326 protein-coding genes, 3 tRNA genes, 1 rRNA gene, 5 pseudogenes and 1 riboswitch (1 of these 336 running past the window's edge) are annotated in these 398113 nt (G+C 30.5%); of the genes and pseudogenes, 203 read left to right on the plus strand and 132 right to left on the minus strand.

Annotated features, from left to right (window positions below):
• From H0I28_RS13325 to H0I28_RS13345, 5 genes are all read right to left on the minus strand, one after another.
• Positions 1–149, minus strand: partial view of a PorT family protein gene (locus H0I28_RS13325; RefSeq protein WP_218759412.1) — the 5' portion only. It extends 1183 nt beyond the left edge of the window; only the first 149 of its 1332 coding nucleotides appear in the window; it begins with the start codon at positions 147–149; its stop codon lies beyond the left edge, outside the window.
• A 3-nt stretch (positions 150–152) separates the two neighbouring features.
• Complete coding sequence (locus H0I28_RS13330; protein ID WP_368384400.1) at positions 153–656, minus strand: RNA polymerase sigma factor; 504 nt, start codon at positions 654–656, stop codon at positions 153–155.
• A gap of 46 nt (positions 657–702) precedes the next feature.
• Positions 703–1107: a hypothetical protein gene (locus H0I28_RS13335; RefSeq protein ID WP_254712780.1), complete on the minus strand. Its 405-nt coding sequence runs from the start codon at positions 1105–1107 to the stop codon at positions 703–705.
• 17 nt (positions 1108–1124) lie between these two features.
• Positions 1125–1814 (minus strand): hypothetical protein, encoded by a 690-nt coding sequence (locus H0I28_RS13340; RefSeq protein WP_218759413.1) that lies wholly within the window; start codon positions 1812–1814, stop codon positions 1125–1127.
• Positions 1815–1969: 155 nt separating this feature from the next.
• The gene (locus H0I28_RS13345; RefSeq protein WP_218759414.1) at positions 1970–2314 is read right to left on the minus strand and encodes a DUF4377 domain-containing protein; all 345 of its coding nucleotides are present in this window, start codon (positions 2312–2314) and stop codon (positions 1970–1972) included.
• A 194-nt stretch (positions 2315–2508) separates the two neighbouring features.
• Here H0I28_RS13345 and H0I28_RS13350 point away from each other — a divergent pair, with 194 nt between their 5' ends.
• The 6 genes from H0I28_RS13350 to H0I28_RS13375 all read left to right on the plus strand — a co-directional run bounded on the left by H0I28_RS13350 (position 2509) and on the right by H0I28_RS13375 (position 7557).
• The gene (locus tag H0I28_RS13350) at positions 2509–3483 is read left to right on the plus strand and encodes an acyl transferase (protein ID WP_218759415.1); all 975 of its coding nucleotides are present in this window, start codon (positions 2509–2511) and stop codon (positions 3481–3483) included.
• Positions 3484–3494: 11 nt separating this feature from the next.
• The gene (gene mscL / locus H0I28_RS13355) at positions 3495–3953 is read left to right on the plus strand and encodes a large conductance mechanosensitive channel protein MscL (protein WP_218731957.1); all 459 of its coding nucleotides are present in this window, start codon (positions 3495–3497) and stop codon (positions 3951–3953) included.
• A gap of 74 nt (positions 3954–4027) precedes the next feature.
• A complete protein-coding gene (locus H0I28_RS13360) occupies positions 4028–4951 on the plus strand; it encodes a septum formation inhibitor Maf (RefSeq protein ID WP_218759416.1) in 924 nt (307 codons plus the stop codon).
• A 161-nt stretch (positions 4952–5112) separates the two neighbouring features.
• Positions 5113–5622, plus strand: coding sequence for a hypothetical protein (locus H0I28_RS13365; RefSeq protein WP_218759417.1), 510 nt, complete (start codon positions 5113–5115; stop codon positions 5620–5622).
• Positions 5623–5977: 355 nt separating this feature from the next.
• On the plus strand, positions 5978–6952 hold the full coding sequence (locus H0I28_RS13370) for a YHYH protein (protein WP_218759418.1): 975 nt from the start codon (positions 5978–5980) through the stop codon (positions 6950–6952).
• A 26-nt stretch (positions 6953–6978) separates the two neighbouring features.
• Positions 6979–7557, plus strand: a complete 579-nt coding sequence (locus H0I28_RS13375) for a hypothetical protein (RefSeq protein ID WP_218759419.1) — start codon at positions 6979–6981, stop codon at positions 7555–7557.
• A gap of 335 nt (positions 7558–7892) precedes the next feature.
• On the opposite strand, the gene thiL is transcribed toward H0I28_RS13375, so the two are convergent.
• The gene (gene thiL / locus H0I28_RS13380) at positions 7893–8942 is read right to left on the minus strand and encodes a thiamine-phosphate kinase (protein ID WP_218731962.1); all 1050 of its coding nucleotides are present in this window, start codon (positions 8940–8942) and stop codon (positions 7893–7895) included.
• Between the two features lie 104 nt (positions 8943–9046).
• Here thiL and H0I28_RS13385 point away from each other — a divergent pair, with 104 nt between their 5' ends.
• Together H0I28_RS13385 and H0I28_RS13390 are read left to right on the plus strand one after the other, a co-directional pair.
• A complete protein-coding gene (locus tag H0I28_RS13385) occupies positions 9047–10966 on the plus strand; it encodes a M1 family aminopeptidase (RefSeq protein ID WP_218759420.1) in 1920 nt (639 codons plus the stop codon).
• A 413-nt stretch (positions 10967–11379) separates the two neighbouring features.
• Positions 11380–12138, plus strand: a complete 759-nt coding sequence (locus tag H0I28_RS13390; RefSeq protein ID WP_218731964.1) for a UDP-2,3-diacylglucosamine diphosphatase — start codon at positions 11380–11382, stop codon at positions 12136–12138.
• A gap of 97 nt (positions 12139–12235) precedes the next feature.
• Here the strand turns inward: H0I28_RS13390 and H0I28_RS13395 are convergent, their stop codons facing one another.
• Positions 12236–15112, minus strand: coding sequence for a TonB-dependent receptor (locus H0I28_RS13395; RefSeq protein WP_218731965.1), 2877 nt, complete (start codon positions 15110–15112; stop codon positions 12236–12238).
• Positions 15113–15310: 198 nt separating this feature from the next.
• On the opposite strand from H0I28_RS13395, the gene H0I28_RS13400 reads away from it, so the two are divergent.
• The 14 genes from H0I28_RS13400 to H0I28_RS13465 all read left to right on the plus strand — a co-directional run bounded on the left by H0I28_RS13400 (position 15311) and on the right by H0I28_RS13465 (position 29794).
• Positions 15311–16300: a MoxR family ATPase gene (locus H0I28_RS13400; RefSeq protein ID WP_218731966.1), complete on the plus strand. Its 990-nt coding sequence runs from the start codon at positions 15311–15313 to the stop codon at positions 16298–16300.
• Between the two features lie 96 nt (positions 16301–16396).
• Positions 16397–17266: a DUF58 domain-containing protein gene (locus H0I28_RS13405; protein WP_218759421.1), complete on the plus strand. Its 870-nt coding sequence runs from the start codon at positions 16397–16399 to the stop codon at positions 17264–17266.
• Between the two features lie 20 nt (positions 17267–17286).
• On the plus strand, positions 17287–18204 hold the full coding sequence (locus tag H0I28_RS13410; protein WP_218759422.1) for a BatD family protein: 918 nt from the start codon (positions 17287–17289) through the stop codon (positions 18202–18204).
• Positions 18191–19195 (plus strand): VWA domain-containing protein, encoded by a 1005-nt coding sequence (locus tag H0I28_RS13415; protein WP_218761768.1) that lies wholly within the window; start codon positions 18191–18193, stop codon positions 19193–19195. The genes H0I28_RS13410 and H0I28_RS13415 overlap by 14 nt, the downstream gene beginning before the upstream one ends.
• Positions 19196–19241: 46 nt before the next feature.
• The gene (locus tag H0I28_RS13420) at positions 19242–19604 is read left to right on the plus strand and encodes a four helix bundle protein (RefSeq protein WP_218759423.1); all 363 of its coding nucleotides are present in this window, start codon (positions 19242–19244) and stop codon (positions 19602–19604) included.
• Between the two features lie 28 nt (positions 19605–19632).
• Positions 19633–20679: a VWA domain-containing protein gene (locus H0I28_RS13425; protein ID WP_218759424.1), complete on the plus strand. Its 1047-nt coding sequence runs from the start codon at positions 19633–19635 to the stop codon at positions 20677–20679.
• 313 nt (positions 20680–20992) lie between these two features.
• On the plus strand, positions 20993–22387 hold the full coding sequence (locus tag H0I28_RS13430; protein WP_218759425.1) for a glycosyltransferase family 2 protein: 1395 nt from the start codon (positions 20993–20995) through the stop codon (positions 22385–22387).
• A 282-nt stretch (positions 22388–22669) separates the two neighbouring features.
• Entirely contained in the window at positions 22670–23512 is an 843-nt protein-coding gene (locus H0I28_RS13435; RefSeq protein ID WP_254712781.1) for a tetratricopeptide repeat protein, read from the plus strand.
• 78 nt (positions 23513–23590) lie between these two features.
• Positions 23591–25411 (plus strand): BatD family protein, encoded by a 1821-nt coding sequence (locus H0I28_RS13440; protein ID WP_254712782.1) that lies wholly within the window; start codon positions 23591–23593, stop codon positions 25409–25411.
• Between the two features lie 58 nt (positions 25412–25469).
• A complete protein-coding gene (locus H0I28_RS13445; RefSeq protein WP_218759426.1) occupies positions 25470–26228 on the plus strand; it encodes an SH3 domain-containing protein in 759 nt (252 codons plus the stop codon).
• A gap of 53 nt (positions 26229–26281) precedes the next feature.
• A complete protein-coding gene (locus tag H0I28_RS13450; RefSeq protein ID WP_218731972.1) occupies positions 26282–26575 on the plus strand; it encodes a hypothetical protein in 294 nt (97 codons plus the stop codon).
• An 80-nt stretch (positions 26576–26655) separates the two neighbouring features.
• Positions 26656–28248 carry a SulP family inorganic anion transporter gene (locus tag H0I28_RS13455; RefSeq protein ID WP_218754788.1) on the plus strand — a complete coding sequence of 531 codons (1593 nt, stop codon included), beginning with the start codon at positions 26656–26658 and terminating at the stop codon, positions 28246–28248.
• 121 nt (positions 28249–28369) lie between these two features.
• Entirely contained in the window at positions 28370–29017 is a 648-nt protein-coding gene (locus H0I28_RS13460; RefSeq protein WP_302850282.1) for a carbonic anhydrase family protein, read from the plus strand.
• A gap of 150 nt (positions 29018–29167) precedes the next feature.
• On the plus strand, positions 29168–29794 hold the full coding sequence (locus tag H0I28_RS13465; RefSeq protein ID WP_218731975.1) for a carbonic anhydrase: 627 nt from the start codon (positions 29168–29170) through the stop codon (positions 29792–29794).
• A 59-nt stretch (positions 29795–29853) separates the two neighbouring features.
• Here H0I28_RS13465 and H0I28_RS13470 read toward each other — a convergent pair whose 3' ends face one another.
• Positions 29854–30357 (minus strand): CvpA family protein, encoded by a 504-nt coding sequence (locus tag H0I28_RS13470; protein WP_218759427.1) that lies wholly within the window; start codon positions 30355–30357, stop codon positions 29854–29856.
• A gap of 83 nt (positions 30358–30440) precedes the next feature.
• Between H0I28_RS13470 and H0I28_RS13475 the strand changes: the two genes are divergently transcribed.
• The 3 genes from H0I28_RS13475 to H0I28_RS13485 all read left to right on the plus strand — a co-directional run bounded on the left by H0I28_RS13475 (position 30441) and on the right by H0I28_RS13485 (position 32729).
• Complete coding sequence (locus H0I28_RS13475) at positions 30441–30791, plus strand: hypothetical protein (RefSeq protein WP_165731484.1); 351 nt, start codon at positions 30441–30443, stop codon at positions 30789–30791.
• 82 nt (positions 30792–30873) lie between these two features.
• Positions 30874–32238, plus strand: coding sequence for a TlpA disulfide reductase family protein (locus tag H0I28_RS13480; protein WP_218759428.1), 1365 nt, complete (start codon positions 30874–30876; stop codon positions 32236–32238).
• Complete coding sequence (locus H0I28_RS13485; protein ID WP_218759429.1) at positions 32238–32729, plus strand: TlpA disulfide reductase family protein; 492 nt, start codon at positions 32238–32240, stop codon at positions 32727–32729. The genes H0I28_RS13480 and H0I28_RS13485 overlap by 1 nt, the downstream gene beginning before the upstream one ends.
• Here H0I28_RS13485 and H0I28_RS13490 read toward each other — a convergent pair whose 3' ends face one another.
• Both H0I28_RS13490 and H0I28_RS13495 read right to left on the minus strand, forming a co-directional pair.
• Positions 32730–33638 (minus strand): DMT family transporter, encoded by a 909-nt coding sequence (locus tag H0I28_RS13490; RefSeq protein WP_218731978.1) that lies wholly within the window; start codon positions 33636–33638, stop codon positions 32730–32732.
• Between the two features lie 259 nt (positions 33639–33897).
• The gene (locus H0I28_RS13495; RefSeq protein ID WP_218731979.1) at positions 33898–34257 is read right to left on the minus strand and encodes a YraN family protein; all 360 of its coding nucleotides are present in this window, start codon (positions 34255–34257) and stop codon (positions 33898–33900) included.
• A 114-nt stretch (positions 34258–34371) separates the two neighbouring features.
• Here H0I28_RS13495 and H0I28_RS13500 point away from each other — a divergent pair, with 114 nt between their 5' ends.
• Positions 34372–34725 (plus strand): hypothetical protein, encoded by a 354-nt coding sequence (locus tag H0I28_RS13500; RefSeq protein ID WP_218759430.1) that lies wholly within the window; start codon positions 34372–34374, stop codon positions 34723–34725.
• On the opposite strand, the gene H0I28_RS13505 is transcribed toward H0I28_RS13500, so the two are convergent.
• Complete coding sequence (locus H0I28_RS13505; RefSeq protein ID WP_218759431.1) at positions 34715–35662, minus strand: LD-carboxypeptidase; 948 nt, start codon at positions 35660–35662, stop codon at positions 34715–34717. The genes H0I28_RS13500 and H0I28_RS13505 overlap by 11 nt on opposite strands.
• Positions 35663–35834: 172 nt before the next feature.
• On the opposite strand from H0I28_RS13505, the gene metG reads away from it, so the two are divergent.
• Together metG and H0I28_RS13515 are read left to right on the plus strand one after the other, a co-directional pair.
• A complete protein-coding gene (metG, locus tag H0I28_RS13510; protein ID WP_218759432.1) occupies positions 35835–37889 on the plus strand; it encodes a methionine--tRNA ligase in 2055 nt (684 codons plus the stop codon).
• Between the two features lie 198 nt (positions 37890–38087).
• Positions 38088–40448 carry a hypothetical protein gene (locus H0I28_RS13515; protein ID WP_218759433.1) on the plus strand — a complete coding sequence of 787 codons (2361 nt, stop codon included), beginning with the start codon at positions 38088–38090 and terminating at the stop codon, positions 40446–40448.
• Between the two features lie 328 nt (positions 40449–40776).
• Here H0I28_RS13515 and H0I28_RS13520 read toward each other — a convergent pair whose 3' ends face one another.
• The 9 genes from H0I28_RS13520 to H0I28_RS13560 form a co-directional block, all read right to left on the minus strand.
• On the minus strand, positions 40777–42993 hold the full coding sequence (locus H0I28_RS13520) for a molybdopterin cofactor-binding domain-containing protein (RefSeq protein ID WP_218759434.1): 2217 nt from the start codon (positions 42991–42993) through the stop codon (positions 40777–40779).
• A 20-nt stretch (positions 42994–43013) separates the two neighbouring features.
• Positions 43014–43475 carry a (2Fe-2S)-binding protein gene (locus H0I28_RS13525; RefSeq protein ID WP_166383884.1) on the minus strand — a complete coding sequence of 154 codons (462 nt, stop codon included), beginning with the start codon at positions 43473–43475 and terminating at the stop codon, positions 43014–43016.
• A 234-nt stretch (positions 43476–43709) separates the two neighbouring features.
• Complete coding sequence (locus tag H0I28_RS13530; RefSeq protein WP_218731986.1) at positions 43710–44156, minus strand: hypothetical protein; 447 nt, start codon at positions 44154–44156, stop codon at positions 43710–43712.
• 88 nt (positions 44157–44244) lie between these two features.
• Complete coding sequence (locus tag H0I28_RS13535; protein WP_218754801.1) at positions 44245–45096, minus strand: universal stress protein; 852 nt, start codon at positions 45094–45096, stop codon at positions 44245–44247.
• 273 nt (positions 45097–45369) lie between these two features.
• A complete protein-coding gene (raiA, locus tag H0I28_RS13540; RefSeq protein WP_068447682.1) occupies positions 45370–45672 on the minus strand; it encodes a ribosome-associated translation inhibitor RaiA in 303 nt (100 codons plus the stop codon).
• A gap of 81 nt (positions 45673–45753) precedes the next feature.
• The gene (locus H0I28_RS13545) at positions 45754–46140 is read right to left on the minus strand and encodes a hypothetical protein (protein WP_218754802.1); all 387 of its coding nucleotides are present in this window, start codon (positions 46138–46140) and stop codon (positions 45754–45756) included.
• 12 nt (positions 46141–46152) lie between these two features.
• A complete protein-coding gene (locus H0I28_RS13550) occupies positions 46153–46992 on the minus strand; it encodes a universal stress protein (RefSeq protein ID WP_218731989.1) in 840 nt (279 codons plus the stop codon).
• A gap of 90 nt (positions 46993–47082) precedes the next feature.
• Positions 47083–48132, minus strand: coding sequence for a response regulator (locus H0I28_RS13555; RefSeq protein WP_218731990.1), 1050 nt, complete (start codon positions 48130–48132; stop codon positions 47083–47085).
• Positions 48129–49370: a PAS domain-containing sensor histidine kinase gene (locus H0I28_RS13560; RefSeq protein WP_218759435.1), complete on the minus strand. Its 1242-nt coding sequence runs from the start codon at positions 49368–49370 to the stop codon at positions 48129–48131. The genes H0I28_RS13555 and H0I28_RS13560 overlap by 4 nt, the downstream gene beginning before the upstream one ends.
• Positions 49371–49506: 136 nt before the next feature.
• On the opposite strand from H0I28_RS13560, the gene H0I28_RS13565 reads away from it, so the two are divergent.
• From H0I28_RS13565 to H0I28_RS13580, 4 genes are all read left to right on the plus strand, one after another.
• A complete protein-coding gene (locus tag H0I28_RS13565; protein ID WP_218731992.1) occupies positions 49507–49914 on the plus strand; it encodes a hypothetical protein in 408 nt (135 codons plus the stop codon).
• Positions 49915–49999: 85 nt separating this feature from the next.
• A complete protein-coding gene (locus tag H0I28_RS13570; protein WP_218759436.1) occupies positions 50000–50884 on the plus strand; it encodes a DnaJ C-terminal domain-containing protein in 885 nt (294 codons plus the stop codon).
• A gap of 2 nt (positions 50885–50886) precedes the next feature.
• A complete protein-coding gene (locus H0I28_RS13575) occupies positions 50887–51183 on the plus strand; it encodes a chaperone modulator CbpM (protein WP_218731994.1) in 297 nt (98 codons plus the stop codon).
• Between the two features lie 185 nt (positions 51184–51368).
• Positions 51369–51830, plus strand: coding sequence for a pyridoxamine 5'-phosphate oxidase family protein (locus H0I28_RS13580; RefSeq protein WP_218754806.1), 462 nt, complete (start codon positions 51369–51371; stop codon positions 51828–51830).
• Positions 51831–51910: 80 nt separating this feature from the next.
• Here H0I28_RS13580 and H0I28_RS13585 read toward each other — a convergent pair whose 3' ends face one another.
• Entirely contained in the window at positions 51911–52246 is a 336-nt protein-coding gene (locus H0I28_RS13585) for a single-stranded DNA-binding protein (protein WP_165731467.1), read from the minus strand.
• A 178-nt stretch (positions 52247–52424) separates the two neighbouring features.
• Between H0I28_RS13585 and H0I28_RS13590 the strand changes: the two genes are divergently transcribed.
• From H0I28_RS13590 to H0I28_RS13600, 3 genes are read left to right on the plus strand one after another with little or no spacing between them, the layout of a single operon-like run.
• Positions 52425–52967: a GNAT family N-acetyltransferase gene (locus H0I28_RS13590; RefSeq protein WP_218759437.1), complete on the plus strand. Its 543-nt coding sequence runs from the start codon at positions 52425–52427 to the stop codon at positions 52965–52967.
• On the plus strand, positions 52957–53307 hold the full coding sequence (locus H0I28_RS13595) for a hypothetical protein (RefSeq protein ID WP_218731997.1): 351 nt from the start codon (positions 52957–52959) through the stop codon (positions 53305–53307). Before H0I28_RS13590 ends, H0I28_RS13595 begins: the two co-directional genes overlap by 11 nt.
• 35 nt (positions 53308–53342) lie before the next feature.
• Positions 53343–54047, plus strand: a complete 705-nt coding sequence (locus H0I28_RS13600; RefSeq protein ID WP_218759438.1) for a GIDE domain-containing protein — start codon at positions 53343–53345, stop codon at positions 54045–54047.
• Here the strand turns inward: H0I28_RS13600 and H0I28_RS13605 are convergent.
• The 6 genes from H0I28_RS13605 to H0I28_RS13630 form a co-directional block, all read right to left on the minus strand.
• The gene (locus tag H0I28_RS13605) at positions 54044–54514 is read right to left on the minus strand and encodes a CBS domain-containing protein (protein ID WP_218731999.1); all 471 of its coding nucleotides are present in this window, start codon (positions 54512–54514) and stop codon (positions 54044–54046) included. The genes H0I28_RS13600 and H0I28_RS13605 overlap by 4 nt on opposite strands.
• Positions 54515–54996: 482 nt before the next feature.
• Complete coding sequence (gene pyk / locus H0I28_RS13610) at positions 54997–56424, minus strand: pyruvate kinase (RefSeq protein WP_218732000.1); 1428 nt, start codon at positions 56422–56424, stop codon at positions 54997–54999.
• Positions 56425–56426: 2 nt separating this feature from the next.
• Positions 56427–56897 (minus strand): IPExxxVDY family protein, encoded by a 471-nt coding sequence (locus H0I28_RS13615; RefSeq protein WP_218732001.1) that lies wholly within the window; start codon positions 56895–56897, stop codon positions 56427–56429.
• A gap of 91 nt (positions 56898–56988) precedes the next feature.
• Positions 56989–57726 (minus strand): ribonuclease III, encoded by a 738-nt coding sequence (rnc, locus tag H0I28_RS13620; protein ID WP_218732002.1) that lies wholly within the window; start codon positions 57724–57726, stop codon positions 56989–56991.
• Between the two features lie 6 nt (positions 57727–57732).
• Positions 57733–58986 carry a beta-ketoacyl-ACP synthase II gene (gene fabF / locus H0I28_RS13625; RefSeq protein WP_165731459.1) on the minus strand — a complete coding sequence of 418 codons (1254 nt, stop codon included), beginning with the start codon at positions 58984–58986 and terminating at the stop codon, positions 57733–57735.
• Positions 58987–58992: 6 nt separating this feature from the next.
• Positions 58993–59229, minus strand: a complete 237-nt coding sequence (locus tag H0I28_RS13630; RefSeq protein ID WP_004569249.1) for an acyl carrier protein — start codon at positions 59227–59229, stop codon at positions 58993–58995.
• 171 nt (positions 59230–59400) lie between these two features.
• Here H0I28_RS13630 and H0I28_RS13635 point away from each other — a divergent pair, with 171 nt between their 5' ends.
• Both H0I28_RS13635 and H0I28_RS13640 read left to right on the plus strand, forming a co-directional pair.
• On the plus strand, positions 59401–59973 hold the full coding sequence (locus H0I28_RS13635) for a phosphoribosylglycinamide formyltransferase (protein WP_218754810.1): 573 nt from the start codon (positions 59401–59403) through the stop codon (positions 59971–59973).
• Positions 59966–60601 (plus strand): viroplasmin family protein, encoded by a 636-nt coding sequence (locus H0I28_RS13640; protein WP_218759439.1) that lies wholly within the window; start codon positions 59966–59968, stop codon positions 60599–60601. Before H0I28_RS13635 ends, H0I28_RS13640 begins: the two co-directional genes overlap by 8 nt.
• Positions 60602–60911: 310 nt before the next feature.
• Here the strand turns inward: H0I28_RS13640 and H0I28_RS13645 are convergent, their stop codons facing one another.
• From H0I28_RS13645 to H0I28_RS13680, 8 genes are all read right to left on the minus strand, one after another.
• Positions 60912–61187, minus strand: coding sequence for a GIY-YIG nuclease family protein (locus H0I28_RS13645; RefSeq protein WP_254712883.1), 276 nt, complete (start codon positions 61185–61187; stop codon positions 60912–60914).
• Positions 61188–61499: 312 nt separating this feature from the next.
• Positions 61500–64148 (minus strand): carboxypeptidase-like regulatory domain-containing protein, encoded by a 2649-nt coding sequence (locus H0I28_RS13650; RefSeq protein ID WP_218759440.1) that lies wholly within the window; start codon positions 64146–64148, stop codon positions 61500–61502.
• 7 nt (positions 64149–64155) lie between these two features.
• On the minus strand, positions 64156–64884 hold the full coding sequence (locus H0I28_RS13655) for a GLPGLI family protein (RefSeq protein ID WP_218732008.1): 729 nt from the start codon (positions 64882–64884) through the stop codon (positions 64156–64158).
• A gap of 72 nt (positions 64885–64956) precedes the next feature.
• Positions 64957–65358, minus strand: coding sequence for a GLPGLI family protein (locus H0I28_RS17745; protein WP_218761774.1), 402 nt, complete (start codon positions 65356–65358; stop codon positions 64957–64959).
• Position 65359: 1 nt separating this feature from the next.
• Complete coding sequence (locus H0I28_RS13665; RefSeq protein WP_218759441.1) at positions 65360–65710, minus strand: hypothetical protein; 351 nt, start codon at positions 65708–65710, stop codon at positions 65360–65362.
• Between the two features lie 11 nt (positions 65711–65721).
• The gene (locus H0I28_RS13670) at positions 65722–65964 is read right to left on the minus strand and encodes a hypothetical protein (protein ID WP_218759442.1); all 243 of its coding nucleotides are present in this window, start codon (positions 65962–65964) and stop codon (positions 65722–65724) included.
• A gap of 292 nt (positions 65965–66256) precedes the next feature.
• A complete protein-coding gene (locus H0I28_RS13675; protein WP_218759443.1) occupies positions 66257–66988 on the minus strand; it encodes a GLPGLI family protein in 732 nt (243 codons plus the stop codon).
• A 125-nt stretch (positions 66989–67113) separates the two neighbouring features.
• Entirely contained in the window at positions 67114–67278 is a 165-nt protein-coding gene (locus H0I28_RS13680) for a hypothetical protein (RefSeq protein ID WP_218759444.1), read from the minus strand.
• 493 nt (positions 67279–67771) lie between these two features.
• On the opposite strand from H0I28_RS13680, the gene H0I28_RS13685 reads away from it, so the two are divergent.
• On the plus strand, positions 67772–68008 hold the full coding sequence (locus tag H0I28_RS13685) for a helix-turn-helix domain-containing protein (protein WP_218759445.1): 237 nt from the start codon (positions 67772–67774) through the stop codon (positions 68006–68008).
• Between the two features lie 118 nt (positions 68009–68126).
• On the opposite strand, the gene H0I28_RS13690 is transcribed toward H0I28_RS13685, so the two are convergent.
• From H0I28_RS13690 to dinB, 16 genes are all read right to left on the minus strand, one after another.
• On the minus strand, positions 68127–68867 hold the full coding sequence (locus H0I28_RS13690; RefSeq protein ID WP_218732012.1) for a succinate dehydrogenase/fumarate reductase iron-sulfur subunit: 741 nt from the start codon (positions 68865–68867) through the stop codon (positions 68127–68129).
• Positions 68868–68877: 10 nt separating this feature from the next.
• Entirely contained in the window at positions 68878–70890 is a 2013-nt protein-coding gene (locus H0I28_RS13695; protein ID WP_218732013.1) for a fumarate reductase/succinate dehydrogenase flavoprotein subunit, read from the minus strand.
• A 10-nt stretch (positions 70891–70900) separates the two neighbouring features.
• A complete protein-coding gene (locus tag H0I28_RS13700; protein WP_218732014.1) occupies positions 70901–71578 on the minus strand; it encodes a succinate dehydrogenase cytochrome b subunit in 678 nt (225 codons plus the stop codon).
• 150 nt (positions 71579–71728) lie between these two features.
• On the minus strand, positions 71729–73345 hold the full coding sequence (locus tag H0I28_RS13705; protein ID WP_218754818.1) for an aspartate:alanine exchanger family transporter: 1617 nt from the start codon (positions 73343–73345) through the stop codon (positions 71729–71731).
• A 205-nt stretch (positions 73346–73550) separates the two neighbouring features.
• The gene (locus H0I28_RS13710; protein ID WP_218759446.1) at positions 73551–74168 is read right to left on the minus strand and encodes a hypothetical protein; all 618 of its coding nucleotides are present in this window, start codon (positions 74166–74168) and stop codon (positions 73551–73553) included.
• A gap of 455 nt (positions 74169–74623) precedes the next feature.
• Entirely contained in the window at positions 74624–75484 is an 861-nt protein-coding gene (locus tag H0I28_RS13715; RefSeq protein WP_218759447.1) for a helix-turn-helix domain-containing protein, read from the minus strand.
• 48 nt (positions 75485–75532) lie between these two features.
• The gene (locus H0I28_RS13720) at positions 75533–75991 is read right to left on the minus strand and encodes a 3-oxoacyl-ACP synthase (protein WP_218759448.1); all 459 of its coding nucleotides are present in this window, start codon (positions 75989–75991) and stop codon (positions 75533–75535) included.
• Positions 75992–75999: 8 nt separating this feature from the next.
• Entirely contained in the window at positions 76000–76566 is a 567-nt protein-coding gene (locus tag H0I28_RS13725; protein ID WP_218759449.1) for a 4'-phosphopantetheinyl transferase superfamily protein, read from the minus strand.
• Positions 76559–76810, minus strand: a complete 252-nt coding sequence (locus tag H0I28_RS13730; protein WP_218759450.1) for an acyl carrier protein — start codon at positions 76808–76810, stop codon at positions 76559–76561. The genes H0I28_RS13725 and H0I28_RS13730 overlap by 8 nt, the downstream gene beginning before the upstream one ends.
• A gap of 67 nt (positions 76811–76877) precedes the next feature.
• Complete coding sequence (locus H0I28_RS13735; protein WP_218759451.1) at positions 76878–78152, minus strand: beta-ketoacyl synthase; 1275 nt, start codon at positions 78150–78152, stop codon at positions 76878–76880.
• A 1-nt stretch (position 78153) separates the two neighbouring features.
• Positions 78154–78597, minus strand: a complete 444-nt coding sequence (locus H0I28_RS13740) for a 3-hydroxyacyl-ACP dehydratase FabZ family protein (protein ID WP_218759452.1) — start codon at positions 78595–78597, stop codon at positions 78154–78156.
• A 35-nt stretch (positions 78598–78632) separates the two neighbouring features.
• A complete protein-coding gene (locus tag H0I28_RS13745; RefSeq protein ID WP_218761776.1) occupies positions 78633–79685 on the minus strand; it encodes a type III polyketide synthase in 1053 nt (350 codons plus the stop codon).
• A gap of 2 nt (positions 79686–79687) precedes the next feature.
• Entirely contained in the window at positions 79688–80350 is a 663-nt protein-coding gene (locus H0I28_RS13750; protein ID WP_218759453.1) for a methyltransferase domain-containing protein, read from the minus strand.
• A gap of 46 nt (positions 80351–80396) precedes the next feature.
• Positions 80397–81554, minus strand: a complete 1158-nt coding sequence (locus H0I28_RS13755) for an NAD(P)/FAD-dependent oxidoreductase (protein WP_254712783.1) — start codon at positions 81552–81554, stop codon at positions 80397–80399.
• A gap of 16 nt (positions 81555–81570) precedes the next feature.
• The gene (locus tag H0I28_RS13760) at positions 81571–82023 is read right to left on the minus strand and encodes a GNAT family N-acetyltransferase (RefSeq protein ID WP_218759454.1); all 453 of its coding nucleotides are present in this window, start codon (positions 82021–82023) and stop codon (positions 81571–81573) included.
• 328 nt (positions 82024–82351) lie between these two features.
• A complete protein-coding gene (gene dinB / locus H0I28_RS13765) occupies positions 82352–83434 on the minus strand; it encodes a DNA polymerase IV (RefSeq protein WP_218759455.1) in 1083 nt (360 codons plus the stop codon).
• Positions 83435–83746: 312 nt separating this feature from the next.
• Here dinB and H0I28_RS13770 point away from each other — a divergent pair, with 312 nt between their 5' ends.
• The 5 genes from H0I28_RS13770 to H0I28_RS13790 all read left to right on the plus strand — a co-directional run bounded on the left by H0I28_RS13770 (position 83747) and on the right by H0I28_RS13790 (position 88114).
• Positions 83747–84076 carry an iron-sulfur cluster assembly accessory protein gene (locus tag H0I28_RS13770; protein ID WP_165731437.1) on the plus strand — a complete coding sequence of 110 codons (330 nt, stop codon included), beginning with the start codon at positions 83747–83749 and terminating at the stop codon, positions 84074–84076.
• A 15-nt stretch (positions 84077–84091) separates the two neighbouring features.
• A complete protein-coding gene (gene sufB / locus H0I28_RS13775; RefSeq protein ID WP_218732029.1) occupies positions 84092–85540 on the plus strand; it encodes a Fe-S cluster assembly protein SufB in 1449 nt (482 codons plus the stop codon).
• A 78-nt stretch (positions 85541–85618) separates the two neighbouring features.
• Positions 85619–86368 (plus strand): Fe-S cluster assembly ATPase SufC, encoded by a 750-nt coding sequence (gene sufC / locus H0I28_RS13780; protein ID WP_165731435.1) that lies wholly within the window; start codon positions 85619–85621, stop codon positions 86366–86368.
• 133 nt (positions 86369–86501) lie between these two features.
• Positions 86502–87815, plus strand: a complete 1314-nt coding sequence (gene sufD, locus H0I28_RS13785) for a Fe-S cluster assembly protein SufD (RefSeq protein WP_218732031.1) — start codon at positions 86502–86504, stop codon at positions 87813–87815.
• A gap of 95 nt (positions 87816–87910) precedes the next feature.
• Entirely contained in the window at positions 87911–88114 is a 204-nt protein-coding gene (locus H0I28_RS13790; protein WP_218732032.1) for a hypothetical protein, read from the plus strand.
• A 74-nt stretch (positions 88115–88188) separates the two neighbouring features.
• Here H0I28_RS13790 and H0I28_RS13795 read toward each other — a convergent pair whose 3' ends face one another.
• Genes H0I28_RS13795 through H0I28_RS13805 form a run of 3 tightly spaced genes read right to left on the minus strand, consistent with a single transcriptional unit; the run spans position 88189 to position 92382 of the window.
• The gene (locus tag H0I28_RS13795; protein WP_218759456.1) at positions 88189–89838 is read right to left on the minus strand and encodes a hypothetical protein; all 1650 of its coding nucleotides are present in this window, start codon (positions 89836–89838) and stop codon (positions 88189–88191) included.
• Between the two features lie 17 nt (positions 89839–89855).
• Positions 89856–91016, minus strand: a complete 1161-nt coding sequence (locus H0I28_RS13800; RefSeq protein WP_218759457.1) for an ATP-binding cassette domain-containing protein — start codon at positions 91014–91016, stop codon at positions 89856–89858.
• A gap of 46 nt (positions 91017–91062) precedes the next feature.
• A complete protein-coding gene (locus H0I28_RS13805; protein ID WP_218759458.1) occupies positions 91063–92382 on the minus strand; it encodes a serine hydrolase in 1320 nt (439 codons plus the stop codon).
• 99 nt (positions 92383–92481) lie between these two features.
• Between H0I28_RS13805 and H0I28_RS13810 the strand changes: the two genes are divergently transcribed.
• The gene (locus H0I28_RS13810; protein WP_302850260.1) at positions 92482–93696 is read left to right on the plus strand and encodes an aminotransferase class V-fold PLP-dependent enzyme; all 1215 of its coding nucleotides are present in this window, start codon (positions 92482–92484) and stop codon (positions 93694–93696) included.
• 81 nt (positions 93697–93777) lie between these two features.
• Here the strand turns inward: H0I28_RS13810 and H0I28_RS13815 are convergent, their stop codons facing one another.
• Together H0I28_RS13815 and H0I28_RS13820 are read right to left on the minus strand one after the other, a co-directional pair.
• Positions 93778–95274, minus strand: a complete 1497-nt coding sequence (locus H0I28_RS13815; protein ID WP_218759459.1) for a G-D-S-L family lipolytic protein — start codon at positions 95272–95274, stop codon at positions 93778–93780.
• Between the two features lie 13 nt (positions 95275–95287).
• On the minus strand, positions 95288–97948 hold the full coding sequence (locus H0I28_RS13820) for a TonB-dependent receptor (RefSeq protein ID WP_218732038.1): 2661 nt from the start codon (positions 97946–97948) through the stop codon (positions 95288–95290).
• Between the two features lie 196 nt (positions 97949–98144).
• On the opposite strand from H0I28_RS13820, the gene H0I28_RS13825 reads away from it, so the two are divergent.
• Both H0I28_RS13825 and serS read left to right on the plus strand, forming a co-directional pair.
• Positions 98145–99077: a bifunctional riboflavin kinase/FAD synthetase gene (locus tag H0I28_RS13825; RefSeq protein WP_218759460.1), complete on the plus strand. Its 933-nt coding sequence runs from the start codon at positions 98145–98147 to the stop codon at positions 99075–99077.
• A gap of 560 nt (positions 99078–99637) precedes the next feature.
• Positions 99638–100912, plus strand: a complete 1275-nt coding sequence (gene serS, locus H0I28_RS13830) for a serine--tRNA ligase (RefSeq protein WP_218759461.1) — start codon at positions 99638–99640, stop codon at positions 100910–100912.
• 166 nt (positions 100913–101078) lie between these two features.
• On the opposite strand, the gene H0I28_RS13835 is transcribed toward serS, so the two are convergent.
• Positions 101079–101222 carry a hypothetical protein gene (locus tag H0I28_RS13835; RefSeq protein ID WP_165731424.1) on the minus strand — a complete coding sequence of 48 codons (144 nt, stop codon included), beginning with the start codon at positions 101220–101222 and terminating at the stop codon, positions 101079–101081.
• Between the two features lie 125 nt (positions 101223–101347).
• Here H0I28_RS13835 and H0I28_RS13840 point away from each other — a divergent pair, with 125 nt between their 5' ends.
• The 5 genes from H0I28_RS13840 to mgtE are packed head-to-tail and all read left to right on the plus strand — an operon-like array spanning position 101348 to position 105870.
• Complete coding sequence (locus H0I28_RS13840; protein ID WP_218759462.1) at positions 101348–103141, plus strand: tetratricopeptide repeat protein; 1794 nt, start codon at positions 101348–101350, stop codon at positions 103139–103141.
• 53 nt (positions 103142–103194) lie between these two features.
• Complete coding sequence (locus H0I28_RS13845) at positions 103195–103524, plus strand: DUF4286 family protein (RefSeq protein WP_218732042.1); 330 nt, start codon at positions 103195–103197, stop codon at positions 103522–103524.
• A gap of 9 nt (positions 103525–103533) precedes the next feature.
• Complete coding sequence (locus H0I28_RS13850; RefSeq protein WP_218732043.1) at positions 103534–103728, plus strand: hypothetical protein; 195 nt, start codon at positions 103534–103536, stop codon at positions 103726–103728.
• Complete coding sequence (rsmA, locus tag H0I28_RS13855; protein ID WP_218732044.1) at positions 103725–104537, plus strand: 16S rRNA (adenine(1518)-N(6)/adenine(1519)-N(6))-dimethyltransferase RsmA; 813 nt, start codon at positions 103725–103727, stop codon at positions 104535–104537. Before H0I28_RS13850 ends, rsmA begins: the two co-directional genes overlap by 4 nt.
• Positions 104518–105870 (plus strand): magnesium transporter, encoded by a 1353-nt coding sequence (gene mgtE / locus H0I28_RS13860; RefSeq protein ID WP_218732045.1) that lies wholly within the window; start codon positions 104518–104520, stop codon positions 105868–105870. The genes rsmA and mgtE overlap by 20 nt, the downstream gene beginning before the upstream one ends.
• Before the next feature lie 328 nt (positions 105871–106198).
• Here mgtE and H0I28_RS13865 read toward each other — a convergent pair whose 3' ends face one another.
• On the minus strand, positions 106199–106729 hold the full coding sequence (locus tag H0I28_RS13865; protein ID WP_166386135.1) for an RNA methyltransferase: 531 nt from the start codon (positions 106727–106729) through the stop codon (positions 106199–106201).
• Between the two features lie 87 nt (positions 106730–106816).
• Between H0I28_RS13865 and mutS the strand changes: the two genes are divergently transcribed.
• Entirely contained in the window at positions 106817–109426 is a 2610-nt protein-coding gene (gene mutS, locus H0I28_RS13870) for a DNA mismatch repair protein MutS (protein ID WP_218759463.1), read from the plus strand.
• A gap of 55 nt (positions 109427–109481) precedes the next feature.
• On the opposite strand, the gene H0I28_RS13875 is transcribed toward mutS, so the two are convergent.
• Positions 109482–112130, minus strand: a complete 2649-nt coding sequence (locus tag H0I28_RS13875; protein WP_218759464.1) for a TonB-dependent receptor — start codon at positions 112128–112130, stop codon at positions 109482–109484.
• Positions 112131–112410: 280 nt separating this feature from the next.
• Between H0I28_RS13875 and H0I28_RS13880 the strand changes: the two genes are divergently transcribed.
• On the plus strand, positions 112411–112866 hold the full coding sequence (locus H0I28_RS13880) for an RNA methyltransferase (protein WP_068447789.1): 456 nt from the start codon (positions 112411–112413) through the stop codon (positions 112864–112866).
• 164 nt (positions 112867–113030) lie between these two features.
• On the opposite strand, the gene H0I28_RS13885 is transcribed toward H0I28_RS13880, so the two are convergent.
• Entirely contained in the window at positions 113031–113987 is a 957-nt protein-coding gene (locus tag H0I28_RS13885) for a GIY-YIG nuclease family protein (RefSeq protein WP_218759465.1), read from the minus strand.
• Positions 113988–114335: 348 nt separating this feature from the next.
• On the opposite strand from H0I28_RS13885, the gene H0I28_RS17665 reads away from it, so the two are divergent.
• Positions 114336–114458 carry a hypothetical protein gene (locus tag H0I28_RS17665; RefSeq protein ID WP_302850284.1) on the plus strand — a complete coding sequence of 41 codons (123 nt, stop codon included), beginning with the start codon at positions 114336–114338 and terminating at the stop codon, positions 114456–114458.
• A pseudogene (locus tag H0I28_RS17610) lies at positions 114436–114540 on the plus strand (IS110 family transposase); the annotation flags it as partial. The gene H0I28_RS17665 and the pseudogene H0I28_RS17610, both read left to right, overlap by 23 nt.
• 542 nt (positions 114541–115082) lie before the next feature.
• Here the strand turns inward: H0I28_RS17610 and H0I28_RS13895 are convergent.
• The 4 genes from H0I28_RS13895 to H0I28_RS13905 all read right to left on the minus strand — a co-directional run bounded on the left by H0I28_RS13895 (position 115083) and on the right by H0I28_RS13905 (position 117740).
• Entirely contained in the window at positions 115083–115388 is a 306-nt protein-coding gene (locus H0I28_RS13895) for a hypothetical protein (protein WP_218759466.1), read from the minus strand.
• Positions 115389–115609: 221 nt separating this feature from the next.
• On the minus strand, positions 115610–116122 hold the full coding sequence (locus H0I28_RS13900) for a hypothetical protein (RefSeq protein WP_218759467.1): 513 nt from the start codon (positions 116120–116122) through the stop codon (positions 115610–115612).
• Positions 116123–116325: 203 nt separating this feature from the next.
• Positions 116326–116448 (minus strand): hypothetical protein, encoded by a 123-nt coding sequence (locus tag H0I28_RS17670; protein ID WP_302850016.1) that lies wholly within the window; start codon positions 116446–116448, stop codon positions 116326–116328.
• Positions 116449–116474: 26 nt separating this feature from the next.
• Positions 116475–117740, minus strand: coding sequence for a D-alanyl-D-alanine carboxypeptidase/D-alanyl-D-alanine-endopeptidase (locus tag H0I28_RS13905; RefSeq protein WP_218759468.1), 1266 nt, complete (start codon positions 117738–117740; stop codon positions 116475–116477).
• 91 nt (positions 117741–117831) lie between these two features.
• On the opposite strand from H0I28_RS13905, the gene tatA (H0I28_RS13910) reads away from it, so the two are divergent.
• Positions 117832–118158 (plus strand): twin-arginine translocase TatA/TatE family subunit, encoded by a 327-nt coding sequence (gene tatA / locus H0I28_RS13910; protein WP_165731409.1) that lies wholly within the window; start codon positions 117832–117834, stop codon positions 118156–118158.
• Between the two features lie 152 nt (positions 118159–118310).
• Here tatA (H0I28_RS13910) and H0I28_RS13915 read toward each other — a convergent pair whose 3' ends face one another.
• The 3 genes from H0I28_RS13915 to H0I28_RS13925 form a co-directional block, all read right to left on the minus strand.
• The gene (locus H0I28_RS13915) at positions 118311–118952 is read right to left on the minus strand and encodes an O-methyltransferase (RefSeq protein ID WP_218759469.1); all 642 of its coding nucleotides are present in this window, start codon (positions 118950–118952) and stop codon (positions 118311–118313) included.
• Between the two features lie 177 nt (positions 118953–119129).
• Positions 119130–119393 (minus strand): hypothetical protein, encoded by a 264-nt coding sequence (locus tag H0I28_RS13920; RefSeq protein ID WP_218759470.1) that lies wholly within the window; start codon positions 119391–119393, stop codon positions 119130–119132.
• A gap of 3 nt (positions 119394–119396) precedes the next feature.
• Complete coding sequence (locus tag H0I28_RS13925) at positions 119397–119963, minus strand: sigma-70 family RNA polymerase sigma factor (protein ID WP_165731406.1); 567 nt, start codon at positions 119961–119963, stop codon at positions 119397–119399.
• 256 nt (positions 119964–120219) lie between these two features.
• Between H0I28_RS13925 and panB the strand changes: the two genes are divergently transcribed.
• The 6 genes from panB (at position 120220) to H0I28_RS13955 (ending at position 124559) form a co-directional block, all read left to right on the plus strand.
• Complete coding sequence (panB, locus tag H0I28_RS13930; protein ID WP_165731405.1) at positions 120220–121038, plus strand: 3-methyl-2-oxobutanoate hydroxymethyltransferase; 819 nt, start codon at positions 120220–120222, stop codon at positions 121036–121038.
• Between the two features lie 561 nt (positions 121039–121599).
• Positions 121600–122538: a 2-hydroxyacid dehydrogenase gene (locus H0I28_RS13935; RefSeq protein ID WP_218759471.1), complete on the plus strand. Its 939-nt coding sequence runs from the start codon at positions 121600–121602 to the stop codon at positions 122536–122538.
• A gap of 351 nt (positions 122539–122889) precedes the next feature.
• A complete protein-coding gene (locus H0I28_RS13940; RefSeq protein WP_218759472.1) occupies positions 122890–123348 on the plus strand; it encodes a DUF1801 domain-containing protein in 459 nt (152 codons plus the stop codon).
• Positions 123349–123351: 3 nt separating this feature from the next.
• Entirely contained in the window at positions 123352–123738 is a 387-nt protein-coding gene (locus H0I28_RS13945) for a VOC family protein (RefSeq protein ID WP_218759473.1), read from the plus strand.
• A gap of 29 nt (positions 123739–123767) precedes the next feature.
• On the plus strand, positions 123768–124148 hold the full coding sequence (locus tag H0I28_RS13950) for a hypothetical protein (RefSeq protein WP_218759474.1): 381 nt from the start codon (positions 123768–123770) through the stop codon (positions 124146–124148).
• A gap of 12 nt (positions 124149–124160) precedes the next feature.
• Entirely contained in the window at positions 124161–124559 is a 399-nt protein-coding gene (locus tag H0I28_RS13955) for a DoxX family protein (RefSeq protein WP_218759475.1), read from the plus strand.
• Between the two features lie 768 nt (positions 124560–125327).
• Here H0I28_RS13955 and H0I28_RS13960 read toward each other — a convergent pair.
• Genes H0I28_RS13960 through H0I28_RS13975 form a run of 4 tightly spaced genes read right to left on the minus strand, consistent with a single transcriptional unit; the run spans position 125328 to position 131973 of the window.
• On the minus strand, positions 125328–126185 hold the full coding sequence (locus H0I28_RS13960; RefSeq protein ID WP_218732059.1) for a class I SAM-dependent methyltransferase: 858 nt from the start codon (positions 126183–126185) through the stop codon (positions 125328–125330).
• Between the two features lie 55 nt (positions 126186–126240).
• Complete coding sequence (gene mnmG / locus H0I28_RS13965; RefSeq protein WP_218759476.1) at positions 126241–128118, minus strand: tRNA uridine-5-carboxymethylaminomethyl(34) synthesis enzyme MnmG; 1878 nt, start codon at positions 128116–128118, stop codon at positions 126241–126243.
• Between the two features lie 49 nt (positions 128119–128167).
• Positions 128168–128578 (minus strand): rRNA maturation RNase YbeY, encoded by a 411-nt coding sequence (ybeY, locus tag H0I28_RS13970; RefSeq protein WP_208890699.1) that lies wholly within the window; start codon positions 128576–128578, stop codon positions 128168–128170.
• Positions 128579–128580: 2 nt separating this feature from the next.
• Entirely contained in the window at positions 128581–131973 is a 3393-nt protein-coding gene (locus H0I28_RS13975) for a DUF4175 family protein (RefSeq protein WP_218759477.1), read from the minus strand.
• Positions 131974–132083: 110 nt separating this feature from the next.
• Here H0I28_RS13975 and H0I28_RS13980 point away from each other — a divergent pair, with 110 nt between their 5' ends.
• From H0I28_RS13980 to H0I28_RS14005, 6 genes are all read left to right on the plus strand, one after another.
• Positions 132084–132938 carry a hypothetical protein gene (locus H0I28_RS13980; RefSeq protein WP_218759478.1) on the plus strand — a complete coding sequence of 285 codons (855 nt, stop codon included), beginning with the start codon at positions 132084–132086 and terminating at the stop codon, positions 132936–132938.
• A gap of 96 nt (positions 132939–133034) precedes the next feature.
• Positions 133035–134555, plus strand: coding sequence for a glutamate--tRNA ligase (gltX, locus tag H0I28_RS13985; RefSeq protein ID WP_218759479.1), 1521 nt, complete (start codon positions 133035–133037; stop codon positions 134553–134555).
• A gap of 300 nt (positions 134556–134855) precedes the next feature.
• A complete protein-coding gene (locus tag H0I28_RS13990; protein WP_218732065.1) occupies positions 134856–135395 on the plus strand; it encodes a hypothetical protein in 540 nt (179 codons plus the stop codon).
• 160 nt (positions 135396–135555) lie between these two features.
• Positions 135556–136485, plus strand: coding sequence for an SPFH domain-containing protein (locus H0I28_RS13995; protein WP_218732066.1), 930 nt, complete (start codon positions 135556–135558; stop codon positions 136483–136485).
• A gap of 72 nt (positions 136486–136557) precedes the next feature.
• Positions 136558–136875 carry a heavy metal-binding domain-containing protein gene (locus tag H0I28_RS14000; RefSeq protein ID WP_165731391.1) on the plus strand — a complete coding sequence of 106 codons (318 nt, stop codon included), beginning with the start codon at positions 136558–136560 and terminating at the stop codon, positions 136873–136875.
• Between the two features lie 304 nt (positions 136876–137179).
• Positions 137180–138049 carry a LytTR family DNA-binding domain-containing protein gene (locus H0I28_RS14005; RefSeq protein WP_218759480.1) on the plus strand — a complete coding sequence of 290 codons (870 nt, stop codon included), beginning with the start codon at positions 137180–137182 and terminating at the stop codon, positions 138047–138049.
• 199 nt (positions 138050–138248) lie between these two features.
• On the opposite strand, the gene tatA (H0I28_RS14010) is transcribed toward H0I28_RS14005, so the two are convergent.
• From tatA (H0I28_RS14010) to rnr, 3 genes are all read right to left on the minus strand, one after another.
• On the minus strand, positions 138249–138437 hold the full coding sequence (gene tatA / locus H0I28_RS14010) for a twin-arginine translocase TatA/TatE family subunit (protein WP_068447859.1): 189 nt from the start codon (positions 138435–138437) through the stop codon (positions 138249–138251).
• A 56-nt stretch (positions 138438–138493) separates the two neighbouring features.
• A complete protein-coding gene (locus H0I28_RS14015) occupies positions 138494–139183 on the minus strand; it encodes a head GIN domain-containing protein (protein WP_218732068.1) in 690 nt (229 codons plus the stop codon).
• A gap of 155 nt (positions 139184–139338) precedes the next feature.
• Positions 139339–141564 (minus strand): ribonuclease R, encoded by a 2226-nt coding sequence (gene rnr / locus H0I28_RS14020; RefSeq protein ID WP_218759481.1) that lies wholly within the window; start codon positions 141562–141564, stop codon positions 139339–139341.
• Between the two features lie 115 nt (positions 141565–141679).
• On the opposite strand from rnr, the gene H0I28_RS14025 reads away from it, so the two are divergent.
• From H0I28_RS14025 to H0I28_RS14035, 3 genes are all read left to right on the plus strand, one after another.
• Complete coding sequence (locus tag H0I28_RS14025) at positions 141680–142585, plus strand: diacylglycerol kinase family protein (protein ID WP_218759482.1); 906 nt, start codon at positions 141680–141682, stop codon at positions 142583–142585.
• A gap of 744 nt (positions 142586–143329) precedes the next feature.
• Positions 143330–143764, plus strand: a complete 435-nt coding sequence (gene rpiB, locus H0I28_RS14030; RefSeq protein WP_218732071.1) for a ribose 5-phosphate isomerase B — start codon at positions 143330–143332, stop codon at positions 143762–143764.
• 128 nt (positions 143765–143892) lie between these two features.
• On the plus strand, positions 143893–144333 hold the full coding sequence (locus H0I28_RS14035; RefSeq protein WP_218733724.1) for a GNAT family N-acetyltransferase: 441 nt from the start codon (positions 143893–143895) through the stop codon (positions 144331–144333).
• Positions 144334–144380: 47 nt separating this feature from the next.
• Here H0I28_RS14035 and H0I28_RS14040 read toward each other — a convergent pair whose 3' ends face one another.
• Genes H0I28_RS14040 through H0I28_RS14050 form a run of 3 tightly spaced genes read right to left on the minus strand, consistent with a single transcriptional unit; the run spans position 144381 to position 148389 of the window.
• Positions 144381–146909 (minus strand): TonB-dependent siderophore receptor, encoded by a 2529-nt coding sequence (locus H0I28_RS14040; protein ID WP_254712784.1) that lies wholly within the window; start codon positions 146907–146909, stop codon positions 144381–144383.
• Entirely contained in the window at positions 146899–147819 is a 921-nt protein-coding gene (locus tag H0I28_RS14045; RefSeq protein WP_218759484.1) for a FecR family protein, read from the minus strand. The genes H0I28_RS14040 and H0I28_RS14045 overlap by 11 nt, the downstream gene beginning before the upstream one ends.
• A gap of 60 nt (positions 147820–147879) precedes the next feature.
• Entirely contained in the window at positions 147880–148389 is a 510-nt protein-coding gene (locus H0I28_RS14050) for an RNA polymerase sigma factor (protein WP_218754866.1), read from the minus strand.
• 180 nt (positions 148390–148569) lie between these two features.
• On the opposite strand from H0I28_RS14050, the gene H0I28_RS14055 reads away from it, so the two are divergent.
• From H0I28_RS14055 to H0I28_RS14065, 3 genes are all read left to right on the plus strand, one after another.
• On the plus strand, positions 148570–149622 hold the full coding sequence (locus tag H0I28_RS14055) for a hypothetical protein (protein WP_218759485.1): 1053 nt from the start codon (positions 148570–148572) through the stop codon (positions 149620–149622).
• 99 nt (positions 149623–149721) lie between these two features.
• Positions 149722–150504 carry a membrane metalloprotease gene (locus tag H0I28_RS14060; protein WP_218759486.1) on the plus strand — a complete coding sequence of 261 codons (783 nt, stop codon included), beginning with the start codon at positions 149722–149724 and terminating at the stop codon, positions 150502–150504.
• A 79-nt stretch (positions 150505–150583) separates the two neighbouring features.
• The gene (locus H0I28_RS14065) at positions 150584–151171 is read left to right on the plus strand and encodes a porin family protein (protein ID WP_218732077.1); all 588 of its coding nucleotides are present in this window, start codon (positions 150584–150586) and stop codon (positions 151169–151171) included.
• A 191-nt stretch (positions 151172–151362) separates the two neighbouring features.
• Here H0I28_RS14065 and H0I28_RS14070 read toward each other — a convergent pair whose 3' ends face one another.
• Genes H0I28_RS14070 through H0I28_RS14080 form a run of 3 tightly spaced genes read right to left on the minus strand, consistent with a single transcriptional unit; the run spans position 151363 to position 153544 of the window.
• Positions 151363–151929: a pseudouridine synthase gene (locus H0I28_RS14070; RefSeq protein ID WP_302850283.1), complete on the minus strand. Its 567-nt coding sequence runs from the start codon at positions 151927–151929 to the stop codon at positions 151363–151365.
• Between the two features lie 7 nt (positions 151930–151936).
• Positions 151937–152725, minus strand: a complete 789-nt coding sequence (locus tag H0I28_RS14075) for an alpha/beta hydrolase (RefSeq protein WP_218759487.1) — start codon at positions 152723–152725, stop codon at positions 151937–151939.
• Between the two features lie 27 nt (positions 152726–152752).
• On the minus strand, positions 152753–153544 hold the full coding sequence (locus H0I28_RS14080; RefSeq protein ID WP_218759488.1) for an aldose 1-epimerase: 792 nt from the start codon (positions 153542–153544) through the stop codon (positions 152753–152755).
• Positions 153545–153657: 113 nt separating this feature from the next.
• Here H0I28_RS14080 and recA point away from each other — a divergent pair, with 113 nt between their 5' ends.
• A complete protein-coding gene (gene recA, locus H0I28_RS14085; RefSeq protein ID WP_068447884.1) occupies positions 153658–154665 on the plus strand; it encodes a recombinase RecA in 1008 nt (335 codons plus the stop codon).
• A 130-nt stretch (positions 154666–154795) separates the two neighbouring features.
• On the opposite strand, the gene H0I28_RS14090 is transcribed toward recA, so the two are convergent.
• Positions 154796–154945, minus strand: coding sequence for a PspC domain-containing protein (locus H0I28_RS14090; protein WP_165731376.1), 150 nt, complete (start codon positions 154943–154945; stop codon positions 154796–154798).
• A gap of 273 nt (positions 154946–155218) precedes the next feature.
• On the opposite strand from H0I28_RS14090, the gene H0I28_RS14095 reads away from it, so the two are divergent.
• The gene (locus H0I28_RS14095) at positions 155219–155935 is read left to right on the plus strand and encodes a LytTR family DNA-binding domain-containing protein (protein WP_218732080.1); all 717 of its coding nucleotides are present in this window, start codon (positions 155219–155221) and stop codon (positions 155933–155935) included.
• Positions 155936–155966: 31 nt separating this feature from the next.
• Here the strand turns inward: H0I28_RS14095 and H0I28_RS14100 are convergent, their stop codons facing one another.
• From H0I28_RS14100 to H0I28_RS14120, 5 genes are read right to left on the minus strand one after another with little or no spacing between them, the layout of a single operon-like run.
• Positions 155967–156956 carry a hypothetical protein gene (locus H0I28_RS14100; RefSeq protein ID WP_218732081.1) on the minus strand — a complete coding sequence of 330 codons (990 nt, stop codon included), beginning with the start codon at positions 156954–156956 and terminating at the stop codon, positions 155967–155969.
• Positions 156957–156959: 3 nt separating this feature from the next.
• On the minus strand, positions 156960–158423 hold the full coding sequence (locus H0I28_RS14105) for an MBOAT family protein (RefSeq protein ID WP_218759489.1): 1464 nt from the start codon (positions 158421–158423) through the stop codon (positions 156960–156962).
• Positions 158424–158440: 17 nt separating this feature from the next.
• Positions 158441–158872: a dUTP diphosphatase gene (gene dut / locus H0I28_RS14110; RefSeq protein WP_218754874.1), complete on the minus strand. Its 432-nt coding sequence runs from the start codon at positions 158870–158872 to the stop codon at positions 158441–158443.
• Between the two features lie 5 nt (positions 158873–158877).
• Positions 158878–159753 carry an alpha/beta hydrolase gene (locus H0I28_RS14115; RefSeq protein ID WP_218759490.1) on the minus strand — a complete coding sequence of 292 codons (876 nt, stop codon included), beginning with the start codon at positions 159751–159753 and terminating at the stop codon, positions 158878–158880.
• A 2-nt stretch (positions 159754–159755) separates the two neighbouring features.
• Positions 159756–161210, minus strand: coding sequence for an oligosaccharide flippase family protein (locus tag H0I28_RS14120; protein ID WP_218759491.1), 1455 nt, complete (start codon positions 161208–161210; stop codon positions 159756–159758).
• Between the two features lie 94 nt (positions 161211–161304).
• Between H0I28_RS14120 and H0I28_RS14125 the strand changes: the two genes are divergently transcribed.
• From H0I28_RS14125 to H0I28_RS14140, 4 genes are read left to right on the plus strand one after another with little or no spacing between them, the layout of a single operon-like run.
• Positions 161305–162300 carry an NAD(P)H-dependent glycerol-3-phosphate dehydrogenase gene (locus H0I28_RS14125; protein ID WP_218732086.1) on the plus strand — a complete coding sequence of 332 codons (996 nt, stop codon included), beginning with the start codon at positions 161305–161307 and terminating at the stop codon, positions 162298–162300.
• Between the two features lie 43 nt (positions 162301–162343).
• Positions 162344–163003 (plus strand): hypothetical protein, encoded by a 660-nt coding sequence (locus H0I28_RS14130; protein WP_166386046.1) that lies wholly within the window; start codon positions 162344–162346, stop codon positions 163001–163003.
• A 1-nt stretch (position 163004) separates the two neighbouring features.
• Positions 163005–164273 carry an MFS transporter gene (locus H0I28_RS14135; protein ID WP_218759492.1) on the plus strand — a complete coding sequence of 423 codons (1269 nt, stop codon included), beginning with the start codon at positions 163005–163007 and terminating at the stop codon, positions 164271–164273.
• Positions 164274–164316: 43 nt separating this feature from the next.
• Complete coding sequence (locus H0I28_RS14140) at positions 164317–165657, plus strand: kelch repeat-containing protein (protein WP_218759493.1); 1341 nt, start codon at positions 164317–164319, stop codon at positions 165655–165657.
• A 37-nt stretch (positions 165658–165694) separates the two neighbouring features.
• Here H0I28_RS14140 and H0I28_RS14145 read toward each other — a convergent pair whose 3' ends face one another.
• From H0I28_RS14145 to H0I28_RS14155, 3 genes are all read right to left on the minus strand, one after another.
• Entirely contained in the window at positions 165695–166033 is a 339-nt protein-coding gene (locus H0I28_RS14145; RefSeq protein WP_218732089.1) for a hypothetical protein, read from the minus strand.
• Between the two features lie 427 nt (positions 166034–166460).
• Entirely contained in the window at positions 166461–166796 is a 336-nt protein-coding gene (locus H0I28_RS14150) for a hypothetical protein (protein WP_218732090.1), read from the minus strand.
• Between the two features lie 273 nt (positions 166797–167069).
• On the minus strand, positions 167070–168716 hold the full coding sequence (locus tag H0I28_RS14155) for a glycerol-3-phosphate dehydrogenase/oxidase (protein WP_218759494.1): 1647 nt from the start codon (positions 168714–168716) through the stop codon (positions 167070–167072).
• A 72-nt stretch (positions 168717–168788) separates the two neighbouring features.
• Between H0I28_RS14155 and H0I28_RS14160 the strand changes: the two genes are divergently transcribed.
• Entirely contained in the window at positions 168789–172097 is a 3309-nt protein-coding gene (locus H0I28_RS14160; protein ID WP_218759495.1) for a S8 family serine peptidase, read from the plus strand.
• Positions 172098–172152: 55 nt separating this feature from the next.
• Here H0I28_RS14160 and H0I28_RS14165 read toward each other — a convergent pair.
• Positions 172153–172446 (minus strand): annotated as a pseudogene (locus H0I28_RS14165) (FAD-dependent oxidoreductase); the annotation flags it as partial.
• Positions 172447–172602: 156 nt separating this feature from the next.
• Here H0I28_RS14165 and H0I28_RS14170 point away from each other — a divergent pair.
• Entirely contained in the window at positions 172603–173037 is a 435-nt protein-coding gene (locus tag H0I28_RS14170; RefSeq protein WP_218732093.1) for a TerB family tellurite resistance protein, read from the plus strand.
• A gap of 46 nt (positions 173038–173083) precedes the next feature.
• Positions 173084–173674, plus strand: coding sequence for a 2OG-Fe(II) oxygenase (locus tag H0I28_RS14175; protein WP_218732094.1), 591 nt, complete (start codon positions 173084–173086; stop codon positions 173672–173674).
• 34 nt (positions 173675–173708) lie between these two features.
• Here the strand turns inward: H0I28_RS14175 and H0I28_RS14180 are convergent, their stop codons facing one another.
• A complete protein-coding gene (locus tag H0I28_RS14180; RefSeq protein ID WP_218759496.1) occupies positions 173709–174251 on the minus strand; it encodes a pyridoxamine 5'-phosphate oxidase family protein in 543 nt (180 codons plus the stop codon).
• Positions 174252–174340: 89 nt separating this feature from the next.
• On the opposite strand from H0I28_RS14180, the gene H0I28_RS14185 reads away from it, so the two are divergent.
• Entirely contained in the window at positions 174341–175816 is a 1476-nt protein-coding gene (locus H0I28_RS14185; RefSeq protein ID WP_218754884.1) for a Na+/H+ antiporter NhaC family protein, read from the plus strand.
• Between the two features lie 344 nt (positions 175817–176160).
• Here the strand turns inward: H0I28_RS14185 and H0I28_RS14190 are convergent, their stop codons facing one another.
• The 8 genes from H0I28_RS14190 to pheS all read right to left on the minus strand — a co-directional run bounded on the left by H0I28_RS14190 (position 176161) and on the right by pheS (position 185010).
• Complete coding sequence (locus H0I28_RS14190; RefSeq protein WP_218732097.1) at positions 176161–176556, minus strand: hypothetical protein; 396 nt, start codon at positions 176554–176556, stop codon at positions 176161–176163.
• A gap of 9 nt (positions 176557–176565) precedes the next feature.
• Positions 176566–177162, minus strand: coding sequence for a TetR/AcrR family transcriptional regulator (locus tag H0I28_RS14195; protein ID WP_218732098.1), 597 nt, complete (start codon positions 177160–177162; stop codon positions 176566–176568).
• A gap of 9 nt (positions 177163–177171) precedes the next feature.
• Positions 177172–178590 (minus strand): efflux transporter outer membrane subunit, encoded by a 1419-nt coding sequence (locus H0I28_RS14200; RefSeq protein ID WP_218759497.1) that lies wholly within the window; start codon positions 178588–178590, stop codon positions 177172–177174.
• Position 178591: 1 nt separating this feature from the next.
• The gene (locus H0I28_RS14205) at positions 178592–181738 is read right to left on the minus strand and encodes an efflux RND transporter permease subunit (RefSeq protein WP_218732100.1); all 3147 of its coding nucleotides are present in this window, start codon (positions 181736–181738) and stop codon (positions 178592–178594) included.
• 22 nt (positions 181739–181760) lie between these two features.
• A complete protein-coding gene (locus H0I28_RS14210; protein ID WP_218759498.1) occupies positions 181761–182891 on the minus strand; it encodes an efflux RND transporter periplasmic adaptor subunit in 1131 nt (376 codons plus the stop codon).
• Positions 182892–182904: 13 nt separating this feature from the next.
• Complete coding sequence (locus H0I28_RS14215) at positions 182905–183408, minus strand: GbsR/MarR family transcriptional regulator (protein WP_218759499.1); 504 nt, start codon at positions 183406–183408, stop codon at positions 182905–182907.
• Between the two features lie 249 nt (positions 183409–183657).
• Positions 183658–183915: a hypothetical protein gene (locus tag H0I28_RS14220; protein ID WP_218732103.1), complete on the minus strand. Its 258-nt coding sequence runs from the start codon at positions 183913–183915 to the stop codon at positions 183658–183660.
• 75 nt (positions 183916–183990) lie between these two features.
• Positions 183991–185010, minus strand: coding sequence for a phenylalanine--tRNA ligase subunit alpha (pheS, locus tag H0I28_RS14225; protein ID WP_218732104.1), 1020 nt, complete (start codon positions 185008–185010; stop codon positions 183991–183993).
• Positions 185011–185144: 134 nt separating this feature from the next.
• Between pheS and H0I28_RS14230 the strand changes: the two genes are divergently transcribed.
• From H0I28_RS14230 to H0I28_RS14255, 6 genes are all read left to right on the plus strand, one after another.
• On the plus strand, positions 185145–188177 hold the full coding sequence (locus H0I28_RS14230; RefSeq protein ID WP_218759500.1) for a PEP/pyruvate-binding domain-containing protein: 3033 nt from the start codon (positions 185145–185147) through the stop codon (positions 188175–188177).
• 177 nt (positions 188178–188354) lie between these two features.
• A complete protein-coding gene (gdhA, locus tag H0I28_RS14235) occupies positions 188355–189692 on the plus strand; it encodes an NADP-specific glutamate dehydrogenase (protein WP_218759501.1) in 1338 nt (445 codons plus the stop codon).
• Positions 189693–190054: 362 nt separating this feature from the next.
• Positions 190055–191410 (plus strand): NADP-specific glutamate dehydrogenase, encoded by a 1356-nt coding sequence (gene gdhA / locus H0I28_RS14240; RefSeq protein ID WP_218759502.1) that lies wholly within the window; start codon positions 190055–190057, stop codon positions 191408–191410.
• Positions 191411–191496: 86 nt separating this feature from the next.
• Complete coding sequence (locus tag H0I28_RS14245) at positions 191497–192120, plus strand: LysE family translocator (protein ID WP_218732108.1); 624 nt, start codon at positions 191497–191499, stop codon at positions 192118–192120.
• 6 nt (positions 192121–192126) lie between these two features.
• Positions 192127–192747, plus strand: a complete 621-nt coding sequence (locus tag H0I28_RS14250; protein WP_254712785.1) for a LysE family transporter — start codon at positions 192127–192129, stop codon at positions 192745–192747.
• 7 nt (positions 192748–192754) lie between these two features.
• Entirely contained in the window at positions 192755–193597 is an 843-nt protein-coding gene (locus H0I28_RS14255; RefSeq protein ID WP_218759503.1) for a S9 family peptidase, read from the plus strand.
• Positions 193598–193640: 43 nt separating this feature from the next.
• Here the strand turns inward: H0I28_RS14255 and H0I28_RS14260 are convergent, their stop codons facing one another.
• The 4 genes from H0I28_RS14260 to H0I28_RS14275 form a co-directional block, all read right to left on the minus strand.
• A complete protein-coding gene (locus H0I28_RS14260) occupies positions 193641–194708 on the minus strand; it encodes a hypothetical protein (protein ID WP_218759504.1) in 1068 nt (355 codons plus the stop codon).
• A 118-nt stretch (positions 194709–194826) separates the two neighbouring features.
• Positions 194827–195036, minus strand: a riboswitch (cobalamin riboswitch).
• A 426-nt stretch (positions 195037–195462) separates the two neighbouring features.
• Positions 195463–197034 (minus strand): S41 family peptidase, encoded by a 1572-nt coding sequence (locus tag H0I28_RS14265; protein WP_218759505.1) that lies wholly within the window; start codon positions 197032–197034, stop codon positions 195463–195465.
• Positions 197024–197452, minus strand: coding sequence for a dCMP deaminase family protein (locus H0I28_RS14270; protein ID WP_165731347.1), 429 nt, complete (start codon positions 197450–197452; stop codon positions 197024–197026). Before H0I28_RS14270 ends, H0I28_RS14265 begins: the two co-directional genes overlap by 11 nt.
• A 212-nt stretch (positions 197453–197664) precedes the next feature.
• Complete coding sequence (locus tag H0I28_RS14275) at positions 197665–198246, minus strand: HupE/UreJ family protein (protein WP_218759506.1); 582 nt, start codon at positions 198244–198246, stop codon at positions 197665–197667.
• Positions 198247–198471: 225 nt separating this feature from the next.
• On the opposite strand from H0I28_RS14275, the gene nirB reads away from it, so the two are divergent.
• From nirB to H0I28_RS14300, 5 genes are all read left to right on the plus strand, one after another.
• Positions 198472–200985 carry a nitrite reductase large subunit NirB gene (gene nirB, locus H0I28_RS14280; RefSeq protein WP_218759507.1) on the plus strand — a complete coding sequence of 838 codons (2514 nt, stop codon included), beginning with the start codon at positions 198472–198474 and terminating at the stop codon, positions 200983–200985.
• Positions 200986–201183: 198 nt separating this feature from the next.
• A complete protein-coding gene (gene nirD, locus H0I28_RS14285; RefSeq protein WP_218759508.1) occupies positions 201184–201561 on the plus strand; it encodes a nitrite reductase small subunit NirD in 378 nt (125 codons plus the stop codon).
• A 9-nt stretch (positions 201562–201570) separates the two neighbouring features.
• Positions 201571–202155, plus strand: a complete 585-nt coding sequence (locus H0I28_RS14290) for a DUF4202 domain-containing protein (RefSeq protein WP_218754894.1) — start codon at positions 201571–201573, stop codon at positions 202153–202155.
• A 17-nt stretch (positions 202156–202172) separates the two neighbouring features.
• A complete protein-coding gene (locus H0I28_RS14295; RefSeq protein ID WP_218759509.1) occupies positions 202173–203984 on the plus strand; it encodes an ATP-binding protein in 1812 nt (603 codons plus the stop codon).
• 212 nt (positions 203985–204196) lie between these two features.
• A complete protein-coding gene (locus H0I28_RS14300) occupies positions 204197–204856 on the plus strand; it encodes a response regulator transcription factor (RefSeq protein WP_218732117.1) in 660 nt (219 codons plus the stop codon).
• A gap of 103 nt (positions 204857–204959) precedes the next feature.
• On the opposite strand, the gene H0I28_RS14305 is transcribed toward H0I28_RS14300, so the two are convergent.
• Entirely contained in the window at positions 204960–205139 is a 180-nt protein-coding gene (locus H0I28_RS14305; protein WP_068447949.1) for a hypothetical protein, read from the minus strand.
• Positions 205140–205396: 257 nt separating this feature from the next.
• On the opposite strand from H0I28_RS14305, the gene H0I28_RS14310 reads away from it, so the two are divergent.
• The 10 genes from H0I28_RS14310 to H0I28_RS14355 all read left to right on the plus strand — a co-directional run bounded on the left by H0I28_RS14310 (position 205397) and on the right by H0I28_RS14355 (position 219708).
• Positions 205397–206827, plus strand: coding sequence for an MFS transporter (locus H0I28_RS14310; RefSeq protein ID WP_218759510.1), 1431 nt, complete (start codon positions 205397–205399; stop codon positions 206825–206827).
• 182 nt (positions 206828–207009) lie between these two features.
• Positions 207010–210531, plus strand: coding sequence for a nitrate reductase (locus H0I28_RS14315; protein WP_218759511.1), 3522 nt, complete (start codon positions 207010–207012; stop codon positions 210529–210531).
• Positions 210528–211961, plus strand: coding sequence for a rubredoxin (locus H0I28_RS14320; RefSeq protein ID WP_218759512.1), 1434 nt, complete (start codon positions 210528–210530; stop codon positions 211959–211961). The genes H0I28_RS14315 and H0I28_RS14320 overlap by 4 nt, the downstream gene beginning before the upstream one ends.
• Before the next feature lie 93 nt (positions 211962–212054).
• The gene (locus H0I28_RS14325) at positions 212055–212735 is read left to right on the plus strand and encodes a Crp/Fnr family transcriptional regulator (RefSeq protein ID WP_218733730.1); all 681 of its coding nucleotides are present in this window, start codon (positions 212055–212057) and stop codon (positions 212733–212735) included.
• A 330-nt stretch (positions 212736–213065) separates the two neighbouring features.
• Positions 213066–214451: a CmpA/NrtA family ABC transporter substrate-binding protein gene (locus H0I28_RS14330; RefSeq protein WP_218759513.1), complete on the plus strand. Its 1386-nt coding sequence runs from the start codon at positions 213066–213068 to the stop codon at positions 214449–214451.
• Between the two features lie 111 nt (positions 214452–214562).
• Positions 214563–215669 (plus strand): ABC transporter permease, encoded by a 1107-nt coding sequence (locus tag H0I28_RS14335; RefSeq protein WP_218732122.1) that lies wholly within the window; start codon positions 214563–214565, stop codon positions 215667–215669.
• 104 nt (positions 215670–215773) lie between these two features.
• Entirely contained in the window at positions 215774–216631 is an 858-nt protein-coding gene (locus H0I28_RS14340) for an ABC transporter ATP-binding protein (RefSeq protein WP_218759514.1), read from the plus strand.
• On the plus strand, positions 216631–217461 hold the full coding sequence (locus H0I28_RS14345) for an ABC transporter ATP-binding protein (RefSeq protein WP_158839621.1): 831 nt from the start codon (positions 216631–216633) through the stop codon (positions 217459–217461). The genes H0I28_RS14340 and H0I28_RS14345 overlap by 1 nt, the downstream gene beginning before the upstream one ends.
• Positions 217462–217590: 129 nt before the next feature.
• Positions 217591–218868 (plus strand): alginate export family protein, encoded by a 1278-nt coding sequence (locus H0I28_RS14350; protein ID WP_218759515.1) that lies wholly within the window; start codon positions 217591–217593, stop codon positions 218866–218868.
• Between the two features lie 183 nt (positions 218869–219051).
• Positions 219052–219708, plus strand: coding sequence for an HAD family hydrolase (locus tag H0I28_RS14355; protein ID WP_218754903.1), 657 nt, complete (start codon positions 219052–219054; stop codon positions 219706–219708).
• Positions 219709–219774: 66 nt separating this feature from the next.
• On the opposite strand, the gene H0I28_RS14360 is transcribed toward H0I28_RS14355, so the two are convergent.
• The 4 genes and pseudogenes from H0I28_RS14360 to H0I28_RS14375 all read right to left on the minus strand — a co-directional run bounded on the left by H0I28_RS14360 (position 219775) and on the right by H0I28_RS14375 (position 226654).
• Positions 219775–221403, minus strand: a complete 1629-nt coding sequence (locus H0I28_RS14360; protein WP_218732127.1) for a sodium/sugar symporter — start codon at positions 221401–221403, stop codon at positions 219775–219777.
• A gap of 411 nt (positions 221404–221814) precedes the next feature.
• Positions 221815–222003: pseudogene (locus tag H0I28_RS14365) on the minus strand (T9SS type A sorting domain-containing protein); the annotation flags it as partial.
• Positions 222004–222255: 252 nt separating this feature from the next.
• Complete coding sequence (locus tag H0I28_RS14370; RefSeq protein ID WP_218732128.1) at positions 222256–222405, minus strand: hypothetical protein; 150 nt, start codon at positions 222403–222405, stop codon at positions 222256–222258.
• Between the two features lie 85 nt (positions 222406–222490).
• Entirely contained in the window at positions 222491–226654 is a 4164-nt protein-coding gene (locus tag H0I28_RS14375; protein ID WP_218759516.1) for a hybrid sensor histidine kinase/response regulator transcription factor, read from the minus strand.
• A 528-nt stretch (positions 226655–227182) separates the two neighbouring features.
• Here H0I28_RS14375 and H0I28_RS14380 point away from each other — a divergent pair.
• From H0I28_RS14380 to H0I28_RS14470, 19 genes are all read left to right on the plus strand, one after another.
• Positions 227183–228655 carry an arylsulfatase gene (locus H0I28_RS14380; protein ID WP_218759517.1) on the plus strand — a complete coding sequence of 491 codons (1473 nt, stop codon included), beginning with the start codon at positions 227183–227185 and terminating at the stop codon, positions 228653–228655.
• Positions 228656–228764: 109 nt separating this feature from the next.
• On the plus strand, positions 228765–231356 hold the full coding sequence (locus H0I28_RS14385) for a fibronectin type III domain-containing protein (protein ID WP_218759518.1): 2592 nt from the start codon (positions 228765–228767) through the stop codon (positions 231354–231356).
• Positions 231357–231380: 24 nt separating this feature from the next.
• Positions 231381–234527 (plus strand): glycoside hydrolase family 2 TIM barrel-domain containing protein, encoded by a 3147-nt coding sequence (locus H0I28_RS14390; RefSeq protein ID WP_218759519.1) that lies wholly within the window; start codon positions 231381–231383, stop codon positions 234525–234527.
• A 94-nt stretch (positions 234528–234621) separates the two neighbouring features.
• Positions 234622–237687, plus strand: coding sequence for a glycoside hydrolase family 2 TIM barrel-domain containing protein (locus H0I28_RS14395; RefSeq protein WP_218759520.1), 3066 nt, complete (start codon positions 234622–234624; stop codon positions 237685–237687).
• Between the two features lie 981 nt (positions 237688–238668).
• On the plus strand, positions 238669–241746 hold the full coding sequence (locus H0I28_RS14400) for a TonB-dependent receptor (protein ID WP_218759521.1): 3078 nt from the start codon (positions 238669–238671) through the stop codon (positions 241744–241746).
• 12 nt (positions 241747–241758) lie between these two features.
• A complete protein-coding gene (locus tag H0I28_RS14405; RefSeq protein ID WP_218759522.1) occupies positions 241759–243669 on the plus strand; it encodes a RagB/SusD family nutrient uptake outer membrane protein in 1911 nt (636 codons plus the stop codon).
• Between the two features lie 56 nt (positions 243670–243725).
• On the plus strand, positions 243726–246521 hold the full coding sequence (locus H0I28_RS14410; RefSeq protein ID WP_218732136.1) for a SusC/RagA family TonB-linked outer membrane protein: 2796 nt from the start codon (positions 243726–243728) through the stop codon (positions 246519–246521).
• A gap of 25 nt (positions 246522–246546) precedes the next feature.
• Positions 246547–248283 carry a RagB/SusD family nutrient uptake outer membrane protein gene (locus H0I28_RS14415; RefSeq protein ID WP_218759523.1) on the plus strand — a complete coding sequence of 579 codons (1737 nt, stop codon included), beginning with the start codon at positions 246547–246549 and terminating at the stop codon, positions 248281–248283.
• Positions 248284–248302: 19 nt separating this feature from the next.
• Positions 248303–249226: a DUF1735 domain-containing protein gene (locus H0I28_RS14420; protein ID WP_218732138.1), complete on the plus strand. Its 924-nt coding sequence runs from the start codon at positions 248303–248305 to the stop codon at positions 249224–249226.
• 749 nt (positions 249227–249975) lie between these two features.
• Entirely contained in the window at positions 249976–252147 is a 2172-nt protein-coding gene (locus H0I28_RS14425) for an alpha/beta hydrolase fold domain-containing protein (RefSeq protein WP_218759524.1), read from the plus strand.
• Positions 252148–252176: 29 nt separating this feature from the next.
• Complete coding sequence (locus tag H0I28_RS14430) at positions 252177–254333, plus strand: alpha/beta hydrolase fold domain-containing protein (RefSeq protein ID WP_218759525.1); 2157 nt, start codon at positions 252177–252179, stop codon at positions 254331–254333.
• A gap of 20 nt (positions 254334–254353) precedes the next feature.
• Positions 254354–256519, plus strand: coding sequence for a glycosyl hydrolase (locus H0I28_RS14435; RefSeq protein WP_218759526.1), 2166 nt, complete (start codon positions 254354–254356; stop codon positions 256517–256519).
• A gap of 51 nt (positions 256520–256570) precedes the next feature.
• On the plus strand, positions 256571–258706 hold the full coding sequence (locus H0I28_RS14440; RefSeq protein ID WP_218759527.1) for a glycosyl hydrolase: 2136 nt from the start codon (positions 256571–256573) through the stop codon (positions 258704–258706).
• Positions 258707–258723: 17 nt separating this feature from the next.
• The gene (locus H0I28_RS14445; protein ID WP_218759528.1) at positions 258724–260352 is read left to right on the plus strand and encodes a T9SS type A sorting domain-containing protein; all 1629 of its coding nucleotides are present in this window, start codon (positions 258724–258726) and stop codon (positions 260350–260352) included.
• Between the two features lie 223 nt (positions 260353–260575).
• Positions 260576–262186: a T9SS type A sorting domain-containing protein gene (locus H0I28_RS14450; RefSeq protein WP_218759529.1), complete on the plus strand. Its 1611-nt coding sequence runs from the start codon at positions 260576–260578 to the stop codon at positions 262184–262186.
• Between the two features lie 438 nt (positions 262187–262624).
• Entirely contained in the window at positions 262625–264064 is a 1440-nt protein-coding gene (locus H0I28_RS14455; protein ID WP_218759530.1) for an arylsulfatase, read from the plus strand.
• Between the two features lie 21 nt (positions 264065–264085).
• The gene (locus H0I28_RS14460) at positions 264086–265663 is read left to right on the plus strand and encodes an arylsulfatase (RefSeq protein ID WP_218759531.1); all 1578 of its coding nucleotides are present in this window, start codon (positions 264086–264088) and stop codon (positions 265661–265663) included.
• Between the two features lie 224 nt (positions 265664–265887).
• Positions 265888–267462 carry an arylsulfatase gene (locus H0I28_RS14465; RefSeq protein WP_218759532.1) on the plus strand — a complete coding sequence of 525 codons (1575 nt, stop codon included), beginning with the start codon at positions 265888–265890 and terminating at the stop codon, positions 267460–267462.
• Positions 267463–267475: 13 nt separating this feature from the next.
• Positions 267476–269422 carry a glycoside hydrolase family 97 protein gene (locus tag H0I28_RS14470; RefSeq protein WP_218759533.1) on the plus strand — a complete coding sequence of 649 codons (1947 nt, stop codon included), beginning with the start codon at positions 267476–267478 and terminating at the stop codon, positions 269420–269422.
• A 46-nt stretch (positions 269423–269468) separates the two neighbouring features.
• On the opposite strand, the gene H0I28_RS14475 is transcribed toward H0I28_RS14470, so the two are convergent.
• Positions 269469–270776, minus strand: a complete 1308-nt coding sequence (locus tag H0I28_RS14475; protein ID WP_218759534.1) for an NAD(P)/FAD-dependent oxidoreductase — start codon at positions 270774–270776, stop codon at positions 269469–269471.
• A 488-nt stretch (positions 270777–271264) separates the two neighbouring features.
• On the opposite strand from H0I28_RS14475, the gene H0I28_RS14480 reads away from it, so the two are divergent.
• The 21 genes from H0I28_RS14480 (at position 271265) to H0I28_RS14580 (ending at position 300679) form a co-directional block, all read left to right on the plus strand.
• Positions 271265–272341, plus strand: a complete 1077-nt coding sequence (locus H0I28_RS14480) for a glycoside hydrolase family protein (RefSeq protein WP_218759535.1) — start codon at positions 271265–271267, stop codon at positions 272339–272341.
• A gap of 36 nt (positions 272342–272377) precedes the next feature.
• Positions 272378–273784, plus strand: a complete 1407-nt coding sequence (locus tag H0I28_RS14485; RefSeq protein WP_218759536.1) for a sialate O-acetylesterase — start codon at positions 272378–272380, stop codon at positions 273782–273784.
• A gap of 84 nt (positions 273785–273868) precedes the next feature.
• Positions 273869–275515 carry a sulfatase gene (locus tag H0I28_RS14490; protein ID WP_218759537.1) on the plus strand — a complete coding sequence of 549 codons (1647 nt, stop codon included), beginning with the start codon at positions 273869–273871 and terminating at the stop codon, positions 275513–275515.
• Between the two features lie 23 nt (positions 275516–275538).
• Positions 275539–277908, plus strand: coding sequence for a PDZ domain-containing protein (locus tag H0I28_RS14495; protein WP_218759538.1), 2370 nt, complete (start codon positions 275539–275541; stop codon positions 277906–277908).
• 117 nt (positions 277909–278025) lie between these two features.
• Positions 278026–279996: a sulfatase gene (locus tag H0I28_RS14500; protein WP_218759539.1), complete on the plus strand. Its 1971-nt coding sequence runs from the start codon at positions 278026–278028 to the stop codon at positions 279994–279996.
• 92 nt (positions 279997–280088) lie between these two features.
• Complete coding sequence (locus H0I28_RS14505) at positions 280089–281138, plus strand: glycoside hydrolase family protein (RefSeq protein WP_218759540.1); 1050 nt, start codon at positions 280089–280091, stop codon at positions 281136–281138.
• Positions 281139–281144: 6 nt separating this feature from the next.
• Entirely contained in the window at positions 281145–282716 is a 1572-nt protein-coding gene (locus tag H0I28_RS14510) for a sialate O-acetylesterase (RefSeq protein WP_218759541.1), read from the plus strand.
• Positions 282717–282898: 182 nt separating this feature from the next.
• Entirely contained in the window at positions 282899–284365 is a 1467-nt protein-coding gene (locus H0I28_RS14515) for a GDSL-type esterase/lipase family protein (protein WP_218759542.1), read from the plus strand.
• Positions 284366–284430: 65 nt separating this feature from the next.
• Positions 284431–285441, plus strand: coding sequence for a family 43 glycosylhydrolase (locus H0I28_RS14520; protein ID WP_218759543.1), 1011 nt, complete (start codon positions 284431–284433; stop codon positions 285439–285441).
• Positions 285442–285444: 3 nt separating this feature from the next.
• Positions 285445–286272: a dienelactone hydrolase family protein gene (locus H0I28_RS14525; protein WP_218732159.1), complete on the plus strand. Its 828-nt coding sequence runs from the start codon at positions 285445–285447 to the stop codon at positions 286270–286272.
• 20 nt (positions 286273–286292) lie between these two features.
• On the plus strand, positions 286293–287363 hold the full coding sequence (locus H0I28_RS14530) for a glycoside hydrolase family protein (protein WP_218759544.1): 1071 nt from the start codon (positions 286293–286295) through the stop codon (positions 287361–287363).
• Positions 287364–287446: 83 nt separating this feature from the next.
• On the plus strand, positions 287447–289114 hold the full coding sequence (locus tag H0I28_RS14535) for a glycoside hydrolase 43 family protein (RefSeq protein ID WP_218759545.1): 1668 nt from the start codon (positions 287447–287449) through the stop codon (positions 289112–289114).
• Positions 289115–289905: 791 nt separating this feature from the next.
• The gene (locus H0I28_RS14540; protein ID WP_218759546.1) at positions 289906–290265 is read left to right on the plus strand and encodes a sulfatase-like hydrolase/transferase; all 360 of its coding nucleotides are present in this window, start codon (positions 289906–289908) and stop codon (positions 290263–290265) included.
• A gap of 114 nt (positions 290266–290379) precedes the next feature.
• Positions 290380–292719 (plus strand): glycoside hydrolase N-terminal domain-containing protein, encoded by a 2340-nt coding sequence (locus tag H0I28_RS14545; RefSeq protein ID WP_218759547.1) that lies wholly within the window; start codon positions 290380–290382, stop codon positions 292717–292719.
• Positions 292720–292912: 193 nt separating this feature from the next.
• Positions 292913–294547, plus strand: a complete 1635-nt coding sequence (locus H0I28_RS14550; protein ID WP_218759548.1) for a hypothetical protein — start codon at positions 292913–292915, stop codon at positions 294545–294547.
• 20 nt (positions 294548–294567) lie between these two features.
• Entirely contained in the window at positions 294568–296205 is a 1638-nt protein-coding gene (locus H0I28_RS14555) for a hypothetical protein (protein WP_218759549.1), read from the plus strand.
• An 11-nt stretch (positions 296206–296216) separates the two neighbouring features.
• Complete coding sequence (locus H0I28_RS14560; RefSeq protein ID WP_218759550.1) at positions 296217–297875, plus strand: hypothetical protein; 1659 nt, start codon at positions 296217–296219, stop codon at positions 297873–297875.
• Positions 297876–297930: 55 nt separating this feature from the next.
• On the plus strand, positions 297931–299028 hold the full coding sequence (locus tag H0I28_RS14565) for a glycoside hydrolase family protein (RefSeq protein ID WP_218759551.1): 1098 nt from the start codon (positions 297931–297933) through the stop codon (positions 299026–299028).
• A gap of 68 nt (positions 299029–299096) precedes the next feature.
• Positions 299097–299327: a hypothetical protein gene (locus H0I28_RS14570; RefSeq protein ID WP_218759552.1), complete on the plus strand. Its 231-nt coding sequence runs from the start codon at positions 299097–299099 to the stop codon at positions 299325–299327.
• A 28-nt stretch (positions 299328–299355) separates the two neighbouring features.
• A complete protein-coding gene (locus tag H0I28_RS14575) occupies positions 299356–300240 on the plus strand; it encodes a Sip1-related alpha-galactosidase (RefSeq protein ID WP_218759553.1) in 885 nt (294 codons plus the stop codon).
• A gap of 139 nt (positions 300241–300379) precedes the next feature.
• A complete protein-coding gene (locus H0I28_RS14580) occupies positions 300380–300679 on the plus strand; it encodes a T9SS type A sorting domain-containing protein (protein WP_218732171.1) in 300 nt (99 codons plus the stop codon).
• Positions 300680–301024: 345 nt separating this feature from the next.
• Here the strand turns inward: H0I28_RS14580 and H0I28_RS14585 are convergent, their stop codons facing one another.
• Complete coding sequence (locus H0I28_RS14585; protein ID WP_218732172.1) at positions 301025–302206, minus strand: leucine-rich repeat protein; 1182 nt, start codon at positions 302204–302206, stop codon at positions 301025–301027.
• A gap of 402 nt (positions 302207–302608) precedes the next feature.
• Here H0I28_RS14585 and H0I28_RS14590 point away from each other — a divergent pair, with 402 nt between their 5' ends.
• From H0I28_RS14590 to H0I28_RS14610, 5 genes are all read left to right on the plus strand, one after another.
• Positions 302609–302776: a hypothetical protein gene (locus H0I28_RS14590; protein ID WP_218754945.1), complete on the plus strand. Its 168-nt coding sequence runs from the start codon at positions 302609–302611 to the stop codon at positions 302774–302776.
• 543 nt (positions 302777–303319) lie between these two features.
• The gene (locus H0I28_RS14595) at positions 303320–304735 is read left to right on the plus strand and encodes a sulfatase-like hydrolase/transferase (protein WP_218732174.1); all 1416 of its coding nucleotides are present in this window, start codon (positions 303320–303322) and stop codon (positions 304733–304735) included.
• A gap of 1 nt (position 304736) precedes the next feature.
• Entirely contained in the window at positions 304737–306161 is a 1425-nt protein-coding gene (locus tag H0I28_RS14600; RefSeq protein ID WP_218759554.1) for a sulfatase, read from the plus strand.
• The gene (locus H0I28_RS14605) at positions 306158–307675 is read left to right on the plus strand and encodes a glycoside hydrolase (RefSeq protein WP_218759555.1); all 1518 of its coding nucleotides are present in this window, start codon (positions 306158–306160) and stop codon (positions 307673–307675) included. The genes H0I28_RS14600 and H0I28_RS14605 overlap by 4 nt, the downstream gene beginning before the upstream one ends.
• Before the next feature lie 265 nt (positions 307676–307940).
• Positions 307941–309425: an arylsulfatase gene (locus tag H0I28_RS14610; protein WP_254712787.1), complete on the plus strand. Its 1485-nt coding sequence runs from the start codon at positions 307941–307943 to the stop codon at positions 309423–309425.
• A 377-nt stretch (positions 309426–309802) separates the two neighbouring features.
• Here the strand turns inward: H0I28_RS14610 and H0I28_RS14615 are convergent, their stop codons facing one another.
• The 3 genes from H0I28_RS14615 to rhaD form a co-directional block, all read right to left on the minus strand.
• Positions 309803–311113 carry an FGGY family carbohydrate kinase gene (locus H0I28_RS14615; RefSeq protein WP_218759557.1) on the minus strand — a complete coding sequence of 437 codons (1311 nt, stop codon included), beginning with the start codon at positions 311111–311113 and terminating at the stop codon, positions 309803–309805.
• A gap of 152 nt (positions 311114–311265) precedes the next feature.
• On the minus strand, positions 311266–313053 hold the full coding sequence (locus H0I28_RS14620; RefSeq protein WP_218759558.1) for an L-fucose isomerase: 1788 nt from the start codon (positions 313051–313053) through the stop codon (positions 311266–311268).
• Between the two features lie 21 nt (positions 313054–313074).
• Positions 313075–313869 (minus strand): rhamnulose-1-phosphate aldolase, encoded by a 795-nt coding sequence (gene rhaD, locus H0I28_RS14625; protein ID WP_218732180.1) that lies wholly within the window; start codon positions 313867–313869, stop codon positions 313075–313077.
• Between the two features lie 99 nt (positions 313870–313968).
• Between rhaD and H0I28_RS14630 the strand changes: the two genes are divergently transcribed.
• From H0I28_RS14630 to H0I28_RS14640, 3 genes are all read left to right on the plus strand, one after another.
• Positions 313969–314868, plus strand: coding sequence for an AraC family transcriptional regulator (locus H0I28_RS14630; protein ID WP_218732181.1), 900 nt, complete (start codon positions 313969–313971; stop codon positions 314866–314868).
• A 263-nt stretch (positions 314869–315131) separates the two neighbouring features.
• The gene (aldA, locus tag H0I28_RS14635; protein ID WP_218759559.1) at positions 315132–316571 is read left to right on the plus strand and encodes an aldehyde dehydrogenase; all 1440 of its coding nucleotides are present in this window, start codon (positions 315132–315134) and stop codon (positions 316569–316571) included.
• Positions 316572–316693: 122 nt separating this feature from the next.
• Positions 316694–317023, plus strand: coding sequence for an L-rhamnose mutarotase (locus H0I28_RS14640; protein ID WP_218759560.1), 330 nt, complete (start codon positions 316694–316696; stop codon positions 317021–317023).
• Between the two features lie 150 nt (positions 317024–317173).
• Here H0I28_RS14640 and nagB read toward each other — a convergent pair whose 3' ends face one another.
• From nagB to H0I28_RS14660, 4 genes are read right to left on the minus strand one after another with little or no spacing between them, the layout of a single operon-like run.
• Positions 317174–319102, minus strand: a complete 1929-nt coding sequence (gene nagB / locus H0I28_RS14645; protein WP_218732184.1) for a glucosamine-6-phosphate deaminase — start codon at positions 319100–319102, stop codon at positions 317174–317176.
• A 32-nt stretch (positions 319103–319134) separates the two neighbouring features.
• A complete protein-coding gene (locus tag H0I28_RS14650; RefSeq protein ID WP_218759561.1) occupies positions 319135–320454 on the minus strand; it encodes a sugar MFS transporter in 1320 nt (439 codons plus the stop codon).
• A gap of 52 nt (positions 320455–320506) precedes the next feature.
• Entirely contained in the window at positions 320507–321565 is a 1059-nt protein-coding gene (locus H0I28_RS14655; protein WP_218759562.1) for a phosphotransferase, read from the minus strand.
• Between the two features lies 1 nt (position 321566).
• Entirely contained in the window at positions 321567–322481 is a 915-nt protein-coding gene (locus H0I28_RS14660; protein ID WP_218759563.1) for a sugar phosphate nucleotidyltransferase, read from the minus strand.
• A 156-nt stretch (positions 322482–322637) separates the two neighbouring features.
• Between H0I28_RS14660 and H0I28_RS14665 the strand changes: the two genes are divergently transcribed.
• On the plus strand, positions 322638–323675 hold the full coding sequence (locus H0I28_RS14665; protein WP_218759564.1) for a substrate-binding domain-containing protein: 1038 nt from the start codon (positions 322638–322640) through the stop codon (positions 323673–323675).
• A 108-nt stretch (positions 323676–323783) separates the two neighbouring features.
• Here H0I28_RS14665 and kbl read toward each other — a convergent pair whose 3' ends face one another.
• Positions 323784–324980: a glycine C-acetyltransferase gene (gene kbl, locus H0I28_RS14670; RefSeq protein ID WP_218759565.1), complete on the minus strand. Its 1197-nt coding sequence runs from the start codon at positions 324978–324980 to the stop codon at positions 323784–323786.
• A gap of 1257 nt (positions 324981–326237) precedes the next feature.
• Between kbl and H0I28_RS14675 the strand changes: the two are divergent.
• Positions 326238–326945 (plus strand): annotated as a pseudogene (locus H0I28_RS14675) (hypothetical protein); the annotation flags it as partial.
• A gap of 54 nt (positions 326946–326999) precedes the next feature.
• Positions 327000–327149 (plus strand): hypothetical protein, encoded by a 150-nt coding sequence (locus H0I28_RS14680; RefSeq protein ID WP_218759566.1) that lies wholly within the window; start codon positions 327000–327002, stop codon positions 327147–327149.
• On the opposite strand, the gene H0I28_RS14685 is transcribed toward H0I28_RS14680, so the two are convergent.
• The gene (locus H0I28_RS14685) at positions 327146–327340 is read right to left on the minus strand and encodes an RNA polymerase sigma factor (RefSeq protein WP_218759567.1); all 195 of its coding nucleotides are present in this window, start codon (positions 327338–327340) and stop codon (positions 327146–327148) included. The genes H0I28_RS14680 and H0I28_RS14685 overlap by 4 nt on opposite strands.
• Before the next feature lie 121 nt (positions 327341–327461).
• On the opposite strand from H0I28_RS14685, the gene H0I28_RS14690 reads away from it, so the two are divergent.
• The 4 genes from H0I28_RS14690 (at position 327462) to H0I28_RS14705 (ending at position 334106) form a co-directional block, all read left to right on the plus strand.
• Positions 327462–328592, plus strand: a complete 1131-nt coding sequence (locus tag H0I28_RS14690; RefSeq protein ID WP_218759568.1) for a FecR family protein — start codon at positions 327462–327464, stop codon at positions 328590–328592.
• 156 nt (positions 328593–328748) lie between these two features.
• The gene (locus H0I28_RS14695) at positions 328749–332141 is read left to right on the plus strand and encodes a SusC/RagA family TonB-linked outer membrane protein (RefSeq protein ID WP_218759569.1); all 3393 of its coding nucleotides are present in this window, start codon (positions 328749–328751) and stop codon (positions 332139–332141) included.
• Between the two features lie 433 nt (positions 332142–332574).
• Positions 332575–332715, plus strand: a complete 141-nt coding sequence (locus tag H0I28_RS14700) for a hypothetical protein (RefSeq protein WP_218759570.1) — start codon at positions 332575–332577, stop codon at positions 332713–332715.
• A 14-nt stretch (positions 332716–332729) separates the two neighbouring features.
• A complete protein-coding gene (locus H0I28_RS14705) occupies positions 332730–334106 on the plus strand; it encodes a TlpA disulfide reductase family protein (RefSeq protein ID WP_218759571.1) in 1377 nt (458 codons plus the stop codon).
• Positions 334107–335037: 931 nt separating this feature from the next.
• Here the strand turns inward: H0I28_RS14705 and H0I28_RS14710 are convergent.
• Complete coding sequence (locus tag H0I28_RS14710; protein WP_218759572.1) at positions 335038–336555, minus strand: T9SS type A sorting domain-containing protein; 1518 nt, start codon at positions 336553–336555, stop codon at positions 335038–335040.
• Positions 336556–337295: 740 nt separating this feature from the next.
• Complete coding sequence (locus tag H0I28_RS14715; protein ID WP_218759573.1) at positions 337296–337880, minus strand: RNA polymerase sigma factor; 585 nt, start codon at positions 337878–337880, stop codon at positions 337296–337298.
• Between the two features lie 121 nt (positions 337881–338001).
• Between H0I28_RS14715 and H0I28_RS14720 the strand changes: the two genes are divergently transcribed.
• From H0I28_RS14720 to H0I28_RS14795, 16 genes are all read left to right on the plus strand, one after another.
• Complete coding sequence (locus H0I28_RS14720; protein WP_218732193.1) at positions 338002–339132, plus strand: FecR family protein; 1131 nt, start codon at positions 338002–338004, stop codon at positions 339130–339132.
• A gap of 153 nt (positions 339133–339285) precedes the next feature.
• On the plus strand, positions 339286–342768 hold the full coding sequence (locus H0I28_RS14725; protein ID WP_218759574.1) for a SusC/RagA family TonB-linked outer membrane protein: 3483 nt from the start codon (positions 339286–339288) through the stop codon (positions 342766–342768).
• A gap of 2 nt (positions 342769–342770) precedes the next feature.
• Positions 342771–344228, plus strand: a complete 1458-nt coding sequence (locus tag H0I28_RS14730) for a RagB/SusD family nutrient uptake outer membrane protein (RefSeq protein ID WP_218759575.1) — start codon at positions 342771–342773, stop codon at positions 344226–344228.
• A gap of 12 nt (positions 344229–344240) precedes the next feature.
• Positions 344241–345368 carry a TlpA disulfide reductase family protein gene (locus H0I28_RS14735; RefSeq protein ID WP_218759576.1) on the plus strand — a complete coding sequence of 376 codons (1128 nt, stop codon included), beginning with the start codon at positions 344241–344243 and terminating at the stop codon, positions 345366–345368.
• Between the two features lie 216 nt (positions 345369–345584).
• Complete coding sequence (locus tag H0I28_RS14740) at positions 345585–346961, plus strand: TlpA disulfide reductase family protein (protein ID WP_218754956.1); 1377 nt, start codon at positions 345585–345587, stop codon at positions 346959–346961.
• A gap of 105 nt (positions 346962–347066) precedes the next feature.
• Complete coding sequence (locus H0I28_RS14745; protein WP_218759577.1) at positions 347067–348722, plus strand: trypsin-like peptidase domain-containing protein; 1656 nt, start codon at positions 347067–347069, stop codon at positions 348720–348722.
• 129 nt (positions 348723–348851) lie between these two features.
• Positions 348852–350822 carry a protein-disulfide reductase DsbD gene (locus H0I28_RS14750; protein WP_218759578.1) on the plus strand — a complete coding sequence of 657 codons (1971 nt, stop codon included), beginning with the start codon at positions 348852–348854 and terminating at the stop codon, positions 350820–350822.
• Between the two features lie 218 nt (positions 350823–351040).
• On the plus strand, positions 351041–352120 hold the full coding sequence (locus H0I28_RS14755) for a site-specific integrase (protein ID WP_218759579.1): 1080 nt from the start codon (positions 351041–351043) through the stop codon (positions 352118–352120).
• Positions 352121–352128: 8 nt separating this feature from the next.
• A complete protein-coding gene (locus H0I28_RS14760; protein WP_218759580.1) occupies positions 352129–353070 on the plus strand; it encodes a hypothetical protein in 942 nt (313 codons plus the stop codon).
• 154 nt (positions 353071–353224) lie between these two features.
• Positions 353225–353506, plus strand: a complete 282-nt coding sequence (locus tag H0I28_RS14765; RefSeq protein ID WP_218759581.1) for a helix-turn-helix domain-containing protein — start codon at positions 353225–353227, stop codon at positions 353504–353506.
• 3 nt (positions 353507–353509) lie between these two features.
• The gene (locus tag H0I28_RS14770; RefSeq protein WP_218732207.1) at positions 353510–354013 is read left to right on the plus strand and encodes a hypothetical protein; all 504 of its coding nucleotides are present in this window, start codon (positions 353510–353512) and stop codon (positions 354011–354013) included.
• Entirely contained in the window at positions 354013–355290 is a 1278-nt protein-coding gene (locus H0I28_RS14775) for a DUF3987 domain-containing protein (protein ID WP_218732208.1), read from the plus strand. Before H0I28_RS14770 ends, H0I28_RS14775 begins: the two co-directional genes overlap by 1 nt.
• 111 nt (positions 355291–355401) lie before the next feature.
• Positions 355402–356349: a DUF6371 domain-containing protein gene (locus H0I28_RS14780; RefSeq protein ID WP_218732209.1), complete on the plus strand. Its 948-nt coding sequence runs from the start codon at positions 355402–355404 to the stop codon at positions 356347–356349.
• A 154-nt stretch (positions 356350–356503) separates the two neighbouring features.
• On the plus strand, positions 356504–358054 hold the full coding sequence (locus H0I28_RS14785) for a type I restriction-modification system subunit M (RefSeq protein WP_218759582.1): 1551 nt from the start codon (positions 356504–356506) through the stop codon (positions 358052–358054).
• The gene (locus tag H0I28_RS14790) at positions 358051–359247 is read left to right on the plus strand and encodes a restriction endonuclease subunit S (RefSeq protein ID WP_218759583.1); all 1197 of its coding nucleotides are present in this window, start codon (positions 358051–358053) and stop codon (positions 359245–359247) included. The genes H0I28_RS14785 and H0I28_RS14790 overlap by 4 nt, the downstream gene beginning before the upstream one ends.
• 2 nt (positions 359248–359249) lie before the next feature.
• Positions 359250–362357, plus strand: coding sequence for a type I restriction endonuclease subunit R (locus H0I28_RS14795; RefSeq protein WP_218759584.1), 3108 nt, complete (start codon positions 359250–359252; stop codon positions 362355–362357).
• A gap of 13 nt (positions 362358–362370) precedes the next feature.
• Here the strand turns inward: H0I28_RS14795 and H0I28_RS14800 are convergent, their stop codons facing one another.
• Complete coding sequence (locus H0I28_RS14800; protein ID WP_218732213.1) at positions 362371–362574, minus strand: hypothetical protein; 204 nt, start codon at positions 362572–362574, stop codon at positions 362371–362373.
• 281 nt (positions 362575–362855) lie between these two features.
• On the opposite strand from H0I28_RS14800, the gene H0I28_RS14805 reads away from it, so the two are divergent.
• On the plus strand, positions 362856–363434 hold the full coding sequence (locus H0I28_RS14805; RefSeq protein WP_218759585.1) for a hypothetical protein: 579 nt from the start codon (positions 362856–362858) through the stop codon (positions 363432–363434).
• A gap of 112 nt (positions 363435–363546) precedes the next feature.
• Here H0I28_RS14805 and H0I28_RS14810 read toward each other — a convergent pair.
• Positions 363547–363628, minus strand: a tRNA-Leu gene (locus H0I28_RS14810).
• Positions 363629–363754: 126 nt separating this feature from the next.
• On the opposite strand from H0I28_RS14810, the gene H0I28_RS14815 reads away from it, so the two are divergent.
• The 3 genes from H0I28_RS14815 to pth all read left to right on the plus strand — a co-directional run bounded on the left by H0I28_RS14815 (position 363755) and on the right by pth (position 366063).
• Entirely contained in the window at positions 363755–364696 is a 942-nt protein-coding gene (locus tag H0I28_RS14815) for a ribose-phosphate pyrophosphokinase (RefSeq protein ID WP_218759586.1), read from the plus strand.
• A gap of 19 nt (positions 364697–364715) precedes the next feature.
• Positions 364716–365318, plus strand: coding sequence for a 50S ribosomal protein L25/general stress protein Ctc (locus tag H0I28_RS14820; RefSeq protein ID WP_218754957.1), 603 nt, complete (start codon positions 364716–364718; stop codon positions 365316–365318).
• A 115-nt stretch (positions 365319–365433) separates the two neighbouring features.
• A complete protein-coding gene (pth, locus tag H0I28_RS14825) occupies positions 365434–366063 on the plus strand; it encodes an aminoacyl-tRNA hydrolase (protein ID WP_254712718.1) in 630 nt (209 codons plus the stop codon).
• Between the two features lie 624 nt (positions 366064–366687).
• Here the strand turns inward: pth and H0I28_RS14830 are convergent.
• The 8 genes and pseudogenes from H0I28_RS14830 to H0I28_RS14865 form a co-directional block, all read right to left on the minus strand.
• A complete protein-coding gene (locus H0I28_RS14830) occupies positions 366688–367137 on the minus strand; it encodes a 6-carboxytetrahydropterin synthase (RefSeq protein WP_218732218.1) in 450 nt (149 codons plus the stop codon).
• Positions 367138–367341: 204 nt separating this feature from the next.
• Complete coding sequence (locus H0I28_RS14835) at positions 367342–368841, minus strand: GH3 auxin-responsive promoter family protein (RefSeq protein WP_218759587.1); 1500 nt, start codon at positions 368839–368841, stop codon at positions 367342–367344.
• Positions 368841–369707, minus strand: a complete 867-nt coding sequence (locus tag H0I28_RS14840) for a M23 family metallopeptidase (protein WP_218732220.1) — start codon at positions 369705–369707, stop codon at positions 368841–368843. Before H0I28_RS14840 ends, H0I28_RS14835 begins: the two co-directional genes overlap by 1 nt.
• 84 nt (positions 369708–369791) lie before the next feature.
• Positions 369792–370376 (minus strand): nicotinate (nicotinamide) nucleotide adenylyltransferase, encoded by a 585-nt coding sequence (gene nadD, locus H0I28_RS14845; protein WP_218759588.1) that lies wholly within the window; start codon positions 370374–370376, stop codon positions 369792–369794.
• A 129-nt stretch (positions 370377–370505) separates the two neighbouring features.
• Positions 370506–371087: a guanylate kinase gene (gene gmk / locus H0I28_RS14850; protein ID WP_218759589.1), complete on the minus strand. Its 582-nt coding sequence runs from the start codon at positions 371085–371087 to the stop codon at positions 370506–370508.
• 93 nt (positions 371088–371180) lie between these two features.
• Positions 371181–372035 carry a YicC family protein gene (locus H0I28_RS14855; RefSeq protein ID WP_218761794.1) on the minus strand — a complete coding sequence of 285 codons (855 nt, stop codon included), beginning with the start codon at positions 372033–372035 and terminating at the stop codon, positions 371181–371183.
• 195 nt (positions 372036–372230) lie between these two features.
• Entirely contained in the window at positions 372231–373118 is an 888-nt protein-coding gene (locus H0I28_RS14860) for a DMT family transporter (RefSeq protein WP_218733738.1), read from the minus strand.
• 123 nt (positions 373119–373241) lie between these two features.
• Positions 373242–373376: pseudogene (locus H0I28_RS14865) on the minus strand (peptidoglycan-binding protein LysM); the annotation flags it as partial.
• Positions 373377–373441: 65 nt separating this feature from the next.
• Here H0I28_RS14865 and upp point away from each other — a divergent pair.
• Positions 373442–374095 carry a uracil phosphoribosyltransferase gene (upp, locus tag H0I28_RS14870; RefSeq protein WP_218759590.1) on the plus strand — a complete coding sequence of 218 codons (654 nt, stop codon included), beginning with the start codon at positions 373442–373444 and terminating at the stop codon, positions 374093–374095.
• Here upp and H0I28_RS17615 read toward each other — a convergent pair.
• Positions 374090–375019, minus strand: coding sequence for a DUF6427 family protein (locus H0I28_RS17615; RefSeq protein WP_254712788.1), 930 nt, complete (start codon positions 375017–375019; stop codon positions 374090–374092). The genes upp and H0I28_RS17615 overlap by 6 nt on opposite strands.
• A 41-nt stretch (positions 375020–375060) precedes the next feature.
• Here H0I28_RS17615 and H0I28_RS14880 point away from each other — a divergent pair, with 41 nt between their 5' ends.
• From H0I28_RS14880 to H0I28_RS14985, 22 genes are all read left to right on the plus strand, one after another.
• On the plus strand, positions 375061–375282 hold the full coding sequence (locus H0I28_RS14880; RefSeq protein WP_218732225.1) for a hypothetical protein: 222 nt from the start codon (positions 375061–375063) through the stop codon (positions 375280–375282).
• Between the two features lie 9 nt (positions 375283–375291).
• The gene (gene trmB, locus H0I28_RS14885) at positions 375292–375963 is read left to right on the plus strand and encodes a tRNA (guanosine(46)-N7)-methyltransferase TrmB (protein ID WP_218754962.1); all 672 of its coding nucleotides are present in this window, start codon (positions 375292–375294) and stop codon (positions 375961–375963) included.
• A gap of 234 nt (positions 375964–376197) precedes the next feature.
• Positions 376198–376530 (plus strand): MGMT family protein, encoded by a 333-nt coding sequence (locus tag H0I28_RS14890; protein ID WP_218754963.1) that lies wholly within the window; start codon positions 376198–376200, stop codon positions 376528–376530.
• Positions 376531–376680: 150 nt separating this feature from the next.
• Entirely contained in the window at positions 376681–377820 is a 1140-nt protein-coding gene (locus H0I28_RS14895) for an Mrp/NBP35 family ATP-binding protein (RefSeq protein ID WP_218754964.1), read from the plus strand.
• 4 nt (positions 377821–377824) lie between these two features.
• Positions 377825–378061: a NifU family protein gene (locus H0I28_RS14900; protein ID WP_165734354.1), complete on the plus strand. Its 237-nt coding sequence runs from the start codon at positions 377825–377827 to the stop codon at positions 378059–378061.
• 236 nt (positions 378062–378297) lie between these two features.
• Positions 378298–379353, plus strand: a complete 1056-nt coding sequence (locus H0I28_RS14905) for an NAD(P)/FAD-dependent oxidoreductase (RefSeq protein WP_218732230.1) — start codon at positions 378298–378300, stop codon at positions 379351–379353.
• 115 nt (positions 379354–379468) lie between these two features.
• Positions 379469–379789: a hypothetical protein gene (locus H0I28_RS14910; protein WP_218754965.1), complete on the plus strand. Its 321-nt coding sequence runs from the start codon at positions 379469–379471 to the stop codon at positions 379787–379789.
• A gap of 244 nt (positions 379790–380033) precedes the next feature.
• Entirely contained in the window at positions 380034–381191 is a 1158-nt protein-coding gene (locus tag H0I28_RS14915) for a homogentisate 1,2-dioxygenase (protein ID WP_218759592.1), read from the plus strand.
• A 126-nt stretch (positions 381192–381317) separates the two neighbouring features.
• Complete coding sequence (locus tag H0I28_RS14920; RefSeq protein WP_254712885.1) at positions 381318–381482, plus strand: four helix bundle protein; 165 nt, start codon at positions 381318–381320, stop codon at positions 381480–381482.
• Positions 381483–381549: 67 nt separating this feature from the next.
• The gene (hppD, locus tag H0I28_RS14925; RefSeq protein ID WP_218759593.1) at positions 381550–382710 is read left to right on the plus strand and encodes a 4-hydroxyphenylpyruvate dioxygenase; all 1161 of its coding nucleotides are present in this window, start codon (positions 381550–381552) and stop codon (positions 382708–382710) included.
• 239 nt (positions 382711–382949) lie between these two features.
• Positions 382950–383867 (plus strand): tryptophan 2,3-dioxygenase family protein, encoded by a 918-nt coding sequence (locus tag H0I28_RS14930; RefSeq protein WP_218732234.1) that lies wholly within the window; start codon positions 382950–382952, stop codon positions 383865–383867.
• 101 nt (positions 383868–383968) lie between these two features.
• Entirely contained in the window at positions 383969–384739 is a 771-nt protein-coding gene (locus tag H0I28_RS14935) for a DUF3108 domain-containing protein (RefSeq protein ID WP_218754968.1), read from the plus strand.
• A gap of 100 nt (positions 384740–384839) precedes the next feature.
• Positions 384840–386108, plus strand: coding sequence for a peptidoglycan DD-metalloendopeptidase family protein (locus H0I28_RS14940; RefSeq protein WP_218732236.1), 1269 nt, complete (start codon positions 384840–384842; stop codon positions 386106–386108).
• A 6-nt stretch (positions 386109–386114) separates the two neighbouring features.
• Positions 386115–387683 carry a glucose-6-phosphate isomerase gene (gene pgi, locus H0I28_RS14945; protein ID WP_218732237.1) on the plus strand — a complete coding sequence of 523 codons (1569 nt, stop codon included), beginning with the start codon at positions 386115–386117 and terminating at the stop codon, positions 387681–387683.
• 361 nt (positions 387684–388044) lie between these two features.
• The gene (locus H0I28_RS14950) at positions 388045–390585 is read left to right on the plus strand and encodes a TonB-dependent receptor (protein ID WP_218732238.1); all 2541 of its coding nucleotides are present in this window, start codon (positions 388045–388047) and stop codon (positions 390583–390585) included.
• Between the two features lie 12 nt (positions 390586–390597).
• On the plus strand, positions 390598–392409 hold the full coding sequence (locus H0I28_RS14955) for a hypothetical protein (protein WP_218759594.1): 1812 nt from the start codon (positions 390598–390600) through the stop codon (positions 392407–392409).
• Positions 392410–392509: 100 nt separating this feature from the next.
• Positions 392510–392932 carry a hypothetical protein gene (locus H0I28_RS14960; protein WP_218754972.1) on the plus strand — a complete coding sequence of 141 codons (423 nt, stop codon included), beginning with the start codon at positions 392510–392512 and terminating at the stop codon, positions 392930–392932.
• Positions 392933–392975: 43 nt separating this feature from the next.
• On the plus strand, positions 392976–393704 hold the full coding sequence (locus H0I28_RS14965; protein WP_218759595.1) for a 1-acyl-sn-glycerol-3-phosphate acyltransferase: 729 nt from the start codon (positions 392976–392978) through the stop codon (positions 393702–393704).
• Positions 393705–393708: 4 nt separating this feature from the next.
• The gene (locus H0I28_RS14970; RefSeq protein ID WP_165734367.1) at positions 393709–394692 is read left to right on the plus strand and encodes an acyl-ACP desaturase; all 984 of its coding nucleotides are present in this window, start codon (positions 393709–393711) and stop codon (positions 394690–394692) included.
• 1496 nt (positions 394693–396188) lie between these two features.
• Positions 396189–397706: ribosomal RNA gene (locus H0I28_RS14975) — 16S ribosomal RNA — on the plus strand.
• Positions 397707–397790: 84 nt separating this feature from the next.
• Positions 397791–397864 (plus strand) — tRNA-Ile (locus H0I28_RS14980).
• Positions 397865–397945: 81 nt separating this feature from the next.
• Positions 397946–398019, plus strand: a tRNA-Ala gene (locus H0I28_RS14985).
• Positions 398020–398113 lie beyond the last annotated feature (94 nt).

The following is a 398113-nucleotide window of genomic DNA, read 5'->3' on the forward strand; positions in this document are numbered from 1 at the left end:
GCTCCACCTGCAAACCACCAAAGAGGTACTACCCTTCTTTTCTTCTTTTTAAGCTTAGATTCTATATTGCCCCAAACTTTTTTATCTGGAGTTACCTCCAAATTTTTAAGCTGATCTTGAAACAATTTATCTAAATTCTTATTCTTCATTAGTTAATCATTTACTGTTGTTTTTTGATGCATTTCTAATTGATCTTTCAAAATTTTTCTTGCTCTAGACAGGTTCGATTTTGATGTTCCAACAGAAATCCCTAACATTTCTGCAATATCTTTATGAGCATAATCGTCTAAAACATATAAATTAAAAACCAGTCTGTATTGATCTGGTAATTGCTGAATAAAACCCAACAACACATCCACATTAAAAGCAGTATCTTCTATATTAAACTCTTCTTCTGTTTCTAATTCATCAGAAAAATCACTTACATTTTTCAAAGGAGACTTTACTCTATATTTTTGCAAAACAGTATTTACAGTTACACGTTTTAACCAACCTTCAAAAGAACCTTTATGGTTATATTGTTTTATTTTTTCGAAAATAATCATAAAACTATCTTGTAAATTATCTTCTGCATCTTGATAATTACTCGAATATTTTAAACAAACTGCAAACAGCTTATCAGCATAAAGCTGATAAACTGTTGATTGTGCTGCCATTTTCTGCTTACAGCATTCTTGTATGAGTTCTTCTAGTTTGATGGTACTAATTTACAGGAACTATTACTTCCTCAAAAATATTTTCGCCCTCACTATCAGTTCCTTTAAAGAACTTAAAAATATAGTCTTCTGTTTGAGACGCTGTAACAACAAACTTCTTTTCTTCTTGTACAATTTCTTCTGTACATTCTTCATCTAATAAAACCATTGCCGTTACTGCAACAGTTCTCGTAGAATCTTTAGTCTCATAATAAATTTGTTCAAAAGAATAACAATCGTTTGGGAAAGAATATTTTATAGTGATAGTATCGGACTCTCCAAATGTAAAACTGTCTGGAGTAATCGCTTCATCTATTGCCATAAACTCAAATTTATAATTTGGTACATCATCGTGGTTTAAACAAGAAGCAAAGACAAATAATGCTAATAAAAGTAAACTAATTTTTTTCATTTTTTTAATGTGTTAAGTTAATATTTAAGTGTTGGTAATCCGTTTTCACATTCAACAGAAACAGGAACACTTGCTATAGAACAATCTGAAATTATGCCCCATTTAACGTTAAATGTTTTTTCTGCTTGTGTGTATGTTTCTATTTTATTTAAAAAATCATTTGTATCTATTTTAGATGAGTAGGCTATATATCCTTGCGAACCTCCACAAGCTTTTGAACCGTAAGTGGTAAACAACCAATTTGTAGCGTCTGAGCAAGAAATACTGCTAGACAACTCTTGAATTTCATTAAATAAATCCATTAAACTTCTATGTTCAGTTTCTTTAGCTGTCAATTCTCTTTTTACAACCAATTCCTGTCCTGTGAGTTCAACAATTCTCCATGCATAATTTGTAGGATAGCTTTCTGTAGAAATGCTAACTAGTGTACTTTCTTGCTCAAAAGTTCCTTCAATATTAAAAAAAGATAAAGGCGGTGTACCACACCAACCAGAAGTACGTTCTATAAAATCACCACTTTTATTAAATGAAATTCCGTATGCATCACTTGGTAAAGAGTTACCTCTTTTAAACGTAGTCATTTCACCTTCGTAAACAGGATCTAACCAAGTACCTATTAATAAATTATTAGAATCTATTATTACCTCATTGTCTTCGCAAGAAAACAATGAAACTAGAAAAAGGAAAACAATTATTTTTTTTATCATTTTTAGTTTTTTTTAAGCCAATCCATTATCCTCAATTTTTAAGCCTGATAAATATTCATTAAAACCAACATCATTATTGGTCTATTAGATAATTTCTGCTGTTTTAGAACACTTCGAAAATGCTTGAATGGTAATGAAAAGCTGTTTTTTCAGTTTCATTCTGGTAAATTTTTTGATATTTTTTCAACCTTAGATATTACTTTTATCAGCGTATATTCTTTTGATGATGCATCTTGTGGCGGATTTTCTATATTCTTTTCAGAAATTAGAACTTCATATTCAAAACCTTCTTCATAATTAAAACCAGTAATAGAAGAGTAAAAGTATCCCCAATCTTCTGCTCCTTCTTCTTTAGTTAACAAACATTTTTGAGGGGCTACACCAACACAATTTACTTTTGCTGAAGCAATCATTATTGTTTTTTCATTTATATGAAGGTTATTTTTCTCACAAGAAATAATCAACATAAAAACGACTAAAATGATACTTTTTAACTTCATTATTTGGCTCTTTTATTATAAGATGCAAAAACTTATAAAAGGTTGCGTTAAATAATTCTATTTTTGTAGCATAAAGTTTTTTAGCAAAGATTCTTTATGTAAATCCCCATTTTAGTAAATCTATTTTACAACAAACAAGGGAATAATAATTATAAGAACTACAACAAAAGTGTTGTGGGCATTTTTTCGAATTTATGCAAAACAATATTTTTAACATCCAAAACCAAGAAGATTTTAAGCAAGCTGCTTTAGCTGTTTTTAAACATCAATTTAAAAACAATAAAGTATATCGTTCTTTTTGTGATTTATTATACATTCATCCTTCAGATGTTACTAAGGTTGAAGAAATTCCGTTTTTACCTATTCAGTTTTTTAAGAGTAGAGAAGTACTTTCTTCTACAGAAGAGATTCAAGAAACTTTTACTAGTTCTGGCACAACAGGTAGCATTACAAGCAAGCATTTTGTAACAGATATTAACCTCTACAAAGAAAGTTACTTAAAAGGATTTGCACATTTTTATGGCAACATAGAAGACTATGTTGTGTTGGCTTTATTGCCAAATTATTTAGAAAGAAATGGTTCTTCTTTGGTGTATATGGTTGATGATTTAATTCAGAAATCTAATAATACTGAAAGTGGATTTTATTTAGATAACATTGAAGAATTAGCAAAAAAACTAGTAGAATTAGACAAAAAAGGACAAAAAACGCTCTTAATCGGAGTTTCTTTTGCTTTGTTAGATTTGATAGAAATGCAACAATTCAACCTAAAAAATACCATTATCATGGAAACTGGTGGTATGAAAGGACGAAGAAGAGAATTGATTAGAGCTGAATTGCATCAGCTTTTACAAAGCGGATTTGGAGTTTCTGAAATTCACTCAGAATACGGAATGACAGAATTATTAAGTCAAGGATATTCTAACGGAAACGGTGTTTTTGACACACCACCCTGGATGAAAATTTTAACAAGAGATACAGAAGATGCTTTAACCATACAACAAGTAGAAAAAACAGGCGGCATTAATGTAATTGATTTAGCCAATTATAATTCTTGTGCTTTTATTGCTACACAAGATTTAGGCAAAGTACACCAAAACGGTACTTTCGAAATCATTGGTCGTTTTGATAACTCAGACATTAGAGGTTGTAATTTAATGGTCTTATAAAGAAATTAAAGATGAAGTTTAAATTAATTGAAGATTTTAAAGAGTTTGCTGTAAAAGGTAACATGATAGATATTGCTATTGGGGTTATTATTGGCGCTGCCTTTAATAAAGTTATAAGCGTATTGGTAAAAGAGGTTTTTATGCCTCCTTTGTCTTTTATGACCCAAGGTGCAAAATGGGAAAACAAGAAAATTATTCTAAGAGAAGCGGTACTTGTTAAAGAAAAAATTACAGTTGATGAAATTGCCATTGGTTATGGTAAATTATTTGAAGCTAGTATCGATTTTCTAATCATTGCTTTTACCGTTTTTATCATTGTAAAAGCAATGAATGCAATGAAAAAGAAAGCAGACGACCCAAAAAACAAAGCGGTGGTGACTCCTAAAAATATTGAGTTAATGCACAAAACCAACGAGCTTTTAGAAAAACAAAATGAATACTTACAGAAACTTTTAGCAGAAAAAAAATAACGATACATACGTTTTGTAAATTTTGTTTTTAAATTACGACTGATTTGTTATCAGCTAATTAAACACAAAACGTAATGAATACTAAAACAACCCTTTTATACCTAGTCCTTTTTTCTTTTATAGGATGCCAATCCGGTCAAACCAAAACAGCACCTCAAGCAACTACAAAAAAAGAAAACACTCCTATTCCAAAAAGTGAACAATTTAATCAGTATTGGTATTCTGGAAAAGCAGAATTAAGCAGCTACACCTTAAAACAGGCTAGATATGGCGAAATACGAGACGGAGAAGTTGTTTTGGTTTTTGTTACAGAACCTTTTTCTGTTAGTAAACAAGTAAAATTAGACAATCCGCAAAAAGCAGGAACTGACAACGTTTCTGTTATGAAATTGAATCATGTTCGTAAATTTAATACCGGTATTTACGATTATTCTATTGTCACCTCTACTTTTACACCTATTGATACTCAAAACTATCCTTTTACTTTAAAAGCTTCCACAAGTATACAAGAATGGTGCGGACATACTTTTACGCAATTAAACCTTGCTGATGACAAATACAATTTTAAACAATTCTCTTATTTTGAAGCTGACGGAGACGAAGAGAAAACAATTAATGCTACCTTTTTAGAAGAAGCATTGTTTACTAAAATTCGTATTGCAAAAGGTCAATTACCAGAAGGAGAAATCAATTTGATTCCTTCTACTATTTACAGTCGTTTTAACTACAAAAAAATGGACGTAGAGAAAGCTGAAATTAGTAAAACAACATCAGAAAAAACACTTACTTATAAGATAAAGTATCTAAATATTAATAGAACTCTTACCATTGATGTAGAAAAAGAGTTTCCGTACAAAATTTTAGGTTTTACAGAATTTGATGGAACTGGTTTAACCACAACAGCGAAACTAAAGGCAACTAGTAATGAGCCTTATTGGGAACAAAAAAAATTATCAGATCAAGATAAAAGAAAAGCACTTAAATTAAAATACGAATAGATTTTTTTTAAAATTTCTACTATTATTTCTTTGCTAGATAGTTACGCATTTCTCAAAAAAAACAGCTAACTTCGTTTAACTTCATGATAAAATGAAATTGAACTGAACTTGATTCCGTATTAAAACTCACCTTATCATTTTAGTTTTAAAAAACGAAAATTATGAAAACTCTTTTTATCTCTATTTTATTCATTTCGCTTGGACTTTCAATGAATGCACAAGGCGAAGAAAACAAACAATCAGAGCATAATAAAAAGAACGTAATTGCGTCGGAGAGAACAGTAATTGTCTTAATAAATAATGAAATAATTGGAAATCCATCTATTTTAAAAAACATCCCTCAAGAAAATTTAGCAACTGCTGATTTTTCAGAAGATGCTAAATTAGGTTCAAAAAAAATATTTTCGGCTGAATTGATGAGACAAGAACTACTGAACCCTGAATTAAAAAATGGGGGAATCATAAAATTAGAAACAGCATTAAAATTTAATATTAAAACTCAGAAAGATTTAAATACTTTTTTTGGATTAAAAGAATCAAACGACATTTTTGTAAATGGATACTTATTAAATAAAAAGTATGCTATTATTAATGAATGTATAAGAGAAATTCAGTTAATAAAAGAGGGGAATCTGTTTTTAAAGGATAAAGTATTAAACATAATAATCTGATGAAATATTTTTCAACACAGTTTATAAAAAATTACTTGCTTAACTAAATCTATGTTTGTTGCTCGTTTGCTAACTTCTAATTTCCCTTCAGAAAATCTTCTTACATAAACACAACTTACCATATACATTAAAGTTAAACAAACCTTTTTCAAAAAAACACCCTTGACTTTCTAAAAAAAATAAACTAACTTCGTTTAACTTCTGATTTAAAACATTAAAACGCTCGATATCAATATAGTTATATGCTATTTTAAAACGAAAAACACATAAAATGTAAAAAAACAAGTAACTTGCTCAAGTTCTTTTAAAGAAAGGACATCTAAAAAAATAATATGTATAATTAAAAAATAAACTTATGAAAAGTAAACTAATATCAATGCACTTTATTACCTCGTTCTTAACATTATTTGTGATATCTTTAGGTATGGTATCTTGTAGTTCTGATGATGACTCGGATACAGATGAGGAAACTGACACTTCAGAATGTGTTCAACAAGAATTGGCAGAAGGAAGTGGAGTTTGTGATACTGAATTAGATCTTACACCCTCTGTAACAATTAGTATTAATGGATCTGATAGAGTTATCACATCTAATAGTATTCCTGATCATTTAGTAGGGACCTTCATTAATGCAGATATTACCGAACAGAATGAAACTTATACAATAACAACAGATCCTTTACTTACAGGAAATTTAACTTCGCTAGAGGGCGATAATGGTCCTGAATATATTTTTGGTATCTTGTTAGACGGTGTAGAATTAGACCCTATTGCAGCTGAACCTTGGCCACATAGTGATCTTGGAGTTATGGATCCTGATGTAAATTGGGATTGGAATTTAGAAGCATTAAATGTTCCTATAGGTTTAGACTGTAACTACTCACATGTTCAACCTACTGGTAAATATCATCATCATGGTACACCAACATTATATGATTTAGTTGCAGATGCAGACGGAACTGAGATGGTACAAGTTGGATGGGCAGCTGATGGATATCCTATTTATTATAAATACGCATATACTGATGCTGATGATAGTAGCTCTGCTGTTATAGAAATGACCTCAAGTTATGAATTGTTAACAGGCGATAGACCTGGAGATGGTGAATCGGCACCTTGTTCTGAGTACAATGGTGCATATTCTGCAGATTACGAGTATGTTGATGGGCTTGGAACTCTTGATGAGGCTAATGGAAGAACTGGTGTAACTCCTGAGTTTCCTGATGGTACATTTTATTATATATTGACTGATGGTGATTCTTTTCCAAGTATCCCAAGATACTTTAGAGGAACACCTTCTGATGACTTCCAACAAGGGCCAGGGAATTAAAAAAAATCTTAAAAAACGAATCAAATATGTATAAATTATATTTATCATGTTTATTCTTTATCATGTGTATACCTTTTACGTATGCACATGATTCTGATATAGCTTATTTTGATATTACAACAGAAGGTACTCAAACTATAATTCATGCTGAATTTTCATGGAGTATTCGAAATGCCTTAATTGCATTCGATTCTAATTATAATAATGCTAAAACAATAGAAGATATTAATGACATATTTTTACGTTACACCAAAGAGAAGTTAAAAATTTTTGACACAAAAGACAAACAATTACATTTATTAAAAGTTATTCTTGAAAAGAATAATGAAGAACATAACCATGCCACACGTTACACATTAATATTCGAGGGTTCAGATATTAGTAAAGTTTCAAACACCATGATGTTTGAACAGAGTAACTCTCAAAAAAATTATCATTGGTACTTAAACAAAGACGGAAAAAAGGAAGAAGCAATTACAGACAAGACTACTTCATCTTTTAATATCACCACAGAAACTAGTAGTTATTTAAAATATTATTTAATTGTTGGCGCAATACTGTTGTTAGGTTTTCTGATTTTTTCTTTTAAAAGAAAGACAAGGTAAATTGTAATAAAATAGAATTTGTGCTAATTATAGTAAAAGATTCTATTAATTTTTAAGAGCCAAATTAGATTGAAAGTTGTACTTGTGGAAAAAAATTATGTTATGATATCTGTGAAATTGAATAAACTACTGATTAAACAGCATATAACACAGTGTATAATTAATTGCTTTGTTCTTCACTACTTGCGAATATTCCTGCGGAATATTCACGGGTTCGTAAAAGTTTGCTAACTTAGTTGCTTAACCACGCACAAACACGTTAAACGAATCTCATAAAAAAAGGCGAAAAATTTAAAATTTTTCGCCTTTTTTATTATAAAATATCATCACTGTATTTATTCATTCTTCAAAGCATTCCAACCTTGAGCTTTCAACTCAATTTCTTGGCTAGCTCTTGTAACCAAGTTCAATCCTTGGTTTTCTGCAGTAATATGACCAATAATAGAAAAATGAGGATTTCCTTTTATTTTATCAAAATCTGCAATTGGCACAGTAAATAACAATTCGTAATCTTCACCACCACTTAAAGCAACCATGGTAGAATCTAACTCAAACTCTTCACAAGCAGAAATTACTTGCGGGTCTAATGGCAATTTATCTTCGTATATTTTACAACCTACTTTACTCTGCGTACAAATATGAAAAAGTTCCGATGAAAGTCCATCAGAAATATCAATCATAGAAGTTGGTTTAATTTCCATTTCTTTTAATAAACCAGGAATATCTTTACGAGCTTCTGGCTTTAACTGACGCTGAATTAAGTATGTGTAATTATCTAAATCTGGCTGATTATTTGGATCAACTTTAAAAACCTGTTTTTCTCTTTCTAAAACTTGTAATCCTAAATAAGCAGCACCTAAATCTCCAGAAACCACAATTAAATCGGTTTCTTTAGCGCCATCTCTATAGACAACGTCTTCTTTTTCTGCTTTACCAATTGCGGTAACAGAAATTAAGATTCCTTTGGTAGATGAAGTAGTGTCTCCACCAACTAAATCTACATTATAGCTTTCACAAGCCAACTGAATTCCGGCATACAATTCTTCAATTGCTTCTAGCGGAAACCTATTCGAAACCGCAATAGAAACCGTAATCTGTTCTGCAACTCCATTCATCGCATACACATCAGATAAATTTACCATTACAGCCTTATATCCTAAATGCTTTAATGGCATATAACTTAAATCGAAATGCACCCCTTCTATCAACAAATCAGTAGTAACCAAAGTTTGTTTATCCGAAACATCTAAAACCGCAGCATCATCTCCAATAGCTTTTATCGTAGATGAATTTTGCACTTTAAAATATTGTGTAATATGATTGATCAAACCAAACTCACCTAGTTCGGCCAACGACGTCTTTTGTGTATTTTTATCTTCTAACATGTTGCAAAGATAGGTACATTCTAAAAAATGACAGAATTACTTTAACACCTATATTTTTTATTTTAGATTTTAAACAGTACTTTTAAATTCTAAGCCTAAGAATTATGATTCGTTTTAGTATTGTTTGCTTTTTTATTCTACTCCATATTTCAAATATAACTGCTCAAGAAATCATAGAAATTGCAGAATCTGAAGCAAAATCGGCTGCTACAAAAATTCATTTTAAGGCAAATCCTAATACTTCAAATTACGATATTACCTACCATAAACTAGAGTTTTCTGTAGATCCTGCTGTGGCAGCTATTTCTGGTAAAGTAACCACTACTTTTACCGCTTTAAACAATTTATCTACCGTTACTTTTGATTTAGATGATACTATGACGGTGACTTCGATAACTCAAAACGGAAATGCAGTAACCTTTTCTCAAAACTCAAATGACGAATTGGTAATTACGCTTCAAGCGACTTTAAACCAAGGAAACTCAACATCAGTTATAATAGATTACAATGGAAATCCAACAAGTAACGGTTTTGGCTCTTTTGAAGTAAACACACACGGAACAGCAAATACTCCGGTACTTTGGACACTTTCTGAACCTTATGGCGCTTTAGGTTGGTGGCCTTGTAAGCAAGATTTGAATGATAAAATTGATACGATTGACGTATATATCACTGCTCCTGAACAATATGTTTCCGTTTCCAACGGATTAGAGCAGAGCACAACGACTAATTTAGGCTTTAAAACCACACATTTTAAACACGAATATCCTATTCCCGCTTATTTAATTGCCATTGCAGTGACCGATTATGAAACCTATTCGCATGATGTTTCTCACAATGATAATAATTTTCCGATTGTAAATTATGTGTATCCAGAAAGTTTAACCTCAGCTCAAAACAGCACTTTAGTCACGGTTGATATTATGGAACATTTTATTGATTTGTTTGGTGATTATCCTTATAAAAATGAAAAATACGGTCACGCCCAGTTTGGTTGGGGCGGCGGAATGGAGCACACAACCGTTTCTTTTATGGGAAATTTTAACCGTGGATTAATTGCGCATGAATTAGCGCACCAATGGTTTGGAAATAAAGTTACCTGCGGAAGCTGGAAAGATATTTGGCTAAATGAAGGTTTTGCTACTTATTTATCTGGTTTAACCATAGAACACTTAGATGGAGATGCTTCTTTTAAAAGTTGGAGAAATTCTACAATTAGCTCTGTAACCTCATCTACAAATGGTGCTGTGTACCTTACGGATGCAGATACCACAAGCGTTGGCAGAATATTTAATAGTAGATTATCTTATAATAAAGGCGCAATGGTTTTACACATGTTGCGTAAAAAATTGAGAGATACTCACTTTTTTGAGGCTTTAAAAAACTACATTTCAGACCCAAATTTGGCATATCATTATGCGAAAACTCCAGATTTAATAGCACATTTAGAAACTGCAAGTGGCTTAGATTTAGATGAGTTTTTTAACGATTGGATTTACAATCAAGGGTATCCAACTTACCATCTAAACTGGCATCAACCAACAACAAACACCATAAATATAACATTGAATCAAACTCAGAGTGATCCTTCTGTTTCTTTTTTTGAAGCCAATGTTCTCGTTCGTTTAAACGGAACAAACGGAGAAGTTTTAGATATCATTTTAAACAACACCACAAACGGACAAACTTTTGTAGAAAACGTTACTTTCACAGTAAATTCAATAGATTTTGATCCAGATGCTGATTTAATTTCTAAAAACAACAATGTTACTTTAGGTATTGAAAACAATCTTTTTGTATCTAAAAATATTTCTTTATTTCCGAATCCTGTAAATGATATTTTAACTATTGAAACCTCAAAAAATATCACGTTCAAAAATGTGATTCTCTATAACACACTTGGTAAAGAAATTCTTACTTCTGATAAAAAACAAATCAATCTTAGTTTACTAAGTGATGGTATTTATTTTATTAAAGTTTTTACGGATACAGGAAACTTGTATAAAAAAATTATTAAAGAGTAACTTTTTGATTAAAGTGCTCTCTATACAAAATTTCTGAAAAAGAAATTCCACTCGAACTGATAGCTTATATTTTTTAAAGATTTGTTAAGCGGAAAGGGTAAAATACAGTTTTATCATTTCTATAATAGGAAAAATCTCATAACAGTGTTACCACAACAACAACAACAACCAAACTATATGTGATTTCTCCCAAAAAGGTCGAAATGACAAAACTGGATGGAAACAAAACTGAACGCAAAAAACACAAAGCTTGTCACTTCGAAATATTGAGAAGTCTCATAACAGTGGTACCACAAAATTGTATCTAGATGTTTTTCTTTTTTTTAAATAAAATTAGTACCCAACCTTTTTAAAGCCTTTCACCCGTTTATAAATTAGTTTTTCTATTTTTACCGATATAAAAAATTCATCTTTTGATTTCTATAACAACATCAGAAAATAAAAAAGTCTATTTTGCTTCCGACCAACATTTTGGAGCACCAACTCCAGAAGCTAGTTTTCCTCGAGAAAAAAAGTTTGTAGCTTGGTTAGACGAAGTTAAAAAAGACGCCGAAGCCATTTTTTTATTAGGAGATTTATTCGATTTTTGGTTCGAATACAAAACCGTAGTTCCTAAAGGATTTGTGCGAGTTCTAGGGAAATTAGCAGAAATAAAAGATTCTGGAATTCCAATTTACTTTTTTATCGGAAATCATGATTTATGGATGAACGATTATTTCCAAAAAGAACTGAATATCCCCGTTTATAATGAACCACAAGAGTTTTTAATCAACAATAAAAAGTTTTTAATTGGTCATGGAGATGGTTTAGGTCCTGGAGATCATGGGTACAAACGCATGAAAAAAGTATTTACATTTCCATTATTCAAATGGATGTTTAGATGGTTGCATCCAGATATTGGTGTACGTTTAGGGCATTATATGTCTGTAAAAAACAAGTTGATTTCTGGTGATGATGATGCAAAATATTTAGGTGATGAAAACGAGTGGTTGGTATTGTATTGCAAAGAAAAACTAACCCAACAACATTACGATTATTTTGTTTTTGGACACCGACACCTTCCTTTAGAAATAGAGCTACAAGAAAACAGTAAATATGTAAACCTTGGAGACTGGATTCAGTATTTTACTTATGGTGAGTTTGATAAAGATTTTAAATTATTAAAAGCATAAAAATAAATCTTCACTGATTTAGTTTAAATACTTTTATAAAATAATAAACATAAAAAAAGCGGCAAGTTGCCGCTTTTTAAATATAAAAATAATTCATTTATTTTAAGTTAAAACTTACTCTTGCAAATAGAAATCTACCGCCAATACCAAATTGTTGTGCTCTTCTAGACCAATCGAAACGACCATCACTTCTGTTACCAAAAGAAGCTTCTGCCATATCTGGATAAATATCAAACAAGTTATTAGCACCAATTGTTAACGTTAAAGCATCTGTAGCTTTATATCCCAAGGATAAATCTGTAACCACCTTAGAACTGAATACCTGTTGGTTTGCAACCACTGTTGTAGCCTCTGTTACTTCACCAAAATATACATTTCGTAAAAAGATATTAAATTTACCTGTTGTAAAACTATTTGTTAAATTTAACTTCGTTCTTGGCACTGCTTCTTCTAAATACACTCTACTATCTTCAGGAAAATAAGTACTTACTAAGCCTGCATTTTCTAAAACCGTAGATGCATTAATATCTCCTACTTGTTCTGTTTTAGATAAAGTTGCAGATAAATCTGTTTTTAATCTAGAATTAGCTCCAATATCTGCTTTATGCGTAATTACAAAATCTACTCCTTTAGATTGTGTATCTATTGCATTTGCGAAGAAAGACGCTGCAGAAGCATTTGCTTGTGCTAATAAATTATCTAATTCTGTGCCAGTACCAGGACCTGCAAACTGACCTGTATAAACCACTCTGTCATCAATATTAACAACATAACCATCTAAAGTTAAAGTAATATTAGCTTCTGGTAATTTTGCAGTAAAACCTGCACTAAAACTGGTAGAAGTCTCTTCTTTTAACTGAGGAATACCTAATAATTGAGCTGCTCTACTATCATTAGAAAAAGTACCTACTTCTTGTGGATCTCCATTCTGATCAAAAATAGTTGACGTAGAATTAAAATTTAATTGATGTAAAGAAGGTGCTCTAAAACCAGTATTAAAAGAAGCTCTAATTCTAAAATTATCCGAAGCTTTAATTAAAGTTGCTAATTTAAAATTTATGGTAGAACCAAAATCCGAATAATCTTCAAAACGTGTTGCGAAATTTAACGAAATAGCATCAGAAAAATCTGCATCTAAATCTAAATAACCAGCAATACTACTTCTACCTCTAGACAACTCATTACTAGGACTAAAACCTGGAAAAACTTGCGAACCACCTGGTCTTGCTGCATCAAAAAAGTCTAATAAAGGCGTTTGAGATGATAAGGTAATTGCCTCACCTACTGCTGTATACTGAGTATAAGAAGCTTCTTCTCCGGCAGTAATTTCATAATTTTCTAAACGATATTCTGCACCAAAAGCGACACCTAAACCTTGAAAAGTGTTTTTATAAAACTTATTTAAATCTAAGTTTACGGTATTTTGAGCAAAAGCAAAACCACCAGCATCAAAAACTGTTGGAGAAGCATTTCCTTGAGATGCATTAAATGTATTACCAATCATATAATCGAAAGCATTTCTACCATATGTATTTGAAAAATCTACATTCCATTCTCCAATCTTACCTTTAATTCCCACTGCTAAAGATTTGTCTGAAATAGTAGAATTAATTTCTGGTAAAAAACCATTAATGTAAGCAGGTGTGTATGTTCTACTTTGGTTTGGCAATCTATAAAAACCCGCAGAATTACCATCTCTAGACCCTAAACCAGCAAAGGAATATAATTCTGTACCATTATCATCTAGAGGTAATTTAAAGTTGGCAAAAAATCTACCTCCACGTACTTTAGACTGCCCAACTCTCATGTTAAAGTCTTTACTTTCTAAACCTCTTGCTGCTAATTCTGCAGTTGTATTATCTCCTGATAAAATACCTTGTAATTGTGTCTTTGTGGTAGCTCCATTTAAATTAATACCAGCCTGATTTGCATATTGTATAACATCACTAACATCATTATCTAATAATTTGGTTAAATCATAACCATCATCATTTGCAAATCTTTCAACGGTATTATATAAATTAAAGATTGTTCCTTCCCAATCTTTCATTCTGTTGTAAGCTTCTCTTACATCAAAATCTCCTGTAAAGTTAATGAACCCACCTTTATCACCAATTGGCAATCCATAGTTTGCACTAATATTGGTAGTTTGTCCGTCTACACCTCCCGTTTGTCCATTGGCATTTTTACTAAAATTAGCACCAGTAGTTACTACTAAAGCTAATTCATTTACGCTTTCATTTAAAACGATGTTAATAACACCCGCAATAGCATCAGAACCATATTGTGCCGCTGCTCCATCACGTAAAACTTCAATTCGTTTTATAGATGCTGCAGGTATGGCGTTTAAATCTGTACCAACAGAACCTCTACCAAAAGTTCCATTAATATTTATTAGAGAAGAAGTATGCCTTCTTTTACCATTTATTAATACCAAAACCTGATCTGGTCCTAAACCTCTTAAAGATGCTGGATCTATATGATCTGTACCATCAGAAATTGTTTGTGTATTAGACGTAAATGACGGAGCTACAAAATTTAAAATCTGATTTAAATTTACTTGTGGAGAAGATGCAGCCAACTCTTTCATATCTACAATATCTATTGGAACCGGAGAATCTATAGCAGTTCTATTAGGGTTTCTAGAACCTATTACAACAACTTCTTCTAAAGAATTATCTTCATTTACCAAAATTGTTAAATAAGAGGTATTTGTAACATTTACCTCTTTAGAAGCATATCCCATAGAGGAAACTACCAATTTAATAGGTAAACTTTCTACAGTAACAGAAAACTCTCCATTAATATCTGTAACCGATCCGTTGGTTGTTCCTTTTTCAATAACATTTACATATGGCAAACCACCACCAGATGAATCTGTAACTTTACCCTTTATAGTTTGTGCTACCATAGCCAAAGGCAACATAAATAACAAAGTGATCACTACGTTTTTTAATAAGTAATTTTCTTTCATATTAAAGTATTTTTAAAGTTATTATCTCTAAATATCGCCTTTTTAAACTAAAAATCCAATATTTTAACAATTTCTTTATACTATAACTCTTTTTATAAATTAAAAAAATAGACATCTTTAACCTTCTTTTAACAACAATAATTTTGTTATTATTGTAGCTTTGTTCCTGTAAAAAATAACACCTAACACAATATTACAATGGATGTAGATGTAAGAGCTATTAATGAAAAAATAGAAAGAGAAAGTGCCTTTATAGACATTCTTACTTTAGAAATGAATAAAGTAATTGTTGGCCAAAAACAAATGATAGAAAGTTTGTTAATTGGATTGATTGGAAACGGTCATATTTTGCTAGAAGGGGTTCCTGGATTGGCAAAAACCTTAGCAATTAATACATTGTCTAAAGCGGTACAAGCCTCTTTTAGTAGAGTTCAGTTTACACCAGATTTATTACCTGCAGATGTTGTTGGAACCATGATTTACAACATGAAAGAAAACAATTTTGAGATCAAAAAAGGTCCAATTTTCGCAAATTTTGTGTTAGCAGATGAGATTAACAGAGCACCTGCAAAAGTGCAATCTGCTTTGTTAGAAGCAATGCAAGAGCGCCAAATTACTATTGGAGACACTACTTTTAAGTTAGACGAACCTTTCTTAGTAATGGCAACTCAAAACCCTGTAGAACAAGAAGGAACATATCCTTTACCAGAAGCACAAGTAGATCGTTTTATGCTAAAGGTTGTTATTGACTACCCAAAATTACAAGACGAACAAATTATTATGCGTCAGAATTTATCTGGCGGATTTTCTAAAGTAAATCCTGTAGTTTCTGTAGAACAAATTATTAGAGCAAGAGAAGTGGCTAATGAAGTGTATATGGATGAAAAAATTGAGAAATACATTCTTGATATCATCTTTGCAACGCGTTATCCAGAAAAATATAATTTACCGCAATTAAAAGATTTAATTAGTTTCGGAGCATCCCCAAGGGGAAGTATCAACCTTGCTAAAGCAGCAAAATGTTATGCTTTTATCAAAAGAAGAGGGTATGTAATACCAGAAGATGTTAGAGCAGTTGTTTTTGATATTTTACGTCACAGAATAGGAATTACCTATGAAGCAGAAGCAGAAAATGTAACCTCTGTAGACATTATCAATTCAATTATTAATGAGATTGAAGTACCATAGATAGTTGGCAGTAAAAACAGTTGCAGTTGGCAGTTGCTTACTCATGTTTAAAAAAACCGATTCAATTACACGCTTCAACAATTAAACAATTACACGTTGCAAACTAAGGAGATACTTAAAAAAGTTCGTAAAATAGAAATTAAGACAAAGCGTTTGTCTAATGATATTTTTGGAGGTGAATACCATTCATCTTTCAAAGGACGCGGTATGACTTTTTCTGAAGTAAGACAATACCAATTTGGCGATGATGTTAGAGCAATCGACTGGAATGTTACTGCGCGTTACAATGAACCTTATATAAAAGTTTTTGAAGAAGAACGAGAGTTAACCATGATGCTTTTGGTAGATGTTTCTGGTTCTGAATTATTTGGAACATCAACGCAGTTTAAGAAAGATACCGTTACAGAAATTGCTGCAACATTGGCCTTTTCTGCCACTCAGAATAACGATAAAGTAGGTTTAATTTTATTTTCTGATGATGTAGAACTTTTTATTCCTCCTAAAAAAGGGAAAAGTCACGTTTTAAGAATCATTAGAGAACTAATAGAATTTAAACCAAAAAGTAAAAAAACCAATATTGCTGCCGCTTTAAAGTTTTTATCTAGTGTGATGAAAAAAAGAGCGATTGTTTTTATGTTGTCAGATTTTATGGATGATGATTATGAAAAAACATTAAAAATTGCGGCTAAAAAACACGATTTAACAGGAATAAGAGTTTTTGATAAACACGATGAAGAAATTCCTAATTTAGGAATGGTACCAATGTTAGACTCAGAAACTAGCGATGTACAATTAGTAAACACTGCATCAAAATCTGTAAGAACTAGCTACAAAGCAAATGCCTTACGTTTGTCTGATTATTATTTAAACATGTTTAAAAGGAGTGGCGCAGGTACTGTTAACACAAGAGTTGATGAAAACTACGTAAAAAAATTATTAGGTTATTTTAAACATAAAGGAAGATAGTAACGCAGTTACCCTTAAAAATGAAAAAACAACTATTCTACATACTACTATTCGTTTCAACCATAGGTTTTGCACAAGAATCAAAGGTAAAAGCAGAAATTGACACCACTAATATTAGAATTGGTGAACAATTCAATTTAAAAATTACTGTTGATGACACTCAGAATGTGATCATGCCCAAATTACAATTAAAAGGTTTAGAAATTATAGATTCTACTCAAGTAGACACTATAAAAAACTCCTTAATAAGAAAGTATATTTTAACTGGTTTTGATAGTGGTGCATTTTACATTCCGCAACAACAAATATTTGTAAAAAATCAAGCTTTTTTAACAGACTCTTTATTGGTAAATGTAGCCACCATAGCTATTGACACAACTAAAGTAAAAAAGTTTCCTATAAAATCTATTAAAAGTGAACCATATACTTTTGATGATTTTAAAGTATACATATATATACTTTTAGCAGCATTAGCTATTATCGGTTTCTGGATTTATTGGTTTGTCATCAGAAAAAGAAAAGAAGAAATAGAGGAAGATACTTATAAAGCAATGCCTCCTTATGACGAAGCTATTTTAAAGTTAAATGAATTAGACGAAAAATTATTGTGGCAAAACAATAAGGTAAAAGAATATTATTCTGAATTAACAGAAATTGTACGTGGTTATATAGAGCGAGAATTAAAAGTACCTGCTTTAGAAAAAACAACTGATGAGGTTTTAGATATGCTAAAAGACTTTAAAGATGCAGAAACCATACAAACATCAGAAGATACTATTAAAAAGTTAAGAGATTTGTTAAGAGAAGCTGATTTGGTGAAATTTGCAAAATCGAAACCTTTAGCTTTAGAAATAGAAGAAGATAGAAAAGATGCTCAGGATATTGTGAGTAATTTAAAACCTAAACCAATTATTGAAGAGAATGATGAATTGGAGTAATTTTGAGTTTCATAATCCGGAGTTTTTGTGGTTGCTAATTGTAATTCCACTAGTAGCAGTATGGCATTTTTTTATGCGCAAAAAAGATGCTGCAGTATTAACAATGCCAAGTATAAAGGGGTTTAAAACAGACTCGCTTTTATCAAAATTAAAACCACTTTTATATCTTTTAAGAATATTAGCTTTAGTAGCAATTATTGTTGCTTTAGCAAGACCGAGAAATGTTTCTGTCAGTAAAAAAACAAAAAGCAATAAAGGGATAGACATTGTAATGGCAATTGATGTTTCTGCAAGTATGTTGGCAAAAGACCTAAAACCTAACAGATTAGAAGCGCTTAAAAAAGTAGCCATAGATTTTGTAGATAGAAGACCAAACGATAGAATAGGAATTGTTGTGTATGCAGGAGAAAGCTTTACACAAACACCTATTACAAGCGACAAAGGGATTGTAAAACGAACCATTTCCGAACTTCAATGGGGACAATTAGAAGGCGGAACAGCTATTGGAATGGGATTAGGTTCTGCTGTAAACAGGTTAAAAGAAAGCACCGCAAAAAGTAAGGTTATTATCTTATTAACAGACGGTGTAAATAACACTGGTAACATAGACCCAAGAACAGCTACAGAACTTGCAAAAGAACTAGAAATTAAAACCTACACAATAGGATTAGGAACTAATGGAATGGCAGATTTTCCTTACAGTAAAGACCCTAGAACAGGAAAATTACAATTTAGAAAGTTGCCCGTAGAAATTGATGAAGATTTATTAAAAGAAATAGCTACAGAAACCCAAGGTAAATATTTTAGAGCTACAGATAATGAGTCTTTAAAAGAAATTTATGACGAAATTGACAAGCTTGAAAAAACGAAGATAGAAGAATTTAAGTATTACAATTATCAAGAAAAATATAGAATTTTTATCTTTTTAGGATTAGGATTCTTGTTGTTAGAATTTTTGTTGAGAAACACGTTATTTAAATCGTTTATTTAAAGCATGTTTAACTGTTGAATTGTTTAATCGTGTAAATGTAAAAAAGATGTATATATTTTCATTTGAAAAGCTGAAGGTTTGGCAAGAAGCTATAGATCTCTCTGTTGAAGTTTATAGTGTTACCAAAAACTTTCCTACTGATGAAAAATACGGAATTACAAGTCAATTAAAAAGAGCTTCAAATTCAATTTCAGCAAATATAGCAGAAGGCACATCTAGAATTACAAATAAAGACAAAGCACATTTTTCAACAATAGCATTTAGTTCAACTATGGAAGTTTTAAATCATATAATTTTATGTCATAAACTTCAATTTATAAACGAAGAAATTTATAATGACTTGCGTAAGAAAATTTACAAAATATCTAACATGTTAAATGCTCTACGCAAAGCACAGTTAAACAAATAAACAATTACACGATTACACATTAAAAACAATGTACAAAATAGAAGAACCCGTTTATTTTTCCCTGCTCATAATCATTCCAGCAATGATTGCTGTTTTCTTGTTGGTTTTATGGTGGAAAAAAAGAACACAAAAAAAATTTGCTGACTTAAATTTACTTCAAAATTTAGCTCCAAATTCATCCACTTTTAAATCTGTTTTAAAACTGGTATTTTTACTTTTAGGAATTACTTTTTTAGTAATTGCGTTAGTAAACCCTAAAATGGGAACCAAATTGCAAACCGTAAAAAGAGAAGGTGTAGATATTGTATTTGCCTTAGATGTTTCTAAAAGTATGCTGGCAGAAGATATTGCGCCAAACAGACTAGAAAAAGCAAAACAAATTATCTCTAAAACTATTGATAAATTAGGTTCTGATAGAGTTGGTATTATTATTTATGCAGGAAATGCATACCCGCTTTTACCAATAACCACAGATCATGCGGCTGCAAACATGTTTTTACAAAATGCGAATCCAGATATGGTTTCTAGTCAAGGTACAGACATCAATGGAGCTCTAGAATTAGCAAAAACTTATTATAATAATGACGAACAAACAAACCGTTTTTTAATTATTATTTCTGATGGTGAAGATCATCAAGAAGAAACAAAACAAGTAGCCCAAACATTAACCGAAGAGGGGGTAAAGATTTACACAATTGGTGTAGGTTTAGAAAATGGAAGTCCAATTCCTATACAAGTAAACGGTACTATGATTGGCTACAAAAAAGACAATAAAGGAGAAACTGTACTCACCAAACGCATGCCAGATGTTCTACAAGGCATTGCAGATGCTGCAAATGGCAGTTACATAGATGGTAACATTACAGAAAAACCCGTAACAGTGATTGCTGATATTATTGCTAATGCTGAAAAAAGCGAATTCGAAACAAAACAATTCTCCGATTATAAAGACCAATTTCAATGGTTTGTAGCTATCGGATTACTATTCTTATTGATAGATATTTTATTATTTGACAAGAAAACCAAATGGTTGCGAAAAGTAGATTTGTTTGATGAAGAAAAACAGAAGAAATAACGCCTTTATTCCTTCCGAGGTACGAGGAAATCTCTTAAAAATTACAACCTTTTTATAAAGTTACATTTTAGATGAGCTGATTAATAATTTTAATCAGCTCATTTATTTTATTTCATTTGTTAGAAAAAACTTTATCAATTACACAATAAAATCTTCCACTCATTAAATAAGGATACTTTTTACCCATAAAATGGGTAAATAATACACACTTAAAAATACTCAAAAAAGATAACCTGCTATAAACAAGCTACATACACTAATGGTACATATATTGATTTAATCTTGGTACAAAAAGTCCTAAACAAACACCATCATGAAATCAACAGCATTTAATTTAAAATTACAAAATAATAAATTCTCTATAGAAGACAGAAAAACTTCTCCAATTAACTTTAGAGCGGTTATTGTTCTTGTTAGTTCATTTGTTATAATGATTGGTGCCGCTTTTGCAGTTTATTTATTACAAGATGATTTTTCAAAATTTAATTTTGAAAGATTAAATAATAGTTTCGGAGCTGTATTTTTTAATCTTGCAGCTGTATTATTTATTTTTACATCCTTAACCTTTCTTTACGATGTATACTTATATTTTAAATACAAGCCTATTGAGTCTGTAAGTGATGAAGAATTGCCAACAGTTACCGTTATTGTGCCAGCATATAACGAAGGGAAGCAAGTTTGGGCTACCTTAAAAAGTTTAGCTAAAAGTGATTATCCTAAAGAAAAATTACAATTATTATCTATTGATGATGGTAGTAAAGATGATACTTGGGAGTGGATGAAAGAAGCTAAAAGAATTTTAGGAGATCAAGTAACCATTATGCAACAGCCTAAAAACATGGGGAAGCGTCATGCTTTATACCGTGGTTTTAATATGGGAACAGGAGAAATTTTTGTTACAGTAGATAGTGATTCAATCGTTAAGGAAGACACACTACGTAACCTAGTAAGCCCATTAGTTGTGGATGAAAAATGTGGAGCAGTGGCTGGTAATATTCAAGTACTGAATAATAAAAAAGCTTTATTACCAAAAATGCTAAATGTAAGTTTTGTAATGAGTTTCGAATTTAAACGTTCTGCTGAAAGTAGTTTAAATTCAGTATTATGTACTCCTGGTGCTTTAGCTGCTTATAGATCAAACGCTGTTTTTGCTTGTTTGCCAGAGTGGATAGATCAAAAATTTATGGGGAAAGCTTCTGATATTGGAGAAGACAGAGCATTAACTAACATGATATTAAAGCAAGGTTACAGCGTTTTATTTCAAAGAAATGCTTTTGCTTACACAAATGTACCAGAAGATTATAAAGGTTTATATAAGATGTTTATTAGATGGGGAAGAAGTAATGTTAGAGAAAACATTGCAATGTCTAAATTTGTATTTACAAACTTTAAAGAAGGAAACAAGTTCGGATCTAGATTATTATTTTTTACACAATCAATTAAAATGATTATGTCTTATCCTTTCTTAATATTTATGTTATATTTTATAATTGCACATCCAGCATTATTTATAAGCTCTACGTTATTAAGTATTTTAATAATATCTACTTTTCCAGTACTATTTTATGCAAAAAGATATGATTTTAAAGAAGCATTTTGGGCGTATTCATATAGCATACTATATACTTTTGGTTTGTTCTGGATTACTCCGTATGCCATTGCAACAGCAGGAAAAAGTGGTTGGTTAACTAGAGAAATAGCCGCTTAAGTAGCATAAAAACAACATATAAATAATTCTACCCCCTATTTTGTAGAATTATTAAGAAAACATCCAGGAGGCTCTTTTATAGAGCAAACTGGATGTTTTTATTTGTAGAAAATTAAACACAATATTTTTCATCACAAACCACTTCATTATACAATAAGTTCATTAAAAGCAACCTAAAACAATGAATATTAGGCTCCTTAAAAATAACAACTTATTAACAAAATTCTTTTTTTGAATACCTTACTTTTGTAATCATTACTTTTATGTAAAAAGATACAAATTATGAAAGAAGTTAAAGATAACATGAAGATCTTACAGTACATCCTTATCGTTTTCTTGATGCTATTTTCACCGAAAGAAATTTTAGCACAAAAAGACTCTATTGCCTTACAACGAGAAGCTAGAAAGTTGTTAAGACAAGGAAATGATTTATACAGTAAAAAGCAATTTACAGATGCTTCAGTTGCGTATCAGAAATCATTAGCAAATAATACAAAATACGATAAAGCATCATACAATTTAGGTAATGCTTTATATGAAAATAATAATTTTAAAGAAGCGGTACCACAATACGAATTAACCGCAGAAACTGCAAAAGATAAATTTACAAAAGCAGAAGCGTACCATAACATTGGTAATGCAATGATGGAGCAAAAACAATATCAACCTGCTGTAGATGCCTACAAAAATTCGTTAAGAAACAACCCTAATGATGATGAAACTCGTTATAATTTAGCCGTTGCTCAATCCTTACTAGAAAAGGAAAATCAGGATAATAAAGACGACAAAAACAAAGACAACAAGGATAAAAAAGATCAGGACAAGAAAGACAAAGACGATAAGAAAGAAGGAGACGACAAAGATAAAAATAAGGATAAAGACAAGGATCAAAAAGACCAAAAGGATAAGGACGGCAAGGGAGATGATGAAAAAGACAAGAATAAAGACCCTAAAAAAGATGAGAAAAAGGAACAAGAAAAGCCTAAGCCTCAACCAGGAAAAATGTCTCCAGAACAAGTAAAGCAATTGTTAGAAAGCTTAAATAACGAGGAAAAGAAAACTCAAAAGAAAATGAATGCTCAAAAAGCGAAAGGCAAAAAAGTAAAACAAGAAAAAGATTGGTAGAAATCTACCCTTAATCTTAATTGAAGCTAGCGTACATCATATTCTAAAAATTAGTTTGTTAAAAAAATAAGTACAAAATTGAATACCTATAAAATTAAAATAATAAATAAAACTCAAGAGTGGCTCTCACAAATGGGGAAAGTTAGAGGTGCCTTTATGCTTATATTTTGTTTAGTAACCACTTTTGTAGCTGCTCAAGAAGCTACCCTAACAGCAACTGTAAGTAAAAATAAATTGGCAGTAAACCAACGTTTACGAATTGAGTTTACCATTAATAAACAAGGTGGAGACAACTTTTCTCCCCCTAAGTTTACTAATTTTAAAGTAGTAGGAGGCCCAAGCCAATCTGTTAGTCAGTCTTGGGTAAATGGAAAAACAAGTTTTTCACAATCTTATACTTACGTTCTTCAACCAAATAAAAAGGGAGAATTAACTATTGGAGAAGCTAGTATTAAAATTTCTGGTAAAACCATAAAATCTGAAGCTATAAAAATTATAGTTTTAGATGCTGTAGATATTCCTAAAAACCCAAATGACCCAAATTATATTGCACAACAAAACATTCATTTAGTAGCAGAAATCTCTAAATCTAGACCTTATGTAGGAGAAGGTATTTATGTAGAATATAGACTGTATGTTAGCGAAAATGTTAGTGTGTACGATACTAATGTTACAGAAGCACCACAATATAATGGTTTTTGGAACCAAGCCATTAAAATAAGTAATTACCCTGTAAAAATGGGAAAATACAATGGCGAAGATTATAGATACATTGTACTTCAGAAAGCATTATTAATACCTACAAAAACAGGAAATCTAACAATAGACCCCATGAAAATGGATATTGTTATAGGCGTTCCTACAGGTAGAGCAGATTTTTTTGGAAATGTAATAACAAGAAATGTTCAAAAAGAATTTGCATCGGCTAAAAAAGTAATTAACCCAAGAAGTCTTCCTTTAGAAGGGAAACCAACAAACTTTACAGGTGCCGTTGGTGATTTTAATTTTGATGTTACTCTAAGTAAAGAGGTTTTAAAAGCAAACGAAAGCTCTCAAATTAAAGTGGCTGTTTCTGGTAAGGGAAATTTAAAGTTGTTTGAATTACCAGAGGTAACAACTCCTGTTGAGTTAGAAAAATATCAACCAGAAAGAAAAGAAAAGGTTCAGGTAAATTCTAGTGGAGTTTCTGGTGAAATATCAGATTTATATACCGTAGTTCCACAATATAAAGGAAAGTATAAAATACCGAATATTTCTTTCTCTTACTTTAACCCAAATGAACGAAAGTACCATACAATTACAACAGATGATTTCTTTGTAGATGTCTTAGAAGGAAAAGAATTAAAACCTGCAAGAGATACAAATGCTACGCAAAAACAAGATGTGGTTTCTACAGGTAATAATTTTAGATACATACAAACAAAAAGTAATTTAGAACTTGTAGACACAGAAGATTTCTTTAAGTCTAACTTGTTTTACATTTTGTTATTGTTGCCGTTAATAACAATTCCTATTGGTGTTTTTATTGCTAAAAAAGCAGAAGAAAGAAGTAATGACCTTATTGGAAATAAATTAAGAAAAGCAGAAAAATTAGCTAAAAAATATTTATCTGAAGCGCAAAAACAACTAGGTAAAAAAGAAGCTTTTTACGAAGCCTTAGAAAGAGCGTTACACAACTACCTAAAGGCAAAATTAGGTATTGAAACAGCAGATATTAGTAAAGAAAAAATTACAGAAATTTTAGAAAATAAAAAAGTTGAACCAACAACAATTATTCATTTTATAGAAGTTTTAAAACATTCTGATATGGCACGTTACTCACAGATAACAAATACAGAAATGGAAGCTGAATTTGAGCGTGCTAAACAAGTTATTGTTCAATTAGATAAACAATTATAACCTACTTCCTAAAAGGCTTAAAAACCTTTTAGGTGTATTTCAATATAGACTATTTCGAATGAAAAGAATATTTTTTTTATTGTTGATAATTGCCAATTCGGTTACTGCACAAAATGTAGATAGCTTATTTGTTTCTGCAAATAACTTATACAAAGATGGTAAATTTAGCGAGGCAATTGAATTCTACAAACAAATAGAAACTAAAGAATTAGTATCATCAGAATTGTATTACAATTTAGGTAATTCTTATTACAAGCTTAACAAAGTTGGACCAGCTATTTATTATTATGAAAAGGCGTTAATATTAGATCCTTTAAATGCTGATGTAAAAAACAACTTGGTTTTTGCACAACGTTTAGCATTAGATAATATAGAAGAATTGCCAAAAACTGTTTTACAAAAATTTAAAGCAAATTATTTACAAAAGTTATCTTACAACCAATGGGCAATAGTAGTTGTAGTATTTTCGATTTTAGGTAGCTTCTTATTTTTACTCTTTTATTTTGCTGATGGACCTACTAAAAAAAGGTTCTATTTTACAACAAGTATTATTAGCTTTATACTTCTTATTGCATCATTATTTATCACTTATAATCAATATAATTTTGCGCTTAACAATAAAGAAGCTATCGTTTTTGCAGAAGAAACAGACGTTAGAAATGCACCTACATTAAACTCCGAGGAAATATTTACGTTGCACGAGGGAACTAAAATTATAGTTTTAGATGGCGTGGATGAATGGAAAAAAGTTAAAATTAATGATGGTAGATTAGGTTGGATACACGCTGAAGACATTAAGTTATTAAACGATATTTAATTTTTTTTTAACACTAAATACAAAAAGCTTTCTTAAATTCGCAAAAAAAATACTTGAAAGTTAAAGTAGCACTTTTCTTTATATTGATATTTTCCTCCCTATTAATTACGCCTACAGTAATTAGTTTAATTGACAGTACCCAAGACATTTCTGTCTTAATTAACATGAATGAGGAAGAAGAAAATCATGGAAAAAACACTTTAAAAGAAGTAAAAATTATTCCTTATTCTGATGTTTCTATCTCTTTTAGAAAAAATCAGAAGATAAAAAATGTACGTTACAGATCTAAAAACTACATTTCTGAATACCCAAAGATAGTTACTCCTCCACCTAAGTTTGTACTATAACTTCTGTACAAAAAAACAAAATTTATAAAACTTAACAAATAGCTCTACTCTAAAAAGAATAGAGTAAAAATATATTACATATGTTTAAAAATATTAAAAACGACTTACCTGCAAGTATTGTAGTGTTTTTCGTAGCATTACCATTGTGTTTAGGTATTGCATTAGCAAGTGGTGCACCATTATTTTCTGGAGTAATTGCAGGTATAGTTGGTGGTGTTGTTGTAGGAGGACTAAGTGGCTCTAAGCTTGGTGTTAGTGGACCTGCAGCAGGTTTAGCTGCTATTGTATTAACTGCCATTGCTACTTTAGGTAGTTATGAAAACTTCTTAGTAGCTGTAGTTTTAGGTGGAATTATTCAAATAATTTTTGGCTTTTTAAAAGCAGGAGTTATTGGTTATTATTTTCCTTCATCAGTAATTAAAGGAATGTTAACCGGTATTGGAATTATCATCATATTAAAACAAATACCAAACTTTTTTGGTTATGATGAAGAATCTGCTTGGGATCTAGAGTTTTTTGAAATTGATGGTGGAAATACATTTTCTGAGCTTGTTAAAATGTTTAGTAACATAAACCCAGGAGCTGCTTTAATAGGTTTTTTAAGTTTAGCAATTATACTTTTTTGGGACATTATTTTAAGTAAGAAAGCAAAAATATTTAAAGTTATACAAGGCCCATTTATTGCTGTGGTTGCAGGAATTATATTTTATACGCTTACTCTAGGTGATGAAACACTTTCAATTGCTAGTAAACATATGGTAAGTGTACCAATTCCAGAAGATTTAAGTTCTTTTGTAGGGCAGTTTAGTTTTCCTAACTTTTCAGTTATTTTTCAACATGAAGTATGGATTGTAGCATTTACAATTGCTTTGGTAGCTAGTTTAGAAACTTTATTAAGTGTAGAAGCTTGTGATAAATTAGATCCAGACAAAAATGTAACACCAACCAATAGAGAATTATTGGCACAAGGAACTGGTAACATTATTTCTGGTTTAATTGGTGGGTTACCAATTACGCAAGTAATTGTAAGAAGTTCTGCCAATGTACAATCTGGTGGAAAATCAAAATTATCTACCATTTTACACGGTATTTTATTATTGATATCAGTAGTTTTAATTCCTACTTTATTAAATAAAATTCCATTAGCCGTATTAGCTTCAATTCTTTTAGTTGTAGGATACAAATTAGCAAAACCAGCTCTTTTTAAACAAATGTATAAATTAGGTTGGAAACAGTTTATTCCTTTTATAGTTACGGTTGTAGGTATTGTTTTTACAGATTTATTATCAGGAATTGCTTTAGGTCTTTTAGTAGGAATTGTTGTGATCTTATTAAAAAGTTACCAAAACTCTCACTTTCTTCACATTGAAGACAATAGTAACGGTAAACATAAGATAAAAATGACCTTAGCAGAAGAAGTAACTTTCTTTAATAAAGGAGCAATTTTAAAAGAATTAGACAGCTTACCTGGGGATTCTTACTTGGAAATAGACCTTATTAAAACAAGGTATTTAGATAATGATATTATAGAAATTCTTGAAGACTTTTTATACAAAGCCAAAGAAAGAAATATTGACATTAAACTTATATCTAAACGAGGAACAGTAGAAAACCCAAAAAGTTTTATTAATTTCTTTAAGGAAAATCCAAAGTCTAGCATTAGTTTAAGTTAAAACTAAGTCGACTAAAAAAGAATATAAAAACCAAATAGCACCTAAACTACAAGTACTGTAAGGTAATAGATAACGGTGCTAAATTTTAAAACAAATAATTATTGAAACAAACGTTTCTTTAATACAAAACATAAAGAACATGAAAGCACATACTAAAGAAACACAAGCAACAATGACGCCTAAAAAAGCGTTAAATTTTTTAACAGAAGGAAACCAAAGATTTCAAGATAACTTAAAGGCACATAGAAACTTATTAGAACAAGTAAATGATACAAGTACAGGTCAATTTCCTTTTGCTACAATTTTAAGTTGTATCGACTCTAGAGTTTCTGCAGAGTTAATTTTTGATCAAGGTTTAGGAGATATTTTTAGTATTAGAATTGCAGGTAACTTTGTAAACCAAGATATTTTAGGATCTATGGAGTTTGGTTGTAAACTTGCTGGAACAAAACTTGTTGTAGTTCTAGGACACACAAGTTGTGGTGCCATAAAAGGTGCTTGCGACAATGCAAAATTAGGAAACTTAACTGCAATGCTTAACAATATTAAACCAGCCGTAAACGCTGTTTTAGAGCCAAAAGAAGCTAGTTCTAGAACATCATCTAACTTAGATTTTGTGGATAATGTTGCTGCCAGAAATGTAGAATTAACCATTGAAAGAATTAGACGCGAGAGTGAAGTTTTAACAACAATGGAAGAAAGTGGTGAAATTATGATTGTTGGAGCTATGTACAATATTAATGATGGATCTGTTAATTTTATCAATTAAAAAATAAAACAGCTTAATAAAAGAGGGAGCACAAGCCTCTTTTATTAAGTTATAATAATTACCTTTCCATTATTAATGCACAGCATAATCATATATAAATGTGCAATTAGAAAAAGTATAAACTAAAAAATACTAACTAAAACTTTAATAATGAACTTAGAAACTGTATTTAAGAACAATGAAAATTGGGTTAAAGAAAAATTAGCTACAGATAAAAACTATTTTGAAGAATTAGGGAAAGGTCAAAAACCAGAGTTACTATACATTGGTTGTTCAGACAGTAGAGCTACCGCAGAAGAACTAATGGGAGCAAAACCTGGAGAAGTTTTTGTGCATAGAAATATTGCGAATATGGTTATTAGTATAGACTTAAACGTAATGTCTGTAATTAATTATGCCGTAGATCATTTAAAAGTAAGCCATGTTATTGTTTGTGGCCATTATGGTTGTGGTGGCGTTAAAGCAGCTATGCAATCTGCAGATCTTGGTATTTTAAACCCTTGGTTACGTAATATTAGAGACGTGTATAGAATTCATGCTACAGAATTAAATGCTATTGAAAACGAAGAAAAAAAATACGAACGTTTGGTAGAATTAAACGTAAAAGAACAATGTGTAAACCTCATTAAAACAGCGGCTGTACAGAAAGCATATAGAGATCGTGGTTTAAAGGTACATGGTTGGGTTTTTGATGTACATACAGGTAAATTAATTGATCTAAAAATTGATTTCGAAAAATACCTAAATGATATTATGAAAATTTATCATTTGGATTAAAAAATAAAACCCAAGGAAAATTCCTTGGGTTTCTTATTGCCGTAAAGTTTATCCAATTTTTATAAAGCTTTATCTTGTTCTTCTTCCTTTATTATTGATGGAAAAATAGTAGGTGCTACCTTTTTTACTGGAGCATATAAAATAGATTCTTGCAATGTTTCCTTTTCTACAAAAGGAATTGTATCATTCATTTTTCCAAAAAAAATGAAAACAACACTTAATATCAATCCTATTTTTAAGGCGCCAAATACACCTCCCAATATTTTATTTAAAATTCCTAAAGAAGCAAAATCTGCTATTTTAGTCAATGCTTTTCCTAGCAGTGCAATTACTAAAATAATTATAACAAAAGTAACGGCAAAAGCCGCTAAAGAAATATATTCTGGATTCCAAGAAACATACTCTTTTAAAAAATCTGAAACAAAATAAGAGAAATGAATTGCACCATACACACCACCAATAAGTCCTACCAAAGAAGCAACTTCAACAAATAAGCCTTTTAATAACCCTCTAACAAAACCAAAAAGTAATAAAGAAACTATAACAATGTCAAAAATATTCATGAAATTAATTTTATCAAACCTACATAATTTTTTGTCAATTTAAAAATGCCAGTTGTATCTTTACAACTTATAAAAAAAGTAAGATGCCAAAAACACTCACCTTAAAAGAAAAATGGGAATTGTTAGTTAGTAAATTAACCAATCAATTTGCAGATGGAGACGAATTAAATATGGATGGAATTATCTATTTAATTGGTGTACAAGAATTAGGACAAGGACAAAGAGAATTTAAAAAAGACGAAAAAGTAAACCTTATGCATATTGCCATTTGTAAGCTTTTAGAACCTTATGGCTATTACGAATTCGATTATTATGATGATGATACTTGGCCACATTATAAAACACTAACAGAGTTACCAAACTTAAAACCTGGTGAACAAACGGTATTAATGAAAGAAGCTATTATTAATTATTTTGAAGCTTTAAATTATTAATAAGACTTTAAAATAGAGAAATAGTACTTTTGGTATGCTTCTTGAAAATAGTTTAACAAGACCAAAAAATCAATTTAGAAAGATGAAAAAAATACTCGCTCTTATATTCTTAATTTCTTCATTTGCACAAGCACAATATACTGTTAACGGAACCATGTCTCCTACAATAGATACAGATTGGGTTATTTTATACAAAATAGAAGGAGCAACACAAAAGTTTATACAAAACACAAAAATTAAAATAGATTCTGTTGCTATTCAAGGAAAAAAACAAGCAATAGGTAGCTTTAGTTTTACACTTCCAGAAAACACAAAAGTAGGTTCTTATAGAATAACGTATAGGTTGGAAAATGCAGGTTTTCTAGATTTTGTTTTTAATAAAGAAGATGTAAATTTTGGTTTTCACCCAGAATACGCAAACCAAACAGTCACTTATACAACTTCTAAAGAAAACATGTTGTATAAGGATTATGTAGATACAATTTCTACAGCACAAGCAACATTAGACTCTATACAAGTTGCAGTTTTACAAAACCAAGGTTTAAATTTAAAAAACGAATACAAAGAGGCTTTAAAAAAGGTAAATAATATTCAGAAAGAGTATTTAGAAGCTTCAAACGGAATGTATGTACAGCCTTTTATTAAAGCCTCAAAAAGAAATAATCTTCCAGAGATAATAGAAACTCCAGAGAACTATATGTCTAATATGATTGATTCTTTTTTTGACCCTATAGACTTTAATAACAAAACGCTAGTAAACTCTGCTTTTATTACAGATAAAATTACCGATTATGTTTTTTACATCAATTACTCTCCAGATCCAGCAACACAACAAAAATTATATAAACAATCTGTAGATAAAGTTTTTTCTAAGATTGGTAACATTTCTTATAAAAAGGAAATCATTGAGTTTTTAATCAACCAGTTTGAATCGGATATGAACCTTGAATTAATAGATTATTTGTTTGATAACTATTATTATAAATTACCTACTAACTTACAAGACAAAGAGTTTAAAGAAAGCAAAGAGGCGTTATTTGCTGCAGAAGTTGGCCGAATTGCACCAGATTTCTCATGGAAAGAAGACGGCAAACAATTAACCCTTTCTAAATTAAATGATGCAGAAAACTATCTATTAATTTTCTGGAGTACTACGTGCTCACATTGTTTAACCGAAATACCACAAGTACATACCTTTTTAGCCGAAAACGACCAAGTAAAAGTAATTGCTTATTCTTTGGAGAGTGATAGTTACGGTTGGAATAGTTTCAAGAAAACATTACCAAATTGGCACCATGTTTTAGGTTTAAATAAATGGGAAAATAAAACTGCTAGAACTTACAACATTGTTTCTACTCCTAGCTATTTTATTTTAGATGCTAACAAAAAAATCATTGCAAAACCAGAACATTTTAAAGATGTAAAACTATTTTTTAATAAAAAATAATGACTAAAAAACTACTTATTCTTTTAGTTTTATTTATTCATTTTTCTGCTGTAAGTCAACAGTTTTTTAAAATTGATGATACTGCTCCAGATTTTAAGTTATGGCTTACAGACGGCAGTCAATTAACAAATAATGACACCAAAGAAAAGGTAGTTGTTTTAAAATTTTGGTTTACCTCTTGCATGCCTTGCCTAACAGATATTCCTAAGTTAAACAACCTTGTAGAAGAGTTTAAAAAGAGAGATGACATTCTTTTTATTGCACCTGCTTTAGATAGAAAACCTGTTATAGAAAAATTGCTAAAAGTGCATCCATTTAGCTTTAAAATAGCCTATTCTGCGATGGATGTTAGTCAGAAATTTAATAAACAACAAGTTTATCCATCCTATTTTATCATCAACAAAAAAGGGAAAATTGCATACATAGATAGTGGCAGTAAAAAATCTAATGACAAGGATTTAAGAAAAGCTATTATTGAAGCATTAAAGTAATTACGTTTTCTTATTCTTTGCTTGCTTTAAAGAAGTAATCACAATACCAATGACTACTAAAAATGCTCCTAAAAACTGAAGTAACGTTAATCTTTCTCCTAAGAAAAAAGAGGCTAAAACAATAGTAGATATTGGCCCAACACCAGCCACAATTGCAAAATTTGAGGAGCTAATCATTTTTATAGAAGTACTTACTAAAAACGAAGGAATTACCGTTGCAAAAACAGCAATTAAAAGTCCGAAACCATATACTTGCCAAGGCAAATTAAACAAATCTGTTTCTCCCATAAAACTAAAGTGTATAAACACACAAAAACAAGAAACTAACATGGCATACGCTGTAAATTTTACAACTCCGAATTTAGGAATTAACCAACCACTTCCAACCAAATAAGAAGCATAGGTTATAGCGCTTAAAAGCACAAAAAAGCCTCCTAAATAAACGTTGTTTCCAGAAACATCTACTTCATCAGAAAAAGCAATTACAATTCCTAAATAGGATAAAAAGATGGCTAAAGCTTGAAATTTAGTAATCGGCTGCTTAAAAAAAAGTCTATTTAATAAAATTACAATTGTGGGGTACACAAATAGAATAATACGTTCTAAACTCGCTTTAATATAAGTTAAACCCTCAAAATCGAAATAACTTGCTAGATAATAACCTACTACCCCAAAAAATACCACCCAATAATAATCACTTTTGGTAGTTTTGATCTCCTTATTTTTATTTCGGTATAAATAGGCAATCACTACGTAAAACGGAAAGGAAAATAACATTCTTAACAACAACATGGTTATTGCATCTACATTATACTTGTATGCAAGCTTAACCATTACCGCTTTAGAAGAAAAAAGCACAATGCCCAAGACACCTAAGAAAACACCCAACCAAAAGTTTTTTTTCATCATAAAACGAAACTAAAACTTACCGTTTTATAAAGTTGTTTTAGAATTAAACAATTACGATGTTCAGAAAGACATCTACGCCATTAATTCTGAGATTTAGATTTACCTAAATACGTTTAGCACTATAAAATATCGATTGTCAAAAACTTAATAAACAACCTTGATAAACTGCACTGGCATGGAGTATGCTTCCGATACTAATACTTTTCATTTATAGGGAAGTCTATTATGGGGTATTAAATACTTGGCTATCGCCCTGCGATTAAAAATGTAGAAAAGCATCTTCTAAATGCTCAATTTTTGTTTTATTTTTTTGATGAATAATGGCAATGATATCAAACCGAACCTCCACATCTAAATCTTTTTCTACCACATAATAATCGATTGCAGAAACTAATAATTTAATCTTTTTAGCTTTTACAGCATCTTGTGGTTCTTCAAAATAGTCTGAACTTCTTGTCTTTACCTCAACAGCAGCTAATACTCCTCCTTTTTGAGCAATAATATCTACTTCAGCCTTTAAATATCGGTAGTTTGTTTCTAAAATTTTATAGTCGTTTTTTAACAAAAACGCAATGGCTAATTTTTCTCCTTTTTTACCAAGCTCGTTGTGTTCTGCCATATTATGAGTTTACAGTATTCAGTGGCAGTTTTCAGTCATAACTAAACCTTAAATTATTATTAAATGAAATTACCAATGTGTTAATTTACACAATATTGATTACTTTTATAAACTATGAGTGAAGAAACCTTAATTAAATATTTGGAATTTCTAAAAACGGAGTGCTTAAGGCATTCTAATGATAAAATTATTACAGATGATGAAATCAATCAGTTAAAAATTGAAATAAAACTGTTTATAAACAACATCAATAATCTTTTATCATCAGAAGAGATAAAACAAGAAATTGTAAAAATTGATTTCAATTTAAATGAAGAAAATCATAATCATCAAAAATACAGATGGTTAAACATCATCGGTGGTTCTAAAGGCAAAGAATTTAAACAACAAGAAAACCGTAAACAACGTTTTTTAAAACTTTACAATGACTTAGATACTTCTCTATTTAAAATAAAATCTATTCTGTAAAAACAACAGAACTCTGTCCAGAGCCAACAGTTAACTGAATATTCCTTCCAAAAATTAAAGCTCTATTATCTGGTTCGTGTCCTGCAGGAAAATCAAACATCACAGGAAAATCATACTCTTTTACAACATCTAAAACAAGTTGTTCTATAGAGCTACCCCAATTAGTAGAATTACTCTTGATTTTAGAAATATCACCAATAATTAAACCCGCACAATTATCAAAATAACCAGCACGCTTTAAACTTTGTAACATTCTATCTATAGAATATTTATACTCACCAATTTCTTCAATAAAAAGAATCTTTCCACTGGTATCTGTCTGACTGTTGGATCCCAACATAGAGGATAATAATGCAAGGTTTCCTCCTACTATTTGTCCGCTTACCACTCCATTTTTATTGTAATTAGAAGAAGGAATCGTGTACTTTAATTGCTTGCCAAAAATTGCTGTTTTAAAACTAGCTACTGTTTCTACAATTAACGCTGGTTTCTCATCTACACTTGTCCCCATCATTGCATGCATCGTTTCTACGCCTAAATTATGAATATGGCTATGAAAAGCTGTAATATCTGAATACCCAATAATCCATTTAGGCTGTTTTAGAAAAGCAGTATAATCTAATTTATCTAAAACCCTCACAGAACCGTAACCGCCACGACCCGACCAAATTGCTTTAATATTTGGGTTGTCTAATGCATTTTGAAAACCCTCTGCTCTTTCGTTATCTGTACCAGCAAAATGACTATTTTGATTAAAAATATGTTTTCCTAAAATCACTTTTAAACCCCAACTTTCGGCCAATTTTTTAGCTCTATATATCGTTGCTTCTCTATTTTTTAAAATTCCAGCAGGTGCAAGAATTGCAATCGTATCTCCTGGTTGTAAATAAGCTGGTGTAATTAATTTTTCTTGTGCATATATTGTTGAAAAAATCATAAAGAGTGCAAGTGTAAAAAGTGTTTTTTTATTCAAAATATGTCTTATTTATGGGTTCTAATCTAGTAAAAATCTATTTCCTGTAAATGTATCAATTTTCAATGGTTTTTAAAAGTCTCTTTTTCGTACTTTTGCACTTCAAAAATCAGTACATAATTAATACACAGAACACATGAGTGCTCCTAAAAGATATACAATTACTGCCGCATTACCATATACAAACGGTCCAATACATATTGGGCATTTAGCAGGCGTTTACGTTCCTGCAGATATTTATGCACGTTATTTACGATTAACAGGTAATGACGTTGCCTATATTTCTGGTTCTGATGAGCATGGTGCTGCCATACCAATGAGAGCAAAAAAAGAAGGAGTTTCTCCGCAAGTAATTATCGATAAATACCACGGAATCATCAAAAAATCTTTTGAAGATTTCGGAATTTCTTTTGACAACTATTCGAGAACTTCAGCAGAAATTCATCATAAAACTGCCTCAGAGTTTTTTACAAAGATGTATAATGATGGTGAGTTTATAGAAGAAACTTCTGAACAATTGTACGATGCAGAAGCAAATCAATTTTTAGCAGATAGATTTGTGGTAGGAACTTGCCCAAAATGTGGTTTCGAAGAAAGTTACGGTGATCAATGCGAAAGCTGTGGAACAAGTCATAACGCAACAGATTTAATCAACCCTAAATCTGCTATTACTGGTAATACTCCTACTTTAAAAGAAACAAAACACTGGTTTTTACCTTTAGATAAACACGAAGCTTTTTTACGTGAATGGGTTTTAGAAGGTCATAAAAAAGATTGGAAACCTAATGTTTACGGACAAGTAAAAAGTTGGGTAGAAGATGGTTTAAGACCAAGAGCCGTAACTAGAGATTTAGATTGGGGAATTCCTGTACCTGTAAAAGGCGGAGAAGGCAAAGTTTTATATGTTTGGTTTGATGCACCTATTGGTTACATTTCATCAACCAAAGAATGGGCTGCGAGAGAAGGAAAAAACTGGGAAGACTATTGGAAAAAAGACGATACGAAACTTGTTCATTTTATAGGAAAAGACAATATTGTTTTTCACTGTATTATTTTCCCTGCGATGTTAAAAGCGCACGGAGATTATATTTTACCTGATAATGTACCTGCCAATGAATTTTTAAATTTAGAAGGAAATAAATTATCGACTTCTAAAAACTGGGCGGTTTGGTTGCATGAGTATTTAGAAGAATTTCCAAATCAGCAAGATGTTTTACGTTATACCTTAACAGCAAACGCTCCAGAAAGTAAAGACAACGATTTCACTTGGAAAGATTTTCAGGCAAAAAACAACAACGAATTAGTTGCCATTTTTGGTAATTTTATTAACAGAGTTGTGGTTTTAACTAACAAGTATTATGAAGGAATTGTACCTGAACCAAATGATTTTACTGAAGTAGATGAAGATGTTTTAGCTGCTGTAAAAGAGTTTCCGAATATTATTGGTAAATCTATAGAACGTTACAGATTTAGAGAAGCTAGCCAAGAATTAATGAATTTAGCAAGACTTGGTAACAAGTATTTAGCAGATGAAGAACCTTGGAAAGTGATAAAAGTAGATGCAGAACGTGTACAAACAATTATGTATGTTGCGTTACAAATTTCTGCGGCTTTAGCTGTAACTTCAGAACCTTTTATCCCTTTTACATCAGCAAAATTAAAAGGTATTTTAAATCTTGATGAAACACTTTCTTGGACAGATATTACTGAAAAAGATATTTTACTTGCAGAAAATCATCAAATAAATAAAGCTGAATTATTATTTTCTAAAATTGAAGATAAAACGATAGAAGCTCAAATTGAAAAATTAGAAGCTACAAAAATTGCCAACGAACAAGAAAACAAAGTGGTAGAACCTCAAAAAGAAACGATTGACTTTGATGATTTTACCAAATTAGATATTAGAATTGGTACTATTTTAGAAGCAGAAAAAGTAGCAAAAACTAAAAAGCTTTTAAAACTAAAAGTTGATGTTGGTATAGATACAAGAACAATTGTTTCTGGTATTGCAGAAAGTTTTAAGCCAGAAGATATTATTGGGCAACAAGTGTCTGTTTTGGTAAACTTAGCGCCAAGAAAAATAAGAGGTGTAGAAAGCCAAGGAATGATTTTAATGACAGATACTCCTGATGGGAAATTAGCATTTGTAGAACCAGAAAAAGAAGTTAAAAACGGACAACAAGTAAGTTAATCACTAAAAATACAAATAGTTAAAAGCTATTGATTTTCATCTGAAAGTCAATGGCTTTTTTATTATCACATAATTTTTAGAATTATGAAAAATTAGTTAATTTTTCATAAAAAACTAATAAACACATAATAAAAATCAATTTTACTTACATTTTATTCAAATACGGCATGAATATTGATGCTAATTCTGAAAAAAACTATGAAAAAAAAACAACTTAGCAAAAAGCTTACAGCAACACTTTATTTTATTTTTTTTTCAATTCTTCTTTTTCAAGGACAAAGTAAAATCAATCAAAACATTGATAAAAATGTTCCGTTAGATTATAAAGAAACGGTGTATTCTCATCTAAATAAATCGACCTACATTAAAGGGGAAGAAATAGGTTTTACTTCTTATGTTTTCAATAAAAAAACAAAAAAACCCTCTCTTTTAACAACCAATCTTTACTGTGTTATTACAGATAAAAAAGATAATGTTTTAAAAGAAAAACTGGTAAAAGTTGAAAACGGTATTGCATCCGGTAGTTTTAAAATAGATTCCGTTTTTACAACAGGAAGCTATAAGGTTAAGACATACACAAACTGGATGTTAAACTTTAAGGAACAAAATTACTTTATAGAAACAATTAAAATTATTGCTCCTGGTAAACCAAATAAAAAAATCAACATTACTGAAAATGATAAAATCGACATTCAGTTTTTACCTGAAAGTGGTACTTTTTTAAATAATGTTCACAACACAATTGGTATAATTGCAAAAGATAGTTTAGGATATGGAATTCCTAATATTTCTGGAGAAATACTAGAAAACAACCTTATAATAGGAGATTTTAAATTAAATAAATTAGGTATTGGTAGAACGTCTTTTACTATTGAAAAAAACAAAAAATACTATGCTAGTATAAAATTTAATGGACAAAAAATAACGAAACCTATTAATACAAATACCAAAATAAATGGCATTTTACTAAAAATTACAAAAAACCAAGAAGAGATCTTTGTTTCTTTAATTACCAATAAAAATTCCTTGCCAAAAATTAAAAACAAAGATTATTTTTTGAATTTTCATAACGGTGAAAAAATAAATAAACTAAAAATTAAATTCGTAAAAAATACCTCTATAATTAAAAATATAAAACTTGATAATTTAGCTTATGGAGTAAATATTTTTACTTTAGTTGATGACCAAAACAACCCTATAGCCGAAAGATTATTTTTTAATTACGAAGGATTACCTCTTTTAGATTTTAATAAAACTTCTGTAAAAACAGTAAAAGACTCTTTAGAAGTTTATTTAAAATTTGATGATAAAATTAATTTTAAAAATAGTAATGCAAGTATTTCTATACTTCCAAAAAGAACTAAATCTTATAATAAAAGTTCAAATATCATTTCTCAAACACTTTTAAACCCTTATTTAAAAGGCATTGTAGAAAATGGAGGCTATTATTTTAAAAACATCAACGACCAAAAAAAATATGATTTAGACAATCTGTTGATTACTCAAGGTTGGAGTAGTTTTGATTGGAAATCTATCACAGATAAAGAACAAAACAGAATACATCAATTTGAAAAAGGAATAAGTATAAAAGTAAATATTCCTAATGTTGAAAACGAAAGTGATTATTTAATTCATCATTTATCTAATAGAAATGGAAATATTTTAAGTTTTAAAGAAGAAGTAAAATCTTTTCAATTGTATTCTTATTTCCCTATGAATAATGAGAATCTATTCATTTCAAAAATAAATAAAAAAAAGAAACTTGAAGGACCTCCTCTTTATATTCAATATTTTCCTAACAATATCCCAAAACTAAACGAAACAAAAGAGGTCTTAGAATCTAAAATATACTACAGTGATCCTAAAATTGAAGATTTTTCTAATTTTTATTTTTTAAATAAAAAAAATACTTTAGATGAAATTTCTGTAAAAGTAAACTTAAAAGAACAAAGAATTGAAAAACTCAGAAACCAATCTATGGGAAGTTTCTTCCTATTAAATGATTTTGATAAAAACCGAACACTTGCGAATTTTATAGGTTTTAAACCTGGTATTTATGCTTACGACGACTTTAAATCTGGACAAATAGTAGCAATAAATCGCTCAAATAAATCTCCAATAACTTTCTTTTTAGATGGTTTTCAAGTAACAAGTAGACGTTTATTATTCTACTATAATCTTTATAATGTGGAATATATAGACATTAATTTACGAGATTTATCTGGTGGTCTAGCATATGGTGCTGGGGGTGTTATAAGAATACAAACAGATCCTTTATTAAATTCCGTAAATAAAAAAAAGACTGTAAGAAAGTTTAATTTCCCTATTACATTTAGCTCTTCTAAAAAGTTTTATGTGCCAAAATATAAAAATTATCAAAACTCATTTTATAGAAGTTATGGTGTTATAGATTGGCTCCCAAAGAACAAAATTCAAGAAGACGGAACTTTAAAAGTAACATTTAAAAATACGGATCAAAAAAATGTGAATCTATTTGTTGAAGGAATTACTGCAGATGGTCAGTTTATTTCTAAGAAGCTATCAATTGATGTAGAATAATAGAATTAGTTCTTTTAAAAACTATGCCTTATTTATTAATAATAATTGAATTTTATTCAAAAAATGCATCTTAAAGTTTAACTTTTCACCGATAATCACAAACAATTCACAGAAAGTTATGTTCTTTTTAACGAATTAATATTTTTTCTAATACCTAATGAATTAAATTTGTAGTAGAAAAACATTTTTACCTTAAAGATATTAGAGAAGTAACATGTTAAGAAATCCCTATAATTTTTAACAAATAAAAGTTACCCTCACTTTTGTTAAATCGCCAAAACATTAATTTATTTTGGCGATTTTCATTTTACTTTAATAATGCTTTTAACTATCCTAAAATTTCACTCTTATTCAATTCATTAACAAAAGGCTGACGATATAGTCTCTTACCCAATGCAGCGTTAATTGCATTTGCCACTGCGCCTCCTGCTGGTGGTAAACCTGGTTCTCCTAATCCGGTTGGAGATAAATCATTTTCTACAAAATGAACTACTACTTTTGGCGTTTCTTGCATTCTAATTAAACGATATGTATCAAAGTTTTTTGCATTTGGTTTTCCGTCTTTAAAAGAGAAACCTGCATACATAGCATGCCCTATTCCATCTAAAACACCACCTTCTACTTGGTTTCTTGCTCCTGTTGGGTTTACAACAATACCACAATCTACGGCAACAGTTACTTTTTTAACTACAGGAAAACCATCTTTTAACACTATTTCAGCAATTTCTGCAACGTGTGTATTATGACTATAATAAGCAGAAAAACCTTGGTAAACTCCTTCTTCTGTTTTGCCCCAATTTCCTTTTTCTTTCACTAACTTAATAGTGTCTTCCATTCTTTGACCAGAATATTCTATTTTATTATCGGTAGTGCCTTTTACATTCTGTAATAAATCTAAACGTAATTGAATGGTATCTACATTTAATTCTGATGCTAATTCATCAAAGAAACTTTGTTCTGCAAACGCTAAAAAATTAGTATAAGGTGCTCTCCAAGCTCCTGTAGTAATATTACTATTATAACTGCCCGTTTCTACTTTATAATTAGGAATACACCCTGCTGGAAAAAAGTTAGGAATCAATCCATACATATTTCCATTTACCGCAGCTTCTTTTAAATGATAGCCTATTACTTTACCGTCTTTTAAAGCTGCTTTTATTCTATATTTTACAGCAGGTTTGTAAACACCTGTTGTCATATCATCTTCTCTGGTAGAAACCAATTTTACCGGTTTCTTAATTGCATTAGATATTTCTGCAGCTTCATACACAAAATCAGCGTACAATCTTCTACCAAAACCACCACCCATTCTGGTCATTTCTAAAGAGATTTTTTCGATATCAAAATCTAATAAATCTGCAACTACATTTGCTGCAAATTCTGGTGTTTGTACAGGTCCCGCTAAATGTATTTTTTCTGATGTAACATCAGCATAAAAATTCATGGGCTCCATACAATTGTGTGGTAAAAAAGGAGAATGATATGTTTTTTCAATCACTTTATCTGCAGTGGCAAAAGCCTTTTTTACATCTCCATCTTCTCTTCTTGTATTTAGTTTTTTTCCATCTAAAATATCGGTTAAAACTGTATCATGGCTTTCTGTAGATTCTAAATTACTATCTTCTTTCCAAATTGCAGTAAGTGCTTTTTTTCCTTTTATTGCCGCCCAAGTATTTTCTGCAATAACAACCACCTTATCTGTTTCAGACATGGTAAATGTCCAGTTTTTCTTACCGGATTCATTATACTTTCTTACTTTATCACCTATGGTAATAACATCAATTACACCTTTTACTTTTTTTGCGGCTGTGGCATCAAAACTTTCTAATATTTGCCCGAAAGCTGGTGGTCTTAAAACAGATGCAATCATCATTCCATCTGTTTTATAATCCAACCCAAAAAGTGGTTTTCCAGTGATAATTTTATCAATATCTACATTTACAATTTCTTGACCAATAATGGTATAATCCTTCGTTTCTTTTAACACTACATTCTCCGGAACTTCTAATAATGCAGCTTCTTTAACAACATCTCCATAACCTAATGTGTCTCCATTGGCATTGGTAATAATTCCTTTTGATGCTTTGCACGTATTGGCATTTACACCCCATTTTGTAGCTGCAGCGTTTATCAACATTTGTTTAGTAGTTGCTCCTGTTTGCCTTAAAGCATCCCAACCAAAACGAATAGACTGACTTCCACCAGCCAATTGTCTGGTAAAATTATTAGTGTCTAAATTACCTTGAGCTACGTTAACTTTACTCCATTCTACATCTAATTCTTCTGCAATAAGCATTGGCATTGCTGTTTTTACACCTTGCCCTATTTCTGGGTTCGGAGAAAAAATAGTGACATAGCCATCATCAGAAATTTTGATAAATGCATTAAAATCATTGAAGTTTAATTTTGTAATATCCACAGGCATTACTGCTTCTGGTTTACAAGCTGTTAATAAATTAAACCCAATTAATAAACCACCACTTGCTAAAACTGATGTCTTTAAAAAGTTTCTTCTACTAAAATTATTTTTTGATATAGATTCCATTTTGTGAAGTAGTTTTATGATTAAGACATTTTATTTGCAGCAACTTTTACCGCTTTTTCAATTCTATTATAAGAAGCGCATCTACAAATATTACCGTGCATGGCTTCTCTAATTTCTTCTTCTGAAGGATTTTTATTTTCTGATAAAAAAGCAGAAGCAGTCATTATTTGTCCCGCTTGGCAATATCCACATTGTGGCACATCAATCTCTTTCCAAGCTTCTTGTACTGGATGTTTACCATCAGTTGACAACCCTTCTATAGTGGTAATTTTTACATCATCTAAAATAGAAACTTGCATTTGACAACTTCTTGTTGCAACACCATCTATATGAACTGTACAAGCACCACATTGTGCAATACCGCAACCAAATTTTGTACCTACCAAATTGAATTCATCTCTTAAAATCCATAACAATGGAGTGTCTGCATCTGCAGATACTTTTCGGGCTGTTCCGTTAATATGAAGTGTATAATTTGGCATAGAAAGTCGGTTTTAAATTGATGTTGGAAGTTACAAAAAATTGCTTTTGTTATTTTAACTAGAAGTTAAATGAATACATTTTGGGATTATTTTAACAAAAAAAATCCATAATAACCTAAACAACAATACTATAGTAGTTTAAAAAACAGTTTAAAGCAAAAAAAAATCCACCCTAAGAAAGGGTGGATCCAACTTTTTCAAATCAATTTTACGCAGCTTTATCTTACTATTTCTTTACTCCACATCTATAATTCGTTTTTGTTTTTCTGTCTTCTTTATCTTTTTTAAAATATCAAATAAATTTAGTTTTAACTCTCTATGTTCTTTTAAGTGATTTTTAAATAAAATAAGTAGTGTTTTATGCTCGTTCTTATAAGTTTCTTTTTGTTTATCAGCCTTAATATCTATAACTTCGAGGCTATTTTCATGTTTTTGAACCAATTGAATTAATGCATCATTGGTCTTTATAGAGTTACTTAATTTCTCAATAATTTCTTTACTCTTACCATAAGATTGAAAATCGATTAACTGAAGCGTGTTCCATTTTATTAAGTCTTCGAAAAAGAGATATTCATCATTTAAAAATTCTAATTCTAAACGCCATTCTTTAGAATCATTATGCATTTCTTCTGCACTTAACCATTTTATATAACTTGTATTTACATGTTTAATTTTCATCATAAATAGTATTAAATTCTACATTAAAAAACTTATCTACCCCTAATTTACCTAAAATAACAAGCTTATAAAATGATTAATATCATCTAAATTAGATTGTCTTTTCCCCTGAAGGAATTACTAAGAAAGGTACATTTAAGTGAAAACCTATTTGACTAATAGTTGATTTAAAAAATAGATTTTCGAAAAAAGAATGCTTATTGTTTATCATCACTAACAGATTTATTCGCATTTTTAATTGAAATTCAGAAATTGCACCTGTTACACTTTGGTTGCTTACACTATAGAATAAATGGGTAACATTTTTTAATATTTTATCTAACTTCTGTTTATTTTCTATTTGATTTTTAGATAAATCATCACCATAAGTAGTGTTTATTATATTTATTCTAGAACTATTAGAAAGGCCAATATCTACAATTAACTTTATTTGTTTTTCATTAAAAGAAACTTCATAGTCCGAAGGAAATAATACTTCATTAGGAGCTTCAAAAGCATAATTACTTGGTATTGCTAACACTGGGCATTTTGCATTTTTAATGATATGCACGGTGTTAGAACCAAATAAAATTTCGGTTAAACCCGTTGCTCCTTTGGTTCCCATTACAATAAGATCCATTACATGTTTTTTATGCAACTCTTCTATCTCATTTGTTAAAGTATTAAATGAAGCTATTTTACGATACGTATGGTTTGGGTTTTTAAATTGATTTTCAATTTTTTGTTGAAGTTTATCAAGTCCTTCCTCTGATGTGTTTTTTACAACATCAACTAAATTAAAACCTTCAACACCTGGGTTCATATACTCTACATCATAAATCATTGGTGTATAAGTATTCATTATAAAGAAATTACATTTTTCGTCCTTAAATAATTGAATTGCATATTGAATTGCATTCCATGAGTTATCTGAAAAATCTGTAGGTAAAAGTATATTTTTCATGATGTTTGTTTTTAATAAATTCTTAATTACATTTCCTATTCCATAATCTTCCTAGAAGAGATTTTTACCTATAAATTTATTTTATCTATATGGTTTTAAAATAGAATGTGTTACTTTTTAAGTATAAAATGGACCTCTAAATTTCTTAGATTCTCCTTAATAAAGAGCTAAATATCTATCAGAAAGATAAAGCACATCTGTTGCAGAATTATTATCAGACTAAAAAAAGTCTTTATTAGCCTGATAATAATTTAACCGAGCATTTATCTGTATTTACAGATAAGGTTTTGTAATTGCTTTTCTCTTTTGTAATTGCTTTTCTAAATCTGAAATAGTATTTTTTACAGCAAGCTCGTAATTTTTTTCATTTGAAGATGCAAATAATCTTGGTCCTGGTGCACTTAATTCTATTTCACAAATTACGCCTTTGTTTTTAGAATCATTTTCCTTTTTAAAAAACACATCTGCTTTAATAATTGTTTCGAATTTTTTAACCAAACCATCTAGCTTTTTTTCTGTATAAGCTTCCATAGTTTCACTTGTAGACATGTTAACAAATTGAATATTCATTTTCATCTTTATGGTGTTTTTAGTTATTAATAAAAAAATTATTGAAACCTATCGTTTCATATGTAGTTCTAAGATAATCCTTTTTAATTAAATTATCATAATAGCATATGCAATATTTAATAGGTATAAACCTATTAGAAAAAGTAGTGTATAAATTGCCTGTACAAATCTAATATTTACAAGTTTTAACCAATGTATGGTTTGCTTAGGAATACTAAAAAGAGATAACCCTATAAGCAATGATGACCAACCAATTAGAGTAATTATAAGTTTCCAATTAGGCTCCCAAATGTTATGGAATAGAATATTTATCAATCCAATAATAATGGCTAAAAAAGAAAAAATAATCAGAAATTTTTGATCTTCTAAATCATTAAATATTTGCCTAATCCTTTTTGGATTAAAACTTAGTATAACGAAAAAAATAAGTAAGTAATAACCCCAAAACTTTGCTAAAAAAATTGAATTATCCATAACATATTGTTTTTATTCATGTAGTACTAAAAAAGGTACATCGGTATGATAGCTTATTTCCGCTACCTTGGTATGAAATAGTATTTGTTGAAAATAATTAAGATTTTTTGCCACCATAGCAATCATATCTATATTTCTACTATTTACAAAACATTGCACAGCATCTTCTACTTTTTTATTTGTTAAAAAATGAAAACTGTGTTGGTAATTATAGAGATAATCTTCTAATAGTTCTTTACTTTTTTGTTGACCCTCATTTAATGAGGTTACCTTTTTACTGATATTTAAAACCCTTAAAGACGCGCTTTTTTCTTCTAAGATTTTTATTATTGGTTCTAATATTTGTAATTCATTATATAGAGAAAAATCTGTAGGAAATGCCACCTCTTCTATTTTCTTAAATTTGGCATTCTCAGGTACTACTAAGGTTGTACATTTTACCTTTGTAATAACATCTCCCGTATTACTCCCAGTAATATATCCTTGAAAGCCACTAGCTCCTTTGGTGCCCATAACAATAACATCTATTTTTTTTTCTTCTACCTGCTGTCTTATAGACTCAATAAAAAAATTAGTATCTGTTAAAGTGTAAAAATTATGGTTCTTATTATTAAAGTTTAGGGCTATTTTTTGCTGAAGTCCTTTTAATTGTTTTTTTGCATTTTCTATGTTTACATCTACAATAACTTCTTGCGTGTTATCATAGAAATAATCATCTACTACAACATTATTTATCCTATTAACGTGTAACAAATAAAAATTGCACGTTGCGTGCTTATAAAAATTTAAAGCATACTCAATTGCATTCCAAGAATTGTCTGAAAAATCTGTAGGGAGTAAAATTGCTTTCATTTAAATTCATCTTTATCTAAAAGACAAATTTATTGCTAGAATACTTTTTAAAAAATGATATTAGTCATATGGCCACTAATACATTTATTATCAAGAAATTTCTTTTAGTTTTTCTAAATCTAAGATTCTAATTGTTCTACCCTCTATTTCTATCAAACCTTGTTTTTTAAAACTAGACATGGTTCTTATTAAAGTTTCTGTTGCAATACCTGCAACACTAGCTAAATCGTTTCTAGAAATTTTAATTTGATCTTCTGGTTTTCTATTTAATTTTTCTGCAAACATTAAAATTGTCTTCGCTGTTTTTTTACTTACAGAACTATACGCCATTTGCAAAAGTTGGTCTTTTACAACAGCTAAGTCTTCTGTTAACAATTCTATTAACTCTAGTGTTACTTTATGATTTTTATTTAAAACACCCGTTAATGTTTTTTTAGAAAGACCAACTAATTCTGTTTTCTGAATTGCCGTTGCAGATTCTTGATATGCTAAATTTTGAGAAAAAGAAGTATAGCCAAACAAATCATCCTCTTTATATAAAGCAGTTGTAAGTTGTTTTCCTTGTTCATCTAGCTTATGGCATTTTATAAGCCCTTTATTTATTAAATAAATATAATTAGAGTTATTCCCTTCTTTATAAATGCTTGCATCTTTTAGAAAAGTAAAAGTTTCTCCATTATCTTCAAAATAATTTTTTAAGTCATTAAGGCTTCTTATGTCTTCTTCCTCTTCTTTTACGACTTCAATTTTTTCTCTACGATCTTTTAGTATCGCTGCTTTTGCTAATCTGCTTTCTATAGCACTAATTAGTTCATCTTCATTAAAAGGCTTTGTTATATAATCATCTGCTCCTAAATCCATTCCTTTTCTTACATCACATCTTTCTGTCTTTGCTGATAAAAATATAAACGGAATGTGTTGCGTTATTTCGTTATTAGTTAAAGCTTCTAAAACACCGTAACCATCTAACTCTGGCATCATAATATCACAAACAATAATATCTGGTACTATTTTTTTTGCTAGCTGTACCCCTATTTTACCGTTAGCAGCACTGATAACTTCATAGTTTGATAATTCTAAAAGTTCTGATGTGTTTTCTCTTAAAACTACATCATCCTCAATTAATAGTATTTTTCTCATATTGCTTTGTTAATAATCTTCAATGTAAAAGTTGATCCTATATTCTCTTCACTTTCAAAAGTAATCGTTCCGCCTAAGTTTTGTAAATGACTTTTAATAATATTTAAACCAATTCCTGTTCCTTCCGTTAATAATGCATTTTCTGCTCTAAAATAACGGTTAAATATATTTTTTTGATCTGCCTTCGGAATCCCAATTCCTTGATCTTTTATTTTAATGGTAGTCGTCGTGTTGTCTTGCTTTATTTTAATGTCTATTTCAGAATTTTCTGGCGAATATTTAATAGCATTGTTTATTAAATTAGATAATGCCAAGGCGATTGTTTTTTCGTCTTGCAATAAAGAAATATCATCTATATCTTCTGGGTATTTAATTCTTTGCCCTACTTTTAAAAGCATGTTTGCATTATAAATTACCTCATCTACTACTTTACTCAATTTAAAAGTATGAAACTTGTAATTTACTTTACCCGTTTCTAGTATTTCTATAGATAAAAAATCATTTAAAATATTATTTAAATAATGTACTTTATTGGTAATGGTTTCTAAGTGCTTATCTCTTTTTTCTTGTTGTTCTGCTAACTTATATTTACCTAAAAGCATTGTAGACGTTAAAATACCACTTAAAGGTGTTTTAAACTCATGAGAAACTAATGACAAAAACTTTGTTTTTAATTCATTGAGTTCTTTTTGCTTTTTTAAAGCATCTTTAATTTTATTCTCTGCTTCTAGCCGTTTATGATTCTCTGTATCTAGCTCTATATTTACAGCTTTTAATTCATGAACTGTTTTACTTAACTCTTTTGTTCGCTCACAAACCTTTTTTTCTAGCTCATTGTTTAATTGATGTATTTCTTCTTCTTGTTGTTTTCGAACAGAAATATCGATTACCAAAGCCATTATAAAAGTTTGTCCATTAATTTGAAACGGATTTAAACCTGCCTCTAACGGAAAAATAGCTCCATTTTTTCGGGCTCCATACAAGTCTCTCCCCTTACCCATCTGTCTTTTTTCTTTGTTCTTCATAAAACCCTTAAAATGGGCTCCGTGACCTGCGTGATAATTTTTAGGGATTAAAATATCGAGTGGTTTATTTATGAGTTCTCCCGAATCATAACCAAACATTCTCTCTACAGATGAATTTACAGAAACTATGTTTTGCTTATCGTTTACAACAACAACTCCCTCTGAAACAGCCTCAAAAAGCACATTAAAAACATCCCGATCTTTACTTAGCATTTGGCAATAAATTATCTAATTAAACAAAGATTAAAAATACTACATTTTATATTCAAATTATAGTAATTTATGACTAATATCATAATTATATAGCTCATAATTATATAACTTTACTCATATTCATAAATTCTTAATTATGAAACCATCACAAAACACAATTATTTCTTTTTATGAAAACTTAGGTAAATTATTTTTCGCAATTGCTGCTGCAGATAACATTGTAGAAGAAGTAGAATTTAATGTTTTAAAAAAAATAGTAAAAGACAAATGGACTAAAATAGATCCTGTAGATGATGATTTTCATTCTGATGCAGCCTATCAAATAGAAACCGTGTTCGATTGGTTAAATATTGAAAGTTTTTCTAATTCAGAAACTTGTTACAATGAGTTTATCGATTTTAAAAAAGAACATCCTTCCTTATTTACCGAAGAAATAAAAAGTCTAATTATAAAAACAGCAACTAAAATTGCTGCATCTGTTGCAGATTTAAATAAATCTGAATTAAGATTGGTTGCAAAACTAAGTTTAGAACTTGAAAAATAATAAATTTAAGTATTATTTTAACCAAGTTGTAATACACAACCAAATTAAAAAAAATACGTATATTACTTTTTAAACACCTTAACTGATGGCTTCTATAGATTATTATAAAATTTTAGGAATTACCAAAAGTGCTTCTGAAGCTGATATTAAAAAAGCTTACAGAAAATTAGCACGAAAATACCATCCAGATCTAAACCCAAATGATAAAACTGCCGAGAAAAGCTTTAAAGAAATTAATGAAGCAAATGAAGTTTTAAGCAATCCAGAAAATCGTAAGAAATACGATGCATATGAAGAGCATTGGCAAAACGGAGAAGCTTACGAACAAGAAAAACGAAGACAGCAAGAACATCAAAGTAGGTCTCAGAGTAATCAAGGTGGTTACTCTCAAGAAGATTTTTCTGATATGTTTGGAGACATGTTTGGTAGCGCTTCTTCAGGAAGAAGAACGAATGCTAAATTTAGAGGGCAAGATTACAATTCTGAAATTCAACTAAACTTAAACGATGTTTACAAAACACAAAAACAGGTAATTACTGTTAATGGAAAAAACATTAGAATTACAATTCCGGCTGGTGTAGAAAACGGACAAGTTATCAAAATAAAAGGGCATGGAGGAAAAGGTGTAAATGGTGGTCCGAATGGCGATTTATACATTCAGTTTTCTATTATAAATAACACCAAATTTAAACGAGACAAAGACAATCTTTATATTGATGTTGATTTAGATTTATATACCGCTCTTTTAGGCGGACAATTAACCGTTGATACTTTTGATGGACAAGTAAAATTAACCGTTAAGCAAGAAACAGCAAACGGAACCAAGGTAAAACTAAAGGGAAAAGGATTTCCTAAATATAAAAAAGAAGATCAATTTGGAGATCTATATATTACTTATCAACTTAAAATACCAACTAAATTAAACGAAAAAGAAATAGCACTAATTAAAGAATTACAAAAACTACGCTAAACATGGAAACTCAAAATTTAATATCTATTCAGCAGTTTTGTGCCCACTACAGCATTCCTACAGCTTTTATAAATGAGTTAAAAGAGTATGAATTAATAGAGATTATTGTAGAAAACGATGATCATTATATTAAAATCACTCAAATAACAGAAGTTGAAAAAATGATTCGTTTACATTATGATTTAAACATAAACCTAGAAGGCGTTGATGTAATTTCCAACTTATTAAACCAAGTGGATTCTTTAAAAAAAGAAATAACCGATTTACAAAACAAGCTAAAGTTTTACGAAAACGAATAAAATTCTAAAATAATTTCATATAAGAATAGTTCCTTATTTTAGCTTTACCTCCTACAATTTTTAGGCTTTTTACACCTAAAAAATCATATAATTCTAAATAAAAAATTAATAAACTGATTTTTATCATATTTTATTTAATTGATTTTTAATACATTAGTTACTCCCTTTAACCAAAACTAAGCATCATGATAACTAATTTAAAAGAGAATGAATGCATAAACATATTAGAAAATAACTATGTAGGGCAACTGAGCTATATTTATATAGAAAGACCTTTTATTGTACCCATGACTTATTTTTTTGACAAGAAAAATAGTATTGTAGGCTATTCCGAAGAAGGTCATAAAACAAAGGCAATGAGAAATTATAGAAAAGTTTCTCTGCAGGTTTCAGAAAGAGCAGACAGTAATACTTGTAATTCTGTTTTAGTTCATGGTATTTATGAAGAACTATCTGGTTCTGTAGCAAAAAAATATTTGCACGATTTTACCGAAGGTATTAAAGCAATTATTCTAAAAAATGAACACAGAAATTTGCATTGCATAAGTGATTTCTCTAATAAAAGAACACAGAAAAAAATTCCAATTGTTTTTAGAATTACTGTTGATGAAATGACCGGTAAAAAAATTACAAACGAGAGTTCTTAATCAGACAACGTAAATATCTAATTAAAAAAAGACCATCTAAAAAGGTTCAATACTTTCTAGACAGCCTCTTTCTATGTAAATTATTTAGCTCCCAAAAGCAATAATTCATTCACCATAATTTCGGTAACATATCTTTTTTCACCTTCTTTGGTATCATAAGAACGGTTTGTTAACTTCCCTTCAACCGCAATTTCTTGCCCTTTATTTACATAGTTTTCTACTACTTTAACCAAACCTCCAGTAATAACAATATTATGCCAATAAGCACGCTCTACTTTATTACCTGCTTTGTCTTTGTAACTGTCATCTGTAGCCATAGAAAATTTAGCCATTTTATTGCCATCTTTAAAAGTTACTATTTCTGGATCTTGACCTAATCTACCAATTAACTGTACTTTGTTTCTTAACGTATTCATAAGATAAGTTTTTATGCATTTTTATTGAATGCAGATTTATAATTTGTTTTTGTCAATTCGTTTTGACTCTGCAAAGTTGCGACACCATTGCAGTTTTATTCGGTTACAAAACAATTACTTTCGGTTGTAATTATTTGTAGTCGTTTGTAAACGGATAAAATTTAAGTATATTTACCTTATGAAATTTCATTTAGAAACAGAAAGATTACTTCTTAGAGAATTTAGAATAACTGATGTAGATGACATGTTTGAGTTAGATTCTAACCCAAAAGTTCATCAATATCTAGGAAAAAAGACAATTAAAACGAAAGAGGAAGCAAAAAAAATGATTGATTTTATTCTAAAACAGTATAAGGAAAACGGTATTGGTCGATTTGCTGTTATAGAAAAATCTTCAGGTAGTTTTATAGGTTGGTCTGGCTTAAAACTAAATAAAGGAACAAAAGAAAGCTTAAATGATTTTCAAGATTTTATTGATATTGGCTATCGTTTCATTCCTAAATATTGGAAAAAAGGATACGGTTTAGAAACTGCTATTGCTTGTTTAGAATATGGTTTTAAAACAATGAATTTAGACATTATTTATGGTGCTGCAGAAATAGAAAATATTGGTTCTAATAAAATTTTACAAAAAATTGGATTGGAATTTGTAAACGAATTTAAAGAAGGTAATGAGCTGGTAAATTGGTACGAACTAAAGAAAGAAAACTATGGAAAGTAGAAAATGTTTAGAGTGTGACGAAATTGTTAAAGGTAGAGTTGATAAGAAGTTCTGTTCTGATTATTGTAGAAATGCGTATAACAATCGTGTGAACAAAGACAGTAAAAATCTCATTAGAAATATAAACAACCGACTTAGAAAAAATTACAAGATTTTATCAGAATTAAATACAACTGGAAAAACAAAAGTAACCAGAACCAAATTATACGATAAAGGTTTCGATTTTCAATTCTTTACTTCTATTTACAAAACAAAAACTGGGAATACGTATTTTTACGTTTACAATGAAGGCTATTTGCCTTTAGAAAATGAGACTTTTTTATTAATTAGAAAAGAGTAAAACCTTATATAAATTGCAACTTATACTTGTTTAAAATGTTTTTAGTTACAGATTTCGAACCTTTTTTAATTCCGATGCTATTTATTGTAATCGTTGGTTTAATACTATTCATAACTTACTATTTTAGTACAAAACAAAAAATTATAAGAGCTCTTTCTAAACTACCAATCAAACAAATAGGAAGCTTAAAAAATAATGAACTTACAAGGTTTACAGGTAAAGCTTTACATGTAAAAGAGCCTTTAATTGCACCTTTTAGCAAAAGAAAATGTGTGTTTTATGTCATAAAAATTGAACAGCAAAAAAGTAACGGAAAACAACAACGCTGGAGAACAATTGTACATGAAGAAAAAGTACAAGATTTTTTCCTAGAAAAAAATAGTGATTTTGCCATGGTAAGACTCCATCAAAATCCTAAAAACTACACCAGTTATTTAGTAGCTGATAAAAAAATAAAATCGGGTACTTTTAATGATCCAACAAGAGAGTTTAAAGCACTACTAGAAAGCTATCATATTAAAAGTGATAATTTTTTAGGCCTAAATAAAACCTTACGCTATTCTGAAGCAATTATAGAAATTGGAGAAGAAATTACCGTTGCAGGTATTGCAAAGTGGAAAAGTTTAAAAGAGCCCATAGAAGGCTATTCATATTCTAAAATAGCCGAACTAGAAAGTTCTGATAAACAAAAATTAATTATTACAGATTTACCAAATATTAAATCTAAAAAAAGGTTTTAACTATTCCAGGTATTTCCTTTTACACTAATGGCAGCTTTTAAAACATCTGTTTGACTTATTTGACCAATTAGCTTTCCGTTTTCTACCACAGGAAATCTTCTTCTGTGAGAACTAATAAATTTAAAAGCAGCATCAAAAATATTCGTATTCTTATCAATAGTATCCACACCAGTAGCCATATACTTACCTACTGTATTATTAACATCAGAAGGCATATTGTAATATTTACTTTCAGAAATATGTTTAATACAATCAGTTTCAGAAATAATACCTATTAAATCATTTTTATCATTTACAACCGGCCCACCAGAAATTTTATGTGTAATTAATTGTTCAATTACATGATCTAAGGTATCCTCAGCTTTAAAAGTTATCAATTTTTTTGTCATATAATCAGATACTAAAATTTGAGCATCTTCTTTTCCCTGACTGGTATCTCTTTTTCCTTGAAAGCTTTTAATTGCCATAATAGTTTCGTTTTTGGTTCTCTTAAATTTACTGTTTTTTCTGTTTTAAACAACTTTTCTATCAAGTTTTTTTTTATTTCCTACATTTAAATAATTTTTTTTATCAAATCATCAAATAAAATCCTTTTATTCTCTTATATCTGTATTTATAATTACTGGTGTTATTCTTTGGAGTTTTTCTGATTTAAAACCTACATCTTATCGAAAATAAAATAGCGTCTAAACAGAATTCTCTATAAATAATCCACTTTGACTTTTAAAGAAATAAAAATAGCTACCAAACAAGTTTAGCCCAGATTGAAACGGCATCCTTTTTTCTGTCAGTTCTAGTGGTTTTTATGACGAAGGAAGAAAAATTGTATCGAGAACAGAAGAAAAAAGATATAGTAGAAAGCTGGAAATAGCTTCTAGAAAGTAAACGCATAAAAAAAAGCATCCAGAGAGATCTCTAGATGCTTTTTAAATATAATTTTAGGCTGTTTTTAGTCTATTTCAGAAACTCTTAATGTATTTACCATACCTTTAGCCTCAACTGGCATAGAAGTAAGGTTAATCATTAAATCTCCTTCTTTAACAAATCCTTTTTCTTTAGAAATTTTGTTAATATCTACAACAGTATCATCTGTACTTAAGTTTTTATCGTAATAAAAAGCTTTTACACCCCAAAGTAAGTTTAGTTTTCCTAAAATTCTTCTTTCTGATGAAAATGCTAATATTTTAGCTTGTGGTCTCCATGCTGAAATTTGGAATGCTGTATAACCACTATTTGTTAAAGTAGAAATTGCGGTTGCATCAATATCATTTGCCATTAAAGCTGCGTGATGACAAACCGATTTTGTTATAAATCTGTTTGTTCTAATATGTGGCGCTTCATGTGGTACTTTAATCATTCTAGAGTTTTCAACAGCTCTAATAATTTCAGACATTTTCTGAATTACTTTTAAAGGATGCTTCCCTACAGAAGTTTCTCCAGATAACATTACTGCATCTGCTCCATCCATAATAGAATTGGCAACATCATTTACTTCTGCTCTTGTAGGAACAGGATTATCAATCATTGTTTCCATCATTTGAGTTGCAATAATTACAGGAATTCTTGCTCTCTTAGCACGTCTTACTAATTTCTTCTGAATTAATGGAACGTCTTGCATAGGAATTTCTACTCCTAAATCTCCACGAGCAACCATTAAACCATCACAAAAAGGAATTAATGCATCAATATTTGCAACTGCTTCTGGTTTTTCAATTTTAGCAATTACGGGTACTCTATAATCTGAATGCTCATCGATTAAATCGCGTAACATTCTTAAATCTTCTGGTGTTCTTACAAAAGAAAGTGCCATCCAATCTACATTTAAACCTAATGCAAAAACGGCATCTTCTTTATCTTTTTCTGTTAAAGCTGGTAAAGAAATAGCTGTGTTTGGTAAGTTTACTCCTTTTTTAGATTTTAAAGGTCCACCAACTACTGTTTTTACTACAACTTCTTTGTCTTTATCTGTAGAAACTACTTCAAATAACAATTTACCATCATCTACCATAATATGCTCTCCAACTTTTACGTCTTTAGGAAAACGTTGGTAGGTCATAAATGCTTTTTTGTTGTTACCAATACATCTTTCTGTAGTAAAAGTAAACAAGTCTCCATCATTTAAAATAACATCTTCTTCCATTACTCCTACACGAAGTTTTGGTCCTTGTAAATCTGCTAAAATGGCAACATTAAATCCTTCTTCTTCATTAATTTCTCTAATTCTTAGCACATTTTGTTTTACAACATCGTAATCTGCATGAGAAAAATTAATTCTAAAAACGTTGACACCTGCAACTGCCAACTCTTTCATCTTTTCTTTAGTGTCTATTGCTGGACCTAAGGTTGCAACTATTTTTGTTTTTTTGTAGTCTTTCATGTTTAAAATATTAAAAAGTCTTTAGACTTTAAGGTGTTTTTATCTATTGAATATGCGGTAATTACATTCTCAATACTTTTAATTCTATTTACTGTTTTCGTAACAAAACCATCGTCTGAATCTCCACATATTTTTAAAAAAAAATCTACTTTTTTCTTTTCTGGAATCAGATATGTTATTGTTTCTGATGTTAATAACAACCCATTGGCTGCTGTTTGGTTTTCTGTTCTATAACTGTTCGTTATTAAAAACCACTTGTAATCATATTCTATATTTTCATAATTATATATAGAAAAAGAGGCTTTCTTTTCTTCTATAACAAATTTTAAATCTTCTTTTGCTTTATAAAACCTGGTATTAAGGTTTTTATTTAATAAGTAGGCAAGTTTATAATCTTCTAAAGTAGAATGGATTCCTATTAAAGAATATTCTTCTTCGCAAAATTCGTCCATTTCTAAAGCGTGTACCTGCATAGATTATAACTAATACTCGTTTTTATGAAAACCAAAATTACTAATTGTTTATGAACTTTACCGTTAATTTTAACGAAAACGTTATCGTGAATTAGCCTAAATTAATTTCTTTTTGAAATGCAAAATAGACTCTTTTAGCAGCTTGCTCTTCTGCTTTTTTCTTAGAAGTAGCTCTACCTTTGGCTATTTGCTCTCCATCGATACTTACCTTTACACTAAAATGTTTGATAGCTTCGTTACCAGAATCTTCATAGGTATCAAAAGTATATTTCTTCTTTTGTTTCTGACACCATTCTATAATAAGCCCTTTGTAACTTGTAACTTTACCCTCTAGTTTTTCGATATCTACGTAGGGTACAATTACATTTTCATAAATAAATTTCTGACAAGTATTGTAGTTCTTATCTAAATAAATAGCGCCTACTAATGCTTCAAAGATATTACCATGAATATTATCTCCAACGTTAGCTTGATCTATATTACTTTTTACAAAACGTATTAGGTTTAAATCTTTTCCTAACTCATTTAAATGCTCTCTACTAACAATTTTAGAGCGCATTTGTGTAAGATAGCCTTCACTACCTGTAGGTACTTTTTTGTATAAATAAGATGCAATTACAGATCCTAAAATAGAATCACCTAAAAATTCTAAACGTTCGTAATTAATAGGTATTCCTTTGCTGTCTAACATTTGCACAGACCTATGTGTAAATGCCTTTTTGTATTTATTTATTCTTCTTGGAGAAAAATTAAGTAGTTTTTTTAATTCGTTGTATAATTGTGCATCCTCTTCACTGTGAGGTTTTACTATTTTACGAATAAAATTCATAGAGTATTATTCATCAAGTTTTTTAAATGCAACACATGCATTATGTCCACCAAAACCAAAAGTATTACTCATAGCAATATTAATATCGCGCTTTTGAGCTTTATTTAAAGTTAAGTTTAATTCTGGATTGATATTTTCATCTACATTAACATGATTAATTGTTGGAGGTACAATACCATTTTTCATGGCTAAAATTGCAGCTATAGACTCTATAGCTCCTGCAGCTCCCAACAAGTGACCTGTCATAGATTTTGTAGAATTAATATTAATGTTTTTAGCATGTTCTCCAAAAACTGCAGAAATTGCTTTCAATTCTGCAACATCTCCTAAAGGAGTTGAAGTACCATGTGTATTAATATGATCTACATCTTCTGGTTTAATACCTGCATTTTCTAAGCAGTTATTCATTACAGCAATCACACCAATTCCTTCTGGGTGTGGTGCAGTCATATGGTGGGCATCAGAAGACATTCCTCCTCCAATAACCTCAGCATAAATTTTTGCTCCTCTAGCTTTAGCATGCTCATAGCTTTCTAAAACCAAAGCACCTGCTCCTTCACCTAATACAAAACCATCTCGTTCTGCATCAAAAGGTCTAGATGCTGTTTCAGGACTTTCGTTTCTTGTAGATAAGGCGTGCATGGCATTAAAACCACCAACACCAGAAATTACAACTGCAGCTTCCGAGCCACCAGTTACAATAACATCACAAGTACCTAAACGAATATAATTTAAAGCATCAATCATTGCATTAGCAGATGACGCACATGCAGAAACCGTAGTATAATTTGGCCCCATAAATCCATTTTTAATAGAAATATTTCCTGGCGCAATATCTGCAATCATTTTTGGGATAAAAAATGGGTTAAATTTTGGCGTACCATCTCCGGCTCCAAAATTTATAGCTTCGTTTTGAAAAGTTTCTAAGCCTCCAATTCCTGCTCCCCAAATTACACCAACGCGTAATTTGTTTAATTTTTCTAGATCAAAATTTGCATCTGCAATAGCCTCATCAGAAGCTACCATTGCATACTGCGTAAATGGATCCATTTTTCTAGCGTCCTTTCTATTAATAAAGTCCGTTACCTCGAAGTTTTTTAATTCACATGCAAAACGAGTTTTGAACTTGGCAGCATCAAACCGCTTGATAGGTGCTGCACCGCTAACTCCGTTAACTAAAGCATTCCAATACTCTTCAATATTATTACCAATTGGCGTAAGTGCGCCAAGTCCAGTGACTACAACTCGTTTTAACTGCATATAAATTTACTTTTTAGCTTCTTCAATATAGCTTACTGCTTGACCTACTGTTCCGATGTTCTCTGCTTGATCATCTGGTATTTGAATATCAAATTCTTTTTCGAATTCCATAATTAATTCAACAGTATCCAAAGAATCTGCTCCTAAATCGTTTGTGAAGCTAGCTTCTGTTGTTACTTCGTTATCGTCTACGCCTAATTTGTCTACGATAATAGCTTTTACTCTTGATGCAATGTCTGACATAATTTTGTGTTTTTTAAAATTTTAATCGGGGCAAAAATACAAATCTTAGCAATTAAAACTAATTTTTGTCCTAAAAATGATTCTTAAAAGTAAATAAAAATATTTAATCTTCTCTTAAAATAATCAATTTGTTAATAATTATTCTTTTTTTTGTAGCTTAGAAATGAAGTTATGAAGCGTATTGTTATTTTTGCATCTGGTTCTGGAACGAACGCAGAAAACATTATTAAATTTTTTAATCATACTAAAACCGCTAAGGTTACCACTGTGCTATGTAACAATGAACATGCCAAAGTATTTGATAGATGTAAAAAATTAGACATCAAATGTTTACACTTTAAAAAAGAAGCTTTTTTTACTTCGGATGAAATACTAAACCTATTAAAAGAGCAGGCAGATTACATTATTTTAGCAGGTTTTTTATGGAAAATTCCAACCAAAATTATCGATGCTTTTCCAAATAAAATTATCAATATTCACCCTGCCTTGTTGCCAAAATATGGTGGAAAAGGGATGTATGGTATGAACGTTCATAAGGCAGTAAAAGAAAATAAAGAATCAGAAACGGGTATTACAATTCACTACGTAAATGCCAATTATGATGAAGGTGCCATCATTTATCAGGCAAAAACAGCCTTAAATGAAGCAGATTCTCCTGATAATATTGCAGAAAAGATCCATATTTTAGAGCAACGTTACTTTCCTAGAGTTATTGAAGATGTAATTTTAGCCATAAATGAGTAAAAAAAAGTTTTATGTAGTTTGGAACGGACACAGAAAAGGAATTTTTACTTCTTGGAAAGTCTGTAAAAAGCAAATTGATGGTTTTGAAGGTGCTCAATATAAATCGTTCGCAGATTTAAATGAAGCCGAAATAGCTGCAACCAAAAATTATGCAGACTATGTAGGGAAAGATACTAAAAAGAAGACGTTATCATCAACAGAAAAAGAAAAAATTGGGAGACCTATTTTAGAAAGTATTTCTGTGGATGCAGCTTGTTCTGGAAATCCTGGTAAAATGGAATACAGAGGTGTTTTAACGCATAATAAGCAACAAATTTTTATAAAAGGCCCATTTGCTAGAGGAACTAACAATATTGGAGAATTCCTAGCTCTAGTCCACGGAATCGCTTTGTTAAAGAGCAAGAACAAGGAAAATATTCCTATTTACTCCGATTCTAAAATTGCCATGAGTTGGGTAAAACAAAAAAGATGCAAAACCAACATGCATTTTGATGCTTCTAACAAAGATTTATTAGAATTGATAAAAAGAGCTGAAACTTGGCTGAAAAATAATACTTATAAAAACCCAATTCTAAAATGGGAAACCAAAGCTTGGGGAGAAATTCCTGCGGATTTTGGGAGGAAGTGATTTCAGTTATCAGATTTTAAAAATTCTATGACTTCTATCCAATAGAAAACATAACAATTCTTATTAATACATACTACTTGTCACTTCGAAGTAATGAGAAGTCGTATAACAGTGGTAACACAAAACCTATCAAACAGTATGTGATTTCTCCTAAAAGGTCGAAATGACAAACCGGATGAAAATAAACGACAAAACTTGTCACTTCGAAGTATTGAGAAGTCACATAACAGTGATAACACAAAACCTATCAAACAGTATGTGATTTCTCCTAAAAGGTCGAAATGACAAACTGCATGAAAACCAAACATTATTAATCAAATTCATTATTCAAAAAAGTAAAAGAAGGATTAATTTCTCTTATAAGTGTTAGTTTCTTCTCACGCCTCCATTTTTTCAATTCTTTTTCCCTCGCAATAGCCAGTTGAATCCAAGAATGTTTTTCGTAATACACTAAGAACTCAATATTGTATTTTGCTGCAAATGTTTTCTTCTTTTCAAGTATGTTTGTTTTATGTTGTTGCAAACGTTCTTTTAAGTTATTTGTTACTCCAATATAAAATGTGGAACGGTAACTATTTGTAATTATTTAAACATAATAACTATGAAATCCTTTTTGTGGGTTTAGCATCCTTTTTTTTCTTAAAAGGTATGTATTATAAAAAGAATCTCCAAAACCTGTCACTTCGAAGTATTGAGAAGTCGCATAACAGTGATGACGCAAAACTGAATAGCATTATGTGATTTCTCCTATCGTCGGAATGACAAAACTGTATGAAAATAAACCACAAAACTTGTCACTTCGAATGTAATGAGAAGTCGCATAACAGTGATGACACAAAACTGAATAGCATTATGTGATTTCTCCTATCGTCGGAATGACAAAACTGTATGAAAAAAACTACAAATTATACCCAATACTAAACATGATTATTCTTGGTAAAATAAAGGTTTTACTATCTGATATTAAATAATCTGAAAAACTATTACTTTGTTTAAATTGTGTATTAAACATATTTTGGACACTTATTTTATAAGACCAAGCAGCATCTTCTTTTTGATAAGACAAGGTTGTATTTGCTATTTCATACACATTTTTTTGCCCCAATGTTTTATTCTGATAGTTGCTTAACTTATAATCGAAATTAAAAATAACGCCTTTTAAAAAATCGTAATCTACGGTTACAAAAGGTTCTGTAGTTATAAATTTTGAAGTAGCATTACTAGAAATAAATTTACCAATATCTCTACTTACACCAACTTCTATTGTCGGAAAATTATCAAACAAGGTTTCGAAACCTACTTCGTAATTATACCCATTATTTTTATTGGTTTGGGTATTTCCGTTTAATTCTTGTAGGTACTTATTGTTACTAAAACCAACATCAAACTTATATTTTATATTTTTAATACTTTTTTCTAAATGTATATTTCCATGAAGATCTTCAGACGGATTGTCGAACATTTTTACGGTTAAAAACTGGTTAACATCATTAAAATCTACTGTATTTCTAACTCCTTTTATCTGTTTACTATAGTTTAAGTTTGCAAAAAGCATTAAGCCTTTATACAAACTAAAACGGCTGTAATAAATACGCGCTGCGTGATACAAGTTATTTTCTAGCGTATCATTTCCTTTAAAAACCGAATTATACGATTGTAAATAAAAACGATTGGCAAATTTATCTACATCAGAAAAAGACGTTTTTAAATTGTAATTAATGGTAATTTTTTTGGATTTATTAAACTCAATTTTTGCTAAGAAATCGGGTAAAACAATCCATTTGTTGTTTTCTAAATGGGTTTGTTTGTCTAGTTGCCATTTGTAATTGTGTAATTCTACACCTTGTTTTAAAGTAAAAATTCCTGCTCTAAACTTATAATGCAATCCTACAAAGAAATCGTTTAGCTTTAAATTTAAATCATTGCCAAAATCATCCGAAGAAAAATTATTTGTGGTGCCGTTATCTAACGTTTGAAAATCATCACTAACAAAATCTTCGTTTAAAAATTTATTACCCAACGTTGTGTAAATATGATTGCTGTTGTTAATTTCCCAAAAGTGTTTAAAAACAGCATCAATATTTTGTTCTTTGGTGTTTTTTAGTTGATGAATTCTTAACAATTCTTGATTTGTATCTGCCGGAATTAAACCTTGTAAAATAGCATCTTGCGTTTGCCAATAATTGGTTTTATCACTTTTATCAAACACATAATTAAAAATGGATGAAAACGTGTGTTTATCATTTTGTCTTTTGTGCCATTCTATATTTTGATTGATGTACGTTGCTGTTAAATCTCTATCTGTAGCAATGGTATTTGTGTTGGCATTTATTAAGGAAGCAACTGTATTTATTTTGGTGTTATTAGTCCTTTTTACTTGTGTTCTTGCATACCATTTTTCTTTATTATTTGGTGTGTACTCTATATTTAGATTCCCAATACCTAACAAATTATCTGTAGCCGTTTTATTAGTTCTTTGTTCTGTAAACGTGGTGTATTCGTTTTGGTTTTCTACAAAACTACTGGTATTTGTATTCGAAAAAATAGCATAACCAGAAACATCTAAGGTAGAAGTTGCCGTTTTTGTAATGTTTAAAGCTCCAAATTTTTGGCTACTTGTCTGCAAATCTCTACTTTCTAAAAACTGAGAAAAATCACCACCTTTCCATTTAAAATTACCGCTAAATATAGCATTCATACCGCCAGAAAAACTCATATAATCTCTAAACGTAAATGTTTTTTCGCCTATATTATTAATGTTTCCTATAAAATTGACATTGGTTTTGGGTGAATAATAAAACAAATTGGCGCTAGTTTTATAAAAGTCTTTGTTGCCTTTACCCGCTTCTACATCACCAAAAAGAAAGCGTTTTTTATCCTCTTTTAGTTTGATGTTCATTGCCATCTCATCAGAATCTGTTAATCCTTTTAAGAATGAAACTTCGTTATAATTATCGATTACTTCTATATTGCCAACAGCATCTGCAGGAATGTTTTCTACTGCCAACTTAGAGTTACCACCAAAAAACTTTTTACCATCTACCAACATTTTGGTTACTTTTTTACCCTGCACGGTAACTGTTCCGTTTTTACTTACTTCTACTCCAGGTAATTTTTTTAAAACATTTTTAAGTTTGCGTTCTGTACCGTTTATAAATTTATCGGTTTTATAAGTAGTGGTATCTCCTCTAACCGTAACTGGCATTTCTATAATTACCTCATCTAATTGTTCTGAAGATTGCTGTAATACAAAGTCTTTTTTAGTGGTTTTTAAGGCTATAAATTGATATTCTATAGGTTTATATCCTAAATAAGAAATACTAATTGTTATGGTGTCTCCTTTTTCTAAAAGCAACTTATAATAGCCTTCGTTATCTGTTATGGCAAATTGTAAGTTTTTAGAAACATCTTTGGGTTTTGCTATTACATTTGCATACGGCATTGGATTTTGTAAACTGTCTTTTACAGAACCTGAAAGGGTTACTTTCTGTGCAAAAAACGAAATAGAGATTCCAACAAATAATACAAATAGACTTTTCTTTTTCATAGGATGTTTATTGTTTTTCAATACTTTTCCAAAACGCTTCTCCTCTTTTTCTAGACTCTTCTGCTGTCATTTTTTTACCTTTTGTAGGTTTTTTAATTACAATTTCTTTTTTAGGGTTTATAATTATTTCTGATGCACTAATAGTTCTTTTAGACAGTTCTACTAAAAGCACCAAACCAGGTAAACCATTATACTTTAAAGGACCAAAACTAACAGGTAATTCTGGTGTAAACCAAACTACAGGTTTCATTTTTTTGCTGGTTGATTCAATATCAATTGCTTTAAAACATAGATATCTACCAATCTTTTTAGATTCTTGTGTTATTTTCCACTTTTTAGGATTAATTTCTATTAAGAATAATTCTCCAAAAGTGCTACTTTCATTAAAATACTCATTCGTTTTTGTGTTTTTGTAATATCTATTATCTCCTCCAGCAAAAGTTCTATTTACATTAAAAATGGGTTTTCCATCATTTTGCATTTTATCCTCTACGTAATATAAAGACTCATCATTAGAAAACTCTAAATAGGCATTTACATTGGGTGTGTTTTCAAAAACATCTCGCATCCATTTGTCCATTTTTACTTTTTTTGACTTCAATTTTTTAGATATGGAATCTATTTTTTCTTTTGAAAATGATTCCATAGAAACCACATAAGTAACTTTACCACTTATTTTCTGAGAAAAAACCGTTATTGAAAAACAACAAATTATAAGGGTTATAAAATTTTTCATAACAATTAATTTATTTAAACAACTTTACTATTAAAAACGATTTATGAAATGAAAGGTTTCAATTATATAATTTTATGACCTCTTTCTATATTCTTCTAGTTTTTTATAAAAAGTAGGATGTGCTTTTTTTGCAGCATTATCATACTTTTCTTTAGTTATTTCTTCTCCCTTGGGTTTTTCAATTATAATTTTTTCTTTTGGGTTTAACTCTATTTTAATGGCAGTAAATGTAACTGTATTGTCTTCTAATTCTAAAATTAAACCTGGTAAGCTCGTAAAAAATTTAGGTCCATAACTTACTGGTATTTTTGGTGTAAACCATGCTATTGGTTTTTTGTATTTATATAATGGGTTTTGATACTCTGCTTTATAACATAAATACCCTCCAATAATTTTAGATTCTTGAGAAATTTTCCAAATAGGTTTTGGTTGTTCTATTAAAAAACATTTACCTAAAATACGACACTCTACAATACTATTTTTTTTTTATAAAACCATTTTGTGTATAAAATAAATTATCCTTTCCTGCTCCTTTTTGAGTTAAATTACTTCCTCTTATACCATCGTTTTCTAATTTAGGATTAGGTTTATAAATTGATTCTTGTTCATTAAATTCTAAAAAAACTAAAATATCTCTAGCATTGTTAATTTTATCTATAAAGCTTTGAGAAGTTACTTTATTTTTTTCTTCATTTCTTTGTTTTACTTGTTCTAAAGTTAAGTTTAATGAAACATTATAGGTTATTCTTCCTGATAACTCTTGTGCTTTAATATTTATAAATACTAAAAAAAAGATTAGAAAAGTAATATTGACTTGTATTCTCATTTTTATTTATTTTAATAACAATCTTCATAATTAGCCATGTAATCAGAAATAAATACCATTTCTCCACTAGCATCAGCTTCTTCAATAGTTTGATCAAAAGCACTTCTAACACAATCACTAGCACAACCAAAATCTTCAACAACTTCAATTGTTTCTGTTGTTGGTGTAGTTCTTTCTTTGTTTGAAGATGTTGCATTTATCATTGTTGTTCCTGTTACAAAAATAAAAACCATTGCTAAAATCACTTTTTTCATACTATAAAATTTTGTAACCTAAATTATTTAGGTTTATTGATTTAAAAATATTTAGAGTTTTATATGAGTTAACAAGTTTAAAATTCTCTAAAAAACTTGTAGAAAAAGGCTTACACATCAATTAGATTTCTCAATCGCTTAAAAAAGCTTATTTCGAAATGACAATCGTTTCATTTTTATATTTCTTAATTCCGCAAGCGGAGTTTTTTTTTACTATTAATTAAGAGATTCTTAAATCACTTTAATGAACTCTCTTTACGGAATAACACTCGTTATAACTTATAAAGAATAATTACATTTTTTTTAATCGAGATTTAGCACTTCTGCCTATACTATCATATTTTTCTATTGAGATTGTATTTTGGGTATTAGGAATTTCAATCTCAAATATTTTATTTGTTTTCAAAGTAATTTTATTTGCAAAATAAATAATATTATTTTCCTTTAATTCTATTATTAATCCCGGTAAACCTCCAAATCCTTTTGGTCCAAAACCAAAAGGTATTTGTGTTGTGTACCAAGCTTCTATTTTTGTTTTTTTATTTAAATAAGTTATAGCTTTAAAGCAATTATATTTTCCAATTTTCTTCTCTTCTCTTGTCAATTCCCATTTTAATGAATCTAAATTACTTACTATATTAAATTCTTCTCCAAACATTATTTTTTTTTTAATTTTTTTCCGACTTATAATGTTTTGATAAAAAATATCTTTCCCGCTATTTGTAATAATTGCGTATTTTAACTGTGTATCATTATCTACATTCAAGATTTTATTCATAGAAAAAACAGATACATTTCTATTAAAATCTAAAACAAAAACAAACTTATTTTGATTATTTTTAATGCTAGAATTTAAAAAATTTAACGTGTTTCTTAAATTTTTATCTTTTTCTTTATTTATTACATCTTCACTTATAAATGAACCATTTATTTTAGACTTATACTCAACATTCCCATAAACTGATTGACTGTTCAATAAAAATATATTACTGAATGCAAAAAAACATACTAAAACTAACTTCATTTTTTTTATTTTTAAAATAGCATTGGGAAAAATCCCCAATGCTATAAATTAATATCTAATAATTAATATCCTGCATTATTTAAACACTCTGTTAATTGAGCTTCAGAAAGCTCAAAAGCATATTCTCAGTCACCTGTAAAAGCTTCTAAAAAATTGTACGTATTTAAAGATTGTCCTGCACAATCTTCCGCAGGTCCAACATATAAATTGTTAATAGAACTTTCTGTAGATGCATTCATTACTGTTCCTGTTGCTAAAATAAAAACCATTGCTAAAATTACTTTTTTCATACTATAAAATTTTGTTACCTAAATATTATTTAGGTTAATTGATTTAAAAATATTTAGAACTTTAAATGACTCAACAAGTTTAAAATTCTCTAAAAATTGGTAGAAAAAGGTTTACACATCAATGAGATTTCTCAATCGCTTCATTTTTACATTTCTTAATTCCGCAAGCGGAGTTTTTTTTACTATTAATTAAGAGGTTCTTAAATCACTTTAATGAACTCTCTTTACGGAATAACACTCGTTCATTCTATTGATAGATTAATTCGCGTAAAACTCGTAGTAATAATGTTATTTTGGAGGGAAGAAATTTTCTTTTTCACAGTATTTTTCTCTTTCCAAAGATGGAAAAGATATTTTTAAAAACCTAAAGAATCACTTTCCATTATAGCATACCCAACTATAGGTATACTGAATCACTGTTTTCAGGTATGCCAAAATGGAAATATTTTAAATACTAATTTTACTTATTTTTACATCGAAAAAGAAAAAATTAATGAGAGAAAGAGAAAGAATAAAAGATACTTACAAGATTATATTAAACAATTTAGAAGAAAAAAGAAAACAAGTTGGTGTAAGCCTAAATGAAATGGCACTTCATTTAGGCTTAACAGAAAATGGTTATTTTAAGGTTATTAAAGGACACACAAAGTTAGATGTAGAACGCTTATTACTTATTTTAAATAAATTAGCTATTTCTCCAAAGGAATTTTTTAAAGATTATAAAGACTAATTGTAGATTACAAACAAAAAGTAAAAACCCAAAACTAAAATAGTTTTGGGTTTTTATATTTATTAATTTACTTTAAGATTGCTTCGTTAAAACTCGCAATGACGTTTAAACTATCTTATTATAAATTAGCCTTCATCAATTCTCTATTCATTCTTGCAATGTTGTCTAAAGAGATTCCTTTAGGACATTCTACCTCACAAGCACCTGTATTTGTACAGTTACCAAAACCTTCTAAATCCATTTGTGCAACCATGTTTTTTACACGATCTGCAGCCTCTACTTGTCCTTGTGGTAATAAAGCATACTGAGATACTTTTGCACCAACAAATAACATTGCAGAAGAGTTTTTACAGGTAGCCACACAAGCACCACAACCAATACAAGTTGCTGCATCCATAGCGTCATCTGCTGCGTGTTTAGAAATAGGTAATGAGTTTGCATCTTGCGTATTACCAGATGTGTTTACAGAAATGTAACCACCCGATTGTTGTATACGCTCAAAAGCCATTCTATCTACTACTAAATCTTTTATTACAGGAAATGCTGCTGCTCTAAATGGCTCTATTGTAATAGTATCTCCATCGCTAAACATACGCATGTGTAACTGACAGGTTGTTATACCTCTGTCTGGTCCATGAGCTTCTCCGTTAATATATAAAGAACAAGCACCACAAATACCTTCTCTACAGTCATGATCAAAAGCAACTGGTTCTTCACCACCATTTACTAATTGTTCATTCAAAACATCCATCATTTCTAAAAAAGACATGTGCTCTGAAATATCATTCACTTTATAGTCTACCATTTGACCCTTTGAACCAGCGTCTTTTTGTCTCCAAATTTTAAGTGTTAAATTCATCTTGTCTTTCTTATTTGTATGAACGTTGTTTCAATTCAATATCGTTAAACTCTAATTCTTCTTTGTGTAAAACCGCATCTGCAGGTTCTCCTTTATATTCCCAAGCAGCTGCAAAAGCGAAATCTACATCGTTACGTTTTGCTTCTCCTTTTTGAGGACCATCTAATTCTGCAGATTCTTCTCTAAAGTGACCTCCACAAGATTCTGCTCTCATTAAAGCATCTTTAGCAAATAACTCACCTAATTCTAAGAAATCTGCAACTCTACCTGCTTTTTCTAATTCTGGGTTCATTTCATTTGAAGATCCTGGTACAGAAACTTCTTTCCAAAACTCTTCACGAATGGCTTTAATTTCGGCCATTGCCTCTGTTAAACCTTTTGCGTTTCTAGACATTCCTGCCTTGTCCCACATTACTTTTCCTAATTTCTTATGGAAATAATCTACAGATTTTGTTCCTTTATTATTAATAAAGTGATTAATTCTTTCTGTAACTTCTTTTTCTGCTTCAATAAATTCTGGAGTTTCTGTTGAAATTTTTCCAGTTCTAATATCATCAGATAAATAATCTCCAATAGTATAAGGTAATACAAAATAACCATCTGCTAAACCTTGCATTAATGCAGAAGCTCCTAATCTGTTTGCTCCGTGATCAGAGAAGTTTGCCTCTCCAATACAGTAACATCCAGGAATCGTTGTCATTAAGTTATAATCAACCCAAACACCACCCATTGTATAGTGTACCGCTGGATAAATCATCATTGGAGTTTCATACGGGTTTTGATCTATGATTTTCTCATACATCTGAAATAAGTTTCCATATTTTGCTCTAACGATCTCTTGTCCTAATTCTTTTATTTTTGCAGGCGATGCATTTTCTATATTATGAATCTTTGCTTGCTCTTTTCCGTAACGTTCAAAAGCAGATGCAAAATCTAAATACACAGCTTCTCCTGTTGCATTTACTCCGTAACCAGCATCACAACGTTCTTTTGCTGCTCTAGATGCAACATCACGCGGTACTAAGTTACCAAATGCAGGATAACGTCTTTCTAAATAGTAATCTCTTTGGTCTTCTGTTAAATCTTTAGGCGTTTTCTTTCCTTCTCTAATCGCTAAAACATCTTCCATGTTTTTAGGAACCCAAATACGTCCATCATTACGTAAAGATTCAGACATCAATGTTAATTTAGACTGATAATCTCCAGAACGTGGAATACATGTTGGGTGAATCTGTGTATAACAAGGATTTGCAAAATATGCTCCTTTTTTATGTATTTTCCAAGCTGCAGTAGCATTAGAACCCATTGCATTTGTAGATAAGAAATATACGTTACCATAACCTCCAGAACCAATTACAACAGCATGTGCAGAATGACGCTCAATTTCTCCTGTAATTAAATTTCTAGCAATAATTCCTCTTGCTTTTCCATCAACAATAACAACGTCTAACATTTCATGTCTGTTAAACATCTCTATTTTACCACGAGCAATTTGTCTATTCATTGCAGAATAAGCTCCTAATAATAGTTGTTGACCAGTTTGTCCTTTTGCATAGAAAGTTCTAGAAACTAAAACTCCACCAAAAGAACGATTATCTAACAAACCACCATAATCACGTGCAAAAGGAACTCCTTGTGCCACACATTGATCGATAATATTTGCAGAAACCTCTGCTAAACGATACACGTTTGCTTCTCTAGAACGGTAATCTCCACCTTTTACAGTATCGTAAAATAATCTGTAAGTGGAATCTCCATCTCCTTGATAATTTTTTGCAGCGTTAATTCCTCCTTGTGCAGCAATTGAATGTGCCCTTCTTGGAGAATCTTGGTAAGCAAATGCTTTTACATTGTACCCTAACTCTGCTAATGTTGCTGCGGCAGAACCACCAGCTAATCCTGTACCTACAACAATAACGTCTATATTACGTTTGTTTGCAGGGTTTACCAAGTCAATTTTATTTTTATAATCTGTCCATTTATCTTTAATTGGACCTTGAGGTACTTTTGAATCTAAAGCCATATTGTATAGATTAATGGTTTAAGTAATGATAAAGTGCAATAAAAATAAATCCTAAAGGAATTATAATTGAATATGCTTTACCTATTGTTTGTAATGTTTTTTTTCGTCCAGATGTAGAACCCATAGATTGAAATGCTGATGTAAATCCGTGTGCTAAATGCAATCCTAAGAAAACAAAAGCAACAACATAAGCAGCAACTCTAATAGGGTTTACAAATTTATGCAACAACTCCTCATGGTAACGGTAACCTTCTATTCCTTCTAAAGTACCAGACCAATCGCCTTGAATAAATTTTGTGTTAATTTCTGGAAACCAGAAATCGATAAAATGTAAAATGATAAATGCTAAAATAGCAGCACCACTCCAAATCATGTTTCTGCTCATCCAAGATGAATTAGCTGCACCATTGTTTTTTGCATACCCAACTCCGTTTGCTTTTTTGTTTTTTAATTCTAAGATAAATCCCATTACAAAATGAAAAACTACACCAAAAATTAATACTGGTTGCAAGGCAAACTGTATTAAAGGGTTTGTTCCCATAAAGTGTGAAACTTCGTTAAAAGTATCTGGGCTTAGAACTGATAAAAGATTGATTGCAAAATGCTGTAAAAGGAAGAACATTAAAAAGAATGCAGAAAGCGCCATGGCTATCTTTCTTCCAACTGAAGATTTGAAAAATCCGCTCATTGTATAAATGTATAATTAAGTTATAATTGTTGTTTTACAAATGTACCATTTAGATACGCTTTACTGAAATAATAATGGTTGTTTTTTGGTTATTTAGAATCGTTTTAATATGATGTTTTTGTTTTAAATATTACCTTATTTTTTAACGTGTTATAACACTGCCATTACTTCTGCTACAATAATTATAAGCACCAATGAAAAAGGATACACAGCTGCGTAAGCAATTTGCGGAGCATCCGAATCGGTCATAGAGTCTGTTGCACTTAATCCTGGTGTAGAAGTCATACCTCCTGTTAAGGCTCCTAAAACAGACAAAAAATTTATTTTTAAGAGAAATCGTCCAACAAGAACAGTAATAATCATAGGAATCAAGGTAATTAAAGCGCCATATAGAAATAAAATAAAACCATGTTTTTCGATTGCTGAAATTAAACTTTGTCCTGCTTTTAAACCAACAGGAGTAAGAAATAATAAAAGTCCAAACTGACGTAATATTTGGTTTGCAGGACCTGATAAATTCCAAATTACAGTAGCAAACTTTCCTTTCCAACTTAAAAATATAGAAGATAAAAGTACACCCCCTGTAAGCCCTAATTTTAAACCAATACCACCTAACGGTATAGCAATGGCACCTACAAGAATACCGATAACAATACCAAATGCTACAGGTAAAAAACTTGTTTGACCTATTCTTTTTAAACTATCTCCAAAGAGTTGTGTCACCGCAGGAACATTTCCTTTAGAACAAGAGACTAAAATCTTATCACCATATTTTATTTTGGTTGATGGATGTGGAGCTAAATCGATACTAGCTCTTCTAATACGTGTTATGGTAGCAGAATAATTTTCTAGAAGATTAAGTTCTTCAATGGTTTTATTTACCACAGCATCATTACTTACTACATACCACTTTACTTCGTAAGTTCCACTTCTAGGAATTTTAATATCGGTAACTTTACCTAATAAAACCTCTATTCTTTGTAACGCATTTACCGTACCTACTGCTTTTATAATATCTCCCGTTTCTAAAATAGTATCTTTTGTAGGAGAAATAGGTAATTGATTAGGCTTCATTATACGTGAAATATTCGCTTTGGTCATAAAACGAATTCTCAACTCTCTAATCGTTTTACCGTTTACGTTTTCATTAGAGATAATTAAGTTTTTATTGATCACCATTGGAGTGCTCGATTTCGATTTTTCTTCAAAATCTTTTTCTTCATTCTTAATGTTTATTCTAAATAATGCAGGTCCTAATTTTACAAACAAAATAACACCTAAAACTCCAAACGGATATGCAATACCATAACCAATAGACGCTAAAGGAGATTGAGAGGCTTCTATAGAAGCAGCCAAACCAGGTGTAGATGTTAGTGCTCCTGTTAGCAAACCGCTCATCATATTCATATCTACATCATAAATATAAGAAATAGACACAGCAGTAATACCACCTGATATAACCGTAATACCTGCCAAAAGGATTAATTTAGCTCCTTGTTCTTTAAAAGAACTAAAAAAAGAAGGTCCTGCTTGCATACCTATGGTGTAAATAAATAACACCAAACCTACACTTTGAATAATTGGAGGAATATTAAAAGTAATGCCATTTAAATTGTACAGATATCCAAAAAAGATAGCGACAAAAATAACCGCAGAAGTATCAAAACTTATTCCTTTTATACGAATGTTTCCTAAGGCGATTCCTAAACCAATAACTAGAAATAACACAAAGTAATCTTTAGTGAGTAATTCTAAAAAAAATTCCATAATTTTTAATATTAATTTTATTATTTTTTATAAAAATTGACTTTAATTTAAGTAGACAAAAGTAGGTCTTTAGTGTATTTAATTTTTATGATAATTATCACTAGAAACCTTGCTGTTACTGATATTTTAAAACTACACGCCCTCCAACCACTATATCTATTGAACGAATACGTTGTAGTATATTTTACCAATTAAAACAAGCCACTTATTTAGTATCCGAAGAGATTAGACATTTATCATTTTCCCATTTACCTCTAAGCCCCTCTTTGTGAATCACTTCTCCATTACAAGTTAAAAAATTACCTTTTTTATCTTTTTTTATGATTTTCATTTTTCCCTCCTCAATAGCATTTACAATTCTATAGATTAACCCTTTTCTAGAAACAACACTTCCTTTTGCAATTAATTTTAACCCTTCTTCATTATTATGTAAATCCATTTCAGATGAAATTTCATCTGGCACAACACCATCTTCTAATTTTTGTTTTTTGTATGTTAAATAATTTTCTTTTTCATGTGCTTCCCCTAAAGAACGTGCAGAACTCACTCCCATTTCTTGTGCTAATCTTGCCATCCAGTAAGCATGCCTAAAAGCATCTACCTGCCCACCTGCTCCATCTTTATCTAACAAATCTGTTTTTGCAATTGAATCTGCAACCCTATTTGTTTCTTTAGAAATTTCTAAAGATTTTGTTGCTTTAAAAGGATGAAAAAACACCCATTTTTTAATTGGTGGAGAGAGCTTAAAAAAACTTTTAAAATTAGATTGTCCAAATGAATGTACAGCAAAGAGTATCGTTAAGAGAAATAGTGTCTTTTTCATTTTGAAAATAATGATTTGTAAAAAACAAAAATACTCCTTTTAATCGAAAAAAAATTGATGCGTAAACTTCAAGACCACTTATTTTAAAAAAAGCTTTCAACAGCAAACTTATTTATGAGTCTTAAATTCAAAGTAGTAATATTTAATATTAATCAATTTTAAAAATTTAGCACAAAAAAAATCATCTTAATTATAAAAATTAAAATGATTTAAATATATGTTTTTAAAAAACAGGAATCGCTTCCTAAAAATTGAAGAAATTGGGGGAAATCTTAATTATTTGTAGCAAAACTAAAGTTAATTAAAAACATTTTTGAATAATAATACTCCTAAAAACTGTAGAAATGGGAAAATAAATAAGAATTCACCTAATCAGAATATTTTTTTTAAGAGAATACAGCCTTTAAATCATAGAAGTTTAATGTTATTTAAATAAATTTATATTCAAAAAAATATTACACATATTTTTTTCTAAATTCTTCTGGTGTAGAATTAGTGTGTTTTTTAAAATATTTATACAAATTAGTAGGCTCATTAAAACCAGTTTTAAAAGCAATCTCTTTTATAGAAAGATTATAATGTATCAGCAATCTTTTCACTTTAATTATAACAGTATCATCTATAAACTCTTTAGCAGATTTATTTGCTATAAATTTTACAACCATATTAAGCTTCTTTGCAGAATACCCTAACTTATTTGCATAATCATAAACTTTTTTAGTTTTGTAGTAATCTTCTTCTAGTAAATTTTGAAATATAATAAACTCTTTTAAATACTTACTTTGCTGCAAAGTGTTATATCCGGTCGATTTTATTCTATAAATCAAAGTAATTAAAATATATAGTAAACTCCTTATCAGTTTAAAAGAGTAAATATCATTTACAACTAAAACCTCTTTTTCTATTCCTTTTATTAATTTAAAAATACTCTCAAAATCGCAGTCTTTTAATTGCGTTTTTGGAGAAACTAATAACTCATTAAACATCTGAATTGCATTTGCAACCTCAATTTCATTTAAATAACTATTTAAAAACTCTTCTTTAAAACATAATAGAAAACCTTTTGTTGCCTTATTTAAATAAAACCGATGCATTTGATCTTTTCTAATAGCCAAAATAGTCCCTTTATCATACTCATAATCAGAGAAATCAATTGAGTGTTTGCCTTTTCCTTCTGTTATAAAAATTAATGCATAAAAATCTACTTTATGATTTTCTGTAAGAATTTCTTCACTTTCGAACTTCTCTAAGTCCAGAAAATTTACAATATCAAAATTTGATTGTTGGAGCTTTAAGTAATTATGAGTTCTATGCATGTTAATCGACATTTATTTAAGGTGTTTAAAACTCTAAAATACAGATTATTATTTTAGTCCTTTTACAATTATTGTATTTCCATTAAAAACAATCGCATCTTCTATCTTTTTACCTAACAACAACTTACCGATTGGAGACGAAACAGAAACAGCAAAATACACCTTATTATCAACCGTAAGTTTACCTGCAGAAATAGATAAAAAATAATTAGTCATATTTGTTTCAATCACCGTGCCTAGATGTGCAATATTTGACGTTTTTGAAATATCAATTTTAGCTAAAATTTCTTTCATTTGTGTAATTCCGACAAGTTGCTGACTCGCTTTTTCCATTTCTAATTGCAACATGGCTCTACCAGTTTCGTGCTTATCGCCAGCAGAACTTTTAGTTTCTGATTGCAATGCTTTTTGATTAGAGGAAATAATTTCAGTAACCGTATCTAAGCGTTTATTTACAAAAACTTCACATTGCTTATAAAGTGATTCTTTAACTTTTAATTGCGACATATATTATTTTAATTTTCTAAAGTAAATACAAAGGCACCATAATTTCCATGATGCGAAATTGAGCAAGATTTGGTTAATATTTTTTTCTTGTGATAAAACAAAGGAGCACCAACAGTTGTTTTTATTTTTACGATTTCATCGGATAAAACTCCTGTTTCTATCGCCAACTGTGTTTTTAAATCGATATGAATATTTTTTGATGAGCCAATCTTAAAATAAATAGCATCCTCACTTTTCAGCTCTTTGGCAATTGTATGGATATAAAATGAGTTTAAACTTGTATTTGTATAATATTTATGATCTTCAAAAAGAACAACCCCTTCTGTTAACGAAATGAAACTACATTCAAATTTTTGAGGCGCAAAAAAACGTGTTTCTACTTTTTGAGTATAACTCTTATAAGCCGCTTCTTTCATAGACCAAAATTGCCAAACTTTTAAAAATGGATTGTCTGCATTATAAATTTCTTCTTGTTCTTTTTGGGTGAATTGCTTCTCTAAAAACCCTTTTCGTTGCCAATTACTTTCGGTTTTAGCAAGGTTTAAATCTACAATATCATTGCCGATTCTATGCATTCATCTTTGTTTGAATAATTGCTACAGTTGCCTTTACAGAAAGCATTTTCTCCATAGAAGCATTGTCTATTTCTATTTTAAACTCGTCTTCAACATCTAAAATAATATCCACGAGATTTGCAGAATTTATTTCTAAATCATTTATAAAATCTGTGTCTTCATTTAACTTTTTAAACCCATCTTCATTTTGAACATAAGGCTTTACAATTGTAGTTAACTTTGATATAATTTCTTCTTTTGTCATATTTTATTTATTGTTTTAGACCTCACAGCTTTTAAAACCTTTGAGGTCTTTCTTTTTCTTAAATTAGTTACAGTTTATACTTTTTAAAGATAACACAAGCATTTACATCACCAAAACCAAAACTTGCTTTTGCTAAAATAGTAATGTTTTTTTCCATCATTTTTGTCGGAATTTTATCTGTAGAAATTAATTCAGAAATTTCTGGATGAACATCTTCACAATTGATATTCGGAAACACAAATTGTTCTTTAATTTGTAAAACAGCAGCTACAGATTCAATAGCGCCAGAAGCAGCCAAACAATGACCAATCATCGATTTTAAAGAATTAATATGTGGAAAACTTGTTCCTTTTCTTTGCAATGCTTTGGTCCAATTTTCTATTTCTAAACTGTCTTTTGAGGTTGCTGTTAAATGACCGTTAATAACATCAATTTCATCAGCAGAAATATTGGCATCTAAAATTGCATCCGTAATACATTTCTGAACAGCTTCTGCATTTGGAGCCGTTAACGTTCCGCCATTTCTTTGTCCGCCAGAATTTATATTTCCTCCTAAAACTTCTGCATAAATAGTCGCATTTCTTGCTAAAGCACTCTCTAAAGATTCTAAAACCAAGGCTCCTGCACCACTTCCAGGAACAAAACCAGATGCAGTTTCACTCATAGGTCTCGATCCTTTTTCTGGAGTTTCATTGTGTTTATAAGACATTACGCGCATTGCATCAAATCCGCCCCAAGTATACAAACTACTGTCGCTAGAACTGCCAACCAACATTCGTTTTGCTTTTCCGTTTTTAATACGTTCGAAACCTAATAACAAGGCTTCTGTACCTGTTGTACAAGCAGATGAATTTGTGGTTACTTGGTTTCCTAAACCTAGAATTCCACCTAAATAAGCCGAAATTCCGCTTGCCATGGTTTGCACTACAGAAGTACTCCCTAAACGTCTTACATTTTGATCGTCAATTTTATAAATTGCTTCTCTAAATTTTTCAATTCCAGAGGTTCCTGTTCCAAAAATTAAACCAGAATCATAGTCTAATTTAGAGTTTTCATCTACAGAAAAACCTGCATCTTTCCAAGCATCAATTCCTGCCATACATCCGTATAAAATAGAAGTACTATTAAACCCACGTAGTTGTAAAGGTGTTAAGTATGTTGCTTTTTTTTCTTCGGAAACTTCCGGAATTCCACCAATACAGCAAGAAAACCCTTTGTCCATTAAATTCTGATGAAAGGTAATTCCAGATTTCCCTAATCTTATTGCATTTGTAAACTCCTGCAAACCTACTCCATTTGGAGCTACAACTCCTAAACCAGTAATTACAACTCTATTTTTCATCTTATTTAGCTATTATCATTCCAGAAATAGTTCCTCTACAAACCAATTCATTTTTGGCATTCATCATTTTTACTTTGCACTTTAATTTATTGAATCTAAAATATTCTTTCTCTGAAATTACAGTTACTTTTTCATTTGGTAAAACTGGTAAATAGAAATCAACCTGACTAGAAGTTAACGCAATTTGTGTTTTTTTCTTTGTTGATGAAATTTCGTCTTTTAATAAATAAATACCCAAACAAACAACGCCAATTTGCGCCATAGTTTCGGTTAAAATAACACCAGGAGTAATCGGGTTTCCTTTAAAATGACCTTCATAAAAAAAGGCACTTTCGTTGAATGTGTAATTTCCAGTAACTCCATTTTCTGAAATTTCTGTGAGTTCATCAACAAACAAAAAAGGATTTTTATACGGAAGGTTTTTAATGATTTCTATTTGGTTCATTTGCTCTATTTTTTACACAGTATTGTAACTATACTTTACCACTCCAACAAAATTCTTTGCGCAGAAAAACCTGGACCAAAACTCAACATTAAACCACGTTCTCCTTTTGCAGGATTTCGGTCCATAAATCGTTCTAAAACATACAAAACAGTTGCACTAGACATATTACCGTATAATCGTAAAACTTCTTTTGTATCGTCTATATTTTTTCCTAAAACACCAAATAAATCTTCTACCGTTTGTACAATTTTTTTTCCTCCTGGATGAAAAATTAAGTGATCTACATCATCAATAGTTAAATTATTTCGTTCTAAAAACGGATGTACAATTGCCGGAAAATGATCTGATATTTTCTGTGGAACTTCCTTATCCAAAATCATTTGTAAACCTGTATTTACCAATTTAAAACCCATCATAGAAGTTGCATCGTAAAAATGATACATGGCTTCATCAATAATTCCTGGACCTTTATCGTCTTCATAAGAAGACAAAATAACAGCAGAAGCTCCATCACCAAAAATAGCAGCACTTACAATGTTTGTCATCGAATAATCATTTAACTGAAAAGTTGCTGTTGGTGCTTCAACAGCTATTACAGCAGCTCTTTTATTCGGATTCGCTTTCAAAAAATTCTTCGCATAAATAATACCAGAAACTCCGGCTGCACAACCCATTTCTGTAACGGGCAAACGTACAATATCTTGTTTCATTTGCAGAGAATTAATCAAATAAGCATCCATAGACGGAATCATAATTCCGGTACAACTTACCGTAATTATGTAATCGATATCCGTAGGTTCTAAATTTGCTTTCTCTAATGATTTTGTTAAAGATTGTTCTGCTAGTTTTACAACTTCTCTTGTATAAATATTATTTTTTTCTTCGAAAGAAGTTGCTACAAAAACTTCTTCCGGATCCATAATTGAATACCTTTTATCTACTCCTGCTCCTTCAAAAAGTTTAATAACTTTTCTTTGAAAACGACTATCTTGATCTTGCATCCATAATTTTACAAACGGAATAATATCTTTAGTTTCTCTGTAATATTTTGGAAGTTGTTTTGCAACCGATGTTATTTTTACCGCCATTTTTATTTCTGAATTATCCATTGAAAACGGAACGCCCATTTCCAAGAAATTTGTGATTTTACATTTAATTTTTGAGAGATTCTTGCTAAATCTTTTCTTTTAAACCCTCTTAAAACAGATGTTAATCCGTCTTCAATAATCATTTTATTTTTGATAAAAAGAGACAACAACATAAATAAATAATACGCCAATTTATGCCGATGTAAATCGTTTACTACAATTCCTATTTTTGTCTGTTTTAAAGTGTCTCCTAAAAAAGAAACCAATTGTTCTTCTTTAAAATGATGTAAAAATAAGGTTGCCAATACTACATCAAATTGTCTGTTTTTAAAGGTATCAGAAAAAATATCTTCTGTTTTAAAACTCAGCTCTGGAAATGCTGCCGATAATTCATTGGCATATGCTATTGCCGTTGGATTTGCATCAACACCTAACAACTTCATTTTATAGCCTTTCTTTCTTCCGAATTTTGCTACATCTCGTAAAATATCTCCATGACCACAACCAATATCTACAATGGTTAACTCTTGTTCTTTTGGATGATTTTTTAATACTTTTTTCAGTGAATTTAAAGTTACTAAATTTCCGCCTAAATACCGATTTATATTTTCTAACTTATCTAAAGTATCTCGCAGCAAATCTCCGCCAATAGAAAAATCATCCATCAGTTCTTCTTTGTCTGTTCTATTTTTGTGCTGATAAAAAAATCCATTAAATTTTCATTGGTTTACCATGTGTTTGCTTAATTATAATTGGTAATAAAAAAGGTAGTTTCTTTAAAATTTGTAATAAAATGGATGCAATTCTATCTTTTCGAAACAACATTGCTATAAAATGACCCGATTTTAATCTCCATTTAAATTGTTTGTTCCACTGTCTAATGTACAGCTTTTCAAGGTCACTTCTTGACGAAATAGCACCTTCGTAATAGTTTAGAATGAGTTTAGACGCAATTTGTGCAGATTGAATTGCCATACTCATTCCGTTTCCGCAAAGCGGATGAATCATTCCTGCAGAATCGCCACACATTAAAATATGGTTTTCTACTGGTTTTTTGGTTTCAAAAGAAACCTGACTAATGGTTAAAGGTTTCTCAAAAACAGCTTCAGAATTATTAAATATTTCTTTTAAAAATAAATTTTTAAAAACGACTTGTTCTTGAAAATCATCAATGTTTTTATACTTTTTGAAAGACGAAAAATTGGTGATATAACACAAATTAATAGCATTATTTTCCACTTTCGAAACACCACAATAACCACCTTTAAAATTATGAAGTGCTACTAAATCTTCTTTAAAATTTCCTTTTACATGAATTTTTACGCCTAAATAAGGTGATTTTTTTTTGATAAACTCACGTTCCAATTTTACGTCTAATAAAGAACGTTTGCCAAAAGCGCCAATACAAATTTTAGATTGAAAACTATTATGTTCTTTGGTTTCAACCGAAAAAACATCATTTTTAAAAGTTACATTTATTACGGAATCTTTTATAATTGTAACTCCGTTTTTTATCGCTTTTTCTGATAATACAAAATCTAATTGATACCTAGAAATTCCGAAACCACCCAAAGGTAATTTTGCTGAAATAAGATTATTCTTTGTAGTTGACAATTGAAATTCAGAGATTTTAACAGCGCCAAAATCAAACGGATTAATCTCTAAAAAATCTAAATAAGGTAAAACTTCATTCGAAATATATTCTCCACAAACTTTGTGTTTAGGATATTCATTTTTCTCAATCAACAAAACCTTTTTATTAAATTTTGATAAATGAATTGCATTGCATAAACCTGCTAAACCGCCACCGATAATAATTACATCTAAATTGCTTTTATTATAACTATCTATGTTCATCGGTTTTTTCATTCTAATCTATTGACTTTTACAATGCTTTTTCAAAACAAACACTATTTTCCATTTCTTTATACTGTCCATAATTTTCAATCACTTTGTAATTGCATTTCTGATAGAATTTAACAGCCTCTACTTGTCTTTTTCCAGTTTCTAATACACATTTTTTACACCCTAATTCTTTTGCCCAAGTTTCTAATTCTTGTAATACTTTTTGTGCTACTCCTTTTCCTCTATCATCCTTAGAAACAAACATTCTTTTTACCTCTACAGAAGTATTATCAAACTTTTTAATTGCTCCGCAGCCAACTGCTTTTTTATCAACAGAAACAACCACCACATTCTTTAAAACATCTATATTATTAAACTGATTGTAAAAAGCATGTTCCTCTCCATCCGTAATTTTTAGATATGCGTCTAATTCTTTTACCAAATTGATAAAATCTCTGTCTTCTGAATTTGTTCTAATAATGTCTATTTTCATTTTTAATGTTATTTATGTCATTCTAAGACCCAATAAAAAAATTGACCAGAAATAATAACGTACAATTTAGTCCTTTCTCTGATAAGCCTCGTAGTATTTCTTTCAGTTTTGTCATTTCAACTTTTTGAGAGAAATCACATAAAGTTACTCAGTTTTGTGCTTTTACGGTTATGAGATTTCTCCTATCGTCGAAATGACAATTGGAGGTATTATTAATCCTTTCCATTTTTAGGCAGGTCTACGGAAATTGAACTCTTCATAATTTAAATTAACAGATTACTAAGTAATGCTTACCATAATTTTGTAGCATACAAAAAGAAGCTTAGCGTCAGAACTCGAACTTTAATTGTACCCAAACAGGTTCTTTATTTTCGGTGTTTAAATTACCAAAAGATAAACCTAATAAACGTACCGAATTGGTAATTTTATCTTGAAACAACAACTCTTTTACTACAGGAAAAAATTCGTTTTTAGTTTGCATAAAATAATCTTTAGTTTTACTTCTTGTCTGTTGTGTAAAATCTGAATATTTAATTTTTAAAGTGATTGTTTTTCCTTTTGTATCCGTTTTTTTCATGCGTTTTTCTAACTCATCTGCAATTTTCTCTAACTTTTCTATCATAAATATTTCCGAAGAAATGTTTTCACTAAAAGTCCTTTCTGCAGCAACAGATTTCCGAATTCTGTTTGGTTTTACTGCGCTATTATGAATTCCGCGAACAATATTATAATAATGAGCACCCGATTTCCCGAAAAATTTAATCAGTTCTTCTAAAGTTTTTTTCTTTAAATCGTTCCCAACAAATATGCCTAAGTTATACATTTTAGCTGCAGTAACTTTACCAACTCCGTAAAATTTATTGACAGGTAATTCTTCTAAAAATTGAATAACCTCATCTGGATGCACTGTTTTTTGTCCGTTTGGTTTGTTAATATCAGACGCTACTTTTGCAATAAATTTGTTTATCGAAATTCCTGCGGATGCTCTTAAACCTGTTTCTTCGAAAATACGATCTCTAATTTCTTTAGCAATGGTATTTGCAGACGGATTTCCTTTTTTATTTTCCGTAACATCCAAATAAGCTTCATCTAAAGAAAGCGGCTCTACCAAATCTGTATACTCGTAAAAAATATCTCTAACTTTTTGTGATATTTCTTTATAGCGAGGAAAATCGCTATTTACAAAGATTAAATGCGGACATTTTTGTTTTGCTAAAGTGCCGCTCATTGCAGATTTTACACCAAATTTACGAGCTTCATAACTTGCTGCAGAAATAACACCTCTTCTGCCTTCTCCACCAACAGCGATTGCCTTTCCTCGTAATTCAGGGTTGTCTAATTCTGCTACAGACGCATAAAATGCATCCATATCTACATGAATTATTTTTCTAAAAGGTGGTTGCAATTCCATGTTTCGAAAATACAAAATGAGTTATCAATCTATCAATATTTTGTTATAATATTCATAATTCATTTTAAAGAGTTTTATCAACAATAAAAACTGTTATAACATTAATTTACATCAACGGGTATTTAATATTTTCACACAATCTGTAAAAGTATAGGATCAATCTAAAATAATATCGTGGTCTATAAAATGGTCACTTAAAAGAACAATCAATAAAACCAATTGTTTAATTGGGTTTGTTAATGAAAGTTTGTTATTTTTCTTCGACTTATATCGTATATTTGCAGACAATTTAGATTTAATCTATTTAAAATTATGATAAAAGTTTCAGACACAGCAAAGAAGAAAGTCATAGAATTAATGACTGACGATGGCTTTAATGCAGTAACCGATTTTGTACGCGTTGGTGTAAAAAGTGGTGGTTGTTCAGGTTTATCTTACGATTTAACTTTTGATAACAAACAAGAAGAAAACGATAAAGTTTTTATAGAGAATGATGTAAAAATCATTGTTGATAAAAAAAGCTTTTTATATTTAGTAGGAACAACCTTAGAATATTCTGGAGGTTTAAACGGAAAAGGATTTGTTTTTAACAACCCAAACGCAAATAGAACTTGTGGTTGTGGAGAATCATTCTCACTTTAAAAATTTAAGAAAAAGATGTCAAAGTACACAGAGGAGCAGCTAGAAGAAGAATTAAAAACCCAAGAATATAAATACGGTTTTTATACAGATATAGAAAGTGACACATTTCCCATAGGATTAAGTGAAGATGTTGTTCGCGCAATTTCTAAAAAGAAAAACGAGCCAGAATGGATGACTGAATGGCGTTTAGAAGCTTATAGAGTTTGGGAAAAAATGGAAGAACCAGAATGGGCAAATGTACATTATGAGAAACCAAAGTTTCAGGACATAGCTTATTATTCTGCGCCAAAAAAGAAACCACAGTTAAACTCTTTAGATGAAGTAGATCCAGAATTATTAGACACTTTTAAGCGTTTAGGAATCTCTCTAGATGAGCAAAAAAAATTAGCTAATGTAGCTGTAGATATTGTAATGGACTCTGTTTCTGTTGCGACTACTTTTAAGAAAACATTAGGTGAAAAGGGTATTATTTTTATGCCTATTTCTGAAGCAATTCAGGAACACCCAGAATTGGTTAAAAAGTATTTAGGAACCGTTGTACCAACAACAGACAACTTTTATGCAGCATTAAATTCTGCAGTTTTTTCTGATGGATCTTTTTGTTACATTCCAAAAGGAGTAAAATGTCCGATGGAACTTTCTACCTATTTTAGAATTAATGAAGGTGGAACAGGACAATTTGAAAGAACACTAGTTGTTGCAGATAAAGGTAGTTATGTTTCTTATTTAGAAGGTTGTACTGCACCAAGTAGAGATGAAAACCAATTACACGCAGCTGTTGTAGAATTAATTGCATTAGATGATGCAGAAATTAAATATTCTACCGTACAAAACTGGTATCCTGGTAATAAAGAAGGAAAAGGTGGAGTTTACAATTTTGTAACGAAAAGAGGTATTTGCGAGAACAATGCAAAAATTTCTTGGACACAAGTAGAAACTGGTTCTGCTGTAACATGGAAATATCCTTCTTGTATTTTAAAAGGAAATAACTCTGTAGGTGAATTTTATTCTATTGCAGTTACTAATAATTTTCAACAAGCAGATACCGGAACAAAAATGATTCACTTGGGTAAAAACACCAAGTCTACCATTATTTCTAAAGGAATTTCTGCAGGTAATTCTCAAAACTCTTACAGAGGTTTGGTACATATTGGAGCAAGAGCAGAAAACGCTCGTAACTTCTCACAATGTGATTCTTTATTAATGGGTAATGCTTGTGGAGCACACACGTTCCCTTATATAGAGGCTAAGAATAAATCGGCACAAATAGAACACGAAGCAACTACAAGTAAAATTGGTGAAGAACAATTGTTTTACTGTAACCAACGTGGTATAGATACAGAAAAAGCAATCGCTTTAATTGTAAACGGATTTAGTAAAGAGGTACTAAATAAGTTACCTATGGAATTTGCTGTAGAAGCTCAGAAATTACTTGAGATCAGTTTAGAAGGAAGTGTTGGATAATTAATTACCAACCATAAAATATATAATTATTAAAATAATGCTTCTAGCCAAAAGCTAAAAGCCAATAGCATAAAAAGGATGTTAAAAATAGAAAATTTACAAGCGAGTATTGATAATAAATCAATTTTAAAAGGATTGAATTTAGAAGTAAAAGCAGGTGAAGTACATGCCATAATGGGACCTAATGGTGCTGGTAAAAGTACTTTAGCTAATATTATTGCCGGTAAAGAAGATTATGAAGTTACTGCTGGTACAATTGAGTTAAATGGTGAAGATATTAGCGAATTAGCACCAGAAGAAAGAGCACATAACGGTGTGTTTTTATCTTTTCAGTATCCTGTAGAAATTCCTGGAGTTTCTGTAACAAACTTTATTAAAACTGCTATTAACGAAACTCGTAAAGCAAAAGGTTTAGAAGACATGCCTGCAAAAGACATGTTAAAAATGATCAGAGAAAAATCTGAATTATTAGAAATAGACCGTAAATTTTTATCTCGTTCTTTAAACGAAGGTTTTTCTGGAGGGGAAAAGAAACGTAACGAAATTTTTCAAATGGCAATGTTAGAGCCAAAATTAGCTATTCTAGATGAAACAGATTCTGGTTTAGATATTGATGCTTTACGTATTGTTGCAAACGGAGTAAATAAATTAAAATCTAAAGACAACGCTGTTATTGTAATTACACACTACCAACGTTTATTAGATTATATCGTACCAGATTTTGTACACGTTTTACACGATGGTAAGATAGTAAAAAGTGGAGATGCTTCTTTAGCTTTAGAATTAGAAGCAAAAGGATACGACTGGATTAAACAAGAGCTTGTATAAGTTCACAGTAAAATCAGTAGCAGTTTGCAGTTAGCAACTGTACGTGTAAAATTAGTTAAGAATAAAAATAGTCAGTTATCAATAGTTTTATGAAAATTCATAAACTGAAAACTGAGTACTGAAGACTGAAACAATGGAATTAAAAGATAAAATAGTATCATCTTATGTTGCTTTTGAAAATGATGTAGATATCAATTCAGAAATACATAACATACGTACAAAAGCATTACAAAATTTTGAAACATTAGGGTTTCCTACCAAAAAATTGGAAGAATGGAAATACACTTCTTTAAACTCAATTTTAAAACAAGATTATAGTATTTTCCCTAACAAAGAAAATAACGTTGAATTTGCGGATGTAAAACAGTATTTTATTCATGATATTGACACCTATAAAATTATTTTTATAGACGGAAAATACAGTTCTTTCCTTTCTGATGTAACCCATGATGGAAAAGATATTTGTTTACTTTCTTCAGCAATATCAAAAGCTAAATATAGCCCTGTTATAGAAAACTACTTCAATAAAATTGCAAAACAAGATAATTTAACCTCGTTAAATACTGCGTTTGCCAATGAAGGAGCTTACATTTATATTCCTAGAAATGTAGAAGTAGAAAAGCCTATTCAGATTATTAATTTTACAACAGGTTCGGAAGCTGCTACAATGATACAGCCAAGAAACTTAATTGTTGTAGAAGAAAATGCACACGTTCAAATTATAGAGCGTCACCAAAGTTTAACAGACAACGCTGTGTTGTCTAATGTTGTAACTGAGGTCTTTGCAGCTAAAAACTCTACGGTAGACATTTATAAAATTCAGAATGATAAGATAAATGCTTCTCTAGTAGATAATACTTACATAGAACAAAAAACGAACAGCGTTGTTTCTGTACATACATTCTCTTTTGGAGGAAATATCACCAGAAATAATTTAAATTTCTATCAACGTGGAGAACATATGGACTCTATCTTAAAAGGAATTACAATTATTGAAGGAAAACAACATGTAGATCACCACACTTTGGTACATCATATAGAACCAAATTGTGAATCTCACCAAGATTATAAAGGTATTTTTGACGAGCGCTCTACCGGTGTTTTTAACGGTAAAGTAATTGTAAATAAAGAAGCTCAAAAAACAAATGCATACCAACAAAACAACAATGTTTTAATTAGTGATAAAGCAACGATTAATGCAAAACCACAATTAGAAATTTTTGCTGATGATGTAAAATGTTCTCACGGTTGTACTATTGGTCAATTAGATGATGATGCATTATTTTACATGCAACAACGTGGTATTCCTAAAAAAGAAGGGAAAGCATTGTTAATGTTTGCTTTTGCAAATACGGTTTTAGAAAGCGTTAAAATACCAGAGGTAAAACAACGTATTACCAAATTAATTGCAGAAAAACTAAACGTAAATATTGGTTTCGATTTGTAAATCTTAAAACCACTTTTTATATAAAAAAAACCCACGCAAATTGCGTGGTTTTTTTTATTTATATTTTTTGTAACTTTATAAAAAAACTGAAGATTATGAATAAAACAATTAAAACAGTATTATTAATAGCAGGAGTTGTATTACTTGTTTATGGAACTTACACTATGATTCAGCCAGAAACAGAAGTCTCAATAGGTGATTTAGATTTGATAGAATCTCAAGACAACACCAATTCTTATATCACTATCGCATTAGGTATTGCTGCTGTAGCACTTAGTCTGATAAAAGGTAAAAGTTAATAAACCAACCATTAAATTGTGTTATAAAACCACTTAGAAATAAGTGGTTTTATTCTGTTTTATCATAAAATAGTTTACTCTGGTCTTGCTTTTAATTTTCTGATAAATAAAGAATACACATAGATTGTAATTACACTAACCAACAGTATTACCCAAAAACCATAATTCTGAAACCACGTTTCAAAATTACTTTTATAATTATAATTTTGAGGGTTTAACTCTAAATAAACATCTTTTAAAAATCTAGAATAACTAAAAGCAGCAAACAAAAAGAAGGTTGGTACTGCAAATAAAACTAACGACCAAAAGATAGATATTATCGTTTTTTTCCAATTTAAAATATAAGAAAAAATTGAAAAAACGATAATTAAAAAAGAGATAAACAACATTATAAAGTACTCGTTGTATTTACTATACCCAAACAAATTGCTAGAAGAAGACATTAACCAAACTATTAATACCAAAACAACCAAACTTGCTACAAAACTTAACAATATTGTTTTAATGCTTGTTGTTTTAAATATTAAAATAAGAATGCTTAAACAAAAAGAAAAGGCAATTATAAAATACAAAAAGACAATATTAAAACCAGAAAAATAAGATTCATATACGTTCTTAAAGAAATTATCAGTATCATTAAAATCGAAGTATAAACTCTTAGAGTAAGGGATATCTTTACCCGAAGATAAATTGTTTACTCCATAACCTGTTCTTCCATAATATTCTTCTTTTGGGTTGCTCGTATGTATCAATTCCGTTAAAAGGTAACTTGGTTTATTATCGAGTAATTCAAACCAATTGTCTACTGTTAAGTTATGTTTTATTTCATATTTTTTTGAGATGGAAAGCACCTCATTTAATCCTTCTTTTATTTTAACATCATCTTTATTATTTAATATTTCTTGATAGAAATTAAGCTGATTTTTATAGTCTAAAGAGTCTTGACCATAATTAAATTTCTCTTTTGAATAATTGAATAAAGACGGATTTAAAAACTCTTTAAACTCACTTATATCAATTATAGTTCTATCTTCAAAATTATCAAAATCAATTGCAGATCTAGTTTTGTAAGAGTTGTTCGTTTCTAAATTAGAGTTATTATTGAACTTATAAAACTGTAAAAAATGACCATCCCTTTTAAAAAAAACTTGAGTAGTATCAATATTATCTGTTAAATTCTGATCATAACCTACTGCAACATTTAAAGGAAAAGGTGCCGGATATTCTTTTTTATCTATTTCATATTCATCTTGTTCTTGCATTAAAAACAAACTAAACTTATTAAAAGTCTTAATATCTTTATCTAATTCTTGCCAATTATAAAGAGATCTTGTTTTAATTTTTAAACCTGTTTTAAAAGAATAAAATTGTGTTGTACTTATTAGAATGATGAGAAATACAATACAAAATTGCTGAAAAACCATTCCCTTTTTTATAGAATACAAATTTTTAAAAGCATTGTTTCTTAGGTAAAAAATAATCCAAATTAATAATAGAAAAATAGAAATCAACACGCTGTAATACACGTTAGATGTAAAAAAGAAGAAATCATCTAACTTATAATGTTCTTTTAAGTCTGCTAAACCATTAACGGAAGAAAAGCCTATTAAAAAGAAAAGTAAATGAACAATTATATTTACTCCAAGCATCCAAACTAAACGAGTATTCCAAATTAATGGATAATGCTCTAAAAGATATTTATTTATTTTATTGATGAAATTCATTATTATTGTTTAGATGATTAATACACAAAAAAGCGTCTGGTAGATTTAGAAATATCTCTAATATACGTTACATTTAATTGATGACTTGCAATCGTATTTAGCACATTATTAAATGTAATTTCATCCTTAAAGTACAAGATATAAACACCTCCATTAAACTCTAGCTTTTCTAAATTCAGTTCTTTAAAAACAGTTTCTAATTCTTCTCTAGAGTTGGTTGCATCTAATTCTATAATTAATTGCTTTGCTGTTTTTTCTGCAATATTTAACTCATTAGAAGGTTTACCATTTCTTAAATAAATAACCTCATCAGAAATTTTTTCTACCTCATATAATTGCTGAGAAGAAAATACCATTGCAATTGGGTTTACAGGAGATTTAGACATCATCTTTAAATCTTCTAAGATAATTTGTTGTGCCAAAATATCTAAGTTTGCCAACGGCTCATCTAATAAAATAATTTCTGGCTTGCGTAACATTGTTCTTGCCAACTCAAAACGCATTTTATATCCAGAAGAAAGTTCGCTCCATTTTAAATCTTTGTATTTCCAAAGACCAAACCGGGCAACCATCATTAAAACTAGTAAATCATTTTTTTTACCTTTTACACCATAATGTACCAACGTAAATTTTAAATTATCTAAAACTTTACCATACCAAACAGCCGTTCTTTGCGGTATGTAAACCAATTTAGACAACACATCGTAAGCATCTTTATTTTTTGATGAAAAAGAATACTCTAAACTACCTGCAGATACTTTATTTAAAGAAGCCAACACCGTTAATAACGTTGTTTTTCCATTTCCATTTTCACCAACCAAACCAAAAATATCTCCTTTTTTCAATTCGACATTTACAGGACCTAAAACAAAACGACCTTTGTTATAATCTTTGGTAATATTATCTGCTTTTAAAATTGTTGTACCAACTAAGTTTTTGGTTTCAATTTTTATATTTTTTAATTGATTACAGCATTCTGTAAACAACAAAAGTAATGACGATTTATCATCATTACTTTCATTTTCATATTTTTCTACAAAGTCTAATACTTTGATAAATATTTCTGTAGAATCTGTGTTTAAAGAAGCATCTAAAAGCGTTCTATAACCTAAAGAAAAATCACCTCTCTTAAAATATAAAAGTGCATTCTCTATTAATTCCTCTTGTGTTTGTATCATATTTCTCTGAATTCTAGCAATTTTTCTAATTTAGAAATAATAAAATTTATTTAATTGACTCAATCACACCCTTTAAAAAGGTATTTTCATCAAAATTATTTAAACCAAAACGGACAATTACCATTTCTTGCTCTGGTAAAACATACACTCTTTGTCCTTGAAAGCCATCTGCATAATACATGTTTTTAGGCACGTCCTTAAAATCATTTTCTGCATTTAGCCAAAACTGCGCACCATAAGTTCCGTTAGAACCTGGCGTTGGTGTTGTTATATAATCTACCCATTTTTTTGTAAACAACTCTTCTCCATTCCAATTTCCATTTTTAAGGTATAAAAGACCAAATTTAGACCAATCTCTTGTAGTTGCCCAAGAATAAGAAGAACCTACGTAATTTCCGCTCAAATCGGCTTCTAAGACCATTGAGTTCATCCCTATTTTATCAATAAAGTTGATATACCAAAAGTCTAAATATTCTTGATGCGTTTTAAAGTAAGTTCTTAAAATACCTGATAATAGATTGGAGGTACCAGAAGAGTAATTCCAACTCTCGTTTGGGTTACCAACCAAAGGCTTATTTTCTTGCATCTTGGTCATATCTCTTTCTAGAAACAACATTTTAGTCGCATCAGAAATTTCCGCATAATTCTCATCCCATTCTAAACCAGAATTCATTTGTAATAAATTATTGATGGTAATCTTTTTACGTTCATCATTTTGCCAAGAATCAATTGGAGCTTTGCCAAACACATTAATTCCACCTTGATTTTCCATAATACCAAATACAGTACTTAACAAACTCTTTGTCATAGACCAGCCTAAAAATTTTGACTCTTTATGAAATCCGTCTGCATATTTTTCTGAAACAATTTGATCTTTATAAACAACCAAAACAGCTCTTGTTTTATTGGTAGGATCAAATAATAAATCTACAGATTCATCAATTTTATCATAATCTAAATTTGCAAAAATAGTATCTATTTGTGGGGCATTTCCATAAGGATAAGGTGTATTATTATCTGCTTCTAATCTTTTAGGAACTAAATAATCTGCAGTTTCATCGCTTTCTTCTAAGGTTAAAACAGCTCCTAAACCTTCTCTATAAATAGCTTTTCTACTTAACAAGCCAAAAGCAGAAGACGTTGCATTTTTATTTTCTAAATCAATTGCATCAGAAGCCAAATTAACTGGAGAAAAATTATTGTCTGTAGTGTCTGTAAACTCTAGAGTTCTCTCCGCAACAAAAACAGATGAAGCCATGTTTTTAGCCGAATAACCAGCCAAGAGATTCAATTTTGGATAGTTGTAAATAACAACACCAACTATAGCAATCAATATCAAAAGTAGAATCCGTTTAAAAATTTTCATCAGAAAAGAGTTTAGTTATGTAAAAATAAGAAATTCATATTGTCTTTATTACAAGTTTCAAACTTCATCGGTTATCTTTGTGTTTTAAATTGATTTTGTATGATAAATGTTGATAAAATTAGAGCAGATTTTCCAATTCTAAAAAGAACCGTTCACGGAAAACCTTTAGTCTATTTTGATAATGCTGCTACTTCTCAAACACCACAAGTTGTTATTGATGCAATTGTAGATTATTACAGTAACTACAACGCTAATATTCACAGAGGAGTACATACTTTAAGTCAGGAAGCGACAGATAAATACGAACAAGCACGTATTAAAATTCAGAAACATTTTAATGCAAAAGAAGCGTATGAAATTATTTTAACTGCTGGTACAACAGACAGTATTAATAGAGTTGCTGCTGGTTTTGCATCACTTTTAAACACAGGCGACGAAATTATTGTTTCTGCTTTAGAACACCATTCTAATATTGTGCCTTGGCAAATGTTATGCGAAAAAACAGGTGCTGTTTTAAAGGTAATTCCGATGTTAGAAGATGGTTCTTTAAACATGGAGGCATATCATAATTTATTGAATGATAAAACAAAATTAGTTTTCTGTAACCACGTTTCTAATGCATTGGGAACTATAAACCCAATTGAAGAAATTATTAACGCTGCACATAAGATAAATGCTGCTGTTTTAATTGATGGAGCTCAGGCTACACCCCACATAAAACCAGATGTACAGGCATTAAATGTTGATTTTTATGTGGCTTCTGCTCACAAATTATGTGGTCCAACAGGTGTTGGAATGTTATACGGAAAACAAGAATGGTTAGAAAAACTACCTCCTTACCAAGGTGGTGGAGAAATGATTGCTACCGTAACTTTTGAGAAAACTACGTATGCAGGCTTGCCTCATAAATTTGAAGCAGGAACCCCAAATATTTGTGGAGGAATTGCTTTTGGAGCAGCTATAGATTATCTAAATGCTATTGGTTTTGATGCTATCGCTGAATACGAACATGAGCTTTTAGAGTACGGAACACAAGAACTTTTAAAAATTGAAGGCCTAAAAATTTTCGGAACTACAAAAGACAAAACAGCTGTAATTTCTTTTAATGTAAACGATATTCATCCGTATGATATTGGTTCTATATTAGATAAATTAGGAATTGCTGTAAGAACGGGTCATCATTGTGCACAACCAATTATGGACTTCTATAAAATACCCGGAACTATTAGAGCTTCTTTCTCATTCTATAACACAAAAGAAGAGATTGATGTTTTGGTTAGCGGAGTTAAAAGAGCTGTAATGATGTTATCTTAAAAAGATTGTTAAATAACATAAAAGAGGCTATCTAAAAATATATTTTTAGATAGCCTCTTTTATGTTATTGTAATTATTTTCTTACTTTAAAGTAGGTGAATAATTTGTAGGATAATCATCTGCTTTAGCCAAACCATCTGTTGCTAAAGTAAAATTAGAACCAAATTCTGCATCTATAGACTCCAAAATTTCATTAGCCATTAAAGCATAACCTCTTCCTGTTAAATGTACACCATCTAAACTTATTAAACCACCAGTAACTAGACTTGTATTTAACCTATATTTATCAAAAATAATCCCTTCAGAAGCTTCTTGTAAAAGACCTTTAAAATCTACCAATGCAACATTTTCATTTGTACTTGTTATTGTTTCAATTGTTGTATTATAAGCATCTGTAGCCGTTTTTATTGCTGCTTGCTCCTGTGGTGTTAAAACCCAATTATCTGCTAAAGGAACAGATACTCCGTTAATTAACGATGCATTTCCATTAACTGTAGTACCAATAATAGCAGAACTTGCTAATAATAATAAATCATCTGCAGTTGCTTGTCTATATTTTGGAATTTCTGCAAAAGCTGGGTTTATAGCTCCTAAATCTGTTAAGTCTTCATCTATAATTACTACTGCATTTTGACCAGCCGAAAAACTAATTGTTCTTTTAGCTACCTCATCACCTGTTAATAAGCCAGTTCCGGCTAAAGCTGCCGCAGCTGCTTGTAAACCGCCATTATAAGGCGCATAACCAGCATTTACAACTTCTGCTGTTGCTGCATCTAAAGGAAGAGGGTTATAAGGTACTGTACTAAAATTAGCTAAATCTGTAATATAAGGTACATTTGCAACCACTCCTTTTGCTCCATTTGATGTAAGTGCTGTTACCATACCATTTAACACATTTGCAAAAACAGTTGGATCTGTAATATCTGTTTCTCCATAAGTAGAAGGATCATAATTTCCTGTTTGGTCTACTCCAGAACCTCCAGAAAGTGCATAACCTAAAACATCATTTCCTCCAATTTCTGATAATGTAAAAAACGTTGGTCCTTGGGCTAATGCATCTCCTATAACTGTAGCAGAAGAACTAGATTCCATTCTACCAAAATATGGGTTTAATGTTCCATAACCAGCAACACCTAAATGAAAACTTTTAGCACCAGGCACTCCAAAATTATTAAAAGGACCAGATACTTTAGCTGTTAAAGATGTTGTAGGTAAAACACTTAACCTTGTTGGACCAGCTCCATCAAAATAAAATCTTGGCGGTTGAACTGCTGTTCCGTTAAAAACCAAACCTCCAATATTATCATTCATTAAAGGTTGTTTAAATGAGGTTCCAAATTTTTCTGCTAGAATGTTTGGAAAAGAATTTTCTTGTCCCGCTTTAAACAATGCTCCATCGGTATATCCTGCGGTAAAAGAAGCTCCTATAGAAATGTATGTAGAAAAATCTAATCCATTTTTATTTAACTTTACTAGCTGTTTTACTGGATCTACTATTTCATCTAACTCATTGTTTACATCACAAGATGTAATGCTGAAAGCCAAAAGAAATAATCCTATATATTTATAATTTTTCATAAAGTATTTTATTTTAGTTATTAATTGTCCAAGAAATATAGTATTGAGAACCTATTGCTCCTACACCGGTAGCACCTAAATATTCTTGACCTGTTAAATTTGCTCCACCTAATTTAAATACAGATTTCATTGAAGGAACACTATAATTAACTTGAGCATCTAAAACGGTTCTCGCTTTCATTGTACCATCTAAGAAAGAAGATTCCCATCTATATTCATCTTGCCATCTTGCATTAACATTAAAACCAAAGTTTTTAAATAAGTCTGTTTTACCAAATTGTAATTTTACTTTATGTTCTGGTGTATTAAAACCAGCTTCAAAATCTGGATCTGAAGCTTGATCAAAATCAAATTTTGCATAAGTATAATTAAGACCAAGATTAAAACCTTTTAAAATTTTGGTATTTAAACCAATGGTTGCTCCATAAGAATTAATATCTGCATCAGAATTAGTATACAATTGAAAAACCTTAAATCCGCCGGCAGCATTGTAAGGTACAATTACATTTTTATTGGCTATAAAATCCTCATATTGATTATAATACAAACTTAAATCTACAGTAAGGTTACTTTCATTAACTGGAATAAGCCCCCTATACCCTACTTCAAAAGCGGTTACTTTTTCTGGTTTAACAAAGTCTACCTCTGCTTTTACAGTTCCACCACTTGCAACAGTATAAGAGTTTTCATAAGCATCTCTACCTGTTAACGTATAATTTACACCTGCAGCATCTGTAAAAGTTGTAGTATATCTGTCTATATTATCTTCTACACCACCTACTAAAATTGCGTTACCAACGTCTAAACCAATATATTGATCTTGCGTTGTTGGATTTCTAAATCCTGTTTGAAAAGAAGCTCTAAAGTTTTGATTTTTATTTTCACCACCGGCGTATGCAAATGAAACTCTTGGAGAAAAGTTACCATCAAAATTTTGTGCTTTATCATAACGAATTGAAGCCGTTACCTTTAAACGATCTTCTTCTAAAAATTTCTTTTGAGCTTGTGTATAAACACCATATTCATCATACTTAATAGGCCCGTCTGTATCTGTAAATATATTTCCAAAAGAATTTAAAGAATACCTTCTGTAAGAACCACCTACTTGAATTTCTGCAAAATCTATAACATCTTGAAAATTGTAATTTGCATCTGCATGATATAATTTTGTTTGATCTCTAAACTTTGCACCAGAAATTAAATCAGGATTACTAGTTACTTCATTAAAAGCATTGTTAAACTCTGCAGAACCAGGTAAAAAACGATTTCTATCGGCAAATGCTCTTGCAGCTTCATGAGAACTAGCAGTAACACCAGGTACGCTTCCTAAATAGGCTCCAGCATATTCTGTAAACCAATTTTGGTCTGAACTCCAAGACCTATTAATATTTAAACCTGCAAATAAGGTATTGTAAGAATCTCCAGCATCTTCACTTGTTACATAACCACGAACAAAAAAGTTTTTCCCTTTAAATTCTAATTTATGTTGTTCCAACAAAAAGTTTTTAATACTATATTTTTGACCACCTAAATATTGAGTAGTTCCAACGCCTACTTTAGTATTCCATATCACTTCTAAACGATCATCACCAAATGGTCTATAATTTAATGAACTACCAAACTTTACGCTTTTAACGCCATAGTCCATCAAATCGTTTTCATTATAACCTGTTCTACTTACTTTTCCTATAGCTCCCCCAAAATCATTAGAGGCTACATCTCCATAAACATTAACACCATTATAATTTGGATCTGATCTATCTCCTGATATGTATTCATCACCATCAGTATTTCTATAATCTGTTGCATGCCAATCTTCTCCTTCTAAATAGGATAATGTTGCTTTTGCAGCAAACTTATTAGAAAAAGCATACGCCATTCTAATATTAAAATCATAAAACTCATTATTTCCTGCTGCTTCTTGACTTGTAACACCTCCTTTTAAAGAAACACTAATTCCTTGATCTTCAAAAGGGCTTTTACTAGTCATAAACATAATACCATTAAATGCATTTGCACCATATAATGCAGAGGAAGCTCCTGGTAATAATTCTACTGTTTTTACATCTAGTTCAGACATCCCAAGTAAATTACCCAAAGCAAAATTTAATGCAGGCGAAGAATTGTCCATACCATCTACCAATTGCATAAAACGTGTATTAGAAAAAGTTGCAAAACCACGTGTATTTACAGATTTAAAAGTTAAACTGTTGGTATTTACATCTACTCCTTTTAAGTTTTCTAATCCGTCATAAAAAGAAGGGGAAGAAGTATTTTTAATAGCTCTACTATCCATTCTTTCTATGGTAACCGGAGATTCCATAACACGTTCTGGCGTTCTAGATGCAGAAACTACAATTTCATCTAAAGAAGTTTCATTTTCTATTAAATTAACGATTACTTTTTGGTTGTTTTTTGTAATCTCAACTTTTTCTAAATGAAATCCTAAAACAGAAATTTCTAAAGTAAAGGGAGGATTGTCTGAAACATTAAATACAAATTGACCATCAAAATCTGTAGTTGTACCTACCGCTTTTCTAGCAATTTTAATATTTGCTCCGGGAATTGTTTCTCCTGTTTTAGCGTCTGTAACAGTACCTGTAACCGTGGTTTGACCAACCATGGCTACACTACTAAAAGCTATAAACGCAAGAAGTATAAATTTTTTTATCATAATTTGAATTATTTGTTAGTTAAATGCAAAATACAATATTTTTTGAATAATATAATAAATAGGTCGTTATTTTAAGATTATAGCAATAAATTGCAATTATATTATCAAATAGAAAGTTCAAAAAAACTACTCTTTTTACTATTAGCAGAAACACTTAGTTATTGTACATTTGTATTATACTTAATTATCTTTTTGATTGAATACAATTCAGAATATTTCTAATTTTTCTACTTCAGAAAAAACATATGTAACCATTGGTACTTTTGATGGGGTACATTTTGGGCATCAAAAAATTATTGATAAGCTGGTTTTAGAGGCTAAAAAAGCAAATAGAAAATCTGTTTTACTTACCTTTTTTCCGCACCCTAGAATGGTCTTGCAAAAAGACGCCACTATAGAGTTGATTAATACAATTGAAGAACGTGCCGAATTACTTAAAAAAACAGGCTTAGATTACTTAATTATTCATCCTTTTAGCAAAGAATTTTCTAGAATGACAGCGCTAGAATTTGTGCGTGAGGTTTTGGTTAATCAATTGAATATTTCGAAATTAATTATTGGTTACGATCATCATTTTGGAAAAAACAGGGAAGGAAATATTGTTCAATTAACAGAATATAGCCATTTATACGATTTTGTGGTAGAAGAAATTCCGGCACAAGATATCGATGATGTTTCTGTAAGTTCTACCAAAGTAAGACGTGCTTTGGCAACCGGAAACCTAAAAACTGCCAACAATTATTTAGGCTACAATTTTATGTTAAGTGGTACAGTAGTAAACGGAAAACAATTAGGTGGAAAAATTGGCTATCCTACGGCAAATATTGATGTAAAAGAATCTTATAAACTGATTCCTAAAACGGGCGTTTATGTTGTAAAATCTACTATTGACAATAAAACTGTTTTCGGAATGATGAATATTGGCAGCAGACCAACCGTAGATGGAACTTACCAAACTATTGAGGTTCATTTTTTTGACTTCAACCAAAATTTATACAACGAATATTTAACGATAGAATTGCTTTATTTTTTACGTAATGAAGAAAAATTTAGTTCTATTAACGCATTAGTTGTTCAGATTAAAAAGGATGAACAAACTGCAAGGGATTATATTAAAAACAAGCTTTAAGTTTTTTTACATAGGTTATGTTAATACTACCTTTTTAAGGAACATTACATCTCTTTTGTTATCACTGTTATGTGACTTCTCATTGCATTCAAAGTGACATTTGTTGTGTTTTTTTTAGCGAATAGTCTTATTTCCAATCAGTATGTCTTTTTAACCTTTTGAGAGAAATTGCATAAAGTTGCTCTACAATGTGTTTTCTTTGCTATGGGATTTCTCCTTGCGTCGAAATGACAAGTTGGGTGTTTACTTTTATGTTTTCATTATTATGGTGCTTTTAAATACTTCGAAGTAACATTCTTATTAAAGACTTTTCTTTTTTTAGTATTCACTACGCGTTAAGGATAGAGCAATTGTTTGAGCTCTTTTTTGTTCTTTTAACAAAAAAAGCGAGTGCGAAAGCCTGCCCCTTGTGGTAACGCCCAAAAGACATTGGAAAACATCTATTTTCTATGATTTCTTTGTGTCTATTTGGTTAGAATTTTACAACATACTTTTATTTATAATTTAGTGTAAAACCATTTCACAAATTATATCTTTGCATTTACAAAAATTCTACAAAAATGTTACAAGTACAGTTTATTAGAGACAACAAAGAAACGGTTTTAGCGGGTTTAGCTAAACGTAATTTTGCTAATGCAGCAACGATTATTGAACAAGTTTTAACTGCTGATGAGAATAGAAGATCTACTCAGGTTGAATTAGATAATACTTTGGCAGAATCTAATAAATTATCTAAAGAAATTGGTGGTTTTTTTAAATCTGGGGAAGTACAAAAAGCAAATCTTTTAAAGGAAAAAACAGTTCAATTAAAAGAGAGATCTAAAGAGCTTGGTGAAAATTTTAATGCTTTTGCAGAAGAGTTGCAAACGTTATTATACCAAATTCCGAATATTCCGCATGCTTCTGTAAAAGCAGGAACATCTGAAGAAGATAATGAGAACATTTTTAGTGAAGGAACCATTCCGGATTTAGGAGAAAATGCTTTGCCTCATTGGGAATTGGCTAAGAAATATGATATTATAGATTTCGAATTAGGTAATAAAATTACAGGTGCCGGTTTTCCGGTTTATAAAGGAAAAGGTGCAAGATTACAACGTGCTTTAATCAACTATTTTTTAGATAAAAATACGAAAGCAGGTTATACAGAAGTACAAGTGCCACATTTGGTAAATACAGAATCTGCAACTGCAACGGGGCAATTGCCAGATAAAGACGGACAAATGTATCATTCTACAGTAGATGATTTATATTTAATTCCTACTGCAGAAATTCCTATTACCAATATGTTTCGTGGTAATTTAATGCAAGAAGCTGAATTTCCTATTACAGTAACTGGTTATACGCCTTGTTTTAGACGTGAAGCTGGAAGTTATGGTGCGCATGTAAGAGGTTTAAACAGATTGCATCAGTTTGATAAAGTTGAGATTGTACGTATTGAGCATCCAGATAATTCTTACCAAGCCTTAAATGGTATGGTAGAACATATTAAAGATATTTTAAGAGAGTTAAAATTACCTTATAGAATATTACGTTTATGTGGTGGAGATACTGGTTTTACGGCTGCCCTAACATTCGATTTTGAAGTATTTTCTACAGCACAAGACCGTTGGTTAGAAATTAGTTCTGCATCTAACTTTGAGGCTTTTCAGGCAAATAGATTAAAACTACGTTTTAAAAATAAAGAAGGTAAAAGCGAATTGGCACACACCTTAAATGGTAGTTCTTTGGCTTTACCTCGTGTTTTAGCGGGTATTTTAGAAAACTATCAAACAGCAGACGGAATTAAAATACCAGATGCTTTAGTACCTTATTGTGGGTTCGATATTATAGATTAATAAATTAGTAAGCAGTATTCAGTTGGCAGTAGGCAGTTAGCTTGTTTGTATAATATTTTTTTATACAATTGAGTACTGTTTACCGCAACGACTAATTGTAAACTAATTTTAGTTAGCAGTATTCAGTCAATATTTGACTGAGTACTGAAAACTGAAAAACGGTAGACTAGTTTGCAACTACAGCAACCATTAATCTTTTGTATTTATTCATTTCTAAAAGTGAGTTTAAATACGCACTAATTTGTCCGTTTTTCATAAACTCTATAGAATTGTTTTTTGCTGTTTCGTATTGTTTTTTAAATGTATTCATCTTCTTAAAATTTGATTGGTTATATTCTCTATAGACAAGTTTCGTGCCAAATTATTACAAAGAACACCTTATAATAGACGTCTTTAATAAAAATTTAACATATTTCTTACTTATCTTTGAAATTGATGAAACAACTGTTTTTACTTATTTTTATTACTATAACTAGCGTTAGCTTTTCTCAAAGTGATTATTATTTGGCGGAAGATTACTATAGAGAAGGCCAATATGAAAAAGCGACTCAAATCTTTAAAAACTTATATGCTAAGAACCTTTTTAATACTACTTATTTAAGTAGATTGATTTCTTGTTATCAAGAAACCAATAAATTTAGTGAAGTAGAAAAACTATTAAAAACCGCACTTGACAAAGACCCTAAACAAGCTTTTTTTTATGTGCATTTAGGATATAACTACCAAAGACAAGAATTACAAGAGTTGGCAGAAAAAAATTACGCTATTGCTTTAAACTCTATTGATACAAATAGTTTTTATGGCGGGTTTATTGGTAGACTTTTTAAAGATTACAATCTTTTAGATCATGCAATTTTAGCGTATGAAAAAACAATGGCTAAAAATAAAAAAGCAGATTATAACTTTAGAATTGCTCAAATTTATGGAGAAAAAGGTGACTTAAAGAAAATGTTTGAAGCTTACTTTAATCTAGTTGATAAAAACATTGAAAATTACGATTTAGTAAAAAGATATACGAGTAGTTATATTACAGATGATGCAGAAAACGAAGCTAATATTTTATTTAGAAAAACACTTTTAAAAAAATCTGCAAGCAACCCAAAAAATGTTTGGAATCTATTATTAAGTTGGCTTTTTACACAACAGAAAGATTATAATAAAGCCTTTACGCAAGAAAAAGCTTTGTACAAAAGAAACCCTGCTGATTTAAATTCTATTTTTGATTTAGGAAAAATAGCTTTTGAAAACAAAGATTATATCACAGCTAAAGAATGTTTTTATTTTATTACCCAACAAAAAACTTTACAAATAGAAAAAATTGATGCGTCTTTTTACCTCGCTAAAATAGCTGTTGCAACAGATAATCCTGAAGTAGAAAAAATGTTTCTATCTCTTTTTAATCAGTACGGTAAAAATGCATCAACCATAAAATTACAAGTAGAATATGCTGATTTTTTAACTTTTAAAAAAGACCAACCAAACGAGGCTAAAACTGTTTTAGAAGAAGCCTTAAACTATTCTCGTTCTCGATTCGACAAAGCAAGAATAAAACTAAAATTAGGGGATATTTTGGTCTTTACAGGAAATTACAACAAAGCATTAATCTATTTTTCTCAAATTCAAACACAACTTAAAAACCACGAATTAGCACAACAAGCCCGTTTTAAAGTAGCGCAAACAAGTTATTATAAAGCAGATTTTACATGGGCAAAAGCACAGTTAAAAGTATTAAAAGGCTCTACAACACAATTAATTGCGAATGATGCTCTAGAGTTGTTTTTAAAAATTACAGATAATGAACCGGTAGATTCTATTCCGTCTGGATTAAAACAATTGGCAAAAGCAGAACTGCTCTCTTATCAAAATAAAAATGAGGAAGCATTAACGGAATTACACAGTTTATTTACCCCTAAAATCGTTTTTGAAAACGGATTAAATCTTGGAGAAGTTATATACGATGATGTTTTATTTTTTGAAGCAAAGTTGTTCATCAAACAAAAAAAATATGACGACGCTATTGTAAGTTTTTCAAAAATTATTGCAGCCGATAATCAAGGTATTTATGCAGATGATGTGTATTATGAAATGGCAGAATTGTATAATAATCAATTAAACAATCCAGAAAAAGCTTCAGAATACTATCAAAAGATTATTTTTGACTATTCTTCTAGTATTTATCTAGTAGATGCTAGAAAAAAATATCGAAAATTAAGAGGAGATAAAATATAACACTCTAATTTTTTCAATAAAACATTTATACAAAATTACAATTACTCAGCATAATGTACATATACAACGTAACTATAAATATAGATGAAACCGTTCATAAAGAATGGCTTACATTTATGGAAACTCATATTTTAAAAGTCTTAAATACGGGTAGATTTACTGCAGCAAAACTAACTGAAGTTTTGGTAGAAGAAGAAATGGGTGGTAGAACTTATTCTATACAATATACAGCAAATACTAGAGAAGATTTAGACGATTATTATAAACACGAGGCAGAAACATTGCAACAGAAAAGTCTTCAAAAATTTGGAGATAAAATGTTAGCTTTTAGAACAGAATTAAAATTGATAAAAGAATTTTATCCTACAAATGTGATCAACTAATAATTAAACATGAAAAACTTTCTCTACATACACAGAAAGAAAGTTCCTTTAATTGGTATTTCGCTAATTTTAATAGGAGCTCTACTTGCCTACTTACAATGGGGCAAAGAACCTGGAGAAACAATTTCTGGAGTGTTTTGTGGACTAGGTTTTGGTTTAACAATAATAGGTCTTGGAGGCATTAAAAAACCCGATAAATTATGAGTGTAAAAGCAAAAAAACATTTAGGTCAGCATTTTTTAACAGATGAAACCATTGCACAAGATATTGCCAACGCATTAACAGGTAATGGGTATGATGATGTCTTAGAAATTGGTCCTGGAATGGGGGTTTTAACCAAATATTTATTACCAAAAAAAGCAAAGGTAACTGTCATGGAATTAGACAGAGAATCTGTTGCTTATTTGCATGAAACATTTCCTTTAGAACACATTAAATTAGACACTTCTAAAGAACATTTCGAAATAATTGAAGGCGATTTTTTAAAGAATCAAATCCAAGATATTTTCAATAAAAAGCAAGTAGCAATTATTGGTAATTTCCCTTATAATATTTCTACACAAATTGTTTTTAAAGCCATTGAAAATAGAGAGTTTGTACCAGAATTTGCAGGTATGTTTCAAAAAGAAGTAGCTAAAAGAATTGCAGAAAAAGAAGGTAGCAAAGTGTACGGAATTTTATCGGTGTTAACCCAAGCCTTTTTTGATGTAGAATACCTATTTACAGTTCCGCCTACGGTATTTAATCCACCTCCAAAGGTAGATTCTGGTGTTATACGATTAATTCGTAAAAAAGATTATTCGTTACCTGTAGACGAAAAATTATTTTTTAGAGTTGTAAAAACAGCCTTTAATCAACGAAGAAAAATGCTTCGTTCTAGTTTAAAGTCTTTCAATATTTCGGATACCTTAAAAGAAGACCCTATCTTTGCGAAACGCCCAGAACAATTATCTGTTTCTGAGTTTATTTTACTTACGCAAAAATTGGCAGAAAATGACGTTCGAAATCACTGATGAATCTTTAGAAAACCTATCAGAACTTATCATTTCTAACAATGATAAAGAAATAACAGCATTATTTTCTGAAGTCCATTTTGCCGATATCGCAGAAGTTTTAGACGAAGTTAATTTTGATGAAGCTATCTATATTATAAAACTTTTAGATAGCGAAAAAACATCAGAAATACTTACCGAATTAGACGAAGATACTCGTGAGAAAATTTTAAAAAACTTATCTGCAAAAGAAATTGCCGATGAAGTTAGAGAAATGGACACCGATGATGCTGCCGATATTATTGGAGAACTGTCTGAAGAAAGACAAAAAAGGGTAATGTCTGCTTTAGAAGACGATGACCATGCAGCAGATATTAAAGAATTACTGTCTTATAATGATAATTCTGCAGGTGCTTTAATGGCAAAAGAATTGGTAAAGGTCTATGAAACCTGGACCGTTGCCGGCTGCATGCGCAGAATAAGAGGACAAGCTAAAGATGTTACCAGAGTACACTCTATTTATGTAGTAGATAAAGAAGATAAATTGGTAGGTAGAATGTCTTTAAAAGACTTAATCATTGCCAAATCAGACCATAAAATAGCAGACATTTGTAAAGCAAAAGTAGATGCTGTAAACGTACATCAAAACGACGAAGAAGTTGCTAAAATAATGGCTAAGTACGATTTAGAGGCCATACCTGTTGTAGATGACAACAATGTTTTAGTGGGTAGAATTACCATTGATGATATTTTAGATGTTATTAGAGAAGAAGCCGACAAAGATTACCAAATGGCAGCTGGTTTCTCCCAAGATGTAGAAGCAGATGATACCATTTGGGAACTTACAAAAGCGCGTTTACCGTGGTTAATTTTAGCCCTTTTTGGTGGCTTTATTTCTGTTTCTGTCTTAGGTAGTTTTGATAATGCAATAAACACTTTTCCAGAACTGTTCTTTTTTACACCTTTAATTGCTGCAATGGCAGGTAATGTAGGCGTACAATCTTCTGCAATTATTGTGCAAGGTTTGGCAAACGACAGCTTAAAAGGATCTCTGTTTAAAAGGTTGTTAAAAGAAATATTACAAGGTTTGTTAAACGGTTTTGTATTGGCAGCCTTATTAATGTCTGCCGGAATGTTGTTTTTAGGATTTCCACTAGACTTAGGAATTACCGTAGCAGCTTCCTTAATTTCCGTAATTATTATTGCTTCAATTATTGGAACATTTATTCCTATTATTTTAGCAAAAAAAGGTATCGATCCAGCATTGGCCACAGGACCATTTATAACAACAAGTAACGATATTTTAGGAATTTTAATCTACTTTTCTATCGCTAAATTAGTCTTAGGATTTTAATTTTTTTAGAAGCTATTTCCAGCTTTCCGCTATATCTTTTTGCTGAAAAAGCAAAAAGGATGCCGCTTCAATCTGGGCTAGACTTGTTTACCAGCAACTTTTATATACTGAATACTCCTTTTAATATCATTTGAAATTTGAAACAGTAAAAGTTAAGAAAACCTAAAAATTAAACACCAAATTTATCATTTCGACGCAAGGAGAAGTCTCATAAAAGTGCTGCACAAACCCAATCAACCTTATGTGATTTCTCTCTCCGTTCGAAAGGACAAACTAACGGCTACAAATATGTGACATCAGAAAGTACAAACTGTATGAGCAAAAAGAACTATTTTCTTAACTTCACAAACAAGTCCCAAATAACAACTCCTGTGGTTACAGAAATATTTAAAGAATGTTTGGTACCCAATTGCGGAATTTCGATACACAAATCAGACGCATTTACCACTTCTTGTTGCACGCCTTTTACCTCGTTCCCCATAACAATAGCATACTTCTCTCCTATCGTCGGATAAAAAGTGTCGAGCATTGTAGAATTTTCTGCTTGTTCAATAGATAAAACTTTTACATTTTCTGCCTTTAATTTTTCAACTAAAGTCAAAGTATCTTCTACGTATTCCCAAGCCACCGATTCGGTTGCTCCTAAGGCTGTTTTATGAATATCTTTATTTGGCGGAGTAGCACAAATACCACATAAATAGATCTTTTCAATCAAAAAAGCATCACTTGTTCTAAAAACAGAACCAATATTATTTAAACTTCTAATATTGTCTAAAACTACTATAATTGGCGTCTTTTCAACAGTCTTAAATTCATCAACTGTAATTCTTCCTAACTCGTTATTCTTTAATTTTCTCATATCTTGTGAATAAGTTCACTACAAACTGCTACTGATTACTGCGTACTAATTTTTATCTTCGCAAAACTAACTGAAAATTTCCAAAACTTGGCAAAAACAAAAGCTAAAAAGGTAACTCCTTTAATGAAACAATACAACGCAATCAAGAATAAATATCCTGATGCAATGTTACTTTTTAGAGTAGGAGATTTTTACGAAACCTTTGGTGAAGACGCTAAAAAAGCTGCCGATGTTTTAGGAATTACCTTAACAAAACGTGGTGCCGGAAGTGAAACAGAAACTGCTTTGGCAGGTTTTCCACATCATTCTTTAAACACCTATTTACCAAAGTTGGTAAAGTTTGGAATGCGTGTTGCTATTTGCGACCAGTTAGAAGACCCTAAAATGACCAAAACCATAGTAAAACGTGGGGTTACAGAATTGGTTACACCCGGAGTTTCTTTAAACGACGAAGTTTTACAAACCAAAACCAATAACTTTTTAGCGGCAGTTCATTTTGATAAAAAACAACTCGGAATTTCTTTCCTTGATGTTTCTACTGGTGAATATTTGGTGGCACAAGGAAATGCAGAATATATTGATAAATTGTTGCAGAATTTTAGTCCGAGTGAAGTCTTGGTTCAGAAACAACACAAACAACAATTTTTAGAATTATTTGAAAACCGATATTACACGTTTTATTTAGACGATTGGGTTTTTCAAAAAGAATATGCGAATGAAACGTTGCAAAATCATTTTGAAGTAAAAAGCTTAAAAGGTTTTGGAATTCAGGATGTTAAAAACGGAATTATTGCTGCTGGTGCAGTGATGTATTACTTGTCGGAAACGCAACACAATCAGCTAAAACACATTCAGCATATCAGCAGAATTGCTGAAGATAATTATGTTTGGATGGACCGTTTTACGGTTCGGAATTTAGAATTGTACAACCCTAATTCTATCAACGCAGTTACACTTTTAAATGTAATTGATAAAACAATTTCGCCCATGGGTGGAAGATTGTTAAAACGTTGGTTGGCATTGCCTTTAAAAAATATTGACGCCATTAAAAATCGTCATGAACTGGTAAAGTTTTTTATAGATTCTGATGAGTTTTCTCAGACAGTAACTTATCAATTAAAACAAATATCCGATTTAGAACGATTAATTTCTAAAGTAGCAACCGGTAAAGCTTCACCTAGAGAAATTGTACTTTTAAAAGATTCTTTAAAGGCCATTTTGCCGATAAAAGCATCCGCAGAAAAAAGTAAAAATAATACAGTAAAAGCACTCGGAAATCAATTACATACATGTGCCGATTTAATTGAAAAAATTAATGAAACCTTGTTTGATGAAGCTCCGGTAAACATCAATAAAGGAAATGCTATTGCTACTGGCGTTCATCAAGAATTAGACGATTTACGTGCCATTTCTAACTCTGGTAAAGAGTATTTAGATAACATGCTAAAGCGTGAAACAGAGCGCACAGGAATTACAAGTTTAAAGATTTCTTTTAACAACGTATTTGGGTATTATATTGAGGTTAGAAATTCTCATAAAGACAAAGTTCCACAAGAATGGATACGTAAACAAACCTTGGTAAATGCAGAGCGATATATTACCGAGGAATTAAAAGAATACGAAACCAAAATTTTAGGTGCTGAAGAAAAAATAGCCAAAATAGAACAAGAAATATTTTCTAAATTACTACAGTACATCATTCAATATGTACAGATAGTCCAAGAAAATGCACAGGTTATCGCAAAAATAGATTGTTTACTTTCTTTTTCAGTTCTAGCAATTGACAATAATTATGTGCGTCCGATTATGGATGAAAGTACTGATTTGGAAATAAAAAATGGTCGTCATCCGGTTATTGAAAAACAATTACCCATAGATCAAGCGTATATTGCAAATGATGTGGTGTTGAACAGAACTCAACAACAAATAATTATGATTACTGGGCCAAATATGTCTGGTAAATCTGCTATTTTAAGACAAACTGCATTAATCGTTTTATTAGCACAAATGGGAAGTTATGTTCCGGCTCAGAATGCAAAAATTGGTATTGTAGATAAAATTTTTACTAGAGTTGGTGCCAGTGATAATATTTCTATGGGCGAATCTACTTTTATGGTAGAAATGAATGAAACAGCTTCGATCTTAAATAACGTTTCTGAGCGCAGTTTAATTTTGTTAGATGAAATTGGTAGAGGAACCTCTACTTATGACGGAATTTCGATTGCATGGGCCATATCTGAGTTCTTACACGAACATCCAACTAAAGCAAAAACATTGTTTGCTACGCATTATCATGAGTTGAATGAAATGACCACTACTTTTGAGCGCATTAAAAACTTTAATGTGTCTGTAAAAGAATTAGAAAACACCATAATATTCTTGCGTAAATTGGTTTCTGGTGGTTCTGATCATAGTTTTGGTATTCATGTTGCCAAACTTGCTGGAATGCCAAATATGGTAATTCATAGAGCGAATAAAATTTTAGATAAACTAGAAAAGAACAACAAAAACGCCGAAGTTAAAGACGTTTTAAAACAAGATCAGAATGAAGAAATGCAACTCAGCTTTTTTCAGTTAGATGATCCGTTATTAGAAAATATTAAAGAAGAAATTTTAGCTACAAATATTGATACTTTAACGCCTATTGAAGCATTAATGAAGTTGAATGAAATTAAACGAATGTTGATTAAAAAGTAAAAAAGAGCTAAACGTAAATGTTTAGCTCTTTTTAATTATTTTTTACTGTATTTTTTTAAAACTTATACTTTGTAGTAAGTTGTAAATTTCTAGTTTCTCCTGGTAAAGCCCCTGCAAACATTGCTTTTACATAATATCTAGTATTAAAAATATTTTCAATATTTAATCTTAAATCCCAATTTTTTCCAATTCCATAAGCTAGAGCTCCATCAAAAAGAACATAGCTATTTACGTGAGCATCTACTAAACTATAACCATCAATAGTTCTTTTGCTTTCGTAACTTGTACCTAAGTTAAAACTTAAAGGATTTTTTTGTTTACCTAACAAGAACTTGTATTGTCCCCAAAAACGAGCATATGTTTTTGGTACACCTTTACTTTGTTCTGTAATAACATCTTCTCCTTCTATTGTTTTAGGATCTTGAAATGTTGCATTGGTATTAAATGATAAGAAATTATTAACCGCATAATTTACATCTAACTCTACACCTCTTGTTCTATTTTCTTGATCATAAAAATACTGAGGTACATCAATATTAAAATTTGATGCTGCAGGATCATCTTCATAATCATCATTAGCATACTGTAAATTTGTGGTTGCTGTTTGAAAAAATATAAGAGACGCTAATAAACTGTTATCTTTCGTCTTAAAACGCATTCCTAAATCTATTGACAAAGATTCAGAATCAGGACGATCATCACCATCTAAAGAAGATGTTACGCTATAAACCGTTCTACCAACAGAATAGTTACCAAATAAAGATAACTGATCCATAGCTCTATAATTTAAACCTAAATTATAAGCAAAACCAGCATCGTTAAAATCAACTAATTGTCCATCATCATACAAATTTCTATAATCTTGTTGGGTACCTAAATAAGCTCCACCAACTCTAGCTGTTAATTTATCGTAATAAATAACTTCTTGAAAACCGACCCCATAACCTTGTACTGTTTTTTCGTATTGGCTTCTTAAAATTGGGTCATAATCCCAAATACTTCCAGATCCCCAGTTAGGGTTTCTAATATCTAAAATGTATGGCACAGGGTTAGTTGCTCTACTATCATCTGCATCCCAAGTAGAATGTTGGCTGTAATCAATATTTCTATTCTCGTAGTTAATACTTAATAAATGTTCTCCTCTTAAAGCATTTCCTTTTCCCCATGTTTTTTGAAAATCACCAAAATATTGAAACATTTTTTCTTGAGCATCAACAATTCTATATTCTTGACGTCTTGCCGCATACGGATAAATTACATCATCTATAATTAATGGCGAACGAGTATCGTTATGTATAATACCACTTTGTTGATAATAAGAATAATTTAAAGCCCCTGTTTGCCTAACATAATCTGAGCTATAATTTCTATACAAAACCTGGTTTGTAATGTTAACAGTTTCACTTGGTTTCCACTCATGACGTAATTTTACTCTAAATTCTTTTCCTTTGTTTGGTGTTGCCAAAGGTGATACCAATGTAGCATCTCCAATATCAAAGGGTTCATAACCATCTGTATTGGTTAATGAGTTTGCCAAAATTTGGCGTTGCTCATCAGTTAATTGTACACCAGAAAAGTTTCCACTACTATCTAAACCGTTATCATTTACTAAGTTTTCCCAATTATAACCACCATCTTCCGGGTTTCCTAATAAACTTGTACTTACTAATCTTACAGGGTTTCCTGTTGGATCAATTTGAACAGCATCTTCTATATATGCACTAGATAATATAAATTGATGTTTATCTGTTTCATATTTTAAAGATCCATAATTCTCAAATCTTTCAGATGATACATCTCTATATCCTTCTTCAACTTCACTTGCACTTACAAAACGATAACTTAATTTCTCTGAAATTGGACCCGTTAAATCGACCATAACTCTATAATGTCTCCATTTTCCAAAACGAGTTTCAATAGAATATTGTTCTATATCTAAAGGTTTTTTTTCTATTAAATTAATTACTCCACCTGCGGCGCCCATTCCGTAAAGACCAGCAGACGGACCTTTTAAAACCTCAATTCTTTCTATGTTAGTTTGCGAACGAACAGGATTAAATGTATTCCCTAAACTACCACCACCATACATACCATCGTAGGCATAATTAGCACCTAACCCTCTAATAACTAAATTATCACCAATATTATAATTATTACCCGCTTGTGTAACTCCACTTATATTTCTAATACTTTGTTGTATCGTATTGTTAGCTTGTTGATCTAATAAATAACCACCTACAACAACTACAGGCGCAGGCGTGTTCATTAAACTAATTTTAGATTTTGTAGCAGAACGAGAAACTGTAGGTACTTTTTCTTTGTCTAAATGAGCTTCAATTAAAATTTCATTTAAATTTTCTGATGTATTTGTAAGTATCAAATTTACTTCAGAAATTTTATTTGAGTTCACTGTTATGGTTTTATTAACTGTTTTGTAACCAACATATGAAGCAGATAAAGTAATCTCACCAATAGGAACTTTAACCATAAATTCACCATTATTATCTGATGAAGTTCCCAAAGAAAATTCTTTAATTTGAACGGTTACATTAGAAAGAGGAGTACCACTTTGATTAACAATTTTTCCATGAATTTTACCACTTATATTTTGAGCTTTCCCATCTTGGAAACTTAATAAAAACAGTATACAGCATACTATTTTAGTGAGGTTTATAGAACTTTTCGAATTTATAAAATAATTCATTACTTTTGATTTTAAGTATTTTTTTAATCTGTTAATAATATCATGTTTCCAGTATGAAATCTGATAATGACACACTAGTTTTTGGTAAATATTTTGCAAACATACAATGTTATTTTTATTTATTCTAAATAAAGATAATATATGATTTATGGATATTTTTTTTATCTTTTAGTACTATCAAAATAAGCGAGTTAAGAAAGAAAATATTTTTTTAATAATTTAAAGAGCATTAAGATGCTTCTAAAAAAACGTTGATGAAATTGAATAATATTAAAAAGGAATGGTAAACAATTTAGAACAAGGTTTTTTCGGCATTGGAATTCAGAATGGAAAAACCCCTGAAAACTTAGGAGTACTTTGGCGTTCTGCCCAAAATATGGGGGCTAGTTTTATTTTTACCATTGGCAATCGCTATGCTAAACAAGCTTGCGATACGCACAAAGCAACAGGTGCAATGCCTTATTTTCATTACGAAACTTTTGAAGATTTCTTTAACAACTTGCCAAAAGGCGCTATGTTAGTCGGCGTAGAATTAGATGAAAAAGCAGTACAATTAGAAACCTTTACCCATCCTAGACGTTGTGTATACTTATTAGGCGCAGAAGATCATGGAATGTCTAAATTAGCTATTGAAAAATCGCATCATTTGGTAAAATTTAAATCTGAATTAAGCTTAAATGTATCCGTTGCCGGAAGCATTATTATGTATGATAGACAGGCGAAGTTTAATTTTTAGGTGTAAGAGAATTAAAACTACTTTCTATTAAGAAGCGATGTTGTATAAGCTTTGTTTAAGCAATGAATTCAATAAATAAAATACGAACGGTGAAATTCCGGAGGATTTTCGCAAGTATGCTTTTACCAGCATTTTTTTTTCACGGTGTTACCACGCGTATTTCATTATAATCTTTCAATAATGTATCTGTTATCCTTTGATTTACTAATTTTTAAATTTGTTCCAATTTGTATTTTTAAAGTCTCTTGATAAACACTATCTCCAAGTTTCAAAACTCCACTTCTTGATTTTTCGTCCTTTGACCCAATCTTATATTTTGCTATAAAATCTGTATTTTCAACTTTGAAGTCCAAAGAATAAGAAATTGGTTGTCCTAATTTCTCCGCTGGGAATAAGTGTTTGTTTTCAACTTTAATTCTTATGTTATGGCTTTTAACATCACTTTTCGAGATGTTGTCAATGTATACAATTCCAGAAGCAGAAGTGCCAAGAGGCTTTTTTGTGATTTCTGTTTTATTTGTTTTCTTTTTTTCAGGATTTTGATTCTTAAAGTCTGAATTTTTAATTGAAATCAAAGCACAATTTTTTCTTAATTGCTTTATTTGACTTAGATATGGATTCTCTAGATTTTTATGGTCAATATTTAAAATCGGTTTTAATTGCTTTATTATTTCTGTCTCTAATTTGTCAATTTTCTCTTTACTTTCAGGATATTCGTAAAATGACAAAGCCATATTCTTTTTCATCCAGTCTGTAATTTTTATTTCACTTGCGTTGTCAAATTTGAAATGGCTAAATCTCCTTTTTGCATAGTCACTGTCATTTCTTTGAATTGGCTTTAAATTCTCTTGTACGCACAATATTGAACCGATAGACTTTCTTACTGTTGAACTTCCAGTTTTCCCAGTTGTAAAATGCGTTTTTGAATCTCTCTTTTCTTGACTTGATTCAGTTTTTCCAATGTATATTATTTGATGTTTGGAAACAGAATCACCTAATAATGGAAAGTCGCTGCCAATATAAAAAAACGCATAAATTCCAGGAAATTGTGAAAATGTCTTTGTTTTCAAAAAATCAGTTTCTCTTTCTTTAAGTAATTCTATGATTTCTTCTGTTGTCATTGCCCTTTTATATATATGTAGTAACGTTGTTGTGTTATGGAAAGTTACGTGTTTAAGCAATGAATTTAGTAAATAAAACACAAACGGCGAAATTCTGGAGGAATTTCCAAAGTGAGCTATAAATAAAGTTTATACGGCTTAAGTTTGTCTTTTAATAAATTTGATACTTAATCAGAAAGAATAAAAGAGAGAATTAAGGTTAGTTTATACGGTGAAGCATCAGACTTCGACAACATTGATAATCCTCTCTCTTTTCTACTAAAAATCACGTTCAGTTCTGTGAGACCTAGATCTCGATTTCAAGTTGTTGTGAGTATAAGTAGGTTATTATTTCATAAATCAGTCTTTATGAATAAATATAAGGAAATTTTTGGAGTTGACATTAGTAAAGATGTTTTTGATGTTTATGGAAGTAAAAGCGGTCATAATCAATTTAAAAATGATTCTTTTGGCTTTAATTGCTGTTTGTAATAAACTACTAAAACAATGTTTTGCTATTGCTAAATCAGGTTTACCTTATGATGAAACTCATGTGTCGGTTTTATCTAAATAAGTAGTGTTTATATAAAAAATAAAAAGCTCAAAATACTAATTGATAGAATTATGAGCCTAGAATAATAATGCATAAATTTAATGAAGAAAAGAGTTGGTTTTTAGCTCAGTTCTTTGTTGTACACCGTTTTTTATTCAGTTATTTCTTTTTTGTCTAATTCAAAAATCCAGACTCCCAAAACTATCGTTAAGGAATATATTAAAACCCAAATTGTTTGTTCCGACCATCGTGTTATAAATCCATTATCGACTATATAAAATGTAATCCAAACTGATAAAAAGGAATAAAGAGATAAGATTATTTTCTCTTTCGAATTTGAAAATTTACTTTTTAAGCTACTTTTAATAATCCAAAATATTATCATCGCAGGCATTGACGAAAGTAATCCAACAATAATCATTACGAATATTATTTCGTAAGAGCTTAATATGCTGTTAAAGCTAGAATCATTTATTATTGCACCTAAAATTAATGCTATTAGAAGTGGCGATAACATTACGGTGAACAGCCAAACTTTAATTATATAATTCATTCAACCTTTTTTATTCTGCACCAAAATATTCGTCATAGTGATGTTTAAATTCCGTTTGCATTAATTCAGATGTAATTCCTCCAAATTGAATTTCATATTCTTCGTTATCCATTCCAGTTATTGCTCCACCCCAACCATTTAGTTCAGTTCCGTTTTCCAAGTAAACTTTCAGTTCGGGAATTACAACAGTATCAATCAGCCTTAATTTCGGTTCGTCATCGTTTATTTGAACATTATGTTTTTTACAATGGTTTCTAAATAGTTCATAAGGTGATTCCACGTTTTCAAAATTGATTTTTCCGTGGATAACACCCATTGGCGTGTCAGCAAATTCAAACTCAGTTGTTCCGATTTTTACTTCGTTTAATTCTATGCGATATGTTTTTCTCAAATGGTGTACAACGTTTTTGTGTATAAGAAGTTGCGATTTTTGTGAACGGCTATTTTCCGCAGGAAAATAGGAGTGAGTAAAAAAGCAACAACTTTTGGTTAAGCTAAAATTAAGCAATTTTTTTTACACGGTGTTGTAAGGCGTTTTTATTCAGTTTTCGATTTCTTAATTATTTCTTTCAAAACTTTAATTCGTTTTTTGATTTTCGTCTTATAAAATTCAATTTTTTTGGACTTTTGAACCAACTTGTAATCATAAATTAAACTTGTAATTATTTTAATAATTAGAGAAGTAGAGGCTCCAATAAAACTGTAAAAGAATAAGTTACTTCCTAATTTGTCTATAAATAATAATACGATTGCAAATATTAAAATGAAGAAAAAATATTTAAAAGTATTTTCAGTTATTTTTAAAAGTTCCCCGTTTTTATTTTCCGAAATATTTTTTAGGGATTCAAGTTCATCTTTATGATGATTTATCAAAAATTCAATATTTTTCAATGACCATCTATTCGTTTTTGTGACAGTATATTTTATTCCGACAAAGAAAAGTTTTTTTAGTAAGTCGTAAACAAAACTTAATACAAAAGAGACTAAAATAACTGATGTCAAAGAGTTTTCTCTTATGAAGTCATTCAGCCAAGTTAAAATATTTTCCAAGGTTAGTAGAGTTTTGTTATTAAATTCAAGAGTTTCTTCGTTAATGCCTTACAACGCTTTATATAACAGTAAAAAATTGTTTTATCCCCTAAATTCACAGGGTTTAAAAAAAAGTATTTACTTTTATAATTATTTATAGATATTTAGATTTAGCAATTTATTATATGGTATAAATATACTTGTTAATAACAAAACAGTAAAATTCATTTTTTACTAAAACGTCTAGAAATTTTGTATAAAAAATAGACCAATGCTGCTAAAAAAACTATTTGAATTACTTGCCAAAAAAGAATACCTGCACTAAAATCATTTATTATTTCTTCCATAGTTTATGCTATTTTAATCAATATATTTAATAATTATCTCTTAGTTCCTCAAATATCATTTGCATTCTCTTTTTTACTTCACCGTTAGAATGCATATAATGGTTATTCATATAACTAAAAACTAATACTTTACCCGAGTTTGTAATTAGGTAACCACTTAAATTATAATTATTACCCAAAGTACCTGATTTTGCATGAATATACGGTTTAGGATTTCCAGAAAACCAATTTTTTAAAGTACCCGATTCTCCACCAACAGGAAAAAACTGAAACAACTTTTTAGATGGTATTTTTTTGTGCATTTTTGTTAAAACTTCTACAAAAGAAATGGGTGTAAATAAATTATACCTACTTAAACCAGAACCATCTACCCAGCGTGGTTTTTGTTTTAAATCTTGTAATTGATGTTTTAAAATAAAGTTTCTTGCTTTTGCAGAACTCAATGTATCTGAAAGTGTTGAAGACGCTAAAACTAAAATCTGTTCTGCTAAAAAATTATCGCTTACTTCCATCATTCTTTTAAATAATGAATCTTTAGGAATGCTATAGGCAATTGTAGCCGGTTTTAAAGCCGATTTATGCAATAAACTTACTTTGTTGGGTAAAATATCATTCCAGAGATTTAAGAGTAAAGAATCGCTTATAATCATAGGAATTTCGGTTTCTCTTTTCCTGTTTTTTCCAAAATAAAAAGAATTAGAAAGCTCTTTTCTGCCGTAACTTTTATCTGTAATTTCTAATTTATCAGCAAAATAGTTTGGGCTGACCTTTATGGAATCTTCATTTTGAACAAAGACAACATTTCCATACATAGGAAAAGCACTTACTTCTGGACTAAAATAGCTATCAAAATCTTCCCAAGCCCAACCTGGTCCGTATTTTTGATCAGAAATATTATTAGCAATTAAATGTACTTTTTTATATTTTTTTGCCAATTTTAAAGCGGTACTGTCTTTAAAAAATGGATGTAAAAAAGTAGGATCTCCTGTGGCTTGTATTGTAAGTGTATCTTTATTTACAGCATATTTAAAAGCCGGAATTGAATCTGGCAACATTTCTAAACCTGTAAAAAGTGTGAAAATTTTGGTATTACTTGCGGGTGTAAAATACTTATCTGCATTATAATTATAAAGTACTTTATCTGCTGCTACATCATAAATATAAATTCCCGTAAATTGATTATCAAAAAAAGAAGTTGCTAATTTTTGATCGATATTTCTAGATAATTTAACCATTTTACAACCTGTAAAATAGACAGTTACAAACAAAATTACAAGTACTCTTTTAAGCATTTAAATTATTTTTAATATATTTTTTTTCTAAACTACAAATATTTTGGTTTGTGAAGTTTATATATTGAATAAATATTTACCTTTGTAGTATATGAATACAATTCTTTTATTTATTAGTGGTCCAGAAATAATGGTTGTCATGTTAATTGTGGTGATGCTTTTTGGTGCAGATAAGATTCCTGAAATTGCCAGAGGATTAGGAAAAGGAATGCGTCAAGTAAAAGATGCAACCAACGATATTAAGAGAGAAATTAACGAAAGTTCTAAATTACCAAAAGCAGAAGCAGATTCTGCAAAAGAGGTATCTCAAGGCGCAAACCAGGAATTTAAAAATATTACAAAAGATATTAATAAAGGAATCAATTCTGTAAAACAAGATATTGAAGATTTAACTGGCCCGATAAAGCGTAATTTCTAAATTTATTTTTAGAACCGTTTATTCCTCTTAAAAAAAATTACCTTAACTATCTTTCCTTCGTAGCGGAAAACCATAATAAACACTTCAAAAATTACTTTTTAAATAGTTTATTGGTTTTTAAAAACAATGTTTTTTATCCCGCAGAGCGGAAACTATTTTACTCTAGTTATTGTTAAACCATCTCTTATTGGTAATAGTACCGTTTCTACTCTATCGTCTGTATTTAATAATTTATTGTATTCTAAAAGAACTTTTGTGTCTTTGTCTTTAGGATCTAATTTTTCTACTACTTTTCCACTCCAAAGTACATTATCAGATAAAATAATTCCACCCGAATTCATTTTATCAATAATTAAATGAAAATAGTTGATGTAATTAGATTTATCCGCATCAATAAAAACCAAATCGAATTTCTGGTCAATAGTAGGAATAATCTCAATTGCATTCCCCACAAATTGTTCTATTTGATTTCTGAAACCAGATTTTTCAAAATATTTATTTTGAAGTGTTTCTAATTCTTCATTTTTATCTAATGTAAAAATTTTTCCTTCGGATGCTAATCCTTCCGCTAAACACAAAGCAGAATACCCAGTATACGTACCAATTTCTAAAATGTTTTTTGGCTGAATTAATTTTGAAATCATAGACAATACTCTTCCTTGAAAAGCACCGCTTAACATTCTAGGATTCAATACTTTTTGCCAAGTTTCTTTACTTAATTCTTTTAAAATGGTTGGCTCTTGTTGTGAATGTTCCACAACATAATTGTCTATATTTTCTGGTAAAAAATGCATCTTATAGCTGGTCGAACGCAGTCGGAACCTTATTAAATTTCTATACAAACCTCTCGACTGCGCTCGAGAAGACAAAAAGCTAAAATACAAAAAAACGGAATCTATATTTCTATAAATCCCGTTTCAATCTAACAAAAAATCAAAAAATGTAGTTTTTTAAAAACTACCAAAATATCTTTATTCCTTTATTTTCTCTAACTCTTTTTTTAGAGCTTCCTTTTCTTCTTTACTTAAACAACGCTTTATCTCTTTACAACTTTTAGCTTGCCCTTTGTATAAATTTGTAAGTGTTTTATTTTGCTTTGTGTAAAGACAACATATTTTACAACTTAAAAAATGAATACTTAATTTCACTTTTTCACTTATAGTAGCAGCACCGTATTGGCTTTTATCACAAATAGTAGTTGCTTCGTCGCAGGTAATTTTTAAATTTTTAAACATGTCTTAATTATTAAACCAATTATCTTCCATACACTTTCTGAGCTGTGTTCTTGCTCTATGAATGATAACCCATAAATTGGACGCTGTAATATCTAACTCCTTACAAATTTCTTCAGTTTCAAACTCTTGTATGGTTTTCATTCTAAAAACCATTGCATATTTTTCTGGCAAAGCATCTATACAAGAATCTAACTGACTTTTTAATTCTTCGTTTTCAATGGTTTTTTCAGATTGATTATCCCAGCTTTGTGGCACTCTCTCTTCTAACCAATTACCTTCATTCTCGCCATCATCATAAAAATTCATTCTAACTTCAGCCTGTCCTTTTTTAGAATTTATTTTTCTATAATAATCTATGATCTTTCTTTTTAAGATAGAAATTAACCAAGTTCTTTCGGTAGATTTTCCTTGAAAATTTTTAGCTGATTTTAATCCTGCAAAAAAAGTATCTTGAACTAAATCTTTAGCCAAGTCACTATTATTTACACGCACAACAGCATAATTATACATATAATCTGCATAATTATCTATCCATTTGTCTGTGTTTAATACAACTTGCTCTTCTGTCATCTAATAAATAAAAAATCAAAGATAATGTTATTTTTTATTCTTTGCTCTTTACAATTACCACTTCTTTTTTAACTATCAAATAATTAAGTACATACAAGTTCTTAGAAATTTAAATGAAAAACTATAAATAACAAGTAATAAAATTAACAAATAACCTTTTAATAAAATTTTATCTTCTTAAGATTAACCAAAGATTAACTTGTTTAATATTTAATGCTTTTCCTTACATTTACATACTATTTAAAAAATAAAAAGTATGTCAGCAGCAAAAAAAGAATATAAAAAAGTTACAGTAAAATCTTTGGTAGATATGAAGAAGAATGGAGAGAAAATTTCCATGTTAACTGCCTATGATTTTACAATGGCAAAAATTTTAGATGGAGCTGGAATTGATGTTCTTTTGGTTGGAGATTCTGCATCTAATGTTATGGCGGGTCATGAAACAACTTTACCTATTACGTTAGATCAAATGATTTATCATGCAAGTTCTGTAGTTAGAGCTATTACAAGATGTTTAGTGGTTGTAGATTTACCTTTTGGTAGTTACCAATCAGACCCAAAAGAAGCGTTACGTTCTGCTATTAGAATTATGAAAGAAAGCGGCGGACATTCTATAAAATTAGAAGGTGGTAAAGAAATTAAAGAATCTATTAAACGTATTTTAAATGCCGGAATTCCTGTAATGGGACATTTAGGTTTAACACCACAATCTATATATAAATTTGGTACATATACTGTTAGAGCAAAAGAAGAAGAAGAAGCAGAACAATTAATGGAAGATGCTTTAATGTTAGAAAGATTAGGCTGTTTTGCCGTTGTTCTAGAAAAAGTACCTGCTAAATTAGCTCAAGAAGTTGCAGAAGCAATTTCTATTCCTGTAATTGGTATTGGTGCCGGAAATGGTGTTGATGGTCAGGTTTTAGTTACCCACGATATGTTAGGAATGACACACGAATTTCATCCTCGTTTTTTACGTAGATATTTAGATATGCATACAGAAATGACTGGCGCTTTTAAATCTTATATTGATGATGTAAAAAGCAGTGATTTCCCTAATGATAAAGAGCAATATTAAGTATCGATGATTGGATGAACTTTAATTACAAATTAATTTACAGTTTAGTAATAATAGCTACATATTTTTTTATTAGATATGTAGCTATTAAATGGCTTAAATTAATTTATAAACAGAAGAGTAAAAAAGGAATTTCTAACGATTTCTATATAAACCTTAGCTTTTTTGTAGTAAATTATTGTTGGTCATTTATGCTTCTTTTATTCCTATTTTTTATGTGGATGAATTGATTTATATTGTTAAATTTTAACAAAAATGAACGTATCAGATAAAATTTATTTTACGGTCTATTATTTACTTTTAATTCCTATCCTTAGAATTATTTTTACCTTCATTACAAAAAAAGGAGCTTATTTAATAAAGAAGGATAATTCATTTTATCCTTTAATAAACTTTTTTTACAAATTTTTTAAATTCTACGTAATTTACCTTTTTCCTATTATGGCGCTAATTTTAATAATTAGCAAATGGATGAATTAATATATTTCTAACTAAAAAAATATGTTGACTATTTTTCTAACTAGTCAAAAAATAAAATAACACTAATCTAATAATCTTACTTTGAAAATTCTACACCTAGACTCAAATCACTCGCTTTTAATAAATCAATTAAATGATTTAGGGTATCAAAACGATGAAGATTACACTTCATCTAAAGAAGAAGTTATAGCTAAAATTCACAACTATGATGGTTTTATAATTAGAAGTCGTTTTTCTATTGATAAAGCATTTTTAGACAAAGCCACCAACTTAAAGTTTATTGGACGTGTTGGTGCAGGTTTAGAAAATATAGATTGTGATTATGCAGAAAGCTTAAATATTGAATTAATTGCTGCTCCGGAAGGGAATAGAAACGCTGTAGGAGAACATAGCTTAGGAATGCTGTTATCACTATTTAACAAGCTAAACAAAGCAGATAAAGAAGTTAGAAACGGTAAATGGCTGCGCGAAGAAAACCGCGGAATTGAACTAGACGGTAGAACGGTTGGATTAATTGGTTATGGAAATATGGGGAAATCTTTTGCAAAAAAACTTCGTGGTTTTGATGTAGAAGTTTTGTGTTATGATATAAAGCCAAATGTTGGAGATGCAAATTGTAAACAAGTTTCTTTAGAAGAATTACAAGAAAAATCAGACGTTTTAAGTTTACACATTCCACAAACAGCACTTACTCAAAACATGATTAATGCAGACCTTATCAATGGTTTTAAAAAGTCTTTTTGGTTGATAAATACCGCACGTGGAAAATCTGTAGTCACAAAAGACTTGGTTTCAGCTTTAAAAAACGGTAAGATTTTAGGTGCTGGTTTAGATGTTTTAGAGTATGAAAAAGCATCTTTTGAAAACTTGTTTTCTGATGATAAAATGCCAGAGGCTTTTCAATATTTAATCAATTCAGAAAATGTTTTATTATCACCTCATGTTGCCGGTTGGACTGTTGAAAGTAAAGAACGATTGGCACAGACTATTGTAGATAAAATTAAGGTAAAATTTAATTAAATAATTTACTATAACAATCAGCCCCTTCAGTTTTAAAAACCTGAAGGGGCTTTTTATATTATAAAACTTAAGGAGTAATGATTTCTAACTTATCAAAAGAAATTACATAGGTTTGTGTTATCACTGTTATGGAATTTCTCCTTTGGTCGAAGTTACAATTTCATATTATTATATGTTCAGTTATGGTTACACCCAGTTTTGTCATTTCTACTTTTTTGGGAGAAATCTCATTAAATTGCTCTGTTTTACATTAGCTTCTTTATACGATTATTCAATACTTCTAATTCACAAAATATGTTTAACTTGTTACACTTTTGTCATTCGAAATGACACTTGTATAAATCTAAAAGTATGCAATACAAAGCCACATCAGTAGAAGAGTATATAAAACAGGTTCCTGAAGAACGTAAAAATGCTTTATTAAAATTACGTACAACCATCAAACAAAACCTGCCTAGTGGTTTTAAAGAAGGTATTCAGTATGGAATGATTGGGTATTATGTTCCTCATTCTTTGTATCCAGATGGGTACCATTGCAACCCAAAAGAACCTTTGCCTTTTATGAGTTTTGCTTCTCAAAAAAACTCCATAAATTTATATCATAGTGGTATTTATGCCATTCCAGAAATTAAAGATTGGTTTGTAAACGAATATCCAAAGCATTGCAAACGCACATTAGATATGGGTAAAAGTTGTATTCGTTTTAAAAAAACAGCAGAAATTCCTTTTGAATTAATTGCTGAATTATGTAAAAAAATAACTGTTGATGAATGGATAGCAGTTTATGAAACTAATATTAAAAAGAAGTAGTTTATGAAAAATAGAGTTACAGGAATTGGAGGTTTATTTTTTAAATCTGAAAATGCAAAAGCAGCAAAAGAATGGTATAAAAATCATTTAGGATTTAATACGGACGATTGGGGATGTACTTTCTGGTGGAAAGATGAGAACGGAAATAAATGCTCTACACAATGGAGTCCGTTTGCAGAAGACACTAAACATTTTGAACCTTCTAAAAAGGACTTTATGTTTAATTACAGAGTAGAAAATTTAGTAGAATTATTAGCTGAATTAAAGAAAGAAGGTGTTACTATTGTAGGTGAAATGGAAGAACATGACTATGGTAAATTCGGTTGGGTTTTAGACAACGAAGGAAACAAAATTGAGCTTTGGGAACCTATTGATAAAGCTTTTCTTTAGGATTATATAATATTAAATTAATCAAAAAAATGTCAGAAGAAAATAAAAATTTAAAGGGGAACCTAAAAACAACTTTAGGTTCAATTTCTAACGAAGCAAAAGAAACTCTTGAAAGCACAAAAGAAAAAACAAACGAATTTGTAGAAGATGCTAAAGACGTTTTTGAAGATGCAAAAGGAAAAGTAAATGAACTTTTATCTGATGAAAACATAGAAAAAGTAAAACATAAAGCAGAAGAATACTCTGAAATAGCAAAACAGAAAACAACTGAATTTACAGATGACGCAAAAGAAACTTATGAAGATTTAAAAGAAAAAAGTTCTGAATTAGCAGGAGAAGCTAAAGAGGAAATAAAAGATATCAAAGAAAAGTCGAAAAGCTTTTTACAACGATTATTCGGAAAATCATAAAGGGAAGTAATTATGCATTTTTTATCTGACTACCCTACTGAGATTTTAATCTTACTTTTTTTAATCATTACTTTTTTAATATCTGCATTCGAAAAAATACTAGATTGGAAAGGAACGATCTCTTTTATAAAAGATCATTTTAAAAATTCTCCATTAAAAGGCAGTGTTCCGTTTTTATTATCCATTCTATTAATCATAGAAATTCTTGCTGTAGGATTTATGATTATTGGAGTGTATCAAATTTATACTTCAGAAGCAAAAGAAATTGCATTACTCGGAATACAGCTTTCTGCCATTAGTATAATTTTTATGCTTATTGGGCAACGTCTTGCAAAAGATTATCCAGGAGCGATGTCTCTAGGTGTCTATTTTATCATTTCACTTTGTGGTGTATATTTACTAAATAAATAAAACTGATATTTTTTATCAATTACATAAGTAATATTTATAGAAAAAGCTCTTAAAACAATCGTTTTAAGAGCTTTTCTTTTTTAACTAAGGTATTTCTACTTTATTTGAGATAAGTTTTAAACAAGTCTTTTTAAAATCGTTTTTAATGGCTTTTTTAGGTACAAAAACTAAAGTAAGATATACTTTTCCTCTTTTTGATGTAAATGAAACTGAAAACTGATTTTACAACGTTCTTTTTTCAATTTTGAGATCTCTTCTTAAAAACATATTTATTTAATATTCTAAAGGATTTCTACAATACAACTTGTTTTCAAAAAACATTGAATTTTATACGATAAGAAAAACACAACTGAACTAGAATTTAAAAGAGAGTAAAATTTTAAGTAAAAACTAATTAAAATTTAATATACAAACTAAGAGTTATAGTTACATTTTATTTTGAAGTAACTGAACTTTTCAAACTTATTATGAATCTATAAAACAGCTATTATAAAATTCTACAAAACCTACCACTACTCCAACATTATAAATATTCAGATAAAATTAAATCGTTCTTACCTGTAATCTATATTTTTAATTTAATGTTTGTAGCTAAACCATAAAACCATTCTTAAATCAATTTTTTAATTATTGTTTTAAAAAACGTTCCTAATTTTAGATTAAAAAACTAAAATGTTCCACGAGGAACAACTTGATTTTTCATCATAAAAAAACCTTCAAAATTATTTTTTTGAAGGTTGATAATTCTTTTATAAAAAAATTATAATTCTACTTGTTTTTAATTACATAAATTAAAGAAGAATATTCTTTTGTTTTCCTTGCTTTTAAATTGGAAACAAAACCTCTATGAAATGCTTTCAATGGATTCATTTTTCCTGTTTTATATTTTTCACTTAAAAGAGAAACATAATAAGAATCAAACTTCATTGGCAATGTTTTTTCTACAATCATATTCTCTTCAGAAAATATTTTCTGAATTGAATTTTGTGAAAAATGCCAAATATGTCTTGGCACATCAAAAGCTGCCCAATACTCTTTATAATATTTTGCATCATCACTTTTATGATTCGGTACCGCAATGATTAATCTTCCATTTTCAGAAAGTAATTCTTTTAATTTAGAAATGTAATCAGATAATTTTTCTACATGTTCTAAAACATGCCAAAGCGTAATTACATCAAATTTTTTATTTTGAATATCAAGTAATTCTTCTTGTAAAATAATCCCTTTTTCTTTTGCGATTTCTCTTGCATCAGCACTTGGTTCTACACCAAGAACATTCCAATAATTAGATGCACATACTTTTAAAAAGTCTCCCGTACCTGCTCCAACATCTAAAATGTTTTTAGAATCTGTTTTAAAGGAATTAATTAAATTTAACTTACTTCTTAATGTAATATTCTTTACAGACTGATAAACCTTATCCATTAATGTTTTTTTACTATCTGTGTGTGAAATATAATTTTCACTCTTATAGTAATTTTCTAGATCTACCGGAATTGGTGAAGTCACCAACATATCATATTCCGTATTAAACATCACCTCATAAGTTTCATCTGAAACCGTAAAATCTTTACAATTTAAATAAGGTTCTAACTTTTTGTGAAGACCTCTTTTTTCCCCCATAATACTTTTTCTTTATAATATGTTCCACGAGGAACATAGCAATTATTTTCACAATTTATCTACCCATATAAACCAAAAGCACAGAGATATCGCTGGGGGAAACACCACTTATTCTACTTGCTTGTGATATAGATGTCGGTTGAATTTTACTCAATTTTTCTCTAGCTTCAAAAGACAGAGATTTTACTTTTTGATAATTAAAACTAGAAGGAATCATTACATTCTCTAACCTATTTAATTTATCTGCATTATTCTTTTCTTTCTCTATATAACCAGAGTATTTTAAATGAATAACAGCTTGTTCAATTGCTTCCTTATCAATATTATTTTCATCTAAAAAAGCAGTTAATTTCTTTACACTTTTAAAATCAGAAAAATCTAATTGAGGTCTTGCAGCAATTTTATAAAGCTTCATAGATTGGTTAATCAATGCTAAATTCTTTGCTTCTAAAATAGGGTTTATTTCCTCTTGTTTTACACTTGTATTTTGTAAAAAATGAATTAATAAATCTGCTTTTTCTTGCTTTTCAATAACTCTATCTAATCGTTCTTGAGAAGCTAAACCTAATTTAAAACCGATTGGTGTCAATCGTAAATCTGCATTATCTTGTCTTAATAAGGTTCTATATTCCGCTCTAGATGTAAACATTCTATAAGGCTCTTCTGTACCTTTTGTAATTAAATCATCTATTAAAACACCAATATAAGCTTCGTTTCTTTTTAAAACAAAAGGTTCTTTTTCTTGCGTTTTTAACGCAGCGTTTACACCCGCCATTAAACCTTGCGCAGCAGCTTCTTCATAACCTGTGGTTCCATTAATTTGTCCTGCAAAGAATAAGTTTTCAATTATTTTAGTTTCTAACGAATGTTTTAATTGTGTTGGTGGGAAAAAATCATACTCAATTGCATAGCCATATCTTAAAAATTTTACATTTTCAAAACCAGCTACAGAACGAATTGCTATGTCCTGAACATCCTCTGGAAGAGAGGTTGAAAAACCATTTACATACATTTCACAAGTTGTCCAACCTTCTGGTTCAATAAACATTTGATGTCTATCTTTCGTTGCAAAACGGTCTATCTTATCTTCTATCGAAGGACAATATCTTGGTCCTGTAGATTTAATTCTACCATTAAACATTGGCGATCTATCAAACCCTGTACGCAACAAATCATGCACATCTAAATTGGTATACGTTAACCAACAAGAACGTTGTTTTTGTAAGGGTTTTGTAGTTGGTAAATAAGAAAACTTCTCTGTAACTTCATCACCAGGTTGCTCAATCATTTTAGAATAATCTAAAGATCGTCCATCTACTCTTGGTGGTGTTCCGGTTTTCATTCTACCAGATTCAAAACCTTTAGCAACTAAATCTTCTGTAATTCCGGTTGATGCTCCCTCACCTGCTCTACCACCTCCAAAACTTTTATCTCCAATATGGATTAATCCATTTAAAAAAGTACCTGCAGTTATTACAACAGTTTTGGCTTTTATTTCTAAACCTAAAGCTGTTTTTACACCAATAATTTTATTACCATCAAATAATAAACCGTTTACAGAATCTTGATAAAAATCTACATTTTCAGTTTGCTCTAACATCGTTCTCCAGCATTCAGCAAACTGCATTCTATCAGATTGGGCTCTTGGACTCCACATTGCAGGTCCTTTAGATTTATTAAGCATCTTAAACTGTATCGCTGTTTTATCAGTAACAATTCCGCTATAACCTCCTAAAGCATCAATCTCTCTAATTATTTGTCCTTTTGCGATTCCTCCCATTGCAGGATTACAACTCATCTGCGCAATATTTTGCAAATTCATTGTAATTAATAAGGTGTGTGCACCCATGTTTGCAGCAGCAGCTGCAGCCTCACTCCCAGCGTGACCACCTCCTACTACAATAACGTCGTATGTTGTTGAAAATAAACTCATTATATTGTGGTTCCACGTGAAACCTTGTATTTACATTATTGATTATCAATTATTTGAATTCAGATAACGCCGTATTTTCGGCATTTCTCATCTCTTTTTTCTCAGTTTCAGTTTTATCTTTATATCCCATATAATGAAGTACACCATGTATCATCACTCTATGTAATTCCTCTATAAAAGAAACCTCAAAATCTTTCGCATTATCAGCAACTCTTTCAATAGAAATATAAATATCTCCACTAATTAATTTACCTAAAGTATTATCGAAACTAATTACATCCGTTAAAGTATCGTGTTGTAAAAACTCTACATTTAATTTATGAAGGTATTCGTCATCACAAAAAATATAGTTCAATTCACCTAAACTAAAACCTTTTTTTGAAACCACATTATCAATCCAATATTCTAAAAGATTTTCATCTTTTAAATCAAAATCTGTTTCGTAATTAAAAGTAACCATAATTAATCCTTGTTTGAGTCAGAAAAATATGCTCTAACTTTGTTTTTATAATTCTGCTGCAAAGGTAATGATTGTCTATTTAATATCTCTGTTTGATTGTAAAACTGCTTTTTAAATTCTAAAGCCTTTATATTTCTCTTTTCAAGTTCTTTTAAATTAGAATTAGACTTCCGTTTTTTATCTTCTCCTTGTTCTAAAGCAGCTTTATCTAACTTTAATAATTCATAATTTAATTGCTGCATTTTTTGAAGTGTTTCAGCGTTAAAACCTTTTTCTAAGATTTCATTTTCTAAGTCTTCCATCTTCCTTAGAGCTTTATTAGCATCTGAATTTTTACCACTTCCAGCTTCCTCAGACATTTTAATTTGTTCTTGTAATTCTTGTCTTAATAAACTTTGCTGCTTGTAAATCTGATAAATTTCTCCATCCAAATCATCTATAGAGCCTCCTTCGCCACTACTACCTTTCTCTCCATTCTGTCCCTGTTTATCTCCCTTACCATTTTGTCCTTTATCACCAGGTTTATCATTTTGTCCTGGTTTATCTCCTTTTTTTCCTTCTTTACCTTCAGTTTTATTATCACTAGGTTTATTACCTTTTTTCATTCCTTGCTGCATTTTTTCAGACAATTCTCCTTGCTTCTTTATAAGGTCTGGCAAACTAAAACCTTTGCCTTTAGATTTCTTTCCTTTGCCTTTTTTCATAGACATAGAATTCTTCATACTACTTAACATATTACTTAAATAATCTGCTAAACTGTTAACAGAAGTCATAACGTAACGTTGGTTAGAAACTCCATATGAAAAAAGATTTTCAGAAAAATTATATAAAGATTGTTCTAAATTATAATGCGTTGTAGATAAATCATCTTTAATAATTGATGAAATTTTAGGCAACCTCATAGATAACACATACAGACTATCATCTACATGTTCAAAATAAGTTTTTAATTCATTTTGTCTTTTTAAGTCTTGACCAAAATCTGGATGTGAAGTAGAAATTTCTTCAAACTTATGCATTAAAGATTCTTGTTTGAAAGAAAAAATAACAAGGTTTTCTAAAATTTTACGCAAGTCATCAATGTTTTCTTCCATAGATTCTCCTTCCATTTCCATCATTGCTTTTTGCATTTTAGTACTCATTTCTTTCATCTTTTTTGATGAATTATTTTGACTCTTATTTGCATTAACTTTGTTTTCTTTAGAAATACTTTCTTCAGATTTTTTTAATTCAGTATCAATATCATCTTTTTCATCTTCCACATCCGGAAGTTCCATAGGTTCCTTTAACTTGTTATTGTCTTTATTTAATTCTTCTAAATCTTTTTTTATGACTTCAAATTCCTTTTTTATTTCTTTCTGTTTGATTAAAGTATTCTCTTTTTCTGAAGATAGTTCTTCTTGTTTTTTAGACAATTCTTCAACCTTATTAGCAATTTGCATTGCTTTCTGCTCAACATAAAAACGCTTCGTCAATTCTAAAATACGTTCTAAACTTCTTTCTTGTTGTTTGTTTTGTTGTGATAATTCTTTAGCTTTTTTTAACAAATCTTCTTTATTAAGCTTCTGTCCCAATTTCTGAATTTCATCTAACAATTTTTGTTGCTTGTCTAATTTTTTAAGCTCTTCAATACGCTTTTTAAGCTCTTCTTTTTTATCTTGAAGATCTTCATTTTCTTCGTTTTTTTCATCTAAATTTTCGTGTAATTTATCAGTTTGACGTTGCATCATTTTATTATAATTATTCTGACGCTCTACAAATTTGTCAATCTTCTTTTTATCATTCCAATTAATTTGCTTCTTTCCTTGTAAATCTTGCTGAACTTTTTCTAATGCTTTCTGTTGCTTTTGTTGTTTCTGAATTGAATTTGAAATATTATTAATCGTATTTCTTTGCTCTTGCAACAACTCCTCCTCTACTTCATCAGTTGTTTTTTGTCGATAATTAAAAATTTTTGTCTTGCTTTTTTTACTTCCATTTACAGCATCATTATCCAATACCTCAAAAAACAATTCATAATTAATTCCTGACTCTAAATTTAATCCGTCAGGAAACTGATAAAAGAAAGTTTGAATATTTTCTTTCGTTATTGACAATTCAAATTTATTTTGATTTTCAGGCTGCTCGTCATTATAATAAACGAGTTGTAATTTTTTAATTCCATAGTCATCAGAAATCTGACCAGCAAATTGTGCAGCTCCGCGTGAAATACTGTCAATATTAGATTGCACAGTAATTAATGGAAATTCATCTTTTATAACATCTACATAAAACTCTAAATTCTCAAAATCTTTTAAATCTTTATTAGAAGATGAAATTTGATAATTTAACGGATTTTGAATCCTTTTAGAATATATAAAAATATTATCTGCATTTGAATCAAAAAAAACACTTTTATTATTGTTGATAAAAGCCAACGAATCTGTTTGATTTGTAGTTACATTCCAAGTAATAGTAGTACCTTCGGGAACTATTACATTACCAGAATTTTTAATCATTTCATTTTTCTTACCTAAATATCTGGGATACTTAACATCTAAAGAAATAGCATTAATAGTAGGTGTTTTTATAACTTCTATTTTATAATTTTGAGATTGAACTCCGTTTGCTTCAATAAAAAAATCAATTGGTTGTTGAACATCTGAAAAAGTATAAGTAAAGGTTCCGTTACCATTATTTTCTAAAAAATATTGCTGATTTTCAAAGTGGATTTGTGCTTCCATTGGAAACACTTTTCCGAGGGTCTCAACCAAAATATAAATAGACTTTCCTTGTATCACTTTTAAATCGTTATTTTTTACCGAAAATAAAAATGGAGAAGGCGGATTATAAGCTATATTATGATTTACAACACGTTGTAAACTTTCTGATAATTTATCATTAGTATCTGTAAATAAGGTTATTAAAAATATTATAACAGGAACTATTGCATATTTTAAATACTTTTTGTTTTTGGTAAAATCTACTGCTTTTACAAACGGAATGGGTTGTAATTCTGTTTCTTTTTGTTGAATACTTGCTAACAATAAATCAGAATTATTGTTCTTTTTTTTCAATTGCAAAACATTCAATAATTTATCTTGAACTTCAGGAAAATGAGCACCAATTATTTTAGAAGATTGTTCATAAGTAATTCCTTTTCTAAGACCAATTAATTTAAAAATTGGCAGAAAAATAAATCGAAATAACAAAAAAACTTCCACCAGTATAAAAAACCAAAATAAAATAGTTCTTGCGGTTGGTTTTAACCATAAAAAATATTCTATAAACACCGTGAAAAAAAAGTATAGAAATCCTAAAGAAAGAAATAATATACTTCCTTTTATCAATTCACTAGTATAATATTTACGTGTAAATTGATGTAATTTCTCCTCAATATTTTTAAATTCTGCCATAACTAACTTTTAAAAATACTATTTTTACATAGATAGACAACCAAATAATTGTTAAAACGAATTTTGTAAGTAATTAAAAAATAATACTACTAAGTTTTAAAATCAAAAAAATGAAACAAATAACCAACTTTCTATTTTTATTCTTAACCATTTCTGCATTTTCTCAAGGTCCTTGGACGCAAGAAAAAGGAAAATTATATACCCAATTGTCATTTACTACAATACCTAATTATGACAAATTTTTTGGCGATCCGGATTATAGTATTAATGGAGAAATAACAGACAATACAATTCAAATTTATGGAGAATACGGAATTACAAATAACACAACTTTAATAGTAAATCTTCCATTTAAACTAATTTCTGTAGATAATTTAAGTTATATGGATCCAGCAATATATTGTATTGTAGATTGTTCAAAAAATATTAATGAAAACAAAACAAGTTTAGGAAATATAGAAATTGGTGTAAAACATAACTTCTATAAAAAAGACTGGTTACTTTCTGGTCAATTATCAGTAGAAGCAAACACAAGTTCCTTTTATGAAAATTCAGGAATAAGAACCGGTTATGATGCTTTTACTTTTTCTCCCCTATTTTTAGCTGGTAAAAGTTTTAGTAATTCTTATTTACAATCTTTTATTGGTGCAAAAATTAGAACTAATAATTACAGTTCTAACTTTAAATTTGGTGGAGAATACGGTTATAAAGTTTTTAAAAATATATGGATCATTGGTTTTCTTGATTTAGAAAAATCTTTTGAAAACGGAGATATTGAGTTACCAGACATTAATAGAATAACATCCTTATATGTTAATAACCAAGAATATGGCGTTGTTGGTTTAAAAGCAATTGGAGAATTTTCTGATAATTTTGGAGTTACCGCAAGTTTGCCAGCTGCTTTTTATGGAAACAATGTTGCCAAACAAGTAGCATTAACTGTTGGTGTTTATAAAAAATTCTAAATATTTTACAATATACATAACAAGTTAAAAGCCTTTTCTAAAGGCTTTTTTTTATGCCTTTAGAAAACTATCTTTGTACGATAAAAAATAAAAAAGATGGAATCTAATGTACGTGTTCGTTTTGCACCAAGTCCTACAGGGCCTTTACATATTGGTGGTGTAAGAACAGCTTTATATAATTATTTATTTGCTAAAAAATATAACGGAACTTTTGTACTTCGTATAGAAGATACAGACCAAACACGTTATGTTGCAAATGCAGAACAATATATTATAGACGCTTTAGAATGGTGTAATATTCCTTTTGATGAAGGTCCAGGAAAGAACGAAAAATTTGGTCCTTACAGACAATCAGAACGTAAAGAATTGTACAAAGAATATGCAGATAAATTAATTGAAACTGGTTGGGCATATTACTGTTTTGATTCTACTGAAGCTTTAGATGCTGAAAGAAAAGCACACGAAGCAGAAGGAAAAACCTTTATTTACAACTGGCATAACAGAGCACAAGGACGTTTGGTTAACTCATTGGTTTTAAATGATGAAGAAGTACAAAACAGAATAAATTCTGGTGAGAATTATGTAATCCGTTTTAAAACGCCTCAAGATGAGCTTTTAAGAATGGAAGATGAAATACGTGGAAATATTAGAATTGATACCAATACTTTAGATGATAAAATTTTATTTAAAGGAGACGGAATGCCAACGTATCATTTAGCAAATATTGTTGATGATCATTTAATGGAAATATCTCACGTAATTCGTGGAGAAGAATGGTTACCTTCTATGCCATTACATGTTTTATTATACAAAGCTTTTGGTTGGGATGCTCCTAAATTTGCACATTTACCATTAATTTTAAAACCAGTTGGTAAAGGTAAATTAAGCAAACGTGATGGTGATAAATTAGGTTTCCCAGTGTTTCCTTTAGAATATACAAACGATGTTACAGGTGATGTTTCACGTGGATATAAGGAAGATGGTTATTTTTCTGATGCTTTTATAAACATGTTGGCTTTCTTAGGATGGAATCCTGGAACAGAACAAGAATTATTTAATTTAGAAGCTTTAATTGAAGCTTTCGAATTAAAACGCGTTAGTAAATCTGGTGCAAAATTTAACCCAGATAAAGCAAAATGGTTCAATCAACAATATATGCAGACCAAGTCTGATGATGAATTGACTGATTTATACTTGCCTATTTTAGCTGAAAAAGGAATTACAAAAGACAAAGAGTTTGTTTTAAAAGTAGTTTCATCAATTAAGGAAAGAGCCACTTTTGTAAATGATTTTTGGGATTTATCTAGTTTCTTTTTCGAAACTCCAACAGAATACGACGCAAAAGCTTCTAAGAAAAACTGGAAAGAAGGAACATCAGAATTAATGCAAGAATTAATTACTGTAATTTCAACTATAGAAGATTTTTCATCAGAAAATACAGAAAAAGAAATTAAAGAATGGATTACTGCTAAAGAAATTGGTTTTGGTAAAGTAATGCAACCATTAAGATTGTCTTTAGTAGGTAAATTAGCAGGACCACATTTATTTGATATCATTGCTATGATTGGTAAAGAAGAAACTTTAAAAAGAATTAAAAATGCAATTGAAAAATTGTAAAATTTCATCAAATAGAAATAATAACATACAGTTTTGTCATTTCGAACGAAGAGAAAAATCAGATAAATTTACATAAACTATGAGATTTCTCCTATTGTCGAAATGACAAATGGACGTATTATTAATAATTTTACCACATAGTAACATCTTAAAAATAGCGTTATATTTTCTACGTTACTATGTGTTGTAAAAAAAATTTAACTAATTACAAAATTAGTTAATAGAAGAAATTTTACTTTTTCACAAAATTGTATATATTTTTTTTTAATACCTTTCAATAAAAATAAAATCATCATCAACATGAAAAAAATATTTTTAGTTTTAATTTTAGGATATGCATTTACTGCTCAAGCTCAATACGGTTATGGAGATAGTCAAAGCAGGCGTCAGAATCAAATGATGCAAACAGAACAAAAGGCTCCAGAACCTAATTTTGATGTAGAAAGATATATTGGTATTGTAAATTATGATATAGAAAAAGCAGCTAAAAAATCGAGTATAAAACTTACTTCTAAAGAAGGACAAGAATTTTCTAGGGTATTGACTAAGTACAATAAAGATATTAAAGACATCACTAGAATTAATACGTTTGTATTAAGAAGTACAAAAGATATGGTTGAAAATTATCAGAAAACAGTAATGAAAACTGGTGATAATTCTTCACAAAAAAAAGTAATGACAACGATGAGTGAAAACCTCAAGCCTATTTCTGAAATACTAAAGAAAGAAGATAGAGAACTTGATAAAACAATAAAAGCGTTACTTTCTGAAAAGCAATATAAAAAGTGGATTAAGTACAACAGAAAAATATATAAAGTTTTTCCGAAAGAAGAAGAATAATTTATAAACTTAACAATATAAAAATCCTGTGAAAAATACTTTTCACAGGATTTTTTTTTAATAAAACTGTAACAATATAATAAAAATACGTCCTATAAATAATTACTAAATACCCTATCTTTACATATAAACAAATTATTAACTAAATAAAAAATAAACTATGATATCAACTACTATTATTATACCTATTGTTATAATTGCACTTGTCTTATTTTCATCATTTTTTATGGTGAAGCAACAAACAGCTGCCATTATAGAACGTTTTGGAAAATTTCATAGCATTAAACAATCTGGACTTAAATTAAAGATTCCTTTTGTTGATAAAATTGCTGGAAAATTGAGTTTAAAAATCCAACAATTAGATGTTATTATTGAAACAAAAACTTTAGATGATGTTTTTGTAAAATTAAAAGTTTCTGTACAATATAAAGTAATCACAGAAAAAGTATATGACGCTTTTTATAAATTAGATTATCCGCATGATCAAATTACAAGTTACGTATTTGATGTGGTAAGAGCAGAAGTACCAAAAATGAAATTAGATGATGTTTTTGTGAAAAAAAATGACATTGCTATTGCTGTAAAAACAGAATTAAATGATGCTATGTTAGATTATGGTTTCGATATTATTAGAACCCTTGTAACAGACATTGATCCAGATGCACAAGTAAAGATAGCAATGAACAGAATTAATGCTGCAGATAGAGAGAAAACAGCTGCACAATATGAAGGAGATGCCCAACGTATCTTAATTGTAGAAAAAGCAAAAGCAGAAGCAGAAAGTAAACGTTTACAAGGACAAGGTATTGCAGACCAAAGACGTGAAATTGCACGTGGTTTAGAAGAGTCTGTAGACGTTTTAAATAGAGTTGGTATAAATAGCCAAGAAGCATCTGCATTAATCGTTGTAACGCAACATTATGATACTTTACAATCTATTGGTAGTGAAACGAACAGTAATTTAATATTATTACCAAATTCTCCACAAGCAGGTAGCCAAATGTTAAATGATATGGTAGCAAGTTTTACTGCAAGTAACCAAATTGGTGAAGCAATGAAAAATGCAAAACCTAAAAAATTAGATAAATAAGTAAAAACATTTTAACTTCATCTTTTGTTACTATAATAAAAGATGAAGTAACCTTATAAAAAATTACAAGAAATGATAGTAACAACAACTCCCACCATAGAAAACAGGCCTGCAACTCAATATTTAGGTATAGTAACAGGAGAAACCATTATTGGCGCTAATTTTATTAAAGATTTCTTTGCAGGAATTAGAGACATAGTTGGTGGACGTTCTGGTTCTTATGAAAAAGTTTTAAGAGAAGCTAAAGATTCTGCTTTAAAAGAAATGCAAGAAATGGCAAATTCTTTAGGTGCAGAAGCTATTGTTGGTGTAGATCTAGATTATGAAACTGTTGGTAAAAATGGAGGAATGTTAATGGTTACAGCCTCTGGAACAGCAGTAAAGTTATAGTAAAATAGCTACTTTTTAATGATCATAAGCTTAATAAAATTTTTAATAGAATATTTTATTAAGTTTTTTTTTTCCTAAATTTGAATGCACATTGTATTCATAAAAAATATTAAAGATTTTCTAAGGATAAATTATCACTTTTAATAAAAAAAATAGTTTAACTTACTTCATAATATAATTATCTTAACTTTCATTTAGTTTGAAAAATAGATAGATCCTTTTTGAATAAGAACAATAGATTCTTGTTAAAAAACTTATAAATAAATATTATTTTTAAAGTTTATATATAAAATATTATTTTTCTATGAAAAAAATTAGAAAATGGCTTTCTATGCCCTATTACTTTAATCCATCCATAAAAATTAAACTAAAAATTAGTTTTTCTCTTGGGTTATTCATCTTTATATTTTTATATATTTTTAGACCTTTTTATTTGAATCTATTTGAAGTTATTCTTTTAGAATATACTTTAGCTATAGGTATAACTGCCTTTATATCTGCTTTTATTATTCTATATGTACCACCACTTATTTTTAAGGATTATTTTAACGAAGATAAATGGACTATTGGTAGAAATCTATTTTTAATAGTGGTAAGTATTACAATAATTGGAACTATTATTTGGTATTTTAGTGATTTATATACAAGACCTTATCACATTAGAAGCTTTAGTCTTTTAGAGTTTCTTTTCTATACATTTTTAATTAGCTTAATTCCATTAACCTTTTTTCTTTTTATTAATGAAAAAAATATACGTGAAAGAAGAGAAAAAAAGGTATTAGAAATTAAAGAAATAAAAAAAGAAAAAGAAATTTCTAAAAAACTAGCCAGTGAAATTTCCATTACTTCTGATAATGGAAGAGAAACTATTACTTTTAAAATAAAAAATTTGGTGTATATAACTTCTCAAGGAAACTATGCTAGTTTCTTTTTGTTACATAATAATAATCTAAAAGAAAAAATATTAAGAGTTACATTAACAAAAATAACTAAAGAATTAGAAGAGTATTCTAATATTATTAGATGTCATAAAAGTTATATTGTAAATGTGAATTATATTACTGATATTTCTGGAAATGCACGAGGTTATTTATTAGGTTCAAAATTAATACCAATAGTTATTCCAGTATCTAGAAGTTTTTCTAAACAATCTTTACAAAGTTTGATACAATAAACCTTCCCATTTATCCCAAATACCGCAAAAATCTTCCTGTTTATAACAAATTTTTAATAATTTCGATTAAGATATATATATTTGTCTCAAGAAAAATGATTAAAAATATTGGGGGATTTTTTTAATTCATATACTAAAAAGCTCAACTTGTTTTATACAAATTGAGCTTTTTTTATGTTTTAAAAAGAATAATAAAGTATTATTTTTTCTCCTCTAATTTTTCTTCTGGTTCTTCTTTAGCAGCGTTTTTAAACTCTTTAATTCCGCTTCCTAAACCTTTCATTAATTCTGGAATCTTCTTACCACCAAATAATAGTAAAACTACTACCACAATAATAATTAGTTGTGGACCACCAATGAACATAAAATTTGTTGCTAAACTATACATGTTTTCTTTTATTTAATAGCACAAATATACAAAAAAGGTAATAACACTAACCTTTGTTAATTCCTTTTTTGAATAATTCCACCAATTACTTTTTTATCTTTAACAACCTCTGGATCTCCCTTGTAAAATATAGATCCCCCAAAACTTACTTTAGCACTTAAAGTTTTACCTGCTAAAACTTCTGCTTTAGCTCCTGTACCTGCAAAAACATTAGAATTACTAATTACTTGCATGTCAAAACCATTATAAATACCATATAAGTCTACATCTACTTCTTGGTTATCTGCAGTACCAGTTAATTTTATAATTCCGCCAGATGATGTTTTAACAGTTAAATATTTAACCTCTGTTGTTAAATTAATAAAAGCTCTTTCTTGTGCGTTTACTTCTAATTTGTCTTGATTTACATCTTTACCGGTTACCGTTGCACCTTCGTTAGCATCAATAATAGCTATATTTTTGTTATAATATAGTTTAACTAATACTTGACCATCTGCAGCATTATTTTCTGGTTTTAATGAAAAGGGTAATGATATTTTTAAGATGTTATTTACATTCTTAATTTTTACCATTTCAGATTTTTCTCCAGTAATTTCTAATTTTTGCTCTGCAGATTTTATCAACTCTAATTCTATACCATTATAGACTTTTAACTCAGAATAATCTCCTAAATTTTTAGTTACAGTTGTTTGTGCAATTGTTACAGAACTTAACAGTATAGCACAGATATATATTATATTTTTCATTATTTAAAAATTTTGATTACTATATTTAATTCAACAATTATACCACTATAAAGACTTTTTATCTTTTTTATTGTCACAAAAATAAAAAAGATAAAAATCTTAAAGTATTAAAATTTAGTTAATGAATTTTAAATCAATCACATACCATTAAAAGATTAAGCTTCTATTAAAGCAAAATCTAAATGTTTTCTTTCTAAATCTGTATGTTTTACTCTTACTTTAACATCATCTCCTAACTGATATAGTTTTTTAGAAGCTTGACCTATTATAGCATATTGCTTTTCATCAAAAATATAATAATCACTTTTTATATCTCTAATTCTCACCATTCCTTCACATTTATTAGAAGAAATTTCCACATAAATACCCCATTCTGTAACTCCTGTAATAACACCTTCAAAAATTTCATCTTTATGATCTTGCATGTATTTTACCTGCATGTATTTAATAGATGATCTTTCTGCTTTAGAAGCTAATTCTTCTCTGTTTGATGAATGCTTACACTTTTCTTCATACTTATCTGCTTTTGGGCTATCTCCGCCATCTAAATAGTGTTGAAGTAATCTATGTGTCATTACATCTGGATAACGTCTAATAGGCGATGTAAAATGGCTATAATAATCAAAAGCCAATCCGTAATGCCCAATATTTTGAGTTGTATATACCGCTTTAGACATAGTTCTAATGGTTAAAGTCTCAATCATGTTAGATTCTGCTTTACCATGCACATCACTTAATAACTGATTTAAAGAATCTGAGGTAGATTTTTTGGTATCTGTATTAATTTTGTATCCAAATTTACGAACCATATTTTCTAAAGAAGCTAATTTTTCTACATCTGGCTCGTCATGAACCCTGTAAATAAATGTATTGTTGGTAGCTTTTCCTTTAGAAAAACCAATAAATTCAGCAACTTTTCTATTTGCTAACAACATAAATTCTTCAATTAATTTGTTAGCATCTTTAGATTCTTTAAAGAATACACCTACTGGGTTTGCTTCTTCATCTAAATTGAACTTCACTTCTACTCTATCAAAAGAAATTGCGCCTTGTTTCATTCTTTTTTTACGAAGAATTTTAGCCAATTCATCTAATTTTAAAGTAGCTTCTACAACTTCTGGAGCTACTACATAAGATTCATCTGTAATAGAAATATCTTCTGGCATAGTATACGGTTGAACATCATCAGATAATTTAACGTTTTCTATAATAGATTGTGCTTCTTCATAAGCAAAACGTTGATCTGAATATGTTACCGTTCTACCAAACCACTCGCCTACTACTTGTGCTTTTTTATTTAATTCAAACACTGCAGAAAATGTTAACTTTTCTTCATGTGGTCTTAAAGAACACACTCCGTTAGATAACATTTCTGGTAACATTGGTACTACTCTATCTACTAAATAAACAGATGTAGCTCTTTTATAAGCTTCATCGTCTAAAATTGTTTTTGGCTGTAAATAATGAGAAACATCGGCAATATGAATTCCTATTTCATAATTACCATTTTCTAATTTTGTGAATGATAATGCATCATCAAAATCTTTTGCATCTTTAGGATCTATTGTAAAAGTTAAATCTTTACGCATATCTCTACGCTTAGAAATTTCTTTTTCTGTAATTTCAATTGGTAAAGATTCTGCTTCTTTTTCAACCTCTGGTTCAAACTCATAAGGCAAACCATATTCTAATAAAATAGAATGCATTTCTGTATTATGATCTCCTGGTTTACCAAGAACGGTTGTAATTTTTCCAAAAGGATTTTTAGAGTTTTTAGGCCAATCTAACAAAGTAGCTTGTACCTTATCTCCATCTACTGCCCCATTCAACTTGCTCTCAGACACAAAAATATCTGCATACATTTTGTTGTTATCCGGTACTACAAATCCAAAATTTTTGGTTTTACTTTTTTGTAAAACACCTACAAATTCTGTTTTTGCACGTTCGATAATTTCTACAACATCTGCTTCATATTTCTTTCCACTACGTCTTTTATAAACATACGCTTTTACAGTATCGTTATGTAAACCTTTACCCAAATTAATATTCGGAATAAAAATATCGTCTTCATAATCATCTGTTACAAAATATCCGTTTCCGGTAGAAGTTACATCTAAAGTACCAATAGAATATTTTCTATCTACATTTATTTGAAACTTACCGCGCTCTACTTCTTTTATTTCTTTGGTTGCAGCTAATTCTGCTAATTTCTTAATTATCTGGGTTCTCCCATCTGTATCAGAAATCTTTAATTTTGCAGCAATTTGCTTATGATTATAAGATTTTTCGCTGTCTTGTTTTAATACTTTAAATATATTTCTGGTTAAGTCTTTTACAACGTTCCCTTTCTTTTTATATATTTTTTTCTTCTTTTTTGTCATTAATTCTTACTTCTTATTATATGATACTAAATTACAATTATTTACTGTGATTGGCTATTAAAAAATGGTTATCAATCTAAAATTGTAATTTGGCATTACTTTAATTATTATTTTTATGTCTACATCTTGGTTTATAATTGCAAATCCTATTTCTGGAAATCGGAATTTTTCTAAAAAATGGAAGGAAATTCAACAATTATTAAACAATAAGAAAATAGACTTTTCTTTTGCTTTTACAAAATTTTCTAAACACGAAATTGAATTGGTTGATACCGCAATTCAACAAGGTTTTAGAAGTATTATTTCGATTGGTGGAGATGGAACACTACATAACGTAGTTAACGGAATAATGACGCAAAGGTACGCAAAAACTTCTGATATAACTATTGCTGTAATTCCACAGGGAACTGGTAACGATTGGATAAAGACGTATAACATACCTAATAGCGTTAAAAAAGCGATTGAAATTATTCATAAAAAGAATATTATTTTACAAGATATTGGTGTTTTAAAAACTGATAATAGAACTGTTTTTTTTAATAATGTAGCTGGTTTAGGGTATGATGGTTACATTGTTAATAAACTAAAAACTTTAAAAAATTTTGGATCTTTAGCTTATATATTAAGCGGAATAGCTGGTTTATTACTTTATAAAAAAACAGTGTTTAAAATTATTTTTGATGATAAAATTCTAGAAACTAATTGTTTAATGACCGTTTTTGGTATTTGTAAATTTTCTGGTGGTGGAATGCAGTTTACAAAAAATGTAAATAGCACAGATGGTTTATTAGATATTACCATAGCTAAAAACCTGAATATCTTAGATTTAATTTTAAATTTACCTAAATTATATTCTGGTAAAATTGTAGATCATAAAAAACTAGAAACGTATAAAACTAAAGCAATTAGAGTGGTTCCAAAAACAGCAAAACCTTTTATTCAGGCTGATGGTGAGATAATTGGAACTGGAGAAGTACATGTAAAAATTATTGAAAAGGCTATAAATTTTGTAGTGAACTAATTAAAAATCAACTTTATAATTTCTATCTAGCTTATATTTTAAGAAAAAAAACATTAAAGACAAAATGCTCTTTTGTTTTTATAAAAGGTAACACAACTTTAAAATATTAAAAAGACTTTTATTCTCAATAAACAGAAAAATAAAGAGTCTAATAAAAGTTAAGTCAATTTCTTCTCCTTTTTCTTTTCGCTTTCCTCCTATTTCATTTTTTCGTTTTCAACAGTTATAAACATTCTTTATTATAATTATATTTTCTTTTTAAATTTAAAAAAAACAATAATGGTTATAATAGTGTGTGAATAGCTACTATAAAAAAATGTCTTTTTATTTTTTAATTTCAGTTATTAAAAATCATTGACAAGTTATGAGTTACTTAAAAGCTTATAAATCAAATTAAAATTAGAGTTATTAACAATAGTTATAAACAGTAGTTAACCTAAAACTCTTAATAGTTAACATCCCAATTGATGTAAACAAATGGTTAATTTTATGTTGATAAACTTTTATCAAAAACTCATAAATAAAGTTGTGTATGTGGTAGTGCTCGCTGTATTGTAATTTTAATTCAATATACCAAATTTACTTGTAAAACTTTACCGATACTTCTTAACAATTACCTAACATAGCTAAAGAGTTAAAAATTAAAAGGTTATTAAAAAAGCTAATTTTTTGATTGTTTATAACTGTTGATAACCGTTAGTTTCTGTATTTTTGTTGCTACAACACAATTAAAATCAATTTATTATGACAATTGCCATTGGTAACGATCACGCAGGTACAGAATACAAATTCGAAATTATAAAACATTTAGAAGAAAAAGGATATAAAGTTCTAAATTTTGGAACCAATACAAACGATTCTATGGATTACCCAGATGCCATTCATCCAACAGCAGATGCTGTAGAAAGTGGTAAAGCAACTATGGGTATTATTTTGTGTGGTTCTGGTAATGGAGCACAAATGACCGCTAATAAACACCAAGGTATTAGAGCTGCTTTGTGTTGGAACAATGAATTAGTTGCGTTAACAAGACAACATAATAATGCAAACGTTCTTACAATTCCTGCACGTTTTGTGTCTTTACAACAAGCTATTGGTTTTGTAGATATTTTTCTTTCTACAGAGTTTGAAGGTGGTAGACATGGAGATAGAGTTCAAAAAATTTCTTGTGCCGGATAAATAACTTTCTGTTACAAAATTTAAAAAATAAAATTTCACTCGAAGTAACAATGTGTTAATAACTGTTGTTTTTTGAGTGATTTTGTTTTTTAGTAAAATTATACAGAGAATATAAAGATTTTAAAATGATGAATTTTCAAATAAAAACCTTTCAAGAGTTAAATACAACAGAACTTTATAAGATACTTCAATTACGATCTGAAGTTTTTGTGGTAGAACAAGATTGTGTATATCAAGATGTAGATTTTAAAGATCAAAAAGCATTACATGTTTTTTGTTTAAAAGATGATAAAATTATTGCTTATACACGTATTTTTAAACCCGGAGTTTATTTTAAAAATGCTAGTATTGGTAGGGTAGTAGTTGCTGCTAACGAACGTAAATATGGTTTTGGACATGATTTAATGAAAGTTTCTATAGAAGCAATAAAAACTCATTTTAAGGTTGATAAAATTACTATTTCTGCGCAAAAATATTTAAAGAAATTTTATGAAACGCATCAATTTATTCAAGTAGGCGAGGAGTATTTAGAAGATGGTATTCCGCATATTAGAATGGATAGAGAATAATTATTTTTTAACACGATTTAATCAAATTTTAGGCAAATTATTTTCTTTTAAAAGTTGATTCTAAAGCTTAAATTAGGAGTAAAAGGCAAAGAATAATTGTTTACTCTATTTACATTGTTTTTACTAGTTTCATCTACAATATAATAAGAATCTATAATGTTTTCCTTATTCGTTAAATTAGTAAAACCTAGACGAATAGTGGATTTTATAACATCAGAAAAATCAAAGTTATAGCTTCCAGAAAGATCTAATCTAAAGAAATTATCTAGCTTTTCTTGGTTAGGATTGTTATAATTTACAATAGTTCTGTTACCACTTTTTATGGTTTCATTTCCATCAATAGGTGTTGTATAAGGTTTACCAGAACGTAAAACTCCACCAAAAGAAATTTTAAAAAATTCAGTAAAATTATAGTTAAATGCTGCACTTAAAGAATGTGTAATATCTAAGCTATTAGAAAATGTTGTAGGATTAAAAATATCGAAGGTATAATCGTTTTTAGCGTACGTATAACTTAACCAAGTACTAATTTTTTCAGTTTGTTTATTCACTAAAAACTCAACCCCTTTTACTTTATAATTTCCTATAGAATTTACGGCTTGTGTATTGTTATAAAAGCCTTGGTTTACAGCTGTAATTCCATCTGCTTTTTTATAAAAAGCAGTAATATCTACATATAATTTATTTTTAGAATATGCTGCTCCAAAAGAAGCCTGTTTACTTTTTATAATAGGTGTATCTTCATTATCAGAAAGAATCCATCTTCGTTTTTCTATTCCTAAAAAATTATCTTCAAAATCTATTTTTTGGGCTGTTGTTTGGTTTTTTAATTCGCCTTCTAATTTTACAGATAATTCTGTATTTAATTGCTGTCGGATGTTAATTCTAGGTTCTACAACAAATTTTGTAAACTGATCAAAGTAGTTTGCCCGAACTCCAAATCTTGCATAAGTATTTTTTTTATGATACTCTATTTCAGTATAAAAGGCACTTTTTAACAACACATTTTTGTCTGTTTTAGAAAATGTAGGTGCATTTACAGTTGTGGTATTTTTTACACCTATTTCATTTATTACCAATCCATTAGTGAAATGTAAAACATCAGAAATCTCATATTTAGAATCTAACTTTACTTCCGTTTCTAACACATTATTAAACTGCGTTTGATATTGATCTGAATCTTTATTATAATCTGTAGAATTTATTCTATAATCTGAAAAAAAGAAAGATAAGTTGGTAGAAAATTTAGCATCCCAATTTGCATGCCAGTTGATATTTGCTCCTAAATTTTCTTGTTTTAAAGAACTATTTTCTTCAATTGTTGTAGTATTAGTAGTGTATTTTTCTTGATAGTCTAAATTGTTTTTTATATGAATAAAATTGGCTCTAATAGTATGATTGTAGCTAACATCATATAAAACTTTAAAGGAGTAATCGTAGAAATAAAATTTAGAATCAGCGTTATTAATAGTGCTTGAAGAGATAGAATTATCTTGAAAACTGCGTGAGAAATAATTTTTATAAGTTGGAGTGTTAATAACATCTGTAAACGACCTTCTTGCAGAAATATGAGCTTCTAAATTCTTTTTTATAGGAACTTGTACAAAAGCATCTGCACTTAACAAATTAAATCCACCACCACCAGAAAGTTTATTTGTAATTTCATTAGATGTTTCCATATTTATGGTTGAAGAAACCCCGTCTGAAAATGCACTACTTGTTCCGTTTTTAGTAACAGATATCTTTTTTGTTAAATACGGGTTATAAGCAGAAATAAGCCCAAAAAAATGACCTGAATGATACATTTTTATACCATCCCAAAGCATTAAATTTTGGTCATTTGTACCACCTCTTACGTTAATATTAGAAATACTTTCGTTTATACTTTCTATACCTGGTAGAATTTTAATTGTTTTTAAAATATCGGGTTCTATTAAACCTGGTAAAATTCCAAATTTTTCTGTGTCTAAAACTGTACTACCATCAGTATTTTTATGCAAACCAGCGGTTAAAAACTTAGGCATTATAATTTCTGATAATTCTTCTGTTTCTTCTTCTAAAAAAACTTCTTTACAGTTAGAAGAAAACAATTCTTTTGCGGTAATAATTTTTGTTTTAAAACTGATAAAAGAAATTGTTAAAGTAGCGTTAGCCGGTACATTTTTTAAGTTAAAATTACCGTTATTATTAGTGGTTGTTCCTAATTTATAACCATTTACTTTTACAGAAGTTAAAAATAAAGGTTCTAAGGAGTTGGCATCTAAAACGGTTCCGCAGACAGAAATGTATTTATTTAAAAATGAAACGGTTACATATCTATTGTCTAAGGTTTTAAATTGTAAAAATGTTTCTTTATTTAAAAAAGAGAGTAGATTTTCTATAGAAATATCTTTTTTTGGTTGTTGTATAAAAATATTTTTTACATCATTATCAGAATAAGAAAATTTTATATCATAACTTTTTTCAAGCGCTAATAAAATTGATGCAAGTGGCTTTTTCTCTGAAGAATTTTGAGAAAATACAAGACTATTAGTCAGTATAAAACTGATAAAAAAAAGAAGATACTTATTTCTCATAATTAAAGATAGTAATTTTTTTACCATCAATTTTATAAGATAACTGTAACGGAATTGTAACAGATTTTAAAGCAATATCTATATCTGTATGTGTAAAACCACCAGAATATAAAATATCTAAATCTACATTTGTAGTTTCGATAGTATACCCAAACTGATTTTCTATTTCTTCTAAAATAAAACGCAAAGCTGTACTTTTAAAATTAGATTCTTTTTGCAACCAAGATTTCTCTTTAATATTAAAAGTATTGTTAACATCTACTACGCCATTTACTACTTTAAAAATAGATCCTCTAGGTAATTTAATCAAGCTATCTTTATAGACAACACTTACCAAACCTTCAAAGGTTTTTACTTCAAAATAATTTTCTCTTTCCTTTACATTAAATTGTGTTCCAAGTACAGTAACCTTACCAACTTCTGTATTTACAGTAAACTTTTCTCCTTTTTGTACTTTAAAAAATGCTTCTCCGTCTAAGGTTAAATTTCTGTTTTCTTGCCAACTATCTTTCGCATAAGAAATTTCTGAATTTGCGTTTAATACTACCTCAGAATTATCTGGTAAATTAAAGTTTTTTGTTTCTGCAAAGGCTGTTTTATAAATAGCATTATCAGTATTATTAGAGATAAAAAAATATGAAGTTGTTAGTAAGACAACCACTGCTGCTGCATATTTATAGAGTTTTTTATAATTAAAAGGAATAACTTTTCCTTTTTTAGAGGTATTTTTAGTTTTTAATTTAAAATCTGCCAGGGCTTTTTCTACATCAACTTTAGGAGCATCTATTTGAGATGAATAATGTGCAATTTTTTCTAAAGTATTAAAATCTTTTGTTTCTTTTAAATGCGTTAGTTCTTCATCAGAAATTTCTCTGTTTAGCCATTTTAATATGTCTTTTTCTTTTTTCATTGTATTGTACTTCTATATATAAAACAACTAATCAGTAGTTTACCCTACCTTAAATTGATATTAAATTCCGTCTATTTTAGTTCTTAACTTTTTTAATGCTGATGACATTCGTTTCTCTACTGCTTTTTGAGATATTTCTAACGTTTCTGCAATTTCTCTGTATTTTTTTCCATCAATCCTATTCATCAAAAAAACTTCACGTTCTCCTTCTGTTAAACCTGCAATAGCATTTTTTAGTTTGTTTTTAAACTCTTCTTCTTCTAATAAATAATCTGGACTTTGGTTATTAACATCTAAATAAGGACTGCTTTTAGCATACTCAAAAACTACTTTTTGATGTTTTACTTTATTTAGAAAAAGATTGTTAATAACTGTAAATAAGTACGACTTGGCTTTTGTAAAATCTATTTTAGAACAATGTTCCCATATTTTTATAAAGGCTTCTTGTGCTAAATCTAAAGAGGCATTTTTATCACCAGATTTATAATAAGCAAAATTACTTGCAGACTGAATATGAGAAGTATAAAACTCATTAAAATTGATTTCATCACAAAGAGATTTATCAGTCATATTAAGGGGATTAAATAAAAAATATCATTTTTTTTGAGGACAAAGGTAGGGTAAATAAATGTTTAGTTGTTTTACTTACAGGACAGCAATAATATAGCTATTCAAAAAATAAGTAAGATAAATAGTTACTGTTGTCTTACTTATAAATACAAAAAACAAAAAATATCAAAATTTATTATTATGAAATCATTAAAATTATTTACGGCAATTGCTTTAACTGCAATATTAGGTTTTACATCTTGTCAGTCTGATGAAAGTGAACAAGTAGGTACAAACCCAAACACAAATTCCTCTACATCTCCAACAGCTTCTAATTATGAAAGAGCTGCTAAAAATAATGGTTCTGATGATGACTTTTTAGACGGAAACGCATGTACTGAGTTGTTATTTCCATTAACAGCAACTGTAAACGGAAAACAAATTACGCTTATAAGTAAATTAGATTTCTCTACAGTTTTAAACATTATGGGAGAGTTTAATAATGATAGTGATGCTGTAACTTTTAATTTTCCTATTCGTGTAAAAACGAGTAATTATACAGAGGTAACTGTAAATAACCAAGCAGAATTAGATGCTTTAATGGAAGAATGTGAGCAAGCAGAAGAAGATGGAAAAGATGCTATTTCTTGTATAGATATCAATTTTCCTATAACCATGTTAACTTATAGTATAAGTTTAGAACAAACAGGAACAGTGGTTCTACAATCACAAGAACAATTGTATACGTTTATGACAGATTTACAATCTGATGAGTTATTTGCGGTAAATTATCCAATAAATGTAACCTTAAGTAACGGTACTTCAACAGAAATTAATAGTGATACAGAATTTCAAAATGCGGTTTCAGAATGTGTACAATATGAAGAAGAAAAAGACGAGGCAAAAGAAACTGCAGTAGAAGTAGAGGCTATTTTAACAGGAACTAAATTTAAAGTAGAATCATTTGTTACAGCAGGTGTAGATACTGCAAATGAGTATGCAGATTGGTCTATAGAATTTACAAACGATTTAAAAGTAGTAGCCAAAGATGTAGTAAATACAACGTTAAATGAAGTTGAAGGAACCTATACAGTAAGTTCTGAAATAGATGCTTTTGTAACTATCGATTTTGCAAGCAATACAGCAGTAAGTGCATTAGGTAATGATTGGGTTGTCACTAATTATAGCAGTGGATTAATTACTTTAAAAAGTAAAACTGATGCTTCTGTAACTTTAGTTTTTAAGAAAATTTAAAAGATTATTAAGTAATAAATATAGTTAGTTGATGATAACTTTGCAGCTATTGCCCCTATACCCCTAAAGTAATAGCTGTAAAGTTTTAATAAAATCAGAATGAAAAATATTCTTTTAAAAGTAATTTTAGTTTGCAGTATTTTATTTTCTTGTTCTTCTAAAGAAGACGAAATAATAGATAGTGAAACAGGTAACTTAATAAATGTAAGTACAAACAGACAAATAACAGGTTCTTCTGCAAACGATTTACTTTCTGGAGGTATTTTAAAAAAAATGATTGTTGAAATTGCATATATAGAAGGTTTTAAACCCTCTGAAATTGCTCTAAATAATTTTAAAAATTTTATTACGAATAGAACTAATAAACCGGAAGGAGTAACCTATATAACTCAAGAAATTTCTTTTACAGATAAAGAAGCATATACTTTAGAAGAAGTAGTAGCTTTAGAAAAAGAGCATAGAACTAAATACAGTTCAGATACAACTATTGCTGTTTGGGTATTATTTGTAAACGGAAAATCTTCTAAAGATACTAGTTCTAGTGCTATTTTGGGCGCAGCATATTGGAACACTTCTTTTGTAATTTACGAAGAAACAGTTCATGGTTTAAGTAATGGTGCTTTTGAACCTGAAAGGAGTTTATTAGAGTCCTCAGTAATTAATCATGAATTTGGCCATCTTTTAGGTTTAACAAATTTAGGAAGTGAATTACAAAGTAATCATGAAGATACAGAGCATCCAAAACACTGTAACGAAGAAGATTGTTTAATGTATTGGGCAGCAGAAACAAGCCAAGGAATAGGCAATATGCTTTCTGGCGGAAAAGTACCAACATTAGACGCACAATGTTTAGAAGATTTAAAAGCCAATGGCGGAAAATAATAAAAAAAAGGTAGGGTAAAATAAAGTTGAGTTGTCTTATATACGAGAACAATAAATATGAACTTTAGAATTATTTAATATGAAAACAATATATATTACAATGGCATTAATGATTACAAGTGTATTATCATTAAATGCGCAAGACAGTAAAAATAAAGCAACAGCAGGTATTAAAGGAGGATATAATATGTCTTCTGTAAGTTTTGATGGTAGCTCGGAAACAGATAGATTACATGGATATCATATTGGTATATATGGGGAATCTTTTATAGGTAAATTTATTTCTATTCAACCAGAAATTTTGTACTCTAAGCAAGGTTATAAAATTATAGATGGATCTAGTACGTATACCCAAAAACTAGACTATATAAATGTGCCATTAATGCTAAAATTATACCCTGTAAAAAGTTTCTTTTTAGAAGCAGGACCTCAAATAGGTTTTTCAATATCACATAAAGAAACCTTCGATTCTGGTTTTATTTTATATGATACAGAAAAAGAATTTGAACCTAATAATTTTGATTGGGGAGTGAATGTAGGAGCTGGTTTTAAAAGTGATTCAGGCGTTAGTTTAGGAGTTAGATACCATTTAGGTCAAAATGATATTTATGATGAAGACAAGCCTAAAAATAGAGTTTGGCAACTTTATGTAGGATTCGATTTTTAAACACAAATTTTAAATATAAAAAAGGGAGATAAATTAATTTTTATCTCCCTTTTTTGTCATTTTGTAAATTAAGTAACCAAAACCCACTACAAAATGTAGAATAATTACAGCAGCTACTATATATAAAGTGGTGTTAGAATTGTTCATAACGTAAAAATAGAAATATAAAAGTTGTTTTTTTGTGATAAATGTTACATTAAATTATCAACTTCTTTTACTTCACTAATTTCTAAATTACCTAATTCTATTTTACCAATTCGCACACGAATTAAACGTAAGGTTGGTAAGCCTACTGCAGCCGTCATTTTACGCACTTGTCTAAATTTTCCTTCTGTAATAATAATAGAAACCCAACTTGTTGGTCCATGTCTTTCATCTCTAATTTTCATGCTTCTAAGCGGAAATTTAGTATCGTCTATTATAAAAGCTTTACCAGGTTTTGTTATGTATTTTTTGCCATTGAAACCAATTTCTACACCGGTTTGTAATTGCTCAATTTCTTTTTGGGTGATAATACCATCAACTTGTACGTAATATTCTTTTTCGTATTTATGAGATCTAATTTCTGCCGATACTTTACCATCAGTTGTTAATAAAAGCAATCCTTCAGACGGCACGTCTAAACGACCAATTGCCATCGTTCCTACAGGGAAATCATGTAAATCACCTAATAACTTTTTCTTCCGCTTTGCGGGATTTACAAACTGAGAAATCATTCCCCAAGGTTTGTGAATTATAAAATGACGGTGTTTTTTTATCAATTTATTAGTTTTTTAAAGAAGATAAAAACGCATTAAAAGAAGCCCAATACGTTTCATTACCTTCTGTAGTCTTCCAAAGTGCTCTAGAACCATGGATTCCTTTTACTTCTGGTATAAAATGCGTTAAATAACTAGAATCTACTTTATTTACTAATGTTTTAACGGCAGCACTTTCACTTAAAGAAGAAGTAACAAAAACAGGTTTTTTATAAGAACTAATACTTTTATTAATGTCAATTCCTTTAAAATATTCACCAGGACTAAATGCAGCAACGGCTTTAATTTTAGAATTATCTACGCCCATTAAAAGTGCTAAAGAAGAAGAGTAAGAACTACCAACTAATATAATTTTTTGTCCGCCATTTTGGTTGTATATATAATCTATAGCAGCTTCAATATCTTGTTTTGCATCTAAATAAGTATCTCCTAAATCTTTTGCACGAGCAGCTATTGCTGTTTGATTATCTATATTATTAACCGTTTTACCAGAACGTTGGTCTATAGCCATTACAGCATAACCCAATTTAGTTAACTCTATAGCAGAATCCTTGTATTCTCCTCTACTATAACCTGCCTGATGACATAATAAAACAGTAATTGGTGTCTCTTTATTTTTAAAAATATCTGCAGTAATTGGTAAACTATCTTTAGAAGGAAAAGTTATCGTTGTCTTGATAAAACTTTTTTCTATTTCTTTTACAATGCTTTTATTATCTTTTTCTATGGTAGTTTTATTAGTAGGTTGTTTACAAGAAAAGACAAGTATAAGGCTAAGTATTAAGGTAAATTTCATTTTTTATTTTAGATTTTATTATTGTTGTTAAATTACTTTAATAGTTACAGAAAAACTATTTTCACCTTTAGAAATACTCATATTTTCTTCAGAAAACTTCTGATTTGTGTAAGATGTATATTGTGTAATAGGCTCAATACAAAGCATGTTATCAACTTCTGTCCATAACATAAAATTATGAAACCCTTTTGTAGTAATTTCTAAATCGTTTCTATCAATATTTTTTAAAATGATTTTATCAGCATTTAAAACCGGAAAAGCATTTGAACCAGCTTTATAAACATCTGCTAAAGTAATTTCTGTATCATTAGAAATTAAAGTTTCATTACCAGTGTTAGATAGCATAAATGCCGGATGATACCCTAACATAAATGGCATTCCTTCATCAGAATTAATGATAAATTCTATGTTTAAAACATCATTTTCTAAGGTAAAATTCTTTTCGAAAGAAAAATCGAAAGGCCAAGAAAGATTTTCTTCTGTAGATTTTTTAGGAAACTTACTATTGTTAATAAGTGTATTCTTTTTGTATTTTTTGATGAATTTAGCTGAGTTTTCATCCGAAGAAACTAAAGAATATTCTAACTCACGCAACAAACCATGTTGGTCTAGAATTGCATCTCCATTTTTGGTATGCACTCTAAAATTATTTTTAGAAGTTGGTCCAATAACCGGAAACATTTCATCATCAGAATTACGCCAACCTTTGTTTCCTTTTTGATGAATATATTCTTTATCATCTTTTTGAAAACTGATGATTTCCCCTTTTTCTATGTGAACTGTGCACTCTTTATTTTTTAAAAATACTTTAAAATTCATTGTTAGTAAGCTTTGTGTAAAAATAGAATAAATTTGACTGTTATTTTTTAGGAAACTAATTTAAGTTTTTTGTAACTTGTCGGACTTATTTAAAAATAAAACAAGCAAGATTAATGGCGACAGATAAAGAAAAAACAGCAAAGCTAAAAGCACTTCAACTTACTCTAGATAAGCTAGATAAGACTTATGGTAAAGGAGCTGTAATGAAATTAGGTGATGTAGTAACTGAAGATATAGATGCAATTTCATCTGGTTCTTTAGGGTTAGATTTGGCTTTAGGCGTTGGTGGTTATCCAAGAGGAAGAGTTATTGAAATCTACGGACCAGAATCTTCTGGTAAAACTACCTTAACATTACATGCAATTGCAGAGGCTCAAAAAGCAGGAGGAATTGCAGCGTTTATTGATGCAGAACACGCATTTGATAAATTTTACGCAGAAAATTTAGGAGTAGATATTGATAATTTAATTATTTCTCAACCAGATCATGGTGAGCAAGCTTTAGAAATTGCAGAAAACTTAATACGTTCTGGTGCAATTGATATTGTGGTTATTGATTCTGTTGCAGCATTAACTCCAAAATCGGAGATTGAAGGAGAAATGGGAGATTCTAAAATGGGTTTACATGCTCGTTTAATGTCTCAAGCATTACGTAAATTAACAGGTACTATTTCTAAAACAAAATGTACCGTTATATTTATTAACCAATTACGTGAAAAAATTGGAGTAATGTTCGGTAATCCAGAAACTACAACGGGTGGTAACGCATTAAAATTTTATGCTTCTGTTCGTTTAGATATTAGAAGAAGAACACAAATTAAAGACGGAGACAAAGTTATTGGAAACAGTACTAAGGTTAAAGTTGTTAAAAATAAAGTAGCACCTCCTTTCCAAATTGCAGAATTTGATATTATGTATGGACAAGGAATTTCTAAAGTTGGTGAAATTTTAGATATTGGTGTAGAGTTAGGTATTGTTAAGAAAAGTGGTTCTTGGTTTAGTTACGGAGAAACAAAATTAGGGCAAGGTAGAGATGCTGTTAAAGGCTTAATTAAAGACAATCCTGAGTTAGCAGAAGAACTTGAAGGTAAAATAAAGATTGCTATTGAAAATCAGGAATAAATATTAAAAGTTCTAACTATTATTATTAAACTGCTATAGAAGTAATCAATCTATAGCAGTTTTCTTATTTTTAAAATGTTCTCTTTCTAATTTTATCTATTGTATTTAATAGAATAAGACTTTAAATGGTTTACTTAGAAAGCAACTTTACAATCCATAAGATTAAGTATAAACCTAATCCAACACCAGCGAATAAAAAGGCAACTACAAAGCCTATTCTAATATATTTTGCTTCTACATTTATTTTTGGACTTAACCAATCTGAAACACCTAAAATCATATTTTTATTTTTTGTTAGTTAATAAAGGTCATTAAGCTTCTAATATCACTAAAAGAAGATTCCTATTTTATATAGAAGACTTAATCATAAAGATATAATAAAAAAGCATTATTTAATAACAACACTTCAAATTATGTTTTAAAATTGAAAAGTATTTTAATCTTTATCCTGTAAAAATAATTGTTTATCCTGATTAATTATTATTTAATACTTTTTATTTATAAATTTGCATGAAGTCTATTTTTTAGAAATTTTATCTTTTAAAAAGAGAATATGAAATACAAATACGTAATTATACAAGACAATCAAGAAGCTCTTGATGATTTAAAAACCACTTTAGACAAACATTCTAATTATAAGCTTATAGATATTGCATCGAATTTAGAGGATGGATTTGCTTTAATTTTAAAAACTAAACCCGACCTAATTTTTTTAGATGTAGAAATAAATGATAAAAATTCTTTTACGCTTATTCCTAAATTAAAAGAATTTTTTATGGAGTTGCCAACCATTATTATGACAACCTCACATAATTATTATGCAAAAGAGGCAGTAAACAATCAAATATCTTATTTTTTAAGTAAACCAATTGAACCAGTAGAACTACAAAAGTCATTATTATTCTTTGAGAAAGAATTTACAAAAGAACAATCACATCTTGCTGTAAAAACAAGCTCTGATATTCATCTTTTATCTTATAAAGACATTTGTTTTTTACAAGCAGAAAGAAACTATACCAATGTTTTTAATATTACGGGAGAGAAGTTATCAACTTCAAAATCATTAAAACATTTTGAAGAAACTTTACCTAAAAAATTCATTAGAATTCATAAGAGTTTTATCATCAATAAAGATTGTATTGAAAAGTTAAATACTAGAAAAGGACAACTTTTTTTGCAACCAACTGATGCGCTCATAGATTTAGAAGAAAACTTTGTACCTATTGGAAAAGAGTATCTTCCGAAATTAAAAAACTCCTTTACTTTTTAAAGGATATCAAATTTTTAAAATGGTTTTTTTTTTATTGATTTAGTTCTTTTAAAATTTCACCTAATTTTTTAGATACTTTAGAGGCTCCTTTACTATTTATGTGGTGGTGATCAGTAAAATCGGAATCATAAAAATTATTATTTTTATAATAATTGAAGTCATAAAAAGGAATTCCTTTTATATCTAAAAAATTTGTAAAAAATATTGAAGATTTATCTTCTAAAGTTCCATTAATTCTTGTTCTTGGGTAAGGCGCTCTAACACAGATTAATTCAATATTATTTTCATTACATAATTTAATGATTAGTTCTAACTTTTCTTTGATAAAAATAGCTAAAGAATCGTCAATATTGTATGTTAAAGGCCCCATTTTACTAGCTTGTATAGAGTCAATTATAAAATTATCATACATATATCCTTTAATCAAATACCTGTTTTTTGAAATATTAGATCCTGTGTTAGAAATATTTTGAGTACTACTTTTCATTAAATTGAAAACAGATGTGATTTCATTTTTTAGATAGGGTTTATGTTTTAAAAGTGGGTTAAATATATTGGTTAAACCTTTTTGGTGGTATCCATTTAATATCATATCCCATTTACCTTGATTAGACATAAAATGTGCATTTAACATTATATGATAAAAATCTGTGTTAGTAAATTGAGGAACAAATATCTCATAAATAATTTTTTTAGGGCTTTGATACTTTAAAACTTCTTTAAGAACATAGTAACTTTCTATTATATTTTGAGAGCTTGTAGCCATATTATATGTAGAATTACTAGTAATACTATCAATTATTTTTGGATTATAAGCATTGTAAGCTCTACTAGATCCGAGGATGATATTATCGAATTGTTCATTTGGGTTTTTAATTTCATTCCATTTTACTAAAACATGATTAGTCCCTTTATCAATAGTATATTTTGTAGGGAAATTTAATACATAATTAATAGAATATATAATTAGAATAAATGGAAAAATAAAAATAAATATAGATTGAAATATAAATTTTTTCATAATTTAAAATTGAAAATATATAAATGATAGATCTTTTTTTAATGTGAAGAAAAATATTATAATTATTATTAAATAATAAAATGTAAATCTTAAATAACGTTTCCATTTAATACCAAATTTTTCTAAAGCATATTTTTGTTCTCTCCCTATCCATTCAATGATTAAAAATGACAGAAAAACAATAATATAAGGAGTCCCAAGATTGTAAATAAATCTATATGTTTTATAGTAATTAATGTAATCATTTAAACCAAAAAACATTTCATAAATATAAGTAGTTGCATGACTAATGTTTTCTGCTCTAAAAAATATCCATGCAAATACAGTTAATGTAAACGTTAATAACATTAAAAAGAATTCCTTAACACTTGGTAAAAATTTTCCTTCAGCAATTGTATTTGTATTATTTCTATTTTTGTTAAGTAAAAGTAAGGGCAAAAAGTATAAAGCATTTAATGCTCCCCAAACTATAAAAGTCCATTTTGCTCCATGCCAAAATCCACTGACAATAAATATAATAAAAACATTTCTAATTTTATTCCAAATACTTCCACGGCTTCCTCCTAAGGGGATATAAAGATAATCTCTAAACCAAGTTGAAAGAGATATATGCCAACGTCTCCAAAATTCTGCTATGTCTCTAGAAAAGTAAGGAAAAGCAAAATTTTGTTTCAAATTAAAACCAAATAAACGAGAAGTTCCAATAGCAATATCTGAATAACCAGAAAAATCTCCATAAATTTGGAATGCAAAAAACACTGCTCCTAGGATTAAAGTACTCCCTGAATATTCATAAGAATTATTAAAAATAATATTAGCATTTTGAGCGCAATTATCTGCAATTACTATTTTTTTAAACAAACCCCAAAGTATTTGTCTCATTCCATCAACTGCTTTTGTATAGTCGAAATGTCGTTTTATATAAAATTGAGGTAGTAAGTCTGTTGCTCGTTCAATTGGACCTGCAACTAACTGAGGAAAGAAACTTACAAAGGCAGAAAAAGCTATAAAATTTTTAGTTGGTTCAAGCTTTTTCTTATAAACATCTATTGTATAACTTAATGTTTGAAAGGTGTAAAAACTAATTCCAATTGGTAATATGATATTTAAAGAACTTGCATTTATTTTAGTTCCAAAAAATGAAAAAGCTGATATAAAATTATCTAGAAAGAAATTATAGTATTTAAAAAACCCAAGAAATCCAAGATTTATAAGAATACTTATATAAAGTAGAATTTTTCTCTTTCTTTGATTATTTTGGTTTGATAAACTAATTCCAATCGAATAATCTATTATAGTACTAAAAAGAATTAAAGATAAAAAACGCCAATCCCACCAACCATAGAAAATATAACTGGCTGTTATGATTAAAAAGTTCTGTAATCTTAAATTTTTATTTGTAACAAACCAATATAGTACAAAAGTAATTGGTAAGAATATTGCAAAGTCAATTGAGTTAAAGAGCATTTTTTATTTTAAGATATTTAAACTCCTGTACTTCCAAAGCCACCAGCACCTCGCTCAGTTTCACTTAAAATGGTTACTTCTTGCCAATTTACACGTTCGTGTTTTGCAATAATTAATTGAGCTATTCTTTCTCCATCATTAATAACAAAATCATCATTAGATAAGTTCACTAAAATCACTCCAATTTCCCCTCTATAATCTGCGTCTACAGTTCCTGGAGAATTTAAAACAGTAATTCCTTTTTTAGCTGCCAATCCACTTCTTGGTCTTACTTGTGCTTCAAAACCTACTGGTAAAGCTATAAATAAGCCTGTTTTAACAATAGCTCTTTCTAATGGTTTTAATGTAATTGCAGCATCAATATTTGCTCTTAAATCCATTCCTGCAGCTCCTTCTGTTTCGTAATTAGGTGTTGCGTGTTTCGATTTGTTAATTATTTGTACGTTCATTGTCATTATAAATTATATAAAAATGTAATTACTTCTAAAAATTCTTCTTTCCAAAAAGACTCTGTGTGTTTTCCTTCTGGAGCAATTTTAGTTTTTATGTTTTCTGATGGAAATCCAATATCTAATAAGCGTTCTGCCATATTTTCTGTATCGGTAACCATAATAGCTTCTTCTTTATCACCAGCTAATAAATAAAGTCTAGTATTTTTTTGATTCCCATTTTCTTCAGCAAATTTAACCACTTTATTAGAAAACCAAAAAGAGGGAGAAAGTGCACCTATTTTACCAAAAACCTCAGGATGTTTTAATCCACCATAAAAAGAAATTAAACCACCTAAAGAACTACCAATAATAGCGGTGTTTTCTGCTGCAGGTTTTGTTCGGTACTTTTTATCGATAAAAGGTTTTAGTTCGTTTACCAAAAAATTGATATAAATAGTACCTTTTCCTCCGCCATATTTTTCGTTTGTCCAAGGTGTGTATTCTTCAATTCTCTTTTCGCCACCGTTTTCTATACCTACAACAATAAAACTTTTTCCTGTGTTTTTGTAAAGTTCATTCAAGGTTTCGTCAATTCTCCATTCGCCAACAAAAGACGTTCTATTATCAAATAAATTCTGACCATCGTGCATATAAATTACGTCGTATTTTTCTGTTGATGTAGTATAATCTGGAGGTAAATACAACCATATTTTATGTGCAATATCGTTTAATCCATCAATAACAAATGTTTTTTGTAAAATGGAAACATTGGCTGATTTTGTAGAAGTTTTTCCTGTGTTTTTTGTTACAGTAATCTCTTTTTTTATTATAGTTTTATTGATCTTACAAGAGTTAAAAACAAGAAGAAAAGTTATAGCAAGTATGGTTATTCTATTCATATTTATCGCTTTAAAATTTGTTTAATTTCATCTTTTTCATTGTAATAAATTAAGCCAAAGAAAAGTAAAATAGTTATTATAGAAAACCAATACTGCCCTCTGAATAAGGTAAATGAAATCCACTCAAAAACGATTGAAAACACTAAATAATAAGCTATTTTTTTTAATTTATAATTTACAGGATAATGTTTTTTACCAACAAAATAAGACAATACCATCATGGTTCCAAATGCAATTAACGTTGCCCAAGCAGAAGCTATAAAACCTATTTTAGGAATCATTACTAAGTTAAAAACAATGGTAATGATAGCACCAACAATAGAAAAGTACATTCCGTATTTTGTTTTGTCCGTAAGTTTATACCAAATTGATAAATTGTTATAAATACCTAAAAATAAGTTTGCTAAAAGTATGATTGGAACAATAGAAAGCGCAGTGAAATATTCTGGTTTTCCTAATAGAATTTTCGCGAACAAATCAATAAAAACAACTACAATTAGCATAAAAAAAGATCCAAAGATTGTAAACCATGTTAAAACTTTAGAATAAGTTTCTTTGGCATTTTTTTTATCAGCATTATTAAAGAAAAATGGTTCTGCACCTAAGCGGAATGCCATAATGTATAAGGTCATAAAAACGCCTAATTTGTAACAAGCCGCGTAAATTCCCATTTGTTTTTCACCTAAAATATCCCCAAGAAGAAGTTTGTCTAAATTTTCATTGGTTACAAATGCCAAACTTCCAATCATTATTGGAAAACTATATTTAAACATTCTTTTGAAAAGAGATAAATCGAACTCGAATTTGAATTTAAAAACAGCAGGAAAAAGTAATAGAAAAGTAGATAAACTTGCCACTGTTCCTGCAACAAAAATGTGAATTACTTTTGGGTAATTATTATAATAATTTACAATGGATTCTGGTAAATAAGTTTCATTTTTTAAGGCATAAGGAACAAACCACAAAAAGAAAACATTTAAAATAGTGAATACACCAATATTTATCAATTTTATAGTAGTAAACTTTAGTGGTTTATTGGTAACACGTAAATATGCAAAAGGTACAACTACTATGGTATCTAGCGTAATTGTATATACTAATAATTTAAAAAATAAAGGATTTTTAAATCCGAAGAAAACAGCTATTTCATTATTAAAAAACAAGGCGATACAGAAGAAAATTAATGTGGAGATTAGCAAACTAATAAAGGAGGTAGAGACCACTTTTCCTTTCTCTTTTTCTTTAGAAAAAAAACGAAAAAAAGCAGTTTCCATACCAAAGGTTAGTAGTGCATTTAAATACGCAGCGTACACATAATAATCTGTATTTACGGCATATTTTGCTGCATCCAAAGTAGAGGTATGTAGTTTTACCAAAAAGATGTTAATTGCCCGTGGTAAAACAGCGGCAATTCCGTATATTATAGTGTCTTTAAAAAAGCGTTTTAAGGAACTCAATAAGTTTGAATTAGAGCATACAAATATAATAATTCGTAAATGCAATCCTCAAAAGATAATAGTTTTATTACTTTTGATGTAAAAAACACGATTCATGAACACACAGAAAAAAATAGCGGTCTTTGGAGGAGGAAGTTGGGCGACTGCAATTGTAAAAATGTTGTCTGAAAATATAAGTACAATTGGTTGGTACATGCGTAATGAACAGGCAATTGAGCACATAAAAGAAAATGAACACAATCCTAATTATTTGCAATCTGCAGAATTAAATGCAGAACAATTAGATTTGTCTAGTGATATTAATTACACTGTAGAAAATTACGATGTTCTTATTTTTGCAATTCCGTCTGCCTTTTTAACAAGTGAATTAAAAAAATTAACGTCTTCATTAGAGGGTAAAATCATCTTTTCTGCTATTAAAGGTATTGTGCCAGAAACAGGGTTAATTATAGGAGAGCATTTTAATAGAGAATATCAGGTTCCTATAGATAATATTGGAGTTATTACAGGTCCTTGTCATGCAGAAGAAGTGGCCATGGAACGTTTATCTTATTTAACAATTGCTTGTAAAGATGAAGATAATGCAAAGTTTATAGAAAAATCTGTTCAAAGTTGGTATATAAAAACCAAAATTTCCGACGATATTATTGGTACAGAATATGCTGCTATGTTAAAGAATATTTATGCGGTTGCAGCAGGTATTGCACATGGTTTAGGGTATGGAGACAACTTTCAGGCGGTGTTAATGAGTAACGCAATTAGAGAAATGAAAAGCTTTATAAAAAAGGTACATAAAATGAAACGTAACATTAACAATTCTGCTTATTTGGGTGATTTGTTAGTTACCGGTTATTCTCTTTTTAGTAGAAATAGACAATTTGGAAACATGGTTGGTAAGGGCTACACTGTAAAATCTGCACAAATGGAAATGAGCATGATTGCAGAAGGTTACTACGCTACCAAAAGTGCTTTTAAAATGAAGGAAGAAAATGGAGCAACTACACCTATAATAGATACCGTTTATAATATTCTATATGCAAATAAAAATCCTAAAAAAGAATTTCAAAAATTGACAGATAAATTAGATTAAATGTTTAATTTTGAACATTGAAGTAATATATTAAACAATTACAATGAAAACAATACAAGAAGTTGTAGAAAGCACCATTAGAAAAACACCTTTTATAGAAGAGGCTTTAAATGAAAAGTTGATAAATGTTTCATCTTTGGCAAGAATTATTTTACCCGAAGTTTCTACTGCTTTAAAAAAAGAAGTAAAGGTTGGTGCAGTTATGATGGCTATTAATAGACTTTCTCCTGCAAGTGAATTACGTATTAGAAAGAATATAAAAAAATTAGCCTTAGATTTAGGTGATGTAATTGTAAGGTCTGATTTGTGCGATTTCACTTTTAAAAACACCACTTCATTATTAAAAGAAATTGCAAAAATTTTAATGAAATCATCAGAAAGTTCTGATTATTTTTTAACCGTTTCTCAAGGTATTTTTGAAACGAATATTGTTACTAGTAAAAATTTAGAACCTTTTGTAAATGAGATTTTCGAAAAAGAAGCACTTATTTCTAGTGTATTAGATTTGGCGTCTATTACTATTAAACTTCCAAAAGAAAACCAAGAACAATCCGGTATTTATTACTTTATTTTAAAACAATTGGCTTGGGCTGATATTCCGTTACAAGAAATTATTTCTACTACAAACGAAATGACAATTGTTGTAAAAGAAGAAGACATTAACCAAACTTTTGCCATTTTAATGGATATGAAATTGAGTTAAAATGACAAAACAAGATCCTTATGCAGCATTAAGAATTAAGGAATTCAATATTTTTTTGTTTGTTAGATTCTTGCTGGTTTTTGGTTGGTCTATGCAATTTATTGTAATAGAATGGCAAGTATATTCTATTACAAAAGATCCTTTATCTTTGGGTATTATAGGTTTAATGGAAATTATTCCGGCATTTACAATGGCTTTATTTGCAGGTCATATTGTAGATCAAAATGAAAAAAGAAATTTATTTGCTATTTGTATTGCAGCTTTTTCGCTGATTAGTTTAGGACTGTTTTTATTAACATCAGATATTGTTGTTGGCCATTGGTCTACAAATAAAATTCTATATTCAATTTACGCTTTGGTTTTCTTTGGCGGCTTTTTACGTTCGTTTTTTGGACCTACAATTTTCTCTTTAGTGGCATTATTGGTTCCTAAAAAGATATATCATAATGCGGCAACATGGAGTACAAGTACCTGGAAAACTGCTTCGGTTTCTGGTGCTTTATTTGGTGGGTTTTTTATAAGTTGGATTGGTGTTGATAAAACGCTTTGTTTGGTTTTTTTCTTAGTAATTCTATCCTTAATTTTTACTTTTTTAATAGAAAAGAAACCCATTTTAAACAAAAAAATTGGGGAACCAATGAAAGAAAGTTTAAAAGCTGGTGTAAGATTTGTGTTTCATAATAAAGCCATTTTAGGTGTTTTAACATTAGATATGATTGCGGTTTTATTTGGTGGAACCGTAGCTATTTTATCTGTTTTTGCACAAGATGTTTTAAAAGTTGGACCAGAAGGTTTCGGTATTTTAAATGCTTCAATTTCTATGGGAAGTATTGTTACTATGTTTCTAACAACTTACATTCCTATCAACAGAAAAACAGGTAAAAAAATGTTGGTTTCTGTCTTTGTCTTCGGACTAAGTATTATTGCTTTTGGGTTATCTTCTATTTTCTGGGTTAGTATTTTAGCATTGTTTATAAGTGGTGCTGCAGACGGGATTTCTATGGTAATTCGTCAGACAATTTTACAATTAAAAACGCCAGATGATATGAGAGGTAGAGTATCTTCTGTAAATTCTATGTTTGTAGGTTCTTCTAACGAGTTAGGTGCTTTTGAAAGTGGTTTAGCAGCAAAATTTTTAGGAGCTTCTATGGCGGTTGTTTTTGGAGGAACCATGACGTTACTTACCGTTGTTGGTATTGGAGCTTTAAACCCTACTTTAAGAGATTTAGATTTAACAGAAGAGATAGAAGCAAATCAAAAAGAAGATTAATTTTTAAGGTATAATTTTTGATGCTTTAAATATAAATATTTTCATGAAAAACTTAATTATATACTCGTTTCTATTTTTCTCTACAATTGGTTTTTCCCAAAAAATTTCTGGTACAGTTTTAGATCTTGATACTAAAAAACCTATTGAAAAAGCACATATTTTTTTTATAGATAAAACTGTTTATACCAATCAGAAAGGAGAGTTTACTTATCGTTTAAACAATCAAAAAGAAATATCTTTTTCCGTTTCTCATCTTAAATACGAAACTCAAAAAATTGATTATAATATAACAAATGAACCGTTAGTTATTTTTCTTCATGAAAAGCAAGAAATGTTAGATGGAATTAAAATCAATTCAAAAAAGAACTTAAAAAATTCAATTCATTTTTCAAAATTAGAAAATTTACCAAAAGGAGTATATTCTTTTGCATCTGTTTTAAATAATAGTAAAATACATGTTTTTGGAGGAGATGCTTCTACTGAATACGATAGAAATAAAGAAGGTATAAGTCAGCTTCAATACGGAGGCGAAGAAGAAATAATGAAATTCTTAACAAGCCCAAAATTTGCTAGTTTTTATAATTATATTGGTGATATTCAATCTTATGATATTGCTAATAAACAATGGGAAATTAAGGAAGATAAGGTTATAAAAAGGGCTTATCATAATGCAATAAACTATAAAGATACTGTATTACTTATGGGGGGTAAAAAACTGTCAAGAACTAAAAAAAGAGACTTGTTAGTAAATGATATAGAGATTGTGTCTTTAAATAATTTATCAATTATAAAAGACCAAACAAACCCACATAAAGCTGTAGATTTTGGTACAGTTTTGTATGATAATAAACTGCTTGTTTTTGGCGGTTCTACTAAGATAAACAAAAACGGAAAAATCATTTATTCTAATGATATACACCTATACGATTTAGAAAAAGGATATTGGTATTTACTTGCTAAAATGCCGAAAGGAAAAGAAGTTACAGGAATTATTTTTGATGATAAATTATATTTATTTGGAGGATATAATAATAGTAATTTAACAGATATTGAATCTTTTAATTTAATTACAGGTAGATGGAAAAAAGAAGGAACTCTTTTTAGAGGAATGAGAAAGCCTGCTATTACTAAAGATAATGATTTTATCTATTTAACAGAAGGAGGAAAGCTTGTAACTTTAGAACCTAAAACTAATATTTTAAAAGAGTATATAATAGGTTTAAATTTAAACGATGCTAACATGCATTTCTTTAATGAAACTTTATATGTTCTGGGAGGTTATCTTAATCTAAATGAATTTAAAAAAGATCCATCTAATGGTCTTTATTCTATAAATGTGTCAGATATTATTAATACGAGACCTATTGATAGTAAAAAGTTATAAAAAAACCGCTTATTAAGGTAATAAGCGGTTTGTAAATTTATTTAACTTCTGTGATGGTTAATATGGTTTTTACAGTTGTTAAATCTCCTGTTGCTTCACCATTTTCATCAAACTCATCAATTTGTTTTGTAGACCAAGTAATATTGAATTTTTTACCAATCATTTCCTCTTCGTATAAAGAAAGTTCTATATTTTCATCTAAGTCGTAGAATAAAATAGTAGCATCTTTTTCATCTACAAATTTAAAATATTCAGTTTCAGTTACTCCTTTAAAAGTAGCAACAATTTTGTTTTCTTTTTCTTGTGCAGAAATTGTGTTTACAGAAAAAGTTAAGGTAATAAACAGTACTAATGCTGACGCATATAATGTTTTCATGATTTTTAATTTTAAGGTTATTTTTTAATAAATATAGTAGCTGCTCTTTTTCTTAAAAGAACCTGCTTTGGTTTTGAAGTACTCGAAACTATATTTTCATAAGCCTTAAAAATTACTGATAATGTATATCAAATATACATTTTTTTTGAATTGAAAAGAGAAAAATTTATTTTTTTATCATTACTAATAAAAAATTATTGATTAATTTATTTTCCTCTCAATTATACTGATATTTATGTTGTTACGTATTTTTTGAAAAGAGTTTAAATGTAAGGGATTTCCTTAAAAATGTTACACTAATTTATTTTATCATTAAAAAACACGAACTATATTTTTTTAGTTAGATCGGTAACCAAAAAGTTGGTAAAAGAATACCTATTGAGCATATACATAACCATTTATAAAGTTTTACAAATGGCTTAAATTATTATTTTGCTTTAATGGATAATATCGTTTTTACAGTAATTTTCTCACCTGTTTTTTGACCTACGGAATTATATTCTTCTACAAGTTTATTTTTCCAAGTAACTATAAATTTTTTATTCATTTTAGAATCATCTTCTTTCTCAAAATTTATATTTTTAGATTTATCATAAAATAAATATGCCACACCATCATCATCTACAAATTTATAGTCTTGATTTTCTGTAGGACCTATATAAGTAGCAACTAATGTATTTATTTTTTCTTGAAATACTATTTTTTTTGCAGAAAAAGAGAAGGCAATAAATAAGACAACAATCGAGGTATAAAACGTTTTCATAATTTTTAAATTTAAGTTTATTGTAAATTATAAATATTTTAAATACTCTTTTTTCGAGAAAGAAGTTATTTAAATAGAAAAATCATAAACATCATAATGATAGGACGTTATATTCAAATATAAACTTTTTTTTAAAAGTATTATATTTGAATTAAGTTTTTTTTAGTAAATTAATGACTATAAATAGAGCTTAAAAGATGTTTTTAACATAAAAAACCTCACAGATTATACAATCTATAAGGTTATATATATTGGTGTTTTAAAAACTACAATTTAGTTAAAAGTAGTAGCCAATTGTATTTTTTCTTCTAATTCTAATTGATGTTTTTTAGTTGTTTTTTCATCCCAAGAAAAATGAGTTTTAAACAATTCTAAAACATATTCTTTGTATAAATTTACACTGTGTGCATCAAAAAACAAACGACCCGTTCTGCGCATAAAAAAATCTGTTGGAGTGCAAGTCATTTCGTAATTTATGGTAAACCAAACTTCTGCCATGATCATTTTTTCTTGCATATTATCGTGCATTAAATCATCAAATTTTTGCAAAATAATATCTGTTTGTTTTCCATAATTATGCACTAAATATTCTGCGTCCTTTCTATCGAAATCTACTTCTGCAATTCTATTTTGAATAGCATCTGTATAACTTTCTACTTCTTGGTAACTATCAAAAGTACCACCAGAAAGTGCTATTTCTTTGGTTTTTATTTCTTCAAATTTTGTATCGAATCTGCGTTCATATTTTTTGGCAATTAAATCTACAATTCGTTCTGCCATTTTACGATAACCGGTTAATTTTCCGCCAGCAATAGAAATTAGTTCGGTATCAGAAACAAAAATTTCGTCTTTTCTAGACAATTCTGAAGAAGATTTGCCTTCTTCATGAATTAAAGGTCTTAATCCTGCCCAAGAAGATTGAATGTCATCCAACGTAAGTTGAATCTTTGGAAACATGTTATTAACAGCAGAAATAAGATAAGTAGCATCTACTAAATTGGTTTCTACATTATTTTTATCTAGTTGATAATTGGTGTCTGTAGTACCAAAATACGTAACTTTTCCACGCGGAATGGCAAACATCATGCGTCCGTCTGGAATATCAAAATAAACAGATTGTTTTACAGGCAATTTATCATGAGCCACTACTAAATGTACTCCTTTAGTTAAATGCAATCTTTTACCAGTTTTAGAATGGTTAATTTGTCTTAATTCATCTACCCAAGGTCCACAAGCATTTACTACATATTTTGCTTTAATGTCATAATCTTCACCAGAAAAAGTGTCTTTTACTTTTGCGCCAACAACCCTATTATCTTCATAAATAAACTCTTTAGCTGCTGTATAATTTATAATTTTTGCATTGTAATTTAAAGCTGTTTTTAAAACCTCTATAGTTAAACGAGCGTCATCGGTTCTATATTCTGCATAATATCCGGCACCATTTAAAATGTTTTCTGGCAACATCGGTTCTTTTTCTAAGGCTTCTGCTTTGTCTAACATCTTTCGTTTGTCTTCTCCTTCTACAGAAGCTAAAATATCGTAGACTTTTAGTCCGATAGACGTTAACCAAGAACCATACGTTCCTCCATCAATTAAAGGTAAAATCATTTTTTCTGGAACCACTAAATGTGGAGCTAAATCATGTACAATAGCACGCTCAGTTCCCACTTCTTTAACCAACCAAAAGTCGAATTGTTTTAGATAACGCAAACCTCCGTGAATTAGTTTTGTAGATTTACTAGAAGTACCAGAAGCAAAGTCGTTTTTTTCTATCAAAGCAACTTGCATTCCTCTAGAAGCTGCATCTAATGCAATACCTGCGCCTGTAATTCCACCACCAATAATTAGTACATCAAATTCGATAGATTGTAAATCTTGTGTATTTTTTTTTCTATTTAAATAGGAAAAGTTGTTCATGTTTAAAGTTAAATTTTAATAATAAAAAATTTAAAAGTATATATTTGCTTACAAAATACATAAATCAACCCTATGATATACAATTACTTTAAGCAAATTTTTCTTTTTTTCTTTTTAGCTTCTTTTTCTTTAGTTGCTCAAAATTCATCAGAAAAACAACTTATAATTAAAGATTATAATTTAACAAAATTAGAGAATTTAAAGGAAGAATTTTCTACAAACTTTAGAAAAGAAAAAGAGAATGCTACCCTTTTAGCAACTCAAAGAGGTTGGAAAATGAAATTTACAGACGATACAGGTTCATATTATGAATTAATGAAGGTCTCTAAAGAAGGTACCCCTTTGTATTATAAAACATACAATGTTGATGCAGCTATTTCTACTAGAACAAATTACTTACATAATAATGGAGGTCTTGGCTTAAACATAGAAGGTCAGGGAATGACAGCTTATGTTTGGGATGGTGGTATTGCAAGAGCAACGCACCAAGAATATGATGGAGATGGTGGAGAAGATAGATTTTCTGTAGGAGATTTTTCATCAGAATTAAATTTTCATGCAGCTCATGTAATGGGAACTATTATTTCTTCTGGTTTTGAGCCAGAAGCAAAAGGAATGGCTCCTAAGGCAAAAGGAATTGGTTATGATTGGAATAACGATTTATCTGAGGCTACGATTGCTGCTTCAAACGGAATGTTAGTTTCAAATCATTCTTATGGTATTGCTGCTAGAGATGATGATGATGAAGTACAAATTCCATCTTATTATTTTGGCGCTTATATTTCTACTTCTAGAAATTGGGATAACTTAATGTACAATGCACCTTATTACTTAATGGTTGTAGCTGCAGGAAATGATGGTAATGACAATACTGCAAATGAAGCTCCTTTAGAGGGAAGTGCTGCTTTTGATAAGTTAACAAGTTGGTCTACTACAAAAAATAGTTTGGTTATTGCAAATGGGCAAGATGCATTAATAGATGCAAATGGTGCATTATTATCGGTTAATAGAAATACCAGTAGTTCACAAGGTCCAACAGACGATTTAAGAATTAAACCAGACATAATGGGGAATGGGTCTTCTTTATATTCTACTTATGATTCTGCAGACAATGCTTATAATTCAATTTCTGGTACTTCAATGGCTTCTCCAAACGTAACAGGTTCTTTATTGTTATTACAACAATATTATAAAGAAACATATGGTAGCTTTATGAAATCTGCTACTTTAAAAGGATTGGCACTACATACTGCAGATGATACAGATATTGCTGGACCCGATGCAAAAACAGGTTGGGGGTTAATGAATACTAAAGTAGCTGCAGAAACAATTACTAAAAAAGGTTTTGAATCTTGGATTTCTGAAGAGGTTTTAACCAATGGAAATACTTATTCTGTAACCGTTAATTCTGATGGTTTAAATCCTTTATTAGCATCTGTTTCTTGGACAGATAAACCAGGAGCTGTAAGTGAAGGATTAGTAAATGATGCAACAGCTGTCTTAGTAAACGATTTAGATATTAAAATTACTAGAGATGGTGTTGAGTATAAGCCTTGGAGATTAACAGGAGTTAATAGCAATGAAAAAGGAGATAATTTAGTAGATCCTTATGAAAGAGTAGATATAGCAAACCCAACTTCTGGAGAGTATACCATTACAGTTACTCACAAAGGAACTTTGGCAGAGGCACAAAATTTTTCTTTAATTGTAACTGGTATTGCTGGTGAATTTACTTTTGTAGCAGATAATTCTGAACAAGCATTTTGTTCTAATGAAGATGCTGTTTTTAATTTTGAATATAGACAAGCTGTTGCAGGTACTACTCAGTTTTCTACTACAGGAGCTCCAGAAGGTGTATCCGTAGCTTTTTCTAAAGAATCGTTAAGTGAAGATGGTAGCTTTAATATTACTTTTGGTAACTTAACAAATGTTTCAGCAGGTTCTTATTATATTGAAGTAGAGGGAGATAATGGAAATGAAATTCAAAAAAGAATAATTAGATTGATTGTTCTTCATCCAAATTTTGATAATAACCCATCAGAATTAGAATTTCCAGAGAATGGGCAGAAAGGGATTGCAAAAAAAGTATCATTAGCTTGGAAAACAAATCTAAATGCTGAAAACTATGTGGTAGAATTATCTAACTCACCAAGTTTTAGTACTCTTTTATTTACAGATGTTATTTCTGCAACAACAGTAGATATCGTTGATTTAGAAACGAATTCTGTATATTATTGGAGGGTAAAACCAACAAATAAATGTGGAGAAGGAGCATACTCTTCTACTTTTAGTTTTCAAACTGGAGTTACAGATTGTACAAATATTTATACTGCTACAGATTTTTCTACAGCTGGTATAGATGAAACATCTGCAAATGCTACAGCAATAGTTCCTATAAGTATTACAGACAATTTATTTGTTAATAAAGTTATGGTAACATTAGATATAACACATCCAAGTATGCAAGAGTTAACGATTTCTTTACAAGCCCCAGCTAGTATTGGTGGTGCTAGTGTAGTTCTTTTATCTGATGCTTGTGGTGATAGAGGAGATATAAGAAATACTACTTTTGACGATGATGCAGGTGTATTATTTTGTAATTTTTCAACACCAGCAGTAACCGGAACCATAGCACCGGATAACAATATGAGTTTACCATTTTTAGGAAAATCTGCAATTGGAGATTGGAAATTGATTGTACAAGACAACTCAGAATTGAATGGAGGCCAAATTAATGCTGTTTCAATTACAATTTGTTCATCAGTAGAAAATACAAGTGTTCCTACTTTTTCTACTTCAAATTTAGTTTTAAATGGAAGTTTAAACTATGTAATAAAAACAACTGATATGAATGCTTCTACGGCTTCTGAAACCGAAGAACAACAAATATATACCTTAGTAGAATTAGCAGAAAAAGGTACTCTTAAAAAAGAAGGAACCGAATTAGTTTCTGGAGACACTTTTACCCAAGCAGATATAACAGCAGGTAAAATTACCTTTACAAATGCAGAGACAACTGCTTTTACAGATCAGTTTAAAGTTAATGTTACAAACGCTGCAAAAGGATGGTTATCAAACCAAACAGTTACCATACAAGAAGGTGTTTTAAATACAAATGAATTTTCTTTAAATGATGTTTCTTTATGGCCTAACCCAGTAAAAGGTATCTTAAATGTAAAATTAAATAATGCAATTGGTAATGATGTAATTATCTCGTTATTTGACTTACAAGGAAGAAAAATTTTCACTTCTGTAAATAAGTCAACAACAGATGTATTTACTAAAGAAATAGATACAAAAAACCTTTCTTCAGGTGTTTATTTATTAGGTATAAAACAAGGAAGTAAAAAAGTAACAAAAAAGATAATTATTACACAATAAGGTAACTTTTAAAATCAAAAAAAAAGCCAAAACAAGTGTTTTGGCTTTTTTTTTATTCAATTAAAGGTAAAATCATTTTTTCTGGAACTACTAAATGTGGAGCTAAATCATGTACAATAGCACGCTCAGTTCTCACTTCTTTAACCAACCAAAAGTCGAATTGTTTTAGATAAGGCAAACCTCCGTAAATTAGTTTTGTAGATTTACTAAAAGTACCAGAAGCAAAATTGTTTTTTTCTATCAAAACAACTTTCATTCCTCTCGATGCTGCATCTAATGCAATACCTGCGCCTGTAAAATCAATACGAATAATTAGTACATCAAATTCAGTAGATTGTAAATATTTTAAGTTAAATTAATAAAAGAATAGTTATGTGAAAACTATTCTTTAACAAAGTACAAAAAATGCAATCTATTCGATTTGTCTTTTTAGAAATATTTTCGGAAACGTATTTTAACTTTTTTTTTAAACCATTTTCACTATTTTTATCGAAAATAAATAAAAATGGCAATATTAGATTTATATCCTAAAGGAAAACACAAACAAGAAATCGGGCATTTTGCAAATATTGTAAAAATTGCAAAAATAGACGGAGAAATTACAGATGATGAAAAAGAATTATTAATACGAATGGGTAAGAACTTAAACTTAACGTTAGATGAGTTTGCTGTTATTCTTAATAATCCAGAAAAATTTCCAACAAATGCACCTGCAAATTATGAAGATAGAATAGAACGTTTGTATCGTTTGGCTAAAATGATTTTGGTTGATGGAGAAGCAAAGTTAATTGAAGTTCAATTGATGAGAAAAATAGCTGTTCGCCTACATTTTTCTCATGATAATGTAGAAAAAGTTTGTGACGAAGCCATTCATTTAGTTTTAAATGAGAATGATTTATCAGATTTTACTAAGGCAATAAAGTTAGTGAACAAGGTTTAATTTTTAATTGCAAACAATTCACAACCTAGAGCTGTGGTTGTCCTGGATGGACGATCTTGCAGAGCAAGATTATGTAATTATTGATGATTTTATAGACAACAACCTTTATAAACAAATTAAAAACTTCCTTTTTGAAAAAATAGATGTTTTTGATAAAGCAGGTATTGGTTCTCTTAACCAACACACAATAAAAAAAAACATTCGTGGTGATAAAACCTATTGGTTAAATAAAGACAGAGATGCGGCACTTAGTGGTTTTTGGAATTTATTAGAAGAAACTAAAAGTACGTTAAATAGGTATTGTTATCTAAGTTTATCTGGCCAAGAATTTCATTTAGCTCATTATCCTTCTGGAGGTTATTATAAAAGACATTTAGATCAATTTGAAGGTAGAAATAATAGAATGATTTCTATGATTATTTACCTTAATGATAATTGGGAAACAGAAAATGGTGGACAATTAGAAATTTTAGATAAAAATAAAAAATTACAATTAGTAGCACCTATTGCAAAAAGATGTGTTTTATTTAAAAGTGATAAAGTACCACATGCTGTTTTAAAATCTTTTAAAGATAGGTATAGTTTAACGGGTTGGTTGCTTTACCAACCAACAAGTTTAGGCCCCTTATTAGGGTAATTATATATTTCTTTTTTATAAGTTACTCAAAACATTATTCCAATATTTGGGAAGGTAAACCATCAATACTTGTTTGGTTTTTATCTTCCCAATACTTTTTAATACCCTCTTTTCCTTGTTCGGTTGCCCAATCATTTAATTCATTTCTTTCGCCTTTATAATCGTAAAACGGAATAGACATTCCGCAAGAAGTTTGTGCAGATGCTATAGAAATGTCAAATATCTGACGCGTTCCTGGAGTTTCTGGAAACAGTGTAATTAAATCATTCCAAGAAGCATCTCCTTCTTTAATTTCTTTTCCTTTACCGTATAATCTAAGAATGTTTGGTGCACCTTCAAAAGCACAAAACATTATGGTAATTCTGTCGTTTTCTAATAAATGAGCAGCAGTTTCGTTTCCGCTTCCGGTAACGTTTAACCACAAAACACGGTTTTCATTCATCACTCTAAAAGAATCCATTCCTTTAGGAGATAAATTAATTCTACCATTATTTGGAGCCGTAGCCACAAAGAATATTTTTTGAACTTCTATAAACTTTTGAAGCCTTGAAGTGATTTTTGTATAAAATTTTGACATAATCGTAATTATTAGTCGACCAAATTACAAAATAACGATTGATAATGTGGTTTAATAATTACTACCTTTAGCATTCTAAACATTTTTTTATGGAATATGGATTTTTATCAGTAATACCACCTATTGTGGCAATCATTTTAGCCTTAAAAACCAAACAAGTGTACATTGCCTTGTTATTAGGTATTTGGTTTTCTTGGTTGATCATAGAAGGTTTTAATCCGTTATCCGGAACTTTGGCAATGATAGAAGGCATGGTAAATGTTTTTCAATCTCAAGGAAATACAAGAACCATTATGTTTAGTGCTTTGGTGGGTGCATTACTAATTTTTATTCAATATTCTAGAGGAGTAGAGGGATTTATTAATATTATCAACAGAAAATTAGTAAAACTAGAAAATAAAAAAACAGGTTATAGTAGAGTAATGGTTCAGGTTTTAGCAACCTTTACTGGTTTATTACTGTTTGTAGAAACTAGTATTAGTTCTTTAACAGTAGGTACTTTATACAGACCAATATTCGATAAATTAGGCATTCCAAGAGAAAAACTAGCCTATATAGCAGATTCTAGTTCTGCACCATCCTCTATATTAATTCCTTTTAATGCTTGGGGCGCTTTTATTATGGGATTGTTGCTAACACAAGGAATTGACAAACCTTTTGCAATGATGATTGCCTCTATTAAATATAACTTTTATCCAATTTTAGCCATCGGAATTTTGTTTTTTATCATCTTATCTAAAAAAGATTTTGGCCCAATGAAAAAAGCCGAAAAAAGAACCAAAGAAACAGGAGCGTTAATGAACGAAGGCTCTACACCAATGATTTCTGATGAAATTACGTCATTTCCTCCAAAAGAAGGAATTGAAGCAAAAGCGTATAACATGATTGTACCGCTTTTAGTCATGGTTTGTATGATGCCAATAAACTTAATCTACACAGGTTGGGATGCTGTAAAAGAGGCTACATCTACTTTAGACCATATAACACAAGCAATCGGAGAAGGTTCTGGTTCATCATCGGTTTTATACGCAGTAATTACTGCTTTACTGGTTGCCATGGCAATGTATTTTATACAAGGAATTATGAAGCCAAAAGAAGCTGTTAATTTAACTTTAAAAGGAATTAGTGAACTCATGCCATTAGCGTTGTTAATGTTGTTGGCATTTGCCATTGGAGATGCTTGTAAAGAATTAGAAACCGGAATTTACGTAGCCAATGTTACCAAAGATTGGTTGTCACCAGAATTGTTACCGGCTGTGGTTTTTATCATTAGTTCGTTTATTGCTTTTTCTACCGGGACCTCTTGGGGAACTTTTGCCATTATGTTGGCAATTTCTATACCTATGGCAAATATTCATGGAGCAGATCCAACTATCGTGGTCGCTGCAACTTTAGGAGGTGGCGTTTTTGGAGATCATTGTTCGCCAATTTCAGACACTTCTATTATATCTTCTATGGCGTCTGCTAGTGATCATATAGACCATGTAAAAACACAATTACCGTATGCCTTAGTTGGTGGCGTAATTACAATTTTAATGTATTTGGCTATTGGTTTTTTAGGCTAAATTAGCTTTTTAACGATCCTTTTTAAGAATTTGGGCGTTACCACAAGGGTCGCGCTTTCCACTATATCTTTTTGAGAAAAACAAAAAGGATGCCTTTGCAATCGCTAACGCGAGCATATTTGCAAACAAACTGTAATTTTGTTTAGTTTGTCATTTCTAAATGAGCTTTTTTAAGCGATTGAAAAACCTCATGATGCTTGTTTGCTTTTTGCTATCAATGCAATAAAACTTCTCTTAACGTAGAAGAAATAATTTTAAAGGTTTTTCAAATTCTACATTAAAATAAAAAACCTCTTTAAATTTTAAAACTTAAAGAGGTTAATAAATATATATGAAAGATCCTTTTACTCAGCTAGAATAGCACGTTTTTTAATGCTATCAATCATACGCAAAGCACCTTCTTTAATAGTGTTTTCTTTAAAGAGAAATGTTTTTTCATACAAAGTATTTCCCTCGAAAAAAGTAACTTGAAAACGGTTGTTTAACTTGAACAACTCTGGTTGAATAAATTCAATTTTAGCAAAAGAATTTGCTGGAAGTTTGTCTAATTTTTTACGGAATAAAGATGTTATTTTAGTCTCAGAAAAGCCTTGTGTAACAACTACCATCATTTCTAAATCAATATTTTTATTATTGATGATATAGACATTCCAATCGTTGGTGTTATAAATATCATTGTATTCATAAGCGATTGCCATTTCTACGTCGGTAACTTCTGGTATTTGAATGTCTTTTTTCATAAAAAATAATCAAGAAAATAATTTATTTGTGTCTTTGTAATTTGGTGTAATTACACCTTTTAAATTATTAACAATAAGGTGTTTAAAAACACTTTCTACACCGTATTTATCAAAAAGATTTATAGGTTCAAAAACTAAACTTTTTAGTTTTGTAAAATACAAATCGCAAAACAAATTAATATTTAAATTTTTGCAAATATACTCTTTTTCTATAGCCTCTTCTAGTAAAGGTTTTAAGTTGGTTTTTATAAAATTGACTTTAAAATCAATAAAAACAGCATCTGCTTTGTGATGATATTTTTTAATTCCATATAAAAAAGTCGGTTGAAAATAGTCTAAATATTGAAAATTGACTTTTTGAATTAAAATTATTTTTTCAATAGGATCTTCTGTAGTTTTTAGAATTTTATCTATTTCGTGCAGGTATTTTTCAATAATAAAACGAACCCCTTTAGAAATGAGTTCGTCTTTAGTTTTAAAGTGTTTGTAAATGGTTTTTTTAGAAATACCAAGTTCGGAAGCGAGCTCGTTCATAGAAAAACGCTTGCTTCCAAACTTGATAAAATTTGTAATAGAACATTCAATAAGTTCTTGTTTACTAACCATTTTAAGTTATTATTTTAAACCTCCACCCAAAGCTTCGTATAAGTTTACAACAGATTGTAATTGTTGTAATCTACTACCAATCACTTTAATTTCTGAGTTTAACGCACTTTGTCTAGCTGTTAATAAGTCTAAATAAGTAGCATAACCATTCTTTAATAATTCGTCAGAATTTTTTTCTGCTTTACGTAAAGCTTCCACTTCGTTTTGTAAGAATTCGTACTTTTTATTTTCAGAATTAAAAGAGTACAAAGCATTTGAAACTTCGTTACCTGCAACTAATAAAGTCTTTTTAAAATTTAAAAGCGCTTGCTCTTGTTGTGCAATAGCAACTTCTTTTTGAGTTTTTAGTTTTCGTTTATTAAGAATAGGTTGTGTTAAACCACCAACTATATTTGCAAATAAAGAGTTTGCATTAAATAATTTATCTAATTCTAAACTTTGCAATCCGCCAGCAGCGGTTAACGTTAAAGAAGGATATAAACTACTTCTAGCAACATTTGTCAATTCGAAAGCACTTATTAAGTTATACTCAGCAGCAATTACATCTGGTCTGTTACTTAGTAATTCTGAAGCAAAACCTAATTTCATTTCAGTGGTTATAGTTTGGTCTTCTAAACTACTTCTTTCGACTTCCTGAGGTGTTTTACCCAATAAAATACTTAATGTATTTTCTGCTCTAAACAGTGCAACTTCTAAATCTACTTCTAATGCTTTTGCATTATTGTATTGTGCAATATTTTGATCTACTGCAACCTGATTTGTTAAACCTGCTTCTTTTAAAGCTTTAATAGTTTCTACCCCTTTTTCTCTAGTTTTAATAGATGTCTTGGTTATTTCTAACTGTGCATCTAAAGCTAAAATACTGTAATACGTAGCTGCAATACTAGAAATCAATTGCGTTTTTACGGCTTGATGTCCGGCAACACTTTGTAAATAAGCTGCTTGAGTTGCACGTTTATTGCTTCGTATTTTTCCCCAAATATCTGCTTCCCAAGAAAGTGATGCAGTAATATCCCATTGATCTGTAGAAGTATCTGTTAAAAATGCTCCAAACTGGGTATTTTTAGATAATTCTTGATGTGTAAGATTAGGACCTACACTTAAAGAAGGTAAATAACCTGCTTTTCCTTGTTTAGCATATGCTTCGGCTGCAACTATTTGTTGAATTGCAATACGAATGTCCATATTGTTTTGCAAGCCTTCTTCTATATATTGCTGCAAATAGGTATCTGTAAACAAGTTTCTCCAAGATACATCTGCCATAGATATACTATCTGATGGCAAATTATCTGTTCTGTACAAGTTTTCTGTTTCTTCTACTGTTGGTCTTGTATACTCTTTGGCAACAAAACAACTTTGTAACGTAAAAGCCATTACAGCTAAAACGACTCCTTTTTGAAGGTTTTTATTTTTTATAATTGATATCATCTTATTCTTCTTCATTTTGTTGAGAAATAACTGCTGGTTTACTAGAAACTTTTTCTTGTAACCATTGAAATAATATAAATAGTATCGGAATTACAAAGACTCCTAAAATGGTTCCTATCAACATTCCTCCAACGGCACCTGTACCGATAGAATTGTTTCCTTCAGATCCAACTCCTTTTGCTAAAACTAATGGCATTAAACCAAGAATAAAGGCAAATGAGGTCATTAAAATAGGACGTAAACGAGATTTTGCTCCATGTATAGCTGCATCAGAAATACTTTCTCCATTTTTACGTCTTTGTAGCGCAAACTCCACAATTAATATGGCGTTCTTGGCGAGTAGACCAATTAGCATGATTAAAGCAATTTGGAAATATATGTTGTTTTCTAATCCAAAAAACCAGGTACTTATATAGGCTCCGAATACACCAAAAGGAAGTGATAATACCACTGCAAATGGTAATAAATAACTTTCATATTGTGCACTTAATAAGAAATACACAAATAGAATACTCAATGCAAAAATAAATATAGTTTGGCTACCCGCACTTACTTCTTCTCTTGTTAAACCAGAATATGCAATGGTGTAGTTACTTGGTAATTTTGCAACTTCTTCTTCAATAACTCTAATAGCATCTCCAGTACTATAACCTTCGTTTGTTGCACCAGTTATGGTTGTAGAATTAAACAAGTTGAAACGCGTTACCGATTGTGGCCCATATACACGTTCTAATTTTACAAACTGTGTAATTGGTGTCATTTCACCAGAGTTTGTTCTTACATACATGCTATTTAAATCATCTACGGTTGCTCTGTCATCTGGCAAAGCTTGAATATATACTCTAAATTGTTTTCCGAATTTTGAAAAATCCGAAGCATAAATTCCCCCTATATACCCTTGTAATGTAGAGAAAATACTACTAATAGGTACGCCTTTTTCTTTTGCTAAAGGCACATTAATTTCCATTTCATATTGTGGGTAATTTGTACTGAAAGAAGATTGTGCATATTTAACTTCTGGATGACTCATTAAAGCCATTGCAAATTCTTTATTTGCTTTGTCTAAGTCTTTAAATTCTCCTCCAAATTTATCTAATAAATTTACTTCGAAACCTGCAGAGTTACCAAAACCTCTAATACTTGGTGGTGAGAAGAAAATAATTTTTGCTTCTGGAATGGTAGCTGCAATTCCGAATAACTTACCTGTAATGGCCTGTACAGAAGTAGAAGGATCTTCACGCTCTCCCCATTCTGCTAATTTTATAATTCCAAAACCATAATTTGATCCAGCTCCACTAATTAAACTTCTACCTTTAATAAAGTTTACGGCAACAATACCGTCTATATCTTTTATTTTACTGTACAAATCTTTAGATACTGCGTTCGTTCTGTCTAAAGAAGCACCTGCTGGCAACTCTATATTTGCAAAAAGAATTCCTCTATCTTCATTAGGTACAAAACCGGTTGGTGTTTGTTCTGATGCCCAAAAAATACCAACAATAGCTAAGACTAATAATAAACCAGATACCCATTTTCTTTTGTATAAGAAATGTAGTGATTTTCCATATCTTTCTACCGTAGCGTTAAAACCACGATTAAATAAAGTGTAAAAACGTTTTAAAGGACTTTTACCTTTTATTTCTTCATCTTCTTTATGTGGTTTTAATAATAAAGCACATAAAGCCGGACTTAATGTTAATGCGTTTACTGCAGAAATAAGGATTGCAATAATTAATGTAACTCCAAATTGCTCATAAAAAACACCTGTTGGTCCAGAGATAAAAGTTACTGGAATAAATACAGCTGCCATTACCAAAGTAATAGATATAATGGCTCCTGAAATTTCGTTCATGGCAGTTAAAGTTGCTTTTTTAGCACTCTTTTCTCCTTCATCTAATTTGGCATGAACGGCTTCTACAACCACAATGGCATCATCTACCACAATACCAATTGCAAGTACTAATGCAAATAGTGTTAATAAGTTAATTGAGTATCCAAAAACATTCAAGAAAAAGAAGGTACCAATAATAGAAACGGGTACAGCTATCGCAGGAATTAATGTAGATCTAAAATCTTGTAGGAAGATAAATACCACTAAGAACACCAATAAAAAGGCTTCTAATAATGTATGTATTACTTTTTCTATAGATGCATTTAAAAACAAACTTGTATCGTAAGGCACAAAAACATCTAATCCTTCTGGTAGGTCTTTTTTAACAGACTCTAACGTCTCTTTAATGTTTTCAATAATTACTTTTGCATTAGAACCTTTAGTTTGAAAAATCCCCATAAAAACCGCAGGATTTCCTTTACTCATTGCATTAGAAGCATAAGATTGTGCATCTAATTCTATTTCAGCAACATCATTTAGACGCAAAAATTGTCCGTTACCTAATGCTTTTATAATAACATCTCCATATTGTTTTTCTTCTTTAAAACGACCACTATAGGTTAATGTATATGAAAATGATTCTCCACTATTCTGACCTAAAGAACCTGCAGCCGCTTCTAAGTTTTGTTCTGCTAAGGCTGCTGTAATATCTGAAGGAATTAAATTATAAGCTGCTAATTTTTCTGGTTTTAACCAGATTCTCATGGCATAATCTTGTTGAGAGAATACACTTACATCTCCAACACCACTAATACGTTGCATAGCAGGAATTACGTTTATTTTTAAATAATTCTGAATAAAAGTAGCGTCGTAATTGTCGCTTTCAGAATACATAGAAATAAACATTAATGCACTAGTTTCTTGCTTTTGTGTTGTTACACCAGTTTGTACAACCTCTGCAGGTAACAATGGTGTTGCTCTAGCCACACGGTTTTGAACGTTTACTGCAGCAATATCTGCATCTATTTCTTGACTAAAATAAACAGTTATTTCTGCTGTACCTGTGTTAGATGCTGTAGAGGTAATGTACGTCATACCTTCTACACCATTAATTTGCTCTTCAATAGGTATAATTACACTTTCTAAAACTGTTTCTGCGTTGGCTCCAGCATAAGAGGCAATTACCTTTATGGTTGGTGGAGCAATATCTGGGTATTCTTCTATTGGTAGGCTTGTAACGCTTATAATTCCAAGCAAAACAATGATAATAGAAATTACGGTTGAAAGAACGGGTCTTTCAATAAATGTTTTTAACATAACTAAATAAGTTTATGGTTTGCTAGTTTTTAAATAAAGTTTCTACAGGTTTAATTGCATCATCAAAAGGAGTGTCTTGTGGTGTAATAACGGTACCACTTCTTAATTTACCAACTCCAGATACTAGAATCTTGTCTTTTAAATTGATTCCAGATTCAACTACATATAAATTACCTACTACTGCTTTTATTTTAATAATTGAAGCTTCAGCTTTGTTACCTTCTCCTAGTTTAAACAACATAATATTTCCTTGTTGTTCATAAGTTGCTTGTTGTGGAACAACAATTGCATTCTCGAAGACGGTTGGAATTTGAATTTTACCACTATTTCCATTGGTTAATAGTTGGTTAGGATTGTTAAAAACAGCTCTTAAACTAACAGTACCTGTATTTTTATTTACTTGTCCTGTACTTGTTTCTATTTTACCTTTTTCTGCATACGTGCTTCCGTTTGCCAATACTAAATTGATTTCAGCATAATTTGCCAATTTTTCTTCTAAGTTTTTACCTTCTGCATTTTGTAAAAAGTCTAAGTATTCACTTTCGTTTAAACTAAAAAAGGCATATACTTTACTAATATCACTTACTGTTGTTAATGGAGTTGGGTCTGCAGGACTCACCAATGCGCCCTCTCTGTAATTAATAGCACCTACATAACCATCTACTTGACTTCTAATAGTTCCGTAAGCGATACTTGCAGAAACACTACTATAGTTTGCTTTGGCTTGTGTTAAATTTGCTTTCGCAGTTTCTAATTGAACCGAACTAATAATGTTTTTTTCTACTAACGGTACTAATTTGTTCACTTCTACTTGTGCAACATTAATACGCGCTTTTGCTGCACCAGCATCTTGACTTAAAGACTGAGTTTCTAGTCTAAATAATACTTGGCCTTTACGTACTTTCTGACCTTCGTCTACCATTACTTTTTGTATGTATCCAGATACTTTTGCTCTAACTGCACTGTTTACAACTCCTTCTAAACTTGTTGGGTATTCATTGTAACTTGTAACTGTTTTTGGTTGCATGGTAACTACAGGAAAAGAAGGTGCAGGACCTTGTGCTGCTGTGGCTGGTTGCTCTTTGTTGGTGCAACTTGCAATTACTAAAAATACACCTAGTGATAGTAATGATAATAATTTATAATGTTTCATTTTTTGTCTTGGTTTAAATATCGAATTTATTATTGTCTAGTTTTAATTTTAATTCCTCTACAGAGGATGTAGCTCCGTCTATAAATTTTATATAATCGTCATGAAAATTTAGATCGAATTTTTCACTTTCATTTTCAATTTTATTCCTGTTTATAGTTTCTTTATAATTTTTTATTTCTAAATGCATTTCACGTTCTTCTTTCCACTTATGTATCATATTATCTATATGTTGAAGAACCATTCCTTTATTAATGATAAAATATTTTTTACGATCACCAGTTTTGGTGAAATACACTATTTTATGTAAATCTTGTAAATGATTAAGGTGTGTAGAAATAGTGCTTTTACTAGCACAAAGTATGGTTACCATATCTTCAAAAGTGACTCCTTTTTTACCTGTTAAAATGATGTAGGCTAAAATACGAGCTGCAACAGGGGCTAATTGTTCTCTGTCTTCTAAATGCACACCTAGTTTTTCTACCAAGGCCATTTTTATTTTACAGATTTCTTCTTTCATTTTATTTGCTTTAAGACTGTTTTTAAAGAGCAATTATTTATTAACAGTCAAATTCTTTGCAAAGATATATTTTTAGTTCGGAACAAACCGAACTTAACGAAGTTAATTTTTTGTTAAAGGAAAAAGCCGATAGTAATATCGGCTTTAAATTTTGTAAAATGTAAGTTTAAATGTGTTTTTTATCCGCTAAAAGCGGATAAAAGTCTAGATAATAAGCTTTTTAATAAGTTTTCTTTTGTAACTATAGAATTACCAAAGTTTATAAAACTCTTCTTTAGAGATAACATCTCCGTCACATTCATCTATGGTTAATGTGCCTTCGCACAAACCACCAAATTCATCTTCTAAGTGGTCTTCATTATATTTAGTAACTTTTTCGTTTTTATAAACCGTAATTTGTTTTAAAACTTCGTCTGCATCATTGGTTTCAAAATACCAAGTTGAGGTTCCCCAATCTGCATATTCATCATCTCTTTCTTCGTCCCAAAATTGTGTAAAATATTTCATTATCTAAATTATTTTTTACTATTAAAATTCACAATACCGATTATACAAACTTGTTAACTCTTTCTCTGCTAGGTTTTATAAAACAGATTTAAATTGTTCTAAGAAACGTTTATCGTTTTCATAAAACATTCTAATATCAGGAATTTGGTATAACAACATGGCAATACGTTCTATTCCCATTCCAAAAGCATAACCAGAGTATTTAGTTGGATCTATGTTTGCATTTTTCAATACATTAGGGTCTACCATTCCGCATCCCATAATTTCTAACCAACCGGTACCTTTTGTAATTTTATAATCTGTTTCTGTTTCTAATCCCCAATAAATATCTACTTCTGCACTTGGCTCTGTAAACGGAAAATAAGAAGGACGTAAACGTATTTTAGATTTACCAAACATCTCTTTAGTAAAGTACAAAAGTGTTTGTTTTAAATCGGCAAAAGAAACATCTGTATCAATATACAAACCTTCTACTTGATGAAAAATACAATGTGCTCTTGCAGAAATATCTTCATTTCTAAAAACTCTACCTGGAGAAATTGTTCTTATCGGTGGTTTATTTTCTTCCATATATCGTACTTGTACAGAAGAAGTATGTGTACGTAGTAAAATATCTGGATCTTGTTCTATAAAAAACGTGTCTTGCATGTCTCTTGCCGGGTGATATTCTGGCAAGTTTAAAGCTGTAAAGTTGTGCCAGTCATCTTCTATTTCTGGACCTTCAGAAACGGTAAAACCAATTCTATTAAAAACATCAATAATTTGGTTTCTTACTAATGAAATTGGATGACGAGAACCCAAGTTAATAGGCTCTGAAGGGCGTGATAAATCTCCATAAAAAGATTTGTTACTCGTAACACTGTCTAAAGACTCGCTTAACTCGGCAACTTTTCCTTCTGCAGATTTTTTTAAATTATTTAATGCTTGTCCAAAATCTTTACGCAACTCTGCGTCTACATTTTTAAATTCAGCAAATAAATCCTTAAGTAAGCCTTTGCTACCTAGGTATTTAATTCTAAAAGTTTCAACTTCTTCTTTTGTGGTTGCGTTAAATGATTTTACATCACCAATCAGTTCTTTTACTTTATCTAACATTACATACTAAATTAGGTCGCGAATTTACACATTTTTATTTTTGTTGAATCTAATTTTTGGCTGAATACTTGTAATATATTAATGTTCTAAACTAGAAAATTAATATATTGTAAATTATATAAAACAGCATAATAATGAAAGAAAATATCTTATCTAATTTAAAAACATATGCATTTAAAGAGGTAACTTTTGATAAATTAATGCAAAATAGGATTAATAAGGTATTAATAGTTTGTTCTAACTACGATTTTTATATGCTTGAAGAAGATGGTAGAATTGAAGAACGAATTTTTAATGAATACACTTCTTTAAATTTAAGGCATCCACCAAATTTTATCCATGCAAATTCTGCAAGAAGAGCAATTAAAATGATGAAGACTCATCAAATAGAGATCGTTATTACTTGGTTAGATATTGGTAATTACAATGCTTTTGAAACATCAAAAAAAATTAAAGAAGCATACCCAAACGTTCCAATTGCAGCTTTAAGTCATCATTCTTCTCAATTAAGAAGTAAGCTACAAAAAGAAAATACAGATAGTATAGATTTTGTTTTTCATTGGAATGGTAATGCAGACATATTTTTGGCAATTATTAAATTAACCGAAGATAGAATGAATGCAGAAACGGATATTAATACTATTGGTGTTAAAGCCATTTTATTGGTAGAAGATTCACTAAAGTTTTATTCTAGATATATTCCGCTTATTTATAAAGTGATCCTTAAACAAACGCAAGGATTAATGTCTGAAGGATTAAACGAGCATAGAAAAATGCTGTTAATGCGAGGGAGGCCAAAAATTTTATTAGCCACTACTTTTGAAGAGGGAATTGATTTATTTGATACCTACAAAGAAAATTTACTAGGTGTAATATCTGATGTGAATTACTTTAAGGATGGTGTTAGAAACAAAGAAGCTGGTTTTTTATTATTAGATTATGTAAGAAAATATAAACGTTATTTTCCTTTTTTAATGCAATCATCTAATGAAAATAATGAGAGGAGAACGTTAGAACTAAAAGGTAAATTTTTATATAAACATTCAGAAACTTTAGGTGTTGATATTAAAAATTATATTATAAAATATTTTGCTTTTGGAGATTTCGAGTTTTGGGATCCTACCCAAATGAAAATTTTAGCAACAGCTAAAGATTTAGGTGAATTTCAAAAAGCCATAAAGAATGTTACTGAAGATTGTTTGATGTATCACGCAAAAAGAAGTGAGTTTTCTAAATGGTTAAAATCTAGAGCGCTGTTTCCTTTAGCAGATTTATTAAACGTTATAGAATATGATGAATTTGAAAATAATGGTCAAATAAGAGATTTCTTAATTAATTCTATCAAAGCATATTTAGTTTACAGATCTAGAGGTGTAATTGTAAAGTTTAATAAAGATAAATACGATGAGTTTGTTGGTTATGCAAGAATAGGTGAAGGTGCTTTAGGGGGCAAAGCGAGAGGTTTGGCTTTTATAGATTCCTTTTTAAAACGAAATAATTTATACAACAAATACAAAAATGTAAGTATTACCATACCAAGAACTGTTGTAATAAGTACAGAAGTTTTTGATCAGTTTATAGAAACCCATAAACTAATAAAATTTGCAGCAAAATGTACAGATGATGATAAAATATTACATGAATTTATTTCAAAAGATTTACCAGAATGGGCTTTAGAAGATATTAGAGCATTTTTAAAAACAACTACTTGTCCTATTGCAGTTCGATCATCTAGTATGTTAGAAGACTCAAATTATCAGCCTTTTGCAGGTGTTTTTGCAACGTACATGATTCCGAATTCTGAAATAAACAAAAAAGTTGAAATGGTTGCTAATGCAATTAAATCTGTTATAGCATCTGCTTTTTTTGAAAACAGTAAATTGTATTTAAAAGCAATATCTCATACTATAGAAGAAGATAAAATGGCTGTAATTTTACAAGAAGTTATAGGTAAGCCATATCAAGATGTATATTATCCAAATATTTCTGGAGTAGCACGTTCTATTAATTTTTATCCTATTGGAGATGAAAAAGCAAGTGAAGGAATTGCTAATATTGCTTTAGGTTTAGGAGAAATAATTGTGGGTGGCGGACAAACATTACGTTTTTCACCATCTTATCCAAAAAAAATATTACAACTATCTTCTCCCGGTTCTACACAAAGAGAAACGCAACAGTATTTTTATGGTTTAGATTTGAACCCTGATAGTTATAAGGTTTCAACTTGTGAAGCCATCAATAAAAAGAAAGTAACCATTAGAAAAGCCGAAAATCATGGATCTTTAAAGTTTGTAGCATCTACCTATGATTTACAAAATAATACTATTAGGCCAGGTGTAATGCAAGATGGTATTCGGGTAATTACATTCGATAATATTTTAAAATACAATACGTTTCCATTGCCAGAAATTTTGCAAGAACTCTTACGTGTTGGGCAACGAGAAATGAGAAACCCTATAGAAATAGAATTTGCAGTGAAACTAGATGTTCCTGCAGGTAAACCAAAAGAATTTAGTTTTTTGCAGATAAGGCCTATCATAGAAAGTATGGAAACCGTAAGTAAATTACCTGAAAATTTAGATATTTCTGAAACCATCATTTACTCAGAATCTGCTTTAGGAAATGGTAAATATGAAAACATTTGTGATGTAGTTTATGTAAAACCAGAAACGTTTAATTCGGCAAATACAAGAGATATTGCAAGTGCAGTAGAAGAAATTAATAAAAAATTTGTAGCACTAGACAAACCCTATATTTTGGTTGGTCCTGGGCGTTGGGGATCTAGCGATTCTTGGTTAGGTATTCCGGTACTTTGGTCTCAAATTTCTGCGGCAAAAATAATAGTAGAGTCCGGTTTAAATGATTTTAGAATAGACCCGAGTCAAGGAACTCATTTTTTTCAAAATTTAACCTCTTTTAAAGTGGGATATTTAACCATCAATCCGTTTATAAAAGATGGCTTTTTTGATGTAGATTATTTAAATGAACAAGAAGCAGATTTTGAAGATTCTTTTTTAAGGCATATTTCTTTTAAAAATGACCTTACTGTTATTATTGATGGAGAAAATAATAAAGCAGCTATTTTTAAAGAAGGTATCTCTTTGGAGAACAGTACTTCAAATATAGAAGAATCATTTGAAGAATTGCCTCCGGAAGGGTTTATGTAAAATGTATATTTTATAAAAAAATACTTCAAATAAATGAATTAATATTCAAATTCTTAGAAAAGAGATAAAATATTGTTAATTATCAAAAAACATGCTGAAAGTTTTATTTTAAAATCAATTTTAAAATGTATTTTTGAAGTATAAGTTATTGAATAAAAAATTACTAATTATACCATTATGAATGTAAAAGAAATTTTAACAAATTTGGAAACGAAACACCCTGGTGAAAAAGAATATTTACAGGCTGTTAAGGAGGTTTTAGAGTCTATTGAGACAATTTATAATGAAAATCCACAATACGAAGCGGCTAAAATTATTGAACGTTTAGTAGAGCCAGATAGAATTTTAACCTTTAGAATTTCTTGGATTGATGATGCAGGACAAGTTCAAGTAAATATTGGACATAGAGTGCAATTTAACAATGCAATAGGTCCTTATAAAGGAGGTATTCGCTTACACCCAAGTGTAAATTTAAGTATCTTAAAGTTTTTAGGTTTTGAGCAAATATTTAAAAATGCCTTAACAACACTACCAATGGGAGGTGGAAAAGGTGGTTCTGACTTTAATCCTAAAGGAAAATCGGATACCGAAATTATGCGTTTTTGCCAAGCATTTATGTTAGAATTATGGAGAATGATTGGACCAAGTACAGATGTACCAGCTGGAGATATTGGAACAGGTGGTAGAGAAATTGGGTTTATGTATGGCATGTATAAAAAATTACAACAAGAACATACAGGAGTTTTTACAGGAAAAGGTTTAAATTGGGGAGGAAGCTTAATAAGACCAGAAGCTACAGGTTTTGGTGGAGTTTACTTTACAAAAGAAATATTAGAAACTAAAAATGATAATTTTAAAGGTAAAACAGTAGCGCTTTCTGGTTTTGGAAACGTAACATGGGGTGTTGCTTTAAAAATTACAGAATTAGGCGGAAAAGTAGTTACAATTTCTGGTCCTGATGGATATATTTACGATGAAAAAGGATTAGATGATGATAAAATTAGTTACTTATTACAGTTAAGAGCATCTAATAACGATATTGTTTCTCCGTATGCAATTGAGTTTCCAGAAGCAAAATTTTATCCTAATGAAAAACCATGGGGTGTAAAATGTGATATTGCAATGCCTTGTGCTACTCAAAATGAATTAAATGGAGAAGATGCCTTAAAATTAGTTGCAAATGGTGTACAATATATTGCAGAAGTTTCCAATATGGGATGTACTCCAGAAGCTGTTCATACATTTCATGATGCTAAAATTTTATACGCACCTGGTAAGGCAGTAAATGCTGGTGGAGTTGGAGTTTCTGGTTTAGAAATGTCTCAAAACGCAATGAAATTAAATTGGACTAAAGAAGAAGTGGATGAAAAATTACATCAAATAATGCATTCAATTCATACAGCTTGTTTAATATATGGAACAGAAGAAGATGGCTATGTAAATTATGTAAAAGGAGCAAATATTGCTGGTTTTATTAAAGTAGCAGATTCTATGTTAGATTTAGGAGTTGTATAAAAACAAATAAATTAAAAGCTAAAACGCATCAATTTTTTTTGATGCGTTTTTTTTTGTTTCCTATAATAAGTTAAGGTGCTATTATGTATGTTTTTAATTAGATATAAATGCATTTCAATAAATAAAGGAAGTCAAATTTTTATATATTTTAAATTTGTTATGCTCTTCAATAAAAATAAAATTAATAGTGTAATAGAGTTTTATATAGTATAGAAAATAAGGTTAGTGAAATAGGTTTTTTTTAAGGTTGATAACTTATAATTTTAAAGGATTTGGGTAAAGAACTTTAGTGCTTTTTAAGTATAAAATATTCAAAATAACTTATATTTGCTTAGTTAAATGTTTATAAAAGTCAAAATAAAATGTCTACGAATACAGAGTCCAGAATAGAAGATTTCATGCAGTTGGTTGAACAAAGAAACAGGCATGAAACGGAATTTTTACAAGCAGTGAGAGAAGTAGCAGAAACCTTAATTCCTTTTATTGTTGAAAATAAAAAGTACTACGGAAAAAACCTTTTATTAAGAATGGTAGAGCCTGAAAGATTAATTTCTTTTAGAGTAACATGGACAGATGATAATGGAGAAATAAGGGTTAATAGAGGTTATAGAATACAAATGAATTCTGCTATTGGACCGTATAAAGGTGGTTTAAGATTTCACCCTTCTGTAAATGCTAGTATTTTAAAGTTTTTGGCTTTTGAACAAGTATTTAAAAATTCTTTAACAACATTGCCAATGGGTGGTGGTAAAGGAGGTTCTGATTTTGATCCAAAAGGAAAATCTGATCGTGAGATAATGAATTTTTGTCAAAATTTTATGAGTGAATTGCAAAAACATATTGGACAACATATAGATGTACCAGCAGGAGATATTGGAGTTGGCGCAAGAGAGATAGGCTACATGTTTGGAATGTATAAAAAATTGAGAACAGAATTTACAGGGGTTCTAACAGGAAAAGGAGTTGCTTATGGTGGTTCATTAATAAGACCAGAAGCTACAGGTTATGGAAACGTGTATTTTGCAGAAGCTATGCTGAAACTTAAAAACGAATCTTTTAAAGGAAAAAATGTAGTTATTTCTGGATCTGGTAATGTTGCACAATATGCAGCAGAAAAAGCGATTCAATTTGGAGCAAAAGTATTAACGCTTTCTGATTCTGGAGGTTATATTTATGATGAAGATGGTATAGATGCTGATAAATTAAACCACGTAATGTATATTAAAAATGAAAAACGTGGTAGAATTAGCGAATATTTAGAAGAATACCCAAAAGCAAAGTATTTTAAAGGAGAAAGACCTTGGTCTGTTAAATGTGATATTGCATTGCCATGTGCTACTCAAAATGAATTAAATGGAGAAGAAGCAAAAACATTAATAGACAACGGTTGTATATGTGTTTCTGAAGGTGCAAATATGCCTTCTACACCAGAGGCCGTTCATGAATACCAAAAAGCAAAAATATTATACGCCCCAGGAAAAGCTTCAAATGCTGGTGGTGTTGCTACTTCTGGTCTAGAAATGAGTCAAAACTCATTACGATTAAACTGGTCTAGAGAAGAAGTAGACGAAAGGTTAAAAGAAATTATGCAAAAAATACACGATTCTTGTGTAGAGCATGGTAAAAATGAAGATGGAACTGTAGATTATATCAAAGGGGCAAATATTGCTGGTTTTGTAAAAATTGCAGATGCTATGTTAGCGCAAGGGGTAGTGTAGAAAAACGCTTATAAGTTACTATATAAATGAAACGTGTCAATTCTTTGACACGTTTTTTTGTTTATTTGTCCATATAAAAACAATTTATGAGCTTTCTAATTTTTATTTTCTTAGGTTTTGGTGTTGCAGTTTTAGGTAGTATAACGCCTAGTTTTTTAAACTTAACAGTAGTTAAATTCAGTTTAAGAAATGGTAAAAAAGCAGCGTTCTATCTTATTGGTGGTTATGCTACCGTTTTATTTTTTCAAGCGAATATAGGTGCTTATTTATCGAGTATTTTAATGGAAAATTCAGAGTATATAACTTTATTACAAAAAATAGGTACAGGTATTCTTTTGCTGCTATCCATTAACTTTTTTAGACTGTATTTTACGTCAAAAGAAAAGAAAGTAAAAGAAGAAATACCTAAGTCGAAAGCTTATTTACACGGTATTGGAATGTCTCTTTTAAATACCATTGCAATTCCGTTTTACTTTACAACTATTTCTATTTTAATAGGGTTAGAATACTTTGAATATTCTTACTTAAATGGATTTTATTTTTCAATCGGTTCTACAATTGGTTCTTTTACACTATATTCATTGTATGCTATTGTTGCTAAAAATATTGAACACAAACTAACTTTTATTGCTTCTAAAATGGATTTTATTTTAGGTAGTTTAACAGGTGTAGTTGCGGTAGGAAATTTTGTTTTTCTACTTTACAAATAATTTATTTTGAATATCTTTTTACTCTTTTTCTTCGGTTTTATTTTCTCTTTCGTTGGTTCTATAACACCAAGTATGTTAAATATGACTGCGTTAAAAATTAGCTTAGAAAAAGGGAGATTAGCAGCTAACAAATATGCATGCGGAGTTTCTTTAATTATTATTCCTCAGGTGATAATTGCTGTTGTTTTAACCAAATACATTGCAGAAAACCCTACCATTTTAGAAACCTTAGAAAAAGTAGGAATCGTTGTTTTTATAACTTTATCTTATTATTTTTATAATGAATCTAAAAAAGAGAAAATAAAGATTGATGAGGTAAATATTAAAGAAATAAATCCTCTACTAACAGGTATATCACTATCTGCTTTAAACATGTTTGGCATTCCTTTTTTTAGCGGAACCATTATTACCTTAGATGTTTTTAAGTTGTTTAGTTTTGAGGCTGTTTCTGTATTATTTTTTACGTTAGGATCTGTATTAGGAACATTTTATATCCTATTTTTATATGGGAAATTTGCAAAAGTAATTCAACAAAAAACAGGGAAACTCACAAAAGACATCAACCTAATTTTATCAATTATAACAGGTTTAGTTGCTGTTTTTACATTTATAAAACTATTTATTTAAAGAGAAAATGAAAATTTTAAAAAATACAATCATTCAAGGCAAACATAGTAAACCAATTGTCGCAGATGTTTTTTACAAAGAGAATCATCAACCAAAAAAAATAGTTGTTTTTTGTCACGGTTACAAAGGTTTTAAAGATTGGGGCGCTTGGAATTTAATGGCTGAAGCTTTTGCAGAAGCAGGATTTTTTTTTATAAAATTCAACTTTTCTCATAATGGAGGGACCGCTGAAAACCCTATTGATTTTCCAGATTTAGAAGCTTTTGGGAATAATAATTATACCAAAGAATTAGACGATTTAGAGAGTGTAATCGATTGGATTTCATCCGAAGAAAAATTTAAAAACGAAGTTAAAATTAATGATATTTCAATAATAGGACATAGTAGAGGTGGTGGAATTGTATTGCTAAAAGCAAATGAAGACGCAAGAGTAAAAAAAGTAATTTCCTTAGCTGCTGTATGTGATTTTGGCTCTAGAAGTTCTACGATTGGTGATTTAGAGAACTGGAAGAAAACAGGTGTTAAATACGTTTTAAACGGACGAACAAAACAGAATATGCCACATTTCTATCAGTTTTATTTAAATTTTAAAGAAAATGAAGAGCGTTTAAATATTCGGAAAGCGGTAGGCAGTTTAAAAATACCACAGTTAATAATTCATGGAGATAAAGATACTTCTGTTTCTATTGATGAAGGTAAAAAAATACACTCTTGGAATACTGAAAGCCAATTTGAAGTTATTAAAAATGCAGATCATGTTTTTAATGTTTCTCATCCTTGGAAAAAGGAAAACATGTCTAAGGAATTAGAAGAGGTTACAGTAATTTGCGTAGCTTTTTTAAAAAAATAAATCTACAAAGTATTTCCTTGTAGATTTATTTTTGGCACTCGTTTTAGATTTGAAACTCTTTAGCAGAAAAGTAAAGGTCTATTGGAGAAGCTCCTACATTATCTACCGTTTTTGCTACCGTTTTATCTGCATTATAAATTACTAAAGCACTATTATTTGGATCCATAAAATCCTTTAAACCGATAACGTAAACTTGTTTCGTATTTGGGTGTTGTTTTACAACTGTGTTAAATGCAATTCCGTCGTTACTTGGTGTTGCAAATTCTTCAATAACTTTGGTTTCTGTATTAAAAGTATAAATTTTTCCAGATGCAGATTCAGACCAAAAAGCATTTACACTTTCTGAGTTCATTGTTAAAATACTGTTTGTGTATAAATTAATAACACCATCTGTAACAGTTACTGTTTCATTAATAGAATAGTCTGCATTTAGTTTTGTAAACGTGGCAGCTGTGGCTCTCTTTTCTTTTGCGACCCAAATAGTTCCGTTTTTATCTTTTAAAAGTCCAGAAATACTATCATCAAAAGTTATTACAGAAGTAAATTCTTTAGTAGTCATATTCATTACAACTAATTCCTTTCCATCTGCAATTAACACATTTTCAGCATCTACAATTAGTGCAGCATTGTTAAAAAGAATTTCATTAGAAACCTCACTTATAGCATCACCAATACCAGTAGTGGTGTTTACGTGGCAAAGATTGTAATTTCTACTTCTTCCACTTCCAGAGGTATTAATTACCAAACCATCCGTGTTAGAATACATTTGTAAATAAGATGGAGAAGATACGTTAGAAGAAGTTATTGACTCTTCTACACTTAATGTTTTTAGGTTAACTTTAGAAATATATGATGGTCCGTTTTGACTTACAATATAGAGTTGGTTATTATAGCTAGAAAAAGAGGTGCTTTCTGCATTTTCAGATACAGTAACATTTGGTGTTGCAATTTGATTTTCGTCTAGAAATGTAAGTGCTGTTTTATCACTTTCTAGAGATAAGATAAAGGCATTGTTATAAGTTATTGGAGCTTCAGGAATTACATCTTTTTTAGTACAAGATACAGCAAATAATAAGCCAATTAAGGCTAATCTGGTTAGACAACTTTTCATTATGATTGATTTTAAAATTTTAAATAACAAAATAGGCAAGTTCTTACCCTTATTAAAAAGCGGAAAAACCATGCATATGACACGTATTTCTTTTTAACTTTTCTCCCGAAAGTTACAAAAGACGAATATAATTTTTGGCAGGTCTCCTGGCTTGCATTTTGTTAAAACCTTCCCGTCTTTTATAAAGACAGTGGTGTAAGAAATAACGATAATCTAAATAGACAATGCTTACAGTTGCGGGAACAGCTCAGGCTTAAAAAAACTACCTGATTCCCTTTTAATTTTAATTCAATTTATTGAATATAAAACCAAAAATTTATGATGTAAAAGTATTTCCTTTTTTCATTATAAAAAACTAATTTCAAATATAATCTAGTGTATTTTTATGTTTTAGGAATTGCAATTTCCTTTTATAAGATAGCGAGATTTCTCAATCGCCAAAGAGCTTATTTTGAAGTGATAAAACTTAATGCAATAAAAACATACAACGTATCACTGCTAAGTATTTAGAAGCCTCATAGTAGTGATAAAACAAAACTAAACACCCAATTTGTCATTTCGACGAAAGGAGAAATCTCATAACAGTGATGCTATAACAAAAAGCAACTTTATGTGATTTCTCTCTCCGTTCGAAATGACAAAATTGAACGTAAAAAAACATACAACTTGTCACTTCGAAGTGTTGAGAAGGCTCATAGTAGTGATAACATAAACCGGAATACTGCTATTGTAAACCGTTAACTAAAACCAGAAACTACTTCTCACTTTCCAATTCCAAAACCTTCTGAATCATTTTATCATCCTGGTGCATAATTCTATAAAAGCCAACATCTCCAAAAAGTGTGTTTGCAATAGAAGCTTTTAGGTATTTTTCTAGACTTTTTTTGGTTGTTAAAGAAGGTTTATAAGCTTCTTTAATATCAGATAGATAACTATTAAAAACAGTTCCTTCTTTATCAAAATCAGTAATAAAAGTATCTATTGTCCATTTTTGTAGCTTTTTTCTATTGTTATCAACGTAATCAAAAGCAAAATCATTAATCGTATTAAAGTAGTAACCATTCATGTAAGAAGTAGTGTCTATTGGTACAAAAACATCCGGAATAATTCCACCGCCACCATAAACAATCTTTCCTTTAGGAGTTTTATATTTAAGAGAATCTACCACTTTTATGCTATCTTTATTAAACAATTCACCATTAGAAACCCTCTTCTGGTAATCTGTATAATAATTCTTATTTCCTTTGTGGTCATAAGGTTTTTGAATAGATCTACCCGTTGGCGTATAATAACGAGCCGTTGTTAAACGCACAGCAGAACCATCGCCTAAATCCATTTCTATTTGTACCAAACCTTTACCAAAAGAACGCCTTCCAATTATGGTTCCTTTATCATTATCTTGTAAAGCACCAGCTAAAATTTCTGAGGCAGAAGCAGAGTTTTCATCAATCAAAACATACAAACCACCTTTTTCGAAATCTCCTTTAGCAGTTGCAAAAGATTCATCAATTTCGTTTTTATTGTTTTTAGTAAAAACAATAAGTTTATCATCTTCTAAAAATTCATCAATAATACTATTTGCAATGTCTATAAAACCACCACCATTGCCTCTAATATCAAGAATTAAATCAGTCATTCCATCATCAATTAAGGTGTTTAACGCAGATTTAAATTCACTGTAAGTATTTCTTGCAAAACGATCTAATTTAATATAACCAACAGAATCGTTCACCATATATGCTAAATCAACACTTTTAATATTTACATTACCACGAGTCACGGAAACGGTAAAAGTAGAGTCTATACTTTTTCTATAAATTTTAAGTGCAACTTTAGTATCTGGTTTCCCTTTTAAATAACCAGGCACTTTATCTGTGTACATTTTTTTACCATACAAAGTATCTTTATTAGCCATTAAAATTCGGTCTCCTGCCTTAATTCCTGCTTTTATACTTGGTCCACCTTTTATAGGTTGAATAACGGTAATAGAATCTTCAATCATTCTAAACTGAACGCCAATTCCAACAAAATTACCTTGCATGTTTTCTGTAACCGCTTGCAGATTTTCTTTAGGAATATAAACAGAATGCGGATCTAGTTTACCCAACATTTGCGTAATAGCTCCGTCTAAAAGACTTTCTGTATTTACAGTATCTACGTAGTCTTTTTCAATAAAATTAATAAGTTTCCTTATTTTTAGTTCTTGAGATGAGTTTTTATTTAAAGACAACATATTGGTAGCACTTCCGTTAAGTGAAAGTCCAATAAGTAAACCAAAAATAACTGCTAAAGATAAATATATAGGGAGGTTGTTTCTATTCTTCATAAGGTAAATGCATAATTTCTACGCCTGCTTTTTCTAGAAAATTGATACCAGAAGTATCCTTGTATGATTCTGCATACACAACACGTTTTATTCCTGCTTGGTGAATTAATTTGCTACACTGAGTGCATGGAGATAACGTAATATATAAGGTTGCACCCTCTGCAGATTGGGTAGAAGACGCCACTTTTAAGATGGCATTTGCCTCTGCGTGTAAAACTTCCCATTTTGTAACTCCATTACAATCTTCGCAAGAATTATCAAAACCAGTTGGTGTTCCGTTAAAGCCATCAGAAATAATCATTCTTCCTTTTACAATTAACGCACCTACTTGTTTACGTTTGCAATGAGAGAGTTTCCCCCATTCGCGAGCCATTTTTAAATAAGCCCTATCGTATTTTAATTGTTTCTTTTCAGTCATACAGAACGAAAGTAAAAAGATTTAGATAAATATGACGTTAATAATTAGACAAAATTTATTTTAAGCTGTTATGAATAATTTTTTGGGCGTTACCTTACAGGTCGGGCTTTCCGCTACAATCTTTTTATTCATCCTTCATAAAAAGGATTTTCACTGCAATCCCTAACGCAGCTTACTTATTATCAACAGTAAAAAATCGAAAATTTTGTTGGTTACCAAAAAACTCTATCTAGCATCATTTGTATAGAGAAACCAATTACAATAGACGAGCAAACTAAAATCCAATCTCTTCTACTAACTCTAAAAAAGTTTTGAAGTAATGTACCAACAATTAAAATACCTAAAACAATAATAATCTGAGCAGCTTCTATACCTAATGCAAATTCTAATAGCGGAAACAATTTATTTTCTTCTTTACCAACCATCATTTTAAAATAGTTAGAAAACCCTAAACCGTGAATTAAACCAAAAAACAAAGCAAATATTAAGTTGATGTTTTGTTTACCAGAAGCAGTGTTTTTAGCAGTAAAAACATTAATAGCTCCAGTTATAAAAATGGTTACCGGAATTAAATATTCAATAATATCTATTCTAATTTTTAGAATTCCGTAGGCAGATAATGCCAAAGTAACAGAATGACCAATTGTAAATAAGGTTACTAACCATAAAACTTTTCTCCATTGTTTAAAGCTAAATACAACAGCTAGTACAATCAAAAATAAAATATGATCGTAAGCAGATAAATCTAACACATGGTTTAAACCCATTTTAAAATACAGTAAAAAATCGTCCATTAATAAAAATAATTAAGTGTGAATGGTAAAGATATTAAAAACAGTAATTGGATAAAAGCTTAAATACACTATTAACAATTCTAATTACTAAATTTTAAATAAAATCAAATTTATAAGTATTCATTCCTTTAAATTGATAATAATTTGATAAATACGTAAAGTTTATTACTTTAAATAAGTATTAATACGTAATAACACTTAGTTTTGTATTTCAAATACGTAATTATGAAAACAGTTATAGTTGTCGGAAACGGAATGGTTGGTTATAAATTTTGTGAAAAATTTGCAGCAACTCCAGAAAGTAAAGATTTTAAAATTATTGTTTTTGGTGAAGAACCAAGACCTGCTTACGATAGAGTTCATTTAAGTGAGTTTTTCGAAAACCAAGATGCAAAAGCCTTAGAAATGGCACCTGCAGAATGGTATAAAGAAAATAATATCGATTTAATTGTTGATGAAAGAGTTTCGGAAATTAATAGAAAGTCTAAACTAATTACTACGGCAAACGATAGAGAGTTTTCTTACGATTATTTAGTGTTGGCTACGGGTTCTTCTGCTTTTGTTCCGCCAATTAAAGGTGTAGAAAAAGAAGGGGTTTTTGTATACAGAACTATAGAGGATTTAGAAGGAATGTTGGCGTATGCTGCAAAACTGAAAAAGAAAAACCCAAATGCAAGAGCTGCCGTTTTAGGTGGAGGTTTATTAGGTTTAGAAGCAGGTAAGGCAGTTATGGATATGGGGTTAGAGCCTCATATTGTAGAGTTTGCCTCTAAATTAATGCCAAGACAATTAGATTCTAGAAGTAGTAACGTATTGCAATTAAAATTAGAATCTATAGGATTAAACATTCATTTGAACAAAGCAACCAATCAAATTTTAGGTGATACATGTATTACCGGAATGGAGTTTGGCGAAGACGATGTTTTAGATGTAGAAATGTTAGTGGTTTCTGCCGGAATTAGACCAAGAGATGAGTTAGGTAAAGTATCTGGTTTAGAAATGGGTGTTCGTGGGGGAATTGTAGTGGACAATAAAATGCAAACTTCCGATCCAAGTATTTTTGCTATCGGAGAAGTTGCCTTGTACAATCAAATGATTTTTGGTTTGGTGGCTCCTGGTTATGATATGGCGGGTGTTGCCGTAAATCAAATTATTGGAAATGTAGAAGAATTAATGCCTGCAGAAATTGATATGTCTACCAAATTAAAATTAATTGGTGTAGATGTAGCAAGTTTCGGAGAGCCTTTTATGCCAGCATCAAAAGGACATTCAGTTATTTTCGAAAATAAAACACAACATTTATATAAAAGAATTAACGTAAGTCTTGATGGTAAATCATTATTAGGAGGAATCTTAGTAGGCGATGCATCAGACTATAATATGTTGCATCAAGTATATTTAAACGGAATGCCAATTCCAGAAGATGCAGCACAATTAATATTACCTGCTACAGAAGGCGGCGCTTTTGGTAGCGCTTTAGATTTACCAGACGAAGCGCAAATTTGTTCTTGTGAAAACGTAACGAAAGGTCAGATTTGTGGAGCCATAAAAGATGGTTCTTGTGAGGATTTAGCTGGCGTTATTTCATCAACAAAAGCAAGTACAAGTTGTGGTGGTTGTAAGCCAATGGTTACAGATTTGGTTAACGAAACTTTAAAATCGTTAGGTAAAACGGTTAAAAATGTAATTTGTGAACACTTTGAATATAGTCGTCAAGAATTATACGGAATTATAAAAGCTAAAAAACTGACTTCTTTTAACGAGGTTTTAGATACTTGTGGTTCTGGTCATGGTTGTGAAACTTGTAAGCCTTTGGTTTCTTCAATTTTTGCAAGTTTATATAATGACACTCCAAATAAGGAAGACGTTACCCAAGATACAAACGATAAATTTTTAGCGAATATTCAACGTAACGGAACGTATTCTGTAGTGCCTAGAATTGCAGGTGGAGAAGTAACGCCACAAGACTTAATTGTTTTAGGACAAATAGGATCGAAATATAATTTATACACAAAAATTACCGGTGGAGCGCGTATCGATTTCTTTGGTGCAGAATTAAATGATTTACCTGCCATTTGGAAAGAGTTAATTGCTGCTGGTTTTGAAAGTGGACATGCATACGGAAAATCGTTAAGAACTGTAAAAAGTTGTGTAGGTTCTACATGGTGTCGTTATGGATTAGCAGAAAGTATTTCTTTTGCCATAGAATTAGAAAATAGGTATAAAGGGTTGCGTTCTCCTCATAAAATTAAAGGTGGCGTTTCTGGTTGTATTCGTGAATGTGCAGAAGCTAGAGGTAAAGATTTTGGAATTATAGCTGTAGAAGGTGGTTGGAATTTGTATGTTGGCGGAAATGGTGGGGCAACTCCAAGACACGCGCAGTTATTAGCAGAAAAAATAGACAATGAAACAGTTGTAAAATATCTAGATCGTTACTTAATTTATTACATACAAACTGCTGCTCCGCTAATGAGAACTGCTGCTTGGTTAGATAAATTAGAAGGCGGAATTGAGCAATTGAAAAAAGTGGTTATCGATGATAGTTTAAATATTGTGGGTGATTTAGAAAAAGAAATGCAATTCTTAGTAGATGCTTACGAATGTGAGTGGAAACAAGCTATCGAAAACGAAGAAACTAAAAAACGTTTTAATCATTTTGTAAATTCAGATGATAGAGATGATAACTTAGTGTTTGTGCCTTTACGTGATCAGAAAATGCCTGAACTTTGGAAAAATTAATTTTACCAGTATAAATCATAACGTAAGGTTTTGTCATTTCTAAGTAAGGAGAAATCACGTAAAGGTGCTCAACATTATGTGTTCACTGTAATGCGACTTCTCTTAAAATCGAAGTGACAGAGCGTTTTAAAATAACATTTTAAATCTCAATTATTTTCAATAAGACTACTTAGTTGATCAGAAATAACAAATATAATTATGGATACATTACTTTTAAAATACAAAACAGTAAAAGAAGCAGATGTAAAAGTTTGGTTTAAAGCAGCTCCTATTAGTGCATTTCCAAAAGATGGTGGAGCATGTGTAAAATACAAAGATTTACAAATTGCAGTTTTCAATTTTTCTAGGTTAGATAAATGGTATGCTTGCCAGAATTTATCACCAGAAAAACAAGAAAACGTATTGTCTAGAGGTATGTTGGGCGATCATAAAGGGATTCCTAAAATTGCATGTCCGTTGCATAAAAAAACTTTTTCGTTAGAAACGGGAGAAAACTTAAATGCAGATTTAGCACCTATCGCTGTATATCCTATTAAGATTGAAGCAGAAAATGTGTATATTGGCTTTTCAGAATAAACAAAAAAGATGAAGCCAACAAGATTTGAAACTGCCATTGCATTAATAGATAAAAAAAACGCTGAAGATCCAAATAACTACCAAGTTTCTGGATTAGAGTATCCTAAAGAATTATTATATTCTCAAAGGATGACAAGAAAGTTACTTCAGTTTGATCCTAATGCATCAAAGGCACTTCAAATTTCGGCAAGAGCACAACATATTTGTCGTTGGAAAATTGGTAGAAAAGAATATCCGATGGATAGAGTTGGGTATTTAAAATGGCGTGAAGAATTAAAAAAGATGCACGCAAATACTACTGGAGAAATCTTAGAACAAGTTGGTTTTGATGAACAGTTTGTAGACAGGGTTCAGAAGATTATCTTAAAAAAACTAATCAAGAAAAACGAAGAAGCTCAAACCTTAGAAGATGTTATTTGTCTGGTTTTTCTAGATTATTATTTTGATGAATTTGCAGCAAAACATACCGATGAAAAAATTATCGATATTTTAAAGAAAACGTGGGTGAAAATGTCTGATAATGGACATGCAGCAGCGTTAAAAATTCCATTTTCAGAAAAAAGTTTGGCATTGGTAAAACAAGCTATCTCATAAATAAAATGTAATTTAACATGACTAAAAACGGCAATTCATTAGACCAAAGAACGTTTGATAAATTGAGCCGTTTATACGTTATCGCATTAAGCACCATTGCACTTTCTGTTATTATTAGTCAAGTTTTAGTTCATAATCACTTAGAAAGTCAAAAAAGTGACTCTACCGTAATTAATGTGGCTGGTAGACAACGAATGTTGAGTCAAAAATTAACCAAAGAAATTGTTTCTCTTTCTGATTATTCTGATAAAAAAAATAGACTTCTACTTAAGAACAAAATTTCAGAAACCCTTTATCTGTGGCAGTTATCTCATCATGCGCTTCAAAAAGGAAATGATAGTTTAGGGCTTCCTGAACATAATAGCGATAAAATTAAGAGTGAATTTAAAGCAATAAATCCTGTTTTTAATACTATTGAAAAATCAGCTAAATCAATTGTAAAAAAAATATCACAAAATCCTACCATTTCTATTGATGAGTTAGCATCAGAAGTTAAAAAAGTAATCCATAATGAAGGTTCTTTTTTATTGATGATGGATGAAATTGTAAATCAATACAATGTAGAAGCAGATAAAAAAATAGCTTGGTTAAAAAAATTGGAATTCCTATTAATGACTTTTACGTTAATAATACTTTTAGGTGAATTTTTATTTATTTTTTGGCCAACAGCAAAATCGGTAAAAGCAACACTTTCAGAGTTATTATCCGCAGAAAAAAGAGCTAAAAAAATGGCCTTTGATGCCGACGAGCTAAGTCTTTCTAAAGAAAAATCTATAAAAGAATTACGTGCGTTTAGCCATGCAATAGATGAAACGTTGTTATTTGCAAGGGTTTCGCCAAGCGGAAACTTAATTCATATAGGAAATAAATTTTCTCGTTTGTTTAGATTATCAAACTTAAAGAATGAAGTGTTGTTTTGGAATGTTTTATCTAATAATGAAAATGAACAATTAGTAATTGAAAATTTAATTAATAAATATAAAAAAATAGGTTGGCAAGGAGAGGTAAAAGCAACCATAAAAGGAGGTGTTGATATTTGGTTAGAGATGTCTTTGGTGCCTTATAGACCTACTGAGGATAGATCTGAATTGTTAGTAATTGCTTCTGAAATTACAGATAGAAAAGCGGCTCAAATAGAAGTAGAAAGACTTACAGAAGAAAGTTTTGAAGAGAAAATGAGTCAGCAAAAGATAATCTCTAGTAAGATTATTGAAAATCAAGAAAAAGAACAAAACAGAATCGCCAAAGACGTGCATGACGGAATTGGGCAAATGTTAACAGGGTTAAAGTACAATTTAGAGAGCATCAATATGAATGATATTGAGAAAACAACTTTAAAAATAGAGCACTTAAAAGAATTAACCACCAATATTATAAAAGGAGTTAGAACTGCTACTTTTAATTTAACCCCGCCAGAATTATCAGACCACGGAATTGTGCCTGCAATTACCAAGTTAACACATGAATTAGGTAGATTGACGGGAAAAGAAATTATATTTTTTAATAAAACAGATTTTAATGAGCGTTTAGATTCTTTAATAGAAATTAATATTTACAGAATTGTACAAGAAGCAATTAATAATGCTATTAAATACGCAGATTCTTCACATATTTTAGTGTCACTTTCTCACAGTGAAAATATCTTAAGTATAAATATTGATGATGACGGAAAAGGTTTTGAACCTTCTAAAGTAAAAAAAGTTAAAAACGGAGATGGTGGCATGGGAATGACTTTTATGAAAGAACGTATTAAATACATTAATGGTCGTTTATTTTTAAATTCTGAACTAGGTAAAGGAACAAGAGTTACGTTAAATATTCCTATTTAAAAGACTAAACACAAAACTTAATAAAACACAATCTTGTCATTTCGACTTTAGGAGAAATCACATAACAGTGATCACACAAGGTCTAACAAACCTTATGTGATTTCTCACTGCGTTCGAAATGACAAAGAGTATAAATAATAAAACAGGCTACTATATAAATACGTAGTTTTACTTAAAAACCTTATTTTTGTACGTATAAAATAGTTACAATTATGATAAATGTAGTTTTAGCAGACGACCACGTTTTGGTAAGAGATGGAATAAAAGCACTTTTAGAAGATCAGACAGGAATTACGGTTATTGATGAAGCATCTAACGGAAAAGAGGCTTTAGAGGTAATTGCTAAAAACAAACCTCATGTTCTTATTGTAGATATTAGAATGCCAGAAATGAACGGAATTGAAGTGGTAGCAGAAATTACCAAAGAGAAAATAGATGTAAAAACCTTAGTGCTTTCTATGCACGATTCTGAAGAGTATGTTTTAAAATCTATACAAGCAGGTGCAGATGGTTATTTGTTAAAAGGAGCTAGTAAAGAAGAATTTTTAAAAGCGGTTAATAATGTAGCTGGTGGAGATAAGTATTTTACCGGTGATGTTTCTACCATTATCATGAATAATTTTGTAAACGGAAAAACCAGTAAAGTTATTGAAGAGCAAAAAGAAGTAAAAGTTGCTCCTTTTAAACTGACTAAAAGAGAAAGGCAAATACTTACTTTAGTTTTAGAACTAAAGAATAATAAAGATATTGCAGAAGAATTATCTATTAGCAAGCGTACTGCAGAAGTACATCGTTTTAATTTAATGAAGAAGTTAGAGGCTAAAAACTTGCAAGAATTAACAAATAAAGCCAAAGAATATCAGTTGATATAGGTTTTTTGATTGTAGATGTCTCTGTGTAATAACTCACAGCAAAGTTCTATCGCCAAGGGCGCAAAGAAAAAAACTCAGTGCATCTCTATGTGGTAATTAATGCTTACTTTTTTGTTTGATTTTTCTTTAACTTATCAATTACAAAAACACTGTATATCATAATTAACAAGCCAAGAATCATGGCACTATATTGTAAAGTTTTATAATCAGCTAAAAATGTCATTCCGAGTGTTGAAAGTGCCATTCCAACCACAAATAGATTTATTCCTTTATTATTTTTCATTTTTGTTCCGTTTATTTTCAATTGATTAGTAGTATAATTGAACTATTTGTTACACTTTATCTTTTAATTTTAAATTGAATAGAACAATTTGTTGGACTACACCTTTTTCATAACAATTATTTTTCAACTCCAATTTTATCATATTCTTAAATTCAATACTACGTAATTATTAATCTAGTAATAATTATGAAATACGTATTTTTTAGCATAATAATTAAGTATTTATACTTAGTTTTGTGTATCTAAAAATATGTATTATGATAAATCTAGCGCAAGAAAAATCTACAAAATTAAGTTTATTCGATTTTAAGAATGTTTCCACTCGTACCTTTTGGATAACATCAATATCATTCTTTTTATGCTTTTTTGCATGGTTTGGTATTGTACCTTTTATGCCAGATGTTGTAAAAGATTTAGGCTTAACTCCAGATCAAAAATGGAACTCAATTATTTTAGCCGTTTCAGGAACCGTCTTTGCACGTTTACTAATTGGTAAATTATGTGATAAATACGGACCAAGATTATGTTATACTTGGTTGTTAATGTTAGGTGCAATTCCTGTTATTTTATGTGGATTGGTACAAACACCAACTCAATTTTTAGTTTGTAGATTGTTTATTGGTTTTATTGGAGCTTCCTTTGTAATTACACAAGTACATACTTCTTTAATGTTTGCACCAAATATTGTAGGTACTGCAAATGCAACTTCTGCAGGTTGGGGTAACTTAGGTGGTGGCGCAAATAGATTAGGTATGCCTTTAATTGCAGCGGCAGTTGTTGCTTTTGGTGTTGCAGACGGAGAAGCTTGGAGATATTCTATGGTAATTGCTGGTATTGTTTGTTTTGCAATGGGAATTGTATATTACTTATTTACAACAGATACTCCTAAAGGAAACTTTAGCGAATTAAAAGAAGCTGGCGAAATGATTGTTACTAAAAAAGATCAAATAGGATTTTTAGAAGTATTAAAAGATTATAGAGTTTGGATTCTTTTTGTAGTATATGCTGCAAGTTTCGGAATTGAATTAACAGTATACGGAACTATGGATGATTATCTTCAGAATACGTTTCAATTACAAAGAGTAACTGCAGGTAACATTGTATTGTCATTTGCATTGATGAATATTTTTGCAAGAACTTTAGGTGGTTTCTTTGGAGATAAATTTGGGAAATTAAAAGGATTGAGAGGTCGTGTTTTATTCTTGTCTTTCATTTTAACCTTACAAGGAGTAATATTGATATTTTTCTCTGGAGCTACAAGTTTGGTTTTAGGAGTTGTTTTGTTGATTCTATTTAGTTTAAGTGTTCAAATGGCAGAAGGAGCAACGTTTTCTGTAGTGCCATTCATTAATAAAAAAGCCATTGGTTCTGTTTCTGGAATTGTTGGAGCAGGAGGTAATGTAGGAGCATTTTTAGCGGCAATGTTATTAAAGTCTAAATCTTCACTAGCAGAAAAAGCAGCAATTGTTTCTAATGAAGGTTTAAGTGATGAGGTTGTTAAAGCAGCACAATCTGCCGCTTCTTCGAGTGCAGTTGCAAGTGGATATTTATTAATAGGTTTTGTAGTTGTAGTTACAGGTATTATTGCTTTAACTATTAAATTTTCTACAGAAGAAGAGGAAGAAGAGTCGACAGAAAATAGCGTTGAGTTAACACCAGAGTTGATACCAATTAACGTAAAAGGATAAAAAGATAATTGTCCCCCAACCTTTTATTATCTATTAAAAAGAATAACAAAATTGATTATTAATGGTTGTTTTTTATTGATTTATAAATTCAACTCATCTTTTTTAAGTGTATTAAGAATAATAAAATCTAACTTTGGTTAGTAAATAATTAATATCGTATTTTGTATAAAATCTTGGTCTAAATGATTAAAAATGAAATTAAAACAACGTGTTCTTATTGTGGAGTAGGTTGTGGAATTATCGTAAAAAAAGACATTAACAACAAGGTTTTTGTTGAAGGAGATAAAGACCACCCTGTTAATAAAGGAATGTTATGTTCTAAAGGGATGAATTTGCATTATGTTGCTAATGATACTTCAGACAGAATTTTATATCCAGAAATGCGTTGGAGTCGTTCGCATCCGCGTGAGCGTGTTTCTTGGGATACGGCTTTAGATAGAGCTGCCAACGTTTTTAAATCAATCATAAAAAAACATGGTCCAGATTCTGTAGCATTTTACGTTTCCGGACAAAGTTTAACAGAAGAATATTACATTGCTAATAAACTTACAAAAGGGTTTTTAGGAACTAATAATATAGATACCAACTCGCGTTTATGCATGAGTTCTGCAGTGGTTGGTTATAAAAAAACATTCGGAGAAGATAGTGTGCCAATTTCGTATGATGATATTGAATTAGCAGATACTTTTTTAATAACAGGTGCAAACCCTGCTTGGTGTCATCCAATTTTGTTTAGACGAATTGAAAAACGTAAAGAAGAAAATCCGAAGGTAAAAGTGATTGTAATTGATCCACGTAAAACAGATTCTGCAAAATTTGCAGATTTGCATTTGCAATTAACACCAGGTACAGATGTTGTTTTATACAATGCTATTGGTAGGTGTTTGTACAAAAGTGGTTTAATTGATGAAGATTTTATTAAAAATCATACGCAAGGTTTTGATGGTTACAAAGAAATAATCTTTGGAACCACTTTAAAACAAGCGTCTAAAATTTGTGGAGTTCCTGCTAAGGAAATTCAAAAAGCTGCAGAAATGATTGGTCTTGCCAAAGGCTTTATCAGTATGTGGGCAATGGGTTTAAACCAAAGTGTAATTGGTACAGACAAAAACACATCACTTTTAAACTTATCTTTAATTACTGGTCAAGTTGGTAAACCTGGTTCAGGTCCATTTTCATTAACAGGTCAGCCAAATGCAATGGGCGGACGAGAAGTTGGCGGAATGGCAAACTTGTTAGCGGTTCATAAAGATTTAGGAAACGAAGAACACAGAAGAGAAGTTGCACAATTTTGGGGAGTCGATAAAATATCGCCAAAACCAGGATTAACAGCAACAGAAATGTTTGATGCTTTAGAGAGCGGAAAGTTAAAAGCAGTTTGGATTGCTTGTACAAATCCGTTAGTAAGTATGCCAAATTCGCACAGAATAGAAAAAGCGATGGCAAATTCTAAGTTTGTGGTAGTACAAGAAATTTCTCATAAATCAGATACTTTACAGTTTGCAGATTTGGTTTTACCAGCTGCAGCGTGGTTAGAAAAAGAAGGTACCATGACAAATTCTGAAAGAAGAATTTCTTATTTACCAAAAGAAATTGAAGCGCCAGGAGAAGCAAGACCAGATGTAGAAATTTTCTGTGATTTTGCACAAAGAATGGGTTTTAGAGGTTTTAATTTTAACAGTGCAGAAGAAATTTATGATGAATATGCTTCTATGACCAAAGGAACAAATATTGATGTTTCTTTCTTAAATTATGATCGATTAAAAAACGAAGGTACTTTTCAGTGGCCCGTAAATGAATATAGAAGTAAAGGAACACCGCGTCTTTTTGAAGATAAAAAGTTTTATACACCTTCTCAAAAAGCAATTTTTAATGTTCCATCAACCATAGAAAATACATCTGTAAAAACGAATGACGAGTTTCCGTTAATTTTAACCACAGGTCGTGTTAGAGATCAGTGGCATACCATGACCAAAACGGGGAAAGTAGCAAGATTAAAAACACATTATGCGAAACCTGTTTTAGAAATAAACCCTGTTGATGCATATTTAAATAAAATAAAAGACGGAGATATTACAGAGATTAAAAGTGGAAACGGAGTTGTAAGGGTACGTGCAAAAATTACCGACGAAATTAAAGAAGGCGTTGTTTTCTTGCCAATGCACTGGGGTAAAGTGTTGCAAAGTAATTTAAATAGAGCCAATAATTTAACCAACACACATGTAGATCCGGTTTCTAAAGAACCCGATTTTAAATTTACATCGGTTTCTGTATCAAAATATAAAAAACCGAAAGATAAAATTATCATTGCAGGTGCAGGAGCTGCCGCTTTTCGTTTTTTACAAAACTATAGAGATAATAATGAGGTTGATGAGATTCATGTTTTTTCTATGGAAAAGAACTTGTTTTACAACCGTGTTTTATTGCCAGAATATATTACAGAAGAACTTTCTTGGGAGCAATTATTGAAAATAAAAAATGCTGAATTAAAGGGATTGAATATTAAAATTCACCCAGAAACAATAATAGAAAAGATTGATAAGGATGCTAAAGTTGTTACAGATTCTAACGGAGAAACGCATTCGTTTGATAAATTAATTTTAGCAACAGGAAGTAGGCCTTTTATACCTAAAGATGTACAAATAGATTTACCGGGTCGTTTTACCATGCGTAATAAAAGTGATGCAGATCGCTTTAAAAATTATTTAGATGCTACAGGTTTGCCGCCAGAAGAACAACATGTTGTAATTGTTGGTGGAGGTTTGTTAGGTTTAGAGTTGGCTGCAGCGATGAAGCACAAGAATGTAAAAATCACTATTATTCAGCGTGCATCTCGATTAATGGAACGTCAATTAGATAAAATTTCTAGTAAATTATTATCAATAAACGTACAAGAAAGAGGGATTCAAATTTATTTTGATAATGAAGTAAGTACTGTTTTTGATGATGAAGATACTGGTGAATTAACCATCAACCTAAAAAGTGGAAAATACATTAATGCCAATGCAATTGTTTATGCAATTGGTACAAGACCAAATATAGAAATTGCTAAAAATAATGGTATTATTTGCGGTAGAGGAGTAAAAGTGAATCAACATTTACAATCTTCTCATCCAGATATTTTTGCCATCGGAGAAATTGCAGAATTTAAAAACAAGTTATTTGGTATTACCTCTGCAGCAGAAGAACAAGCAGGTATTTTAGCCAACTTTATTGCAGGTGATATTAGTGAGGCTTACAATGGTTCTGTATTAATGAATATTCTAAAATTTAGCGATTTAAATTTGTGTAGTATTGGAGAAATTTCTGTTCCGGATAACGATCCAAGTTACGAGGAAATTATTTTTACAGATATTTCTAAAGGATATTATAAGAAGTGTATTGTAAAAGATGATTTACTAATTGGTGCTGTTTTAGTAGGTGACAAAAATGAATTTGCAGAGTTTAAAACCTTAATTGAAAGCAAGATTGAAATGTCTGACAAACGAGAAACCTTGTTAAGAGGCGCATCTAATGACGCACCTGTTTTAGGAAAATTAGTTTGTTCTTGTAGCCAAGTAGGAGAAGGAAATATTGAAGAAGCCATTGCTAAAGGATGTTCTAATTTTACGGAATTATGTAACAAAACAGGCGCAGGTTTAGGGTGTGGAAGTTGTAAAACGGAAGTAAGAGAAATTTTGAACAATGCAAAAGTAACAGTATGAGCGAGCAGTTAAATAGAATCATTGTAAGAGGTGGAGTTTTATCTCCTGGAGAACTAAAATACATTTGCGAATCTGTAGAAAGTTTAGGCTTAAAAACCATTTCTTTTGGGTCTCGACAAGATATTTTATTGCCTAAAAAAGTAAATCAAGAAGAGTTAGCTCAATTTGATAAATTAAAAATTGTAGAAGCAAATGAAACAGGTGTAGAAAACATTGTTTCGTCTTATGTTTGTGCAGATATTTTTCCGAGTACGTCTTGGTTAACCGGAGATCGATATTTATATCTTTTAGAACAATTTAACTCAGAATCTAAATTAAAAATCAATTTAACAGATCCAAAACAACGTTTAGTTCCTTTGTTTACTGGGAATATAAATTTTATTGCTTCAGAACATGAAGATTATTGGTATTTGTATGTGAGGCTTCCAGATTGGAAAAAAACACAAATGTATCCTGCTTTAATTTATAGTTGGGATTTAGATAAGATTGAAACAGCCATAGAAAACATCCTTCAAGAAGAGCCAGAAACCATCGAAATGATTTTCGATTTGGTTAGTGATGCAATAGATACCAATAATAGAACGGTAGACATCCCTTTAGAAGTGCCTTTTTATCCTTTTCCTTATTTTGAGGGAATGAACAAAATTGGTATGGATAAATACTGGTTAGGTTTGTATTGGAGAAACAATAAATATGATATTTCTTTCTTAAAAGAAATGTGCGAATTGTGTTCTGAAAATAAGATTGGTAAAATTTCTATTACACCTTGGAAATCTTTTGTAGTTAAAGGGATTCCGAGAGAATCTAAACTGGTTTGGGAGAAGTTTTTAGGTAAGAGAGGAATTAATGTTCGCCATTCTATGCTAGAGTTAAATTGGCACATTCCAGTAGCCAATAAAGACGCTTTAAATTTAAAAAAATACTTGGTTTCTAATTTCGATCAAAATGATATTAGTACCTACGGTTTAACCTTCGGAATTACAGATTACAGTAAAGCAGCTTATTATTTTACATCAATCGTTGTTGAAAAAAATAAACAACCAGAAATGATAGGAAATTTCCAGACAAGAGATACTTATAATTTATTGTACGCTAAAAATTTTGATCCGAATACAAGGCAATATATTATGCACGTTCAAGACGTGGATAAAGTAGAATTACCAGGTTTATTAATGGAATTAAGTCAGTTGTATTTTGATCAATTAGGAAGCGAAATAGAAGCAGAAAAAGAAGCTGAGGTACAAAAAGAAATCACAGAGTTAGAAGTGTATCAATGTAAAGATTGTTTAACAATTTACGATGAAGCCTTTGGCGATGTTACTCAAAATATTCCTCCAGAAACCGTTTTTAACGCACTTCCAGAAAGCTATGAATGTTCGCTATGTGAAGCTCCGAAATCTAGTTTTCAAAAAGTAGTATTAGTAAAATAAGTAAGTTATAGCATAAAAAATTTGATTGTAAATTCAAACATAGTATTAAAAAACTCAAGAAAGGTAATTACTGATTTTTCTTGTGCTTCTTGTATGAATACAGCTTGTTTGATAAAAAAAAACCTATCCAATTTATCCAATTCAGTTTTTGTTGAGCATAAGAAAACGCTGAAATGCAAAAAAGGACAACAATTTATTATGGAAGGCGCACCTGTAAATGGTTTGTTTTTTATTTTAAAAGGAACTGTAAAAGTTTTTAGAACCGGTATTAATGGACGTGAACAAATTGTGCGTTTTGCTAAAGAAGGAGAAATTATAGGGCACAGAGGTTTTGGTACAGAAGAGTATTATTCTATTGGTTCTATTGCTTTGCAAGATACTATTTTGTGTTATTTCTCTAAAGATGATTTACAAGAAGCGTTGTTAGAAAACCCGAAGTTTGGGTATGATATGATGTTGTTTTACGCCAACGAATTAAATAAAAGCGAGTCTAAAGTGAAAACGATTTCTCAAATGACCGTTCGTGAACGCGTTATTGATACATTGTTATATATTCATAGAAAATTTGGCGATTTAAGAGGGTTTTTAAACCTGCCTTTAAGTAGAAAAGAATATGCAGATTATGCAGGAACTACAGAAGAGCAAGTGATTAGGATTTTTTCTACACTTAAAAAGGAAGGGTTGATCATTGCACAAGGAAAAAAAATTGGCATTGCTAATATTCAGAATTTAAAGAATGAAATTAGTGAACATAATTACTATTTAGATTCTTAATACTCTCGTAAATTTTATGTCTGGTCGAGCACAGTCCAGGTCTATTTTAATAAATTAATATACAAACCCTTTAGGTTTTAAAATCTAAAGGGTTTTTTACGTATAAAAATTATTCTAAAAATAAGTACGTAGAATTATACGTATATGTTTTGTGTTGGTTTAATGTGTTGATTAATATTGTTTTACTTTTTAAATATGTTTTATCGCAGTTTATAGTATGTTTTAAAAAGAGGTTTTAATATGTGGTTTCCCATAAGTTAGAAACCTATCTACTTATATATTTGTCAAATAAATAAGTATTAATACGTAGATTAATAAAACTTACTAAAAATGAAATCTCTATTTAAAAAATCAACTTACATTTTACCTGTAGCAATGTTATTATTTGCTTGTGGTGGTAAAGAAACTAAAAAGGCAACAACAGTTGTTGATGCAGCAGTATCAAAAACGAAAACATTAGCAATAGAAAAACCTCAATTAACGTTTGGGTTTATCAAGCTAACAGATATGGCTCCTTTGGCTATTGCAAAAGAAAAAGGATTTTTTGAAGACGAAGGATTATTTGTTTCTGTAGAAGCACAATCTAACTGGAAAAATATTTTAGACCGTGTTATTGATGGTCAATTAGACGGTTCGCACATGTTAGCAGGTCAGCCAATTGCTGCAGGAGCAGGTTTTGGTCGTCAAGCAAAATTAGTAACTGCTTTTTCTATGGATTTAAACGGAAATGCCATTACGGTTTCTAATGATGTTTGGTCTAAAATGAAACCACATGTAGCAAAAGATAAAGATGGTAAACCTGTTCATCCTATAAAAGCAGAAGCTTTAAAGCCTGTTATTACTGAATATAGAAATTCTGGTAAACCTTTTAAAATGGGAATGGTTTTTCCGGTTTCAACGCATAATTATGAAATTAGATATTGGTTGGCAGCAGCAGGAATAAACCCTGGAATGTATACCAAAGAAAACGTACAAGGACAGATTGATGCTGAGGTTTTATTATCTGTAACGCCTCCACCACAAATGCCAGCAACGTTAGAAGCAGGTACTATTCATGGATATTGTGTAGGTGAACCTTGGAATCAGCAAGCCGTTTTTAAAGGAATTGGAGTTCCGGTTGTTACAAATTATGATATCTGGAAAAACAACCCAGAGAAAGTATTTGTTATGACAGAGAAATTTGTAAGCGAAAACCCAAATACAGCCATTGCAGTTACCAAAGCATTAATTAGAGCTGGTAAATGGTTAGACAAACCAGAAAATAGAAAAGAAGCTGTGCAAATTTTATCTATGTCTCAATACGTAGGTGCTCCTGTAGAAGTATTAGCAAATTCTATGACCGGTACTTTTGAGTTTGAAAAAGGAGATAAAAGAGAAATGGAAGACTTTAATGTATTCTATAAATACAATGCAACCTATCCTTTTTATTCTGATGGAATCTGGTTTTTAACACAAATGAGAAGATGGGGACAAATACCTGATGCAAAAACTGCAGATTGGTACGCAAGCACAATTAAAGATATTTACAGACCAGATATTTGGAAAAAAGCAGCAGCTCTTTTAGTTGCAGAAGGAAACATTCCTGCAGCAGATATTCCTACAACAGATGGTTACAAGCCAGCAACAGCAGATTTTATTGATGGAACAATGTACGATGCAAAAGATCCAATAGGATACATCAATAGTTTTAAAATAGGAAATAAAGATAAAAAATAATTGATTTTGTCATTCCGAACGAAGTATGAGGAGGAATCTCATTATTTATAAGGTTTCTCGTCGTTCGTACCTCACTCTGTCGAAATGACACTTAATAAATACATATAGATAATGAAAGCAAGTTTAACACTAGAGAAGGTTTCTAATTTTATAGGATTAGGTTTTTTTGTAACATTAAAAGATCTGTTTACTGGAAAACTAGAAAAAGAGGAATTTAAAAACTTTTTACGCAAGACAATAGTGCCACTTGCTTCCATTTTATTATTTATTGGTTTGTGGCATTTAGGAGCAAAATCTTTATACAATATAGAGGCAGAATTTAAAATAGAAAAGGCTTTAGAAGATCAGGGTCAGGTTGCGGCAGATGCTTTAAAAGCATGTATTGCTTCTGGAGAATCTAGTTGTCAGCCAAATACATTACCATCTCCTGCTCAAGTTTGGGAGTCTTTCCATTCTTTATTAAGAGATCACAGAATTATTAATGCAGATAAAGCTGCTTTTATAGAAAAAACAGCTGCATTAAATGCTAGTAGAATTGCAGAAGGAAAAGATGCAATTACGTATACAGGAAGACCATCATTTGTAGATCAAATATTTAGAAGTTTACAAACGGTATTTGCTGGGTTCTTATTAGCCTTATTAATTGCAGTTCCTTTAGGTATTTTTATAGGATTAAGTGCAACTTTAAAAAGTGCTTTTAATTGGTTTATTCAGATTTTTAAGCCAGTATCACCTGTAGTTTGGTATTTATTAGTTTTTATGATTGTAAAAACATTGTTGATAGATTCTAACGAAGATAGTTCGTTTACCATTTCATTTATTAGTGTGGGTTTCTGTTCTATGTGGGCAACATTAGTAAATACTGCTATGGGAGTTTCTTCTGTAGATAAAGATTATATAAATGTTGCAAAAGTTTTAAAATTAGGAACTTTTCAGAAGATTTTTAAAGTAATCTTACCTTCTTCTTTGCCTTTAATTTTTACAGGATTAAAGATAACATTATCAGTTGCTTGGATGGTTTTAATTGCAATTGAACTTTTGGCACAGAGTCCTGGTTTAGGGTTGTTTGTGTGGGAGGAATTCCAAAATGGAGCAAACGATTCTAATGCAAAAATTATCGTAGCCATGTTTGTAATTGGTATTATCGGTTTTTTATTAGACAGATTGATGTTAACAATTCAGAATTGGGTGTCTTTTGATAAAACAGATGCAATTTAAGATGTGTAATTGGTTAACTGTTTAATCGTGTAAACGAAAATGCAGTATTTAACAACCTACAACAGTTACACAAATAAACAGTTACACGATTAAACAATATTACAATGGCATATTTAGAACTAAATAATATTTACAAAAGTTATCATCAAGCAGATGGAGAGACAGAAGTGTTGTCTAATATTAACTTGAAAATAGAAGAAGGCGAATTTGTTGCAATTGTAGGTTTTACAGGAAGTGGAAAAACAACATTAGTTAATTTAATTAATGGATTGATAAAACCAACAAGTGGAGAAGTGTTGTTTAAAGGAGAACCTGTAGTTGGTACAAGTCATGAACGTGGAGTGATTTTTCAAAATTATTCGTTATTGCCTTGGTTAACGGTTGGTCAGAATGTTTTTATGGCAGTAAAAGAAGCTTTTCCGAAGAAAAATAAAAAGGAACTAAATGAAATTGTTGCCAATTATGTAGAAATGGTAAGTTTAACACCAGCAATAAATAAAAGACCAAACGAATTATCTGGAGGAATGCGTCAAAGAGTTGCGGTTGCAAGAGCATTGGCAATGAAACCAGAAATGATAATTATGGACGAACCTCTAGGTGCTTTAGATGCTTTAACACGTGGTAATTTACAAGACGAAATCTTAAATATTTGGGGGAAAGATAAGAGAACAGCTTTGTTAATTACAAATGATGTGGATGAAGGTATTTATATGGCAGATAGAATTATTCCTTTAAGGCCTGGGCCTAATGCAACATTGGGTCCAGAATTTAAAATTGATTTAGAGCGTCCGAGAGATAAAACAGCCATGAATGACAATGAGAGTTTTAAGAAAACAAGAAATGCTATTATTGAGTATTTAATGGATATTGGAAATGAACGTAAATCTGAAGCTAAAAAGGAATATATACTTCCAGATTTAACGCCTAAAGATTTTGTAAATGAGTTTAAATTTGGAATGTAATGAGCACTATAATAAAACAAGAAACACCTAAAATTATTACGAATAACACACGTTTTCCTTCGAATGATGTAATGTTAGATTTAAAAAATCTTAAAAAAGTGTATCCTACTCCGAAAGGAGATTATGTAGTTTTAGAAGACTTAAATCTGCAGATAAAAAAAGAAGAATTTGTGACTATTATTGGGCATTCTGGTTGTGGTAAAACAACAATGCTTTCTATGATTGCTGGTTTAAACCCAATTTCTGGAGGTAATATTTCTGTGTTAGGAAAACATATACAAGGTCCTGGACCAGATAGAGGTGTTATTTTTCAATCGCCTAGTTTAATGCCTTGGATGACTTCTTTACAAAATGTTTTGTTGGGCGTAAATCAGGTTTTTCCTAAAGCTACAAAAGCACAAAGAAATGATGTGGCAAAATATTATTTACAAAAGGTAGGTTTAGAAGATGCTTTTCATAAAAAAGCAAGTGAATTATCGCAAGGTATGCAGCAAAGAGTAGGTATTGCAAGAGCATTTGCAATTAAACCAAAAGTATTGTTGTTAGATGAACCTTTTGGAATGTTAGATTCTTTAACAAGAGGAGAATTGCAAGACATTTTAATAGAAATCTGGAACAAAGAAAAAATAACAGCAGTAATGATTACCCACGATGTAGATGAAGCTATTTTTTTAGCAGACAGAGTGGTAATGATGACTAGCGGACCGAAAGCCAAAATTGGAGATATTTTAGATATCAATTTTGAAAGACCAAGAACTAGAAAATCTGTTTTAGAGCATGACGATTATTATACATACAGAAAGCATTTAATAGATTTTTTAGAACATTAAAAGAGAGTAGAAGTAATTATATTTTAGAGAATTAAAAACATGAGAAATGTCATAATAAAGATATTTTAGTCTTTTTATATTTCGAAACTTAAATAAAAACGCAATCACAACAATTAAATTAATAAAAAAATGAAAAAACAATACGTAATTTTAGGGCTAATGTTAGTATGCTTTCAGTTTGTAAATGCACAATTTACATTAGATGGAGAATTTAGACCACGTACAGAATATAGAAACGGATTTGGAAGTTTAATTCCGGATGCAGCAGATGCTGGTTTTGGAATTTCTACAAGAGTACGTTTAAATACCAGTTATATGACCGATAATTACTGGTTTTATGTGAGTTTACAAGATGTAATGGTGTGGGGAGAAAATAGACAAATTTTACCTTATGATCAAAACGACTCATTTGCAGTTTTTCAGGCTTGGGCAGAAATTAAGTTAGGAGAAAATACTTCAACAAAAATTGGTCGTCAAGTTTTATCTTATGATGATCAAAGAATTTTAGGAGGTTTAGATTGGGCACAACAAGGTAGAAACCACGATGCAGCTTTAATTAAATATAAAAAAGATAATTTTATGTTAGATTTTGCATTGGCATTTAACCAAGATTATTCGAATCCAACAGGTTTTCAATCTGCAGGTACTGCATACAATACAACAGGTTATTTCTCATATAAAACGATGCAAATGTTATATATGAAACAAAAATGGGAGAAATTAACAGGTAGTTTATTATTGTTGAATAATGGATTTCAAGAATTTGATGCTGTGTCAGGAGAAGCAGATGGCGTAAGTAACTTACAAACATTGGGAACCCATTTAGATTATAAATCGGGTAGTTTTGGTTTGTCTGCAAATGCTTTTTTACAGACAGGAAAACGTCAGGGAGATGTAGATGTAAAAGGAGCGTATTTAGTTGGTTTAGATGCAACGTATAAAGTAGCACCAAAAGTAAGTTTAGGATTAGGTATAGAAGCTATTAGTGGTAACGATGGTGATGCAGGAGAAACGGGAGCATTTTTCCCTTTATATGGAACAAACCATAAATTTAATGGTTTTATGGATTATTTTTATGTGGGGAACCACGCAAATTCTGTTGGTTTAGTAGACTTACATTTAAGTGCAAACTTTACTTTAAACGATTCTTCTAGTTTAATGGTAAAAGCCCTTAATTTTAGTGGAGAACAAGATTTAGCAAGTGGAGAAAGTTCTTTAGGAACAGAGATAGATTTAGTATACAAAAAGAAATTTAAAGGATATTCTTTAGTACTTGGGTATTCTCAAATGTTTGCAAGCGATGGTATGTATGAATTAAAAGGTGTAACTGAAGCAGCAGCGGCAAATAATCAAAACTGGGCGTGGGCAATGTTAGTAATTAAGCCTAAGTTTTTAACCGGAAAATAGAAAATAGTAAAGTAAATTACTAGTATTATAATTCCTTTTTAGTGTTAAGAATTATAGCTACTACTATTTTGGATCCCTCTTTTAGAGGGATTTTTCTTTGATATAAGTTTTGTCAAATTATAATATAAGTCTTGTTGTTTTTTATATTCTAATCATGATATTATTAGTAATTTTATCAAAAAAATGAAGTATAAAGCTGTTGTTTTCGATTTAGATGGTACGCTCGTAAATTCTATAAAAGATATTGCTGATGCAATGAATATTGTATTGGATAAACGCAAGTATCCTACTTATGATTATGAAACATATAAAACTTTTGTAGGAAGTGGAGTAAGAAGTTTAGTGGTAAAGGCACTTCCAGATGAAAACCCTAAAGATGAAGAAGTAGCAGCATGTTTGAAAGATATGATGCAGGTGTATAGCAAAATTTGTACTGATAAAACGGAACCTTACGAAGGGATCTTAGATTTATTACATCAATTGAAAGCTAAGAACATTAAAGTAAGTGTGCTTTCTAACAAAGAAGATACTTTAACTAAAAAAATAACTGCCTTTTTGTTACCAGAATTTTTGAGTCCGGTTTTAGGATTGAAAGTTGAGGTTGATAAAAAACCAAATCCGAAAGTAGCTTTGGAAATTTGTGAGGAGATACAGATAAAACCAGAAGAAACTATTTTTGTTGGTGACACAGATGTAGATATTTTAGTCGCTAAAAAAGCAAAAATGCTTCCTGTTGGTGTGTCTTGGGGTTTTAGAGATAAAAAAGGACTGATAGAAGCTGGAGCAGCGCATATTTTAGAACATCCTTTAGATTTGATGAAAATTTTAGAGCTTGTTTAGAAAATAAAAAAAATCGTCTAAATTTCTTTAGACGATTTTTTTATTAAAATTATGTTTGGCAATCTCTTACCAGAATAAACAGTACAATACGGTTAATAAAATACATACTGTTATAGATCCCATATTAAATAATGGTGATGTTTTAAATAAATCTTTAGTGATTTCAATTCCTTTAGGATCATCTGCTCCTTTATTTTGAATATTACTCATTACCATGATAATAACAAGAGTTAGCAGCGTTGTAATTCCCATTTGATGCATCCAAGGCTCGAATACAGGAATAGGAATAAACTTTAATACCAATGCAATTGGAATTGATAAAACCGCTCCCCAAATAGCCGCATTGTTGGTTGTCTTTTTCCAGAATAAACCTAACATAAATACTGCTAAAATACCAGGACTTACAACACCTGTATATTCTTGTATAAATTGAAATGCTTGATCAATACCTCCTAAAAGTGGCGCAACAATAACAGCGATTAATAAAGCAACTGCAGCAGAAATTCTTCCCACATTTACTGTTGTTTTATCATCTGCATTTTTGTTAATGTATTGCTTGTAAATATCCATTGTAAAAATGGTAGAGGTAGAATTTAACATCGAAGCTAAAGAAGAAACAATTGCCGCTGCTAAAGCTGCAAAAGCAACACCTTTTAATCCTGTTGGTAAAAATTGTAACAACCAAGGATACGCTTTATCTGCTTGCTCTACAGAAGGTACATTTAACATGCCCGCTTCTCCTAAATTAGCCATAATAGCTGGGTCATTTACCATTACATACGCTGCAATACCAGGAATTACGACGATTAATGGAATTACTAATTTTAAAAATGCTGCTAATAAGATCCCTTTTTGAGACTCTTTTAAAGATTTAGCAGCTAAAGTTCTTTGTATGATATATTGGTTGAATCCCCAGTAATATAAATTGGCAACCCATAAACCACCAACTAATACCCAAATACCAGGTAAGTTTACATAGTTGTCATTAGATTCTTCTAAAATCATGTGGAATTTTTCTGGTGCTGCTTCCCAAACTTTAGAGAAACCTGCAATCATTCCTTCTCCTCCAGAAACGGTATTTAATGCTAAGTAAGTGGTAATTAATCCTCCAAAAACTAAAAATACTACTTGTATTACGTCCGTCCAAGCTACTGCAGACAAACCTCCATATAAAGAATACGCAGCTGCAAAAAGTGCTAGTCCAATAATAGCGTACATCATATCTACACCCATAATGGTTTCAATAGCCAATCCTCCTAAATACAATACAGAGGCAAGATTTACAAAAATGTATAAGGCTAACCAAAAAACAGCTAAAATGGTTTTAAGGTTGGTAGAAAAACGCTTTTCAACAAATTCAGGAATTGTATATAATCCTTTTTCAATAAAAATAGGTAGAAAATATTTACCAACAATTATTAAGGTTAAGGCTGCCATCCATTCATAAGAAGCAATTGCAATACCTAGTGCAAAACCAGAACCAGACATCCCTATAAATTGTTCTGCAGAAATGTTTGCAGCAATTAAAGAAGTACCAATTGCCCACCAAGGTAAAGATTTACTTGCCAAGAAGTAATCTTCTGCATTTTTTTGGTGTCCTTTTTTATCTCGAGACACCCATAATCCTACACCTAAAATTAAAATGGCATATGCAATAAAAACTACATAGTCCCACATTTCAAAACCTGCTTTCATTATTTATTATAATTTGTTTATTACTTAATGGCTATTACAAGTATTGTTTAGCCGTGCACTGTTACTAATTATTGTTATTAAATTATAAATATGCCTCAAAAATAAATTAAGAGGCATACTGCTATTGGGGGATTCCTATTTTGTCTAACTCTTTTCTTGGAGTTTTAAATTTTACACTTAAAACTACCTTCTTAATGTAGTTTTCTATGCTTTACAAACGTATTGTTAATTACTTGTTAAGAGGGTGGTGATTTGTATCTAAATGGGAGTAATTATGTTACATAATAAATTATTTCACCCCTTAATTGATTGGTTTTTACAAGATTTTTTAATCAATTTTAAGATTCATTATATTTTAATTAAGTTGTAACTTTCTATTACCACTCTTACCAAATTCAAATAATAATTATGTTACTCTTTAACCACTTTTAAAGTTTTTATCTCTAAATTGTTCGTATCACTAGCTTTTAATAAATAGATGCCAGCTTTTAAATCACTCATATCTAAACTATTTGTTACTTTTTGAGAAAGTACTTTTGCACCTAATATATTATAGACTTCTACAGAAGAAACAGTATTTGCAGAAAAGTATAAAACATCTTTTACCGGGTTAAGGGATGTTTTAAATTTTTATTTATGTAGTTGATTGATTTACATAGTGTTACTGTAAGCAGGTCCATGAAAAGCTAATCTCATACCACTCGTATATCCACCATTTTTAGAAGTTATTCTATCAGATTTCTATACTCCAGTAGATTCTTCACCTACTATCATAATAAAACCATAACTAGTACTTCCCATTTTGTGACCAAATTGTTTGAAATCTAATCTAATCGTAAAGTGATCTTCACCCTAAGTATTTTCGTTAATTATAATATGACCTGTATAATCTCTTTGAAAGGTTTTACTAGAAGTATCTGTATCAGTAACAACAGTGTTTGCAAATTGAGTACGTTCTATAATATCATCTATTGTTTCACAATACGTTATAAAATATTGCATCTTGTTGTAAATTAGGTTGTAACAAGATGCGTGTAGGAGTTGTTATCTGAGTTTATGTATGTTTGAGCTGTAAAAGTATATTTTTTTAAGAATCGTTATCCATAAAAGTGGTGTCACTATTTTCTATAGGTTCTTTGTGTTGTTTTATGTATTCTGAAGGACTAATGCCGTATTCTTTATTAAAACATTTACTAAAGTATTTTTGATTGTTAAAACCAGTTAAGTATGCAACTTCAGAGATGTACATACTATTTTTCTTTAGTAGTTGTTCGGCACGTTTTAGACGTATTTTTTTTATAAAATTAACAGGTGTTTCATTTAAAATTACTTTTAGTTTTCTGTATAGATTAGCTCTACTCATACCAACTTCAGAAGCAAGGTATTCTACACTAAATAGATGGTCTCCCATGGATGTTTCTACTATACCAACTAGTTTTTTTATAAATTTCTCATCATTAGATTCTACTTCAATTTCAGAAGGAGCTGCTGTAATTACCTTACTATATTCGTTTTTAAGTTGTTTTCTAGATACCAATGTGTTGTTAACTTTCCATTTAACAAACTCCATACTAAAAGGTTTTTCTATATAATCATCGGCCCCCATAGATAAGCACTCTATTTTTGTGTCTGGAGAATTTTTAGCAGTTAGCATAAAAATTGGAATGCTTTTAATTTTTGGATTTTGTTTTATTCTTTTTAACATAGAAATACCATCTTCTACGGGCATCATAATATCACTAATAACCAATTTTGGTTGTTCTTTTAAGACAATATCATAGCCTTCTTTTCCGTCTGATGCTTCTAATATATTATATTGACTTACTAATTCTTCTTTAAGCATTGTTCTTAATTCAGAATTATCATCAACAATTAAAATAGTAGGTTTGGTACTGTCTTTTGAAGTTGTTTTTTGATCATATTCGGAAGAAATTTCTTCTATAACTTGGAATTCTGAATTTTTAATAAAGTTTTTTAATAACGGTGTACTTGTTTTTAAAATTTCATTTTTATGAAACCTTTTTTTACTAATTGGTAGGTAAAAAGTAAATTCGGTAAACTTGTTTTCTTCACTTTCTGCAAGAATAAGTCCATGATGTCTTTCTATTAGTTTTTGAACCAACTCCATGCCAATTCCTGTACCCGGAATTTGATTACTATAGGGTTTTGTTGCTTGGTAGTATCTGTCAAAAATATGTACTAAATCTTTTTCTGGAATACCCACTCCGTTATCTTTTACAATACATTTAATATATTCGCTTTTAGGTAAATTTAAACTAGTAAGTTCTTGGTCTTCTGTAGAAACTACTTTTGTTTCAACACTTATTTCTCCTCCTTCTTGCGTGTATTTAAAAGCATTTGATAATAAATTAAAAAGTATCTTTTCTAAAATATCTACATCATACCATGCTTTTTTAGCGGGTTCGTCTGAAGTAAAGTTGTATGTAATATCATAGATTTTTGCAAAATCATTAAAGGCATTTTTTATAATGCTTACATCTTTTATAATATCATTTTTAGAGATGTTTAATTTGAACTTTCCTTGGTCAAATTTTCGAATATCCATTATTTGATTTATAAGCCTGTGCATTCTTAATGTATTATTATAAATACGTTGAGAGGTAAGCGGACTTAAAGTAAACTTTTTTTCTTTTACTACTTTTTCTATGGTACCAAGAATCAGTGACAATGGTGTTCTTAATTCGTGAGAAATGTCTGTAAAAAAGATCATTTTCATTTTATTAAGCTCATTATCCTTTTCTCTACTCACTGTTTCTTTTACAAGATTTTGTTTTAATCGGTACCATCTTCTAATTAATTTAATACTGATAAAAATAAGTATTACGCTAATTAGAAAGTAGGTTAAATAAGCCCAATTAGACCTCCAAATAGAAGGCATTATTTTAAAAGTTAGTTCTGTTGGTGTTTCGTTCCAAACACCATCGCTATTAGAACTTTTTACTTTAAATTTATACGTACCAGAAGAAAGGTCATTATAATTTGCATTTCTATTAGAAGCACTTGTGTAGATCCAATAATTATTTAGACCTTCTAACATATAAGCATACTCATTTTTATATGGAGTTGTTAAGTCTAATGAAGAAAAGTTTACTACAATATTATTTTGGTTATAAGGTAGTGTAATTGGTTTTTGTGCATCTACATTTAAGTGATTGGAAATGTGTAATTTTGAATTTATCTCATTACTTTTTGTTGCTCCAAGCGTTGCAAAACTTGTGATTACTGTGGTTGGTAATACACTTTTTTGAAAGAAATAATTGCTATGTACTGTATAGAAACCTTCTGCACATCCAAAATAAATGGTGTTTTTACTATTGTTTGAAGCGCTAGAGTTAAAACTAAACTGACTTTCTTTAATTCCGTCTTCAATTTTAAAAGGAATAAATTTTTCTGTTGTTAAATCAAACCGAACCAAACCATCTTGTGTGCTTAACCAAATATTACCATCGTGGTCTTCTTCTATAGACGAGATTGTATTGGATAAAACACCATTTAACTTTCTAAAACTTTTAAAGCTATTTGTTTCTTTAACGTATTTGTTTAATCCCCCACTTCTTGTTCCAACCCAAATATTTTTGTTTTTATCTTCATACAAGCTTAAGATTGCATTAGATGTTAATTTATTTTCTATAGTTGGTGTATATTCTTCGATTGTTTCATTGTTTAAATCTACTTTATAGAGGCCTTCTCCTCTTGTTCCTATCCATAAATTTTGATCTTCAGTTAAAAGAAAGACAGATGTATGGTTCTTAGAGAGTCTTGTTATAATGTCTTTTTTAAATTGAGATATTTGATTATTGTTATTTATAATGTCTACACCACCATTCCAAAGAGCTACCCAAATTTCATTCTTATTTATTACTTGAATATCTGTAATTTCATTCTTATATGTTTTTAATGTTGTTAGTTTTAAATTATCTGTGTTGTTATTGTAAAGTTCAGATTGGAACAGTTTGTTACTGGATGTTATGTATAGTTTGTCTTTCTCATTATTAAACGAGATATGTTTAATATTGTTTATTCCGGTTTCTATTTTAGTTGAAGTATTCTCTTTGGAATTGTATTTATAAAGTCCACTGTTCATTCCTAGTAAAATAGTATTAGGGGAGTAAAAAAGTAGGCAATTTGTTAAATCGTTAGCTTTTTTGTTAGGTGCTTTAATTTCATTGTACTCAAAAATAGAAGTTCTTATTCTGTATTTATTGATACCTTTTAAAGATCCAATCCAAAGGTTGCTATAGGTGTCAAAAACAATAGAGGTAATAAAGTTGTTTTTTAAATTTCCGCTCTCAGATTCTTTAGAATATCTAACAAAAGTGTAACTGTTGTTGTTTCTAGTTGCTTTAAATAAACCACTTCTAGTTCCTATCCATAAATCTTCATTACTAGGGTTTATTGCTAGAGATGTAAGTCTAGTTTGTTCTTCTATAGAGTTCGTAAAGTCTGGGTAGTTTTCTAGTGTTTCTAAAGATAAATCTGCTTTATTGTACTTTAAAATTAAAAAACCGTGAGGAGTAATTGCAGCAAACCTATTGTTTCCAAGATTCTTTACGCTTACAATTTCTTCTTTAAAAGTTGTTTCTGTGTACGTGTTGTCTTCATTTAAGATAAAAAAACCTTTATTTGTAGCTACCCAGTATCTCCCAAAATCATCTTCTATCAAAGAGTTTATCTGTGCATTTAGTTTTGAGGCTGCAATACTGTTTGTATAGTTTTTAGTACTGTTTATTTTTTGAAAGTCTTTATTGCTATCTATTTTAAGTAGTCCTATTCCTTTTAAATGAGCAAAAACTTTTCCACTTTTACTTTTATATAGAATTTCTGTTGTAATGTTTTTATTGAACCCTTTAAACTTATTTTCTTTTCTATTAAAATGTATTAAATAACTCTCACTTCCTATCCATAAATTTTTATGTTCATCTTCTACTATAGAGTTAATACTGTTGTTTGGAATTGAAAATGGGTTAAAAGCATCTTGTTGATAAGAAACTAAACTGTAACCATCATACCTAAATAATCCGTTATTACTACCAATCCATAAATAGCCTATACTGTCTTCAAATAGTACATTTATCTTTTTATTAAATGCAGAACCTTGTATTATTAAGTCATTAAAATAAGGTTCATTTTTTTGTGAGAAACTTATTGTAACAAAAGTTAGACATATAAACAGGTATATTTTTTTTAATAGTGGTTTACAGGTTATAATCTTTGGTAGTTTTATAATCATAAAGTTCATTATTAATTGATTCTGTATAGGTACTATAATATTATCTATTTTACCTTAAAACTATAGATGCTTAACGGGGGGTAAATGTTGCATTTTAGAGTTGTTTATGTTGCAAAATTAGATTATTTGGGTTGATTTATTGCTTTTTTAGTGTTTTTTAATTAATTGAGCCACTGATTTACCTCTCTTTTTATGTTTTTTTGTTGCTTTTTTTCTAGTGCTTAGCAAGTTTTGTTAATTAAGTTTTGGAAAAAAAGGTGTGGATAAGCTGTTAGATATACAGTGTGTTGTAAAAGTGCAATAAAATTAGTGTCTGTAAAATGAGACGTTGAATAAGGCTAGAGGTGTTTGTTGATACTGTGTTGGGGTTTTAATGTTGCGTTTTTCAATTTTTTGTGATATTTGACTAAAAATGCAACATTAAGAGGGTGTTTTGTATATTTTTAAATATTCTTTTAATAATATATTTGAACCTAGCGAATTTATTTCGTTATGCAAATCAGTAAATTAAAGTAAAATTAAAAGGAAATGAATAAAAGTTTAAAATTTCTCTCTTTAGCTTTGTTAGTCTTCACTGTGATTTCGTGTGGATCAAAAAGTTCAACAGAAAAAAGTAGTTCGCAAGAGGCAGGTACGTCTTTAAAAAAACCAAACATTATCTATATTTTAGCAGATGACCTTGGTTATGGAGATTTAAGTAGTTATGGACAAACAATGTTTAAAACGCCAAATATTGATAAATTGGTTACAGAAGGTTTAATGTTTACACAACATTATGCAGGTAATACGGTTTGTGCGCCTTCAAGATCTGCTTTATTAACAGGTCAGCATACAGGTCATACACCTGTTAGAGGAAACAAAGAAATTATGCCAGAAGGGCAATACCCAATTCCTGCGAGTACATTTACTTTAGCAGAATCGTTAAAAAAAGGTGGTTATGTAACAGGTGCTTTTGGTAAATGGGGATTAGGATTTCCTGGTTCTGAAGGAGATCCTGTTTATCAGGGTTTTGATACTTTTTACGGATACAACTGTCAGCGTTTAGGTCATAATTATTATCCAAACCACTTATGGTCTAATAGAGATTCTATTGCTTTAACTGGTAATGATAATGGTCAAAAAGAACAGTATGCACCTATCTTAATTCAAGCAGAAGCAATTAAGTTCTTAGAGAAAAATAAAGACACTACATTCTTTATGTATGTGCCTACTATTATACCTCATGCAGAATTAGCAGCTCCAGAGCATATCATAGAAAAATATAGAGGAAAATATTTACCAGAAAAGAAATTTAAAGGAACAGATGATGGTCCAGAATTTAGATTGGGTAAATATGAGTCTCAAGATGAATCTCATGCAGCTTTTGTAGCGATGATAGAAGTTATGGATACTCAGGTTGGTGAAATTATGGATAAAGTAAGAGCTTTAGGCATAGAAGATAATACTATTATTGTTTTTGCTTCAGATAATGGACCTCATGAAGAAGGAGGAGCAGATCCAAAGTTTTTTAATAGTGCTGGTCCTTTAAGAGGAGTTAAAAGAGATTTATACGAAGGAGGAATTAGAGTACCAATGACTATTAAATGGCCTAATAAAATTAAAGCAGGTACTCAAACAGATTTAATTTCTGCTTTTTGGGATGTGTTTCCTACATTTTCTGAAATAGCAGGAGTAGAGGTTCCTGAAGGTTTAGACGGTATTTCTTTCTTACCTACTTTATTAGACAAGCCAGAAGATCAAGTTCAGCATGATTACTTGTACTGGGAATTCCATGAAAGAGGAGGAAGACAAGCGATAAGAAAAGGAAACTGGAAAGCTGTTAAGTACAACGTATTAAAGAAACCTAATGCACCTATGCAATTATTTGATCTTTCTACTGATATGGGTGAAAAAAATAATATTGCAGCTCAACACCCAGAAATAGTTGCTCAAATGAAGGCTTTGTTTTTAGAAGCAAGAACTCCTTCTGATGTGTTTACTTTTGATCAAGTTTCTTTTTAAAAGAGAAGCTTAAAATAAAATAATAAGATTTTACTTGTAGTTAGATATTCTATGTTTCTAACTACAAGTATATTTTTAAATAGATAAAAATTAATTCTTCTTTCTGTTTATGATTTTAAAAAACACCTTTTTAATTACATTATTTAGCATTCTTTTTGTGCACACTATTTGGGGGCAAGATTTAAAAAAGATAAATATTACGACCAATAATGGGCATGCTATAAAAAAAGGAGCAAGTGGCTTTAATGTTCGTATAGCAGACAAAATTTGGAGTTATACACATCCAGATTTTGTAAAATCTGTTAAAGAATTAAAACCAGGTTGGTTGCGTTATTTTTCTGGTACTATGGGCGATGCTTTTAGTAGTGCAACAGGAGAATATGATCTAGATTATATTTCTATGTTAGATCATGAGAAAGGGTATTTAAAAGGATTTAGATATGTAAAAGTTAAAGGTCCTCATAGAGTTATAGATTTATATGATCTTTTAAGTGAAGTAAACGGTAAATTAGTTATTACTGTAAATGCTTTTACAGAATCTCCAGAGATGATTTTAGAATTGGCAAGATTTTGTAAAAATAATAATATAGAAGTAGCTGTTTGGCAGTTTTGTAACGAACCTTATTTTTATGTGCCAAACAGAAATAGATTTTGGTGGAATGATGGTTTTGATTATGCTGTTAAAATGCAACCTTATGCAGAAGCAATTCAGCAAGTTTTTCCAGATGCACAATTAACCCTTAATTATACTTGGGATGGCGTTTGGACTTTTATGAAAGAAATTAATCAATTTCAAAAAGAAAATGGAGCTTATTGGAACGTGTTTTCTAAACATTCGTATGCACCACATACCGGTAAAAAAGACACAAGAGAACAAGCTTACAAACGTGCAAATACCAAGTTGTTAGAAGCAACTTCTAGTGCTGCAATGGCAGAAATTGAAGATTACACATGGAAAGATGTTCCTATGGTGATTACAGAATTTGGTGTTTGGAATAGACCTTTAAATGGTATTTATTCTAGTATTTATAATATTGAATATGTAATGCGTCAATTAGCACATACAAACACTCAATATGTAGGTGCTCATGAAATAAGTAACAAGTATTATCCAGGAAAAGGAATGGGTAATGTTGTAGAAAATGCTTTCGAAAATAATTTAAAAATAGAAACAGATACTGTAGCTACAGGAATTCGTAGAGATATAGAAGGTAAGGCATATAAAATTTATAACGAAGCTGTTAACAATTCTGAATATCTTTATCATGTAGATATTAGTAATAATCTACAAGTAGAAGGTTTAAAGGGTACAAAAGTAAACGGTATGTATGCCCAAGGGTATAAGGGAAACAATGGCTTTAATTATTTAGTAGTAAGTAATAGAAGTGAAATTGCAAGTCAGTATCAGATTAATGTTGATAATAATGCACTTAAAGATCATTTACTTGTAACTTATATTGCTGCAGATTCATTAAATACAAGGGATACAGAAATTAAAGAAACTCAAATTAAAAACGGAATTCTATCTGTAAAACCATTTAGTTTATCTGTTTTAAAATGGAAAACAGATTCTTACAAATTAGAACAACCAACTATTTATAAAGCAACAGTAGAAAAAGAAGGTGTTTTATTAAAATGGGGTTCTATATCAAAAGCAAAATCTTATAAAATTCACTACGGAACAAATGCTTCAGATTTAAACGAAACAATTAATGTTGTTGCAAAGAATACTTTTTTAGTGAAAGGATTGCATCCTAATAAAAAATATTTTTTCACAGTTGAAGCACAAAACGATGAAAAAATTAGTGATTTGTCTACCCCAGTTTCTGTGGGATATCAATTAGCGAGTACACCCCAAATTTTTAAAGTTTCAAGAAGAAATAATACGGTTACTTTATTCTGGAAAAGTGTACCCAATGCATCTAGTTATTTAATTAACTATGTAGATGAAAACAATAAAAATATTGAAATAGATACAGACAATGTTTTTGGATATAGAGTAGAAGGTTTAAAAGATAATACAAAATATCAGTTTACTGTAACCGCATATAATGGTTTAGGTAAAAGTATTCCTTCAGAAAAAGAAGATGTTTTGGTTTCTTCTAGAGTTCCTTTTAGTCCAAGAAATGTGTCTGCGACAAAAATAGCGTCTAATGTTATAGAGGTAAAGTGGCATCCGCAAGCTAAGGTGCTTCCTAATACGTATTATAACGTGTATAGAGGTGTAAAACTACATGAGTTTACTAAGGTTGCAAGTGGTGTAAAAGACACTATATATGTAGACAATTCTATTAAAGACAATGTACAGTATTACTATACAGTTAAAGCAGAGACAGAAGTAGGTGAGAGTAATTTTCACCCGAATATTGCTACTGCTTTTTCAATAGAAAAAAACAATAAAGTTAAGATACAGTCTGTAGTAACTCAAAAAGAAGGGTATTTGGTAAACGTAGTTTTAAATCAATTAAAATTAAAACCAGGAGATCCTTTTGGAGTTATCATTAACAATGTTTCTTATTTAAACGTAGAACATGTTAAAATTTTAGGAATCCCGGATGTAGAAAGGAATAAATCTTTTAAAGTATTTATTCCAAATTCCAAAGTAAAAGTAAATTCAAAATATGCTATAAAAGCTTTTGTTGTAAAGGGTGGTAAGCAAATTGAAAGTGCTATTGTAAATCAGTTTATAAGTAAAAATTAAACCAACACTTAATTATCTATCAAAATGAAAAAATCTTTATTAATCATTATTGCCTTAGTGGCTACTTTTACTTCTTGTGAGAAGAAGGGTGACACGAAACCTATTTATGTAGCTGATAAATGGGAAAATCCAGAATGGGAAAATCCAGAAATTTATCAGATAAATAGAGAAGAGCCAACAGCTTCTTTTTATAAGTATGCAGATGATGCGGCTGCTTTAAAAAATGAAAGCTGGAAAAATTCATCTTTATATAAATCTTTAAGCGGAACTTGGAAGTTTTACTATGCAGATAGTGTACAAGCAAGACCAACAGATTTTTATAAAGCAGGTTTTGATATTTCTCAATGGGATGATATTGAAGTACCATCTAACTGGGAATTAAAAGGACATGGAATCCCTATTTATACAAATAGAACATATATGTTTCCTCCAAACCCTCCTTACATTCCTCATAACCTTAACAATAACGGAAGTTATAAAAAGGAATTTGAAATTTCTGAAGACTGGGATGGAAAAGATATTTATTTACATTTTGAGGGAGTAAGTGGGGCAATGTATATTTGGTTAAACGGACAAAAAGTAGGTTATAATGAAGGTAGTAAAACAGCTGCTGAATACAAAATAACAGACCTTGTTAAAAAAGGGAAAAACGACTTAGCAGTTCAAGTTTTACGTTGGTCTGATGCAAGTTATATGGAAGATCAAGATTTCTGGAGACTGAGTGGTATTGAGCGTGATGTATATGTATACGCTGCTAATAAAGTAACTTTAAGAGATTTTAGAGTAACGTCTGATTTAGAAAACGATTTTAAAGATGGTGTTTTTAAAGTAGATTTAAAAGTTGATAATAACACTGCAGAAACAGTTCAAAAAGAAGTAAAAGTACAATTATTAGATGGTGATAAAGAAATTTATGCAGCAACTAAAAACGTACAATTAACCAAAGGAAGAAATATTGTTGATTTTGCAAAAAATATTCCGAATGTAAAAACATGGAATGCAGAACACCCTAATTTATACACTCTTTTAGTAAGTGTTAATGGAGAATCTACTTCTATAAAAGTAGGATTTAGAAATATTGCTATTAAAAACATGCAGTTTTTAGTAAACGGAATGCCTGTATTATTAAAAGGAGCAAACTTACACGATCATAGTGATACAGAAGGACACGTTATTTCAGAAGAATTAACGTTGTTAGATATGAAGGTGATGAAAGAAAACAACTTAAATGCTATTCGTTGTAGTCATTATCCTAAAAACCCACACTTTTATAGATTGGCAGACAAACACGGTTTTTATGTAATTGATGAAGCAAATATAGAAACGCATGGTATGGGTACTACCAACCAAGGTTTAAATAACAATAAGAAGGATCAAGCGGTACACCCAGCATATTTACCTCAATGGAAAGGAGCACACATGGATAGAACGATCAGAATGTTTGAGCGTGATAAAAACTACCCTTCAATTATAACTTGGTCTTTAGGAAATGAAGCAGGAAATGGTGAAAACTTTGTTGCAACTTATAATTACTTAAAAGAGCAAGACGATACTAGACCAACACAGTATGAAGGGGCTACTCAGTACTCTAATACTGATATTCAGGCACCAATGTATTGGACAATTGATAGAATGGTAAAATATGCAGAAAACAACCCAACGCGTCCATTAATTCAGTGTGAATATGCACATGCAATGGGAAATAGTGTAGGTAATTTACAAGACTATTGGGACGTAATTGAGAAGTACGATATTATGCAAGGTGGTTTTATCTGGGATTGGGTAGACCAAGGTATTTTAACAAAAAATGAAGAAGGCGAAGAGTTTTGGGCTTACGGTGGAGATTTAGGAGCAGGTCATTTACATAATGATAAAAACTTCTGTTTAAACGGAATTGTAAATCCAGATAGAACTGCGCATCCAGCTTTATATGAGGTTAAAAAAGTATACCAATACATTAAGTTTAAAGAAGTAAATATTAAAAAAGGAGAAATCGAAATCAAAAATGTTTATGACTTCACAAACTTAAATACATTAGATTTTTCTTGGACTTTACTTAAAAACGGAAAAGAAGTAGCTAACGGTGCTTTACCTGTTTTAGATGTTGCACCTTATACTTCTAAAAAAGTAAAAATTAGCATCCCTAAATTAGACGATGCAACTGCAGAATACCATGTAAATGTGTATGCTAAAACAAAAACAGCTACAGGTTTATTACCAGCAGGTTATGAAGCAGCGTATGAGCAATTTGCATTAACAAGCCCTAAAGCTAAAGTTATTTTAGCTAAAAATGACGGTTCTTTAAAAGCAGCTGCAGATGCAACTGCTATTAAAGTTACAGGAAATGGATTCAACATGTCTTTTAGTAAAGAAAATGGTGAGTTAACTACTTTAGACTATGGTAACGGAAATGTATTGTTAAAAGGAATTAAAGCTAATTTCTGGAGACCAACTACAGATAATGATTATGGTTTTAAAATGGCTAAGAAAATGGGTGTTTGGAAAGAAGCTTCTAACAACCAAGAATTAACTTCTATAGAAAGTAAAAATACTGCTAATAATTCTGTTTTAGTAACAGCAACCTATGCTTTAAATGCAGTAAAAGGAAAATTAGTTATTGATTATACAATTGATGCTAATGGTAAAGTTTTAGTAAATACTAATATTTCAGAAATCAATAAAGAATTACCAGTATTACCAAGATTCGGAAACAATTTTGTTGTTAAAAATGAGTTTAATAATGTTGAGTGGTTTGGTAGAGGTCCTTTCGAAAATTACCAAGATCGTAAAACAGCTGCTTTAGTTGGTTTATACAATTCTTCTGTTAAAGATTTATATTTCGCTTACATTCGTCCACAAGAAAATGGTTACAAAACAGATACACGTTGGGTAACATTTACAAATGGATCTGGAACAGGAATAAAAGTAACAGCTACAGATTTAATTTCTTTTAGTGCACACCATCAATATAATGAAGATTTTGATGCTGGAGATGAAAAAACACAACGTCACACTACAGATATTAAACAACGTGATTTGGTAAACGTTAATATAGACTATGGTCAAATGGGTGTTGGTGGAGATACAAGTTGGGGTAGAATGCCTCACGAAGAGTATCAAATTAATGCTGCTAATTTAAGTTATAGCTACACAATAGAAGCTATAAAGTAATAAAGGTGATTTAAAAAATAGTGCTTGCTTATTAATGAGTAAGCACTATTTTAGTGAAATAAGTATGCTTAACTACATTTATAATTTAAAAGATATGCGTATAAAAAATTTAGTATTCCTTTTTGTTTTTAGCTTTATATTCTCTGGTTTTTCTAGTGATAAAAAGCCTAAAGATAAAATTGTACAACGTCTCAATTTTGATGCCAATTGGAAATTTATTCAACAAGACATTACAGGAGCAGAAAAAGTTTCTTTTAATGATGCTTCTTGGAGAACCTTAAATTTACCACATGATTGGAGTATAGAAGGTGAGTATAATGAAAACAACCCAATGGGAGCTGGTGCAGGATACTTGCCTGCAGGTTTTGGTTGGTATAGAAAAACCATTACTGTTCCAAAAGATTGGAAAGGAAAACATATAGAAATTGCTTTCGATGGTGTTTTTATGAATAGTACGGTTTGGGCAAACGGACAAGAATTAGGAACAAGACCTTACGGTTGGGTTTCTTTTGCGTACGATGTTAGTGAATTAGCCAATACTGCAGAAACAATAACCTTTGCAGTTCGTGTAGATAATGATAAACAACCTGCTGCACGTTGGTATACAGGTAGTGGTATCTATGCACATACTTGGATCGATGTAAAAAACAATACATACGTTAAAAGAGATGGAATTTTTCTTAGAACGGAAGGTGATAAAGTTTTTGTAGAAACAGAATTATTCACAAAAGAAGACTGTGAAAAAGTAAAATTAATTACTTCTATTGTTGATGCAAACGGTGTTGAAGTTACTTCTAATAAGGATAAAGTTAAATTAGAAAAAGAGGCACTTGTAAAAACGGATTTAAGTATAAAAAACCCAAATTTATGGTCTGTAGAATCACCTTATTTATACACTTTAAAAACTGAATTACTAGTTGGTAAAAAAGTAGTAGATATTGTAGAAACTAAATTTGGTGTTAGAGATATTGAGTGGGTTGCAGAATCTGGAATGTGGATTAACGGTAAAAACGTAAAATTACAAGGAGTTTGTAATCATCAAGATGCGGGAGCTATGGGAGCTGCAGTACCTTATAAAATTCTTAAGTTTAGAATTCAGCAATTAAAAGACATGGGTGTGAATGCTATTAGAACTTCACACAATCCACAAACACCAGAATTTTATGACATCTGTGATGAAGTAGGAATGATGGTAATGGATGAAATTTTTGATGGTTGGCACAAGAAAGCTAAAAACGATTATGGTGCGCATCATTTTGATGAGTGGTGGAAAAAAGATTTAACAGATTGGATTAAACGTGATAGAAACCATCCTTCTATAGTTATTTATAGTGTTGGTAATGAAACACGTGGAGATATTGCTAAAGATTTGGTAGCAACTTGTAATCATTTAGACCCAACAAGACCTGTAACTTCTGGTCATTCTGGTTCAGATCACATGAATGTTTTAGGGATAAACGGAGGTAGTGAAAAGAAAGGGTTTATGGAGAACTTAGCAAAAAATCCGAAGGATAGAGTTTTTATAGGTACAGAAAACACACATACCTGGCAAGTTAGAGGTTATTATAGAACTAAGACTTGGTATAGAGATGGTTTTCCTAATAGAAACCATACCTATGAAATTCCTGATTTAACAGAAAAAGAAGTTTTTACACATGATTGGATTGACGAATCTGGTAGAAAAAACAGAAAACAAATTTTTAATTCTAGTTATGACAATGCAACTGTACGTGTATCTTCTAGATTAAATATCGAGCAATTAAGAGATGTTCCTGCGTATGCTGGTTCTTTTAGATGGACAGGTCATGATTATATTGGAGAGGCTGGTTATGTACATGGAGGTTGGCCATTTAGAGCTTTTATGGGAGGAGCTATAGATTTAGCAAACTTTGAAAAAGACTTGTTTTATTTATACCAAAGTCAATGGACCACAAAACCAATGGTACATATTTTACCACACTGGACGCATCCTAAAGTAGCACTTGATACTGAGATTCCGGTTTGGGTATATTCTAATACAGAAGAAGTAGAGTTGTTTTTTAATGATGTTTCTTTAGGAAAACAAATACCAGGAAAAGATTGGGATAAAATGCAATGCCAATGGATGGTAAAATGGCAACCAGGAACGTTAAAAGCAGTTGGTTATAAAGATGGTAAAGTAGTTTCAGAAAAAGTGATTAGAACTGCCAATCAACCTTCTAAAATTAAACTTTCTGTTGATGGAGAATCTCTACAGAATAAAATAGATGATATCGTTCAGGTACGTGTAACAACCACAGATGATAAAGGAGAGTTTTATCCGTATGGAGAAAATAGGACCTATTTTAATGTTTTTGGATCAGGTAAAATTAAAGCCTTAGACAACGGAAGTCCTGTAGATGTAGAACAACATGTTGGGCCTAATCACAGAATTGCATTTTACGGATTAACACGTGCATATATTTCTGCAACAACTACTTCTGGAGATATTAATGTATTAGCAAGTAGTATTTTAGGAGAGAAAAAAATGATTACCTCTAATAAAGTAAGTATCGATACAGAGATTATCAATTTAAGAGGGAATAAAATCAATCCTATAATAGAAGTTTATTATACTACAAACGGAGAAACACCAACAACTAGTTCTAACGTTTACAAAGGAGCTTTTGAGATTGGTTTAGAAACAACTGTAAAAGCTTTAATTGTTGTTGATGGAAAAGAAATTCAGATTTTAGAAGAAAAATTCGGAAAAAATGAAGGTTTTACCTGGAATGAAACTTTAGAGAGCAAAGGGCAAATTGGTGAACAAGCTGAAGAAGCAACATTAGAAAATGCTATAATTTCATCTAAAGGGAAAAACTTTAACGGTAAAGGTTTTGTGAGTTTAAAAAGTAAAAACGCCTCTATTTCTTGGTACCAAGAAAATGATGGTAGTGCAGGTAATGCAGAACTAACTATTCGTTATAGTACAAATGTTGCCAATAAAGATGGGGCTTATGTAAAAGTAAATGTTAGTGGTAAAGTAGTTCGTAAAGAACTGTTATTAGCTAACACTAAGCAACTCGGTAATAATTGGAAAACTGTAATCATTCCTATTAAAATAGATCGTGGAGCGAACACAATATTGATAGAGTCTTTAGGAGATCAAGAAGTTTTAATTGATGAAATTGTAATTAAATAAAACGAAGATGTTTTATTAAGAATCTTAAATTCTTGTTTTATAGTCATTCTATAAAAATTAATAAGTGTAAAAATCGTTTAAAACAATCTTGTTTTAGACGATTTTTTATTTCAAATGGTATTTATAGAGGTGTTTTTTTAAAAAAAAATAAAAAGGATGCGTATTTTATGAGTGCAACATTTGTTACCTTCTAATAGCTGTTGATGGCATTTAAAAGGGTGCATTTAATTAATGTGCTTGTATTTAGTTATGTAGCTCTTTTTTAGTGCTATGAAGCAAGTTTTTAAGATGGCTTATAGTATGTAAGTATTCAGCCAAATATTATTTATAATGGCCTGTTACATCTTATTTCTCCATAATGATTTACAAGGTATGTTTTGGTATCAAAGAGAATAGATTATAAAATCTTTTAAATGTTCTTGTAGTATAGGTAAACGCTTGAAGGTTGGGGTTTTAAGTTTTTTAATAGGTAAACATACACACTAACAATGAATAATTAATATGCTTAAAAAAAGCAGCTAGTTATCCTGCAAATTTATTATTGAATACAGGGGGCTTTACCTTCATGGAAAACTCATTAATAAGACCTGAAATTTTAAAAGAAGTAGGTAAATAGATTAAAAATAAAGGTTGAATAATCTTTTAAAAGCATAACCTTTTTTATATGTTAAATTAACTCAAAAGTTATTTATATTATATCTTAGAGTTTTGCAACAAAAGAAAACAAAACTCTTAAAAACCCCTATTTACAACTAAAACATCATCAAATAGCAACATTTTGAATCCCTATATGAGAAATTTCAATCTTAATAATATGTTAATTTTGTATGGGATTACATAATTGATTGATAACATAACTCCCTAGAATAAAAAAAATAGGAGAATTATCAAACAAAAAATAATCAAAAACAATTAATTAACTCATTAAAGTATTATGATTGTGAAATTTCAATATTCTACTAATTCAGAAAATTTAAATTTATGAAAAAACTCAACTTATTATTATTATTAATATCCATTTCTTGGGGTTCGTTTTCTCAAGATATAATTAAAGGAATTGTAAAGGATTCAGGAGGAATTCCTTTACCAGGAGTTAGTGTGGTCGAAAAAGGAACACAAAACGGAACAAGTACAGATTTTGATGGAGTATACCAAGTTAAGGTTTCTCCAAATGCTACTTTAGTTTTTTCTTACATTGGTTTTAAAGAGCAAGAAATAAAGGTAACTGGAAAATCTAGTTTAAACATTACAATGATAGAAGACACAGAAAGTCTTGCTGAAATTGTAATTATAGGTTACGGACAGCAAAAAAAAGAAAGTGTCCTTGGAGCTATAAGTCAAATAAAAGGAGCAGATATAGTAGAGTCTGGTTCTCCAAATATGGTAAATGCTTTAAATGGTATTTCACCAGGTCTTAACATTGTTCAAAGTTCAGGGCAACCAGGAAAAGAAGATGGTGAAATTTATATTCGTGGTAATGCAGACCCATTAATACTTGTAGATGGTGTAGAAGTTGTTGGAGGGTTCTCAAACATTGACACAAGAGATGTAGAAAGTATTAGTGTATTAAAGGATGGTTCTGCAACTGCCGTTTATGGAATTAGAGGTTCAAATGGAGTTATCATAATTACAACTAAACGTGGTAAAATAGGAAGACCTAAAATTAGTGTTACCAGTGAGTTTACTCTAAAATTAGTGCCAGAAGGACCAGATGTATTAGATGCTTTTACAGCTCAAAGTGCATTAAATACAGGAATTCTAAATGATCAAGCATATGCGAGTGGTTATAGTACAGAAGCGGATTTAGCACATTGGAAACAAGGTGATTTCCCATACATGTATCCAGATGTAAATTGGGATGATACACTTATCAAAAGTCATGCAACAAGTTTTAATCAAACGATTTCTATACGTGGTGGAACAGAATTTGTAAAATACTATGCTTCTGCAGGTTATTTACAAGAAGGAGATATTACAAAGACCGACCAACTTTTTAATTATGATCCTGAATATAAGTTTAGCAGGTATTCATTTAGAGGGAATTTAGATTTTTCTTTAACTAAAACAACAACACTAAAAACAAGTATTAGTAGTCGTTTAGAAGATACTAATGAACCTGGAAATGGAAGTAATTTATCTGATGCTTTTTTAGCTTTATACACATTAGCTCCTGGAAGTGTTATACCTTATTATCCGGCATCTGTTATGGAACAATATCCGGATCCTTTATATCCTGGACTTGCAGAAGTAAGAATTGGGGAAGGACCTAATGCTTATGGTTCTCTTAATAGAAGTGGTAGTGCAAACACTATAAAAACTGTTTTTTCAGTAGATCTTGAATTACAGCAAAAATTAGATTTCATCACAAAAGGACTAGCTTTTAACGCGAAGTATAATTTTATAAGCAGCTACGGTAGTAAAAGCCAGATCACTTATGATGGGTCTATTTCTTCTCAACAAGAGGCTTATACATTACTCCGTGATGGAACTTGGTCATCACAAGAAGGTATAGATTATGAACGTCCGTTATATTATATACAAGGGAGTGAAAGTGTTAATGGAAATCAAGAAATTAGTTATATAAAAACTCATTTAAGCTATGATCGTTCATTTGGGAAACATAATGTAACAGGTTTAGCACTTTTTAGTAGAAATGAAAAAACAACTAATGTAGATTTTCCTTTTTTTAATGAAGATTATGTAGGGCGTTTTACCTATAATTATGACACACGTTATTTTATAGAAGCAAGTGGTTCATATAATGGAGATGAAACATTTGCAAGGGGATATAGGTTTAAGTTTTTTCCATCTTTTGCTGGTGGTATAAATTTGGCAAAAGAAAAATTTGTTATGAATACTTTTCCAACTCTAAACAACTTTAAGATAAGATATTCATATGGACAAACAGGTTCTAAAGCAGGTTTAGGTAATAATAGATGGGTATATGATACTTTTTATGATTATGCATCTTCAACTGCAGAAAAAAGACCAGGTTCTAGGTATTTCTTTGGGGAATTGGTAGATAACTCACTTTCAGTACTTAAAATCACTCAATTAGGTAGCCCTGAATTAACTTGGGCTACTGATACCAAACAAAATATTGGGGTAGACTTTGGTCTTTTTAATAACAAAATATCAGGATTTATTGAGTTTTTTAAACAAAATAGAGATGGATTAATCCAAAGACTTGATAAAGATATTTCTGCATTGCATGGTCTTGATACAAGTAAACCTTATGCAAATGTAGGAGCTTCTGAAAGCCATGGATATGAAGTGTCTTTAACTTATAAAAACAAAACCGAAAGCGGACTAAACTACTCATTAACTGGTTTTTATGGATTTAATGAAAATCGTGTTTTATCAAGTCCAGCGGATGGTAGTGGAACCCCAGAATACGCAACTGTAGCAGGTAAACCAAGTGGAACAACTGGATTATTACAAGCAGATGGGTATTTCCAAAATATTGATGAAGTAGTCAATTACCCAAGCTCTGCAGGTGACCCCTCGTTAGGAGATTATAGATATATAGATTACAATGCAGACGGATCTATAGTGGCAACAGATATAGGAGATCAAATAAGATTTGATATACCTAAATCAGCTAAACATAGTTATAGTTTTAAATTAGCAGCTTCGTATAAAAAATGGTCTGCGAATGCTATGATTAACGGAGTTTCAGGGCATCTAGGTATTATTGACTCTGATATTGCCTACGCTTTACCAGAGGGGGCTGCTTCAGGACGTGTTGAACAATTAGATTATTGGACACCTACTAATACCAATGCTCAGTATCCTGCGCTACATTCAGAAACAGACCCTAATACAGCAAATAGTACAGCAAGAATTATATCTTTAGATTATATTAAATTGAGAAGTATGAATATTGGGTATAATTTTGACATGAGTAATAGTAAAAGAATAAGTGATTTAAAGATATATATCAACGGAAATAATCTTTTTACCATTTCTGACATTGATTATGGAGATCCAGAAGGAAATGATCCTGGTGCTTATCCAATATTAAGAAGATTTACTCTAGGGCTAAACTTAAATTTTTAAAAAATAAAAATTATGAGAAAAATAAAATATACATTCGCTTTAATCATGACAGTTTTTATTATTAGCTGTGAAGATTATTTAGATCAATCAGAGGAAGCTGAAGGATTGACCGAAAATGCCATTTTTAATGATATTGTTTTAACAAGAGACTTTTTTGATGGTGCTTTTACGTATTACCTTTCAGAAGTAAGTGTCGTAAATCAAAGCCCAGATATTCTTCCTGGTATGACAATGTCTGGAGAAGGATACCCAGGTAGAACAGCATCACCTGTACCTGAAACATATCAATTTTATGCTCAAGGAGATTATTTAAGCTTGATGAATAGAACTAGTGGATCAGATACTACCCCAAACTTTGTTTCTAGATACTTTTTTTGTTTTAAAGGAATTAGAATTGTGAATACTTTTCTTGAGAACGCAGATAACATTCCTAATTCTACTGAAGAGGAAATTAATTATTTAAAAGGACAAGCGTATTTTTTAAGAGCTTCTTTTTATCACTTGTTAACGAAGCGTCATGGAGGACTTATTTATTTAAAAGAAACCTTAAGTGTAAGTCAACCCCTAACGTCTAAAAGAGAAAGTTATGAGAGTAACTTGTCAGATATGTTAGATGATATAGAATTAGCTATAGATTTATTACCTGTTTCATGGTCAACAGAGAGTGTAGGTAGACCAACAAGAGGTGTTGCTATGGCTTTAAAATCTAGACTTACATTATTTGCCGCGAGTCCATTAGCAAATGAAACTAACGATGATCAAAAATGGATAGACGCTGCAACAGCAGCTTCAGATTTAATTAACTTTGCAAATGCAAATGGTTTATATACACTTGCAAATGCAAGTGCAGCAAGTACCTTAGATGTTGATAGAGATGGAGCAGACCTTTTAGTAGCAGAACCAACTGCTTTGCAACCTTATAGAAATATTTTTGTAGGCTCTGGGATACAAAAAATAATTCCTAGCGAAGTAATATTTATGGAAGCAAATCAAAAATTCTTTACTTATGGAGGTATTCTTAATCCTACACCAAGACTTAGTTTAACAGTAGGTTTTGATATTATAAAATTCAACAATAACCCAATGAATATTGGAGCACTTGCTAATTTTATTGAGAAATTTGAAACTAAAAATGGTTTGGCAATTGAAGATGATCCATCTTATAATCCACAAGACCCATTTATTAATAGAGATCCAAGGTTTTATAATAATATATTGTTTGATGGTGTACCATGGACAACAACAACTGCAGGTCCTAAAAATGATACACCTTTTGTAGATTTAGCAGTAATAAATGAAGAGGGAAATTATGGTAAAGATTTAGACGATCCTTCTAGAACGACTTCTCCACTAATTGTTTACAATTTAACAGGATTGCGTATTAGAAAATGGATACCTAATGGAGCGTATTGGAGAACAGGTAATGCAGGAAATTTCAGTTATCATGTTAATAACATTATATACAGAATGCCAGAAGTGTATTTAAACTATGCAGAGGCAGTTAACGAAGTATATGGGCCAAATGGAGTTGCTCCTGGAGGAACATTAACAGCTGTAGGTGCAATTAACCTTCTTAGAAATAGAGTTGGTATGCCAAATGTAGCTGCAAAATATACAGGTTCTAAAGAAGATTTCAGAGAAAGAATTAGAAATGAGCGTGCTATTGAGTTGTGTTTTGAAGGTTTTAGATATGATGATTTAAGAAGATGGAAAACTGCACATTTAGAAGAAAATAAAAAAGTGGAGTTTTTAAAGATGCGTTGGCAAGGTGGTAAGTCTGCAACATATCCTTCTGGTTTTAGTTATGAAAATGAAGAACAGACTCAATTAAGGAAAACGTTTAATGATAACAACTATTGGTGGCCAATTCCACCTTCAGAAATTGAAGCAGTGCCTTCTTTTGAACAAACGGAAGGATGGTAATTAGTGTTAAAACACTAAATAAGGTATCATGAACTTAAAATTATAAAAATTAACAAATGAAATTAAATATAACAGAATTGAAATTTTTTGCTTTCTGCTTACTTAATGCTCTAACTATCAATATTGGTATTGCTCAGAATACACCAATAGATAATTTAGCAATTCAAGACTCAATTCCAGCAAATAAAAATGAATTTTTAAAAACACCTTTTGGGGTTTTTAATTTAAGTCAAACAACAGGAGCCGTTTTTAGAATTTCAGGTGATGAACTTCGTCAAACCGCAGGAGATAATCTTTCTGAGGCATTAAGAGGTAGAGTTCCTGGGCTAAGAATTATTAGAGGAACAAATACACCTGGTACAAATGGAAGTTATTCTTACGTATTAAACGGAGGAACTCCATATGTACTAATAGATGGTCAACCAAGAGGGCTTCAAACAGATTTAAGAGAAGTAGATGAAGTTATAGTACTTAGTGATGGTACTTTTAACTCTTTACTAGGAAATTTAGGAGATAATGGACTTATATACGTAGTTACAAAAGGAGGAAAAGTAAGTAAACCTACAGTAGAAGTTAATTATCAAAGTGGTTTTAATATGGCAACTCGTTTACCAGAATTATTATCAGCTCCAGAATATGCAGAGATAATAAATCAAGCATCTAATAATGATGGTTTGGGAGATATTTATAGTGCTGAAGATATCGCAAAATATAAAGATGGATCTGACCCTATAAACTTTCCAAATGTAAATTCTAGAGAAGAGTTCTTAAAGTCAAGTTCACCTTCTAACTTTGCTTCGTTAAATGTATATGGTGGAAAAGAAGATTTAAAATACAGTGCTTTTTTAGGGTATTCAGATTGGGAAGGTTTAGAAAAAGTAGGAAATCCAATAAACGGTAGAAATATTACCTTTAGGACTAAAATAGATACACGTATTAACAATTTACTTAGAACACATGCTAGTGTTTATGGAAAATTTGGAAAGAACAATAGACCTATTCTTGATGCAGATGCTATGTTTTTATGGATTTCTGCTACACCTGCAAATTCATTTCCTTTAAAAGTAGCAGATTCTGCATATGTGGTAAGTAACGAATTTCAGACCAATTTACTTTCAGAGTTAGAAAATGGAGGTTTAAGAACAGATTATACAGCCAATATGATTTTTGATATAGGATTAGATTTTGATTTTGAAGATTATATTCCTGGTTTAAAGTATGATACTTATCTAATGATGAGAACGTACAATGCCCATACTTTATCAACAAATAACAACCCTGGTTTATACACTTTAGAAACAACACAAGACGATGTTACTGGAGAAGATATTACTAATCTAATTTTGTATAGACAAGATTATCAAAACACAGGTATTGCAAGGTCAAACACTGCAATACAAAGAAATTTTGCTTATAATGGTAATCTTAGTTATATAAAGGAAATGAAGGAAAGTGTTTTGAATTTAAACTTAAATCATCTTTTATATTATGAGCCTAGCACAAATTCAGGAAACCCAGATAGACGTAATTTAACGGTTAACTTAAACGGTTCGTATGCATTAAAAAATAAATATATTGCATTTGCAAACTTAAATTCAAGTAGTAGTTCTAAATTTATAGGAGATAATAGAACTAAATACTATCCAACAGCTGGAATCGCTTGGGTAGCATCCAATGAAAAATTCTTAAAGGACAATAAAAATATTGATTATCTTAAATTTAGAGCTTCTTATGGACAAGTAGGTACAGAATATACATCTACTTCACTATTTTATTTAAGCACATGGGGTGGAGGTAAAACAAACAGTACAATGTATACAGGTATAGCAACTCAAACTCAAAATCAATATGGATATAGACAAAGTAGTACAGCTAATGAAGAAATAGATTGGATAGTGTACAACCAAATGTTTCTTGGTGTAGAAATGAGTTTGTTTAAGAAATTGAGACTTGATTTTAATTATTTTAACATTGATAATAAAAATTTAATAACTAATGCAAGTGCTCTTTTTGCAACTGCATTAGGTGATAACATTTATTTACCACAATTAAATTTTTCTGAAAGAAGAAATAAAGGTTTCAATACTAATGTTACATTTAACGATACTCGTGGAGATTTTAGATACCACCTAAGTGTTAATGCTGGTTATAATAAAATTACAGGAGAAAAAATTGCTGAAGTACCTTATCCAGATCAGTATAGATTACAACAAGGTGAATCAATAGATAATTTTAATGCTTATGTAAGTGATGGCCTTTTTACTGCAGAAAATATTGATGATGCTTTACCTCAGTTCGGAGATGTACAAATTGGTGATATTAAATATGTAGATCAAAATGGTGATAATGTTATTGATTCTAGAGATCAAACAACCGTAGGAAATACTACACCAAGATTTAATTACGGTGTTAATGTAGGAGTTGAATATAAAGGAATCAACTTAGATATTGTAGGAATGGGTGTTGGAGGTTATGATATAAATCTTAACTCAATATCTTACTATCAACATTATGGTTTAAGAAACTATTACGGTAGCTCTAAAAACGATCTTCCTAATGGAAATGTATTCCCTAGATTAAGTACTATACAAAGTGACAATAATCAACAAAATTCAGATTATTGGCTAGTAGATGGAAGTTATTTTAGAATTTCTAATGCTGAGTTAGGATTTACGCTACCAGAATCATTGATGTCAAAAACAGCAATTACAAGTGTAAAATTATTTTTAAGAGGAAGTAATTTAGCATTGTTTAGTAAAATGAAAGATTTAGATCCAGAAGATACTAGATCAGGATTTTTTGAATATCCAATGATGAGAACATTTGTTTTTGGAGCTACGGTAAATTTTTAATAAATAAATGTTAAAAAACAGAAAAATGAAATTAACAAATAAGATTTTAACAATTATTACCTTGACAATAGGTATTACAAGCTGTAGTGAATTTTTAGAAGATGAAATTCAATATACTAGAGAGGAAGTAGTTACAACTTCAGGCTTGAAATCAAGAGGTATTATAGACGATATTTATACAGATTATTCATTCCGATATACTACAGATTTTTCAAATGAATATTTAACAGATAATGGTGTTGCAAACGATACGGAAACAATATTGGCAACTGGCTATTGGGGCCCAACTAATAATCCATATAATTATGTTTGGCAACAGTCTTACGATAATATTAGACAAATATATCAATACATAGATCTTGTTCATAATCAAGATTTACAAGTTTATCTATCTGAAGGAAATCAAATATTAAATGAAAGATTAATAGATAGATATTATGGTGAGGCACTTTTTTTAAAAGCATGGGCAGAATGGGAGTTACTTAAAGTATTTGGTGGCCCTTCTGAAAGCGGAGAAATGTTAGGATTTCCTATTGTAAATGGGATATTAGAAAATGAAGAATATGCAAGTTTGAGTAGAAATACTTATGATGAATGTGTAACTCAGATTATGGAAGATTTAGATATTGCCATTGCAAAGTTGCCTCTTGTATATGAAGGAGATGAAAATGCGAACCCTGCTTTTAGTGCAACAGAAACGGGTAGAGCAAGTGGTCTAGCGGCATATGCATTAAAAGCAAAAGTAGCATTATATGCTGCAAGTCCAGCTTTTAATCCATCTAACGACCTTTCTAAGTGGGAGCTAGCGGCAAGTTATGCGCAGGAGTTAATCGTTCAAAATGGAGGTTTAAGAAGCTTACAGTCTTTCGATTTTGATAATGAAACTAATTCAGATCATATTTGGAGAATGCGTAATGATAGAAATAATAACGCATTAGAAAAAAGTTTATATCCACCGTCTTTATTTGGATCAGGTTCGGTAAATCCATCTCAAAACTTAATTGATGCTTTTCCAGATGCTAATGGATATCCTATTGATAACGGTTTAAGTACGTATAACAATAAAGTTCCTTATGTTTCAAGAGACGAAAGATTTTATAAGTTTGTATTCTATAATGATGATCAATGTTTTGAATCTGCTGATTGTTCAGATTTTAATGCATTAGAAATTTATGAAGGTGGTATGGATTATTATGGAGGGTTTAATAATTCTTTAGGAACAAGAACAGGATATTATTTAAAAAAATATTTAAATAATTTAAACTTTGATCCATCAGTAACTACTGCTGTTACAACAACTTTACCTAAAGTATATGTTCAGTTAGAACTAAATGACATCTATTTAGGATATGCTGAAGCATTAAATGAAGCTTTTGGAGAACCAAGTATATTGCCTGCTGGGTTTAACTTTACAGCAAAAGAAGTTTTAGCTAAAATAAGACAAAGAGCAGGGTTGTCTACAGATCCATATTTAGATATTTCGGCTGCAAATCAGTCAGATTTTAGAAATTTATTAAAAAATGAGAGACGTATAGAATTGTGTTTTGCAGGTGAAAGGTTTCACGATTTAAGAAGATGGAAAGATATTGACAACATAGAAGACATTAAAGGAGTTAAGATTAGTAAAAATTCTGATGATACTTTTTCATTCGAAAACATCGATGTGGAAAGAAGAAATTATGAAGCTAAAAATTATTATCTTCCATTACCATACAGTGAATTATTGATAAATACTAATTTGAAACAAAACCAAGGTTGGTAATAAATTAAAAACAAAGATTATGAAGAAAAATATATTAAAATCTATAGCTAAACTATTAGTGCTTATTGTAGGATTAAGTATCACGTCATGTTATGATGATTTTGTTGAAAACGAATTTGATTTCACTTCAGTTTATTTACCACACGAACAAATTGACCGTAGTTTTATTATGGGAGAAGGAATGAGAATAGGTGTAGGTGCTGTATTAGGAGGAAGATTAGATAATACAGAAGATGTAGAAATAACTTTTTCATTAGATGATGATTTAGTAACAAATGCAGGTAAATCTGTATTACCTAGCAACTATTATGAATTGGTTGATAGTGAAGGAAATCCATCAAATAATAAAATTATTATTCCTGCTGGAGAAGTTCAAGGTTTTGTGTATGTAAAAGCAGATTCTATTAATTTCTTAGGAGATGCATTATCATTAGGAAATAATTATGCTTTAGGATTTACGTTAGAGAATGTTGTAAATGCAGATTCTATTTTAGTTGATACAGAGTCAACTAAATATAAGTCATCATTAATTACATTTACTTATATCAACCAATTATATGGTCATTATTTTCAAAAAGGTCAAGTTGTGAAAACGGAAGGTGCCTCAGAAGAGACAATTACTTACGTTGGTGACATTAATAATAATGAAAATGTAGAGTTAACTATGGTATCTCCTAATACTGTACAATGTAATGGTCTTGCTCTTTTAAGAGAGTCTGATAAAAAAATGAATCTTGTAATTGCAGATGATAACTCAATTACAATCGAGAGTATTGCTGGAGCAGTTGTTGTAACAGATAATGATGGTTCTTTTTATGATCCTGCTACACGTACAATAACACTTAATTATTCTTTTGAATCTAACGGAGCTACATATGTAGCAAATGATGTTTTAGAGTTCAGAAATAGAGAAGTTGATGGTGTAAACCAAATAGGTATATAGTTTTCTATCTAAAAATCATTAATAAACTTAAAAAAAGACCAATATCTATATTGGTCTTTTTTTGTACAATAAATTTGAGATTTACTTAAGGTAAAAGTGTTGTGTACTGCTAAATATTTGATTGAATTTTATGCATGGTCATAATCTTATTATAAAGTTTTAGACACTCGTTTAAATAACTTGATATAGGTAACTTATTGTTAAAAAGCCCTTAATTGTAACATTTTTACCCATAATGTTAGAAAATTAATGCTTAAAGAATAATTATGTTTGTTAAAAAAGTAACATTATTTTATTTACATTTTTTAGTTTATAAATAATATTACTATAATTTTTCAACTAATTATGAAAATTTCATTTTTTAGTAGAGACAAACCTTCACATGAAGGTGCCTTTTGCGAAAGGGTTAATTTTATGACAGAGCAATTCTAAAAAAGCAGCAATTTTAAGTGTTGTAGACATCAAAATTGAAGGTAAAATAAAGACGTATCCAAACCCTGTAAAAAAGGAAATACTCATAATATTTCAATTAGATTCAAATTTTAATTCAGAAAAAATTGAACCCCAAATAATAAACTATTTAGGGCAAGTAGTTGTAAAGAATACATTTTATCCAAATAGAGATTCTAACATAGTTTCTATAGAAACTCAAAATTTATAAACAGGGATTTATTTGCTAAAAATACGTGATCATAAAAGTTTAAAAAGGCTAAAATTTGTTGTTCAATAATTTATCAAAACAAAAAATCATGAAACAAACATTACAATTTATCTTTATATTTATTATTTCAAGTGCTAGTTTGTTAGGTCAAACCAAAGTAGTATCATTAGAAAACAATACTGGAATTATAGCAGATGACTTAGGATCTGTAACCCTTTGGGAGAATCAAATTGAAGGATACGGAGATGCTACACAAAGTAATACAGCTTTAGGTGGTGACAAATTATTCGAAACTTATCCAGGAAAAGTAAATGTAGGTTTTAGCAAAGATGGTTCTTTTCTTGAATTAGAAGGTTCAAATACGTCAATTTCAGACAATACATATAGTGTTTTTTATGCAGGTAAAGCTAATCCAGAAGGGAAGCCAGCATCCTTAATAGGGAATTATGATGTTCCTGGAAATTTTAACAGTTGCTCTGGAATTCGGTTTTTAAGATTAGCCGATGGTAGTATTGTTTTTGATTATGCAAAACCAAATTATGTTCGTGTCGTTTTAAACAATATACCCGGTGATGATTATTTCTTTTTTGGATTTACCATGGATGCTTCTGGAAATTATAAATATTTTGATAGTAGCGATCCATCAATAAAAACAGGAAAGATTAATGATACAATGGTTCCCAGTCAAGACGAAGACCTTAAATTGAATCTTTTTGAAGAAAGAGATGGAGGACATACCTATAATCATACAGAAGTTGTAGAAGTATCCATGTATGATGATGTGCTTAGTACTACTGATTTTCAAAATGAATACAATAGATTGGCTACTGATTATGCCGAACTTGTGATTACTGAATTTGAAGTTACCAATGTATTGCCTAATGATGAAAGTTTTCGAGAAGGTATTTCAAGAGATGCTCCAATTGTAGTAACGTTTGATCAAGCTATTGATGAAACTTCAGAATATCCGAAAATTTATATAAACAAAAGTGAAACTGAAACGGCTGGTAATTGGGTTTTATCACCTTCTAATGTTCTTACGTTTACACCTGCTGAAAGATGGCCAGCTAGATCATTAGTCACCCTAAAAATACAAGAAGGGCTTAGATCTACAGATAATGCTATTATTGGTTTAGCAAAACGAGATTCCTATGGTTTTATAGTAGATGCAGAGGAAACTTTTCCTATTGAAAGTTATGAGTTAGGAGAACCAATAGCTTTCATAGATTATATAGCTAGAACAGGAGAATCTATAGTGGGTCATAAATTAACAATGAAAATAACGACTCCTACTATAACTGAAAATACAACTGAAAAATTCCCTGTTCATATTTTTGTGCACGGTGGTGGTTGGGCTGGAGGAACAGCAGAAAGTTCTGGTGCTGATTATTCATTACATAAAGATTATTTAGCAAAAAGCTTAGGATTTGTAACTCTATCTATATCATATAGAACCGTAGGTGCTGGAGGTACTTTTTCTTATGGTTTAGAAGATGTATATACTGCTTACCAATGGGCTATAGACAATGCAGAAACTTATAATTTAGATATGACGAAGGTGTTTTTTAGTGGAGGTTCTGCAGGTACTCCTTTAGCAGCATTAGCCTCTCAGACATTACCTAACATTCTAGGGTATATTGGATTTAATGGAATTTATGATTTTGTGAATGATGCAGGGGATTTTGGTGCAGGAAATTGGTACAAGCAAGATGTACCTAGTGAAACTGAAAACTCTGCTATTTTTAATTTAAGTGACAATCCTCCTCCAACGATATTGATGCACGGTGATGCAGATAATACGATCTCACATAATCAAAGTATAAATTTTGCTGATGCTATAAATGCCAAAGGAGGTAATGCGAAAGCCGTCATATATCCAGGAGAAGTTCATGCATTTTTTAGTAGAGATAAAAAATACCATGAAGAGTGTTTTTATGAGATGGTTAATTTTATGACAGAACAACTTGAAAAAGCAGGATCTTTAAGTGTTGGTACTATAAAGAAAGAGGGTAATGGAATAATATATCCTAATCCTGTTAAAAAAGGAGATAATCTTCAATTAAAAGCAGGTTTTAATTCTGAAATAATTACAGCTAAAATTATAAATTATTTAGGTCAAACTGTATTGGAGACGTCGTTGTACCCAATAAATGGGACAAAGATATTTAGCATAGATACTAGTAATTTAAAACAAGGGATTTATTTTTTGAATACAATTGATAATCAAAACTTAAAAACTTTAAAATTCGTAATTCAGTAATTTAAGTTTAAAATAATTAAATAAAAACGATGAAAAATATTTTACATTTCATCCTTATATTCATTCTTTCAACATCGAGTTTGTTTAGTCAAACAAAAGTATTGTCTTTAGAGAATGCTAAAGGAATTGTAGCAGACAATTTAGGATCTGTAACCCTTTGGGAAAATCAAATTGAAGGATATGGTAATGCGATGCAAAGTGATACAAATCTTGGTGCAGAAGAATCACAAGAAACGTATCCAGGGAAAACCACGGTTCTTTTTAGTAAAGACGGTTCTTTTCTAGAGTTAGAAGGGTCTAGCACTTATGTTTCAGACAATAGTTATAGTGTTTTTTATGTTGGTAAAGCTGAAAACACAAACACAGGAAAACCAGCATCTTTATTAGGAAACTATGATATGAGTGGAGGATTTTCTAATTGTTACGGAATTAGATTTGTAAGATTACAAGATGGTAAGATTGGGTTTGATTATGCAAGACCAAATTATACTCGTGTAAATATTGGAGCTAATGAAATACCTGCAGATGCTTATTTCTTTTTTGGATTTTCAATAGATACTTCAGGAAATTATCAGTATTTCGATAGCACTTCTCCTATCGTAACTTCAGGTACTATTACTAACACGATGCGTACCAATGCTAATGAAGATCTTAAATTTAATATTTTTGAAGAAGTTGCAGGTACTCAAACCTATAACCATACAGAAGTCGTAGAATTAACAATGTATAATGAAGGTCTTAGTTCAACAGAGTTTCAGGATGAATACAATAGACTAGCTACAGAATATGCAGAGCTTGTGACAGCAGAATTCTCAATAACTGAGGTTTTACCTGAGAATCGTACCAATTTGCCACAAAATGGAGCTATACAAATATCGTTTAGTCAAGATGTAGAAGTAATAACTTCAAATTATCCTAAAGTTTATGTAAACAAAAGTACTATTGAAACTAGCGGTACTTGGACATTATCTCCGTCTAATATTCTTACTTTTTTACCAGATGTAAATTGGCCAGCTGGTGGATTTGTATCTGTTCAAATACAAGAAACTCTTAAATCTGTAGATGATATTGCAATTGGTTTAGAGCAAGGAGATTCATTTAGTTTTATTGTGGAAGCTGATCAAGTTTTTGAATTTGATAATACGATAGAACTGGAAGCAATAGCTACAGTAGATTTTCCTATAGTTGGTCATAAACTACCATTAAAGTTAACAACACCTATAATTGACGAAAATACAACTGAAAAATTCCCTGTACATATATGGGTACATGGAGGTGGTTGGTCTGGTGGTACACCAGAAACTTCTTTGGCTGCTAACTCTCCTCATAAAGATTATTTGGCAGAAAATTTAGGGATTGCAACATTGTCTATTTCTTATAGATGTTCTGGTTCTAGTGGTACTTTTTCTTTAGCCAGAGAGGATGTACAAAAGGCCTATGATTGGGCTTTAGCAAATGCCGATACGTACAATTTTGATATGACAAAAGTTTTTTTTAGTGGTGGATCTGCCGGTGCTCCATTAGCAGCAATAGCAGCAGAAGAAAATAATGCACTTGGATTTATTGGTTTTAACGGAATCTATGATTTTGTAAATGATGCAGGAGATTTTGGAACAAATAACAATTACAAACAAAACATTCCAAGTGAAGCGTTAAATTCACCTATCAATCTATTGACTAACACGCCAACTCCTACAATTTTAATGCATGGAGATGCTGATACAACTATAGATATTCGCCAAAGCACTCTGTTTACAGATGCTATAAACGCTAAAGGAGGAAGTGGAGAGACTGTTGTTTACCCAGGAGAAGTTCATGCTTTTTTTAACCCTGGAAAACCAGCTTTTGAAGATGTTTTAATAGAAATGGTTGGTTTTATAAACGCACAACTTGAAGAGGTAAACCAATTAAGTACTAATAATATTAACACCGTAAAAAATCAAGTGACAGTTTATCCTAATCCTGTTAAACAAGGAAAAAACATCACTATCCAATCTAATCTTTTTGACCACCAAAAAATAAACGTACAAATTGTAAATTATTTAGGTCAAACAGTCTTAAACACCCATTTATATACGAATTCAAATACAATTATTTTAGACCCAATAATGCTATCGGAAGGTAATTATATTTTAAAGTTGCTAAGTAATAGTGTTTTTCAAATACACAAAATAATTATTAATTAATCGATCTTAAATCAAAACTTATGAAAATAAAATTATTTTATTTAATGGTAATATTTTTTACTATTAACAACTTTGCACAAACCAATACTTGTGGGATAACTGTAGACAATACGTTTGATGATGGGACAACTTTATCTAATGGTTGGACTGAGTACAATACTTCTGGGCGAGTTACAGTGGAGTCGGGTAAATTAAAATTTAATCATAATACAGATATGCCTTCTGTTTATAAGACATTTACTCCAACCTCTGAAAATGCTACTTTCTCTTTTGATGTTTCTGCTACACGTTCGTCTGTAAATTGTCAAGTGCATTTAATCTCTTCTACAGGAAAACATTTATCAAGTATTGCTTTAGGTATTGGAGTCGCTAATATTAAATATGCAACATCAATAGAAAATGGAGTTCCTAGTGGTTTTGTAGCTGGAGACCCTGCTATAGGTTTTCCGTCTAATAAGAATTTTATAATATCCTCTAAAATTGACTTTACCTCAAAAGAAATTGATATTTATGTTAATGGAGAATTGATGACAGCAGAAATCCCTTTTTTAGAAGATGCGGAAGATATTGCTAAGATAGACATTCAATTACTTTTTATGTATGCTAATAATGGGCAATTTTATTTTGATAATATTTCTTTATTAGGAGGAGATGAAAATCGTATTTTATTAACAAGTAATGTAAATGCTGCAGAGGATTTATTGGCATCTGCACCTATAGGTACAATTTATAATCAATATCCACAATCTGCGGTTGATGTATTTCAACAAGCAATTGATGATGCTAATGCAATCATTTCTAATTGTGAAGCTACTTCGAATGATATTAACAATTCACTTTTAGCTATTCAAACGGCAGAAGAGGTTTTTGTGAATGCAAAAGTAAATGATCCTGTTCTTAAAATGTACAGCGGGTATGATTTTACAGGTGATGTAAACGAAGTTTATTGTGGTTATTACAATGGAGGTTTAGGTGCTTACGAAGATTGGGGAGTATCCTTTACCTTAGAAAAAGGATACATGGCTACTTTTGCACAAGATGTGAATGGCTTAGGTGTTAGTAAAATATATATTGCTCAGGATAATAATCTAGAAATCAATTTGCCTGCTGATTTACAGAATACGATTTCATTCATACGAGTGAGTCCTTGGTTTCCTGTAGGTAAAAAAGGGAGTTTAGGAAATGTAAAATGGACAACTGCTGATACTTATAATTCTTCGTGGTATTATAACTGGGGTTTAACGGCTCCACATTCAGAAGGAATCGAATTTGTTCCAATGTCTTGGAGTGGAGGTGACTCTAGAACATCACTTGATGTAATGGAAGAAGCTGGACAAAATATGTCTTTCAATCATCTTCTAGCCTTTAATGAACCTGATAACGAAGGTCAATCTAATATGACAGTTGCAGAAGCTTTAGAAGGGTATCCTAAACTGCTAGCTTCAGGACTTAGATTGGGTGCTCCTGGAGTAGAAAACGTACAATATAGTGCAACAAGTGATTCTTTTAATGATAGTGCTTGGATTCAAGAATTTATGGACGGATGTGTGGAACTTGGTTACCGTGTTGATTTTATTCCAGCACATGATTATGTACGCCGTTCGAAGTCTACCTTTATAGAGCGTTTCAAAGCCTTACATGATCGCTATAACCTTCCGGTATGGGTAACAGAATACAATTATGGAAACCCAAATATGGGATCTGCAAATCTTACAGTAGAACAAGGATATAATAATATAAAAGGCTTAACAGAAATTTTAGAAGAGTCAGATTTTATTGAGCGTTACAATTGGTATTATTTCTTTGGAGCAAATACGGGTATTGGTGGTATGACCGATGGAGAATTGAATATTACTGGACAATTCTATAGAGATTTAGAATCGCAAAATCCTTCTTATGTTCAACAAGTGTATGAGCAAGGAGTACAATTATCGGTTACAGATAATTCAACTTTATCAAATGTTTTAATGTTTCCAACCGTAATAACAGATGGTTTTTTTAAGCTAAGATATTCAGAAGAAATTAAAGATAGTACCATACATATTTATTCTACTGTTGGTCAATTGGTAAAAACAATAGTTGGCTTAAAATCAGAAATTGATGTAAAAACACTTTCTAGCGGACTGTATATTGTTAAAATAGAATCTCATTTAGGAAACTTTACTAAAAAGATTATCATACAATAACTGCGTTTTTATTATCAATAAAAAAGAATACTAAACTTAAAATTTAAAGAAATGAAATTAAAATTCTTATATACAATTGCTTTTCTTTTTGCGATGCAAACATTTTCGCAAACAGCTACTTGTGGTAGTGTGGTAGATGATACTTTTGAAGAGGGAACTGCCCAATCTATTGGTTGGACAGAGTACAATACAACCGGACGTGTAACGGTTACAGATGGTAAATTAAAGTTTAATCACAATACAACAATGCCTTCTGCGTATAGAACTTTTACGCCTACATCTGGTAATTCTTCTTTTTCTTTTGATGTGTCTGCTTCACGTAATTCTGTGAATTGTCAAATACATTTAATTTCATCTACAGGTAAGTATTTATCTAGTGTTGCAATAGGTATTGGAGCAGCCAATATAAAGCATGCAACTTCAATAGAAAATGGAGTTCCTAGCGGTTTTGTAGCTAGTGAGCCTGCAATAGGTTTTCCTACAAATACCGTTTTTACAATTTCTACTCAAATTGATTTTGCTTCAAAAAAAGTAGATTTTTATAGTAATGGAGAATTGATGACAGCTGGTGTGCCTTTTTTAGAAGAAGCAGAAGACATTGCTAAAATTGATATTCAATTGCTTTTTATGTATGCTAATAATGGGCAATTTTATTTCGATAATATATCTTTATTAACCGGAGAAGAAAATCGTTTGCTTTTAACAAGTAATATAACCTCTGCAGAAAATTTAGTGAATTCAGTAACTATAGGTGATACATATAATCAATATCCACAGGCTGCTTATGATGATTTTCAGTTAGCAATCACAAACGCAAATACAGTACTTGTTAATTGTGATGCAGCTTCAAATGCAATAGATGCATCACTTTTAGAGCTTCAGGCAGCTCAAGACCTTTTTGAAACTACAAGAATAAATGATCCTGTTCTTAAAATTTACAATGCCTATAATTTTGTTGGTGAAGCGCACGAAATGTATTGTGGGTATTACAACGGAACTTTAGGAGATTATGATGATTGGGCTGTTTCATTTACCTTAGATAAAGGTTATATGGTAACGTTTGCAGAAAATGTAAACGGTACAGGAGCTAGTAAAGTTTATGTAGCTGCAGAGAGTGATTTAAAAATTAACCTAACTGATGATTTAAAAAGTAAAACCTCATTTATACGTGTTTCTCCTTGGTTTGATATCCATAAGAAAGGAATGGCTGGTAAAGGTGCAGATGTTATTCAAGAGTTTGAGAACTCATGGCATTATAACTGGAGTACTTCTGGTGCTGATGTAGGGGATGCTAAATTTGTACCAAACCAATGGGCTGGAGGTTCTGTTGCAAATGCAATTAGTTTAGGTAACAGAATGGATATTGCGCATTATATGGCTTTTAACGAACCTGATGGTGCTGACCAAGCAAATATGACGGTAGACAAAGCCATTGAAAAATATGAAGATATGTTGGCATCTGGTTTGCGTTTAGGGTCTCCTGCAAATAAAGACAATGCAAAAGGTGGTGTTTGGCGAGATGAATTTATGACCAAGGCTGAAGCAGCAGGATTACGTGTAGATTATATGGTTGTACACTATTATAAGAAAACATCTCCAACAAGTTTTTACAATTGGTTAAAAGCAATTCATGATGAATGGCAACGCCCTATTTGGATTAAAGAGTTTAATTATGGGGCAACTTGGACTGCTCAACCAACTTCTAACGAAGCAGCAGGAGATGGATTAAAGTCGTACATTAATATGTTAGATGATGCGAGCTTTGTAGAACGTTATTCTGTATTTACTTGGCAGCCAGACAAACCAGTGTACTCTTTAATGAGTGTGCGTAATCCGGTAACTTTAAGTAGCTCAGGAATTATGTATAGAGATCATCAATCTCCAATTGCGTATACACAAGAAGAGTATGAGCAAGGTGTACCATTATCTGTGGATGATAATTCGGCTTTATCTAAATTTTCAGTATTTCCAACGGTAATAACCAGTGGTATTTTTAACTGGTCAGTTTCAGAAGAGGTTGATAAAAGTAATATCAATTTAACTATTTACAATATAGCAGGACAATTAGTTAAAGAAGTTCAGGGTCCAAATTCTGAAGTAAATGTGAGTAAGCTTTCTAGTGGTTTGTATTTTGTGAAAATCAATTCTGATTTAGGGAGTGTTATCAAGAAAATTATTAAGAATTAATTAAAAAAACAAATATCTTGATTATTATTAATAGAGTGAAACTAGACAGCATATTCAGAAGAAACCACAACTTTAATGTGAAAACAGTGGTTCTTTTATTCATATTAGCAGTAAATCTTAGCACCTTTGGTCAATCCATTTATACCAATGATATGGATTATGTTCTAGGTGATTGCAAGCAACGTTTTATTACGGGAGCAGTTGCAACACAAGAACAAGCAGATAATTTGCTAAAAGGTTTTAAGGCTATGAAAGTTAATGGAATTCGTATTCCTATTTTTCCGAGAGATGCAAATACTGGAGTGAGCCTTAATCCTCATCCAACCATCATGAAGTATTTTTACGAACAGGCTTTAGTTGCTGGATTTCATGTTTTTGCGAATCCTGCTCAAGGTGGTGGAGGTATTAGAATAGCAAATCATTCGCTTTCTAACACAAGTTCTGTAAAAGGTATACAAGCAGCAACAGATGAATTGGTGAATAGAATTATAGAGTTCTCAAATGAATATCCAGGCCTTAAATGGTTAAACCCTTTTAATGAAGATGGAAGAACAAATACAGTTTGGAGCATAAGTCAAATTAATGAAATCTATAAACGTTTATATGATCATGGTGTTAATGGAGCAGAATTAATTGGCCCATGTACCTGGGGACTTCCTGCAGGAATTGATATGTTAAAAAACACGGATATTACAAAGTATATTACGGTTGCATCTTCTCATAATTTAGGACATAACGATGGACAATGGTCAACTTTTAAAGCTTTAGCTGAAGCAAAGAACTTGCCAGTTTGGGATTCAGAAGCCAATAATGATCCTGGTAATACAGATACAAACAAAGTAGAGGCTGCTCTAGAAAATAAGGTAGATGGCTTAGTGGTATACAACTCCGGAAACAATATAGATCTAAACACAGGTGCTATAAACGGTACCAATGTTTATTATATGTCTGTGTATCTAAAACAAAGAGAGAGTATTGCTGTAAATGGTACTGCTACACAGTCAGAAACTACAGCTCCTCAATGGTATGTAGAAGCTTCTCGTGCAATTGATGGCAACGTGAATGGTCATTGGTCAGGTGGTAATGGGTCCGTTACTCATACAGCTGGTGTTAATCCTTGGTGGCAAGTTGATCTTGGTTCAAATAAAAATATAGAAGAAATTAAGATATACAATAGAACAGATGCCAATCCACAAAACCTATCTAATTTCACAGTAACAGTTACAAATACTAGTGGTAGAACAGTATTTTCTAAAACATATGCAGATTATCCAAACCCCTTTTTAGTAATTGAAACAGGAGATATAAGTGGTCGTATTGTCAAAGTACAAAAAAATGATATAGGCACATTAACTTTAGCAGAGGTGCTCATTTTTGCAACAAGTCAACCTTTGTCTATTAATATTTACGATGAAATTAAAGTTAGTGTTTTTCCAAATCCAACTACAGACAAATTAATAATATCTATACCTAATAACGTCTTAAAAAGATATACTTTATATAACCTAAGTGGACAAATGATTTCTACAAATAACACAAATACAAAAGAGGTTGAAATAAATGTAAGTAAACTATCAATGGGTATATATTTCCTAAAAATGGAAGGTGATAAGTTTTATGGAATACATAAGATAATAAAAAAATAAACCGTTTTATATTTCTTTAAATATAACAGCATCTAGATTTACTTTAGATGCTGTTTTTTATTTAAAACTAAACATAATCAGGAACACTCACTCTTATATTTATAACAATACATCTTTTTTCTCTTACAGTTAATAAACTGCAACATAATCACTCCTTAACTGAGAATTTAAAAGCGTAAAAAAAATATATTTTTGTGGCTCACACGATTATAAATAATAACAAATGAATACAAAAAACTACTTTCTAAAGACACTATTTTTAACTTTAATTATTTATTGTATCAACACAAGTGTGTATAGTCAAACAACTATTTATACCAATGATATGGATTATGTAATAGGTGACACAAAACAGGCTTTTATAACAGGTGCAATTACTACAGAAACACAAGCAGACAATCTACTTAAAGGATTTAAAAATTTAAAAGTAAATGGTATACGTATTCCTATTTTCCCAAGGGATGAGGATACAGGGGTGAGTCTTAATCCTGAGCCTGAGATGATGAAATATTTTTATGAACAAGCATTAGCACAAGGGTTTCTTATTTTTGCGAACCCAGCGCAAGGTGGTGGAGGGGCACGAATAGCAAACAATGATCTTTCCGAAGAAGGAGGGGTAAATGGTGTTCAAGCTGCAACAGATGAATTAATTGCTAGAATGTTAGAGTTTTCCGCAGAATACCCAAACTGTAAATGGCTTAATCCTTTTAATGAAGATGGTAGAGCTACTAGTAGTACTTGGAGTGTAGATCAATATCATACTATCTATGCTGCACTATACAACAATGTAAACGGAGCAGAATTGGTGGGACCCTGTACTTGGGGGTTAGGTGCAGGAATAGACATGCTTCAAAACACAAATATATCTGACTACATTACAGTAGCAACGTCTCATAATTTAGGATTTGAGCATGGGAAATGGCCTACTTTTATAAATTTAGCGAAAGCAGATGATTTACCTGTTTGGGATTCTGAAGTGAATCATAGTGATAAATATGGAACAGGAACTCGTTTAGAAAAAGCTATAGAAAATAAAGTAGATGGATTGGTGTTGTATGATATATGGAAAAATATTAGCTTAACTGATGGGTATATCAATAGTGGTGGACAAGATATGATGATTTTATATTTAAAAGATTACACTATTCCTGTTGGTATTGCTGTAGATGGTGTTGCTACACAATCAGAAACTACAACTCCTCAATGGTACGTAGAAGCCTCAGTTGCAATTGATGGTAACACCAACGGCCATTGGTCTGGCGGTAATGGGTCTGTTACTCATACATCCGGTGAAAATCCTTGGTGGCAGGTTGACCTTGGTTCTGATAAAAAAATAGGAGAAATCATTATACATAATAGGACAGATGCCAATCCACAAAATCTATCTAATTTTACTGTAACAGTTACAAATACTATTGGTAGTAAGGTATTTACTAAAACATATGCAGATTATCCAGATCCACGTTTAATAATTGAAACGGGTACCATAAGTGGTGGTGTTGTTAAAGTACAAAAAAATGATACAGGTACATTAACTTTAGCAGAAGTACAAGTTTTTGCTCCAGATGAAAGTTTATCTACAGAAATATTTGATAATATTAATGTTAAAATTTATCCAAACCCGGTTGCTGATGTTTTTACCATATCTGCAGCTGTTTCTACATTTAATCAATATGAAGTTTATAATATAAACGGACAGCGAATTTTAAGTGATAGTGTTCCTAGTAATACTAGAGAAATTGAAGTTAATTTAACCAATTTTTCAAGAGGTATTTATATGATAAAATTAAACGGTGCTCAATTTTCTAAAACATATAAGATCGTTAAAGAGTAATTAAAACATATATTTATATTAGTTAAACAGCATCTTTTAAAGGTGCTGTTTTTTTATGTGTAAAAAGATAATATTAGATTTTAATGGTATTTTTTTTCTACTATAGTAATTCTTTAACTTACAAAAAGACCTTTAAATTGCTATCCTCTAAAATAGTGGGGCTTAGGTTTTATTAAATTAACGATGTTTTGAGTGGCATGCAACATTTATATACCTCAAATGAGAAGCATGTTATTTATAAAGTAATTAGTTTTGCTTTAGTGTTGTTTTCTGGGGGAAATAGTAAAAAGAGGTTCATTATGTTTTTAAAAGGAGCTCTAATGTTGCAATAAAAATAAAATGTGCTATAAGAATATTTTATTTTTTTTGAATAAAAAAACTATTCTTTAGCAAGTAGCCAATTAAAAACCATTTCTTATTTTAAATTATATATTTCTAATGAAGATGATAAGATTTATTTTTATTTTACTATTACTTACTTCTTGTAAGTTTACTAAAAATGTAAATACAAAAAATAGTATAACTAAAAATACTAGGCCTAATATCATTTATATTCTGGCAGATGATTTAGGGTATGCAGATATAGGTCCTTATGGGCAGAATAAAATTAAAACCCCCAATTTAGATAAAATGGCTAAGGAAGGAATGATTTTTACCAATCATTATTCTGGATCTACAGTATGTATGCCATCTCGAGCAAGTTTGCTAACCGGTTATGATCAAGGACATGCAACAGTAAGAGGAAACCCAGTTTGGACCAATAGTGGAAATCCTGTCAATTTAAAAAGACATGAAAAAACCGTTGCTAATGAACTTAAAAAAGTTGGTTATAAAACTGCTGTTATTGGTAAATGGGGATTGTCTGAAGGTAACAACGATGGTAATTTTCCATCAGAACATGGTTTCGATTATTTTTTAGGATATAAAAAACATGGTCAGGCACACCATTATTATGCAGATACCCTGTATTTAAATAATGATCCTTATATTCTTAAAGGAAACAAACCTTTGTTAAAACAAGGTAAATACACACATGATGTTTTTGTAAACGAAGCACTTAGTTATGTAGAGAGAGAAAAAGATAATCCATTTTTTCTTTATATGGCATTAACATTACCACATTTAGAGATAACGGTTCCAGAAGATTCTAAGAAACAATATTTGGATTTAGGATGGCCAAAACGTAAAATGAATACCAAAGGGCATTATAAAAATGATCCAGAGGGAAACACAACGTATGCAGGTATGGTTTCTCGTATGGATAGAGATATTGGTAAATTATTAGAGAAGTTAAAAGAATTAGGGATTGATGATAATACCATTGTTTTCTTTTCTAGTGATAATGGTCCTGAGTTTGAAAAAAGAGACAAATTTTTTAATAGCAATGGAGATTTAAGAGGCGGTAAACGTGAGTTATATGAAGGAGGAATTAGAGTTCCTTTAATTGCTAGATACCCAGGAAAAATTGCAGCTGCCACTAAAAGTGAACATATTTCTGCTTTTTGGGATTTTTTACCAACAGTTTGTGATTTAGCAGGTGTTACTCCAGAAAATAAAGACATCAACGGAATTTCTTTTGCTCCTGAGTTATTAGGGAGAACAAAAGATCAAACAAAACATGAATATTTATATTGGGAGTTTAATGAGCGCCAAGGTCCTATACAAGCCATTAGGCAAGGCGATTGGAAAATGGTTTGGCTATTAGAAAAAGAACCAGAATTATATAATCTGTCATCAGATATTGGAGAACAAAATAATCTTGCAAAACAATATCCAGAAAAGTTGAATGAAATGCTTTCAATTTTAAAAAATGTGAGAACAGAAAGCGCAGAATTTCCTTTAGAAACAAGAGCATTAGCATTAAAAAAAAGAAAATAATTTTTTAAAATTAAATATAAAATGAATAAGTATAGCTGTCATTTAATAGTATTATCTCTATTAATTTTTTCTGCTTGTAGTAGTTCTAATGTAAAAACAAAAGACGAAAAAGTAGTTTCTAAAAAACCAAATATCATTTACATTCTTGCTGATGATTTAGGGTATGGAGATGTGAGTAGTTTTAATCCAGAGAGTAAAATACCAACTGTAAATTTAGATAAAATGGCGTCTAATGGCGTAATGTTTACAGATGCACATACCTCTTCTGCTGTTTGTACACCAACAAGATATGGTATTTTAACAGGTCGTTATAATTGGAGAAGTAGCTTAAAAAGTGGAGTTTTAGGTGGGTATTCAAAATCATTAATTACACCAAACAGAACAACAGTTGCAGATGTGCTAAAAAACCAAGGCTATAAGACTGCTTATATTGGTAAATGGCACATGGGGTGGGATTGGACTTTTAATGGAGAACAAAAAGAAACCATCAATAATTTGCATACAATACAAGATGTAGATTATACAAAACCTATTAAGAATGGTCCATCTACGCATGGTTTCGATTATTCGTTTGGTTTCTGTGGTTCTCTAGATATGCCGCCTTATGTATATGTAGAAAATGACATGCCAACCATGGTACCTACAAAAACCACCCAAAATAAAGATTCTAAGGGAGTGTGGAGAAAAGGACCAACTTCAGATGATTTTGTACATCAAACAGTATTACAAGATTTAACAGATAGAGCTATTAATTATATAGGAGATAATGCAAGTGGAGATAAACCTTTCTTTTTGTATTTGCCTTTACCAGCACCTCATACACCAATTTTACCTTCGGATGAATTTTTAGGTAAAAGTAAAACGAATGAGTATGGCGATTTTGTATTGCAGGTAGATGATGTGGTTGGTCAAATTAGAGAAAAACTAAAAGCAATGGGTATTTCAGAAAATACCTTGTTGGTTTTTACAAGTGATAATGGATGCTCGCCAAAAGCAGATTTTAAAGAATTAGAAAAGTTTAATCACGATCCTAGTTATGTGTTTAGAGGTATGAAAGCAGATATTTATGAAGGAGGGCATCATGTACCTTTTATTATAGAATGGCCTAACCAAGCATTAAAGAATGTAAGTACAGATAGGACAATTGGTACAACAGACTTTTTTGCAACTTGTGCAGATATTGCTGGTTATAAAATTAAAGATACAGAAGGTGAAGATAGTTACAGTATGTTACCATTATTAACCAATAAAGAGACAAAAGAAATAAGAGAATATATTGTGTATCATTCTATAGATGGTTCATTTGCCATAAAACATGGAGATTTTAAACTGTGTTTAACGCAGGGTTCTGCTGGGTGGAGTTACCCAAAACCACAAGAGATAAAAAAGAAAAAATTAGATTTACCTGAAATGCAATTGTTTAATATCAAAGAAGATGTTTCAGAAACTAAAAACCTAATTGCAAGTTATCCTAAAAAAGCAGCAGAATTAAAAGCAGCTTTAAAGAAAATTATTTTAGAAGGAAGAAGTACTGAAGGAGTTGTTCAAACAAATGAAGGTATGGACCACTGGAAACAGATAGAAGCAATTATTAATTAATAATTGTAAGTGGATTATTGTTTTTTTGATAAACAATTTTAATTTCGAAATTATGGTATATAATTAGATTTAAAAAACGTAATAGTTAACTATGTGTAAAATACTATTGAGTATTACAGGAAACGTCTAAACTAGGCGGAATTTGTAAAATTCAATATAAATACCAAATTATTGAAATTGAAGCAGAAGCGAATCAAATGTATCAACCTAAATTTTAAACAAAGATGAAAAATAGCTATGCTTCTTTTAAAATAATAATGTTATTGGTTGTTATTTTCTTTTCTTGTGATAAAAAAGAACAACAACAAAGCAAGCCGAATATCATCCTTATTTATGCCGATGATTTAGGAATTGGTATGTTAGGTCATGAAGGGCAAAAAATTATAACAACACCTAATATTGATCAATTAGCAAATGAAGGAATGAGGTTTAAAAACTCTTATTCGAGCATGCTTTGTGCACCGTCAAGAGCGTCATTAATTACAGGTAAAACAGATACACACGCAACTTCTTTTGAAATATCTAAAGCAGGAATTTATAAAAAAGCCAGACAAGAAGGTTTTTCTCCAGAAGAAATAGAGGCAAAGATTAATAAGATTCTAACTCCTATTCCAAAAGAAGATTTGTTTTTAGGAGAAGTAGCTCAAAAAGCAGGATATGTTACAGCACAATACGGAAAATTAGAATGGGGTTTTGCAGCTACACATCAACAAATGAACAGACATGGATGGGACCATTATTTTGGTTATTTAGATCATGCTAGAGCACACGGTTTTTATCCTCCTTATTTATTTGGTAATGATGGATTGGTGAAAATTGAAGGCAATACTTTAATAAATTGTGCAAAATCTATAGAGCCAGAAACGCCAGAAGCGTATAAAGAACGTTGGGATATGACGGGTAAAAAAACATACTCTCAAGATATTTTTATGGATAGTGTTACTACGTTTATCCGAAAAAATAAAGACAAACCATTTTTCTTATATTTTCCTACACAATTACCACACGGCCCTGTTTCTATACCTAAAGTTCACGATGATTTTATAAATGACAGTAGGTTAACACAAATAGAAAAAGAGTATGCTTCTATGGTAAAATTATTAGATGATAATGTAGGAGAAATCATGAACGAGCTTAAAAGTAGTGGAATTGATGATAATACCATTGTAATATTTAGTGCAGACAACGGACATGAAATTTATTATGCTAAAGAAGGTAGAATTGATAAAAAGTACACAAACAGATATACTAAACAACGTTTTAATGACTATGATAGAAAGTATTATAGCGAATTAGCTGGTGATGTTTTTGATGGAAATGGTGGAAGAGCAGGTTTAAAGAGAAGTAATTTACAAGGAGGTATTAATGTTCCGTTAATTGTAAGATGGCCTCAAAAGATAGCTCCTAAAACGGTAAGTAAACGTCTGGTTGCTGGGTATGATATATTACCAACTGTAGCAGAAATTGCTGGTTTTTCTGAAGAACTAAAAGTTGATGGAATTTCTTTTTATGATGAATTATTAGGTCGTAAAAAGAAGGTAGAACATGATTATGTCGTGTTTTCTTCGTTTATAGGTCCCACATTAATTACAAATGATGGTTGGAAAATTAGATATTACAATCATAAAAAAGCATTTAATTTATATTATTTACCAACAGATTTTAAAGAAGAAAATGATTTATCTAGAGAGCATCCAGAAAAATACAACACACTTAAAAAATTGCTTTTAAAAGCGTGTGATGGTGACTATAATAATGGTTTTTTTAAATGGAGTAAAATTATGAATATTAAAAAGTAATAAATTATAAAAAATGAAATTACAATTAAATAAAAAAAGTATTAGTACTAGGCAAGAAAGGTTATTTTCTATGTTTATGTTACTAATCTTCCTTTTTAGTATGTTTACTTCTTGTAAATCAAGTAATAATATGAGTGTAGGTTCTCCAGATGCATCTGTTCAAATTAAATTAGAGGAAGTAGCAGGTAATGTGGTGTATAAGCTATATAGACAAGAAAAATTAATTGTAGATACTTCTGTTATCTCAATATTGCCAAATATTCCTGCCAAAATAATCAACACAGAAATTAATAATTCTAATAGCAGTTGGAAACCAGTATGGGGTCAATTTAGTGAAATTAAAAACGAGTATAATGAGCTTGTTTTAGATGTTTTATTAGAAAATGTAAAAGCCAAATTATACGTACGTGTTTTTAATAAAGGAGTTGGTTTTAGATACGAAATAGAAGGGTTTAAAGAAGGAAATGAAGCTACTTTTTATTGTGAGTATAATTTAAGTAATACAAACGAACTGTATACACCAAACGGAGAAAATCCTCCTTTAGGACCAATTTCTATTGAAAGCTTAACGAAAGTTAAAAAACAACCAAGATTAATGACGCCTTTGGTTGTTACCAATTCTGATAATTCTTATGTATCATTATTAGAATCAGATTTATATGTAGCTCCAGAATTTGGTACCATCAAATTTAAGTTCAATACAGATAAAAATATCCTTGTAGCTACCAACAAAACAACATTAAAAGGTACAAAAGTAACCACGCCATGGCGGGTGATTTTAGTTGAAGAAAAAATAGGCGATTTAGTAACGAATACTGTTCCTCTTAATTTAGCAACGCCAAATCAAATAGAAGATACTTCTTGGATTGAACCAGGTAAAACGCTTTGGGATTGGAGAGTGCATGATTATAAAACAGAAGATGGTTTTGTATACGGAGTAGATACAGAAAGTTACATCAGATTTATTGATTTTGCTGTAGAAAAAAATATTAAGTATTTTTTAATTGATGCCAATTGGTTTACAAAAGTTACTAAAGGTCACTTTGAGGTTACAGAAAAATTAGATTTAGAAAAGGTCTCTAAATACGCAAAGACAAAAGGTGTTAAGTTAATTTTGTATTACGATAGACATAAAGGAGATTATGGAGATGATGAATTGTTTTCTCATTATGCTTCTATAGGTATGAGCGGTATTAAATATGGTTTTATGGGGAATAACGTTTCTTTTACAAGTGATGCAATTCAACAAAGTGCAAAAAACCATTTATTAGTAGACTTTCATGATTCACCAGTTCCTTTTACAGGAATGGAAAGAACTTTTCCAAATGCTATTACTAGAGAATATTGTCATGCGCAACAAGATTCTAGAAAAGCATTTACGCCAGAAACTTTTATTAAAATGGCATTAATTAATGCAATTCAAGGTCCTTTAGATATGAATAATGGAAACTTTGATTTGATAGGAATTAATAAAGGAGATCGATTAAAAGGCCCAAAAAAGATAAATACGTATTTCTCAACAGTAGTTTCAGAAGCTGCAAGAACATTGGTTATTTTTAGTGGGTTGGTTTGTCTTCCAGATTCACCAGAAGCATATGCTAAAAAAGCAGATCTTTTTGAATTTATTGAAAAAATGCCTGTAGGTAAATGGGATGAGAGTCGTGTTTTAAGTAGCAAAATAGACGATCATATTTCTACGGCAAGGAGGTTTAATGAAGAATGGTTTATTGGTTCTGTAGCAAGTAAAAAAGGGACTGCTTTAGACATTAATTTAGACTTTTTAGCAGAAGGAAAAAGTTATACGGTTACATATTATGAAGATACAAAAGAGACACATGGTATGAATAACCCAGAAGCGTATCAAATAAGAAAAGGTACCGTTAAAAAGGGAGATGTTATAAAAGCAATAATGGCGCCAGGTGGTGGACATTGTATGTGGATTAGACCAAAATTAAATTAAAGAATAAATTAAAGCCTCTAAAACATATGTTTTAGAGGCTTTAATTTTATAACTCAGAATTTGTTCTTACACGTCTAGAACTAACACTAAACCTTCTTATAATTAGCCTTGAGGCTTTATTATAACTAGTATAATTATATACCCAATTTAAAAAGACTACCAATCTATTTCTAAAACCTACTAAAGACATTAAATGAATAAACATCCAAATTAACCAAGCTAAAAAATTACTAAACTGAAGATTCCATATATCTGCAACTGCTTTGTTTCTACCTATGGTTGCCATAGAGCCTTTGTCATTATATTTAAAAGGCTTAAGATTTGTTTTTCCTTTCAATATTTTACTAAAATTAGCTGAAAGCAATTTAGCTTGCTGTATTGCTGGTTGCGCCACTTGTGGATGACCATTAGGGTAAGATTCACTTTGCATTAAAGCAATATCACCCAAAGCAAAAACATCTTTATACCCTTTTACTTTGTTAAATTCGTCTACATAGTAACGATTACTTCTAGGATTATAACTTGTTTCAGGAAATCCGTTTAATAAATTACCAGTTACACCTGCAGACCAAATTAAAGTTCTAGTTTTAAACTCTTTTCCATCTTTGGTTTTAACTAATTCACCATCAAAATCTGTTACTATTGTATTGGTATGTATTTTTACGCCTAATTTTTTTAATGCTTCTGTGGCTTTTTTAGAAGATTTTAAACTCATTGGAGGTAAAACTCTATCGGCGCCTTCTAAAATATGAATTTGCATTAGTTCTGGGTCTAAATCTGGAAAATCGGTAGGCAAAACACCTTGTCTAAATTCGGCAATTGCACCTGCTAATTCTACACCAGTTGGTCCAGCACCTACAATAACAAAGTTTAATAAGAATTTTTTGTCTTCGTCGGAAGCAACAATAGTACTCTTTTCAAAATTTTGTAAGATTAAACTACGTAAATTTAATGCTTGTGGAATTGTTTTCATTGGCATAGCATATTTTTTTATTTGCTTATTGCCAAAGAAATTTGTCTTTGTACCTGTATTTATAATTAAATAATCATAAGAGAGGTCTCCAATATCTGCTGTTAATATTTTATTTACTGGATCAACACTTTTAACATCTGCTAATCTGAAATAAAAATTTTTCTGTCGTTTAATAAACATCCTAAGTGGATACACAATTGAATCTGGCTCTATTCCACAAGTAGATACTTGATACAGTAATGGTTGAAAAGCATGGTAATTATGCTTATTTAGCATCACTAATTGTATTGGCAACTTCCTTAATTTTTTTACAAGATTTAAACCTGCAAAACCACCACCAACTATTACCACTCTAGGTAAATCTACTTTTGGAATATTCATCTTTTTAGAAAACTTATTTTTTGCATAGTAAAACTACAACAGTTATATCTAAAAACTATAGAATTTAAAGTTTAAATGTGAATATTATTTTTAAAACTTGTTATTGATGCACAAACCACGCAGTGGTATTACAATTTCTACTAGATGTTATTTGTGCCCAATATGCACTAAATTCTTTTGGAAATTTAGGAGTGATTTTTTCACTAGCTTTTAAGTAAAATGTTTTAAATGTTTCTTATCAATAGTAAACATATAAAAATAAGTTGGTTTATAGTTTGTGTGTCATGTTTGGAGTAATAATCATGATTTTTATTTTTAATTAATACTGTTGGGCGTTTTTTTAGGTGATAACGAGACATAATTACCCTGTTCTGTAATCAAAATAACCCCATTGTATAAAATAAGAATAAGTATTTTTATACTTTGTCTCTATTTTACTAGTAAGTAACTTTAGAATATATAAAATAAAACACTAAAAATAGAAGAATATGAAGATCCAAATGTTTGCAATAATTGTATTGTTAATTAATTTAAACTTTGGTTGTAAGAGTAAAAATTCATTACCTCAGAGTCATTTTTCAGAGAACATGAAATTAGAATATATTGGAGTTGCAGCAGAAAATGAAGGTATGCATGTTTGGGGGTCGTCTCCTGTAATAGACAAAGATGGAAAAGTGCATTTATTTGCAGCGCAATGGTCTACTGCTACCCAAAAGAATTTTAATGGTTGGTACAAAGATTGTGAAATTGGACATTATGTAAGTGATCATCCAGAAGGTCCCTTTAAATATGTAGGAGTTGCAGTAGAGGATAAAGACGGGTTATTTAACTCACCACATAACCCAACAGTTAATTATATAGACGGTAAATATGTGCTTTGTTTTATTGTAAATGAAAATGATAAATTAAAAACACAGCGAATTGTAATGTATGTAGCAGATGACCTTAATGATACCTGGAGACCTGCTAAAGGAGCAGAAGCTGATGGAACAATTTTAAGAAAACCAACAGATTCTACAAAATGGAATTATAAAGCAATTTTAGGGGTTTCTAACCCGTCGTTAATAAAATACAAAGGGAAATACCTTATGTATCACAAATCTGTTATCCCAAGAGAAAAAAGAGGAGGTGCATATACATATGGTGTTGCAGTAGCAGATAAATTAGAAGGTCCTTATGAGATTCATGCAGAAAAGGTAACCCCACCAAACTTGGCATTAGAAGATGCATTTGCATATACTGCAAATGACTCTGTATTTATGTTTAGTCGTGATTTTGGAAGTACATTCGGAAATAATGGAGGTGGTATTTTATGGCGTTCTGCAGATGGATTTACTTTTCCAAAAGAAAATGCAAAGAGAGGTTACGAAGATTTAGCACATTATCTTGGAAAAGAAACTTTAGAAAAAGGAACAGCACACAGAGGTAAAAAAGATGGGCATTTAGAAAGGGCACAAGTACTATTAATAGATGGTGTGCCAGCTTATCTTTACTTAGCAACAGGTGTTCAGGTAAAAGAAAGTTACGGTAGTAGCTCTCACGTGTTTAAAATTAGTTTTAAATAATATTTACAGCAATTGATGTCATTAAAAACAATTAAAATGAAACAGTTCGCATTCAGTATTTTATTTTGTTTTTCGCTCCTCATAGGTGCAGAAGCAATGGTAGCGCAAACCAAGTTACCCTCTATTTTATCGGATAATATGCTTTTGCAACAAGCTACAGATGTAAAGATTTGGGGTTGGGATACGCCAGGGCAGAGTGTTACTGTAAATCCTTCTTGGACTAAATCGGTAAAAACAACAACTAGCAAAGATGGTAAATGGCAGGTATTTGTAGCTACACCAAAAGCCGGAAAAACTGGAAAATTAAAAATAAGTGGTTCTACTAAACAAACCATAAATAATATTTTATTCGGAGAAGTTTGGTTGTGTTCTGGGCAATCTAATATGGAAAGAGAATTGGGTTTTAAAAATAATCAAAAACCAATTGTAAATTTTTATGAAGAATCACTAAAAGCAAATCATCCTAACATTCGTATGTTTTTAGTTAAAAAGAAAAAATCAACTACGCCGTTAGAAGATTGTGAGGGTGAATGGATAGTATGTACGACAGAAACTGTTTTAAAGTTTTCTGCAGTTGGTTATTTTTATGGAAAACAGTTATCAGAAAAATTAAAAATGCCGGTTGGTTTAATTCAGTCTGCATGGGGAGGAACCAGAGTAGAACCTTGGACTCCAAAAGAAGGCGTTGAAAAAGTAGCTTTAGAAAACGGAGGACAAAAGAAATTTTCGAATCTATATAATGGTATGATTTCTCCTTTAATCAATTTTAAGATAAAAGGGGCAATTTGGTATCAAGGAGAGTCAAATGTTGGAAATTGGAAAGAGTATAAAACACTTTTTCCGAATATGATTTCTAGTTGGAGAGATAAATGGAATATTGGTAATTTTCCTTTTTACTTTGTACAGATAGCACCTTACAATTATCCAGATAAATTTGCAGTACCACAAATAGTAGAGGCACAATTAGAAGCCTTAAAATTGCCAAATACAGGTGTTGCAGGGACGCAAGATATTGGAGCTCTTTATGATATTCATCCGCCTCAAAAAAAAGAAGTTGGTCGTAGATTAAGTTTAATTGCTTTACATAATACGTATGGTAAAACTGATGTTGTATATGCAGGACCTTCTTTAGAATCTTTTAAAACAGAAGGACAAAATTTGGTAATTAATTTTGAAACACCAGGTTCTAAATTGCATTCAGCGGGCGGCAATATGGGTAAAATTCCAGCATTTTATATTGCTGGCGAAAACAAAACGTTTCACAAAGCACAAGTAAAACAAGACGGGAATATAATTATTTTGAGTTCGTCTAAAGTAAAGAGCCCGGTTGCAGCAAGATATGTTTGGGCTAATAATGCCAACGGTACGCTTTACAATAAACAAGGATTGCCTGCATTGCCTTTTAGAACCGATAATTGGGATACTGTGTTGTATGCCGAATAAATGAATAAAGATTTAAACATGTCTGTAAATAGATATGAAACTATAATATAACCTTTGAATAAAAACAATTTAAACTTTAAATAAATGAAATACATTAACACTAATTTTATATTTCAAAAAGCAATTCTATTATCAACGATAGGTTTGTTAATGGCATGTAATTCTAACTCTAAAGCAGTTAAAACAGCAGAAGTAACAGTGCCAGAAAAACCGAACGTTTTATTTATTTTAGTAGATGATTTAGGGTATGCAGATTTAAGTATCATGGGAAGTAAGTTTTACGAAACTCCTAACATCGATAAAATTGCAAAAGCTGGTACCGTTTTTACAGACGGATACGCTGCTTGTACTGTTTGTAGCCCATCTAGAGCAAGTTTAATGACAGGACAATACCCAGCAAGACACGGTATAACTCAGTTTGAAGGAAAAAGAAATAGTGGGCAAGCTTGGAAAGAACGTAAACGTTATACAAAATTATTACCACCAGAATATAGAGATCATTTAGATACCAGCACAACTACAATAGCAGAAGCTTTTAAAGAAAATGGATATGCTACTTTTTTTGCAGGTAAATGGCATTTAGGAGGTAAAGCACAAGGATCTTTACCAACAGATCATGGTTTTGATGTTAATATTGGTGGATACGATGCTGGCGGACCAAGTGGTGGATATTTTTCTCCATATAATAATCCATATTTAACAAATTTACCAGAAGAAAAAGGGTTGAACTTGTCTATGAAGTTAGCACAAGAAACTAATGATTTTATTACTAAAAATAAGGATGGTCACTTTTTAGCTTACCTTTCTTTTTATGCCGTTCATGGAGGTATTCAAACTACAAAAGAAAAATGGACAAAATATAGAAACAAAGCCGAAAAAATGGGAATCCATGAAAATGGTTTTGAAATGGAGCGTGTTTTGCCTGCTAGAAAATATCAAGACAACCCAGTATATGCAGGTTTAATAGAGCATGTAGATGAAGCAATTGGTACGGTAATGAAAACCTTAAAAGATTTAAACTTAGATAAAAATACCATTGTTGTTTTTACTTCGGATAATGGAGGTGTTACTTCTGGCGATAATTTTTCTACCAATCAGTTAACTTTAAGAGGAGGAAAAGGCTACCAATGGGAAGGCGGAACTAGAGTTCCTTATTTTATTGATGTTCCTTGGATTAAACAGACAGGAGCAAGTATTCAAGTTCCTGTATCTGGAGTAGATTTATATCCAACATTATTAGATTTATCTGGTTTGTCTTTAAAACCAGAAGCGCATAAAGATGGTGTAAGTTTAAAACCCCTTTTATTAGGAGAAAATATTGACGATAGATCTTTGTATTGGCATTATCCTCATTATGGAAATCAAGGTGGAGAACCAAGTTCTATCATTAGAAAAGGAAAATGGAAACTGATTTATTATTGGGAGAATTTAAATGCTGAATTGTATAATTTAGAAGCTGATTTAGGTGAACGAAATGACGTTGCAGCAAGTAATCCAGAAATTGTAGAACAAATGCAAACGCAACTTTTAGATTGGTTAAAATCTATGGATACGCATTATGCAAAAGTAGATACAGAATGGGACCAAGCGGCTCGTAAAAAATGGTTAGAAAGACAAAAAACAAAGTCATTGCCAGCACAAGAAAAACAGCGTAAAAAAATGCTTTCTCCAGATTGGCAACCAAATAAAGATTGGTGGGGTAGTGAGGTGAAAATAAATAACATTAAATAAACAAGGTTCTTCAAAAAAATATTATGAAAAAATCAACTTTTTATGTATTGACTTTCTTGGTTATTATTTGTTTTGGTTGTCAAAACCAAGAAATAGATATTTATGTGAGTCCATTAGGAAATAATTCAAATAATGGAGAGAAAGAGACACCTTTTAAAACGATAGAAAAAGCACTAGAAAGTGTTAAATTAATTAAAAAGAAGGAGAATGATAAAATTAATATACGTCTTTTAGAAGGAGAATATCATTTAAACTCAACTTTAGAAATAAAACCTTATTTGAATAATCTTTCTATTATCGGTGATGGATTGAATAAAGTTTCTATTAAAGGATCTAAAGTTATTGAAACGAAATGGGAGCAGTTTTCTGACAATATTTTGGTAACTACTATTGATGAAAATTTAGATTTTAATCAATTATTTATAAATGGAGAAAAACAAATCTTAGCAAGATATCCTAACTATGATGAAAACGGTGGTTATTGGCAAGGTTCAGCAGCAGATGCAATAGATAAAGATCGTATTGAGAAATGGAAAAATCCTATTGGTGGTTTTGTGCATGCTTTGCATAAAGGGCGTTGGGGTAGTTTTCATTACGAAATAGAATCTGTTAAAGAAAACGGAGAATTAAATTTGATAGGAGGTCATCAAAATAATCGTCCATCAGAAATGCATTCAAAATATAGGATGGTAGACAATATTTTTGAAGAATTGGATAGTGAAAAAGAGTGGTATCTAGATAAAAAAAATCATAAATTATATGTTTGGAAAAGTGATAATTTTGATATCAATAAGTCTAAAGTTGAAGTAACTGTCTTGAAACATTTGATTGAAATTAAGGGGGATTTAAAAGATCCTGTGAAAAATGTAAGTATAACAGGAGTTAAGTTTGAACATGCTTCACGAACCTTTATGGAAGAATATGAACCTCTTTTACGTAGTGATTGGACAATTTATAGAGGCGGGGCTTTACTACTGGATGCCACAGAAAATATAATTATTAAGGATTGTGAATTTACAAACCTTGGAGGGAACGTTATTTTTGTAAATGGATATAATAGAAATACAAAAATTACAGGAAACCATATACATGATTCTGGTGCATCTGCTATTGCTTTTGTAGGAGACTCTTCGGCAGTACGTTCTCCGTCGTTTGATTATTTTAAATCTGTGGCTATAGAAGATATGGATACTATTGTAGGGCCTAAAAATGAATTGTACCCTTCTAACTGTAGTGTAGAAAATAATTTAATACATAGAATTGGACGTGTTGAAAAACAAGTCGCTGGAGTACAGATCTCTATGGCAATGAAAATTCATGTAAAAAACAATAGTATTTATGATGTGCCGCGTGCAGGAATCAATGTAAGTGAAGGTACTTGGGGTGGACATATTATTGAATATAACGATGTGTTTAATACGGTTTTAGAAACCAGTGATCATGGGGCATTTAATTCTTGGGGACGTGATCGTTTTTGGTATCATAAAAGAGATATTACAGCTGCTTTAGTAGAAAAAAATAGTAAAATGCCTTTATGGGATGCTATGCATACCACGATTATTAGGAATAATAGGTTCCGTTGTGATTATGGCTGGGACATTGATTTAGATGATGGTTCTACGAATTATAAAATTTACAATAATTTATGTTTGAATAGAGGTATAAAATTACGTGAAGGATATTATAGAACTGTGATGAATAATATTATGGTGAACAATACTTTCCATCCACATGTTTGGTTTACAAATAGTGGAGATGTATTTACAAATAATATTGTAATGAAAAAATATGCAGATGTACGTATTAAAGATTGGGGTAAAGAAGTAGATTATAATTTATTTCCAAATAAAGAAGCTTTAGTAAAAGCACAAAAGAAAGGGGTAGATAAAAATAGTTTGTACGGGAATCCTTTGTTTGTAAATCCTAAAATGGGAGATTTTACCGTAAAGGATGATTCACCTGCCTTAAAAATTGGTTTTAAAAATTTTCCTATGGATAAATTTGGTGTTCAAGAACCAGAGTTGAAAGCAATTGCAAAGCAACCTGAAATCCCTAATTTAAAAATTAATTTTTCAAAAAAAGAGGAAGTCAAAACAAAACAATGGTTAGGTACAACATTAAAGGAAATAGAAACTATTGAAGAACAATCTTCTTTTGGTACGCATAGTTTGGATGGTGTAATCATGTTGAAAATTAATAAAAACAGCAAGTTATCAAAATCTGATTTTAAAGAAAATGATGTCGTTATTAGTATTGAAGATGAAAAAGTAAAAAATATATCAAATTTTTTAAATCTTTTAGAGAAAAATTCTTTTAAAGAAAGTATCAAGTTGATGATTGTTAGAGATCAGGAAGAAATTGAAATACAATTAGGGAAAGCGTATTTTCTTTAGAAATCAGGTGTCAATTTTATATTAAAGATTATCTAAAATTTTTTTACATTTAGTTAGAAATAAAATAATAAATAGCGGTCATAGTTGAAATTAATAAAGATTAATATATAAGAAATTATGAATAACCATGAAATTAAATTGAAGTTTGCCCTATTATTAATGCTGTTTTCTTGCATTTGTAGCAAGGCTCAAAATATAGATAGGCCTAATATTTTATTTTTGGTTGTAGAGGATACTTCCCCTTATCTTTTTCCTGCTTATGGTAATAAAACAATCAAAACGCCTAATCTAGATTATTTAGCAAAAAACGGGGTAATTTTTAACAATGCATTTGCCAATGGCCCACAATGTTCTCCTGCTCGTTCTTCTTTAATAAGTGGTTCGTATGCTACTACCTACGGTAACGATTGGCATCGAAATGGTCATATTGTACCACAACAATACTTTTTTCCTCAGTACTTGCGTGAAGAGGGATATTTTTGTGTAAATGCCGGTAAAACCGATTACAATATCACCAAAGAAGTCCAAAAGAAATACTATCCATTGGTTTGGGATAAAATGAGTGGTTACCTGTCTGATGATAAACCCAATGTTAGTTATAATGATGCAGATAGAAAGGGGAAACCATTTTTTGCGCAATTTAATAACATGACTACTCATATGAGTCGTATTACTTCTGTATCTGTAGATAATAGAGAACCATCAAAAATTAATCCTAAAGAGGTAGACCTTCCATCTCATGTGCCAGATATTCCAGAAATGCGTGCAGATTATGCATTACATTTAGATGGTGTACAAGATGCAGATAAATGGGTTGGTTTTTTTATAGATGATTTAAAGAAACGTAAATTACTAGAAAATACCATTATCTTTTTCTTTTCAGACCATGGAGGTAGTTTGCCTAGAGGAAAAGCTTTTCCTTATGAAACTGGTTTTCGTTCGGCATTAATCATTTCTGCGCCAGAAAAATGGAAACATTTATTGCCCGCTCAACAAGGTCAAAAAAGCGATCAGATTGTAGAATTTGTAGATTTTGGTCCTACTTTATTAAATGTTACGGGAGCTAAAATACCTGAACACATGCAAGGAAAACCTTTTATGGGACCTGATGCACAAAAACGTACTTACGCTCATAGCTTTAGAACAAATACAGAAATTCACTTCGATCCATCTCGCGCAATTAATGATGGTGCCTTTCATTACATAAAATTTTATACACCCTATAAAGTTCATGGTTTAAAACAATCATTTCAATGGGGAATGCCGTCTCAAAATGCTTGGGATGATTTATATCACAAAGGAGAATGTGAACCAGAATACAAATCTTATTATGAACCAAAAGCCAACGAAGCATTGTTTGATTCGAAAAAGGATCCTTGGAATATGAATAATTTGGCTGATGATTTGGCTTATGCAAAAACTTTAAGCAATTTACGAAAGGAAGCTTCCATGCACATTAGAAAAACCCGCGATTTAGGTTTTTTCCCAAAGGCGGTGAGAGATGAGTTTGTAAGTCGTGGTATTTCACTTTATGAATGGGTTAGAACGGGAAATTATCCATTTAATGAACTTTATGATTTGGTTGAAAAAGCATCTTTAGGTAAGGTTTCCGATAAAGAAATGTTCCTGAAATATTTAAAACATGAACGACCTGAATTCCGTTTTTGGGCAACTTCCGGATTAACAACTATGGCATATCATGGTAATTTAAAAGTTATTCCAAATCAATTAGTAATGGCATGTGATGACAAGTGGCATTCAGTAGCAGCAACAGCTGCAGAAGCGATTGCTTTGGCTGGTCAACCTGAAAAAGGAATTTCGATGCTGATTGAGCAAGCAAAAGAAGGAAACAAATTGTCTCTTTCCGCATTAGAAGAATTAGGAAATCGAGTTGCCCCATTTATAGATGATATCAAATACCTTGCAGAGCATGGTAAAAATAAAGATATTAAGTTTTTAGCTAGAGGAATTCTTATTAATCTAGGAGAATTACCAATGAGTCAATTGTTTGATTCTAAATCAACGAATAAGTTTATCAAAACTCAGAAACAACGAATTAAAGATTGGGCACCTACGTTGCCTAATTAAAAAGAATATATTTTAATAGGCTTGCTTATTTAATTATTTTATAATTAAATGATAAATAACTTAAAGAATAATTTAAAAGAATGGTTATCAAAATGAAATTACTAAAAATCGCTTTAATTACAGTACTATCTATGTTTTTCAGTTGTAGTGCTGAAGGTCAAAAAATGAAATTTGAATATATTGGAGATGCCGCTCAACAAGAGGATATGCACGTTTGGGGGTCTTCACCTGTTCAAGATAAAGATGGAAAAACACACCTATTTGCTGCACAATGGTCTACAAAAACGCAACCCAATTTTAATGGTTGGTATAAAGATTGTGAAATTGGTCATTATGTAAGTGATAGCCCAGAAGGACCTTTCAAATATCTAGGTGTGGTTGTACCAGACAAAGATGGTTTGTTCAATTCGCCACACAACCCAACAATTAGCAATATTGACGGACAGTATCAGCTTTGTTTTATTGTAAATGAAAACGACGATTTAAAAACGCAACGTATTGTAATGTATGTTGCAGATGATTTAAATGGAACCTGGAGACCTGCAAAAGGAGGAGAAGCAGATGGTACTATTTTACGTCAAACTAAAGATGCTTCAGTTTGGAATTATACCGCAAGATTAGGAGTTTCTAATCCGTCATTAATAAAATACAAAGGCAAATATCTTTTATATCACAAATCTGTGGTAAGAAAAGAACCTAAAGGATATGTGTATTCTTATGGAGTTATTGTTGCTGATAAAGTAGAAGGACCTTATGTACATGATCCTACAAGAGTAACCGAAGAAAAAATGCCGTTAGAAGATGCGTATGCTTTTACTATGAAAGATTCGGTATACATGATGAGTAGAGATTTTAGAGGTGCCTTAGGAAATAGAGGTGGAGGTTTGTTATGGAAATCTGGAGATGGTTATTCTTTTCCTGCAGAAAAAACAGTGCGTGCTTACGAAGATTTACAACATTATGTGGGCAAAGAATATTTAAAAGAAGCTGTTTCTTACAGAGGTAAAAAAGATGGACATTTAGAGCGTGCTCAAATTCTTTTTATTGATGATAAACCAGCTTATTTGTATTTAGCAACTGGAGTTCAGGTTAAGCCAGGTTATGGTAGTAGTTCTCATGTGTTTAAGATAACTTTTGAATAAATATAAATGAAAAGAAATTTTGGTTTTAGTATTCGTTGCTTAATAATTTTATTAGTATTGTTTGTTCAGGTTTCTATTTTTGCAGAAACAAAACCTGTATTAAAATCAATTGCTAAAACTACATTTCAACTGGGTTCCCTTTTTAAAGACCACATGGTTTTGCAGCGCGATATGCCAATTCCTGTTTGGGGAAAAGCAGCTGCAGGTTCAACAATTACTGTTCACTTTGCAAATTATAAAAAACAAACTATTGCAGATTCCAATGGTAAATGGAGTGTAAAGTTATCGGCTTTAAAAGGAAGTTTCGAACCAAAAACTATGATTATATCATCTTCGATGGATGAAAAAGCGATAAAAATATCGGATGTTTTAGTGGGGGAAGTTTGGATTTGTTCTGGGCAATCGAACATGCAATTTTCTGTAAATGGGGCTCCAGAGGTAAAAAAACTAATTCCATCAGCAAAAAACATAAGAAGTTTTAAAGTAAAAAACACAGTTGCATTAGAACCTCAAGATAGTTGCGAAGGTACTTGGGAGGTGAATTATCCAAATAGTGCGGTGGCGTTTTCATTCGCTTATTTTTTAGAGAAATCAGCAAATGTTCCTGTGGGTATTATTTTAACATCTTGGGGAAGTTCATCCATTGAAGCGTGGATGCCTAGAGATATGACAGAAACCGTACCTCATTTTAAAGTAATGATGGATGAGTTTGATGCAGACATCAAAACAAAATATAGAATAACAGCTATTTTAGACGGACCAAAACCATGGAAAAAAGACGAGGATATTTTTTTACGTAGACAATCAAATGTGCTATATAATGCCATGATGCATCCGTTAATTCCGTATGCTTGTAGAGGTTTGGTTTGGTATCAAGGAGAAAGAAATGCCCAATCTATGAACGGAATGCTAAAAGAACCTTGGTTCTCTAGAAATTCAGGAATCTTAAAATACGGAGATGTACTTAAAGAATGGATGAAACGCTATCGAAAAGGTTGGGATAACAATGAGATGTATTTTCAAGTAGTAATGTTGCCTGGTTATGGAAAAGTTTTAGATACTGATAAAAATATCGATCCTGAAAATCCAGATGCTCATTCTTGGGCGTGGATGCGAGAATCTCAAATGAAAGCATTAGAATTACCCAATACATCGGTAATAAATACAATTGATTTAGGTGATTTGAAAAATATTCATCCTAAAGATAAATTACCCGTTGGTAAACGTTTGTCTTTAATGGCGTTTCATGATGTTTTAAATAAAAAAGTAAAAGCACTTGGACCAACTGTTAAAAAGGTGAAAATAAAAAAGAACACCATTGTTGTTTGTTTTAATAATGTAAAAAAATTAAAGACAACTGATGGCAAAGCTCCAACAGGTTTTTGGTTGTCAGATGCATCAGGAAAATGGTTTCCTGCAGACGCAAAATTAAAAGGAAATAAAGTAGTAATAAAATTTTCAGAAGTAGAGAAACCACTTTACGTTCGTTATGCTTTTACAGGGAAACCAAATGTAAATTTGGTAAATGAAGCAGATTTACCTGCGTATCCTTTTAGAACAGATTCTTTTAAACCATAGGTATATTTCAGTACTTTATTTAAAAGCTGGTGAATAACAAAAAGAGATTTAAAATTCATTCCTTTTTAACCAAAAGCTAGAATATGAATTGAAGAGAACTAAAAAGATATGGTGTTTCTATTGATGAAATTACAAGTGTATTTCAAGTAAAATAATAGTAGTATTAAATTTATCGTCATAAAATGAAATCAAAAAAAATAATAGTAACGTTTTTAATTCTCGTTTGTACAATCTTTAATATTGGAGCACAAGATATTACTCCCGATAGTAAAATTTTATACAAAGTGATTGATGGAGATAGTTTATATCTGCATGTTTTTAAGCCTAAAGTATCTAAAAAACCAACCGCAGCAATAGTCTTCTTTTTTGGTGGAGGTTGGACAGGTGGTTCTCCAAAACAATTTTATCAACAAAGTGAATATTTTGCATCAAGAGGTATTTTAGCAGTTTCTGCAGAATATAGAATAAAAAAGACACACGGCACTTCTCCTTTTGAGTGTGTAGAAGATGGTAAATCTGCTATTCGTTGGGTTCGTGAAAATGCGATAAAACTAAACATAGATCCCAACAAAATTGTTGCAAGTGGAGGTTCTGCCGGCGGACATGTGGCATTAACTACAGCGGTAATAAAGGGATTAGAAAATGCTGATGAAAATTTATCCGTAAGTTCTGTTCCTAACGCAGTAGTTGCTTACAATCCTGTTTCAGATACTACAGAAAAAGGATATGGTGCTAAAAAAGTAGCAGGTAGAGAAACAGAAATTTCTCCAACGCATCAGGTGAAAAAAAATATGCCACCTATGTTAATTTTTCATGGAACTAAAGATAAAACAGTGCCATTTGAAAATGCAAAACGTTTTACTAGATTGATGAAAGAAGCAGGTAATGAATGTGAATTGGTTGCGATTAAAGATGCTGATCATGGGTTTTTTAATGGCGATTTCTTTAGAAAAGGAGCAGGTAATAAATACTTCAATTTAACTACATATAAAACGGATGTTTTTTTAGAAAATTTAGGCTTTTTAAAAGGAAAACCAACACTTTCTGAAAACATACAAAAGGTATCTTGTGTTGGTGATAGCAATACAGAAGCTACATATCCTAAATTTTTACAAGAAAAACTAGGCAATAAGTACGAAGTAAAAAATTTCGGAAAAGGTGGTGCAACTTTAATTGATGGAACAAATCATCCTTATTTTAAAAAGGAGGAATATAAAAAATCATTAAAATTTACGCCAGATGTTGTTTTAATTATGTTTGGTACCAACGATGCCAATGTAAAGTGGTGTTTAGATGAAACTAGAAAAACGGAATTTGTAGGTACACCTCAAGAAGAGTTTAAAAGTCAATATAAAAAATTGATAAAAGCCTATAAAAGTAATAATGAAAAAGCTGAAATTTATGTATTAACTCCGTTACCAATTTACGAACATGAAAAAAGTAGAGATCCAAAAATAAAGCAACGTATTGCAAACTTGCATGAATGGGTAATTCCTATTGTTAGAGAAGTTGCAAATGAAGAAAATGTGAATTTGATAGATGTAAATAAATTAATGAAAAAAGCCTATAAGTACACTGTTGATGGTGTTCACTTAAATCAAAAAGGATATAAAGTTTTAGCTAAGAAAATAGCCAAAAAAATTAAATAACCTACTTATTTAGTGAAATTAGAATTAAAAAAAGCATCTGTAACCAACCTTAATATTAAAATAAAATGCATAAAATAAAATTAGGAATTGTAATCATATTCGCAAGTTTAATCACTTCTTGTAACACTACAAAAAAGGAGAAAAAAATAGAAAAAGAAGTAAAAACAGAAACAGAGGTTGTGAATTTTACATATCAAGATATCACAGGTATTGGTAAAGATGCTGTGTATAATAGAAGAGATAATAGTGATATTATCAAAGTAGGAGACACGTATTATATTTGGTACAGTCGCATGGATAGCCCGATTACCCCAGGTTATTGGGCAACTATTTGGTATGCAACTTCAAAAGATGAAGGACATACTTGGCAAGAACAAGGAATGGCACTTGATTTAGGAAAGGAAGGTGAATTTGATAGTCATTCTGTTTTTACGCCAAATATCTTAGCTCATAAAGAGAAATATTACTTGTATTACACAGGTGTAAAACCTACTCTAGGAAATAAAAACAAGGAGTTTGAAGGGAATGGAACAACAGATATAACAGCAATTGGTCTTGCAGTTTCAGACAGTCCAGACGGTCCTTTTGTTAGAGTAGAAAATAATCCGGTATTGGAAATTAGTAATGTAGCATCAGATTTTGACAGTTTTAGAATTGATGATGCTAGTTTGTTAGTTAGAGATGGTAAAGTTTGTTTATTCTATAAAGGAAGGTCTATTAGTGATGGAAAACAAGGGCCGAAAAGAACAAAAATGAATGCAGCGTATGCTGACCAACCTGAGGGACCTTTTAAAAAGCATGAGGGATATTTGTTAGATAAAAGTCACGAAGTCTTAATTTGGAATCAAAATGGTGGCATTGTTTCATTGGCATCACTTAGTAAAACGTTGTATTTTTCTAAAGATGGAGAGCATTTCTCTGTTTTGCAAGATGGTTTAAAAAAGATACCGATGGCACCAGGTTTGTATCGCCCGCATTTAGAACATGGAAATTTGGCAACTGAAGTTCCTGGTTGGGGAATTTCAATGATTCAAAAGAAAGGAGTAACGTATTTGGTTCGTTTTGAAATGAAGTAGTTTATGAAAAAAATAACCATATTATTTTTATGTTTAATTACTCAAAGTGTCTTTTCTCAAACACTATATTTAGATAATAGTTTTTCTACTGATTATCTTAAAGAACAAGATAAATCATTTTATGAGCAAAACACAAACGCTTATATTTATACTGATAAAAATGGAGCAAAAATGCCCTATCGATTGTTTTTACCAGACAATTACAATCCTAAAAAAGAATATCCCATAGTTTTAGTTTTTCACGGAGCAGGTTCTAGAGGAAATGACAATTTGAAACAATTACGACCTTGGGTTGCAGGTTGGATGGATGCTGAAGTACAAAAAGAACATCCAAGTATTATTTTAATGCCGCAGTGTCCTAATAAACAACAGTGGGTAAATGTGCCTTGGAAAGAGGGTTCTTATCGATTTAAGGACATTCCGGTGAGTGATCCTATGAAATTAGCCAAAGAAATTTTTGACAAAGTAGTTCGGGAATATGCTGTAGATACAAAACGTGTTTATGTTATGGGGATGTCTATGGGAGGTTATGGTACATGGAATTTTGTGATGCGTTATCCCAAAATAATTGCAGCTGCGGTTCCTATTTGTGGGGCAGGAGATCCATCCATGGCAAAAAAAATAAAGAGAATTCCTATTTGGGCTTTTCATGGTGATAAAGATCCTACAGTGCCACTTGCTGGCTCTACAGAGATGATTGAATCTTTAACTCGTTTTAAAAAGCATAAAGCTCGTTTTACTATTTACAAAGATGTTGGTCATAATTCGTACGAATTGGCATGGAAAAATCCATCATTGGTTGATTGGCTTTTTAGTCAGCATAAAAACTAAAAATAAGTAAACATAAAAACATGAATAAATTTCTCGTAAAACTTTTATTGACTGTATTGTTAAGTTGTTCTATTACTGCTGTGTCACAAGAAAAAGAGATCAGTCTAGACATCCATAAAATGATGAAGCCTTTGCAAAAAGATGGAGTTTTTCGTGATTCTTTGTATTACAATTGGGGAGGTTCAATGATTAAGGATGAGGATGGTACCTATCATTTGTTTTATTCCCGATGGAAAAGAGCCTATACTTTTGATGGATGGCTAACTTTTTCGGAAATAGCACATGCAGAATCAAATGCAGCAACAGGACCTTGGGAATATAAGGAGACAGTTTTAAAAGGAAGTGTCAAAGGGAATTGGGATGAAATTACTGCTCACAATCCTAAAATTAAATATTTTGAAGGCAAATATTACCTCTATTATATCGCCACCAATTTGGGCGGTAAGAACTTTACAAATGATGATTTAGTTGCGTTAAGTACAAAATCATTAAAAGACGTGGACAGAGGAACGCTTCGTAAAAATCAGAGAACAGGAGTAGCGGTTTCAAATTCGATTAATGGCCCTTGGAAAAGAATGGAAACTCCGATAATAGAACCATCTGGACCCATAGCTAACATCACTGTGAATCCCGCAATTGACCAAGGGAAAGACGGTAAGTATTACTTAATTGTAAAAGGAGATAAACCCAATGAGAAAAAGTTTATCAGAAACCAAGCAATTGCTGTTTCTACATCACCAACAGGACCTTTTAAAATTCAACCCAACCCTGTAATTGGCAATTTAGATACCGAAGATGTGTCTATGTGGTTTGATGAACAACAAGCTGCTTTTTATGCTGTTTTTCATGCCCATTCTTATATTGGGTTAATGACTTCTAAAGATGGTTTGCATTGGGGAAAAGCTAAGAATTATGAAATCAGCCGTAAAAAAATAAAATTAAATGAAGGAGGTTTTCTAATTCCCAATCGTATGGAACGCCCGTTTGTTTATGTAGAAAAAAATCAACCAACGGTTCTGTGTCTTGCCATAAAAAAAGGAGATGATTCTTATACGATATTTATTCCACTACATGAATTTAAAACTCAGTAAATATCCTCTGGGATTGCCCCAAGTATATTCACTAAAATAGTTCAAATAAAAATATATTACACTTCTATATAAATTATTGAAAAATGAAGATTTTTAGATTCCTTTTATTACTTGTTATCGTTTTTGGTTGTAAAGGTACCGAAGAAAAAAAAACAATTTACTCATTTGGTGACCAAGGGGATGGCACTTTTATAAACCCTATCCTTAATGCCGACTATCCAGATTCTGATGTAGTACGTCATGGCAATAAGTACTACATGATATCTTCTAAGAAACATAATTCCCCCGGGATGATCATTCTTGAATCTTACGATATGGTCAACTGGAGAATTATTAATCATGTGTATGACAGTATCAGTTGGGGTAAGGAATATAATTGGGATAGGATGGCTGGTTATAAACGAGGGGTTTGGGCTGGAGACCTAGCGTTCCATGAAGGTACCTGGTATTGTTATGTGATAGATCCTAGCCACGGATTGTTTGTTACTACTACCGACGATATTTACGGGCAATGGACTACACCCACAAAGATGATATCTCAAAAGAAGGTGGCAGATGACCCCAGTGTGTTCTGGGATTATGAGAACAAAGAAGCTTGGCTAGTCGCCAATATAGGTCGAAGCAGAACGAAAGAAGATAAAGATAAATACCTGTATAAGAATGCTATCTTTAAAATGAGTTGGGACGGATTGAGCTTAGAAGATGAAGGCACCGTCTTCTATAAAGGTCCAGGAGCTGAAGCCTCTAAAATATATAGAGTCAATGATCAGTGGTTTATCTTCTTATCGGAATGGTCTATGACACCTGATGGAGATAAAGAAGACCGTAAACAAATAGCCTTACGCTCAAAAACCAATAGCATTTATGGTCCTTACTACAAAAAAGTGTTACTTGAAAAAGGGAATGGCTTTGAGCGCAGTTGCAGCCAGGGATCTTTAAACCAGGCGGCAGATGGCTCGTGGTGGTACTTTCATCAGTTAATTCAGAACATAGATGCCCCTTTTCAGGGAAGAGCACAATGTCTACAACCTGTAGAATGGGTAAATGGCTGGCCTATCATAGGAGAGGATATGGACAAGGATGGCATTGGAGAACCTTTAAGAAGGTATAAAATGCCTAATATAATAGCACCTGAAAAATTAAAAATACAAACCTCAGACGATTTTTCTTCCTACGAACTAAGACATCAGTGGGAATGGAACCATAACCCACGTGACTCGCATTGGTCATTGACCGAACGTACAGGCTGGTTGAGACTTAAAGCTAGCACTTTGGTACCATTGAGCAACTATTATTATCACAAAGGAGCATCATCATTTTGGAGGGCTTCTAACACCTTAAGTCAGCGTATTATGGGCACGAAAGCAGGTATTAGCAGTGCCAAATTTGATGTGTCAGGAATGACACAAGGACAACGAGCTGGATATGCTCGTTTTGCAGGAGTAAGCCATCTCATTGGTGTTAAAATGGATGCCGAAGGAAATAGAAATCTCTTTTTTATGGATGATAAGGGAACTGAGATAGACGGCCCTAGCATTGAGAAAGCTATTATTTATTTTAAATCTACCAATAGTGGTAATAGCGCCTCTTTCGAATACAGCTATGACAACAAGAATTTTGAGCGTTTTGGTCCTGAATTCGAGCTGGTATTTGGACGTTGGTCTGGTGATCGATTAGGCGTCTTTTGCTGGAACGATATAGAAGATTCAGGATATGTGGATATCGATTGGTTTGAGTATGAGTATGAATAAATTTAGGATTGGATTGTAAATGTAAAGAACTTGAAAGCCGGTAATGGCTTAACTGCTGATTTACGATCTAAAAGTGGTTTTGAGATATTTACTGATTGAAATTGGTCTCGAGAATAAGAATACAACTTAATTTAGCGACACTGATAGTTAGGGACAGAACTTAAACTACATAACATGAATAAGAAGATCATAAGATTACTATCGAAAGTGGTGTTCATATTGCTATAAACCAGGTAACTTATTTATCACCAATAAGCCCTTTTAAAATACCACCAAACCCTGTAAGAAGATTTAGATACCGAAGATATTTCTATTTGGTTCGATAAAGAACAAGCTGTCTTTTATGCTGTTTTTCATGCCCATTCTTATGTTGTGTTAATGACTTCTAAAGATGGTTTGGACTAGGGAAAAGCAGAAAATTACGAGATTAGTCGTAACAAATTAAAATTAGAAGATGGAGGTTTTCTAATACCCAATCGTATGGAACGTCCGTTTGTTTATGTAGAAAATAATCAACCAACGGTTCTGTATCTTGCCATAAAAAAAAGGGATGATTCTTATACTATTTTATACCTCTTGGTGAGGGTATTTAAATATGGTCATCAGACTTTATAGGCAAATAGAGTACTTGCAATTTTTATTTTGATGTATTTCTTTAATCGTAACTGAATAGTTGATAAAGGACGATTATCATTTTTTTTTGCTAAATGCAACATTTTTACACTAAGTATGATACGGTTTAGCTTCTCAGGCATGACTACTTTTGCATATTTTTGAGTAAAAATCATCACATGGTAAAAAAATATTCATTTGTAGGAATTTTATTCTTTTTGTTTGTCAGCTTAACTATACATGCTCAACAAAAAAAGAATCCTAATATACTTTTTATTTTTGCAGATGACCTAATGTTTAATAGCATTGTTACTTTAGATTATTGTTCAATAAAGACACCTAATTTAGATCGTCTTATGGATAGTGGTGTTTCTTTTTCTAGAACATATAATCAAGGTTCTTATAGTCAGGCAGTATTTATTACTAGTAGAACAATGCTGGTTACTGGAGTTAACCTTTGGAAAGCGGCTTCTTATTCTAAAAAAGGAAATACTATTGAAAAACCAGAAAAAATAAGAAGGCATTTCAGAACTTTATGAATGATGTACCACCAATACCATTAGCAAACTTAGATGATTCAAAGAATAGCAAACATTAAATAAATATCAGGTCACAAATTAATTAAAAAATAAACCTCAACTAAACAAAGGAACATGATGAAAACACGCTGGGTAAACATCCACAATAAATTTATAAAAAAGTTCGCTTACATTTCCTTAATAGCGTTTACTTTTTTTGGCTGTAATGAAAAAAAAGAAGTAGAAGAAGCGTCTGCTCTAAATATTTGGTTCAATCAACCAACTAATAAATGGAATGAAGGGCTTCCTATTGGAAATGGAAATTTAGGAGCCATGATTTATGGTACACCTAAAAAAGAAATCATTTGTTTGAATGAAGAAACTATTTGGACAGGAGGAAAAGATTACAATAGAGATAAAAAAGATGCTGGTAAACATATTGCTGCCATACAAAAACTGCTGTTTGATGAGAAATATATGGAAGCAGAGGCAATGGTGCAAGATAAAATTCTAGCAGATCGTTTACCTACTGGTTCAGATACTTACCAAATGTTAGGGAATTTATTTATAGAGACTCCAAATTTAGATTCTATTAGCAATTATAAGCGAGCATTAGACATTAATAAATCGGTGGTTACTACCAATTTTAAAAGCGATGATGTTCAGTATACTAGAACCTATTTTTCTAGTTTCCCTGATAAAGCAATGGTCTATAAATTTACTGCAGATCAAAAAGGAAAAATAAACATCTCTTCTTGGGTAAAACGTAATAAGCAAACTAAAATTACTGTATCAGAAAATAGTATAGCCTTTTCAGAACATGTAGGTAATGGTCATGGTGTAAAATTTCATGCCCTAGTTCATTTTGAAACAAAAGGAGGAACATCAACAGTAAAAGATGGAAAATTAGTAATTACCGATGCAGATGAGGTGCAAATTAAAGTGGTTGCTTCTACTAATTATCGTGGATTAGATTTTGAACAAGAAAATTATAATGCAATCAATAAAATTTTAAAAATATCTTATAATGAGTTGTTAGATAGACATATTGCTGATTATCAGTCATTATTTAACAGGCTTTCATTTAAATTATCTGATAGTAAAGGAGATGATTTTCCTACAGATGTACGTTTGCAAAAAGTAAAAAAAGGAGCTACAGATAATTATCTAACTCAATTGCAATATCAATTTGGACGCTATTTATTAATTAGTAGTTCTAGACCAGGTACTTTACCTGCTAATTTACAAGGAATTTGGGCAAATGGATTTACACCACCTTGGAATTCTGATTATCATATTAACATCAATATTCAAATGAATTATTGGATGGCAGAAATGGCAAACCTTGCAGAATGTCATGAGCCATTTTTAGAATATATTGATGGTTTACGCGAAATGGGACGTATTACTGCTAAAAAAACATATAATTCTAGAGGTTTTGTAGCGCATCATACTAGTAATATTTGGCATGCAACTGCTGCTAATGGAAAGGCTAGATATGGTATGTGGCCAATGGGTGCAGGTTGGAGTGCGCAACATTTATTTACACATTATGAATATACAGAGGATAAAGAATATTTGAAGAATAAGGCATATCCAATTATGAGGGAAGCTGCTTTGTTTTTTGTTGATTTTATGGTTCCAGATCCTAAAACCGGACTTTTAGTTACAGGTCCATCTGTATCTCCAGAAAATAACTTTTTAACTAAAGATGGAGAAAAAGCGACTTTAAATATGGGGCCTGCTATGGATCGTGAAATTATTTTTGAATTGTTTAGAAACTGTATTGTCGCTGCAGAAATTTTAAATATTGATAAAGATTTTAGTGCTATTTTAAAACAGAAAATAAAGCAAATGCCTCCGCTTGAAATTGGTAAAGATGGTAGGTTGTTAGAATGGGTAGGAGAGCTTAAAGAAGCGCAACCAGGACACAGACATATTTCTCATTTATATGCGTTGCATCCATCAAATCAAATTTCAAAATCTAAAACACCAGAATTATTTGAAGCTGCTAAAAAAACAATTGAGGGAAGATTGTCTAAAGGTGGTGGACATACAGGTTGGAGTAGAGCTTGGATTATTAATTTTTATGCACGTTTGTTAGAAGGAAACAAAGCGTATGAAAATATTATAGCGTTGCAAAGAAAGTCTACTTTACCAAACCTTTTAGATGTACACCCTCCTTTTCAGATTGATGGAAATTTTGGGGTTGTTTCTGGTATTACAGAAATGCTAATGCAAAGTCATAACGGAGAAGTGCATGTGTTACCAGCATTACCTGATGCTTGGGCATCTGGTAGTATAAAAGGAATTGTAGCCAAAAAAGGTTTTGAAATAGATATGACTTGGGAGTTAGGAAAATTGAAAACGTTAGTAGTTACTTCTAAATTAGGAAACACTTTAAAACTTCGTTACAATGATGACGTAAAAGAAATAGCAACTAAAAAAGGAGAAGTGCTAACATTTAATTATTAATATATCGGATAGATATATTTTTTTTAGATTAAAAAACGCCTGATTAAGCATTAAAATGTTTCATCAGGTGTTTTATTTTAATGTAACATTAATTGTGACATTTTAACTCCATTGTTGATACAATTCGACCCCATTTTTTGTTAAGATTTTAGATAAATTGCATAAAATAATCATCAACCATTAAAAACTAAACATGAAAAACTTTCCTTTGTTACTTATTTCAATTTTTCTCTTTCTCAGTTGTGGTAAAGAATCAGATATTATTGAAGCTGATAATGTAGAAATTAAATTCACTCAATTTGATGTAACATTATCATCTGGAGAAAAATCTATTGGAGTTATTGATAATGAGAACAAGCATATCTCATTATATGATGTAAAAGACCCTTTAGAAATTGTATCTGTTTCATATATGTTCTCAGAAGACGTTTCAATCATTACTCCAAATCCAAATACAAGGATAGGTAAATGGGAAATTACAGAGAAATTCAGACTTCACTCTAGTGAAAGCTTTGAAGATTACACTGTAGAAGTTCCTGACTTTGAAGAACCTGTATATGAAAATCAAGCAACAATATCTCCACTAGAAACTTTTGGGACTACTGTAAGATATCATATGCTAGATCTTAATGGAGACCCTAATAAAGCTAAAGAAGAAAGCACGGCTTTTGAAGCTTTTAGTAATCAAAAAATGAATGGTATCCGATTTCCTCTTTATTGTGGAGATGCTTTTGGAGGACATCCTTCGGAAGGTGTAGTTGTAGAAGATGTTTATGCAAACCCTTTAAAATCTCTTGAAAATGCAAAGGCAGCCTATAGTGGAAGTGAACCTTTTATGATTTTTGTAGGAATTAAAGTTTTGACTTCTAATAAAAATGAGTATTACCCTGACTGGGTGTCAACTGATGAAGATGGAATTATTCCTGATAAATATGCTCAGTTACTTGTTGATTTCATAGCATTTATGGATAAAAAAGGACATACAATAAATGCAATTGCGTTTGATAAAGAGTCTGTTAGAATGAGTGTTGAGGATTTTAAAATATCTGCGGATAGTTTGAGAGCAAAAACAGCACGATTGGGATATGTAGTACCTAAAATTGTAGCTCCAGAGCTTTTAGACCCTCAAGGAGACACTAGTAACGGTTGGATGAATGAACTATATAATAAAGGGTATCAAGACAGGTATGATATTTTTGGAAATCATTATTATCAAAGAGATCACACTGTTGCTGGTTTTGCAAAATTAAAATATGAGTTCGATTTAGCTCAAAGTGACAGAACACGTCCACAGTGGGCCACTGAGCCACACTGGAATAATGATTCAAGTATTTTTAGAACAGAATCTGCATTTGGAGTAATGTTTGATCATACAGATCTAGGATTAGACGCATTTATGTGGTGGGGGTATCCAATAGAGGGTAGTACTACAATAAAATCACCTATTATGAGATCATACTCAGGAGCTATACTTGGTTCCATACCAATTAGAATGCTTGATCATGATGGAGAGGAAACTTTTACGAATGGTAAACTTCATACTAGAGCTTATTTAAGAGATAATGAAGTAAATGTATTTTTAATTAACGTTGTAAATCCAAATATTGCAGGTATAGTACCAGCGTCTTATGAAGATTATGCGGTAGGGATTTTAGATGGTTTTAAAATTGATGGTAGAGTAACAGTGAGACAATGGCAAGATGATTCAGTAGTTGGTTCAGAAGTTGAAGGAGAAGTTACCTTAGTAGAAGCAATTGAAGAAAAACAATTCCTCTTAGACATACCAACAGGTACTTTTACTCAGCTTACGTTTAAAATTAAAGAATAAAACAAAGAATAAAACCAAAAATGAAAAAAATTTATATATTACTTACATCCGTTTTCCTATTTGTAGGTTGCGATAAAGAGACAGAAAATGAAGGAATTAACAATGTTAATTTAGAATTTACTCAGTTTGATGTAACATTATCATCAGGAGTAGAATCTATAGGAGTTATCGATGATGTTAACAATCACATATCGCTATCTGGTATAGTAGACCCTATTAATATTAAATCTGTTACATATAAATATTCAGATGATGTTAGTTTAGTTACTCCAAATCCAAGCACAAGAATTGGTAGTTGGACAATTAATGAAACATTTAGACTTCATTCAGGATCAAGTTTTGAAGATTACACTGTAGAAATCATAGATTTTGAAGAACCTGTATTCGAAAATCAAGCAACAATAGCACCTCTTGAGACATTTGGGACTTATATAAAATACCATATGTTAGATCTTAATGGAGATGCAACCAAAGCATCAAATGTTGCTACTGCAAATATTGTTTTTGGAGAGAAGGGTATGAACGGTATACGGTTTCCTCTTTATTGTGGAGATGCTTATGGTGGGCATCCAGAGGAAGGTGTTGTAATAGAAAGTGTTTATGAAAGACCTTTAATATCATTAACTAATGCCAAAGCGGCTTATAGTGGAAGTGAGCCATTTATAATTTTTCTAGGAATTAAAGTATTAACATCAAATAAAGATGAAATTTACCCTGATTGGGTTACAACAGAAGATTCTGATGTAGCAAATCCTGATAAATATGCGCAATTAATTGTTGATTTTATCACATTTATGGGACAAAAAGGACATACTATAGATGCTGTTGCTATAGATAAAGAAACAGTTAGAATGAGTGTTGATAATTTTAAAATAGCTGTAGATAGTTTAAGAGCAAAAACTGCAAGATTAGGGTATGTAGTGCCAAAGATTGTAGCTCCAGAACTTTTGGATCCTCAGGGAGACACTAATAATGGCTGGATGAATGAACTATATGATAAAGGGTATCAAGACAGATATGATGTTTTTGGAAATCACTATTATCAAAGAGATCATAATGAAGAAGGTTTTGCCAAATACAAATATGAATATGACCTTTCACAAAAGGACAAAACACGTCCGGCATGGGCTACAGAACCACACTGGAATGGTGATGGTGACCTTTTTTCTGCAGAGTCTGCACTTGGAATAATGATGGATCATGCAGATCTTGGAATGGAAGCATTTATGTGGTGGGATTATCCAATATCAGGAGGTACTAAATTTAGGCATTCTGTGATGAGAGCTTTTTCAGATGCTATACATAGATCTACTCCAATAAGAATGATTGACCATGATGGCGAAAACATTTTGTCTCAAGGTAAACTTCATACAAGAGCTTATTTAAAAGGAGATGAAGTCAATGTGTTTCTACTTAACGTTATAAATCCAAATACTGCAGATTTAGTACCTGTGTCTTATGAAGATTATGTCATAGGTATTCTTGATTCTTTTAAAATTGATGGTGATGTAACTGTAAGACAATGGAGAGAAAGTACTGATAATGATACAGATATTGAAGGGGAATATACTGTTATAAATCCTACAGGAGATAATCAAATTCTTTTAGATCTACCTACTGGTTCGGTTACTCATCTTACATTTAAGATTACACAATAAAACCTTATATTATGAGAAAAATTTCTTTATTATTTATGTTCCTTTTTCTTTTTGTAAATTGTAGTAAAACAGAATCAGACAGTGAAGAAATAAATAATGTTGAATTGAATTTTACTCAATTTGATGTAACATTATCATCCGGAGAAAAATCTATTGGAGTTATAGATAATGATAATAAAAAAATATCAATACCAGATGTAAAAGATCCGTTAGAAATTACGTCTGTTACTTATAAATATTCAGATGATGTTTCAATAATAACTCCAAATCCAGATACAAGAATTGGTCAATGGGGCGTTACAGAAAAATTTAGACTTCACTCAGGTGGAGATTTCGAAGAATACACTGTAGAAATAACAGATTACGAAGAGGCAACATATGTAAATAAAGCAACCATAGCTCCACTTGAAAAATTTGGTAGGGTTACAAAATATCATATGTTAGATCTGAATCATAACGCTGGAACTTTAGGTAATATCAGTAATGCAGAAAGTGCTTTTGGTCAAGGTAAAGGTCAAGCTAAAATGAATGGCCTTAGAGTTCCATTATATTGTGGTGATGCTTATGGAGGACACCCTGCAGAAGGTGAGGTGGTAGAAAGTGTTTACACAACTCTTTTAAAATCTATAGAAAATGCGAAAGCATCTTATTATGGTTCTGAACCTTTTATGATTTTTGTAGGCTTAAAAGTTTTAACATCAGATAAAGCAGAGTATTTTCCAGATTGGGTAACAACAGATGCACCAACTGTGCCTAATCCTGTAAAATATGCACAATTGATTGTTGACTATGTTGAGTTTATGCATGAACATGGACACGAAGTAAACTATGTTGCTTTTGATAAAGAGGCTGCTAGAATGGATGTTACAGATTTTACGATAGCTGTAGATACATTAAGAGCTAGAACGGCAAGACTTGGTTATGTGGTACCACAAATTGTGGCTCCAGAATTTTATAAACCATTAGGTGAATCTGGATCTTTTAACGATTTATACAATATTAATGGACAAGATAGCTATGACGTATTTGGAAATCACTATTATTTGAATCATCATAATGAAACGAATCATCCAGATTTAAAATACGAATATGAACTAGCTCAAAGTGATAAACATCGTGAAGCTTGGGCTACTGAAGCACATTGGGATGCCCTTAGATGTAGTTCTGACTACGAAAAAGATAGAGAAATTTGGACTTCCGAACTAGCTATTGGATGTATGTTTGATTGGACTGATCTTGGATTAGATTTAGTAAGCTGGTGGGATTACCCCTTGTCTGGAGGTAATGCACCATGGAATTATATTACTAGAGCATATACTGAAGCTTTGATTGGTTCACAACCTATAAGAATGTTAGATCATGATGGTGAAGAAGTACTAAGTAGGGAGAAACTTCATAGTAGAGCGTATATAAGAGGTAATGAAGTAAATGTGTTTTTTATCAATACTGTGAGTCCATGTAAAACTTTTATACCACCTTTTTACGAAGAATACCCTGTAGGGATTCTAGATGGTTTTAAAATTGATGGTAATATAACTGTAACACAATGGGATGATGATGATCAACCTGAAGGAAAATATTTTGTTATAGAACCTGTAGAAGAAAATCAATTTCTTATAGACATAACAACAGGTTCATTTACCCATGTTTCATTTAGGATAACAGAATAAAACAGCACTATTTTGCTCTGAATTAAATAATCTAAACTTTTTTAATAAATCATTAATGAAAAAAATAATAGTAAGCACCATTCTGCTTTCAATATTTATTGTTTCTTGTCAATCACAAAAAAACAATAGAAAAGAAGCAATAAAACAAGTAGCCTCTCCAACTGCCATGTCTGATCAATGGAAGTTTGTTGGTGAAGCAATTAACGAACCTGGTTATGACGTTTGGGGAAGCTCTCCTATTAGAGATGAACAAGGAAATGTACACCTTTTTAGTGCTAGATGGTCATCCGACACCCCTTTTAAAACAGCGTGGAGATATCAAAGTGAAATTGCTCATTATGTTGCTAAAAGTCCTGAAGGGCCTTTTAAATTTGTAGAAGTTGTAGCAAAAGGAAAAGGTAATGATACATGGAATGCTACTGGTTTTCACAATCCAAGTATTAAAAAAATAGATAATAAATACGTTTTAGTTTTTATAGCTAATGATGGTGCAAAAAAACATGGACCAAGTCAGCGAATTGGAATGCTAACAAGTAATAGTATTCATGGACCATGGAATGCAGTTCCAAATGAGAACACACCTTTACTTAGCCCTCCTAGCGATACTGCTATTTGGTGTGCAAACAGTGGACTTGGTGTTAACAACCCTAGTTTGATAAAACATCCTAATGGAAAATACCTTTTGTATTTTAAAGCGAAAGCTGGTACTAAAGGCAAAGTGAGTATGGGAGTTGCTATTTCTAGCAAGTTAGAAGGACCGTATGTTATCCAACCAGACCCAATTACTACCAATGAAGTCAGAATAGAAGATGGGAATGCTTTTTTATGGAGAAATAAAATATGCTTAATGACTACAGACAATCATGGAATATTAGAAAAAGGTGGTGGTTTACTTTGGGTATCAGAAGATGGACTTCAATTTAACGCCGAACCTTTATCAGGTTTTCATAATTATCAAGATTTTTATTTGAAAGGCAATTTTCCAAAAGAAGCGAATGTACGTTACGGAGGTAAAAAGGTGAAGTTAGAAAGACCTCAGTTATTAATGGATGCAAATAATGAACCTGAATATCTTTATTGCCCTAGTGGAGTGGCTTTAGATGGTAGTGATGGTACAAATAATTATGTGTTAAAATATCAGAAGAAAAAATAATTAGATTTTTTATGATAATTTTTAGCAATAACTTGAGAATATTTTTGATAGTATTTTCAATATTTCTTTTGAATGCTTGCTATAAACAAAAGAATCAAGAGGAAATAAGCAATGACAAGTTAATAGAAATCCCAAAAGCTTTAGATTTAAATGATCTTTCAGAAAATGGGATTTTTACTATAGAAAAACAATTACTTACGCCCAATAATAGCGGTGTTATTGCTGATATTGTTTTAAAATTACCAGAATATCAAAAAGGGATGTATTATCGCCCGTTTTCTGAAGTAAAAGCCTCATGAAATAGAATGGAGGCTCTTTGGTTTCATAATGTTTCAGAATTTTAATGTTTTTAATCAAACCTATAGTTACGTCATAAGGTCTAGTGTAGATTATAAAATAGATTTAAACCGTATCGATTTAACGATTGTTCAAAACTTTACCAATGCCCTTTGGTTAGGATATGTACATTGGTTAGACCAAGATATGTTTCACACCAGTTTTAAAGAAACAGCGCGTTTAATGGCCGTTTCTAGAGCTATTTCTGGTGCTCCTATTTATTTGTCTGACGAGACTAAAAACATTGATGATACGTATTTAACTCCGTTAATGTATAAAGACGGAGAGATTATTGGTACGCTAGCTCCTGGGGTTCCTTTGCCAGAAAGTTTACAACAAGATCCTTATGTAGGTAAAAAAGCCTTTAAGGTAATTGCTCCGATTAAAAATGAATCAGCAGTTATTATGGCGGTTAATTTAAATAGAGACACTATGCTAAAATCAGCTATTTCTTTAAAAGATTATCCGAATGCAGGAGGAATGATTCAACCTTTTAAAGGACTTTGGGAAATACCTAAAGGAGGAATTTTATTATATGATGCATACAATAAAATAGCAAAACCATTGACAGATGATTTTGAGTTTGAACTAAAAACACGTGAAGAAAGATTGTTTCAGTTAAGCCCTATTGTTAATGGATGGTCTGTAATTGGTAATTCTGATAAATATTTATCTGCAGGTACAGTAGAAGTGACATCTATAAATGAAAATGAAATTATCTGTACAATGAAAGAGTCAGGAAGCTTAACTGTATGGAGTAAGAATGGAATTCCTAAAATAAATGATGTGCCTTTTAATTCTTTAGGAAATCATCTCTACACATTTGATTGTTCAACAATAGAAACAAGTAATTATAATTTAAAAATCACAAGATAAATTATCAATACAGAATATAATACTGATGAAGATATCATTATTTCTGTTTAGGTAATAAAATAAAAGTAAAATACAATTAATAACTTATACAAAAGGGGATGATATAAACACCTGTAATACAAAATTTGTTGGTTCTGATATGGATTTTTCTGTTATAATTAATGATGAAAATAGTTTATCTACTAACGGTGAGCTAAAATTATTGAATGAAATCTATACGTATCCCAACCCTAATGAAGAAAATATAAACATATATTTAAATAACTTAGAAAATGTTTCTGTTAAACTAGTAAGTGTTAATGGTCAAACTATTTATACCGAAAATAATATCAGTTCTTTAATTCATACAATTAAGTTAAATGATATTTCATCTCGTATTTATTTTCTCAAAGTAAATTACAAAGGAACAAGAAAACAATATAAAATAATACGAAAATAAGCAAAGTGTTTATCTTACTTATCAAATTATTTTTAAACAAATAATAAGGATCAACTTATAGAAGTTGTTCCTTTTGTTTTTTAGAAACCTATTGTATATAATAATCTGCTTTTGATATCAAAAAACGATAAAGATTCTGTTGGTTTTTAAAATAGACTTCGTAATAGTTTACTTTGTCTGTAATATTTTCATAATCTTAACCTTGATAAGGTATTTATCTTGATTAGATTACCAATTGCATAAGTAATTATATTTTATAATATGGATACAGTTAATGTAAAGGCATAAAAAAAGGAGTAACTTTATATAAAGTTACTCCTTTTAAGTTTTAAATAAAAAAAGTTGTTATTGTTTGATAACTTTAATTGTTTTGAAATCTAAACCTTCATTATTTTTAGCTTTTACAAAATAAATACCTTTATTAAGTTGAGATAAATCTACTCCATCTATAACTTTTTGAGAACTTACTTTAGCGCCTAAAATATTATAAATTTCTGCAGAAAAAACATCATTTGTAGAAAAGTATAATTTATCTACAACAGGATTTGGATATGCATTTAAAGATATTTTAGCTTGAGAATCTAAGCTTAATATTTCATCTGCTTCAACGATATTAAATATATCCCATCCGTTTTCTGCGGCAAAAGCATCCTTGGTACCAAAAGGAACAATCAATGTAGGAGCTGTGTCATATCCGGCTTGAGTAGAAAACATATGACTATCAGGATCCGGTATTGTTTTCTCTGCGTCTAAGAATGCGTCAGTATCAAGAACAAAAGGAGTCTCAAATTCTACAATTAATTCTTCTAAAGCCGGAATGTTTCTGAATGTATTAGCACCTGGAAGTTTCGTTACAGTAGCAGGAAGCGTTAAAGTTTTAAATCCTGTAGCATTAAATGCACCTGGAGCAATTGAATCCATCACAGGCATATTTATATCAGTAAGATTTGAGCAACCCCAGAATGCCAATCCACCAACTACAGTTGCAGCAGGTAAATCTACAGATGTAAGTGCTTTTGCATCTCTAAATGCTTGTATTCCAATATCAACTGTATTACTAAGGTCTATTGTCTCTAATTTAGGACATTTGTTAAATGCTGTTTTACCAACAAATGTTGCATTATGAAGATCTACTGATGTTAATTCAGGACAGTTTACAAAAGAGTTTAAACCAACACCTGAAGTAATATTAGAAAGATCTGCGCTTACAAGGTTAGGACAAGCGTTAAACACTTGCCAATCAATTTCAGTATCACCTTCAACAACTAAAGATGTAATTGCTACATTAGAAAATGATTTATTTTTTATAAAAGTAACGTTATAAGTAGTTCCTGAATTCTCTACAGTAGCTGGTATCGTTAATGCATCTGTAGTAACACTATTTCCTACAATTTGTACCTCGTTTGTAGGGTCAACAGCGGTTACTTCATAATTGATTTCATTTACTGTAAATGCATCACCTACAGTTTGTGCCTTCGTTAATGTTACAGATAATAATGTAACAAATAATAGTAATGTTTTTTTCATGATTTATTTAATTTTAAATTAATAATATTATGATTTAAATTTACAAATAACTATACTATTCTTAGAGTACATAGGTTTCGTTTTTTGGGTAAAAATGTTGCATTTTAACCCAAAACACTAGTATTTATGCAATACAAAGGTAATAATGCTACATTTTGTAAATAATTATTTAGTCCATAGGTCGTCATATTTCATATAATCCGTGTTTATTAATGCAGGTTTTAAATAAAAGCTGATTCACTTTATATATTATAAACTTCTGCAGAAAAAATATCATTTATCTACATTAAGTTTTGGATAAGAATCTAAATATATTTCATTGATTTTCAAAGGCACTAGAAGCCCCAAGGTGCAATTAAATTAGGTGTAGGAGATTGATTTATTTGATTAGAAAACATATGATTGATATTTACGTCAGTATCAAGAACAAAAGGAGTTTCAATTTCTACAATTAATTCTTCTAAAGTAGGAATGTTTCTAAACGTATTAAAACCTGAAAATTTTCTTAATGACGAAGGAAGTGTTAAAGTTGTAAGTCCTTTAGCATTAAATGCATCTAGGGCAATTTGAATCTATGACAGACATATTTACATTACTAAGATTTGAGCATTTCCAGAATGTCCAACCACCAATAACTGTTTAAGCAGGTAAATCTATAGATGTAAGTGTAACATCATTTAAAAATGCTTGTATACAAACGTCAAATAAGTTATTATTTTTTACATATTGTTGAAATTTAAAAATTTATCAGAGAAACTCCTTATCAAGCTAAGATTAAGATATGTTATAATAAATTAGCTGTATTATTAAAAAAACAGTCTTGTTTTATTAGATTTATGGAACGTTATTTCTATTGATATTACAGTGTCATCTTTGATGAATCTTGGTTGTGTTTACTTTTAAGATTAAATTATTGAAAGTCATAGCTATTTGCATCGCACGGAGACTCCTTAATAGAATTGTAACATTCTCACTCCCTTGTTGTAACAATATTAGACTGTTTTTTACGCTACTTTAAGTTAGATTAGCTTTAATTAAAAAGACAACAACTTGAATCTTAAAAAAACCTTTCATCCTGTTTTTACAGAATTTTTAAATTTTATTTTTTTTAAAATGGATACCTTGTTTATACTATTATTGTGCGGATTTTTAGTGTCTTGCAATACAAATAATGCAGTGCAAAAAGAGCAAAAACCAAATGTAATTGTCATTTTAATTGATGATGCTGGTTACGCAGATTTTGGTTTTATGGGAAGTAAAGATCTAGAAACACCTAATATAGACAGATTAGCAAAAAGTGGTGTTATTTTTACGGATGCACATGTAAGCGCAACAGTTTGTGCACCAAGTAGAGCGGGTTTAATTACCGGAAAATATCAACAACGTTTTGGTTTTGAGGCAAATGATACAGGTGATAAAAACTCTGGTGATATTGGGCTTTCTGATGATGTTGTAACTATTGCAGATGTTTTTAAGAAAAATGGTTACAAAACAATGGCATTGGGTAAATGGCATTTAGGAAAAGAGGAATCTGATTTACCTAACAATCGAGGTTTTGATGAATTTTATGGTTTTGAAACCGGAAGTAGGTCTTATTTTCAATATGAAAATCCGAGTAAAGCAAAAATGTTACAACATAACGGAAAACGTGTAAAATTTGATGGGTATTTAACGGACGTTTTGGGTAATCAATCTGTAAAATACATAAAAGAAAATAAAGACAATCCTTTTTTTATGTACTTAGCTTACAATGCGGTTCATACGCCAATGGAAGCTAAAAAGGAAGATTTAGAGAAATATAAAAACCATCCTAGACAGTATTTAGCAGCCATGACTTGGTCTTTAGATGAGAACGTTGGAAAACTTCAAAATAAATTAGAAGAGTTAGGTATTGCAGATAACACAATTATTTATTTTTTAAGTGATAATGGTGGAGCAGCAAATAATACTTCTTCTGGTGGACCATTAAAGGGATGGAAAGGAAATAAATTTGAAGGCGGACATAGAGTTCCGTTTGTGGTAAGTTGGCCAGCTCAGATAAAAGGAGGTCAAACTTTTAATGGTTTGTCTTCTTCTTTAGATATTTTTACAACTTCTATGGCGGCAGCGAATATTAAAAAGGATACAGATTTAATTTTAGATGGAGCAAACCTTTTGCCATTTTTAAAAGGGGAGAAGAAGGGAGATCCGCATGCTCAATTATTTTGGAGAAAACTAGAAGAAGCCGGAGCAAGAGTAGGAGATTACAAAATGGTTCGTTTGCAAGATTATGGAGCAACTTTATATAATGTTGAAGAGGATTTAGGTGAAATGAAAGACCTTCAAAATACTAATAAAAATCAGTTTAATGAATTAAACACAGCTTTAAAAAACTGGGAATCTCAAATGATGGAACCACTTTGGGGAGAACCTAGAAATTGGATGGATGTTACCTATCATATTCATCAAAGATTAATGGAAAATAAAGAGGTTTTGTATTCAGATCCTGCTAAAATGAAACAAGTTTTAAATAAAGAAAAAAAACAATAAAATGAAGTATTTATATGTATTATTATTAGGGGGGCTATTGTCTTGCAATGCTCAAAATTTGGAGAAATCAGAAAGTAAACCAAACATCATTTATATTAATGTAGATGATTTAGGTTGGATGGATACCGAAACTTATGGAAGTACTTTTTATGAAACACCTAACATTAATAAACTTGCAGAAAGTGGATTGAAATTTACAAAAGGGTATGCTTCCGCAGCAAATTGTGCACCTAGTAGAGCGTGTTTAATTAGTGGGCAAAATACGCCTAGACACGGTATTTATACCGTTAGTAATTCTGATAGAGGAAATGAAAAAACTAGAAAAATAATTCCTATTAAAAACACAGAAGTTTTAGCAGACAGTAATATTACAATTGCAGAAATGCTAAAGAAATCTGGATATATAACAGGTACTTTTGGTAAATGGCATTTAGGAGACGATCCTAAAACACAAGGTTTTGATGTAAATGTTGGGGGCGCTAATCAAGGTAATCCGGGTAAAAATGGTTTTTTTAGTCCATATAACATAAAAAATATTGTTGATAATAAAAAAGGAGAGAACCTAACAGATAGATTAACGCAGGAAGCTATTTCATTTATAAAAGAGCATAAAGAAAAGCCATTTTTTCTGTATTTGCCATATTATGCGGTTCATACCCCTTTATCAACAACAAATGCTTTAGAACAAAAATATAAAGAAAAAGGAGGAAATCCATTTCAAAATAAGGCGGTCTATGCAGGTATGATTGAAACGGTTGATAGAAATATCGGTTTAATTTTAGATGAAATTAAAGCTTTAAATTTAAAAAACACCTTAATTGTTTTTACTTCGGATAATGGCGGAATAAGAGCTATTTCTCATCAAGATCCTTTAAGAGCAGGAAAAGGTTCTTATTACGAAGGCGGCATTAGAGTACCATATATTATTTCTTGGGATGGAGTTGTAAAACCAAATACAGTTTCTAAGACTCCTATTACCAATCTAGATTTTTATCCAACTTTTATGGATATTTTAAATGTAGAAAACCCAAATAAAATAGTAGATGGAACTTCTATTTTACCAATTTTAAAAGGGAAAACAATAAAAGATAGAAGTTTGTTTTTTCACTTTCCTATTTATTTACAAGCATATAATTTTAAAATAGATGATGGTAGAGATCCGTTTTTTAGAACAAGACCCGGTTCTGTGATTATTGATGGTGATTGGAAACTACATCAATATTTTGAAAATAATGAGATTGAGTTGTATAATTTAAAGACAGATTTAGGCGAAAGAAACAACCTTGTAGACGTTAATCCAGAGAAAGTAGCAGCGTTATTAAAAAAATTAACTACGTGGAGATCTGAGATTAATGCACCAATTCCTACGGAGTTAAATCCGAAGTATGAGGCTAATTTTGTTCCGAATAAATTTAAGAAAAAATGAGGACTAAAGCGGTAGTTCTATTTTTGTTTTTAAGTGGATTATTGTTTTCTCAAAGTAAAGTAGAACAAATTAATATAGAGATTCATCCAAATGTAGCATACCAAACCATACATAATTTTGGAGCGTCAGATGCATGGTCTGCTCAATTTGTTGGTAAATGGTCTTTGGATAAAAAAGAAGCAATAGCCGATTTATTATTTAGTACTGAAAAGAATGCTGATGGAACTTTTAAAGGAATTGGTCTTTCTACCTGGCGATTTAATATTGGCGCAGGAAGTGCAGAGCAAGGAGTAGAAAGTAGTATTAAGGACGAATGGAGAAGGGCAGAAGGCTTTTTAAATAATGATGGTTCTTATAATTGGAACAGACAATTGGGCCAGCAATGGTTTTTAAAAGCTGCAAAAGAAAGAGGTGTTTCTTCTTTTATCGGTTTTGTAAATAGTCCGCCAGTGCAATTTACAAAGAATCATAAAGCATTTTCTGCAGACGGATTGTCATCAAACCTAAAAACAAGTAATTATGTAAAATATGCGTTGTTTTTAAAAGATGTGGTTACGCACTTTAAAGATAGTTTAGATCTTCATTTTAATTATATCAGTCCGTTTAATGAACCTCAATGGGATTGGAAAAATGGAAAACAAGAAGGTTCTCCTTGGAATAATGATGAACTTTCAAGTGCAACCAAAACAATAGATTCTGTTTTTAAAAGCTATAATTTAGATACAAAATTAGAAGTATCAGAAGCTGGACAAATAGATTATTTGACTTCAATAAAAAAAGGAAAAGAGCATAGAAGTAACCAGGTTGAAGTCTTTTTTAACCCTATGAGTGATTTGTATCTTGGAAATTTAGAAACGGTTTCGCAAAAATTTGCAGGACATAGTTATTTTACAACTTGGGATATTTCTAAATTAAAATTAAAAAGAGAAGAAATTAAAAAGAAATTAATAAAGTATCCAAATTTAGAGTATTGGATGACAGAATATTGTATTCTAGAGAACAATGAAGAAATTAGAGGGAAAGGGAAAGATTTAGGCATGAAAACAGCTTTGTATGTTGCTAGATTAATACATGCAGATCTTACTATCGCTAATGCAAGTGCATGGCATTGGTGGTTGGCAATGACACCTTATAATTATAAAGACGGACTTATTTATCATGATAAAAATACAGAAGAAGGTACTTTTGAAAGCTCAAAATTATTATGGGGTTTAGGTAATTTTTCGAGATTTATAAGACCTCTGGCAAAACAAATTAAGGTAGATTATAACGGTAAAAATTCTCTTGAAAATTTAGAAAAAGGAGTTTTAGTTTCAGCGTATAAGAATAAAGATAATTCTATCATTATTGTGGCGGTTAATCAAAAAGAAACAGCAGTACAACTAAATTTTAAAAGTACTATAAAGCAAGTTTATGTTACAGATAAAGACTCAGATTTAAAATTAATACAACATAATGCGGATAAAAAAGATATTGTAATCGCTGCTAAATCGATTACTACTTTCGTTTTATAACTTAAAGTATTTAAATAGTTTTTTATCAGTGAATTACGTGTTGTTTTATTTTAGTGTATTGTTTTTAATTTAAGCTTGTTAAGCTTAAAAAATAAAAATCAAAAAAGAAATAAGAGTCATTTTGATACCTTTTTAGAACGATAATTGCTCTTACTATTAAATAAGTATTCATAATTTTACTTTCTTACAATATTAATTAACCAACGTAAATAATATGTATTTAAAAAACATCATTTTTAAATTTCTATTCTTCTCTGTTTTTGTAATGACAAGTTGCAAATCAGAAAAAACAGCAAAAAAAACCACAGATATAAGTGAAAAACCAAACATTGTGGTTATTTATTTAGACGATTTAGGCTACGGAGATTTAAGTGCTTACGGAGCCACAGAAATCCAAACGCCAAATATAGATGCCTTGGCAAATGGCGGAATTAAATTTACAAATGGGTACGCTTCTTCGGCAACATGCACACCAAGTAGATATGCGTTGTTAACAGGTGTGTATCCTTGGAGAAATAAAAAAGCAAGAATTTTAGCAGGTTCTGCTCCTTTAATTATTGATGTAGCGCAACAAACATTACCAAAAGTCTTAAAGAAACAAGGCTATCAAACTGCAATTGTTGGTAAATGGCATTTAGGTTTAGGGTCTGGGGATGTTAATTGGAACGGAAAAATAACTCCGGGTCCTAATGAAGTAGGTTTCGATTCTTCTTATATTATGGCGGCTACGCAAGACAGAGTACCAACCGTTTATATAGATAACGGACATGTAGTAGGTTTGGATAAAAATGATCCGATTGAAGTAAATTATAAAAAGAATTTTGAAGGAGAGCCTACAGCAAAATCAAACCCGGAAATGACAACCATGAAATGGCATCACGGACATAATAATAGCATTGTAAACGGAATACCTAGAATTGGGTATATGAAAGGTGGTGAGTCTGCAAAATGGACGGATATTGATATGGCAGATCATTTTTTAGGAAAAGCGCAGGAGTATGTAAAAACACATAAAGAGCAACCTTTCTTTTTGTATTACGCGATGCAGCAACCACACGTACCAAGAACTCCGCATCCACGTTTTGTAGGTAAATCTGGAATGGGACCAAGAGGAGATGTTATTTTAGAAGCAGATTGGGTAGTTGGTGAATTTATAAATACTTTAGAAGAAGAAGGTCTTTTAGAAAATACGTTAATTGTTTTTTCTAGTGATAATGGCCCAGTTTTAAATGATGGGTATTATGATGACGCCATAGAAAAATTAGGAAAACATGACCCAAAAGGAGGTTTAAGAGGTGGTAAATACAGTTTGTTAGAAGCAGGTACGAGAGTGCCTTTTATTACCTATTGGAAAGGAACAATTAAGCCAACTGTTTCAGATGCGATTGTTTGCCAAATGGATTTATTAGCTTCTTTAGCAAACTTAACAGGAACCTCAGAAAATACAACAGATAGTAAAGATATTTTAAATGCTTTTTTAGGTAAATCTAATAAAGGAAGAGATCATTTGTTAATTGAAGCAAATTCTAGAACAGCTTTAAGAAGTGGAGATTGGTTAATGATTCCTCCTTATAAAGGGAATAAGTTTAATAAAAAAGTAAATATTGATGTTGGTATTCGTCCAGAATTTCAATTATATAATTTAAAAAAAGATGTTGGTCAAGAACAAAATTTAGCAGCAACAAACCCTGAGGAATTAGCAGAATTAATTAAAGTCTATGAGTCTTTAAGAGGTGAAAAAATAAAATAGATTATACTTTATAAACCATCCCTAAGGTAAGCCTTAGGGATGATTTTTTATTTACAATTAGTTTTTAAACATGAAAAAGTATACCAGTTTATCTTTTCTACTTTAGGAGAAATCTCATAGCAGTGATAGCAAAAAATAGAGCGTCTTTATGTGATTTCTCTCTGCGTTAGAAATGACAAAAATGTGTGTTTTCATTCTAGTATTAATGCTGAAATAAATTCAGCATGATAGATATATTGTCTATGTCGCTATGTGATAAAAAAACACCTAACAATTTATTGTTAGGTGTTTTTCCCTTATAAGTAGGTTTGGCTACTTGAAAATCGATTAGGTTAATATCGACTTGTTTGTCGTAATTAAAGTATTACAAACTTTGTTTATAAGTATGATTTCATCATTAATGCAGCACCTAAGGCACTTTCATTTTTGCATTCAGAAATTTTAATTACAATGCCTTTCTTTAACAAGGTTAAATATTTGATGAATATCCTGTTTTTATTAAATCCGCCAGAGATATAAATGTTTTTAATGGTTTTGTCTTTATCTGTTATTAAATTAATACCTGCAATTACTTTTTTAGCAATTTCGAATGTTAATTGATAATACGCTGTTTGATAAGAACCAAAATGTTTTAATAAATCTTCATTAGCTTCAAAATTAGTATCAATACCATCTGCTAGAAAAATTTGTGCATTTTCAGCAATTAACTCTTGACATAATTTTTCTTCTAAAGGAAGGTTTAAATGTTTGTCTACATGGACATTAAAATATTCGCTTAATGGATCTAAGTACACTTCATGTATGCGTCCTAAAAACTGCATAGAAGATTTTACTTGTTGTTTTTTAGGAGTCATAAAACACAAACAATTATTGGTTAATTGATGTTGTGTTAAGGTTTCAGTACTAAAAGGATTCATAGCAATAATCCAAGTTCCTGTAGAAAGCAATACAAAATCGTTGCCTTTTTCTTTTTCTAAAATAGGAATTATAGAAGAAGAACTGTCATGTAAACCAGAACCAACAGCTACTTGCTGTCCGTTAATTTCTGTAGAGATTGCTTTTTCTCCGTTTACAGGTTCGGGTAAGTTAATATTTGCAGCCTTTAACCAAGGATGATATTCCATTTTATCGAAATTCCAAGTAGCTGTATGTGCGCCAACAGACGTAAAATCTGCGGTAATTTCTTTTGTAAATAAGTAACTTAAATACTGTGGATAATGTAAAATAGATGCTACATTTTTCCATACTTCTGGTTTGTCTTTTTGCATCCATTGCATTTGCAAACCAGTGTTTAACATTCCGTAAGCTGGTGAAGCAGTTGTTCTAGAAAACTCCTCTACACCACCATTAGATTTATAAAAATCATTATAATTTTTTATGTCTAAGGGTTTTAGGTAGTTGTATAAAGGGGCAATTCTGTTCCCTTGCTTATCTAAATATACAAGAGAGGCTCCGTGGGTAGAAAAATTAATCGCTTTTAAAAGAAATTTAGGATTATTTTGAACTTGTTTTATTTGTTCTAAAATCCAATTTTCAATAGACTCTAGGTCATCACAAGGAAAACCATCATCATCTAATACTTCTTTGAACTTGGTAGAATTCTGAAAACAAACGTCAAATTTTTCATCAAATAAAAATATTTTTTTATTCGTTTTTCCAATATCTATAACTGCGATTACGTTTTTCATTTTATTGAAGCTTAAAAAGGATAAAGTTTGCTTATAACAATTGTATAGGCTTTAAAAGAAGCTACTTTATCAGTATAAAAAAAAAGAATTGGCATCTTAACAAATAATTCAAAAAAAAATTAAGAGCCAATTCTTGTTAAAAAAGTGTTTTATTATTCTTTGAAACCATATAAAGGTCCGTAATTATCACATGCTCTATAATCTGCACCTTCTAAGTTTTCACCGAAAGCAGACCATGCGCTAGGTCTAAATACATCATCTTCAGAAACATTGTGCATGTTTACAGGGATACGTAACATAGACGCTAATGAAATTAAATCTGCACCAATATGTCCGTGAGAAATTGCACCATGGTTTGCTCCCCATTTTGCCATCACTGTATATACATCTTTAAAGAATCCTGTACCAGTTGTTCTAGGCACAAACCAAGTTGTTGGCCAAGTAGGATCTGTTCTGTCGTTTAAAACATTATGTACATCTTCTGGTAACTCAACACTCCAACCTTCTACAATTTGTAAAACAGGACCAATTCCTTTAATTAAGTTAATTCTACACATCGTTAAAGGCATTTCTGCTTTCGTTAAGAAATTAGAAGAGAATCCTCCTCCTCTAAAATATTCTACGGTAGCAGGTGGCCATTTTGTATTATCTAAACATCTCTGAACATCATCTTTAGTAATGTCCCAGAATGCTTTCATTGTTGCATTTCCATCAGCATCTTGTTGTTGTGCTGTTGCATCTAAAGTTGTAGAACCAGAATTAATTAAGTGAATAATTCCGTTTTCTGCCAATCCTGTTAATTTTTTACCAGTAACTCTTTCTACAGATTCTGGACTCCAATATGTTCTTACATCAGAGAATAACTGTGCTTTATTAGTCAATAAGTGACCAAATAACATAGAAATTGCATTTAAACAATCGTTTTCTGTTGCAAATGTATATGCTTGACGAATTCCGTTCCAGTCGAAAGAAGAGTTTAAAATAGACTCTGTAAAATCTGCATTTGGTTGGTAATCTGTCCACTGACGTTGTCCTTGGAAACCACCCATAATAGCGTTTCTTCCTTTAGACTCTTCACCAAATCCCATCTCTTTTAATTTAGGATTTCCGTTCATTAAATCTTTACAGATTAAAGTCATTTTCACAACTTTTTCCCACTCAGCATCTTTTTGCTCACGCGTTTTTTGTGCTTCAGGATTGTTTCTATCTTCTCCTTCTTTACAGTTTTCTTTTGTCCAAACTAATGCTTTTGCATATTCTTCTTGATCAAAAATACCTTCATCTATACGTCTTAATAACTCAACAGATTCTACAAATTCTGCTCTTACGCCTAAATAGTCTTGTAAAAAGTTTACATCAACCATAGAACCAGCAATACCCATAGAACTATATCCAATAGATAAATAAGATTTTCCTTTCATTTGAGCAACGGCTAAAGCACCTTTTGCAAAACGAATAATTTTTTCTGAAACATCTTGAGGAATGGTTTGATCTCCACCATCCTGAACTTCTTTACCATAGATACCGAATGCTGGTAATCCTTTTTGAGAATATCCTGCTAAGGCAGCAGCTAAATACACGGCTCCTGGTCTTTCTGTTCCGTTAAATCCCCAAACTGCTTTAGGTAATAATGGGTCTGTATCCATTACTTCTGTACCATAACACCAACATGGTGTTACTGTTAAAGAAACCTCTACACCTTCTCTTTTAAATTTATCTGCACAAGCAGCAGCATCTGCAACACCACCAATAGTAGTATCTGCAATAACACATTCTACTTTTTCTCCACTAGGGAAACGTAATGTTTCTTCAATTAATTTTGCAGCCGCTTTGGCCATATCCATCGTCTGAACCTCTAAAGATTCTCTTACTCCTAATTCTCGTCCGTCTATAACAGGGCGAATTCCTATTTTTGGTAATCTACCTATAAGTCTACTCATTATATATAAATTTTTTAAGTCCTATGTAAATTGTTCTAATTCTGTTAATTGCTCGTTAGACAAACCTGCTGGTTTAAAACCTGCTGCCCAACACATCATTAACATTTTTGCTCCTTTGTTAGCTACATCTAAAAAGTCCCAAGCTTTCATTACATCTGGTGCTGTAGAAGTTGCTCCGTGTTTTTCCCAAAGAGATACGTTTCTTGTTTTAAAAGCTTCCATAGTTACTTCTGCTAAGGCAGCAGTACTAGATAAAGCGTAAGGAGTACAGTGAATTCCTTTAGGTACAAATACTTTTACCTCTGGACACATCATCCAAATTTGTCTATTTAATTCTTCTTCATTATCAAATAATTCATGATGACTCATACAGATTAACTCAAGTGGATGTGTATGCACAACCGCTAAGTTTTCTGGGTGATGAATAGAATTAAATAAATGGATACTTGCATGAGAAATTAACTCACAAGTTGGTCCAAAATTAGGTCTTTTTCCACCCCAAATAATAGAATAAGCTGTTGCAGTTTCGTTAATGTAAAGAATACAAGAAACTTCTTCTAACATGTCTACTAAATCTCTTAAATAACAACCAGTACCAGTAATATAAAGTACAAAACCAGCTGATTCTTTAGGGAAATCGAAAGGAACTTCTGTACCAATTCCTTCCACTTCTTCTTTTTTAAAGAATGAAGTTAAGTTCATTGATATGTTTCCTGCATTTCTTTCTGCCCATTCACGTTGCCATAAATAACCGGCAACGGTTGATACTTTTTTTAATTCTATCTCTACTTCTGATGGAAGGCTTAATGTTTTCATAATATTTAGTAAATTTGATATCACAAAGATATTTACGAATGACATGTAATTAAATATTCAAAATCTGTATTTTTGTATCTAATTTAAACAATTCACTAATTGACGTTTTCAAAAAACATAGCATTGGGAGACCCTTCTTCTAATTATCAAAATTTTATAGATTTAAAATTGAGACTGTTGTGTTGTAGGTATTGGTTGTTAAATTTATGGGATTGCCATGATATGATTTTTCCTTTTTGGAGAATTTATTGGAATAGAAATGAAGGCGGTGAATTAATTCATCTAGAAGATGTATATAAAATGACACCAGATACTTTGTATATAATTCCACCTTTTACTTCTTTTTCCTCTCGTTTTTCTAAAAAACATGTTTATAACGATGGCATCCATGTTTCTGGTAGGCATTTAACAAGTGATTATGAAGAAGAAGATTATTTAGAATCCTCTTTAATTCATTTTTTTATCCATTTTAATTTAGGGGTTCCTTTCGATAATGTATATCCGGGTATTATAGAAATTGAAGTAACAGATTATTTAAGAGACCGATTAGAGTATCTTACAGAAAGATTAAAAATAGAAAATAAAGATTTTAAATTGACCTTTAATTTAAAATTGCAGGCATTTATTAAAGAAGTGTTGACTAATATTGGTCCAGAGCTTTGGAAAGCGATTAATATAGATGACCGTGTTTTAAAAGTGATTCGTTTTATTGAGGCGAATATCAGTAAGAAACTAACCAACACAGAAATTGCAGCTATTGTAAATATGGCACCTAATTCTTTTGCGCGCTTATTTAAGGAAGAAATGCATATTACGTTGCATAACTTTATTCAGAATAGAAAAATTGCAAGATCTTGTGAGTTGTTCGAGCATACCAATAAAACAATAGAAGATGTGGCTTTTAATTTAGGTTTTTCAGATAGATATCATTTTTCTAGAGTATTTAAATTGGTTACAGGTTTAACACCTGGAATTTATAAATCTGGTAAATATACATAAATAGATACGTGGTGTTTTTTGTAAGTGCGTCTTTATCTGTTGCAAATAAAGAGGTATGGTGTTTTTTTTTATTTCTATTTTATAGTTATGTTTAAATTATACATTTTATTGCATAATATGGATAAATTTTTTAATCAGATATATTTATAAGTTTGCCTATTGGCTTTAACCACCAATACCACTAGGACGAAAGAAGTACGGAAGTTCACCATGATTTTCTCTTACTTCTTCATTAAAAATACCACTAACTAATAAAATATATTATGCAGCAATTTCAACAATTTATCAACGGAAAATTTGTAAAATCGACTTCAGCAGAAGTAACAGAAGTTTTAAATCCTTGTACAGAAGAAGTTCTTTCTACCATACCACACGGTAGTGTAGAAGATGCTAATAATGCATTAGATGCCGCTCAAAATGCGCATCATGCTTGGAAATCTCTTCCTGCAATTCAAAGAGCCAATTATTTAAATAAAATGGCAGACGTTATTCGTGAAAACAGAATATTTTTAGCCAAAACTTTAGCTTCAGAGCAAGCAAAAGTAATTGGTTTGGCACAAGTAGAAATAGATGTTACCGCAGATTATTTTGATTATTATTCAGGTTTTGCAAGAAGAATAGAAGGAGAAATTATACAAAGTGACCGTAGTAAAGAACATATCTTTTTACACAAAGCCCCAATTGGAGTAGCTGTAGGTATTTTACCTTGGAACTGGCCATTTTTTGTTATGGCAAGAAAAGTAGCAGCATCTTTAATTACGGGAAATACTTGCGTAATTAAACCAAGTTGTATTGCCCCAAATACCATAATGGAATGGGCTAAAATGATTCAAAAAATTGAATTGCCAGCAGGTGTTTTAAATATAGTTTGTGGTTCTGGTCCTATTGTTGGAAATGCTTTAAGTAAGAGTCCTACAACGGGTATTATCAGTTTAACGGGTAGTGTTTTTGCGGGTCAAAAAGTTATGGAAGCAGCCTCTGCAAACATTACAAAGGTTTCTTTAGAGTTAGGTGGTAAAGCACCGGCAATTGTTTGTGCAGATGCTAATTTAGAATTGGCTGTTAATGCGATTGTTACCTCTAGGATTACTTATAGCGGACAAATATGTAATTGTGCAGAACGTGTGTATGTAGAAGAATCTATTCACGACCAATTTTTAGAAATGGTAACTGCTAAAATGAAAGCGGTAACAGTAGCAGATGCTTTTTCTGATGACAATCCAGATATGAGTGCTTTGGTTTCTAAAGATCAATTAGATAAAGTATCTGAAATGGTAGAATTTGCCAAAAAAGAAGGTGCAGAAGTATTGGTTGGAGGATCTAGATCTCCACAATTTAATAAAGGGTATTTTTATCAACCTACTTTATTAACCAATATAAGACAAGACATGCAAATTATGCAAGAAGAAGTATTTGGTCCTGTTTTACCAGTGATGAAATTTAGTACTTTAGATGAAGCTATTGCCTTGGCAAATGATTCAGAATTTGGATTAACATCCTCTATCTTCTCCGAAAACTTTAACAAAGTAATGCATGCTGCAGAAGAATTACAATACGGAGAAACGTATATTAATAGAGAGCATTTTGAAGCTATTCAAGGTTTCCACGCAGGTTGGAAAAAATCTGGTTTAGGTGGTGCAGATGGTAAACATGGTATGGAAGAATATCTTCAAACTAAAGTTGTGTATGCACAATACAGATAAAATAGTTTAAATACAGCTAGGAAGCACTTTTAATTTTTAGAAATTTACTGATTTCGATTTATTAAAAGTGCTTTTTTTATAACAGTTTATGGGATTCGTAATTATGAAAATTTATAAATAAAATGACAAAATATTGTTTCGCTTTAGATTTAAAAGATGATGAAAAACTAATTTCAGAGTACAAAAAATATCATCAAGAAATTTGGCCAGAAATCACAAAAAGTATCGTTGATGCAGGTATTTTAAACTTAGAAATTTTTAATGTACACAATCGGTTATTTATGATCATGGAGGTGGATGCTTCTTTTTCTTTTGAAGAGAAAGATGAACTTGATAAGAACAATGTAAAAGTACAAGAATGGGAAGCGCTCATGTGGAAATACCAACAAGGTCTTCCGATGGCTAAAAAAGGGGAGAAGTGGGTTTTAATGGATAGAATATATCAGTTGTAGAAATAAGTGTTTAAAAGGTACGGGCGAGACGCTTGCACTAGCTTTCAAAAATATTATCACTTGTGAATATTGAATAAAAAAAACCTCAACTTTTACAGTTGAGGTTTATAATTTGATTCTTTTTATTTTGGTATTAAAGTAATAGATTTTCTAATAATGCCATCTTACAAATGCTTCCATAGCTGCGTAATGAGATAAACCTAATTGGTCATATAATTCTGCAGTTTCTCTATTTCTGTCTTCTGCACGTTGCCAAAATTCTCTACTATCTGCTCCTTGAAAAACAACTCCGTCTTTTTGAGATTGATGTTTGAAAATTCCTTTTCTTTTTTCTAGAACTTGGTCTGGTCCCATTGGTACTGCCATTTCTATTTCATCAATTCCCCATTCTTGCCATGCACCTCTGTACAACCAAACCCAACAGTCTTTCATAAACTTTTTAGGTTTTAGTTCTCTAACAGCTGCAAAAATGGCATCTAAACATACTTTATGAGTTCCGTGTGGATCTGCTAAATCTCCAGCTGCATAAATTTGATGCGGCTTAATTTTTTCGATCAAGTCTGCTGTTATTTGTACATCTCCAACTCCAATTGGATTCTTTTTTATCGCTCCAGTTTCATAGAACGGTAATTCCATAAAATGAATTTGAGTATCTGGTAAACCTATAAAATGACTGGCTGCCCTTGCTTCCCCTTTTCTAATTAACCCTTTAATGTATCTAACTTCTGGTGTATCTATTTCACTCGCTTTCTTGTTCTTTAAAAAGTCTGCAGCTTTCTTGTATATTGCATTGGCTTCAGAATTATCAATTCCAAATTTATCATTATAATCACACACAAAACTAGCAAAACGTAAAGCTTCATCATCTGCAACGGCAATATTACCAGAGGTTTGGTATCCAATATGTACTTCATGTCCTTGCTCGTGTAATCGCTTAAAAGTACCACCCATACTAATGACATCATCATCTGGATGCGGACTAAAAATTAAGACACGTTTTTTAGCTGGTTCTGCTCTTTCTGGTCGTTTACTATCGTCTGCATTTGGTTTTCCACCTGGCCAACCGGTAATAGTATTTTGTAATTTGTTAAATATTTTTATGTTGATATCATACGCAGGACCTGAGTCTGCTAACAAATCACTCATTCCATTTTCTATGTAATCAGCATCTGTTAACATTAAAATTGGTTTCTTCAAATAAAGGGCTAAACTTAAAACGGCTTTTCTAGTAAGCGTATCCGTCCAAACTACTTTTTCTACCAACCAAGGCGTATTGATTCTTGTTAATTTAGAAGCTGCTGCTTGGTCTAAAATAAAAGTTGCATTTCTGTGCTCTTGCAAGTAAGAGGCTGGTACTAAGCTAGTAATTTCATCTTCTACAGAAGCTTTTATAATATTAGATTTGCTTTCTCCCCAAGCCATTAAAATGACTTTTTTAGCCTCCATTATTTTTTTAACACCTAGAGTAATTGCAGTTCTTGGTGTGTTTTCTAAACCAGAAAAATCTCCACTAGCTGCTACTCTTGTAATGTGGTCTAAGGCAACCAACCTTGTTTTAGAATTTTGAAGCGATCCAGATTCGTTAAAACCAATATGACCATTTCCTCCAATTCCTAAAATTTGCAAATCAATACCACCTAAAGCTTCAATTTTTGCTTCATATTGATCACAATAATCTCTTATAGCTGCTTTTGATAATGTTCCGTCTGGTACATGACAGTTTTCTGGTAAAATATCTATGTGATTAAACAATTGTTCTTGCATAAAACGCACATAACTATTTATAGAATCTGGTTCCATTGGGTAATATTCATCTAAATTAAAAGACACTACGTTCTTAAAACTTAAACCTTCTTCTTTGTGTAATCTTACCAATTCTGCATACAATCCTTTCGGTGAAGAACCTGTTGCTAAACCTAAAATACAAGGCTGTCTTTGCGATTGTTTTACCTTAATAAGACTTGCAATTTCTTGTGCAATTGATTTTGAGGCTGATGTAGAATCTTCATAAACGATAGTTCCGATATTTTCGAATCTTTTTTCGAAACCTGTCGCTTTGTCTATAGTACTTTTTAACATAATATGTAGTTTGTTAGGTTTGAATTTTATAATTATTTACTCCAGCTTTTTATTTTATGTCCCCAAACGGCGAATAACAAAACAATAGCATAACAAGGTATTAAGATCCAATAACTGCCCGTTGCTGCAGTTGCTAATGCTTCTGCTTCTTGCAGGCCGTTGGTAATTAATTCGTGTTTATTTGCTTCTACAATTCTACCATACAATGGTGGTATTATCGCTCCTCCAGAAATAGCCATAATTAAAAGTGCCGAAGCTGTTTTAGTATGTTTACCTAAACCATCTAAAGTTAATGGCCAAATTGCTGGCCAAACTAATGCGTTAGAAACACCTAAAGCTGCAACAAATAAAACTGAGGTAAACCCTGAGGTAGATATTATAAGAACACTAAAAATAATACCTAAAATAGCACTAATAACAAGCGCTGTTTTTTGTTGTATATATTTAGGGATTAATAAGACACCTAAAGCGTAGGTTGCAACCATTGCCATTAAGGTGTATGTAGTAAAGAATTTTGCATCTGCAGCTGGTATGCCTAATGAAATTCCGTAAGCAATAATGGTATCTCCAGCAATTACTTCTGCACCAACATACACAAATAAAGCTAGAACCCCCATCCACAAATGTGGGTAGTGAAATATGGTTTTAGTTGATGAAGACTCTCCATCTGTTAACGCCTCTTCTTCTGCAGCTTCTACATTAGGTAATGCAGCTTTTCTAATTAGAAAAGCAAAAATGAATAAGACAACAGCCATTACAATATATGGTGTATGCACACTGTCTGCCATGGTATCTAAAAGAACATTTTTTTCATCAGCAGAAACGTTTCCTATTTTTTCGTTTACATCATCTATACCAGATAATAATAACGCACCAAAAATGATAGAACCTAAAGCGCCTGCAACTTTATTTGCAATTCCCATCATTGCCATACGTTTTGCACCACTTTCAATAGGGCCCAAAATAGTAATATAAGGGTTGGCTGCAGTTTGGCAAATAGTCATTCCAATTCCTTGAATAAAAATAGCTAATAAAAACATCCAATAAGTACGTGCTTCGGCGGCGGGTATAAAAACCAATGCACCGATTGCCATAATTGCTAAACCTAATGATATACCATTTTTATAACCTGTTTTAGAAATGATGTAAGAAGCAGGTAATGCCATTACTACAAATGAAATGTAAGATGCTGTAGCTACTAAATATGCCTGAGTTTCCGTAAGTTCATTAATGGTTTTCATGAATGGAATAAGCGCTCCGTTTATCCAGGTAACAAAACCGAAAATAGCGAAGAGTCCTCCAATGATCATAATTGGGACTAGGTTGTTTTGAGATTTAGTAGTCGTGCTCATAAGATTTAAATTAGTTTGTGTTGTTTAATAGATTTCAAAGTTTGGAATTTAATTATAATTTTTTGGAAAAACTCTCTATCAATTTAAATTGATTTTTTGCTCTGTCTAAATTATGCTCTTGGTAATTTGTTTTGTAATAAATATCATTGTTTAAATAGTCTGTTAAAAAACGCAATGCCATTATAAAAATCATTGTTTTTGCGGCTAAGGGTAAATATTTTAACTCTTTTTCTGTTAAGGTATCTTTTGTTTTTTCTAAAAAACCTTTTTCGTATGCTTTGTAATAGTCTAAATTGAATTCTACCTTAGACAAATCTGTTTCATCTTCTGCGGCTGTGTTACAAATTGTTCTAATAGCATCGCCAAAATCATAATGAATAATACCTGGCATTACGGTGTCTGTATCTATCATACAAATGCCTTTGTTCTCTTGTGTAAATAGCGAATTAGATATTTTTGTATCGTTATGTGTAACTCTTATAGGAATTTCACCTGCATCTTTTAAATTTTGAAGAATATGCATTTCTTCCTTTAAATCTGTTACTATTTGTATGTAATCTGCTGCTTTTGTTAGGCGGATTTTAGAAGCGCTTTGTATAGAAGAAGCATACTGCTTAAAGCGAAAAGGTATGTTATGAAAATTAGGAATTACATCTATTAATTGACTGCTGTCAAAATCTGATGTTAAGTTTAAGAAGTCTCCTAAAAGTTTTCCGCCTTCGTAGGCAATTTCTTTATCTTTTACAATTTCGTGTGTCACGCTATTGTCAATAAAAATCATCACATTCCAGAAATTTACACCTTCTTTGTGATAATAAGAATTACTATTCTTTTCTTTTATAAAGCTTAAAACTGTCTTATTTAAGACTTCGTCTGAAGCGTTTGGATATTTGCTTCTAATATGATTACTCGTTAATACTTTATTGTTTACCAACCCCGGAACATCTTTAAAAACAATTTGATTGATTCTTTGGAGTATGTAATTAGTATTGCCATCTGTTTTTATTAAAAAAGTATCATTTATATGCCCAGAATTTAATTCTGAATGACTTTTATAATTAAATTGATGGTCGAACTCGTTAAAAATAGAGATAATCGTTTCTGTTTTCATATTAGTTCCATAATTTATTTGGATACACTCCGCTTTCTTTCAGTTTGTTAATCTCTAATTGCGCTTTTTTCTTATCATCACTATAGGTAACTCCAAACCATTTAGAGTCTGATTCTAGTACTTTTACAGATGCTTTTTTAGACGCCAACATTGTATTCACAATGGTTGGTAAATAAAATTCTGCTTTTAAGTTTTCTTTCGTTTTTCCTAAGAAGTCTAAAAATAGTGCATCTCCAAACTCAAAACATTTAGGAGTAAAACCCCAGAAATTCATGGAAACAGTCGTATTTTCATCAATAGGAACCATTTCTCCGTTATCATCTTCACTTTTTAGGATTCCGACTATTTTTTCAATTCTAACTCTTTCGGTAACATCAGTTAAAAAACCGTTTTCATCAACGGTACATTCTCCTCTAGATACATAACCGTTTTCTGAAATTGTATTTTTTAAAGAATAAGCTACCATACTAAAATCATAACTATTTTTATCTGTATTTCTTAGCTGTTCTGCAATGGCAACAAAAGCTTGTCTGCTATAAAAATCGTCAGCATTTATAATGGCAAAATTTTCTTTTATTACATTTTTTGTCATTAATAAAGCGTGGCCTGTTCCCCAAGGTTTTACCCTTTTTGGATTTCTATATTTTTCAGGTACGTTTTCTAATTCTTGAAATACATATTCTACGGCTATTTTACCTGCTAATTTTGTGTTGTAAATATTTTTAAATTCTTTTTCGAATGTTTTACGGATGATAAAAACTACTTTACCAAAACCAGCATGAACTGCATCATAAAGAGAAAAATCTATAATAGTATCTCCTTCTTTGGTAAAACTGTCCATTTGTTTTAATCCGCCGTAACGACTTCCCATTCCTGCTGCTAAAATAACTAGTGTAGGTTTATTTTTCTCACTCATAATTAGTTGATATTTAGTCAGTATTATTGTTTTTATTAAGTTACAATGCTTTCTGATTGAAACAAAAATATATATATTATTTTGTGTTACCAAGAGAATAGTAATAAAATGTGCTCGAACACAATTATTGAAACAAAAAGGTATATATTTGCTTTGATGAAGAAATATACTATTAAAAATATTGCAGAATTAGCAGGTGTATCTAAAGGAACGGTAGATAGAGTTATTCATAAAAGAGGCAAGGTATCTGCATTAGCTTTAGAAAAGGTAACTACTGTTTTAAATGAAATAGACTACAAGCCAAATTTGCTTGCCCGAAGTCTAAAAAACACCAAAGATTACCACATTTGTGTTGTTTTACCAGATTATACTAAAGATGCTTTTTGGTTGCCATGTTATGAAGGTATTGTAGCAGCAGTAAATGAGTTTGCATCTTTTGGTGTTTTTATAGAGCCTTTCTTTTTTCATCCTAATAATGTACATTCTTTTGTAGAGGTTAATAATAAAGTATTAGAATTATCGCCAGATGCAGTTTTATTGGCGCCTTTATTTTATAAAGAAACAGTAGGTATTATTAATAAATATGCCCTTAAAAATATTATTGTTAGCAAATTTAACAACCAATTAGAAATTGAAAATACTAAGAATTTTGTTGGTCAAGATTTATTTAAAAGTGGAAGAATAGCTGCAGGTTTGCTACAAATGATTATCAAAAAAAATGCTACGATAGATATTATTCATGTCGATGAAGATTTTAATAATTCTATTCACATGCAGGAAAAGGAGAAAGGTTTCAGAGATTATTTTGATGAAATACAAAATTCTGATTATAAAATTGTAACCCATAATTCTAAACAATCTGACCTAGCAAATAATTTAGATTCTATATTTTCTGATTCTTTTACTTCGGACGCTATTTTTGTGACCACGTCTAAAGTTTATGAAGTTGCGGAATTTATTAAAAGTAAAAATTTGAATAATGTAAAACTGATTGGCTATGATTTATTGGAAGAGAATATTCAATATTTAAAAGAGAACGTTATAGATTTCTTAATCCATCAAAACCCTAAAAAACAAGTGTATTTAGGTCTGAATTATTTAGTTGATTTCTTTCTTTTTAATAAAGAAATACCTGCTAAAAGCTTATTGCCTATAGATATTATTACGAGCGAGAATATAGAAACGTATTTATAACTTAAAAAGCACTAAAAGAAAATCAATCTTTGTATGGATTGCTTATTCTAAAAGTGCTCTATACCTTTAATAAATACTACTGTTTTAAACAAACTCGTGTAAATACTATTACTTAATTACATTCAATCTTTTACCAACTTTAATAAAAGCAGCTACCGCTTTATCAATATGTTCTTTTGTATGTGCTGCAGATAATTGAACTCTAATTCTTGCCTTGTCTTTTGGTACTACTGGAAAGAAAAAACCAATTACATAAATACCTTCTTCTAATAATTGGTTTGCCATAATCTGAGATAATTTTGCATCATACAGCATAACCGGTACAATTGCGGCATCTGCACCAACTAAATCGAAACCTGCAGCTTCCATTTTAGATCTAAAATGATTGGTGTTTTCTTCTAATTTATCTCTTAACGAAGTATCGTTTTCTAACATTTCAAAAACCTTTAGAGAAGCACCAACAATGGCAGGAGCTAAAGAATTAGAGAATAAGTAAGGTCTAGAACGCTGACGTAACATTTCTATAATTTCTTTTTTACCCGTAGTAAAACCACCCATTGCTCCACCTAAAGCTTTTCCTAAAGTTCCGGTAACAATATCTACTCTGCCAAGTACATTTTTTAGTTCTATTGTACCACGACCTGTTTTACCAATAAAACCAGAAGCATGACATTCATCTACCATTACCAAAGCATCATATTTATCTGCTAAATCGCAAATTTTATCTAATTCGGCAACAACGCCGTCCATAGAAAATACACCATCGGTTACAATTATTTTAAAACGATGATTTTGTTTGTTTGCTTCAATTAACTGCTCTTCTAAAGAAACCATATCGTTATTGTTATAACGGTAACGAGCTGCTTTACACAAACGAACTCCGTCTATAATAGAAGCGTGGTTTAAGGAGTCGGAAATAATAGCATCTTCTTTTGATAATAAAGGTTCAAAAACTCCTCCATTTGCATCAAATGCTGCGGCGTATAAAATAGTGTCTTCACAATGAAAAAACTCAGCTATTTTAGCTTCTAATTCTTTATGAATATCTTGAGTACCACAAATAAAACGAACAGAAGACATACCAAAACCATGCGAGTCTAATGTGTCTTTTGCAGCCTGAATTACTTCTTTATTATTAGACAAGCCTAAGTAGTTATTGGCACAAAAATTAATTACTTCTTCTCCTGTAGAAACCTTTATAACGGCATCTTGTGAGGTTGAAATAATGCGTTCTTCTTTAAATAAACCATTGTCTTTAATGGCTTGTAATTCTTTCTGTAAATTATCTTTTATGCTTCCGTACATGGTATCTGTTTTATTTTATAGTACTTATGTATTTTTCTTTTAATTTTTATATCATTATTTTAGGCATGCTATCTAAATCGAATAGTGGCTTCCAGTTCGGATCTCTTCTTGCAGGAAAATCATCGATACTTTCTGGCCACGAGTTTGCAATTTTTTACCTGAAATCTGGCTTAAATGTAATACTAAAATTTAAGTAGGTCTTTTTCATTGAATTAAAAAATTCTTTTAGTGTAAAACTCATGGTTTTTTTCTTCATTGGTAGAAAGAATGGCTGCTAAATGATAGATTTCTGTTATTTTGTACTTTAGTGCGATTTCTTCTAAAGTGTTATAATTTATATCATACCGTTTCTAAAGAAAATCAGCAGCTTTTTAAAGCTGGATCTTTAGAATTTGAAAAAAACTATCAGCATATATTCAATAAAGAAATATCCAAAGCAAGTAAAAGTGATATTCAAGAAATGGTAGCACAATACTTTTCGATATCGAAACAGAAGGAGTAAGCTGTTTTTACTTTGTTAGAAAAAGATTTTTCTTTGGTTGATGAATCTCAGAAAGCAGAATATCTAAATTATTATTTTCTTACAAACGTTCGGTATTATTGTTTGCTTGGGTATTGTATTTCAGGATATTATGAGCAATCTGTTGTTTAATTCTCGTTACTATGTCGGAAATACACTTAATAAAAAAAACCGTAATCATTTTGTATTAAATGAATTACGGTTTTTAACCTGTGCTCAAGGTAGGAGTACCTTATTTTTTAAACGTGTTTAATCTCTTTAAATACTATATAATATAGCTTAATTAATTCATTTGAAATCAATTTTAATCAAATTTTATTTAAATAGGTAGCCCTTTTAATTGCCCTATTTTGAATATTTGTATCAAATTGTATATTTATGAAAGTTTCATTTTATTTAAGAAAGGATAAGGTCAATAAAGAAGGGTTAATGTCAGTAAGAATGTTAATTACAGCGAAAGACTGTAAAATATTACAGGTCATAAAAAAGAGGAAAGCTTTAGACGTTATGTTAAAATTCAAGATAAATTCAAGCTAAAAATTAGCCCTCAAAAATTAAGTAAGTTATATGTTCTTTTTTTTGAAAATAATAACGTAAAATCAACTAATATTAATGCCAATTCAAAGGGCGAAAAATTTGATCATTTTTGGAGTAAAATGGTTGGATCCGGACGTGCTAATGAAGGTTTACGAGATGGTTGGTTAGAACAATTAGAACAAGCTTAAGAAAATTGCGGATTTGAATATGTTCGTTTTCATGGAATTTTTCACGATGATATGTTTCCAGTAATTATTGAAAAAGGAAAAACGGTCTACAATTGGAAATATATTGATGATTTGTTAGATTTAAAGGTGAAGCCATTTGTTGAACTTGCATTTTTACCAACAAGTATGGCAGCAGAAAATTCTAAAACGGTTTTCTGGTGGAAGGCAAATATTACGCCAGCAAATGATTCTTTTGAAAAATGGCATGATTTGGTAAAAGCTTTTACACAGCATTATGTGGATAGATACGGAATTGATGAAGTACTTACTTGGTACTTTGAAGTATGGAACGAGCCTAATTTATATAAGTTATTTTGGGACGGAACAAAATCTCAGTATTTTGAGTTGTACAAGCAGTCTGTTATAGCAGTACGCTCCGTAGATAATAGATTAAAAGTAGGAGGGCCTTTACGAGTAATTATGTGCCAGATACTTGTTTTGATGGAGAAACGACAGATGATGAAGCTTCAGAAGCTGTTTTTAACACGTTTTGCAAAATCATTAAAACTAGATTTAGAATGGTTAAATAAAACCATAGCTAAAAGTGAATATCCAGACGTAGAAATTCACTTAACAGAATGGAACACAAGAGATCCAATGCATGATCGTTTACCAGTAGCGGCTTATATTGTAAAATCTAATCTAGATTGTATTGGCTTAATAAACTCTTTAGCTTTTTGAACATTTACTGATATTTTTGAAGAAAAGGAAGAAGCCCAAATAGAGCTGGAGTTTATGGACTTTATACCTAGTCCTAAGAAAAGTGAAGATCTAAGAGATTTAGTTCATATGCAAGCAAATGAACAAACCATTTCTCAACGTCTAAAAACGGTTGGTTATGAAACTTGTTTGTCTGGTAATAGATTTTTCAGTATTTATTTTTAATCTATTATTCTATTCCAAAGTGTTATAAATGTTTGCTGTACAATATCTTCTGCTTCATGTAAATCGTGAGTATAGGTAACGGCATAATCTAAAAGTTTTTTATAATAACGATCAAACAATATACTAAATGCCTTTCTACTGCCTTTTTTAATGCTTTTAGCTAATATAGTGTCGTCAGAGAGAGTTTTCAAATTAATTTTTAGAATTTTTGATTAAAAGACAAATATGCTAAAAAAAATATGAAATAAGACTAAGGGTAAAATAATAAATTAGCGTATTTGTTGTATAAATTAAACTGAAATAGATAAAACGTTGAAAAAACTTACAATAAAATACATAATTAATACAATCTCTTCAAAAGAGTTAGTAGAACTCAAAGAGATGTTAAAAGAAAAGAAAAATCAACAGGTTTTTAAAGATTATATAAAAGATTATTATGCTGTTCATACGGTATTAAATAAACCAGATATAGACAAAGCATATGATAAACTTTGGGATGCTATAGAGAAACAAAAGCCTAGGCAACAACCTCTTTCGATGTGGTTTAAATATGCCGCAACAGCTGTAATAGTTTTGACATTTTCATTATCGTATTATTTAATAAATAACCAAGAACAAAATGGAATAAAAAACACAGTTGCAGAAGCAGTAATCCCAGGTACTAATAAGGCTATTTTAACTCTTGATGATGGCTCTGATATTATGTTAGAAAAGGGAAAACCTTATAAAACAGCTAAGTTAACTAGTAATGGGGTGCAAATTAAATATGATAAAAAAGGAGAGAATCAAGTGTTATATAACCACTTAACCGTACCAAGAGGAGGTAGGTTTGAAGTTGAATTGGCAGATGGTACTCGAGTCTGGTTAAATTCAGATTCAAAATTAAAATATCCAGTAAGTTTTAAGGAGGGAATAACACGAGAAGTTGAGCTTATATATGGAGAAGCTTTTTTTGATGTGTCTTCAAGTAAAAACCATAAAGGAACACGTTTTAAAGTTCGTTCTAGACTGCAAGAAGTAGAAGTTTTGGGTACAGAATTTAATATAAAAGCTTACGGTGATGATGTAAATGTGTATACCACTTTAGTAGAAGGTAAAGTGTCTGTGAAAAATGAATTCTTTAAAGAAAAATTAAATCCTGGATTTCAGTCTGTTATAGGTAGTTCGGGAGGCGCTATTGAGGTTAAGACTGTTAAGGTATACAATGAAATAGCTTGGAGGGAAGGAATCTTTTCATTTCGAGATAAGCCATTGAAAGAAATTATGAAATCTTTATCTAGATGGTATGATGTAGATATAATTATTAAAAATAAAAAACTGGAAGATATAAGATTTAATGGTGTCTTAAGTAAAAGTATGAATTTAGAAGAGGTTTTAGAACCTATTAAAAGAAGTATTAATCTGAATTATAAAGTATATGGTAAAAGAATAGTTCTAGAATAAAAAAGAGACGAAGTTTATACCGCTCAAAGTAAATTAACTTCATCCCTTAGAATAAATATATTAATTAAATGAATAACTAATACCAACAAATTTATGAATATTAATTTCACAAAAAAAACATTCTTTATAAAGAAAGAAAGAATTCGAAATTTTATTATGAGAATAGCCCTATTATTATTATTATGTTTTACCATTTTAGGTTTTAAGCCTATCGATATAATTTCTAAAAATGTAAGAATTACAATTGAGGAAGATAAAACTGTTTCTGTGAATGAAATTTTTGATATGGTTAAAAGTCAGACAGGTTATTCATTTGTTTATAAATCAGATTTGTTTAATGGTTATCCAAAAGTAGTTCTTAAAAAAGGTGTTTTTAAAGCTAAAAACCTTTTAGATATGAGTTTGTCTAAAGGTAAGTTTATATATGGTTTTTCAGAAGGTAATACTATTGTAATTCAAGAAAAATCTAAATCAATTAATATTAACCAAACACGTACAGTAAAAGGTGTAGTAACTGATGAAGAAGGTGTCCCTTTATCTGGAGTAGATGTTTTTGAAAAAAATACACCTGGTGAAACAACCAAAGATGATGGTACTTACGAGATAAGCCTAAGTAGTAGCAGTGAAGATATAATTATTGTATTTAGTTTTCGAGGTTTATTAACTCAAGAAGTTAAGGTGGGTAAGCAGGCAGTAATCAATGTAGTTCTTAAAAAAGATTTAACGAATTTAAATGAAGTTTTAATGACAGGATACCATAGTTTATCTAAAGAGGAGTCTACGGGTTCATATTCTACAGTTAATGCTGAGGCAATTGAAAACAGGGTTCAAACTAATATTTTATCAAGAATAGAAGGTGCAGCAAATGGTTTGTCTTTGTATAAGGGAACTCCTGTTATTAGAGGAGGTGCTACTTTTTCAGCTGATAATACTCCTTTAATCGTTGTAGATGGTGTACGCTATGAAGGAGATTTAGAAGCGATAAATCCCAAAGAAATTGAAAATATTACTATATTAAAAGATGCTTCAGCAACTTCTATTTATGGTGTAAGATCTGCCAATGGGGTTATTGTTATTACTACCAAAGGAGGTTATGTGGGGGGACCAACATTTAGTTATTCATCTACAAGACAATTAACACCTCTACCAGATCGTTCGTACGCAAACTTAATGTCATCATCTGAATTTATTGATTATCAAATGTATATTTTTGATAAGGCATACGATAGTAATGTTAGACAAAATTCTGCATTGGCGCAAAACCAAGTGAGTAAATTATTGTATGATAGAGAAGATGGAAATATTATTGAAGAGTATTTTAATTCAGAAATAGATAGGCTTAGAGGGGTAGATGGTTATGAGCAAGTGGAAAACGAATTGTTAACTAATAAAATAACTTATCAACATAATTTTTCTATGAAAGGCGGGTCTGATAAGCATCAATATTCATTAGCTTTAAATTTTACTACTACAGGGTCTAATGAGGTAAATAATTCTGTAGACCGAATTGGTTTTAATACAAAAAACAGTTTTCAATTAACCGATCGGGTTGATTTAGATTTAAGTGTTATTGGTAGTTACAATAGTTCTGATAACTATACAGGTATTTCTGGATTGGATTTATTGGGCGGATCTATGCTTCCTTTTCAGACTCTTAAAGATGAAAACGGAGATCTATCTCAGTGGGAATATATCAAAAGTAGTGAGGAAGTAAATAGGTTAAATTCACTTGGATTGATAGATGAAACGTACTATCCTTTAAAGGAGTTAAAAACCCATCAAGTAACTTATGAAAACCCTTATATTAATATAAATATTGGTGGGAAATTTGATTTCACAAAATCATTGAACTTAGAATTAAGAGGGCAAACAGAAATAGGCAATTCTCATACTAAGGATTTTTCAAGTGAGGAAAATTATTTAATTCGTAAATTAATCAACGATGCTTCACAATTTGAAGACGGTAAATTAATATTTAATATTCCGTATGGAGGACGAGTGATAGAAAAGACTATTAATCAACAATCATATACATTAAAAGCACAACTTAATTATAATAATCTATTCAAACAAAAACATGATGTAAATGTGTTTATTGGAGCAGAAAGACGACAGGTAATAAATACGACCCATGGATTTGCTAGATATGGTTACGATAATGATAGATTGTTTTTTTCTGCGGTAAATGAAGCAACATTAAGATCAAGTGTGATTTTAGGGACGAATTCTTATGATGGAACGTTTCAATTTACGGGAGTTGATCCTGCTAGTACTTATATAGACGATAAATATGTTTCTTTTTATGGAAATGGGTCATATGAATTTGATGGTAATTTAAGATTTAATGCTAGTATTAGAGTAGATCAATCTAATTTATATGGAACAAATTCAAAGTACCAATACCGTCCTTTATGGTCTATAGGTGCAAATTATAGAATAAACACAGACTCTATACCTTGGTTAGATCTACTAAAGATTAGATCTACATATGGAATAAATGGTAATGTCTACAGAGAAAGTGATCTTTATACTATATTCGAAGTATCCCCGCCAGATAATATTAATACAGTAGAAGAAGCTTTAAGATGGGAAAAAACAAACAGCACTAATTTTGCTATAGATTATAGCTTGTTTTCAAATAGAATCTCAGGTAGTATTGATTTTTATAATAAGAAAACTACTAATTTAATTGGAAATCTAGTAAATGATGCTACTGAGAATTATGCTTCGATGAATAATAAAGGATTTGAGTTTCAATTGCATTCAAAAATTATAGATGATACAGATTTTAAATGGAGTGCTAATTATTTGCTTAGTTATAATAAAAATGAAATTAAAGAGCTTTCTGTTTCAGAAACAAGTGTAAATTCATATTTCGGATTGCAAGCTAGAGAGGGAAAACCTTTTAATAGTATTTATAGTATTAATTATGCAGGTTTAGATGAAACAGGTTCTCCAACAGCTTATAAGGCAGATGGAACTATTGTAAGTACTTTAGAGGAATTGGAGTACAATGACTTAATACACGAAGGAACTTACAATCCACCATACCACATGTCTCTTTCCAACGAGATTAAATATAAACAATTTGAATTTTCATTCCTTTTGGTTTATTATGGAGGGAATGTACAAAGAGACGTTGCTGCTGGGTTTTATCCATCATTTTCAAATCCTTATGATTTAAATAATAATTTAGATAGAATAAATTTAAACTACTGGAAACAGCCTGGTGATGAGGAAGATATTTATATATCTCCCGCTTATAAAGCTACTGATGATAATGCTACTGATTTATGGAAATATGCCAACATACATGTTCAAAAAGCAGATTATATTAAATTAAGAAATATAGCTTTAGCATATAACTTACCAAATGTAATATTGGATAAAATGAAAATTTCAGGATTAAGATTCTCTTTTGATGTCCAAAATCCATTAAGATGGGCCTCTAATAGAAATAACTTAGATCCTGAAGTATGGAATAATCAAAACAACAGAGGAGCAGTAATTATGCCAACATATACCTTAGGAGTTAACTTAAACTTTTAAAATTAAAAAATATAAAATATTATTAGTATCGTTAATTGATATTTGTTTTTATTCTTGTGATGATTACCTAGTTGTAGATCCTAAGAGCTATAATATACTGGATAATTATGAAGATTATGTTTCTTTAGTTTATCTCTATTACCGGATGTTGTAAACACAAATTATCTTATAGATGATTTAAAAAAGACGACAGATTCAAGCTTTCTGGAGGGAGTCATTTTAGCTAGTATTAGTGAAGTACAAAAAAATATTATTACTTCAATTCAGAACCAATCACCCTGTAGGAAAAGATAATGAGTATTATGCATCAGTATATATCAAGTCTATATATTTAATTTGGTAATCAATAATGTAATGGATATTATGATTTTTTATAGAGGATTAAAAAAAATAGCTAAGGAAGAAGCTTTAGGTATAAAAAAGAAGGAGATTCATGTTTGTTGGCGACTTTAGATTCCAAGATTTTAAAAGGTTGAATACAGGATCTGCTTTAGCTAAAACAGTAATTCATAATGCAGATGATGTTGAATATATATTACCACCAAATGATGTTATAGATATAATAAACGTTTAAATTATTTTAATCAAATGAAAAAAACAATATTGAATTTTGTGCTTTTATTAAGTCTGATGGCTTGCACAACTGAAAAAACAGTGGAATATTCCTTGCTTTCTGGCAAAATTAATAACATTGATACTAAAGAAATAATTTTAACAAAAGTAAATCAGTCTTCAAAAAAGAAAATTGCAATTGATCAAAATGGTTTTTTTTTAGATACTATTAAAACTAGTGCTGGGTCTTATTTACTTACTTTAGGAAAAAATAAGATTAATATTTATTTAAACAAAGGAAGTGAAGTTAACATTACCGCTGATTCTAAGGATTTTAATAATTCTTTAAATATTTCAGGTAAAGGATCTGGAACTACAAAATATTTATTATTAAAAAAAGAGGCAATAAAGATAAGAACAGATAAGAAATCGTTTTATTCATTAGAAGAAATTGACTTTAAAAATACAGCCAAGAATTTAAATTCTCAGCTTAGTAAAGCATTAGATACTATAGAAGGAATTGATGCAACTTTTAAAGCATTAGAAAAGAAGGAGATTAATTACAGTTATTTACTTGATTTATCAGAGTATACAAAAGGTCTCCATAGTTATTGGGCAAAGAAGAATAACTACACTCCTTCTAATGGGTTTTTAGATGAAGTAAAAACTTTAGATGTTACTAATGAAAAAGACTTTAAAACTTCCAATACTTATAAGCAATTAGTTGTTGCACACTATTTAAATAAAGCTAAAGATTTATCAAAAAAAGATTCTATTAGTTTATCTCTAGCCAGGATGAAGGTAAATGCAACAATTCCAAATCAAACGATTAAAAATGAACTAATATTTTCTGGTACAGAATATGGAATGCTTAATGTAGAAGATTTTGAAGAGTACTATCAAATATTTATTAATGCTTCTACTAATGAATATAACAATGCTAAAGTAACAAAAGTATATAACAAGTTGCTAGATATAAGCAAAGGTAAACCATCCCCAAAATTTATAGACTATGAAAAGCATTCAGGAGGAACTTTATCGTTAGATGATTTAAAAGGAAAATATGTTTATATCGATATTTGGGCAACATGGTGTATACCTTGTTTAAATGAGTTACCATATTTAAAAAAGATAGAAAAAGCATATCATGGTAAGCATATTTATTTTTTAAGTTTATCAATTGATGCCCCCAAAGATTACGATAAATGGAAACAAATGGTTATTGATGAGAAATTAGGAAGTGTTCAAGTTATTGCTGATAAAGGAGGGAAATCTAAGTTTATTGATGATTATTTTGTTGTCTCAATACCTCGATTTATATTATTAGACCCAGAAGGGAAAATAGTTTCTAACAAAGCACCCCGTCCTTCTAGTCCTGAGTTGATAGATTTATTTAATGAGCTAAATATTTAAAATCAATTAAGTATATGTTATTAATACAATTAGCTAAACATATACTATTTATTACTAAAACAAAATTTCAGTATTATAGCTTTTCATCAAATAAAAAAAATATTTAACGTGAGTTCAACCTATGAAAAATAGCAAAACATTGATTTTAAACGTTTTTGATTATTTTATAGTTAATTTATATTGTTTTTTTTAATCACAGTACTTCGATTATTGCCAATAATGGTCAGTTTGAATATTAAATAGACTCATAAAAAGACCTTTTAAAACGTAAATAACTGAAATGCATAAAGTATTACATCGAACTCACGTAATTTGGTTTCGGGTTGTTCTTAAGCATTATAGTTTATAAAAATACCCCAAGTAGGCTATGTCTTATTCTCTGGTAAAATTGATAATTTTAATGAACATGAAAAGGGAGCTTTAGTAAAGCTCGATAAATCTTTTAAAAAAGAAATTGATATAGCACCAGATTGAAACTTTATTGATACGCTAAAAAATAGATTGACTAAAAATTAAGACCTTAATTATAATCACTTATGAAAACGAATTCTGTCGAAAATACTATCGCTGAACATATTAATAGAGCTCAAAGTATCAATCTGTTTTAAATCAAATAATTTAAAACACTAAAATTGCCCAAAAAACAACTTTCCAAGCTATAGATATTTATAATAACCTTAGAGCCGATTTTAGTCTTGACTTAAGAAGACCTGCAAAAGTACATTGAACTCCGAATATAAAATACAAGTCATATCGAAAAAAACAATGTAAATTTACCTGAATTATCAATTTAATACACATCAATTATTTAACCTAAAAAAGATCAACCTATATCTTTACAATACACTAGACAAATAAATAAAATATAGTATAAAAAATATCGTCCAATGTTGGACGATATTTTTATGTTTCTTATTATTTGTAAAAAAAATTACTTTTTTATGATCACTTTTTTAGTAGTTGAAACAGAACCATTATCTAATTTTAATAGATACATTCCTGATTGTAAATTGTGATTGATTATATCATTTTCAACTGTTCCACTAAGTACTTTTGTACCTAATACATTATATAATGTATAATTAACAGACCCTGTTAAAGTTGTTTTAATATTAAATAAATCAGTTGATGGATTTGGATAAACAGAAAATGAATTATCCAAGTCAAACGTTGTAGTAGATAACGTATTTAATTCATCATTTGTATAAGTAAATAATTCTCTACCTATATCAACAGTACCTGCAGTATAATCAGTATTAAGTGTATTATTAGAAGCTTCAAAATACAATTTATTGTTTAAAACAATAATTTCATCAACATTATCAAATAAATCAATTTCTATTGGTTCTATACTTACTCCGTTTGTTCTATACAAACGATAGGTAGCAAAAGTACCTACAGATTTACCTGCATAGTATAAATAACCATCACCAGGTGCCGCAAAATGAACAGGGTCGTGGTTAAAAGTGAAACCATTAGGATTATCTTCTGTATAACCACTAAGATCACTAATTATATCTGCTACAGGATCATATACCCAAAGTTGGTCAAAACCTCCATCATCACCTTCAAAATACAATTTACCTTCCCAAGCGTATAAACTTTTAAGGCTGTTAATAGAAGTTGCAGATGTTACTACCGTTGTTCCTGCTGATGTACCATCGGTAACCCATAAATCATTATCATATTCAAAGTAAACATTGTCTCCCAACTTTGTCATATGATTTAAAGAAGAATCTCCTGCATCGTTAACATCCTTAACCAATGTATAAGTTTGATTAGTGATGTCATAAAGATATAACTCATTACCCACCGATGTGCCTGTACCCCCATCATCATATGTCATACTGAATAAGATAGAATTATTATTAAACCCAATGTAATCACTTGTAACTTTTACTGTACCTGTACCATTATCTGGTAATTCGGTAAAGGTTGTACCGTCAAATTCATAAAAAGAGCCTGTATAATCAGCATTAAAATTTCTCATGTAAGCTTTATTGCCAATAATAACAGCAATCTCCCCCGTTCGAAAATCGTCAGTTATTATTACTGTTCCAGCTTCAGTACCATCGGTAGTGTAGACACTATAAGTATCCGCTCCTGGAATAGCTGCATTGAAATATAATTTATTGTTTAATTCAAAAAAATAGGTTGGATTAGATGACTCGGCCGATCCATCTAGATCTTTTAATAATACTGTACCTTCAGGTGTACCATCAGAAACCCATAGTTCTTTACCAGCATCTATACCTCCTGTATTTGTAGCTTGTGAATCATCGGCAGCAAAATAAAATTTTCCGTTAAATGCAAATAATTTGTCAGGGGAAGAATTGTAAGATTCTTGACCAAAAGGGTAAGGCGAAGCATTAATGTCTTTAAGAAGTGTGATCTGCGAGTAGGTTATGCTTGAAATTAGCAATAAAACGAATAAGTAAAAATGTTTCATAATTATTTGTAGTTTTAAATTATATATTCTATTACGTTGATTTGTTATTTTACCCTTAGTTTATTTTTAATTTATTTTATTTTTTTTACAATTAAATGTTGTGTTTTGTTTATTTCATTATTAATAATTCATCAAATTACTTGTTTTTGTTTTTTTATTGTAATAGTTTTTTAAAAAATTAATTTATAGCTAAATTTTATGTTTTCTTTGTTTTGTTGTTAAAAAATCATCAAATAGCTTATTTTGTTTTTTTGTATTTTTTTTTAAAGCATTACAAGTAGTAAAAATTTGTATGCCCTTGATGAGGGGATTCAAAATTATAATCACAGAGCAACAATAAAATATTTGCAGATATGTTTAAATAGAGTAAGTTAGATGAAATTTCGATAACGAAATTTGTAATAGGTAGAGAGAAAGAATTAGATTATTTAATTACGAATGAAATTTTAATAGTTAGTATATTGTCTAACAAGATTTAATTTGGTTTCCAAAAAAAAATATTTTGTTATGATTTTTGAGAAGAATACAAGCGTTAAAAGACTTTGCTATTTAAGTGGTAGTTACTAAAAGTGGCCAAAAATATTTTTAAAGAAGTTAGATTAAGCCAATGTATTTTGCATATGGAGGAAAGGTGAAAAAATTGTATTTATAAGGTTTTTGTTAGCCGTCATAAATATTGCAGGGATTGGTAATACAGTTAACATGTAGTTTTAACAAAAGTTAAAGAGAAAATAAGTCTGTTATTGTTTGTAAGCAAATTTATAGGCGAAGAACAAAAATAAATTATCTTCTTCAAAAGCTTTTCGTATTTTTTTATAAGCGGTATACATATGAGATTCTACTGTCTTTATAGAAATGTCTAATTGTTCTGAAATTTCTTTATACTTAAGATTTTCAAACTTATTTAAATACAAAACCTTTTTACATTGTTCTGGTAGTATTTCTATTGTATTTTTTAATTTAGTAATACGTTTTTCTAGAATTTCAGGGTCTTCTGTAATTCTCTCTCTAAGAACTTGTTCTTTAAGTTCATTAAAAAAAGAATCACTTTTTTTTTGTTTTCTGTAAATATCAATATAAGTGTTATGTGTTATTCTGTATAAATAACTTTTAATAGATTTTTCAGTATTTATTTTTAATCTATTATTCCAAAGTGTTATAAATGTTTGCTGTACAATATCTTCTGCTTCATGTAAATCGTGAGTATAGGTAACGGCATAATCTAAAAGTTTTTTATAATAACGATCAAACAATACACTAAATGCCTTTCTACTGCCTTTTTTAATGCTTTTAGCTAATATAGTGTCGTCAGAGAGAGTTTTCAAATTAATTTTTAGAATTTTTGATTAAAAGACAAATATGCTAAAAAAAATATGAAATAAGACTAAGGGTAAAATAATAAATTAGCGTATTTGTTGTATAAATTAAACTGAAATAGATAAAACGTTGAAAAAACTTACAATAAAATACATAATTAATACAATCTCTTCAAAAGAGTTAGTAGAACTCAAAGAGATGTTAAAAGAAAAGAAAAATCAACAGGTTTTTAAAGATTATATAAAAGATTATTATGCTGTTCATACGGTATTAAATAAACCAGATATAGACAAAGCATATGATAAACTTTGGGATGCTATAGAGAAACAAAAGCCTAGGCAACAACCTCTTTCGATGTGGTTTAAATATGCCGCAGCAGCTGTAATAGTTTTGACATTTTCATTATCGTATTATTTAATAAATAACCAAGAACAAAATGGAATAAAAAACACAGTTGCAGAAGCAGTAATCCCAGGTACTAATAAGGCTATTTTAACTCTTGATGATGGCTCTGATATTATGTTAGAAAAGGGAAAACCTTATAAAACAGCTAAGTTAACTAGTAATGGGGTGCAAATTAAATATGATAAAAAAGGAGAGAATCAAGTGTTATATAACCACTTAACCGTACCAAGAGGAGGTAGGTTTGAAGTTGAATTGGCAGATGGTACTCGAGTCTGGTTAAATTCAGATTCAAAATTAAAATATCCAGTAAGTTTTAAGGAGGGGATAACACGAGAAGTTGAACTTATATATGGAGAAGCTTTTTTTGATGTGTCTTCAAGTAAAAACCATAAAGGAACACGTTTTAAAGTTCGTTCTAGACTGCAAGAAGTAGAAGTTTTGGGTACAGAATTTAATATAAAAGCTTACAGTGATGATGTAAATGTGTATACCACTTTAGTAGAAGGTAAAGTGTCTGTGAAAAATGAATTCTTTAAAGAAAAATTAAATCCCGGATTTCAGTCTGTTATAGGTAGTTCGGGAGGCGCTATTGAGGTTAAGACTGTTAAGGTATACAATGAAATAGCTTGGAGAGAAGGAATCTTTTCATTTCGAGATAAGCCATTGAAAGAAATTATGAAATCTTTATCTAGATGGTATGATGTAGATATAATTATTAAAAATAAAAAACTGGAAGATATAAGATTTAATGGTGTCTTAAGTAAAAGTATGAATTTAGAAGAGGTTTTAGAACCTATTAAAAGAAGTATTAATCTGAATTATAAAGTATATGGTAAAAGAATAGTTCTAGAATAAAAAAGAGACGAAGTTTATACCGCTCAAAGTAAATTAACTTCATCCCTTAGAATAAATATATTAATTAAATGAATAACTAATACCAACAAATTTATGAATTTTAATTTTACTAAAGAAATTTTCTTTTTTAGGAAAACAACAAAAAACTTAATTATGAGAACAATACTGTTGTTGTTTTGCTCCACTATTTTTAGTTTTACACCTATTGATATTATTTCACAGAATGTGAAAGTTACAATTACGGAGAATAAAACAGTTACTGCTTATGAAATCTTTGATATTATTCAGTCACAAACAGATTATAAATTTATTTACCGTTCAGATCTTTTTAAAGGTTTTCCTTTAATTACTTTAAATAAAGGTACTATTAAAGTAAACGATTTATTATCTAAAGCTATTTCTAATGAAGAGTTTGATTTTAATCTACTTAAAAATAATACAATTGTAATAGAAAAAGAGGTTTCAAGAATAATACAAGAGACAATTACTGGTAATGTTACTGATGAAAATAAGGTTCCTTTATCTAATGTAACTATTCGAATTAAAGGAACTAGAAAGGGACTTCTAACAGATTTCGATGGTAATTACAGTATTCCTGGTCTTAAGAAAAGTGATGTATTAATTTTTTCTAGTGTGGGGTTTGTAACACAAAGTATAAAGATAGGCGACAAAAAAGTGATAAATGTTGTTTTAAAAGAGTCTGATGATGAGTTAGATGAAATAGTAGTTGTATCAGAAAAGACAAAAGTTAATACGGGATATCAGACGGTTTCAAAGGCAAAATCTGTTGGTGCTTATGAATCTGTAGGAGCTGAAGTAATTGAAACTAAATTTCAAACAAATATTTTAGAAAGATTAGAAGGTACAATAAGTGGGTTGAGCTTATACAGAGGAAAACCAGTAATTAGAGGGATTTCTACACTTTTTGGAGAAGATGAACCTTTAATTGTGTTAGATAATGTGATTTATGAAGGTAGTTTAGAATCTATTAATCCTAGTGATATTGAAAATGTTACAGTATTAAAAGACGCTACGGCAGCTTCAATTTACGGTGTTAGAGCTGCCAATGGAGTTATTGTCATAACTACCAAAAAAGGGATCCTAGGTAAACCAAGGATAAGTTATTCATCATCATTTCAAGTAGAAGAACTTCAAGATCGATCGTATCAAAACTTAATGTCATCTGCCGAATTTGTTGATTATCAAATTGATGTTTTTAATGCAACAGCAAATGGTACTCGACAATTTAAACAATTAACTGTAGATGAAGTTAATACCCTATTGTATGATTATGCAGATGGTTTGATTTCAGAGGATTATTTAAATTCAGAATTAAATACGCTTAGAAATTTAGATGGATATGATCAAGTTGTAGATGAATTATTAGCTCCTAGATTTACACAACAACACAACCTTTCATTAAGGGGAGGGTCTGAAAAGCATCAATATGCATTATCTCTTAATTATTCAGAAATAGGTACTTTTGAAAAAGATAGGAATTCTGAACGATTGGGAGTTAATGTGAAAAACTATTTTAAATTAAATGATTGGTTTAAATTTGATATATCTCTTATAGGTAGTTATAGTTTTTCAGATAATTATATAGGTATTACAGGACTTCCTTTATTAGGTTCTTCAAGACTTCCTTATGAAGTACTTAGAGATGAAGATGGAAATCCAGCGGAATGGAAATATATTAAAAGTGAGAGTGAAATTGATAGACTTATTTCTTTAGGTTTAATAGATCAATCCTATTATCCTTTGAATGAATTGAAAGAACAAACGTCAACATATAAAAGTCCTTCTATTACCATAAATGTTGGAACACAAATTAAGCTTTCAAAATCACTAGAGTTACAATTAACAGGTCAAAAAGAAATTAGTAGAAGATATAGTAAACTTTATTCTTCAGAAAATAGTTATGCTGTTCGCGATTTAATAAACAATGCTACTCAAATAATAGATGATGAAATTATTAATAATATTCCTCATGGAGGTAGGGTTTTTGAAACTTATTATGATAATAATTCATATACTTTAAGAGCACAACTTAACTATAATAAGTTATTTAATAAAAAACATGATGTAAAAGTACTTGTAGGTGGAGAAAGAAGACAAGTAATTGGTGATTCATATGGAGATGTACGTTATGGTTATGATGATACTACTTTATCTTATATTCCTTTGGACTGGGATACTTTAAGTGAAACAATTCAATCAACACAATCTGGTTTAGGAACTTTTACTGTGGGAGGACAAACTGGTTACCAAACTGATGATAGTAGATATGTGTCTGCTTATGGAAATGTTTCGTATATGTTTGATGATAAATTAGGGTTTAATGTAAGTGCAAGAATAGATGAGTCTAATTTATTTGGTACAAGTTCTGATCATAGATATAAACCGCTTTGGTCTTTTGGGTCAAACTACATTGTAGATACAGAGTCTTTGGCTATACCATGGCTTAACAAATTAAAAATTAGAGCTACCTACGGAATAAGTGGTAATATTTATGATGGTACTGGACCAGAAGCTATAGCAAACCTTATTACTACTCCTAATCCTGCTGGAGAAACACAAGCATCTATTGTTGCTCCACCAAATGAAGAGCTAAGATGGGAACAAACTTATATAACCAATATTGGTATAGATTATGAATTGTTTTCTAAGAAAATAACAGGTAGTGTTGAATTTTATGATAGAACTACTATAGATGCTGTTGCGAGAATAGATTCAGATCCTATTTTAGGTTGGACTCAGCTTCCTAAAAATTATGCTTCATTAAACAATAGAGGTATTGAATTTCAAATTCATTCACAATTTATAAATACTCAAGATTTTAGATGGGATGGTAAAGTTGTGTTTAGTTATAATAGGAATATAGTTACAGAGTATACTCAAGCATATAATACATTTTATGCATATGATTTTCTTTATGGAAATCAATTAAGAGAAGGACAAGCATTAAACACCGTTTATACGCTTCGTTATGCTGGTTTAAATGAAAAAGGAGCTCCAAGAGCTTACAAGGCAGATGGTACTATTGTAGATTCTTATAGTGATTTAGTTTTTGAAGATTTGATAGATCAAGGAACTAATGATCCTCCTTATCATGCTTCTTATTTTAATAATATATCATATAAACAATTTGATCTTTCATTTATGCTTATTTATTATGGTGGACATGTTCAGAGAGATGTAGCAGCAGGGTATTATCCTACATATAAAAATTCATATCAATTAAAGACAAATTTAGATAGGATACATTTGAATTATTGGAAAGAGCCTGGTGATGAGGAGGATATATATACGTCTCCAGCAATTCATTGGGATAATGCTGTTGATAATCCAGATTATGTTAGAAGTTCTCAGAGAAATATATGGACGTATGCAGATATACATGTTCAAAAAGCAGATTACATGAAGGTAAGAAATATAACTTTAGCCTATCGTGTCTCGCAATCAGTTTTAGATAAAATGAATCTATCTAATTTAAGGTTGTCTTTTGATGTAAGAAATCCATTTTTATGGGCAAATAATAGAAATAATCTAGATCCTGAAGTATGGACAACTGATCGTAGTAGAGGAAATCCAAAAATGCCAACATATACTTTAGGAATTAATTTAAACTTTTAAAAATGATGAAATATATTAATAAAATAGTATTAGGGTTCCTAATTATTTTGAATTTTAATTCTTGTGATAGTTTTCTAGATGTAGAACCACAAGGAGAATATATACCTACAACATATGAAGATTATGCGTTTTTATTGAATAATCAGTCTCTTATAAATCAATTTGAGATTGGTTATGTTAATTTATTTACAGATGATTTAGAAAAATCTTCAGATGAAGATATTACAGATGAGGTTGGTTTTGATGGTAGTCCAGTGCATGCAGTAAATTATTATTTTTTTAATCCTGGGCCTACTTATGAAATAGATCAAAATGATATTTATTTTACATCAGCTTATTCTCAAATTTATACGTATGATTTTATAGCAAATAATATATTGGAGGCTACAGATGGATCTGAAGAAGAAAAATTAGCTCTTAGGGCAGAAGCTTTATTTGGTAGAGCATATAATTTTTTTAAATTAGTAAATCTTTATGCAAAAGCGTATGATCCTACTACAGCTAGTACAGATTATGGTGTACCTTTAATTTTAGAAGATAATATTTATGCTGAGTATGGTAGAAACTCTGTAGAAGAGGTTCATAATCAAATAATTAATGATTTATTAGAAGCTATTCCTTATCTTAGTGTAACAGCCTCTAGTAATTTTCATCCAACCAAAGCTTGTGGTTATTTTCTGTTAGCTAAACTATACTTATTTAGAGGGGAATTTGATAATGCACTTAATTATGCAAACTTAGCTATAGAAAATAAAGGAACTTTTGAATTACAAGATTTAAAAAATTATGTAGCTATTCCTGGAGGATGGGGAGCAAGGATTTTTAGTCTTGTAACATTTCGAGCAATGGAAGATATGGTAGATGTTTCAGAGAATATGTATCTAAAAAACTCATTTGATAATTTTCATGGTTCTGTTTTAGCATCAGAAGAATTAGTAGCTATTTTTGATAAAGATTTGCCAAGTACTTCACAAGATATGCGTAGAGAGTTGTATTTTGAAGATGATTATGCAGATTTTAATACTCAGTATAGAATTCATTTCCCTGGAAGAACAATTTTTGGAGCTTTTGTAAATAGAAATGCAGGAATTTTGTTGCCCGATTTGTATCTTGTTTTAGCAGAAACTGAAGCCAGAGTTGGTAATAAAGATAAGGCAATGGAGTATATAAATTACCTTAGAGATTTTAGAATTAAAAATAATGTACCATTAACAGCGTCTACAAATGAAGAAGCCTTAATAAAAGTTTTTGAAGAAAGAAGAAGAGAACTTTGTTTTGTTTCTGATTTTAGATTTCAAGATTTGAAGAGACTTAATAAAGAAGGTGCTTTCGCTAAAACAGTAACTCATACTTTTGGAGGTGTAGAGTACACATTACCTCCAAACGATCCAAGGTATATTTTACCAATTTCCAACGATGTTATTCAGTTTAATCCAGATTTACCCGTATACGATAGATAACCAAACTAACTTATGAAAAATATACTTATATTTTTATTACCATTATTATTATTATTTTCTTGCAATCAAAAACCAACTTATACTATTAACGGGGTTTTTAAAGAAGGTATAGGAAAAAAAATAGTATTGTCAGAGCTTTCTAATTTAAGAATCCTCAGAATAATAGATTCAGTTAATGTAGATGCGAATGGTAAATTTACTTTTACAGGAGATTCTTTTGGTGAAATTAAAGAAGCACGATTATCTATTGTAGGTACCCGATTTAGAGAAGACTTTATTATTGAAGATACTGTTATTAATGTAAATATTCAAGAAAAAGTTATTACAGAAAAATACACAAAATATCTTTTTGATCTAGATCGAGGAAAAGAAGATGCTATTTATGCCAAGCTAAAATCAAACTATAAAAAACGAAGAACTGTATGGGGAGGAGCAACTAATAGAGTAGTTAAAGCAAATGCAGCAGGAGAGTTTAGTAATGAAAATTTAGTAAAAACTCGTGCAAAATTAGATACAGATTTTATTGATGAAACTTTAAATATTTTAAGTAATTATCCAGACAGTTATGGTACTTATTTTTATATAAAAAATTATATGCTAAGGTTTGATTCATTACCTTTTGTTGAAAAAGCATTTAACAATTTGTCAGAACGTATCAAGAATTCAAGTGAAGCTACTGTATTTAAATCAGAAGTTGAAGAAATTAAAAGATCATATGTAGGAGGTACTCCTCATGATTTTTCAATACCATCTTTAGATGGAGGAGAGGTTAGTTTGTACCAATATAGAGGTAAAGTACTATTGATAGATTGTTGGGCTACTTGGTGTGGTCCTTGTATAAAGGCAATGCCACATATTGGTGAGGTGTATAAAAAATTTCATCCAAAAGGGCTCGAAGTTCTAGGGATTTCTTATGATAGAGACGAAAATAAATGGCGTAATTTTTTAAAGAAAAATGAATATGTTGTTTGGGATCAGGCTTCATCATTAAAGGAATGGAGTTGTCCTTCAGCAAAAGTATTTGCAGTAAATACAATACCAGCAACTATTTTAATTGATAAAAATGGAGTGATTGTAGCGAGAGATCTTAAAGGTGAAGAGCTTGAAGCAAAAATCAAAGAAATACTTCTGGTAGAGTAATTTATACTATCGAAAAATGTAATTATAATATTCTTTAATCATTGTATCATAATAATTTTTGGTACACTGTTAATGATATTAAAAAAAATAAAGAATATACTTTTTACAAAAACTTATTTTAATAAGTTTTTGTTTAGTGAAATAAAAGAAATAGATGAACTCATCTACGTATTTCAAAGTGTCTAATACATTAAGAAAAAAACAGAATAATAAAAAATGAAGAATACAATATTAAGTTTAAGCTTGCTTTTAGGTTTAGTTGCATGTTCAAAAAAAGTCCCTGTGGATTATGCAATACTAACAGGTGAAATTGAAAATCTTGATGCTCAAGAAATAACATTAATAAAACTAGATCAATCTTTTAAAAAGAAAATTCCTGTAGTAAATGGGGTTTTCTCAGATACCATTAACGCTAATCCAGGACTCTACTCTCTTAGCGTTGGTAAAAATAATGGAACATTGTATTTAAACAACGGAAGTCGTCTAAATCTTATAGCCGATGCTAAAGATTTTAATAATTCTCTTAAGATTTCTGGTGAAGATATAGAGACCACTAATTATTTGCTTTATAAGAAAAAAACGATTTCAGAGCGAAAAGGAAAAGGTCTGCATGTTTATACGTTGGAAGAGCCTGATTTTAAAAATAAATTTAAAGAAATACACCAAACCTTAAATACTAAATTAGATACCGCCCAAGGCATTTCTTCAGAATTTAAAACTCTAGAAAAGCGCAACCTTAATTACGAATATTTAAATGAATTACAACGTTATGCTGGTGGTTATCACAGACAATGGGCTAATAAAAAAAGCTACAAACCTTCTGAATTTTTTTTAGCCGAATCAGAAGATATGGATTTGGATAATGGAGTTGATTTTCAATTTTCTAGTGCCTATAAAGAGATGGTAAACCGTCATTACACTAAGCAAGTAAATGCTTTGCGTAGAAAGGATACAGTAGAATATGGATTATTAGGTGTAACGGTATATTCATCTATTCCAAACCAAGTTATTAAAAACGAACTTATTTTTAAAAAGGCAGAATACGATTTATATCAAACCAAAGATTTTGAAAAATTCTATGAACTTTTTATAAATGCATCAACAAATGAAGAAAACAATGCCAAAATTACCAAAATTTATAATGAATTTAAAAAATTAGATAAAGGACAACCATCTCCTAAATTCACAAATTACGAAAAGCATTCAGGAGGCACTTTGTCTTTAGGTGATCTTAAAGGAAAATACGTTTACATAGATGTTTGGGCAACCTGGTGTATACCTTGTATAAAAGAAATACCAGACTTAAAACGAATAGAAAAAGCATATCATGGTAAAAATATAAGCTTTTTGAGTATTTCTGTAGATAAATCTAAAGACCATGATAAGTGGAAAAAAATGGTGGTAGATAAAGACCTTGGTGGTATTCAAGTGATTGCAGATAATAACTTTAAATCAGAATTCATATCAGATTATATTATTAAATCTATTCCGCGTTTTATTTTGATAGATCCAAATGGTGTAATTGTTTCACAAAATGCGCCAAAACCATCAGATCCTGAATTAATGAATTTACTTAATGAATTAGATATTTAAAATAATTTACGACACTATATTAGAGTTTAGCTTTTTAAGAATAGTGTTTGTTTTGTAATAAAAAGCCATTATGGATAGTATTAATATAATAGGGTAATCAATAAAATGAAGCATAGAACAAATATTTTTGTCATTATAAAAACTAGTATTCTTTTCATTTTTCTTTTTTTAAGTCAAATAAATCTAAATGCACAGAAAAAGAATGAAAAACTAGATGAATTAGAGAGTCAAATTCAGAAAACATATAAAAAAGTATTAAAAAGCACAGTTTCTATAAATAATAATGCAACAGGTGTTTTAATTTCTGAGGATGGATATATCTTAACAGCAGCACACGTTGTTTTAGGTGTAAGAAAAGAACAGAGTAGTATTACTATGAGTGATGGCTCTACATATAATGCGATCCATTTAGGTAAAGATGTAAAGGGAGATTATGCACTTATGAAAATAGTAGAGAAAGGAACGTGGGAATATTTAGGGTTAGGGTCATCTTCAGATTTAGGAAATGATGAAGCATGTTTAATGTTTGGACATTCTAAGGGATATAGATCCGATAGACCAGCTTTAATGCGAATAGGTTTTTATAAAGGAACGAAAGCATTGGGATACCTAAAAACAAGTTGTATTATGATGCCTGGCGATTCAGGTGGGCCTTTGGTAGATTTAAATGGTAAAGTAATAGGTGTTTGTAGTCATATTGATCGCTCAATAGAAAAAAATTTTTATGCCCCTATTGATCCTGTAAAAGAAAATTGGACAAAGTTAATTAACGGAGAAACGTTTAATGAAAGAGCGCCTAAAGACCCTCAATTCCCTAAAGATAATGAAACGATCTCTGCGTCTAAGATAAGTAGCCCATTTTCTTTAAATGGAGGTAAAACAGCTGTAATTAATAGTATTTCCAAATCAGCAAAAAACCTACATAAATCAGTTGTAAAGATAAAAAGTCTTGTAGATAACACCGAGATAGAAACGTACGGAACTATTATAAATTCCGAAGGTTATATCGTAGCGAAAGCATCTGAGTTATTAAGTAAAGAAAATTTAAGCTGTGAGCAGTATAATGGTGTAATTAGTGCAGCAACCGTGGTTGGTATAGATATTTCTAATGATCTGGCAGTGATTAAAATATCTTCAAAAAATTTAATAGCTATTAATATTCCTAAAAAAGTAGATACTAGTGTGGGGAAATTAATAGGGTCAGCAAGTTTTAAGAAAGATATCAAGTATTCAGGAGTTATTAGTGCCTCAGTAAGACAGGTGTTACCAGCGATTGCTTCTCAAGGGTTTTTGGGAGCGTCAGTAACATTTTCAAATAAAATTTTAGTGCTTTATGATAATGGAGCAGCAAAGTTAGCAGGGTTAAAAAGAGGGGATATCATTATTAAATTGGATGGCACAAAGATAGAAAGTAGTAGCGATCGTATTTCATTTTTAGCAACAACTCAAGTAAATCAAAAAGTAAAGGTAACTTTTTTAAGAGAAGGAGAAGAAAAGGAAGTCGAAGTTACTTTGTTAAAGGAGAACGAAAAAAGAATACGAAATAGACATATTGGTTATGATCTTGATACAAGCGATCGAAAGTATGATTTTACTCAAGTATTTACTCACGATATGCCTATAGAGATTTATGAAACAGGAACACCTGTAGTAGATGTAAATGGAGATGTTATCGGGATAAATATAGCTAAAGAAAATAGAACGAGTTCTTTTGCAATTCCTTTAAATGTTGTTTTAAAAACAGTAAAAGATATAAAATAATAAAAATACATTCTAATATTTTAATTTCCTTTCATAACACTTTATTTTTATAAATTATTTGAATTAGTTTAAGAGTGTAATAGGAAAAAAGGCTATTTAATTATAGCCTTTTTTAAACAAATAATAAAAATGAAACATAGATTACTTTTTTTTACATGTCTTTTAACTTGGTGTTTTAATGCACAAGTTCTAGATCCCATAAAATGGACAACGTCAGTAGAGAAAATATCCGATACAGAATACAATTTAATAGCAACCGCAAATATCGATGCTGGCTGGCATTTATATTCTCAAACAGTACCAGAAGGCGGCCCAATTGCGACAACCTTTACCTACGATAATTCAGAAGAGACTTTCACTTTAAACGACAATACAGTTGAGGAAGAAGGTCATACCATTCAGGATCCTGTGTTTGAAATGGAGATTAAGTTTTTTGAAAGACAAGCGAAATTTATTCAAAATGTAACCGTTTCAAAAGAAACAGCAACAATCTCTGGATTTGTGGAATTTATGGTGTGCGACGATACCCGTTGTTTACCACCAACAGAAATTGATTTAGAGTTTCAACTTAGTGAAAAAACAAATTTATCTACCAAGACTAAAAGCGATATAACTCCAACAACAGCTATCGATAAAAGGACTAATTCCACAGATGATTCATCATCTAATAAAGGACTTTGGTCTATCTTTTTTATTGCGTTTTTATCTGGATTTGCAGCCTTATTAACACCTTGTGTTTTTCCAATGATTCCCATGACGGTTAGTTTCTTTACTAAACAAAGTAAAAACAAAGCTTCAGGAATTAAAAATGCTATTATTTATGGTATTTGCATTATCGTTATTTATTTACTGTTAGGTGTTGCCGTAACAGGAATATTTGGAGCCGATGCACTTAACGCACTGGCGACCAATGTATGGTTTAATATCATTTTCTTTATTCTTTTAGTTGTTTTTGCAGTGTCTTTTTTAGGAGCTTTTGAAATTATGCTACCAAATTCATGGGCTAATAAAGTAGATTCACAAGCAGATCGCGGTGGATTAGTTGGGATATTCTTTATGGCATTAGCTTTGGCCATTGTCTCTTTCTCATGTACAGGTCCTATAGTTGGAACTTTATTAGTGGAAGCGGCATCTAAAGGAGGCTTAGCGCCAATAATTGGAATGTTCGGGTTTTCATTAGCTATTGCTTTACCATTTGCGTTGTTTGCAGCCTTCCCTGGATGGTTAAATTCCTTACCAAAATCTGGAGGATGGTTAAACACTGTAAAAGTAGTTTTAGGATTTTTAGAATTGGCTTTAGCATTTAAATTTTTAAGTCAAGCCGATTTAGTATTACAACTTCACATTTTAGAAAGAGAAGTGTTTATCGCGATTTGGATTGCCATTTTTGGAACTTTAGCTTTCTATTTATTTGGTAAAATTAAATTACCTCACGATTCGCCTTTGTCGCATATTTCAGTAGGGCGATTAAGCTTAGGACTTATTGTTTTAACTTTTACCATTTACATGATTCCAGGACTTTGGGGTGCGCCATTAAATATTATTAGTGCCTTCCCTCCACCACAAGATTATAGCGAATCGCCTTATGGTGTTGGTTTTTCTAAATTAGGATCAGGAGGCAAAGCATCGGCTCACGGCGAATTGCCTGAAGGCGCACACTTGTTAGCACCACATGATATTATGGCGTTCAATGATTACGACACCGGATTAGCTTATGCTAAAAAGGTTGGTAAACCCGTTATGTTAGATTTTACAGGTTGGGCTTGTGTGAATTGTAGAAAAATGGAACAAAACATTTGGCCAGATCCGAGTGTGTTAAACATCTTAAAAGAAGATGTGGTTTTAATTTCTTTATATGTTGATGATAAACGAAAACTTGAAGATGATGAGATTGTAGATTCTCAACTGAAACCAGGAAAAAAGTTAAAGTACATCGGCCAAAAGTGGAGCGAAATGCAAACCATAAAGTACAAGTCCAACTCGCAACCTTTTTATGTAATTATTGACCATAACGAAGAGAAATTAGTAGACCCTGTGGGTTATGTTCCAGATGTAGAAGATTATCATACATGGTTAGAAGAAGGGATTAATAATTTTTAAAATAAAATTAAAAGAAGTAATTTATATAGAAAATAAAAAAAACCTCAACTTATAAAAGTTGAGGTTTTTTTGTACTCAAGGTGGGAACATTTAATGCAAACATCGGAAACAATAAGAAAATAAATACTTTAAAATCAGTTATTTATATATATTATCTTTCTTTTCATTTCTTTTTTTAGCATATTTGCGTTACTAAAACGTTACTGATAATTTTAGAGATGAGTGTAAAACTAAGAGAAAGGAAATTAGCAAAAGGAGCTATCAAGTATTATTTAGATATTATTTACAATGGAGAAAGAACTTATGAGTTTCTTGATGTGAAAATATACCCTACGGATAGCAAAAGTGTAAAGGCAGAAAAAAAGAATATCGCAAATTTAATTCGTTCAAATAGGGAATTAGATATTATAACTGAGGACACCAATTATATTCCAAAACATTTAAAAAACATTAATTTTCACGAGTTTGCAGAATCTTTTATTGAAGATTATAAAAAGAAAGATTTGCGAATGATAAATGCTACTTACAAGAAGTTTAAAGAATTTGTAGAGAATGATAAATTAAAATTGTCAGAAGTAGGTCCTTTTATTATGAATGGCTTCAAAGATTACCTAAACGAAGAAGCAGGTTTAAAAGGAGAATCTCCACACAATTATTTTACTCGTTTTAAAAAAATATTAAAGGATGCAGAATTGAAAGGTTTGATAAAAAAGAATCCAACAGATGGTATTCGTTTTAAAAGAAGTGGTACTTCTGATGAATTAAAAAAACAAGTTTTAACTTCTGAGGAATTGCAAATATTAGCAAAAACAAAATGTGGTAATGAGGAATTAAAGAAGGCTTTCTTTTTTGCTTGTTATACTGGTTTGGGCTATGCAGAAATTAAAAAGCTAAAATGGAAAAATATCAAAAAAGACAGATTAGAAACCAGAAGAGAAAAAACAAATAAAAAGATAGAATTAAAACTTAAAGAAAGTATTATTAGTATTTTAGGTGAGCCTAAAAAGAAAGAAGATTTCGTCTTTGATTTCACGTCAAAAAACGGCAAAACTATTTCTGATAATGGCGTTAATAAATGTTTAAAAAATTGGGTTGCACGAGCTAAAATTGATAAACACATTACGTTTTATTGTGCTAGACACACGATGGCTACCCAATTATTAAGTTATGGTGCTAATTTAAAAACGGTAGCAGATGCATTAGGGCATTCTGATACACGTAATACAATTAAGTATTTAAATTATATAGATAGTTTAAAAGATGATGCAGTAGATAATTTACCTGATATTGATTTTTAAAAACAACTATGGAAAAAGATTATATAAGTATTTATACAAAGGCTTATCAAGAGGGGGAAATTCATCACGAAAAGTATATCAAAAAGAAAGTTTTGGAGTATCATGATTATTTATATTTTCATGATAATAATAATTTATTAATAAATGAACTAGAAATAAAGTTAAGTGACAATATTATTTTTGAAGATACATTAAGAGAGGTAACTAAAATGTTTCTAGGGACTAGGTTTGGGAAAGGACATGAGTTAAGAATAATAACGATTAAACTACTTCCAGAGTTTTTGAAAATAGATAAGGGGGATTTAAAAGTTAGTTTTGAAGTTTATTTAAAGGAGTTAGCTAGATTTAAAGCAGAAGAGGAAATTCAACGATTGTTTTGTAATAATAAGGATTCTTATAGATTAATGTTTGAATTAAAAGATTTTAGTGAGTTTAGCATAAAAGGTTGTGATGGTGTTAGTGGATCTGTGCTTTATGAAAAATTAAGAAGAAGGCATTACGGTATTTCTGATAATGAAGATTTGAAAAGTAATAATTATGAACAAGAGTTAAACTTACTTAATGAAAACGGAGATGTCAAGAGGTTTAGTTTATCAAAAAAGCATAAAGAAATTTTCTTTGATAAGAATTTCTACAATCACTTAACAAGTTACTATGTAAGTCAAGAATATACAAAATTTGAAGATTTGAAAAATGTTTTTTTTAAAGATTTTAATTCTAATAAATCATTTATTGTATTTGATTGTGAAGATGTAGAAGCACTTTATTTTCTTTATTATTTAGCTAAGAAATTAAAAAAGAATGTAACTCAAAAAAATATAGCTAACTCAAAAAAATTTAGAGATTACTCTTTAGAGCCTTATTCTCAAACTAGAATATCTAACAGTCAAAAAAGAATTGATTCTGATAAGAAATTAGAAATTCAAAACTTTATTGACCAGTATTTATAACTATAAGTGTTAATTTCTGTTAAATTATCGCATATATGCACTTGTATGTGGTAAATCGTCTGTATTTAATTTTAAAAATATCTCTCCTTTACTTTTGTCGTGTACAAACAGAAAAAGCGCTTTTTCATTTTTATAATTTATTTAATTAAAAAAAATGAAATCAATAAAAACGATTTTAAATGAGATTTTAGAAAGTCTTCAACAGAACAAACAGGTTTTTACCTTCAAAGAAGGTTGTAACTATTGTGGAATTGCCGAAAGTACTATGTATAAACATACGGCTGCTAATAGAGTGCCATTTTACAAGCCAGGAGGTAAACTTATCTTTTTTAAAAGAGAAGATTTAGATGCGTTTATTTTACGTTATCGTGAATCTACTCAAGAAGAGTTAGAGGAAAAAGCAGCAGTTTATAGTCTTAATCGTAAAAAATTTTAAAGTATGAAAAGTCAGATATTAACTGTTAGAGTTTCAGAAGCTTTAAAAGACGATTTAGATTATTTAAGTGAAATAAAAGGAGAGTCAATCTCAGACTTATCCAGAAAAGCCATAGAAAATTATGTTAAAACTTCTTTAGGGGAAGATGATACGAGTGTTGTAATTGAGTCAGAAAAAGAAACAAGTTTTAACTTGATTGAAGGAGTTTTGCAGGTTTATAATAAAGATCTGCTCTTAAATGAAGTTGAAATTACTGATTTATATTACAAGTTTAAAGCAACGTTTAATGATGTGAAGCATGATGATTTATCAAAATCAATATTGTATAATGAGTTAAAATCTACTAAAACAAAACTTCAAACTCTTATTACTTTATTTTGGTGGTATCTTGATGATGTTTTTACATTAGATGAAGAGTTAGATTATGTTAGATTTAGTGACTTTCTGCAGAGATTAGATACATCTTTAAATGAGCCTAGAGAGTTCGTTTTAAAAATTCCTGAATAATGTTTAATTCAGAGTTAGAGATTCAAGAGAATTTAAACAAGCTGACAAAAACAAACAAAGATATTCTTAGAGATAATCTAGAGGTAATAATTTCAAAATTACCTCTAAGTTTATCTTCTTTAATAGAAAACGGATTTAAGTATAAAAGAATACCAAAAGAGTATTTATTAAGTTCTGTTTTGTTTGCATTTTCAGCCGCTACAGGAAGAACGTTTTATATTGACACTTTAGGATATAAGAACTATGCAAACCTTTATTTTGTAATAATAGGAAGTCGAGGTGATGTAAAAAGTGAAGCAATTAAAACTGCTACTGCTCCAATTAAAAAGACAGATGATAAAGATTATGAATCGTATTTATATGAGAATAAAGATCTTGGTAAAGAAGATAAAGTAATTAAAAGAAGGCAAACATTAATTCAAAATGCTACTATAGAAGCAGCACAGAAAATCCATTTTGAGAACCCTAATTCTATTGGTTTATGCTTAGATGAAATTTATGGTTTGGTGCAAAAAATGGCTAACTCAAATAGTAGAGATGGTGTAGAATGGCGAAATTTCTTTTTAGAAGGGTATACAAACGATTATATTGATGTATCTCGAAAAACAACGGTAAGTTTTAGAATTCCTGAAAGTTATCCTACTCTTATTGGTGGGTTACAGTATCAATTTGTTAAAGAGTTATTTGCAAACGGAAATTTAGAGAGTGGTTTTATAGATAGACTTCTATTTACTACTAAGTTGACTGAAAACAAAAAACTTAGAAAGGAAGGAATTCCGTATGATTGTATAGAGCGATATAGTCAGTCTATTAAAAATTTATTGGACTATAAAAAGCAAAGTGAAAACCCAGAAGAATTAAGAAAACAATTTAAAATTTCATTTACAAAAGAAGCTGAATTGAGGTTGTTTAATTACGTACAAAAGCTTATTGAAGATAAAGATGTTGCTAAACCAATGATCAAAGAGTATTTGTCAAAAATGCAAATTTCTATTCATAAGTTTTGTTTGTTGTCTTTTATGATGTTAAATGCTTCTGAGAGTACTTTTAATTCAGAACTAACAGTAGAATCAGTAGAGTTGGCGATTGCTTTAAATGACTTTTATTTTTTAAATTTTCAAGTTATTATTGAAGATGCTATCAAAGACGTACAAAAGAAAATTTCTATTGAGGATGTTGTTGCTATGGGGAAAAAGAACGGGGCTAGTCAAAAAGCAGTTACTGAAGTTGCTGGGGTTCATAAAAGTACTATTTCAAGATTATGGAAGAATGTCTAACGCAACATGCAACTAGCAACTTTCGGTATATTAGGTTTAAGTCATTGTGGTTAATGTGTTTAAGTTAGATTTTTAAAGAGTTGTGAGTTGCAGGTTGCAAACTAAAATAATATGTATCATAAAATAGAACAGCATTTAATATTAAATAAAAAAAGAAATAAAAACTTGGTTACACCTTGTTGTCATAAAAGTAATAAAAATTTAAAGTTTGTAACTTTTATAAACTATCCAGAAATATTTGGATACTGTCATTCTTGTGGAAAAGCGACTTTACCACCAATAATTTACAAGGATGATTTTGGTAATGAGTATTATTGGAATGTCATACATAAGAAGTTTGAATCTGTATTACAATTGTATGACAAATCTGTATTACAAAACATAAAAAGTACTAAAAAATGTAATACAATTTGTCATACAACTATTAAATATGTTGATTTTCAGGAAGTTGAGAAAAGTATAAGGTTGTTTCCAGAAAACAATTTATTAACACATTTGCGTTCTATGTATTGTAATACAAAAGTAGAAGCTATTAAAAAAATGTATTACATAGGAACTTCTAAAAAAGGTGGTACTGTTTTTTGGAACATTAATAAAGATGGTAAAGTTCAAAAGTCTAAAATTTTCTACCATCAAAAAAATGGTAAAAGAAAAGAGTATTTCAGTGTGCCTTATCAAAATAAAGATGGGTATTTTGATTGTCTTTTTGGAGAACACCTTTTGTTTAAAAATAATAAACCAATTATTTTAGTGGAAGGAGAGAAAACTGCAGTTGTTTGTGCCTTACATTTTCCTAATTTTAATTGGTTGTCATACGGAGGAATAAATGGTATGACAAATGATAAAATGAAAGTATTGTCTGGTGAAAATATTTTAATTGTTCCCGATTTAAGTGAAAAAGCAGTAGGTATTGCAAGTAAAAGAGCAGAAGAATTAAAAGGATTAAATATTTCTGCAAAAATTTGGGATATGAGAAATGGTTTAACAGATGAGGAGTTAAGAATTAAGGGTTTTTATAATTGTGATTTGGAGGATTTCTTTAGAGATAAATCGTTGTAATGTTTTTTAAGAAAACACCTTTTAAATAATAAAACAAGAGTGAATCCTTATTATAAAATCAAATTATTATTCTATTTTTAACAATTAGAATAAAATTGCTAATAAAACTTAAATCAAGTTCCAAACATAGGAGCAAAATATCATAAAACAATAAATGACAAGCAACAACCAAAGAGCCGAATTACAAAATCAAATATGGAAAATAGCCAACGATGTGCGTGGTTCTGTAGATGGATGGGATTTTAAACATTTTGTATTAGGTACACTTTTCTACCGTTTCATTAGTGAAAATTTCAGTAATTACATTGAAGCTGGTGATGATAGTATAAATTATGCAGAACTACCAGATTCGGTTATAACTCCTGAAATAAAAGAAGATGCTATTAAAACAAAAGGATATTTCATCTATCCTAGTCAGTTATTTATAAATATTGCTAGAGGCGCTAACGATAACGAAAACCTAAACACAGATTTAGCCGCTATATTTTCAGCTATAGAAAGTTCTGCAAATGGCTATCCATCAGAACAAGATATAAAAGGTTTATTTGCAGATTTTGATACCACAAGCAACCGATTAGGAAACACCGTTGAAAATAAAAACAGCCGATTAGCGGCAGTTCTAAAAGGTGTAGAAGGTTTAAAACTAGAAGGTGAATTTGAAGATAGTGAAATCGATTTATTTGGTGATGCTTACGAGTTTCTAATCTCTAATTATGCTGCCAATGCAGGAAAGTCTGGTGGTGAGTTTTTTACACCGCAAACGGTATCTAAGTTAATTGCACAACTGGCAATGCACAAGCAAGAAAAAGTAAATAAAATTTATGATCCTGCAGCAGGTTCTGGTTCGTTACTTTTACAAGCTAAAAAACACTTTGATAACCATATTATAGAAGAAGGTTTTTACGGGCAAGAAATAAACCATACCACCTACAACTTAGCACGTATGAATATGTTTTTACACAACATAAACTACGATAAGTTTCATATAGTTTTAGGGAATACACTAGAAAACCCACAATTAGGCGACGATAAACCTTTTGATGCCATTGTGTCCAATCCACCATATTCTATAAAATGGAAAGGTAGTGACGACCCAACGCTTATTAACGACGACCGTTTTGCACCTGCAGGCGTATTAGCACCAAAATCTAAAGCAGATTTTGCCTTTGTATTACACGCATTAAGCTACTTGTCTAGTAAAGGTAGAGCGGCTTTGGTATGTTTTCCTGGTATTTTTTACCGTGGTGGTGCAGAGCAAAAAATTAGAAAGTATTTAGTAGATAACAATTTTGTAGAAACTGTAATTTCTCTAGCGCCTAATCTGTTTTTTGGCACTTCTATAGCTGTAAACATCTTAGTGCTGTCTAAAAGTAAAATAGATACCAAAACACAGTTTATAGATGCTACGGGTAAAGATTTCTTTAAAAAAGAAACCAATAACAATGTGCTTAAAAATGAACATATCGAACAGGTGATGCAACTATTCGATAGCAAAGAAGATGTTGACTACATAGCAAAATCAATAGACAATTCATTTATTGCAACAAAAGATTATAACCTTTCGGTAAGTTCTTATGTGGAAGCTGAAGATACGCGTGAAAAAATAGAGATAACAGAGTTAAACAAAGAAGTAGCTATCACAGTAAAAAAAATAGACCAACTACGTGCCGATATTGATAACATTGTAAACGAAATTGAGGGATGAGCGAGTTAGATAAATTATTGGAAGGGGTTGATGTGGTTTGGAAATCAATATGGGAAGTTACAACTTGGGATAAAAAATTTAATGCGGTTGATAATTATAAACAACCGAAGGTAATTAAATACCCTAATTTGCTAGCTTCAAAACTTTTTAAGTTAGAACAAAAAAATGGAGATGTTTTTCTTTTGGCAACAGGTGAACGTGAGGGTTGGACTAATGAAGAGTTAGCTTCTGAGTATTTGTCTAATGGGGAGATTATTGCAATTCCGTGGGGTAAATCACGCCCTCTTAAAGATGTTATTAAGTATTATAAAGGTAAGTTTGTAACTGCAGATAATCGTATTGCTACCTCTAACGATACTGATATTTTGTTAAATAAGTTTTTGTACTACTGGATGCTAGGACAATGTTCAGTGATTGATCGTTTTTATCGTGGTTCAGGAATTAAACACCCTAGTATGGCAAGTGTATTAGAGATGAGAATACCTATTCCGCCTCTAAAAATCCAAAAAGAAATAGTTCGTATTTTAGATACCTTTACCGAACTTACTACCGAACTTACTACCGAACTTACTGCACGTAAAAAACAGTACAGCTATTACCGTGAGCAATTACTAACTTTTGAGGATAGTGAAGTCGAATGGAAAATACTTAAAGATATTCTTGTTCGTACAAAAGGAACAAAAATCACCGCAAGTAAAATGAAAGAAATTCACAAAGATGGTTCACCATTGAAAATTTTTGCAGGTGGTAAAACTGTCGCTTTTGTAGATTTCGATGACATTCCTAGTAAAGATATAAACCGAGAACCTTCAATTATTGTAAAATCTCGTGGAGTTATAGAGTTTGAGTATTATGACAAGCCTTTTTCTCATAAAAATGAAATGTGGTCTTATCATTCTGACAATGAAAATATTAACATCAAATTTGTTTATTATTTTTTAAAAATTCACGAACCTTATTTTCGAAATGTTGCGAGTAGAATGCAAATGCCACAGATTTCAACTCCAGTTACGGATAAATTTTCTATACCAATCCCCCCAATAGAAGAACAAGAACGCATAGTAACTATCTTAGATAAATTTGATATTCTTACCACGTCTATAAGCGAAGGGTTACCAAAAGAAATAGAATTACGTAAAAAACAATACGAGTATTACCGTGAAATGTTGTTAACGTTTCCAAAACCAGAATAATAATGAGCACCTACAAAACCATAGCAGAATCCAATAATTTTATTGTCTTAGACAAGTACACTAAGTTTTCAGAACTAAATGAAGCACCTGCAAGTTACCAAACAGAGGCAGATTTAGAAAAAGAACTCGTAAAAGATTTAATCAATCAAGGTTATGAGTATGTGCAACACTTAACCACACCAACCGCTATGTTGGCTAATGTGCGTGTACAATTGCAAAATCTGAATGCTATGCAGTTTACAGATAAAGAATGGGAGCGTTTTGTAATAGAATATTTAGATAAACCAAGTGATAATCTAGTAGATAAAACAAGAAAATTACACGATAATTATATTCATGATTTTGTATTTGATGATGGACATATTCAAAACATCTATTTAGTAGATAAAAAGAATGTGGTTCGTAATAAATTACAGGTTATTTCTCAGTTCGAGCAAACAGGCACACAAGCCAATCGGTATGATGTTACTATTTTAGTAAACGGTTTGCCTTTAGTGCAAATAGAGCTTAAAAAACGTGGTGTTGCTATTCGTGAAGCTTTTAATCAAGTACACCGCTATACTAAAGAGAGTTTTAATACGTCAAACTCATTGTTTAAATTCTTGCAAATATTTGTAATATCTAACGGTACAGACAGCCGTTATTTTGCCAACACCGTAGAACGAAATAAAAATAGTTTTGATTTTACGATGAATTGGGCAAAGGCAGATAATTCATTAATTAAAGATTTAAAAGACTTTACAACCACTTTTTTTGATAAACGCACACTCTTAAACGTATTGCTTACCTATTCGGTGTTTGATGTAAGTGATGTATTGTTGGTAATGCGTCCATATCAAATTGCAGCAACAGAACGAATTTTATGGAAAATACAAAGTTCTTTTAATGCAAAAAACTGGGCAACAACAGAAAGTGGTGGTTTTATTTGGCATACCACAGGTTCTGGAAAAACACTAACCAGTTTTAAGGCAGCACGTTTAGCAACCAAACTAGATTTTGTAGATAAAGTGTTTTTTGTGGTAGATAGAAAAGATTTAGATTTTCAAACCATGAAAGAATACCAACGCTTTTCGCCAGATAGTGTAAACGGTTCAGATAGTACAGCAGGATTAAAAAGAAACATAGATAAAACCGATAATAAGATTATTGTTACCACCATTCAGAAATTGAATAATTTAATGAAAGGTGAAAATGATTTAGCGATTTATAAAAAACAAGTCGTCTTTATTTTTGATGAAGCACACCGCTCGCAATTTGGTGAAGCACAAAAAAACTTAAAAAAGAAATTCAAAAAATTCTATCAGTTTGGTTTTACAGGAACACCTATTTTTCCTGAAAATGCTTTAGGTTCAGAAACTACCCAAAGTGTATTTGGTACAGAACTACATTCTTATGTTATTACAGATGCTATTAGAGATGAAAAAGTACTAAAGTTTAAAGTAGATTATAATAATGTGCGCCCTAAATTTAAAGGGGTTGAAACAGAGCAAGACTTAAAAAAATTAACAGGAGCAGAAAATAAAAAAGCCTTATTACACCCTGTGCGTATTACGGAGATTTCGCAATACGTTTTAAAACATTTCAGACAAAAAACACATCGTACAAAAGGAACTAATAACGGTTTTAACGCCATGTTTGCAGTAAGTAGTGTAGATGCCGCAAAATGTTATTATGAAGAGTTAAACAAGCTTCAAAAAGATAGCGATAAGCCTTTAAAGATAGCAACCATTTTTTCTTTTGCAGCAAATGAAGCACAAGGTGCCATTGGAGAAATACAAGATGAAACCTTTGAGCCTACAGCAATGGATACCAGTGCTAAAGAGTTTTTAACAGCAGCTATTAACGATTACAATGCAATGTTTAAAATGAATTATGGTATTGATAGCAAAGGCTTTCAAGACTATTACCGTGATCTTGCAAAAAAAGTTAAAAATAAAGAAGTCGATTTATTAATTGTAGTAGGGATGTTCTTAACAGGTTTTGATGCACCTACTTTAAATACCTTATTTGTAGATAAAAATCTACGTTATCACGGTTTAATGCAAGCGTTTTCACGTACCAACCGTATTTATGATGCTACTAAAACGTTTGGAAATATTGTAACTTTTAGAGATTTAGAACAAGCAACAATTGATGCTATCACACTTTTTGGTGATAGCAACACAAGAGATGTGGTACTAGAAAAAAGCTATAAAGAATACTTAGAAGGCTTTACAGATATTGCCACAGGAAAAGCACGTCGTGGTTATGTTGAAGTGATAGAAGAATTAAATGAAAAATTCCCTAATCCAGATGAAATTGTAACAGAAAAGGATAAAAAAGAATTTTCTAAACTGTTTGGAGAATATTTACGAGTAGAAAATATACTTCAAAATTACGACGAATTTACAAACCTGAAAGCTTTTCAATCTGTAGACATGAACGACCCTATAGCTGTCGAAACGTTTAAAGACACGCACTTTGTTTCAGATGAAGATATTTCTGTAATGAAAGAAATAGAATTACCTGCAGAAAGAACTGTTCAAGATTACCGCTCCACATATAATGATATTCGTGATTGGTTACGACGAGAAAAACAAGGAAACGAAGCAGAAGAATCTGGTATCGATTGGGATGATGTGGTTTTTGAAATAGATTTATTAAAATCTCAAGAGATTAACTTAGATTATATTCTGGAATTAATTTTTGATCACAGTAAGCAAACGAAGAATAAAGAAGAATTAGTAGAAGAAATTAGACGTGTAATTCGTGCAAGCATAGGCAACAGAGCAAAAGAAAGTTTAGTTGTAGATTTTATCAATGATACTAACTTGGATGATATTTCAGATAAAGCAACTATTATAGATGCTTTCTTTGGATACGCACAAGAAAAACAAAAAACCGAAGCATCATCCCTGATTGCAGATGAGAACCTTAATGAGGATGCAGCGATACGCTACTTAATGTCATCATTGAAACGTGAGTATGCCAGTGAAAACGGTACAGAGTTAAATTCAATTTTACCTAAAATGAGTCCTTTAAACCCTCAGTACTTAACTAAAAAGCAAAGTGTTTTTCAAAAGATTGCTGCGTTCGTAGAGAAGTTTAAAGGTGTTGGAGGTCATGTTTAAATTCATTAGAAATTTAGATTGTGAGTTTCTTTTTAGCAATAAGTTTTTTCATATAGTATTCTTTTGAATATTTTTTTATAGGTTTTGATAAAGGTTTTTTTAATTCAATATCCATTTGAGATTTATTCAAATCGTTTATTAATAAATCATTTAGTCTTATAAATTCTTTAATGGGTAATTCTTTCGCTATTTTGTAAATATCTTCTGCTATTAACATGAGTTTTTGTTTATAATTCCTAAGTTTAAATTAAAATATCTATATAAGTTAGAGTCTATAAAAAATATCTTTTTGTTTTTTTATTGCTATATAAATAAGCGTTAATTTTTAAAAAAAATATTGTGTCAAAAATATTACACCCCTTAATTATAAAAACCAAAAATGAATTAAATAAGTTAGATTCAGAAAACGTAAAAACTTGGGGGGAAAGACATAGTTATAAGGGAAGGAATTTATGAATATCTGTAGAGCCTAAATTAAGAAACAGAGCGTTTAATTTTATGAATGAACTTTTGAGTCTTTTAGAAAAGAATAATCATTCTATCAAGATTGATTGTAATAGGTCTCAAATAGAAATGTATGGTCAGTTAACTGAATTTAATTTAAGGCAAAAATTTTACAGAAAAAGAGTAAAAGAAGAAGGGTATAGTTTTTCTCATAATGTATTTGTCAAAAGTGAAGACTTAGAATTTCAAGTTGGATATTCTTATAGAAAAGGTTGGATTGATAAAAAGACTAAAAAAATTGAAGATGATATTCAGTCAATATTTGAACACATAGAAAAGAAAAGTAAATATTACTATGAAATTGATGAAAGTAATAAAATAGCAGAAAGGAAAAGAGAACAAGAAAAATTGTTAGAGCAGGAGAGAGAAAGGTTGGTTGAAGTTGAAGATAAAAAAGTTGAACTTCTTCTTCAAAATGCATCAAATTATAAAAAAGCAAATGAAATTCGTTTTTATATTAAAGCTCTTGAAAAAAAGTATAGTCTTAGCGAGTACAAAGAACAAAGTGACTTAGATTACATCAAGTGGGCAACTAAAAAAGCAAATGAATTAGACCCTTTAGTTGAAAATTAAAAAAATGTTTTTTCTTTCCTTTTTTAACCTTTGTAAGATTGTTTGTGTTACTATTGCGTTACTCTTAAAAAGATAAAACCCTGTAAATCAAGTGATTAACAGGGTTTTTTTGTACTCAAGGTGGGAATCGAACCCACACTCCCGAAAGAACTGGATTTTGAATCCAGCGCGTCTACCAATTCCGCCACTTGAGCAAGTATTAATAAGATTGCAAATGTATAAAATTATTTTATTTTAAAGTCTATAAATAAATTTCAAAGTCAATAAATAAATTCTACTTTTGTACACTTACAACAACACAACAAAAAAAAAACAACTAAATGCCTACAAATCAGTTAGCCCCAAAACTTTTTGCCTGCAGACAAAGCACAGTTTTGGCAGAGAAAATTGCAAAAGAATACAATACAACCTTAGGAAAAGTTAAAACAACTTACTTTAGTGACGGAGAATTTCAGCCAGCATTTGAAGAATCTGTTCGTGGAAGACGTGTTTTTATTATTGGTTCTACATTTCCGAATGCAGATAATTTAATGGAAATGTTGTTAATGTGTGATGCAGCAAAAAGAGCATCAGCAAGACACATTACAGCAGTTATGCCGTATTTTGGTTGGGCTAGACAAGATAGAAAAGATCAACCTAGAGTTGCTATTGGAGCAAAATTAGTTGCAAAGCTTTTAGAATCTGCTGGAGCAACTAGAATTATGACGATGGATTTACATGCAGACCAAATTCAAGGGTTTTTCGAAAAACCAGTAGACCACTTGTTTGCTTCTACTATTTTTATGCCTTACATTAATAGCTTAAAATTAGACAATTTAACAATTGCATCTCCAGATATGGGAGGTTCTAAAAGAGCATATGCATATTCTAAGCACATGCAATGTGATGTTGTTATTTGTTATAAACAACGTATTAAAGCCAATCAAATTGGTCATATGGAGTTAATTGGAGACGTTAAAGGTAGAAATGTAATCTTAGTAGATGACATGATTGATACTGGGGGCACGTTAGCACATGCAGCAAATTTAATGATGGAAAGAGGCGCATTAAGTGTAAGAGCAATTTGTACACATCCAATCCTTTCTGGTGACGCTTATGATAAAATAGAAAACTCAGGATTAACAGAATTGATTGTTTCAGACACTATTCCGTTAAAAAAGGAGACATCTAAAATAAAAGTGGTATCTTGCGCGCCATTATTTGCGGATGTTATGCATAAAGTGCAAGACAATACTTCAATTAGTGGACAATTTTTAATGTAAATAAATAATACAAAAAGTAATGAAATCAATTTCAATTAAAGGATCAAAAAGAGAAAGCGTAGGTAAAGTAGCTACTAAAGCCTTACGTAATGCTGGTATGGTTCCTTGCGTTATATACGGAGGAGAAAACCCAATACATTTTTCAGCAGAAGAAAAAGCGTTTAAAAAGTTGGTATTCACTCCAAATGTGTATACAGCAAGTTTAGATATTGATGGACAAAAAATACCAGCAATTTTACAAGACATTCAGTTTCACCCGGTAACAGACAAAATTATTCATGTAGATTTTTATCAATTATTTGATGATAAAGAAATTACAATGAAGATTCCTGTACAATTAACTGGAACTTCTCCAGGGGTATTAAATGGTGGTTCTTTACGTTTTACAAACCGTAAATTAAGAGTAAAAGCTTTACCTGCTAACTTACCAGATTTTGTATCTGCAGATATTTCTAAATTAAAAATTGGAAATAAATTAACAGTAACATCATTAGCAACTGAAGGATATACATTTATGCACCCAGACAACACTGTTGTTGTGCAAGTAAGAACATCTCGTAATGCTACTGTTTCTGCAGACGATGAAGATGAAGAAGAAGCTACAGAAGCTGCTGCAGAATAAATTATTTTGCACACATAAATTAACAAAAAGCGTTACAAATCTGTAGCGCTTTTTTTTGCGCTTATAATTATAGTTAGGCAATCTAAATTTATTTAATTCTTCTTATTTTTGAAGAATGAATTTTACAAACTTTTTTTCTGAAATATTTGGTATTAAAGTTGAATCTAAAGAAGAGTTGATGAAGAAATTTTTAATTGTTGGATTAGGGAATATTGGTGAACAATACACAAATACGCGTCATAATATTGGGTTTAAAATTTTAGATGAGGTTGCAGAAGAGCACAGTGCTACTTTTGAAACTGAAAAGCTTGGAGATGTAGCTAACTTCCGATTTAAAGGAAGAACGTTTGTTTTGCTTAAACCAAGTACTTTTATGAATTTAAGTGGTAAAGCTGTAAAATATTGGATGGATAAAGAAAATATATCTGTAGAAAATATTTTAGTAGTTACAGATGATGTAAATATAGATTTTGGAGTAATTCGTGTAAAAGCAAAAGGATCTGCAGGAGGACATAACGGATTAAAAGATATTCAAGAAAAATTAAATACCCAGCAATATGCTCGTTTTAGATTTGGAGTAGGTGGTAATTATGGTAGAGGTAGACAGGTAGATTATGTACTTGGTGAGTGGAAAAAAGAAGAAACCAGCGAATTAATAGAGCGTTTACCAACATCTGCTAAAGTAATTACTTCTTTTGGTACCGCAGGTTTAAATAATACCATGAATACTTTTAATGGTAAGTAATATTTTCTTTATTGAGTTAAAACTTTATTTGTATTACTTTATTATTAGTTGAACCCAGTTTTTAAATAATGAAAGAACTAACATTTTAAATTAATTCTAACGAAGAAAATTGGGAACTTTTTGATAAAGAATTGAATGTAATTTTCATTCACAAGTTTGTGCCAAACGAAGTCATTGAGTGGTGGAAAACGGATTTAAAAACTCAAAGCGGAGCTGAATTCAAAAACTTATCTGTTCAACAAATGGAAATGGATGTTCAGACTGACCTAAAGGGATTGAAAAAATACTCGAACTGAACACAAGACAATTAAGAATATATCAATTCGATAAACCAATTTCAGACACGCTAGAAATTGATAGATTACCTGAAAATAATCGAAAACAAATTTTAAAACAAAACAGATTAAAATATTTTTTTTAAGACGCAACCTTTTAAAGGTATTACCATCTTTAGTATTTAAGCTTAAAAACAAATTATAAAATGAAAACTTCAATTAAATTTTTATCAGTCTAATTTATTACAGCAATTCTTGTAACGTCATTTAGTGAATTAAATTTACTAAAGTAGAAAGAGCCAATATTATAAATTAATATTGGCTCTTTTTTAGTATAAAATTAAAGTATTTAATTTTCACTAGCATACCATTCCGCAAAGCTAGAATCTGTTTCTTGTAACTTTATAGCGTGTAATTTGATGTTTTTTGGCAACCTATTTTTAATTTTTTCGGCAAAATCAATCACCATCATTTCGCTTGTTGGTTGGTAGTCTACCAACAAAACATGATGTCCTCTATCCATTAATTCTTTAGCCAAATCTACATGAGGTGTGTTTTTATTAAACACAGTTGCATGGTCAAAAATATCTACAATTTCTTCGTTAACTATTTTTTTTAGGTCACCAAAGTCAATTACCATTCCAAATTTTACATTGTTATTGTCCTCAATTGGTTTTCCAGAAACTGTTACAGAAAGTTTGTAAGAATGTCCGTGAACATTCTTGCATTTACCGTCATAACCATATAAAGCGTGCCCTGTTTCAAAGCTAAATTGTTTTGTAATTCTAATTGTACTCATTTGTGTTTTTTATTAGTTTGTCATTTCGAAATGAAGAACAATTTAGAAATATAATTCATTTAAGATTTCTTTTCATTCGTTGTTCGAAAGGATAAAGCATTCTAATTATCTTCTGTTTCTAAACTTGTTGTAAAAGTATACAATAACCAAAGCTATTGCCAATCCTAAAAATAAAAAATCTCCTCCCATATTGTGTGTATTTTGTTACTCTTTAATTATAAAATTATTTAAAACATCTGCAATTTTTCTGTTATCAGATAATTGCGGAATCTTATTTTGTCCTCCAAATTTACCAATAGATTTCATATATTCATGAAAACTACCTTTTTTTACTTTTCTAACTATTAAAGGGCGTAAAACTTTTCCTTCAATTAAATCGATATAATAAATATTTTGAGCCTGCATAGATGCATCAATTTTAGAAGCAAATTCCTCTAGGTTTTCTGGTTCATTTTCAAATTCTATAAACCATTCATGATACGGTAATCCACTATCTGGACTTACTTGCGGTGCTACTGTAAACTCACTAATATTTATGTTGGTGCCTTTAATAGAATCGTTTAAAGCTTTTTCTACTTCTTTACCAATAACGTGTTCGCCAAAGGCGGATATAAAATGTTTTATTCTACCGGTAACTTTTATTCGATAAGGTTTTGTTGATGTAAACTCGACAGTATCACCAATATTATAACCCCAAAGACCCGCTGTTGTGTTTAAAATGATGGCATAATTAACACCCATTTTTACATCCTTTAAAGAAATTCTTGTTGGATTTTCATTAAAAAATTCATCCGCAGGAATAAACTCGTAAAACATACCAGAATCTAATTGCAACAACATTCCTTTTTCTGTCTGAGAATCTTGATACGCAATAAAGCCTTCCGATGCTGGATACAATTCTATATAATCGATTTTTTTACCAATTAAACTTTCAAACTTATTCTTATAAGGCTCAAAGTTAACACCTCCATAAATAAAGAAATTAAAATTAGGGAACAGTTCTGAAACTGATTTCCCAGTTTTTTCAATCAGTTTTTCAAAATACATTTGTACCCAAGAAGGAATTCCGCTAATTACAGACATGTCTTCATTAATGGTTTCTTCTACAATGGCATTTACTTTGGTGTCCCAATCTTCTATACAGTTGGTTTCCCAACTTGGTAACCTATTTTTTAGTAAGTATTGAGGTACATAATGCGCTACAATTCCGCTTAATCTACCCAACTTTACACCGTTTTTATCATTTAAAACAGGACTTCCTTGTAAGAAAATCATTTTTCCATCCACAAAACTTGCATCGTTTTTTTCTTTGATATAAAATAACAAGGCATTTCTAGCCGCCTTAATATGTGTAGGCATAGAATCTTTGGTGATCGGTATATATTTTGCGCCAGATGTTGTGCCAGAAGTTTTGGCAAAGTATAATGGTTTACCAGTCCAAAGTACATCAGATTCTCCGGCTACAATTCTATCTACGTAAGGTCTTAAACCTTCGTAATCTGTAACTTTAACTTGTTTTTTAAAATCTTCATAATTAGAAATAGTATCAAAATTATGATCTTTTCCAAAAGCGGTTTTACTTCCTTTAGAAATTAAGTTTTTAAAAACTTTTTCTTGTGTTTTATGTGGGGTATTCGCCCATTTATAAACTTTTTTTGTTGCAATTTTAGCAAACGGAATCGCAAAAAATGATTTGATGCTCATTATTTAAAATCTATAAAATTTGTTGGGTTTACGGCATAACCACCGCTCCAAAGTTCAAAATGTAAATGTGGTCCTGTAGTTAATTCTCCAGTAGATCCTATGGTGGCAATTACTTCACCAGATTTTACAAAGTCTCCTTGTTCTTTTAATAAGTTTCCGTTATGTTTATAAACAGAAATATAATCTTTAGCATGTTTTAAAATGATAACGTAGCCTGTTTCTGTAGTCCATCCAGAAAAAATAACAGTACCATCTGCAGTTGCTTTAATTGGTGTTCCGCTTTTTGCGGTAATATCTACAGCAAAGTGTTTAGAAGTGGCATCAAAAATTTGAGATATTGTACCGTTTAAAGGGGCAAAAAAGACCACCTTAACATTGCTTTTTGCATTTTGTTCGATAGAAAATAGCGTTTCACTTTCTACCTTTTCTCTAAATAAAGAATCTTCTTTTGTGGCAGCTAATTCACTCTCGTCTATAAAACGATGTCTTGCTTCTGCCTGTATAGAATCTATACTTTCTGGTTGAATTTCTCCTGTTAAAACAGGTCTTAATGCTTTTGTGTAGTTTTCTAAAACTGCTAATTTAATTTTTAAAGAATCTGCTTCAAAAGTTAAATTTGCTGCTTTTCTTTTTAAAGCAGTAGAAGAGTAGCCTGGTATATACTCTTTTAAAGGGGTAAATGCAATTAATAAAATGGTACTAGCTATTAATAATATAGAAAAAAAACCACCCAAAACATATACATTTAATCTTGATAGTTTTAATGAAAAACGTTCTTCAAAAGTGTCTTCATTTAAAACAACCAACCTGTATTTATCAGTTAGTTTTTGTTTAAGTTTTCCCTTTTTTTTATCTTTTTTAGCCACAAATATTTATTTGATGTTTAACAAATATACAACGAAACGCTCATAGAGTATATTATGTGTAAGAGCGATATAAATATATTTTAATTATGAATTGTAAAAGTTCATTTCATCTATGTATTCCCAAACCTCTTTAGGTAATAATGGTTGCGTATTTTTTTTATTCTTTATAGCCTTTCTTATCATGGTAGAAGATATTTGTACAATAGGAGCTTCTACTTTATGAATTTTAGCATGATTTTTAAATTGATCATCCATAGTACCATCAGCAATTCTAGGGTACACATAAATGTGATGATGTTCTAAAATAGTTTCATAATTTTTCCATTTATGTAAACTTTTTAGGTTGTCTTCCCCCATAATTAAACAGAATTCTTTGTTTGGGTACATGTCAGAGACGTGTGCTAACGTATGAACGGTATAATTAGGTTGCGGTAAATGAAACTCAATATCTGAAGGTTTAATTTTTTGGTAATTTGCGGTTGCTCTATATATCATTTCAAAACGCTCATGATTATCTAACAAAGAGCTTTTCTTCTTAAACGGATTGTGAGGTGTAACAACCATCCAGATTTCATCTAAATCCGAATTTTCTACCATGTGATTGGCAATAATTAAATGCCCAATATGCATTGGGTTAAACGTGCCAAAATATAAACCTATTTTACTCATATTCTTTTTAAAGATTTTAGAATCAAGAAGCAAGATTGTTTTATGTTTAAAAAAATACTTTTTCTTTATTCTCTATTTAATCTTGACTATTGTTTCTTTTTACCTCTGTTTCTTTTTCAGTCTTGTCTCTTAGTTCAATTCTAAAAAATTACTCATCAACTCTTCTGCTTCTTGCAAAGCATCTTCTAAAATGTAATTTTTTATAATTTTATCAAACTGCGGTGCGGTTGCCAACTCTACAGAAGCTTTTGCAATACGCATGTTTATTTTGTCTTCACTTTCTGTAGAACGTTTTTTTAAACGAATTTTTAACTCATCTACACTTGGTGGTTTTACAAAAACAGACAATGTTTCGTTTGGATATTTCTTTTTAATACGCAATCCACCAACTACATCAATATCAAAAATAACATGTTTTTTTAATGCCCAAATACGCTCAATTTCACTTTTTAAAGTTCCGTAGAAGTTGTCTCTATAAACTTCTTCCCATTCTAAAAATTCATCGCCTTTAATTTTATTTTTAAACTCTTTTAGGTCGATAAAATAATAGTCTTCACCATCTTTTTCTTCTCCTCTTGGTGATCTAGAAGTAGCAGAAATAGAAAACTCTAGGTTAAATCTTTCTTGCTTTAATAAATGACGTACAATGGTTGTTTTACCTGAACCAGAAGGTGCAGAAAAGACGAATAATTTTCCTTTAAAATCTGACATATATTTTATTATTTGTCATGCTAAACTTGCTTTAGCATCTTGTAATTAGAATATTGTAATAGTTACTTGGTTTTATAAACCTTGCAGAAAAGCTTACAATACGTTTAAAATTTGTTCTTTAATTTGTTCTAGTTCGTTTTTCATTTGAATCACAGCTTTTTGCATTGGTGCAAAATTAGCTTTAGAACCAGTGGTGTTTATTTCTCGTCCCATTTCTTGAACAATAAATCCTAATTTTTTACCGTTAGAATCTTCAGACTCCATTGTTTGTAAGAAATAATCTAAGTGATTTGCTAAACGAACTTTCTCTTCATTGATATCTAATTTTTCTAGATAGTAAATCAATTCTTGTTCAAAACGATTTTCATCAGTATCTACTTTTAAATCGTCAATAGCCTTTTTTAAACGTGTTTTTACGTTTTCTACTCTATCTCCATCTAAAGATTTTACTTCTTCTAGATAGGTTTTAATATTAGCAATTCTTTCTTTAAAATCTATTTCTAAAGAAGCAGCTTCATCAATTCTATATTGTACAATATCTTTAATAGCAATATCTACACTTTCGTTGATAAGGTTCCATTCGTTTTCATCTAACTCTTCGCGTTCTGTTTTTAAAGCGTCTGGCATTCTTACTGCCATTTTCAATAATTCAACATCATCAGAAGTTCCGGTTTGTACAACATTTTTTAGTTGTTGCATATATTCCTTTACCACTCCGTGATTAATAGTTGTAGAAGTTTCATCTGCAGTCATTTCTACAAAAATTGAAAAATCTACTTTACCACGAACCAAAGCGCTGGCTAGTTTTTTACGAACTGCTAATTCTTTCTCTTTATAATAAGAAGGAATGCGAACGTTTAAATCGAGGTTTTTACTGTTTAAAGATTTAATTTCTATGGTTACTTTTTTAGTAGGTAATTGTAATACAGACTTGCCATAACCAGTCATAGATTGAATCATAAAATCAACATTTTAGATGAGGGGCAAATATAGTTTTTATTTCACAGAATTTTTAAGGGAATGCACTTGTAAATCATTGAAAATGATAAAGACACATATTATACAGATTCGTACTAATTTTTATGCAGATAAATTTCACTAATTTGAACGAACGAAGCCTGTTTTATTGGTTTTAATTAGCGTCTATTTTTCTACTTGTCTGGTTACTAAATATACACCGCAAAAAATAAGTATTGTTGCGCCAATTTTTATAAGGTTTAAAGAGTCACTACCAACTATAAGAGCGTAAATAGTTGCAATTACAGGTTGTAAATAAATAAAAACACTAACCGTTGTTGGTTTTAATTTTGATAAACCATATAAATTAAAAAGATAGGTAATACAAGTGGTAAAGACAATTACAAAGCCAATATTCCAATAAATATTAGGGGGTATTGCTTGCCAAGCAACTTCTGTTAATTCTCGGTATCCAAAAGGAACTGTAAAAAGCAATCCAATTAAATACAGCCATTTAACAAATACAATTGGATGGTATTTTGAAATCAAATTTTTAGAGATTACTAAATACAATCCATAAGAAGCTGCGTTAACAAATACCAAAAAGTTGCCCCAATTACTATTTGTTGCATTTGTGTTAGATGAATTACCATACATAATAAGTAAAATGGTACCTACTAAACCAATAATTACTCCTAATATTTTTTGTTTTCCGATAGCTTTTCGTAATAATAGGCTAGAAAAAATTAACACCATAATTGGTGAAGTTACCATCATTACAGATGCGCTAATAGGTGTTGTTAAATTTAATCCTTTAAAAAAGGAAAGCATATTTAAACCAACACCAAAAAAGGAAGCCAATACAATATTTTTATAATCTGATTTATCTATTTTCTGTGATTTAACAAAAAATCCTAGAAGCCAAAAAATTAATGTTGCACCCATTACTCGTATTGCTATAAAGCCAAAAGGTTTTACATAAGTAGGCATTACCTCTTTAGCAATAGTGTAATTAAGTCCATAAATTACGGTAGCTATAGAAACTGCAATTAATGCGATTGTTCTTTGATTTATTTTCAAAAAAATAGAATTCTAAAATTAGCTTGCAAAGTTGAGGATAATTTTTAGTTTAAGGCACAAAAAAAGAGTTTCAAATTATATGTTGAAACTCTTCTAATTTGGTTGGTTGATTTTTAATTAGTCTACTAAAGTCGGTATTCTTAATACCTGACCAGGGTATATTTTATCTAGATGCGATAACATGGGTTTGTTTGCTTCAAAAATTACAGGGTATTTCATTGCATTCCCATTTTTTAGTTTTTTGTTAATCTTTTGTGTAGATGCAAGATACAATTTTATACAATTGCTTTACATTTGTTGTTCAAAAATTATTTACAATGATTATTCACCATTTACAAGAAGGAAATTCTATTCTTAATAAATTTATTGCAGAAATTAGAGATGTTAACATTCAGAAAGATTCACTTCGTTTTAGAAGGAATATTGAAAGAATTGGTGAGGTTTTAGGCTATGAATTAAGTAAAAACCTTTCTTATAAAAATGTTTCTATTGAAACTCCTTTAGGTGAAAAAACAGAACAATTATTTGATAACGATGTTGTTTTATGTTCAATTTTAAGAGCGGGATTACCTTTGCATCAAGGTGTGTTAAACTATTTTGATGATGCCGAAAATGCTTTTATTTCTGCGTACCGTCATCATCCAAACAATGATGCTAAATCTGAAATTGTAGTAGAGTATTTTGCAGCTCCATCAATTGAAAACAAAACATTATTGTTGTTAGATCCTATGTTAGCAACAGGACAATCTTTAGTGTCTGTTTATGAGGCAATAAAAAAACAAGGAACTCCTGCAGAAATTCATATTTTAGTAGTTATTGCTTCTAAAGAAGGAATCGAGTTTATAAAAGATAAATTTCCAGAAAACACACATTTATGGATCGCAGCAATAGATGTTGAGTTAAATAGTAAAGGATATATAGTTCCTGGTTTAGGTGATGCTGGCGATTTAGCTTTTGGGACTAAATTATAGTAAGAAATATGTGATTACTGTACCTATTAAAAGTAATCCAGATAGTATGTTTTTAACAATCATCTTTTCAATTACTTCAAAACCGTTTGCTATAATTATAGATGCAGGAATCAAAAAATAAACAATTTCAGTTCCATTTTTTTCAGTAATCATTAAAGCAAAAACAACTGCGATAATTGTGTTGATAATTAAAACAATCCAACTTTTTTTAAAAGAATTATTTACAGATAATGCTTTCGGCGATTTTAAGAATATAGAACTAACAGCTAGCAGAAGTACTGTTCCAAAAATCCATAGTGTGGTGTCTTTTGTATAAATAAATACATTATTTATATTATTAAAGGCAAAAAATTGTTGAAACTCTACATTAGAATCATGCCAAAATAAGTACGAAAAATAAACAATTAAGGGAGAAATAAACCCAAGAATTGGAGTTAGTAAAGTGTGAAAAGAAACTTTTTTTCTCAATAAAATAGAGGCGTAAATTAGAACGAAAAAAAACAAGGTAAAAGGTTCTAAGATAAAAAGAATACCTAACCAAAAGCCACTATCAAATAATTTCTGAATTAACTTTTTATAGGAACGTAAACTGTATATTTTTCTTAAAAAAAGAAGGTAAATTATTAATGTTAACAGGGCTTTAAGCTCGAGTAGCTTGGGGGTAAAAAGAATACTTGTTAATATAAAAATAAAGAATGCATAAGAGTGGTCAAATGTTAATTTATTTTTAGAGACGATAAAATTGTAGAAGAAAAAAACAATTAAAAAGAGTCCTAAAAAAGAGATGTTTTCCATAGCTTTTAGCCAAGTGAAATTATCTGTTAACAAGTTAGAAAAAACAGTAATTATAAAGAAGCAAAAAAAGAGTCCAAAATAGACTATAAAATTGATTGGTTTAGATTTCTCTAAAAAATTGGCTAGCATCGTTTCTTTTGTTATTTTTGCAGCGTAAAGATAATTAAGTTATGATAGCAAGCAATATTTTTAGATGGATTGGTAGTTTATTTACCGATTTATTATTTACGCCATTCCATTGGTTACGTTTAAGTGTAGCACATGCAGATTTTGGTTGGTGGATTTCTAATGCCGTTAATTGGGGATTTCTATTAGTTCTATTATGTTTATTCGCATATTGGATGGGACAAGCTCTTAAGTTTAAGAGAGAAGGAACAGAAGATAAAGCTTAAAAGAATAATTTGGGAAGCAAAAACAAACTGAAACGTTTCAAGGAAAATGAAACGTTTAATAATGTCATTCAGCCAACTAGAGAAGAAGTTGTAACAGATTTTTCTCATAAAGGTAAATGGCATTCTTTTTTTGGTAACAACAATCCTATTGTTGTAGAGTTGGGGTGTGGTAAAGGAGAGTATACCATTGCTTTGGCTAGAAAAAATCCAAATAAAAATTATATTGGTATCGATATTAAAGGCGCTCGCTTTTGGAGAGGAGCAAAAACTGCAATAGAAGAAAATCTAGATAATGTAGCTTTTGTGAGAACTCAAATAGAGTTGGTCGATTTTATTTTTGCCGAAAATGAAGTTTCAGAAATTTGGATTACGTTCCCAGATCCTCAAATAAAATTTCAGCGTACAAAACATAGAATGACCAATTCTAGTTTTATGAAAAAATACCATCATATTCTTAATGCAGAAGGAATTATGAATCTAAAAACAGATTCTGAATTTATGCATGGTTATACTTTAGGTTTGTTACATGGAGAAGGGCACGAAATTTTATATGCAAACCATACCGTGTATAAAAATGAAGGCGCACCAAAAGAAGTTACAGAAACACAAACTTTTTACGAAAAACAATATTTAGAAGTAGATAAACCTATTACTTATATTAAGTTTCGATTAAAATATTAATTTTTTGTAATTCTGAAAATGAACCTTTTTAGGTGATTGAAGGAGTTATTAGATATAATAAAAAACTAGTATTCATTTTAATGAGTACTAGTTTTTTTTTGAACATTCATTAAAACGCTCTATTGTCATTCCGAAATGAGCCTTTTTAGGCGATTGAGGAATCTCATAACATTACTGTTGATAATGTATACCTTTACCTCTTTAAATTCTCTGTAATAATATTATCTTCACAACGTGAAAGAATCCGATAATTTTTTTGATAAAGTTTACCAAGTAGCTCGTCTAATTCCTTTTGGTAAAGTTACCAGTTACGGAGCAATTGCAACGTATTTAGGAGCAGCAAGATCTGCAAGAATGGTAGGTTGGGCAATGAATAAAGCGCATAATTTAGACGATGTTCCTGCACATAGAGTTGTCAATAGAAAAGGATTGCTTACTGGCAAACATCATTTTGATGGTACAAACCTTATGCAGCAATTACTAGAAAGCGAAGGGATTATTGTAATCGAAAACCAAATTCAAGATTTAGAAAAAGTATTTTGGAATCCTGTGGAAGAGTTGTCTTAGTTTTCTTAAATTATCAAACAATTACAAAAGTATTAGTGCAATTTGTGTCTATAATTTCAACCTATCAATTCATAAATAATCGCAATCTACAAACTTTCTTTTCTGAGCAGTAAGACGTATCTTTGCAAGTAAGATTAAATATAAGAAAACGTGAGTTTTAAGAAACAAGATATATACAAGGCATTAGAAACAATTACCGCTCCCGGAGAAGGTAAAAGTTTAATAGAAAACAATAATGTAACTAACGTTGTTACTTTTGGTAATGAAGTAGAGGTAGATGTTACCATTAGCAACCCAACTTTACAAGCTAAAAAGAAAATTGAAACGGAAATAACCAAGGCAATTCAAACCAATGTTGACGAGCAAATTATTGTAAAAGTTAACGTAAAAGTAGAAAAGCCTGCAGAAAAAGTAAACCCGAATCAAATTAAGGGAAAAGCAATACCTAATATTAAAAATATTATTGCAATTGCATCTGGTAAAGGTGGTGTTGGTAAATCTACAATTACCGCAAATACAGCAATTTCTTTAGCTAAAATGGGCTTTAAAGTAGGTGTTTTAGATGCCGATGTTTACGGTCCGTCACAACACATCATGTTCGATGTAGAAAAAGCAAGACCACTTTCTGTAAATATAGACGGTAGATCTAAAATGGAGCCTGTAGAAAACTATGGTGTAAAATTATTATCATTAGGCTTTTTTACAGATCCAAACCAAGCAGTAATTTGGCGTGGACCAATGGCGTCAAAAGCATTAAATCAATTAATTTTTGATGGTAATTGGGGCGAGTTAGACTTTCTTTTAATCGATTTACCTCCAGGAACAGGAGATGTGCATTTATCAATTGTGCAAGCTTTACCAATTAACGGAGCAGTTGTAGTAAGTACACCACAAAATATTGCGTTGGCAGATGCTAAAAAAGGAGTTGCAATGTTTCAACAAGAAAATATTAATGTACCTGTTTTAGGAATCATTGAAAATATGGCGTATTTTACACCAGAAGAATTGCCAGATAACAAGTATTATATTTTTGGTAAAGACGGTGCTAAAAATTTAGCAGAAGACATTAAAACTAAGTTTTTAGGAGAAATTCCTTTAGTACAAAGTATTAGAGAAGCAGGAGATGTTGGTCATCCGGTAGCTTTACAAAACGGAACTATTTTAGAAAAATCATTTAATGATATTACTAAAGAAATGGTTGCAGAATTATTAAAAAGAAACGCAGACTTACCACCAACAGAAGTTGTTAGAATTACAACAATGAGTGGTTGTAGTTCAGTGAAAAAATAAGCATATGACAGCACAAGAAACATTAAATAATGTAGAAAAAGCGTTAGAAGAAATTCGCCCTTTTTTAATGAGTGATGGAGGCAATATTAAACTTTTATCTATAGAAGATAATATTGTTAATGTTCAACTAGAAGGTGCTTGTACAGGATGTTCTGTAAATCAAATGACCTTAAAAAATGGCGTTGAAGCAACTATAAAAAAGTATGCGCCACAAATTACAGAAGTAATAAATGTTGCGTAAACTGATTTTAATCAGTTTTTAGATATTTGAAATACTATAATTTTGGGCGTTACCTAAAGGTCGGGCTTTACATTGTATCTTTTTATTTCAGAAAAGAAATAAAAAGGATGTCATTGCAATCCCTAACGCGCTCATTAGGATAAATAAATAAAGTAGCATTATTATAAAGAACGAAGCAATCAATCTATTTATGTAGAGGTTGCTTCGTTCTTTGTAAAGACAAAATAATAAAAAAAGTGATTACTACAGATATCTTAATTATTGGTGCAGGTCCAACCGGACTTTTTACAGTTTTTGAAGCAGGTTTATTAAAATTACGTTGTCATTTAATAGATGCGTTGCCGCAAGCAGGCGGGCAATGTTCGGAGATTTATCCTAAGAAACCTATTTATGATATTCCAGCATATCCAGAAATTTTAGCAGGCGATTTAACTGATAAATTAATGGAGCAAATTAAACAATTTGAACCAGGTTTTACATTAGGTGAACGCGCAGAAACAATAGATAAGCAAGAAGATGGAACTTTTATAGTAACCACTAACAAAGGTACAAAGCATCATGCAAAAATAGTAGCAATTGCAGGTGGTTTAGGTTCTTTTGAGCCAAGAAAACCGCCAATTCCTAATATTACAGATTTCGAAGATAAAGGAGTAGAATATATTATTCGTGATCCGGAGTTTTATAGAGATAAAAAAGTAGTCATTTCTGGAGGAGGAGATTCTGCATTAGATTGGTCAATATTTTTAACAGATGTAGCTTCTTCTGTAACATTAATTCATAGAAGAAACGAATTTAGAGGTGCTTTAGATTCTGTAGACAAAGTACAAGAGTTAAAAGATGCTGGTAAAATTACCATGATAACACCTGCAGAAGTTAAAGGAATTGAGGGGGCAGATAAAGTAACCGGAGTTTCTGTTGTTAAAAAAGGAGAAGAACCTTTTATCATTGAAGCAGATCATTTTATTCCATTATTTGGTTTGTCTCCAAAACTAGGTCCAATTGCAAATTGGGGATTAGAAATAGAAAAAAATGCTATTAAAGTAAACAACGCTTTAGATTACCAAACCAATATTCCAGGTATTTATGCCATTGGAGATGTAAATACCTATCCAGGAAAATTAAAGTTGATTTTATGTGGTTTTCACGAAGCTACTTTAATGTGTCAGAGTGCGTATCAACGTATTTTTCCAGATAAAAAATATGTAATGAAATACACAACAGTTGGTGGTGTGGAAGGTTTTGACGGATCTAAAAAAGAAGCGCCAAAAGCTGTAGTTAAAAAGATTGAGTAATTAACTTGTAATTCTTAACTTAGTTTTATAATCTTATTATAAAAGACCCTCCAGGTTTTTGAAACCTAAAGGGTCTTTTATTTTTTGTTGTTTATCTTAGTTAAAATTATAAACGATGTATAGCCTTAATATATTACCTTTTTTTCCTTTTTTCGATAGGGTTTTAACTGCATATGATTTATTAATGTTTAGTTTTGGTTCATTTGTAGTAATTTCATTTTTACTCTTTTATTATCAAAAGATTCCAAAAAATAATTCCCCAAAAAGTAAATTAGACCATCCATTATATCAATCAAACGATATTTTACTACAATCTAATAGTACAGATGTTAGTTTTAAAATAGCAGAAAGAAAAACATCTTCTTTGTTTACTGTATTAGCATGTATTTTAATCCTTTTAATAGCATTTACTCCTTTTCAAGATTGTAGTTTTTAATTCTGTAAATCAATCTTCTAACAATCTTTTGTTATATTTGTTGAACAACGAAATCGATTGAGATGTTTTCAGGTTTACTTGCATATCTAAAATTCTTCATAAAACGCAATCCAGAGTGATGATAGTTTACTGTCATTCTGAACTTGTTTCAGAATCTCTCAATTAAAACCTAAATTTTTATTTAAAGAACTATGTAGGTTTTATTCATCTATTCATTTTTTTAATCATTTAATACATTAAAATTATGCCTTTTTATCATAAGCTAGGGGAAATTCCACCCAAAAGACACACGCAATTTCGTAAAAAAGACGGCAGTTTGTATTACGAGCAATTGTTTGGCACTATTGGTTTCGACGGAATGTCTACCAATTCGTATCACGAGCACAGGCCAACCATGGTTAAGCATATTGGTAAACAATATTCTGTAAAACCAAAAATTGCAAAAGCCAATAATATTCAATCGTATCGTTTTCGCGGATTTCAAGTTCAGCCAGAAAACGACTATCTAGAAAGTAGAAAAATTGTTTTAACAAATTCTGATTGTAATATTATTTTATCAGCACCAAAAAAACCTACCACAGATTATTTTTACAAAAATACAGATGCAGACGAAGTAATTTTTATTCATAAAGGAACTGGAAAATTAAGAACGCATCTTGGTAACATCAACTTTAAATACGGTGATTACTTGGTAATTCCACGTGGAATTATTTACAAACTAGATTTTGATGATGAAAACAACAGACTTTTTATCGTAGAATCTTACTCGCCAGTGTATACGCCAAAAAGATATCGAAATTATTTCGGTCAATTATTGGAACACTCACCTTTTTGTGAACGAGATTTAAGAAGACCCGAGGAATTAGAAACGCATAACGAATTAGGCGATTTCCTAATAAAAGTAAAAAAACAAGACGAAATTATAGAAATGATTTATGCTTCACATCCTTTTGATGTAGTGGGTTACGACGGTTATAATTTTCCTTATGCATTTTCAATTCACGATTTCGAACCAATTACGGGACGTATCCATCAACCGCCTCCTGTGCATCAAACCTTTGAAACAAATGCCTTTGTAATTTGCAGTTTTGTGCCGCGTCTGTATGACTATCATCCAAACTCGATTCCCGCACCATATAACCACAGTAATATAGATTCTGACGAGGTTTTATATTATGTAGATGGCGATTTTATGAGTAGAAACGACATCGATCAAGGGCATATTTCCTTGCATCCAGCCGGAATTCCTCACGGTCCACACCCAGGAACTACAGAGAAAAGTATCGGAAAAACAAAAACCGAAGAATTAGCAGTTATGGTAGACACCTTTAAACCTTTAATGGTTACAGAAGAAGCTATGAAAATTGCCGATGAAGAGTATTATAAATCGTGGCTTGAGTAAATAGAAAAGAGAAACAAGAAACAAGAAAAGAGATTATGACCGTTAGAAAATGACATAATTATAAGAACTTAAAGATTTGGTTTAATTTATCAAATTAGTAGGTGTTCAGTTTCTATTCCAAGTTATATTGCAGAAGGATCATCGAGAACAGATAAATCTTTTTCTGACTTTATTGATATCGCTTTAGGTTCTTCTTTCGAGCTCGAAACTCAATTAATAATAGCTTGTAACAGAAATTATATAAATAAAGAACAATTAGCAAAGATTGAAATTAAAATTCAAGAATTTTAAAAGATGACAATGGGTTTTCAAAACAAACTCTAAAAGTCTTTTTTCTTTGTTCTATAAAAACATAAAGATGGCAAAAGAAATAAAATCAGTAAGCTACGGTTTAGAAAAAATATTTGAAGGTGCACAAGATTTCCTTCCATTATTAGGAACAGATTACGTAGAGTTTTATGTAGGTAATGCAAAACAAGCAGCACACTTTTATAAAACAGCATTTGGATTTCAATCGCACGCATATCGCGGTTTAGAAACTGGGTCTAAAGATGCTGTAAGTTATGTATTAACTCAAGATAAAATAAAGTTAATGTTAACTACTCCGTTAAATAGCAAATCTCCTATAAATGATCATATTGTAAAACATGGCGATGGTGTAAAAATTATTGCACTTTGGGTAGAAGATGCTAGAAAAGCGTATGCAGAAACAATATCCCGCGGAGCGAAATCTTATATGGAACCAACTGTAGAAAAAGACGAACATGGTGAGGTTATTAGAGCAGGAATTTATACGTACGGAGAAACGGTACACTTATTTGTTGAGCGTAAAAACTACAACGGTGCATTTTTACCAGGTTTTAAAAAATGGGAATCAGATTACAATCCACCAGCTGCAGGATTAAAATACATAGACCACATGGTTGGTAATGTGGGTTGGAATCAAATGAATACGTGGGTAAAATTTTATGAAGATGTTATGGGCTTTGTTAACTTTTTATCTTTTGATGATAAGCAAATTCATACAGAATATTCCGCATTAATGAGTAAAGTAATGTCTAATGGAAATGGGAGAATCAAATTCCCTATAAATGAACCTGCAGAAGGAAAAAAACGTTCTCAAATTGAAGAATATTTAGATTTTTACGAAGGTTCTGGCGTGCAACATATTGCAGTTGCTACAGATGACATCATAAAAACGGTTGGTCAATTAAAAGTAAACGGCGTAGAATTTTTATCAACGCCACCAGAAGAATATTATAATGCAGTTCCAGGAAGATTAGAAGAATATAGCCATGAGTTAAGAGAAGATATCGAAAAATTAAAAGGTTTGGGTATTATGATTGATGCTGATGAAGAAGGATATTTATTACAAATTTTTACAAAACCTGTGGAAGATAGACCAACTTTGTTTTTTGAAATCATTCAAAGAATGGGGGCTAAAGGTTTTGGAGCAGGAAACTTTAAAGCATTGTTTGAATCTATAGAAAGAGAGCAAGCAAAAAGAGGGACGCTTTAAAAAAAGCTGAACCAAGAATCAATACGAAATTTAGTAAATAGTTTTCAGTTTCAGTAAATATTTACATATTCATTATCCAGTAAGGTTTCAAAAACTTTGTAGGTATAAACTAAAATTAGGACAAATCAAGAAATATTTTTATTCTAAAAAAAATCAATTTTTATAGTAAATTGCCATTAAAGTCAAAAAATCAAAATCATCTTGTTTCTTGACTCTAAAAATATAGATTTTAAAAAAGCATGAACAGAGAAGAAATACTAAAAGCAATAGAAGAAAAATACGATAAATTAGGAGTTCCGGTAGACTCTATGCTAGAAGGTTTACTCTGGAGCACACCAATAACATATTGGGATTATATTCAAACAGATGCACTTTTAGGCTTGCAAACCCCAAGAACCACGCAGCCAGATGAAATGGTTTTTATCATGTATCATCAAGTAAACGAGTTGTTATTTAAAATGATTTTGTGGGAAATTGATCAGGTTGCAAAAACAATAGAAGTTACTGCAGATAAATTTTCTTTGCATTTGGGGAGAATCAGTCGATATTTTGATATGTTATGTAGCTCTTTTAATGTGATGGCAGACGGAATGGAGAAAGATCAATATTTAAAATTTAGAAATACATTAACGCCCGCAAGTGGTTTTCAATCTGCTCAATACCGAAAAATAGAATTTGCTTCTACAGAATTAATCAATTTAATAGATGTACGTTTTAGAGATGAAATAGATAGAAATTCTTCTTTTAAAAATGCATACAATCACCTGTATTGGCAAGCAGCTGGTAAAAATTATACTACGGGACAAAAATCTACCTTATTAAATCTTTTTGAACAAAAATATATGGGAGATTTTATCGATTTTATGGAAGATTACAATGATATTAATCTGTCTTTAAAGTTTAAACAATTACCCAAAAAAGTTCAAGAGAATGAAGAATTAATAAAAGCCATGCGTCATTATGATTATACTGTAAATGTAAAATGGGTAATGGCACATTATAATGCGGCAGCAAAATATATTGGTGGAAAAGAGAAAGATTTAGAAGCAACGGGAGGTAGTAGTTGGCGTAAATATATGCACCCGAAATATCAGCGAAGAATTTTTTATCCATATTTATGGAGCGAAGAAGAATTGAAAAACTGGGGAACATTTTAAGGTTATTTATTCCTTAAGGATACAGTATTAAATAGTTAATAAGTTGCTTTTTATCGTTTTGGAACGGTAATTGTCATTACTTTTTTATAAGTTTGATTTTTATGAAAAGATATACCCTATTATTTTTTGCCCTTCTTTTTTTGACAACTACTAATAGTCAAGAAAATTTAAAAGCTTTTAAAAGCGGAGAGTCGTTACGTTATAAAATGAGTTACAGTGGTTTTTTAAGAGCGGGAACTGCGGTCTTAGAAGTGAATGAAAAAGAGCTTAATGGCAAAACAGTTTTTTATACAAAAGGAACTGGTTGGACTTCTGGAATGATAAAGTGGTTTTTTGAAGTAGATGATGTGTATGAATCTTATTTTGATAAAGATTCTGTAAAACCTTATCTTTTTAAAAGAAAGATTGATGAAGGTGGTTATAAAAAACATAGAATTACTTCTTTTAATTATAACTCTAATAAAGCTTACGTTCAGGATTTTACCATTCAAAAAGATACTTCTGTAGCTTTTTCTAATGTACAAGATATACTATCCTCTTTTTACTATTTAAGAAATAAAGATGTTTCTGGTATGAAAGTAGGTGAGGAAATTGCTATAGATATGTTCTTAGACTCTCAAGTATACCCTTTTAAATTACGTTTCTTAGGAACAGAAACTTTAAAAACGAAATTCGGAAAAATAAATACTTTAATTTTTAGACCTTTGGTGCAATCTGGTAGAGTTTTTAAAGCACAAGAAAGTGTTACACTTTGGATAACTGCTGATGCTAATAAAATACCAATAAAGATAAAAGCAGATTTAGCAGTTGGCTCTTTAAGAGCTGAACTAGAGACGTATAAGGGGTTGGCGAATCCTTTCGTTAAAAATTAAGAAATTTTTAACGAAACCGTTATCGGAAGTTCATAAAGATAGCGGCCTTAGAAATATTTTTTATTTGTACTTTTGAAACCACATTCAATAGCACCTATTCTTGAGAAAAATAATCTTCCTTTTAGTCTTAATTACCTCTATATCATCTTGTAAGAAAGAAGTTGAGAAAACCGTTACACCTCCAAAAAAAGTAAAACCTAAACCTGTTTTTAAATATGGGTATAATACAGATGATTATAAAGTAATTCAAGACACTATTAGAAGTGGAGAAAGTTTTGGTGAAATTTTAGATAGACACCATGTAGGTTACCCTAAAATTAGCGAAATATCTAACTCAATAAGAGAAGAGTTTGATGTTAGAAGATTAAGAGCAGGGAAACCTTATTTAATTTTATCGAGTAAAGATTCCTTAGCAGAGGCTAAGGTTTTTATTTATAAAAACAGTGTAATAAATGCAACAGTTATTGATTTTAAAGATTCAATAATTAAAGCACAAGTTTATGCGCAGCCAATAAAAACGGTTGAAAGAGTAGTAGAAGGAGTCATTTATTCTAATCTATCTAATACAATGGATAGTTTGCATTTATCATCAAGTTTAACGTATGCAGTTGCAGATATTTATGCTTGGACTTTAGATTTTTACAAACTTCAAAAAGGAGATTCATTTAAGCTTGTTTTTGAAGAGAAATATATAAAAGATTCTCTTTTTGCGGGATACGGAAATATTAAATCGGCAGTTTTTAACCATAATGGTGCAAATTTACTAGCCTTTAGATTCATTTCAGATTCTAAATTAGGGATTCCTGAGTATTATGATGAGAATGGAAACATGTTGCGTAGTCAGTTTTTAAAATCTCCTATTAAGTTTCAATACAGAATATCATCAAGATATAATTTAAGAAGACGAATTGCCTATTATGGTAATAAAATTAAACCTCATAAAGGTACCGATTTTGCAGCAAAAATAGGAACACCAATTTTAGCAACAGCAAGTGGAACTGTTGTAGAATCTACAAGAAGAGGTGGTAATGGTAAGTTTGTTAAAATTAAGCACAATAGTACATATTCAACCCAATATTTACACATGAGCAATCAGAATGTAAAGAAAGGTCAGTATGTAAAACAAGGAGACGTTATTGGTTACGTAGGTATGACAGGTAATACTGGTGGGCCTCATGTTTGTTATCGTTTTTGGAAACATGGGCAACAAGTAGATCCATTTAAAGAAAAATTACCTTCCGCAGAACCTTTAAAGAAAAGTTTATTACCAGAATATTTAGAGTTTATTAAACCGCTTAAATATCGATTAGAAAACAAAATTCTTCCGGTTGAAGAACCAGAAGTTATAGAAAGAATAGCACAAAATTAAAATAAAATGGCTTTAAAAAACATCAACCCAACTACAACAAATGCATGGGAAGCATTAACAAATCATTTTAATGATATTAAAAATATCAGCATAAAAGATTTAGATAAAGAAACCAATAGAAAAGAAGACTTTTCTTTAAATTTTGATGATTTATTAGTAGATTTTTCTAAGAATAGAGTTACTAAAGAAACTATTAAATTGCTAGTTGATTTAGCAAAAGAGGTAGATTTAAAAGATGCAATAGATAAGCAATATGCTGGTGAAGTAATTAATGTTACTGAAGGTAGAGAGGTGCTACATACCGCATTAAGAAGTACTTCTGATGAACCTATTTTAGTTGATGGAAAAAATATTAAGCCACAAATACAAGCTGCTTTAAGAAAAATTAAAAGTTTTTCTAACAAAGTTATTTCTGGTAAATGGAAAGGATATACAGGTAAAGCAATTACAGATATTGTTAATATAGGTATTGGTGGGTCTGATTTAGGACCAGATATGGTTGTAGAATCTTTAAAGTTTTACAAGAACCAATTAACAACACATTTTGTTTCTAATGTAGATGGAGATCACGTTTCTGAAGTGATGAAAACTTTAAACCCAGAAACAACTTTATTTGTAATTGTGTCTAAAACTTTTACAACACAAGAAACTATTTCTAATGCGGAAACGCTTAAGAACTGGTTTTTAAAATCGGCAACTATTTTTGATATTCCAAAACACTTTGTGGCAGTTTCTACAAACTTAGAAGCAGTAGATAGTTTTGGTATAGATAAAGCAAATGTTTTTCCGATGTGGAACTGGGTTGGTGGTCGTTTTTCACTTTGGTCTGGAGTTGGTTTGTCTATTAGTTTATCTGTAGGTTATGATAATTATAAGCAACTTTTAGAAGGAGCAGAAGAAATGGATCTTCATTTTAAAAATGAAGATTTTGATACAAATATTCCTGTAATTTTAGCATTGTTAAGCATTTGGTATAATAATTTTTACGGTGCAGAAACAGAGGCAGTTTTACCATATTCTCAATACTTAGCTAAACTACCTGCTTATTTACAACAAGCTATTATGGAAAGTAATGGTAAAGGTGTAGATAGAAACGGTGAGAAAGTAAATTACCAAACAGGTACTATTGTTTGGGGAAGTACAGGTACTAATATGCAACATGCTTTTATGCAATTAGTGCACCAAGGGACTAAGTTGATTCCTGCAGATTTTATTGGGTATAAAGAGTCGTTATATGGTTTAACAGATCATCATAAAAAATTAATGTCTAATTACTACGGACAAATGGATGCTCTAGCTTTTGGTAAAACAAAAGAAGAAGTGCATTTAGAATTAAAGTTTTCTGGTGATGAAGATAAAATTGCAAAACTGTTACCTTTTAAAGTTTTTGAAGGAAACAGACCAAGTAATGCAATTCTTTTTGATAAATTAACACCTCGTTCTTTAGGGAAACTTATAGCCATGTATGAGCATAAAATTTTTACTCAAGGAATTTTATGGAATATCTATAGTTATGACCAATTTGGTGTAGAATTAGGGAAAGAAATGGCTAAAAAATTATTAAGTAATTCATAAAGATTTCTTTAAGTTTATAACACAGAAAAGCCTGCTATATAGCAGGCTTTTCTGTGTTATAAATAGGCTCTTTTACCTAACAATCAAAAGAAATTTATCGAAATCTACTCACTATAATAAGGGGGCTTTAGGTAGCTGTCTTTAAATTATTTGGTTTCAATTTTTATTGTCGTTTTGTTAAATATTTGGTAACCTTAAAACACAAGTTTGTTTTATTGTAATAGTATAGTTTTCAGTTAAGAAAGTATAGTTTTATTGCTTTAAGTGTCTTAATTTTTTGTTAAACCTTAACATTAAGTTAACATTAAACGTCTGTAAAAAGAGGAATTTTGCAGAACATTTAATAATATAAAATTAAACAATGAGAAATTTTAAAAACTTATTATTTGTAGCACTACTATTAGTAACGGCTACTGTTTTAGGACAAACTAAAATTACTGGTACGGTTGTAGATGATACAAACCAACCTTTACCAGGCGCAAGTGTTGTTGTGAAAGGCACAACAAACGGTACATCAACAGATTTTGATGGAAAATTTACGCTAACAGCAGATGTTAATTCTGGTACTATCGTTATTTCTTTTATTGGTTTTACAAATAGAGAAGTTGCTTTTTCTACTTCAAAAGCTAATTTAAAAATGATTAAATTAACAGAAGATGCTGGCGCCTTAGATGAAATAGTTGTTACTGCAACTTCTTTTGCTATTGGTAGAAAAACACCAGTGGCTGTTTCTACAGTTAAAGCTGCAGATATTGAAGCGAAGTTAGGAAGTCAAGAATTTCCTGAAATTTTAAAATCTACTCCTGGAGTATATGCTACTAAACAAGGTGGTGGTTACGGAGATGGAGATATTAACTTACGTGGGTTTAGAACTCAAAATATTGCTGTTATGATTAACGGTATTCCTGTTAATGATATGGAAAACGGAGCGGTATATTGGTCTAACTGGGCTGGTTTATCAGATGTTACTTCTGCAATGCAAGTACAAAGAGGTTTAGGAGCTTCTAAAGTAGCTGTACCTTCAATTGGTGGTACAATTAACATTATCTCTAAATCTACTGATGCTTTAAAGGGTGGTTCTGTAACAATGAGTACTGGTAATAATGGATACCAAAAATATGGTATGACTTTATCTACAGGAATGATGGATAATGGTTTTGCTGTTACAGCATCTGCTTCTAAAGTTTCTGGTGAAGGATATGTAGACGGATTACAGTTTGAAGGAACTAATTACTTTTTAAATGTTTCTAAACAAATTAATGATAATCACAAATTATCTTTTAATGCTATTGGAACAATTCAAGAACACGGACAAAGATTTAACAGAAGAACTATTGCTGAGTATAGAGCAACAGAACAAGGTGGAAAAAGATTTAATCCAGATTGGGGTTATAGAGACGGACAAGTAGAAAACTCTTCATTTAACTCTTATCACAAGCCTCAGTTATCTGTAAATTATGACTGGACAATTTCTGATAAAACATTCTTAACTACTTCTGTTTATGCATCTTTTGGTTCAGGTGGAGGTAGAAGAACTCAAGGAACAAAATTTACAAACAATGATTATAGATTAGGAGATATAGATCAACCAATCGATTTTGATTTAATTGTAGCAGAAAATAAAGCGAGTGGAGCTAATGGAGCAACAGATATTTTTGCTTCTTCAGAAAACTCTCATGAATGGTATGGTATTTTATCAACATTAAAAACAGACTTAACAGAAACACTTACTTTTTCTGGAGGTATAGATGCTAGAGATTATGTTGGTTCTCACTGGTATGAAGTAACAGACCTTTTAGGTGGAGAATATTTCTATAATGATGATCTTGAAGAAAAAACAGGAGGTCAAGCATTAAAAGTAGGAGATAAATTTAATAAAGATTACGATGGTCATGTAGGTAGATATGGTTTATTTGCACAATTAGAATATAGTAAAAATGACTTATCTGTATTTTTCTCATCAGCAGTATCTAACTCTGTATATAGTAAAGTAGATAGAATGTCTTATGGTGCTGAAAATAGAGAATCAGAATCAGCAGATTTCTTAGGATACAGTACAAAAGCAGGTGCTAACTTTAATATTGATGACGCACAAAATGTATTTGGTAATATTGGGTATTTCTCAAGAGCTCCAATTTTCGACAATATATTTGATAGTGACCAATCTGTAGAATTATATGACGGGGCATTAAATGAAAAAGTGTTTAGTGTAGAATTAGGTTACGGTTTTAAATCACAAATGTTTTCTGCAAACGTTAACTTATATAACACTTCTTGGTTAGATAGATTTATGACTTTTAGTCTTCCTGGTGCAGGCGGAGAAGTAATTACATCTAACGTAACAGGTTTAGACGCTTTACACCAAGGTTTAGAAATAGATTTCTTATTTAAGCCAATCGAAAAATTAGCTATTACAGGTATGGCTTCTTTAGGAAACTGGAGATGGAAAGACAATGCATCTGCAACTACGTTTGATGAAGCTACTGGAGACATTATATCTAGTGGAACAGTATATGCAAAAGACTTAAAAGTTTCTAATGCTGCACAAACAACATTTGCTTTAGGTCTTAAATATGATTTATTAGATAAAACTAGTGTTTCTTTAGATTATAATTATGCTGGAGACAACTATGCTACTATGAATGTTACATCTAGAACAGATGAGGCTGATAGCGGTATTGATACTTGGAAAATGCCTAACTTTCATTTATTTGATTTAGGACTTAGACATGGTTTCGAAATAGCTGGTTTATCTTCTACGTTAACTGCAAATGTGAATAACCTTTTTAATGTAGAATACATTTCAAATGCAAATAACGGTAATACTTCAGACTATGATACTGCACAAGTATATTACGGAGCAGGAAGAACATTTAGTTTAGGATTAAAAGTTAAATTTTAGAAAAATATAAAAATGAAAAAAATACTTTTATTATTAACAGTTTTTTCAATGGTTTTCACTTCTTGTGATCCATTAGAAGATATATATGAAGAAGTTGATGCTAATGCATCTGGAGTAGCAGGAGACGTAGTACTTACGCTTACGGATGAAGATTATGAAACTTTAGGTTTGTCTTATGGTAGTTTTAATTCAGAAGATGAAGCAAAAGAAGCTTTACCTGGTTTTTTATCAGATAAATACCCAGTTTGGGGAAATAGATCTACTGCATTAATTTCTTATGACTTATATGTAGGGAATGCATTTTCTGTTAAAAATTATACTTTAAGTTTAGAAGATTACGCAACTAGCGGAAGTACTTTATTAGGCTTTGAAGTTACTACTACGCCAGCAGACTACTTAACAGACATCATTGCAGGTGAATATGACGAGGCTAATGAAGGAGATTATGTATCTGCTTATTATGACCAATATACAGGTAGCGTATTTACGGTAACTCCAGAGGTTTCTTTAGATGAAAATTTAGATTACGGTACAGTTGCTGGAGATTTAACCACTGTTTCTGGTGGTTCTTGGGTTAGTCATTCAGGTGCTCCTAATGAATTAATGTATGTAGCTGATGGTTTAACAATGGCAGATTATCCATCTTCAAATGTTGGTGGAGCTTTAGAAATTTCTACTTCAGGTTCAGAAGATGTAAATACAGCTATTTCTCCAGAATTAACTTCAAATAAAGTTTACTCTAGTGCTTTAATTAAATTAAGTGAAGTAGGTGACGGAACTTATTTTTTCCATTTAATGGAAGAAGATGGGAGTTTTAACTTTTCAGCAAGAACAGGAGCTAAAAGCGATGGTAATGGAAAAGTATTATTTGGTATAGGTGCAAGTTCAAGTTCATTAACTTACGGAACAACAGCTTACGAATTAGATACTACTTACCTTATAGTAACTTCTTATGAAGTAGAAACAGGTATTGCAAATTTATATGTATTAACAGCAGTTTCAGATGTAGAACCAACAACTCCTGAAGCTACTAATACTGGAAACTCTGGTAATTCTGCAAAAAGAATTGGTATCCGTCAAGGAGGTGGTGGACCATCTGCAATAATTGATGGTTTCCGTGTTGCAAACACTTGGTCTTCTATTATGAGTAATGAAACTTTAGAAGATGAAACTGTAGGTGATAAAGAAACATATAATGCAATTTATACTTTTACTGAAGGAGCTTGGGTATTACCTTCTGGTAATGGTTATTATTCATTAACTGATACAGATTTTGCTTCAATAGGTATCGAAAACTTTGGAAGTTCAACTTCTGCAGGTGATTATTTACCAGCATTCTTAAACCTTAAATATCCTTATGCATTAGAAGGAGATGTATTAAATGTATTGTATAAATATGTTTCTAGTTCAAGTGGAGAGCAAATACGTGGTGATGCATATACAAAAACAGCTGGTGTTTGGGTTGCACATGAGTCTACAGTAGTTGCTTCTTTACAATTAGAGCATGATGGTAGTAATTGGTTACCAGATAATACTATTAAATATGAATTAGTTGATGCTGATTATACATTAATTAAAGATACGTATGGAGAAAACCCAGATTTTGCAGCTGCTGTTGCAAACCTAGATACTTATGGTAACATCAGTACTTTTAACTGGACAGACGAGCAAATTGATACTGTAATTAATACAGTAATTAATAAGCACTTCTCTGGTATGGAAGAAGATCAAAAATTTGCAATTACAGTTTTTGTTTATAATGGTTCTTCTCAAAATGTAGTTTACAGATATATTTTAAAAGGAGATACTTACATAAGAAATTAATTTTTTCTTACATAAATTATTAAAACCACCTCAAATGAGGTGGTTTTTTTATTATTAAAATTAGTAACTTTACAGCTTTAAAAATCTATTAAAAAATATAATGAAAGACGTACATTCATATTGGGCTTATTTAGTATTAGCAATTTTAATCTTTACAGTATTTAATGCTATTACAGGTGTTCTTAAAAAAAGAACATTTACAGACAAAGATTTAAGATTAGGGTTGTTTACCTTAATTCTATCTCATATTCAATTATTAATTGGTTTAGGATGGTATTTTATGTCGCCTTGGTATAAAGCATTAAAAGCTAACGGAAGTGAAGTTATGGGAGACAAAGCAGCAAGACTTTTAGCAGTAGAACATCCTTTAATGATGGTTATTGCTATTGTGCTTATTACAATAGGTTGGTCTAAACATAAAAAGAAAACAGAAGACACAGCAAAATTTAAAACTTTTGCAATCTTTTACGGAATTGCTTTATTATTAATTCTTTCTAGAATACCTTGGAGTAACTGGTTTTAATAACTAACATTTCTGCCTAAGTAGAAACCTTTATTAGAGTTCAATGAAAATTTTAAGTTATATAGTATCACCAATTTTTATATTGGTGTTTTTTTTAAGTCTAGTTATATTTCATCCATTACAATGGTTGGGCTTAAAAATATTTGGATATAAAGGACATCAGTTAGTGGTAGATTATATGAACTGGTTTTTATCCAAAACACTATTAATTTTAGGAGTCGTTGTAAAGGTTAATAATCCACATAAATTACCAGAAAATTGTTCACTTATTTTTGTGTCTAACCATCAAAGTATGTTTGATATTTCTCCAATTAGTTGGGCATTTAGAAAGTATCAACTAAAATTTGTATCTAAAAAAGAGTTAGGTAAAGGCATACCAAGTATTTCATTTAACCTAAGACATGGCGGTGCCGCGTTAATAGATAGAAAAGATCCAAAGCAAGCAATTTCTGCTTTAATAACCTTTTCCAAAAGAATTAAGGAAAATAAATGGGGTGCTGTTATATTCCCGGAGGGGACTAGGAGTAGAGACGGTAAGCCTAAGCAATTTGCAATAAACGGACTAAAAGTAATAACTAAAGTCAATAAAGAGGGGTATATTGTGCCGATTACCATAAATAATTCGTGGAAAATTTTTAAATACGGAAAATTTCCATTAGGTTTAGGTAGTCCAATTACATTTACAGTTCATCAACCCGTAAAAATAAACACTTTACCTTTTGATGAATTATTAGAAAAAACAGAATCAGTTATTAAAGAACACATAAAATAAAACCATGTCTATACACAACGTAAGAAAAGAAGTGATGCTAACTTTAGAAAAAAGTATGGATCGCTTTATGGAAAAATACTTAATCCCTGCAGAAAAAATCTGGCAGCCAACAGACTTTTTGCCTAATTCTCAAAAAGACTCTTTTATTACTGAGGTAGAAGAAATTAGAGAACTATCTAAAGAGTTGCATGACGATTTTTGGGTTGTACTTGTAGGAGATACCATTACAGAAGAAGCATTACCAACCTACGAATCTTGGTTATTAGATTTAGATGGAGTATGTCAAGATCCAGACAATAGTTGGGCAAAATGGGTAAGAACCTGGACAGCAGAAGAAAACAGACACGGAGACGTGTTAAATAAATACCTTTACTTATCAGGGCGTGTAAATATGCGTGAAGTAGAAATTTCTACACAACACTTAATTGCAGATGGTTTTGATATTGGTACATCAACAGACCCATATAAAAACTTTGTCTACACTAGTTTCCAAGAATTAGCAACCTATGTTTCACACAACAATGTAGCTAAAATTGCACGTAAAAAAGGACACAAAGCCTTGGCTAAAATGTCTAAGATTATTGCAGGAGATGAAATGCGTCACCACAAAGCATATACAGAATTCGTAAAAGAAATCTTTAAAATTGATCCTAGTGAAATGATGTTGGCTTTTCAACACATGATGAAATATAAAATTGTAATGCCTGCAATGCATTTAAGAGAATCTTTTGAAGAGAAAGGGACTTTGTTCGATGATTTTTCTATCGTTGCACAAAGAGTGGGCGTTTATACAGGTTTCGATTATGTAGACATTATAAGAAAGTTAAATGAAGCTTGGGAAATTGATAAAATTACAAATCTTACGCCAGAAGCAGAAAAGGCAAGAGATTATTTAATGAAGTTACCAGACAGAATGTACAGAATTACAGAAAGAATTGTAGTTCCTCAAACTGACTTTAAATTCAAGTGGATGTTAAATCCTAGTTAGTATTAGAAGCTATTTCCTGCTTTCCGTTATATCTTTTTGTGAAAAACAAAAAGGATGTCACTGCAATCAGGGCTAAACTAGTTTGCTTACTAAGGTCATTGCAAAGCAAATGTTTTGTATAATCTAGCAATCTTTTATAAGAAAGATCAGCCCCTTCAGGTTTCAAAAACCTAAAGGGGCTTTTTTATTTAATACAATTATGTTTTCTATTTTCTATCTGTTCAACTTTTTTTGATGTTTATTTGTAATTGCTCGCTTGCAAAGAATTCTAGTAAAGGAAATATAATTAGAGTTTTCATTGAACCCTCAAAATCTTTCACATCGAAGTATTGTGAAGTCTAATGACAGTGATAATGCCAAACTGTACGCAAAACAGATATTATATAAAAAGTTTTGCGAATTAATTAGTTGTTCTAAATAGGTTTCAGAACTTAATTCTATGAGTTAATAAAAAAAAATACACGCCATTTAGAGGAACAAAGCAATTTCACCTTCTAATTATATCTAATAATAAATCATTTACAGAAGAGCTCCTCTCATATATTAGAGTCTATGTTCTTGTTTTTTTTGTAAAATCTATATTAAAAGGATTATTCTAACACTCCGAGGATAATTAACCCAAGTACTTTTTTTACAAAAAGAACCATGGCAAGAACTATTATTGCGCCAGAAATGACGTAATTCTTAACTAACTGAACACATTTCAACCACATTATTTCATAGAACAACGCACATTTCAACAAATCTCAAACAATAATAATGTCTATTACCACTATTATGTTTTCTCTGTCCCTCTGTGTTAAAAACAAGCATCCACTTCCAAAACCACCCCAGAACCTAAAACCTTCAAAATACCCTCAAAAAAACTTTCTTCATAAACAGTTAAAAACAAGTGTCTTAAAACCCATTGTAAAATTAAATTAAAATAAAGGTAAAAAAATAGTTGTTAGATTAAAAATGAGTTGTAAGTTTGCACCCGCTAACAGTAATATTACACAGTTAGCAACGTTCATTGAGGAGTTGTAAGTAAGTTGATTATTAGTATTTTAATTAGATAAAATGTCAAAATTTTATTAAAAATAAAATAACAATTTCCTTAGGTTTATAATTAAAAAGAGTTGTATGTTTGCAGTCCGAAATTTTCGGCAAAAACGTTCAAAAGTTTTTTAGTTTTAGAGCAAGCAAAAAGAAATTAAAAAAAAGTTTAATTTTTTATTGTCAGATTAGAAATAGTTTGTATGTTTGCAGCCGCTAAGAAATACAGCGAAAACGATCAGGGAAAATTTGGAATGACTCTTAAAAGAGTCAGTTAGTTCGAGTCTAACATTTCTACAAAGTTTTATTTAGGGAGTAGCTTTTAGGGTTGCTTTTTAAGATTAAAACAAAGTTCATTGAAAATATTGAAATTGACAGCGTAATTAAAGAGTAGAATAACCATGTTTAGATTTATTTAAACAAATTCTTTTGAAACTTATTCATTAAAATATTTAAAATATACAATGAAGAGTTTGATCCTGGCTCAGGATGAACGCTAGCGGCAGGCTTAACACATGCAAGTCGAGGGGTAACATTGTGCTTGCACAGATGACGACCGGCGCACGGGTGCGTAACGCGTATAGAACCTACCTTTTACTGGAGAATAGCCTTTAGAAATGAAGATTAATGCTCCATGGTATTGAGTTTTGGCATCAAGACTTAATTAAAGATTTATTGGTAAAAGATGGCTATGCGTCCTATTAGTTAGATGGTAAGGTAACGGCTTACCATGACTTTGATAGGTAGGGGTCCTGAGAGGGAGATCCCCCACACTGGTACTGAGACACGGACCAGACTCCTACGGGAGGCAGCAGTGAGGAATATTGGGCAATGGAGGCAACTCTGACCCAGCCATGCCGCGTGAAGGATGACTGCCCTATGGGTTGTAAACTTCTTTTATACAGGAAGAAACACTGGTATGTATACCAGCTTGACGGTACTGTAAGAATAAGGACCGGCTAACTCCGTGCCAGCAGCCGCGGTAATACGGAGGGTCCGAGCGTTATCCGGAATCATTGGGTTTAAAGGGTCCGCAGGCGGTCGATTAAGTCAGAGGTGAAATCCCATAGCTCAACTATGGAACTGCCTTTGATACTGGTTGACTTGAGTCATATGGAAGTAGATAGAATGTGTAGTGTAGCGGTGAAATGCATAGATATTACACAGAATACCGATTGCGAAGGCAGTCTACTACGTATGTACTGACGCTGAGGGACGAAAGCGTGGGGAGCGAACAGGATTAGATACCCTGGTAGTCCACGCCGTAAACGATGGATACTAGTTGTTGGGCATTAGCTCAGTGACTAAGCGAAAGTGATAAGTATCCCACCTGGGGAGTACGGTCGCAAGACTGAAACTCAAAGGAATTGACGGGGGCCCGCACAAGCGGTGGAGCATGTGGTTTAATTCGATGATACGCGAGGAACCTTACCAGGGCTTAAATGTAGTCTGACAGCTTTAGAGATAGAGTTTTCTTCGGACAGATTACAAGGTGCTGCATGGTTGTCGTCAGCTCGTGCCGTGAGGTGTCAGGTTAAGTCCTATAACGAGCGCAACCCCTGTCGTTAGTTGCCATCAAGTAAAGTTGGGGACTCTAACGAGACTGCCTACGCAAGTAGTGAGGAAGGTGGGGATGACGTCAAATCATCACGGCCCTTACGTCCTGGGCCACACACGTGCTACAATGGTATGGACAATGAGCAGCCATCTGGCAACAGAGAGCGAATCTATAAACCATATCACAGTTCGGATCGGAGTCTGCAACTCGACTCCGTGAAGCTGGAATCGCTAGTAATCGGATATCAGCCATGATCCGGTGAATACGTTCCCGGGCCTTGTACACACCGCCCGTCAAGCCATGGAAGCTGGGAGTGCCTGAAGTCGGTCACCGCAAGGAGCCGCCTAGGGTAAAACTGGTAACTAGGGCTAAGTCGTAACAAGGTAGCCGTACCGGAAGGTGCGGCTGGAACACCTCCTTTCTAGAGAAAGATGGTGAGTTACAAAAAAAGGTCATTTTTACTCTTTGCTGTTAATTTTATAATATAAGTATTTTAAGCTATTATAGTCTCGTAGCTCAGCTGGTTAGAGCGCTACACTGATAATGTAGAGGTCGGCAGTTCGAGTCTGCCCGGGACTACAAATAACTAAATACTAAGGAAATTCTGGAAGTAAGAGGATTCTACATTCATAATTTAGGATTTATTCTGAATTTCATAATGGGGGATTAGCTCAGCTGGCTAGAGCGCTTGCCTTGCACGCAAGAGGTCATCGGTTCGACTCCGATATTCTCCACAACGGTCAATTTCAAGTAAATAGACCACAAGTTCATTGACATATTGGTAAAATGATATCGTAAGAATCAAATAGATAGAGAACGATTAGAGCA

The organism is Polaribacter sp. AHE13PA (assembly GCF_019278505.1).
Lineage (GTDB): Bacteria > Bacteroidota > Bacteroidia > Flavobacteriales > Flavobacteriaceae > Polaribacter.

Coding starts and splice junctions, on each gene's coding strand:
- H0I28_RS14330 (WP_218759513.1), top strand. CDS start 213,066: ATGAAATCTCTATTTAAAAAATCAACTTACATTTTACCTGTAGCAATG.
- H0I28_RS14310 (WP_218759510.1), top strand. CDS start 205,397: ATGATAAATCTAGCGCAAGAAAAATCTACAAAATTAAGTTTATTCGAT.
- H0I28_RS13575 (WP_218731994.1), top strand. CDS start 50,887: ATGGAAACTCAAAATTTAATATCTATTCAGCAGTTTTGTGCCCACTAC.
- H0I28_RS13680 (WP_218759444.1), bottom strand. CDS start 67,278: ATGAAAAAAGTAATTTTAGCAATGGTTTTTATTTTAGCAACAGGAACA.
- H0I28_RS13445 (WP_218759426.1), top strand. CDS start 25,470: ATGAAAAGAATATTTTTTTTATTGTTGATAATTGCCAATTCGGTTACT.
- H0I28_RS14305 (WP_068447949.1), bottom strand. CDS start 205,139: ATGAAAAATAATAAAGGAATAAATCTATTTGTGGTTGGAATGGCACTT.
- nadD (WP_218759588.1), bottom strand. CDS start 370,376: ATGAGTAAAATAGGTTTATATTTTGGCACGTTTAACCCAATGCATATT.
- H0I28_RS14650 (WP_218759561.1), bottom strand. CDS start 320,454: ATGAGCACGACTACTAAATCTCAAAACAACCTAGTCCCAATTATGATC.
- H0I28_RS13655 (WP_218732008.1), bottom strand. CDS start 64,884: ATGAAAAATTTTATAACCCTTATAATTTGTTGTTTTTCAATAACGGTT.
- H0I28_RS14535 (WP_218759545.1), top strand. CDS start 287,447: ATGAAGATTTTTAGATTCCTTTTATTACTTGTTATCGTTTTTGGTTGT.
- H0I28_RS14435 (WP_218759526.1), top strand. CDS start 254,354: ATGAAAATAAAATTATTTTATTTAATGGTAATATTTTTTACTATTAAC.
- H0I28_RS14600 (WP_218759554.1), top strand. CDS start 304,737: ATGAAGTATTTATATGTATTATTATTAGGGGGGCTATTGTCTTGCAAT.
- H0I28_RS13345 (WP_218759414.1), bottom strand. CDS start 2,314: ATGAAGTTAAAAAGTATCATTTTAGTCGTTTTTATGTTGATTATTTCT.
- H0I28_RS13700 (WP_218732014.1), bottom strand. CDS start 71,578: ATGAGCGGATTTTTCAAATCTTCAGTTGGAAGAAAGATAGCCATGGCG.
- H0I28_RS13495 (WP_218731979.1), bottom strand. CDS start 34,257: ATGGCAGAACACAACGAGCTTGGTAAAAAAGGAGAAAAATTAGCCATT.
- H0I28_RS14150 (WP_218732090.1), bottom strand. CDS start 166,796: ATGAAAACGTTTTATACCTCGATTGTTGTCTTATTTATTGCCTTCTCT.
- H0I28_RS14355 (WP_218754903.1), top strand. CDS start 219,052: ATGAAGTATAAAGCTGTTGTTTTCGATTTAGATGGTACGCTCGTAAAT.
- H0I28_RS13735 (WP_218759451.1), bottom strand. CDS start 78,152: ATGAAAAATAGAGTTGTAATTACTGGTTTAGGAGTTGTAGCTCCAAAT.
- H0I28_RS14495 (WP_218759538.1), top strand. CDS start 275,539: ATGAAAAAATCAACTTTTTATGTATTGACTTTCTTGGTTATTATTTGT.
- H0I28_RS14565 (WP_218759551.1), top strand. CDS start 297,931: ATGAAAAAAATAATAGTAAGCACCATTCTGCTTTCAATATTTATTGTT.
- H0I28_RS14950 (WP_218732238.1), top strand. CDS start 388,045: ATGAGAAATTTTAAAAACTTATTATTTGTAGCACTACTATTAGTAACG.
- H0I28_RS13800 (WP_218759457.1), bottom strand. CDS start 91,016: ATGATACAAACACAAGAGGAATTAATAGAGAATGCACTTTTATATTTT.
- H0I28_RS13425 (WP_218759424.1), top strand. CDS start 19,633: ATGTACAAAATAGAAGAACCCGTTTATTTTTCCCTGCTCATAATCATT.
- H0I28_RS13950 (WP_218759474.1), top strand. CDS start 123,768: ATGTCAGAAGAAAATAAAAATTTAAAGGGGAACCTAAAAACAACTTTA.
- H0I28_RS14055 (WP_218759485.1), top strand. CDS start 148,570: ATGAAATCATTAAAATTATTTACGGCAATTGCTTTAACTGCAATATTA.
- H0I28_RS14955 (WP_218759594.1), top strand. CDS start 390,598: ATGAAAAAAATACTTTTATTATTAACAGTTTTTTCAATGGTTTTCACT.
- H0I28_RS14805 (WP_218759585.1), top strand. CDS start 362,856: ATGAATGAACTTTTGAGTCTTTTAGAAAAGAATAATCATTCTATCAAG.
- H0I28_RS13865 (WP_166386135.1), bottom strand. CDS start 106,729: ATGAGAAAATTAAAGAATAACGAGTTAGGAAGAATTACAGTTGATGAA.
- hppD (WP_218759593.1), top strand. CDS start 381,550: ATGGCAAAAGAAATAAAATCAGTAAGCTACGGTTTAGAAAAAATATTT.
- H0I28_RS14605 (WP_218759555.1), top strand. CDS start 306,158: ATGAGGACTAAAGCGGTAGTTCTATTTTTGTTTTTAAGTGGATTATTG.
- H0I28_RS14230 (WP_218759500.1), top strand. CDS start 185,145: ATGAAAGAAAATATCTTATCTAATTTAAAAACATATGCATTTAAAGAG.
- H0I28_RS13430 (WP_218759425.1), top strand. CDS start 20,993: ATGAAATCAACAGCATTTAATTTAAAATTACAAAATAATAAATTCTCT.
- H0I28_RS14245 (WP_218732108.1), top strand. CDS start 191,497: ATGAGCTTTCTAATTTTTATTTTCTTAGGTTTTGGTGTTGCAGTTTTA.
- H0I28_RS13940 (WP_218759472.1), top strand. CDS start 122,890: ATGCAATACAAAGCCACATCAGTAGAAGAGTATATAAAACAGGTTCCT.
- thiL (WP_218731962.1), bottom strand. CDS start 8,942: ATGTTAGAAGATAAAAATACACAAAAGACGTCGTTGGCCGAACTAGGT.
- H0I28_RS14775 (WP_218732208.1), top strand. CDS start 354,013: ATGTTTAATTCAGAGTTAGAGATTCAAGAGAATTTAAACAAGCTGACA.
- H0I28_RS13530 (WP_218731986.1), bottom strand. CDS start 44,156: ATGATGAAAATTAAACATGTAAATACAAGTTATATAAAATGGTTAAGT.
- H0I28_RS14215 (WP_218759499.1), bottom strand. CDS start 183,408: ATGAAAGAAGAAATCTGTAAAATAAAAATGGCCTTGGTAGAAAAACTA.
- H0I28_RS14515 (WP_218759542.1), top strand. CDS start 282,899: ATGAAATCAAAAAAAATAATAGTAACGTTTTTAATTCTCGTTTGTACA.
- H0I28_RS13845 (WP_218732042.1), top strand. CDS start 103,195: ATGTACATATACAACGTAACTATAAATATAGATGAAACCGTTCATAAA.
- H0I28_RS14375 (WP_218759516.1), bottom strand. CDS start 226,654: ATGATTATAAAACTACCAAAGATTATAACCTGTAAACCACTATTAAAA.
- H0I28_RS14345 (WP_158839621.1), top strand. CDS start 216,631: ATGAGCACTATAATAAAACAAGAAACACCTAAAATTATTACGAATAAC.
- H0I28_RS14405 (WP_218759522.1), top strand. CDS start 241,759: ATGAGAAAAATAAAATATACATTCGCTTTAATCATGACAGTTTTTATT.
- H0I28_RS14335 (WP_218732122.1), top strand. CDS start 214,563: ATGAAAGCAAGTTTAACACTAGAGAAGGTTTCTAATTTTATAGGATTA.
- nirD (WP_218759508.1), top strand. CDS start 201,184: ATGGATACATTACTTTTAAAATACAAAACAGTAAAAGAAGCAGATGTA.
- H0I28_RS13650 (WP_218759440.1), bottom strand. CDS start 64,148: ATGAAAAAGAAAAGTCTATTTGTATTATTTGTTGGAATCTCTATTTCG.
- H0I28_RS17615 (WP_254712788.1), bottom strand. CDS start 375,019: ATGCTAGCCAATTTTTTAGAGAAATCTAAACCAATCAATTTTATAGTC.
- H0I28_RS14160 (WP_218759495.1), top strand. CDS start 168,789: ATGATATACAATTACTTTAAGCAAATTTTTCTTTTTTTCTTTTTAGCT.
- metG (WP_218759432.1), top strand. CDS start 35,835: ATGAGTGCTCCTAAAAGATATACAATTACTGCCGCATTACCATATACA.
- H0I28_RS14680 (WP_218759566.1), top strand. CDS start 327,000: ATGGACTTTATACCTAGTCCTAAGAAAAGTGAAGATCTAAGAGATTTA.
- H0I28_RS13725 (WP_218759449.1), bottom strand. CDS start 76,566: ATGCATAGAATCGGCAATGATATTGTAGATTTAAACCTTGCTAAAACC.
- H0I28_RS14520 (WP_218759543.1), top strand. CDS start 284,431: ATGCATAAAATAAAATTAGGAATTGTAATCATATTCGCAAGTTTAATC.
- H0I28_RS13705 (WP_218754818.1), bottom strand. CDS start 73,345: ATGGAATTTTTTTTAGAATTACTCACTAAAGATTACTTTGTGTTATTT.
- H0I28_RS13365 (WP_218759417.1), top strand. CDS start 5,113: ATGAAAACTCTTTTTATCTCTATTTTATTCATTTCGCTTGGACTTTCA.
- H0I28_RS13470 (WP_218759427.1), bottom strand. CDS start 30,357: ATGAATATTTTTGACATTGTTATAGTTTCTTTATTACTTTTTGGTTTT.
- H0I28_RS14170 (WP_218732093.1), top strand. CDS start 172,603: ATGGCAATATTAGATTTATATCCTAAAGGAAAACACAAACAAGAAATC.
- H0I28_RS13395 (WP_218731965.1), bottom strand. CDS start 15,112: ATGAAAGAAAATTACTTATTAAAAAACGTAGTGATCACTTTGTTATTT.
- H0I28_RS14390 (WP_218759519.1), top strand. CDS start 231,381: ATGAAAAAATCTTTATTAATCATTATTGCCTTAGTGGCTACTTTTACT.
- H0I28_RS14820 (WP_218754957.1), top strand. CDS start 364,716: ATGAAATCAATTTCAATTAAAGGATCAAAAAGAGAAAGCGTAGGTAAA.
- H0I28_RS14105 (WP_218759489.1), bottom strand. CDS start 158,423: ATGCTCTTTAACTCAATTGACTTTGCAATATTCTTACCAATTACTTTT.
- H0I28_RS14500 (WP_218759539.1), top strand. CDS start 278,026: ATGAATAACCATGAAATTAAATTGAAGTTTGCCCTATTATTAATGCTG.
- H0I28_RS14505 (WP_218759540.1), top strand. CDS start 280,089: ATGAAATTACTAAAAATCGCTTTAATTACAGTACTATCTATGTTTTTC.
- H0I28_RS13600 (WP_218759438.1), top strand. CDS start 53,343: ATGTTTTTAGTTACAGATTTCGAACCTTTTTTAATTCCGATGCTATTT.
- H0I28_RS14900 (WP_165734354.1), top strand. CDS start 377,825: ATGACAGCACAAGAAACATTAAATAATGTAGAAAAAGCGTTAGAAGAA.
- H0I28_RS14585 (WP_218732172.1), bottom strand. CDS start 302,206: ATGAAAAAAACATTACTATTATTTGTTACATTATTATCTGTAACATTA.
- H0I28_RS14705 (WP_218759571.1), top strand. CDS start 332,730: ATGAAAAAAACAATATTGAATTTTGTGCTTTTATTAAGTCTGATGGCT.
- H0I28_RS14040 (WP_254712784.1), bottom strand. CDS start 146,909: ATGAGAAATAAGTATCTTCTTTTTTTTATCAGTTTTATACTGACTAAT.
- H0I28_RS14155 (WP_218759494.1), bottom strand. CDS start 168,716: ATGAACAACTTTTCCTATTTAAATAGAAAAAAAAATACACAAGATTTA.
- H0I28_RS13760 (WP_218759454.1), bottom strand. CDS start 82,023: ATGAAAATAGACATTATTAGAACAAATTCAGAAGACAGAGATTTTATC.
- H0I28_RS14050 (WP_218754866.1), bottom strand. CDS start 148,389: ATGACTGATAAATCTCTTTGTGATGAAATCAATTTTAATGAGTTTTAT.
- H0I28_RS14315 (WP_218759511.1), top strand. CDS start 207,010: ATGATTAAAAATGAAATTAAAACAACGTGTTCTTATTGTGGAGTAGGT.
- H0I28_RS14430 (WP_218759525.1), top strand. CDS start 252,177: ATGAAAAATATTTTACATTTCATCCTTATATTCATTCTTTCAACATCG.
- aldA (WP_218759559.1), top strand. CDS start 315,132: ATGCAGCAATTTCAACAATTTATCAACGGAAAATTTGTAAAATCGACT.
- H0I28_RS14400 (WP_218759521.1), top strand. CDS start 238,669: ATGAAAAAACTCAACTTATTATTATTATTAATATCCATTTCTTGGGGT.
- H0I28_RS14195 (WP_218732098.1), bottom strand. CDS start 177,162: ATGGTTAGTAAACAAGAACTTATTGAATGTTCTATTACAAATTTTATC.
- gdhA (WP_218759502.1), top strand. CDS start 190,055: ATGTCTACGAATACAGAGTCCAGAATAGAAGATTTCATGCAGTTGGTT.
- H0I28_RS14780 (WP_218732209.1), top strand. CDS start 355,402: ATGTATCATAAAATAGAACAGCATTTAATATTAAATAAAAAAAGAAAT.
- H0I28_RS14130 (WP_166386046.1), top strand. CDS start 162,344: ATGAAAACAATACAAGAAGTTGTAGAAAGCACCATTAGAAAAACACCT.
- H0I28_RS13640 (WP_218759439.1), top strand. CDS start 59,966: ATGAGTAAAAAAAAGTTTTATGTAGTTTGGAACGGACACAGAAAAGGA.
- mnmG (WP_218759476.1), bottom strand. CDS start 128,118: ATGAGTTTATTTTCAACAACATACGACGTTATTGTAGTAGGAGGTGGT.
- H0I28_RS14450 (WP_218759529.1), top strand. CDS start 260,576: ATGAATACAAAAAACTACTTTCTAAAGACACTATTTTTAACTTTAATT.
- H0I28_RS13755 (WP_254712783.1), bottom strand. CDS start 81,554: ATGAAAAAACCGATGAACATAGATAGTTATAATAAAAGCAATTTAGAT.
- H0I28_RS13895 (WP_218759466.1), bottom strand. CDS start 115,388: ATGGGTGTTATCCACGGAAAAATCAATTTTGAAAACGTGGAATCACCT.
- H0I28_RS14290 (WP_218754894.1), top strand. CDS start 201,571: ATGAAGCCAACAAGATTTGAAACTGCCATTGCATTAATAGATAAAAAA.
- H0I28_RS14610 (WP_254712787.1), top strand. CDS start 307,941: ATGACAAGTTGCAAATCAGAAAAAACAGCAAAAAAAACCACAGATATA.
- gltX (WP_218759479.1), top strand. CDS start 133,035: ATGGAATCTAATGTACGTGTTCGTTTTGCACCAAGTCCTACAGGGCCT.
- dut (WP_218754874.1), bottom strand. CDS start 158,872: ATGAACGTACAAATAATTAACAAATCGAAACACGCAACACCTAATTAC.
- H0I28_RS14470 (WP_218759533.1), top strand. CDS start 267,476: ATGAAATTACAATTAAATAAAAAAAGTATTAGTACTAGGCAAGAAAGG.
- H0I28_RS14695 (WP_218759569.1), top strand. CDS start 328,749: ATGAGAATAGCCCTATTATTATTATTATGTTTTACCATTTTAGGTTTT.
- raiA (WP_068447682.1), bottom strand. CDS start 45,672: ATGAAAATGAATATTCAATTTGTTAACATGTCTACAAGTGAAACTATG.
- H0I28_RS14035 (WP_218733724.1), top strand. CDS start 143,893: ATGAATTTTCAAATAAAAACCTTTCAAGAGTTAAATACAACAGAACTT.
- H0I28_RS13475 (WP_165731484.1), top strand. CDS start 30,441: ATGCCAAAAACACTCACCTTAAAAGAAAAATGGGAATTGTTAGTTAGT.
- H0I28_RS14275 (WP_218759506.1), bottom strand. CDS start 198,246: ATGGACGATTTTTTACTGTATTTTAAAATGGGTTTAAACCATGTGTTA.
- H0I28_RS13415 (WP_218761768.1), top strand. CDS start 18,191: ATGAATTGGAGTAATTTTGAGTTTCATAATCCGGAGTTTTTGTGGTTG.
- H0I28_RS14190 (WP_218732097.1), bottom strand. CDS start 176,556: ATGAAAAAAGACATTCAAATACCAGAAGTTACCGACGTAGAAATGGCA.
- H0I28_RS13455 (WP_218754788.1), top strand. CDS start 26,656: ATGTTTAAAAATATTAAAAACGACTTACCTGCAAGTATTGTAGTGTTT.
- H0I28_RS14145 (WP_218732089.1), bottom strand. CDS start 166,033: ATGAAAACATTATATGCGTCAGCATTAGTACTGTTTATTACCTTAACT.
- H0I28_RS13835 (WP_165731424.1), bottom strand. CDS start 101,222: ATGAATACATTTAAAAAACAATACGAAACAGCAAAAAACAATTCTATA.
- H0I28_RS13560 (WP_218759435.1), bottom strand. CDS start 49,370: ATGCTAAGTAAAGATCGGGATGTTTTTAATGTGCTTTTTGAGGCTGTT.
- pyk (WP_218732000.1), bottom strand. CDS start 56,424: ATGAAAGACTACAAAAAAACAAAAATAGTTGCAACCTTAGGTCCAGCA.
- H0I28_RS17670 (WP_302850016.1), bottom strand. CDS start 116,448: ATGGAAGAAATAATAAATGATTTTAGTGCAGGTATTCTTTTTTGGCAA.
- H0I28_RS14660 (WP_218759563.1), bottom strand. CDS start 322,481: ATGAGTGAGAAAAATAAACCTACACTAGTTATTTTAGCAGCAGGAATG.
- H0I28_RS13790 (WP_218732032.1), top strand. CDS start 87,911: ATGAATAAAACAATTAAAACAGTATTATTAATAGCAGGAGTTGTATTA.
- H0I28_RS14060 (WP_218759486.1), top strand. CDS start 149,722: ATGAAAAATATTCTTTTAAAAGTAATTTTAGTTTGCAGTATTTTATTT.
- H0I28_RS14880 (WP_218732225.1), top strand. CDS start 375,061: ATGATAGCAAGCAATATTTTTAGATGGATTGGTAGTTTATTTACCGAT.
- H0I28_RS14800 (WP_218732213.1), bottom strand. CDS start 362,574: ATGTTAATAGCAGAAGATATTTACAAAATAGCGAAAGAATTACCCATT.
- H0I28_RS14415 (WP_218759523.1), top strand. CDS start 246,547: ATGAAATTAACAAATAAGATTTTAACAATTATTACCTTGACAATAGGT.
- H0I28_RS14135 (WP_218759492.1), top strand. CDS start 163,005: ATGACAAAACAAGATCCTTATGCAGCATTAAGAATTAAGGAATTCAAT.
- H0I28_RS13915 (WP_218759469.1), bottom strand. CDS start 118,952: ATGCATTTTTTACCAGAAAATATAGACAATTATGTTGTGGAACATTCA.
- H0I28_RS13730 (WP_218759450.1), bottom strand. CDS start 76,810: ATGACAAAAGAAGAAATTATATCAAAGTTAACTACAATTGTAAAGCCT.
- H0I28_RS14665 (WP_218759564.1), top strand. CDS start 322,638: ATGAAGAAATATACTATTAAAAATATTGCAGAATTAGCAGGTGTATCT.
- nagB (WP_218732184.1), bottom strand. CDS start 319,102: ATGTTAAAAAGTACTATAGACAAAGCGACAGGTTTCGAAAAAAGATTC.
- sufB (WP_218732029.1), top strand. CDS start 84,092: ATGTCAAAGTACACAGAGGAGCAGCTAGAAGAAGAATTAAAAACCCAA.
- H0I28_RS13750 (WP_218759453.1), bottom strand. CDS start 80,350: ATGGATGATTTTTCTATTGGCGGAGATTTGCTGCGAGATACTTTAGAT.
- H0I28_RS14270 (WP_165731347.1), bottom strand. CDS start 197,452: ATGACTGAAAAGAAACAATTAAAATACGATAGGGCTTATTTAAAAATG.
- H0I28_RS14255 (WP_218759503.1), top strand. CDS start 192,755: ATGAAAATTTTAAAAAATACAATCATTCAAGGCAAACATAGTAAACCA.
- H0I28_RS14755 (WP_218759579.1), top strand. CDS start 351,041: ATGAGTGTAAAACTAAGAGAAAGGAAATTAGCAAAAGGAGCTATCAAG.
- H0I28_RS14655 (WP_218759562.1), bottom strand. CDS start 321,565: ATGAAAACAGAAACGATTATCTCTATTTTTAACGAGTTCGACCATCAA.
- H0I28_RS13420 (WP_218759423.1), top strand. CDS start 19,242: ATGTATATATTTTCATTTGAAAAGCTGAAGGTTTGGCAAGAAGCTATA.
- H0I28_RS14555 (WP_218759549.1), top strand. CDS start 294,568: ATGAAAAAAATTTATATATTACTTACATCCGTTTTCCTATTTGTAGGT.
- H0I28_RS13635 (WP_218754810.1), top strand. CDS start 59,401: ATGAAGCGTATTGTTATTTTTGCATCTGGTTCTGGAACGAACGCAGAA.
- H0I28_RS14790 (WP_218759583.1), top strand. CDS start 358,051: ATGAGCGAGTTAGATAAATTATTGGAAGGGGTTGATGTGGTTTGGAAA.
- H0I28_RS13905 (WP_218759468.1), bottom strand. CDS start 117,740: ATGCTTAAAAGAGTACTTGTAATTTTGTTTGTAACTGTCTATTTTACA.
- H0I28_RS13920 (WP_218759470.1), bottom strand. CDS start 119,393: ATGTTTAAAAATTTAAAAATTACCTGCGACGAAGCAACTACTATTTGT.
- H0I28_RS14725 (WP_218759574.1), top strand. CDS start 339,286: ATGAGAACAATACTGTTGTTGTTTTGCTCCACTATTTTTAGTTTTACA.
- pgi (WP_218732237.1), top strand. CDS start 386,115: ATGGCTTTAAAAAACATCAACCCAACTACAACAAATGCATGGGAAGCA.
- H0I28_RS13385 (WP_218759420.1), top strand. CDS start 9,047: ATGATTCGTTTTAGTATTGTTTGCTTTTTTATTCTACTCCATATTTCA.
- H0I28_RS14765 (WP_218759581.1), top strand. CDS start 353,225: ATGAAATCAATAAAAACGATTTTAAATGAGATTTTAGAAAGTCTTCAA.
- H0I28_RS14615 (WP_218759557.1), bottom strand. CDS start 311,113: ATGAAAAACGTAATCGCAGTTATAGATATTGGAAAAACGAATAAAAAA.
- H0I28_RS14140 (WP_218759493.1), top strand. CDS start 164,317: ATGAAAAACTTAATTATATACTCGTTTCTATTTTTCTCTACAATTGGT.
- gdhA (WP_218759501.1), top strand. CDS start 188,355: ATGAATGTAAAAGAAATTTTAACAAATTTGGAAACGAAACACCCTGGT.
- H0I28_RS13545 (WP_218754802.1), bottom strand. CDS start 46,140: ATGGATAATTCAATTTTTTTAGCAAAGTTTTGGGGTTATTACTTACTT.
- H0I28_RS13505 (WP_218759431.1), bottom strand. CDS start 35,662: ATGATTTTTTCAACAATATATGCACAAGAAAAATTAATTACACCAGCT.
- H0I28_RS14115 (WP_218759490.1), bottom strand. CDS start 159,753: ATGAATAGAATAACCATACTTGCTATAACTTTTCTTCTTGTTTTTAAC.
- H0I28_RS13840 (WP_218759462.1), top strand. CDS start 101,348: ATGAAACAACTGTTTTTACTTATTTTTATTACTATAACTAGCGTTAGC.
- H0I28_RS13925 (WP_165731406.1), bottom strand. CDS start 119,963: ATGACAGAAGAGCAAGTTGTATTAAACACAGACAAATGGATAGATAAT.
- H0I28_RS14700 (WP_218759570.1), top strand. CDS start 332,575: ATGTTTGTTGGCGACTTTAGATTCCAAGATTTTAAAAGGTTGAATACA.
- H0I28_RS13500 (WP_218759430.1), top strand. CDS start 34,372: ATGAGTGAAGAAACCTTAATTAAATATTTGGAATTTCTAAAAACGGAG.
- H0I28_RS14855 (WP_218761794.1), bottom strand. CDS start 372,035: ATGACTGGTTATGGCAAGTCTGTATTACAATTACCTACTAAAAAAGTA.
- H0I28_RS14320 (WP_218759512.1), top strand. CDS start 210,528: ATGAGCGAGCAGTTAAATAGAATCATTGTAAGAGGTGGAGTTTTATCT.
- H0I28_RS14300 (WP_218732117.1), top strand. CDS start 204,197: ATGATAAATGTAGTTTTAGCAGACGACCACGTTTTGGTAAGAGATGGA.
- H0I28_RS14380 (WP_218759517.1), top strand. CDS start 227,183: ATGAATAAAAGTTTAAAATTTCTCTCTTTAGCTTTGTTAGTCTTCACT.
- H0I28_RS14000 (WP_165731391.1), top strand. CDS start 136,558: ATGATAGTAACAACAACTCCCACCATAGAAAACAGGCCTGCAACTCAA.
- H0I28_RS14835 (WP_218759587.1), bottom strand. CDS start 368,841: ATGAGCATCAAATCATTTTTTGCGATTCCGTTTGCTAAAATTGCAACA.
- mscL (WP_218731957.1), top strand. CDS start 3,495: ATGAAGTTTAAATTAATTGAAGATTTTAAAGAGTTTGCTGTAAAAGGT.
- H0I28_RS13515 (WP_218759433.1), top strand. CDS start 38,088: ATGAAAAAAAAACAACTTAGCAAAAAGCTTACAGCAACACTTTATTTT.
- H0I28_RS13630 (WP_004569249.1), bottom strand. CDS start 59,229: ATGTCAGACATTGCATCAAGAGTAAAAGCTATTATCGTAGACAAATTA.
- H0I28_RS14065 (WP_218732077.1), top strand. CDS start 150,584: ATGAAAACAATATATATTACAATGGCATTAATGATTACAAGTGTATTA.
- H0I28_RS14930 (WP_218732234.1), top strand. CDS start 382,950: ATGAACAGAGAAGAAATACTAAAAGCAATAGAAGAAAAATACGATAAA.
- H0I28_RS14735 (WP_218759576.1), top strand. CDS start 344,241: ATGAAAAATATACTTATATTTTTATTACCATTATTATTATTATTTTCT.
- H0I28_RS14325 (WP_218733730.1), top strand. CDS start 212,055: ATGAATACAGCTTGTTTGATAAAAAAAAACCTATCCAATTTATCCAAT.
- H0I28_RS13795 (WP_218759456.1), bottom strand. CDS start 89,838: ATGAATTTCATCAATAAAATAAATAAATATCTTTTAGAGCATTATCCA.
- H0I28_RS14185 (WP_218754884.1), top strand. CDS start 174,341: ATGGAATATGGATTTTTATCAGTAATACCACCTATTGTGGCAATCATT.
- H0I28_RS14540 (WP_218759546.1), top strand. CDS start 289,906: ATGGTAAAAAAATATTCATTTGTAGGAATTTTATTCTTTTTGTTTGTC.
- H0I28_RS14915 (WP_218759592.1), top strand. CDS start 380,034: ATGCCTTTTTATCATAAGCTAGGGGAAATTCCACCCAAAAGACACACG.
- H0I28_RS13815 (WP_218759459.1), bottom strand. CDS start 95,274: ATGAAAAATTATAAATATATAGGATTATTTCTTTTGGCTTTCAGCATT.
- H0I28_RS14475 (WP_218759534.1), bottom strand. CDS start 270,776: ATGAATATTCCAAAAGTAGATTTACCTAGAGTGGTAATAGTTGGTGGT.
- H0I28_RS13370 (WP_218759418.1), top strand. CDS start 5,978: ATGAAAAGTAAACTAATATCAATGCACTTTATTACCTCGTTCTTAACA.
- H0I28_RS14100 (WP_218732081.1), bottom strand. CDS start 156,956: ATGAAAAAATTTATATTTCAATCTATATTTATTTTTATTTTTCCATTT.
- H0I28_RS13875 (WP_218759464.1), bottom strand. CDS start 112,130: ATGAATTATTTTATAAATTCGAAAAGTTCTATAAACCTCACTAAAATA.
- H0I28_RS13520 (WP_218759434.1), bottom strand. CDS start 42,993: ATGGAATCTATATCAAAAAATAATTTTAGTAGAAGAAACTTTTTAAAG.
- H0I28_RS14550 (WP_218759548.1), top strand. CDS start 292,913: ATGAAAAACTTTCCTTTGTTACTTATTTCAATTTTTCTCTTTCTCAGT.
- H0I28_RS14580 (WP_218732171.1), top strand. CDS start 300,380: ATGGATTTTTCTGTTATAATTAATGATGAAAATAGTTTATCTACTAAC.
- H0I28_RS14425 (WP_218759524.1), top strand. CDS start 249,976: ATGAAACAAACATTACAATTTATCTTTATATTTATTATTTCAAGTGCT.
- H0I28_RS14260 (WP_218759504.1), bottom strand. CDS start 194,708: ATGAAAAGTTGTCTAACCAGATTAGCCTTAATTGGCTTATTATTTGCT.
- H0I28_RS14350 (WP_218759515.1), top strand. CDS start 217,591: ATGAAAAAACAATACGTAATTTTAGGGCTAATGTTAGTATGCTTTCAG.
- H0I28_RS14830 (WP_218732218.1), bottom strand. CDS start 367,137: ATGAGTACAATTAGAATTACAAAACAATTTAGCTTTGAAACAGGGCAC.
- H0I28_RS13990 (WP_218732065.1), top strand. CDS start 134,856: ATGAAAAAAATATTTTTAGTTTTAATTTTAGGATATGCATTTACTGCT.
- H0I28_RS14220 (WP_218732103.1), bottom strand. CDS start 183,915: ATGAAATATTTTACACAATTTTGGGACGAAGAAAGAGATGATGAATAT.
- H0I28_RS14490 (WP_218759537.1), top strand. CDS start 273,869: ATGAAATACATTAACACTAATTTTATATTTCAAAAAGCAATTCTATTA.
- nirB (WP_218759507.1), top strand. CDS start 198,472: ATGAAAACAGTTATAGTTGTCGGAAACGGAATGGTTGGTTATAAATTT.
- pth (WP_254712718.1), top strand. CDS start 365,434: ATGAATTTTACAAACTTTTTTTCTGAAATATTTGGTATTAAAGTTGAA.
- H0I28_RS13565 (WP_218731992.1), top strand. CDS start 49,507: ATGAAACCATCACAAAACACAATTATTTCTTTTTATGAAAACTTAGGT.
- H0I28_RS17665 (WP_302850284.1), top strand. CDS start 114,336: ATGAATAAATATAAGGAAATTTTTGGAGTTGACATTAGTAAAGATGTT.
- H0I28_RS14455 (WP_218759530.1), top strand. CDS start 262,625: ATGAAGATGATAAGATTTATTTTTATTTTACTATTACTTACTTCTTGT.
- H0I28_RS13770 (WP_165731437.1), top strand. CDS start 83,747: ATGATAAAAGTTTCAGACACAGCAAAGAAGAAAGTCATAGAATTAATG.
- H0I28_RS14640 (WP_218759560.1), top strand. CDS start 316,694: ATGACAAAATATTGTTTCGCTTTAGATTTAAAAGATGATGAAAAACTA.
- H0I28_RS14025 (WP_218759482.1), top strand. CDS start 141,680: ATGTCTACATCTTGGTTTATAATTGCAAATCCTATTTCTGGAAATCGG.
- H0I28_RS13605 (WP_218731999.1), bottom strand. CDS start 54,514: ATGGCAATTAAAAGCTTTCAAGGAAAAAGAGATACCAGTCAGGGAAAA.
- H0I28_RS13595 (WP_218731997.1), top strand. CDS start 52,957: ATGGAAAGTAGAAAATGTTTAGAGTGTGACGAAATTGTTAAAGGTAGA.
- H0I28_RS14205 (WP_218732100.1), bottom strand. CDS start 181,738: ATGTTAAAAACATTTATTGAAAGACCCGTTCTTTCAACCGTAATTTCT.
- H0I28_RS13340 (WP_218759413.1), bottom strand. CDS start 1,814: ATGATAAAAAAAATAATTGTTTTCCTTTTTCTAGTTTCATTGTTTTCT.
- dinB (WP_218759455.1), bottom strand. CDS start 83,434: ATGGAATTGCAACCACCTTTTAGAAAAATAATTCATGTAGATATGGAT.
- H0I28_RS13335 (WP_254712780.1), bottom strand. CDS start 1,107: ATGAAAAAAATTAGTTTACTTTTATTAGCATTATTTGTCTTTGCTTCT.
- H0I28_RS14620 (WP_218759558.1), bottom strand. CDS start 313,053: ATGAGTAGACTTATAGGTAGATTACCAAAAATAGGAATTCGCCCTGTT.
- H0I28_RS14265 (WP_218759505.1), bottom strand. CDS start 197,034: ATGAAGAATAGAAACAACCTCCCTATATATTTATCTTTAGCAGTTATT.
- H0I28_RS13675 (WP_218759443.1), bottom strand. CDS start 66,988: ATGAAGTTAGTTTTAGTATGTTTTTTTGCATTCAGTAATATATTTTTA.
- H0I28_RS14760 (WP_218759580.1), top strand. CDS start 352,129: ATGGAAAAAGATTATATAAGTATTTATACAAAGGCTTATCAAGAGGGG.
- rpiB (WP_218732071.1), top strand. CDS start 143,330: ATGACAATTGCCATTGGTAACGATCACGCAGGTACAGAATACAAATTC.
- H0I28_RS13350 (WP_218759415.1), top strand. CDS start 2,509: ATGCAAAACAATATTTTTAACATCCAAAACCAAGAAGATTTTAAGCAA.
- H0I28_RS14175 (WP_218732094.1), top strand. CDS start 173,084: ATGGACGATCTTGCAGAGCAAGATTATGTAATTATTGATGATTTTATA.
- H0I28_RS13330 (WP_368384400.1), bottom strand. CDS start 656: ATGGCAGCACAATCAACAGTTTATCAGCTTTATGCTGATAAGCTGTTT.
- H0I28_RS13710 (WP_218759446.1), bottom strand. CDS start 74,168: ATGAAAAAGACACTATTTCTCTTAACGATACTCTTTGCTGTACATTCA.
- H0I28_RS14045 (WP_218759484.1), bottom strand. CDS start 147,819: ATGAAAAAAGAAAAAGACATATTAAAATGGCTAAACAGAGAAATTTCT.
- sufD (WP_218732031.1), top strand. CDS start 86,502: ATGGAATTAAAAGATAAAATAGTATCATCTTATGTTGCTTTTGAAAAT.
- H0I28_RS14465 (WP_218759532.1), top strand. CDS start 265,888: ATGAAAAATAGCTATGCTTCTTTTAAAATAATAATGTTATTGGTTGTT.
- H0I28_RS13720 (WP_218759448.1), bottom strand. CDS start 75,991: ATGTCGCAATTAAAAGTTAAAGAATCACTTTATAAGCAATGTGAAGTT.
- H0I28_RS13480 (WP_218759428.1), top strand. CDS start 30,874: ATGAAAAAAATACTCGCTCTTATATTCTTAATTTCTTCATTTGCACAA.
- H0I28_RS13960 (WP_218732059.1), bottom strand. CDS start 126,185: ATGGGGGAAAAAAGAGGTCTTCACAAAAAGTTAGAACCTTATTTAAAT.
- H0I28_RS14750 (WP_218759578.1), top strand. CDS start 348,852: ATGAAACATAGATTACTTTTTTTTACATGTCTTTTAACTTGGTGTTTT.
- rhaD (WP_218732180.1), bottom strand. CDS start 313,869: ATGAAAACATTAAGCCTTCCATCAGAAGTAGAGATAGAATTAAAAAAA.
- H0I28_RS14815 (WP_218759586.1), top strand. CDS start 363,755: ATGCCTACAAATCAGTTAGCCCCAAAACTTTTTGCCTGCAGACAAAGC.
- H0I28_RS14485 (WP_218759536.1), top strand. CDS start 272,378: ATGAAACAGTTCGCATTCAGTATTTTATTTTGTTTTTCGCTCCTCATA.
- H0I28_RS13580 (WP_218754806.1), top strand. CDS start 51,369: ATGATAACTAATTTAAAAGAGAATGAATGCATAAACATATTAGAAAAT.
- serS (WP_218759461.1), top strand. CDS start 99,638: ATGTTACAAGTACAGTTTATTAGAGACAACAAAGAAACGGTTTTAGCG.
- H0I28_RS13435 (WP_254712781.1), top strand. CDS start 22,670: ATGAAAGAAGTTAAAGATAACATGAAGATCTTACAGTACATCCTTATC.
- H0I28_RS13485 (WP_218759429.1), top strand. CDS start 32,238: ATGACTAAAAAACTACTTATTCTTTTAGTTTTATTTATTCATTTTTCT.
- ybeY (WP_208890699.1), bottom strand. CDS start 128,578: ATGGTTACTTTTAATTACGAAACAGATTTTGATTTAAAAGATGAAAAT.
- H0I28_RS13465 (WP_218731975.1), top strand. CDS start 29,168: ATGAACTTAGAAACTGTATTTAAGAACAATGAAAATTGGGTTAAAGAA.
- H0I28_RS14125 (WP_218732086.1), top strand. CDS start 161,305: ATGAACACACAGAAAAAAATAGCGGTCTTTGGAGGAGGAAGTTGGGCG.
- H0I28_RS14090 (WP_165731376.1), bottom strand. CDS start 154,945: ATGATTTTAGGTGTTTCAGATTGGTTAAGTCCAAAAATAAATGTAGAA.
- H0I28_RS14575 (WP_218759553.1), top strand. CDS start 299,356: ATGTTTCAGAATTTTAATGTTTTTAATCAAACCTATAGTTACGTCATA.
- H0I28_RS14420 (WP_218732138.1), top strand. CDS start 248,303: ATGAAGAAAAATATATTAAAATCTATAGCTAAACTATTAGTGCTTATT.
- H0I28_RS14510 (WP_218759541.1), top strand. CDS start 281,145: ATGAAAAGAAATTTTGGTTTTAGTATTCGTTGCTTAATAATTTTATTA.
- H0I28_RS13570 (WP_218759436.1), top strand. CDS start 50,000: ATGGCTTCTATAGATTATTATAAAATTTTAGGAATTACCAAAAGTGCT.
- H0I28_RS13975 (WP_218759477.1), bottom strand. CDS start 131,973: ATGGCAGAATTTAAAAATATTGAGGAGAAATTACATCAATTTACACGT.
- H0I28_RS14595 (WP_218732174.1), top strand. CDS start 303,320: ATGGATACCTTGTTTATACTATTATTGTGCGGATTTTTAGTGTCTTGC.
- gmk (WP_218759589.1), bottom strand. CDS start 371,087: ATGTCAGATTTTAAAGGAAAATTATTCGTCTTTTCTGCACCTTCTGGT.
- tatA (WP_068447859.1), bottom strand. CDS start 138,437: ATGTATAGTTTAGCAACAAATTTTATGTTCATTGGTGGTCCACAACTA.
- H0I28_RS13670 (WP_218759442.1), bottom strand. CDS start 65,964: ATGAAAAAAGTGATTTTAGCAATGGTTTTTATTTTTGTAACAGGAACA.
- H0I28_RS14480 (WP_218759535.1), top strand. CDS start 271,265: ATGAAGATCCAAATGTTTGCAATAATTGTATTGTTAATTAATTTAAAC.
- pheS (WP_218732104.1), bottom strand. CDS start 185,010: ATGTTAGATAAAGTAAAAGAACTGATTGGTGATGTAAAATCATTTAAC.
- H0I28_RS13745 (WP_218761776.1), bottom strand. CDS start 79,685: ATGGCGGTAAAAATAACATCGGTTGCAAAACAACTTCCAAAATATTAC.
- H0I28_RS14545 (WP_218759547.1), top strand. CDS start 290,380: ATGATGAAAACACGCTGGGTAAACATCCACAATAAATTTATAAAAAAG.
- H0I28_RS13955 (WP_218759475.1), top strand. CDS start 124,161: ATGCATTTTTTATCTGACTACCCTACTGAGATTTTAATCTTACTTTTT.
- H0I28_RS13375 (WP_218759419.1), top strand. CDS start 6,979: ATGTATAAATTATATTTATCATGTTTATTCTTTATCATGTGTATACCT.
- H0I28_RS13590 (WP_218759437.1), top strand. CDS start 52,425: ATGAAATTTCATTTAGAAACAGAAAGATTACTTCTTAGAGAATTTAGA.
- H0I28_RS14395 (WP_218759520.1), top strand. CDS start 234,622: ATGCGTATAAAAAATTTAGTATTCCTTTTTGTTTTTAGCTTTATATTC.
- H0I28_RS13740 (WP_218759452.1), bottom strand. CDS start 78,597: ATGAACCAAATAGAAATCATTAAAAACCTTCCGTATAAAAATCCTTTT.
- H0I28_RS14385 (WP_218759518.1), top strand. CDS start 228,765: ATGATTTTAAAAAACACCTTTTTAATTACATTATTTAGCATTCTTTTT.
- H0I28_RS14560 (WP_218759550.1), top strand. CDS start 296,217: ATGAGAAAAATTTCTTTATTATTTATGTTCCTTTTTCTTTTTGTAAAT.
- H0I28_RS14095 (WP_218732080.1), top strand. CDS start 155,219: ATGAAATACAAATACGTAATTATACAAGACAATCAAGAAGCTCTTGAT.
- H0I28_RS14530 (WP_218759544.1), top strand. CDS start 286,293: ATGAATAAATTTCTCGTAAAACTTTTATTGACTGTATTGTTAAGTTGT.
- H0I28_RS14005 (WP_218759480.1), top strand. CDS start 137,180: ATGAAAAAAATTAGAAAATGGCTTTCTATGCCCTATTACTTTAATCCA.
- H0I28_RS13685 (WP_218759445.1), top strand. CDS start 67,772: ATGAGAGAAAGAGAAAGAATAAAAGATACTTACAAGATTATATTAAAC.
- H0I28_RS14745 (WP_218759577.1), top strand. CDS start 347,067: ATGAAGCATAGAACAAATATTTTTGTCATTATAAAAACTAGTATTCTT.
- H0I28_RS13980 (WP_218759478.1), top strand. CDS start 132,084: ATGAAACAAATAACCAACTTTCTATTTTTATTCTTAACCATTTCTGCA.
- recA (WP_068447884.1), top strand. CDS start 153,658: ATGGCGACAGATAAAGAAAAAACAGCAAAGCTAAAAGCACTTCAACTT.
- H0I28_RS13695 (WP_218732013.1), bottom strand. CDS start 70,890: ATGGCTTTAGATTCAAAAGTACCTCAAGGTCCAATTAAAGATAAATGG.
- H0I28_RS13945 (WP_218759473.1), top strand. CDS start 123,352: ATGAAAAATAGAGTTACAGGAATTGGAGGTTTATTTTTTAAATCTGAA.
- H0I28_RS13525 (WP_166383884.1), bottom strand. CDS start 43,475: ATGCCAAATTATACACTTCATATTAACGGAACAGCCCGAAAAGTATCT.
- H0I28_RS13810 (WP_302850260.1), top strand. CDS start 92,482: ATGATAAATGTTGATAAAATTAGAGCAGATTTTCCAATTCTAAAAAGA.
- H0I28_RS13555 (WP_218731990.1), bottom strand. CDS start 48,132: ATGAGAAAAATACTATTAATTGAGGATGATGTAGTTTTAAGAGAAAAC.
- sufC (WP_165731435.1), top strand. CDS start 85,619: ATGTTAAAAATAGAAAATTTACAAGCGAGTATTGATAATAAATCAATT.
- H0I28_RS13690 (WP_218732012.1), bottom strand. CDS start 68,867: ATGAATTTAACACTTAAAATTTGGAGACAAAAAGACGCTGGTTCAAAG.
- H0I28_RS14525 (WP_218732159.1), top strand. CDS start 285,445: ATGAAAAAAATAACCATATTATTTTTATGTTTAATTACTCAAAGTGTC.
- H0I28_RS14960 (WP_218754972.1), top strand. CDS start 392,510: ATGAAAGACGTACATTCATATTGGGCTTATTTAGTATTAGCAATTTTA.
- H0I28_RS14370 (WP_218732128.1), bottom strand. CDS start 222,405: ATGCAATATTTTATAACGTATTGTGAAACAATAGATGATATTATAGAA.
- H0I28_RS14770 (WP_218732207.1), top strand. CDS start 353,510: ATGAAAAGTCAGATATTAACTGTTAGAGTTTCAGAAGCTTTAAAAGAC.
- H0I28_RS14180 (WP_218759496.1), bottom strand. CDS start 174,251: ATGTCAAAATTTTATACAAAAATCACTTCAAGGCTTCAAAAGTTTATA.
- H0I28_RS14200 (WP_218759497.1), bottom strand. CDS start 178,590: ATGATATCAATTATAAAAAATAAAAACCTTCAAAAAGGAGTCGTTTTA.
- tatA (WP_165731409.1), top strand. CDS start 117,832: ATGAATACAATTCTTTTATTTATTAGTGGTCCAGAAATAATGGTTGTC.
- H0I28_RS13850 (WP_218732043.1), top strand. CDS start 103,534: ATGAAAAACTTTCTCTACATACACAGAAAGAAAGTTCCTTTAATTGGT.
- H0I28_RS13820 (WP_218732038.1), bottom strand. CDS start 97,948: ATGATAAAAAAATTTATACTTCTTGCGTTTATAGCTTTTAGTAGTGTA.
- H0I28_RS14440 (WP_218759527.1), top strand. CDS start 256,571: ATGAAATTAAAATTCTTATATACAATTGCTTTTCTTTTTGCGATGCAA.
- H0I28_RS13880 (WP_068447789.1), top strand. CDS start 112,411: ATGGTAAACAATTTAGAACAAGGTTTTTTCGGCATTGGAATTCAGAAT.
- H0I28_RS14080 (WP_218759488.1), bottom strand. CDS start 153,544: ATGAATTTTAAAGTATTTTTAAAAAATAAAGAGTGCACAGTTCACATA.
- H0I28_RS14740 (WP_218754956.1), top strand. CDS start 345,585: ATGAAGAATACAATATTAAGTTTAAGCTTGCTTTTAGGTTTAGTTGCA.
- H0I28_RS13665 (WP_218759441.1), bottom strand. CDS start 65,710: ATGAGAATACAAGTCAATATTACTTTTCTAATCTTTTTTTTAGTATTT.
- H0I28_RS13400 (WP_218731966.1), top strand. CDS start 15,311: ATGGATGTAGATGTAAGAGCTATTAATGAAAAAATAGAAAGAGAAAGT.
- H0I28_RS14410 (WP_218732136.1), top strand. CDS start 243,726: ATGAAATTAAATATAACAGAATTGAAATTTTTTGCTTTCTGCTTACTT.
- H0I28_RS14075 (WP_218759487.1), bottom strand. CDS start 152,725: ATGAAATTTACCTTAATACTTAGCCTTATACTTGTCTTTTCTTGTAAA.
- H0I28_RS13550 (WP_218731989.1), bottom strand. CDS start 46,992: ATGAAAGCAATTTTACTCCCTACAGATTTTTCAGACAATTCTTGGAAT.
- H0I28_RS14210 (WP_218759498.1), bottom strand. CDS start 182,891: ATGAAACATTATAAATTATTATCATTACTATCACTAGGTGTATTTTTA.
- panB (WP_165731405.1), top strand. CDS start 120,220: ATGTCAGCAGCAAAAAAAGAATATAAAAAAGTTACAGTAAAATCTTTG.
- H0I28_RS14015 (WP_218732068.1), bottom strand. CDS start 139,183: ATGAAAAATATAATATATATCTGTGCTATACTGTTAAGTTCTGTAACA.
- upp (WP_218759590.1), top strand. CDS start 373,442: ATGATTATTCACCATTTACAAGAAGGAAATTCTATTCTTAATAAATTT.
- mgtE (WP_218732045.1), top strand. CDS start 104,518: ATGACGTTCGAAATCACTGATGAATCTTTAGAAAACCTATCAGAACTT.
- H0I28_RS13805 (WP_218759458.1), bottom strand. CDS start 92,382: ATGAAAATTTTTAAACGGATTCTACTTTTGATATTGATTGCTATAGTT.
- H0I28_RS14295 (WP_218759509.1), top strand. CDS start 202,173: ATGACTAAAAACGGCAATTCATTAGACCAAAGAACGTTTGATAAATTG.
- H0I28_RS13995 (WP_218732066.1), top strand. CDS start 135,556: ATGATATCAACTACTATTATTATACCTATTGTTATAATTGCACTTGTC.
- H0I28_RS13585 (WP_165731467.1), bottom strand. CDS start 52,246: ATGAATACGTTAAGAAACAAAGTACAGTTAATTGGTAGATTAGGTCAA.
- H0I28_RS14710 (WP_218759572.1), bottom strand. CDS start 336,555: ATGAAACATTTTTACTTATTCGTTTTATTGCTAATTTCAAGCATAACC.
- kbl (WP_218759565.1), bottom strand. CDS start 324,980: ATGTACGGAAGCATAAAAGATAATTTACAGAAAGAATTACAAGCCATT.
- H0I28_RS14460 (WP_218759531.1), top strand. CDS start 264,086: ATGAATAAGTATAGCTGTCATTTAATAGTATTATCTCTATTAATTTTT.
- rsmA (WP_218732044.1), top strand. CDS start 103,725: ATGAGTGTAAAAGCAAAAAAACATTTAGGTCAGCATTTTTTAACAGAT.
- rnr (WP_218759481.1), bottom strand. CDS start 141,564: ATGACAAAAAAGAAGAAAAAAATATATAAAAAGAAAGGGAACGTTGTA.
- H0I28_RS14340 (WP_218759514.1), top strand. CDS start 215,774: ATGGCATATTTAGAACTAAATAATATTTACAAAAGTTATCATCAAGCA.
- H0I28_RS13615 (WP_218732001.1), bottom strand. CDS start 56,897: ATGCAGGTACACGCTTTAGAAATGGACGAATTTTGCGAAGAAGAATAT.
- H0I28_RS14360 (WP_218732127.1), bottom strand. CDS start 221,403: ATGAAAGCAGGTTTTGAAATGTGGGACTATGTAGTTTTTATTGCATAT.
- H0I28_RS13490 (WP_218731978.1), bottom strand. CDS start 33,638: ATGATGAAAAAAAACTTTTGGTTGGGTGTTTTCTTAGGTGTCTTGGGC.
- H0I28_RS14785 (WP_218759582.1), top strand. CDS start 356,504: ATGACAAGCAACAACCAAAGAGCCGAATTACAAAATCAAATATGGAAA.
- H0I28_RS14965 (WP_218759595.1), top strand. CDS start 392,976: ATGAAAATTTTAAGTTATATAGTATCACCAATTTTTATATTGGTGTTT.
- fabF (WP_165731459.1), bottom strand. CDS start 58,986: ATGCAGTTAAAACGAGTTGTAGTCACTGGACTTGGCGCACTTACGCCA.
- H0I28_RS14795 (WP_218759584.1), top strand. CDS start 359,250: ATGAGCACCTACAAAACCATAGCAGAATCCAATAATTTTATTGTCTTA.
- H0I28_RS13885 (WP_218759465.1), bottom strand. CDS start 113,987: ATGACAACAGAAGAAATCATAGAATTACTTAAAGAAAGAGAAACTGAT.
- H0I28_RS14910 (WP_218754965.1), top strand. CDS start 379,469: ATGTATAGCCTTAATATATTACCTTTTTTTCCTTTTTTCGATAGGGTT.
- H0I28_RS13715 (WP_218759447.1), bottom strand. CDS start 75,484: ATGCATAGAACTCATAATTACTTAAAGCTCCAACAATCAAATTTTGAT.
- rnc (WP_218732002.1), bottom strand. CDS start 57,726: ATGAATTTTATTCGTAAAATAGTAAAACCTCACAGTGAAGAGGATGCA.
- H0I28_RS13360 (WP_218759416.1), top strand. CDS start 4,028: ATGAATACTAAAACAACCCTTTTATACCTAGTCCTTTTTTCTTTTATA.
- H0I28_RS13535 (WP_218754801.1), bottom strand. CDS start 45,096: ATGAAAAATATACTTTTACCTACAGATTTTTCAGATAACTCATGGAAT.
- H0I28_RS14730 (WP_218759575.1), top strand. CDS start 342,771: ATGATGAAATATATTAATAAAATAGTATTAGGGTTCCTAATTATTTTG.
- H0I28_RS13410 (WP_218759422.1), top strand. CDS start 17,287: ATGAAAAAACAACTATTCTACATACTACTATTCGTTTCAACCATAGGT.
- H0I28_RS14935 (WP_218754968.1), top strand. CDS start 383,969: ATGAAAAGATATACCCTATTATTTTTTGCCCTTCTTTTTTTGACAACT.
- H0I28_RS14970 (WP_165734367.1), top strand. CDS start 393,709: ATGTCTATACACAACGTAAGAAAAGAAGTGATGCTAACTTTAGAAAAA.